Raw genomic sequence first — 446,529 nt, forward strand, 5'->3', positions numbered from 1 at the left:
TTGCCCGGCCGTGCGACTTGCATGTGTTAAGCATGCCGCCAGCGTTCGCTCTGAGCCAGGATCAAACTCTCAGGTTCATCCCAACCAGATCCCCCATCGGCGCACCACACATCACGCGGCTCACCCAGCGGCACCCAGTCGAACACGAACAAGATCCAGGCTCGCATATCCAGGCCGATAACCCCAGAACCTAACCCAACCCAACATCAGGCCACCCCAATCAGGCAAACCCAACCGTCAGGCCAGACCAGGCCCAAGGACCATCCTCCTCACAAGCGTCTCTGTAACGCATATATAAAGATATACATCGCAGACACGCCCATGCCGAGGCTTCAACCCAGACAATCGAACCGAACCCAAGTCCAGCCCAATCACCCAAGACAAAACCCAATCCCACCTCGCGCTCACGCGCTCAGCAGCCATGGACGCCGCCAACGTATCCCTTCCTAGCCTCTGCGATTGTCAAAGAGCAGCGGACCTGAACCCGATCCGACCCGCCTGAACCATTCGGTCCGTCGGGGGAGGCGCCTTCTAAACCCCCCCTCCCGACGTGTCAACGCGGTTACGGCGCCGGCAGAAATTTTTTTAAGTCTCCTAACGCGCTGAAAAACCGAGAAAACAATCTGCTACACGCATTCAAGCCTGAGACAGTGGAGCCATGCGAGGGCAACATGCAGCCTGGGTGAGCGATCTCGCCGCGGTTATATCCACCGCAAGTTTGGTTCGCCACCAAGCCGAAAAAACCCAACCGATTCAAAGTGTGTGCGACGTCCTTGCAACTGTTGCGAAACACTGTTGACATCGCGCAGCCGCCGTTCGAACGGCCGGTTGTTGAAGATCGCCGTTGAACCCGCCTCGTGGAACACGCTGTGCGTGATATCGCGCGAGACATGAATTGCGTAGGTTGCGGCCTGCCGGATCTCGATCCGGTGCTCGATCGACAAAACGCCGGTCTGGGTGACATCGCGCCACGCATCGTCGACCGCCCGATGCAGCCCGGCCCGCGCCGCCTTCCACGCGGCGTCCGAGTGGCCGACGATGTGCTGCACCGCGTGATTGTCACGCAGCGAATCCGCCGACCACGCCTGGCTCTTGTGCCGCGCCAGGGCAATGAAGCCGTCCAGCATCGCGCGCGAAACACCCAGGGCCACGCTGGCGAAACCGCTGGCGTACAATTGCATCGCCTGGAATGAGTAGAGCGGGCCGTGCTGTTGGCGTTCGGGTTCGTACTCGCGGGTCAGGCTGTGCGCATCATCGACGAACAGAGCCTCGATGGTGAAGTTGTCGCTGCCGGTTCCCCGTAGCCCCATCACCTGCCACACATCGTCGATCCGCGCCTGCTCGCGCCGGAACATGAAGGTTCGTTCCCACGGCTTGCCGTCGGGCCGGATCATTGGCGTGGCGTCCGCCTCAAGACTCGGGCACAACGCACCAAGCCAGGTCGCATGCCGCGAACCGCTGGCGAAACTCCAGGTGCCGGTGACCCGCCAGCCACCTTCGGCGCGGATCGCCCTCGCGCCGGGACCCTGCCCCCAGGCGACGACGTCGCGTTTATCGCCCCAAATCTGCCGCGCCGTTTGCGGAGCCATGTACGCCGACGCCATCGAGCAACCGGAGCCCTGGTTCATGCACCATGCTGCCGAGGCATCGCCCTCGGCGATCGCCTGCACGCATTGAATGAAATCGATCGGCCTCAATTCATAGCCGCCGACCGCGCGTGGCAGCAGCAGCTTGAACATCCCGGCGTCGAACATCGCATCCAGCACATCGGTCGGCAATTCGTTGGCTGCGTCGATCCGGTCGGCGGCGGATTGCAGCAGCGGGATCAGGCCCCGCGCCTTTGCAATGCAAGCCGCGCCGATGTCCGGCAAGGACGCTGTCAGGTTCCCACCGGCGGCGTCATTCATCCGACCACGTTCCTCATTTTGTCAGCCTTCCCATCAATCTAGTCCGACTTCCGGCGCCCCGGAAGCGGTCACGGCATCTCGCGCGGCAAAATTGACATGCCGAACAGGCACTCGCAATACTGGTCAGTAGCCATAACCCGGAGGCCGGCCATGAAGCTGATGTGGTTCCACCTGATGCCCTACACGGAACTGCCCGAGGATTTCCGGGACGCCAATCCGTCGGTGTGGGTGGACATCCACTCCTCGCTGTTCGACCCGAAACGCGCTCATCTGATGTACAACGACTTCATGGACGAACTTGAATACGCCGCCGAGGTCGGGTTCGACGCGGTGTGCGTGAACGAGCATCACTCCAATGGTTACGGACTGATGCCGTCGCCCAACCTGATCGCGTCCTCCTTGGCCCGACGCACCACGAACACGGCGATCTGCGTGATGGGCAACTCGTTGGCATTGTACAATCCGCCCACCCGCGTGGCGGAAGAGTTCGCAATGATCGACTGCATCTCCGGCGGCCGGCTGATCGCCGGTTTCCCGGTCGGCACTCCGATGGACACCTGCTACGTTTACGGAACCAATCCCAGTCAGCTTCGTCAGCGCTACCATGAGGCGCATGACCTGGTGGTGCGGGCCTGGACCGAGAAAGACACCTTCGCGTTCAACGGGCGCTTCAACCAGCAGCGCTACGTCAACATCTGGCCGCGCCCGGTGCAGACGCCTCATCCGCCGATCTGGGTACCCGGCGGCGGATCGGTGGAGACCTGGCAGTGGTGCGCCGAGATGAACTACGTCTATTGTTACTTGTCGTACTACGGATACAAGGCCGGTCGCGCAACGATGGATGGTTTCTGGACCGAAATGGACAGGCTCGGCAAGAGCCGCAATCCGTATCAGGCCGGATTCCTGCAGTTCGTCGGCGTCGCCGAATCCCGTCAGCAGGCGTTCGATCTGTATCGCGAAGCGGCCGAATACTTCTACGGCCGATGCCTGCACGTCGACCCGAAATGGGCAACGCCGCCGGGCTATACCAGCGAGGGCAGCCAGCGCGCCGGCATCGAAAGTCAGGTCAAACAGGCCGCCGATGCCGGCGTGCGCGGAAAGTCCACCGGCGAACGTTTCGCCTCGGTCGCCCGGGACATGGATGCGATCGTGGAGAAAGGCTACGTCATCATCGGCTCCCCCGACGAGGTCGCCGAACAATTGCGCGAGGTGGCAACCCAGCTCAACGTCGGACATCTGATGCTGTTGCTGCAATACGGCAACATGAGCAAGGATCTGACGCGGTACAATACGAAGCTGTTCGCCGAACAGGTCATGCCCAAGCTGCGCGACGTCCATGCGGACTGGACCGACCATTGGTGGCCGCAACCGATGGATACCGCGCAGCGAGCAGCGGTTCCGGCCTTCAGGCCTGGTCTGGCAGCCGAGTAAACTGTCGCACCCGATGCGGTAGCACCCCGTATCTGCCCGCCAGTAGGAGCTGACCGCAAGGCTTACCGAGGGAGTGGTCAGGCGCTGGAGACCAGGACAGCAGACTAAACGCGGAGCGAAATGTGAACGAGACCGAAATGTCGGCCCCCGAAGCTTCGGTTATCGAGGTCAACGGATTTCCAACCCGAATCTGGCGTAGCGGAAGCGGCCCGAAGCTTGGCTTTCTCGCCGGCTTTGGGGGACTGCCGCGCTGGGTGCCGTTCCTGCGGCATCTGGCTCGGTCACACACGGTGATCGTGCCGTCGTTGCCAGGGTTTCCCGGCGGTGATCGCGGTCACACCGTGCTCGATTCGCATCTCGACTGGCTGCTCGCGGTGCGCGAGATCCTGGACCGGGCCGGGCTGGAAGGCGCCGATCTCATCGGCAGTTCGGTCGGTGCATCGCTCGCGGCCGAGGTCGCGGCGCTGTGGCCGACGACGGTCCGCCGCCTGGTGTTGATCGCGCCGTTCGGGCTGTTCGACGAGGCCAATCCGCCGACCGACCCGTGGGCACAGCGCGCCGACGCCGTGCCCGGCCTGATGTGCGCCGATCCGGAGAACTGGAAGGCGCTGAAAGCCCCGCCCGAGGGCGCCAATTCAGTCGAATGGCCGATCGAACAGGTCAGAGCCAACGAAGCAGCGGCGCGCATCTTCTGGCCGCTCGGCAATACCAGACTCGAAAAGCGCCTGCGCCTGATCAAGGCCGCGACTCTGTTGCTGTGGGGCGAACAGGACAGGGTCATGCCACGCGCCTATGCCGAGACATTCGCCAGCGGGATCGCCGGACCGACGACCACTCGGATCGTTCCCGGCGCCGGGCATCTGGCCGAATTGGACCAACCGGCCGAGGTCGCCCGCCAGATAACCGAATTCCTGCAAGCCAGTTGAAATTTTAGCGCATTCGCCGCACGAGCAATCGAACCCCTGGTTGCAGCGACGCCCTGGGCCCCTGGCAATCGTTAAGAACCTGTTAACCGGTCAATGCTAGACTATGCGCGCATACCAGTGAGCCACCGCATGCAGCGTGCCAAGATCAGCGCCTTCGTCATCGCCCATAATCGCGCGCCCATACTTGGCACCTGCCTGCGCGGTCTGCGCTTCGCCGATGAACTGATCGTGGTGGACAAATCCTCGACCGACGGGTCGCGCACCATCGCCGAAGCCTACGCCGACGACGTCCTCACCGTTCCCTGGACCCCCACGGTGGAGGAAACCCGCACCTTGGCGTTATCGCTCTGCCGCCATGAATGGATTCTGTTCATGGACGATGATGAATGCCTCAGCGCTGAAGCTGAACGCCATATCCGCGCCGAGTTGCAGGCTCCGCGCGGGGACATCTACGAATTTCCACTGCGCCACTACATTCTGGGGCGGCACGACGAGCGGGCGTATTACTGGCCCGAGCATCACGTGCGGCTGTTCCGGAGGGGTGCTGTTACGTTCTCCAGAACCGTTCACGCCGGTATCGTGCGGCTGTCGGACCGGGTGACGCGGCTTGAGGCCGCGGACGGCGTTTGCATCCATCATTTGTCGCACGCCGACGCCAGCGGGTGGATCGAGAAGACCAATCGCTACACCTCGCGTCCCGATCGCGTTGGGATCAAGGCTGGACCCGAAGGCTTGGCCGCTTTCGCGCACCATCGGATCGACTATTGGATGGCCCGCGGCAAGGATGCCACGCCGAACGGTTACCCCGCCGCGGCAGCCGTGCTGCGCGCGGTTTACGACATCGTCGATGCGGTGAAGGCGTGGGAGGCGGACAGCGGCGTGACCGGCGCCGCCTTGTTCGAGCAAGCCTGCACGCGGCTGGATCAAGCGCAGTTACGCGGTGAGCGGATCTTCGCCAATCCGTTTGCCCATGAGCATGCGGAAAAGCTCGGTTGAAGCCAAGCAGTCACGGTATTGAAGCAATTCGTGGCCAACACCGTCATGGCAGGGCAACGCCCGTTGCAGTCTATGGTTGCGGCCCCTTGCGGCCGGTGCTTCAGGGCGTTTGAGCCGCGACTTCGTCTAGCCATTGCGCTTCACGCTCTAAATCGTCTGCAACCAGAAGTAGTTTTTCCCTCAGGATATGGTCGTCGCCGTAGCGCGCCAATTGGCGAAAGTCTTTTGCCATATCCCGCAATTCGGCTGGTGTTCGCAACGCCATACCACAACTATGGCGGGCAAGCTGATGCGGATCACAGGATCGCACACACGTGATCCGATGCAGCACGAGCACCGCCCGTTGGTCTTCGTGGCCGCCCGCGCTGCAGCGACCGATCGTAATCGCCCTGGTTGGGGGCGGCCGACCGGACAGGGCGGCCCGCTCCGACCGGACACATTTTTGCGGCACCATCCGAAGCCGTCCTCCTTTGTGTTCGGTTATATTTCGTATCGATACTCTATTTGGATCGATATCACTCTGAAGTGACACGTTACGTGCAACGGTATGATTTAGATGTGCTCACTGTCTTGGCAAAGAAGAGCGAACCAATGCAGTCAGCGAACAACACCCTCATCGGCCTCGGTCAATCGATCACCGATGCGCAAAGTAATGTGTGGGCGATCACCACGGACGGTCGGGTCGAGGTGAATGGTAACGTCGATAGTACGACCTCTAATGTTACTCATCTGGCATACGCCAATGGTCTGGTGTGGCAGGAGAACAGCCATGATTTATGGTGGTCGAAGGCCTCGCCCGCCGCATCGTGGACCGCACGGGGAACCACGGTTCCAGTGACGATTACGACGGTCTCGCGGAACGACACCGTTCTGGCGACCGCTGCCGCCTTTGGGCCTGCCGGCGCGATCGTCGACAGCAGCGCCAACACCTGGTCGATCATCAACGGCCAGGTCGCGGTCAATGGAGTGATCGACCAAACGACCGCCAACGTCACCGAACTGGCTTATGTCAATGGAAAGATCTGGCAGCAGAACAGCCACGGGTCATGGTGGGCCAAGGCCACCCCTGCGGATAACTGGGGGCCGCCGGGCGGCACATCGACCAACCCAGTCACCGGCGGCTTCTATATCGGTAACCCGGCCGGCGATTTCGCTATCATCGACGTGGGCAAACTGACCGCCTCACCCGAGGGCGGCATGGGTATCGCGCCACAATCGACGTCCGAAATCGTAACGCCCGGAGTGCTGGCCACTGCGACCACCATTACGGTCAGCACCGAAACCGCCACGCTGGTGGTCAACGGCAACAGCAGCTTGACCAGCGGTGCTACGCTGAACCTGATCGGGGCATACCGGACCCCTAGCGAAATCTCTGGCCCGCTGCAAAATAACGGCGTCATGACCGTCAACGATTCGACACTCGAAATCGGTGCACTCAGCGGCCAAGGCTCGATCAGGGCGTCCAACGGCAGCACGCTCGACGTCCAAAGCGCGGGCATCGGCAACACCATCCAGCTGCAGGCATCGCACCTGCACATCGGCGGACAGGGCGGTGTTGCCGGCGGCCTGTCGTTTCTGGCACCGATCATCATGGACAACGCAAGCTCGATCATCCTCAACCAGACACAAGCCACCACCGAGATGCTTAAACCGCTTGGCGGATCGATCAACGAGGTGCTTCTTTACAATGGCACCACCGAGGTCGCCGACCTCAAGATCGGCGGGGTCTCGACCGTGTATGCGACTGCGACCGGTTCCGGGTCCGGCGCAACGGTGACCCTGAGCACAGTTCACAGCGCCAACGATCTTCAAATCGTCGGGCATCTGGGGTGACACCGCGCGGCGACGGCCTGCCTGGCGCCGTCGCCGCCGGCGCTCTCGGCCATCGGGGCGCCGCTCGATCGCGCCGCGCGAACATCCTCCATGCGAAATTTGCGATACCTCAAAGGAGCCAGACCCGCTCGGCGTGAATGGTCCGGCGTCGCTCGGGGACATCTCGTTTGCGTGCTTTTAAAGACGGGGCGAAGCCCTGGCAGCGGCTGCCCGTTGCCGTCTCGGCGTTCTCGAGCCCGATGACCGAGAAAGGTCGCTGAAGATTTCTGGCTTACTCCCAACCCGGCGCCCGGCTTGCGTCTGCCCGTGCTGGCCGCCGGCTACACCGATTGACAGTGATCATGGGTGCTGGCCGAATTGCAATATCGCCGCTCCTATGACTGACAACCCGAGAATCACGAGGCCGATGTGGACCATTACGACCTGATCGTTGTCGGCAGCGGCCCAGGAGGCGCTTCGCTGGCGCATCGGCTCGCCCCGACGGGAAAGAAGATCCTGCTGCTGGAGCGCGGCGACTACCTGCCGAGATCGCCGGCGAACTGGGATTCGAAGACCGTATTCGTCGACGGCGCCTACCAGACGACCGAGACCTGGTATGGCGGTGACGGAAAGCCGTTTCAGCCCGGTTTGCACTATTACGTCGGCGGCAACTCCAAGGTGTATGGCGCCGCGCTGTTCCGCCTTCGTGAGCGCGACTTCGAGGCGATCCAGCACAGTGATGGCCTGTCCCCGGAATGGCCGCTGAAGTACGCCGATTTCGAGCCGTTCTACACCGAGGCGGAAAATCTGTTTGCGGTGCACGGCCAGCGCGGCGAGGACCCGAACGAACCGCCCACCTCCAGCCCGTTTCCGCATCCACCGGTGTCGCATGAGCCGCGGGTGCAGGAACTCAACGACAGCCTCAAGGCCGAAGGACTGCACCCGTTCCACTTGCCGCTGGGTATTCGGCTGGACGAAAAAGATGGCAAGGTGACGCCGACCAGCATCTGCATCCGCTGCGATGCGTTCGATGGCTTCCCCTGCTTGCTGAACGGTAAGGCCGACGCCCAGGTGATGTGCGTGGATCCAGCGCTGGCGACCCATTCCAACCTGAGGCTGCTGACCAATGCCTATGTTTCGAAGCTCCAGACCGACGCGGCGGGGCGGCGCATTACCGGCGTCGACGTCACCCGCGACGGTCGACAAGAGCAATACACCGCCGATATCGTGGTCGTGGCCTGCGGCGCGCTGTCATCGGCGCTGCTGCTGCTCCGCTCCGCCAACGCCGCGCATCCGAACGGTTTGGCCAACCGATCCGGCCAGGTGGGACGCAACTACATGCGGCATAATCAATCGGTGCTGATGGCGCTGCTGCGCCAGCCGAATGACACGGTTTTTCAAAAGACGCTCGCCGTCAGCGATTTCTATTTCGGCGCCGACGACTGGGAATACCCGCTTGGCCTGATCCAGATGTGCGCGACCTCCCACGCCGACCAGATCAAGGCCGAGGCGCTGCCGTCATGGCTGGAATGGCTGCCGGAAATGCCGTTCGACCAGATGGCCCGGCACTCGATGGATTTCTGGCTGTCGTCGGAAGACCTTCCACGGCCAGAAAATCGCATCTTCTACGACGGCGACCGAGTGATCCTCGACCTGCAGGAAAACAACATGGAGGCGCACCACCGGTTGAAGAAAAAACTGGAGCACTTCCTCGGCATAGCCGGCGCCCATCCGGTGCTGCTGGAACGCAAGCTCTATCTCGGCAAGAACATCCCGATCGGGGGCACCGCCCATCAGGCCGGAACCTGTCGCTTCGGCACTGACCCCGCTGCCTCCGTACTCGACCTCAATTGCAAGGCGCACGACGTGGATAACTTGTACGTCACTGATGCCAGCTTTTTCCCGTCTATCGGATCGGTGAACCCCACGCTGACCATCATTGCGAACGCGTTGCGGGTTGCCGAACATTTGCGCACCCGGCTGGGCGCATGACATTCACCGTCCTGATAACGATCATCGAACGCTATCTCCTGGTCGTGCTGTTCTTTCCGTTCTCTGCGCTGGACAAGATCATCAACTTCAAGGGGGCGGTCGGTCAGGCCCAGCAAGCGGTGCCCTCGACCGCGGCCGCCACTGGCCTGATCCTGCTTGGTCTCGGCGTCGAGATCCTGATGCCACTTGGCATCCTGACCGGCGTTGCCGACCGGCTCGCCGGTTTCATCCTGGCCGGCTACTGCGGCGTCACCGCATTGCTGTGGAAGCAGTTTTGGAAGCCGGGTGATTTCTGGCACCGGGGCGACAGCAAAGGCCGCGACCTGTTCTGGGATTTTCTCAAGAACTTCTCCCTTGCCGGCGGGTTTCTGTTGATCACTTTTGGCACCACCAGCGCCACGGTCATGAGCTTTTTCCACGACCCGCTGGCATCGACCCATCCCTACTCCCAGGTCGACCGTCCATGACCGACAAACCGCGCGTTCCCTATTGGCACCTGTGGGCCGATGATAACGGCGTCAGTCACCAGACCCGCTGCGAACTAACCGATTGGGACCTGAAAGGCGTCGGCAACGCCGCACCGCAGTGGAACAATACGCAGGAACGCTCCGACGCCACGGTGGTGTTCACCGTCCAGCCCGTCGGATGGGTTGGCGAATGGCACGAAAATCCGTCGCCGCAGTGGATCGTGCCGCTGTCCGGCCGGTGGTGGGTCGAAGCCATGGACGGCACCCGCATCGAGATGGGACCGGGCGAATTTTCCCTGGGTGAGGATCAGGACTGCCGCCAGGACGCAAGCGGCCGCAAGGGCCACAGAGCCGGCACGATCGGCGATCAACCGGCGGTGCTGATGACGGTACGGCGTCACGTGCCGCCGGTGCGTCGTCCCTGCCACCTGAAGTAATCCGATGCCGGATTGGATCGAGCAACTCGACCCGCGCTTCGCGTCGTGCGTGTTGCCTAATGCACCGCTGCTGACCCTGGGCGAGGGATACGCTTGGCTGGAAGGTCCGGTCTGGTTCGCCGATGCCAACCAACTGCTGGTCAGCGACTTGCCAAATAATCGCATCCTGCGCTGGACGGAGGATTCCGGCGTTTCGGTATTCCGTCAGCCATCGAACTTCGCCAATGGCCATAGCCGCGACCGGCAAGGACGCTTGATCGGCTGTTCGCACCGCGGCCGCTGCGTTACCCGCACGGAACTCGATGGATCTGTCACCGTGTTGGCGGATCGTTTCCGCGGCAAGCGATTGAACGGTCCTAACGATGTGGTGGTGGCGAGCGATGGCTCGATTTGGTTCAGCGACCCGCACTATGGCGGCAACACCGATTACGAGGGCGGCAAACATGCCGCCGAATTGCCGCCGACGCTTTATCGGCTCGATTCGGACGGGTCGCTGGCGGTAGCCGCCGATGATTTCACCGGTCCGAACGGACTGTGCTTCTCACCCGATGAGCGCCTGCTGTATGTGGCCGAAAGCGGGGCCCAGTTCGTCGAACACCCGACACGGCACATCCGGGTGTTCAACGTTGCCGACGGGCGGTTGCATGACGGGCGCGTGTTCCACGAGATCTCGCCTGGCTTCGCTGACGGCCTGCGCTGCGATCAGGATGGCCGGGTGTGGAGCAGCGCGGCGGATGGTGTTCATTGCATCGAACCGAATGGCATATTGATCGGGAAGATCCTGACCGGTTCGACCGTCGCCAACCTCGCATTCGGTGGACGCAATCGCTGCCGAATGTTCATTTGCGCCTCCCATCGATTGCTGGCGATCTATACAAACGTCAGAGGAGCACAGATGCCATGACGCATCGGCTGGTTCGGGTCGAGCTGACGGTTTCGGACCTTGACCAGGCCGAACGGTTCTACGTGGACGGGCTGGGTTTCGCCGTTGCGCATCGCGGCGTGATCGATCCGGCCATGGCGACGCTCTTGGGCGCCGAGCAGGTCACCGCGGTGACGCTGCGGCGCGGCGGTCAGACCCTTGTATTGCAGGCATTCCAACCGTCCGGCGACCGCTATCCAGGGGGTGCGACGTCATGCGATCAGTTGTTCCAGCATTTCGCCGTCCCGGTTTCCGACATCAAGGCCGCGTACGCCCGCCTGCAGGCCGCGGGCCCGTCGCCAATCAGCCCCGCCCCCCAGCTTCTGCCAGCCCGCTCCGGCGGCGTCGTGGCGTTCAAGTTTCGTGATCCTGACGGCCATCCGGTGGAACTGATCGAGTTCCCCGATCGCCACGATGATGGCATCGACCACTCCGCGATCGTGGTGATGGATGTCGCGCGCAGCATCGAGTTCTATCGCGATCAATTGAATTTCTCAGTCGCGGCGCGGCAGACCAATACCGGCCCGGAGCAGGATCGGCTTGACGGTCTCGCCTCGGTCAGCGTGGAGGTGGTTGCCCTGGCACCGAAACGGCCGACCCCGCATCTAGAACTGCTTGGCTACCGCAGCCCCCGGGTACGGCCGACCGTCCGGCTCGCACCTAGGGATATCGCTGCCACCCGCGTCGTGCTCGAAGTCGCCGAGTTACCCGGCTGGTCGGTGAGCCTCGCCGATGGCAGCCGAGCGCGGCTGATCCATGACCCGGATGAACATGCTATCGTTCTGATTTCGTATTCTTGACGGTGGATCTGCTTTATTCTTGCAGTTTTTCCCAATGCCGCCCGTCCCGCTCCAGCAGTTGGTCCGCCCCGCCGGGTCCCTGGCTGCCGGCCGGATATTCTTCCACCTTGCCTTCGCCGCGTGCCCACGAATCCAATAGAGGCTGCACCGCGGCCCAGCTCGCCTCGATCGCATCGGCGCGCTGGAACAGTGTGGCATCCCCTATCATGCAGTCATACAGCAGCGATTCGTATCCGACATTGGGCTTCTCATCGAAGAAGTCCTTGTAGCGCATCGACGTTTCGACACGGCCAAGCTGCATTTTCGGTCCCGGCACCTTGGCATCAAGCGCTGTCTCGATCCCCTGCTCGGGATCGATCATCAGCCTGATGACGTTTGGCTTCATCGCATCGACCGGCGTATCGCGAAATATCTGATACGGAGCAGGTTTAAGGAAGACGGCGATTTCGGTCCGCCGCCCGGCCAGCCGCTTGCCAGTGCGCAAATAGAACGGCACCCCGGCCCAGCGCCAATTCTCGATATCGAGCTTGAGTGCAATATAGGTTTCAGTCCGACTGTCCGCGGCCACGTGTGGCTCCTGACGATAGCCCGGCACGGCGGCATTGAACTCTTTTCCCGCGATATACTGCCCACGCGCTGCATCCTCGAGCCGGACCGGCCGAATAGCCTCGATCAGTTTGGCTTTTTCACTGCGTACCGCTTCGGCATCGAATGAATTCGGCGGTTCCATCGCCACCATGCAGAGCAGGGTGAACATATGGTTCGGGACCATGTCGCGCAGCGCCCCGGTCGGTTCGTAGAACGCGCCGCGCTCTTCCACGCCAACGGTTTCGGCCGCGGTGATCTGGACGTGATCGATGTAGCCACGCCGCCAGATTGGTTCGAACATACCGTTGGCGAAACGCAATGCCATGATGCTCTGGACGGTTTCCTTGCCCAGAAAATGATCGATGCGATAGAATTGGCTCTCGTCGGCTTGCTTCAGGATGCGCGCGTTCAGCGCCTTGGCCGATGGCAAATCGGCGCCGAACGGCTTCTCGATCACCACGCGACGGAATTTCCCGTCGGGCTGTTTCAATAGATTGGCTTGTCCAAGACCATCCACCACCGTGCCGAAAAAGCGCGCCGCCACGGCAAGGTAGAACAGCGCGCTGCCGCCGCCGACCGCCTCGCCAACGTGCTTGAAGGTATCGGGCTGACTGAAATCACCCTGCATATAGTGCAGGCGGTCCTTTACCCAGCTCCAGGCCGTCGGGTCGATTTGCGGCGTGTAGAACTCGGCTGTCTTGTCGTGGGTGAACGATTGCATGGTCTCGTCCAGCGAGCGCTTCCAGTCATCGCCGCTGATCTGTTCCCGATCTACGCCGATGATCTTGAAATCCTCGGCAAGTTGCTTTGAGCCGGACAGGTTGTAGAGCGCCGGCATCAGCAACCGCTTTGTCAGGTCTCCGCCAGCGCCGAATATAACCATTGTGCAGCCGGGTGCCGGCTGCACCTGTTGAGCGGGCGCCGATTGATGCGTCTGGGTCATACCAATGCCTTTGAATTCAGCAGGTTTCCGAACGCTTCGGGTTATGGAGCACGCCGATATCGCCGGCAAGCCACCGCCCGATGTAGACGAACCACAGACTGGACCGCATAAGACTAACCCGAGACACAGCAACTCGAGAGCAGACGGAATGGTCGACACGAAGCCGACGGACGACGACCAGCAACCGCTGCGAATCGAGGACTATGCGCTGATCGGGGATTGCTTGACTGGCGCCCTGGTGGGCCGCAATGGCTCGATCGATTGGCTGTGCTGGCCGCGCTTTGACGGCGCCGCCTGTTTTGCCGCGCTGCTTGGCACATCACGCCATGGTCGCTGGCTGCTCGCCCCGGAAGATCCCGCGCCACGGGTCAGCCGCGCCTATCGCGGCGACACCATGGTGTTGGAAACCCTGTTCGACACCGCCGACGGCCAGGTTGCGGTGATCGATTTCATGCCCACCGGGCGCGCCGACTCGTCCCTGGTCCGGCGGGTCGAAGGCAGGCGTGGCAAAGTCAGCATGTGCATGCATCTTGTCCTACGCTTCGACTACGGGTCGGCGACGCCCTGGGTCACCGAGCTTCACAAGGGTGGCGGCATCAGCGCCATCGTCGGCCCCAATCTCGTGGTGTTGCATACCAAGGTCGAATTGCACGGACGCAACCAGGCTACCCATGCCGCATTCACCGTCGGCGAAGGCGAAAGCGTCGACTTCGCGCTGACGTGGGGCCCGTCGCACCGTCCACCGCCACCTGCGTTCGACGCCCGCAAGGCGCTTGATCAGACCGAGGCGTTCTGGCGCGATTGGGCGGCGCGCTGCAAATATCAGGGCGCCTGGAAACCAGCGGTACTACGATCGCTGCTGACGCTGAAGGCACTGACCTACGCCCCGACCGGAGGTATCGTCGCCGCGCTGACCACTTCGCTGCCGGAACAACTCGGCGGCCAACGCAACTGGGACTATCGCTACTGTTGGCTGCGCGACGCGACCCTGACGCTGATCGCGCTGATGGAGGGTGGCTACTACGAGGAAGCCGAGGCCTGGCGGCATTGGCTGCATCGCGCCGTTGCCGGCAGCCCCGACGAATTACAGATCATGTATGGCATCGCCGGCGAACGCCAGTTGGTTGAGTGGTCCCCGTCCTGGCTGCCCGGCTACCAGGGCGCCGCACCGGTACGCATCGGCAACGCCGCCTCGCAGCAACTGCAACTCGACGTCTATGGCGAGATGATCGGAGCCATCTCGCTCGCCCGCACCAGCGGGCTAAGAGAGCCGGCCACGGCATGGTCGATGCAGGCCCTGTTCATCGAGCATCTGGAGACGATTTGGGATCAACCCGACGACGGGATCTGGGAGGTCCGGGGCGGCCGGCGCAACTTCACCCATTCCAAGGTCATGGCCTGGGTGGCGCTGGACCGATCGGTGAAGGACGCCGAGCGTTTCAGCTTTGACGCCCCGCTGGATCGGTGGAGACTGTTGCGAGACCGTATTCATGATGAGATCTGCCACAACGGCTTTGACGCTGGGCGCAACAGCTTCACGCAGAGCTTCGGCAACCCGGAGTTGGACGCCAGCCTGCTGCTGATCCCCCAGGCTGGGTTCTTGCCAGCGAACGATCCCCGCATGATCGGCACCGTCAAGGCGATCGAGAGCGAACTGCTGGTCGACGGGTTCATGCTGCGCTATCGCACCGAAGCGGGCGCCGACGGACTGCCTCCCGGCGAGGGCGCATTCTTGCCGTGTTCGTTCTGGCTGGCTAACGTGTACGCATTGCAGGGCCGGGATGCCGACGCGGTCGCGTTGTTCGAACGCCTGCTCGGCCTGGCAAACGACGTCGGCCTGCTGTCCGAGGAGTACGACCCGCGGGCAAAACGCCTGGTGGGCAACTTCCCGCAGGCATTTTCTCACCTCGCCCTGATCGGTTCGGCGCTCGACATCCAGGCGAGCCGGTCCAACGGCAAGGCCGATTCATGACCGCGACTTGCGGTTTTGATCTGAACTATTGCGCAGCCATGGATTGTGTGCATGTGGTCTCGGTTTCCCTCTGCACCGTCACTGGGATCGACTTGGCCGCCGGCGTCTTGCTGCCTTCCGCGTAGTGCCACAGCGGCAGCAGCACATTGGCCTCGGGGTAGTAACTGCCGACGCATCCCACAGGAATGTCGTAAGCCACCACGGTCAGCCCGGCCAACTTGCGCTCGACGTTGTCCTTCGACGCGGTGCGCACCGTCACCACATGGCCTGGCACCAGACCAAGCCGATCGATATCCGCCTGGTTCATCAGCACCACGTTGCGCGTTCCCTCGATTCCGCGGAACCGGTCGGAATAGCCATACACCGTCGTGTTGAACTGATCGTTGGAGCGCAGCGTGATCATGCGCAACGTGTCATGCCCGACTTCCGGCATGTCCGCGTCCTCAATGAGGCCACGCGGCGTGATGAAGTTCGCACGTCCTGTCTTTGTCTTCCAGTTCCGATTCCGCGCTGGCAGCGGCCGTTGGAAGCCTCCCGGATGCCACATCCGCCGATCGTAGTCGTGGAAGATATCGGGATAGGTCTCGCCGATCGAGCGGCGGATCAGCCGGTAATCATCGCGCCAGGCATCCCATGTCAGCTTCGGATTTGCGTCCAGTGCCGCCTTCGCCATTTCGCAGACCAGGCGCACCTCGCTGATCAGATGCGGGGAGGCGGGCGCCCGCACTCCACGCGAGCCATGAACGTGGCCGGTGCTGTCCTCGATCGACAGGTCCTGCAGCCCGCTGGCCTGGCGGTCATTCTCGATGCGACCGAGTACCGGCAAGATATAGCTGACCACGCCATGAACCAGATGGCTTCGGTTCAGCTTGGTGGCCACGTTCACAGTCAGTTGCATGCGGCGCCAAGCCGGTTCCATTTGCCCACGATCCGGGATCGCGCGCACGAAGTTTCCGCCAAGCATGACGAATGCGTTAATCTTGCCGTCCAAGATGGCCTGGCAGGCATCAACCGTGTTGGTACCTGCCTCGCGCGGCGGGTCAAATCCGTACTGCGCCGCCAGGGGCCGGCTTCTCGGTAATGCCAACGGTGCGCTGACCTTGCACGTTTGAATGACCGCGTACCGGGCAGATGCCGGCGCCGGCGCGTCCGATATTGCCGCGCATCAGCAGCAGGTTCGCTACCATCTGAACGGTCTCGACCCCGGCGCGATGTTGCGTCAAGCCCATGCCATAAACGGCGATCACCGCCTTGGCCCGGGCATAGACCGATGCCGACGCTTCCATAGCCGCTCGCGGCAACCCGGACTGCCGTTCCAGTTCGTCCCAGTCCTGCTGGCGCAGCCAGGCGATGAATGTTTCGAATCCGAGCGTGTGCTCGATGATGAAAGCGTCATCCAGCACCGAAACCTGGCCCCGGCTCCGAGCCTCGTCGTCGAGGTCCAACACCGCCCTGCAGATTCCGGTCAATGCCGCGAGATCACCACCGGCCCTGACCTGGTTATACTGCGAAGCGATCCGGGTCTGGTGCCCGGACAGCATTTCCCTGGGCGACTGCGGGTTGGTGAAGCGCTCCAACCCACGCTCGCGCAGCGGATTATAGACGATGATCGGCACACCCCGCTCGCTGGCCGACTGCAGCCCATGCAGCATGCGCGGGCTGTTGCTGCCGGGATTCTGGCCGAAAAAGAAGATGCAGTCGGTCTTGGTGAAATCGTCCAGCGCCACCGTGCCGACCGGAACGCCGATGCTCTCCGGCAGTGCCACAGACGTCGTCTCGTGACACATATTGGAGCTGTCGGGCAGGTTGTTGTTGCCGTAGGCCCGCGCGAACAGGCCATACAGGTAGCTCGCCTCGTTGGAGCACCGGCCGGATGAGTAGAACACCACGCTCCTGCGATCCTCAATGGCGCGCAGCGCACGGCCAATCTCGCCGATCGCATGGCCCCACCCCACCGCGACATACTTGTCGGTGGCAGCGTCATAGCGCATCGGATGAGTAAGCCGGCCCGCCTGTTCAAGGTGATAGTCGTCCCATTCCAGCAACTCGGTCACGGTATGCTTGGCGAAAAATTCCGGCGTGCAGCGATGCGCGGTGATCTCCCACGCCGTCGCCTTGGCGCCGTTTTCGCAGACTTCGAACGGCAGCGGCTGGGCCGGCTTGACCCAAGCGCAGCTAACGCACTGGAAGCCGTCCACCTTGTTCTGCCGGGTCAGCGCCAGGCCGCCGGAGGCCAGGACACCTTCGCGTGCCAGGATGTCGCCCAAGGAGCGGACCGACCCCCAGCCACCTGAAGGATGCTGATAGGGCTTGAACGACGATTTCTCGCGCATGCGATTTTTCCCGACCGCCTTGGCTCAATAATCCCGGACATCGGCGTTGCATGCGAAACCGCAAGGCACGAGACCACGTTCGTGAGATGACAAATCCCCGCGGTGAAATCGATGAGCAACCCCGACTACATGACCCGGTATGCCTCGCCACCCCCGGCGTGGAAGCGCTTGCTGAACCGCAACGTCGTCCCCACGGCGATCGATGCGGCCGGCAGCCTGGAAGCGATCATTGAGCGCTGGGCGATCCGGGTCCGTACCGCACCCGCGCAATCGCTCGGCCTCGTGATCGCTGCCAGCGCGTTGGCTTCGTTCCTGCTGGCGCGCCGGCGGGCCTAGGCCTATCGCGCAGCCGCCGGCTTCTGGGCCAGCCGCGTCGCCAACGCCGCTTGAAACGCGTCCATCATCATGAACCCTGGGTCCACCCGGCAGGCCGCCTCGGTTTCGCGCATGATCTGCTCATCCGACTTGGTCAGGTCCAACGGTTCGCCGTGCGGCTGCGGCACGTGGAACGGGGTGTCCAGATAGGCTTCGACCGTGTTGCCCTCCGGATCCTTGAAGTAGCAGGACCAGGCATTGCCGTGCGAGGTCACCCGCATGTCGGTCGCCCCATTGTCCAGCGCCCGCCGATGCACCACCCGCAAGTCGGCGAGCGAATCGACCATGAACGATATCTGGTTGATCGGATTGAAGCCCGACGTATCGGGCCGGCCGCTGACCAGCACCAACTGATGGTGGTTGCCCGCACTGCCACTCAGGAACGTCAGCTCGGTTCCACCACGCGCCGCTCCGCTGTCCGTCACCATCAGGCCGAGCACCGTGGTGTAGAATTGTTCCAGCAATTTCTTGTTGTGCGCGTAAATGCCGACGTGCGCCAAGCGGGCATGAATTGTTCCCATGGTCGCTTCCCTGCTTCAGCTTCAGTCCATTCAAGATCGCCGCTGCCGGATTTGCAAGAGTCGTCGGGCAAAGGGTCACCGGGGACGTGTCGGTAGGCAGCCCTATCGGGCGCGCCAGGCGGACGCTGCCAGCAGCAGCCATCCCAGCATCAGCAGGATGCCGCCGGTCGGTGCCAGGACACCCCATGAGATGCGGGCCAGCGCCAATGAGTAGACCGCGCCGCAGAACAGCACCATACCAGCGGTGAAGGCTACGCCGGCGGCTTGCGCCAATCGCCCGCCCCGGGGCAGCCAAAGCCCGACCCCAAGCAGGGCGAGCGCGTGCCAGCCTTGCATGCGGACGCCGCTTTCGACGATGCGCAGGGCGGTGGGATCGCCTATGCCGTGTGCCGCGAAGGCGGCCATCGCCACCGCGCCGAAACCGGCGAGCGAAGCTATGATGAGGCAGAGGCGTTGCATATCAGGCTGGTCGTCCAGAAGCGGCGCTATCGTCCCGCGTTGCATGGTAGCTTAGCGCGCCCGGATCGGTCAGGTCCGGCACCGTCCAACCGTTCAGGTCGTATTCCGCCATGCATTGTTCAGCCAGGCTCTTGAAGGCTGCCGCATTGCCCGACGCCTCCGCCCCGAACAGGGCATATCGCCGGATTTCCTCGGTCGAGCCGGCGTAATTGATCTCGTACAGTTCATGGCGGCCGCCAAATTCGGACGCCATGCTGTCCCACAGCAGCTTCATCAGTTTCACCCGCTGCTCGGCGCTATAGCCGTTCGAACCGCGCAGGTACTTGTCGAGGTAGGGCCGGATCTCCGGACTTTGGAAGTCGCGCGCGTGGCTGTTGAGGTAGATCAGGCCCGACGCCACGGTCTGTTCGATAATATACTTGATTTTTGTATAGGCGATCGTGGCTATGATCATATAGGCGTTGACACGGTCCATGTTGGGCTGCACGTAGTCGCCAACCCAGGGTTTTGGGTCGTGGACCATGGCGTCGGACAGGCCCCAGAACAGATTGCGCCAAGCGATCACCTCGCCCACGTTGGCCTGGACGCCGCGATAGTCCTTGGTGCCCGACGCCTCGACCGCCTTCAGCAGCAGGCCGCAGATAAAATCCAGCTTCACCGCCAATCGGGTGCAGCCATGCACACCGAAGCGCGGCAGGAACCCGGTGCGGGGGAAAAAGTTGTTGGCTTTTTCGACGTCGCCGTAAACGAACACGTTCTCCCACGGCACCAGGACCTCGTCCATGATGAAGATGGCGTCGTTCTCGTCCATCCGGCTGGACAGCGGATAGTCGAACGGGCTGCCCATCACGGTCGCGGTCATCTCGTACGATGCGCGGCAGATGAACTTGATGCCGGGTGCGTTGGTCGGGACCATGAACACCGCGGCGTAGGATTTGTCCTGCAGCGGGATCAGCCCGTGATGGGCGACGAAGGTATAGTTGGTCAGCACCGATCCGGTGGCGACCACCTTGGCACCGGACACCACGATGCCGGCATCAGTTTCCCGCACCACGTGGCAGCATACGCTGGTGGCCTGATCCGGGCTGAGTTGGTCGGGCGGGCGGTCGCGGTCGATCGGCGGATGGATGATGGCGTGGTTGATGAACGGCACCCGCTCCTGGCTGAATTTGTACCAACGCCGGGCATTGTCCTGGTAGGGGTGGTAAAACTCCGCGTTGGCCCCAAGCGTGGCAAGGAACGCCGCCTTGTAGTCCGGCGATCGGCCGACCCAGCCGTAGGTGATCCGCGCCCATTCGGCGATGGCGTCGCGCCCGGCGATCAGGTCCTGGGCGGTTTTCGGCGCTTTGAAAAAGGCGTGCGTCAGGCCGCCGTTACCGGTGTCGGTCGGCACCATCAGTCGCGGCCGGCGTGTGGCGTCGTGCATCGCGTCATAGAGGCGCGCGATCATCCGCGCGGTGTTGCGAAACGCCGGATGTTCGGTGACCTTGCCGACCCGGTCACCGTAAACGTAGACCTCGCGCCCATCGTCGAGCGAGGCGAGATACTCGGCGCCTGTCATCGGTGTATAGGGTACCGGAGCCTCTGTTCCGGATGTGCGCGCCGCATCCGTTTGCGTCGTGCCGAGCGACATGGTGCGATCCTCCGTTATTTATGGGCCGGCACTATCGGGCAGATGCGGCTGGCTTCGCAATCGGGCGCTGGGCGGCAGCCGGAATGCAGGAATCGCTGAGGGGCGATGCCGCGAGCGGGATCAGCAGCATCATTGACCGTGCGGGTCTGAGCGCCAACGGCGATCGTTAATTAATCGAATCGAAAAAGTCGCCGCCGGCAAATCTCGTGTTTCCTGGAGGCCCGGGTGCCTATAGCATCGCCCGGTCATGCCACGCGGCGACCTGTTCCCCGATATCGGCCCGTACGAGAGCGGTTACCTGCCGCTGTCCGGCGGTCACGTGATGTATTGGGAGCAGGCGGGCAACCCAAACGGCCGCCCGGTGCTATTCCTGCACGGCGGCCCGGGCGCCGGGGCCGGCGCGGTGCATCGCCGCTTCTTCGACCCGCACTATTGGCGCATCGTCGTCTTCGACCAGCGCGGCGCCGGACGATCGCGGCCGCTGGGCGGATTGGACCATAACACCACGCCCGATCTGGTCGCCGACATCGAAATCCTGCGCCGCCATCTGGCGGTGGACCGCTTCCTGCTGTTCGGCGGGTCCTGGGGCTCGACGCTGGCCCTGGCGTACGCCCAGGCGCATCCGCAGCGGGTCTCGGCCGCCGTGCTGCGCGGCGTATTCCTGGGCCGCCCCGAGGAGGTTGCCTGGTTCCTGCACGGTATGCGTTCGGTGTTCCCCGAAGCCCACGCCGCCTTTGCCGGGTTCCTGCCCGACGCGGAACGACCAGATCTGCTGGCGTCCTACCTGCGCCGGTTGACCGACCCCGACCCTCAGGTCCACTTGCCGGCGGCCCGCGCTTGGTCGATCTACGAAGGCACCTGCAGTACGTTGCTGCCCAGTCCCGAGACGGTCAACGGCTTCTCACAGGACCGCACCGCGCTGGGGCTGGCCCGGATCGAGGCGTTCTACTTCGCGCACGGGTTGTTCCTGTCGCCCGAGGGGCTGCTGGGACACATGGGTCGGATCAGCCATGTTCCGGCCGAGATCGTGCAGGGCCGCTACGACATGATCTGCCCGGCGGTCACTGCCTTCGATCTGGCGGCCGCCTGGGGGAATGCCCGCATGACCATCGTGCCCGATGCCGGGCACTCCGCGCTGGAACCGGGCATACGCCGCGCCCTGGTTGCCGCGGTCGAGCGGTTTCGCGGCGGGCGATAACGCGGCGGGCGCGCTGGCGCCGGAATCCTGCTATCCTGTCGCGGGCCGGTGGCGCGAGTGATTGACAGCCGCCCTGACCGGGGTGAAGCGTCGGTTGTCGCGATTGCCGCCAGGGGCACACGGTTACGGAGAACAGTCATGGATGTCGCGCTCGACCTGAATACCAGCCCGGACGTCTTCGACCTGCCGCCCGACCCGGTCGTTCAGGCGCGTGATATCGCCCCATTGCTGCGCGCCGAGGGTCCCAGAATCGAGGCGCTGGGCAGGCTGACCGACGCCGTGGTGGAAGCGCTGCATGCGCATGGCCTCTACCGCACCCTGCTGCCGCGATCGCTCAATGGCTACGGTCTCGGGCTCGAGAGGTTCGTGCAAATGATGGAGACCCTGGCCGCGGCGGACGCCTCCACCGCCTGGTGCGTCGGTCAGGCCAGTGGCTGCTCGATGGCCGCGGCCTATGTCGAACCCGTCGTGGCGCGCGAAATCTGGGGTGACGACCCGCGCGGGGTGCTGGCCTGGGGCTTCCAAATGGAGGGCCGCGCCAAGGTCGTGCCGGGTGGCTATAGGGTAACCGGCAAATGGGGCTTCGGCAGCGGTGGCCACCATGCAAGCTGGATGGGCGCACACTGCCATGTTGAACTGCCGGACGGATCGCTGCTACGCGACGCCGGCGGCAGCCCGATCGAGCGCACCATGCTGCTGCGGCAGGACCAGTTGAACTGGGTCAGCAACTGGGACGTGGTCGGACTGCGCGGCACCGGCAGCGACGGCTACACGCTGCACGACGTGTTCGTGCCGGAAGCCAACAGCGTTCGGCGCGATCTCGACGCCGAACGCCGGATCGATCAGCCGTTCTTCCGCTTCACCACCACCAGCGCCTATGCCTGCGGCTTCGCGGCGGTCTCCATCGGGATCGCCCGCGGCATGCTGGACGAATTGCGAAGCCTGGCACAGACCAAGAAACCGTCGAACACATCACGCGCGCTGCGCGACAGTTCGGTGATGCACCACCTGGTGGCGGAAAACGAGGCCAAGCTGCGTTCGGCTCGGGCTTTCGTGCTAGAGACGATCCGCGACGGCGAGGACTGCATCCGGTGCGCCGGCGCGCTGGATCTGGAAAACCGGGTGATGATGCGCCTTGCGACCACGACCGCGATCCGACGGGCCAAAGAGGTGGCTGAGTTCGCCTACCACGAGGCCGGCGCGACGGCGATCTTCACCAGCAACCCGTTCGAGCGGAAAATGCGCGATATTCACGCTTCGGCACAGCAGGTGCAGGCTCGAACCGGCCACATCGAAACCTGCGGCAAGTATTTTCTGGGGCTGGATCCGGCAGTCCGTCATATCTGATGCGGATCCGAAGCCTGTTGCCGGCCCGCGAGTGCGGCCCATTCATGCCTGGCGCGGGCGGTAATGCTTCATATTCGATGCGCGGGAACAGAAAATCATGAAAGTAGGCGTCATTGGGCTGGGCAACATGGGCATGGGCGCCGCACTGAACCTGCTGCGCAAGGGACATGATGTCACCGGATGCGAACCGCGCGAGGAGACCCGCTCGGCGTTTGCCGCCGAGGGCGGCAAGGTGGTGGTTTCGGCGGACGCCTTGCCCGCGGATCTGGAAGCGGTGGTGGTGTTCGTCATCAACGCGGCGCAGACCCAGCAGGTGCTGTTCGGCGACAACGGTTGCCTGCCGCGGCTGCGACGCGGCGGTGTGATCCTGTGCTGCGCCACGGTGGCGCCCGATGCGGCGATGGCGCTGGGCAAGCGGATCGAGGAGGCCGGCTTCCTGATGTTGGATAGCCCGGTCTCCGGCGGGTCCGCCGGGGCCAGGGCGGGGACAATGACGGTGATAGGGTCGGGGTCGGAAGCCGCGTTCGACAAGGCCGGCCCGTTGCTGGAGGCGATGTCGACCAAGGTTTGGCGGCTGGGTGAGGCGATTGGGGTCGGCAGCACGGTCAAGATGGTCAACCAGTTGCTGGCCGGGGTGCACATCGCCACCGCGGCCGAGGCGCTGGCCCTGGGTATTCGGGCCGGAGCGGATCCGGAGACATTGTTCAAGGTGATCTCGGAGTCCGCTGGCAGTTCCTGGATGTGGCAGAACCGGGTGCCGCATATCCTGGCGGGGGACGACACGCCGTCTTCAGCCGTGAACATCTTCGTCAAGGATCTGGGCATCGTGCTGGATCAGGCCAGGGCGCTGACGTTTCCGCTGCCGATGGCGGCGGCGGCGCATCAGTTGTTCCTGGCCGCGGCGGCGAACGGGCACGGATTGAAGGATGATTCGTTCGTCATCCGGGTGTGGCAGCAGTTGGCCGGGATCGAGCTGCCGGGCAAGAAGTAGTGCTTGATTGACGGACCAGGCCGGCTACGCGCGTGGCGTGTGACCGACCTGGTCACCGCATTATGCGCCCGCGGTCGCTGCCTTGCGTGCCTGCCAGCCAGCCAGCGTCACTTCGGCCTGTTTGGCGAACCGCTCGGCGTCATCCTTGGTCTCGGTCCGCACCGTCATCTCCAGGCGGTGTCCGCTCGGATCGAAGAAGTAAACGGACTGGCAGAAATGGTGGTCGATCGGGCCGATCACCTCCACGCCGCGGTCGCGCAGGCGGCGGACGCCTTCCTGCATGGTCGCCATGTCCGCCACCTCCAGCGCGAGATGTTGCACCCATTCCGGGGTGTTGGGATCGGGCTGCATTGCGGGCAGTTCCGGCAGTTCAAAGAATGCGATGCTCGATGCGTCCTCCATCTCGAAGAAGACGTGCAGATGGGGGTTCCATGCCTGGGTGGAGGGGACCCGATCCTGGGCGATGGCGTGGGAGAATTTAAGCCCGAGCACGTTGGTGTAGAAATCGACTGTCTGGGTCGCATCCTTGCAGCGGTAGGCGACATGATGAAGTTTCTTGAGCATTGTTGCCTCCTTGTTTTTGGACGTTTCGACTGGCCCGCGTCGCGGGTCGATAGGCTGACGATGTCGTGTCGAACCGGCGTCGCGGAAACAGTGTTGTCGCGTGACCAAGTGGTTTTATGTAGCAGTCAAATACAAGTCATTCAAGACAAAGCACGCCGATGATCAGAGGCGGCGGCTCAACCGAACTGACAGCGGCCGCGCGCCCGGCGGCGGTATCCGCGTGGGTCGCTGCTGCGCCTGATGCGGGGCGCCGAGTTAGGCCACGCTGGACACGCCGCCTTGAACCGGCATCACGGACCGGTCATCATCCCGGCCATGACCAGTCCGCAAAGACCCGAGGAACGCCTTGAATACCAGGCCGCCATCGACCGCCCGAAGCTGGCGCTGCCCGGCGGCAAACGCGTCGCCGTTTTCCTGGTGGTCAACCTCGAGCGCTGGGACATCGACCGCGTCATGCCGCGTCAGGTGCTCAGCGCGCCGCAGGGTGCCTCGGTAGTGCCCGACCTGCCGAACTGGGCATGGCACGAGTATGGCATGCGGGTCGGCTTCTGGCGGCTGAAGGCAGCGCTCGACCTGCACGGCATCGCGCCCACGCTGGCGATCAACGGCGCGGTGCCGTCCGCCTACCCACGGGTCACCCAAGCCTGCCGCGATGCGGGGTGGGAGTTTATGGTGCATGGCTACCACCAGACCGCCACCCACTTGGTGACTGACCAGCGGGCGATGATCCGCGACGCCATCGCCACGCTGCGCGAGGCAGGTGGCCACGACCCGGTCGGCTGGCTCGCGCCCGGCCTGACCCAGACGCTGGATACCCCGGATCTGCTGGCCGAGGCCGGCATCAGGTACTGCGCCGACTGGGTGGTAGACGATCTGCCAGCCACGCTGCGCACCGCGCACGGCCCGATGCTGACGATGCCGTACAGCGTCGAACTGAACGATATCCCGATCATGATGATCCAGCACCATCGCGCCGAGGAACTCTACGATCGCACCGTCGCCCAGTTCGAACGGCTTTATGAGGAAGCCGGGGACCAGGGGGCGAAGGTCATGGGGCTGGCCGTGCATCCCTTTATCAGCGGCGTGCCGCACCGCATCGGCTGGTTCGAGCGCGCTCTGACCCACATCGCCAGCCGTCCGGGTGCGCTATTCTGGCAAGGCCGACAGATCATGGACTGGTATCAGCGGGCCACCGCATGAGCCCGCTGGCGAGATGGGGCGAGCTGACCCAGGCGGAACGGGACGCCGCCTACAACAATTCGGCGGCGGTCACCGACAGTCCGGTGCTGAACGCCGCCCGGGAGGTGGCCTCGACGGTGTTCCGCACCACCAACTCGCTGCACCTGGACCTGCGCTACGGCCCTCGGGAACGCAATACCTGGGACCTGTTTCCGCTGGCCGACCCGGATGCGCCGTGCATTGTGTTCATCCACGGCGGCTACTGGCAGCGCAACAGCAAGGACCAGTTCGCCAACCTGATCGCCGGCCCGCACGCGCGCGGCTGGGCGGCGGCGCTGCCGGGATACACGCTGGCGCCCGACGCGTCACTGACCGAGATCGCGGCCGAGATCAACGCGGCGCTGGATTGGCTGGCGGCGTACGGCCCGGCGCGTGGGATCAACGGCCCCATCGTGCTGTCCGGCTGGTCGGCGGGCGGCCACCTGACCGCCGTCTGCCTGGGGCATCCGCTGGTTAAGGCGGGCCTGGCGATCTCCGGCATCTTCGAACTGGGACCGCTGCGGGATACCTATCTGAACGAAAAACTGCAGCTGACCGAGCGGGAGATCGCCAGGCTGTCACCGATGCGATTGCAGCCGGTAAACAAGCCGCTGGCCTTGGCGTACGGCACCGCGGAATTGCCGCCGCTGATATCGGACAGCCGGGATTTGCATGCCCTGCGGTCGGCGGCGCATCTGCCCGGGGCACTGATCCCGGTGCCCCGGGCAGATCATTTTACCATCGTACATGAATTGCGCGACGCGGATGGCTTGCTGACGCGGCATTTGCCGTTGCTGCTGGCGGAAACCTAATTAGCGCAGGATCGCGGCTTCGGCGGAGCGTCCGCCAGCGAATCCTCCCCGGCGCGCCGATCATGGGATCAAACAATCCGCCAAGCCTGGCGATCGCGAATGCCAAGCCTGGCGATACAAATGAAGGACCACATGGCGCGTTCCGAGAAAGATAAAATGCTCGCCGGGGAGCTTTATGACGCCACCGCGCCGGACATCCAGGCGGACCTGGCCGGGGCGCAGCAGTGGATGGCGCGCTACAACGCCGCGCTGGACATGGCGGATCGGCAGCAACTGCTGGTGGAACGGTTTGCCGCGGTCGGCAGGGACGCGGTGATCCGCTCGCCGTTTCATTGTGATTACGGCTTCAACATCAGCCTAGGCGCCGGTGTGTTCCTGAATTTCAACTGCGTGATCCTCGATGTCGTGCCGGTAGTGATCGGCGATCGGACACAGATCGGGCCAGGGGTGCAGATCCTGACCGCCGATCATCCGCGCGATGCGGCGGGGCGTGCCTCCGGGCTCGAATTCGGTCGCCCGATCCGGATCGGGCGCAACGTCTGGATCGGCGGCGGGGCGATCATCCTGCCGGGTATATCCGTGGGTGATGACGCGGTGATCGGCGCCGGCAGTGTGGTCACCCGCGATGTACTGGCCGGGGCGGAGGTTTTGGGCGTTCCGGCACGCCCGCGCCGTTGACAAGACGGTCGTCCCAGACCGGTTCCCGACCCCGTGGCGCAGCAGGGCCGATTTGGCATTGACGTCGTTCTCGTTACTGACCAACTATCAATATCGTAGTTTCACAATGAGTGTGGACAACATGCAGCGCAAGAGTTTTAGGACCATGCCGTGCCCGATCGCCCGGGGCCTGGAGCATGTCGGTGAGTGGTGGAGCATCCTTATCCTGCGCGATGCGTTCCGCGGCCTGACCCGCTTCGACGAGTTCAGCGAAAACCTTGGCATCGCGCCAAACATGCTGACCCGGCGGTTGAATGCCATGATCGAGGCCGGTTTGCTCGTGCGCCGGCGCTACAACGAACGGCCGCCGCGCGACGAATATCTGCTAACGCCGCGCGGCAAGGATTTCCGCCCGGTGCTGCTGTCCATGCTGGCATTCGGCAACAAGCATTTCCCCCCTGACGACCGGACCGTGCGGATCGTCAACACCGAAACCGGGCAGCCGGTGGACCCGCTGCTGGTCGATCCGTCCACCGGCCGCCGGGTCGATGGCCCGGGGTACCAGGTCGTCACCACGATGATGCAGGACGCAGCCGCGTGATCCGCCAGCGGGGGATTCGACGCGAAGCCGGGGCCATGGCCGCGTGATGGTCGGTCCGACGGCCTGAACGGTTTGACCCCGACGGCGGCGGTCATCGGCGGCGGTCCGGCCGGCCTGATGGCGGCCGAGGTGCTTTCGCGGGCAGCGGTCCGGGTCACCGTCTATGACCAGATGCCAACGGTCGGCCGCAAGCTGCTGATGGCCGGCCGGGGCGGCCTGAACCTGACGCACGCCGAACCGCTTCCACGCTTGGTCGCCCGCTACGGGTCAGCCCGCCCCTGGCTTGAACCGATCGTCTCGGCCTATCCGCCCGAAGCCTTGATCGCGTGGTGCAACGACCTCGGCCAGCCGACCTTTACCGGGTCCAGTGCCCGGATTTTCCCGCGCGAAATGAAGGCCTCGCCGCTATTGCGGGCTTGGCTCCGACGGCTCGCCGACCAGGGCGCGGAACTGCGCACCCGCCACTGCTGGGCCGGCTGGGACACCGACGGCAGGCTGCGCTTCCGCACCGTCAGCGGCGAGATCCGCGTCGCCCCTGCTGTCACCATCCTGGCGAGCGGGGGCGCCTCCTGGCCGCGTCTGGGGTCAGACGCCGGATGGGTGGCGTATCTTGCCGACTCGACGACCCCTTTTAAACCGGCCAATTGCGGCTTCCTGGTGAACTGGACGCCGCATTTTCGTAGCCGTTTCGCCGGTCGGCCGCTGAAGCGGCTGGCACTGCGCTATAGCCCCGACACCGTCCGCGGCGAGGCAATGATCACCGAACGCGGATTGGAGGGCGGCGTCATCTATGCGCTGTCGGCGCGGTTGCGCGACGCGATCCTGGCGCAAGGCTGCGCGACGATCGAACTCGATCTCAAGCCTGATTTGACCCGGGCCGCGCTGGATGGCCGCCTCGCGGGTCCACGCACCGACCAGTCGCTGGCTAACACCCTGCGTAAGCAGGCTGGCTTGGCTCCAGAAGCCATCGGCCTTGTACAAGAGGCGCTGCGCAATGGCGCGACGAGCCAAAGCCTTGCCGCGCTGATCAAGGCGCTGCCGATCCGGTTGCTGTCGCCAGCGGCGATCGAGCGGGCGATCTCCTGCGCTGGAGGGCTGCGGGCGGACGCCTTGAATGGGTCGCTGATGCTGCGCCAGCGCCCGGGTGTGTTCGCCGCCGGTGAGATGCTGGATTGGGAGGCTCCGACAGGCGGCTACCTGCTACAAGCCTGCTTCAGCACCGCCGTGGCGGCGGCCAACGGCGCGCTTGCATGGCTGCAACGCCAGCGCTGAAGCTTGGGCGGGTTGCACAAAACCAGGGGTTCGTCCAAATCTTCCCGCTACAATGCGCGACAATCGGGAGCAAATATGTCCGCCAGCCGGCCTCGCACCCTGTTCGACAAGATCTGGGACAGCCACGTCGTCGAGAAACTCCCTGACGGGACCTGCATCCTTTACATCGACCGGCATCTCTTGCACGAGGTCACCAGTCCCCAGGCGTTCGAGGGCCTGCGCCAGGCCGGCCGCAAACTACGTCGGCCAGACCTGACCATCGCCGTCGCCGATCACAATATCCCGACCGTCGGGTCACGCATTCCGACCGACATCAAGGAAGCCGACAGCCGGATCCAGGTTCAGACCCTGGAGCAGAACGTCGCCGCCTTCGACGTGCCCTACATCCCGATCCTGGATGTGCGCCAGGGCATCGTGCACATCATCGGACCTGAACTCGGGCTCTCGCTACCCGGCACAACCATCGTCTGCGGCGACAGCCATACCTCGACGCATGGCGCACTCGGCGCGCTGGCGTTCGGAATCGGCACGTCCGAGGTCGAGCACGTGATGGCGACGCAGACGCTGCTGCAGAACCCGGCCAAGAACATGCAGATCGACGTCGCCGGCACGTTGGGCTTCGGCTGTTCGGCGAAGGACATCGTGCTGGCGATCATCGGCAAGATCACCACCGCGGGCGGCAACGGCCACGTCATCGAATACACCGGCGACACCATTCGTGCGCTGGACATGGCGGGACGCTGCACGGTCAGCAACATGTCGATCGAGGCGGGTGCGCGGGCCGGCCTGATCGCTCCGGACCAGACCACGTTCGATTACGTCAAGGGCCGCGATTTCGCGCCCAAGGGCGATGCATTCGACCAGGCGGTTGCCTACTGGCAGACGCTACCCAGCGATCCCGGCGCGCATTTCGACACCGTGGTGAAGCTGACCGCGGCGGAAATCGCTCCGATGGTCACCTGGGGCACCACGCCCGGCGCGGTGGTGCCGGTGACCGGTGTCGTGCCCAACCCATCCGACGAAGCCGATGAGGGCAAGCGATCGCAGTTGCAGCGAATGCTGGAATACATGGCGCTGACGCCCGGCCAGACGATGCAGGACTTGCCGATCGACGTGGTGTTCATCGGGTCCTGCACCAACGGCCGAATCGAGGACATCCGTGCCGCCGCCACGATCGCCAAGGGCCGCAAGGTGGCCGATGGGGTGCAGGCGCTGGTGGTGCCCGGCTCCGGCCTGGTCAAGCGACAGGCCGAGCAGGAAGGCCTCGATCAAGTGCTGTTAGAAGCCGGGTTCGAGTGGCGCGACCCGTGCTGCTCGATGTGCCTGGGCATGAACCCCGACAAGCTGACACCGGGTCAGCGTTGCGCCAGCACGTCGAACCGCAACTTCGAGGGCCGGCAAGGCCAGGGCGGGCGCACCCATCTGCTGTCGCCGGCAATGGCGGCGGCGGCGGCGGTCACCGGTCGGCTGACCGACGTGCGGCAGTTGGTTTAACCGGCAGGAGCGCAGTCATGCAACCGTTCACCACTCTCACTGCCGTCGCGGCACCGATGCCGATGCAGAACATCGACACCGACAAGATCATTCCGGCACGCTTTCTGAAAACCATCAAGCGCTCCGGACTTGGGGTACATCTGTTCGACCCACTGCGCTTCGACAAGGACGGCAAGGAGAGGCCCGATTTTGTTTTGAATCAGGAGCCGTTCCGTCAGGCTCAGGTGATCATCGCACACGAGAATTTCGGCTGCGGATCGTCGCGCGAGCACGCGCCTTGGGCGCTGCTGGATTTCGGCATTCGTTGCATCGTCGCGCCTGATTTCGCCGACATTTTCTACAACAACAGCTTCAAGAACGGCATCCTGCCGATCCGTCTGCCGCGCGCAGTCTGCGACCAGCTGATCGACGATACCAAGATGGGCGGCAACGCCCGTGTCACCGTCGATCTGGCTCGCCAGGTCGTGATCCGCCCAAACGGTGAGGAGATCGGTTTTGAGATCGACCCATTCCGCAAGCACTCGCTGCTGAATGGCCTGGACGACATCGGCCAGACCCTGCAGCACGGCGCGCGGATCGACGACTTCGAGGCCACGCGGCGGCAAAGCCAGCCCTGGCTGCCCTCGACCACGGCCGCTTAGCAGGGTTCAGGCCCGGGCCGGACGCATCGCAGCGGTTTTGATTTCGCGCGGTGTCCCGGCTTTCCGTCGATCGTCGATTGAGCAACCGCCGCAACTAAAGGACCGCTGGATGACCGCCAACAAGAAGCTGCTCATTCTCCCCGGTGACGGCATTGGTCCCGAGGTCATGCGAGAGGTTCGGCGGGTGATCGACTGGTTGGGTCGCCGCCGCATGGTGAGCTTCGACGTGTCTGACGATCATGTCGGCGGGTCCGCCATCGATACTTACGGCACGCCGATAACCGATGCGACGATGGAGAAGGCCAAAGCCGCCGATGCTATCCTGTTCGGGTCGGTGGGCGGCCCGAAATGGGACCGGCTGGGGTTCGATCTGCGTCCCGAACTGGCGATCCTGCGCCTGCGCAAGGAACTCGACCTGTTCGCCAATCTGCGGCCGGCCATCGTGCTGGACCCGCTGGTCGAGGCGTCCACCCTCAAGGCGGACGTGGTGCGCGGCCTGGACTTGATGATCGTGCGCGAGAGCACCGGGGGCGTGTATTTCGGCGAACCGCGTGGCGTTGAAGCGTTGCCCGACGGGCAGAAACGCGGCTTCGACACCGAAAGCTACACCACCGGCGAAATCGAGCGGGTCTGCCGCGTCGGCTTCGAGCTCGCCCGCAATCGGCACAGCCGGGTGTGCAGCGTGGAGAAGGCCAACGTCATGCAATCGGGCATGTTCTGGCGCCAGACGGTGACCGAGCTCCGCGAGCGGGAATTCGCCGACGTCGAGCTGACCCACATGTATGCCGACAACTGCGCCATGCAGTTGGTGCGCAACCCTCGGCAGTTCGACGTGATCGTCACCTCAAACCTGTTCGGCGATCTGCTGTCGGACCTGGCCTCGATGCTGACCGGCAGCCTGGGCATGCTGCCGTCCGCCACGCTGGGCGCGGTGCAGCCATCCGGCAAGCGCTATGCGCTTTATGAACCGATCCACGGCAGCGCCCCCGACATCGCCGGCAAGGGCGTCGCCAACCCGCTGGGCCAGTTGCTGAGCTTCGCAATGTTGCTGCGGTATTCTTTTCGCATGGAGGAGGACGCCGGCTTGATCGAGAAGGCCTGCGTCAACGTGCTCAAGAACGGTCTTCGCACCGCCGATATCATGGCTCCGGGCAGCGCTCGGGTCGGCACCGGGGTGATGGGCGAATCGATCCTGCGCGAACTGGATAAACTGGCCGCGTAGTATCCGGATCGCAGAGCAGCGTGAGACGCGGAGCGTCCACGATCAGGCCACGTGAATGGGATATTCAAACAAGCAGCGACATATCGCGCTTCACTGATGCGCGGTACTAATTCGCGACGGCTCTGCCGGGACTACAGCCGCGCGGTTTGGGGGACGTCGCCCGCCAACGCGTGAACCTCCATCGCGCCCCCACCGGTGCGCGCGTCCTGTCTGATGTGCGTGGTCTAGGCGTGACCAAATCCAGTTGTCGGTTTCGTCGCGCAATTCGTCGGCCTGGGGTCTTGCCGATCATGTCTCGGGGGTTGATAGGATGCGGGGGTTCGGCTACACCGCGCCGCCCGCATGCGCCCGTAGCTCAATTGGATAGAGCACCAGACTACGAATCTGGGGGTTGGAGGTTCGAGTCCTTCCGGGCGCGCCATTAAACCATTGAAAACAAACAGTTTTTCGATAAAAAATCGGATCGTAGTTTTGATTTTTAAGAAATTGTCCGCAGCGTGTCCGCAGAATTTCGGCAAGGTTTGGTCAGGCATGTCCGCTGTGGCAGGGGTGCCCACGCCAACCCGGCTGGCGCGGGGGCATTGATGCCTGGGGGCCGGGAGGCAGCGGGCGCAACGGCGGATTAACGGGGCTGAGGATCACTTCCAAACCTAGAGGAAGCTCATTATATCATGTCGAAGAAACCGCCCCTTGGTCCAAAAAAACCGCCCGCATCTAAAAAAGCCGCTCGGAAGCATGGAATCTTCGCTAAGGATCATCAGACGGTAAGACCGGTTAGGGACTCACGTCCGCCCCCGAAAAAGCCAAAACCAAAAGGCTAAGCGTAATCATGGGTCACGTTAATGAGCAAATCGAGGACGAGACATACGGCCTGAGTTTCACTAGTGCCAAGTCGATGCGGTATCACGCATACAGGCGCAGTTTTTTCGACATGTGCGACAAGATTACGAAAATTCTCATCATTCTCTCGGGGGGTGCCACGTTCGTAACGCTAATAAACCAGGACGCTCACACGGCTAAGGTTATGGCCCTGGTAGTCGCTTTTCTAAGCGCGTTGGATATCGTCATAGGGTTTCACGATCATGCTAGGACCCATGACAAGCTTTATCGGGACTTTTCGGTTTTAGCCCAAGATATTGCAGAGACAACTGAACCCACAGAACAAACAGTTGCCAGATGGCGACAAGGACGTTTGAAAATAGAGATGGAAGACCCAGGAACAATGGATTGGCTTGAGCGTCGTTGTTCTGGTGAAGAGGCGCGTGCGCGCGGCGATGAGGTAGACCCTGAGTGGGTGCTCCCTCGGTGGAAGATCCTTTTATCACAACTCTTATCCCTACCCGCGCGACTTGGGACCAGACCAATAAAATCGTAACCAATTAAAACCCCAGAACGATTTTGAGCGCGGCATCTGTTGGAGGATCAGGGCCGCCGCGTGCCGAAACCGTGGAACGTCGCCACCCTGAGAATCGGCTGATTCGAGTCTGTCCCCTCGCAAATCTCGCCCCTCCAGGACCCGCTACCGGCTTCGACGACAAACTCCTCGGCATCGGTGGCCAGAATGGTTAAGCGCTTTACGAACAGCCTGCTGACGTCGTTCATGAGCGAGGCATCAGACTGGTCGAAGGATCGCTGGTACCATCGGGCGAGTGCATGGAAGCCGACGAACGCTTGCTCCCGCACGCCCAGCTCTTCCACGCCGCGCGCGATGGTCAGGTGGCAGACGGCCAAGAGCAGGCCGACCTCAGGTGGTCCATTGTGGTCCTCACCATGAACCAATTCGCATGGGGCAATCCGCAAATCCCGAATGCTCAGCCGACCTCGCTCCCGCTGTATGCGGCATAGGACCGAGTCGCTCGCGGGCATCCTCGCCCACGCCCGCTCCAACGCAATGAGGAAATCAGTTGTTGGCACCTTGCCTGGGCGACGCCGCTTAAGCGTCTCCCGCAGGGCGCCGTTCGCCGCTTTGCTGGCAAGATCAGTCCGCCTCACACGGGCCAGAAATTGCCTGGCCTGCCCCTGGAAGGCATAGCCGGGATCAAAGCTACCCTGATACCCCAGCCGGGCTACAGGCGTGCCCATGCCGTCCACCAGCGTCCAACCCCATCACCCCTCCATGGGCTCGGTTGGGTCCGCAAGGTCTGCGGGCGTGGCGGTCAGCGCCTCGTGCATGGCGCGGATCGCGGCCTGCCGTTCTGGGTGCGGCTGGACCTGAGCGTTGGCCGGCGGCGTTTGCAGGAAGCTCGCCAGGCGCTTGGACTTCACCGGCGCTACGCCTGGCGCCACGGTCAAGGCGTGCCCATTCGGCAACGTGCCCAGAGGACTGTTGACCGGTGTGACGGGGAACCAGGTTGCCGCGAACGATGCGATTTCGGTCCTGAAAGTTGCGGCTTGTTGTTCCAGCGCTTCGCACTCTGCCAGCCGGTCTAGATAGACCGCCGCCAGCACCGCAGTCGCGGCCTCTGCGACGGCCTGCTCTGCCCGCTGCACTGCCTCGGCACCCAGCCGCACCTCAGTGGTGAAGCGCTGGTGCGTCGCCTCCACGAGATTATAATGGTCCGCCAGCCTGTCACGCTGGGCGCGTCGGGCCTGGACGTGGGCTGGCAATAGCTGGTCCTCTTCTTGGCTTATCGCCAGCCGCGCGTGATCCATGATCTCCTCATCCAGGTCGCAAAACTGGCCCAGCCGCTCGGTCAGATCGATCACGCGATCCGCAGCGCGCTGTTGGTTTGCCTGGCACTCGCCCCACGAATAGCGAAGAATTTCGCGCTTGGTGATCTCTTTGCGTAAGGCCGCTCGGGCAGTCGTCTCGGGCTGGGCCACTTCCGCCTCAGGAATGATCGCCAGCGCGTTCGCAATGGTATCGTTTCCATCTATTTCCGCGACGGCTGCTTCGCGGATCGCAATGTCCTCGCCATTCCACCAAGCAGTTTTTGCCAGGCTGCGGTCGGGCTGAAACCCCCGCCTGATCATCGCTTCCATGATCCTGTCATTTCGGGTTGCAGTCTGCGTTTGGCTGTCCATTTTCATCTCCTTCAGCGGCTATAGAACTTGCGGTTTTTCCGGTTGATGGCGGCGACTTGGTCGACCGTCCGATGGCCGGGCATGTTCGGCTGCCCGGGGACGTGCTTATTCGTGCTCGACCGCAGCATGTGATTTCCATTGGGCAATTTGATGAAGCCGCCCTCGTCTTCGGCCTCGGTCTCGTCGCCGTCTGGGTCCTGATCGGGGTCCTCCTGGCACTCACAGGCCGATCCGTCTGGCGCGGCCTCACGCGGTCCATCAGGATCGGGGCGGGCGTTGATGAGTTGGCGGATCGCCCACTCGATCCGATCAAGCCGGGTTTGCAAACCTTTGATGGAAATCGGAAGTTCATCCCAGGTCGGCACCTTGGGTCGAAAGTGACCCACCGGCCGGCCTGTCGGGTTCGCAACTTCGCCCTTCTTAAACGGACGACCAATGCCAGCCATTACTAAATTCTCCGTTCTATTTGTTCTACGTGACGTTTGAAGTCCCGTTACGAATCAGGTCGGCGTTCTGTCTGCTGAGTTGTTGACTCAGCAGGGCAACCGCCTGCCTTGGGTCGGTCACCGCATCAGCGTGGAAATTGTTATTTTGGTAGTGATTGATGGTGGTGCCGGCCATCGCCGCGCCCGATAGCGGTGGCACCGCCGTCGCGGCGGCCACATCGAAGCCTGGGTTCAACTGATAGATTTGTTGGGCCAGTGCGGCGCGCTGCGGGTACAGCGAGCCCGGCATCCCCGGACTCCGGTAGCCTTCCGGCCGCTCATTGGCAATGCCACCGAGGGCGCCTTGCGCGGGTGATTGTGCGGCGTCCAACAGGCTGTTGGCCTGCGGCTCGTACTTCTTCAATTCCCAATTGTAGAACCCAAGCTGTTCGTCCAAATTGGCTTGCGCGAGAGGGTGATCGGGCAAATGCATTTCTTTAGCGTACTCATGAAAACGTTGCTGGCGTTCTCCGGACCACTGCGCAATGCCCACATGTCCGGACGCATTCGCGGCGGCAGGGTTCAGCCGAGACTCGGCATACAGGTTGGCTGCCATGCCTGCGGCCGCTTGGGCCGATCGGCCGGCATGCTTGAAGAAATCGACCGCGTGTTTGACGATCGGATCGCTGGCGCTCTTGGCGCTGTTCCCGGTGATCCAGGCCCGCGCCTCTGCGCCAAGCTTGTCAGGCGCGAATTGGTTCAGCCGGTCCCAGAATGATGGCTGGTTACTGTCATCGCTTTGCGGGGTGGTTTGGCTCGATCCGCTATTGGTGCCGAGGTTGAATCCGGGCAACAGATGCGACAAGGCCTGGAATACCGGGTTGTCGGTAATGATACTTTCCATCGAATGAATAGTATTCTGAAACGCGGCGACGATCTTGTTATGCCAAATGTTTTCGATGTAGTTGGCGACGCTGGCTAGCGTATCCTGCCAATGGTCAAGTTTGCCGGTAACGAAATCGATCGCGTTGCCGATCCACTTCATCCCAGTGGCTGCGGCATCGATTTCGGGCTTCCACTTCTCCCAATTGATGAAATGCGCGGCCCCGTTCTTCCAATTGGTGTAATCACCGAACAGTTCAGTGATCGCTGTCGCAAGCAAGGCGATCTTGCCGAGCGGACTGAGACGGAAGGCTAAATTGAACGCATAGATCGCGGCCGTGATCAGACCCAGGGCCTCCACGGCTGCCTGCTGGGCCGGGTTCAAACTGAGGAACACGACTTTGAGTGACTCAAAGCCGCTGACGAGATCACCCACCCAGGTCACGATCTGTTTGCCAGCCGCCAGGATGCCATGGGCGGTCGTATCGATGATCGCAGTGATCTCGCTGGCGTGCTGGAGTAAATAGCCCCGCAGCGTTTCCATATCCCCGGCGAGTTCGCGGGATAGATCACCGCCGAGGCGGACGGCAAAATCGTTTATGGCGGACAGCAGCGATCGATATCGCTGCATGAAGAAAGTGCCGTTCTCGGCGATGCGGTTTTGATCGCCGATGATCTTGTCGGCCATCGACTTGTATTCAGCGGTGAACTTCGCAGTCCCGCGTAGCAACACCTGTAGTTCGGGTTCGGAAATATGGAGTTGTTCTGCAATGCTGCGTACTTGGGCATAACTCGCCCCGTGATTGAGCATATCGCCCAACGCCTTACCGAGATCGGTGAGACCTTGAACGGCGCCGGTATATTTTGTGTGAGTCAGTGATTCAATGAGTTGGATGTGACCCGGCGTTTCGCGTATCCACGACGAGAACTTTTCCAACAAGGCAGTCGCCTCTTCCGAGGAACTGCCCAATTCGGAAAAGGCAAACTTGAAAGCGTTGATGTTGCGCACCGAGGAACCAGTGCGTTGCGAAAGGTAGTAGAGTCCCTCGGAGACGGACGCCATTTTGGCAACGCCGGCAACGACGCCGGCGGCAGCGGCTTCCACGGCCGCGCCGAGCTCAACCATTCTTTTGGTCATGGCGCCTACGGAATCGAGGAAGCTCCGCTGCGACCGCTCATCGGTCGCGAATCCCAACCGCATGACAAATTCGCGGAGAACTTGCGCGCCACCACCAGTACTGCCGGACATGGACTGGCTCCTTAGCGGGTGGGCTTGGGGGCTGGGGCGTTCTTGGCCCATAGCTGCCGGTTAGCGCGGTTCATGGCGGCGATGGCGCTGTGGGCACGGTCGCCGACGCTGGCGATGGCGTTGCCGGTGCTGGGCGCGCCAAGGTCGAGCGCATCGTCGGATGAATAGCGCACCAGAATCATTCCACCGTTTTGGGCGGTCTCCAAGCTGTAAACAAAGCCGGTCGGTAGTATGCTTACGAGCTCTTTCGGACCTTTCGGTTTTTCCTCTTGATTCATATTCTTTACGATTGGATCGTCACCCGCCTGGGCGATCCGATCGTCCTCATTGGCAGGTGGCATTTCTGCGTCGCGGGTGTAGCGTTCGTATATACCGGGACGTGCTGCACGGCTGCGGTTTCGGCTAGCGATAAAAGTAGAAATAGTATGTTGCTTGCGGACTGACATTTGTAATACCTCGATTAAACAGGGGGCGCCTCTGGGTGGGTCTCGAGCAATAAATGGTCGATTTCCTCGGCCAAATCATCCCCATGATCATTTTCAAGCAGTGTCCACAGCAGCCCGCCGTTTGCTCTGATCAAGCAATTCTTGACGTACTCGCGCCGTTGAACTTGGTGGGTGAACTCCTGATTGGGGAAACGTTTCCACGCTTCACCGCCCAGATGATCCAATCAATTGTAATTGAGGACTTCTGCTTTAAAACTCATTGACCGCTCCTCCTGACCCGCATCTCGTGGACTACTTGATATTAGTAGCCATCATTTGCGTCGAGAACAGCCTGGGATCGCGCCGAGCGTGGCGCAAGCCAAATCGTACGCCGATACGCCGAAGTATCAATCACGAACGCGTGGGCGTGTCTTTTTGGTGTCGGAGTGAGTGTTGGCTGGATTATGAGCGCGATCTGACAGACCATTGGTCGGCAATTTCGCGCAGCCGTTGTTGGTCCTCTTCGGCTTGCAACAACATCTCCAGCCGATACTCCGGAACGATATGTTGCTCGATCGCGTCCGTGACCATCTGACGCAACGTGTTCGGATTGATCGAGTCAAGCTCGACGCTATCGCCATTGCCATCTCGAAGCCACTGGGCGGTACGACTGTCGCTCTCTTTGGTCGGCCGACTGGGCAGGTTGCATTTCACGATTTGCGACGGGCTGACAGCCAACTGGATGAACGTAATGTCCGCCTCGGGGGCATACTTGGTCAGGCCCGCATGCGCGGCGCGCGCGGCGTCTTGGCCGGACGGGTCCCAATCACCGAGATGATAGACAAAGGTGGGGCGACCACTGCGTCGTATGCCTTCAGCCACCTTGTCCAAAAACGATATACTAGAATAGCCGCGCAACGACAGCAGCGGCACACCATATTCGTCGGTCACCGGCAGAATGACGCCAGTTAGCGCGTCTTTTTCGATGAACACGAGCACCCGCTCCGCTTCGTCTTGCCATGTGTCAACACGGTAAAATTTCGCCACGGTGTCCAACGCGTCGAGCGGCGAGGCGAAGGTTGTTGGCGCGCGCACAATACGGGAGAAGTCGACGATCCACGGAAGCGGGATCAAACCATCGTCACGCAATGTCACCAAAGCCTGCTGGATTTTCCGGTAGCCTTGCTCGGTCTTATCCACCAAGCCGCGAATGCTGGCTTGATAGAAAACCTGCCGAACGGTGCAAGGCTGGATTTCCCAGCAAATACGCACTATCCCTTTGAGACGGCCTTCCATTTCGGCGTTGGTGGCGCGTTCCCGCTTGGTCGTTTCACCCATGCTACCTCCGGTCGGTTTTTTAGCGGGCAAGTCCGTTATAACTTGGACACGGTTTAGCGTGCAAGACCTTTATTCTTGCCGGATGGGCTTCGCCTTGTACTGTACTTGGATTGCATGGACGTTCTAAAAGTACATTGCGGATTGTTTAGCGAGATTATGGATGGGTGGCGGTCCAGATCGCCCCAGGCATGGCAAGGCGTCGCCAGACATCTAATTTATCAGGTTTACTTGCCACCATTACTAACGCCCCCGCAACGACATTGATCACGTCATCGTGTGCACCAGGGGCATGGTCTATACTGTCACGGCCACCGCGCGCAGTACGGCGCTCTAATCCCGCAAGCTGTGTATTGAGGCGATTGATGTCCAGTAACTCTACGCGTCTCGAGTTCAGCAACGGTAACAGCTCTTTATATATTTCGCTTTTTGGCTTATCGGCGGGCTCGTACTGTATCCCATGCTTGCGGAATTGCTCTCTTGGCCACTCGCCTCCGTATCTGTCACCCATTACGGAATGGATTCCGTACGTTAGCAGTAAAGCCGCGAACTCGGCGACAGTCTGTTCCGGGCTGAACGGTGGGTGGGCTTCGCGTACGGCATCTAGGACTGCAATGTCACCCTCTTTGTGTGAAACGGCGAGTGTCATTGAATCCGAGCTACCCCCCGATGGGTCGACGAAGGCTTTGTAAGCTATAGCGATCCCAGCGTTTGACTCGCCATAGCGATGTAATGGCGGAAGCTCGAACCTACCGAATACGGTATTCGCGTCAATGACTTCGCGACTGACGAAGGAATCGATGTCCGATCGGAACTCGGCCCCATATTCCGCCGCTGCTGCTGCGGGATCATCGTCAAACGCGCGGGTCATCGTCGGACCATCGCGCGCTATCCCAGGATTCATGGTCCAGGTCGGGGCCTGCCATACGAGAGTCTTTGATTCGTTATTCGCGAAATGGCGTCTATACGTGTTATATAGTACACCCCGTTTCGCGTAGGGCGATGACGCCATCAAAAGCATTGAGGTCGGGATGGTGATCAACCCAGGACGAACGGCGTCCACAACGTCCTTATCCGGGTGGCTGCTATTCTCATCGCGCCAAAACGCCAGCTCGTCACACAAAACACCAATAAAGGTACGGCCGCGAGGTGCGGCTATGCGGCCGGTGTGGATTTCTAGAACGATGTTGTTCGTGAGCTGGATGACCTCAGCATCCGCCTTAACGATTTTAGACTTCAATAACGGTATCGACTCTAGGAATCCTAAACAGTACCGAAGAATGACTCTGGCTTGTCGGCGATCAGCCGCGATGACTGCAAGTACACCGGTTTCGCCTGGGACCAAGAACTTACTGTAATCATAAAAGCAAGCCAGGTAGACCGCGATCAGACTAAGCAGGCGCGACTTGCCCGATCGCCGGCCGCAAATCAAAGATGCCTCGCGGAACGGCATGGTCGGCGCCTCGGTCCGACCTGTGCACGTTTTGTAGACTTCCCATTGCTCGGCCGTCATGGGCAAGCCAAACAGCGCTGCGATGAATGTCCGCCAGGCTGCCCAGCTTGGCCCGCTGAACTGCGGAGCGAATAGCTTCGGATCGGCCATGGCCTTGGCGAGCGACATGTTTGCGGGCGCTGGCGAGGGTAGCCGTGGCGGGGCTGGGGCGGGGGCTACAGGCGGCGTGGGCATTGGCGGCAGTGGGTGGCGGGTCATCAGTCGAGACCGCCCAGGTAATCGCTGAGGCTCGGCGCTGGTGCTGGCGCGGCTTCGACGCCCAGCCTTGCCAATGTCCGGGTAAAACTGTTGCTCCAAGCCAGATAGGTGCGGGAGTCAAGCTCCGTCTGCTCACCGCCGCGCTCGGCGAAAGCGCGATCCATGACGCTGAGCCGCAGCTTCAACTGGCAAGCTTGCTCAATGAGCGATAGCTGCGTGGCGGACGGGTTGCCGCCGCAATGCGCTACCAACTCGCGCTTGGCGATGGCCATCAGCTTGGCCTCACGGGTACGAAGGTCGAGCTGCTGCAAAGCATCCGCGCGCGAGTACGGACCTAGGTGTCGTACTTTTTTATTCGTCTTAATCACTGCTCACCCACTACCTTGCTTTACTTTTGGGATTGCGGACACGGCGCGGATACCGTTGCATCGTCTGGTTGGAAAAACTTGAAACCGCCGCTAAACCCTAGGACTGCGGCGGGATACAAGATAGGGAGCGCAAGATAATTTATCTAGGGGCTTGCGATAGGCGATCGTAAATCCTCGCGAAATCAATGGTCCGTATAGAAGTTCTGTCAGACGTAGAAGCATGGTGGCCAGATCGTGACGTAATCGAATTGTTGAATTGTTGAATTGTTGCGTTAGGCCCGTGGCTGGGTTGCCCATTACGCCACGTCCTCCCCAGTCGCCTTAGACCACTAGACCACTTAGACCACCCGTAGACCACTCGCCCGAAAAGCTGTGGTCTACGGTACAGAATCCATCTACCGCTGGGCCAGATGGTTTGTATTGCAATGGAGATCACCCGTTGTTGCTGTCCCCCGACTGTTTTGCGAGTGGCATGGAGTCCAGTTGCGAATAACTTGCAACTGCTTTCGAGATGAATTATCTTCCTCGGTGTGCCCCAGCAGAGTTCAAGCCAAAGCACGGGATGGAATCCACTGTATCAAATCACGGTATAAACCATGATGGCAAAGGAGCCCGCTATGAACAACGCGACGTTGGTGTCTCGACTACCCCCAGGGCGCTACGTTTTGGCATACGGCCAGGACGGCGTTGACTTGTTCCGAGCGGGATCACAGCCACCATTAGCAACGCCGGAACCAAAGCAGACGGCGGAAACCAATGGTAGTGTGGTGGCGAAGCGGTTGCGCGAACGCTATGGCATGCCGGAACCAGCCTTTCGTCGGACGCCTTAGTACTATTACTTCGGACGTTGAGTATCCCCCCCCCCCAATCTGACACAATCTGACACTTCTCCCTCTCTCAGGAAAGTGTCAGATTTTATCACACTAGCAACGAAATGCGCTAGTAGTAGTATATTTCTGTACCGCTAAACTTCTAAACCATTGAAAAGAAGGGAATGTCCGAAAACCTTAAATACTCTAATCCCCGCCAATACGCTAAAAATTCGTTGCGCCCATCATAAAATCTGACATCTGACACACAGAGGGAAAGTGTCAGATTTTATCACACTAGCAACGAACCCTTGGGTCAAACCTTACCCCTCGTGGTAAGGTTTGGGGCATAAGTTCCGTGCTCAGTATTGCGCAATTCGCCAGCCGAGACCAATCGCCGTAGGCAGCCGTCAATTGTATTTGGCTTGCACTCGGGAAACCATTCGACCACCGCTTCCCGCCGGGCGTTGCCGTGTTCGATGATTTTACGCAGCACGCGCTGGCGTATCCGGTCCTGGGCCTGTCGGGTGGTGAGGCTGAACTTGCCCAGGTCCTGCCATGCGCACGTCTCGGGGTCCTGCTCAATGCGGATGTCCAACGCCTTGACCACGTCGCGCCCCTCGGTGCGCAGCCGGGCTGGCTTGCAATCCTCGTCGGCATCGCTGTTATCTGCCTCGTCCAGGTCCGCCTCGGCGTCATCATCATCGCCTAAACGAGTAACGAGAATCGTCAGGTCAAAGGTACCGCGCAGCCCTTGCGTGCCGAGAATCGTATCGAACGAATCCGCCGCGTTGGCCTTACGTGTATGATGCACCACGCCAATACAAATATGTCGCGCAAGCGCCATGGTTTGCAGCTTCGTCAAGGTCTGCACGTCGAAATTATAGGAGGCTTGACCGCTATCCTGCCTGCCGGTCACCCGCCCGAGGGTATCGATCGCCACAAACCTGACCATGGGGTGCCGATCCAAGAGATTGGCGATGGCCTCTTCCAGGCCATTCCCGAGTGTCAACACGCCACCCTCGACCCGCAGGTCGGATGAAAATAGTACGTAGCAGCCCTCGGACGGCGGTTCACCACGGGTGATTTTGCTGATGCGGCTTTGCGCGCGCCGCTTGTTGTCCTCCAACGTCAGATAAATCGTTTCGGCCGCCACACATGGCCGTCCGAGCACGGTTTTGCCACCCGCGACATTGACGATCATGTCGTACAACAACCAGCCCTTCCCAACCTTCGGTGGCCCGATGATACCGATGAGGCCCTCGTACAGCAGGTCGGGAATCAGCGAGACCATTTCGGGCAACGTCTCGTAGAACAGGTCGCGGCATGATGTTAGCTGCAATTCTGCTGCGGGTGCGGCGGCGATCTCGTTCACAGACTTTTTCGTCATGCCGCGCCAAAGCAAGAGCGCCCGCACCGTGTGCCACAATTCCGTACCGGTCGCGGCGCACCCTATCAGCAGGCGTCGGTCTGACCCGGTGAATTTGTATCCGACGTTCGCCCTGTCAATCAGCGCGGCGAATTCGTCAATGGAGCCGCAAGACGCTTCGCTGGGTGGATCAACCGGCGTTTCATTCTGATGATACAAGTTCTCTACATTCTCGGCCATAGTTTAGCGCGTCCCTTGTTGCAATAGTACATCATTGAAATCATGGCCCTCAACATTGGGCATATAGCGAGTCACAATCAGACCTCGTTGTTGCCAGTACCATGCCGCATCATTGGCGCATGAATGCCCGGCAAGATCGTTATCCTCCAGAATAACCACTTCCTTGACTGACTCAGTCAACGCCAGGCCGCCCCGAAGATTTGCCGAACTGATTCCACACCAGGCCGGCACACCGAAGATGACGCCGCCCGAGCAGGTGGTTTCGATCCCCTCGCCTATACATATTCGACTAGGGAATTCTTTCGGATCATCAAGCGGAACGATGCCCCGACCCCTGTATCTGCCCAGCGTCTTTTTGTTAGCGCTTATCGGTGCCTTGTGTCCGTCCTCGGTGAGATACGTACGATGGACGGCGATTGGCTCATAGCTGTGCGTGTCAAACACCAGCGCCACCATGCCCGGGTACGTGGTATCGGTTTCGCGGTGCCACAGTTCGGGATGATAGCGCAACGCCTTGGATGTGACGTAGCGTTCGATCCCACGGTTGGTGAGATAGCGCTCGACCGGGGTGCCACGCATTTCGGTCTGAGACCAATCCCAGCAGCGCATCGCCGATGTATGATGTTTGTCGTTCTCGTCCCCGGCTGGACGGCGGGGGCTGGAGTCCGCGACGCCAATGTCCGGCACATATCCAGAGTACGGCTCATAGCACCACAGGCCGCGCTGGAATAACGCCTCCTGCACCTCGCTACGATCGCAGCCTCTGTGGCATGTCACCCAGGCTATGCGGTCGCGCAGACGGAGCGACAAGCTTGGTGTGGCGTCACCGTTCTCATGGTTGTGCCACAGCGGGCAGTGCGTCTTGACCTCGTGGTTGACGACGCGCTTGCAGCCGCAATACGGCTCAGAGCACGCCAGGCCGGAAACCATGTCCAGAAACGTGAGGGTCTTCATTTTGGACGACTTTCAGGTCGTCCCGACTTGCGCTTGACTTCGAAAACCAGATCGGCTAGGTCACCACTGACCATCTTCCGTAAGTGACTAGCCGCCCCCGGTTCGCCAAGCGTGCCGGGGGTTTTTCTTAGCGCGCTGGCAGGCTGCGGCGCCCCCGGCTCTCGACATGCGCGGGAGCCACCGGAGCGGACTTGGCGGGCCTCCCAGGGCCTCTGACAGGCTCGGGTTCGGGGGATGGCTCGCGGCGTTGCTGGGCTTGCTGGATCAGCCAATCCTTGGCCTCGTCCGGGTCCACGTAGCGCTTGCCGGCTACCCGAATGAACGGCATGCCGTCTTCACAATAATTGTAGAGGGTGCGCTGAGTGCAGCCCATCCCCTCCGCGAGCATGGCGAGATCCACCCGATTGCCGGTGAACTTCGCGCGGACATCTTCGGCCGTCAGTGCCGTGGTAGAACTTAGCGCGGTGGAAGACATCAGCGTCGTGACGCTGGCGTTAGGTTGGTCAGTCAGTGTCGCCTCCTGATTTCATGGGCGACTGGCTAATTTCCACACATATCCGGCTGCGTCCAAAGGATTCGATGGACTTATAGTTTTTCTCGGGCGCTCCACGCCTTGATCGCCTCGCGCACTATCGACTCGGTCGAGTTCGCCTTATCGCGGAGTTCGATCCCGAGGATCGCGAAGACCCGGTCGGTCAGGCCCTGGACTGGTTTCTGGGTGGGTCGAATCCCGGTCAGGGTAGCGAAGTCGATCACCAGTTGCGCGGCGACCACGTTTGCCCGATTTCGGGCCTGTGACCGCCCGCGCCCTGCATTTGTGGGCACCGAGCCGACGTCGGCTACTGCTGCGGCTGCCGCAGCAGCTCGTCCACCAGGCATTCGAGTAAAACCCACGTCCGCCAAAGCCTTGATCGCCGGAGCGTGCATCGATCGGATGCGGAGCCCCAGCGCCTCGGCGTCCAACGTCCGGGCGTCCCGCACCAAAGTTTTGAGTTCCCGCTTCGCCGCCGCCTTCCCGGTCAGTCGAAAGGCGATATCCGATATGGGCTGGTCGGCATCGGCGAGGGTTTCAAGACGATCGAGCGCCCGCTGAAGCTTCGCCTCGCCGTCAGGCAGCACGGGCAGGCGCTTGAGCGCCGCTTCCAACGCAGCCCGCCGATCGGTCATGACCGACGTCGGATGTCGACCACTTCGGCAGCCGGCCGATTGCCGGCGGTGATGATCTGCCCCGCCCGCTCGGTCGCGGCGCGCAGCGGATCATCGAGAAGGTGCGCATAGCGTGCCGTAGTCCCCGGTTGGGAATGGCCCAGCAAGCTTCCGATAATAGGTAACGAAAGCCCGGCGCTGGCCAGTACTGAGGCGTACGAGTGTCGAAGGTCATGCAGCCGGGCGCCGTCGATCTTGGCGGCTTTGCAAACGGAGGCCCATGACAGTTTTATGCCGCCGAGCGGCTTACCGTTGACGCCAGGAAAAATATGAGCGATCGGCGGCAACCGATTGCGAACACGTCGAGCGCTTTCGGCCTCGGCTGCCGTTTTCATGTCGTGCAGCAACGCCAGGGCTGCGGCATTGAGCGGTACTCGGTGGAGCTTGTTCTGCTTAGTGGTGGCAGCGGGTTTCACCCAGACGCCTGCCACGAGATCGAATTGGCTCCACGTCGCCGTGAGTACCTCATTGCGTCGCGCCCCGGTCAACAGGAGAAGCCGAATTGCATTTGCCGAAGGCTTCTCTTTGTGTTCCGTCAACGCGTCGCTCAGTCTGATGATCTCGGCCGGACTGAGAAATCGCTCGCGCTTGTGCTCAGGCTCTCGTTCGATCCCGCGTGCGGGGTTGTCCTGACGCATCTCCCATCTGACCGCCAAGCTCATCATCTTGCTCAGCACCGCGATGCAGCGATTAGCGGCGTATGGTCTACGCTTTGCCACGCTGCGATGCAGGGTCTCGATGTCCGCAAACCTTAGCGCCGCGACCTTGGTGTGGCCGATCGCTGGCCGGATGTAGTTATTGACTAAGGTCAAGTAACCTTCAGCAGTTCGGGGCCGCAACCGGGGCAAATGCTCTTTTTCAAAGCGGGCAGCCAGATCGGCGATGGTGGGATCGTCGCGCTGCTTTTGCTTGGCACCAAGCGGATCGCTCCCGGCGTCGACCTCCTGCCGCAGCGCCTTGGCGCGGGCGGCAGCTTTGGCCATTGGCCACACCACTGTATCACCGATCGTCAACGTCCGATCACGCCCATCGCGATTACGGTATCTCAGCACCCAGGCTTTGGCACCAGCCTCGGTAACCCTCACGCCGAACCCGGCCTGGGTGCCACTCCAATGCAGCTTGTTGCCGGTCGCGGGCGCCGGCAACGCGCGCACCACCTTGTCCGACAGCGCCAGCCCGTCGCTCGAAAGTTTCCTGCCCATGCTCTTGTCCCCGTCTCCGCAAAATGTCCGCAATTGGACAGTGCGACGGGAGCCAACCCGGCGCAAGGGCTTTCGGGGACTTTCACAAAGTATCTATCGTTTACAATGCCCTAAAGGTTCCTCAGGGGAGGAGCGTAGGACCTGGGCGGGTTTGCGAATGGTGCTATCCTCAGACTACGAATCTGGGGGTTGGAGGTTCGAGTCCTTCCGGGCGCGCCATCATTTTGAATTTGTTGGCAGATATTTACCGTTCTCCAGAACAAGTTATTCTCCGCCAGATGCAGGTTCATCGTTTCGGTGCTGACCTGCGGCCGGATCAGCGCAGCACCAACCCCGTGCGCGGGACAAACGGCGCCGAAGATGTAGGTCCATTTATATCGCTGATCCTGGGGCACGCGCGGGCGGTTGCCGTTCTCCGCCCAAACATAGGTCAGGCTGCCTTGCTGGCCGAGACGTGCTTCATCCTGCCACCAAAACTCGATCGGCTTGCCGCGAGCGTGGTCTGGAATGGCGGCGGCGACAAGCGCGGCAAAGTTTTTTGCCGCCTCCTGGGCGGCCGCATCCTGCGTGGGATGACGTGAGCGAGCCGAGACGGGCTGAAGTTGAGCCGAGTCAGCACCTTGCCCACCGACCGCTCGTGCAACTGCACGCCGAATTTGTGGGCAATCTCGTCGCGCATGTCGACCGGCCGCTGATGTCGCAGCCGAAGAACCGGGCGATCAGGCGCGTTTCGCCAGTTGCTGCTCGACCAGGGTGGCCCACCACGAGGCACCGACCGGCAGGATCTCGTCATTGAAGTCGTATTTCGGGTGGTGCAGCAGCGGATCGTCGGTGCCGCGGCCGCCGCCCAGCATCAGGTAGGCGCCCTGCTTGGCGTTCAGCATGTAGGCGAAGTCCTCGCCGCCCATGGTGGGGGCGCGCATCTCGCGAACCCGATCGGCGCCGGCGACAGCGTTGGCTGCGTCGAGCGCCAGCGCGGTGGCCTCGGCGTCGTTGACGGTGGCTGGGGCGTGGCGGAAGAAGCGCAGATCGGCGGTGGCGCCGAAGCTGTCGGCGATGCCCTTGACCAGCCGGGTCATGCCGGCCTCGATCTGGTCGCCGACCTTCGGCTGATACCACCGTGTGGTACCCTTCATCACGACGCGTTCGGGCAGGATGTTGTAGGCGTCACCGCCGGCGATGCTGCCCACCGAAACGACGCCGCCCTCGATCGGCTCGATCGAGCGAGATACGATGGTCTGTAGCGCGCCGATGATCTGGGCCGAGACCATGATCGGGTCGATGCCCTGATGCGGCGAGGCACCATGGCTGCCTTTGCCGGTGACGGTGATCTCGAAGAAGCCGACCGCCGCCATGACCGGGCCGGTTCGCCACAGAAAGGTGCCGGCCGTCATCTCGGGCCAGTTGTGCAGGCCGAAAACCTTCTGCATCGGGCAGCGGTCGAACAGGCCGTCCTTGACCATGATGTTGGCGCCGCCCTCGAATTCCTCGGCCGGCTGGAAGATCAGATACACCGTGCCGTCGAAGTTGCGGGTCTGGGCCAAGTACTTGGCCGCCCCCAGCAGCATCGATGTGTGGCCGTCATGGCCGCAGGCGTGCATCACGCCGGAGTTGCGGCTGGCGTGCGGCAGGCCGGTTTCCTCGTGGATCGGCAGCGCGTCCATGTCGGCGCGCAGGCCGATGGCGCGATCCGACGAGCCAGCCCGGACCACCCCGACGACGCCGTGGGTTGCCATGCCGGAGATGATCTCATCGACGCCGAATTCGGCCAGCTTGGCGCGCACCATCGCCGCGGTGCGGGTTTCCTGCATCGACAGCTCCGGATGGGCGTGCAGGTGATGCCGCCAGGCGGTCATTTCAGGGTGCAGAGCGGCGATGCTGTTGATGATCGGCACGGTGGGCTCCGGGTTCAGGCTGATTGTTGCGATGGAGTGAAGGTGAGCGCAAGACCTTTTGCCAACGGAATCGGTTCGACACCCAGCAATTCGCGCATGGTGTCTATGCGGAACGCCTTGTCTTCCAGCAGGCGGCGGATCTCCTCCGGCTGCACCGTGGGCAGGGTCGGCAGGTGACGGGTGATCCTGGCCGCCAGGATCAGCGGGGCGGCGGGGAACGGCAGGATACGCGGTGGGCGCAGACCGGCGGCGGCGGCGACGGCGCGCACGAAGTCGGCGTAGCGGACTGCTTCGGGGCCGGCGATCACCAGGCTGTTCGGACCATCCCAGGGGTGGGTCAGGGCGGCGCGGATGCAGCGTGTGACGTCGTCCTGATGGATCGGCTGCAGCAGGAACCGCCCGCCACCCGGCAGCGGCAGAACCGGCAACCGGCGCAGCAGGGCGGCGAGGCGTTGCACGTTGTTCTCGCCTTGTGCGCCGTAGATCATCGTCGGGTGCAGCATGACCCCAGGTCGGCCGGAGGCCAGCAGGGCGGCTTCGCCCGCCGCGACGCCGTTGCCGTGAGCGTCCGGCCAACGGGTGAACTTGCGGGTGCTGCCCAGCAGTACCAACGTGGCCGAGGCCGGTGCCGCGGCGATGATCGCCGGGGTGTGGCGGGCGTGCGCGCAGGAAACGATGCGCCTGGCATCATGCAGTGCGGCCCGTAGCGTATCGGGCGCTACGAGATCAGCCTGTCGGGGGGTGCCGGGAAGCGCGGATTGGCGCCATTTCGCTGGGGTGCGGACCACGGGGACCGGCGGCTGGCCCTCGGCGAGCAGTGATCGGCACAGCGCCAGTCCAGAGCGGCCCGAGGCGCCGATGACGTGGATCGGATCGGTCATGGGATGTGAAACACATATCCGAGGCTTGCCTACAAGCCTCTCGCCCGCCGCCGCCGGTTCGATTACCCTGCGAAAATGGCAGCAGGATGGTCCAAATGGCGATGCGTCGATGCAGTGTACCGGGCGTCGCCGTCAACGCGCCGGGACTGACCCTTGGTTCGATCGTGGCTGGTCCGATCGTGTCTGGTCTCATCGTGGCTGGCCTGATCGTGGCTGGCCTGATCGTGGTGCCGGGCGTTACCACGCCGGCATTCGCACGCGGCGGTTACGGCGGTGGCCACGGCTACGGCGGCGGGTCTGGTTACCGGGGCGGCCATGGCTCGGGCGGGGGATATGGTCATGGCTACGGCGGGGGATACGGTTACGGCCGGGGATACGGCTATAGCGGCGGATATTATGGCCGGGGGTATGGTTGGGGCTACGGCGGTTATGGCTATCGGTTCGGATATTACCCGTTCGCCTACCCGCCGCCGCCGGTCTATTATGCACCACCACCGGTGTATTATCCGCCTCCGGCGTATTACGCGCCGACGTATCGATGACACCGGCCGAGAACCGTGGCGGCCGATGACCCCCGGATAGGGAGGCGGACTGCATGCGCAGGCTGACGTTCCGCGAGCGCGAACTGATCCGCAGGGCGCTGAGGACGGCGACCGAGGACGGATCGATCTATGGCGACGCCGAGTCGGTGGCCGATCGCAAGCGGGTCGATGCCGAGATCGAGGAAATTGAGCGCAAGATGAACGAGGAATGATCACCACACGTATCACCACACCCAGGGCAGCAAGCGGAACCTGACCTGGGTTGTGTAGGTGTCGTAGCCTGGCAGGGCCCGGCGCAGCATGCTCTCCTCGGCCACCGCCCGCGCCGCCAGCGCGGCGACGAACAAAGGTATCGGCAGCAGCGCCCACCACGAACCGAGCAGCAGCGGGACTCCCAGGAAGTAGCAAAGGGCGCCGCTGTACATCGGGTGGCGGACATACCGGTATGGGCCGCCGGTGATCACCGTCTGCCCGCGCTCGGCCTGCAGGCGCACCTGCGGCGCGGCGAAGCTGTTGGTGCGGAACACCAGCCACACCAGGATCATGCACCCAGCGATCAGCACGAAGCCCAGGACCTGCAACGCGAGCGGCACCGCCGACCAGCCGAAGCGGCGTGCGTCCAGTCCGATCAGCGCCAGCCAGGGTATCAACGCCGTGAAGGCGCCCACCATGAACACGCGATCCCAGGGATTCTGGTCGGCGTGGAATCCGGACAGCCTGGATCGCAGCAGCGCCGGGTCGCGACGCGCCAGCCAAGTGCTGATCGCGCCCGCGGAAACCGCGCTTTCCGCCAGGAACACCCAGGCCTGCGGCCAACTTCGGTCGCCAGCGGAGGTAAACAACACCACCCCCATCATCAGCAGCCAGAAAGTGTTTTGGACGAGACTACGGGTTGTTATCGGCACGACGGTCCTTGCCTTCCGGGTCGGGAAACCGTCGGTCAGGCGTCGGCCGACAGATAGCACGTCGAGCCGAGGGCCGAACCTGAAAAGACGAGCGAGGCTATTGGTGGGCGCGATTGCCACGGAGCGGTTGATCGCTCGGCGCCTCGGCCACTTCCTCCACCGTTGTGTGCCACGGCTGTTCCGCCGCGGGGCGAAGGTCGGAGGGCACCTGATTGATCGCTGGTTGTGGCGCTGGGCGGGATACGCTGGAAATCACCGACCCAGTGTCGGGGCGATTGTAAATGAAGCCGTAGGTTGGATAGACCGAACCGAACCGGCTGCTGTGACCGAGTTCGACCCGCACGGCCGACCAGTTGTTGGCCTCGGACACGTCCACCACGGCGATGTTGTGCGAAACCGCCCCATAGTAGCCGTGGGTCGGCCAATTGGCCTGGTCCACCCTGACCTCACGCGGATTGACCACCTTGGTGACGACTGCGACATGGCCGAGTTGCATCCGGCTGTTGGAACGGAAATTGAGCACGCTGCCCGGTTCGGGCTGATCACCGCGGGCATAGTGACCCTCGGCGTTTTGCCACCACTGCCAGGCATTGCCGGGGACCTTGATGTGGGACACCTGGCGGGCGTAGGGCACGCAGGAAATGGAACCGAAACGCCCATCGCGCAGGTTGGCTTCGTAGGCCCCTCCCGTTGGGGAGGGAATCCGGCTGCGGATCGGGTGTCGTTGAAACGACGCGGTCGGGCGGATCATGGCGTGGCCCGACCGGTGGTCTGCGGCGGCGGCTGGGACAGCGAGCAGACTGAGACCGAGCGGTAAGATCGAAACCAAGAGCCATGTCTTTGTTCCTGATTCCACCGCCCGCATGGACTCGATCCCCCCGACCACCGTAGACAGGTCTGGCGGTAACAGCAGGGTTGCAAAGGTGACAACCCGTCGTAGCGGCAGAATCGGCGGCAGTGTTGGATTTCGTCGCTTGAGCCCTGTGGATAAGGTTAAAAAATAGGGACACTGTCCTAGGAATTAGCATTTAGGAATGACTAGCCAATAAATATGGCTTGGCTTCAATCTTGTTGCATGGGCTTTGTGCGGGGTTTTCGCTTCGACTCGCGATTTGGTTCTCGGTGGGTTATGGCCGTTGCGCGGCGTTTGGAAGGACATCGGCGGATGGGTGCGGATACGGACCGGGTAGTGCGAATCGGTGGGATCGCGATCGGCAACCACTGTCCGTTCGTGCTGATCGCCGGTCCGTGCCAAATCGAGTCGCGGTCACACGCGCTGGAGGTGGCGCAGGCGCTGCGCGACATCGGCCAGCGCACCGGGGTGGCGGTGATCTACAAGTCGAGCTTCGACAAGGCCAACCGCACCAGCGCATCGGCCGCGCGCGGCATCGGCATGGCGGCGGGGCTGGGGATTCTGCGCGACGTGCGGGAGGCAACCGGGCTGGCGGTGCTGACCGACGTGCACGCGGCGGATCAGTGCGCGCCGGTGGCGGAGGCGGTGGATGTGCTGCAGATCCCGGCTTTTCTGTGTCGGCAGACCGATCTTCTGCTGGCAGCGGGAGAGACCGGGCGGGCGATCAACGTCAAGAAGGGGCAGTTCCTAGCACCATGGGACATGGCGAACGTCGCCGCCAAGATCGCCGGCACCGGCAACCACAACATTCTGCTGTGCGAGCGGGGTGCGAGTTTCGGCTACAACACCCTGGTCAGCGACATGCGCAGCCTGCCGATCATGGCGGCGACTGGCTACCCGGTGGTGTTCGATGCTACCCACTCGGTGCAGCAGCCGGGGGGCCAGGGCAGCTCATCCGGCGGGCAGCGCGAGTTCGCCCCGGTGCTGGCCAGGGCGGCGCTGGCGGTGGGGGTGGCGGCGGTGTTCATCGAGACCCATCCCGATCCGGATGCCGCGCCGTCGGACGGTCCGAACATGATTCCGCTGCGGCAGATGGAGGCGCTGGTGGCGCGGCTGGCGGCGTTCGACCGGCTGGCGAAACAGTCTGGCTAAGACCGGGGTTGCGGTCAGCCTGTCAGGGTTGTCGCATTTGTGACGGTCGGCGGGTTCGTCGCGGCCGCATCATCGCCACCCGGTGCGGTTTGGGAGACCAGCGTGGCGCCGACATAAACAGTGCTCGCAACCAATTTTTGTCGGCCGCGCCGCACGATCAGCAATCCAGCCGGTAGACGCGGCGTGCGGTGGCGGCGAAGATCGCCGTCTTTTCGTCGGCCGAGCAGCCGGAGGCCAGGCGTTTCAGGGCGTTGAACAGGGCGGCGTAGCCGATGCCCATCTTCTCCACCGGGAAGTTGCTTTCGGCCAGGCAGCGGTCGGCGCCGAAGCGTTCGATGCAGGTCTCGACATAGGGCCGCCAGTGCGCGGCGAGCTGTTCGGAGGATGGCGGCGCGTCGAGCGCGAGATAGTCGCAGGCGGCCAGCCGCATCATCATGCCGCCCAGCTTGATGCTGACGTTCGGGCAGGTCGCCAGGTCGGCGATCGATCGCTTCCAGTCGGCGAACACCGCATCGCGCTGGCCGGCGTAGCGGCCGTAACCGAGCGGGCCGCCGCAATGGCCGACGATGATGTTGCTGGCAGGAAACGCTCGCGCCAGGTCAGTGATGTCGGGCAGTTGCGGATGAAAGCACCATGCGTCCAGCGACAGGCCTAGCGCGGACAGGCGGGCCATCCCGGCTCGGAAATCGGGGCGAAGGTAGAGCCCGGGCTGGATGCCGGGGGCGCTGTTGCCGATCACCGGGTCGTCGTCATGGCCGGCGGAGTGCCGCACGCCTCGGAAGCGGCCGCCGCCGGCGCGGATCTGCGCCTCCAGCACCGGAGTGACCCAGTCGCCGGCGGTGAGGTCGGCGTAACCGACGATGCCGGCGCCGACCCGAGTTTTGCCGTAGCCGCCGCTGTCGGACATGGCGGCAATGCCGGCGACGAACTCGGTTTCGCCGACCGGGCGCATCGGTGCCGGGCCGCTGGCGCGATACATCGAGTGGCACTGCAGGAACACGCTGCCAACGATGTCATGGCCGGTGGCGCAGTCGGCCAGGAAGTCGTGCAGCAGGTAGCGGAACGCCGGCACCTCCCATGATTCGCCTTGGGTTGGGGCGGTGCGGTGCCAGAGGTGATGATGGGTATCGATAATCGGCAGATCGGGTTCGATGATCGGTTCGGGCGGCGCTTTCGCCAGCCAGGCGTCGCGTGGTGGGAAGATAAGGCCGAATGCGGTTCTGGCTGGTGCCTCGGTCATTGTTCCGCCCCCCCGAAATCCAATCGGGGGATTACCGCACGACCGCGGCGGCGGCTCAAGCCGGAGTCAGTGCGTCGGTGGAGGGACGCCGGGTTGGGTATCGGTCGGCGCCCCGGCCGAGGGAGCGGTGTCCGCCGGCGGAGCGGTTTCAGGGGGCGCCGCAGTGGGCGGGCCGAATGGCTGGGTGGTCGGCGGCGTCGCCCCGGCGGACGGCGGCGTGCTGTTCGGCGGCGGCTGCAGCGCCTGCACCTGGCGCGTGAGGTCGGTGACACAGCGGCTGAAGGTGGCGCTGATCGCCGAGGAGCCGGCTAGCGAGATGGTCCACGGTGGCTCGTTGCCATCGGGGAAGGTCAGCGTCATCGACGGCGCGGCGCGGAACTGCTGATCGAACAATCCCACCGCCGCCGGGTCGATCGACCAATCGATGCTGTTGCCGTGCCCTGTTGCCTGCTCGGACCAGGGTGTGTTCAGGCCAAGCTGCATCACCACCGGGATCGGCGTGTTGTCCGGGATCGACCAGCCGGGCTTGGTCGCCGAGAACATCCGGGTGGCGCCGCCGATGTCGAAGCGCATCGACAGCCGCCGGTTGTCGGCGGGGCTGGTGGTGCCGACGCCGCACACCGCGCCTCCGTTGGCGTTGCGGCCACTGAACGCGTCCCATACCCCGGCATGGTAGTAACTTTGCAGCGGTGGGTCCGCCGCCGCTGGCGCCCATTGTGAACCGACGGCCAGAGAACCGGCGGCCAGCAAGATCAGGGCCAACGGGTTGAGATATCGAGACTGTTGCACGAAGGTCTCCTTTCTGGCTTGACGGAAGGTTGGGATGGCGCGCGGATGGGGCGAACGATCCTGTTCTCAAATGAAAGTGAGTCGGCGTCGGGGCGGTGCAAGGTTGGACGGCGACAGGGCGCCGATCACACGGCGGGCTGGCAACATCGGGACCAAGATGATAGGCACCCGGTCCATTCACGACCGGAGACCCACGCAATGGCCGCGATCGCCGACATCACCGCCCGCGAGATCCTGGACAGCCGCGGCAATCCGACGATCGAGGTCGATGTGGTGCTGGATTCCGGTGCGCTGGGACGCGCGTCGGTGCCGTCGGGGGCGTCCACCGGCGCGCATGAGGCGGTGGAATTGCGCGACGGCGACAAGTCCCGCTACGGCGGCAAGGGGGTGCTGACCGCGGTCGGCAACGTCGAGGGTGAAATCCTCGAGGCGCTGGGCGGCATCGAGGCGACCGAGCAGATCGTGATCGACAACATCATGATCGACCTGGACGGCACGCCGAACAAGGCAAGGCTCGGCGCCAATGCGATCCTTGGGGTGTCGCTGGCGGTGGCCAAGGCGGCGGCGTCCGACCAGGGCCAGCCGCTGTATCGCTATATCGGCGGCGCCTATGCCCGCACCCTGCCGGTGCCGATGATGAACATCGTCAACGGCGGCAAGCACGCCGACAATCCGATCGACATCCAGGAGTTCATGATCCAGCCGATCTCGGCGCCGACGCTGGCCGATGCGGTGCGGATGGGATCGGAGGTGCTGCAAGCGTTGAAGAACGGGCTGCACGATGCTGGACACAACACCAATGTCGGCGACGAGGGCGGCTTCGCGCCGAACCTGAAATCCGCCGACGAGGCGCTGGGCTTTATCGCCAAGGCGGTCGAGAAAGCCGGCTACCGGATCGGCGAGGACATCACCTTCGCGCTGGATCCGGCGTCGACCGAGTTTTTCAAGGACGGCCGCTACCATTTGGCCGGCGAGGGCAAGGTGCTCGATTCCGCCGGCATCGTCGGCTACTACGCCGATCTGGTCAGCCGTTATCCGATCGTTTCGATCGAGGATGGCTGCGCCGAGGATGATTGGGAAACCTGGAAGCTGCTGACCGAAACGCTGGGCGCTAAGGTGCAACTGGTCGGCGACGATCTGTTCGTGACCAACCCGGAACGCCTGCGCCGCGGCATCGCGCTGGGGTCGGCCAACGCCATCCTGATCAAGGTCAATCAGATCGGCACGCTGTCGGAGACGCTGGAAACCATGGAGATTGCTCAGCGCGCCGGGTGGGGGGCGGTGATGAGCCATCGTTCGGGGGAGACCGAGGACGCCACCATCGCCGACCTGGCGGTGGCGACGAATTGCGGGCAGATCAAGACCGGCAGCCTGGCGCGCAGCGACCGGACGGCGAAATACAACCAGTTGATCCGCATCGAGCAGCAGATCGGCGATGCGGCGCGCTACGCCGGGTCGACGATTTTGCGGGGGTAGGCGGCCGCCTGTCCGGCCGCGATGTTGTCCAGCAGCCGCACGGTGCCCAACCCTGCCGCCGCGATCAGCCGAGCGCCTGGGATCGCGGAGTTGACTGGTGACAGAGTTTCGCCATCGACCAGGGCGAAGTAGTCCACCGCGAAGTCCAGCCGCTGCAATACAGCGCGGGCTTCCGCCAGCAGCGCTGGGGCGGCTTCGCCGGCGGCCAACCGCTCGGCGACGTCGCGCAGCGCCGCGGCCAGCATCGGCGCCTGGGTGCGCTGCTGGGGGGACAGGAAGCGGTTGCGTGAGGACATCGCCAGGCCGTCGGCCTCGCGCACCGTCTCGACGCCGACTACGCGCAGCGGCAGCAGCAGGTCGGTGACCATGCGCCTTATTACCTGCAGCTGCTGCCAGTCCTTTTCGCCGAAATAGGCTTGGTCGGGGCGTACCTGACCGAACAGCTTGGCGCATACCGTGGCGACGCCGCGGAAATGGCCAGGCCTGGCCGCGCCCTCCCAGTGCCGGGCCGGGCCGGCGACGGTGATGGTCGTTGCTTCACCGTCTGGATACATCGTTGCCAGATCGGGCAACCAGGCCAGGGCGCAGCCCTCGGCCCGCAGCGTCGCCAGGTCGCCGGCCTCGTCGCGCGGGTAGCGTGTCAGGTCTTCGTTGGCGGCGAATTGCAGCGGGTTGACGAAGATCGAGGCGACGGGTGCGGCGCCGGATGCGGTCGCGGCCCGCACCAGCGCGCGGTGGCCCTGGTGCAGCGCGCCCATCGTCGGCACCAGGGCCAGCGCCTGGGCAGGTCGGCGCAGGTCGGCGCAGGCGGCGCGCAGATCGGCAAGGGTGCGAGCAACCAACATGGGCGCAACTTGGTTCGTGTGGCGGCAACGGGCAACATGGCGGGTGCACGATCGAGGTCCGAGTGGACCAGTCGATCATGCGACGAAACAACGCTCCAGCGCACTGCCAGGCTGCATGGTCGGCGTGGCGGCGTGTTGGGCAACGCAGGAGACATGCAGAATGAAGTTGCACAGCCAGATCGCGCTGATCACTGGCGGATCGCGCGGCATCGGCAGAGCCACGGCGCTGTTGTTCGCCCAGCAGGGTGCCGATATCGCGTTCTGCCACCTGGACGACGGGGCGAAGGCCGAAGCCACCGCGGGCGAAATCCGAGCGCTGGGGCGCCGGGTGATGCATCGCTCGGTCGATGTCGCCGATATTGCTGCTACCCGAGCGTTCGCCGCCGAGACGGCCGCCGGCCTCGGTGCGATCGATATCCTGTTCAACAATGCCGGGATGAACATTCGCAAGCCGTTCGAGGCCTATACCGAGGCCGAGTTCGACCGCATCGTCGATGTCCATCTGAAGGGCATGTTCTTCATGGCGCAGGCGGTGTATCCGGCGATGGCGGCGCGCGGGCATGGCTGCATCATCAATATCGCCTCGCAGCGCGGTCTGAAGGGGGCGGTCAATTCGGCGCCCTACTCCGCCGCCAAGGCCGCCATCATGGGAATGACCCGGGCGCTGGCGTGGGAGGCGGCGCCGAAGGGAGTTCGGGTCAATTCCATCGCGCCGGGGCCGATCGACACCGATCTGACCGCGACGATGGACCCGGCGGATCGCCAGGCGTTCATCGACGCCTTGCCGGCTGGGCGGTTCGGCCGGCCTGAGGAGATCGCGGAAACAGCCCTGCTGCTGGCCGGGCCGGAGGGCGGCTTCTTTGTCGGCGCGACGCTGTCGCCGAACGGCGGGGATGTGATGTATTGAGGGCCTGCATGGCGGTGCCGGCGCGCGCGGTTGCGGCCTTCAGCGATAGGACAGGCCGCCGCGGATCGCAGCCACGTGGACGTCGGTAATCAGTTATTTCAGCGAAATGGACTGCCGCGCCCCGGGTGGGCGCGGCATATCTATTATAGCACGGTGCGGCTACGGCCAGTGATCGCGTGATAGATAACCAGCACCACGATCGAGCCGATCACCGCGACCACCAGGCTGTAGATGTTGAGCCCGGTGACCGGGGCTGCCCCGACCAGCGAGAACAGGAAGCCGCCGACGATCGCCCCGACAACGCCGAGCACGATGTCGAGCAGCAACCCCTCACCGGATGAGTTGACGATTTTGCTGCCGATGAAGCCGGCGATGAGTCCCAGTATTAGCCAAGCAACGATAGACATGATTTCCCTCCTGGTTGGCGGCGGCGCGGACGTTGTGGCTGCCCGCGCCGCGATGAGGCCGATACGAAGTGGTGCCACAACGCCGGTGAAAGGCAGCGTTGCATGCGGCGATAACTCCGTGCAACGGGACAGGTTCGGCTGTTAAATCAAATAGAAAGCGGCGATTTGGGCAGCGTGTGAGTAGTCAAAACGCACTAGGCGACCATGACATTGCGCATGGCACCGATCAGCGGACCCGGGTTCGGCTTTGCTTTAACTTGGGTTTTTCCTGCGCGCCAAGTCCGCGCTCGCGGGCCCAGACGACGAGGGCGCTGCGCTTTTGCACGCCGAGCGCGCGATAGATCGCGGACACGTGATTGCGTACGGTGTTTCGGCTGATGCCGATGCGGGCGGCGATCACGTCGTCGGACAGTCCCTGGGCGACCAGACCAAGCACGTCGCGCGCGCGGGGGGTCAGGTCGCTGACCTTCGGACCGGGGCTTTCGGATGTGCCGTGCCGGGTGAGGCTGGCGAGTTTCTCGACGATTTTCTGGCCGAACCAGGAGGTGTCCTGCATCACCGCCTCGATCGCGGCCAACAGTTCCGCCTCGGTCTGCTTGCGTTCGGTGATGTCGAGCATCACGCTCAGCACGCAGTGTTCGTCGCCGATGGCGACGGTATCGGCCGACAGCAGGAAGTCGGCGGTGCGGCCGTCCTTCATCCGGCAGGTGATATCGGTGGGGCGCAGATGGCCGGTCTGCTGGATCAGGCCAACCAGTTCATCGCGTGCCGCGCCGCTGCCCCACAGTCGGAGTTCGGCCTCGGCGCGGCCGATGATTTCCTCGCGCCGCCAGCCGGTGGCGGCGGTGAAGGCGTCATTGACGTCGAGCAGGCGCAGGCTGTCGCGGGCGATGATGGCCATCGGGCCGGGCGCCATGCGGAAGGCAACCGAGAAACGATGTTCGCTCTGGCGCAGTGCGTCTTCCGCCTGCTTGCGTGGGTGCAGGTCGGCGAAGGTGAACAGCATGCAGTCCTCGTCGCCGATCTCCAGCGGCTGACCGGCGACGATCACCATCTTCGAGGCGCCGTTGGCGACTCGCAGATGGGCCTCCATCTGCGGGATGGTGGACCCGGCGTGCAGGCGCTCGATTGCCAGGTCGCGACGCAGCGCGCCATCCAGCACGTGGATTTCGTGGACTGAGCGTCCGATCAAGGCGTCCTGCGGATAGCCAGTCAGTTCCAGGAAACCCTGGTTGACTTTGACGTAGCGCATGTCCGACAGGCGAGCGATGATGGCTGGGGCAGGATTGGCCTGGAATGCGCGCTCGAAGCGATCCTCGGCGTCGAACTGCGGGGTCTCGTCGTCGATGATCAAAGCCAGGCAGTCGGGGCGTTGTCGCGGATCGGTCAGCACCAGGCTGCGGATGCGGTGGATGCCGTGGCGTTGCTTGTTGCCCGGGCGAATCACCTCCACCACCAGGTCGGTGAAGGTTTCGCCGGCGAGGACGCGGTGCATGGGATATTCATCCGCCGGCAGCAACTGGCGGTCGCGGTAGCGCAGTTCGAATCGCGCCTGGTAGCCGGCGATCGTGCCGCCCAGTTCGATGACCGAGTGGACAGCGTGCATGTCGAGCGCGGCCTGGTTCGCCCATTCGATCGTCTTTTCGTGGTTGACGATGATGACACCCTCGGGCAGCGCGGCGATGATCTGTTGCAGCGGTGTCCGCTCGGCTGGGGATTGGGGCATGCTGTCCGCCATCCGGCGGTAACGCGGCAAGGGCGTCAGGCGTCGCGCCGGCCCGCGTACAGTTGAGCGTTCCGCTTGGCGGGTTGCCGCGATAGAACGCCGCATGTCGTTCGCTGAACCCCGTGCCAACCCGGTATTGTTTGGTCACGCCGATGCCGAGGCGGAGATGGTGGATGCCATCCGCACCGGTCGCATGCACCATGCCTGGCTGATCACCGGGCCCGAGGGGGTGGGCAAGGCGACCCTGGCGTATCGCTTTGCTCGGCGGCTGCTGGCCGGGCTTCCGGCCGCGGACTCGCTGGCGTTGGATGCGGACGAGCCGGTGTTTCGCCGGGTGGCGGCGCATTCGCACGCCGACCTGCTGACCGTGGAACGGGTGTTCAACGACAAGACGCGGCGGATGAAGACGCAGATCGCGGTGGACGATGTGCGCAAGATCAACGGTTTCATGTCGCTGACGCCGGCCGAGGGCGGCTGGCGGGTCGTGGTGGTCGATGGTGCCGAGGAGCTGAATCAGGCCTCGGCCAACGCGCTATTGAAAATCCTGGAGGAGCCGCCGCCGCGAGCGATGCTGTTGCTGGTGTGTTCGGCTCCGGGGCGGCTGCTGGCAACGATTCGCAGCCGCTGCCGGCGGCTGCGGTTGGCGCCGCTGGCCGATATTGAGATGGCGGGGTTGCTGGCCGAGCGGTTGCCTCGGCTGGAGGCGGATCAGCGGGGGCGGCTGATTACCCTGGCCGAGGGCTCGCCGGGGCGGGCGATCATGCTGGCGGAGGCTGAGGGGCTGAGGATCGCCTCGCTGGTGGATAGGCTGCTGGCTGAGTTGCCGGGGGTGCCGGTGTCTCGCGGGTATGAGATCGCCGACCTGCTGGGGCGCAGCGAGACCGGGTTTTCGACCTTCATGGACCTATTGCGCGCAGGGGTGGCGGCGGCGGTGCGGGAGGCGGCGCGGGGGCGGGCGGATCCGGATCAGCAGCGGCTGGTCGGGCTGCGCCCGCTGGACGCGTGGGGCGAGCTTTGGCAGGGCCTGTCGAGGCTGCAGGACGAAACCGAGCGGTTTGCGCTGGACAAGCGCCAGGCGATCGTTGCAGGCATCGGTCTGTTGCGCGGATCGGCCTGAGCCGGCGGCGGCGGTCAGGCGGCGCTGCGGGCGGCAACCGGTGGGGCGGCGCTTGCGCCGGGATAGGCGAGCACGGCACAGTGAGTAGATGTCGATCCCGGTTGAAGTTCGCCGCCTGCCGCATGCCGAGGGGTTGCCGCTGCCGTCCTATGCCACGGCCGGGGCTGCCGGCATGGACCTGATCGCCGCGGTGCAGGACTCGGTGATTGTCGGGCCGGGCCAGCGCGTGCTGGTCCCGACCGGGCTGACTATCGCGTTGCCTGCTGGCTATGAGTTGCAGATTCGGCCTCGGTCAGGTCTTGCGCTCCGCCATGGCATCACGCTGCCAAACACGCCGGGTACCATCGACGAGGATTATCGTGGCGAGATCGCGGTCATCCTGCTGAATACCGGGGCTAAGGCGTTCGTGGTCGAGCGTGGTGCGCGCATCGCCCAGGCTGTGCTGGCGCCTGTCAGTCACGCTGAATGGCGCGAGGTCGATACCTTGAGCAGGACCGAGCGCGACTCGGGCGGCTTCGGCAGCACTGGAAGCCAGTTTGCCTAACTGCCAGATTGACCGGATCCGTCGCAAGCGTTATCACAATTAGTTGAGTTAAGATTTCTGTGTGATTTTTCATCTGTTGCTGTAAGGTAAGTGTGTCGACACCGCAAGGACGGTGTCTCCTTATGGCGGGAAACGAAGATGGCGACATATGTGGCCGAGACCGAACTGGTCGAACCCCGAGCGCTTCACTTGCCAGCGGCGCGGCCGAACCTGGCGGCAGAATTTCGCGGGACTGACGATACCGATGGGTCGGCGGCGAGAGGCATTCTGATCGCGGTGTCGCTTTCGGTGCCGTTCTGGATGTTGATCGGGTTCGCGATCTATTTGCTGTTGTAAGCGCCGCGTTGGCAGGATCATTGTCCGTAATCCGTAATATCCGCGGATTCCGTTCCGGTATCGGATAGGCTGGCTTCCCTGCGGGAGGCTGTTTCGAGGCAATGGCGGAAACGGATTAATTGCTGGTTGTAAGCGGTGCATGGTTGCGAGCTTTCTGCCGGTGATGTTTCACACGGTTTTTCGGACTCCGAGTCGCTTGCGCCGTTGGACGGTGATCCGTCGGTGCCGGTTAGGTGTTCCGCTATGGGGCGTCTCGCTGCGGGGCGTGTCGTTGCGGGGTGTTTCGTCCCGGGGCGTCTCGTCCATCTGGCGGGCGCTCGGCGGTGCGGTGGTGGGGGCTGCGCTGCTCGGCCTGGGGGCGCTCCCCGGCTGGGGGCGGCCAGTCGCATCGGTTCCGGCGCGGCATTCGGTCGCTGCTCTCAGGACCGAAGGGACGGCTTTGCCGCCCGGGGTCACCGACCACTTCTTCCTGTCGAGCGATGGGGTTCGGCTACACTACCTGGAGGCCGGCCCGCCCGGCGGCCACACCCTGGTGTTCGTTCCCGGCTGGACCATGCCGGCGTGGATCTGGATGCCGCAGATCGAGGCGTTTTCCCGGCGTTATCGTGTGGTGGCGTTCGACCCACGCGGGCAGGGCGATTCTGCGGTGCCGGCCACCGGCTATGAGCCGCGGCGGCGCGGGCGCGACGTGGCCGAACTGATCCGCCACCTCGACTCGGCCCCGGTGGTGGTGATCGGCTGGTCGCTGGGGGTGCTGGATACGCTGGCCTCGATCCATGTCGCCGGCGATCGCTGGCTGGCCGGGCTTGTGCTGGTGGATAATTCGGTGGGCGAGGAGCCGCCGCCGGCGCCGTATCGGCCCGGACCGCCGCGCCGCGGACCGCCGCCGAACCATGCGACGGCAATGGCGTCGTTCGTGCGGGCGATGTTTCATCATACCCCGCCGGCGGGGTATCTGGATCGGCTGACACAGGACGCCCTACACACGCCGGAGACCGCCAGCCGGCGGCTGTTGGCCTATCCAGTTCCCCGGTCGTACTGGCGCGAGGCGGTCTATGCCACCAAGGTGCCGTTGCTATACGTGATCCGGCCGCGCTGGGTTGCGCAAGGCGAGAACCTTGTGCGACACCGGCCCAACACCGAGATGGACGTTTTCGATGATGCCGGGCACGCCTTGTTCGTCGATGATGCGGCGCGCTTTAACCGGGTAATGGAGCGCTTCCTGCAGCGGTATGTCTGGCCGTGAATCTTGTCGCGCTGTTTTTGGTCTCGCTCGCCACCGTCGGGTATGAGACGGCGCTGACGCGGTATTTCGCCATCGCGAAATGGTCCGAGTATGGCTATTGGGTGATTTCCATCGTGATGGTGGGCTTTGCGCTGAGTGGGGTGGTGCTGGCGCTTTGGCGCGACGCGTTTGCCCGGCGTGCGCCGGGGCTGCTGGCTGGGTTGCCGGCGGTGCTGGTGCTGGCGGCAGCGACCGGCTATCATTTCACCACAACGAACCCGTTCAACCCGTTGCAATTGCAGAATACCACGACCTGGGTCCAACAGGTTTGGAACATCGGCCTGTATTATGTGGCGTTGTTGCCGTTTTTCTTTCTGGCCGGGTTGTTCATCAGCCTGTGTTTCGTGCGCCATGCCGATCGCATCGGGCGGGTGTATGCGTCCGACCTGACAGGCGCCGGCGCCGGGGCGGCCAGCGTGCTCGGGGCGATGTATCTGGTGCAGGGGTTTACCCTGGTGCCGCTGCTGCTGTTGCCACTGGCGCTGGCGGCGGGGTTTGCCGGTGCTTCGTATCGGGCGAAAGCGCTACTGGCGGCGATTTTGGCGCTCGGTGCGGCCGAGGCAGTTCTGCTGTTGGACGACCAGGCGACTTATAATGATTTCAAGGCGATCTACGCTCCACTTCATACGCCGAATGCAAAAATTATCGCCTCGGTGAACACCCCTCGGGGCGATTACGCGTTGCTCGACGACTTCACCGAACGGCTTGACACCGACATTTCCAACAATGCCGCCATGATGGGCGTTGCGGGTCCGCCGCGCAGCTACGGGCTGTATCGCGACGGCAATCGGATCGCGGCGCTGCCGCGGCGGCAGCCGATCCGGTCGGACTACGCGGCGGCGGCGCTGGACGCGCTGCCGTATCAACTGGCGCCGCACGCCACGGTGTTGCTGGCCGGGGGGTCAGGCGGGTTTCGCGTCGCCGAGGCGTTGCGACTGGGTGCCGCGCAGGTGCGCGTCCTGGAGCCGGAGCCGGAACTGCTGCGTATCATGCGGCACGGGCTGGGTCCGGTGATGCCGCTGCGGGCAGCGCCGAACGTCCGCGTGGTCGGGTCCGCGCCGCTGGGCGGCGCCGCCGGCGGACGATACGATGTGATCGATCTTTCGGCGGACTTCCTGGATGCAGCGGAGACTAACGCGACGGCGTTCAGCCGCGAGGCGTTGGTGGCCTATTTGCGCGCGTTGGCGCCGGGCGGAATGGTGTCGGTCCCGGTCTCGATCCGCGATTTCCCGGTCTATGCGCTGCGCATGCTGGCCACGGTGCGGGCGGCGCTGCTGGCGTCCGGAATCGATGATCCGGCGGCACACGTCATGGTCTATCGATCGGCCTGGGATGTTCGTATCCTGATCGCGCGCGAGGGCTGGAGCCAGGCAAGGATCGCCGCTGCCCGCAAGTTCTGCGATGACCGCTCGTTTGACATGTCGTGGTATCCCGGACTCGACGTGGCCAAGGCGCGTGCGAATATTTACAATGACTTGCCGGCGGTTTCTTTCGACAAGGGTGAGGTGGAGTCGGGAGGGCCGGACGATGCGATCTCCGACGAGGCGCAGGCGGTGCTGTCGGGACAGGCCTCGGCGTCGGGGCAGCAGTTCAACCTGTCGCCGATCACGCTGGACCGGCCATTCTTCTATGCCGCGCTGCGGCTGGACCGCATCGGCACGATCCTGAAGCGGCTGGAGATTTTGCCGCAGGCGGAGGTGGGCGCGCTGGTCAACCTGGCGGTACTGGCCCAAGCAGTGGTGCTCGCCGGGCTGGTGTTGCTGGTGCCGCTGGCCGCGCCGGGGCGGATTCGCGCGGCGAAAACCGGGATGGTGCGGGCGGTGGTGTACTTCCCGGCCTTGGCGCTGGGGTTTCTGTTCATCGAGATCTACCTGATCGAGAAGGCCAGCTTCTGGCTGGGCGATCGGACCGACGGGTTCGCCGTGGTGCTTACCGGCATGCTGCTGTTTTCCGGTCTTGGCAGCCTGTTGTCGGAGCGGTTCATCGACCGCAAGCTGCACGCGATGGTGATCGTGGCGGCGGTGGTGTTGGCGTGGTGCGCGGCGGTGCTGGCGTTGCTGCAGCCGTTGATGATGGCTACGTTGACCTGGCCACTGCTGCTGCGGTCGGGGTTGTTGCTTATGCTGATAGCGCCGGTTTCGGTGGCCTTGGGGTTGCCGTTTCCGCTGGGACTAAACCAGGTGGGGTCAGGCGGGCTATTGCCCTGGGCGTGGGGGCTGAACGGGGCGTTTTCCGTGGTTGCCACCCCGCTGGCGAATCTGATTGCGCGTTCGGCCGGGTTCAGCAGGGTTCTGTTATGCGCGGCGGCGCTCTATGCCATCGCCCTGGTGGCATTTCCGGCGATGAGTAAGAGATCGGGGAGGAAGAGATCGGTTTGGCACGATATCGCAGCACCATCACCCGCCGCGGAGTGATCTCCGCCGTCGCCTCGGCCGCGGTATTGCCGGTCGGCGCCGGGCGCGCGGCGCCGGTCTGGACGCGCGCGGCCTACGAACAGGCGATGCGCCAGTCCGGCCGCCCGGTCAGCCTGACCGATGCCCAGTTCGATGCCATCCAGGCGCGCAAGCCTGCGGCGATGCAGCGGATCGCTTTGTATCTGAAGGACCACCTCGGGTCCGCCGATCCGGCGGTGATGGCGGCGTTCGAGGCGGTGCCGCGGGAATATTACCACTACGACTATCCCGACCATCGGGCCACGCCGGGTGACGCCTACGAGGAAGATCCCAAGCCGTGGGGCCTGGGTTACGGGTCGGCGCTGTCGGACTATCTGGGGCAGGCCTACATGACTCAGGTTTGCAAGCCGAAGCCAGGCGACGTCACGCTGGAGATCGGCACCGGCAGCGGATTCCAGAGCAGTCTGCTGTCGCGCATCGTGCAGACCGCCTACTCGATCGAGATCATCGAGCCGCTGGGCAAGGCGGTGGGCAAGATCTTCGCTCCGCTGGGGTATAGCAACGTCCACACCAGGGTGGGCGACGGCTATTACGGCTGGCCGGAGGTCGGCGGCGGGTTCGACACCATCATCGTGACCTGCGCGGCGACGTTTGCGCCGCCCGATCTGTTCAAGCAGTTGAAGGCTGGCGGGCGGCTGGTGATTCCGATCGGGCAGCCGTTCAAGCGCGGCCAGGTGCTGTACGTCTATACCAAGGACGCGGCGGGCAAGATTCACTCGCGGCGCGATATTGGCGTGTTCTTCATCCCGATGACCGGGGCGATCATGAAGAGCGCGCCGGTGCGGCCGGAGACGGTTTCCGACCACCCGGCGGCGGATGCGGCGGCCAAGCCGGCCGAGGACAAAGCAGCGGATAAACCGGCGGCGGATACCACCAACCCCGCGTCCGAATAGGCCGCGCAACCGAGGTGATCGCGCGCTGACGGGCGGCGGTTGCTGTTCAGGCGATGACCATGGCCGAGGCGAATCGCGCCAGCATCTCGGGCACCTTTGCCTCCGGCTGCGGCGCGCTGAACAGAAAACCCTGCATCACGTCACAGCCTTCGGCACAAACGATCGCGTCCTGCTCCGCCGTCTCGACGCCTTCCGCGGTCACTGACATTCCTAGCCCGCGGCACAGTACGACGATCGCCTGCACAATCACCCGAGCGCTAGGGTCGGCGCCAAGATCCATGATGAAGGATTTGTCGATCTTGATCCGGTCAAACGGAAAGCACCGCAAATAGCCGATCGACGAATACCCGGTGCCGAAATCATCCAGCGCGAACCGGAGTCCGAGGTCGCGCAGTTGCTGCATCATGGCGGTCGTGCCCGGGGTTTGGCGGAGCAGAACGGTTTCGGTTATTTCCAGCTCCAGCCGCCGCGACGGCAGCCCGGAGATCGCCAGCGCGCGTTTGACCGCCGACACCACGCTGCCGTCGTCGAACTGCGCCGGCGACAGGTTGACCGCGACGGGAACCTCGGAACTCCATCGCGCGGCTTGCGCACAGGCTTCCTGTAGAACCCAGTCGCCCAGTGGGGTGATGATGCCGGTTTCCTCACAGAGCGGGATGAACTCGGCCGGCCGGAGCAGTCCGCGCACCGGATGGCGCCAGCGCAGCAAGGCCTCGAAACCGGTCAATTCGCGGGTTCGCGCGCTGATCATTGGTTGAAAGAACAGCTCGAACTCGCGGTTCGCCAGAGCGCGCCGCAGATCGCCTTCCAGATCATGGCGTCTTTTCGCTTCCGATTCCATCTCCGGCGCGAAGAAGCAATATGTGCCGCGGCCCGCCGCCTTGGCGCGATACAGCGCCTGGTCGGCGGACTTGAGCAACAGTCCCAGTTCGTCGTTATCGGCGGCTGCCCAGACGATGCCGATGCTGGTGCCGATGGTGATCACATCGTTGCCGAACGGGTAGGGTCGGGCGAGTTCCTCGATCAGACGCTCAGCCAGCATTGCCGCATCATCCGGCTGGACCGGGGCGTTTTGCACCACCGCGAACTCATCGCCGCCGAGCCGGACCACGAGATCCTCGGGACGGGTGTTCGCGCGAAGCCGATCGGCCACCGCGCAGAGCAGGGCGTCACCGGCCGGATGGCCGAACCGGTCATTGACATTCTTGAAGCCGTCGAGATCGAGGCACAGCACCGCGACCGGTCCATCGCCGCGCCGGCGATCCGGGTTGCGGTCGAGATATTCCCGCAGCAGCACGCGGTTCGGCAGGCCGGTCAGCGCGTCGTGCCTGGCGGTGTGGGCCAGCCGCTCCTCGGCGCGTCGGCGTTCGGTGATGTCCTCGTGCGTCGCGACCCAACCCTTGTCGGGCATCGGGCGATGGTGGATCGAGATGATCTTGCCGTTCTTCAGCGCGGCGATGCTGTCAGTATTCACGCTGCTGGCCTGGGTCCTGTCGCAACGCGCCCAGTACGCCTCTTGCGTTATGTCCTCGCACGCTCCGACGGCATAGCGAAGGTCGACGATTTCGCGGAGTGTCATGCCAGGGCGCACGTCTTCGACCGCGAGGCCGTAGATCTCGGCGTAGCTGCGGTTCGCCAGGATCAGCCGCCGTTGGCCGTCGAAGAAGCAAATACCCTGGGTGATATTGTTCAGCGCGACATCGAAGCGCTGGGTCATGATCAGCGCGTCCAGCTCGGCGTTCCGCCGAAGCAGATCGGGTCCGTCCATGGCAGCTCCGTCTTCACTCCGGTGGGCAGAGTGGTTTCGCGTCACGATCGATTGATGGCACTGGTTTGTTAAGATAGGGTTAATCCCGGCCCGTGACGACAGGTATTACTTGGGTCGTTGGCGGATCACGATTTTGCGCAATCCGTCGATCTCGGCTTCGGTCACAGTCTCCCGGCGGACAGCGAGGGGATTTGCCGGCGTATGGGTCGCGGCGGCGGATCGTGGCAGTCTCCCGGTACCGTCCATTCAAGCCAAACGAGGCACCACGATGAAAATCACCCGACTACGCACCGAGGTGGTGCACCTGCCGATCGATCCGCCGATCCTGACCACGATCCTGGGGTCCATCCGCTCGGCGGGTTGCGTGCTGACTTTCCTCGACACCGACCAGGGGCTGACCGGCGAGGGATTGGTGTTCTCGATCAACAACCGCCGTCTGAGCGTGATCCACGAGATGATCCGCCAACTGGCTGACATCGTCGTCGGGCTGGACCCGCGCAACGGCGGCACGCTGAACGCGACCGCCTGGAAGGAGCTGAATTTTCTCGGCTACGAGGGGGTTTCGATCGTCGGCCTGGCGGCGGTGGACAACGCGCTGTGGGACCTGCGCGGCAAGGCTGCCGGGCTGAACGTGGCGCATCTGATCGGGGCCTGCCGGAGCGCAGTGCCGACCTATGCGAGCGGCGGGCTGTGGCTGGATTCTTCGATCGATGCGCTGCAGGCGCAGGCTCGCGGCTTTGTCGAGCGGGGATTCAGAGCGGTCAAGACTCGCGTGGGGCCGATGGAACCGGAGCGGATGGTGGCCAGGGTGGCGGCGGTGCGCGAGGCGGTCGGACCGGACATCGCACTGATGGTGGATGCCAACCAGCAGATGAGCGTCAAGCAGGCGATCCGCATTGGGCGCATGATGGAGAAGCTGAACCTGACCTGGTTCGAGGAACCTGTGATCTGCCATGACCATGCCGGCGAGGCTGAGATCCGGGCGGCGCTGGATACGCCGATTGCTTCGGGTGAAACAGTCTATACCCATCGCGGCGTGCTGGCGATGCTGCAAGCGGGTGCGGCCGATGTGGTGATGCCGGACTTGCAGCGCATGGGCGGAGCGACTGAATTCCTCAAGGCTGGGCATTTGTGCGAGGCGTTCCATGTGCCGTGCGCATCGCATCTGTTCTCTGAAATGAGCCTGCCGTTGCTGGCCTCGATGCCCGGCGGATACTACCTGGAGCATATGCCTTGGTTCGAGACGATCTATCGCGAGCGGATCGAACTCGACGCCGAGGGGCGGGCCATCGTGCCGGATCGTCCGGGCTGGGGGTTCAGCTTCGACCCCGAGGCGATCCGTCGCTTCGCGGCCTGACGCGGCGGGTCAGGATCATGAGCAAGCACGTCGTGGCGACGGTCGCCGAGGTCCCCCCGGGGCAGCGCAAGCTGGTCACGGTGCGCGGGCGGCAGATCGCGGTGTTCAACCTGGGGGGCGAGTTTTTTGGACTGTTCAACCGCTGTCCGCACCAGGGCGGCCCGATGTGCGAGGGCATCCTGACCGGGCTGATCGAGTCCGACGCACCGGGCGAGTACCGTTATTCCCGCAAGGGTGAGATCCTGCGCTGCCCGTGGCACGGCTGGGAGTTCGATGTACGCACCGGGCAGAGTTTCTGCGATCCGTCGAGGATCTCGGTGCGCAGCTATGCGGTGGAGGTCGCCGAGGGTCAGCGCGTCGTGCTGGGACCCTATGTGGCGGAGACGATTCCGGTGACCGTCGAGCAACAATACGTCGTGGTGGAGGTCTGATGGGTCGTTTCAGGGACGCGGGGAAAGAGTGCGGGCTTGCTGCGCCGCGCAGGCCCCGATCGATACTGGGGCACACTGAGCGGGCGCGAAGGATCGGTGTTCATCCGCTTGTTCGTCTGACTACTTCGATGCGCGGGCAGAGGTCGATGCGGTGTCGTAGAAAGTGTTATTTAACGCAGAATGAACGCGGATCGTGTAAATGTCGTTCCTCTGGGCGTAGGTTATTTCACTCTGGGCGTGAGTTATTTTCTTCGATGGGATAATGTTTGTTGCAAGGGTTCCGCGCTAACCGCCGCCGATCTTCGGGATCAGATAGATTTCGCTGCCTGGCTTGAGTTCCACGCCATAGGCGTCCTGGAAGATCTCGCCATCGACGGCCACGGCCATGGTTTCCTCGACCTGGGTGCCCAGGCCGGGGAAGCGGCGGTTGAGTTCGACCACCAGGCGGCGGAAATTGGTTGCCTCGACCTCGAACTCGGTCTGCCCGCCGGCCAGTTGCTGGCCGGCGGAGCCCGAGGCGAGAACCACGGTAGGCATCAGGGCGGGCTAGGAACCCGCCGCGTCGAACGCCGCGCGCAGCTTGGGCGGTGACATCGGCAGATGCGCCATGCGCAGCCCGGTGGCGCCGCGGATCGCATTGGCGATCGCCGCCATTGGCGGCACGATCGGCACCTCACCCACGCCCCTGGCGCCGAATGGATGGCGCGGGTTGGGAACCTCGACCAGCACCGCCTCGATCATCGGCACGTCGGAGGCCACCGGCACCCGGTAGTCGAGGAAGCCGGCATTCTCCATCTGGCCTTTGGCGTTGTAGATGTACTCCTCGTTCAACGCCCAGCCGATACCCTGCGCCGCGCCGCCCTGGATCTGGCCTTCCACATAGCTGGGGTGGATCGCCTTGCCGACGTCCTGGATCGCGGTGTAGCGCTCGATGGTGACGTGGCCGGTTTCCTGGTCCACCGAAACGTCGCAGATATGCGCGCCGAACCCTGGGCCGGCGCCTTGGGCGTTCAATGACACCTCGGCCTGAATCGGGCCACCGGTGCGCGGCGACTTGAGCGCCAGCGCCGCCAGGTCGAGCGGTTCGAACGCGCCGGCGTTGGCTCCAGCCGGCACCGCCTGTCCATCCTTCCATTCCACCGCCTCGACCGGGATATCCCAGGTCTGCGCGGCGCGGGCCTTAAGGTCCTCGACTACTTTCTCGGCCGCCTGGGTCGCCGCCATGCCGGTGGCGAAGGTGACCCGGGAGCCGCCGGTGAGATGGGTGAAGCCGATCGAGGCGGTGTCGGCGACGATGGTGCGCACCGTAGTCGCCGGGACCCCCAGCACCTCGGCCACCATCATGCCGATCGAGGCACGAGAGCCGCCGATATCGGGGCTGCCGGTGGCAGCGGTGACAGAACCGTCTTCGTTGACGTGGACCTGGGCGGTCGACTCGCCTCCGATGTTGAACCAGAAGCCGGTGGCTAGGCCACGCCCCTGCCCTTGCTTCAGCGGCGACTTCCAATGCGGGTGGGCTTTTACCGCGTCCAGTACGGCGGTGAAGCCGATGTTCTGATGGGTCGGCCCGTAATGGGTCTTGGTGCCGTTCTTCGCGGCGTTCTTCTCGCGCAGGGTGAGTGCGTCAATGCCCAGCTTGATCGCCAGGTCGTCGATCAGGCTTTCCACAGCGAACGAGGTGATCGGCGCGCCGGGGGCGCGGTAGGCCGCCACCTTCGGACGGTTGCTGACCACGTCGTAGCCGACCACGTCGACGTTCGGCAGGTCGTACATCGCGAAGCCGCACATGCAGCCTGGCCCGATCGGCGATCCGGCGAAGGCGCCGGCCTGATATTTCAGCACCTGCTTGGCGGCGACGATGGTGCCATCGCGCTTGGCGCCGATCTTGACCTCCATCGAGGCGCCCGAGGTCGGGCCGGAGGCACGGAACACGTCTTCGCGCGTCATCTGCATCTTCACGGTGCGGCCACATTTGCGCGACAGCGCCACCGCGACGGGTTCCAGATAGACCAGCGTCTTGCCGCCGAAGCCGCCGCCGATCTCGGCTGGGTTGACCCGGATGTTGGACAAGTTCAGGCCGAGCAGCTTGGCGGTGTAGGCGCGGACCATGAAATGGCCCTGGCTGGAGCTGTGGATCTGCACCTGGCCGTCCGGCGAGTAGGTGGCCAGGCAGGCGTGTGGTTCGATGTAGCCCTGGTGCACCGGTTGGGTGGTGTAGCGGCCCTCGACAATCACGTCGGCCTGCTTGAAGCCGGCCTCGACGTCGCCTTTGCGGAAGGTCACCACCTTGGAGACGTTGGACGGCTTGGTGGGCTTCGGATCGACGCCGGTGGTGAACATGTCGTCGTGCAGGATCGGTGCGTCGGGTGCCATCGCCGCCTCGACGTCGATGACGTGCGGCAGGACATCGTATTTCACCTCGATGAGCGCCAGCGCCTGATCGGCGATCGCCTGGGTGGAGGCGGCGACCGCGGCCAGCGCGTGGCCTTCGTACAGCACCTTTTTCCGCGCCATGCAGTTCAGCGCCAGATCGCGGAAATTCATCGGACCCTCGCCGACGAACGCTTCTTCCGAGGGGATCTCGGGGAAGTCGGCCGCGGTGACCACGGCGAAGACGCCTTTCAAGGCCTCGGCCTTGCTGGTGTCGATTGAAACGATCCGAGCATGGGCGTGGGGTGAGCGCAGCATCTTGCCCCACAGCATCCCCGACGCCCTGGTATCGGCGGCGAACACCGCGCGTCCGGTCACTTTGTCGACGCCATCGGGGCGGATGGGCCGGGTGCCGACGACTTTCAGGCTGGAATCGACATAGTTCATACCACAGTCTCCCCTCGCAGTTCAGCCGCGGCATCCATTACCGCTCGGATTATTTTGTCATACCCGGTGCAGCGGCATAGGTTGCCGGCCAGCCAGTAGCGTGCCTCGGTCTCGGTGGGATTGGGATTCTCGTCCAGCAGCGCCTTGCTGGCGACGATCAGGCCGGGGGTGCAGAAGCCGCATTGCAGTGCCGCGTGCTCGAGGAATTTCTGCTGCACCGGATGCAGCTTGTCACCCTGGGCGATGCCCTCGATGGTGGTGATCGAGGTGGCTTCGGCCTCGACGCCCAGCACCAGGCAGGCGCACACCAGCCGCCCGTCGACGATGACGGAACAGGCGCCGCAGTCGCCGGACGCGCAGCCTTCCTTGCTGCCGGTCAGGCCGACCACATCGCGCAGCACGTCGAGCAAGGTCTGCTGGGTTTCGCACAGGAACTCGGTTAGTTCGCCGTTGATCGTCGCGGATACGTAGGTCTTCGCCATTCTTAGTGAGCCTTTCCGTTCTTCGTAGCTTGGGTGCCCGCGGCGCGGGCGAAGGCGATCGCGGCGGCGCGGCGGGCCAACACACCGGCGACCTTGGTGCGGTAGTCGATGGTGCCGCGCTTGTCGCTGATCGGCTTGGCCGCGGCGCGTGCAGCGGCGTCCAGCTTGGCCAGCGTGTCGGCATCCAGGGTGCGCCCGATCAGCGCCTCGGCTGCCGCCGGCACCATCATTACCGTCGGCGCCACCGCGCCGATCGACACCCTGGCGGCGGTGCAGACGCCGTTTGCGTCCAGCGTGACGCTGACGCCGCAGCCGACCACGGCGATATCCATTTCGGTGCGCGGGATGAATCGCAGATAGGCGTCGGCCGAGCGTGGCGGACGGGGCGGCAGCTTGAATTCGAGGATGAATTCGTCCTTTGCCAGCGAGGTACGGCCCGGGCCGGTCGGGATCTGTTCCACCGGCATCTCGCGCCGGCCGTTGCCGCCGACGATCACCGCGGTTGCCGCGGCGGCATAGAGTGCGGGCACGCTGTCGGCGGCGGGGGAGGCGTTGCAGAGGTTGCCGGCAAGGCTGCAGCGGCCTTGGATCTGGGTGGAACCGATCAGATCGAGCGCCTCCACCAGGCCAGGCCAGGCGGCGTTCAGTTCGGCATGCGCCTCTACCATGGCGCCTGGCGTGGCGGCGCCGATGACGAAGCCGCCGCTTTCCTGGCGGATCCCGATGATGCCGGGAATTTTCTTGGTGTCGACGATCAGGTCCGGCTTCAGCCGACCGGAGCGAAGCTGCACCAGAAGGTCGGTGCCCCCCGACATTGGCTTCGCCAGGCCGGCGGACCCGGCGAGAAGTTTGACCGCATCGTCCACTGATGTTGGTGCGGCGTAGTTGAGACTTGACATCATTGCTCCCGATGCAACGCGTTCCGCCCGGTTCACGTTCCGCGACGGTTCGGCGTAACGCTAGGCGATAGAGCGGCCGCGGTCGAGGGGGCCGGCCGAGCCAACCGTGCGGCGCGGGTTGGATGGACGCGCGCAGGCAGCAGCGCGATGGAGCTTAAACAGCGCACCCCGCCTGTGTCAGTAATGGTTCCAAGGGGCTCGCCCCCTTGGCGGGTCCAGGGCAGAGCCCTGGCTTTCCTTCCATCACTCCATCAATCGACGGACGCCGCTTGACCAAGACGGATACCCTAATCGCCCAACGCGCCGACGATTTCCTCGGTCATCTTCTTGGCATCACCGAACAGCATCATGGTGTTGGGCCGGAAGAACAGTTCGTTTTCCACACCCGCGTAGCCCGATGCCATCGACCGTTTGACGAACAGCACGGTGCGGGCCTTTTCCACGTCGAGGATCGGCATGCCGTAGATCGCCGACGACGAATCGGTCTTTGCCGCCGGGTTGGTGACGTCGTTGGCGCCGATCACATAGGCGACGTCGGCGGTGGAGAACTCGTTGTTGATCTCCTCGAGTTCGAACACCTCGTCGTAGGGCACGTTGGCTTCGGCCAGCAGCACGTTCATGTGGCCCGGCATGCGGCCGGCGACCGGATGGATGGCGTATTTCACCTCCACCCCCTCGCGCTTCAGGGTATCGGCCATCTCGCGCAGTGCGTGCTGGGCCTGGGCCACGGCCATGCCGTAGCCGGGCACCACCACGACCTTGGATGCGTTCTTCATGATGAACGCGGCATCCTCGGAGTTGCCGGATCGGACGGTCTGGTCACCGGGCGTGCCGCCGGCCGCCGCGCCGCCGGCGCTCCCAGCTCCGAAGCCGCCCAGCAGCACGTTGACGATGCTGCGGTTCATGCCCTTGCACATGATGTAGGACAGGATCGCACCGGACGCGCCGACCAGCGATCCGGTGATGATCAGGGCCAGGTTCTGGATGGTGAAGCCGATGCCCGCCGCGGCCCAGCCGGAGTAGCTGTTCAGCATCGACACCACGACCGGCATGTCGGCGCCGCCGATCGGGATGATGATCAGGAACCCCAGGGCCAGCGCCAGGATCGCGATCAGCCAGAACAGCACCTGCTCGCCGCCTGTGGCGACGAAGCTGACCACCAGCACCAGCAGCACGACCGCGAGCGCCAGGTTGAGCCAATGCTGGCCCGGGAAGGTGATCGGCGTGCCTTTCATCAGCGCCTGCAGTTTGGCGAACGCGATCAGGCTGCCGGAGAAGGTGATCGCGCCGATCGCCAGGCCGATCGACATCTCGACCAGGCTTTCGGTGTGAATTCCGCCGGGCACGCCGATCTTGAACGCCTGCGGCGCATTCAGCGCGGCCGCCGCGACGAACACCGCGGCCAAGCCGACCAGCGAATGAAACGCCGCGACCAGCTGCGGCAGCGCGGTCATCTGGATGCGCCGCGCGACCATCACGCCGGTGCCCCCGCCGATCACGATGCCGAGCAGGATCAGCAGGTAGGCATAGCCGCCGATGCCGTGCTGCAGCAGCGTGGCGAGGACCGCGATCGCCATGCCGATCATGCCGAAGCGGTTGCCGGCGCGTGAGGTGACCGGCGACGACAGGCCGCGCAGCGCCAGGATGAACAGCACGGCGGCGACCAGGTATGCGAGAGACGTCAGGCTGGCGGACATCGGAGCGGCCTTATTGCTTTCTTCTGAACATCGACAGCATGCGCTGCGTCACCAAGAACCCGCCGAAGATGTTCACCGAGGCCAGCGTCACCGCGATGAAGCCGAACAGGATGGCCCAGCCCGACGTCGCCAGTCCGGTCGCCAACATCGCGCCGACGATAATCACCGAGGAAATCGCGTTGGTCACCGCCATCAGCGGCGAGTGCAGCGCGGGCGTCACGTTCCACACCACGTAATAGCCGACGAAGCAGGCCATCAGGAAAATCGCCAGCAGGAAGATGAACGGATTGACCTGGGGCGCGACCGCCGTGGCGGCGCCCATCGCCATGTTCTGGGCGTGGTTGGCCAGTTCAAGCGCGTTGCCGGCCAGCCGCGCGGCTTCATCCGCCAGTTGGTTTGGCGCCAGTTGGTTGGGGTTCATTTGCGGCGATCTCCGGGACGGTCAGGCGGCTTTTTGCGGCTGGAAGTTGGGATGGATGATGGTGCCGCCTCGGGTCAACATGACGCCCTTGATGATGTCATCGCTGTCCGGCAGGTTCGGCGTCTTGGCTTCCTTGTCCCAGAACGTGGTGAGGAAGGTCAGCAGATTGCGGGCATACATCGACGAGGACGCGACCGGGATGCGGCCGGGCCAGTTGTTGAAGCCCAGCACGGTGACGCCATTGGCGGTGGTGGTGGCCTCACCGGGGACGGTCGCGGCACAGTTGCCGCCGGCGTCGGCGGCAAGATCGACGACGATGCTGCCGGCCCGCATGCTGTCGACCATCGGCTGGGTAACGATGACCGGCGCCTTGCCGCCCATCACCAGAGCGGTGCAGATGATGATGTCGTTCTTGGCCACCGTGGCGGCGATAAGTTCGGCCTGCTTCTGGCGGAAGGCGTCGGTCATTTCCCGGGCGTAGGCCCCGGTCTGGCCGGCGGTTTCCTGGTCCTCGACGCCGACGAAGGTGGCACCGAGCGACTTGATTTCCTCCTTGGCCGCGGGGCGGACGTCGGTCGCGGAGACGATCGCGCCGAGCCGGCGCGCCGTGGCGATGGCTTGCAGGCCGGCGACCCCGGCGCCAATGATGAAGACCCTGGCGGGGGGCACGGTGCCGGCGGCGGTCATCATCATGGGAAAGCCGCGTTGGAAAGTATTGGCGGCCTCGATCACGCCGCGATAGCCGGCGAGGTTCGCCTGGCTCGACAGCACGTCCATCGATTGTGCCCGGGTGATCCGGGGAAGCAATTCCATAGCGACTGCATCGATCCCGCCAGAGGCGAGTGCGGGCAGCAGTTCGGCGTTGGCGAAGGCGCCGGCGATGCAGACCAGCAGGGCGCCGCGGGGTATTTTTGTGCGTTCCTCGGGGCCGGGCGCCTGGACTGCGAATACGATGTTAGCGTCGGCCAGGGCGGCGGCGGCGTCGGGCGCGATCTCGGCCCCGGCGGCGGTGAAGTCGGCGTCCGAGATCGACGCGGCAACCCCTGCCCCGGCTTCGACGGCGACCATCAAGCCGAGCCCGACCAGCTTTTTGATGGTGTCCGGGGTGGCGGCGACCCGGGTCTCGGCGACGCGCCGCTCCTTCAGCACCGCAAGGCGCATGCATCTGATCCTTCAGGCACGGGGTTGCTTGTTCGGGCGCGGGATTGCGTGGTCCAGGACGCGCGGCTGATTCCCCAGGTTAGTCCGCGTGCCTGAATGCACGGTGGACGCGGCATGTGCAAGAGGGGCGGTGACGGTGGCGGTAAGGCCTATGGTTCCGGGAGGATGTTGTAGTAGCGATGCGAGCAAACGTTGTCTCGATGCTTGGAATGCATGCATCGGGTTTCGTTGCCTGGGTTCCAAAGCGACGATCCGTGCTGATCGGGGCCTCGGGGAAGATTGGCCATGGTTGCGCTACCGTCCGGCCGCCCAGGCGCCGTCGATCGGCAGGGCCGCGCCGTTGATATCGGCGCCATGCGGGCCGCATAGGAAAGCAATCAGCCCGGCGACGTTGGCGTCCTTGACGAAGCTGCGCGACGGCTGGCGGACGGCCAGAAAGCTTTCCTCGGCTTGCTCGAACGTGGTGCCGTCGCGCTGCATTTCCTGGCGCAGCCGCCAATCGATGGCCGGAGTCAGCACCGTTGCCGGGCAGATCGCGTTGCAGGTGATGGCGGTCCGCGCCACCTCGAGCGCGACCGCCCGGGTGAGCCCGATCAAGGCGGTCTTGGTGGTGACGTAATCGATGCGGTTGACGGTGGCTAACAGGCCGTAGATCGAGGCCATGTTGACGATGCGGCCCCAGCCTTTCGCCTTCATCTGTGGCATTGCCAGGCGGATGGCGTGGAACGGGGCTGACAGATTGACCGCCAGTGCCTCGTCCCAGTGTTCGGGCGTGAAAGCCTCGACCGCGGCGAACGAGCGCACGACGGCGTTGTTTACCAGGATGTCCGGGCCGCCATGCTCGGCCCGAGTGGTCTCGATCAGGGCTTTTATCTGGTCTGGGTGACGCAGGTCGGCGGCGTGATGGCGAGCCCTCACGTCCAGGGCGCGTAATTCGGCCAATCGGTCGGCGATGACCTCGGGCGGGGCGAACCCGTTCAGGGTAATGTCGCAGCCGAGTTCGGCAAGTGCCTTGGCGGTGGCGAAGCCGATGCCGCCGAGCGATCCGGTCACCAGCGCGGATTTTCCATTCAGCATGCTGTGGTCCTTGTGCAAGCGGGGCGGTCACGGCCGCGCGGACGGCGATTTTGACACCGCCGCTTTCGGCGGCCCAGACTGGCACTGGAGGCACGCCATGGACAAAATCAGCCGGACCTGGCCCAGCGATAGCGCGGGCCGGGTGCCTTATTGGGTGTATTCCGATCCGGATGTCTACGCCGCGGAACTGCAGCGGATCTGGTATGGGCCGCACTGGCTGTTCTGCGCGCTGGAAGCGGAAATACCCGAGGTCGGCGACTTCAAGACCACCACGCTCGGCGAACGTCCGGTGGTGGTGGTGCGCAGCGACGTGGACGAGGTCAGCGTGCTGGAGAACCGCTGTGCGCATCGCGGGGTGAAATTCTGCCAGGTGCGCAAGGGCCACGCCAAGGACCTGCTGTGCCCGTATCACCAGTGGAACTACACTCTGCGCGGCGACCTGCAAGGCGCGGCGTTCCGGCGCGGGGTTCGTGGCCAGGGCGGCATGCCGGCCGATTTCGATCCGAAACAGCACAGCCTGCGCAAGCTTCGGGTCGAAGTGGTCAACGGGTTGGTCTGGGCGACATTCTCGGACGCGACGCCGGCGTTTCGCGATTATCTGGGGGCGCGGTTCTGGCGGCACTACACACGTGTCTACGACGGAAGGAAACTCGAGGTTCTGGGCTACAATCGTCAGCATATTCCGGGCAACTGGAAGCTGATGCAGGAGAATATCAAGGACCCCTACCATGCGTCCCTGCTGCACGTTTTCTTCGTCACATTCGGGCTGTTCCGCGCCGATCAGAAATCCGCTACCGAGGTTGACCCCAGCGGGCGACATGGAATCCTGATCAGCCGCACGGGCAAGCAGGAGGCCAACGAGGTTACCGCCGAGATGCGCACGTTCCGCAACGACATCCGGCTGGCCGATGCGTGCATCATGGATGCGGTCAAGGAATTTCCCGGCGACGACGCGGTCGGCATGATCACCGTGTTTCCCAGCGTGGTGCTGCAGCAGAACTGCAACTCGGTCAGCGTGCGCCAGATTGTGCCGACCGGGCCGGCCGGGTTCGATTTTCACTGGACCCATTGGTGCTATGCCGACGACCCGCCGGAGATGCGGCTGCGGCGCACTCGGCAGGCCAACCTGTTCGGGCCGGCTGGCTTCGTTTCGGCAGACGACAGCGAAATCATCGAGATGTCGCAACAGGGCTTCAGCCAGTATCCCGAGCAGGAGGCGCTGGTGATGATGGGCGGGCGCGAGATCGAGAGTGTCGACCACATGGTCACCGAGGTCGGCATCCGCGGCATGTATCGTTACTGGCGCGAGGCGATGGGACTATGATCGAACGCGACGCGGTGCGCGATTTCTACGACGGATATTACAGCGCGCTGGACGATGTGCGGCTTGACGAATGGCCTGGCTTGTTCACCGAGGCTTGCATCTATCGTGTCATTCCTCGGGAGAATTATGAGGCCGGCTATACGCTTTCCACGATCTATGCAGAGAGCCGCGGTATGCTGATCGACCGGGTCATGGGCCTGACGCGGACCCAGATGTATGCTCCGCGCAGCTACCGCCGGTTTCCCGGGCCGCTGCAAATCGAGCAGTGCGACGACACCAGCGTGCAGGTGCGGCACAATCTGCTGATGGTGCAGACGCTGATCGACAAGCAGACCGAGATCGTGCTGTCGGCCGTCTGCCACGACGTCGTGGTGGTGGACGATGGGCGGCTGCTGCTACGGCAGCGGATCGTTGTGTTTGATTCCGAGATGATTCCGAACAGTTTGATCTTTCCGGCGTGAAGGAACCGAGCGATGTCCGCAACTCTGAGAAATGACGCCGCCGCCCAGTTGCAGGTGCTGTATGCGGAGATGCAGCCGCGCAGCCTTTATCCGCTGTGGGAGGTGCTGGGTGCCCTGGTGACGCCTCAGCCGCGGTCGCCGGCGCGGCCGCACCGCTGGCGCTATGCCGACGCCCGCGACTATCTGCTGCGGGCCGGCGACCTGATCAGCGCCGAGCAGGCGGAACGGCGGGTATTGGTGATGGAAAATCCCGGGCTGCCCGGATCGTCGTCGATTACCTCCAGCCTATACGCCGGCCTGCAACTGATCCTGCCCGGCGAGATCGCGCCGTGTCATCGCCACGCCCAGTGCGCCTTGCGCTTCGTGATGGAGGGTGACGGCGCGTTCACCGCGGTCGATGGCGAAAAAGCGCTGATGCGGCCATTCGATCTGGTGCTGACGCCGGGTTGGCAGTGGCACGACCACGGCAACACCTCGACCCAGCCGATGATCTGGCTGGACGGTCTCGATCTTCCGACGGTGCTGAATTTCGACGCCAGCTTTGCCGAACACCTGCCGGCGTCGGCGCACCCGGAAACCGTGCCGCCGGGCGACACTCTGTTGCGCTATGGACGCAACATGCGGCCGATGCGCGGCACCGCGACCGACCGCCGTTCAACGAGACAGCCGCTGTTCCATTATCCGTATTCGGACTGGCGTGAGTCGCTGCGGCACACCGCTCGCGACGGCGATCCCGATCCGCATTTGGGCTATGCGCTGGAGTTCACCAACCCGGCCGACGGGGGTGCAGTGATGCCGACGATCTCGGCCCATGTGCGGCTGCTGCCCGGCGGATTCAGCTCGCGGCCGCGCGCCTCGACCGACGGCACGATCTTTGTCGTGGTCAAAGGCAGCGGCAGCGCTCGGGTTGACGGAGAGGACATCGACCTGCAGCCGCGCGATACGTTCGTGGTGCCGTCGTGGCGCGAACTGGTGCTGCGGGCGGACAGCGAACTGGTGCTGTTCGGCTACTCCGACCGCACGGCGCAGGAGAAGTTGGGATTGTTTCGCGAACGTCGGGACTGATTGCGTTCTAAGATTCAGGTGGTTCTGGTCGGTGCGGGCGATTTGCGCCGCGCCAGCCGTTCTTCCAGGCTTTGGATCAGCACGAAGAAGCAGGGCACGAACACCACCGCGAGGCAGGTTGACGCCAGCATTCCGGTGGAGACCGAAATGCCGATCGACTTCCTGGCATTCGCCCCTGCCCCGGTGGCAAACACCAGGGGCAGCACGCCAAGGATGAAGGCGAACGAGGTCATCAGGATCGGGCGCAGCCGGGCGCGCGCGGCGCCGACTGCGGCATCGAGGATGGAAGCGCCGTGCAGGATACGCTGTTCGCGCGCCACCTCGACGATCAGGATGGCATTCTTGGCGCCGAGCGCGATCAGCAGCATGAGGCCGATCTGGGTGTAGAGGTTGTTGTCGATGCCAAGCCCGGTCAGCGTCAGAACCGGACCCAGCAGCGCCAGCGGCACCGCGAGCACCACCGAAATCGGTGCCAGCCAGCTTTCGTACTGGCCGGCCAGCACCAGGTAAACCAACAGGATCGCCAGCGCGAAAACCAGATACATCTGGTTGCCGACGGCTTTTTCCTGGTACGACATCGCGGTCCATTCCGATCCGGTGCCGCGCGGCAGTGCCTTTTGTGCTATCTGGTCCATCAGGTCGAGCGCCTCACCCGAACTGAAGGCCGCCGCCGGCGATCCGATCACGGTGGCGGACGGATACAGGTTGTATAACTGCACCACGGCTGGTCCGGTGCTAGGGGTGATATTTACCACCGTGCCCAAAGGCACCATGGTGCCGTTGCCGGCTTTCACCGGCAGCGCCTCGATCTCCGCCGGGGTCAGCAGCGCCGAGGAGTTGGCCTGCGCATAGACCTGGAAGGTCAGCCCGAACTTGTTGATCTGACCGACGAAGCTGGACCCGACATAGGTTGAAAGCGTCTGGAATACCTGGGCCGTGGTGATCTGTAGTGCCTCGGCCTGGGTGCGGTTCACCGCGACCGACATTTGGGGCACGTTGGCGCGGATCGTCGCGTTCATGTGCGCCAGACCGGACTGCGAACTTGCGTCTTGCACGATGGTTCGCGTCAAAGACTGCAGCTTGGAGAAATCCGCGCTGCCGTCGCGCAGTTCGACCTGCATGGTGAAGCCGCCGGAATTGCCGATCCCCTGGATCGCCGGCGGCGGGACCACCAGGATTGTTGCGTCCTCGATCGGTGCCACCGCGGCGCTGAGGGCCTGGAACATTCCCAGCAGACCCTCCTTGGCGGAGGTGCGCTGGCTCCAGTCCTTCAACATGACGTATGCGACGCCGGCGTTGGACAGCGAGGCGCTGTTGTCGAGCACCGAAATGCCCGAGATCGCCACGACGTTTTCCACGCCAGGGACCCCGCTGACCGCGTGCTGGACCTTGTCCATCACCGCCCGCGTCCGGCCCAGGGAGGCGCTGTCGGGCAATTGCACCGCGACAACGAAGTATCCCTGGTCCTCCAGCGGCAGGAACCCGGTCGGCAGCCTTGCCAGGCCCCAGATGCCGCCCCCCATCAGGATCAATGCCAGGATCACCATCAGTGCGCTGTGGCGGGTCATCGCTCCGACCAGGCCGACATACCAGCGCTCCAGCCGGGCGTAGCCGCGGTTGAAGCCGCGATAGAACCAGTTGCGCTGTTCCATCGGCACGGTGGGTCGTAGCCACAGCGCGCACTGCGTCGGCTTCAGCGTTGCCGCGTTGACCGCGCTGATCAGCGCGGTGGCGGCAATCACCAGGGCGAACTGGGCGTATAGCCCCCCGGTCAAGCCGGGCAGGAACGCGGCTGGAATGAACACCGACATCAGCACCAGGGTGATGCCGATGATCGGCGCGAACAGGTCGCGCATGGCGCTGACCGCGGCATCGTGCCCGTTCAATCCGCTTTCGATATAGTGTGCCGCCCCTTCCACCACCACGATGGCGTCGTCAACTACGATGCCGATCGCCAGGACGATGGCGAACAAGGTCGAAAGGTTGATAGTGAAGCCCAGCGCGGCCATCGCCGCGAAGGCGCCAATGATGGTCACCGGAACCGTGGTCGCCGGCACCAGCGTGGCTCGGATGTCCTGGAGGAACACCAGGATGACGATCAGCACCAGCACGCCGGCCTCGATCAGCGTCTTGTAGACTTCATCGACCGAGGCAGAGACGAAGCGCGTGGTGTCGAACGGCATGTCCCACGACAGGCCCTGCGGAAACGCGCCTGCCAGTTCCGCCATCTTGGCGCGGACCTCTTTCGCCACGGTCAGCGCGTTGGCGCCGGGCGACTGGAACACCGCCATGCCGGCCGCCGGCTTGCCGTTCGAGGTGAACGCCTGGGAGTAGGTTTGCGCTCCCAGCTCCACGTGGCCGATATCGCGGATCCGGGTGACCGCGCCATCCGCTCCAGTCTTGACGATGACATCGGCAAACTGCGCGGGGTCGCTCAGCCGTCCGGCGACGTTCAAGGTGTATTGAAAATCCTGGCCGGTTGCCGGCGGGGCACCGATCTGTCCGGCGGTGACCTGGGTGCTTTGCTGCTGCAAGGCGGAGGTCACGTCGCTTACGGTCAAGCCGCGCGCCTGCATCAGCGCCGGATCCAGCCACACACGCATGGCGTATTGGCCAGCACCGAACACCGTTACCGTGCCGACACCGGGAAGCCTGGCGATTTGCTGCTGCAGGTTGATCGCGGCGTAGTTGCTGAGATACAGGCCGTCATACTGGCCGCTTGGGGAAGCAAGGGTGACGATCCCCAGGATCGCGGTGGACCGCTGCTGAACGGTGACCCCCTGCGATTGAACCGACTGCGGCAGCGAGGCCATGGCGCTTGCCACCCGGTTCTGCACCAGTACCTGGGCGAAATTGAGGTCGGTGCCGATGGCGAAGGTGACGACCAGCGCATAGGTGCCGTCGCTGGCGCTGTTCGACTGCATGTACAGCATGCCTTGGACGCCGTTGACCTGCTGCTCGATCGGCAGGGCGACGGCGTTCATCACGTCACTTGCGTTGGCGCCGGGATAGCGAGTGGTCAACTGCACCGTCGGGGGCACCACGTTCGGCAGTTGCGCGACCGGCAGGGTGAACAGCGATACGCCGCCGATCAGCACGAAGAGGATCGCCAGCACGTTGGCCAGCACCGGCCGCTCGATGAAGAATTTTGCGATCATTTCCCGGCGGTCGCCACATTGACCGAGGTTGGTTCAACTTTCTGACCCGGCACCGCTCGCTGCAGGCCGTCGATCACCACGAGATCGTCCGGATGCAGGCCGCTTTCGATCACCCGCAGGTTGCCCTCGATCGGCCCGGTAGTGACATGTTTTTGCGCTACCACGTCGTCCTTGCCGACCACCAGCAGGTAGCGCCCGCCCTGATCGGCACCCATCGCGGCATCGGGCACCATCAGGGCGCTGACGCCGGTTTCCAGCGGCACCCGCACGCGGGCGAAGTAGCCCGGCAGCAGGGTGCCATCGGCGTTGTCCAGCACACCGCGCGCCAGCAACGTTCCGGTGGAGGCATCGACGGTCGGCGCGACGTAATCCATGTGGCCGCGGTGGGGGTAACCGGTCTCACCCTGCAGGCCGATCTCAACCGGGATGGTCTGCAGCCCTCCGCCGGGCTTGCCGCCGCGCGCGACACTGGCGCGGATGCGGATCACCACCTGCTCACTGACGCTGAAGGTGACGTAGATCGGCTGCATCTGCACGATCGTCGCCAGCTTGGTGGGCTGCGACCCGACGAGATCGCCGATCGACACCAGATGCGCCGATACCCGGCCGTTGAACGGCGCGAGCACCCGTGTATAGCCATAGTCGATCGCGGCGAGCTTGGTGCTGGCTTGCGCCTGCACCAGGTTGGCCTGGGCAGTGTCGCGCTGGGCTCGGGCGTCATCGAGGTTCTGCACCGATGCCACCGCGCCGCGCTGCAGCGATTGCTGGCGGGCGAAGTTGATCTGGGCGTTATTCAGCGTGGCCTGGGCCGAGGCCTCGGCGGCCTGTGCCTGCTGCAATTTCGCTTGATACGGCAGCGGTTCGATGGTGAACAGGATGTCACCGGTCTTCACTTCGGCGCCATCGGTATAGCTGATGCCCTGCAGGAAACCCTGAATCCGAGCCACCAGATCGACCGAGGCGACGGCGGCGGTATTGCCGGTCGCTTCGAGGTAGCGGGTGATCTTTTGTTCGACCGGCTTGGCGACGGACACCTTCGGCGGCGGCGGCGGCGCATACTGATTGGCCTTCTTGCACCCGCTGATGGCCAGCGCGAGGGCGATGGCACCGGCGCAGCCGACCTTGTGCCAATTTCGCAGCATGCCCATTGCCCCCGGTTTGACCTTGCTGGATGTTTAGCGGGAATTAATCCATTTCGACCAGTCCGGACGCAGGGTTGCTGGTATCGCGACCAACAAAATTCAATTGTGCGCCGCCGTAACCACAGTCTATGCTTCCCGATCGCGTGAATTCTCGGCCATTCCGGCCAACTACTGCCATGAAAACAGGCAACGCTAGCGGCCGATTTCCGTTGGCCCTCCGAGCAGGGGAGAACAAAGATGGCTAATTCGGCCGAAAATACAAAAAATGCCGTTCCGGAACAAAAACGCGCTGCCCAGCAACCGGACCAGGAGCCGCGGGCGCAAGACCAGCAGCCCGAGCGGGTTCAGGAAGACCACGACGCGCACATGGAGGATGAGGAGAAAGTCCTGGCCGGGCGCCACGACGCCAACTATCCGGCGCTGTTGACCAAGGACGTCCCCGGCGGTTGATATAGCCGATTGTCGTGACCGTGATTCGTTGTCCGTTTTCCGCCCTTCTGCCGCCGAGCTGACTAGCAGCAAGATTTCGATCGGCGGACTGATCCAATTGCTGGCCTCGGTCGTGATGTTGTCGAGCGCGTGGCCGCTGGCCAAAATGGCCATCGGCGCGGGGACCACCCCGCTCTGGTTTGCCGAAGGCCGAGCGGTGCTGTCCGGCTTGGTCGCGTACCTGGTGCTGGCGGTTACCGGGCGGCTGCGGGTTCCCACCCGCGAGGACTTGCCGGCCTTGCTTGCGATCGGCGGCTTTCAATTGGGCACCTACTTCGCGCTGGCCTATGAGGCCGTCGCCTGGGTCCCGGCCGGCCGCACCGCGATCCTGGCGAACACCACCACCATCTGGGTGGTGCCGCTGTCGCTGATCTTCCTGCGCGAGCAGATCCCCGCCCGCCGTTGGGTGGCCGCGGCGCTGGGCCTGATCGGGGTGGCGGTGCTGATCAATCCGCTGGCGATCGATTGGTCGTCCGGCGATGTGTTGATCGGCCACGTCTTCCTGCTTGGCGCCAGCCTGTCCTGGTCGATCGCGATCATCGTCACCCGCGCCGCCCGACCCAGGCTGTCGATGTTCGCGCTGCTGCCGTGGTGCTTTCTGATCGGGTCGCTGGTGCTGGCGCCGCTGGTGTGGTGGCATGCTCCACACGGAAGCCTGGGCAATGGTGCGGCGGCGTGGTGGGCGCTTGGTTATGTCGGCCTGATCGCCGGCCCGCTTGGAACCTGGTGCGTGATGGAGGCAACGGCGAAACTGCCGACCCTGGTGTCCTCGGTCGGCTTCCTGACTACGCCGGCGGTCAGCCTGATCATGGCGAACCTTTTTCTGGGCGAGCCTTTCACGCCGGACCTGCTGGCCGGTTCCGCGCTAATCATGGTCGGGGTCGCTGCCGCCGCCTGGCCGAAGCGGAGGCCGGGTTGATCCTGCACACCCTGCAGAGCGGCGAGGGCCCACCTGTCGCGCTGCTGCATGGACTGTTTGGCGCCGCGCGCAATTGGGGCGCGATACAGCGCGCGATCGCGCCGCATTTCCGGGTCGTCGCGCTGGACATGCGCAACCATGGCGACAGCCCGCACGCATCCGACCTGGGCTATGCGACCCAGGCCGAGGACGTGCGCGAGACGCTGCAATCGCTGGGCATCGAGACGGCGGCGGTGATCGGCCATTCGATGGGCGGCAAGGCGGCGATGGCGATGGCGCTGCGCTGGCCCGGCCGGGTCGGGCGCCTGCTGGTCGCCGACATCGCGCCGGTCGACTACCAGCACGGCAACGAGGCGATCGCGCGGGCCATGGCGGCGATCCCGCTGAGCCCGACGCTCAGTCTGCAGCAGGCCGACGCGATGCTGGCATCGGCGGTGCCGAGCGCCGAGATCCGGGCGTTCCTGTTGCAGAATTTGCGTTTTGGGGCTCAGCCGCGCTGGCGCATCGGCCTGGCCGAGATCACAGCCGCGATTGCCGATCTGGAGGGTTGGGCGAAGCTGCCCGGCAGCTATGCGGGACCGGCGCTGTTCGTGACCGGCGACCGATCCGACTATGTGCGCGACGAGCACCGTCCGATCATCCGCAGCCAGTTCGGCGCCGCCCGCTTCGTTGCGGTGAAGCGGGCTGGCCACTGGGTGCATGCCGACAATCCGGCCGGATTCCTGTCAGTGCTGCAGGCGTTTCTGCACGATTGGGGCATTCCACGCGGGGGTTGAGGTGACAGAGACCTCAATCGCCGGTCGGCGCTAATCCCATCGCTTGTCGCATGAACATGCGCTTCGTCGCGGTCGTGCGATTGACCGCGCCGATGCCCAGGTCGCGGGTCGCGCGCAGCAGCCTGCGTTCGGTGCCGAACAGCCGGCCGAGACCATCGGTGGCGGAGAACATCAGCAGATTATCCGGCTGCCGGGCGCGCTGATAGTGCGTCAGCAGCGCCGGATTGCCGACATCCTGCCCGGCTCGGGTGGCGGCGATGATCAGGCCAGCCAGCGCGATCCCGTCACGCAGACCCAGATTCAGGCCCTGGCCGGCGATCGGGTGGATGCCGTGCGCCGCATCACCGGCCAGTGCTAGCCGGTGATCGACGTAGCGCTGCACGATCATCGCCGACAATGGGTAGCTCCATCGCCGCCCGACCGGGCGAATCGCGCCCAGGTGAGAACCCAGGCGGCGGCCGACCTCGCGACCGAACCGGTCGTCGTCCAGGGCCAGCGAGGCGACCGCGACGTCTTGGCGTTCCGTCCATACGATTGCCGATACGTGGGGCGCGCCACCGGAGATCGCGTCGCTACTGGGGGCCATTGGCAAAACGGCGAACGGTCCGCCGGGGAGGAAGTGCTCGATGGCCAGATCGTGATGTGGGCGCTGATGAGAGATGGCGCAGACGATCGCGGTCTGGCCGTAGGGGATCCGGGTCAAGGGGATGGCGGCCTGCTCTCGCAGTGGCGAGTCGCGACCCTCGGCGGCGATCAGCAATTGACACTCGATCATCGGTCCGCCGTGCAGGGCGACGACGCAGCGATCATCCTGACGGATAACGGTGGCGGTGGCGGGTGCAAACAGATGCAGTTTCGGCAACGTCGGAAACCGCGCGTTCAACGCCTTGCGCAGCGCCCGCGCCTCCACCATCCAGCCGAATGGTTGGGGGTCTCGGCCGGCGTCGCGATGGTCGAAGTGCAAGTGCAGCGGCGACGGCGTTCGGCCGACCCGCCCGTCGCTGACGCGAATATCGCGGATCGGGTTAGGGACGACGTCGAGCGCCCGCCACAGTCCGGCATCTTCGAGCAAGCCCCGCGACCCGGCGGCGATCGCGTAGGCGCGGCCATCAAACGCCGGGTTCTCCATGGGCGGCAGCACGGCGCGGTCGACCAACGCGACGCTGACGCCGGCGTCGGCGAGGCGGCAGGCGATCGTGCCGCCGACCGGGCCGGCGCCCATGATGCCTACCTGAACCGCAATCGTCTTCGTCATGTCGTCCTGTTGGCCCAAAGCGTTGGCTGGTTCAAGGTCCAGGCTGGGCCGGGTCAGCCCACCCCGGCCGGTCGCATGCCCCGAGGCAGCGTGGTCAGCGATTCCGTGGTGTCGAAGTCGCGCAGCACCGCATCGTCCGCCATTTCGACCTCGCACAGTGATTCGGTGTGCTTGCTGACCAGGAAGCGTGCGCCCGAATCGCCGGAGATTTGCAGGATTTCGGCAAAGAACCGGCGGTCCCACAGCATCGGGTTGCCCTGCTTGCCGCGGAATGTCGGCAGCACGATCAGGCGGCCCTCGTCAGGATCGTACATCGACAGCAGCCGGTCGATCATCCGACCGGTTACCAGCGGCATGTCACCGAGGCAAACGATCGCGGCGGCACATTCTGGCGGCACCGCGGCGATCCCGGCCTTCAGGCTGGCCGACAGGCCTTCGGCGTAATCATCGGCATGCACATACCGCACCGGACGTCCGCCCAGCGCATGCCCGACGTGTTCGGCCTGGTGTCCGGTCACCACCAGGATCGGTCGGGCGTTGGACGACAGGATATTGTCGACTACCCTGGCGATCATCGGCTTGCCGGACTTATCGCTGACCAGCAGCTTGTTGTGCGGCGCCATCCGCCGCGATCGCCCGGCGCCCAGGATTACCGCCGCGATCAGCGGCGCGCTGCGCGGCGCGGCCCCCGAACGAGGTGTCGCCGGTGCCTTCGCCCTTGGCATCGGGCGGGTCTCCATCTCTTTCAGCAGTCCGCCGACGCCCATGCGCATCAGGTCGCGCGGGGTAACCGGGACCCCGGCGAACAGCCGGGTCAACACGAAGTCGATGCCGTTCAGGCTTGGGCTGCGGGCGCATCCCGGCAGCACCAGGGCCGGGCGTTCGCCGATGCGGCCAAGGCAGATCAGGTTGCCGGGATCCACCGGCATGCCGAAATGCAGGATCTCGCCGCCGGCGTGGACGATGCCAGCCGGCCCGACATCGCGCCGGTCGACCACGGCGGAGGCGCCGATCACCAGCAGCAGGTCGGCGCCCGCGGCGACCAGGTTTTCGAGCGCGCGGCCGATTGCGTCCTGCCGATGCGGGCAGCGAACCGGGGGTAGCAGACTGCCGGTCAGCGCGGTGATGCGTGCCTCGGTTATCGCGATCGTCTTATCGGTGACGCTGTCCTTCAGACCCGGCAATTCGGTGACCACCAAGCCGACCTTGAGCGGTCGGAACGGATGCAAGGTCATCGGCCTGGGGCCCTGGCGGACCAGCGCCTCGGCGACACTGAGCACGTTGCCCGGCACCGAGAATGGGATGATCTTGATGGTGGCGATAAGGTCCTTCGGCGCCACCACGGCATAGTCGGGCAGGGTTCCGATGGTCAGCGCTTCGTCGATGGTGTTCAGCCGGTCGATCCTGGCTGCGTCGATGCGCAGCAATCCGGGCGCCTCGGCCAACAGGTTGACGCGCCCGGTGGCGGCACGCGACCGAGCCAGCAGCGGTGAGACGAGGGGGGTTGCCAAGCGGTCGGCGGCGACGTCTTCGGGCACGTCGCCGGGTTCCAGCCTGGCGCAGATCACCTCGGACCGCCCGGCGCCGCGCAGCGCCTCGATCGCTGCTTCGTCCAGCAACGAGCCTTTGCGGATCATCCGCTCACCGACCCGCTGACTGTGCGCCATGATTGCGCCCTTGGCCTGATCCAGCGGCGCCGCGCCGAACTTCATGCAGCCCGCTTCGGCGCTAGACCATCTTCACCATGACTGTGCATGCCAAAATGGTCTAGCTCTTTGTTTTGTCGCATAATTCACGCGCCTTGGAGGTTCCGCCCAGCGCGATCACGCGCCAGCGGTGCGTTGCGTCGCACCGCGACGATCTCGGCGATGATCGACAGCGCAATCTCGGGGGCGGTGACCGCCTCGATATTCAGTCCGACCGGGCCGCGGATGCGCGACAGGACGTTGTCCTGATGACCGAGGTCGCGCAACCGCTGCAGGCGGGCGGCGTGGGTGCGCCGCGATCCCAGCGCGCCGATATAGAACGCCTGTGACTTCAGCGCCCGGTCGAGCGCGGGATCGTCCAGCTTCGGATCGTGCGTCAGGGTGACCACCGCGGTGCGGCTGTCGGGGACGAATTCGTCCAGCGCCTCATCCGGCCACGCGGTGGAGATTTCGACGTCGGGAAATCGTTCGTCGGAAGCGAACGAACGGCGCGGATCGACTACGGTGACCGAGAACCCGCAGGGCGCGGCGAACGGCACCAGCGCCTGCGCGATGTGCACCGCGCCGACCACGATCAGCCGCAGCGGCGGGTTGTAGGCGTGCAGGAAGAAATCGATGCCGCCCAGCTTGACGGTGCCGCTTTCGTCGCGCTGCAGCGCGCGGGCGGCGGCATCGTTGAGATCGGCCGGCGCTTCCGGGTCGGGCAGCAGACGCTGCTCGCCCGACGGCAGTTGAGTTGCCAAGACGACCGGGCGTTTTTCTTGCTTGGCCCGGTCAAGGGCGGCGAGGATTTCTGGGGTCATAGGGTTCATCCGCGACAGGGTTCGTCATGATAGCGCGCCCAACCGAAAAAGGGAGGGCTCGGGCGCAACCCTGTGCCGACGGATGGTCGTTCACGCCGCTGTTCCGGTGGATCGTGGTCGGTTCGCGCCGCCGTCCCGGCGGATGGAGCCTCAGGACGGGGCCTTAGTTCAAGCGCTCGACGAACACCTTGACCTTGCCGCCGCAGGCCAGCCCGACCTCCCAGGCGCGTTCGTGGCTGACGCCGAAATCCAACAGTTGCGGGCTGCCGGTGTCGATCGTCTGCATCGCCGCGTCGGCGACGGCGCCTTCGATGCAACCGCCGGATACCGATCCGGCCATGCGGCCGGACTTGGTGACCGCCATCTGGCTGCCGGCGGGGCGCGGCGAACTGCCCCAGGTTTCGGTGACCGTGGCGAGCGCCACCTGCTCGCCGGCGGCGCGCCAGGCGACGGCGGTGGACAACACGTTCTCGACCTCGGAGATGGTCATGGATGGCTTCCCTTCATCACGACGGCCCGCGGGGCGGGCCGCGACAACAGATCGATCAGGCCGCGCAGGCTGGCCAGGTTGTGCACCGGACGGAATTCGTCGACGTGCGGCAGCATGGCGCGGATACCCTGTGACTTTGGTTCGAACCCGTCCCATCGCAACAGCGGATTGAGCCATACCAGCCGTGTGCAGGAGCGGTGCAGGCGGTCCATGTTCTCGGCCAGGCCTTGCGCGCCGTCGCGGTCCAGGCCGTCGGTGATCAGCAGCACCACCGCGCCCTGCCCCAGCACTCGCTTGGCCCATTGCTGGTTGAAACTGGCGACCGCCTCGCCGATACGGGTGCCCCCGGACCAGTCGGGCACCGCGTGGGCGACCATCTGAAACGCGACCTCGGGGTCGCGGGCGCGCAACTGGCGGGTGACGTTGGACAGGCGGGTGCCGAACAGGAATACCTGGACGCGGTCTCGGTCGTTGGTCACGGCATGCAGGAAGTGCAGCAGGATCTGCGCGTAGCGGGCCATCGAGCCGGAGATGTCGCACAGCACCACCAGCGGCGGCGGACGGGTGACCCGGCGGTTGCGGGCGATGCTGAGGATCTCCCCGCCCTGGCGCAGGCTGGTGCGGATGGTGCGGCGCAGATCGGTGACCGGTCCGGTCTGGTCGGGGCGCTTGCGGCGGGTCCGGCGCAGGTCCAGCGGCAGCACCAGGCGGCGGATGGCGCGTTTGGCCTCGGCGATCTCGGCCGCGCCCATCGCCTCGAAATCCATCCGCTGCAACCGTTCCTGCTCGGAGACCGTCATCGTCATGTCGGTGACCGGTGGCTCTTCCTTGGGGCGCGGCGGCTGGTCGCCCTTGCGGGCGAACGCCTCGGCGACGCGACGTGAGGCGGGGGCTGGGCGTTCCGGCTTGGGCTGCTTGGCCGCGTCGAGCAGCGCCATGGCGGCGGCTTGTTCGGCGGCCGAAGGATCACGCCAGAACAGCGCGAACGCCTGGTCGAACACCTCCTGGTGGTCGTGGCGGTGGATCATCGCGGCGCGCAGCGCGGTGCGCGCCTGGGTCTTCGACCCCAGGTCGATACCGGTCAGCGCGTGCTGGGCGGTGATGATCTCTGCCGGGCCGACCGGCAGTCCGGCGCGGCGCAGCAACCTGGCGAAGTGCATCACGTTGGCGGCGATGCGCGATTGCGGCGGGTCCTGGATCGCGGTCATTGATCCATAATGGAGGTTAGCCGCGGCGGTGACGCAAGTAGCGGGCGCCCACGGTGGCTCATCGCACTCCGATCGAACTCGAAGCAACCGCCGGTTTGTTCCATTCGGTAGCGGCCAGACGGTCCACTAACGGCGGATCGGGGAGTTGCCAACGTGGTGCGACACTGCTGGGCGATGAAGAGGGGAAGCAGTCATGCGTGGACCCGAAGCCGGCGGTCTTGCAAGCTGCGGCGAGTCGGGTCATCGATCCGGCTTCGGTTTCGCCTGTTCACGCTGCCGCGCCTGGTGTTTTCGTTTCAGCAGGTTGGCGCGCAGCGCGGTTGCCTCGCGCTGGATCCGATCCGGCCGGCTGGAGGGCTTGGGCGGTTCTTCGGCTGGCGGGCGGGTCATGCCGGGCGCTTGCGCATCATCGCCTGGCGCCGGCAGATCGCCACCATCTCGTCGCGCTGGTTCCAGCAGGTATGCTCGAACTCGATTATTCCGACATTGGGGCGGGACCGGCTTTCGCGCATGGTCAGGACCTTGGTGCGGGCCCGCAGCGTGTCGCCGTGGAATACCGGCTTGGGGAATCTGGTTTCGCCAAAGCCCAGGTTGCCGACCGTGGTGCCCAGCGTGGTGTCGTTCACGCTCATGCCGACCATCAGGCCAAGAGTGAAGATCGAGTTCACCAGGCGTTGCCCAAATTCTGTTTCGGCCGAAAAATGGGCGTCGAGGTGCAGCGGCTGGACGTTCATGGTCATGGCGCTGAACAGGGTGTTGTCCACCTCGGTGACGGTGCGAGTCCAGGGATGGTGGAATTCCTGGCCGGGGGAAAACTGTTCATAATAGAGGCCTGCCATGACGGTTCATCCTGCTGGATGGACCGAGTCAACCGCATTCGCGGGTGACTGCCAAGCCGTGCCGGAGCGGTGCGGTGGCGGGTTCTCAAGGGGATGTGAAAACAAACTGGTAGATGCGATCTCCGTACGACTTGCAACCGATACTTCCCGGGGCAAGGTGATGCTGTGTCTGCAATGGATCGAAAGGACTTTTGCCATGCGCGAAAAGGCCAGACTGCTACTGGCTCTCGCCGCACTCGTCGCGGTCGCTCCGATGCTGGCCGCCTGCTACACCACGAAGGGCGCGGGAGAGGATCTGAGCGCGGCCGGCAAGGGCATCACCAACTCGGCGGACAAGAACACGGGATACAAGCCGTAATCGACATTCACTGACAAGGGAGGGTTTTGCGATGGATAACGATCGTGCCAAGGGCGTCGCACATCAGGCGAAGGGTGCCATTAAGCAAGCCGTGGGCAAAATGACCGGCGACAAGAAGACTGAAGCCGAGGGCGCGGCTGAGAAAGCTGGCGGCAAGGTTCAGAACGCTGTTGGCGGGGTGAAGGATTCCGCCCGTGACGCACTGAAGAAATAAGGTCCGAGGGCGGCCGATGTCGACGATACTTATCATTGTCCTGATCGTTTTGCTGCTCGGGGCGCTGCCCAGTTGGCCATATAGCGGCGGCTGGGGTTATTACCCGAGCGGCGGTCTGGGGCTGGTGTTGCTGATCGTCGTCGTGCTGCTGGTGATGGGACGAATATAGGCTGAACACGGCTGACGAGGCGGCAGGGCTTGGCTGGTGGTAATTCAAGCCGCCAGGCGCGGTTGTCACGGAATTAAGTTGCTCAGATTGCCGTTTCAGGCGCTGCTTCGGTCCGGTTCGCCGGACGGGAGCAGCGTTTTTTGTTTATGGCGGCAAATCCAGGCATTCCGTCATGACCTTCCAGGCTGCCTCGCCCAGGGCGGCGTCGGCCCGGTCGTTTCCGCCATGGGCGTGCAGGGCGGAGCGCGGGGTTTTCTCACCGGGAAACAGGACGCGATGTCCGGCCTCCTGGTTGAACACCAGGCTCGCATGTTTTGCGTAGCTTGCGAGTCGCGCAGCGATGGATTTCGCGAACGTATCGGATGGCCAGATGGCATCATCGCCACCGGCGACAAGAATGATTTCAGCCTTGGTGCATTCGACGGCAATCGTGGCGGCCGATACTTCGGAGGCGAACCGGAGCAGGCTTTGTTCATGCAGACTTCGGTAGGAGATCAGGCCGTCACGTTAGCATCGTTTCCAATATGGATCGCTGGCGATGAACGGCAGCGCGACGCCGGCATGGGTCCAGGACGAGCGTTGCGGCCAGACCTCGCCGTCGAGACCGGGCCCGGTATTGCACCAGACGACCGATGTCGGGCTGATCGCCACGACGGTATCCAGGCGTGGGTCACGAACCGCAATCAGCAAAGCCGCTTCCGCCCCTTTCGAGGTGCCGACGAAGGCAAACCGCCCGCAACCATGTCGCTCCAGCATATCGATAGCTTTGGTGAAGGTCTCCAGCGGCACCTCGCAGATGCCCTGGGGCTGGCCTTCGCCGCCGAACCAGCGCAGTGCGAGCGCGGCGGCGGCGCGTGATGCGAACAGCTTCGCCCGCGCCACATCGACCCGGCCGCTTGAACCGGCGGCGACGATCACGCCGAGGCGGTTTGGCTGCCGCGGCATCAGCAGAGTACCCTGAACGTCCCCGCTCAAGATGGTTTCGCGCAGCCGTGTCATGTATTTCTCCGCGCCAGGCGGTGGGACGCCGGCTTGGGGCGCCGGATCAAGCCGCCAGTTTGTCGGTTCGGATATCCTTGATGTCGCGAAACGTCAGCGCCGGGGCCAGTTCCTCGGCGCGGCGCATCATGAACGCCGAGCTGGCCAGGAAGACCGGGTCGCCGTCGACGTCGTCGGCCATTGCAGCGCGGTTATCGGCGATGAATTTCGCCAGCGCCCCCTTGTCCGACGTGGATACCCAGCGTGCCAGGGCGAACGATGGCGACTCGAAGCCGATCTTCACGCCGTATTCGGCGGCTAGACGCGCCTGCAGCACGTCTAGCTGCAGGGTGCCGACGACACCGACGAGCGGGGCGGCGCCGTCTTGGGGGCGGAACAGTTGCACGACGCCTTCCTCGGCCAGTTCGACCAGGGCCTGGCGCAGTTTTTTCGCCTTCATCGCGTCGTCCAGCCGGACCCGGCGGAGGATTTCGGGGGCGAAATAGGGAACGCCAGTGAATTGCAGATCCTCGCCCTCGGTGAGGGTGTCGCCGATGCGCAGGGTGCCGTGGTTGGGGATGCCGACAACGTCGCCGGCAAAGGCCTCGTCGGCGATTTCGCGGTCGCGGGCGAAGAAGAACTGCGGGGCGTGCAGCGGGATCGACTTGCCGGTGCGCACCTGCTTCAGGCGCATCCCGCGCACCATGCGTCCCGAACAGACGCGGGCGAAGGCGATACGGTCGCGATGGTTCGGGTCCATGTTGGCCTGGATCTTGAAGACCAATGCGGTCAGGCCCGGCTCGGTGGCCTCGACGGTGCGGGTGTCAGCGGGTTGCGCGCGCGGTCGGGGGCCGTATTCGGCCAGCCCGTCGAGCAGATCGTGGACGCCGATGTCCTTGATCGCGCTGCCGAAATAGACCGGCGTCAGGTGCCCGGCGTTGAAGCTGTCCAGGTCGAATTCAGGCAGTGCGGAGCGGACCAGGTCGACCTCGTCGGCGACCGCCTGCATGCGCGGATCGGACTGCGGCAAGTCGTTGATCAGGTGCATCTTTCTTGCCCGCAGGTCGTAGGTGCCGGCGAATTCGGCGGCGCGGCCGATCGGCCAGGTGACCGGGCAGGTGTCGAGCGCCAGGGTGGAGGCGACCTCGTCCAGCAGTTCGATCGGGTCGCGGGCCTCGCGGTCCATCTTGTTGATGAAGGTGATGATCGGGATGTCGCGCAGGCGGCAGATCTCGAACAGCTTGCGGGTGCGGGCCTCGATACCCTTGGCGGCATCGATAACCATGACGGCGGAATCGACCGCGGTCAGGGTGCGGTAGGTGTCTTCGGAGAAATCCTCGTGGCCGGGGGTGTCGAGCAGGTTGAACACGCAGCCGGCGTATTCGAAGGTCATCACCGAGGTGACGACCGAGATGCCGCGTTCACGCTCGATGCCCATCCAGTCGGAGCGGGTGCGGCGGCGTTCACCTTTGGCGCGGACGTTGCCGGCGAGCTGGATGGCGCCGCCGGCGCGCAGCAGGTGTTCGGTGAGCGTGGTCTTGCCGGCGTCAGGGTGGGAGATAATGGCGAAGGTGCGGCGGCGGGCGATTTCGTCAATTGGACCAGGAGTGGGGCCGGTGGTGGGGTCGGTCATTCGGGGCTTTCGCGGAGCGTTGCGGTCGAGGGTTCGGCGAGTGATCGAGGTATATAGTGCGTGCCGGGGTCTGACGGAACGCCAGCGTGCGTCTTGTGCCAGCGGATGCGATCGATGGCGTCACCCGGCCGGCGCTTCACGCCATCACCGGGCTCATGCTTGAGCAGCCGGCACGGACCGGTTAAGACACCGCTGCAATAGAAGCCGCCCCAACTGGGCAGCCATTGGGGGAGGCAGCGGACGGTGGACCTCGAGGTTCTCATTGAGAACGTGCTGAACGCGGTCGCCGCCGGCATCATCATCGGCTGCATCTATGGACTGATGTGCATCGGCCTGGGGCTGATCTTCGGCATCATGCGCATCGTCAATTTCGCCCAGGGTGAGCTGCTGATGCTGGGCATGTTCGCCAGCCTCTATCTGGTCACCGGCGGCGGCGTGCTGGCATTCCTCGGCCCCTATATCGGGCCGTTCGTTGGTGCGCTGCTGGCAGGTCCGATCGTGTTCGCCGGCGGCGCGCTGCTGCACAAGCTGCTGATCGCACGGGTGTCGGGGCTGCGCACCAGCGGCTCGCTCGACGAGGGGCATTTCGGCCAGTTGATCGTCACCCTGGGCATCTCGCTGATCCTGCAGAACGGCGGCTTGATCGTGTTTGGGTCCACCCCAGTGACGGTGCGCACGCCGCTGGCGTCGAGCGCGATCGAGATTGGCCCGATCTACGGCGACGCCACGGTGTTCCTGAACAAGGCCCAGCTGGTCGCCTGCGCGGTGGCCATCGTCATCGCCATCAGCCTCTATCTGGTGCTGGAATACAGCCGCCTGGGCAGGGCGCTGCGGGCCGCCGCCGACAACCCGACGGCGGCGACTTACATGGGTATCGATACCGACAAGGCCTATCGCATCGCCTTCGGCCTCGGCAGTGGCATCACCGCGATCGCCGGCGGGCTGATGGCGACCTATCTGTCGTTCGGCCCATTCGTCGGACTGGACTACGTCATCATCATGTATTCGGGGGTGGTGCTGGGCGGCATGGGCAGTATCCTTGGCGCCTTCTGGGGCGGCCTCACGGTCGGCTTCGTGCAGCAATGCTCCGCCCTGATCCTGCCGCCGCAATTGCAGAACGCGGCGATCTTCGTGGTTTTCCTGATGATCGTGCTGCTGCGCCCGCAAGGCCTGTTTGGCCGTTCGGCGGAGCGCGCCTGATGCGGTTCGCGGCATGAGATACAATTCCGCCCCGCGGCTGCGGCGCGATGCGATCGCCCTGGCGATCGTGTCGGGCGGCTATCTCGGGGCGTCGATGCTGGTAACCAACAGCTACTACCAGCTGATCATGACCCTGGTGCCAATCTGGGCGGCGTTCGGCGTTTCATGGAACATATTGTCCGGCTACGGCGGCCAGTTGTCGTTCGGCCACGCCTCGTTTTTCGGCATCGGCGCCTATGTCGTCACCCTGGCGCTGGTTTACTGGAACCTGACCCCCTGGTTCGGCATCCCGCTTGGCATGATCGTCGCCGCCGCCGCGGCGGTGCTGATCGGGCTGCCGACATTCCGCCTGCGGGGTCATTACTTCGCGTTGTCGATGCTGGCCTATCCGCTGGCGATACTTTACTTCCTGCAATACCTCGGGTTTCAGGAAATGTCGCTGCCGATGCACCGCGAGCATCCGGCGTTCTTCCTGGAGTTCACCGACCCGCGCCACTACACCATGGTCGCCGTCGGATTACTGGTCGGTGCCGTAGTGGTCTGCATGCTGGTGGAGAATTCGCGCTTTGGCCTGGCTTTGCTGGCGATCCGGCAGAACGAGCTGGCGGCCGAGGCGGCGGGCATCAACGCCCGGCTGTGGAAGATGCGTGCGCTGGTGGTCTCGGGCATGATCGCCGCCGCGGCCGGCGGCGTTTATGCCTGCGTGCTGCTGGTGGTCACGCCTGATTCGGTGTTTGGCTTGCTGGTCTCGGCCCAGGCCGTCGTGGTCACCCTGTTCGGCGGGGTGGCGTCGATCTGGGGACCGGTGATCGGGGCGGCGATCCTGGTGCCGCTGGCGGAATCGCTGAATGCCGAACTTGGCAACGTCCTGCCCGGCATCCAGGGCGTGGTGTATGGCGTGGCGATCATCGGCATCATGCTGGCCTCGCCCGACGGCCTGTTCTGGACCGTCCGCGACCGATTATTCAAACGCTCGCCGCAATCCCCTGCCCTGGCTGGCCCTGCCCTGGCCGACCCAGTTGCGGGCGCCGATCGGCCCGGCCCGGTTGCCGCCGCGACGACACCGCCCTCGGTATTGCTGAAGGTCGAGGGCCTGTCGCGCTCGTTCGGTGGCCTGCGCGCGGTCAGCTTGGTTGGTTTCGAGGTCAACGCCGGGGAGATCCTGGGCATCATTGGCCCCAACGGCGCCGGCAAGACGACGCTATTCAACCTGCTGAACGGCGTGCTAGCCGCCGACGAGGGCAGCGCCACCCTGGCCGGCGAGCCGATGCTGGGGCGCAAGGTTCATGCGGTCTGCCGTATGGGGGTGGGACGCACGTTCCAGGTGGTGCGCAGTTTCCCCCGCCTGCCGTTGCTGGACAACGTGATCGTCGGCGCCTATGGCGCCGGTCTGGCGGATGCCGAAGCCATCGCCTCGGCCACCGCCGCGCTGCGCCGGGTCGGACTGGTCGACCGCGCCGGCATCGCCGCCGGGCAACTGACCAACAAGCAGCTTCGGCTGATGGAACTGGCGCGCGCTCTGGCGGGCCGGCCGCGGCTGCTGCTGCTGGATGAGACGCTGGCCGGGCTTGGGCGCGACGAGTGCGATGAGGTGCTGGCGGTTCTGGTGCGGCTGCGCGCCGAGGGTATGACCGTGGTCATCATCGAGCACACCATGCACGCCATGATGCGCATCGCCGACCGCTTCGTGGTGCTAGATCACGGCCGCGTCCTGGCCAGCGGGCAGCCGCGCCAGGTGGTCGAGGACCGCTCGGTCATCGAGGCCTATCTCGGCAAGAAATGGGCGGCCAGACAAGATGCTTGAGGTCAGCAACCTGTCGGTCAGCTATGGCGGGCTGCGCGCGCTGAGCGATGTCTCGCTGTCGGTGCCGGAGGGCAAGTTCGTTACCGTCGTCGGGCCGAACGGGGCGGGAAAGTCCACCCTGTTCAAGACCATCTCCGGCATCGTCCCGGCTGCCGGCGGCCAGATTAGTTTCATGGGCAAGGATCTGTCCAGGCTTGCGCCGGCGCGGCGGGCCCATCTTGGCATCGCCCATATCCCCGAGGGCAGGCAGGTGTTCAAGACCCTGACGGTGCTGGAAAACCTTCAGATGGGCGCCTATCCAAAGGCCGGACGGGAAGCCTGGCGCCACACCCTGGACCGCATCCACACGCTGTTCCCGATCCTTTCAGAGCGCGCCAGCCAGCTCGCCGGCACGCTGTCGGGTGGTGAGCAGCAGATGGTCGCCATCGGCCGGGGCCTGGCCTGCGCGCCGCGCCTGCTGATGCTGGACGAGCCCTCGATGGGCCTGGCCCCGGCGGTTGCCGACACCATTTTCGAGCGGGTGTCGCAAATCCACCGGGAGGACGGCGTCACCATCCTGCTGGTCGAGCAGAGGGTGGCCGAGGCGCTGGAATTGTCGGATCATGGCTATGTGCTGGAATCCGGTCGGATGGTGCTGGACGGTCCGTACGCGACGCTGCTGCGCGATGATCGGGTGCGCAAGTCCTACCTGGGTCTGAGTTGACGATGCGACGGAGCGATCCGCGTTCGGCGCATCGGCGCATTGCGGTGTGGACCGATCGAGCGGTCAGTAAGGCGGTGCCGGTGAACCGGGCACCGAAGCCGTTGATTCACCTGACACAGCCGCGGACGGCCTAAAAAAACGGAGCAACGCCATGACTGATTTCACCCGCCGGACCAGCATGGGCCTCGGCCTCGCCGCCGGCGCCGCCACACTTACCCCACGCCGGCTGCGGGCACAGACCCCGGCCGAGGTGAAAATCGCCATGCTGGTGCCGCTGTCTGGCCCGTGGGCCCGGCAGGGCATCCTGGAACAGATGGGCGCCCGCCTTGCGGTCGATGATGTCAACAACGCCGGCGGGATCAAGTCGATGGGCGGCGCCAAGCTTAAGCTGGTCGAATACGATACCCAGGACAGCGCTGAGAAGGCCAAGGACGCCGCGCAACGCATGGTCGCGCAAGAACCCGATCTGGTTGGCGGATTCGGCTGCTGGCTGTCCACCTTCACCCTGGCGGCGACGGAAGTCACCGAACGCGCCGCGCTGCCCTGGCTGACTCTGTCCTACTCCGACCTGATCACCGGTCGCGGCTTCACGCATGTGTTCCAGTCCTCACCCACCGCCGAGCGCCAGGCCGAGGAGGAACTGCCGATGATCATGGAGATTGCCCAGAAGGCGACCGGCAGGAAGCCGGCCAAGGTAGCCTTCCTGGGCGACAACACCGCAGCGTCGGTCAGTTTTATGAAGCCGATGCGTGACCATGAGGCGAAGGACCAGGGTTTGAAGATCGTCGCCGACGAGGTGTATTCGCCGCCGCTGACCGATGCCACCACGCTGATCCAGCACATCCGTTCGGCGCGGCCCGACTTCGTGGTCTTGCAGTCGACCAATGTGCCCGACGACAAACTGCTGATCGACAAGTTCGCCGAGTTCAACTTGAAGAGCGACCGGCTGCCGAAGATCGGCAGCGGCGGTCACTGGGCGGTGCCGGAACTGCTGAAGAATGCCGGCGCCGAGAACCTGGAAGGCATCATGGTGGGCCTCGCCAACTGGCCCGGCAAGAACCAGGCGGATTTGGAGAAACGCTTCATCGCTCGCACCGGCGAACCCTGGTTCGGCCACGACTCGATCTTCGGCTATGTCCACGTCTTGATCCTGAAGGAGGCGCTGGAGCGCACCGGGGTCGCTGACCGGCACAAGGTGAACGAGGCTATCCATGCCCTCGACATGACCACTGGGCCGGCGCTGTTTTTCCCCGACGGCCACCTGAAATACGATGTGGCGGGGCGCCGGGTCGGGGCCGAACTCTGTGTGGTGCAATGGCGTAACGCCCGGCCGGTGCCGGTGTCTCCGGCCTCGATCGCGACCCATGAGGTGCTGTGGCCGAAAGCGTGACGCTGCCAGCATGACCGCGTTCGCCGACCTGCGGAACGGCTTGCGGCTGCCGCTGACCGCCGCACCGATGTTCCGCGTCTCCGGGTCAACCTGGCCGTCGCCGCCTGCCGCAACGGCGTGATCGGCGCGCTTGCTACCGCTAGGCTAGACTAGGTGTCAGAGGTGGGGTCGTTGGTGTCGGCGGTGGTGTCCACGGATTGGCTGTGTTCGTGGTGTGCGGCAAGAATTTTAACACGGAGCAAGAATGAGTTTCGCGGAGGGCCACGGGAGTGGGGATCGGATCTGACGCGCTGCGCTTTCTTGGTTGCATCAGGTGTAAACGTCGGGAGTTGAATTTACGGACCATGTTCGACGATCTGGCGACCCGATGGCGCAGTCGATTATTCCTCTGCCGAGGACCGACCTCAAGGCCGCCGCCGTTGGCGGCCCGCTCCGCGGCTTTAGGCCTTGACCTCGGCCCTCGGCGGAGCCTCCCGCTCGGCATGCCATTGATCGATAAGAGGGGTCGCATCTGGCTGGTCTCGACGTGAAACTTCTGACAGTGTCCTTCAGCTCAAGATCAGACCATTGCACACTCAGGACGAGTGACTTGATCGTGTTTTGCATCTTCATATTCAGCTCGGGCTCATCGACAGAATGGGGCCTCCCTGGTACGGGCGTGGCCCTCGCGCTCGCTCCATGATATCAGCCCTGGCCTGGATGAAATACCATCGGAGCTGAACCATCGACGTCCTGCTGAACGGATCACCCGCGATGCCGATCGACCTGCGTCTGGTCATCTTCGACTGTGATGGCGTGCTGATAGACAGTGAAGCGCTGTGCGATCGCGTGGTTTCGGCCGAGCTGCACCGGGTCGGGTGGGAGCTTTCGGCCGCCGAGTGCAACCGGCGCTTCCTTGGACTGACCTTTGCCGACATTCAGCTTGCCGCCGAGGCGCAATTGCATCGTCCGCTCCGTGCCGGCTGGATCGACCACCTGGTTCGTCACGTCACCGAGGTGATGGCGGCCGAGGTCACCGCCATTCCGGGCGCTCGTGAGGCACTGCTGGCCACCACCGCGATGGGCCTCCCGTTCCGCGTGGCCTCGAACTCTTCGCACGCCGAGATGGCGGCCAAGTTTGCCCGCGTTGGCCTGTCCGAGTTGGTGCGGGGCCGCATCCACAGCGCGTATGACATGATCGCCGAGGGCAAGCGCGGCAAACCTGCCCCCGACCTGTTCCTTGCCGTAGCCGCCGCCGAAGGTGTTGCGCCCGCCAACTGCGTGGTCATCGAGGATTCCCAGGCCGGCGTGCAGGCGGCGGTCGCGGCAGGAATGACCTGCCTCGGGTTCGGCCCTGAAGCCGAGACCGAAAGTCTGCGCCGGGCCGGCGCGATTCCGTTCACCTCGATGCTGGTACTGCCGGGCATGCTGCGCGCGTTGCGGTCGGTGCCGACATGACCATCGCGGCGTTCAGCTACCTGTATCCATGGACGAAGGCATTCCACGTCATCGCCATGATCGCCTGGATGGCGGCGATCTTCTACCTGCCGCGGCTGTTCGTGTATCACTGCGACGTACGTCCCGGCAGCGTGGAGAGTGAACGCTTCAAGGTGATGGAATACCGGCTGTTCAAGCAGATCATGAACCCGGCGATGATCGCCACCTGGGTGTTCGGCATCATCCTGGTGCTGACGCCCGGCATCATCGACTGGTCGGCCGGATGGTGGCACGTGAAACTGCTATGCGTCATCTTGATGTCAGGCTTTCATGGGGCGATGTCGCGATGGCGGAAGGATTTTCTTGCCGATGCTAACCGGCGCAGCCAGAAATTCTACCGGATCGCCAATGAGATCCCGACGATCCTTATGGTGATCATCGTGATCATGGTCATCGTTCGTCCTTTTTGATCCAGGGTCCCGCCGATGCCGCTCCAAATCCTTGATGTCCGCGAGATCACCAAGCTGATCAGCTCACCGATCCGCAATGCCTATATCGATTTCAGCAAGATGACGTCGAGCCTCGTTGCCGTCGTCACCAACCTGGAGCGCCACGGCAAACCGGTAATCGGCTACGGCTTCAATTCCAACGGACGCTACGGCCAGGGCGGCCTGATCCGGGAGCGATTCGCGCCGCGCATCCTGGAAGCCGATGCGGCGTCACTGCTGGATCGGACCGGCGACAACCTCGACCCCGACAAGGTGTGGGGCACGATGATGCGCAATGAAAAACCCGGCGGCCATGGCGATCGATCGGTCGCGGTCGGTACCATCGACATGGCGGTGTGGGACGCGGTCGCCAAGATCGCCGACAAGCCGCTATTTCGCCTGCTGGCCGAGCGGCACGGCGTCAGCCCGGACCCCGATGTCTTTGTCTATGCCGCCGGCGGATATTATTACCCCGGAAAAGACGACTCGGCACTGTGCGGTGAAATGCGCAGCTACCTGGAGCGGGGCTATACCGTCGTCAAGATGAAGATTGGGGGCGAGACGATCGAGCAGGACCGGCGTCGTATCGAGGCGGTGCTGGCCGCTATCGGCTCGCAGGCTCGCCTGGCGGTGGACGCCAACGGCCGGTTCGATCTGGATACCGCGATCGCATACGCCAAAATGCTGCGCGACTATGACCTGTTCTGGTACGAGGAAGCCGGCGATCCGCTGGATTACCGGCTTCAGGCGGCGCTGGGCGAATTCTATCCGGGTGCGATGGCAACCGGGGAGAACCTGTTCAGTCATCAGGACGCGCGCAATCTGATCCGTCATGGGGGCATGCGCCCGGATCGTGACTGGCTGCAGTTCGATTGTGCCCTGTCATATGGCCTGTGTGAATATCAGCGCACGCTGGTGATGCTGAAGCAGCACGGCTGGTCCTGGAAGCGCTGCATCCCGCATGGCGGCCACCAGATGTCGCTCAACATTGCCGCCGGGCTGGGGTTGGGCGGCAACGAGTCCTATCCCGACGTGTTCCAGCCGTATGGCGGTTTCGCCGATGGAACCCGGGTGCGCGACGGCATGGTGACGCTGCCGGATCTGCCGGGCATCGGGTTCGAAGCCAAATCGGACCTGTATTCGATCATGCGCGATCTGGCGGATTAGCGGGACCTTGCGGGCGGCGGCCCGCATTGCCGGAGGCTGCTCGTGCGGTCAGGCCGCCCGGACGGTGCCAAGGAAGCTGTCGACCTCCACCCGCAACACCCCTGCCTGCTGTCCAAGCAGATCGGCGGCCGACAGCACTTCGGCTGCCGCGGAGGCGTTTTCGCCCAGACCATCCGATACCCGTTTCAGGTTGTGCGCGACTTGCTGGGTGCGGCTGGCGGCTTGCTGGATATTCTCGGACACCTCGAGTATCGCCGAGCTCTGCTGCTCGACCGTGGCGGAGATCGCAGCAGCGATTTCCTCGACCCCGTGCACGGTGTGCGAGATGCCCTGGATGGCGGTGAGGGCGCCTGTCGATTCGGCCTGGATCGAGGCGATTTGGGCACGGATTTCCTCGGTTGCCTTGGCGGTCTGATTGGCCAGGCTTTTCACTTCACCGGCGACCACGGCGAACCCCTTGCCGGCCTCTCCGGCGCGGGCTGCCTCGATCGTCGCGTTCAGCGCCAGCAGATTGGTTTGCGCGGCGATGTTCTGGATCAGGTTCACCACGTCACCCACCTTCTGCGCCGCCATCGCCAGGCCGGCGACCTTGTCGTTGGTGCGCCGCCCTTCCTCAGCCGCGTCGCGCGAGATGGTGGCGGCGCGGGCAACCTGGCGACTGATCTCCGATCCGGTCGCGGCCATTTCTTCGATTGCCGCCGCGACCCCTTGCACGTTCGCCGTTGCCTGCTCGGCTTCCTGCAGTGCGGACCCGGACTGTTCGGTCGCGGCGCTCGCGGTGCCGCCGACCTTGCGAGCCGCCGCCCCCATGTTACCGCCGGCGGCGGCGACCGCCTCCACGACGCTGCGCACTTCCTTGTCGAAACGATCGGCCAGACCGTGAAGCGTCTGCCGCCGTTCTTCGTTGCTGCGTTGACGTTCGGCCTGCTGCTCTTGCTGAAGCGCCGCGAGACGGGCAGCGTGGTCCTTGAACACATCGACCGCACGCGCCATGCCGCCCATTTCGTCCTTTCGATCAAGGCCGGGGACGACAATGGCCAGATTACCGTCGGCCAAGCGCGCCATGGTATCGCGCAAGCCGCCGAGCATCTTGCTGATATCGCGGTTCACCAGCCAGCCGATGGTCAGTGTCAGAGCCAGGATCGCGCCGCCGACGACACTCAGCCAGGTCAGTGTGCTGTTGAATTCGCTGTTCAGGTCATCGACGTAGGCGCCCGCCAGGAAGATCATATTCCACGGTGCGAACCGGGCGACGTAGGCGATCTTTGGCACCGGCTGGGTCTGCCCGGGACGCGGAAACGAATAGGCTATCACGCCATCGTTGCTGTTGCGCAGCGCCTCGGTTTCCAACGAGGTGATCGATCGTCCCTGACTATCGACCGCATGCGATGGCTTGCCCTCAAGCGAAGGGTTGACGCCATGGACGAGGATCATTCCATCGGGGCGGGAGATCGTCAGGTAGCCGGTTCCGCCATCGAAGCGCATCGCGTGGGCGATGTCGCGCAGTTGCCCGATCGCCTGGTCTTGCGTCAGCGTCTTGGCCGCCACCTCGGCGTCCAGGCTCTTGGCAATCGTCATCGCCGATTGGACGACGGCGCGCAATTTGTCGACTCGGTCCTCGGTCATCTTGCTGTGCAGCGTCCCGGCGCCAAATCCGATGGATACGAGCACGGCGAGGACCGAGAGGCTGAGCAGCAGCCCCAGTTTGGTGCGAAGCTTCAGGCGGCTGAACATGGTCTTGAGCATCCTGGCGCGGAATTGGCGGAATGCCCTGTGGTAATTGATTTCGATTAAGAATTGCTTAACGCCGGGCCGTTATGGATGGTTTGGACGGAGGCTGTTTCGGCGGCAAACGAAGCGCCTTAGTCACGCCGATTGCCGGTCACCCGCCAGATCACGTCGCCGACGTCGTCGGCCATCAGCAGCGACCCGTCCGGGCCGATCGCCACCCCGACCGGTCGGCCATAGGACACCCGCTCGTCGGGGGCGAGGAATCCCGACAGGATATCGCGCGGCGGCCCGGACGGGCGGCCGTTGCTGAACGGCACGAAGACCAGCTTGTAGCCGCTGAGCGTGCTGCGGTTCCATGACCCGTGCTGGCCGATCGCCATGCCGTCGGGAAAGCCGGGAAGCGCGCCGGCGGGCAGCCAGCACAGGCCAAGCGAGGCGGTGTGTCCGCCCAGCGCATAATCCGGCGTGATCGCCGTGGCCACCATGCCCGCATTCTGTGGTACCCGATCGTCCACTGTCTGTCCCCAGTAGCAATAGGGCCAGCCATAGAACCCACCGTCACGCACCGAGGTCAGGTAATCCGGCGGGGTCTCGTCGCCCAGGCCGTCGCGTTCGTTCACCGCGGTCCATAGCGTGCCGGTGCCGGGTTCCCACGCCATGCCCACGGCGTTGCGCAGGCCGGAGGCGAAGATCCGGCTTTCGCCGCTGGCAACATTCAGTTCATAAATCGCCGCCCGGCCGGCCTCGAGGTGCATGCCATTCTCGCCGATATTGCTGGATGATCCGACCCCGACGTAAAGCTTTCGCCCGTCGGGGCTGGCCAGCAGGCTGCGTGTCCAATGGCCGCCGGTGTTGAATTCGACCATCGTTCGCCCCGGTGCGGTGATGCGGTTGGCGCCGGCGGTGTACGGAAACGCAACCACGCCATCGGTGTTGCCGACGTAGAAGGTGTCGCCCAGCAACGCCATACCGAAGGGTTGGTTCAGACCGTCGAGGAAAGCAAGCTGGGTTTCCGCCACGCCGTCGCCGTCGGTGTCGCGCAACAGGGTGATGCGGTTGGCGCTGACCCCCACCGCGGCGGCGCGTTTCATCGTGCTGACCATGGCGTAGTCGAAGATGTTGCGCATCGAGGCCCTGGCCATGTTGATCGATTCAGCGATCAGCACGTCGCCATTGGGCAACACATGGATCCAGCGCGGATGCTGTAAACCGGTGGCGAACGCGTTAACCTTGAGCCCAGGCGCAGCCACCGGCGTCTGTCCCCTGCCCCACCCTTGGGCGGTCGGCATTTTCAGCGTCGGTAAATTGCCCTGCGGCCTGGCTGATGGAATCGACGGGGAGTTCCCCCACGCCGGATCGGGCGCGCTCGTTGTCAACCGTCGCGTTAGCAACGCGGCGCCGCCGACAACGGTTGCCAAACGCGCGAAGATATCTTGTGCGGCCAATGCGGTGTTCCTTACGGTCCGCACCTACGCTAGTGGAACCCCTCAGGTCTTGAAACCACAGGCCTCGAAATCGCCGGGCTTGAACGTGCCGCGATCAGGCGTGCAATCGCGCTATGTCGAGCAGCACGTTGGCTTCGAGGGCTTTCTCGTCCAGCCGATGCTTTACCAGATCTCCGATGCTGACGATGCCGACCAGTTTGCCGTCCTCGATCACTGGCAGGTGTCTGACCTTCGCCATCGTCATTGCCGCCATCGCGGTTTCGACACGATCGGTCAGCCGGCAGGTCACCACCGGCGAAGTCATCAGCTTCTCTACCGGGATGGTCAGCGCCCGCGCGCCATGTTCAGCGATGGCGTTGACGAAATCGCGTTCCGAAAAAATGCCGGCGTGACGCATCCACTGGTCTTCGACGACCAGCGCGCCGATACGCTGATCAGCCAGCTTGCGAATCGCGGTTTCAACGCTGTCCGACGTGCGGATCGTTACAACATGCCGTCCCTTGCCATGCAAGACGTCGGAAATAGACATCCTCATCCCTCCCACTCGGTAACCCGACCAATGTATTTAGATGGGCACGAACGGCGCCTATCCCAAGGCGTGATGGCCGATTGTTTAGCAAGCGGACAGGACCAGCGCGGCTTAACCGGCGGGCGCGATAGTGATGCGCCGGTTCTGTTTGCCCTTGTTTTCGATCTTGACCACCCGGATCGGGCCAATTTCGCCGGTCCGGGACACATGCGTGCCGCCACAGGGCTGCAGATCGACCGGCGTCGTCGCGTCGCCGATACGGACCAGTCGCAGTCGTCCGGTGCCGCGCGGCGGCTGCACCGACAAAGTGCGCACCAGCCCGGGATTGCTGTCCAGCACGGCTTCATCGACCCACTCCGACCGCACCGGATGATCGGCTTCGATCAGCGCGTTCAAGCAGGCCTCCACCGCCTCCTTCGGCGGCGAATCGGGCAGATCGAAATCGAGCCGCGACTTGTCCGCCCCGACCGCGCCGCCGGTCACCGCGGCGCCCTTGATCAGGCTGCACAGCAGGTGCATCGCGGTGTGCATGCGCATATGAGCGTGCCGACGCTGCCAGTCGATGGCCGCTTGCACCACCGCCCCGACCGGGGGCAGGGCGGCGTCCGCCGCGACCTTGTGCAGGATTGCCTCGCCTTCGCCCTTGACCGCCTCGGTGATCGGCGTGTTTCCGCCAGACCAGTGCAGTACCCCGCTGTCGCCCGGCTGACCGCCGCCGCGGGCATAGAAAACGGTCCGATCCAACACGATTCCCTGGTCGCCGCTCACCACCACCGTCGCCGACGTGCTGGCACGGGTCGGCTGATCGAGGAAAATCCGCTGGGTCATGCTGCCATCCATTGCTGTCTGAGCCGGTCCCGCTGCGCCGCCAGCCAGAACAGGCCGAGCGCGGTGATCGAGTTGGTGAAGCAGCCGGCGAACGCAGCCTCGATCGCATCCGCGGCGTTCCACACCCGCACCCGGATGTCCTCGTTCTCGCAGGCTTCGCCGCCGAATCCGGCGATGCCCTCGCCGTCCGCTGGTGGCGCAACCACGCGGCCAGCATAAAGATGGCAGAACTCGTCCGCGCCGCCGGCGGTCAGCAGGAAACCGCCGATGCGTTCGATCCGGTCGGCATCCAGCCCCATTTCCTCGCGCATCTCGCGTTGGATGGTCGCGGCGGGGTTCTCGTTGTCCTCGCACAGGCCGGCGGGGAGTTCCACCAGCACGGGATCGACTCCGGCGGCCAGGGCGGGAAGGCGGAACTGCTCGATCAGCACCACGGCGTCGGCCAGCGGATCGTACGGCAGCAGCGCCGCGGCCGGTCCCCGCCGCCACAACTCCCACCGGCGGGTGGCCGACAGCGCGCCGTCGAACCGGCGATGGCGGAAGGTTATCACGTCCAGCGGGAAGCGGCCGGACCAAACACGCTGGCCGGCTTCGACGACAACGTCGGGATGGATCGGGATCGGGTGTTGCGACATCGGCTTTTGTACAGGCCGCGCCGTGCAGCCTGTCAACCGCCGACCGGCCGGCGGAGTTCAGCCTGCCGATCCGCGTCGGCCACGCGCACGTTGCGCCGTCCGTGTCGCATGAGCATCGCGCGCCTGGGCACGCCGGCCCGCGGCGGCCGATTGCGCCAGCGGGTGTTCCGCCCGGTGGTCGGTATGCGCGGCCACGTTGGTGCCGTCGGGCGGCAGCAGTAGGGCGCTGTCGCCGTCGGACAGATGCAGCGGCAACGAGGTGTAGCTGAAGACGTCGAACGAGGCGTTGTTAGGCGCTGGCGTCGGTCCAGGATTCCTGCGGCCTTGGCACCGTGGTCATGTTGCCGTTGATCACCGAGTCGCTGATCTCGAAGGTCATGAAGCCATGCCGGCTGTCGATCGCCGAGATCAGCTTTGCTTCAGTTTCGGGATCGCGATAGCCCTGCGCGGCAGCCAGCCGATGCAGGTTCCAGTAGCCGCCATTGCCGATCACGAAGAACGGGATGGCGTGCGTGCCAACCGCCTTCTCGATGCGCTGGTAGTTATGCACGTGCGCATTCAGCACCATGTTCGGCACCCGCCGCGAACACGTTGATCGCATCCTGCAGTTCCTTGGCCATGGTCGGACTGTCGCTGTGATGATCGTCGAACGAGTAAATCGGATGATGCACCGCGACGATCAGCGCCTTGGTCGCATCGGCCGCCGCCATTTCCGAGTGCAGCCAGGCCCGCTGCTGGTTATCCAGCCGGCCATGTTCGGGGACATTGCTATACAGCCCGATGAACGTCGCGAACGGGGTGGTCAAGGTCCAATAGAAGAACGGCAAGGTCATCGCCGGGCGGCCGCTGTCACGCGATTCCGGGGTGAAGGTCGACTTCCCGTCGGCCGCCTTCAATGCCAGGAAGTTTCGATAAAAACCTTCCAGTGAGGTCGCCTCGGCGTTGAGCGGTTCGCCGTCGTGGTTGCCCGGGATGGCGACGATCGGTAGCGGATAATGCTCGTAGGGATCGTAGAACTGGGCGAAGTATTCGGAAACCTCGCCGTTGTAGTAGATCACGTCGCCCAGATGATAGCAGAATGCCGATGCCATCGAGGCGCCGCGCAGGCTGGGGGCGATATTCCCGGTGTGTAACGACTGCTCGAGACCCTGCTCGACCAGCTTTTGCGGTTCCGGGTTCTTCACCCCGCCGGTGTCTCCGATGCAGTGGAACGACATGCTGCCGGCATCGGTGATCTCGCGATATTCGTCGGCGGTCAGCACGTCGCTCAGGTCCATGCGGAACGGTGCCTTGCGGCCGCGAGCATACGCCGTCGGGATCGGCTCGAACCTGGTGATGCGCGGGGCGGGGTGCCGCGCCAGCGATGCGCCGGGCTGGCGAGGGCGGTTAAACGTCGTCATCGGTTGTCTCCACTCGCGTTCGGCGACGGATTGGTTCGGCGCCAAACTGTGAGCGCTTGCGACACCCGCGTGGATGAAGGTTTTGTGTTGCCCGATGGTTCGACTTCGTTTGCCAGCCGTCAAGCGTGGCGGAATACGCTGACGCTCTCCAGCCTGGCCGACCACAGGAACTGGTCGATCGCGGTGGCGGTCGCCAGGTGATAGCCGGCGGCAAACAGCACCCGAGCGTCGCGCGACAGGGTCGAAGGGTTGCAACTCACATAGACCACAGTCGGCACCCGTGCGGCGGCTAGCTGGCCGATCTGTGCCGCCGCGCCGCCATGGGGCGGATCCAGCACCACGGCGGCGAAGCCCGCGAGGTCCTTGGCTGACAGCGGCTGGCGTGCAAGGTCGCGCTGCGTGGCCTCGACACGGCCGGCCAGGCCGGACTGGTTGATCGCCTGGCGCAACGCCGCGACGGTCGCCGCATCGCCCTCGAACGCGGCGATCCGCAGCACCCGAGCCAGCGCGAAGGTCAGCGTGCCGCATCCGGCGTAAAGCTCCGCGATGCGGGTCTTTGCGGTGAGCTTGGTGGGCATCGCGCCAAGCACCGCCGCGATGATCGCGCTCTGCCCGGTCGGGGTGGCCTGCAGGAACACTCCTGGCGGCGGTCGCACCTCAACGCCCGACAATGTCGTGGTGGCGGGACGCAGCAAGCCGATCGTCTCCGGCGTATCGTTGCCTCGCGCCGCGGACACGCGGGACAGGCGGTGGTCGCGGGCGAAACCGATCAGCGCAGTCCGATCCTCGGACGTCAGTGGCGCGTCGGTGCGCAGTAACATGTCGGCGCCGGAATCCAGCAGATTGATCACCACCGACGCCTGCCGCCGCAGCGCGCGGATGCCAGCCAGCAGCCGGCGCAACGGATCGAGCAGCGCCATCAAGGCGGGGTGCAGCACAGGGCAGTCGGTGATGTCGATGACCTCGGCGGAGCGTTGCGCGTGCAGACCGATGACGACGCCGCCGGCGACACGGCGTGCCGCGAAGTCGATCCGCCGGCGTTCAGCCGGCAGCCCGGGCACGAACCCAGGCGGATCGGTCGGGGAGAATCCGGCCTGGCGCAACGCATGCGACAACAACCCGGACTTCCACGACCGATACTCCGCGTCGCGCCAATGCTGCAGCACGCAGCCGCCGCAGCGGCCGAAATGTCGGCACGGCGGATCGACGCGCGCCGCGCCGGCATCGGTGATCGTTTCGGCAACGGCATGCCACCCGTTACCGCGCGGATGCAACGGCAGAGCATCCACGACCTCGGCGGGGAGGGTGAGGGGAAGGTAGAGGGGAGTGCCGTCGGCCAGCCGGGCGATGCCATCGCCCTCCGACCCGACGCGTTCGACGCGAACCAGCGCGCGCTCCGGCGGTTTTCGACTGATGGTTCTTGACGGGTGTATCGCCATTCCGGTCCCCTGTTTATCCTGCGCGACGGTCCGATGAAACATCCGGCCAAGCCCGGACCGAACCGAGGAAGGCCGACCCCATGTCAGATGTCGCTGCCCGCCTGGAACGCCTGCCGTTTTGCAACGTTCACCGCCGCCTGCTGTTCATGGGCGGCCTGGGCTACACCTTCGATGCAATGGACGGCGCGATCATGGCGTTCGTGCTGCCGGTGGTCTCTGTCCTGTGGAGCCTCAGCAGCGTGCAGACTGGGGTGCTTGGCAGCGCCACCTATATCGGCTTCTTCTTCGGCGCGATCTGCTCCGGAACGCTCGGCGATCTGCTCGGACGGCGGTTCGTGATGATGGGGGCGCTGGGGATCTACAGTGCAGCGACCGCGCTCAGCGCGCTGGCGATCACGTGGCCGCAATTCTTCGTGCTGCGCATCGTGGCGGGCTTCGGCAGTGGCGCGGAAAGCGTGATCATCGCCCCGTTCCTGACCGAGTTCGTCGCCAGCCGATACCGCGGCCGCTTCACCGGCGCACTTGCCGGCTTTTTCTCGTTCGGCTTCGTCGGCGCGGCATTGCTGGGCAACTTCATCATCCCGCTGGCCCCCGCGGCATGGCGCTTCGCGGTCTTCGCCACCGCGGTGCCCGTGGTCATGCTTTTGTGGTGGCGCCGGTCGTTGCCGGAATCGCCGCGCTGGCTGGAGACCCGCGGCCGCAGCCAAGAGGCCGAGGCCGCGGTGTCGATGATCGAGGCCGGCGTGGTCGCCGAACTGGGCGACATCCTTGCCCCGCCGGCGGCGCCGATCGACGCTTCGTCCCGGGTCACCACCGGCACGCTGGGCGCCGCTCTGAGGGGCAACCTGGCGGCGTTGTGGTCACGCCCGCTGCGCCGCGTGACCGCGATGTCGTGGCTGATGTGGCTGTCGCTGACCGCAAGCTACTACGCGTTCTTCACCTGGATCCCCAGCCTGCTGGTCAAATCCGGCATGACGGTGACCCGCAGCTTCGGCTTTTCGCTGCTGATCTACGTGGCGCAAATCCCGGGCTATTATTCCGCCGCCTGGCTGATCGATCGGATCGGTCGGAAAGCCCTGATCGTGTCCTACATGCTGCTGGGCGGGGTATCGGCGCTGGGCCTGGCGAACGCTCATGACAACCTGCAGGTGACCGTGGCTGGGGCGCTGCTTTCGTTCTTCATGAATGGCAGTTACGCGGGACTTTATGTTTACACGCCTGAGCTGTTTCCCACCGAAGTGCGGGCGACCGGGTGCGGCATTGCCTCCGCCATCGGCCGCCTCGGCGCCATCGCCTCGCCGATCGTTGTCGGCTACATCTACCCGATCTGGGGCTTCGCCGGGGTGTTCGGCATCACCACCGCGGTGCTGCTGGGTGGGGCGTTGTCGGTGCTGATCCTGGGCATCGCCACCAGTGGGCGATCGTTGGAGGCGATTACCGCGGCCGAACTGCAGGCCGCCGGCGGTCGGCCGGCGGCGAACCGGTAGGACGCCTCGTCCAGGCGGAGTAACGAGCGGGCGGATCGTCCGGCTTGGGCCGACCCGTGCTGTCACCAACAGTAGCCTTGGCGCCAGTTTCGCGACATAAAGCGATCCAAGGAGACCGTTATGCCGACCGAGCTAGCCGCCGAATCCCCCCCACAGCGCCCGTGGAACCCGAATTCCTGGCGCGATTGCCCGATTCGCCAGGTCCCGACCTACCCGGACGCGACCAAGCTGGAGCAAATGGAAGCGCGCCTGGGCAAGTATCCGCCGCTGGTGTTTGCCGGTGAAGCGCGCCGGCTGAAGGCGCACCTGGCGCTGGCCGCAGAGGGCCGCGCCTTCGTGCTGCAGGGCGGCGACTGCGCCGAGAGTTTCGGGGATTTCACCGCCAATATCATCCGCGACACGTTCCGCGTGCTGCTGCAGATGGCGGTGGTGTTGACCTTCGGCGCCTCCTTGCCGGTGGTGAAGATCGGCCGCATGGCCGGGCAGTTCGCAAAGCCGCGCTCGTCCGACAGCGAAACCCAGAATGGGGTGACGCTGCCCAGCTATCGCGGCGATATCGTCAACGGCCCGGAGTTCTCGGAAGCCGCCCGGATCCCTGATCCGGCGCGCATGGAGTTCGGCTACTTCCAGTCCGCCAGCACGCTGAACCTGCTGCGGGCGTTTTCCTCCGGCGGTTATGCCGACCTGCACGAGGTGCATCGCTGGAACCTTGATTTCGTCGAGCGCTCGCCGCTGGCGGAGCGATACCAGGACCTGGCCTCGCGCATCGACGAGACGCTATCGTTCATGGCCGCCTGCGGCATGACCAGCACCACCACGCGCGACCTGCGGGAGACCGACTTCTACATCAGCCACGAAGCCCTCCTGCTGCCCTACGAACAGGCGCTCGCTCGGATTGATTCGACAACGAATGACTGGTATGGCTGCTCGGCGCATTTCCTTTGGATCGGCGACCGTACCCGCCAGGTCGAAGGCGCCCATGTCGAGTTCCTGCGCGGGCTGCGCAATCCGCTGGGGATCAAGGTCGGGCCGACGCAGGAACCCCAGGACCTGCTGCGGCTGCTGGATATCCTGAACCCGGCGAACGAGGCTGGCCGGATCACGCTGATCAGCCGCATGGGAGCCGATAAGGTCGGCGCCAGGCTGCCGCCGCTGGTGCGCGCGGTGGAACGGTCCGGCCACAAGGTGGTGTGGCTGTGTGATCCGATGCACGGCAATACGGTGACCACGGAACTGATGATGAAGACCCGCAGTTTCGACTCGATCCTGAGCGAGGTTCGCGGCTTCTTCGACATTCACACCGCGGAAGGCACCTGGGCCGGGGGCGTGCATGTCGAAATGACCGGGCACGACGTGACCGAGTGTATCGGCGGCGCCCATCGGCTGTCCGAACTCGACCTCAAGCGGCGCTACGAGACGTTCTGCGATCCGCGTTTGAATGCCGAACAGTCGCTGGAGCTGGCCTTCCTGGTGGCGGCCGAATTGAAGCGCCGTCGCCGGCCGGCCACCGCTGCCGTGCTGGCGGCGCAGTGAGCCGGCGCCGGTGACGGACGGGGGTATGGCGGGCAAGGGATTGAGCGAGCGTGGCGAGAATCTGGCGGTCGAGATCGGCGCGCGGACCGACAGCTACTTCAATCGCACTCGCCAGATCGTGGCGCGGTTCGGCGACAAGCGGGTCACTTACGCGGTGTTCATGCGCCGCCCGGTGATCTGCGCACCGAGGTTGATGCTGGACTGGCTTAAGCTGGCAGCGGATCTTCGCCGGACCGAGATCGAGGTCGACCTGATCCATCAGGAAGGCGACTGGGTGGGCGCCGGCGAACCGATTGTCTATCTGACCGGCGGGTTGGTGGATCTGTCGGATCTGGAGACAATCCTGCTGCAGAAGGTTGGCCCGGCCTGTGTTGCCGCGCACCACGCCTATCAGATGGCGCTGTCGCTGCCGTCGGCTGCGTTCCTGGCAATGGAGGCGCGCCACTGCGCTGGTGCCGAGATGCAGGACATGATGTCGTATGCCGCCTCGGTCGGCAGCGCGGCGGCCCGGCGCGAAGGCGCCAAAGGCTTCGTCGGGGGCGCCAACGATGCCACCGCACACTGGTTTGGCGCGACGCGGGGCTTCGGCACCATGCCGCATTCGCTGATCGGCTATGCCGGATCGACGCTGCGCGCCGCCGAAATGTTCCGCGAGACCTTTCCCAACGAGCCGATAACCGTGCTGGTGGATTATTTCGGCAAGGAGATCAGCGACGCGCTAGCGGTGTGCGCCCGGTTCCCTGAGCTTGCCGCGGAGGGTGGATTGTCGTTCCGGCTGGACACGCATGGCGGGCGGTTCCTGGAAGGGCTCGATCCGGCGGAGAGCTACGCCGTGCTGGAACGCCACGTGCCGGGTGCGATCCGGCGTTACCGCAGCGATGCGGAATTGCGCTTCCTGGTCGGCACGGGGGTTTCGGCGGCGGCGATCTGGCGCATGCGCGAGAGGCTGGATCAAGCTGGCTGGGGCGCGGTAAAGATCGTGGCATCGTCCGGTTTCGGGGTCGAAAAATGCCGCGTGATGGCGGATGCGAAAGCGCCGATCGATGTTGTCGGCACTGGCAGTTTCATTCCGGACTCGTGGCATGAGACCTACGCCACCGCCGACATCGTCGAATACGACGGTGTCCCGATGGTGAAGATCGGCCGTGAATTTTTACTTCGACGCAATGGTGCCAGGAAGCGCCACGGTCAATGATAATCCAGGGCGCGCCGATCGCCAGGATCGTTGGCGTCAAGCCGTGTCAGCGTTGATATTCGCTGAAATCCGGATGCTTGACTTCATTCCCGCCGCGCGCCTCTTCCGTGACGGGCGGTAATCTGTAACCTTGTCTGGATGAACGACGCCATTCAGCCAGACGCTTACTCGATCCACCGGACCATCGTGACGCTGGATACCCATATTGACATTCCCTGGCCCACTGGCCCTGACCCGTTCCAGGATGGACCGCGCCGGGTTGATCTGCCCAAGATGATACGCGGCGGGCTCAGTGCCGCCTGCTTCGTGGCCTATGTTCCGCAGATCGGCCGCACGCCGGCATCCGAAGATGCCGCCTACGCCCGCGCGGTGGCAATGCTGGAACAGATCAATCGCATGGGGCAGACGGATTCCACCATCGCGGTGCGGGTCGCCGCCAGAGCGGATTCGATCGTCGCAGCGAAGCGCGACGATGTGCTGGCGATCGTGCCGTGCGTCGAGAATGGCTTCGCCGTCGGCGCCGATCTGTCGCGCATCGCCACATTTCGCCGGTTGGGGGCGATCTATATGACGTTGACCCATAATGGCCACAACGCGCTGGCCGATTCCTGCAACCCGCGGCGCGACCTCGGCGACCGCGAGACCGAGCATGGCGGGCTGTCGGCATTGGGGCGGGCGGCGGTGGCGGCGATGAATCGGGTCGGCATGCTGGTCGATGTGGCGCACACCTCGCGTGACACCATGGTGCAGGCGGCGGAAGCCTCGCGCGCACCGATCGTTTCCACCCATTCCTGCGTCAGCGCGCTGTGCGATCATTCGCGCAACATGACCGACTGGCAGTTGGATGCGATCCGCGACGTGCGCGGGGTGATCCAGATCACCGCCGTCGCGGGGTTCCTGAAGCCGAACGCCAAGCCGGAAGAGGTGACGGCGGCCGATTTCGCCGATCATATCGAGTACGCGGTGAACCGGATCGGGATCGACCATGTGGGGATTTCCTCGGACTTCGACGGCGGCGGCGGGTTTTCCGATTGGCATGACGCCAGCCAGAGTCCCAACGTCACCGGGGAACTGCTGCGGCGTGGATTTGATCGCGGTGCGCTTGAAAAACTATGGGGCTGCAACTTCCTGCGAGTGATGCGGGTGGCAGAGGGATTGGCCGGGTGATGCGGATGGTCGCGTTGCCGGGCGGCGAGACGGTTCCGGCCCTGGGGCAGGGAACCTGGTACATGGGGGAGCGGCGTGGCGATACGGCGAAGCAGGCCGATGCGTTGCGGCTTGGCATCGATCTCGGTATGACGCTGATCGACACCGCCGAGATGTATGCCTCTGGCGGAGCCGAGGAGGTAGTGGCGACCGCATCGTCGGGGCTTCGCGATCGGCTGTTCATTGTCAGCAAGGTGCTGCCGCAGAACGCATCGCGTGGCGGCGTGGCGGCGGCGTGCGAGCGCAGCCTGAAGCGACTGAATACCGATCGGATCGATCTGTATCTGCTACACTGGCGCGGCGGCCATCCGCTGGCGGAAACGGTGGCGGCGTTCGAGGCGTTGAAGGCGGCCGGGAAAATTCGCTACTGGGGCGTGTCCAATCTCGACACCGCCGATATGCGCGAATTGCTGGCTGTGCCGGGGGGCGCCGGCTGTGCGGCGGATCAGGTGCTTTATCATCCGAACAGCCGCGGAATCGAGTTCGATCTGCTGGGTTGGTGCGCCGATCATAAGATCCCGGTGATGGCGTACTCGCCGCTGGGACATGATGTGCGCCGGTTGCTGGGATCGCCTGCGTTGCGGGCGGTGGCGGCGCGCCATGGTGCGACGCCGGCGCAGGTGGCGATCGCCTGGGGACTGCGCGGCGGCGGCAACGTGATCTCGATCCCGAAGGCGGCGGATGCGGCGCATGTGCGGGAAAATGCGGCCGCGGCGGAGATCAGCTTGACGGCCGATGACCTGGCGGCGATCGATGCGGCGCATCCGCCGCCGACGCGCAAGCAGGGGCTGGATTTGCTGTAGCCCGCTAGTACCTCGTCACAGTGGTTTTGACCGTTTGAGCGTGGCCTGGATTTAGCTCGGGCAACGCGGATCGGTCGAGTAGGACGACAATACTCCTAGGCACGCCCGGCTGACCTGAGATCAGCCCCGCCTTCTCAAGGTTGAGCACCATCTGATGCACGGACGGTGGTGTGGCCCGGAAGAACCGCATCATGTCCGCCTCCGCCGGTGGGCGCCCGTTCACCAGCGTATAGGCTTGGATAAACGCCAGATACTGGCCCTGCCTAGGGGTGAAATCTGGTCGCGAATCAGCGGCGCGATTCATCGTTGTCCTCGACAGCGGGGGATCAGCGATGAACATACGATACCGGGTAACCTGAACGAGACGGAAGGCGCTGAACTGACGGCGCTGCTCAACGGCGGCAAACATGCGGCACGCAAAATCAAACGGGCCCAAATCTTGCTGGCCGCCGACGCGGGCGTCAGCGACGACGTGATCGCCAGCAGCCTCTCTGTTGGCGGATCGACGGTCTACCGAACCAAACGGCGCTTCGTGGACGGCAACCTGGAACTGGCTCTGAGCGAGGAGCCCCGTCCAGGGGCAGGCCGCAAACTGTCCGGCAAGGAGACGGCGTTGCTGGTGGCAACCGCCTGTTCCAACCCCCCTGAGGGGCGCAAGCGATGGACGCTGGATCTGCTGGCCGGTGCGATGGTCCAACTGACAGAGCATGAGGACCTGTCACGCGAGACGGTGCGCCGGCGCCTCGCCGAAGACGATCTGAAGCCGTGGCGGCGCGACATGTGGTGCATTCCGCAGGTCGACGGCGCCTACGTTGCGCGGATGGAGGATGTGCTCGATCTCTACGCCGAGGAGGCTGATCCGAAGCGCCCGGTGGTTTGCTTCGACGAAAGTCCGACACAGTTGATCGGCGAGGTGCGCGAGCCGATCGCGGCCGAGCCGGGCCAGCCGGAGCGCTACGACTGTGAATACCGCCGTAATGGCACGACCAATTTGTTCGTGCTCCTCGATGCGCACAGATCCTGGCGCCATGTGAAGGTGACAGACCAGCGAACCGCGCGAGATTTTGCTGTCTCCATGCGCGATCTGGCCGACACCCATTATCCGGATGCGGACCAGATCCGCGTCGTGATGGACAATCTTTCCACACATACTGCCGGGGCACTCTACGAAACCTTCCCGGCACCTGAGGCGCACCGCATTCTCCAGCGCCTGGAGTTCCATTACACACCCAAGCACGCCAGTTGGCTGAACATGGTGGAGATCGAGATCGGTGTGCTGCGCGGCCAGTGTCTCGATCGCCGGATCGGTGAACGCGCGGTGCTCAACTCTGAAGTCGAGGCGTGGCAGCACCAGCGCAATGCCTCGGGCGCACGCATCAAATGGCAGTTCACAACACAGAGGGCGCGGCAGAAGTTAGCCCGCGCCTATCCTGACACCGCCAAAGAGTCAAAACCACTGTGACGAGGTACTAGAGCAATCCTTTTTCCGAGAGAGCGATCCACGCTTTTGGTGATGCCACCAAAAGCGATCGCACTCTACCCGGTCACCGAACGCAGGAACGCCTCCGACCGCGCCAAGGCGTCATCGGCCAACCGGTTTGGAAACAGCGTGAACCCATGGGCACCGCCTGGATAGATCGCCAGCTCCGCCGGGTTTGCCGCCGCCACCCAGCGGGCGTGCATGAACAGCGTATCGTCGAGCAGCGCATCCTGGGTTCCCACGCTGAACAGCGCCGGGCAAAGCCCGGTCAGATCGGCATAAAGCGGCGAGATGTCGGCCACCCGCCGATCGGTGATCGTCGGCAGAAAGGCGTTGTAGAACTGCTGCATATCGATCGTGCGCAGCACCAGCCGCCGATCGCCGAACGCCTTTTGGCTCGGTGTCATGCTGAGGTCGAAGGCGCCATAGATAAGGTTCGCGCCGCCGAATTGGGTGTAGCTGTAGCGGTCGCGCATCCGCAGCACGGTGACCGCAGACAGGTGTCCGCCGGCCGACTCACCGCCGATGGTCAAGACTTCGGTGCCGAACTCGGCTTTGGCGTTGTGCACCAGCCAGGCGGCGGCCGCCTCGCAATCGTCGGGTCCTGCTGGATACGGATGTTCCGGCGCCAGCCGGTATTCGACGCTGACCACGACCAGGCCGGTATTATCAGCGATGCGCTCCAGCATCGGGTCCTGCTGGTCAGCCGAACCCAGCACCCAGCCACCGCCGTGAAGGTGCAGGTAGACACCCTTTATCTGGTCGGGTGCGATGATTCGCAGCGGGATCTTGTTGCCGTCCCGCCCGCTGATGATGATGGTCCGCGCCCGAGCCGACTTGATCGCCGGCGGGAACGGCCCACGGCCCTGCCGGCGGGCTTCACGGGTCTGTTCGGCACCGACGTTCCACCACTCCGGCAGGCCGGTCATCAAGCCGACCAGCGTATCGTTCAGCTTTGCCGTGTCGTCGGCGATGGCGTCCGGTCGGAACAGTGCCGGCCGCAATGGATTGTCGGTCATACAATTCTCCTCGATTTTCACGGACCGGAGCCATGTTTCCCAGTATATCGGGTCTTGCCGAATCCAAAAGTCTTGGCGCAGGTTGTACCCTGGCGGGACGCCAAAGCTGGTGCCGTTCGGCGGGATCAATTAAATCATTACTTCGATCTTATTGTGGAGTATTATCAATGCCGCGTAAGCGCCCCATGCTGGCGTTATTGATCGCCGGCCTGTCTGTGCCGGTCGTTGCGGTATCGGGTCAACCCGGCGATTCAGTGGCCTACGCAGTACGCAGGGCCAGCACCCAAAATAACACAATCGGCCTGATTGCCGGGGGCGCCGGCAGCACCGATGCGCGGATCGCCGGCGACATCGCGCAGGTGCTGGACGACGGCGACAAACTGCGCGTGCTGCCAATGCTGGGCGAAGGGTCGGTGCAGAACCTTGCCGATCTGATCTACCTCAAGGGCGTCGATGTCGCCATTGTACATACTGATGTCCTGACAGAGACCATGCAGAGTGGGGCGATCCCACGAGAATCATCGGTGCAATACATCGCCAAGTTGTTTCCCGAGGAGGTTCACGTCCTGGCGCGCACAGACGTTGCCAGTCTGAAGGATCTGAACGGCAGGATCGTGTCGATCGGGGCCCTGGGCAGCGGAACCGAACTGACCGCGTCAGCCTTACTGGATATGGTCCACGTCACTCCGAACGTCACGCACGCATCGGATTCCACGGCGCTGGAGCGGCTGCGCCGCGGCGAAATCGCCGCGATGTTCGTGGTCGGCGGCGAACCAGTACCGTTGCTGCAGGGGATCGAGCCCGGCGCCGGGCTGCACTTCCTGCCAATCCCGTTGAACGCGCAAATCGTCGAGGCCTATTTGCCGACCAGCCTGGACCACCAGCGTTATCCCAACATGGTGCCTACCGGGTCGTCGGTCGATACGGTGGCGGTCGGATCGGTTTTGGTCACACTGGCCGCAACCTCCGACACCCAGCGCGCCAAACGGGTAAATCGTTTTGTTGACGCATTTTTTGACCGGTTCCCGCAATTGCGTCAAGCCGAATTCCATCCGAAATGGCGTGAGGTGAACCTGGCGGCCCAGGTGCAGGGCTGGACCCGCTACCCCGAGGCTGTCAACGATCTCAAACGGGACCAAGGCGATAACGACCTGCGCACCTCATTCGACAACTACGTCAGCCAGTCCGGGCAGAAGTCGTCCGGTATGAACAACGAGCGGCGCGAAGCATTGTTCCGCGATTTCCTGCGCTGGCGCGAACAGCACAGTGGCCCCTGAACGCTAACATCGACTTGGCGCCGCCACGCGCCTAGGATACCCGCCAGTAGCTGGAGGGACAGTCGATGAAATTCGGGATCTTTTACGAATTGCAGTGCCCGCGGCCGTGGGAAGCCGACACCGAGCAGAAGCTGTACCAGAACGCGCTGTCGCAGGTCGAACTGGCGGATCGGCTCGGCTATCACTACGCCTGGGAAGTCGAACATCACTTCCTGGAAGAGTATTCGCACTCGCCGCAGCCCGAGGTGTTCCTGGCTGCCGCCAGCCAACGCACCCGCCAGATCCGCCTCGGCCACGGCATCATCCAGTTGACTACCAACCACCCGGCAAGGGTCGCCGAGAAGGTCGCCTGTCTCGACCTGGTCAGCAACGGGCGTGTCGAGTTCGGCATGGGCGAAGGCGCCTCGATCACCGAATTGGCGCCATTCAACCGCCAGATGGAGGACAAGCAGGCGGTCTGGGAGGACGGGGTGCGCTGCGTGCTGCCTATGTTCAAGGACGCTGGCTGGGAATATGACGGCCCGTATTTCAAGTTCCCTCTGCGAAACGTACTCCCGAAGCCGGTGCAAAAGCCGCATCCGCCACTTTGGGTCGCCTGTTCTCAACTGGAGACCATCGAACTCGCCGGTCGATGCGGCATCGGCGCCCTGGGATTTCAGTTCCTGTCGGCGGAGATGGCGCACGCCTGGGTGCACGCCTATTACAACTCTTTTGTGCTGCGTCAGCAAAAGCTTACGGACTACCAGTCCAACTGCAACATCGCCATGGTCAGCTATTTCATGTGCGCCGAGACCGACGAAGAGGCGCGGCGGCGCGCCGATGGCGTAACGTTCTTCCAGTTCTCGCTGGCCTATTACAGTAATTCCCGCAACCGCGAGCGCGCCGCCCCCGGCACCGTCAGCCTGTGGGAGGAATACCTGAAATGGAAGCAGGCCAACCCGGAACTCGCCCACAAGGCGCTGACCGGTGGCCTGATTGGATCACCGGAAACCATCCGTCGGAAACTGCATCGTTTTGAGGCATCCCACGTCGACCAGATCATCCTGCTGAACCAGGCTGGCAAGAACAGCCACCCGCATATCTGCGAAAGCCTGGAAATGTTCGCCGCCGAGGTGATGCCCGAATTCACCGCCAAGGAACCCGAGCATCATGAGTGGAAGCGTAAGGTGCTGTCGCGCGAAATCGAATTGGAGGACATCGACACGACGCCGTTCAAGGAACGCACCGGTGTCGGCAAAGGCGTTGCCATCGACAAGCTTGCAACCGCGGCTGAATAGCTAGACTGAGCTCCGAATATGTCATGACCGAGCGGTCTTTGGCGCAGTCAGCCGGCTTGTTTGCACCACCACCTTAAGCCACCGTTCACAAGCCACTGGCCACCCTGGACATATTGATAACTACATCGCCGGGATCGCTTTCGCTCCACCGCTTGCAAGCTGCACTTGTCGCCAAAACGTGAGGATCCCGTAGCGGCTTTTCCTTTGACACCAGACCGCCCCGGTCGCATTGCGCTTAGACGTCATACCGGGGTTGGCGGGATCACAACGAACCTCTTGCGTCGCCGCGTCAGCATAGACGTCACACCCGCGATTTAGACGGGTGGGCGCGCAGGGAGACCATTCATGGAACAGCCAGGCCGGGCCGTCCGCACGCGGCGCGTACGGAATATTCAAAATTCGAGCTTATTGCTGATATTTATCATTTGTGTGGTCAATTACATGGATCGCGGAACGTTATCGGTGGCAAACCCGCTGATACGCAACGAATTGGGCCTGTCGATTGCGGAAATGGGCGTGCTGCTGTCGGCTTTCCTCTGGCCATACGCCTTCACCCTTTTGGTGGCCGGAGCGGTCGTCGACCGCGGCAAACCGCGCCGAGTGCTAACGGTCTCGCTCATCGTCTGGTCGCTGGCCCAGGCCGCCGCCGGCTTCATCGCTAGTTACGGCCAATTCCTCGTTGCGCGTGCCCTGCTGGGCATTGGCGAAGCGCCAATGTTTCCCACCGCGGCGCGCGTGGTGAAGGATTGGTATCATGAAAAAGATCAGGCCCTGGGCGTTGGGATCTGGAATGGAGCGCCATCCCTTGGCACAGCCATTGCCCCTGCCCTGCTTACCCCGATCATGCTGGTATTCGGCTGGCGCTGGATGTTCGTGCTGATGGGTGGGCTTGGCATTATCCTCGCGGCCGTGTGGTACGGGGTGTATCGTGATTTCGATGCCGGAACTCTAGAGCCGATGGACCGGCACTACCTGTACGACGGCGGTGAGATTCCCGAGGCGCGCCCGGTGCAGGCCGGGGCCTGGGGCAAGCTGTTCGGCTTCCGCACCACCTGGGGCCTCATCCTCGGCTTCTTCGGCAACGTCTATATTGGGTGGCTGTTCATCGCCTGGCTGCCCGGTTACCTGGAAATGCAGCGCCACATGAGCATCCCGAAGACCGGGCTCGTCGCCTCGGTGCCATTCCTGTTCGGCCTGGTCGGCAGCATCGGAGGCGGCTTCCTGGCCGACCGGCTGACCTCGCGCGGCATGACCGCGATCGCCAGCCGCAAACTGCTGACCGTGATCGGGATGGTGGCGATGTCCCTGGCGACCTTTGTCGCCGCCGAGACGGCGAGCAATCTGGTCGCTGTGGCCTCGATCTCGGTTGCCATCTTCTTCGGCTTCAGTGCCTCGGGCACGTCCTGGTCGCTGGCCAATGCCTGCGCGCCGTCCAGTTATGCGGCTTCGCTGGGGGCGATCATGGATTTCGGCGGATTCATCGGCGGCGCGCTGGCGCCGATGGTCACCGGTTTCGTGGTGCAGATCACCGGGTCTTTCACGCCGGCGTTGCTGGTCGCCGGTGCTATCGGCCTATGTTCCGCGGCAGCCTATGTTCTGTTCATCCCGGCCGAACCGATCCCCAGCGCGGCGTTGGCCCCCAGCCTGGCCTGACCGGCCCACACCATCGCCGACGCGTCCACACGCCTTGAAGATTGCGCCCGGGGCGATCATGCTCGGCGATCTCGCCGCGGCGGTTGCGGTGCGATCACGCGAGGGACTGCCAATGCCCGCCACTCCGGCCGCGACCACATCAGCCACAACCACGCTGGCACGACAGCTGGCCCACCGCATCCACGCGCTGCGGTTCGAGGACATCACCCAAGCCGCGCTGGACTGGGCCGCCAGTGCGTTCGTGGACACGGTTGGCGTTACCCTCGCCGGCATCCGCGAGGATGCCCCGCGGATCCTGCTTCGCGTTCCCGGCATCGCTGCCGCGTCGGGACCGGCGCTGATCCTCGGCACCAGCCGCCGCACCAGCGTGCTCGATGCGGCATTGATCAATGGTGTCGCCTCGCACGCGCTGGATTATGACGATGTCGCCGGATCGATGGGCGGCCATCCCTCGGTCATGCTGGTGCCGGCGCTGATCCCGCTGGCCGAGATGGCGGCCGGCAGCGGCCGCGACCTTCTGCTGGCTTACGTCGTGGGCTTCGAAACCGAGTGCCGCATTGCCCGCGGGGTGAATTTCCATCACTATGACAAAGGCTGGCACCCGACCGCCACACTGGGCATCTTCGGCACCGTCGCCGCGGCCGCCAGCCTGTTGCGCCTGTCGATCGACCAGACCGCCACAGCGCTCGGCATGGCCGCGTCCTTCGCCGCGGGACTGAAGGCCAATTTCGGCACCATGACCAAGCCGTTGCACGTTGGACATGCCATCCGCGACGGGGTGTTCGCCGCGCTGATGGCGAATCAGGGCTTCACCGCCAACCAGGCCGCATTCGAGCACAAGCAGGGTTTTCTCGAGGTGCTCAATGGCCCTGGCAGCTACGATACCGACCGCATCCTCGACGCCTGGTACCAGCCGTTCGAGTGCGGGGGCGCCGCCGATCCAGGCCTGAAGCCCTACCCGCGCTGCGGCAGCACCCATCCTTCGATCGGCCGGGCGATCGAACTCGCCCAGCGCCACGATCTTGACCCGGCGCGCATCGTCCGCGTCAGCGTCATGCCGCACGCCCGCCGGCTGCCGCATACCGACAATCCCGATCCGCGCACGCCGCTCGCCGCCAAATTCAGCATGCAATACTGCGTCGCCCGAGCGCTGACGGACCGATCGGTGAAACTGTCGGATTTCGAGGCGGATGCGCCGTTCGATCCTAACGTTCGGCGGTTGATGGGGTGCCTGAACGCCAGGCCGCACCCCGACATGGCGCGGGATTGGGGCACCGAGGTGATCGTGGAGACCGCCGATGGCGGCCGTTTCGCGTCCCGCCTGGACGATTATCCAAGTCGCGGGCCGGCTGGCGATCCGATGACGCACGCCGAGCTGTGGAGCAAATTCTCCGACTGCGCCGAACGCAGCCTGCCCCGATCCAGCCTGCCCGCGGTGTTCGACAGCCTGATGCAGATCGCCTCGCTGGCGCGCGTGAACGACCTGACGGCGTTGCTGCAGCCGAGCCCCGGTAGCAGAGCGGCCTGAGCGGACCTTGGGCGAAATTCCGCCCCGCTCGACCGTGGGCGGGACAATCAACGCAACGGATGACATCCGCCGCGCCGATGCGCTAACACCCGCTTCAGACATCATCACTGGAGCCGATCATAACGTGGTCGAAGCAGCGGGCTCAATCCACGCCGACATCATGCGCCGCATCCACGGCGGCGATATCTACGCCGGATTCGTGCCGACCTTCGCCGACGATCGGCAGGGCTGGAACAGCCAGCATCCGGTGTTCGAGCAGATAATCCGCGGGCTGCGCCCCAGCGTGGTGATCGACGTCGGGACCTGGAAAGGCGCCTCCACCATCTACCTGGCCGGGCTTTTGCAACGCAACGGGCTGGCCGGCGCGGTCATCGCGGTGGACACCTTCCTGGGCAGCGTGGAGCACTGGGACCGGTCCTCGGCGTTTGCCGGGCTGATCCCGCATCGTTTCGGCATGCCGCTGCTATACGAGCAGTTCTTGAGCAACGTCGTCCGATGCCGCGCCCAGGGCTGGATCGTGCCGCTGGCGATGACCTCGACCGCCGCCGGGGTGCTGCTGGGGCGAGTCGGCATTCGCGCCGGCCTGATCCACATCGACGCGTCGCATGAATATGAAGATGTGCTGCGCGATGCCCGCGCCTATTGGGAAGTGCTGACCCCGGGGGGTTTCATGGTCGGGGACGACTACGATGAGCACTGGCCGGGCGTGGTCAAGGCCGCCAACGAGTTCGCCGCCGAGAAGTCGGTGCCGCTGGCGACCAGCGCACCGAAATGGATCATGCAAAAGCCGCTGTGAAGGCGCGAAGCGGCCAGCAGCCGGACTACCCGCGCGGCAGCGGTGAACATGCCGCGGCGGCGGCGCGGGCCAGCACGATCATCCGCCGCGCGGCCACGCCGGCACCCGCGACGTCGCCGGCCAGTTGGCGCAACAGCGGGTGGGCGATCACCGCGTGGGTGGCCGCGTTGACCGCCATTTCGGTGGCCGCGACCCCGGCCGCGGCGAGTGCCGTCTTCTGTAGCAGCGCGAGGGTACCCAGCAGCCCTGGCCGCAAGCCGTGCAGCGCCGCCACTCGCCGGATCAGCCGCATTCCGCACCAGCCCACAGTCAGCACGTCGAGCGCCGGCGTTGGCGTCGCCGCGACGATCGCCACGCTCTGCAACGCCGCGGTGCGTCCCAGCGCGTCGGTGGCATCGCGCAACGCCTGCTGCGGTCCGGCCCGCAGCAGCGCCAGTATTGATTCAGGGGTGTCGGCCGCCGCCACCGCAGGGCCGATCGCGGCATGCTGCGGCAAGGCGTCGAGCCAGCGCCGCGCCGCCGCGGCAACCCTGTCGGCCTCGCCACTGGCGAAATCGGCTCGCAGTTGATCGACCCGGCGCAGCTTCGCCAGGCCACTGAGTTCGCGGCCGATACCGAGGCCAATCAGGCCGAACCCGGCGACCAGCACGGCAACCCCGGCCCAGCCCAGCGCACCCCAGCGGTCGAATAGCTCGCTGACCAGCCAGGCCGCCCAGAGCAGCGGCATGCCGATGCCGAAGACGACCGCTCCGACCAGCGCGGGCGGCAGGCGCCAGCGCACCGGGTCGGCGGCGGGCAGGATCATCGGCACCGCTTCGAGCCGAGGGGCGACCTCGGGTTCCAGCTTAAGGAACGGTTCGGGGGCGGCTTCCATGACCAAGGGTCGAGTGTCCATCACAGAACATCCATCAGGAGAAAAGCCAGCAAACTGTCGAGCCCGAGTTGCGGTATGCCGCCGCGCCCGGCGTCGGGCAGGCGCATCGGTTCGAAGTCGGGCAGCGCAAGAAAGCGATGTTGCCAGAACGCCGCATCGGGCGGGTGGTCGGGAACCTCGCCGGGATAGAATCGCGCCGGCCTGGGTTCGCCGATGATGCGGCCGCGCACGGCTGACACCGGACGCCCGGCCAAGGTCTCTACGACATCCTCGGTGCAGCGCACCGCGGCGATCGAAAATACCGCTGAGGTCGCGCCTCCGTCCGGTATCCGCGTGACCCGCCGCATCAGCGCGGCGAGATTGGTGCGCTGGCGGGTGGCGATGTGATCGGCCTTGGTGGCGGCGAAGGCGACCCGCCCGATCGATCGCGGCGGCAGTTGCAGGCGAGCGAAGGCGGCGAGCCATTCGGTCCAGGACCCATCCCAGCGCAGCGCAGCGGCGGCTGCAGCCAGCGCCGCCTGGGCGTCGGCAAAGGCCGATTGGCCCTGGTTCAGAGCGGACAGCAGATCGGTCAACACCACCAGCCCATCGAGATCACCGAACATTGGCGACATCAGATCGTGTCGCACGCTTTCGACATAGGCATTGAACCGGCTCTGCATAAGGGTCGCCAGCGGGCCGTGTCCGGGCAGCGGAAAAAACTCGGTCCACGGCGGTGGGGCGCCGGGCGGCGGCATCAGGAACCGCCCGGGTTGCAGGAACGCCCATCCGGCTTCATCACGCAGCCGCCGCAACAGCTCGGTGTACAGCCGGTGGCCGGTCGCGGTCAGCGCTTCGTCGGCCTTTGCCGCGGCGGGCAGGCCGCGGACAAAGGCCATGAACGGGCGGGCGGTCTCGGCGATTTCAGTGGCCTCAAGCCGGCGCAGGGTCGCCACCGACCAGTCCGCGAAGTCCTGGCTGAGCAGCGGCAGATCGAGCAGCCACTCACCGGGATAATCCAGGAACTCGAGGCGGCGGCGCTGTGCGGCGAACGGGGCCAGAAGGCCCTCCCTGGGCAAATCGAGGTCAAGCGCCAGCAAGGAAACAGCCATGGTGCGGGCCGGCCACCGCGGCGGGTCGGCGGCAAGTGCGGCCATGTTGGAGGCGAAGTCGAAGCGCGGGATAGCCGATGCCGCGGCCGGCGCCACCGAGATCTGGAGCCGGCGGCCGCGCAGGTGTTCGGAAAGCGCCGGAAGCGTCGGGCGTCCGGCCGACAGCGCCAATAGATTGGCGGCGACCGAGGTCAGCAGCGCGGTCTTGCCCGACCGCGCCAGACCCGTGATGCCGATGCGGACGGTGCTGCGCATCCGCAGCACATCGCTCGCCAGACGGGTAGCGCTGAGGATCGAGGCCGACACTCAGGCGGCCCCGGACCGAGGCGCGATGGTGGTGTTCATGACGGTGCCAGCAAGCTTGAGGTTCACCCGATACGGGAGGTTAACGCGGAGACCGGCACGATCGCCGACACATCGATGTCGCCAGCCCGAAGTTCGTCACATCAGGCAATACTTCAGCTAGAACTCCGTCTCCCGCAACGACCGCGCCAGCCGGTCCAGGACCGCGTTCGCCAGACCCGGTTCCGGGCCGGTGAAGAAACCGCGGGCGATATCAAGGTACTCGTTGATCACCACCTTGGCCGGCGGTCCGTCGGTCATCGACAGTTCCGCTGCCCCGGCACGCATCAGCGCGCGCAGCACCGGGTCGATCCGGCCCAGCGGCCAGTCGGCGGGCAGCGCGTCCACCAGCAGCGGATCGATCACGTCCTGGCGCCGCACCGCCTCGCGCACCACGCGGCTGAACAGCGGCACCTCGGCGTCGGGGATGCGGCCGTCCTCGAAGCCATCCTGACCTGCCAGCACCCCCAGGCGGTGGCGCACGAACTGCTCGATCACCGCCTCGGCATTGTCACCGGCCTGCTCGGCCTGGAACAACGCCTGCACGGCGGCGACGCGGGACGCGGTGCGGGTGCGGGTTTTCGGCAGACGCCCCATCAGACGGCGCCCTGCGCCGGATGGCGCCTCGCGGCGGAGCCCGCCCGCATCAAACCGCGCCGAGGCGGCGGGCGGCGTTGATCTGCAGTAGCGCCGCGGCGGCGGCCTCGGCACCCTTGTTATGGCCGTCCTGTCCCGAACGCGCCTCGGCCTGCTGGATGGTGTCGCAGGTCAGCAGGCCGGTGCCCAGGCAGAGACCGAACTGCAGCGCGACGGTCATGATGCCGTCCATCGTCGCGCGGCAGATGAAGTCGTAATGGTCGGTCTCCCCCTTGACGATGCAGCCCAGCGCGATGAAGCCGTCAAATTTGGTGTTGCCGCGCAGCGCGATGCGGATCGCCTGCGGCAACTCGAACGCGCCGGCGACGTCCAGCGTGTCGGCACTGGCCCCGGCCTGGGTCAGGATGCGCTGTGCGCCCGCGGTCAGTCCATCGATCACGCCGCGATAGTACGGCGCACGCACGACCAGCAGATGCGGCGCCGGGCCGTCCACCGCCGGCGCGCTCGGCAGTTCGGCATCCTCGGTGCTCATCCCTCGTAGTCCACGCCGACGATGTTGGGGATCGGCCGCTGCTCGACGATGTTCAGTCCGTGGCCTTCCAGCCCGATCACGGTGCGGCGCCGGTTGGTCAGCAGGATCATGTTCTTGATCCCGAGGTCGAGCAGAATCTGCGCGCCGATGCCGTAATCGCGCAACTCGCGCTGCGGCCGGGGTCCGCCGGCGGACAATTGCTGGACCCGTTCGGCCAGTGCGGTCGGCCGATGCTCGCGGATCATCACCACCACGCCGCGGCCGGCCTTGCCGATCATGTGCATGGCGTTGTGCACGGCGATCCAGTGCGGTGACCCAGTCATGTCGTCGAGCAGATCGATCGCGTGCATCCGCACCATGATGGGGTCGGGGCCGGCGACGTTGCCTTTGATCAGCACCAGATGCTCCTGGTACTCGACGGTGTTGGCGTAGACCACGGCGCGCCATTCGCCGCCGGCGCTGTGCGCATACGCGCCCTCGGCCACTTGACGCACCAGCCGCTCGGTCAACCGGCGGTGCGCGATCAGGTCGGCGATTGTACCCAGCTTCAAGTTGAAGTGCTGCGCGAAGCTCACCAGATCCGGCAGCCTCGCCATGGTGCCATCCTCGTTCATGATCTCGCAGATCACCGCGGATGGATTGAGCCCGGCCTTGAGGGCGATATCGACGGAGGCCTCGGTATGGCCGGCACGCACCAGGGCGCCCCCCTGACGCGCGACCAGCGGGAAGACGTGGCCAGGGGTGGTGATGTCGTCGCGCGTGCTGTCGGGATTGATCGCCACGGCGATGGTGCGGGCGCGATCGGCCGCCGAGATCCCGGTGGTGACCCCTTCCCGCGCCTCGATCGAGACGGTGAACGCGGTCTGGTGGCGGGTGCCGTTCTGCCGGCTCATGAGCGGCAGGCCAAGCTTCTCGACCCGCTGGCGGGTCATCGCCAGGCAGATCAGGCCGCGTGCATGACGCGCCATGAAGTTGATCGCATCAGGCGTGGCGAACTGTGCCGGCACCACCAAGTCGCCTTCGTTCTCGCGGTCTTCGTCATCGACCAGGATGAACATGCGGCCGTTGCGGGCTTCCTCCAGCAGGTCTTCGGTCGACGACAGGTACTGCGACAGGTCGGCGGTCAACAGCCGTTCTTTCAGGTCTTTCATCACGCGGTCTCCGCCAAGCGAGCGACGTAGCGCGCCAGGGTGTCGATCTCGATGTTTACCGGATCATTCGGCTTCAGCGTGCCGAACCCGGTGACCGATGCGGTATGGGGAATGATGTTCACCCCGAAGGTATCGCCCCGCACCTCGTTCACAGTCAACGACACCCCGTCCACCGCGACGCTGCCCTTGACCGCGATCAGCCTGGACAGTTCGATCGGCGCCCGGAACACCCAGCGGACCGAGGCATTTTCCGGCGCCGCCGACAAAGCGGTGCCGACGCCATCGACATGCCCTGACACCAAGTGGCCGCCGAGTTCGTCGCCGACCCGCAGCGAGCGTTCCAGATTGACCCGCGAGCCGACGATCCAGTGCCCCAACTTGCTGTGCGCCAGGGTTTCCGCCGAGGCATCGACGGCAAACCAGTCGGCACCGATTTCCACCGCCGTCAGGCAGCAGCCGGAACAGGCGATCGAGGCGCCCAACGCCACTGGCGGTTCGGTCAGGAACGCCGCCGGCGTGTCGATCAGCAGCCGCATGTCGCGGCCCTGGCCGATCGGGTCTATCGATCTGACATGGCCGAGCGCGGTTACGATGCCGGTGAACATGATGGCTGCCTCGCGTATTCACTCAGCATGTCGTTGCCGATGACGGTTATGCAATCCCGCCGGAAGCGCGGCATGCGGTCAAGCGCCTGGATGCCGAACGCCTGCACCGCGGGCCAGCCATCGCCGCCCATCACCGCCGGGGCATGGAACCAAGCGATACGATCGACCAGATCGGCGCGCAACAACGCCGCCGCCAGCTTGGCGCCGCCCTCCACCAAAACCCGCGTGAGGCCGGCGCTGCCCAGCGCGGTCATCGCCGCGGTCAGGTCCACGCCGACGGAGGAACCCGGGATCTTGATCAGCTTGGCGCCGAGATCGACGAACGCATCCTCACGCGCCAGATTGGTGCCCTCGCGCAGCAGGAACCAGGTCGGCACGGTGGCGGCGGTGGTCAGCAGACGGGAGGTCAGCGAGGTGCGCAAATGACTGTCGGTGATGACGCGCACGTTGGGTGTCGGGCGGAAGCCGGGGATGCGGCAGGTCAGGTCGGGGTTGTCGGCCAGCACGGTGCCGACGCCGACCATGACCGCATCGTGCCGCCCGCGCATGGCGTGGCCGAGGCGCCGAGCCGGGGTTTCGGTGATCCATTGGCTCTCACCGCCATGGGTGGCGATGCGGCCGTCCAGGGTGGAGGCGAGTTTCAGTGTCAACATCGGCCGGCCGAGGCGGATCCGCCGGTCGAAGCCGATCAACGTGTCGAGCGCATCGGCCTGCAGCAGACCGGTTTCCACCGCGATGCCGGCGGTGCGCAATTGTTCCAGCCCGCGACCGTTGACCCGGTCGTCGGGATCGGTTGCAGCGACCACGACGCGGCTGATCCCAGCGCCGATCAGCGCATCGGTGCAGGGTGGTGACGCACCGAAGTGGCAGCAGGGTTCCAGCGTGACATAGGCGGTGGCAGCCTTGGCCTGGTCACCCGCCATTGCCAGCGCAACGACCTCGGCGTGGGGGCGCCCGCCGGGGGCCGTCGTGCCGCGGCCGACCACCCTTCCGTCGCGCACGATGACGCAGCCGACCGAGGGGTTGGGCCATGTGCTGCCCAGGCCTCGGCGCGCCAGGGCCAGGGCGCTGAGCATGTGCTGAGTGTCGACCAGGGCCGGGTCGGCCTGCCGCGCCCTCGCCGCTGCCGGCGGAGGCTGATCCGATCCGGCGACCGCCATCGTTACTTCTCCGCCACGGCGCCGAGACCGCCGACGAATTCCTCAAAATCCTTGGCCTCGCGAAAGTTGCGATAGACGCTGGCGAAACGAACATAGGCCACTTTGTCCAGTTCCTTCAGCGTATCCATCACCAGTTCGCCGATCTGCTTGCTGGGGATGTCGCTGTCCCCCGAGGCCTCCAACTGCCGCACAACGGAGTTGACGATGCGTTCGATCCGCTCTTCCTGGATCGGTCGTTTGCGCATCGAGATCCGGATCGAGCGGGCCAATTTGTCGCGGTCGAACGGCACGCGGCGGGCATCGGCCTTGACCACGGTCAGCTCGCGTAGCTGCACCCGCTCGATGGTGGTGAAGCGCTGGCCGCAATTGCTGCAGAAGCGGCGGCGGCGGATCGCGCCGTTGTCCTCGGTGGGGCGGCTGTCCTTCACTTGGGTGTCGTCGAAGCCGCAGAACGGGCAACGCATGGCGGGTCAGTGTGCCGGATACAGCGGGAAGCGTGCGCACAGGTCTTTCACCCGTGCTCCGACCGCCTGCTCTACAGCCGAATTAGAATCGTTATTGGACCGGCCGAGCGCTTCCAGGACCTCGTTGATCATTAGACCAATGTCGCGGAATTCGGCGGTGCCGAAGCCGCGCGTGGTGCCGGCCGGTGACCCCAGCCGTACGCCCGAAGTGATCGCCGGTTTTTCTGGGTCGAACGGAATCGCGTTCTTGTTGGCGGTCATGTGGGCTCGTTCCAGGCTGGCCTCGGCGGCCTTGCCGGTGACCCGCTTGGGCCGCAGATCGACCAGCAGCAGATGGCTGTCGGTGCCGCCGCTGACGATATCGAGGCCTTGCTGGCGCAGGGTCTCGGCCAGCACCCTGGCGTTGTCCTGCACCGCCTTCTGGTAGGTGCGGAACTCCGGCCGCAGGGCCTCTGCGAAGGCCGCCGCCTTGCCGGCGATGACGTGCATCAGCGGGCCACCCTGCAGGCCCGGAAAGACCGCCGAGTTAATCTTCTTGGCGATCTCCGCGTCGTTGGTCAGCACCATGCCACCGCGCGGGCCGCGCAGCGTCTTGTGCGTCGTGGTGGTGACCACATGGGCGTGCGGCAGCGGGGTGGGGAACAGCTCCGCCGCCACCAGACCGGCGAAGTGGGCCATGTCCACCATGAAGTATGCCCCGACCTCATCGGCAACCTTGCGAATCCGGGGAAAATCGATGAAGCGCGGATAGGCCGAGCCGCCGGCGATGATCAGCTTCGGGCGTTCGGCGCGGGCGAGTTGTTCCAGTTCAGCGTAATCCAGCAGCCCGTCTTCGCGCCGCACGCCGTACTGCACCGGGCGAAACCACTTGCCCGACAGGTTGGGCGCGGCGCCATGGGTCAGGTGACCGCCGGCCGCGAGGCTCATGCCCAGCACGGTGTCGCCGGGTCGCAGCAGTGCCAGGAACACCGCCTGATTGGCCTGCGCGCCGGAATGCGGCTGCACGTTGGCGAAGCCGCAGCCGAACAGTTGCTTGGCGCGCTCGATCGCCAGGGTCTCGGCGACGTCGACGAAGCCGCAGCCGCCATAGTAGCGCCGGCCGGGATAGCCCTCGGCGTATTTGTTGGTCAGCACCGAGCCTTGCGCTTCGAGCACCGCGGCGGAGACGATGTTCTCCGATGCGATCAGTTCGATGCCATCCTGCTGACGGGCAGCCTCGGCGCGGATCGCGGCGGCAAGTTCGGGGTCGGTCTCCGCTAGCGGGGCGGAGAAGAATCGTTGTGTGGCGCGGGTGGGGATGGGCTGGTTCATCGAACTTCCGTGGGTCTCGGTTTGAGGTCGTGCTGTAGCATGAGGTGACCGGGCGACAAACCGGAACCGTTGGCAGCCGGGAAGCCCGCCGCTGTGGGAAGGCCGCGCCGGGCCAGCGGAGGAGAACACCTGTTGTATCCGACTCCGCCGCTGGTCCAAATTGGGGGAATGTCCGCCTGGGTCATTGTTGCGCTGCCCGATCTTGCCGCTACCGAGACGCTGGCCGCATACTTGGCGTCGGTCGCGCGCGTCGGCGACTGCATTTTGCTGGAAGGTCCGCTAGGGGCCGGCAAGACCACGCTGGCGCGGGGCTTTCTGCGCGCTGCCGCTGGCGATCCGATGATCGAGGTGCCAAGCCCTTCGTTCACCCTGGTGCAAAGCTATGACACACGGATCGGTCCGGTGTTCCATTATGATCTGTGGCGACTGGATGGGTCCGCCGCGTTGACCGAACTAGACTGGGAAGAGGCGCTGGATGGCATCGTGCTGGTGGAGTGGCCGGACCGGCTGGGCTTGTTGCGCCCGGCCGACGCACTGACTGTCACCCTGCGGCTGCTGCAAGGCGATGCGCGGCAGGCGACGCTGGCGGGATGGGACGACCGGCTGGGTTTGGTGCCCCCGAACCTGATCGCCGGAGGGGAGAATCCGCCGGCATGACCCGCGACGACCTGGTTGCCGCATTCCTGGCGCGCAACGGATACCCGCCCGGCGATGTCGAACCGCTGGCCCAGGATGCAAGCCTGCGGCGTTATCTGCGGATCCGCGGTGACCGGCCGGCGGTTCTGATGGACGCTCCGCCGCCCGAGGACGTCGGCGCCTTCGTCCGCATCGCCGCCGTTCTGCGCAACGTCGGGCTGTCGGTGCCGCTGATCCTGGCGGCTGACGAGGTGCATGGCCTGTTGCTAGAGCAGGACCTCGGCGACGACCTGTTGTCGGTGCTACTCGATCGCGGCGATGCGCCGGACCAGTTGCTGGACGGGGCTGTCGATGCCCTGGTGGTGATGCAGCGCGAAGCGCCGACGGCGGGGCTGCCGGCATGGGATGCGTCGGCTATGGCGGCGACGGCGGCGGCGACGCTGTTCGACTGGTGGTGGCCGGCGCGATACGGTGAATCCGCGCCCCAAGCGGCGCGGGATGACGTGGCTGCGGCCCTGGCGGCGATGCTGGAGCCGATTGCCGCCGGCCCACGCTGCTTCGTCCACCGCGACTACTTCGCCGGCAACCTGCTGCGCCTGCCGCAGGGCGGCATCGGCATCATCGACTTCCAGGGCGCGGCGTTGGGCCACCCCGCCTATGATCTGGTCTCGCTGCTGCAGGACGCGCGCCGCGACATCCCGCCCCATTGTCGCCGTCGCGCGCTGGATCGCTATCTGGCCGCGCGGCCGGAACTCGACCCGCGACATTTCCTGGATGCGTTCGAAGCTTGCGCGGCGCAACGCCATCTTCGCGTCGCCTGCCAGTGGGTTCGGTTGGCTCGGCGCGACCGCAGGCCGCAATATCTGGCGCATGGGCCGCGCACCTGGCACCAGCTGGCCGAGGCCCTGACGCGCCCGGCGGCCGAACCACTGGCGCTGGCGTTGGACCGCTGGATACCGCAGTCCGAGCGCGGCAACCCGCCGGAACCCGTGATCCTTGAACGCGTCAGGTCGGGACCTTAGCCATGACCCTTTGTCCACGCTCCGCCATGGTTCTTGCCGCCGGTCTGGGCAGCCGAATGCGGCCGCTGACCGATACCACGGCGAAACCGCTGTTGCGCCTGGGCGGGCGAGCGCTGCTGGACCACGCGCTCGATCACTTGGTGGACGCCGGAGTTGAAAGCGTCGCAGTCAACGCGCATTGGCAGGCCGACGCGGTGGCCGCGCATCTGCTGCAGCGCCCGGCGCCGCCCAGCACCGTGCTGCTGCGTGAGGAACACCTGCTGGAAACCGGCGGCGGGGTTCGGGCGGCGCGCGCGGTGCTTGGCGGCGAGCCGTTCTTTGTCGTCAACGGCGATGCATTCTGGCTGAACGGGCCGATTTCCGCCTTGCTCCGGCTGGCCGCGATGTTCGACGACACGGTTGATGCCGTGCTGCTGGTACACCGCACCTCGCATGTCCACGCTGATGTCGGACGGGGCGACTTCGCGCTGGACAAATGGGGGATACCGCGCCGGCGCGGTGAGCGCGAGGTGGTGCCTTACATTTATGCCGGCGTGCAACTCATCCACCCGCGCCTGCTGCACGGGATGCCTGACGGCGCGTTCAGCATGAACCGAGCCTGGGACATCGCCCTGGAGGCCGGCCGATTGCGGGCGGTGGTGCACGACGGCATCTGGTTTCACCTGTCCACCCCGGCCGACCTGGCGGAGGCGGAACAGATCCTCGAGGCCAGGGTTACCGGCGATGCAATGTGGCCGTGGCATTGAATCTTTTTGCCGTCCCGCCGCATCTCGCGTTCCTGGATGCGCTGGCGAGCGGCTGGTTGGCGCGTTGTCGGCATCGCGCCACGGGCGATGACCCGTTGGGCCCCAGCCGCGGCCTGATCCTGTTGCCGACCCGGCGGTCGGCCCGCGCGCTGGCTGAGGCGTTCCTGCGAGTTGTTGACGGCCGCCCGTTGCTGTTGCCCCGGATCGTGGCGCTGGGCGCGCTGGACGAGACGCCGCTGGCACTGGCCGGAGCGTTGGACCTGCCGCCGGCGGTGGACCCGATGCAGCGATTGGCCGCGCTGAGCGCGCTGATACTGGCGCTGCGCGGTGACGGCGGGGCGCCGCGCACCGCCGACCGCGCCTGGCTACTGGCCGGTGAACTCGCCGCGCTGATGGACGAGGCGGAGCGTGCCGAAATCGACCTTTCCGCTCGGTTGCCCGACGCGGCCGACCCGGAATACGCCGCGCACTGGACGCGGACGCTGAAATTCCTGCATATCGTGACCGGCATCTGGCCGGCCTGGCTGGCCGATAACGGGGTGATGAACCCGGCCGCGCGACAGGTGGCGCTACTGGCGGCTCAGGCGCGCGAATGGCAGGACAACCCGCCGGCCGATCCGGTGCTGATCGCCGGCACCACCGCCGGTATTCCCGCCGTGGCGCGGCTGTTGCGGGTGGTGGCGCGGATGCCCGGCGGGCAGGTGGTGCTGCCGCATTTGGACCTTGGCATGCCGCCGGCGGCGTGGGACGAGATGGAGCCATCGCACGCCCAGGCGGGTCTGGCTCGCCTGCTGTCCGATCTGGCCGCGACCCGTGGCGATGTGCGGCCATGGGACAGTGGTGTTGGAACAGAGGTTTCGGGCGATTGCGATGCCGCCCGAGTTCAGCGCGACCATGCCGTCATGATGGTTCCGCCGGCCCGGTTCGCGGTGCTGTCGCGTGCCATGCTGCCGGCCGCCGCGCTACACGACTGGATGGATCGCGCGCCGGTTGCGCTCGACGGGCTGTCGCGGCTGCGCGCCGCGGACCAGCAGCAGGAGTCGCTGGCGATCGCGCTGGTCCTGCGTCAGGCACTGGAAACACCGGGTGCCCGTGCCGCGCTGGTGACGCCGGACCGCGACCTCGCCGGACGGGTGGCGGCCGCGCTGCTGCGCTTCGGCATCGTCGCCGATGACAGCGCCGGGGAGCCTTTGGCCGAAACCCCTCCGGGCGTGTTGCTCCGCCTGTTGGTGCGCGCGGTCGCCGAGGAACTGGCGCCAGTGCCGCTATTGGCATTACTGAAACATCCGCTTTCGGCCGCCGGCATCAGTCCGATCGGCTGCCGGGACGCGGCTCGCAGATTGGAGACGCTGTGTCTGCGCGGACCGCGCCCGGGGCGCGGCATCGCCGGCCTGCGCCTGCGCGCCGATCAGGGGGGCGCCTGGATCGCCGAATTCCTGGCGCGGCTTGAGGTTTGCCTGGAACCGCTGCTGCGGATCGACGCGGCGATGGAGATTGCACCGGCCGAAGCCTTGGGCGCTGTCATCGAAGCCGCCGAACACCTGGCCGCGACAGACGACACGCCAGGGCCGGCCCGGCTTTGGGCGGGCGAGGAGGGCGAGGCGGTGGCAGCCCGGCTGGCCGCCATGCGGGACGCGGCGCGGCTGATGCCCGACCTCAGGCGCGGCGTGCTGCCCGGATTGCTCGACGCGATCCTGGAAGGCGAGGTGGTGCGCAGCCGGCGCGCCGTGCGTGGACGTGGCGGCGCCGAGCATCCGCGCATATTCATATGGGGGCTGCTGGAGGCTCGGCTGCAGTCGGTCGATGTCGCGGTGCTTGGTGGGTTGGCCGAAGGGATTTGGCCGCCGATCGCCGAACCGGGACCGTGGCTGTCGCGCCCAATGCGGGCGCGGGTCGGTCTGCCGGCGCCGGAGCAGGCGGTGGGGCAGGCTGCGCATGATTTCCTGGCTGCCTGCTGCCTGGCGCCGAACGTCGTATTGTCTTGCCCGGTGCGCCGCGACAACGCCCCGGCGGTGCCGGCGCGCTGGCTGACCCGGCTCGACATGTTCCTCACCGGCCGAGCGCGGTTGCCGGGCGCCCATTCGAGGCCGGGCGATCCCGCTGTGTCCTCGGGGTCAAGCAAACGCCGCCGATCGTGCGCTCTCCCCGGCCATGAAACAATCGTCGCGCCGGCTGAACGCAGCCGTGACGCAATCCTAGAGTCCGGACATTACGCCGCAGCGGCCATCCAAGCCCTGCCCGAACACCCCGCCGTTGCCTGGGCCCGCACGATCGATCTGCCGGCCGGACCACCCTCCCCTGTCCGACCGCCACGGCCATGCCCACCCGTAGCCAAACGGCCCCGTCAGCTCAGCGTTACCGCGATCGAGACCTGGCTGCGCGATCCCTACGCGATCCACGCCCGCTTCATATTGCGGCTGAAAGCGTTGCAGCCGCTGGATGAAGCCACCGACGCCGCGGATTACGGATCACTGGTGCATGACGGCTTGCACCGCTTCCTGCGCCGGCACAGCGCCGCCTGGCCCGCCGACGCCGCCGACGAACTCCGTCTCGCCATGGCCCAGGCACTCGGCGCCGCCGGCCTGCGGCAAGCGCTGGTAGCCTGGTGGTCACCGCGGCTGGAGCGCATCGCCGACTGGGTGGCGGACACCGAGGCCAAACGCCGCGCCGCCCGCGCGCCGGTGGCGATCGCCACCGAGGCGCTAGGCGCGATCGAGTTGCTGCGTCCCGGCGGGCGGTTCCGCCTGACCGGCCGCGCCGACCGGATCGAGCGTTACGAGGACGCTTCGCTGGCGATCCTCGATTACAAGACCGGCACCCCGCCCAGCCAAAAGGACGTCGAGGCTGGTCTGGCACCGCAATTGCTGCTGGAGGCGGCAATGGCACTGGATGGCGGCTTTGGGCCTGATCTGCGCGGCACCACGGCGGCGCTGCTTTACTGGCGCCTATCTGGCGGCCTCGATCCTGGCGAAGCGGTGCCGCTGTATCGTAAGAACCCAGGCGCGATCCCGGACGCGGTGATCGATGCCAAGGACCACCTGTGCGCCCTGATCGATGCGTTCGACCAGCCGGACCGGGCCTATCTGTCGCGCCCACATCCTGGCCTGGCGCCGCGGTTCTCCGACTACGAGCACCTCGCCCGGGTGGCGGAATGGTCGGCGGCGGGAGACGACGATGACTGAGCCCGCGCGCCCGCGCGCCAAGACTGAGACCGCGCGCCAGCGCGCCAACCGCGAACAACTGGTGGCGTCCGATCCGGCGGTGTCGGCGTTCGTCGCCGCCTCGGCCGGTTCGGGCAAGACCAAGCTGCTGACCGATCGGCTGTTGCGGCTGATGCTGAGCGGCGCCGCGCCGCAACGCATCCAGTGCCTGACCTTCACCAAGGCGGCGGCGGCGGAGATGGCGCTGCGACTGCAGCGCACGCTGGGAAGCTGGGTCACCATGGCGCAACAACAACTGGAAGCCGAACTGACCCGGCTACGCGTGGCGCCAAGCGAAGCCAACTGCCAGACTGCCCGGGCGCTATTCGCCCGGGTGCTGGACCTGCCGGGCGGCATGCGGATCGGCACGATCCACGCCTTCAGCCAGTCGCTGCTGCGCCGGTTCCCGCTGGAGGCGGCAATCTCGCCGCATTTCCAACTGGTCGATGACCGCGACGCCGACGACGCGCTGACCGAGGCGCGCGAGGACATGCTGACCAATGCTGGCTCCGGGCCGATGCAGCAGGCGCTGCGAAGCCTGGCTGGGCTGGCCTCGGCCGAGGCATTCGGCGGCTACGTCAAGACGTTGCAGTCCGACCGCCCACGGCTGGAGGCGGCGCTGGCGCTCGGCGACGACTTGCAGCGGGCGCAGCGCCGGGTGTTGGGCGTGGCCGCGGAAGACGAGGACTCGCTGTTGGCGGCGGCGGTAGCATGGCTTGGAGAATCCGCCCTGCGCGATGCCGCCCGCCAGGTGCTTCCCGGCAGCGCGCCGACGATCGCCACGCGCGCGGCTGGGATCCTGGACTGGCTGACCCAGGACGGGAAGTGTCGGCATGCCACCTGGGCGGACTGGTGCGGTCTGTTCCTGAAGCAGGACGGCCAGCCTTTTGCCGCGTCCAACTTGGTCGGCAAATCGTTCAGCAACACGCCATCGGTGTTGGACCGCTACCTAGAAGAAGCCGACCGCATCGCGGGCATCGAGGATCAGCGCCGCGCGATCCGCCTGGCGGCGGTCTCCGGCGCGCTGGCGATGCTGGCCGGGCCGGTGTCGCGCGGCTACACTCAGCGCAAGGACGACGCCGGACTGCTGGACTACGACGACCTGATCGACCGTACCCGCACGCTTCTGTTCGATCCTGGCGCCGCCTGGGTGCTGTACAAGCTCGACGGCGGGCTGGACCACCTGCTGCTCGACGAGGTGCAGGACACTGCGCCGCAGCAATGGCGCATTGCCCACGCGCTGACCGAGGAATTCTTCGCCGCCGCGCAGGAGCGGCCGCGCACGGTGTTCGCGGTGGGTGACCGCAAACAGTCGATCTATTCCTTCCAGGGCGCCGACACGGCGGAATTCGACCGCTCGCACGACGAACTGGCATACCGTGTGCGGCGCGGCGGCCAGGTGTTCCGCGATGTCGGGCTGGACGTGTCGTTCCGGTCCACCGCGCCGGTGCTGGCACTGGTGGATGCTGTGTTCGCCGATCCGCTGGCGCGGCCGGGCGTGGTCGCGGCGGGCGAGACCCTGACGCACTACGCCGATCGCGCCGGCCATGGCGGGCTGGTAGAGCTCTGGCCGCTGGCGCCGGTCGCCGATCCCGAGCCGCACCGCCCGTGGACGGTGCCGGAGCAGAACCAGTCGCTGACCTCGGCGCGCCAGAAGCTGGCCGACACGTTGGCCGACTGGATCCGCTCCCAGACCGATGGGTCCGTGTTGCTTCAAAGCAAGGGCCGGCGGCTGGCTGCCGGTGACGTGCTGATTTTGGTGCGGCGGCGCGACGCGTTCGCCCGCATGTTGCTGCGGGCGCTGAAAACCCGCGATGTGCCGGTGGCTGGGCTGGACCGGATGGTGCTGACCGACCAGCCGGCGGTGCAGGATCTGATGGCGCTGGGCGACGCCTTGTTGCTGCCGTCGGACGACCTGAATTTGGGTTGCTTGCTGACAAGCCCGCTCGGCGGCCTAACCGATGACGACCTGTGCGAATTGGCGATCGACCGCTCCGGCTCGCTTTGGGACGCCGTGCGCGCGCGCGCCGATGAACGTCCGTCGTGGCGCCAGGCGGTGGATTTCTTCAGTTTGCTGCTGATCCGCGTCGATTACGTCTCGCCCTACGCGCTGTTCGCCGAGGCACTCGGACCGCTTGGTGGACGCGCCCGCCTGTTTGGCCGCCTGGGCCCGGAAGCAGCCGAACCGATCGATGAATTGCTGAATGCCGCGCTGACCTACGCCCATCGCCATCCGCCGTCTCTGCAAGGCTTCCTGCAGTGGCTGCGCCGGTCCGGTGCCGAGGTGAAGCGAGAGGCCGAAGCCGCCGGCAACCTGGTGCGGATCATGACGGTACACGGCGCCAAGGGGCTGCAGGCGCCGTTGGTGATCGTGCCGGACACTTCGGCGCTGCCGCCGGACGATGGCTCGATCGTGTGGGCCGACGACGCGCACACCGCCCGCGCCGTGCCGCTGTGGCTGCCGCGCAGGGAGTTCCGTTGCTCCGCACTGGATCGGCTGCGCGTCGCTGGCCGCCAGCGACGGATGGAGGAGCACAATCGACTGCTTTACGTGGCGCTGACCAGAGCCGAGGACCGGCTGCTGGTCTGTGGCTGGCAGAACCGCAACGCGACGAAGGACAATTGCTGGCACGATCTGGTTCGGCGCGGGTTCGAGGTGGCCGGTGCCGAACGCGAGCCCTTCGGTGCGTGGGCCGGCGAACGGCTGTGGTTGCGCGCGCCACAGGCGATCGCGGCGGACCGTCCGGCATTGGCACCAGCCGCTTACCAAGCCGGAGACCTGCCGAGCTGGATCGGCACCGCTCCCGCGTGGCTGGCCGCGGCTCCCCCGGCGGAACCGCTCCGACCGATGCCGCTGGCGCCGAGCCGGCCGGACGGTGTCGAGCTTGGGCCAATCCCGGCCGCCGACTCGCCGCTGGCCGACCGCGATGCTGGCGCCGACCGGTTCCGCCGCGGCCAGTTGATCCATGCACTTCTACAGCATCTGCCGGCGTTGCCGGCGGAGGCGCGGCGGGATGCCGCGATCCGCTTTCTGGACAAGCCGGGACATCGCATCGCGGCCGGTGAGCCGGAACGCATCGCCTGCGAGGTCCTGGCGGTGATGGCGCATCCCGACCTCGAGGCGCTGTTCGGGCCCGGAAGCCGCGCCGAGGTGCCGTTGACCGGGGTGATCGCCGATCAGGTGATCGGCGGCCTGGTCGATCGTCTGGTGGTGCTGGCCGACCATGTGCTGGTCGCCGACTTCAAGACCAACCGGCGGCCGCCCGTGCGGGTGCAGGATACGCCGGTGCTCTACCTAAGGCAGATGGCGTCATACCGCGCGGTGTTGCAGGCGATCTTTCCGCACCGGGCGGTGCGCTGTGCATTGATCTGGACGCGTGAGGCTCGGGTGACGATGTTGCCCGACGAGATGCTCGATCCGCACGATCCCGGCCATGCCAGCGACGCGGCTTGACCGCGATGCGAACCACGCGGCTTGACCGCGATGCCCTTGCATCCCACCTTTTCAGCAAGTGAAATTCCAGGAGCGTTTGATGAGCGCGAACACAGTTCCCGTAACCGATAAAAGCTTCGATGCCGATGTAGTGCAGGCCAGCAAGACCGGCCCGGTGCTGGTTGACTTCTGGGCGGAATGGTGCGGCCCATGCAAGATGATCGGGCCGGCGCTGGAGGAATTAGCGGGCGAGTTTGCCGGCAAGTTGACGGTGGCGAAGGTGGATATCGACAACAACCCCGCCTCGCCCAACCAGTTCGCGGTGCGCGGCATTCCCACGCTGATCCTGTTCAAGGACGGCAAGCCTGCGGCGACCCAAGTCGGCGCACTGCCGAAGAGCAAGCTGAAGGATTGGATCGCCGGCAACATCTGACCGCCAGTATCACTGTCCGGCGCCGGTAAACCGGCGCCGGAATTTGGTCAAATGGCGCGCCGTCCGGCGATCGCGTGGTAGATCACCAACACAACAACCGCGCCGATGACGGCGACGATCAGACTATAGATGTTTAACCCGGTCACCGGCGCGGCGCCAACCAGGGAAAACAAAAATCCTCCGACGAATGCCCCGACGATTCCGAGGACGATGTCAAGCATGAGTCCCTCGCCTGATTTATTGACCAACTTGCTGGCGATAAAGCCGGCGATGAGACCCAGAATGAGCCAAGCGATGATCGACATGGTATTTTCCTCATGAGGTTGGCAGTCGTTGTTGGCCCGAGAAGGTGGGATTTGAAGCCTGACAGCGATTTGGTTAGGGCGAGATTTAGTTGAGGGGTCTTCTATTCACGGCTCGGAATAATCGAGGCAAGCGCGTAGGCCAAGCCTCCCGCAACCAGAAGCGAGATCAGCGGCTGCTGCTCCACCTGCTGGACCAAGGATTGCTTGGCGCCGCGCGCCTGCCCCACCGCGCTGTCAAGTGCTTCGTGCGCGTCACCCGCGACCTGACGGGCTCTTTCCTCGAAGATTAGCGCGGTCAGCGCCAGTGTGGCCAGGGCCAGCAGGGGTTTCATCGAGTGCTCCTAGTTCCGAGGCTGTCTACTCGACCAGTCGAAAGTCGAGTTTTGGCCACCGGCTGACAGTGTAAACGCTCGCCGAGGAGAACGGATCCGGGAAAACGTCAGCGATTCGATCAACAACCCGATGACCCCCCTGCAGGTGCCGGCGTGGCCAGGGAACAGACAGCCGCACGAATAGTTTCGGCAATCGGCCGACCATTCAGGCTCTGTTCAGCAATGCGCCACGGACCGCCGCCAGCGCTTCATCCGCCTTGGCGCCGTCAGGGCCGCCGGCCTGGGCCAGGTCAGGGCGTCCGCCGCCGCCTTTGCCGCCGACTGCGGCGGACGCGACCCGCACCAGGTCAACCGCGCTGACTCGGCCGGTCAGATCGGGCGATACCGCGACCACGATGCTGGCCTTGCCGTCGTTCTCCGACACCAGGGCCACGACGCCTGACCCCTGCTGCTTGCCGATCGAATCGGCCAGAGCTTTCAGGTCCTTCGCTGGCACTTCACCCAGGTTGCGCGCGGTCAGCATGATCCCACCGACGTCCTCGGCCGCGCTGGCGGCGGCACCGGTGGCGAGCTTCTGCCGCAGGTCCGCCATCTGGCGTTCCAATCGCCTGCGGTCTTCCAGCAGCGTGGAGATGCGGTCTGGCACCTCGGCGGGCGCGGTGCGGAGCGCGCCGGCGGCGGCGTTCAGACGGGCCTGGATTTCGGCGACCACGGCCTCGGCGGCGGCGCCGGTGACCGCCTCGATCCGGCGCACTCCGGCGGCGACGGCGGCTTCGCCGACGATGCGGAAATAGCCGATGTCGCCGGTCCGGCGGACATGAGTGCCGCCGCACAATTCGATCGACCAGGCCGGCTTGTTGCCGTCGGGTTCGCCCATCGCCACGACGCGGACCTCGTCGCCGTATTTTTCGCCGAACAGCGCCATGGCGCCGAGTTCGACCGCCGCTCCGGGGGTCATCAGGCGGGTGGTGACCTCGGAATTCTCGCGGATGCGGGCGTTCACCTCGGCCTCGACCCAGTGCAGTTCGTCGGCGGTGATCGGGCGCGGCTGGGAGACGTCGAAGCGCAGCCGGTCCGGGGCGTTGAGGCTGCCTTTCTGCTGCACATGGGTGCCGAGTTTGCGGCGCAGCGCCTCATGCAGCAGGTGGGTGGCGGAGTGATGGGCGCGAATGTCGGTGCGGCGAGGATGATCGACAGCGGCAACCGCGGGAGTGTGAAGTCGAGCCACACCGGCCTCGACGCGGCCGTGATGGACGAACAGGTCGCCGAGCTTCTTTTGCGTATCGGTGACGGCGATCAGAAGGCCGTCGGGTCCGGTGATGATACCCCCATCGCCGACCTGGCCGCCGCTCTCGCCGTAGAATGGGGTCTGGTTCAGCACGATCGCCAGGTCGGTGCCGGCAGGCGCGGAGTCGGCCGAAACGCCGTCGACCACGATGGCCATGATCTCGGCCTCGGCGGTTTCGGTAGCGTAGCCAAGGAATTCCGTCGCGCCGGCGGCTTCCTTGATCTCGAACCACACCCGTTCGGTGGCGGCATCGCCGGACCCGGCCCAGGCCGCGCGGGCGCGCGTGCGCTGTTCGGCCATCGCCAGGTTGAAGCCGTCCAGATCGACCGACCGGCCCTGTTCGCGCAGCGCATCCTGTGTCAGGTCGAGCGGGAAGCCGTAGGTGTCATAGAGGCGGAAAGCAACTTGGCCCGGTAGGGGCGCTTTGGCGGACTCATTGGTCATTTGACCACTGGCCGAAAGCCGAATTGCTCCAGTGCCACTAGCGGGGTTGTCGGGTAACGCAGCAACTTCCTCGGCCAGCAGGTGCAGGCCGCGGTCGAGCAAGGTCTTGAAGCGAGTTTCCTCGAGCAACAGGGTTTCGGCGATCAGCGTCTCGGCGCGCACCAGTTCGGGGTAGGCGGCGCCCATCTGGCGGATCAGCGTCGGCACCAGGCGGTTCATCACCGGGTCTTTGGATCCCATGATAGTGGCGTGGCGCATGGCGCGGCGCATGATCCGGCGCAGCACATAGCCGCGGCCCTCATTCGAGGGCAGCACGCCGTCGGCCATCAGGAAGGAGGTGCTGCGCAGATGGTCGGCGATGACCCGGTGGCTGACCGCGTGCGGGCCGTCGGGGTCTTGGCCGGTGGCTTCGGCCGAAGCCAGGATCAGGGCACGAAATGTATCGGTATCGTAAATGTTGTGCTTGCCTTGCAGGATCGTCGCGAAACGCTCCAAGCCCATCCCGGTGTCGATCGAGGGTCTCGGCAGTGCCACGCGGGTGCCCGGAGGACCTTCCTCAAACTGCATGAACACCAGGTTCCAGATCTCGACGAAGCGGTCGCCATCTTCGAGGGCGCTGCCGGGCGGGCCGCCGGGGACTTCCGGGCCGTGGTCGTAGAAGATCTCACTGCATGGGCCGCAGGGTCCGGTATCGCCCATGCGCCAGAAGTTGTCGGACGTGGCGATGCGGATGATGCGGTCATCCGGCAGGCCGGCGACCTTTTTCCAGATCGCCGCGGCGTCGTCATCTTCGGCGAACACGGTCACCGTGAGGCGGTCCTTCGGCAGGCCGTAGTCCTTGGTCAGCAGCTCCCACGCGAACGGGATGGCGCGTTCCTTGAAGTAGTCGCCGAAACTGAAATTACCTAGCATCTCAAAGAAGGTCAGGTGGCGAGCGGTGTAGCCGACATTGTCTAGGTCGTTGTGCTTGCCGCCGGCGCGGACGCATTTCTGCGACGTGGCGGCGCGGACGTAGGGGCGTTTTTCCTGGCCGGTGAAGACGTTCTTGAACTGCACCATGCCGGCGTTGGTGAACATCAGCGTCGGGTCGTTACGCGGCACCAGCGGTGAGCTGGCGACCTTGGTGTGGCCGTTGCGGGCGAAATAGTCCAGGAAGGCGGCGCGGATGTCGTTGCTGCTGGCCATGGTGGTCAGGGGTTTCCAGTCCGATCTTGGCGGTTGCGTGCGAACCGGCGGATGTAGCTCAAAAGGATACAACTGTCACGGGCTGGAAGGTTGCCAGGCCGCTTCATCGCAGCGCGGCGGCATTGCCGGCGAGGTCCGTACGCACAAAAGCGGCAAGCGATCCGGCGATGTGGCTCTCGGCGCGTTCGGACCGGCTCAGCGCCATCCGAGCAGTGCGTGCAGTTGCACGCTGATGCGAAAGTCATGTGCGCTGGCCGCGGCGATGCATAACTCGGTTGCCTTGCGCGAGGTCGAAAGCGGCTGCAGGAACACCGGCACGCTTGGCTGATGGTGTTCGGCGGCCAGCAGCACGAGCAGGTTTTCGATGTCGTCTGGGCGACCGACCGGCATTTTGATCTCATCGGCGCGTGCCAGCGCATCGGGACGCACGTTGAAACCGCCCGGCATGGCAATTTTTGGCGAGACGGTGACCCACGTCCCGCGCTCGGCGCGGATTGGCTGGGTGCCCGAGGTTTCGATCTGCACTCGGCGCCCGGCGCGCCGGATCAGTGCGGCGGTCAGCGGTTCGAGGTCATGGAGGCAAGGCTCCCCGCCGGTAACGACGACATGGCGCGGGCGGAGCGTGGCGACGACATCGAGCAGGTGTTCGGTGTCGAACGGTGCCCAGGTCGGCGCGCTGATGGTCTTTTCCAGGATGTCGGCGGGTTTGCGCTCGTCCAAGGCGCCGCCCTCCCAGGTGTGTTTGGTATCGCACCACGGGCAGCCGACCGGGCAGCCTTGCAGGCGGATAAACACCGCCGGCGTGCCGGTGTGCGCGCCCTCGCCCTGGATGGTCTCGAATATCTCGTTGACGGGGAGCAATGCGCTCATATCAGGGCCTTCGGATGTCGCCGCCACGGTCTTGACGCTTCCAAGTATCCGGCGCTCATAAAGCCGCGATACTCTGACAACAATCAGCATGGTGGGACCAATGACGCGGTTGACGTTGGGTCGAGTGGTCGGGCATGCGCGCATCGACAGTGGGTGTCGTCCAATCCGGTACTCAGGGTGTTACCAGTCTTGATCAGGACTATGTCGGATCCTGATCATCGCTAAAGGGATTTTAGCAAAAATGTCCGGGACACACGACGCTGCCCGACCTCGATCTACTGCATATGCCAAGTTCCTGGATATCGACCATACAGTTTATATGACGGTGGAGGAGGCCATCGCTCTATCGCGGGACCTTGCGGACGTTATCAGCACCTCGGGCCGTCCGGATTTGCTGGTGGGCGTGGCGAACGGCGCGTTGCTTCCGATGAAGGTCGTGGCTGAGGAGCTGGGAATTCCGTTCCAGGTGATCCATCTTCGCCGAAAGGGGAGTCGCTACAAGCAGAAGCTTTTCGCCCTCAAAGAGGCGCTTGGCATCCCAACATCGCTGCTGACCACCCGCCCGATGCGGGCGGTGCAGACGTGGTTCGAGCAGCGGACGTCCACCCTGGAGGAAGCGAATGATGCATTCACATTCGATGTCCTCGGCAAGGACGTCATGATCATCGACGATGCAATCCAAACCGGGCGGACCGCCAGGCATTTGAAAGAAAGGCTTTTCGCCAAGGGGGCGGCAAAGGCGAGAGTTGCAGTAATCTGCTGGTATCAAGGGGTGGATGACTCCGGGGAGTGGAGCCCGGATCTTTACCTAAATCGTCAGCACCAGTGGTATCCGTGGTCCAACAATAGCCCATATTTCGAGAAAACCCTCACTTGGCTGGCGAACAACGGCCTTAGCTTTTGGCGATGATTTCGCTGCTGCTACTGGATTTGGATGGGGTAATCGTATTTGAGATGGCCCCGCCCTACGTAAAGAAGCTCGAGCTGGTTCTACTGCACGATTTGCTGGTTAACGCGCTCGAGGCACTCGGTGTGCCCGTCGTTGTACTGACCCACCGTTCGCGGGCCGAGGCGGCGGTTATTTTGGACTCCGCTGGGTTGCGGAAGGGCGTGGCAGGCCTTATGGCCGCAGAGGATATTCTGAGTGCCGCGTTTGCGTATGGGACCCCGTGGCAGCTGCTGAGGAAGGGACTGCGCAAAAGCTGGGCCCTGCCCGCGATCGAGCGCCGATATCAGGTAGACCGCAAGAACATGGCATTCATCGATGACCGGCTGGACAACATCCAGGATCTTGTGGGCAGCGGGGTCGGCATCGCCCTGCACGCTCCGTCGGGGATCGACGGTGACGGCAGCTTAATAAGTTTCGATTTCGGACAGATTGTGCACGTGCTGCGGGACTGCCATAACGACTCGGCACCACGCATTGTATCCATCGTTCCGCGCCTCGTAGCGCAGTCAGAATGGTACCGCACCGGCATCAACACGGGTAGTTTTGCAATGAGCCCGTTCAACCGACTGCGCCTATTTGGGCGCTCGTTGAGGAATTTATTGTGGGGCCGGCCGATCGATTAGCATTGTGAATCAGACTGACGCATGACATTCACACTGAATAGTCAGTTTCGTAGTAGACGTAAGTATAAACGCGACATGGTCGCAATACCATAATGTGAATTATGCCGCAGAAGTCTGCATTTTGGGCGATTTTGCCAAAAGTTTATTGCGGAAAAATTTCCAGAATTAAGTAATGGTTTCAAAAACCCGGAAATTCGACCTGGCGTAACGCAAATGTGAGGCTTGTCTGCTTTGCAAACGGGCCTACGTCCTTATCACACGGCCTGAGAACATATCTGACCTGCGCTCGGTTTGGGCAATAGATTGGAACATGATATTGCAGTGGCTGACACGGTTTTCCGGACGTAACGATGATCGCGTGTCCGCTGTGCAGATTGGTCGCCCGAGTGTGGCGTGGGCATCACGTTGGGGCGTTATTGCGGCATTGCAGGTTGCCGAAGCTCTGGCAGTGGCGGCAAATAGCTGCTTCTGGTTGGCCTTGGTCCTCTCGCGTGGTACAGGCAGCGTAGAGAAAGTTGAGTCACTGGCAGTCGGGATCGCCGTAGCGGCATTTGTTCACATAGCACTACAATATCGCGGGGCTTACGATTTTTCTGAAATCTTGGATATGCGGCGCTCGTGCAAGTCGGCGTTGATCGGCTGGTTGCTTTCCGCGGGGACACTGTCGTTCGTAGCCCTGTTGTTTGTGCGGACGCCATCCGTCGGCCGGATTGTCATACTCGGTTGGTTGGCTGGCCTTGCTACCCTTGTAGGCGTTCGCCTGACTGTGGCTCGAGTCGCCGATGCGTTGGTGCGAGCGCGCTGGCTCCAGCACAACATTTTAGTCATTGGCTCCGGCCCGGAAGCGCAGCGTTGCGCGAAATTGCTTCGCGCCGATAGCAGTGGTGCGAACGTCGTCGGACTTGTATCGGTGGATTGGACGTCCCCGTCTGATTGTCATGAGGGCGTGGATGCAGCTCAGCTGTCGGATCTGCAGCGTTTGATCAATGCCAAAGAGGTGAAGGACGTCATCATCAGCACGTCGTTTCAGGAGCAAGGGAAGCTGGCGGATCTGATCAGGTCCCTACTCTGGCTTCCCGTGCGGGTCTTTTTGTGGCCGCCTAGTCTTGGCGTTCAGACCGGATTGCTGACCAGAAGCGGCTACAGGATGGCCGACATACCTTTATTTCTGGTGGGCGATCCGCCGCTGGACGGGTGGCACTGGGTTATCAAGGATGTCAGGGACCGGACATTCGCGCTTCTGTTGCTGATTTCCACGTCGCCCGTGCTTCTTGGTATAGTGCTTCTGATCAGGCTGACAAGTCCCGGCCCGATCCTGTTCAAGCAGCAGCGGGAGGGATATGGTGGACGCATGTTCACGATCTTCAAGTTCAGGACGATGCGCGTCGACGGTAGTCCTTCCTCCAGACTGATCTTGACCGCACTGGACGATCCCCGGGTTTTTCCGATGGGGGCGCTCCTGAGAAAAACAAGCCTGGACGAATTGCCGCAACTCATAAATGTCATTTGCGGTGACATGTGGCTCGTCGGGCCGCGTCCGCATTCCCCTTTGGCGACGGCAGCTGGCCAGCAATACTCGACGGCCGTATTCGGCTATATGGCTCGGTTGCGTGTAAAGCCGGGCATCACCGGGTGGGCTCAAGTTAATGGGCGGCGGGGCCCCACCGACACGGTTGAGCAGATCCAGCAGCGTTGTCATTACGATCTTCAATATATCCAGTACCTGTCTCTGTGGTTTGATCTACAAATTTTGCTGCAAACGGCGATAAAAGGTTTCATCCATAAGAATGCCTATTAGGGTCAAACCGTCTGAGCTCAAAACCCACGCTGGGCAATCCTCACAGACCGAGCGATATGGCGAGGCATCGTCCCATGCGGGAGGATTTGCAGCAGACCGTTCGATGGGACTAGGAAACATCCATGACGGGCATGCAGCTAGACGATGTGTCTGGCTGCGATGTTGCAGCTCAGGCGTGTCTGCGAAAAGCCGGCTTTGAAAAAGACAAAAATCTGACAGTGTTCCTTTTGCCGGGGTTGAGCGGGGATGTGGGAGAGTTTTCCTCCCTGCTGTCGCCGCCAGATGCGTCACTGCACTTTGTGCCCATACACTATCGCCATTGGTCGAGGTTGCGCTCAGACGCGAATGAACTCGACCGGCTGGTCGCCGACTGTGTGGGTCAAATTGAGAGCTATGGCCCGCGCGCGAAGGTCTTTCTGCTCGGCTATTCCTTCGGTGCGCAGATGGCCTGTGACGTGGCGCGGGCGATGATTGCCTCGGGTCATCGGATTGGTTTGTTGGGACTGATTGATGCGCCTGCCCGCCCGCAGGTCGTCACGGTTCCCGCATCTACCGCGGAACGCCTGCATCGGCTCATCCGGGGGATCCGGCGCGGTGAAACTGCTGACCAGTTGGCCCGCTTCTCCGCGGGGGCACTGTTCCGGCCTCAAGCCAAGCGGGCGCGAGCAGTGTTCAAATGGTTACATGGTTTTGGATTGTTCCCGCGTATGCTCAATCGTATAGATTTAAATATACAGATGCGTTTCCATCTCATTCTGCTAAACGAATGGCTAGCCCGCATGGCCAGTTTTGATGATCGGCTCCTATGCCCAACTACGCTTTTCAGGGGCTCAAGCTGGCCGTTGGGCGCGGACGCCGATCTCGGCTGGACCCGCTACCTGGGGAAATTGCGCGTAGTGACGATATCAGGCGACCACGGTGACGTCTTGCAGCCGCAAAATGCGGAACAAATAATCTCCGAGATCACGGCAATAATATCAAAAAGCGACGGAGTTCTGCCCCACTGATTGGGTACACTTGTATGTGAATAAACTGGTTGTTTGTTGTCAAAGGACCAGACCACACCTAACCAATTCTAGAGTTTAATAGCTGGGACTGGAGCACGCTTTATGACGCGCGTTGCTGTTGTGTGTGGGGCTGGGGGATTTATCGGCGGCCATCTTGTTAAGCGACTGAAGCAAGAAGGGTTCTGGGTCCGCGGTGTCGATCTCAAATACAACGAGTACGCCGCTACGGAGGCCGACGATTTCGTCATTGGAGACCTCCGCGACGGGGTGTTTTGCCGGTCGGTTTTCGATCGCCGTGTGGATGAGGTTTATCAGTTGGCGGCCGACATGGGGGGCGCCGGCTATATCTTCACGGGCGAGCATGATGCCGATGTCATGCACAATTCAGCCACGATTAACCTCAATGTCTTAGATGCGTGTTACCGTCGGAATGCGGGGCGGATCTTCTATTCATCATCCGCATGTATATACCCCGCTTATAACCAGGAAGATCCCTCGAATCCGCTGTGCTCCGAAAGTTCTGCCTACCCCGCGGCCCCTGATAGTGAGTATGGTTGGGAAAAACTGTTTAGTGAGCGGCTTTATTTCGCGTACCGCCGTAACTACGGCATGCAGACCTTTGTTGCCCGATATCACAACATTTTCGGGCCCTATGGTACTTGGTCCGGTGGCCGAGAAAAGGCACCGGCGGCGATCTGCAGGAAGGTGGCAGAGGCGCGAAATGGCGGCGAAGTCGAAATATGGGGCGATGGTGAGCAGACCAGATCATTCCTCTACATAGATGAGTGCATAAACGGAACGACAAATTTGTTGCGGTCCGGTTTTCCAGGTCCCGTCAACATCGGATCGGAAGAAATGGTCACCATCGACGGGCTGGTTGATATTGTGTCCGATATCGCCGGGAAGAACGTGGTGAAAAAGCACATCACCGGTCCTCAGGGGGTGCGCGGGCGTAACTCCGACAACCGCTTGATCAAGGAAAAGCTGGATTGGGCTCCAGAACGATCGCTACGATCCGGGCTGGAACCGACGTACGCTTGGGTTGAACAGCAGGTGCAGCGGAACTACGCGCCTAAGAAGGCCGCGTGAACGGGTACGCGATCAGTGTGGCGGCTCTGCCCGCAATTCTTTCGCGGCGAAAATGGTTGATTCTGCTATGCGGGCTGCTAGCCAGTGCGCTCGCGCTCGGTGTTACCAAAGTTATCCCTGACAGCTACGTAGCAGAGGGCGCACTCATCATCGATACGCCTCGGGTTGGGCCGATGGGGTCTGCTGGCGGCACCGAGGGTGTTACGCTGACGCAGGCGGAAATCCTCCGCACCCAAAAGGATGTTATCCGCTCGCGCGGTTTGATCGCGCGTGTCGTCAACAGTCTCAATCTTGACAAAGCCCCGGGCCTTGCTGCCGGCGAACGCCTCCCGTCTGTGCTGACCGGCTTCAAGACGGCGGCGCTTGAGGGAGCCCATTATCTCAAAGACTTTGTAGACGGTGGCAGTCGACCTGATGACGCGTCGAATGCGCGAGTCGACGCAGCGATCCAGTACGTGTCAAAACACCTCCAGCTCGAGAGCAGCGAGGAGAGCAGTGTCGTATCGTTGCAGTTTACAGCAGGAACACCCGATCTCGCGGTGTCCGTGCTGAACGCGATCATGAACACCTATATCGCGGACCTCGGCAACGCGAAGCGCCAGGAGTGGACTGCGACAAATCGGCTTATGCTCGAGCGCGCCGCGGCGATCAAGGTTGAAGCCGATGATGCGAAAAAGCACCTCGAAAGCTTCCTACGGCAGCACGGTCTTCCGGAAGTGCAGGGCTCATTGGGACCAGCGCTTCAACTAAGCAAGAACCAGGATCAACTCTCCACCGCGCAGGCCGATCTGGCCCGCAAGCAGGCGAAGCTGGAAGTTCTCACGCATTTCGGCGCCAGCAGCCTCCCGGAGGTCCTCGATTCGCGAACCATACAGCGCTATCATGATACTGAATCAGAGGTGCTTGGTAAGTTGGCCCTGTTCGGTCCGTTGGATCCGCGGCGTAGACCGTTGAACTCCGCACTGCTAAGTATTCGGTCACAAATCAAACGTGAAACCGACAAGTTCGCGTCATCGATCAGGCGTGACGTCGATATCGCCAGTGCCAACGTAAAGCATCTGGAAGCGGCGGTCGCGTCCGAATCCTCTGCATCACAGGCTTCGTCGGTTGCCGCAGTCACGCTGGCCAGCCTGAAAAGCGATGTCGAAGCGAAGCAACAGATGTATATCGCTTTCCAGAAGAGCGCGGCTGACCAGGTGTTGAGGCAGATGTCGCAGTCACCCCTCGCGCACATCTTGTTCCCCCCGGCTCACATACCCAGACGACATCTGGGCTTTCCGGCGCTTATCCTGGGGTTCCTGGCCGGAATACTTTTGGCCAGTGCTGCCGTTGTGCTTCGCTACATGTTCAACTCCACCATAGGTACGGCTATGGATCTGGCCATCGCGACGGGCCTTCCAGTCGCGGCAAGTCTGCCTGCGATCAAGGGCAGAATCGGCAACGGTACAATCAGCTACCTACCCGCCTTCGCTGAAACCCTTCGAGCCTTGGGCGTTTCGCTGCATCCTATGGCGCGGGACGAAGCGGAAATCGTGCTTGTCACATCCAGCGAGGTTGGTGAAGGCAAGACGACACTCGCAACTACGTTGGCCGAAACTTATGCTGGAGACGGCTTCCGTGTGCTTCTGATCGATGCCGACCTGCGCAGACCTAAGGTATCAAGGATCCTCGGACTGCAACCAACTCAGACCCTGGAATCCGTGTTGGCAGGCAAGGTGCACTGGTCCGAAGCCGTGGTGCAGTGTCCATCGTCCGGATTGCATTGTTTGCCGGCAAACGGGAGTTCGAGAAACCCGATAAGCGCAATCAACGCCCCGCACTTCGCCACGCTGATCGGGGAGAGCAAGCAGCGCTACGATTACATCATTCTCGACAGCCCTCCTGTCTTGCGAGTAGCGGACCCGTTGATATTGGCGAGATATTGCCGGCACATCCTATTGATCGTTCGTGCCGGCTTCACCCGGGCAGATCTTGTGAGCCAAGCGATGGAGCGGTTTACGACCGAGGATCGTCCGAAATTGCGTGCGTTGCTGACCCGGGTCAAACCTCAGGACCTCGATAGCGGCGGTTATTATGGCGGCTACGACATGCCCAGGCTCGAGGCAGCCTAATGCGTATTCTGGTCCATGATTACGCCGGACATCCATTTCAGGTGCACCTCAGCCAGCGACTGGCGATTCGCGGACATGACGTGACGCACGTTTATTTCAGCGAAAACCCTGGCCCTAAGGCTGACTTTAAGCATATGACGGACGAGACGCATCGGTTGCATATTGAAGGGATCAGCATCGGAAGAGGCTACGATAAGACTTCGCTGATTCGGCGGCGCTTTAACGACCGTGAATATGGACGGCGAGTTGCAGCCGTTATCGGGAGCATCCGGCCCGACGTTGTGATCTCGGGAAATACCCCAACGGAGGCACAGAGCCAGATCCTGAAGATCTGCAGAACGATGCAGGTTCGCTTTGTCTATTGGCTTCAAGATTTCTATAGTATTGCCGTCACCGTGCTGCTGCGGCGGAAGCTTGGCATGTTGGCGGCGCCGATTAGCTGGTTGTATCGCCTTCTCGAACGGCGGCAGCTGCGAAATAGCGACGCGGTGGTGGCGATCAGCGACGATTTCGTCCCCCTTGCTGCTTCCTGGTCGGGCAGCAGAGCAAAGGTTACTGTCATCGAAAATTGGGCGGCGATCGGTGACTTTCCGTTTCTCCCTAAAGTCAATGCATGGTCCAGCGAGCATGAGTATCAGAGTTCGGTGAATTTCACCTACTCGGGCACTCTAGGCCTTAAACATAAGCCCGAGCTTTTGGTCGAATTGGCAGCTCAAGATTGGCCGGACACTTCGGTGGTTGTGGTAGCCGAAGGTGTGGGTGCGGACCACCTCGCCCTTGCACGAAACGCCCGTGGTCTTCGGGGACTGAAGCTTTTACCGCTGCAGCCAGTGGAAGACCTACCCCAGGTGCTTGCAGCGTCCGACGTGCTCGTTGCCACCATCGACAGCGAGGCAGCGAGCTTTGCAGTGCCTTCAAAGGTGCAGTCTTATCTTTGCGCGGGACGGCCGATCCTGCTGGCGGCCCCGCGGGGGAACCTTGCGTCACGCACGGTGGTGCGTGCGAACGCCGGCATCGTTGTGGCACCAGACGATATCAGGGGGTTTCTGGCTGCGGCTGCAAAACTGCGCGCCGATCCTCAGCTTCGTGCCGAGCTGGGAGCCAACGGCAGGGCCTATGCCGAGCGGGTCTTCAATCTGGATCGGATCGCTGATACCTTCGAGGAGGTATTGTCGGGTGCCGCGGGAAATAACAGGTCTGGCAAGTCGCGTGCAGCGTACGGGATCGGGGCGATTGGAACCGCGTCAACGGCACCGCAGATGCGATAGACCAGGGCGCGTCTCGGCCCGGGCAGGTTAGACCGGAACATGTTGGATCTCACTTGCAAAAATGCCGGACAAGCCGTCATACACGTCACCTACTTCGCAAATGACCTTGCTGATTCGGCGGTGGCACGGCGCGTACACATGCTGCAGATTGGCGGAGCTACTGTTACATTGATCGGGTTCCGGCGCACGGAACATCCAGTCCAACAGGTCTCTGGTGCCGAGGCTATCGATCTTGGCCGAACCTTCGACGCCCGGTTTCTGGATCGGGCGGTGAAGATCCTGCGCCGTTCGCTAGAGGCAGGGCGCTGGAAAGATCTGGTGGTGCGTTCGGATGTTCTGCTGGCGCGGAACGTTGAGATGGGGGTCGTAGCTGACTCCGCACGAGCCTGGTCGGGTGCAAACGTCAGGCTTGTTTACGAATGCTTGGACATACATGGATTGCTGTTGGCAAGCGGGATACCCTCGGCGTTACTCCGTTGGTGGGAGAAAAGGCTTGTACGCAGGTCCGCTGCGCTGATAGTCAGTTCCCCCGGTTTTCTAGTGAACTACTTCGAACGTCTAGGATTACGGCTGCCAACAGTTGTCGTGTCCGAAAACAAACTAATAAAAACGGCCGCGGATCTGCAGCGCCCAGCACCTGATATGACCCGGAACCGCGCACCGTGGAGAGTGGGCTGGTTCGGAAAAATCCGTTGTGTCCGGAGTTTCTATATCCTGAAGGACCTTGCTCGGCGCCATCCCAATCTGATTGACGTCGAGCTGCGTGGCCGGCCAACCAGCGCGTTGCAGGCACTTATTGCCGCGAATCTGCCACTTAAAAACATGCGCTTCGGTGGCCCATACGCTCAGTCCGAATTGGCTTCGATCTACGAAACATGTCATCTCGCCTGGGCAATCGACTTTTGGCAGCAGGGTCAGAATTCGGATTGGTTGCTCCCAAATCGTATATACGAAGGCGGTTTTTACAACTGCCCTCCCATTGCGCTCGCCGGCACGGAAACCGCCCGCTGGTTGAAGGATCGCGCCGCTGGCGTAATCCTGCAGAACCCCGAGGAAGAGCTTGAAGCTTTTGTTACTAAGCTCACGGCGGATCGCTACGGAGAATTGAAGCACGCCGTTGCTGCGATACCGACAACAGATCTTGTGCATACGGTTGAGCAATGCGAGCGGTTCGCTAAGCTGCTTGCCGGCAGACCGGTTCAGTGACCGGGTGGCCCGCATGGGCGGCGCTTATCCGTTCTGGCCGGTCAACCTCATGACCTGACAGCCAAGGGCATCTATGCGCGAACGTGCAACTCCCTGGATATATCCAAGTCTGCCGGGCGGTCCGGACTACGGTATCATTCGGATCGCCGGGGCCGGTATCGGGAACTGTCTGTACGTATATTTCCATGCGGTCGTGATAGCCAGGCAAGCGAACGGCCGGTTGATCGCCCCGACGTGGTCTTCAGTTAAGATTGGGCCACTGCTACGCATGGAAAGAAGCCTGCGAAGATATGGGACGATGTTTCGTGCCCATCCTGATGAGGTGGGCGGCCCGATGAAAGCCTTGCGTCTGGCATCACTGTGGCCCGGACATACCCGTATTCAGCTTGGCACCAGGCAACTCGTCAGCGCCCCCCGTGCGGGGCTAACGATCGTGCAGGCTACAGAATTTTCGTTCGAGGGGCTTCATCAGCATCGCGGTATGATCCGTGAACGGCTGCTGGAAATCCTGACAAATCCACCGGTTGTACGCCCAAACTGGGGATCTGGGGACTACGCCGCGGTGCACATCAGGCTGGGTGATTTCGTGCAGGTGCAGCCTGAGCAAATCATGACCGGGACAGTGCCGAACATGCGCATCTCATTGGCTTGGTACGACCGGGTCATCCGTCGGGTGCGCTCGGTTTTTCCCGATTTGCCGATCCACATCTTCTCCGATGGCAGAGAGGACGAACTGGCTGACATATTGGCTTTGGAAGGTGTCCGCCTGCGGCGTGAGCCGACAGACATCGGCGACCTGCTGGCGCTTGCGCAGGCAAAGCTGCTGATTGGATCAAATTCAACCTTCTCCCGGTGGGCTGCCTTCCTCGGCGATATGCCTTCCATCTGGCTGAAAACAAAGATGCCACCGGAGCAACCCACGAGTGACCGGACGGCGATCCATTATGTCGCAGATGACTGTGACGTGATCACCCGAGAATCGGTGGCTGTGACGTGATCAACCGTCTTCGCCGCGCCAACGCAGAGCAGCGAAAGCTGCTTTTTTCTCTTGGGACGAATTTCGCGACCCGAATCCCCGGCTCGATCGGTGTGTTGTTTTTTCTGCCGCTTCTCCGCTCCGGATTAGGAACGGAAGACTATGCCAAGTTGCTGGCAGCTTCGGCTTTAGGCATTGCCGCGGCTTTCCTGTCAGGTGGGTTCAATGTCGTGGGACGCCGGCTTGTCGGAGAAGCATATTCGGCCGGCGACAGGAGAGGCGAGGCTGCGGCCTTTGCCAGTCTTTCGGTCGCGAACGGTGTCTCTTTGCTGTTTGCCTTAGTTGTCATCATCATCTACTGCGTGGCGGTCGGGGCCGGGGCTGCATATTTGATCGCCGCGGCTTTACCCGTAATCGCTGCCTTTTTCAATACGTTCGACAATGTTCGATCAGCCTATAATGAACATTACGTTACGGCCACGCTATTGATTATCCTGCAAGTGATTGCGTATTCGTTCGGATTTCTGGAGCCGTATACACGACAAAACCTTGTCGTGAGCGGTTTTGTGCTCAACAGCCCCTACTTGTTCGCCAGTTTCTTTACGTTGGTCTTGCTGCTGCGCAAACGATCCTATTTGATCGGAGGCAATTGGAATTGCACTTGGCGTATCATCCGCGAGGGGACGGTTTACGCGCTGGCCGACGGGTTGCTGACGACCACACTAAGTCTGGCGGTCGTGTGGTTGGAGACGGTGGCCAGCGCGCAGACCTCGGCATGGTTCGCAACACTCGTCCGCCTGTTCCAGATTTTCCTGGTGCCGGTCATTCTTCTGTTGATACCGCTGTCGAGCTATATCCGCGTTGTCTGGAACACCAGTGGACCGGTAAAGCAGCAGGCGTTCGCCAGCATTACGCTGATGATGGGGCTTGGGTATGGAGTGCTGGTCGGAATCGCCCTGCTGTTCGTATCCCATCTCTACATTGGCGGCGTGCTCCATTTATCGGCGCCGAAAAATCTGCTGCACGTCTTGCCCTGCTTTGTGCTGTTTGCGGCGATCGTTGCGTACAGGAGTTATTCCTCGATTGCCTATCTTGTTTTTGATAATCCATCGCATCTTTCGTGGTGGACAACCCTCGCGGTGATCACGGCGGTGATCATTGGTACTGCTTCCAGCCTTGAGATTGATGCCCTCGGGGCCATCAACGTCTATGCCTTTTTGGCGGGATTGTTGATGATCGGTGTTCTGTTATGGAACGTGGCTCGATTCATTCGATTATCACGCTCCCGAGCGTTGAGCGAAGCCATAGATGCGATCAAAGCGCCAAGTTTTTCAATATCCAAGTCCGGATGAACAGGGCGTTCCGGGCAGAGCGCGGACGCCGACAACCTTCGGTTGGCGCGATGACCGAGTGCTGCCTGAGGGAAGCCCGGTCGCCCCTCGGCTTAGTGGAACAATCATGCAGAAAATGAGGGCAATGAATTGAACGATGATCCCATCGAGAAGATAGCCGCCGGTAAAATTGAATATAATCGAAAGCGCGATTGCTAACGGCAGGTTATACGACCTGGAGACGGCCATCAGATACAACGCAACGTAGAGGATGGTGGTCAACAGGCCATACTCATTTATCAGCTTGAGTACCGGCCAGGGATTCCCCAGCGAGGTGGTCGTCGATCCGGCGCCGGTTCCGGCCAGGAAATAAGAAGGATCGAACAGCAGTTTGATAAAATATTGGGCCGGGATCCAAATCCGGCCACCAGCACTGCTGGTCGTATGATGGAGTTCATTAACGCGTGAAAGAAGTGGAAGCGGCACGTCCAGCGTGACTACAGCCAAGAGGGCGATGAAAGCGGTAACGACTACAAGCAGAGCGACCGGCAAGGCTTGCCGGGCGAGCAGAAACGGCGACGCGATTAAAAGCATTGTCAGGCCCGTGCCGCCCATGCTGAAGGCGGTTGCAGCGATCATCAATAAGGCGTATCGAATGCGCTTGAAATAGGTCAGCTCGATAATCGCGGCCGACGCAGCGAACAAAGATACAACCGAGGGTTCGAGAAAAAAGAACCCATTGGGGCGTTGGAATGTCGAGTTCCAGGGGTAATGTGCGTCGTAGAAAAAGTGTTGCAGCAGAACCGATTTCGGCAACAGGCGGTTCATGCTGATGGGATCGCTGAGTCCTGTCATCTTTTGGTAGAAGTATTGAATAAACACGATGAGTGCCGGAATGATCATCATGGCGACAAAGCGCTTCAGTAAAAGCCGATATGCAGACTCGGACACGAATGACGTGACCGTCAGAAAACTGTAAATAAGCAGCAACTCTACGATGCTCGGAATTGAAAATTTAGCGCCGGAAATCGCCTGCGAAAGAAGGCAGCTGCCCGCGAACATCATGTAACAGCAGAGCCGCAAAGGGGCGAACTGCATACGTCCGGTGAGCAACATGAACCCGACATGGCCGAGCATTAGCAGGATGGGCAGGCTGATCTGAAAGGAGAGCGGTCCGATCGCCAGTTTTTGGAGGTAAACGACAACGAACAGCTGCACAGTCCCGAACTGTATCGCGGCATGATCCTCGTTCATGCCGATCGATACAGGGCTTTCTGACCGGCCACCGCTGTCAGGCTGATCCCTGACGGCACGGCGCGGTTGGGTTTTGAAGCGAGCCGAAGCCAGTGCGCCAAAGGTTGTCAAATACCGTTCCGATTTTACCTAAGTTGCGGTTTTGTGAAAGCGAGGGCAGGCGCAGCGACATCTGTGTGACACGCTCTTCGTACCACACAACCTTAATGCTCTGTCTTTGAAGGCGTTTGATTCTACAACCTATCTGGCCAGAACGAAAGCCGCCCAGTGCCAAAGGGTATAAAAGTCTGTCCGGGATCGAGCCTCAACGGATTGACGCTCATGCCAACCGCTTCCTCGCCGAATTCTGGGTGGCATGATTGTGTCCATTTCTTTCCCGGATGGTAACTGTGCCTCAGATCGACCACGCTGTCTCAGTGACAAAAGTGCAGTTCGGCGGCTCAATACTCGATAACCCCTCAGGTCTGGATGCGATCCGACCCTATTGAGCAATGATGTCCATCTGTTTCAGATTAATACTGCAGTAACACCCTAGTCTTGGCTCAACTTTACAAGCAGCTTCGCGCAGGCGCGGGGCGAATCTTAATTACGTTAAGAAATTGTCAATCTCTCGCCGGCTACACATCCCCCGGTATTCACAATTCCGGGAGTTTTTATGTCAAGCACTCAGACGATGGCCACTCCGGCGGTAGCCGCAGCAGTCGGCTACGATACCGAAACTTTTGGGCCTGCGGTAACGGTCGGCGGCAACTGGCAGAAATTCAACTTCTTTGGCGTCGACCCCGGATCCATTCCCGTCACCCAGAACGCTGACGGGAGCGTGACTATCAGCCCGGGCGGAGATGGTTACGGTGCGCAGCTATCAACCGCATCGGTCGGCACGACGCCAACCAACTGGACCGGCGAGGCGTTCGGAGGGGGCGCTTATTTCCAGGCCACCATGTCGTTCAACGGCCCGGCATCATTCTGGGCCAACGACGTTGAGAACATGGCGACCGGCAGCACCACTGGACAGCCCACGACCCCGTCCTGGATCGAAGCAGACATCGCTGAATTCGATAGCACCGGCGTGTATGGATTTGCGCTGCACAACTGGACCTCGACGGCAAATGGCGGCCAGGGGATCAGTACGCTGAACTCTGGTTCACCGGTATTTCCGGCTGGCGCTAATTACACGGTTCCGAACACTTACGGCCTTCTGTGGATCCCGGCGACGGCCACAACGCAGGGTTACGTTAAGTGGTATTTTAACGGTCAGCAGATTGGAAACACCATCTACTGGAACCAATTCAATCCGAACGAGCCGGCTAGCGCCAATCCGTATAGTGTCATGGACAGCCGGCACATGGCCTTGATTCTTGGCGCCGGGAGCAGCACGCCGAATACCGTTTACAACGTAGAGGTCTGGCAGGCATCGGCTGCGCACGACATCTCGACGCTGCCGACACCCACACCTGTGCCAACCCCCGCGCCAACACCAACCCCCACGCCAACACCAACTCCGGCTCCGACACCAACGCCAACGCCAACCAAGACGCCATCTGCCAACGACACCGTGGTGCATGCTGGTTCCGCCGCCGCGGTAATCGATGCAAGTGGCAACGCTTGGACGATTACGTCGGGTGGTCAGGTCGCGATCAACGGGACGACCGACACGACGACCGGAAAGGTGGTCGAACTGGCTTACGTCAGCGGCGTAGTCTGGCAAGAGAACAGCGATAACTATTGGTGGGGCAGAACCAGCCCAACCGCGCCTTGGTCGCCCAGCGCCGGCACCACCGCGAGCCCGCTACCCGCTGCAACGGTTCCAACCCCAACGCCTGCCCCAACACCTAACGAGCTCACGCCGACCTCTGGTGGAACACTCTCTGACGCCGCGGGAAACAAGTGGACTCTCACTTCTGCCGATGTCGTCCAGAAGAATGGCGTGGCTGTCCCCGGCGGCGCTGGCACAGCGGCATTCGCGATCGTGAACAATGTGCTATACGGTCAAGACGCGACCACGAAAGCCTGGTATACCTACTCCATCGCCAGTCAATACTGGTCGAGTTCGGCCGCACCTTCGGTAACGCTGATTCCCGCAGGGACGCCCACACCCACCCCAACACCCGCACCCACGCTTACGCCGGTGGCAATCCTTAATGAACTCACGCCAGCTTCCGCGGGAACCCTCTCCGACAACGCGGGAAACCAGTGGACACTCACTTCCACCGGGGTCGTGCAGGAGAACGGTACGGCAGTCCCCGGCGGGGCCGGCACATCAGCCCTGGCAATCGTGGGCAATGTCACTTACGGCCAGGATGCCAATAGCAAGACCTGGTATTCCTACTCTCCCACCACCCAGTTATGGTCGGGATCGGCCGCCCCTCCTACGACGCCCACGGTCACTCTCGCCGCGACCCAAGCCGGCGCCACGGTCAGCCAGAGCATGGTCTCGATCATCGCAACATCCGGCAACCATATGGTGTTCATCAGCGGATCGGGTGACACGGTAAACCTCTCAGGGGCTACCAATACGATCACCGATACCGGCAGCGGCAACACCTATATCCTCCCGACCGCCGCCAAAGGCTCCGATATCTTTGCCAAGAACGTGCTGACGGACGGTGATACGTTGGACCTGCGTTCTGCACTGGCGGCAACAACGTGGAACGGATCCGCTTCAACACTGACGAATTACCTTACGGTCACCAACCCGTCGCAAGGGACTGTGCTGTCTATCGCATCGACCTCCGGCGGACCAAGTGTCGCCGTAGCGACCATCAATGGCGCGACCGGCACCACCCTGACCAGCCTGCTGGCTCATGCTCTAACCTGACGTTTAATTGGCCGCCGGGGATGCAATCTCCGGCGGTATAGTTTTCGGAGTGAAGGTCTCGCACCGTCGATCACACTGATCGCGGTAATCAATCGTGGCGGAGGACGCCAAGGTCGAGGTCTTCCAATCACCATGCGGCACCGGATCGACCACCCGCTGGCCGAATGACGCTCGGCCGGGGAGCTGGGTCACGTTGACTTTGTCTCGTCACGAGAATGAGTTTGCCCGGGATCAGACTTGGTTGTTTTTCACGGCATTCAGTGCGCTTCTTGCCGACGTCCGGGAGATCCTCCTCGGTCGCCCGAATCGACTTCATCGGATGGACGGAGCATTCGGAGGGAAAGCAGAATGCTCATGCAGATCGAGGGCCCGGGATCGACATGGGCAAGAACAGTTGTCATTACATTTTTAAATGCCAGGCCGAGCGCAGCCAGCATCTTCGACAATAAGATTACAACCTAATTCGGTCAGGAGATTGTATTTTTGCGTTTCGAAATAGTCCAACATCCTAGCTCGATCGATCTGCTCGTTGGCTTCAATGCATATCACGGACGGTCTGACCTCATTAAAGTCGCAGGAAGTGATTATCGCGGCGTCCAGCCCTTCCATATCGATAGAAAGAAAATCCACCCGTTGCTGACCCGCATACTCACGGAATAACTGGCTGAGTGTGATAACATCAATGTTGTAGGTCCGCAGTAATTGCGCCTTGCCGTCGGCTATGTAGGCTTGGGCGGTTTCGGTGTCGAGGGTGGACAGCACAGAAGGCAGCATTTCTTTGAATTCCAGGCACCCGGCTGCCAGACCGACCGCCTTTGGCACCAGAATGTCCTCAGGACGCCACTTTCGATGAAGGCGTCCGAGCAAGGGTATCGGCTCGACAGTCACGCCACGCCATCCATTCTCATAAAGCAAGTAAGTGTTGCTAAGCCGGTATGGATGCGACGCGCCAACGTCGACATAGAAGCCACTGCGCTTTCTCATGAAGTGTTCGAGGATAAAGTGATCCTCTCCGTGCTGGGAGAACGATCCTCGCCGCTGGCCGGCTCTGTAAGAATAAGCGTCACGGGCGCTGCGATACGCCGAATACAAAATCTCGTTGTTCCGGACGGTTCGAATAGCTCTGTTCATAACCCACCTCTTCCGCCGACCAAAGCTAACACAAGTTTGGAACTAGCCACCCGTGTCGTAACCCCTCGTAACGGTAGTCATTATAAAAGCGGCCATTAAGGCGGTCCCCGATTTCAGACAGCGAGTTTAGCTGACCCGGATTTCAGCGACCACGGAGCGCCGCCGTGGTCCGCGCTTCCCTTTCCGAGCGTTGGACGAATCGGCCGGTCAAATCAATCACTAGATGGCCGCCTCCTACAGACTTTATCCACTCATCTTCAGCGGCGGCGTTAACACTTGGTAAATTAAAACACCCTGCAGGCGTATCCAAAATTCACAAAGTCTTCCGGATCGGCCCGAGTTTGATAAATACGATACCCAGAAGATTGGTCGCATCCGTCTGGTGTCGAAAATCGCTCAATAGATTCGACGGAACATCCATGATTAGTTGCGGGGCTAACGTCTGCAAAACCAGGCGTCCAAAGTCTTGTCGCGAGCACGCTACCGCGCCATAGTCGCTGCGATAAGCGAATTCGGATTAGGCCTGCTGGCATCCAACGACGGTGGCAGCTGTGACAAGTTTTCGCTATCAACATCGAAAAGTTGAGATCTGGATGCACATCGGCACGCTGCCAATTAAACTCAATTTCGTAATGATATTGGTTGCCCTTGGCGCGGCTGCGCAGGCCGCCGAAGAGACGACCCGAATCCCAGAGCCTGCAGCGGCGGTTGGTTTTGATAAGCAGACTTTCGGACCGAATGTCCGTTTGCTTAAGAATTGGTATAAGTTCAACTTCTTCGGGGTTAAGCCGGCGTCGATCACGGTCAGGTCAAACCCGAACGGCAGCGTCACCGTGACAGGGCCGGGAGGCAACAATTATGGTGCGCAACTTTGCACCGCCCGCTTTGTGCCAACCACCGGCATGTGGACAGGAACGGCGTTCGGCAACGGCGCGTTCGTTGAAGCGACGATGTCGTTCACCGGCGCCTATCATGGACCGGGGCCGTCGTTCTGGGCCAACGATATCGAGAACATGCATAGTCGAACGGTGGCAAACAGAAATATCCAATGGCTGGGTCAATCGCCTGGCTTCGGCAACTGGATCGAGTCTGACGTTGTCGAGTTCAATGCATCCGGCCTTGCCTACGGCATTGCCATGCACAACTGGTATGGGACGCCCGGCGGCTTCAAGGACGTCAATACCGCGACACTCGCGGGATCGCCCGTCACCACTCCCGAGGGGACAGCTTTTTCGCGGCCCCATAGATACGGCTTTCTGTGGGTCCCGGCAACTTCATCTGCCAAAGGTTATGCGAAGTGGTTTTTCGACGGCGTCCAGGTTGGCAACACCGTGACATGGGATGATTACAGCCAATCCTCGAAGCCTCCTCCGGTTGCAGGCAGCAGTGCGTTCAGCGTGATGGACAATCGGCATCTCGTGCTGATCCTCGGCACGGGAAGCAATCCGGTGACGATTTCCGCGGTATCCGTGTGGCAACGGTCGGCGGCCCATAACATCGAATCGGGCACTGCCCGCGCGCCAGCCAAGTGAGTCCCCAAAAGGCGGCGGCTCCGGTTTTTCGGGTCAGTGGTTTGATGTCGTGGTTTTGAGGCGTCAGGCCTCAATATCAGGTCCACCAGATGATGGTGGCTGCCAGGGCAACTGTCGATAGAAGGTGCGGGCGAGCTTGTCGTAACGGGTTGCGACCCGGTGCCAGTCCTTCAGATGAGCGAAGATGCGCTCGATCAGGTTGCGGAGTTTGTAAGTCTCTGTGTCAAAAGCCGGGACGTTCTTACGGGTCGGGGTCTGGCTTGATGACTGCGGTGCTGCCTCGCTCGGCGAGCAAAGCGCGCAGTCCGTCGCCGTCGTAGGCCGTTTCGCCAAGCACCTGCTCGACCTTCGGCAGCGTCGCCAGCAAGCTGTTGGCGACGCCGATATCGCTGCGTTGGCCGGGTGTCAGCTCGAACTCGATCAAACGCCCCAAGCGGTCCGCAACGGCATGAATTTGGTGGTTCGCCTGCCCCGGCTGCGCCCGATGGCCCGCGATTCGGCCCCGCTTTTCCGCCGGCACTGCACCGATGCGCCTTCGCCGTCGTGCTGTCGATGCACTGCAGATCGGCTGCCTCCCAGGTGATCAGCTGTTGCAGCATCTGCTGCCAGATGCCGGCCTTCGACCAGCGGTTTGAAGCGGTTGTAGATCGTCGTGTGCGGACCATAGATCGACGGACAATCGCGCCAACGACAACCGTATTTCAGAACGTGCAGAATACCGCTGATGACTTCCCGATTGCGGCCCGGTTTGACGCCTCGACGCCGCGTCGGGATCAGCGGTTCAACTAGGGAGCTTGGATCGCACTCGATCAAGCCAGGGCAAGGGTTTAAATTGGGTTCCGGGCCTAAACCAGGCTCCTGAACAGCCGTGCATACTCGTCCGCACAGGCGGCGTAGCTGAACGACTCGGCACGCCCGCGCAGAGAGTCGCTCGACCATTGGCGCCGGTCTTCCAGGACACGACCCAAGGCAAACGCCAGAGCCCCGGAATCGCGCGGCGGCACCAGGGTGCCGAACTTACCATGTGCCAGAATATCCGCCGGCCCATGCGGGCAATCGGTCGATACCACCGGCGTGCCACATCCCATCGCCTCGACCAGCACGTTGCCGAAACCTTCGGACCGGGATGACAGCACGAACGCGTCCGCTTCGCGCATGTAAGGCAGCGGATTCGACACAAACCCCTCGAACGCAACGTGCTCGGCGATGCCCAGCGACCCCGCCAGCGCCCGCAACTCGTCGAGCATCGGCCCGACACCCAGCAGCATCAGCCGGGACGGACGCTGGTCGAGGTGCAGGGCAAATGCCTGAAGCAGGTTTCGCTGATCCTTCATCTCGACCAGGCGGCCTGCAGTGACGAAAACGGGGCGGTCTTTTTGAGCCAGCCAGGGGTGATGGACAGGCAGACTCGCTCGTGCCCCGAAATCGTCGCCGATCACCCCGTTGAAGATCGTGGTGACCTTGCTTGGCGGGAAGCCGGCATCGATGATCTCGCTGGCCAGGCCGTCGGAAACCGCGACCGCGTGATCGATACGAGACGCCAAGGCCCGGTAGAACCAAGGCACCACGCGGTGCTTCCAGTTCACCGTGGCATGGAACCCCGCGGTCAGCGGGTTGTGCTGGCAGATCACCAACTTGGTTTGAGACTGAGCGAAGGTCTTCGCCAGCGCCGCCGCGATGTTATTATGGTCCACGTTGGCCATGAACACGTCAGGCTGTTCATCCCGCAGGAACCGGCGCAACCGCCAGATGTCCTGTAATGTCCGGGCGCTGTGCAGATTCACCACCGGCACCCCAGGCGGCAACAACGGCACGAGTTCCCCGCGCATCTGATGGACTATGAGTACGATGTCCACCCCCCTCGACTGCAGCTCTCTAGCCAGCACCAGGCTCTGCCGCTCGACGCCGCCCGGCGAAAGGTCATGGATATAGATCGCTGCGGTGATCGGCTTCCCGGCCGAAGTTTCAAACACGTGCCGCGCGGTGCCCGGCCGGCGCTCGTAATCGATGGTCTGCACAATCACCCCAAGATTGAATTAATGACAGGAAAAAAATGGAAGCGTTCAACGTTCGAATTTGGCTGGCGGAATTTGACCGCTTGCCCCGCGAACCGCCACGGACTCGGGTCGGCTTTAAGGTCGGCATGTGCAGTAACTAGAAAACTATCAAATGACGAGTGCGTCACCACCTACATGCGATCACGATCTCGTTTTGCGAGCGCGCGTTGTGCCGGGACAAAATCATAAACCTACAAGGCCGTCGATTGGGTAAATCCAGCAAACAGGTGGTTCAGCCACGCTAACATAATCGTGTGGCGTGCTATAGTTTTCCATACACAACGTATACGCGTATTGAAGCTACACCCGCCGGGTCCTGTTGGGCCGAAGATTCGCGCCTGCCCCTCTTGCTACCGAGAGGCGAGTGTAACAGCGCTTGTGCCCTAATTACGCCGCCGCTTTCAGGGTGGGCAGGAAGCTGCCGACACCGCACGTTGATATTCGGTCGAGCGCTAGATGCGCGCCGACGAATTGTCCTATCGGCGAATTCAGCGGCGTGACGAGGAGAAGTCTCTGCCGGCACGTCCCGGCCGCAAAGAACGTCACTGCCCCGAGCACGGCGCGGCTCTTGCTAATAGGTTCTCTTCAACACGTTGCTTAATCGCTTCCTCTCCTCCAAAGCGCCTCCAGTGCCGGGCGCCACGCGCTGCAGCGGGTTCTCGGCGATCGCCATCCTCGGCCCGGTGGCGCATCGCATCGTCCATCTTGTCAGCGCCGACCCGCACGTTGAGGGCGCGGACGATGCCGCCTTCAGAGATCAACGCAGCCTCAGTGGTGCCGCCGCCAATATCGACGACCATGCTGCCGGACGCTTCGATCACCGGCAGGCCGGCACCGATCGCCGCCGCCATCGGCTCCTCGATCAGCCGCACGCGCCGGGGTCCGGCACTTCCCGCGCTTTCCTGGATCGCCCGCCGCTCCACCACCGCGGAGCCGAGAGGATCGCACACGATGATCAACAGCGAGGCGGCCTTCGCCGGGCCCACTGATCGAAAGCCAGTCGGCTCACTTTGCGTGGATGATGTTCACCAGCATACGTTGACATTCGTTTGATCGCTTGCCGCGAAATTGCCAGCTTTTCGCCGAGAAGTCACTGTGGTTCCGCCTTATCTCCAAGCGACGAAAGCGTGGAGGATATAACACGTGGAGGTTATGATGCGGGTTTCGAGAATCATCTTGTTGCTTTCCGCCTCGCTTGGCCTTTCGGCGTGCGGTTCCACCCCTGGAACCAGAGCGGTGACTGGCGGCCTGATAGGCGCCGGAGCCGGCGCCGGGGTGTCGGCGGTGACCGGCGGCCGCCCGGCAACGGGAGCGCTGATCGGTGGCGGTGTCGGCGCGGTGGGTGGCGCCGTCACTCACTGACCCGATTGGCGATGGCGTGGCTGGCACTCACCCAGTTGGCACTGACCCGGCTGGGTTGAGGACGGCGCCCCGGCCGAAGCGCCTTTTCTTTCGGAATGAACGCTGCCCCAAGCCGGAATCATGCTCTACGTGAGAGTAGGAGGCCGTGCCGTCCTCTCAAAGCCGATCGTCTGGCGGCAGCCACAACACCTGACCGATCCGATCGGCGCCGGATGCGATCATTGCCAAGCGGTCGAAGCCTAACGCAATTCCGGCGCTCGGCGGCATCCCGTGCGCCAGCGCGGCAAGGAAGTCTTCATCCAGCGCCCACTCAGGGCCATAGAGCGCATGCCTACGCGCTCGGTCAGCCATGAACCTGGCGCGCTGTTCAACTGGATCGGTCAGCTCGACAAAAGCGTTCGCCAGTTCGATACCGCAGGTGAACAACTCGAACCGTTCGGCGACACGTTGATCGGCCGGGTCACGCCGAGCTAGAGCGGCCTGTGCCGCGGGCCAGTGAGTTAGGAATGTGGGATGCCGGTGGCCCAATTCCGGCTCGATCCGCTCCAGCAGCAAGCGGAAGAACAGATCCTCCCAGGTTTCCGCCGGCCGCAGCGTGGCGCCGGCGGCGGCAGCCAGACCCGCGGGATCCTCGCCGATCGCCAAAAGGTCGACCCCGACATGGTTCGAGAACGCCTCCGCCACCGTGAGGCGCTCGAACCGCGACAGGTCGGTGGTGATGCCGCGACAGCGCACCACCGGCGGCAGCGTCGAGCGCAACAGGTCAGTGGTTTCGGCGATCAGCCCGTCCATGCCGACGCCCGGCCTATACCATTCCAGCATGGTGAATTCGGCGGCGTGCAGGGCACTGCCCTCGCCGTTGCGCCAAACCCGGGCAAATTGGAAGATCGGGCCGGAACCGGCGACCAGCAGCCGCTTCATGGCGAGTTCGGGGCTGGTGTGCAGCCACAGCTTCTCGTTGCCACCGTCGGGACGGTGGCGAACCGTGGCGAAGGCCCGCAGATGAACCTCTTCGCCGGGCGCGACAACGGCGTAAGGTGTTTCCACTTCCATATAGCCTCGCGAGCCGAAGAACGACCGAACCGACCGGGTCAGGCAGGAGCGGCGATGCAGAAAAGGCATTCGGGCGGCGAGGCTCTCGGGATGCCAGATTGGGCGCGATGCGGAACGGACCATGCCGCCGTGTTTACCGGGTCGGGCGTTTTGCCGCCACGTCACCACAAGGGCGGCATTTTACTGGCCCGCGGGCTTCCAGTTTCGCGATAGGAAGCCTCTTGCATCGACCGCATCGACGGTTGCGTCGATAGAGGGGGCTCCGTCGGTGCAGTGCCAGCGATATATGGTGTCGTGACCGGTGACGAACATCGGCACGGCGTCGGATTGCCGGTGCGCCCAGCACCATGCGGCCAAGGCGGGCGGATTTCGATCGGTGTTTGCCTTGCCGCACGCCAGGTTGGCGCCAGTCGTACATAGCAACGTCTTTCCATCCAGACATCGATAGACGGTGGTCTTTCGGATCAGGGTGTCCGGCATATCGAGGTGGAACAGTTGCCTTACGCGGTCCATGAGTTGAGCCGGCAAGGGCATCAGCGTGTCATTGGTGATGCCTGGCAAGCAGGTCGTTGACGGCGAGCTTCGTGCGGTGCCAGCGGTCTGCGCGGACGCAGAGGGCAAAAATGCGATAACGCCGGTCAACAAAGAAACGGCGGCAATCCCGCGCGGCAGGATTTGGCACTTTTGTTGCCGATCCTCGATCTTGGATCGAGCGCCTCGTCGCCGCTGTGATCGAAGTTGCTTCATTGTCGGCCAGACATCCGATTCGACGCCACGATGTCAGCCGCCGGGGGTTCGCCGATCACCGCAAGGATGCGTCGCAGCACCGCGTGATGCACCGCAAAATCAAGCGCATCGATGGTGGCCTCATGTCGGAGCGACACGCCATCGACGGCTGGGCCATCGCGCACCATCGCCTCGACCACCGCCTGGTCCAGATGCTCGGCAACGCTGGCCAGCATCGCACCGGACCACTCCGGACGCAGAACGGCCAAGGCGGCAAGCATGGCGTAGGCCCCCCAATGCGAGACCCCAGCGGTGATCAGAAAGTCCGCCGGCACCACGCAGCCGATCGCCTCACCCAGCGGGACGTGCTGGGCGATCAGCACCGGGGCGACCCGCCCCATGCCGATTTCGTTGCCGCCGTCGCCGATCGCGATGCTGCGCCACGGTCCGGCGCCGAACAGCCGGTGCAAGGGCGCGGCATGGGCTGAGATGTCGGTGCCGCGCATGTTGCGCGAATTGCCGTCGGCGGCGGGGCCGCAGCGCTCGATGGCGATCACCCAATCGATCGCGCTGCTGCGCCAGAGGTCGATCAGTGCTTCGATCGGTTGATCCGGAGCGGCGGCGTCGATCGGAACGGCTATGGCGCCGGCGGCATCGAGGGCGGCGCGGCAGGCGGACCGGCAGGTCGTATCGGTGGCCAGGCGGCACGACAGACCGGCGTGAACGAAGGCCCGCGCCATCAGGGCGGCTCCGGCCGGGCCGTCGGTTTCGGCGGCGGGTGGGTCCGCGTTCGGGACGAAGAAACCTGTGATCAAGCCGATGCGTGGTGCGCCGAACGCGACCAGGGCCGCCGCCGCGCCGAATAGGCCGCCCTGGGTGGCGCCGAACACCGGGTTCATGCCGCGGCCGACGTCGCGATGGATCGCGGCCTCGATGCGGTCGGTCAGGGCGCGGGCAACCTCATCAGGGCGCTGGGTCATGCCAAGGCAACGTCCGAGCGGGGGTGCCGAGATTGAGCTACAGCGCCGCCAACGAGGTATTGCGCAGGTCGGTGATGAGCATGGCGCCCGGCGCATGGGTGATGCAGAACGACGGCCTCGCCTGCGCGATGACGGCCTGAGGGGTCACGCCACAGGCCCAGAACACCGGCATTTCGTCGGCCGCGATCGGCACCGCGTCGCCGTAGTCGGGTTTGGCGATATCGGAAATCCCGATCGAGGCGGGGAATCCGAGATGTACCGGCGCGCCGTGCACCGAGGGGAACCGCGATGTGATCTGCACCGCCCGGATCGCATCCTTCGGCTTCAGCGGCCGCATCGAGACCACCAGCGGACCATGGAACGTGCCGGCGGACACGCAAGCGATATTGGTGCGATACATTGGAACGTTGCAGCCGCGGGCGATGTGGCGGACCTCGATACCGTCCTCGATCAGCGCTTCCTCGAACGAGAACGAGCAGCCGATGGCGAAGCTGACCAGATCGTCGCGCCAGATGTCGCCAACTTCGGTCGGTTCTGCGATCAGCTCGCCGTCCCGCCAGACCCGGTAACGCGGCAGGTCGGTGCGGATGTCGAGGTCTGCGCCCAGGGTCGGGAAATGCGGGTCGCCGGCCTCCGACACGGCCAGGACGGGGCACGGCTTGGGGTTCGCCTGGGCGAAGCGCAGGAAATCATGCGCCAGCGCTTTCGGCAGGATGACGAGGTTGGCCTGCACGTTGCCGGGTGCCAGGCCCGATGTCGGGCCGCAGAACGCCTGGGCGCGGATGCGGGCTCTTTCGCGGCCCCCGGCATTGCCGCGCACATCGTTGATAGCGTTCATGATCAGGCCTCGTCGCTGGTCAATGGGGGCTGTTCGCGGCAGGGTAGAACCCGTGCCGTACCGGTGCAACAGAAGGAACAACGCTGATGAACAAGCCACCATTCCAGCTTGGCAAGATTGGCCACGTCGCCCTGTATGTTGCCGACCTGAAGCGCTCGGTTGCGTTCTACACCGAGGTGCTGGGGTTTCAGGTGTCCGATTCGTATGGTGACGACATGATGTCGGGGGGCGCGGCGTTCCTGCGCTGCAATCCCGATCACCACGGAATCGCGCTGTTCAAGGCGACGGCTGAGAACCCGGCCGGTGCCGGTCTGCATCACCTCGCCTTCGAGGTCGGTTCGGTGGACGATGTTGTCCAGGCGCGGGCGCATTTGCGCGAACATTCCGTGCCGATCGATTTCGATGGCCGCCGCCGCGCCGGGGTGCAGATCGCGGTGGAGTTCCGTGACCCCGACAATCACCGGCTGGAGATCTACTGGGGAATCGACCAGATCGGCCCCGGCGAGCAGGCACGTCCGGCCGAGGAGTGGAAGGGCGCGCTCAGTCTGGAGGAGGCGATTGCCGACCCGGTCAAGGGGCAGGATACGCGGTTGAAGGATCCGGGGTTGCTGACCGGGGCCTGACACGTCCGACTGGGGACGTCCGACTGGGGACGTCCGACTGGGGGCGTCCGACTGGGGACGCCGGGTGGGGACGCTGGGGTGGGACCGGCGGATGGCGGAGCTTGTCGACCGAGGTGGCGCGGACATTTTCGGCCGAGGCTGTTGTGACCCAACCGAAGCGTTCGTGCTTTGCTCCGATCGGCAGCGGCGTGATATCGTACATCCATGAGTTATTGGGGTAAGATCATCGGCGGTACGGCTGGCTTTTTCGTGGGCGGCCCGTATGGCGCGGTGATCGGGGCGGCGTTGGGGCACGCCGCCGACTCGGGATCGGTCGAGAGCATCCGCCGGCCATTCATGCAGGCGACGCCGTTCAATCCGGCTCGGGTGGCGGGCCTGCTGGGGCGGCGCGAGGAAGTTTTCGCCATCACCGTGACCGTATTGGCGGCCAAGCTGTGCAAATGCGACGGGCCGGTGACGCGCGCCGAAATCGATGCCTTCAAGCGCAATTTCCGGATTCCGCCAGCCTCGGCTCGGGGAATCGGGCGGCTGTTCGATCAGGCGCGCGACAGCACCGATTCGTTCGAGCCTTATGCCGCGCAGTTGGCGGAAGCGTTCGCCGACACAAGGGGGGTGCTGGAGCAGGTGCTGGCCTCGCTGTTCAACATCGCCCGAGCGGACGGGCCGGTGAACGCACGCGAGCAGGACTTCTTGCGGCGGGTGCAGCGGCGGCTGGGATTGGAGCCGATGGCGTGGGACCGGGCATCCGGCGAGGCGCCGCGGCGGCCAATGGCGGCGGATGACGACGATCCGTATCTGGAATTAGGAGTGCCGCGGTCGACCAGCGGGGAGGAGTTGCGGGCAACCTGGAAGCGGCTGATGCGGGAAAACCATCCGGACAGCCTGGCGTCTCGGGGCGTGCCGACGGATTTCGTGGCTCGAGCCAGCGAGAAGGTGGCGCGGATCAATGCCGCCTGGGACCGTATCAAGCGGGAACGTGGGCTGTGAGGCACCGGCAGATACCGTCCTGGCTGCGCGAAGTGCCGCCGGTGGTGTCGAACCGCCCTGCCCTGCCGATCATCGAGCTGCCCAGCGTCAATCAGGATGAGCGGGGCTGCGCGGTGGACATGCTGATCCTGCACTACACCGGGATGCAGACAGCTCAGGCGGCGCTGGATCGGCTGCGCGATCCGGTGGCGGCGGTATCGTCGCATTACGTGGTGGATGAGGACGGCATGGTGTTTCGCCTGGTGGCGGAGGATCGGCGGGCGTGGCATGCCGGGGTGTCGCATTGGCGCGGGCATGCGGCGCTGAACGCACGCTCGATCGGGGTGGAGATCGTCAATCCGGGGCATGAGTTCGGCTATCGGGATTTTCCGGTGCTGCAGTTGGCGGCGGTGTGCGACCTGTGTTTGCTGATCCAGGCTAGGTGGGGGATCGCGGCGCGCAATGTGGTGGGTCATAGCGATGTGGCGCCCGATCGGAAGCAGGATCCGGGGGAGCGCTTTGACTGGCGTGCGCTGGCCGAGAATGGGGTTGGGCTGTGGCCGGATGATGCGGTTGACCTCGGGACGACCGGGGCGGTGCGCGATGCGGTGACGTTGCGCCCGGTGCGGGCGGCGTTGGCCGATATCGGTTACCGGGTGGCGCCGGAAGGGGCGCTGGACCCGGCTTTGTCTTCGGTGCTGCGGGCGTTTCAGCGGCACTGGCGGCCGGAGGCAGTCACCGGGCAGGCGGATGACGGGACCCTGGTTCGGTTGCTGGGGGTGCAGCGGCTATTGCGCGGTGGTTGACGCGGCATGGAAGCGGGGTTATTTCGCCGCCTCTTTCCGGATGGCGGCGTAGCTCAGCGGTAGAGCAGGGGAATCATAATCCCTTGGTCGGCGGTTCAAATCCGTCCGCCGCTACCATCCCCGCGAACCCGGATATTTTCTGGCCGCGATCTGTTGCGTGAACCCCACCCACAGCCGGCGCCGCTTTGAATGATAAAAAACGCGTTGGAGGCCCGCGTGAAAATCGGAGTGGTCGGAGCCAGCGGCGTGGGGGCCCCATGTCTAATGGCGGCGGTGCTGCACGGCAGTGCCCGAGAAGTCGTCGTGGTGGTCCGCACCGACAAGCGGGCCAAGGCGGTGGCAACCGACCTTTGCGAATGAGAGAAGACGCCGAGGGACTGCGGCGACCCTTGAGCACCGGTGGTGCAATTACGGCAGCGGTGGCTGCTGGCCGCAAACAGATTGAACATCCGCTATGGCGTGCCGCTCGGATATCGACCGTGAGGTCATTTACCGGATCGTGTGCGCCGCGCCCTGGGCGGTGCTGCTGATGGTCACCGATCCGTCCAACCCGCTTTCTAGACAACTAATCTAACCCGCGCGCTGGAGTTGCGGCACTTGGCTTGACAGCCTGCGGTTCCGCACGATCCGCCAGAGGGACATTAAGCTCGACTACGCTGTCGATGCGGCATTTTGTTCTTGCAACCCTCACCGCGATGAGTTTGGCAAGCGTCATGAGTGCCCCCGCCAATTCGATGGCGGTCAGCCAAGCGCAGAGCACCTATCACTCAGGCCAACCCGGCAATTCCGGCTTCAGCCGCAACAGGGGAATGGCGGTTGGGGTGACAGGTTCCAATCGATGAGGTACACGCCAAAATCTGGCTGAGTCCATTCCACCACTGACCGGCAAAGCAAGTCTGCGCCGCCGGAGCAGCTATACTCGCCAAACCAGCGATCCTGCAAATAACCTTCTGCGCTACGCCCGCATCAACTTCCCGGAGCGGCATCGCAACGGCGGTATTTCAACGACAGGCGAATAAACCTAATGCGAGGCGGAGGGATTATCATCCAGCCGACAGCTTTCCAATTGTGGGGCAACAAACCGACAAGCGCGTCGGGCTAAAATGGAGATTCATCGTGAAAACCATGATTCTTGCAGCCATTGCCGCTATTAGTCTTGGTGCCGCTACTGTGAATGCTAAGGCGACCGCGTATCATCCGCCGGCTCAAAATTTCCAGCAAAACAATTGGATTGATGGCGGCGACTAGGCCAGATGATTGCCGTGTGCGGACCGTAGATCGACGGACAATTTCGTCAACGACAGCCGTACTTCAGAACGTGCGGAATGCCGCTGATGACTGTCCGATTGTGGCCCGGTCCTACGCCGCGACGCCGAATCGGGATCAGCGGTTCGATTACCGATCACTGCTGATCCGTCAACCAAAACTCATTCGCGGTTGGATCCACTCCCTTCAACCGGGGGAGCTCCGATCGCAATCGATCGAGCCGAGGCAAGGGCTTAAACTGGGTTCCAAGCCTAGGACTCACAAGATTGAAAAACCGGCCGCATCGGCGGGTTCACAGTTGAAGGCGCACTACGCAGGTTCCACGACGGCCTAGGTAACTCTTCCATCAAGGCCGCACTTCCAGGCCCCGCATGAAGTTGTCCCGGATACGTGCCGGGTCGCGCTCTGTCGTGTCGGCAGGCTTTTGACTATCGATGCGACAGCCGATAAGCCACGGACCGTTTTCAGTCAGCGACCGCCTAACCCATTCGACGAACGCGTCCTCGTCTGCCGCCCAGGCGCTGCGCGCCAGCCCCGATGCCCGAGCGATCCCGACGATATCGGCGCCCTGCTCGGTCATCGTCTGCTGGCCGCCAGTGATCTGGTAGGAGCCATTGTCCATGATCACAATGCACAGGTTGCCAGGCGCCCGAGCGGCAACCGTCGACAACGAGCCAAGCTGCATCAGGATGGAACCGTCGCCCTCCAATGCGAAGACCTTGCGTCGCGGCTGCGCGATCGCCACCCCCAGCGCGATTGGCACCGTAAGGCCCATGCTGCCAAGCATATAGAAGTTTTGCTGACGCCGGCCGCCGGGTAGATTGGAAGCCGCCCATAGGTCGAAATTGGTGTAGCCGATGCCGCCGATGACGGCCTCATCCTCATGCAGCAATCCGATCATCCGCCTGGTGATGTCGAAGCGGTTCATCACCTTGGCCTGATCCCGGCTAGTCGGGTGGTTCGCTGAAGACGCCATGACCGGATCCCCCATTATTTCGCGAAGACCTTGCCGCCAGTCAGCAGCGGCGACAGGATGAAACAGACCGGCGCCATTGTGGCCATTGCCTGGGTGATGCCGCGGTCAACGATGAATTCGACCTCATCCAGCCGGGTCATGCTGTGGTGCTCGATGGCGAGCGCCGAAAGCACCGGGCGCATCGTGCGAGCGACCATCGACTGGCCGATATTGAATTCGCCCAGCGTGCCGCGTTCGGACACCATCATCAGCGTCGGGATCGAGAACGGCACCGACAGCGAGGCGATCACGTTGGGCAGCGTGGCAAAGCCGGAGGTCTGCATCAGCAGGATGCCACGCCGGCCACCCATCCAGGCGCCGGCGTTGATGCCCAGCGCCTCTTCCTCGCGGGTGCAGGCGAAGGCGGTGAAGAACGGGTCGGCGTGGACCGCCTCGATCAACGGGCGCAGCACGTTGTCTGGGACATAGGTGACTAGGCTGACGTCGTGGCGTTTCAGCACGCCGCGCACGATCTCGTGCCACGGCTCGAGCGTGCTGTGATCGATGGCTTCGGCCATTTCGCCTCCTGCGCTGGACTGCGGCTGCGGAATTCGCACGCCTTGCGCGATGCGGCAACCGTTCGTAGGTAGAAATCCGCGGCAGGGGGAGTGGATGCCAGATCGGACGAAGAGCTATGACGTGCTGGTCGCCGGCGGCGGCAACGCGGCTCTATGTGCCGCGATCACCGCCCGGCAGGCGGGCGCCAGCGTGCTGCTAGTGGAAAGTGCGCCCAAGGCGTTTCGCGGCGGAAACAGCCGCCACACCCGCAATCTGCGCGCGATGCACGATACGCCGAACGCGGTGCTGACTGACGCGTACAAGGAAGACGAATACTGGGACGACCTGCTGCGGGTCACCGGCGGCAATACCGACGAGGCGCTGGCGCGGATGACGATCCGCGCGTCATCGGGTCTTTTCGGCTTTATGAAGGAGGCCGGCGTTAGGTTTCAGCCATCGCTGACCGGGACACTGAACCTTGGGCGCACCAATGCCTTCTTCCTGGGCGGCGGCAAGGCGCTGGTCAACGCCTACTATCTGACGGCTGAGAAACTGGGCGTCGAGGTGCTGTACGATACCGAGGTTGTGGCGATGAACATGGACGACGGTTCGGTGCGCTCGGTCGATATTACCTATAAGGGCTTTCCCGAAACGGTGACCGCACGCTGCGTGGTTGCCTCATCCGGTGGGTTTCAGGCGAACCTGGATTGGATGCGGCAGTACTGGGGCGACGCAGTGGATAATTTCGTCATTCGCGGCACGCCGTACAACCGAGGCCGGGTGTTGAAGAACCTGCTGGCGCAGGGCGTTGCCTCGGTCGGCGATCCGACGCAGTGCCATGCTGTGGCACTCGACGCCAGGGCGCCGAAATTCGACGGCGGTATCACTACGCGTCTGGACAGCGTGCCATACAGTGTAGTGGTCAACCGCGATGGCGAGCGGTTCTATGACGAGGGTGAGGATGTGTGGCCGAAACGCTATGCGATCTGGGGTCGGCTGATCGCCCAGCAGCCTGGGCAGATTGCCTACTCGATCTGCGATGCCAGGGCGTTTCCACTGTTCATGCCATCGGTTTTCCCGGCGATCCGGGCGGACACTCTGGAGGAACTGGCGGTGAAGCTGAAGCTGGATGCCGGTAAGGTCCGGCGCACCGTTGACGACTTCAACAAAGCGGTGAAGCCAGGCCAGGTGTTCGACAACCTGAAGCTGGACGGCAATACCACGACCGGGCTTACGCCCGAGAAGACCAACTGGGCGCGCGCGGTGGACAAGCCGCCGTTCTATGGCTACCCGCTGCGGCCTGGCATCACCTTCACCTATCTGAGTGTGAAGGTGAACGAAAAGGCGCAGGTGTTGATGGATGATGGCCGGCCGGCCGGCAACCTGTTTGCCTCGGGCGAGATCATGTCCGGCAATATCCTGGGCAAGGGCTATCTTGCCGGATTCGGAATGACGATCGGCACGGTGTTCGGTCGGCTCGCAGGCCAGGAGGCAGCGCGTCGTGCAAGAAACTGACGCCGTGATCAATGCTCGGCGGGAGATGGAGATTTGCAACGCCTGCCGCTACTGTGAAGGTTTCTGCGCGGTGTTTCCGGCGGTGGAACTGCGGCGCGAGTTCTCTGCCGGGGATCTGAGCTATCTGGCGAACCTCTGCCATGGTTGCCGCGGCTGTTACTACGCCTGCCAATACAGCCCGCCGCACGAATGGGGCATCAACGTGCCGGCGGCGATGGCCGAGGTCCGAGCGGAAAGTTACGCCGAGTACGCGTGGCCGAAGCCGCTGGCGTCGATGTTCGCGCGCAACGGCACCGTGGTTTCGCTGATCACGGCGCTGGCGATCGCGGTGGTGCTGATATTGGCTATGGTGCTGAACTCGCCGGGCAATTTTTTCGGCTCGCACGGTACGGCGGCGGGGTCGTTCTACGATATCGTTCCGCTGTGGGCGCTGCAGATCGTCAGTATCGCGACGTTCGGTTTCTCGCTGGCGGCGCTCGGGATGGGGGCCAGGAATTTCTGGCGCGACGCCGGGCCGCGGGAAAAAATCGGGCCGGTGGCGATCGGGATCGCGCTTTGGGATGTGCTGACGCTGAAGAACCTCGGCGGTGGCGGTAACGGATGCAACGATAATTCCGAAGCGTTCTCGATGCGGCGGCGTTATCTGCACCATGCGATGTTCTATGGCTTCCTGCTGTGCTTCGCCGCCACCAGTGTCGGATTCTTTTATCATGCGTTCCTTGGCTGGCCAGCGCCTTACCCGTTTATCAGCGTGCCGGTTTTGCTGGGGACGGTGGGCGGTGTGCTGATGCTGATCGGCACGGTCGGGCTGTTCGCGATGAAGCTGGTGGACGACCCGATGCCGGCGGTTCGACGCCTGCTTGGCGGGGACGTTGCGCTGCTGATGCTGCTGGCAATGATTGCGCTGACCGGTCTGGTGCTGCTGGCGGTTCGCGCCACTGGAGCGATGGGTCTGGCGATGGCGGTGCATTTGGGTTTCATCCTGGCGTTCTTCGTGGTGCTGCCGTACTCCAAGATGGTGCATGGGGTTTACCGATCGGCTGCGTTGCTGCGGCGGGCGATGGAGCGAAACCTGCAGCCGCTTGGCGGGGAATAGCCGAAACCGGTGACGGTTGGATCGGAGCTGACGACGGTTTTTCCGGGCGGGTAGGCGGCCGAATCCGAGGCAGTTTTGGTGAAGGCGTTTCCGCCTCGGACTCGTTATGGTGTAGCACGGAGTAGACGGCGAGATTCACGGGAGGGCACGGAGATTTGGGGTAAGCGGTCTCCAGGCCGGCCGGAGATCGGCCCAGTGTCAACAGGACGGTCGGTGTTAAGCCAAGCTGCGCCTGCCCGCGGTCGCGGATTTGATTTGGCAGCTACTTTTTACGACGGAATCAGTTTGGCTGGCGGTTTTGCTGCGCGACCGGACTTTTTCAGCCCGCCCAAACCGAAACAAAATCCCCGGGCTCGGGCCGTGGCAAGGGCGACGAACCGCCGGTTCGGGTGCCGATTAACAGAAATCCGATAATTTCGTCGTCTTCGGCCAAACCCAGCGTGGTCTTCACTGTTGGGTCGTAAGCCGGGGCGCCAGTTTTCCATACCGCGCCGTAGCCGAGGGCGGGGGCCGCCAGCATGATGGTCTGAGCCGCGGCCGAGGCCGAGGCAATCTGCTCGATCTCGGGAATCTTGTGGCCCTTCAGCACTTTCGCTGCAACGGCCACGATCACCGGGGCGCGGAACGCCTTGTCGCGCTCGCGCCGTAGTTCGGCCTCGGACGCCGATGGATCGCGCCGGCGGAGTGAATCTGCCATCACCGCGCCGAACGCGGCCCTCAGGGTCTCGCCGATCACCACGAATCGCCACGGACGGAGTCGCCCGTGATCCGGAGCGCGCACTGCGCTGGCGAACATCCGGTCCAGTTCCTCAGCCGACGGACCGGGTATATCCAGCTTTAGCGCCGATTCCCGGGTCAACATCAGGTCGAGCGCATCCATTGCGGTACTCCAGGTATCGGGGCCAAATTGGCGTTTTCGCAGTGACCTTCATAGTGCGGCGAACACCGGAGGCGGGACATTAGCCCTTATCGCGTCCGATCTGCCAGCCACACCCAGGCCGAGCCGCTTCCGATCAGTCCCGGGTCAGACGGATATAGCCCAACTCGGCGACGCGAGCGGTCCAACCCGGTGGCACCACGATCGTTGAATCCAACGCCTCGATGATCGCGGGACCGGAAATCGCGACCTCGGCGGCCAGACCGTTGCGCCAGTGCACGGCGGCCGGGGTGAAGCCGGTCGACGCGAACCACACCTCCCGCGAAGTCAGCCGCGCGGCAGACCAATCGGACGGCTGCGCCAGCTTCAGATCAGGCAGCTTTCCCAATGCAGTCAGCCGCAGGTTCACGAGCTGCACCGCCTCTAGCCGGTTGGCGTGGCCGTAGTTCTGTTCGTGCTTCTGGTGAAACGCCTCCGCCAGATGATGCAGCATCTCCTTGGTGACCGGCCCATCCTCGACCGGCAGGGTCAATTCATAGGCCTGGCGGCGATAACGCAGGTCGGCGAAACGCGGCAATGCCCGGCGTTCGGGGGGCACCGATGCGGCTTGCAGCATTGCGGTCCCTGCCGTCCGCATCGCGGCGAACGCGTCGGCGACCCGAACCGGATCGACCTGGCCGAGATCGGCATACAGCGTTCGGGCATAGTCCCGCTTCAGGTCGGTCGCCACCAGTCCAAGTGCCGAAAACGCGCCCGGCGCGGGCGGAATGATGACTTCCGGGATCGCCAGCTCCTCGGCCAGGGCGACGGCGTGGACCGGGCCGGCGCCGCCAAAGGCGATCAGGCTGAACTCGCGTGGATCATGGCCGCGCTCGACCGAGACGATGCGCAGCGCCTGGGCCATGTTGCTGTTCACCACCTGGTTGATCCGTGCCGCGGCATCACGCACCGACAGGCCGAATGGTCTGGCCACGTCGGCCTCGATGGCCCGTTCGCTGGCCGCCAGATCGATCGGCAGGCCGCCGCCCAGCAGAGCCTCCCGGTCGAGCCAGCCGAGCACGACGTCGGCGTCGGTGACTGTCGGGTGGGTGCCGCCGAGGCCATAGGCCGCCGGGCCAGGGTCGGCGCCGGCACTGGCTGGACCGACCTTCAGTGCGCCGCCGGGATCGACCCAGGCGATCGAGCCGCCACCGGCACTGACCTCGGCGAGGTCGATCACCGGCACCCGGATCGGATGACCGGTGCCGTGCATCCAGCGCCTGGTATTGGCCGCGCCGCCGACCTCGTATTCGGCGGTGACCGCGACCTCGTGGCCGACGATCACGCTGGCTTTGGCGGTGGTGCCGCCCATGTCGAACGAGATAAGGTTTGGCCGATCGAGTTGCCGTCCAGCCAGGGCGGCGGCGATCACCCCGGCGGCGGGGCCGGATTCCACAGCCATCGCCGGCATCCGCAGCGCCTCGGCGATATCGAAAACGCCACCCGAGGATCCCATGACATGCAGCGCCGGCAATCCCAGTTCGGCGGTGGCGCTGGACAGGCGATCGAGGTAGCCCGCCAGCAGTGGGCCGACATAGGCGCAAACCGCGGTGGTGCTGGCGCGTTCGAATTCGCGGATCTCGGGCAGCACCTCGCAGGACAGGAACACGCCGACGTCGGGCAACGCCGCCCGCAACGCCGCCCCCACCGCGCGTTCGTGGCTGTCGTTGAGGAACGAGAACAAAAATGACACCGCGACCGTTTGCAGGTCGGCGGTTCGGATCGCCTCGATCAACGCCGGAAGTTCGTCGGTGGCCAGCGGGGTCACGACGTCGCCCTGGGCGTCGATTCGTTCGGTGATCTCCCAGCGGTAGCGTCGCGGCACCAGGACGTTCGGCGCATCCTGGAACAGATCATAGAGGTCGGGACGGGAAGATCGCCGCAGTTCCAGCAGATCGCGGAAGCCCCTTGTGGCGATAAAGCCGCATTTCGCACCTTTGTGCTCGAGCAGCGCGTTGGTCACCACGGTGGTGGCGTGCGACAGCAAGACGACGTCGCTAGGGTCGATCGCATGCTGCCTGAGGCCGCGCCGGATGGCTTCGATGACGCCCTGCCCGAAGTCGCGCGGCGTAGTCAGCACCTTGGCGATCCCGATTCGGCCGGTATGCTCCTCCACCGCCGCCACATCGGTGAACGTACCGCCAATATCGATGCCTATACGCCAAGCCATACACCAAATCTCCCCTGCCCGCCTGCGCTCAGCCGGACCTTGACGCTCGTCGTGACCATGCCCCGCCGTGACCAAGCCCCGTCTTGACCAAGCCCCGTCTTGACCATGCCCCGTCGTAACCATGCATCGTGTTCCAACCCTCGGCCCGAGGGCAACCGGAGCCTTTCACTATGACCCATGCGATCTAGTCCTGCGATCAACCGCACGATGTGGTTCTTCGCCATCGTCTATGCGGTGGAGGGCATCGGCCAGGCCAAATCCGGCATCATGTGGCAGCCGCTGTCGCACTGGCTGAAGGTCACGCTGCATTGGGACCCGGTGATGATCAGCGCCTCGCTGGCGATCCTTGATCTGCCTTGGGTGATCAAGCCGATTTGGGGCGCGATCTCGGATTTCGTGCCGTTGTTCGGATATCGCAGGCGGCCTTATCTGGTGTTGGCGAACCTGGCCGCATTTGCAGCCTTCGCCTGGGTCGCCAGGATCGACACCAGCTCGGCGCTGATCCCGGCGCTGACCGTTACCGCGTTTGCGATGGCGATTTCCAGCACGCTGTGCGGCGCGTTGCTGGTCGAGACCGGGCAGAAGAACAACTCGACCGCCAGCGTGGTCAACCAGCAATGGCTCTGGTTCAACATTGCCCAGATGATCACGACGGTGCTGTCCGGCTACCTGATCGAGATGCTGTCGCCGACCGGCGCGTTGCACGCCGCCGCCTGGATCGCGGCGGTGGCGCCGCTGGCGATCGTTGCCGCGGTGTGGCTGATCCGCGAACCGCGGGCGCGGATCGATCTGGAAGCATTGCGGGAGCGCCTGGGTGCGCTAATGAGCGTGTTTCGCAACCGCGACCTCTGGCTCACCGGCGGGTTTCTGTTCCTGTACTATTTCAGCCCGCACTTTGGCACCCCGATGTATTTTTATATGAGCGACAAGCTTGGTTTCTCGCAGGGCTTCATCGGCTGGCTGTCGGCTTTCGGCGCGGCCGGCTGGATCCTAGGTGGTCTATTGTTCCGCTGGCGGCTGGATCACCTTCCCCGGCCGGTGTTGCTTCGGCTCAGCATCGTGGGTGGGGTGATCAGCACGCTGGCGACGCTGGCGCTGATCGGGCCGGGCACGGCGATCGTGATCTGGGTGCTGAGCGGCGTCACCAGCATGATCGCGATGATCGCCACCATGTCGCTGGCCGCCGACGCCTGCCCCGAGGGGGCCGAGGGTTTTGCGTTTGCCGCCATGATGTCGATCGTGAACCTGACCTCGCCGATATCGGACACGCTGGGATCGGCGCTGTATGAGCATGTGTTCGATCAAAGGTTGGCGCCGCTGATTCTGGTGTCGGCGGCGGCGACGGCGCTGGTGTTTTTCCTGGTCCCGCTGATGCTGTTCCGGCCGCCGAGGGCGGCGGCTTGAGGGGTGGTTGTGCGTTCTCAGATGGCCCCTTTCAGTGCGTTGGGTTGGGCAGGCACTGAATTGGTTCTCCGAACACCTTACGAATACTACTATTTCGCCGCAGTATAAGTTGTCTTTGGAGAACGTTTTTGTGATCACGGACTTGTGAGTTTTTTATTGCGCGAGGAAACCGCGGCAGGCTATTCACGGATTGTTGATCACAAAAAGGAGAGACCCAATGACAACTTTCAATTCCGCTTCCACCGAAATGTCGCTCGCTGATCTGCCGCGTCCCGACATGACTGTGACCGACGTTCAGAGCCCTGTTCCGGCAGTGACGGATTCCGGCCGCATCAGCTTTGGCGCCGCTTGCCGCTTGCCGAACGCGGTACCGGCCGTGGCCGACAACCGTCGCATCAGCTTTGGCGCCGCTTGCCGCTTGCCGCTCCCTCTCCCGGCCGTAACCGACAAAGGTCGAATCAGCTTCGGTGCCGCTTGCCGCCTGCCGCTGCAGAAGTAACTGATACGGTGCCGCTCCGGCAGTTTGTACCGGAGCGGCATAATTCCTGCCTTATTGTCTTTGCGAAAGTATCGGCATGCCCAAGAGCGAACCGCGCCTGCAATTTCATCGCCTGATCGCAGAGGCTCGGCCGCCCCAGCGAGCCGACCGTTCCGCGCTCGGTACTTTGCCGACGCGAGCGTATCGCTATTGCGATGCCGTCACCAGCGCGGCGGGCTATGGCTGGTGGGTATTTTCCCCAATGGATCTGCAATTGATCTGGGATGGGCACGATATTTTTTGGTATTTTGATGGGGCACCTGATTGGATGCCGCTATCGCCTGCCGCTCAGTTTCCAAATTTCTCGCAGGCCTTCAACAGCGCCGCGCCAGCAGAATTGGAAGGCTGTGCACCGCCGTTTCTGACCGTATTGCCAGAGCCTGGAATGGTTCAAATTTGGACCGGACTGATGGCACGCACCGCGCCGGGATGGAGCCTATTGGTGCGCCCTCCGGCCAACCTCGCGACACCGGGGGGATACAGTCTCTACGAAGGTATAGTTGAGACCGACCAATGGTTTGGCCCTCTGTTCACCAACCTGCGGCTGACGCGGACCCATAAGCCCGTGCATCTGAAAGCGGATTTTCCGCTGCTGCAGGTACAGCCCCTGCCACGTGAGGCGTATGCCGACCAGACGTTGAACGCCACCACGATCGTGCCTGACATGCTCAGCATGGAGGACGCCGACTGGGACGCGTATCGATCGACGATCGCGGTGCCGACCGATGATCCCGACCGTCCGTTCGGCGCTTACGCTGTAGCCGCGCGGAAGCGCCGCCAGGGGGTTTGTCCATTTAGTGGCATGCAAACTGTCAATGCGGCGCCAGCGCAGGTTTAGCACGTTCGGGAATTCCCGCCAGACGAAGCCCCTGGAGATAACAATCCAAATCCTGCTGCCTCGCTAATGGAGAACGAGTAGCCGCGTCGCGAAGCGAGAACTGTGGTTCCAAAGCCAAAAGAGCGCTGCGGACGTTGGTTGCTTCACGACCAGTGCCCAGGTAACCAAGCGCAGCTAACAGGAGCTTATAGGTCGAAGACAGGCCTGGATGATGATCGCGCGCTTGACGACACATCTGCGCCGCCGCTTCGTATCGGCCGCTCAGAAACATCGGCAGCGCCAACGCTGTATCGAAAAAGAACCTGTGAGGATCGTGCGGGGACAAGCGCCTGGCATGCTCCGTGCGGCGAATTGCCTCGTTGTGTTCTCCAATGTAACTATAAGCCAAACCGGAGTAGCACCAGGCAAGGGCCATATTAGGGTTCAGGGCGATTGCGCGTTCATGCAAACCCAGAGCACTTTCGGCATCCCTGTTCAAGAACGCCCGAACGTGTCCGGCGACGGTAAACCCTCTGGCATCTTCGGGATCCAGCACAACCGCGCGTCGCGAAAGTTCGTCTGCCCGACGCATCGCCTGTTCGGCATCCACCGCCCAGCCTTGGCCGAGCAGAAACAAATGCCAGTGGGCGAGCCAGGAATGGCATGCCGCGCGGGCGCCATCGAGCGCCAAGGAACGTTCTAGCAATTGCCCAGACTCGCGAAACGCGTGTTCGTCCAGCCGATAGATCGCCGGTATCGCGCGCAGCATCATATCGTAAGCGGTGGGATCGACCCTGGGCCGCGACTTCGACTCCAGACCTTCCCACACCAAAAGTTCGGGCGCGACCTGAGCAGCCGACTCAGAAGCGATGCGATCCTGCAGGTCCAGCAGATCAGGCAGCAAGCCGTCGAAACGTCGGCCCCAACTGATCGCGCCGGCTCCTCGCATATTCGCCAGCCGGAGCAAAACCGTGATCCTGTCCTGTTTTTTCCGGAAGCTGCCCTCGATCAGAAAATCCAGGTCAAGTTGCCCCCAGCGCTCGCTCTCGGTCAGCGGTTCGTTGGCAAGCGCCGCGACGGATGCCGGCCCGACGCAGGTGATCCAACGAAAGCGCGAAAACGCGGTGGTGATTTCCTCGGCAAGGCCCTGAGAAAAGTCGGCGTCGCCGCTGCTCGCCCCGATGCTTCGGAACGGCATCACGCCGAGCCGGATCGCGTTCCGGGGCAATCCGGTGTGCTGCGAGACGTCCGGTCGTCGCGCCGGGTCGCCAGCGGTCGTTGTCGCGGAAACGCTATGTTCTGCGCTGTCCCGGGCATCGGCCAGCAGCTGTTCGGTTTCGGTCGAAAACGTTTTGCTCGACAGCACCGCCCCGACCATCCGGACCAGGTCGGCGGGACGATATGGTTTCATCACGAACTCAAATCGCGCGTCGCCGCCCAGAGAAGCGTGGCGGGCCTCGTCGGGGATGTCGTCCAACGTTCCGGACGTCAACAGAACACAAAGATCGGGACGCGATTGACGAGCGCTGCGCGCCAGAGCCAGGCCGCTGACGCCGCCCGGCAAACGTGCCGTTGTCAGCAGCGCATGGATCGGTTCATCCGATACGAACTGGGTTAGTGCGCCCGACCCGTTGGCGACACCGACAGCGTGATAGCCATTACTGGTCAAGGTTTCGCAGGTCGTTATCCGCAGGTCGGCGTCCGGTTCGACAACAAGGATGGTCTGGTTGGTGCCGCTGGGCACCGACCCATCGGCGACCGGTGTCGGCGAAGGCTGGCGTCCGGTGGCGCGTGGCAAGAACAGCGACATCGTCGTGCCGCGTCCGACGGTGCTTTCCAGTTCCACCCAACCGCCGGATTGGCCGGCAAAGCCATGCACCTGCGCCAAGCCGAGGCCGCTGCCCTGGCCGGTCGGTTTGGTAGTGAAAAATGGCTCGAACACCTTTTCCCGGATTTCCGGCGCGATCCCGACCCCGGTGTCACGCACGTCGATGCGGACGTAATCGCCGGCGGCGCGGGCGCCATTGGCCTTCGCGGCGCGATCGATCCTTGTGTTGTGGCAGGATATATTGATGTTGCCGCCGAGCGGCATCGCATCCCGCGCATTCAGCACCAGATTGAGGATCGCCGATTCAAGCTGGCCCGGGTCGACCAGGCAGCTCCACAGCCCGGGTTCGGCCTGCAGCAGAACGCGCGCGCTTTCGCCGGCCGCTTGGGCAAGCAACGGATGTGTCGCGGAAAGGATCTGATAGACCGAGATGGTTTCAGGGCGAAGCATCTGCTTGCGCGAGAACGACAGCAACTGACCCGCAAGCCGCCCGCCGCGTTCGGCCGCACGCTCGATCATTTCGGCCCGTTGCACCGCCTGGCTGTCGCCGCGCGACTCGGCGTTGATGCGAAGGGCAGTCGCGTTACCCAGCACCACGGTCAGCAGGTTGTTGAAGTCATGCGCCACACCGCCGGTCAGTCGGCCAAGCGATTCCATCTTCTGGGCCTGAAAGCGCTCCCCTTGCATTGTATTCGGGTCGTCGGAAGTGGGCGAGTCCGAGGGTTTCCCTGCGACATGGGGAAACCAGCGGCCAAATCGTCCGGCAAGGAGGTCGATCAATCTGCTGCTCAAAACAGTTCGATGCACCTTGCTAAGCGGTTGCCACAGCCTGGCGCCGCCGCCTGCCATGTTAACTTTCCACAATAAAACTTACGAAATGATAGGCACATACACCGAGACTTCAAAGCCTATCGTCCACCGGAGGGATCAAGAAAACTTGCGAACCTATCTCGAGTTTATCGAGCACCTCGCTGGGACCGTTACGAGACTGGCGACGTCACGTTGAGCAACTGACGCAGCCGTCCGGCGCCGGACGGACCCTTGATCGCTTCCCGCCAGCTCGCCTCGGCGACACGCTGATGCGCGGCAACCGCTTCGTCAGCGCCGGTAATCATAGCCACGCCGGTCTGTGCGCCGGGATGGGTGTCGGTGCGGAACGGATTGATCGCCAGGCTGACCCGGTCGCGAGCTCGCAGAATCTTGAACGAGGAACTCGGCGGCGAACCGGCCAGCAAGCCGAACTGCAATCCCATCGGTTCGGTCTCCATGAGATTTGCGATATTCTCGATCTCGGACAGCGCGACGTCGCGGCAGATCCGGCGCGCGCGGTCCGAAAGATGCGGTCCGCTCACTATTCCGACCTCGATTAGCCGCTGCACCGCGGGCAGTGAGACCATCGCAATAATGCTCGGCCGACGCATCGCATACATGCGTTTCCTGGCGGCGAGAATGCCGAGAACCTGCTCGGCCATGCTGCGCATCGCCATCCGTTCGGCACCGGCTTGGTCGGCGGTCTCCTCAAACGCCTCGCCGAGCGCGTTATCATAGGCGTCTGACGTTGTCAGATAGCATAGCGGCCCGGACAACTGCAGCACCTGATCAGCGGTTTCCTCGATCTGACGCACACGCTCGAAATAGCCGATCGGGCGGTTGTAGTACTCGACGCCGATCCCGAGCAGCGACAGCGGGGAGATTTTCAGCAGTTCAGCCAGCCGCTTGATGGTGTCGAGCTTGATCACCTCGCCTTTTTCATAGCGGTAGAGCGCGGCGCGTGAGACGCCCAGACGCGCCGCGATCTCCTCGGCGCGCAAGCCCGATTCGAGTCGGTAGGCGCGAAGTTGTTGGCCAATTTCGGTAAATCGCATCGACATAGGATAGGCGCCCTCACGCAACTTATGCGGGTAACTAACTGAAAGTCCGCCACTTCTCCGGAATCCGAAGCGGAGGGCATGCAGAATAGGTGGTTTGATTCGAGCGGCCGATGTCTCAGAATCGGCGTGTTCTCTACAGTTTATTGTGGCGGAGTTTGAAAACTCAACCCCTTTTCATCTCCTGCGACTCGTTCCCACTATGCAGTGGGCTGCCCATCGCCCAAACATCGATCGTTGCCGGGGTGACAGTACACCCGGCAACGCCTTATGGCTTTTTTCCGCGCGATTCGCAGTTTGAACGTCCGGCCCAAGCCGTGATCATTTTCGGATGCTGTGTGCCGCGAGGCCTTCGATCGCGAGGATCAGCGCCGAATGGTCCAGTTCCCCGCCGCCGTGGGCGATGCAGGAGGCCAGCATCTGCTGGGCGATGGCCGTGTTGGGCAGGGACAGATTGAGCGTCTTGGCCGAGGAGAGCGCGAGATTCAGGTCCTTCTGGTGCAACCTGATCTTGAAGCCGGGGTCGAACTTGCCGTTGAGCATGCGTTCGCCATGCAACTCCAAAACGCGGGAGGAGGCGAAACCGCCCGTGATTGCCTGACGCACCTTGGCCGGATCGGCGCCCGCCTTGGAAGCGAACACCAACGCTTCCGACACCGCCTGGATGTTCAGCGCGACGATGATCTGGTTGGCGACCTTGCAGATCTGCCCGGCGCCGGGTTCGGCGCCGACATGGGTGATGTTCTTGCCCATCAGTTCGAACAGCGGCTTGGCGCGGGCAAACGCGGCGTCGGGGCCGCCGACCATGATGGTCAGCGTGGCCTGCTTGGCGCCGACCTCGCCACCGGACACCGGGGCGTCGAGGTAGTCGCAGCCCTGGTCGTTGATCCGCTTGGCATAGCCCTTGGTCTCGAGCGGGCCGATCGAGGACATATCGATGACCAAGGTGCCCTTTTTCAGGCCGTCGGCGGCGCCGTTTTCACTGAACAGCACGGTTTCGACGTCTTGGGTGTCGGGAAGCATCAGGATCAGCACCTCGGAGTCCGCCGCGACCGCCTTCGGCGTCGGCACCACCTTGGCAACGCCTCGGAGTTCCTCGGTCAGGCTGGACCGATCGGGGACGATGAGATCATGGCCGGCATTTTTCAGGTTCAGCGCCATGGGCCGGCCCATGATGCCGAGGCCGATAAATCCGATTTTCATTGTGGTTTGCTCTCCTGTCCCGACACCGGGTGTTCAAACGTCGAAGCGTTCGCGCCAGCCCAGCCCGGCGGCGGTATCCGCGGTGGGGCGGTATTCGCAGCCGACCCAGCCCTGATAGCCGAGTTCGTCGATCCGGCGAAACACGTAGGACCAGCCGATCTCGCCGGTGCCGGGTTCGTTCCGAGCCGGGACGTCGGCAATCTGGATGTGCGCGATCAGCGGCATGAACTGTTCCATACGCTTGGTGATGTCACCCTCGGTGACTTGCACATGATAGACGTCAAACTGCAGACCTAGGCGGTCGCGCCCGATTGCCTCGACGATGGCGGCGCCCTGAGCCTGGGTATTGAGGAAATAGCCGGGCATGTCGCGATGGTTGATCGGCTCGATCACCACGCGCACGCCAGCTGGTTGAGCCTGTTCCGCGGCCCAGGCGAGATTCGCGGCATAGACCGCGGTTGCCGTGGTCAGCGGCACGTCGGCGGCCACGATTCCGGCCATGCAATGGATCTGCCGACAATCCAGCGCGGCGGCGTAATCCAACGCCCGTTTCACCGACTCGCGGAACTCGCCCTGACGACCGGGCATGCTGGCCATGCCACGTTCCCCATTCGCCCAGTCACCAGGAGGCATGTTGAACAGCGCCTGGGTCAGGCCTTCGGCGCTCAGGCGTTCGCGAAGCACGGCGGGGGGGAATTCATAGGGGAACAGAAATTCCACGCCCTCGAAGCCGGCTCGGCGGGCGGCGGCGAAACGATCGAGGAACGCCACCTCGTTGAACATCATCGACAGGTTGGCGGCTAAGCGTGGCATGGCAGACCTCCTTTGCCGTTGATCGCCCCAAGCGGTTTCGGTCGGCGGGCTGGGACGCCCACATGGAGAGACCCCCTTTGTCTGCCCGTACGAAACACGCAACGACTGATTTTGGCCATGCTCCCGGTGGACGAGTTGCTGGAACGATCCATGGAAGTCGATCCTCGGGGGATGCCCGGCTGCGACGGAAACTACAGGTGCGCGACATACTTGGCTAGTATCGCGCGTCGGGGAAGCGCGATACGTCGCTTTTGCGTATTCGTATCACGCGTCGAATCATGGACGCTCCGGGTCTGGCGCTTGCCTGCGATCAGATACTCGGGCACGGCGACGGCGCGCAATGCGAGCAATCGCGAATGGAGAGGCATGATCGCTGAACGGATACTGATGGGCCTGCTGCTGGGCGGCGTGGCGATCGGCTGCGTGCTGGTGTTGTATCCGTTTCTGTCGGCGCTGCTGTGGGCCGGGATCCTGGTGTTCACCACCTGGCCGGTCTATGACTGGCTGCGATTGCATCTGCGGCTGCCGCGGATCTGGGCGGCGTCACTGATGGTGTTGCTGACCGCCGTCGTGCTGGTGCTGCCGATCGCGGTCGCCGCGCCGGGCAGCGCCGATGATGTCAACCATCTGCGGCACGTGATCATGGAAGGCTTGCGCGCCGGCCTGCCGGATTCACCAAGCTGGGTGTTCGATGTCCCGGTGATCGGCACCACCGTTGGCGATCTGTGGAACCGCTGGGCCGCCGATGTCAGCGTAATGCTGGAGGCGTTGCGGCCGTATTTCGGCATCGTCGTCGAAAACGCCCTCAGCCTTCTGCTGGGCATCGCCAACGGCGTGCTGATGTTCTTGCTGGCGCTGTTCGTGGCGTTCTTTTTCTATGTCTATGGCGAACCGATCGCGGATCGGCTGCGCCTGTTGCTGCATCGGATTGCCGGGGTGCAGGCCGAACGTCTGATCGCGGTGACCGGGGCGACTGTACGGGGCGTGGTCTATGGCATCCTCGGCACCGCGGTTGTGCAAGGGATCCTTACTGCGCTTGGCCTCTGGTTGTCCGGCGTGCCGCGGCCGGTGCTGCTGGGCAGTTTGGCTGGCCTGCTTGCGGTGCTGCCGATCGGGGCGCCGGTGATTTGGATCCCGGCGGCGATCTGGCTGATGAGTAGCGGGCATGTCGGTTGGGGAATCTTCCTGGGGATTTACGGTATCGGCGCGATCTCCGGGTCCGACAGTCTGATCCGACCGTGGTTTATTTCTCGCGGCGCGCAATTGCCTTTCGTGCTGACGGTGCTTGGGGTGCTCGGCGGCGCACTGGCGTTCGGGCTGTTGGGGATTTTCCTCGGGCCAGTGCTGCTGGGGATCGGATACACGCTGGTCAACGAATGGGCACGCGGGGCTGACCCACGGGCGTCGATCGGCGATCATTGATCTGCCCGGCAATCGCGTGGTCCGCGTTACCCGGTTAACTCCAGCACCATCGATGTCGAATGATTTCTACCGATTTCGCTCATACCGCTTACGGCCACCCGCTATCCGCGACGCTTCGGTCCACACCGAACTGATCGAGGCAGATGCCGCGCCGCTGCATCCCCATTGTCAGGTCATGCTCGACGAAGGAGATGACCCGATGACCGACGCGCCGAAGTTGGACCCGCGGGAGACACACGTTCGGATTCCGAGCCCAAGAGCGGGACTTCGACTATTTCTGCGGCATTTGCCCCCGCCGGAGGGCGTTCCCGTGCGCGGCATCGTGCTGTATGTCCACGGCGGCACGTTCTGCTCGGCGCTTTCCATCGCGCACCGCTTTGATGGGCGATCCTGGCGCGATGAACTGTGTGACGCTGCGTTCCATGTCTGGGGCCTCGATTGCCACGGTTTCGGCCGCTTCTCCGACCCTTATCCGGACACCGATCCGCACGCACCGCTTGGGCGAACCGCCGATGCCAGCCGGCAACTCGAGGCGGCGGTGCGCTTCGTTGTGGCCCACCATCGAGCCGAACGGCTGTCGCTGGTTGCCCATTCCTGGGGCACCATGGTCGCCCGGCATTTCGCCGGGCGCTGCCCCGAATTGGTCGACCGCATGGTGTTCTTCGGCCCAATCGCGCGAAGGGCACCGCTGGGCGACGCACCGAAGCTTGCCGCCTGGAGGCTGATCTCATTGCAGGATCAATGGGACCGCTTCACGGCCGATGTTCCCCAAGGCGAGGCCCCGGTGCTGTCGCGCCGACACTTCGACGCATGGGGCGAGGCCTATTTGAACTCGGATTGCGAAAGCCGCGATCGCCAGCCGCCGGCGGTCAGGATTCCCGGCGGGGCGTTCCAGGACATTTTTGACGCCTGGGCCGGCTCTTTGGTCTATGATCCTGGGTTGATCCGGGCTCCGCTCGCCATCATTCGCGGGGAATGGGACAGCATGTCTACCGACGCCGACGCGGCCTGGCTGCTGGATACGATCGAAGATGGCCGCGATATCAAGGTCGCGCGCGCCACCCACTTGATGCATCTGGAGGCAAACCGCCACGCGTTGTATCACGCGACCGAAAGCTTCCTGACCGATTCGAGGAGCTGATCCATGTTCGCAGTCATCTTCGAAGTAAAGCCTCGGCCCGAGGCCTGGGAAGACTACCTTGGCCACGCCAGTGTGCTGCGGCCTGAACTGGTCGCCATCGACGGTTTCATCGTCAACGAGCGTTACGCCAGCGTTAGCCGGCCCGGTTGGCTGGTGTCGCTTTCGATCTGGCGGGATGAGAAGGCCCTGATTCGCTGGCGCACACACGCCCTGCACCACGAAATCCAGGGCAAGGGCCGATCATCCGTCTTGGCCGATTACCATCTGCGGGTCGGCGAGATCACTGCCGACACCGAGGCGCAGGAGGCGCTGCCGCAGCAGCGTTTCGATGCCACGGAAATCGGCGCGTCCAAGGCATTGACGTTGACCGAGCAGGCGCTGAGTGCCCTGACGTCCGTGTCCGGCGGCGAGGCGTTCGACAGCATCACCCGGCCTGGCAATGGGCTGTATCTACAATCGTGGTCCGATCCCGCGGCAGCCGAAGCTGGGATCAGCCAGATGGCAGGCCGGCACCGCGTGGTGCGCGTGATCCGTGACTACGGCATGTTCGCGCGCGCCGAGGCGCCGCAGTATTTTCCGCCGCGCGAGGCCGGCTGTTGAGAGATCGGACGACGGATCAAGCCGGGCGCGTTATCCGCCTGCCATCGTCATCCCGTCGATCCGCACTGTGGGGGAGTCGGTGCCGCGTCGGAACACCAGGTCCGAAGCGGCCACCATGTTGGCGAACATCTCCACCAGATTGCCGGCGACGGTGACCTCGGCGACCGGTTCGGCCAAGGCTCCGTCTCGGATCATGAAGCCGGCGGCACCGCGGCTGTAGTCACCGGTCACCCCGTTCACCCCCATACCGATCATCTCGGTGATATAGAAGCCCTGCTTGATATCGGCCATCAGCGCCGCCGGTGTCGCCGTCCCGGCAGCGAGGTACAGGTTGCTGGGGGACGGCGACGGCGGGCCGCTGGTGCCGCGCGAGGCATGACCGGTTGACGCCAATCCAAGTTGGCGGGCGGATCGGCTGTCGAGCAGCCAAGTGGTCAGCACCCCGTCCTCGATCAGCGCCTGGGCCTTGGTCGGGGTGCCCTCGCCATCGAACAGCCTGGACCGGGCGCCGCGCACTCGGCGTGGATCGTCGTGGATGTTGATGCCGGCGGCGAACACAAGCTGGTGCAGCTTTTCCTTGAGAAAGCTGGTGCCTCGGGCAACTCCGGCGCCGTTGATTGCGCCGGCGAGATGGCCGAGCAGACCACCGGCGACGCGCGGGTCGTAGACGACGGGGATCCGGGCGGTGTTTGGACGGGTCGGGTTGAGCCTGGCGATGGCTCGCTCGCCGGCGCTTCTGCCGATCTGAGCGGGGTCGTCGAGATCGGCGAAATAGACCGTGCTGTGGTAATCGTAGTCGCGCTGCATGTCGGTGCCGGCGCCAGCGAGCGCGGTCGCGGAAATCGAGTGGCTGGTGCCGACGCGGCGTCCGGCAAAGCCGGCGGAAGTCACCAGGACGATCTCGTTGCGGCCGTAGCCCGCCTCAGCGCCCTCTGAATTGGTGACGCCGTGAACCGAGAAGGCGGCTGCTTCGGCGGCGGCGGCGCGAACAGCCAGGGCATCGGGCGCCGGTTCGGCAGGGTCGGCCATGTCAAGGTTCATGTCGTCCGGCGGTGCCCAGGTCTCGGCCAGCCCGGCAAACCGGTCTTCGGGCACGACCTTGGCCATTGCCACCGCACGCTCCGCCAGGCCGGAGAAGCCGGCTGGGTCGAGTGAGGTGGATGACACGATCGCGGCGCGCCTGCCGACAAACACGCGTAGGCCGAGATCACGGCCCTCGGATCGCTCCAGGTGCTCGATCTTGCCTTGGCGCGAGGCCACGGACAGCGAGGTCCCGTTCACCAGGACCGCGTCGGCGGCGTCGGCCCCGGCGGTTCGCGCCTGACGGATCAAATCGGATACCAGAGAGAGGTAGTCGGTCATCGGGTCGGTTCCTTCGCCGCGGGCCAGGCCGCGTTCATAGAACGTTTGGTTTTCCAGCCATAGATAAGAGTTTTGGATGCGGGCTTGCAGACCAGTGGCCCGGGATGCGCCGCTTGACACGGTTCCCGCCGGCTTCATCATTCCGCCATCACGGGGGAAATGGGGCATGGCGAGGCTGGACAATTGCTACAACGTATTCGATCTGCGCGAAGCGGCGAAGCGGCGCCTGCCGCGTGGTGTGTTCGAGTTCGTTGACCGCTCGACAGAGGATGAACTGGCGTTGCGCAACAACCGCCACGCGTTCGAGAAGATCAAGCTGAAGCATCGGGCGCTGGTCGATGTGTCCGGTCGTTCGACCAAGACCACACTGTTCGGCAAGGACATCGCGCTGCCGATGGCGATCGCGCCCACCGGTGCGGCGGGCCTCTGCTGGCACGAGGGGGAGTTGGAACTGGCGAAGGCGGCAGCGCGGGCGAAAATCCCGTTCACGCTGGCGACGGGGGCGATGACCTCGATGGAAAAGATCGCCAAGGAGGCGAACTTCCGGCTCTGGTTCCAGCTTTATGTCTGGAAGCAGCGGGAGCTGTCCTACCAATTGATCGAGCGTGCCAAGAACAACGGCTTCGAAGCGCTGATCGTTACCACCGACACGATCGTACCGCCGAACCGGGAGTACAACGCCAAGAACGGTTTTCTGCTGCCGTTCCATCCGACGTTGCGCTTTACCTGGGACATCATGCAGCATCCGACCTGGTTCACCACCGTGCTGATGAAGTATTTCACCACCATCGGGATGCCGCGCAACGAAAACTATCCAGACCCATACCGGCGCCCGATCGGCACTGATCCGGGGACCCGGGAGGTGATGCGGCAGGACTCGCTTAATTGGGACGATATCCGCATTTTCCGCGACAAGTGGCCGGGCATCTTGATGCTGAAGGGTATCAACCGCGTGGATGATGCGCTGAAGGCGGTCGGCTATGGCGTCGACGGCCTGATCGTATCCAACCACGGCGGCCGCAATATGGACAGCGCCGCCGCAACGCTGGACATGCTGCCGGAAATCGCCGAGGCGGTCGGCGACAAGGCGACCGTGATCCTGGATTCCGGCGTCCGACGCGGATCTGACATCGTCAAGGCGTTGGCGCTCGGGGCGAAATGCGTGCTGACCGGGCGGGCGACGCTGTACGGCACGGCGGTCGGCGGCCAGGCCGGGGCGTCCAAGGCGGTGGGCTTCATCCAGACCGAGATGGACAAGACCATGGCCTATACCGGCTGCAACAGGGTGGACGAAATCTCGACCGACATCTTCTTCGGCGATCGGGAGAGCAACCGGCTGATGGCGGGCTGATCGCGGCATGAAGATCTTCATGGCGACGCTGGCGACCGAGACGAATACGTTCTCGCCGCTGCCGACCGGGCGTGCCGCTTTCACCGGTGGCCGGGAATGGTTCCGTCATGATGGCAGCCGCAAACCTCCGACAATCTCCAATATCCCGCTGATCGCGTGGCGTCGGCTGGGCGAGGCAGACGGGCACACAGTTGTCGAAAGTATCTGCACCTTTGCGCAGCCTGCCGGGACGACGCTACGGCATGTGTACGAAGAACTGCGCGACATGATCCTCGCGGATCTACGCGCCGCCATGCCGGTGGATGTCGTGCTGCTGTTCATGCACGGGGCAATGGTGGCGCATGGCTATGACGATTGCGAGGGCGATACGCTGGAGCGGGTGCGGCGGATCGTTGGGCGCGATGCGACGATCGGCTTGGAACTGGATCTGCACTGCCATCTGACCGAGCAGATGCGGGCGAATGCCGATGCGATTGTTCTGTACAAGGAATACCCGCACGTTGATATCGGCGATCGTGCGCCCGAACTCTACCGCATTTGCCTGGATGCGGCACTTGGGAAGGTCAGGCCAGTGATGGCCTATCACGACTGCCGGATGATCGCCACGTATCGGCCGACCCAAGATCCGTTGCGTGGTTTCGTCGACCGGATGAAGGCGCTGGAGGGGCATGGCGGCATCCTTTCGGTGTCCTTCGGCCACGGCTTCCCATGGGCGGATGTGGCCGATGTCGGCAGCAAGATCCTGGTGGTCGCCGATCGCGATACCTAGGCGGCGGGCGCCTTGGCGCGGCGGTTGGGCGAGGAACTTTGGCGGATGCGCCATGCCGCGGCTGCCAGACTTGATGGCATAGACGATGCGCTCGACGGCGCGACGTCCGGGGGCGGCAATGGGCCGTTGGTGCTGGCGGATGCCTCGGACAACGCCGGTGGCGGGGCGCCTTCGGACAGTACCGCGATCTTGCGGCGGGTGCTGGACCGCGAGATGCAGGACGTCGTGATCGGCTGCTTTTGGGATGCGCAAGCTGTGCAGTTCTGCATCGAGGCCGGCCAGGGTGCGACCTTCATGCTGCGGGTCGGAGGCAAGTGTGGCGCCGCATCAGGTGATCCAATAGACCTGATGGTGACGGTCCGCGCGATTGCGCTAAACCATTCTCAGGGCGGACTGAGCGGTGGGCGCGCGGAGTATGGTCCAAGCGTCTGGGTGTGCGGCGACGGAGTCGATCTGGTACTGACCAGCCGGCGCCAGCAGGTCTTTTCACCGGATGCGTTCACCGGGCTGGGGCTGACGCTGCACGACAAGGCGGTTGTCGTGGTGAAGTCGTCGCAGCATTTCCAGGCGGGATTTGCCCAGGTGGCGCGAGCCATTCGGTATGTATCCGGGGCTGGTGCGCTGGATTTCGATTACGCGGCGCTTCCCTACACCAAGCGCACGCGCGCGTTTTGGCCACGCGTCGCCGATCCGTTCCGCGAGTCGCAGTAACAGCGCTGTCCGGATTCAGCTGGCAGGGGTTTTCATCGACTTGCACCGAGTCGCCGGATTAAATTGTTCGCAGTATTTCCGGTAGGTTAAGCGAACCCGAACCGTTCGTCGCAGTCCGGACCGGATCAATTGCGCTGGAGGTGTTCGCGATGATCAAGGCGTTTGCTTGCGACGGCGTTCATTTGCACCGATTGGCCGATACCGGATCTGCTGACGCGCTGCGTCATGCGGTGTGGATCGACCTGCTGAACGCGGCACAAGAGGAGATCGACCGGGTGCAACAGGCAACCGGGTTGACGGTGCCGTCGGAAGCGGACGTCAGCGAAATCGAAACGTCCAGTCGGCTCGCCAGCCGCGACGGTGCGCTGTACCTCAGCATGCCGCTGGTCAGATATGCCGAGCACGGATTGCGCAGCGTCTCTGCCGGCTTCGTGGTCAGCCCGGACCGGCTGATCACCGTTCGCTTCGCCGAGCACCGGTTATTTGATACGTATGAAGAACAGGTTTCCAGCCGGTCGGCACCCCCAAGTTCGGGGGCGCACATCTTCGTCGACCTGATGGAGGCCATCGTCGATCGTCAGGCCGATGTTCTGGAGCAGGTGCGTGCCGACCTTGATTCGATTTCCCACGCCATTTTCGCCATGGGTGTCAATCAAGAGGGAGGGCGGAAGGCGGAAGACGCCATTCTGCGCCACACCCTTGGTCAGATCGGGCGTATTGGCGACCAGATTTCTCATGTCCGGGACACCCAGGTCGGGGCGGCGCGGATCGCGCCTTATGTGGAGACAACGGCAGCCGACTGGCTGCCGAAGGATTTGATCCCCCGGCTGGCAACGCTGCGGCAGGACATCGCGTCGGTCAGCGATTTCGACACCTACCTGAACGACAAGCTGCAATTCCTGCTCGACGCGACTTTGGGCTTCATCAATATCGCCCAGAACAATGTCATGAAGGTCATGGCGATTGCTTCGGTTGTCGGCATCCCACCGGTGCTAATTGCCGGCGTCTATGGCATGAACTTCAAGAATATCCCGGAGTATGACTGGGCCTGGGGCTACGCGTGGGGCTGGGGTCTCATCATCTTGACGACCCTGATCCCACTGGCTGTGTTTCGCTGGCGCAAGTGGATCTGAGGGTCATGCCTTCGCGGCCTTTTGCGAAAAAAGCCAGTCCCAAACATCGTCTCGCGTGTAGGTGTTATCCCAGACATCGTGGCCAACGTCGGGAACCTCGGTGTAGCGGAAGGTCGGACCGCCCGCCAGCAACTTTGCCATCGCGCGATCCCAGTCCAGCGAGACATTGTTGTCCTTGGCCCCATGTATCGCCCAGATCGGAACCTGTCGCAGCGCGGCTGCCGCCTGGGCCGGATCGGCGGTGCGTTGCGCGCCGGCCAGAGGCATGCCGGCGGCGAAGATATGTCCTTTGCCGCCGGTCTAGACGTTGTAATCCAGCAGCATCTGCCACGCGCCCATCCCGCCCATCGAGTTGCCGGTGACATAGACCCGATCCAGATCGATCCGGTAACGATCCATTACCTGCCTTAACGCGGCTATGGTATTAACTTCACCGATATGGCCATCCCGCTTACCGCCGAAATTGACCGTGCGGCCACCGGGATCCTTGGTTTGATCAAGCATCGGGACGACAACGATACAAGGGTGCCGGGACCGGAATGCGTGCGTGGCGAACCATCCGTCAACCTGCTTGCGCAGGGCGTCCGGATAATCCCCCATATCGAGTTGGTGCAGGTAAAGCACCACCGGATAGGCGCGGGTCGTGACGTAGTTTTCCGGCAACAGGACCTCGTAGTGCAGGCCATTTATGTCGTTACCGATCCAATTTGCCGTTTGTGCTGAAGCATGGCGCCAAGCGCCGATGCCGACCGATACGGCGCAACCGAGGGCCAGCAATCCGAACATTAAAAGGACCGATCGGCGCCGCATCAAATCACTCCGCTCTGCCGCCAGGCCTGCCGCTCTGAGGACGCGAACCCGAGTTCCGCCAGGATCTCGTCGGAGTGTTCTCCCAGACCGGGAGCGAAACGCCTCACGCGGCAGGGCGTTGCCGACAGCTTGATCGGAAAACCGAGCATCCGGACGGAGCCATGATTTGGATGGTCGATGTCGATGATCATGTCCTGGGCCCTGATCTGCGGATCCTGGAACACCTCCACCACGCTGTTGACCGGGCCGCAAGGGACGCCGGCGTTGTTTAATACATCCACCCAATGGCTTGTAGTGCCGCTTGCCAGTTTGCCGCCGACGATGGCGTTGATTTGCGCTCGATTGGCGACCCGCGCCGACTGGGTTGCGTAGAGCGGATCAGTTTTCAATCCGGGTTCATCCAATGCGTCGGCCAGGCGGCGGAAAAACACATCGTCGGCCGGCGCCAGCGCGATTTGCCCATCGCGGGTTGCGAACAACCCGTACGGCGCGGCAATCGGATGGTCATTGCCGCTGCGCGGCGGTGCCGTTCCGGTAGCGAAGTAATTGGTCGCGATGTATGCCAACAGGCTGACCAGGCCGTTGGTCAGGCTGACCTCGGCCCGCTGTCCCTGCCCGGTCTCGCGCGCGTGCGGCACAGTGGCGGCGATGCTGAGTGCCGCGTAGAGCCCAGCCACCAGGTCGCTGATGGGCAAGCCTGAGCGCATCGGTGGATCATGCGGGCCGCCGTTGACGCTCATGAAGCCGCTCATGGCCTGGGCGATGAAGTCGAACGCAGGGCGATCCTTGTACGGCCCGGTGCTGCCGAACCCGTTGATCGAACAGATCACCAGGCTTGGTCGCAATGCGTTGAGCCGGCTTTCGTCGAACCCCATCCGAGCCAGCACGCCGGGGCGAAAATTCTCGACCAGCACGTCGGATTGCGCGATCAGGCGCGCCAGGATCGGCTTGGCTTCCGGCTTGCGGAGGTCCAACCTAATCGATCGCTTATTGCGATTGAACTGGGCAAAATACCACGAAATTCCGGCTTTGATGGCGCCCTGGCCACGTAGCGAATCGCCTTCGGGCGCCTCCACTTTGATGACGTCGGCGCCCATGTCGGCGAGCAAGGCGGTGCAGAACGGGCCGGAAAGCACGCGGGTCAGATCGAGAACCTTCAGTCCAGTCAGCGGCATGGTGTTTTCCCAGCGGTGGATCAGCCATCATGCATCGTTGGTTTTTGCCGACGAGGCAACCAACGGGCCGGGTACTAGCGGGATCTTGCAGCCTTTTGGCGTCGGCGGCATGTGTTTGGCCGACACCGTTAGGAGGACGCCTTGATGCGGGCCATTGGTTACCAGGATTCGCTACCAATAGAGGCAGCCGCCGCGCTGGTCGACATCGAGTTGCCCAGGCCCCGCCCCGCCGGGCGTGACGTGCTGGTCGAGGTGCGTGCGGTGTCGGTCAATCCGGTGGACACCAAAGTCCGCCGCCGCGCCAAGCCGGACGCCGGGCAGTGGAAGGTGCTGGGTTATGATGCGGTGGGCGTCGTGGCCGAAACCGGCGCCGACGCAAGACTGTTCAAGCCCGGCGACGCGGTGTTCTATGCCGGCGACGTGACCCGTCAGGGCACCAACGCCGAATTTCATCTGGTGGACGAGCGCATCGCCGGGCGCAAGCCGAGATCGCTGGATTGGGCGGACGCCGCCGCCCTGCCGCTGACCGCGATCACCGCTTGGGAAGCGCTGTTCGACCGGCTGGACGTGCGCAAGCCGGTGCCCGGGGAGGCGAACTCGATCCTGATCATCGGCGGTGCCGGCGGCGTGTCCTCGATAGCGATCCAACTCGCGCGGCGGCTGACCGGCCTGACGGTGATTGCCACCGCGTCGCGGCCCGAGTCCCGCGCCTGGGTTCAGGAACTTGGCGCCCACCATGTGCTGGACCACGCCAAACCCCTGGCCGCCCAGGTGGACGCGATGGGTATCGCGGCGCCGGGATTTGTGTTCTGCACCACCAATACCGACAAGCACCTGGGTGAGGTTGAAAAGCTGATCGCGCCGCAGGGTCGTTTTGCCGTGATCGACGACCCGGCGACACTCGACGTGATGCTGTTCAAGCGCAAGTGCGTGTCGGTACACTGGGAGATGATGTTTGCCCGCTCGACGCTTCACACCGCCGATATGGCGGAACAGGGCATGCTGTTGAACGCGGTGGCGGATTTAGTCGATGCCGGAACAATTCGCACGACCGTCGGTGAGAAGTTTGGTCCGATCAATGCCGCCAATCTGAAGCGCGCGCATGCGTTGATCGAGAGCGGGCGCGCCCGCGGCAAGGTGGTGCTCGAAGGTTTTGCCTGATCGGGCTTCGGGCGCACAGAGGTATACTCAGTCCAAGGTCCGGTATCGGCCAGGGCTTACTTTCTCGGGCGTCATTTTCGCGGGCGTCATTTTCGCGGGCGTCATTTTCGCGCTGGGGCCCCAGGAACGTTGACACTGCGCTCCGCGCGTATGACGATCATCTGAGGAACACGGCTGATTTCGTGCTGACCTATCACGTCAGCGATCAACCGATGTCGCGACTATTGATAATGCCAGGCGCGAGCGGACCCCATGAGACGTCGGCCGCACCAAAGCATGACCGCGCTGAAACCGAGGCTGCATCCTGCGAAAGCAAGTGAACCGTCAGACGTCAATGATTGCACCTGAGGAGAAATTGCAATGCCCAGCCGTGTCCAATTTTCCGACGCCATCGAACCCTTGGTGCAGTTCATCGAGGAAACGCCGCCCGCCGAAATCATTGATCGGACCTTGGAAAAACTCCGCGCCGGGGTGCCGACGAAGACCATGCTGACGGCGTCCGCGCTGGCTGTGGCACGCTCGTCGGACCTGCCGCCAGGGCATCACGGCGGTCCGCTGCATCCGCTCGCTGGCATGTATGCGGTGACGCGATTGTCGGAGCGTCTGGACGGGGAACAGCGGTTCGTCCCAGTTCTGCAGCACGTTGCGCTGTCGAACAAACATATTCACCACCCGGCGATGGGGCCGTACAGCTTGCTGGAATTCGAGCCGATCGATTTCGGCGGTGTGGAGGCCACCAAGCAAGCCTTCCTCGCCGCGGTCAAGCGTGGCGAGACCAACAAGGCAGACCACTGCTTTCTGTGGCTATGGCAAAACGTTCCGCCAATTGAAGCGCTCGATCTGCTGTTGAGCGTGGCGATCCCCAAGAACGCGATGGACGATCATTACTTCATTTTTCCAGCGTTTACATACCGAGCACTTGAGTCGATGGATCCGGGACTTCTGCCGTTACTGATGCGGCCTGCGGTGCGCTACGTCACTCGCTTCCCCGTCGCTCGGGCGATCCCGGACATCGATGGGTTGATCGAGAAGCACGAGCTGATGAACCGCGTCACCCGTCAGCACAGCGGCGAGGATGAAACCGCGCAAATCGGGCGGTTGGGAGAGGCGATCGGGCGGTGCGACAACTACAACGACATTCCGGTGCTGATGGCCGAAGCGCTGGCCGAAGGACTGTCGCTGGAAGGCGGCGGCGAGGGGCTGTCGATCGGCGCCGCCGGGCTGTTCCTGCGGTCGCTGACCGGCAATCCGATGGATGTCCACCTGCACACCAGCGCCAACCTTCGGCGCTATCTGCTGCAACTCGATGGCCTTGGCCTGCGCAACAAACTGCTGATCCTGTTGATGTGGCACACCGGGCCTGAAGTAAAATCGACCCAGTACCGGATGGAACCGGCACCGCAGCCGGATCCCGCCGCGGTGGCGTCGTTGCCGCACCGTTCCCAGGCCGACCTGCTGGAGGCAATCACCGACAGCATCTATCAGCAGCCGCAGACTGACTGGTCCACGGTCACCAACCTGGGCATGATGCGCGCGGTTCCCGAGGTCAAGGGAACGGTGAACCTGGCGCAGCAATATGTCGATCTGGGTTACGATCCCGAGGTTCTGATGCGGCGTCTGGGGGAGATCGTCTGCCACGACAGCTTCACCGAAATGCACGCTTTCAAGCACCATCAGGCGATTGTCGAGGAGTTCCACGCCACGCGTGAGCCATGGCGCTGGATGCATCTGGTCTCCGGTGCCCAGGCGGCGGCGATTTCGTTCGGCAAGAACATGGAAATCTACGAGGAGGCACTGGACCTGCTGCACGCATAGTCCACCGACCTGGCGGCGGCCAATCAGCCGCCGCCGGCAAGTCACCCCAAGTGGTCGAGCCCGATATCCAGCACGGTGGCGCTGTGGGTCAGCCACCCAACCGACAACAGATCGACACCGCTGGCGGCGATCGCTGGCGCCGTGTCGGGGCGGATACGGCCGGATGCCTCGGTGATGGCCCGCCCATCCACCATCTCGACCGCCTGGCGGAGCATGTCGGGATCCATGTTGTCCAGCAGCACGGCGTCGACATCCAAGGTTAGCGCTTCCTGCAACTGGGCGAGCGTATCGACCTCCAGCTCAATTTTAACCAGATGGCCGACGCCGGCTCGGGCGCGTTCAACCGCCGGTCGTACCCCGCCGGCGATGGCGACGTGGTTGTCCTTGATCAGCACCGCATCGTCCAGTCCGAACCGGTGGTTTGATCCGCCACCGACACGAACGGCATATTTCTGAGCGAACCGCATTCCCGGCATGGTTTTTCGAGTGCAACAGACCTGCGCGTGGGTGCCCTCGATCGCATCGGCTATGCCGCGGGTTGCCGAGGCCACGCCACTGAGGTGGCAGAGGAAATTCAGCGCGGTTCGTTCCGCTGTCAGGATGCCGCGCGCCGGTCCGCTGATCGTCGCGATTCGGTCGCCCTTACGCAACCGGCTGCCGTCCGGCAGGCTGACGTCGATCTTGATCGCCGGGTCGATCAGCCGGAACGTCATGGCGGTGAAATCCAGTCCGGCCACAACGCCAGGTGCCCTGGCCACCAAGGCGCATTCCGTCTGGCTTTCGGCCGGCACAATGGCGTCCGTGGTCAGATCGCCGGCCCGCCCGAGGTCCTCCAGCAGAGCGGTTCGCACGATGGGCTCGACCATCACGCTGGGTAACGCTTGCATCAGTGAACCTCCAACATGCGCTCGACCGAGCGTCGCGCCGGTTCGGCCAAGGCCGGATCGATGGTGACCTCTTGCTGCATCGTTTCCAGCGCGCGGCGGATGTTGCCCAGCGTGATGCGCTTCATGTGCGGACAAAGGTTGCACGGCCGCACGAATTCGATGTCGGGGTGGTTCACCGACACGTTGTCCGACATCGAGCATTCGGTCAGCAGCACCACGCGCGCCGGCTTCTCGCGGCCGACGTAGCTCGACATGTCGGCGGTGGATCCGGTGTAGTCCGCCTCGGCGACCACCTCGGGCGGGCATTCGGGATGCGCCAGGATGGTAACGCCGGGATAGTCGATGCGCAGCGCGCGGACCTCCGCGGCGGTGAACCGTTCATGCACCTCGCAATGGCCGGCCCAGGCGATGATCTTGACATCTGTCTGGGCGGCAATGTTTCGCGCCAGGTATTCGTCCGGCAGCATGATGACCGTGTCGGTGCCCAGCGATTCGACGATCTTGCGGGCGTTGCCCGAGGTGCAGCAGATATCGGACTCGGCCTTCACCGCGGCCGATGAATTGACGTAGGTGACCACCGGCACGCCGGGATGGCGCTGGCGCATCAGGCGCACGTCCGCCGCGGTGATCGACGCCGCCAGCGAGCAACCGGCGCGGCTGTCGGGGATCAGCACGGTCTTGGCCGGATTGAGCAGCTTCGCCGTCTCGGCCATGAAATGCACGCCGGCCAGCACGATGACCTTGGCGTCGGCCTTCATCGCCTCCCGAGCCAGCGCCAGGCTGTCGCCGACGATGTCGGCCACGCAATGAAAGATCTCCGGCGTCATGTAGTTGTGCGCCAGGATCACCGCGTCGCGCTGGCGCTTCAGCGCCAGAATGGCGTCGATATCGGCGGCGAAAACCGGCCACTCGACCGGCGGGATCAGCGATTTGACCCGGTCGTAGAGCGGCACGGCACGTTCGAGAACTTCGGTTATAGGCATCAACAGCCTCCCGTTTTATGCTCGTTTTGAGCATTACAGAGACTTATGCTAATGCTGAGTATAACGATGTCAAGTGCGATGCGTCGAATGACCCCAGGGGCTCTGCCATCGGAGCGGTCCGATGCCGCTCAGCCCGAGACTGCGCGCCCCACCGCCTCGGCTAAAGCAGGCTCCCCGTCGAGCCGCAACCCGTCGATGGTCCCTCGCTGGTCCGCCGCCGGCCGGTTCTGGCTCATTTTAACCTTGCCCTCCAGGCGGGCGATCGGCAGCGCGATACCGATGATGCCGCGCAACATGCCTTGGACGAAATCGGCCGGCGCATCAGCCACGGCCCAAGGCTGCGCCCGCTTTGCTTCATGCAGGTCGGTCAGCCGCGTTACCACCGCCAGCAGCCGGTCAGGATCGTCGAACACTTCCAGCCTGCCATAGGCATGAATCGCGGCGTAATTCCAGGTCGGGACGACCTTTCCGTGCTCCTGCTTCGCGGCATAGTAGGACGGCGTGATGTAACCGTCTGGACCTCGGAACACCGCGAGCGTCTGCACGCTGGGATCGGCGGCGCGGGCGTGTGGATTAGCCTTGGCCAAGTGCCCGATCAGGGTTCCGTAGGGCGCCGGATCCGGATCCAGCATCAACGGCGCGTGGCTGGCGACAAGCCCATCAGCTGTCATCGAGATCACCGTCGCGAAGCCGTTCCGGCGAATTGCACCATGCAGCAGATCGACACGGGACTCAGCGAAATGGGCGGGGATGTACACGTCTGGAGACTCCGGAAGGTGGTCTTCGGGATAACTACTCCGGAATCGGTCGCAGCGTACGGCCTGATTCGCTCGGATGAACTAGACCATTTGCGGGCCGCCCAGCATCACAGCGTGCCGCCGCGCCGCCCCGCCATTGCCCCCAGTCGCAGCCGCAAGGCGTTCAGCTTGATGAAACCCTGCGCATCGACCTGGTCATAGGCACCCTGGTCGTCCTCGAACGTCACCACCGACATGGAATACAGGCTGTGCGGGCTCTCACGCCCGATGCAGGTGACGTTGCCCTTATACAGTTTCAGCCGGACCTGCCCGGTGACGCTGGACTGGCTGGTGTCGATCAGCGCCTGCAGCATCCGCCGTTCCGGGCTGAACCAGAAACCATTGTAGATCAGTTCGGCATAGCGCGGCATCAGGCTGTCCTTCAGGTGTGCCGCCTCGCGATCGAGCGTGATGCTCTCGATCGCCCGGTGGGCGGCCAGCAGGATGGTGCCCCCCGGCGTTTCGTAAACCCCGCGCGACTTCATGCCGACGAAGCGGTTCTCCACCAGATCAAGCCGACCGATACCGTTTGCCTTGCCCAGTTCATTCAGCCGGGTCAGCAGCGAGGCTGGCGACAGTTTGACGCCATCGATCGCGACAGCATCACCGCCGATGAACTCGATCGCGATCACGCTCGCCCGGTCGGGTGCGTCCTCCGGACGGATGGTGCGCTGGTAGACGATCTCGTCCGCTTCCAGACCTGGATCTTCCAGGATTTTGCCCTCAGAGGAGGAATGCAGCAGATTGGCATCGACGCTGAACGGCGCCTCGCCGCGCTTGTCCCTGGCGATCGGGATCTGGTGCGCCTCGGCGAATTCGAGCAGGCGGGTGCGACTGGTCAGGTCCCATTCACGCCACGGCGCGATGATCTTGATATCCGGCTTCAGGGCGTAGTAGCTGAGTTCGAACCGCACCTGGTCGTTGCCCTTGCCGGTCGCGCCGTGGGCCACCGCATCAGCGCCAACCTGTTCGGCGATTTCGATCTGGCGCTGCGCGATCAGCGGACGAGCGATCGAGGTGCCGAGAAGATATTGTCCCTCGTACAGCGTATTGGCGCGAAACATGGGGAAGACGAAGTCCTTGACGAAGGCCTCGCGCAGATCGTCGACGAAGATTTCCTTGACCCCGAACATTTCGGCTTTCTTGCGTGCCGGTTCGAGTTCCTCGCCTTGGCCAAGATCAGCGGTGAAGGTCACCACCTCGCAGTGATACGCCGTTTGCAGCCAGCGAAGGATCACGCTGGTGTCCAAGCCACCCGAGTAGGCGAGAACGACTTTCTTCACATCCTTCACGGCCATGGCGTAGGATTCTCCTGGTCTTCCGGCGCCGGGAGTAACCCCGGGACGCCCCTCGCGCAAGCCGCGATACGACCCGATGCCGAACGTCCCGAGTACGATAAACCCGCGCTCGGCGCTCGGTCGGATGGGAGTCATCGACCGAACGAATCTACGACGGTGTGCATCGATCGAATGCTGACGCCGAGACGCTGAATTCCAGGCTTTCTTAAGCCGTTGTTAACGCCACTCCGCGACAGTCCGGGCATGCCGCCGCCCGCTGTCCCGAAGTCGCTTGTGCAGTCCACGCCGCTCAGGCTTTGGCGCAGCCTGCCCGCGGGTGCCCGCCGGCGCGCCCTAGCCAGGACGACCGGCTGGCTGGCGCCAAAAACCTCGGCTCGGCCGATGCCGGCAGCCAATGGGATCGTCATCGCCGGAGAGCTGAGCCGAGCTTCCGGTCTGGGAGAAACCGCCCGGCTCATGGCGGTGACCGCTGAGCGTCTGGGCCTGCCGGTGTGGACCGTCGATGTTCCACCTCCGGTCGATGGCCGGCCCGAAGTCGAGGTCGTCGCATCCGGGCCCGCTCCGCCGCTTGTTCCCCTGGTGCTGCACATCAATGCCCCGCTGCTGCCGTTGGCACTGCTGCGGCTTCCGCTCGGGCTGACGCGGAACCGTTGCGTTATCGGCTACTGGGCCTGGGAACTTCCCGAGGTGCCACCCGAATGGCGGCCGGCGCTGGCCTGTGTGCACCAGATCTGGGTGCCGTCCCGCTTTACCGCGGCTGTGCTGGAGCCGTTACTGCCCGGGCGTATTCGCGTGGTGCCTCCGGCCCTGGCGGTCGCACCGCCGGTTGCGTCCTCGCTCGGACGGGCCGGGTTTGGCCTGCCGCCGACGGCGGTGGTCGTGCTGGTGTCGTTCAACCTCGCATCCTCGTTTGCGCGGAAGAACCCGTTCGCCGCGATTGCTGCGTTCCATGGCGCTTTCGGCGACCGGGCCGATCGTATCCTGCTGCTGAAGGTCGCTCACGCTGAACACGCACCGGCCGACTTCGCTCGGCTGGCGCGAATGGCGCGGGGACAGAACATCCGGCTGGTGACCGAGACGCTGTCGCCGGCCGACCGCCATGCTCTGACCGCATGCGCCGACATCGTCCTGTCGCTGCATCGTGGCGAGGGATTCGGTCTGGTGCTGGCCGAGGCGATGCTGCTGGGAAAGCCAGTGGTCGCCACCGGCTGGTCCGGCAACACCGACTTCATGGACAGCACGAATGCCGCCCTGGTCGGCTACCGGCTGGTCCCGACGCGTGACGACCGGTCGGTCTATCGCGGCGTCTGGGCCGAACCGGACGTTAGTGAAGCGGCGGTGCTGCTGCGCAAGCTGGCGGATGATGGTGACCTTCGCCGAGACCTGGGTCGGCGAGCCCGGGCCGCCATCATCCACCGGTTGGACGGGCGGCCGCTTGTCGCGGCGCTGGAGGGACTTCGATGAAGGTCCTGGTCTGGCAATGGGGGCGGCGTGGGGCCGGGCCGCGGTTCGGCGCCTGCCTTGGCGAGGCGCTGCGCGGCCGATCGGGCATCGACGTCACGCTGTCCCTGTGCGCCGATGCCGAGATCATGGTCGGCCCAAACCCGCCGCGCTGTGAGATGCCGGTGCGGACCTACCGAGGCTTGCCGTCGTTTCTGCTGCGTCTGGCGACCGCGCCGCTGGCACTGCCATTCCTGCTATGGCGGTTGCGGCGGTTCATGCCGGACTTGGCGATCTGCGCCATGCCGGGGCCGCTCGACGGGCTGATGGGCGTGGCCCTGCGATTGCTTGGAACACGCCTGGTCGTCGTGGTGCATGACGCCGATGCCCATCCCGGCGACGGATTCCCGTTACAGATGCAACTGCAGCGGCTGCTGTGCCGTCTGGCTGATGGACTCGCCGTGCTGTGCGCGCCGGTCGGCGAGCGCCTGCGGCAACAGCGGTTGGCGGGAAGCGGTCCGCGCAAGCTGATCGCGTTCCGGCACCCCCCGTTCGGCTTCGCCATGCCACCGGTCGAGCGTCCGGTTTCGTCCCGGAGACTGCTATGTTTCGGCCGCATGCTGCCATACAAGGGACTTGATCTGCTGGCCGGCGCGCTGGCCACGCTACCGGCGGATCGGTCGATCGCCGTCCGTGTGGTCGGCCACGGCCCGGAATCGGCGGCGCTGGACGCCTTGCGCGCCTGCCCCAACGTTACGGTGGAGAACCGCTGGGTGCCCGAGACCGAGATCGGCGCCTTGCTCGCATGGTCCGACGCGATGATTCTGCCATACCGCGAAGCCAGCCAGAGCGGCGTCGCGGCGGCCGCGCTCGCAGCTGGTCGACCGGTGATCGCCACCGAGGTCGGCGGCCTGGCCGAGCAGCTTGCCGGCTCGCACCAATTGTTGCTGTGTGAGCCGGATGCGGCCAGCCTGTCCGGTGCGATCCGCTTGTGGCTCGACGCGCCAGCGCCCGTCGCTCCGCCCGCCGACGCCGCCTCGGCCTGGCGTGATGCGGCATCGGCGTTGCTGCTTGCGATCGACGGGGCGCTGCCGCCGAAGCCACGCCGCATCCGCGGCAATATTAGAACCGCGTTGGGCAGCGCTCGGTTCGCGACGCTTCGCCCCTCGTCTGCCATTGCGACGAGCATCAGCGATGCCACGATCCCCCAGCCATAAGAGCACTCACCGCGCGTTAATCACGTCGCCAACGGGATGGCTCGTCGCTGCCCGCCTCGCACCGGCATGATCCGCCCGATTGGCGGCGTCACCGCCGATCGAAGCGGACCACCTGGCCCTCAGCGGGTATTCGGTTCACCTCCAAGACCGGCGAGCCCCGCACTATCGTCAGCTTGCCGCCCGCCTCATATCGATCATTGGTTTCACTCGCCGTGCCACTCACCCGGCCCTGCACGATTTGCCGATCGAACACGAACGGCAGCCCGATCGCATTCAATGCCGACGGACGATCCATCACCTGGAAATGCAGATGCGGCGCGGTCGAGCTGCCGGTATTGCCGACCTCGCCAATCTGCTCGCCGCGCCGCAACCGGGTCCCGGCCACGATCCGCTTCGGGATGCTACCAGTCCGAAAGTGTGCGTAAAGCACGTAATGCTGCCCGCCGATGTCCTCGATGATATTGTTGCCGGGCGCGTTCAGCGCGGTCACCCCCTTCACCTCGCCTGGAACCTGCTCGGCCATTCCATCGACCCGGTCCACTACCACCCCGTCCGCCACCGCGAAGACCGGAGCCCCCAGGAAAGGCCACGAACTCAGTTGCTTGACCGGCCCAGTGCAACAGGCATCAGACCCGGTAAGCTGCACGAAATCGATGGCAAATTGTTCCGGCGCCCGTAGCCCGCCGTTCACCGGCAAGGTCGCGCCGCGATGCGGGCTGATAACCTCGCAGCAGCCATTTCCGTCCCACCAGCCGTCACCCACCAGCGGCGGCGCGATCACCACCGGAGCCTTACAGTTCACCACGACCGGATCGATATCCTCCACCAGCCGCCGGTCGCCATGGAACGAGATCGATAGCCGGTGCGACACCAGGCGTGGAACCTCAGCCAGCGTCCGATAGCGGACATCGAAGAACATGATCCCCGAGGCACCACCCGGCAGCCGCCTGGTGTTCGCCGCGTTCACGCCACCCTCGGGGTTGAACAGCCTCACCGTCCCGGTGATGTCCTTGCCGTTCATGTCCCGTACCAGGTTGGTCCCGGTCGCTGCACCCGGGTGCCCGAAATCGGTCGGCACGATGGTGTCGAGGTTCGCCGGGTCACGGCCAACATTGGTGATCTGCGCCGCGTAGGCCAGATGAACAAACCCGTCGGTCGCCGCAACCGGGGTCACCGCTGGCTGTAGCACCCGCAACGTGACCGGTGTGATCTGCGTTGGAAACGCCCCTGTCGCCGGCGCCACCTGGCATCCCTCACCCCTTGCCGTGCCCAGCGTCAGCATGACAATGACGCCAGCCGTCAGAACCCCGCGGGCCCAGACAGCCACACGCAGGTCGCGCCCGAGCATCGCCTTCAATCCGCCAACGCCGCAGGTTTCAAACGTCCAACGCCATCATCGCCGGGCGCGCAAACGCTGCCGCTGCCCGCGGCGGGAGCCTCGCCCAGCACCGTGAGCAGCCGGCAGAAGATCCGCACCGGCACGTCCGAGGTGTCCGACCCGTTCAGCAGGATCGCGACGGTCTCGTTTCGCTCGATCTGATGAAACACCGCGGCTTCGTAGCCCAAGCCTTCGCCGGTGTGGCCCCACCACCCGGCGACTTGGCCCATGCCCAATCCATAGGCGTCATAGACCGGGCTACCAGGGTCGGCGGAGGTCGAATGCGCCTCGAACCGCTGTTTCTGGAGTTCCGGCGGCAACAGCGACCCCGTGGCGAGCGCCGGACCCCAGACGCCCAGATCTCGCAGCGTTGAAACCATCGCCCCGGCAAAACCCAGGCCCGAAAAGCTGACCACAACCGGCTCAGGGGAACCGGCATCCGTTTCACCCTGGTAACCCGACGCGAACGGCCGCGGCAAGCGCGCACCATGCAAGTATTTCGTGCCAGGCAGCACCAGCGGAACGAGGACCCTCTGCCGCAGCACTTGGTCGAATGTCGCGCCGGTCAGCACCTCGATCAGCTTGCCGAGAACCAGGGTGTTGGTGTTGCAGTACTGATAGCGCGCGCCAGGCTCGAAATTGGTTGCCGAGTGCGACGTATCGTCGAAGGCAAACGCCAGCAGTTCATCGGTCGTCCATTCGCGCGTCAGGTCCGCCCCAAGTGCCGCGTGAAATCGCGGATCAGCAGAGTAGTCGTACAATCCGCTCGTCATGTTGGCGAGTTCACGCAGGGTGATCCGCGCTCCGTTGGGCACCCCGGAAAGGTATTTCCCGATCGGATCATCCAGGCCGATCGACCCGTTGCTCTCCGCGATCAGTTGCAACAAGACCGTCACCACAAACGACTTGGTGACGCTGCGGAGCGCGAAATGGTCGCGCAGCTTCACCGGCCGAGACGCCGCCACGTCCGCCAGTCCCAGCGCCTTTGTCCATTGGCCGTTCTCGGTCCAGATGCCGACCGCGGCGCCAGGCACATGGAATTCCTCCAGCGCAGAGGTCACCACATCTTCCAGTTGCGGCGCCCGCGCCAACAAATCGTTGGCGGACGAGACGCCCGGAAGCGTCACGACCAGCAAAGCGGCCAGGCCGTTGGTCGCCAATCGCATTTTTACTTGCCTTCCCGAAAGGCTCAGTGAACTTTATTGCGCGCAATTCGGCAAGTGACCGCGCCACCATTGCAAAAGCACCCGCCTGCCAACATGATCCTGCTTACGACCACGGGATCAACCGACCATCCATGCCCATTCGCGCTATCTGCTTCGACGTCGGGGAGACCCTGATCGACGAAACCCGCCACTGGATCGAGTGGGCGAAGTTTCTGGACGTGCCGGCGATGACCTTGTTCACCGCGATTGGCGTGATCATGGAACGTGGCCAATCGCTGCGTCGGGTGTTTGACATTTTCAAGCCCGGCATGGATCCGGCGCTGGCCCGCGAACTCCGCGCCGCGGATGGGTGGACTTACGATTTCACCGCCCAGGACCTCTATCCGGACGCGATTCCCTGTCTCACCCGATTGCGCGCGTGTGGCTACAAGGTGCTGATCGCGGGCAACCAGCCGGCCGCGGCTGCGGCGGCCCTGGCGCGGTTGGACTTGCCCGCCGATGTGATCGCCACCTCGGACGGCTGGGGCGTCTCCAAGCCGGACCAGCGGTTCTTTGCCAAAGTGGTCGAGGCCGCCGGCGAACCCGCCGAATGCGTCGCCTATGTCGGGGATCGGCTGGACAATGACGTGCTGCCCAGCCTGGCGGCGGGAATGGTCGCGGTGTTCCTGCGGCGCGGTCCCTGGGGTTGGCTGCACGCCGAACGTCCCGAGATCGACCGAGCGAACATACGCATCGACAGTCTGCTCGACCTCCCGGATCGGCTCGGTGCGCTATGAGCTTCGACCCCGCCGCCGACGGTTGGCGCGTGATGCCGGGTGCCGCGATGCCCGGCGGCCTGGGCGTGCCATGGGCCAAACGATCGCAGGGAAACTGGCTCTACGGGCTGCTTACGGATCCGGACCATGCCAATCCGGCCGGCGTCGTACACGGCGGCGTGCTGATGGCATTCGCCGATCATGGGCTCAGTTTCATTGCCTGGGAGGCAGCGGAGCGGGCACCATGCACGACGATTCAACTCAACACGCACTTCCTGGACGCCATCAGGCCCGGCGAATTCATCGAGTTGCACGGCGAGACAACGCGTCGCACGCGCGGACTGGTCTTCGTGCGGGGTCTTCTCGTGGCCCGGCAAGGTGACAAAGTACGGGAGGTGGGAGCGGTTGACGGTATCTGGCGGGTGCTGCGGCCGAGGTGACGCTCTGCAGCGGCCGAAAGGCCCTATCCGCCTGCGGTCTATCAGGAAGGGATGAGCCATGGACATCGATCCCGATTCGCCCCGAAAACGGGGGAAGCTGACATTGGCGATCGATATCGGCGGATCGCGACTGAAAGCCGGAATCCTTGATCAGAACGGGGCAATGGTGGCAGGTCCAAACCGGGTCGACACGCCCGCCCAGCCGACGCCCGCGGTGGTAGTGGACGCTCTGGTTGGACTCACCGATACGATGGGCGCTTTCGATCGGATTTCGGTCGGGTTTCCCGGCGTGGTGCGCGGCGGACAGGTGCTGACGGCGCCCAACCTGGGCACGCCGGCATGGCAGCATTTCGAATTGACCGCGTCGCTGACCGACCGACTGGGCAAACCGGCTCGGATGCTGAATGACGCGGAGGTGCAGGGGCTGGGTGTGATCCGCGGCCAGAGCCTGGAATGTGTGCTGACCTTGGGCACCGGGATGGGCTTCGCGCTTTTCCAGGACGCCCGCCCTGCCCCGCACCTGGAACTGAGCCAGCATCCGATCCACAAGGACAAGACCTACGACCAGTTCATCGGCTCGGTTGCGTTCAAACAGGTTGGGCCCAAACGCTGGAACCGCCGGCTAAAGCGGGTGCTGGGATGCATTACCACACTGGTCGGCTTCGATACCCTGGCGATTGGCGGCGGCAATGCGAAGCACGTGGCCTTGGATTTGGCTCCCAACATCCGGCTGGTATCGAACGAGGCGGGAATTACCGGCGGCGTGCGGCTCTGGGATAAGGCCCTGGATTCAACATTCAGCAGTCCGCTGAAAACGTCGGATCAAAATCTAATCTAACCAGCATGAGTGGCTGACTACTGGAACGGCGATTTTCAGGAGTGTCCTAGGTGCCGAGTCGTCCGCGGTCGGGGGATGACACCGGCGGCCCGGCTGCTAGCGACAAAGCGAGTGGTTTCAGACGGCTCGTCGGTGCCGACCGTCTTGCGGCCAGCAGCGTCTTGACCCGCGGCAAGTGCAGCACCCCGTCCATGAACGCTGCCGCGATATCGGGCCACGTTCGTCGAGAAATTCCGTCGTCTGATTAAAGCGAGACCGGATGTCGTCGATGTCGGTCACCCGCTCAGGCTAGCGGATCCACGCCGCGTCGCGCCAACCGCAATCGCGATTTGTTTCCAGGGTTCTCAAGCGCATCTCGTTTCGCCTGTTTCTCGGCGCGTCCTCAGGATATCGGCAAATTTAGGTTATCACACTCGCCAGGAAAATGTGATCAGCACGCCACTTTCTGGCAAATGACCCGACATTGCGCGCTGCGAAGTGCGAGCGGTGGTTGGAGAACCACCATGGCTATTTGCTCTGCGGGGAAGGCTTCCATTGACATTCGACCGCTCCTCGATGACCTGCCGGCCCAACGGGTGCGTGGAGAGAATTTGTGCGTCCTGCTGCAAGGGGGCCGGCAACCCGCGGCCGTGCAGCCTGGCGGCCAACTCCACCCGCGTCGATGCACCAATGCAGCCGAAGCCGATCAGCTTCCCGACCGACGCAAAACGCCATCATCCGCAACCTGCGTTACGCCCGCGCGCCATGCTCAAATACCGATCGGGGCCGGAACGATGCAGACTAAGCCGCCTGGTCGGCCTGCTTCCTGCGATGATCGAAATTCGTCAGGTTGAGCTTCCGCCGGTGATCGGCATACAGCAACGGCTCGTATCGGGCTGGATTGTCGGGACCGACGCATGTCGGGACAGAGCGGATCACCGCGTCCAGACCGGGACCGTAGAAGAACGGCACCGCGTGGCGGACGGCATTGTTGGCATTGATCACCCGGTGCGGCGTCGGGACATAACGGTCGTTGGAGTAGCGTGACAGCATCTCGCCGGTGTTGAGCACGAAGCTTCCCGGGATCGCCGGCGGGCGGATCCAGTCGCCCTCGCGCGTCCGCACCTCCAGCCCAGGCAGCGCCGATTGCGCCAGCAGCGTCAGGAAACTGGTATCGATATGCGGCGCGAAGCCGAACTGATTGTCCTCGGCGCTGTCATGGGATGGGTAGCGGATCAGCCGCAAGGTGATCGTCGGTTCGGCGAAATCGGTGGCGAAGTAATCATCGGACAGCCCAAGCGAGGTAGCGATGACCGACATCATGCGATGAGCCAACGGACGCATCGCGTTGAAGTAGGCCATGGTCCGAGCCTTGAACGACGGCATCCGCGCCGGCCACAGGTTGATCCCATAAAGCGGGTTGCCGGCGACGATTTCGGGATCGTCGGCGGTGCGGTCGGTGACGATGTAAAAGCTCTCGCTCAGGTTCGGCTTGGTGTTGTTGTTCACCGTCGATGTGCGCACGGTCTGGGCACCGTGAGGCAGGTATCCGATATTGAGATCGCCGACTTTCAGCGCCAGCTTGTCCCCCTCATCGAGATCGAAGAAATCCGACGCCGCGGCGAACGCCCCGTCGATCAGCGTTGCGGAAATGCCGTGGTTGGTGATCACCAGGAAGCCCGTATCGTCGCATGTATGGGCGATCGCGCGCGCCAGGGCGTGCCGGGCATTCGGTTTGTCCGCCAGGAAGTCCGAGACGTCCAGCACCGGTATCCGTTCCGTATGCATGTCGATTTACCTTTGCCGAGCTGCCATACAGCGCAGCGTAACACCGCGTAGAACGGTTGCAATGGTATCGGCGCGCAACCCGCCAGCCCTTAATCGGCCAGTAACCTTGATCCGTCAGTAGTTAATCCGCCAGCACTGGCGCGCGAGCAACGAACGGATTCAGCAACGCCGACAGGATGACCGACACGATTATGTTAGCCACCAGCGCCCAAATAGCGATGTAGCTGGGGAAGTGGATCCCCATGAACGACAACGTGAACACCGCGGCTTTGAAAGATGTCGTGCCGGCCATCCAGGTCCCCAATCCGGCCCCGACGGCCCAGCCCGCCAGCAATGCCCAGCCGTTCAACATGCGCAAATATAGCCCAAGGATTACCGCCGGCAGCACCTGGATGATCCACAGCCCGCCCAGCAACTGGAACTGCAGCGCGTAGGGCACCGGCACGAAGATGATGAACACCAGCGCGCCGACCTTTACCAGCAGCGAGGCGAGCTTCGCCACCGAGGCCTCCTGGGAATCCGTCGCATGCGGCACGAGGAAGCCCCGGTAGATAGTGCGGCTGACTATGTTGGCGCAGGCGATCGACATGATCGCCGAGGGAACCAGCGCCCCGATTGCGATCGCGGCGAACGCCACGCCGGCGAACCAGCCGGGGAACACCGACAGGATCAACGCCGGCACGGCGAAGCTGTTGCCGTAGCGTTTGAAACCGTCGGCGAACGCGGGGTTGGAACCGGCGTGCAGCGCCACCGCCATGAAGCCCAGCAAAGCCAGCAGACCGAGCACCAATGAGTACGCCGGCAACAGGGCGGCATTGCGCCTGATCGCGCCGGGGCTGGAACTGCTCAAGATCGCCGTCAGCGAATGCGGGTAGAGAAAAAGCGCCAGCGCCGACCCGAGCGCCAGTGTGGCATAAATGCTGTAGCTGCCGTAGGTCGCGCCGACCGGCGCCGCCAGGGTCAATTTCGCCGCCGGTAGCGCGGAGAAAATCGGCCCGAACCCGCCCAGTTTGAGTGGCACGGCGATGGTCACCGCGATCACCACAATGTAGATCAGCAGGTCCTTCACCACCGCGATCATGGCGGGCGCACGCAGCCCCGAGGTGTAGGTAAATGCCGCCAGTATAATGAAGGCGATGATCAGCGGCAGGTCCCCGATCACGCCGTTGCCCGATACGCCCATCGCGCCGATCACCACCTGCATGCCGACCAGTTGCAGCGCGATATACGGCATCGTCGCCACGATGCCGGTGACCCCGATGGCCAGCGCCAGCCATTTGTTTCCATAGCGCCCGAGCACCACGTCTGACGACGTGACGTAGCCGTGCTTGTGTGCCAGCGACCAGAGTCGCGGGAAGATCAGATACAGCAGCGGATAGACCAGGATAGTGTAGGGAACCGCGAAAAATCCCAGCGCGCCGGCGCCATAGACCAGCGCGGGGACGGCGATGAAGGTATAGGCTGTATAAAGGTCGCCACCCAGCAGAAACCAGGTCACGAAAGTGCCGAAGCGGCGGCCGCCGAGACCCCATTCATCCAACCGGGTCAAGTCGCCGGCACGCCACCGCGCCGCCCAGAAACCCAGGCCTGTGACGAACAGGAACAGCGCGATGAAGACAATCAGTGCCGGCCAGTTCACGACGACTCCTCAATGCTCGACTTTGTAGATGATGCCAGCCAATGCAGCCGAAACGATCACCCACAGAAGTTGGTACCAGAAGAAGAACGGAAACCCAAACAGTTCGGGCGTCAATCGGTTATAAGACGAGACCCACAACATCGCGATGAAAGGAAGAACAAAGAGCACCCGAAGCCAGTGCGGCTTGGTTTGTTGTCCGGGTGGATTCGCCATTGCTTGTTTCCTTGCGGGCGCATTTCTGCGATGCGGCTTCTGTGTCTGCCGCATTCGGCGCTTCAATCAGATAAACCCTAGCGCGTCAAATGGTTCCGATGCCGGGCCGAGGCGGCGAATGGCGGGTGACCCGGGAAATCGTGGCCAAACCGCAACACACCCTAATATGTGATCAAGAGAAATGCTGCAATGCAGCAAAATCCGCTTGCATGCTGCGCCTGCGAAGGCCATCTTGCGTGCGGCAGTCGCGCTTCGGCGCACTGCCTTCTTGGACGTTTCCTCCCTAAACTTCGGCGGTGCCACAAGCACCGCCGTTTTTTTGTCGCCGCCTTTTTTGCGCTGTTTTTTGCGCCCACCGGACTACCGGGCAGGTCAGACGTCTGAAGATCAAATCCTACAGGCGAGCTGCCGCGATGGCCGTCGAGCCTGGATCTCAGGTGGAAGCTTATCCACTGAACCGGGTGTCGCGCGATCGCCGCGCAGATCAGGGACAGCAGCGAGACCGTGCAGAGAAAGCCGGCGACGGCTTGCAGAGCAAGAACGCTATGCGCCAGCCCCAGTCGAGCAATGCCTGCTTGCCCAGCAGCGAGACCAGCGCGAACCCGCCGGTTGCCAGCAGGATACCGCCCGACGCAGCCGGCTCGCGACGGCGGGCTGCATTTGGGCCATGGACAAAGCCGTTGGATAGGTGTCCCCGGGTGCTGCGTTGCCTCTCAGGTTCGCGCACACCGGCGTGTCGGCGCGCGACTTACCCTGACGGTCCTGGTTTGGCAGAATGCTGGCTTCAAGGGAGATGAAGCGTGAGCCAATCAAGGCTCGGTATAGCGCCGTGTACGCGGGACGTCAGGACGCCGATGCGGTGGACGGTCGGGCTATCGCTCGTTCTGCACGCCGGTGCAGTCATCTTCCTGCTGTTGGTGCACCATGGACTGGCATCAAACCCCGGCCCCGAACCGATCCGGCTTACCATGGTTTTCGGCGAGGCCGCGCCGGTCGCGCCGACCGGTTCGGCGCCGGCATCAACGCCGAACAGCGCGGCGGAAGCGCCGCCAACGCAGAACGCAGTGCCGGCCCCAGAATCGATGCCGGAACCGCCACCTGAGTCCACGCAACCCGTTGGTTCGCGGCGGGAAACGCCGCTTCCGCAACAACCGCCGAAGGTGTCGCCGCAAGCAGCCGTTCCGGATACGGCGCCCCCAGAAGCGATTCCGCCGCAAACGATTCCGCCGCAAACGGCTCCCCCGCGGGCGGCTTCGCAGCCCAGGGTCGTGCCACAAACTCCGGAGCCAAAGCCCGCGACGGTTCCGCAACGGGCGCCGAAACCGGAGCGGAGGCCTGTTCCGGCAGCCACCCGAGCAGTGCCCAAGGCGCCAGTCGCGCCAAGCTTGCATCGACCTGAAACCGCGGCGACGCATGCTCGGTCGTCCCGTACTGCGGACGCGACGCCCGGACGCTCCAGCGCATCGGCGTCAAGTGCCGGGTCGGGCGCATCCACCGGTCAGGAGCAAACCCACGCGGCTGCCGACCCATCTTGGCTCGCCGATGTCAGCGCCTGGCTTCAAGCTCACCGATCCTACCCGGAGATGGCCCGGGCAATGGGACGGCAGGGCACCGTGGTGGTGCAAATCACGGTTGACCCGGCGGGGCATGTGGTCGGATTTAACCTGATTCGGGGAAGTGGAACGCAGTCGCTCGATCAGGCGGCGGAGGCGCTGATGCGAAACGCCCAACTGCCGCCGTTTCCACCCGATATGAGGTTGCCTCGGCAGAGTCTCACGGTGCCGATCCATTACCAGTTGGACTAGGTCCCGGTCGCTCACCTTCGCCTTCTGCTCCAGGCGGAAGGACAACCTTTCTCATTTCGTGCCGTTAGCCTGTAACGATAGTGATCAATCCAGATTGTTATTCCTGACAGTGATGGGTAGTGCGATCTCTCGAAGCATCCTTGCCGGGGCCGGTAGGTCTGTTAACGCAAGTGTCGCCAGTCGTTACTTCGTCCCCAGGCTCTGATGATCCAAGCACGACGAACTCCCGAACCAGGACGCTAGACGATCCCTCACCTTAAGCAACAAGTGCCGCCAGCAGGGAATCCAACCGGATGCGGCCTTCGCGCGTCGCCGACAGCCGGTCGGGGGTCATCGTCAGGTAGCCTTCCTCGAGACAGCGGGCCAGCACCCCGGCATCCACCGATTGCTCCAGCCTGCGCCCAGTGCGCGTGGCGAACCACGCCAGCCCGACCCCCTCGGCAAGCCGCAGTCCCATCAGCAGGGCCTCCCGAGCGCGGTCCTCGGCCGCCACAGGTTCATCTGTGGTCAGCCCATGGCCGGCCTGTTCCACCCGTTCGGCCCAGGGTTCCGGCGCTCGGTGGCGCCGCGTCGCACGCAGTGACCCGCCGACCGTGACCCGCCCGTGCGCACCGGGGCCAATGCCGGCGTAATCCCGATATCGCCAATACGCCAGGTTGTGCCGGCTCTCCTGCCCCGGGCGCGCGTAGTTGGAGACCTCATAGCTCAGCAGGCCGGCGCGGGCGCATTCCGCCTCAGTCGTGTCATACAGTGCGGCGGCGGTGTCCGCGTCGGGCAGCACGATCCGGCCCTGCCGATGCATGGCCTCGAACGGCGTCGCCGGCTCGATCGTCAGTTGATAAAGCGACAGGTGGTCCGCCGCGATCGCCAGGGCGGCGCGCAGTTCGGCGCGCCAGTGCGCCAGGTCCTGGCCCGGACGGGCATAGATCAGGTCGAACGACACCCGCGGGAACAACCGCCGGGCGAGCGTCAAAGCGGCCACCGCCTCGTCAGCCGAATGCTGCCGGCCCAGCATGCGCAGCGCGGCCTGATCCAGGCTCTGGATGCCGATCGAGACCCGGTTCACGCCGGCCGCTCGGTAATCCGCCAGACGCCCGGCCTCGATGCTGGTCGGATTGGCCTCCAGGGTGACTTCCAGATCGCCGGCCGCGGCGAAATATCGCATCGTGTCGTCCAGCAGGGCCGCCACCGTCGCTGGGTCCATCAGGCTGGGGGTGCCGCCGCCAAAGAACACTGATGCAAGCCGTCGCCGGCCGAGCCGCGCGGCCTCGGTGGCAAGTTCGCGCCGCAGCGCGGCGGCGAAGCGGGTCTGGTCGATCCGATCGCGCACATGGGAGTTGAAGTCACAGTAAGGGCATTTGGCCAGGCAGAACGGCCAGTGCACATACAGAGCAAGGTCCTCGGTCAAAGCTTCAGACTGGATGGGATGCGCATGTTGAGGTGGTTCGGCACCGCCCAGATTTCGCGCACCTGGCGCACGATCTGGAACCCGACGCGCAGATAGTTCGGCAGTGCCCTGGGATGGTCGGCGGTACAGGTATTGACCGTCATGCCGGTGGCGCCGTGCCGCCAGACTTCGTCCACCGCGGCGCGCAGGAACGCATATCCGGTGCCATGACCGATCATGCCGGGCATCAGGCCAAAATAGCTCAGGTTCACGTCCGGCCAGGGATGCGCGTCCAGCTCGAAAAATCCGGCTGGCTCACCCGCCGCGTACAGCGTGTAGATCGCCACGGCGCGGTCGCGCAGCATGGAAGCAAGGTCGGCGTCGGGCGTGGTGCGGCGCAGCCACCACAGGTAGTCGGCACCAACGGTATTGTACAAATAGCGGTAGAATGGCACCGTGGGCGCCTGCGCGCGGACGATCTGAAATCCTGACGCCAACCCAGGCGCGTGGTCCGCCGGCGCCTGATCCATGCGCAGAAATGTCACGGTAACGCCGACCCGGGTGACCGGACCCATCTGCCCTCCCTGATGACCGCCGACGCTTGAGGTTTATCCCCAATAAACCGGTGATGTCACCCACCAGACAAGGCCGAACGCAAGATTTTGCGTTGAACCGATCGGCGTACGGCGATAACCGCTTTGACATGCGGTGGACGCTCGTCGGCCGGCCATCGCCGGTGGCCCCTGATGCCAAGCCTGCATACGACGCCTTGAACGGAGGACACGATGGCCGGCGACGCTGCCTCTGCTACCGGACCTTCGTCCCAGCTTCAGCGTCGGGATGCAATGAATGCGACGCTCGCCCGGCACTGGTGGGCGATCGGTCTGCGCGGTTTGATCGCGGTGCTGTTCGGCGTCGTGGCGCTGGCCGCGCCGGGGGCTGTATTGCTGTCGCTGGCATTCTTCTTCGGCATCTACCTGCTGATCGACGGCGTCATCGGCCTGGTGAGTTCGGTCCGCGCGGTCGTGGCGAACCGCCATTGGGGCGCGCTACTGGCCGAGGCGGTGCTGAACATCGCCATGGGACTTATAGCGCTGATCCTGCCGAGTGCCGCGGTGCTCGCCTTCGTGCTGCTGATGGCGGCCTGGGCGCTGATCAGCGGCGGCCTGATGCTGGCGGCGGCGCTTAAGCTGCATGCCAGCCACGGACGCTGGTGGCTGGGACTGGGCGGCGTCATATCGATTCTGTGGGGGGTTATGCTGGTGCTGACACCGATGGTGGGCGCCGTGGTGGTAACCTGGTGGCTGGGCGCTTACGCGATCATCTTCGGTATCTCGCTGCTCGCCTGCGGCTGGCGCCTGCGGTTGCAGCACCCAGGTCAGCAGGCGATCTAGACCCGCCGATCAGTCGTCGCGGTGCACCCGTTCCATCTTTTCATGCCGTTCCTGGGCCTCGATCGACATCGTGGCGATCGGCCGCGCTTCCAACCGTTTCACCCCGATCGGTTCGTCGGTTTCCTCGCAATAACCATAAGTCCCGACCTCGATCCGCACCAGCGCCTGGTCGATCTTGGAGATCAACTTGCGGGCGCGGTCGCGGGTGCGCAATTCCAACGCCCGGTCGGTCTCGACGCTGGCGCGATCGGTGATGTCAGCCTCGTGAATGCCGCCCTCCGACAGGCTGGCCAGCGTGCCGTCGGCCTCCCGCAGTAGATCGGCGCGCCAGCGCAGCAACTTCTGGCGAAAATATTCGACCTGGATGGGATTCATGAACTCCTCATCCTCGGACGGGCGATAATCAGGGGGCAGAGTCACCATCATGCGTATTCGGTCCTGCTTATCTGTCAGCCCGCCCCGTTCGGCTACATGCCGTGGAGGCAAATACCGAGCCCATTCCAGGTAGGGAACGCGCGGACGTATAGCGGGCTGTCCTACGGTCGCCAAGGGTGTGCACCAAAACGTCAACAAATTGCAATGGAACTGTTAGTTGTCGGCATTCATTGCCTGATTTTTCCCTCGATCGGCAGTTCCTGCCGACTTAATGCTTGCCGCAAACCGCAGAAAGCGCCGAACTCAGCCGCGGCATGAAAGTTGCTGAAACGATCTCCAGCCGTTGACAGGATGATCGTCGGGCAAAAATGCGTATGATCGCCGCCCTGCTGCTTGCTTTGACCCTTGGCCTGGGGGCGTCGGTGCGCGCTTCCGCCTGGGCGGACGTGCGCATCAAGGATATCGCCGACGTCGAGGGCGTGCGCGAGAATCAGTTGATCGGCTATGGGCTTGTGGTCGGGCTGAACGGCACCGGCGACAAGCTGAACAACAACGTCTTTACCCGAGAATCGCTGATCGGGATGCTGGAACGCCTTGGCGTGAACACGCGCGACCAAGTCAACGCGCTGTCCACCAAGAACGTTGCCGCCGTGATGGTCACCGCCGAACTGCCCGCCTTCGCCCGAAGCGGCAGCCGTATTGACATCGCGGTCTCGGCGCTGGGCGACGCAACCAATCTGACAGGCGGCACGCTGCTGGTCACGCCCTTGCTCGCCGCCGACGGCGAGGTTTACGCGGTCGGCCAGGGCACCTTGACGACCGGGGCGATCGCCGCGCGCGGTGCCGCTGCATCGGTCACCCGTGGCGTGCCGACGGCGGCGCGCATAGCCAATGGCGCGACGGTCGAAAAGGAAGTTCCGTTCGAACTCGGGAAAGGCAATAGCCTGTGGCTGGGACTGCGCAATCCGGATTTGACGACGGCGCAGCGTATCGCCTCGGTTATCAACAGGACCGTCGGCCCGATCGCCAGGGTGAGCGATCCAAGAACGGTATTCCTCGAACTGGCCGGCCGCAACGCGATCGAGACGCTGGAGGCGATCGAGGATCTGCGGGTGGAACCCGATAACGCTGCGATCGTCGTGATCGACGAGGCCAGCGGCACAATCGTCATGGGAGCCAACGTGCGGATCAGCACGGTGGCGATCGCCCAGGGCAATCTGACCATCCGGGTCACCGAGACACCGGAGGTCAGCCAGCCCGGCCCGTTCTCCAAAGGCGGCAGCACGGTTGTGGTGCCGCGGACCAATATCCAGATCGATGATCAGCACGACAAGAAGCTGGGGATCCTGTCGTCGGGAGTGACGCTGCGCGATCTGGTGGCCAGCCTGAACGCGCTGGGCGTCGGTCCACGCGATCTGATCAGCATCCTGCAATCGATCAAGGCGGCCGGTGCGTTGCAGGCCGATCTGGAAGTGCGCTGATGACGAAGTTATCTGCCATGCCGCTTGCCCAGGCGGTGCTGCCCCCAACAGTCACCGCCCAACCGCTGCCAAGCGTGGCATCGTCCGCCCAGGGGGCCTCCCAAGGGGGCGCCCTAGGCGTGGCGGGAACCACCCGGCCCGGGCCGCCGCCCGATCCCGCCAAGGTCGCCAAATCGGCCCAGGACTTCGAGGCGATGGCGATTGGCCAATTGCTGCAACCGATGTTCGACACCGTCGATACCTCGCACGACCTGTTCGGCGGTGGTGCCGGCGAGGAGGCTTGGAAGCCGATGCTGGTGCAGGAATTCGCCAAGCAGATCGCCGCCCATGGCGGGCTGGGACTGGCCAAGCCGATTTACGAGGCGATGCTGCGCATGCAGGGGAACCGCCCGAAATGAGTAAGGATCTAGCCGAGTCAGCCCAGCGCATGGCGGACCTGCTGGCTGCGGAAAACGATGCGCTGAAACGCCTGGACTTTGCCGCCGCCACCGCACTGGTGACGGCCAAGGAACAGACGTTGGCCGACCTGGCCAAGCACCAGGGACGATCCACGCCCTCGCCGGCGCTGGCGGCGATCGGCCAGCTCGTGGCGAAACTGGCGGCCGAGAATCAACTGCTGCTGGAGCGTTCGATCGCAGTGCAGACCCGCATCGTCCGCATCGTCGCCCGAGCCTGCGCGCCGCCCCCATCGGTGGCACGATATGGCGGTCATGGCCGATCGACGACGCCGCGCGCAACTGCGGCGCTGGCGCTTTCCACCCGCGCCTGAAGCCAGCCGATCGTCGACCCGAACCGGGGCGCCGATGGCGGCCGTTGTGCCACGGTTGCGGCCTAAGTGAGCATCGGCGCCGGCTATTAACGGATTGGTAAACTTTGCAGTTTAGCCCTGTGGTGCCGCGAATCTCTCGGTGTCACGATGACCAGGGCGTCTCTATAATATGGCCAAGACCGCTCGCCAGACGTCCGACGGAGATATGTCCGGCATCCACAAGGCGTCGGTCCTGATGCTTGCGCTCGGCGAGGAGCACGCCGGCAAGCTGTTCGCCATGATGCACGAGGATGAGATCAGGACGATCTCCGCCCGCATGGCCCAACTCGGGGTGATCAACGCCGAGACCGTGGAAAGCCTGTGCGGCGCCTTCGTCGAGAACTTCGGTGCCACCGGCGGCATCATGGGCAGCTTCGAAAGCACCGAAAACCTGTTGATGAAGGCGCTGCCCAAGGACCGCGTCGTCCAGATCATGGAAGAGATCCGTGGTCCCGCCGGGCGCACCATGTGGGACAAGCTGGGCAACGTCAGCGAGGAGATCCTCGCCAGCTATCTGAAGAACGAATATCCGCAGACCGTCGCCGTCGTGCTTTCGATGGTCAAGGCCGACCATTCCGCCCGTGTTCTGACGTTGCTGCCCGACGCCTTCGCGATGGAGGTCGTCATGCGCATGCTGCGGATGGAATCGATCCAGAAGGACGTGCTGGAACGGGTCGAGCGGATCCTGCGCCAGGAGTTCATGTCCAACCTGGCACGAGCGTCACGCCAGGATTCGCACCAGTTGATCGCCGAGATCTTCAACAACTTTGACCGCAAGGCGGAGACCCGGTTCCTGGCCGGCCTAGAGGAGCGCAACCGCGAGTCGGCGGAGAAGGTGAAGTCGCAGATGTTCACCTTCGCCGACCTGACCCGGGTCACGCCAGCCGGGCTGCAGGTGCTGATCCGTCAGATCGACAAGGAAAAGCTGCCGGTTGCGCTGAAGGGCGCGCCCGAGGCGATCCGCACCCTGTTCCTGGCGCAGATGTCGGAGCGCGCCGGCAAGATGCTGCGCGACGACATCGCCGGCCTCGGCCCGGTGAAGATGAAGGACGTCGAGGATGCCCAGGCCTTGATCGCAAACCTGGCGAAGGACCTCGCATCCAGCGGCGAAATCGAGATCAGCAGCGGCAGCGACGACCGGATAATCGACTAGTTCCAGGCAGGGGTTGGCAAAATGACGACCAGCACGGTGTTCGCCGTCTTCGAGGACTTCAACGACCAACGCGACGAGCCTGCCGCGCCGATGATCGAGGATGAACGCATCTCGTCCGAGGAAGTCGGCGAGATTCGTCAGGCGGCCTGGACCGAGGGCTACCTGACGGCCCGTCAGGAACGCCTGACACACAGCGGCGATCGTCCGCTGACCGCCACCCTGCTGACAGCGGTACACGAACTGGAAGCCAGCACATCCGAAGCGGTCGGCGCCGCCGCCCTGGCAATGGCGGATCTGCTGGTCAACACGGTGATCGCGGCGACGTCGGAGAATTGGTCGGCACGGCTGCTCGAGCGGGTGCGCATGGTTGCCGATCGGATCAAGCCTGCCTTGACGGTGGCACCGCGGTTCGTGCTGCGCGACCGGCACGGCACCGAACAGCAGTTCGGCGATATTTCCGATCTGTCCCGGGTGCTGGAAGACGGCAGCGGCGAAGACGTCACAATCCGCTGGCATCGCGGTGAAGCCATAATCAGCCGCACCGCACTGCTCGAAGATCTGCGGGACGCCATCATTCCGCTGTCGGTGGCCCGCGCCGACCAGCAAGACGCCAGGAACCTGACATGAGCGAAACCACTCCCCCGGCCACCCCAGACTTTCGTGAACCTTCCGAGATCGGTTCGGTCAAGGAACTGGAGGCGGTTTACGACATCTCGGTCACCGTCAGCGCGGTGCTAGGCAAGGCGACCATGCAGGTGTCGCAGTTGCTCAAGCTGGGCCGCGGCGCCGTGGTCGAGCTTGACCGCCGGCTGGGCGAAGCGATCGACATCTACGTCAACAACCGCCTGATCGCCCGCGGCGAGGTGGTGATGGTCGATAACACCCGGCTGGGCGTGACGATGACCGAGATCGTCAAGTCGGAGCGCTCGCAGTGACAGCCTTTGCGTCGCCCGGGTTTCTGGTTGCCGACGATCTGGAGAGCATCCTGGCGGCCGACACCGATCGTTCTGACCGCAACGCGGCGTTGCCGACCGCCCGGCGGCCCGCCACGGCCGGCGACGGCCCGGTCTGGCGCGACCCGGTGATGCTGGAGGTGATGCAGCGCGCCCAGCGCATCGCCGGGTCGGACGCATCGGTCCTGGTGCAAGGTGAATCCGGCACCGGCAAGGAAGTGATTGCGCGCTATATCCACCGCAACTCGCGCCGCGCCAGCGGTCCGTTCATCGCCGTCAACTGCGCGGCGATCCCCGACCAACTGCTGGAATCGGAGTTGTTCGGCCACGAGCGAGGCGCGTTTTCCGGCGCCCTGGGCCAGCGCATCGGCAAGTTGGAGGCAGCACAGAACGGCACCATCCTGCTCGACGAAATCAGCGAGATCGACCGCCGGCTGCAGGCCAAGCTGCTGCGCGCGCTGCAGGAACGCGAGGTCGATCGGATCGGCGGACGCGCGCCGATCCGGTTGAACGTCCGCATCATCGCCACCACCAACCGCGACCTGGAACAGGAGGTCGCTCGGCAGACCTTCCGGGAGGATCTGTATTTCCGGCTCAACGTGGTCTCGGTCCAGCTTCCCAGCCTGCGTCACCGGCGCGAGGATATCCCCGCGCTGGCGCGGCATTTCATCGAGAAATACCGCGCAGAGGGCGGCCGATCCCCGCGCCAGTTGTCGCCCGCCGCGCTGGACGCGCTGATGGCACATGACTGGCCGGGCAATGTCCGCGAACTGGAAAATACCATCCACCGAGCGATCGTCCTGACGTCGGACAGTGTCATCAGCACCAAGGCGCTTGAAGTCGGACCCGCATCGAACGCGGCTTCAGCGTCGCGATCGTCGGATCCCGCCGCTGGTTTTATCGGCCGTCCGCTGCACATTGTGGAGCGCGATGTGATCATCGGCACGCTTCGGATGACCGGCGGCAACCGGACCAGGACCGCCGCCATGCTGGGGCTATCGATCCGGGCGCTGCGCAACAAGATCGGCCTTTATGCCGCCCAAGGGATCGAGGTCCCCCCCAGCACCGCCGCCAGAGCATGATTGCGGCCTCGGCGGAACCTTCAAGGCGCTTGAATGATGCGGCAAAACAAAGAGCTAGAGCATTTTCAGCATGCACGGTCATGCTGAAAATGCTCTAGGATCTCCTGAAGGAAGTTGCGGGTGGACGAGCTCTGGAACTCCCTGCTCGGTGGAATGAAGCCACTCAGGAAGATTATTCCCGGCGGCGACATCGGCCTGGCGCTGTGCGTGCTGTTCCAGCTTTCGATCCTGATCATGCCGATCCCGACGTTCCTGTTGGATATGGCGCTGGCGTTGTCGTTCATCGCCTCGATCCTGATCCTGCTGATATCGTTGTCGCTTGAACGGCCGCTGGACTTTTCCAGCCTGCCGACCTTGCTGCTGCTGACCACGATCCTGCGGCTGTCGCTGAACGTCGCCACCGCCCGGCTGATCCTGTCGCACGGCGCCGATGGTCCGTACGCCGCAGGGCGCGTGGTGGCGGCGTTCGGCAGTTTCCTGATGGGCGGCGACGTGGTGGTCGGCGTCATCGTCTTTTGCATGCTGCTGATGGTGAACTTCGTCGTCATCACCAAGGGCTCCAGCCGCATCGCCGAAGTCTCCGCGCGGTTCTACCTCGATGCCATGCCGGGCAAGCAGATGGCGATCGATGCCGATCTGTCGTCGGGCACCATCGACGAGCCGACCGCGCGGCTGCGCCGCGCCGAACTGTCCGAGGAGAGCGGCTTCTACGGCGCGATGGACGGTGCCAGCAAGTTCGTCCGCGGCGATGCGATCTCGGCATTGGTCATTACCCTGATCAATATCTTCGGCGGCCTGGCGATGGGTCTGCTGCGCGCGCATATGTCGATCGAAAGCGCGTTTTCGACCTTCACCACGCTGACGATCGGCGATGGGTTGGTTTCGCAGATCCCCGCGCTGCTGATTTCCACCGCGGCCGGCATCGTGGTGTCGAAGGGCGCGGTGCAGGGCAAGATGCACGGCAAGCTGGCCGCGCAACTGGGATCGAACGTCAATCCGCTGATGATGGCATCGGCCGCGGCCGGGCTGCTGGCGCTGTTGCCGGGTCTGCCGACGGTGCCGTTCTTGGCGGTGTCGGCGTTGTCCGGCGCGGCGGCCTGGCAGCGCTTCCTGGCGCGACGGTCCGAGTTGGTCGCCGCCGCGGTTCCGGTGGTTCAGTTGCCGGACAACAGCGCGGCGCAGGTGTCGCTGCTGGACGTGGTCCGGGTGGAGCTGGGCTATGGCCTGCTGGAACTTGCCAGCGGCATGAGCCAACAGCTTCCCGACCAGATCAAACGCTTGCGCCGGGCGTTGGCGACGGAATTGGGCTTTGTGCTGCCTTCCGTGCGAATCCAGGACAACGTCGAACTGGAGCCCTACAACTATGTCTTCGCGCTGAAGGAGATCTCCGCCGGGGCCGGCGCGCTTCGCCCGATGATGATGCTGGCGATCAGCCCGGGAGATCAGGCGATCGAGCTGCCCGGCGAAAAAACCGTGGAGCCGACCTTCGGCCTGCCGGCCTGCTGGATCACCCCCACGCTTGCCGATCAGGCCCGTTCGGCGAACTGGACCGTGGTCGATCCGGCGACCGTGCTGACCACCCATCTGGCCGAGGTGGTGAAGGAGAACATCGCGGAGTTCTTGTCCTATACCGAGACGCAAAAGATCTTGGCCAACCTGCCGCAAGAGCAGCAGAAACTGGTCGCCGACCTGGTTCCGTCCACCATCACCGTGGGCGGGCTACAACGCGTGCTGCAGATGTTGTTGGCGGAACGCATCTCCATCCGCGACATGCCGACCATCCTGGAAGCGGTCCAGGAGGCTTGCTCGATGAGCCTGAAATCGGTTGCATCGATCGTGGCCCATGTTCGGACCCGGCTCGCCAGACAGATCAGCGACAGCCTGACCGGGGCCGCCGGTTACCTGCCGGTCGTCGTTCTTTCCCAGGAATGGGAGGACACCCTGGCCGGGTCGCTGGTCGGCCCCGCGGACGATCGGCAACTTGCGCTGGGCCAGGAGAAGTTGCGCGAGCTGCTGGAGCGCATGCGGGTGGTGATCGATTCAGCCGTCAACAATGGCGAGAAGCCGGCGCTGCTGACCAGCATGCAGGTGCGCTATCACGTGCATTCCATCATCGATCGCATCCGCATGAATGTGCCGGTGATCGCGCAGGCCGAGGTGCATCGCCGAGCGAGGGTGAAGGTTGTCGGAACGATCTGAGTCATTGGCCTGGGAATTTCGCGTCGAACGGGGATGAATGCGGACAGGATCAACGCTGTCTCTGGCCTGAGATCGGCAAGACGGTTGTCGTTTCGAACCTGCTTGGTGCTGGTTTCTCGAACGGGTCCAGGGAAACCGCGGTCGCATCCTCACGCCGCCCGCTCAGTTCAGCATCGTTTTCAGGATATCCAACTGTGTCCGCACCCCATTGGCGACCGACCCCTCCGGCACCAAATCCAAAAACCGCTGGTAGCAATCCCGCGCCGCCGCCACCTGGTCCAGTTTCTGGTTCATCACCCCAGCCTGGCGCCAAAGCTCCGCCTGATCGGGCGCGATCAGCAGCATGTCCTCGGTGCACCGCAGCCCGCCGCGCAGGTCGCCGGCGTCCAGTCGCCGGGTCAGGATGTTGTTCTGCAGGCGCAGCAAAACCCTCCGCGTGCTCATCGGCTGCAGCAGGCCGGGCCGCAATTCGGCCTTGTCCCCCTCGACCCTTTTGAGTAACGCCCGCAACTCCCGGGCCGACATCACCTGGCCGCCGTTGAACACGTCGATCACCACCTGGGTCTTGTGCCCTTCCAGCGCGATCAGGAAATGCGACGGGAAGTCCACCCCATGGCTGCCCCACCCCGCCGCCCGAGCCGCGTGTAGCCAGATTACCCCAAGCGCCACCGGCAACCCGCGGCGCCGTTCGGTGACCCGGATCAGGTTGGCGTTGGCCGGGTGGTTGTAGGTCTCAACGTCGCCGGCATAGCCGAATTCACCGGTCAACAGATCGGCCAGCGCGGCGGCCCGGGCCGACAGGTTCTCCTTCTGCATTGCCAGAGCGTGCCCGACCGCGCCTTGCGCCAAATTTGACAGGTGGCGCGCCGCCCGCTGCCAGTCGGCGTCAGGCGCATCCACGCGCGCGAGTTGCAGGGCGGCGCTGCCGATATCGATCTCGGCATCCGCCAACTGGCCGATCGCGCTCAATGCCGCCCTGGGTTCGCTCATCCCACCCCACCGCTCCTACTCCGCAGCCTGCTCCGGTAGATAGATCTGTTTGCCGGCATCGACGAATTCAACGCTCTTTGCCTCCAGGCCGGCCATTCGCTCCGCTTCGACGCGTAGATCCTGGGTGATCTTCATCGAGCAGAACTTCGGCCCGCACATCGAACAGAAGTGAGCTACCTTATGCGCTTCCTTCGGCAGTGTCTCGTCGTGAAATGACCGTGCCGTGTCGGGATCGAGCGACAGGTTGAACTGGTCCTCCCAGCGGAACTCGAACCGCGCTCGGCTGACCGCGTCGTCGCGCAGCTTGGCCGCCGGATGGCCCTTCGCCAGATCGGCGGCATGCGCCGCTATCCGGTATGTAATGACACCTGTCTTGACGTCGTCCCGATTGGGCAACCCCAGATGCTCCTTCGGCGTGACGTAGCAGAGCATCGCGGTGCCGAACCAGCCGATCATCGCCGCCCCGATCGCGCTGGTGATGTGGTCGTAGCCCGGCGCGATGTCGGTGGTCAGCGGCCCCAGCGTATAGAACGGAGCCTCGCCGCATTCGCGCAGTTGCTTGTCCATGTTGACCTTGATCTTGTGCATCGGCACGTGGCCGGGGCCCTCGATCATCACCTGGCAACCCTTGTCCCAGGCCACCTTGGTCAGTTCACCGAGCGTCTCCAGTTCACCGAACTGGGCCGCGTCGTTGGCGTCGGCGTTGGACCCGGGACGCAGACCATCACCCAGGGAGAACGACACATCGTATTTGCGCATGATGTCGCAAATCTCGTCGAAGCGCTCATACAGGAAGCTCTCCTTGTGCCGCGACAGGCACCACTTCGCCATGATAGACCCGCCCCGCGACACGATTCCGGTAACCCGCTTCGCCGTCAGCGGCACGTATTGCAGCCGCACGCCGGCATGGATGGTGAAGTAGTCGACGCCCTGTTCGGCCTGCTCGATCAGGGTGTCCTTGAACACCTCCCAGTCCAGTTTGGTCGGATCGCCATCGACCTTCTCCAGTGCCTGGTAAATCGGCACAGTACCAATCGGTACCGGCGCGTTGCGCATGATCCAGCCGCGAATGTTGTGGATGTTGCGCCCCGTCGAAAGGTCCATCACCGTGTCCCCGCCCCAGCGGATCGCCCAGACAAGCTTCTCGACCTCCTCGGCGACACCCGATGTCACCGCCGAATTGCCGATATTGGCGTTGATCTTCACCAGGAAGTTGCGCCCGATGATGACCGGCTCCAATTCCGGGTGGTTGATGTTTGCCGGGATGATCGCCCGCCCCAGCGCGATCTCGCTGCGCACGAATTCCGGCGTGATGAAGGCCGGAATCTCGGCACCGAAGCTTTCGCCGTCGGCGACGCGCTCCTCGGCGCCCACGGCCATCTTCGCGCGGCCCATGTTCTCGCGATGCGCGACGTAGATCATTTCCTCGGTGATGATGCCGGCCCGCGCGAACTCGTACTGCGTGACCATCTGGCCGGGCTTGCCGCCGAAGATCGGCAACTCGGCGGGGCAAGCGGGAACCATCTTGTCGCCGCCGATATTGCCGTTGTCCTCGGGCCGCACCGCGCGCGGGGTGATCCTGTCGAAGGCGCGCCGGGCGATCCATTCGCGGCGGATCGGCGGCAACCCGGCCTCCAGATCGACCGTCACCGATGGATCGGTATAGACGCCCGAGCAGTCATACGCCCGGTACGGATCCTCCTTGGCGCTGGGATCGAGAGCGATCTCGCGGAACGGCACCAGGATATCCGGCCGGCCCTCCGGGCTGCTGTAGACCTTGCGGGACCCTGCAATCGGACCGGTGGTCACCGAACTTGGGCGGGTGGTGGACTTCGACTGGACCGTCATGGACCTCTCCTTCGTCAAGCCAGCGGCGCGGTGGCCGGCGGCGGCAGGCCGGGGGGGGTGCCGGCGGCGAAACGAGAGGGGTCGAATGATGTTGACCCGTCCCTACGCCGGCATGACCCGGATCAGGTTCAAGGGTCATCGCACCACCGTTATGCCGGTCTGCAGCGATATCTCAGCCCCGCTGGTGGGGCACCCCTGGGTAATGTAGAAGGATGCGGCGGTCAGGCCAGCGGTGTCAAATCGATATGCGAGGCAGATCTGCCACCAGTGGAGCGGGTGACGGGAATCGAACCCGCACAGCCAGCTTGGAAGGCTGGGACTCTACCATTGAGCTACACCCGCATCCGAGTGCGAAACCTAACGGCACCGTCGCTGATGCGCAATCACCGCTTTCCCGTGAGCTGCGCGCTTAAACCGCGGCAGCGGCCGGCCACGACGGGCCACTGCTTGCCGGCCACGAGCCGCTCGGCGTAGCTGGGTTGGATGATGGCCAGGTCGCACGTTGTAATCGGCCTCGGGGCGTGGATCGTCGCCGCGCCCGCGCTGCATTTGCCAAGCCTCGGCCCGACCTATCTCGCGCTCGCTGTCGCCGGGTCGCTGCTTCCCGACATCGACCATCCGAAATCCTGGGTCGGCCGACGCACCCGTCCGGTTTCGACCGCGATCGCATCGGCCCTCGGCCATCGCGGGATTACCCACTCTGCGATCGCCATCATCGCGCTGGCGGGGCTGCTGCTGCAAGCCGGCTACCGACGCGGCGGCGTGGCCGCGCTGGCGGTCGGTTATCTGTCGCATTTGGCCGCCGACATGCTGACGCCGCGCGGTCTGCGGCTGGGCTGGCCGTCGCGGCGAACCTGGGGGTTGCCATTGTGCCGTGCCGATTCGGGCATGGAGGCGGTCGTCGTGACCGCGGTGGTCGGCGGAATTGCGTGGTGGCTGCTGACGCGCCGGATTTCCGAACTAGCGGCTTGGCGTCCCTAGCCGCGATCCCATACGGCCACAATGAGGCTCCGAACGGCGTGCAGGTCATCGACCACCACGGTGCAAAGCGCTCGGATTTCATCCGTGTGAGCCACAAGGTCAGGCACCATCGCGACCATCATGCCGGCGGCATGGGCGGATTGCACGCCGTTGAAGGAATCTTCCAGCGCCAGGCAGAGCGGCGGCTCCACGCCCAGGCGCTCGGCAGCCATCAGATAAGGGTCGGCCGCCGGCTTGCCGACCGCGTAGTCGCCTTGCGAGACGATCGCGTCGAATCGCGCAGCCAGATCATGGGCCGCCAGATGATGCCGCACCGTGCTTAAGGAGGACGACGTGGCGATCGCCCGGGGAAGCCGGATTGCGTCGAGCGTATCGAGTAACTCGATGGCTCCCGGCTTTAACGCAAGCCGGGTTGCCGCCATCAGGTCAAAATGTCGCATCCACATCGTGCGGAATGTATCGACCGGAAACCCGACGCCGTAGTGATCCAGCAGCAGGATCTTGTTACTCTGCCACACCCCACCCAACATCCGGCGGAAAAGTTCCGGTGTCATATCATGACCGCACTCGGTCGCGGCGACCATGATGGCTTCTTCGTATAGCGCCTCAGTATCGAACAGCAGCCCATCCATGTCGAAGACGACGGCTGCGGGGATCGAGGGAAGCTGCATCGCCTTATCCAACAACAGGCAGCCGGCCGTGGCAACGAAACAGCGGCCAATCAGGGCCGGCTGGCGCAGGCTTCGGCCGTCCACCGGTCGGTGATGTCGTTCGCAGCCGTTCTTCTGCCGTGCCATCACCACCGGCTCGATGCATGTGCGATCAATTGACCTGCCACCCATAACCCTTGCCCCCGGCGCGACCCTGCGCTAAACGCCGCCCCGCGCCGGCACCCCTGGAGGCCGGCGCTCGTCATTTGGGAGCATACCATGGCCAACGTTGTCACAATCGAGGCCGAGGTGCGTGCGCGAAGCGGTAAGGGGGCGGCGCGGGCGACTCGGCGTGCAGGCAAGGTGCCTGCGGTTATCTATGGCGGCAAGCAGGAACCCAACCTGATCGAACTTGACCCGCGCGTGGTGATCCGCGAACTGCGCAAGCCTGGCTGGCAGTCTCGCCTCTATGAAATCACCGGCGGCGCCGCGCCGACCCGAGCGCTGATTCGCGGCGTGCAATTCCATCCGGTCTCCGACGCGCCGGAGCACGTCGATTTCCAACGCCTGGTCGCCGGACAGCGTATCAAGGTCGCGGTCCCGGTGCATTTCGAGAATGATGGCATCAGCCCAGGCATCAAGCGCGGCGCGGTGCTCAACGTCGTTCGCCACGCGGTGGAGGTGTATTGCGACGCCGACCACATCCCAGAGCAGTTCACCGCCGACCTCGGGCCGTTGGACTTCAACGACAACGTCCGCTGGCACGACCTGAAGGGCACCCAGAACGTCAAGCCGGTGATCGACCGCGACTTCGTGGTGGCGACGGTGGTGCCGCCAACGAAGATCGAGGTCGTTGCCGAAGCCAGCGCCGCCCCAGCCGCCGCGCCCGCGAAAGCGGCGGCCCCGGCGAAGGCGCCCGCCAAGAAGGGTTGATCCGATGCCGGCTTGCCGGCCTTGTGTAGCGGGGCGCCTTCGCCCCGAAGCGCGTCGTCGGATGGGGACCACCCGCGCCGGGCACCCGGCATGACCCCGCAGCTCTGGGTTGGGCTCGGCAACCCGGAGCCGGGCATGGCGGCCAACCGTCATAACATCGGCTTCATGGCGTTGGATGTGATGGCGATGCGCCACGGTTTTTCGCCCTGGCGGCGCCGGTTCAAGGGCCTGGCCGCGGATGGCAGCATTGCGGGGACGAAAATCCTGGCGCTGAAGCCATTGACCTATATGAACAGCTCCGGCGAATCGGTGCACGAGGCGGCAGCATTCTACAAGCTGCCGCCCGAGGCGATCGTCGCGTTCCACGATGAACTCGACCTCGCGCCGGGCAAGATGCGGGTGAAGAAAGGTGGCGGCGCGGCCGGCCATAACGGCTTGCGCAGCATGGACCGGATGCTGGGAATCCAGGACTACTGGCGCGTGCGCCTCGGCATCGGCCACCCCGGGTCGAAGGAGCGCGTGCTGGGCTACGTGTTAGGCAACTTCGGCGCCGAGGACCAAGCCTGGCTGATCGCGCTGCTGGACGCGGTGGCCGACGCCGCCGATCTGCTGGCCCAAGGCAGGCAGGCTGACTTTATGACCAACGTCGCCCTGCACACACAGGATACGCGCTGATGGGTTTCAACTGCGGCATCGTCGGGCTGCCCAACGTCGGCAAATCGACCCTGTTCAACGCGCTGACCGCGACCGCCGCGGCACAGGCGGCGAACTACCCGTTCTGCACGATCGAGCCCAATGTCGGCCGCGTCGCCGTGCCCGACCCCCGTCTGGGCGTGCTCGCCGAGATCGGCAAGTCGGCCAAAATCGTCCCCACCAGCCTGGAATTCGTCGATATCGCCGGACTGGTGCGCGGCGCCTCCAACGGCGAGGGGCTCGGCAATCAGTTCCTCGCCAATATCCGCGAGGTCGATGCCATCATCCATGTGCTGCGCTGCTTCGAGGATAGCGACATTACCCATGTCGAGGGCTCGATCGACCCGCTGCGCGACATCGAGGTGGTGGAAACCGAGCTGATGCTGTCCGACCTGGAAAGCCTGGAACGGCGGTTGGTGCAGGCGCAGAAGCGTGCGCGCGGCGGCGACAAGGACAGCGTCGCGGCGGTAGCCGTCATGCAGCCGCTGGTGACCGCACTGCAGGCGGGGCGCCCGGCCCGTTCGGCGATCTCGCCGGGCGAGGAAGAAGCGGTGCGACGCCTGCAACTGCTGACCTCGAAGCCGGTGCTTTACGTCTGCAACGTGGAGGAGGCGTCGGCGGCGTCGGGCAACGCATTCTCCGACCGGGTACACGCCTGGGCGACGACTCAGGCGGCGCCGACGATCGTGGTATCGGCCGCCATCGAGGCTGAGGTGTCGCAGTTGCCCGAGGCCGACCGCGCGGCGTTCCTGGAAACGCTGGGGTCGACCCAGAGCGGGTTGGACCAGGTAATCCGCGCCGGCTACGACCTGCTGGCGCTGCTGACCTACTTCACGTGCGGTCCGAAAGAGACGCGAGCCTGGACCATCACCCGGGGAACCCGCGCGCCGCAAAGCGCCGGCGTGATCCACAAGGACTTCGAGCGTGGTTTCATCGCCTGCGAAACCATCGCCTACGCCGACTTTGTGGCCCATCGCGGTGAGCAGGGTGCGAAGGAGGCAGGCAAGATGCGGGTCGAGGGCAAGACCTACGAGGTCAGGGATGGCGACGTGCTGTTGTTCCGCTTCAACGTTTAGCGGCATTGGTCCGGTCACTCCGGTTTTGACCGCTCAGACCTCGCGCACCAACGGGAGCTTGGTGCCGGCCACCCGCCGCTCCGCCAGCACCTCACCGCGGAAGCGAAACAGCTTGGCGGGACGCCCACCGGTCTCGGTCGTCACTTCACCGGTTTCCTCGACGAGGTCCTGCTGATCGATCAGCCGGCGGAAATTCTGTTTGTGCAACAGCCGTCCCGCCAACGCCTCAACCGACCGCTGCAACTGCAACAGCGTAAACGCCGGCGGCATCAGTTCGAACACCACCGGCCGGTATTTGATCTTGGCGCGCAGCCGAGCAATCCCGGTGGCCAGGATGCGGCGATAGTCATGGCGCATCGGTTCGCCCGACGCCGCGCTCAGCGCAGCCGGCAGTGGCGCCCCCTGGCGGCGGCCCTCCGCGACCATGCCGGCCTCCCACAAAAGTTCATATCGCTGCAACACCAGTTCCTCGTTCCAGCGTTGCCCATGCAGACCGCAATTGATGCTGATCCGGCGCTCCCGGTCGCGCCGGGCCAGCGGGTCGCGGGCACTTCCCGCCCAGTCCGCCAGCGCCGACGCCAGCGACCCGTCCCCCGTTCTGGCGCCAGCGCGCACGTCCTCCCACGGAAAGAACCGGTACCAGGGTTGCCAGGCCGCGTCCCACCCTGCCACCACCGGAGCCTCCCGTGTCAGGCCCAGGTAACTGACCGACACCACGCGCCCGGTCGTGCCCTGCTTCCGGTCCTGATCGGCGAAGGTGTAGAGTTGCTCGACATATCCCAACGGATGATGCGTCTGCGTCTCCACCCAGGTACGCAGCCCGGCCTGCAGCGAGCGATGGTCAGGTTCGAACGGCCCCGACGGCAGCGCCTCGCCGCTGTCGATTGTCAGCACCCTAGGGTGTCCGCCGGTCACGGCAACGATCACCGCGGTCAACTCCGCCGCGACCGCCGCGTTATGGACCCCCGAACCGGCACCTCCCGAATCGGTAACTCGCGCGCCCACGCTTTGCGCAGCGGAAAGCGCCACGCGGTCGCCAGCGATCCCGGTAGGCTGCCCTCTTGAACCGTCGGCTTGATGATCCGGCATGGCCGCTTGTCGCACGCCGGCGGCGCTGCTCGCTACCGCGAAATCCAGCCGCCTTTAGCGACCTTTAAGCGCGGCGTCGCTGATCGCGGCGCCGGCGCCCAGCACCATCGCCTGGGTCGCCATGGTCATGATCGCGGTGCCGATCATCATCCCCACCAGCCAGGACCCATCCGGGCGGCGCGGCGGTGGATCACTTGTAGTCCGGTGACGCTGCATCATTATCCCCTATGAGTGCGACATCGTGATGGACCGAGATAAAGCAAGATCCGCCGCCAAGCGTGACGGCAGGTTCGACACCCTGGTAGCGTTCACCACTGCTTGACTTACAGCGCCGAACTCGTACGGCGCGCCAGCCGCCGCCCCGATATCGACATCGCAGCCCGATCGGGCGAAGATCGTTTCCTGCGAGGAAGGGAAGCCCAGATGGACCTGCTGTTGCCGCTGGCCGAGAAAATCGGTGCCCGTCTCAAGCAACGCAACCAGACCATTGGCATCGCCGAGTCCTCGACCGGCGGCTTGCTGTCGGCCGCGCTGCTCTCGGTTGGCGGTGCCTCGGCCTACTTCCGTGGCGGCGGGGTGATCTACACCGCCTATGCCCGCAAGGCCTTCCTCGATATCCCCAATCCTCTGCCGGCGCCGATCGAACGGGCCTCGACCGAACCTTATGCACGGTTGCTCGCCGACACCGTGCGAACGCGGCTCGATGCAAGCTGGGGCCTCGGCGAAACCGGCGCCACGGGTCCCACCGGCAACCGCTACGGCGACCAGGCCGGTCACACCTGCATCGCGGTGACCGGGGCGAACTACTGCAAGGTGATCACACTGGAAACCGGCAGCACCGATCGCGTCGCCAACATGCGGGCGTTCGGTATCAGGGCGCTGGAACTGCTGGCCGAGGCGATAGCCTGAAACCCGCTCACTGCTTGGGCTGAACGCCCCATAGCCAGGTGAAAGGTGCGGCAACGCAAAGCGCCACACTGCCAAGCCCCCTCACCCAGCTGACCTTGCAACCGACCACGCCAGCCGTGACGACCGGTGATGCGCGTGGCAGATCGCCACCGCCAGCGCATCCGACGCGTCGGCCCGGCCGACCGTGGCGCCGGGCAACAGCCGGCGCACCATCATCGCGACCTGCTCCTTCTCGGCGCCGCCGGTGCCGACCACCGCCAGCTTCACCGTCTTGGCGGCATATTCAGTGACCGGAACACCGGCCAGCGCCGGTGTCAGCAAGGCCACGCCGCGGGCATAACCCAGTTTCAGCGTCGCGGCGCCGTTGCGGTTGACATAGGTCTCCTCGATCGCCGCCTCGGCCGGGCCGTGCAGCGTCAGCAGGGCCATCAGGGCATCGTGCAGAATCTTCAGCCGACCCGGCACCGATACCGTGGCGTCCGTCGCGATCACCCCGTCGGCAACGTGCTTCAGGCGATTGCCGTCGACATCGATCAGGCCCCAGCCAGTAAAACGCAACCCAGGATCGATGCCCAGCAGTCTGACCATTGCGAATCGCGTTCCTCGACCGGCTCACCTAAGGCTTATACGCGCACCACAACACACGCCATGGTATCCATGCCGCGCAAGGCCTGACCGGCCCAGGCCGAAAGCATCAACCGCCCGAGAGCACCACCGATGAACATCTGCGTCGTGACGCCGTATTTCGAGACCGCGGAGGCCTGGATCCGGCAGGCCCACGCCAGCGTCCGCGGCCAGACCGTCCCGGCGCATCACATCCTGGTTTGCGACGGATCGGCGCCGGCCCAGATCGAGGCGTTTCATGGCACCCACATCATCTTGCAGCGTAACTACCGCGACTATGGCAATACCCCCCGCCTGATCGGCTGCTACAACGCGATCACCCACAACGCCGACGCGATCGCCTTCCTCGATGGCGACAACTGGTTTCAACTGGACCACCTCGAGGGTCTGCTGCGGTTCGCCCGCGACAACCGGCTCGATGCCTGCTCATCGGCGCGGACACTGCATCGGATGGATGGATCGTTGATCGCGAAATGTCCGACGGTAACCGGGCGTCCCTACATCGACACCAGTTGTCTGCTGGTGATGCAGTCCGCCTTCCAGCACCTAATCGGCTGGATCCTGCTGGGGCAGACCGTGGCCGCCGAAATGGATCAGCACGTCTGGCGCCACATGCAGACCATGGGCGCTCGGCTCGGTTTCCTGGACAAAGCCACGGTTTGCTACCGCACGCGGCACGCCTCGCACTATCGGCTGATCGGCGAAACCCCGCCGCCGGATGCGATCGACCGCATCGACCTGCACGGCGAGCATTACCACTAGTACTTCGAGTCGTTCATAGTGCGGGGTACAACCGCTTCAGCTTGACGCGGGCATCGGCGGTGGTGAACTGCCAGTCGGCTTTGACATGTTTCTTGTTACGGCTGCCCTCCCATGCGGCGACTTCCTCGGTCAGAGTTTGCTTGTCCGCGATCCGCCGATCGAGGCACTGACCCGACAAGGCGCTGAGCTCGGATTCAGCCATATCCAGCCAACTGCCGTGCTTTGGCGTGTAGTGCCATTCGAACCGCTCCACCAGCCGGCGGGCCTCTGCGGCGGGAAAAGCCTCGTAGAGCGACGCCGGCTTGTGGGTATTGAGATTGTCTTGCATCAGCACGATTTTCTTCGCCTTCGGAAAATTCATGTCGGCTATGGCTTTGAGGATCTGAGCATAATCCACGGCCGTGTGGCGATCTGTCACCTCGACATGGCGCCAGCCTTCCAGGGGGGCGAAGATCATGAACAGATTAGCGGTTCCATTACGCTTATACTCGTAATCGTAGCGTGCCGGTTGCCCAGGCCTGCCAGCGATGGCTACACGCGTTTCGGCGACCAATTGTTTCGAGGTCTCGTCCACGCAGACCACAGGATACTCTGGATCGTGCGGCCTCTGATAAACCTCAAGAACGTCCTCCATTCCGGCTACAAAGGCGGCGTTGGCGTCCGGCGGGATCACCCATTGCTTTTGTAGATGCGGCTTAAGGAGGTTTTTTTTAGCGTCCGCCCGATCGTGTTGTCGCTGGCGCGGTCGACGATCTTCAGTTCGACAACGTGCTCTTCAAGGAGTTGTAGCGTCCACCGCTTGCGACCCTTCGGCGGGTCGGAACAAGCCAGCGCGATCAGTTTAGCCTCGGCGGCTCCGTCGAAAATGCGCGGTCTGGCCGAGGCTGGGGAATGCTTGCGGACCAGAACGGCCTCGAACCCCTCTTCCACCATTTGCTGGCGGGTCCGTGCGACCGTGTCGACGCTGGTATCGAGGGCTGTTGCGATTTGTCTGTCGCTCCAGCCGTCGCCCGCTTGCGCGCTGTCGGCCTTCAACAGAATGCGGGCCCGGGTCAGTTGCCGGGCCGGGTGGTTGCCCGCGTGGATCAGCGTGTTGAGGCGATCCCGCTCCTCTTCGCTGAGCTTCACCACATACCTTTTTCCAGCAAGTCGTTCCGCGATCACGAAGCATCTCCGTCGTTGCGGAACTATCGATTCGAAGAATGGCCGCGAAATCAATGACAGGAGGTACTAGGCTGTGCATGGCACCTGAACCCGGTCCACCCCGCCAGCACTTCCCGCGGTCAGGCCGACAACTTCTGCATTACCGGCTCGGGTATGTCGAAGTTGGCATAGACGTTCTGCACATCGTCGTTTTCCTCCAGCGCGTCCAACAGCTTGAGCACACCGGCCGCGCGATCCTCGTCCAGTGTCACCGAGGTCGTCGGCCGCCAGTCCAGCCGGGCACTTTCCGGCGTGCCGAACCGGGTTTCCAGCGCGTCGCGAACGGCGAAGAAATCCTCGATCGGGCAGGTAACTTCGTGCCCCTCGGGATCGCTTTCGGCATTTTCCGCCCCGGCCTCGATCGCAGCCTCCAGCATATCGTCGGCGCTGGCCGCGGCGGTCGAATAGCGGATCACCCCCAGCCGGCTGAACAGGAAACTGACCGAGTTGGTCTCGCCCAGCGCCCCGCCATACTTGTTGAACGCGGTCCGCACGTCGGACGCGGTGCGGTTGCGGTTATCGGTCAGCGCCTCGACGATGACCGCGACCCCGGCCGGCCCGTATCCCTCATACCGCACGTCCAAATAGTCATCGCCGCCACCCGATCCCGCCGCCTTCTTGATCGCGCGATCCACCGTATCCTTCGGCATGTTCGCCTGCCGCGCCGCCGTCACCGCCGCCCGCAGACGCGGATTGGCGGCCGGGTCCGGCAGCCCGTGGCGGGCCGAGACGGTGATTTCGCGGATCAGCCGAGCGAACTGGCGCGCGCGCCGTGCATCCTGGGCACCTTTGCGGTGCATGATGTTCTTGAACTGGGAATGGCCTGCCATGGGTCGACAATATGCCTGCAAGTGGATGGTGAGGCGCTTCATAGCTTGCCGCGCGCCCCCAGGAAACGGCGAGCGGGAAACGGCGAGCGGGAAACAGAGGGTTGGAAACGGCGACCGCCTATCCTCGCAGGTTACCTTGACGCTTGTGCGCCTCTCCCGACACTCTGCCACGGCGGGGCGCCTGGGGCGCGGGAAGGCTAGGTCATGGCAAGCTTCACGATCCACACGCACGGCCGGCTGCAGGAATGGGTGGCGGAGGAAAACGGTTACTTCGCGGCCGAGGGGCTCACCGATTACGCGCTGTCCTCGCATGGGCTGATTTCCCCGACGCATGCCCGCGCACACGCGGTGCCGGCCATTCCAGACAACCGCCAGGGCGCCTACCAGTCCTATCAACAGGGCCGCGACGCGTCGGTCAGTTGCGCCTGCCACTGGACCGTGAACAAGGCGGCGTCAGCCGAGTTCGGCCGCCTATGGGGCGAATGTTACACCGTCACTCCCTGCGCGATCTTCGTCCCCGCCGGCTCGGCTATCGGCACCCCCGAGGACTTGGCCGACGTCGCGGTGCATGTCGGATACCAGTCCGGCAGCCACTACACCACGATCCAGGCGCTGGAGCCGTTCCTGCCGGCGGACCGGATCAAGCTGGCGTTCGGTGGGTCGCCGGCCGATCGGGTTGATCAACTGCTGGACGGCAGCGCGACGGCCGCCACCGTGTTCGGCGCGCAATACTACCTCATGGAACAGCTTGGCTTCCGCAAGATCGCCGATGCGACCTTCATGATCGCGGCGATGGTGCCGCACCAGGTCGACCTCGCCGATGTCGCCCGTTACTTCGCCGCCTTGCGCCGAGCCCAGATCGATATCGACATCGGCCACCAGCCCTATACGCGATACTTCGCCAACGAGCTGCCGGAACGCCACCGAAATCTGGTCGATGTGCGCCGGTTTGGCCCAGGCGAGCGTCTCGTCTTCGAGCCCTATAGCCGGGCGATGTATGATCGCACCCAGACCTGGATCGACGCGCGCGACATCTTCCCGGGTCAACAGCCGCTACCAAATTCCTATACTGACGCGGTCATCCGGCTGCAGCCAGCAGAGTAGACGGGCCTGTACCTAAACAGCCGGCATCGCCCGTGCCAGCCGCCCGCCCAGGCGCACCGGTTCGACCCGACGCGCCAGGCCGCTGACGTCGTCGGTTTCGACATAAACGCCGCATACGGTTGCCTCGCCTTCTGCCGGCCCCAGTTTCTCGCCCGGCATCTTGCGCCAGAAGCGCAGCGTCGCCCCGTCCTTGGCCATGCCGATCACGCTGTCATAGTCGCCGCACATCCCGGCGTCCGATTGAAACGCCGTGCCGCCCGGCAGGATCTGCGCATCCGCCGTGGGGCAATGGGTGTGGGTGCCCACCACGAACGACACCTGGCCGTCGAAGCCGTGCGCGTAAGCCATCTTTTCGCTGCTGGCCTCGGCATGGAAATCGGCGACGATCGCCTGCACCGACGCACCCAGCCGAGAGCGCGCCAAAAGCTCCGACGTACCGCGGAACGGGCAGTCCAGCGGATCCATATACAGCCGCCCCATCGCCTGCAGCACCAGCGCCTTGCGGCCATCCGGCAAGGTCACCACTACTGACCCGCTGCCGGGAGTGCCGGGCGGAAAATTCAGCGGCCGCAATAGCCGCGGTGTCTCGGCAATGTAGGGGATGATCTCTTTGCGGTCCCACGCATGGTTGCCAAGAGTGATGACGTCGGCACCGGCGGCGAACAGCGCCCGCGCCATCTCCGGCGCCAAGCCAAACCCGTGCGAGGCATTTTCGGCGTTGACCACCGCGAGGTCGATGCCCAGGTCGCGACGCAGGTCAGGCAGCCTGGCCGCGACCGCCTCGCGACCCGACCGTCCCAGCACATCTCCCAGAAACAATATCCTCACGTCAGCTCCCGCACCGGATGATGCCGTTCTCCGTCGCCACGGCATCCAGACGCATGTCGTAGGGGCCAATCGGCACGGCGTCCACCTGTTGCGCGGCAAAGCCGCAACCGAGGCGGAAGCGGTCTGGCAACGCAGCCAGGGTGCGGTCGTAGAAACCGCCGCCATAGCCCAGGCGCCCGCCGGCGACGTCGAAAGCCAGTAGCGGAACCAATAGCATGTCCGGAACGACTTCCTCACCGATCGGGCGCATGGTGCCGAACCGCTCCGCCACCAGCACGTCACCGGGGTGCCAGGCTCGGAATGTCAAAGCCTCGCCGCGCCGCGGCGTGACGGGCAGCGCTATTTTGCAGCCTCGATCATGCAGCGCATGCAGCAGCGGCCGGATGTCGATTTCGTCGCCGATCGGCCAGAACCCGGACACGATTTTGGCCGAAACGGAATTGCCCCGGACACCAGGTCCGAAGACGCCAGACCGGAACACGCCGGGGCCGAATCCGGCTGAAAAATCACCCAGCACATGCCCGGCCAACGCCCTGCCGGCGGCTTGGCCATCCAGGCCAAGACGGCGCCGTAACGCCGACTCGCGCGCCGCTCGCTTCGCGGCCCCGAGTTCATTCGTCATGATTGAGAGAGGGTGCGCGGAGCCACCATAGCCGTTGGCGTATCATCCTCCCAGAGCCTGCTTGTGCAGGTGGGTGCCAGATACCGAGACCAGGATCCCGACAGCGCCAGCTCCCTAGGGAGATGCTTACTGGCCCCGGGGATGAGTTACCTGACGCACCGGGTAGCCCCGCGACACGGTAATTGGGGGTCCGCGGCACAATAAGCAAGCCGAGTTCGCATCTGGTCATTGTTTTGCTGGGCCCTGCGCGGCATCGCCCGCTACTTGGTCTCCAGCCCCTCGGCGATCTCCTCGGCGCGCTTCGCCATGCGCGCCAGCTTGCGGCCAAGCCTCGGATCGGCGCCCGGAGTGCCGGCTTCGGCGGTGCGCAGCTTTGTGCGAAGCTCGAAGATATCGTCCGCCATGAGCAGCGCGGCCATCACCAGCATACGGGCTTCCCCGCTGGGTCCCGAGGCGACGCGCACACCTTCGATACGCCGGCTTACCTCGGCGCCCATGGCATCCAGGTGCCTCTCTTCGCCGTCCTTGCAGCCGATCGTGTAGGCATATCCGTTGATGCGAAGCGTCACCTGCGCCATCGCGCCGCTCTCCCCTGTCTGGTTCTGGTGTCTGGTTCTGGCCCATGTCCAATGCCGGCCGGTTTCACGCTACTGTCTGGTCCATTGCGGCGCGCTTTACCCCGGTTTGCCGAGCGCCGCCCGCAGCCGCCCAATCAGCGAGTCGAGCCGATCGGCAATCTCGGGGATCGACAGGTCGGAGTCCATCGCAGGCGGGTTCGCCGGCGCCGGCTGCACCAACGCCAGGTTGGCGATACGCTCCAGCGCGGCCTCCAGCCGATCCGCCGCAGCCTCCGGATTCTCAGGCTCGTCCGCCATGTCCGCCTCTGTCATATTCACTTCTGATGCCGCTTGAAATGAACGCGGTCAAACACTTTGAACGTCTATCATGATTATTCATCCGGCGGTGATCGTCCACGGGGAGGCACAGGCGCGGGCGGCGCTGGCCCCCGGACTGCCGGTAACGCTGCTGTCCGCGCCGGGTGCCGCGATGTTCGCCGGCTGCCTTTGGTGGCGAGAAATCGTTGCGCTGGCTCGCGCCAGCTACCCGCTGATCCCGGCAATCGACATCTTGGACTGCGCCGACGCATCCGGCCTGGCAATGGCGGCACTGCGCAGCGGGGCCTGTCGCCTGGTGCTGGCCCCGGGCGCCCCAGGCTGGGACGCGGTCGCCGCCGTGGCAGATCGCCAGGGCGGCTTCGTCCTATCCCAGCCGCCGGCGGCGCTCGACCTTGCGCAGCGCAACGCCACAAGGCAATTGGCCCCCTGGCTGCGGGATCGCGAACCCGGATCGATGTGACAGAGCCGGCGCTTTGGTCTAGTAATTCCCCATAATTTCCCAGCTTCATTTCGACCGGAGCCCCAATTCATGGCTGCTGCGGACGACGGCGACTCCGACCGGTGCCGCGTCTATCTGATTACGCCCCCCGCGCTGGACCCGGTGCCGTTCGCCGATCTGTTGGCAGCCGCGCTGGACGCCGACGACGTGGCGGCGGTGCAGCTTCGGCTGAAACAGGTCAGCGACGAAACCTGGCTGCGCGCCATCGACGCGCTGATGCCGGTCTGCCAGGCGCGCGGCGTCGCCTTGCTGTTGAACGACCGTGTCGACCTGGTGAAGCGGACCGGCTGCGACGGCGCCCATGTCGGCCAGGACGACATGCCAGCCCAACAGGCCAGGCGGCTGCTCGGCCCCGACCTGACGCTAGGCGTCACCTGCAAGGGTAGTCGCGACCTGGCGATGCAGGCCGGCGAGGACGGCGCCGATTATGTCGCCTTCGGCGCATTCCATCCGTCCAACACCAAGACGGTGACCAACCTGCTCGACCCCGAGATTCTGCGCTGGTGGTCCGAGATGATAGAGCTTCCCAGCTGCGCAATCGGCGGGATTACCGCGGAGAATTGTGCCCCGCTGGTGCAGGCCGGTGCCGATTTCCTGGCCGTGGTCGGCTGCGTCTGGAACCATCCCGATGGGCCGGCGGCCGGGGTCAAGGCACTGAACGCGGCAATCCGGCAAGCCTGACGTCGCCCCCGGTCAGGCGGCGGCCTCTGCTGGTGTTTCCCTGCTTTCCACCAGGCGTTGCACCGCCGGATAGTCGATTTTGCCCGGCCCCAGCAAAGGCAGCTTGTCGACCACCATCACCCCACGCGGAACCCCGATTTCGCTCAGGCCGCGTTCGCGCGCAGCGGCCAGCAACGCCCGTGTGTCGGCGTCGGATTGGGTCGTGACCAGCAACAGCTTCTCGCCCTTTCGCGCGTCCGGCAGCGCGATCACGGCGTGCGCGGCGTCGGTCCAGACGGCACCAACCAGCGCCTCGGCCGCCGCCAGGGACACCATCTCGCCGCCGATCTTTGCGAAACGTTTTGCCCGCCCCTGGATCGCCAGGAAGCCGGCCGGGTCGATCGTAACGATATCACCGGTGTCGTACCAACCCTCGGGCGGCGGCTGCAACTCGCACGGCGCCTCGGCGCGCAGATAGCCCAGCATCACGTTGGGTCCGCGAACCCATAGCCGGCCGCCCGCGTCGATGCCGGGCACAGGTTCAAGCCGAGCCTCAATTCCGGGCAGCAAACGCCCGACCGAACCTTCGCGCGTGACAGCCCAGGTGCTCAGCGCCAGCACAGGAGCGGCCTCGGTGACGCCGTAGCCCTCGAAGATCGGCTTCTTGAAGTAGTCCATGTAAGCGGTTCGGGTTTCTGGGCGCAGCCTTTCGGCTCCGGCGAAGATGTAGCGCAGCGACTGGAAGTCGAGCGGGTTGGCCTTGCGGGCGTAGCCGGTCAGGAACGTGTCGGTGCCGAACATGATGGTCGATTGCTCTGCGTAGACCATTTCCGGCACCAGCTTGTAGTGCAGCGGCGACGGATACAGGAACCCGCGCACCCCATACATCAACGGCAGCAGCATGCCGGTCATGCCAAAGGCATGAAACATCGGCAGCGCGTTGAACACCCGGTCCGTCGGGTTGAAATCCACCACCGAACGCAACTGAAGACAGTTTGCCAGCAGCGCCCGATGGCTATGGACGACGCCTTTAGGCGTGCCCTCCGACCCCGAGGTGAACAGCACCAGCGCGGCCGCCCCGGCGTCCACGCCGGCTCCAGGTAGGCGTTCGGGCCGTTGTGCGGACAGCATGCCACGCAGCTTGTCGATCATGCTAATGCCGGCCCGCACATCTTCAAGATAAATCAGACGAACTTTTCCCGTGAGCGTGTCCACCAGGCTTTCGAGCCGGGCTTTCTCCACCGCCCGGCGCGAGGTCAGTATGGTCTCGATACCGGCGGCGGCACAGCACGACAGCATGGCGTCGGCCCCGGCGGTAAAATTCATCATCGCCGGCACCCGGGCCTGCGACTGCAGCGCGAAGAAGGTGATCGCGGCGCCCACCGCGTTCGGCAGCATGATGCCGACATGCTGACCAGCCTCGGTCAGCGCCGCCAGCTTCTGCCCCAGCACCACGGCTCCGAGGACCAGCCGGCGGTAGCTCAGCTCGGTCACGCTGTTGCCGCCGCCGGTCGGGTTCGGAACGATATCGGCGATGATCGGCAGGCCTCGGTCATAGAGATCGGCCGCCCTCAGCAGGGCGGCGAACAGGCTCTGCGTCAGGCGTTCAGGGCGGAACGCCGCATCGACCATGATGTCCTGCATCAGCCGCCCGAGCGCCGCGCGACGGATCCGGCCCTTCGACGCCGGAACCCCGAGACGCACCGGCGGCAGCACAGTCAGCTCCAGGCTGGGAAACCAGCGCAGCCTCAGCTTGCTCCGCATCCGCGAAGTCTTGTGGAACTGCAGACCGTCGATGCGGACCGGAATCACCGCGGCGCCGGCGCGGTCGGCGATCATGCCCGGACCGTCATAGATTTTCATCAGCCCGCCGGTCAGGGTGATGCGGCCTTCCGGGAAAATCGCCAGGCGGCGGCCCTCGCGCACCGCTTTCACCATGTCGCGGATCGCCAGCGGACTGCGCGGATCGATCGGGAAGATGTCGATGACTTGCTTCAGGAACCAGAACCGCCGCGCCTGCTCGGTGTCGATGGCGAACACCAGTTCGCCGGGCACGAACGCCGCCACCAGGCAGCCGTCGAGGAAGGACTGATGGTTGATCACCAGGATCGACCGTTCGCCGGCCTGTGCGAGGTTGGCCAGCCCACTGACCCGGGTTTCGTGAAATGCGCGGAAATACCACCGCAACAGCGTGCGGAACACCGATTGCGGCAGCAGCCGGACGATCCACAGCGCAACCACCAGGTTCAACGCGGCGGCGATCCCCAGTACATGCGGCGCCGATACGCCGGCGGCGGAACAGGCGGCGACGAAGCCGGCACCCAGCACCATCAGCACGGCATTGGCGATATTGTTCGCCGCGATGGTGCGGGCTCGGTGCGAGGGCTGCGACTGCTGCTGGATGATGGCGTAGAGCGGCACCGAATACGCCCCGCCGCAAGCCGCCAACAACAGCAGATCGACCAGCATGCGCCACCCGGTTAACGACCGCAGCACCGCTGGCACGGTGGTCAGGCCCAGACCCGATCCGTGCATCACCGCGGCGCCAAAATCCCAGGTGAACAGGGTTATCCCAAGCGCTGCAAACGGCACCAGCCGGGCACTGACCTCGCCGCGCAGCAGCCGCGCGCACAGCATCGACCCAACACCGACGCCGATCGCGAACATCGTCAGCAGCAGCGTGACCACCTGTCCCTGAGCGCCCAGCTCGTCGCGGGCAATGGTGGGAAACTCCGCCAGCAGGGTGGCACCGATCGCCCAGAACCAGCTCAGGCCGAGGATCGACAGCCAGACCGGGCGGTTGCCGGCGGCCTGGCGCGTCACCGACACGGTTTCACGCAGGATGTTCCAGCCGATCCGCACGGTATGGTCGGCCGGGGGCGCCGCGGGAATGCCGAAAGCGGTCGCCAGCCCAAGCACCGATACCGCGACTCCGCCGGCGGCGACGATCGCCGGACCGCCGTTGAGCAACGCCAGCCCACCGCCGGCGACGGTGCCGGCAAGGATGGCAAGAAAGGTGGTTGCCTCGATCAATCCATTGCCGGCGACCAGTTCGTCGCCCCGCAGATGGTCCGGCAGGATGCCGTATTTCAGCGGCCCGAACATCGTCGCCTGCACGCCGAGACCGAACAGCACGGCCAGCAGGCCAGGCACGCTGCCCGCGATGAAGGCATACGCCGCGAGCCCCATCAGCAGCACCTCGGCGAACTTGGTCACCCGGATCAGGCGCGATTTGTCGAACCTGTCAGCCAGTTGGCCGGCGGTGGCCGACAGCAGCGCGTAGGGGGCGATGAACAAGGCCCCGGCCAGGGCGGCGAGACCCGCGCCCCCGGCGTTCAGTCGGAAGATGGCCAGCACGACCATCGCGTTCTTGACCAGGTTGTCGTTGAACGCGCCGCAGGTCTGGGACAGGCAGAGCGGACCCAGGCGGCGGGATAGCAGCAATGCTTTCATGGCTCGGTCCTGAGGCAAGAGGCGATGTCCGGAGCTGATTCCCGGGTCAAGTAACGGTATTAAGTCAGGCACCCGAAGCAAGCCGGAGCGGTTCGGCGATGGTTCGGTCCTGGCCGCGAAACCACAGCCGGATCGTCACCCGCGGCGACGATCCGGCGCCGGACTTCGCCTCCAATTGGATCAGGTGGGAGTCGTTGTCGTCGAAGTGAAACCGGCCGGCAGGATCGGTTTTGGTACGGGCTTTCTCTACCTGTGTTACGAAGTCATGCACCGAAAGGATCACTGTCGCGTCGGCGACCGGATGGCCGGCGGCATCAAGCACGCGGCCTCGCAGCAGGCCATGGGCGTGCAGGCCGACATAGACGTTCCATCCGGCGATGGCGACCACCAGGATGGCCGGAACGATGAAGAACCGGCTGAGCAGGATCCGTCGCCAAGTCGTGTTCCAATTGCTCATGCCGTATTCCCGTTGCTCATCCCTTGGTCGCCCCGGTCGTCAGCCCACGCATGAAGGCGGACTGCGCCATCAGGAACACCAGCAGGCCCGGCGCCAGAACCATCACGACGAAGGCATACAGCGCGCCGGTAGTGTCCTCCATGTAGGACAGGAAGCGAGCGAGACCGAGCGGCAGGGTCTGCATGTCGGGTGAACGGGTGATGATCAGCGGCCAGAGGAAGTTGTTCCACGACCAGATGAAGGACAGCACCACGTTGGTGGCGATCGCCGGGGTGGACAGCGGCAGCATGACCCGCAGCAGGATGCGCAGCTCACCCAGCCCGTCGATCCGGGCGGCGTCGATCAGCGACCGCGGTACCGCATCGAAGCTGGCCTTGAAGATGAAAATGCAGACGATGGTGGAAAGCAGCGGCAGCGCCAAGCCGAGGTAGGAATCGAGCAGCCCCAGATGGGCGGTGATCAGGTAGGCCGGAATGATGGTTGCCTGGAACGGGATCAGCGTGCAGGACAGCAGCAGCACGATCACCGACCGGCGGCCGACGAACGGCTGGGTCAGCGCGTAACCGGCCATGGCGTTCAGCACCAGGTTGCCGCCCACCGCGATCAGCGAGACCACCACGCTGTTGAACAGATAACGCGGAAACGGAATCAGGTACCAGACATCGACAAAGTTGAATAGTTGCGGCCGCACCGGCAACAGATGCGGCGGATACTCATAGATGTTTTCGCTGGTGATGGCGGTCTTCACCAGCCAGTAGAATGGCGCCAGCATGATGACCGAGATCACCACCAACGCCGCGTGGCGCAGCGCGTGCCTCATTCGATCGCCCCCGCATTGCCGCCGACGGCGCGGTGGGCGATCCAGGTCAGCACCAGCAGCATGGCGAACTGCGCGACGGTCAGCGCGGCGGCATAGTCGAACCGGGTGGACCCGAACCCTTGCTTGTAGATGTGGGTGATCAGCAATTCGGTGGCATGGCCAGGGCCGCCATTTGTCATGATGTAGATCAGGTCGAAGGCGGAAAACGAATTCAGCATGCCGATCACCAGGCAGAGGAACAGTGCCGGCCGCAGCATCGGCAGCGTAATACGGAAGAAGCGGGCCCAGCCGGGGGCACCGTCGACCCGGGCGGCCTCGTACAAATGCGGCGGGATGTTCTGCAGCCCCGACAACAGCACGATCATGAAGAAGCCCAACACCTGCCAGGTATTGGCGACGATGGTGCTGGGCAGCGCCCAGCCGAACGAGTCCAGGAAGGCGATCGGATGATCGATCACACCCAACGAGCGCAGGACATAATTGATCAGCCCGCCACGCTCGTTGTACATCCAGTGCCAGATGATCGCCACCGCGACGGTCATCAGTGGATAGGACAGGAAGACGATCGTGCGGTAGACGCTGGCACCCTTGAGGTCGCTGTTGACCAGCAGCGCCACGCCCAGCGCCAGGGCAATGGCAATCGGCTGCGAGGCCAGGAAGATCAGCGTGTTCCATAGCGCCTGCCAGAACACGTCGTCGTCGTTCAGCATTTCGTTGTAGTTGTCCCAGCCGACCCAAGTCGCCGGACGCAGCGGCGACCACCTTTCGAACGACAGCACGACGTTCCAGATCAACGGCAGGATACGATAGACCAGAAAGATCAATAGCGACGGCGCCAGGAAGCAGGCGACGACGGCGATACGCTTGGTCGAGCGCCGCCCGGACGTCACGCCCGCCTCAATTCGCGGGCGACCTTCCTGGTTGCGTCGTCCATCGCCCGCTTGGCATCCTTGCGCCCAAGCAGCGCATTTTGCAGTTCGGGATAGAATGCCTCCTTGATGCGGCTGTCGTTCGGCAGCGGCCAGTTGCCGGTCAGCTTGTCGGTGTGCTCGAGCTGGGTCTTCAGCACGCGGTAGGCCAGCGGTTCCTGCGTCCGCAGCCGCGCCATCAGTGCGTCGTCCACCTCGGTGTAGGCGGTCAGCACGCGGCGGGTGTCGGCCATCGACTGGGCCTGTTTGCGCGCGGTGCAGAATTCCACGAACGACCAAGCCAGATCCGGATCCTTGGTGCCCTTGGAGATGGCGTAGCCGTGCAGCGTCGGCACCGACCAGTTGCCGGGCAGTTCGGCGACGCCGAGGGTGTCGGCGTTGATCCAGGCCCCCTGGCCCTTGAGGAAAAAGTAAGCCGGAGCGTGGGCGTTCAGCATGCCGACCTGACCCGATGCGAACGCGCCCAGCGGTTCCACCCAGCGGCCGGTCCAGGAAATCTTGTTGATCGCGGTGCCGGCGGTGGCCTTGGCCAGGCGCTGGACCGTTTCCACCATGGCGGGCGTGTTGAAGGCAGGCTGCTTCAGGTCGGGGGTCAGCAGTTCGACCCCGTTCATGCGGATCAGCGCCCAGTACAGCCAGTCGAAGTTCAAGGTCAGGAAGCCGGTCTGGTCACCGCCGCCGGCGCCGATCTTTTCCGCCTGGTTCATTAGCTCGTCGAAGCTGGACGCCGGGGTGGTGATGCCGGCCTTCTCGAACAGCGGCTTGTTGGTGAACAGCAGGGTCTTGGCGACATAGAACGGCACCAGCCAGTTCTTGCCTTGCCACACCCAGTTGTTCAGGTATTCGGTATTGAAGCGCGCCTTCACGTCGGCATGCGCGGCCAGGTACGGCGTCAGGTCTAGCAGCGCACAAGCGCGGCGTATTCGATGCCAATGCCGCCCTGCAGATCGACCACGTCCGGCGGTGTGCCGGCGATCAACTGGGTCTGATAGAACGGCATCAGGTCGGGACCCTTCTTGTCCAGCCACTCGATCTCGACCCCTGGATGCAGCTTGGCGAAATCGGCGAACCAGGTCTTGAACAGCTCGGCCTGGTCGATGATGTTCCAGGTAAGGAACGTCACTTCTTGCTGGTCTGCGCGATCGACGGTCTCGCCAGAACGCTGGCCGCGGCGGTGGCGGCGGAAGCCGCCAGCATGGTGCGTCGTTTCATGGTTGTTGTCTCCCTGGCCGATTGATGCCTGTTTCAGACACCCTTGCTTCAGACACCCTTGCTTCAGGCGCCGTTGCTTCAGGCGCCGTTGCTTGAGGCGTCCCTTGCCTCAGGCGCCGGCCGGTGGCGCGGTCGAACAGGTGCACGGTCCCGGGGTCGACCATCAGGGTCAGCCGCTCGCCGGCGCGGCGGATGCTGCGCGGCGGCAGCCGGGCCGCGATCTCCGTCTCATTCACCAGGAACGTGACCAGCGTGTCGGCGCCAAGCGGCTCGACGCTCAGCGCCGTGCCGTGCAGGCAGCAGCCGGTCGGCGTCTGGCTCCAGATCAGGCTCTCGGGGCGGATGCCGCACAGTATGTCGGCGGCGGCCTCCAGCGGGTTCGGCAATTGCGTGCCGTCTTCCAGTGTGATGCGCCGATTCTCCAGCCTGGCCGGCAGCAGGTTCATCGCCGGCGCACCGATGAAGCCGGCGACGAAGGCGGTGGCCGGGGTCTCGTACACCTCTTCCGGCGTGCCGACCTGCTCGATGCGGCCGTGATTGAGGATGACGATGCGGTCGGCCAGCGTCATCGCCTCGACCTGGTCGTGAGTGACGTAGATCGTGGTGGTCGGCACCGCGGCACGCAGCTTGCGCAGTTCGGTGCGCATCTGCACCCGCAGCTTGGCATCCAGGTTGGACAGCGGTTCGTCGAACAGGAACAGCTTGGGGTCGCGCACGATGGCACGGCCCATCGCCACCCGCTGACGCTGGCCGCCGGACAATTGACGCGGCGTGCGCTGCAGCAGGGGTTCGATTTCCAGCATGCGGGCGACCTCGGTCACCCGGCGGCCGATATCGGTGCGCCGGACATGGCGATAGCGCAGCGCGAAGGCCATGTTGTCGGCCACCGTCATGTGCGGATACAGCGCGTAGTCCTGGAACACCATGGCGATGTCGCGGTCTTTTGGCTCGCGCTGGGTGACGATGGTGCCGTCGATGACGATATCCCCTGAGGTGGGTTCCTCGAGCCCGGCAATCATCCGCAGGATGGTGCTCTTGCCGCAGCCGCTGGGGCCGACGAGGACGACGAACTCGTGCTCCGAAACCGCCAAATCGACGCCCGGCACCACTTCCACGGGGCCGAAATTCTTGCGCAGGTTGCGCAGTTCCAACGTCGCCAAATCACCTCCCCCAACCTGCAAGCCCCAACCTGCAAGCATGCGTCTTGTGCCGGTCTGGGCACCCGGCTTGACTGGAAAGGTAGCGGATCCGCACCAGGATGCCAGGGGCCGGCGACCGGGCAGGGCGGCAGTGCCCGCGATGGGGCAGGCCGACAGCGCCCGCGGCGGGGTTGGCAGCAGGGCCCGCGACCGTGCCAAGCAGACGTCGGGTTTTGCCGCACCGCCGGCCGATGCCAGGAACGCCTGGCGAACCGCAAACGTTTACACTATCACCCGCATCCCCTACGGTCGGGGGTGAAAAGCGAAGGCGAAAGCAGGTTTATGGCCTATTCCTCCGCGGACCATGCCGCCTTGGCCGTCCCGGCCGGCGCAATCGACTGCGATATCCATCCAGCCCTGCCAAGCACCCGCGTGCTGCTGCCGTATTTCGACGACTACTGGCGCGAGCACGTGCTGCGCCGCGGGCTGGAGCGGGAGAATTTCGAACCCAGCAGCTACCCGGCCAACGCGCCGATCAACGCCCGCCCCGACTGGTGCCTGCCGTCCGGCCCGCCCGGCAGCGACCTGTCGGCCATGCAAACCCACCTGCTGGACCGGTTTCGTCCCAGCCTCGGCATCTGCAACCCGATCCACGGCGCGCAAGTCATGCTCAGCGAGGATCTGTCGGCCGCGTTCTGCCGCGCCATAAACAACTGGATCCGCGCCGAGTGGCTGGATCGCGACCCCCGGCTGCGCGCCTCCATCGTCGTGCCGCCGCACAACGCCGATCTCGCGGTCGAGGAGATCGAGCGCCTCGCCGCCGATCGCCGCTTCGTCCAGGTTCTGCTGCTGGCGATGACCGAGCTGCCGCTGGGCCGGCGGCAGAACTGGCCGATCTACAAGGCCGCCGAGGCGCACGGGCTGCCGATCGGCATCCACGCCGGCAGCAGTTTTCGCCATCCGCCCAGCGCGCTGGGCTGGCCGTCCTACTACCTGGAGGACTACGTCTCACAGGCGCAGGGCTTCCAGGCGGCGTTGAACAGCCTGATCAGCGAGGGCGTATTCGTAAAATTCCCCGCACTGAAAGTGGTGCTGATCGAATCCGGCGTAGCCTGGCTGCCGGCGTCGCTGTGGCGGCTGGACAAGACCTGGCGCGGCGTGCGCGCCGAGGTGCCGTGGCTGGAGCAACAGCCGACCGAAACCGTGCGCGAACATGTCCGCCTGACCGTGCAGCCGTTCGACTCACCGCCGACCGAGCCGCAGGTGCGGATCCTGCTGGAGCAGTTGGGGTCGGATCGCATGCTGCTGTTTGCCTCGGATTATCCGCACTGGCATTTCGATGGCGACGATGCGTTGCCGGCCGGCTTGCCGGCCGACCTGGTGCACAGGATCTGTATCGACAATCCGCTGGACACCTATCCTCGATTGAAGGAGACGACGTGATGAACATGCCCGTCCTGGATCGCAAACCGGACCCGTCCGCGCAGCCTGGTCGTGACGCCCAGGCCCATCTCGGCTTCATCGACTGCGACGTACATCCCTATGTCAAAGGCCCCAACGACTTCGACCCGTTCCTGTCGAAGCGCTGGCTCGAGCACAAGCGCACGATCGGCGGACGCACCCGCCAGGGGCTGGCAAAGACCTCGATGTATCCGCGCATGTCTCCGGGCGCAGGGATGCGGATGGATAGCTGGCCGCAGGGCGGCGGACACCCGGGTTCCGACCTGCCGATGATGCAGCAACAGCTGCTGGATCTGTTCGACGTGGCTTATGGCCTGCTTGCCCCGCTGGTTGGTGGCGGCCCCGGCGAGCGCAACGTCGAGTTCGGTGCCGCGATGGCGGCGGCCGCGAACGAGTGGCAGTTGGCGCAGTGGTGCGACCCCGACCCTCGGCTGCTGGGCGCGATCCAGGTCAACATCGAATGGCCCGAGGCAGCGATCGCCGAAATCGAGAAACGTGCCGGCGATCGCCGCTTCGCCCAAGTCAACATCCCGCCGCGCGGGCTCGAACCGCTCGGGCGACGCCGCTACTGGCCGATCCTGCAAGCCTGCGCCGCCAACGATCTGCCGGTTTCGCTGCATCTGGGCGGCACCAGCGGGCATGCCTCGACCGGTGGCGGCTGGCCGTCGTTCTACCACGAGGAGCATCCGTCCTACGTGCAGACCATGCAGACCCTGGTCACCAGCCTGGTCTGCGAGGGGGTGTTCGAGCAGATCCCCAACCTGAAGATCGTGCTGGTGGAGGGCGGCTTCGCCTGGTTGCCGGCGCTGTGCTGGCGGCTCGACAAGCACTGGAAGCGGCTGAAGGCTGAGGTGCCGCATCTGAAGCGCTCGCCGTCGGAATACGTGCACGACCACGTCTGGGTCACCACCCAGCCGATCGAGGAGCCGGAACGGCCCCAGGACATGCTGGCCACGCTGGAATGGATCGGTCCGGACCGGGTGATGTTCTCCACCGACTATCCGCACTGGGATCAGGACGACCCGCGCTATGCGTTCAAGATCCCGCTGCCGGACGACTGGAAGCGCAAGATCTACCGCGACAACGCGCGCGCGTTGTACCGGCTTGACTAACCGCGAGCCGGCGTGCGTGTCACAACCAGGTCAGCGATGACCCCACCGAGCGGCCAACAGCCATGACCCGCCATGTCGTCGCCCGGGTGGATGAAATCCCACAAGGTGGCCGCAAGATCGTTTCGCTCAACGGCCGCGAGATCGGCATCTTCAAGCTTGGCGACGGTTTCTATGGGCTGATCAACCGCTGCCCGCACCAGGGTGCCCCGCTCTGCCGCGGCGAAATCGTCAGCCGCTTGGTCGCGCCCAGCCCGGGCGACTACCGCCTGACCCGTTCGGGGGAGATGCTGCGCTGTCCCTGGCATTGCTGGGAGTTCGACATCCGCACCGGTAAATCGTTATGCGACCCCCACCGGGTTCAGGCCCGAGCATTCGACGTCGCGGTCGAGCCAGGACAAATACTGGTGGAGGGCCCGTTCGTCGCCGAGGCCGTGAAGGTCACGATCGAAGAAAGCTACGTCGTCGTCACGATGTAGCTGTCCTCCGGCGCCGCCGCTAAAGCGGCGCCGGTCCTGGCGGACCGTTACAGCAACGACTTGGCGTGCTGTAGGATCTGGTCGCACACCTTCTGAGTGATCTGCGCCTTGATGCCGCCGCCGCCCAAGTTGTATTTCTGCCCGCTGCCGGTATCGAGGACGCCGTTGTTGCCGGCCTGGTAGCCGCTGTCGCTGGTGCCGCCGCCGGAACCGGTCACCTTGCTCATCAGCGAATCCTTGACCGAACTGGCACTGCCGCCGCTGACGTAGTTGTTTTTCACGCAATACTGCAGCACACCGGCGGTGTTGCTTGGACTGACCCCGCCGACTGATGGCATGGCACCGCTGCCCAGTCCGCCCGCGCTGCCGCTTTCCTGGCCCGATCCGCCCATCGCGCCTTTCAGTTTATCCAGCAACTGCGCGTTCGCCGGTCGCTGCGGCACCAGCACCACGGCCAGGGCGACAACGCCAAGCAGTCTGGTCACTCGGGCCGGCGACAAGATACGACGAGCAAATCCGATCATGCGGGTGATCCTTCTCAAGCTGCGATGACTTAAGCACGCGGGCTCGGGTCGGGTTGCGCAAGGATGGTATCAGTGTGCGGAATCAACAGAAATGTCACGCTGCGGCACGGTGCACCGTCGCCCCGGCAACGACCGCTGACGATGCGCCGGTCCGCCCAGGCCCTCCGCTACCCCGGCCCCACCCGATCAGTCGCCCTTGAAGTCGGGCTTGCGCTTCTCCAAAAACGCGTTGACCGCCTCGCGATGATCGCCGGTCGCGTGCGCCAGCGCCTGCAGGCTGGCGGACAATTCCAGAACCGAGTCCAGTCGGCTGTGTCGCCCCTCGATCAGCAGGCGCTTCGCCATTCGCACCGCATAGGGCGGGTTCACCGCGATCCGCATCGCCAGCGCCCTGGCGGCATCGAGCAGTTCGTCACCCGCCACCACGCGCGACACCAGGCCGCACGCCAGCGCTTCCTGTGCGTTCAGCATGTCGCCGGTAAACGCCATCTCGCAGGCCTTGGAATAGCCGACGACCCTGGGCAGCAGCCACGCGCCGCCGTCACCCGGCACGATGCCGACCTTGACGAAGCTCTCGGCGAACCGCGCGTTCTCGGCGGCGACCCGCAGGTCGCACATGCAGGCCAAGTCCAGCCCAGCACCGATCGCCGGCCCGTTGACTGCGGCGATGATCGGAACGTCAAGCTTCTCGAACGCCAGCGGAATGCGCTGGATGCCGAATTTATAGTATTGCGTGGTCAACGCCGGTTGTTTCGAGCGCGCCTCGAAATTCCGCTGCATCGCGCGCAGATCGCCGCCCGAACTGAAGGCGCTGCCGGCGCCGGTCAGAATGGCGACCCGCGCGTCGACGTCCTGATTGAGCCGTTCGATCGCCGCAACGATGGCGTCGACGGTTTCGCGTTCCGAGATCGGGTTGCGCATCGCCGGATCATTCAGCGTGATGGTGACGATCTGGCCGTCCGCTTGGTAGAGTACCTTGTCGGTCATCGGGGTTTTCCTCTGATCGCCCGCGCGACCCTTTTGTGTGCTGGGTGCTCGAGGCTCGGATTTTTCTAACACGGAGCTTAGTGGAGGGTCACGAAGGCCACCGAGCGGGGGGCGCAGGCTTGGGTGGCGCCTGTCGCTCGGGGGTCAACGCAGGCCGAGCCCGCGGGCAATGATGCCGCGCAGGCTTCCCGCGCACTGCCGGGCAGCGAAAACGACGGCGTGTGAATCGTCCTGTGCGCCAAGACGGCGGCGAAGTCCTGGATCGATTTGGCGTCGGGTTCGGCATCCACCAGTTGCCGCGCGATCTCGGGTATCTCCTGCTCGACCACGGCGCCAAGGTCCTCGACCAGGTCTGCCTGCAGCGCCGTGTTCCCGCCGTTCCGCAACATCCCGGCGACCGATCACGACGGCCGGCGCCGCGTCATTATATGGGCGCTCAACCAGCCGATGGCGATCGCGCCCACGTCCGGCGGATCGGCACCAAGCGCTCGGAACAGTTCGGCGACTAACTGGAACGAGGGCAGGAACCGTTCGGGCCCGCCGCGCTCGAACGCCAATTCGCGTGTTGCTCGGTTCCAGCCCTCGCTCCCGCCCCAGAAGCGCGGCCTCGGGCAGGAACGCGTGGGTGAACACCATCTCGTTAAAATGGTGCTTGACGGTCAAGGCAAGGATCGGGCGGATGCTGATGTATCGCACGCTATGCGGATCGATCAGAACCTGGCTGACGCCGCCGTCGCGGTCAGTCGCGGCGTGCCCGCGATTAGTGGAAGTCGCGGTTTTCCCGCGCTTGCTGGAAGTCGCGGCGTGCCCGCGCTTGGCCGAACCGGTGCGGTACAACAGCGCTCAAGCGATGACGTTCGTGCCCGCCATACCGCTTTGGCCAAGTCATGCCGGTCCAGCCGCAGCGCCCTTTCTCGCGGCTGAACGCGGCGTCCATTCCGGTCCAGGACTCGGCTTTCTCGGCCGGCTTGTGTGGCGCCAAGGCGATTTTCGGGAAGTCGCAGACTTCCGCGCGCAAGCCTTCGGCCTCAGGCGATGGCGGCGGGGCGAAAGACGAACGCGTTCACCGGCGGTCTTTGTCCGTTTGTTATATTACCAGCCGGTAGCCGAGGTGTCTCGACCGGTCAAGACCAGCTCAGGCGGTCACCCGTCGGATCGGCTGCGAGGTCCGCGTCAGCCGGCGGGCAATGAAAACCAGCGCCAGCGCCGTGGTGACGACAACCACCCAATGGGCCGGCCGCAGGCCGCGGGCGATGGACTCGTTGGCATCCAGCACCCGCCAGGGATTGACCCTGGTCGCCAGGCCGTACCAGGCGAACTCCAGCCCGGCGGTGGCAACGCCCGAGACCACGACAAGGCCAGCGTAAATCGCGGCGGTGACGCCAATGCCCACGCCACGCCGCCAAGCCTCGGGCACCGCGCGCCAGGCCATCAGCCAGACGAACAGGCCGGATACGAAGACCGGTTGGCCCACGTTCAACTTGGACTGGATGTAGAAATGCAGCAGCGCCACCGCGCCCAAGGGATACGCCAGGCGGTGCAGCCGCTTCCAGTTCCGGCCCAGCCGCTTGACCCAGGCATCGGTCGATGTCGCCGCCAGCGACAGCAGCACCAGCAAGGATACAAAGCCGATGGTCAGATAGAACCGCAGAGCGATCTCCGAGATCACCGTCAGCAGCGCGAACTTTTGATCGACCACATACAGAAACAGATGCGCCACCGCGTAGCAGGCAGAGGCAACGCCGACATTACGCCGAACCAGCAGCAGCGAGGGCCAGTCCAGCGCGCGCGCGAACGGGGTGATCGCCAGCGAGATCAACAGGAAACGGATCGCCCACAGGCCGGTGGCGTGGATCGCCGCTAGGATCGGGCGCGCGCCAAGTTCGCCGGACGCCAGCCAGAAGCCATATAACATGCCGGGGATGAACAGTGACGCCAGTACCGCCGTCTTCAATGGCAGGAATCTGCCACGGCGATCCCGCCAGGGTGGAGTCATCGATGCTCGCTCCGTTTCGCTTGATGTAAGCGGATCAGGTCGCAATGTCAGGTTAAAAGCCGGTCAACCCGCCTGGGAAACTTGCGCGATGCCGGCAAGGCGCTCACGATGCCTCGGCACGATTTACGCAAGATGGAGAAGACCGGATGTCAGCCGCGCTGCAACTTGAGCGGAATATGTCGGATGCTGAATGGCACGCCCGTTGTGAACTCGCCGCCTTGTATCATGTTGTCAACGAGCTTGGGTGGACCGACCTCATCAACACCCACATGTCGGCGCGCATACCCGGCGAATCAAACCACTTCCTGATCAACAACTACGGCGATATGTTCGACGAGATCACCGCCTCGTCGCTGGTCAAGATGGACATGGAAGGCAATGTCCTGACCCCGGGCGGCAAGTTCAACAACGCCGGCTTCATCATCCACAGCGGCGTCTACAAGGCCCGCTCGGACGCCAACTGCGTGCTTCACACCCATACCCGCGCTGGGGCCGGCGTATCGTTGCTGCGCAACGGTCTGCGCCCGATCAGCCAGGACGCGATGCATGTCCTCGACGACGTCGTATACCACGAATACGGCGTGCCGGCGACGGTCGACGAATGCGAGGCGCTGGGCCGCAGTTGCGCTAACGGCAGTTGCGTGGTGCTACTCAACCACGGCCTGCTGACCTGGGGCGAGACCATCCACGGCGCGTTGATGCGGCTGTATATGCTGGAACGCGCCTGCGAACTTGAACTGATCGCGCGCCAGTTGGGTGAACCCCCGCTGATGATCGAGGACTACGTCCAGCGCAAGGCGGCGGAGCGGATGAAGAAGGTGCGTCCGACAGAGGGTTATGGCCTGAACGAATGGAAGGGCCTGGTGCGCACGGTGGAACGCAAGGGCGCCGACTTCCGCCGCTGATCCCGGTAGTGATCACGCTGCCGACGGCCTCGTGATGGGGCTGTTGGCGACGTATGGGTTTGCCGCCAGATTGCGCCAGTAGGACTATACTGGTGACCGAACCGCTGCGCCTGACCGATCTGCGTGACGCCTCGCCTGGCCTGCGGCGCGTGGCACACGGCTATGCGACATCTGGAACCTGGAAGCGGGTCGCCACCCGAGCCACATCGGTCGGGCAGGAGGTTCTGGCCGCGCTGCCAAAGGACGCGATCCGTGCGTCGCGCCTGTCGGTCGCTCCGCTGCGGATGCAGGATGGAATCGACCTGGCGCCGGACGCGACTCGCATCGCGCTCTATGTGCATTATTCAGCGACCGGGCAAGTATCCGAAATGGTCCGCTGCCAACTAGGTCTGCTGCGGCAATTTGGCGTCGCGATCGTATTCATAACAATGTCGGAAAATATTCCCGAAGCGGACTGGCGGGCGGTGCGCCAGCTTTGCGCGCTGGTGGTGCAGCGGGAGAATTTTGGCCGCGATTTCGGCGCCTGGCACGATCTGATGCCGGAGGTGCGGCGGCGCTGGCCCCAGCCCCAGGAATTGATGCTGGCAAACGACAGCGTGCTGGGGCCGATCTATCCGCTGGCGCCGGTCATCGAGGCGATGCGTTCGGGCGGCGAGGGGTTGTTCGGGCTGACCGAAAGCCTGCAGGGCGGCCCGCATCTGCAAAGCTATCTGCTGTTGGCGCGCGGAGCGGCGGTGGTGCGCGACCTGATGGATTTCCTGCAGAACCTGCGCGTCAGCCACTCCAAGTGGCTGCTTGTGCAACGGGGCGAGATCAGGCTGGCCCGCTGGATGCGCCGGCGCGGTCACCGCGTGGCGGCGGTGTTCGGCTATGACCGCCTGGCCGAGGCGGCGGTGGCCGATCCCGCCGAACGGCGGCGATTGATGGGATCAAGCACGAAGTTGCGCGATCTGGACCGGCTGCCGGCCGAGGAGGCCTCGGCGCTGCTGCACGAATGGCCGCTGAACCCGACGCAGCATCTGTGGCACGTGCTGGCGACCAAGTTCGGCGATCCGTTCGTGAAAACCGAACTTGTGCTGCGCAATCCCGGCCGGTTGCCGGGTGTGGAGACTTGGCCGGCGGTGGTGCCGGCGGATTCTCCCTGCCCATTGCCGATGCTGCAGGCGCATCTGCGAACCATGACCGCCGGCTGAAGTCCGGCGTCCCGCCCGCGAGTTGAAACCGGGCAGCGAGCGAGCACGACCGCGAGGTACCAGGTAAGGACCGTCTCCTATCGAGACCTCGTCGCCCGACGCGCCGCGGAACGGCGGAACCTGGAGCCGCGCCCCCTGTTGTTCTCGTCGCGGGACATCAATGCGAATGATGGCGGACGTTCAAGGGAGACCGACATGATGATCGCCCAATCAGCGCCTTCCGGCGCAGCCGCGTGGTCGCGCGCGATCCAGTCCGGCGTTGCCGGCACCCGCAGGATCACCGAGCGTGGGGCACGACGATCCCCCGCCCCGTTCGGGTCCTTCGCCTCGACCACCGGTGTCGGCGCACGCCGCATGGGGGCGGGACGATGAGCAAGATCCTGGCGTTCGGCGCGTCCGGTCCGATCGCCGGGCTCGTGCTTCCGGAACTCGCCCGCCGTGGTGCCCATGTCCGGGCGTTCGTCCGCCGCCCCGACCAACGCGACCCGGCGCTCGCCCACGGCGCCTCCGAGGTCGCCGTCGGCGATCTCGCTGACGCAAGCAGTGTCGCCGACGCGCTCACCGGCATGCACGCCGTGTTCTACATCGCGCCGGTCGACCTTCCCGACCAGGCCGCGATCGGGCAACGACTGGTCGCGCAGGCGGTCCACGCCGGCGTCACCCGGTTCGTCTTCTCTTCCGTCATCCACCCGGTGCTCTCCCTGCCGAACCACGCGGCGAAGGCGCCGGTGGAGCAGGCCATGATCAATTCCGGGCTCGAATTCGCCATTCTGCACCCGGGGGTGCTGTATCAGAACTTTGCCGCCGCCTGGCGGGAGATCACCGAACGGCGGATCCTCGCCGAACCCTGGTCGAACGAGACGCGCCACAGCCGCGTCGACTATCGCGACGTCGCCGAAGTGGCGGCGATCGCCCTGACCGAGGACCGACTGATCAACGGCACCTTTGAGCTCTGCGCCGAGGCCAAGCTCAATCGGCGTGAAATCGCCGCCATGCTGGCCGACGTCACCGGCCACGAAGTCGAGGCCCGGCGCATCGATCCCGCCACGCTCGGCCCCCGGGCCAACGCGCTCAGGCCAATGTTCGAGCATTACGATCGCCATGGGCTGCACGGCAACGCGCTGACGCTGCGCGCCATCCTCGGCCGTGAGCCGCGCGGCTTGCGCGCATATTTCGAGGATCTCGCCAACGGACGCTGCTAATCGCAGCCTCCCGCGCCCGGCTCCCGAACCCTCAAGCCGCCTTCTTCACCAGCAGGTTCATGGCAATCATCGTCTCGGCGATCTGCACCGCGTTCAGCGCCGCGCCCTTGCGCAGATTGTCGGACACGCACCAGAACGACAGCCCGTGTTCGACCGTCGGATCCTTGCGGATGCGGCTGACGAACACCGCGTCCTCGCCGGCGCATTCGACATTGCTGACGTAGCCGCCATCCTCGCGGACGTCGACCACCTCCACGCCGGCCGCGTCGCGCAGAATCGCCCGAGCCTCGCCGGCGGCAACCGGGCGTTCGAACTCGACGTTGACCGCTTCGCCGTGGCCGATGAACACCGGCACGCGCACGCACGTCGCATGCACCGCGATGTTGCGGTCGAGGATCTTCTTGGTCTCCACCACCATCTTCCACTCTTCCTTGGTGGAACCATCGTCCATGAACTTGTCGATATGGGGGATGCAGTTGAAGGCGATTTCCTTGGTGAACTGCTCCGGCGCGCTTTGTTCGTAAACGAAGGACGACTTGGTGTGGTTGAACAGCTCGTCCATGCCCTCCTTGCCGGCACCCGAAACCGACTGATAGGTCGACACGACGACGCGCTTGATCTTGAACTCGTCGTGCAACGGCTTCAGCGCGACCACCATCTGGATGGTCGAGCAGTTCGGATTGGCGATGATGTTGCGTTTGGCGAAGTGGCGCAGGTCCTGCGGGTTAACCTCGGGCACAACCAACGGTACATCAGCATCCATGCGGAACTGGCTGGTATTGTCGATCACCACGCAGCCGTGCTCGGCGGCACGCGGGGCATGGATCGCCGAGACCGCCGCACCCGGGCTGAACAGGCCGATATCGGTGCCGGTGAAATCGAAGCTGTCCAGGTTGCGGACGGTCAGGACTTTCTTCTCACCAAAGGATATTTCGGCGCCGGTGGAGCGGCCGGAGGCCAGCGCGATCACTTCCGAGGCCGGGAAGTTCCGTTCCGCCAGGGTTTTCAGAATCTCGCGCCCGACCGCCCCGGTGGCGCCGACAACCGCGACCCTGTAAGCCATTATACTCTCCTGTATGCAACACCGCCCAACTGGGCGCGCGGAACGGAACGGTTAGCCGCAGCGGCGCGGCGAGGCAAGCAATATGGCGTTTTGCCGTATGGCGCTTTGCCCTCTGGCCGCCTCGCCGTTGCCCGCTAAACCCCGATCGCCAGCAATTCCCGCAGATGCCCATCCACCTGGCCGATCGCGTTCGGATCGGCACCAAACAGAGCCAGATGACCGTCCACGGTTTCGATCGGCCGGAATTCCGCATTCGGAACCAGCCGCCATTCCGCCTGGCAATCGGCAACCGGAAAGAACATATCGGACGACATCGGCATCACGAAGGTCTTCGCCTTGATCCGCCCCAGCGCCGCGCGCAGGTCGCCGCCGGTGTGGCGGCTGGCGTCGCCGCGCTGCCACTTCCAGGCCATGCAAAGCAGGTCGTTGGGATCCATGACGCTGAAATAACCGTTCATGAAATTGATGATGAAATCATCCATCGACGAAAAACCCAGCTGCTTGTGCCTTCCCTGTTGAAAGAATTCCGTGCTCCAGCCCATCACCGCCCACATCTTGGCGTGGCGCAGCAGACCATCGCGCACATCCGCCGACGACTGGTAAAAACCCTTGTTGAAGCCGGGGTCGGAGGTGATCGCGTCCACCAGCGTCTCGGTGAACAGGAAGTCGTGGATGGTATTTTTCGCCGTCCCGGCGATCGGCGCCGCCCGCTTGACCATATCGGGGTAGCGCACCGCCCACTCATAGGTCTGTTGCGCGCCCATCGACCCGCCGGCCACCAGCGCCAGGCTGCCCAGGCCAAACTGCTCCGTTACCAGCTTGTGCTGCGCCCGCACGTCATCGCCGATCCGCACATGCGGAAAGTTGGCCATCCCGCCGGGTGCCGGCGTGTTGTGCGGCGAGGTCGAAAGGCCGCCGCCGATTTGGTTGACGGCAACAATGAAATACTTATCCGGATCAAGCGCTCGGCCCGGCCCGATATAGACCTGCTCCATGATCTTGCTGGTGCCGGAGTACCAGGTCGGGATCAGGATGGCGTTGTCCTTGGCGGCGTTCAGCTTACCGTGCGTGGCGTAGGCCAGCTTGCAGCCGCGGATGGTGCCGCCTTCTTCCAATTCGAGGTTGCCAACCTCGAAAAGTTCGTAGGGGCCATGCACATCTTGCGAGTAGTACGAGTTTTCGATCATCGCTTGCGCCTCCCTCGTTGTCGCCGTCAGGTCACCCCGGCGATCGTTGTTACGTCAGTGCAAATCCCTCGTAACCCTTGGCGGCAATCTCGTCGCACTTGCGGCGATAGCCACCGACACCCTCCGGGCCGAGGTAGGGCAGGAAGGCGCGCGGCTTGCCTGGGATGTTGGCACTCATATACCACGAGTTGGCGCTGACCATCAGCGTCTGCCCAACCACCTCATTGACGTGCGCGACCCATTGCTCTTGAGCGTCCTTGGTCGCCTCGATCCGGTTCCGGCCCTTTTGCTTCAGCGCCTCGATGCAGTCGGTGATCCACTCCACGTGCTGTTCGATTGCCACCGGCATGTTGGTCAGCACCGACGGGCTCTGCGGACCGGTGATGGTGAACAGGTTGGGGAAGCCGGCGACCGAAATGCCCAGGTAGGAGCGGGGTCCGTCGGCCCATTCCTGATCCAGGGTACGGCCGTCGCGGCCCTTCAGGTTGAGCGCCTTCAGCGCGCCAGTCATGGCGTCGAAGCCGGTCGCGAACACGATAATGTCCGCTGGATACTCCTTTCCCCCCGCGCGGATGCCGCGTTCGGTCACCGCCTCGATCGCGCCGTCGGTGGCGGCATCGACCAAGGCGACGTTGGGCTTGTTGAAGGTCTCGTAATAGTTGGTGTCCAGCGGCTGGCGTTTCGTGCCGTAGGCGTAACCCTTGGGGATCAGCCGCTCCGCCACCGCTGGGTCCTTCACCGTGGCGCGAATCTTGCCCTTGATGTAGTCGGCGGCGAAATCATTGGCTTGCTGGCTGAAGAACATGTCCTGGTAGTTGGCCAGCCAGAAGGCGAAGCCACCGCTGTCCCACATCCGGTCGAATTCGTGCTCGCGCTCCTCCGCCGTAGCTTCCAGTGCAGACTTCGGCATGAAGTAATGCTCCTGGCCAAAGAACGATTCGCGGATGCGCTTGACCACGCCGTCGTAATCGGCCTTGCGCGCCTTGACCAATTCGGGATCGACCTTGCCATTGCGTGCCGGCACACAATAATTCGCGGTGCGCTGGAACACCGTCAGTTGCTTGGCTTGCTGCGCGATCTCCGGAATCGCCTGCACCGCGGTGGCGCCGGTGCCGATCACGGCGACCCGCTTGCCGGTGAAATCAACGCCGGTATGGGGGAATTGGCTGGTGTGGTACCACTTGCCTTTGAAGGTCTCGAGCCCGGCGAACTGTGGCAGGTTGGTCGCCGACAGAGTGCCCACGGCGGTGATCAGATACTGTGCCGTCACGCTCTCGCCATTGCTGTCGTGAAGCGTCCACCGGTTGTTGGCCTCATCGAACTCGGCGCCGGTGATCCGGGTGTTGAACTGGATATCGCGCTTCAAGTCATGCCGCTTGGCGACGTGCTCCAGATAGCGCAGAATCTCTGGCTGTTCGGGGTAGCGCTCCGACCATTCCCAGTCCTGCAGCAGCTGCTTGTCCCAGGTGAAGCAGTAGATATAGGCGTCGGAATCGCACCGAGCGCCGGGATAGCGGTTCCAATACCAGGTGCCCCCGACCGTGCCTCCGGCTTCATACACGCGTACGTCAAGGCCCAGCCTGTCTCGCAGCGATTTCAGCATATGCAGGCCGGAAAATCCTGCGCCAATCACCACCGCATCGAAATCCTGCTTTGCGCCGGTCATGAAATCCTCCCGATGTGCGTTATTTCGTCTTTTTCATTGTCCGAACGATCATTGTACCCAGGCGACTTCGCCGAACCTTGGCCATAGCAGCATTCTCCCGGGCAACCACTGTGCTGCGCACCGGAGACGCCTGGAAATGACGAAACACGATATCGCCGGCCAGGAGACGGAACAACCCCGGTCAATCAGCGCCCCGAGGTCAGCCCCCCGCGATCAGCCCCCGCGATCAGCCCCCCGCGATCAGCCCCCCGTGGGCCAGGCTCCGCGAAGCCAGCCCGTTCGTCGCATGTCGCGCCGGTGGCTGGACCACCGTGCGCCGGTGTTCTACGTCCGTGCGGAGATTGCGGGAGGACCCACCATGCGCGAAATCGGCCACTTCATCGCCGGCAAGCCCGTCGCCGGAACCAGCGGCAAGTTCGGCGACGTGTTCAACCCGGCCCAGGGCGAGGTCACCGCCAGGGTGGCGATGGCCAACGCATCCGAAGTAGACACCGCCGTCGCCGCCGCCAACGCCGCCTGGCCGGCCTGGGCCAACACTCCGCCGCTGCGCCGCGCCCGGGTCATGTTCAAGCTGAAGGAACTGCTGGAACGCGACCGCCGCGAAATGTCGGAGATCGTCACCGCCGAACACGGCAAGGTGCTGTCCGACGCCGATGGCGAGGTGCAGCGCGGCCTGGAAGTGGTGGAGTTCGCCTGCGGCATCCCGCATCTGCTGAAGGGCGAATACACCGACCAGGTCGGCACCGGCATCGACGCCTGGTCGATCCGCCAGCCGCTCGGCGTCGTCGCCGGCATCACCCCGTTCAACTTCCCGATCATGGTGCCGCTGTGGATGATCCCGATGGCGCTCGCCACCGGCAACTGCTTCATCCTGAAACCGTCCGAGAAGGATCCCTCGGTCTCGCTGAAGCTGGCCGCCTTGCTGCAAGAGGCCGGCTTGCCCGACGGCGTGTTCTCCGTCGTCCAAGGCGGCCGCGAGGCGGTCGAAAGCATCATCGCCCACCCCGGCATCGCCGCGATCAGCTTCGTCGGGTCCACCCCGATCGCCGAGACCATCCATCGCGGCGGCACCGCGCACGGCAAGCGGGTGCAGGCGCTGGGGGGCGCCAAGAACCACCTGGTGGTGATGCCGGACGCCGATATCGACGACGCGGTCGACGCGCTGATGGGATCAGCCTACGGCGCCGCCGGCGAACGCTGCATGGCGGTCTCCGTGGCGGTGACGGTCGGGTCGGCCGGCGATGCGCTGATCGCGAAGCTGGCCCCCAGGGTCCGGGCATTGAAGGTGGCACCGGGAACCGATCCGGATGCCGAGATGGGCCCGCTGGTCACCCGCGAGCACCTGGAAAAGGTCCGCGGCTACGTCGACCTCGGGGTCAAGGAAGGCGCCGACCTGGTGGTCGACGGCCGTGGCCTGAAGCTGCAAGGCTACGAAAACGGCTTCTTTCTCGGCGGCTGCCTGTTCGACAACGTCAAGCCCGAGATGCGGATCTACCAGGACGAGATTTTTGGCCCGGTGCTGTCGGTGGTGCGCGCGCCCGACGTCGCCACCGCGACGCGGCTGATCAATGCTCATGAATACGGTAACGGCGTCGCCCTGTTCACCAATGACGGCGGGGTGGCCCGCGACTTCACCCAGGCCATCCAGATCGGCATGGTGGGAATCAATGTCCCGATCCCGGTGCCGATGGCATTCCACTCGTTCGGCGGCTGGAAGCACTCGCTGTTCGGCGACCACCACATCTATGGCCCCGAGGGCGTGCGCTTCTACACCCGTTACAAGGCGGTGACGCAGCGCTGGACGGCGGGAACCCGGCGCGGCCCAGAGTTCACCATGCCGACGCTGGGCCGGTAACGCCCGATCCAAAGGCCTGCGCCGACACGCCGCCGGCGCAGGCCGAATCAGTCACCAACGGCCCCTGCTGACGCGCAAGCTTCGATCGCCGATCCGGCCCGGGTCAGCGACGAATCTTTCGCGCGGCCGGCTATCATTAACCAATTGGTTCGACTTCCCTGCTAATCCCCGGCATCGAGGCTGCGTGATGCAGTAACGATCACTTCCATGGACCCGTCGGTCGCGGCTCCATGGACTCAAGGATGACCTGGGCATGCGGATCCTGTTTCACCATCGCATCGCATCGCGTGACGGCCAGGCGGTTCACATCGAGGAAATGATCGCTGCGCTGCGCCGCCAAGGCCACGAAACCATCCTGGTCGGTCCAGCATCGTTCGGCGCGACAAAGTTTGGCGGTTCCAATCGACTGGTCGATCTCATCAAACGCATCATTCCCGGCGCCGTCTACGAATCCCTTGAAATCGCTTACAATATCAAGGCCTTCATCCGCCTGTCCGCGGCGATGCGCCGGCATCGTCCCGATGTGATCTACGAACGTTTCAGCCTGTTCCTGTTTGCCGGCCTCTGGATGCGCCGCCTGTCCGGCGTGCCGTTGCTGCTGGAGGTGAACGCGCCGCTCTACCAGGAGCGAGCCAGGAACGATGGATTGCGGCTGCACCGGCTCGGCCGCTGGGCGCAGACGGTGCTGTGGAACCGGGTGGATCATGTCCTGCCGGTCACCGGCGTGCTGGCCGGCATGGTGGCCGACACCGGTGTCGCGGCCGCGCGCATGACCGTCATCCCGAACGGCATCGATCCGGATCGCTTCAGCGCCGTCCCCGATCCCGCCGCCGCCAAACAGGCGCTTGGCCTTACCTCGCAGATGGGGCCTTCCAGGATGGTGATCGGCTTCACCGGCTTCATTCGCGGCTGGAACGCCGTCCACCGCTTGATCGATTTCGTTGCCCTGCACCACGCTCGCTTCGACCTGCATATCCTGGTCGTCGGCGACGGGCCGGCCCGCGAGTCCCTGCAGGACCATGCGCGGGCACGCGGCGTCGCCGACCGGCTGACCATCGCCGGGATCGTCGCCCGCGACGACGTCGCCCGCTACATCGCGGCGTTCGACATCGCCGTGCTGCCCGGTCTGACGCCGTACTCCTCGCCGTTGAAGCTGTTCGAATATCTCCAGCTCGGCCGCGCGATCGTTGCTCCCGATACCGAGAATATCCGCGAAATCCTCACCGACGGCCAGGACGCCCTGCTGTTCGATGCGGACCAGGACGGATCACTGGAACAGACCCTTCTCCGCCTGTGCGCCGACGCCGGGCTGCGGGCGCGCCTCGGTGAGGCGGCGCGGCAGACGATCACCACCAAGTCGCTCACCTGGAATCGCAACGCCGAACGGGTCGCCGCCATCGCCCAGGCGGCGATCGCCCAAGCTGGCCGAGCTCGATCGGCGCACCGGCCCGCGACCGCGGCACCGGCGAACGCGGCCAGCAAGCCGACATTGTAACACCGGCGGAAAACCCAAACCGCGATCAGTACAGTCGCCACCACGTGCGTCAAAGTGCGATCGCCTTTGGTAGCATCACCAAAAGCGTGAATCGCCCTCTCGAAAAATGAATTGCAAAGCAAAATCGGTTCAACCTGAACCGATATTTCTCTAGCCCAACAGTTTTTCTGCCCGGAAGCTCAACCACTTGCCGCGCCCGACAATGATATGGTCGTGCACCGCGATCCCCATCATCGCCGCCGCCCGGACGATCTCCTTGGTCAACGTCACGTCCTCGCGCGACGGAGCCGGTTCCCCGCTCGGGTGGTTATGCGCCAGGATCACCGCCGTGGCATGCAACTCCAGACAGCGGCGTACCACCTCGCGCGGATAGGCAGGCGCGTGGTTGATCGTTCCTTGTCCCTGTACCTCATCGGCGATCAGCCGGTTGCGCCCGTCCAGGAACAGCACCCGGAACTGTTCGACGCGTTCGTGCTGCATGCTGGCAGTCAGGTATTCGGTCAGCCGGTCCCAGGTCGACAACACTGGCTGGGTCGCCACCTCGTGCCGCATCATCCGTAGCGCGGCGGCCTGCACCAGCTTCAACGCCGCCGCGCCGGCCTCGCCCAGGCCATCGACCAACATCAGTTCCGAAACCGGCGCCGCTACCGCGCTGCCGAAGCTGCGAAATCGAGTCAGCAACTCCCTGGCGATCAGTTTGGTGTCGCGTCGGGGCAGCGCGATAAACAGCAGCATTTCCAGCATTTCATGATCCGCCAGCGCGTCCGGTCCGGCCTTCAGCAACCGCTGGCGCATGCGCTGGCGATGTCCCTCGCCGCCAGCAGCCACGCCAGACTCCGCGCCAGCTGCGTCCGTCGGGCCGGGCAGCAAGCCCGGAAACAATGCAACGTCAGCCACCCCGGATGTTTTGGAAGCTCTGGACATGGATCGGTTCGGACGCTCGCAGCGCTTCAAATGCCGCCAACCCTAGCGGCCAAACCTTGACAATCAGCTAACGACCAGCTCAGCCAATGCCCAGCGGCGGCTTGTCCAATCCGGACGGCGACAGGGTGAAGACCTCGCACCCGCTGTCGGTAACGCCGACCATGTGCTCGAACTGAGCCGAAAGGCTACGATCCCGGGTGACCGCGGTCCAGCCGTCGTCCAGCACCTTCACTTCCGGGCGTCCGGAATTCACCATCGGTTCGATGGTGAAAAACATCCCAGGCCGCAGAATCGGACCCTCGCCCGGGCGGCCGAAATGCAGTACGTTCGGCGGCTCGTGGAACCGCCGGCCGATGCCGTGACCACAGAAGTCCCGCACCACGCTGAACCGGTTGCCCTCGACGAAGCTCTGGATCGCGTGGCCGATGTCGCCCAAAGTGGCGCCTGGCCGCACTGCTTTCAGCCCCCGCATCAACGACTCATAGGTCACGTCGATCAGATTGCGGGCGCGAGTATTCGGCATGCCGGCGGCGTACATGCGCGACGTATCGCCGTGCCAGCCGTCCAGGATCACGGTGACATCGATGTTCAGAATGTCGCCGTTCTCCAGCTTGCGTTCGCCGGGGATGCCATGACAGACGACGTGGTTGATCGACGTGCAGATCGACTTCGGATAGCCGCGATAGTTCAGCGGCGCAGGGGTCGCGCCGTGATCATGGATGAACTCGTGACACAGCCGATCCAGCGTCCCGGTGGACGCGCCCGGCTTCACGTGCGGCACGATCATGTCCAGGGTCTCGGCGGCAAGCCGACCGGCGGCACGCATTCCGGCGAAATCGCCCGGCGCGTGGATCGTGATGCGCCTTGAGTCTGCTCCGCCGTCCATTACAATGCTCCGCCCCGGCCTTCTTCCATCGATTCGCAACATGCGCAACCGTTTGGCCTGGCGCAAGGTCAACCTGACTTCCGCGCTCGTTCGGAACGCTGGCGAGCGTTCAAGGATCGGTCTAGAACGGTGCCATGAGCATCGATATGCACTCTCGCGCAGGCCGCCCGCGCCCGCCACACGCTCAACCAGCCCGCACCGCCCTGTTGCGCACCCCCGTGTCGTGCCCGGTCCGGACATGACCGACGACCGTGACGCCCGCAAGCGCGAGGCCGCGATGGCCGCCGTGGCGATGGTGCAGGATGGGATGGCGGTCGGTCTCGGCACCGGCTCGACCGCCGCGTTCGCCATCGACGGGCTGATCCAGCGGGTCCGCGCCGGCCTGCGAATCGTCGGCGTGCCCACCAGCGAGCGCAGCGCCAGCCAGGCGAAGCAAGGCGGCATCGAACTCACCGATTTTGCCCGTCACCCCCGCCTGGACCTGACGATCGACGGCGCCGACGAAATCGCCCGCGGGTCGTTGGCGTTGGTAAAGGGTCTGGGCGGGGCGCTGCTGCGTGAGAAGATCGTCGCTGCGGCCAGCGACCGTCTGGTGATCATCGCCGATGAACCGAAGCTGGTATCCAAGCTGGGCGCCACTACGCCCGTCCCGGTCGAGATCGTTGCCTTCGGCCACGAAACCACCACGGCCCGCCTGGCCCGACTGGGCGCCAACCCGGTGCTGAGGATGGCAGCGGACGGCACGCCATTCCGCACCGATGGCGGCAACCTGATCCTGGACTGCCGTTTTGGCACCATCGACGACCCGGCCCGGCTTGAACGGGATCTGTCCGGTGTGATCGGCGTGGTCGAAAACGGGCTGTTCATCGGTCTGGCAACAACCGCCCTGGTGGCCACCCCAAGCGGAATGATCCGCCTGGATCGCTGACCGGCCTCTGGAATCCGATCGCAGAAAAACGTCCACGATCAGGCCGCGTGAGTAGGACACTCACACATGCACCAGTTTGCGCCCACCACGGCCGCGAAGGCCATGGCTTTGAAGCGAAGTGGACAGGTAAAAGCGACCCTCGGTCGAGCTCTGGCCGTCCCGCGTCACGGTTGATTCCACCATGCCGAGCGTGTCGAGACCCAGAATCGGCGCCTCGTCCGGATGGCGCCGGTCCGACAGCATCCAACTTAGACCTCGGTCCGTCCGTTATCCGCGTCGATCGTGGTGTGTTCGCCATCTGGTCTGCTGGCCGGATCGGCGAACCAAGCGTGGACCTCGGCATTTTGCGGGGGGCGGTTCGCCTGCAGCGTGAACAACCGCTCGCAGCCTCGATCTTTGATCAGGCGCGCGGTTTCGCCTTGACCGTGCAACGCGTCGCAGTCACCAGCGCGCCGGCCAGATCGATCAAGCCGAGTCCTCCTGGGAAATGAGGACCGAACAAGTATCCGGCCAATCGAGCCGTGTCTGGCGGGAGAAATTCCTTATGCAATTCGCCTGGCGGGATCACTGGGTCGATAGAGTCTCCCACACATCGCCCGACGGCGGCAGCGCCAGGATGTGGCGGCGGTGCCAAAGCGCATAGAACAGCAGCTTCCAGCATGCGAAGCCGTGACGCCAGCGGCGGATATCGCGGAACAGCGCTTCGACCTTGTCGGGATGGGCGATCTCGGCGATCCCCGGCTGGGCGGCGACCAGCGGACCTAACCTGGTTCCTTGCGCCTTGATCCAGGCGCCGACCGGCACGGTGAAGCCCGATTTCGGCGCAAACGGCTGCGCGGCTGGCTGGTTCTTCTCCAGCCACTTGCGCAGGATCCACTTGCCCATGCCGCGTCGCAGCTTCATTGCATCGGGCAGCCGGAACGCTGCGGCCATAACGCCGGGATCGAGGAACGGTGTACGGCCCTCGACGGCGTGCGCCATCATGCAGCGATCCAGTTTCAGCAGCAGGTCGTGCGGCAGCCAGTCGGTCATGTCCAATGCCTGCGCCGCGCCCAGCGCGGAGCGTCCACCCTCGGCGGCTCGGATTTCCGCCGCTGCCATGCCGTCGCGCCAGGATGTCGGTTGAGTGCGCAACACCGGTACCTTGTCGAAGCTGCCGTCGGCCCACATGGTGCGGCCGCCGCGCCACCAGGGCAGCGTCGCCTGACGGTAGCGCTTGTAGCCGCCGAAGATTTCGTCTCCACCCTCCCCGGTCAACACCACCTTGACATCCTGGCGGGCGCGCCGGGCCAGGAACCACGACGGGATGATCGCATAGTCCATCGTCGGGTCATCCATCGCGGCGACGATTTCCGGCAGATGCTGCCAGACCATTTTTTCACTCACCTCGATCGCCTCGTGGCGGGCGCCGACGGCGCGGGCGATGGCGGCGGCCTGGTCGCGTTCGTCCGTCGCGCCGGGGGCGTCGAAACCGGCGGTGAAGGCAAGCACCGGCTGCTCGTTCAAGCGAGCCATCAGGGTGATCAGGGTGGCGCTATCGATGCCGCCGGAGAGGAACATCCCGTATGGCACGTCGCTGCGCTGGTGCAGATCGACGCTTTCCATCAACGCCTCGTCCAGGCGGCGCATCGCGGTGTCTTCGTCGATGTCCTCGGGCGGCGCCGCCGGCACCGGATTGATCTGCCGCCGCTCAAGAATGTGGCCATCCGAGCAGGTGATGGTTTCGCCGGGCAGCACGCGCTGGATGCCCTCGAAGATCGTGTCGGCGCCGGTGGTGAACTGAAGTTGCAGCAGTTCCTCGACCGCGGCGGGTCGCACCTGGCGCTTCGCCAGCCCAGCTTCGAGCAGCGCCTGCGGTTCCGAGGCGAACGCCAGGCCGCTGTCGATCGTGGCGATATACAGTGGCTTAATCCCGAAAGGGTCGCGCGACAGGGTGACGGTGCGGCGCACGCGCTCATGAATAGCGATGCCATACATGCCGCGCAGATGCTTGGCGTAGTCGGCGCCGTCGCGCAGCCACAGGTGCAGCGGCGGCTCGCAGTCGCTGTTGGTCGCGAAGTTCACGCCGGGCAGTGAGTCGCGTAGTTCGCGATAATTATAGACCTCGCCGTTAGCGACCAGCGTGGCGGGACCGGTGAAGAAAGGCTGGTCGCCGGTCACCAGATCGATGATGGCGAGACGGTTGTGCAACAACGCGACCCGGCCCATCATCGCATGTCCACTGCCGTCCGGGCCGCGATGATGCAAGGCGCCGATCAGCTTAGACAGCATACTTGGATCCGGCGGCGCGGCACCGGAAGATAGGATCAGGCCAGCAATTCCGCACATGGCAGGTGTGTCTCCGAAAGCCGAACTTCGGCGTCGCCGCACCGATACCGCAATCGGCGGGGCGTGTCGTCGGGTTCGGCCAGTTGGTTGGTCGGTCAGGGTGTTTTTGCCGGACGCGGCGAATAACTGCCATGTATGAATCGGTTGTAAAGCGCGCCTTCAACCCTTGACTCGGCTTGGCGCGGCTTCTACAGAACACGTCTTCGGCCGACCCAAGCGTGATTTTGTGGGACGGTCGTCGGTTCGCAGGCACACGACGCACGCGGCGCCGCCCCGCCTTCTGGTTGGGCTTAGGCCGCTTGTATTCGGCCCCCCGCTGGATGGGTTTGACCCTATCCCGGCGGCGTTTGTCTGTTAAGCGGCGACTGCGACACGTCCGCGGCGAAGCGCGAACGGAAAGAGAAAGAGCTCCATGCCGACCATCAACCAGCTTATCGCCCACGGGCGGGAGCGGCCGAAACACCGGAATTCGGTTCCGGCGCTTCAAGGCTGTCCGCAAAAGCGCGGGGTGTGCACGCGCGTCTACACAACGACGCCGAAGAAGCCGAACTCGGCGCTGCGCAAGGTGGCCAAGGTTCGGCTGACCAACGGCTACGAGGTGGTGAGCTACATTCCTGGCGAAGGTCACAATCTGCAGGAGCACTCGGTGGTTTTGATCCGCGGTGGCCGCGTGAAGGATCTGCCGGGCGTGCGCTATCACATCCTGCGCGGCGTGCTCGACACCCAAGGCATCGCCAAGCGCCGTCAGCGTCGTTCGCTGTACGGCGCGAAGCGGCCGAAGTAAGGGGGCGGCCGCATGTCCCGTCGTCACCGCGCCGATAAGCGGGAAATCCTACCGGACGCAAAATTCGGTGACGTTGTCATCAGTCGTTTCATGAACGCGCTGATGTACGACGGCAAGAAATCCGCCGCCGAGGGCATCGTCTACAACGCCCTCGATGTGCTGAAACGCCGCGGCGGAAGTGCGGCGGATCCGGTGCGGATGTTTCACGAGGCGCTGGACAATGTTAAACCAGCGGTTGAAGTCCGGTCCCGTCGCGTCGGCGGCGCCACCTATCAGGTGCCGGTCGAAGTCCGCACCGAACGACGCCAGGCGCTGGCGATTCGCTGGATTATCGATGCTGCCCGCAAGCGTGGGGAGCATACGATGCAGGATCGTTTGTCCAACGAATTGCTGGACGCGGTGAACAATCGCGGTTCGGCGGTGAAGAAGCGCGAAGACACCCACCGGATGGCGGAGGCCAACAAGGCCTTCTCCCACTACCGTTGGTAGCTACGAGAGCAACTCAAAAGGTCCCGTTCCGGATCCACGGAGATTACGATGGGTAAGGCGAAATTCGAGCGGAACAAGCCGCACTGCAACATTGGCACGATCGGCCATGTCGATCATGGCAAGACGTCGCTGACGGCCGCGATCACCAAGGTGCTGGCGGAAACCGGGGGCGCCACCTACACGGCGTACGACCAGATCGACAAGGCGCCGGAAGAGAAGGCCCGTGGCATCACGATCTCGACCGCGCACGTCGAATATGAGACGAAGAATCGCCATTATGCCCACGTCGATTGTCCGGGCCACGCCGACTACGTGAAGAACATGATCACCGGAGCGGCGCAGATGGACGGCGCGATCCTGGTGGTTTCCGCCGCCGACGGCCCGATGCCGCAGACCCGGGAGCACATCCTGCTGGCGCGTCAGGTCGGCGTGCCGGCGCTGGTGGTGTTCCTGAACAAGTGCGACATGGTCGACGATCCCGAACTGCTCGAACTGGTCGAGATGGAGGTGCGCGAACTGCTGTCGTCCTACCAGTTTCCTGGCGACGACATTCCGATCATCAAGGGCTCCGCGCTGATGGCGCTGGACGGCAAGCAGCCCGAATTGGGTCACGAGGCGATCCTGAAGCTGATGGCGGCGGTTGACGAATACATTCCGCAGCCGGAGCGGGCGATCGAGCGTCCGTTCCTGATGCCGATCGAGGATGTGTTCTCGATCTCCGGCCGTGGCACCGTGGTGACCGGCCGCGTCGAGCGCGGCATCGTCAAGGTGGGCGAGGAAGTCGAGATCGTCGGCATCAAGAACACCGTCAAGACGGTGGTCACCGGCGTCGAGATGTTCCGCAAGTTGCTGGACCAGGGCCAGGCCGGCGACAATATCGGCGCGCTGCTGCGCGGCACCAAGCGCGAGGATGTCGAGCGCGGCCAGGTGCTGGCGAAGCCCGGGTCGATCACGCCGCACACCAAGTTCAAGGCCGAGGCCTACATCCTGACCAAGGAAGAGGGCGGGCGGCATACCCCGTTCTTCACCAACTACCGGCCGCAGTTCTACTTCCGCACCACCGACGTGACGGGCGTGGTGACGTTGCCGGAGGGCACCGAAATGGTGATGCCCGGCGACAACGTAACGATGGACGTGGAGCTGATCGCACCGATCGCGATGGATCCGCAGCTTCGCTTCGCGATTCGCGAGGGTGGCCGCACCGTCGGCGCCGGGGTGGTTGCCAGCATCCAGGCCTGATAACGAAACGATGCCGGCGCCCGGCCGCAAGGGAAAAATCCGCGGCCGGGCGCCGGCTCTCGTTTCGGCGGCAACTTAGAAGAGCGAACCATGGACAATCAGAATATCCGCATCCGCCTGAAGGCCTACGATCACCGCGTGCTGGACAACAGCACGAAGGAGATCGTGAACACGGCCAAGCGCACGGGTGCCCGGGTTCGCGGACCGATCCCGCTGCCGACCCATATCGAGCGATTCACGGTCAACCGCTCACCGCATGTCGACAAGAAAAGTCGTGAGCAGTTCGAGATCCGGACGCACCGGCGGCTGTTGGACATCGTTGAACCAACCCCGCAGACGGTGGACGCGCTGATGAAGCTCGACCTCGCCGCCGGCGTCGATGTCGAGATCAAGATCTAACGCCATGCCCAACCCATCGCCCCCTCAGGCCCTGCGCACCGGGCTGCTGGCCAAGAAGCTTGGCATGACCCGGATCTTCAAGGACGACGGGTCTCATGTCCCGGTCACCGTTCTGCACCTGGATCAGTTGCAGGTGGTTGCCACGCGCACCGAGGAAAGGGATGGCTACAGCGCCGTCCAACTGGGTTGGGGCAAGGCAAAGGTGAAGAACGTTACCCAACCGAACCGCGGCCATTTTGCCCGCGCGAAGGTGGAACCCAAGCTGAAGCTGGTGGAGTTCCGGGTTGCCGCCGACGCATTGCTGGAGGTCGGCGCGACGTTATCCGCGGCGCACTTCACCGCCGGTCAGAAGGTTGATGTCTGCGGCACCTCCAAGGGCAAGGGTTTTGCCGGCGGCATGAAGCGGTGGAATTTCGCCGGCCTCGAGGCTTCGCATGGCGTTTCGGTCAGCCATCGTTCGCTGGGTTCGACGGGCAACCGCCAGGACCCCGGCAAGACGTTCAAGAACAAGAAAATGGCCGGCCATCTGGGGGTTGAGCGGATCACCACACTCAATCTGGAAGTCGCCGCGGTCGATGCCGAACGCGGCCTGCTGATGATCAAAGGCGCAGTGCCAGGCAGCAAGGACGGCTACGTGCTGGTGCGCGATGCGATCAAACGACGTCGTCCGGCGGATGCCGCCTTCCCCGCCGCGCTGGTCGAGGCGTCTGACCGCTCGGCGTCGGCGGACTGAGGAACGGACAGATGCAGATCGATATCATCACGCTTGAGAGCGCCTCCGCTGGCAGCGCTGAGTTGCCGGATGAGATTTTCAAGGTCGCTCCGCGCAAGGATATCATGGCGCGCGTGGTTCATTGGCAGTTGTCGAAACGCCGTTCCGGCAACCACAAGGTCAAGGGGATGGCCGAAGTTTCCGGCACGACCAAGAAACCATACAAGCAGAAGGGCACCGGCAACGCGCGCCAGGGCAGCTTGCGTTCGCCGCAGTTCCGAACCGGCGGTATCGTGCATGGCCCGGTCGTGCGTTCGCACGAATACAGCCTGAACAAGAAGGTCCGCCGGCTCGGGCTGATCTCGGCGCTGTCGCAAAAGCTGGCCGAGAACAAGCTGGTGGTGCTGGATGCCGCGACCAGCGTGCCGAAGACCGCTGAACTTGCCAGGAAGATCAAAGCCCTGGGCTGGAAATCGGCGCTGATCATCGACGCCGCGGTGGATCAGGATTTCCTGCGCGCCAGCCGCAACATTCATCGCCTGGATGTGCTGCCGACGGTGGGCGCCAACGTCTACGACATCCTGAACCATGATGTGCTGGCGATCACCACCGCCGGGCTAGAGGGTCTGAAGGCGCGGATCAATCGTGCTGTAACCGCCTCGGCGGCTGCCCCGACAGGAGAGGCCGCATGACCGCCGCACCAAAGAAGAAGCTGTCGCGCGAGGCGATGTATCAGATCATCCGCGGCCCGCTGATCACCGAGAAGATGACCTTGCTTTCGGAGAACAACCAGGTCGGCTTCAAGGTCGCCACCGACGCCAGCAAACCCGAGATCGCCGCCGCCATCGAGACCCTATTCAGTGTCAACGTGCTGTCGGTGAACACTTTGATCCAGAAGGGCAAAACCAAGCGGTTCAAGGGACGGCCCGGTGTCCGTTCGGACGTCAAGAAAGCCATCGTGACATTGGCTCCTGGCCAGTCGATCGATTTCACCAGCGGCCTGGCATAGCGCACCCAGAGGGCACGAAACGAGATGGCACTCAGGCAATTCAATCCGGTCACCGCGAGCCTTCGCGGCACCGTGTTGATCAATCGGTCCGAACTGTGGAAGGGCAAGCCGGTAAAGGGTTTGACCGAGGGTCAGCACGGCCATGGCGGGCGCAACAACCACGGTCGGATCACCAGCCGGTTCCGGGGCGGCGGCCACAAGCAGGCCTATCGCGTGGTGGACTTCAAGCGGCGCAAGTTCGGCGTCCCCGCCACCGTGGAGCGGCTGGAATACGATCCGAATCGCACCGCCTTCATCGCGCTGATCAAGTATCAGGACGGCGAGTTGGCCTATATTCTGGCGCCGCAGCGGCTGCGGGTGGGTGACCAGGTCATCGCCGGCGCGCGCGTCGACATCAAGCCGGGCAACGCGATGCCGCTGGCGGCGGTACCGGTCGGCACGATCATCCACAATATCGAAATGAAAGTCGGTGCCGGCGGCAAGATCGCGCGCTCGGCCGGCACCTTCGCGCAGTTGGTCGGCAAGGATGCCGGCTATGCGCAGATCAAGCTGATGTCGGGCGAACTGCGTGTGGTGCGTTCTGAGTGCATCGCCTCGATCGGCGCGGTGTCCAATCCGGACAACATGAACCAGAAGCTTGGCAAGGCGGGTCGGTCCCGTTGGCTAGGCTTCAAGCCGCACAATCGCGGCGTGGTAATGAACCCGGTTGATCACCCGTTGGGTGGTGGCGAGGGACGCAGTTCGGGCGGCCGTCACCCGGTTTCGCCGTGGGGTCAGCCGGCCAAGGGCTACAAGACGCGCGGCAACAAGCGGACGGACAGCTTGATCATCCGCCGCCGCAACAAGGGCAAATAAGATGGCGCGTTCCGTATGGAAAGGTCCGTTCGTCGATGGCTACCTGCTGGCCAAGGCCGATGCGGCAAAGGCGTCGTCGCGCAACGAGATCATCAAGATCTGGTCGCGTCGGTCGACCATCCTGCCGCAGTTCGTCGGCCTGACCTTCGGGGTCTATAACGGGCACAAGTTCCTGCCGGTGCAGGTAAACGAGAACATGGTCGGCCACAAATTCGGCGAGTTCTCGCCGACCCGCACATTCAGCGGCCACGCCGCCGACAAGAAAGCGAGGCGCGGCTGACATGGGCAAGCCGAAGCACGAACGAGGTCTGCCGGAGACCGAGGCACAGGCGATCGTCAGCAACCTGCGGATCAGCCCGCGCAAGCTGAACCTGGTCGCGGCGATGATCCGCAACCTGCCGGCGCAACGTGCCGTCGCGACGCTGACCTTCAGCAAGCGGCGCATTGCCGATCAGGTGAAAAAGGCCCTGGAGAGCGCGATTTCCAATGCCGAGAACAACCATTCGCTCGACGTCGACCGCTTGGTGGTAGCGCGCGCCGAAGTGGGTCGCTCGATCGTCATGCGACGGTTTCACGCGCGTGGCCGCGGCCGAGCGGCGCGGGTGGAAAAATGGTTCAGCCATCTGAAGATCGTTGTCGCCGAGCGGGCGCAGGATGAGGGGGCCGCGTAACATGGGTCACAAAGTCAATCCGGTCGGGCTGCGCCTCGGCATCAACCGCACCTGGGACAGTCGCTGGTTCGCCGGCCTCGACTACTCCAAATTGTTGCACGAGGATTTCCGACTGCGCACTCATCTGCGCACCAAGTTGCGCGGCGCGGGTGTGTCCCGTGTGGTGATCGAACGTCCGGCGAAGAAGCCGCGGGTGACGATCTATGCCGCGCGTCCCGGTGTGGTGATTGGCAAGAAGGGCCAGGACATCGAGGTTCTGAAGAAGGACCTCAGCCGGATGGCGAAGGCCGACGTGTCGCTGAACATCGTCGAGATCCGCAAGCCGGAAATCGATGCCACCCTGGTGGCCGAGAACATCGCCCAACAGCTGGAGCGTCGGGTGGCGTTTCGTCGGGCGATGAAGCGGGCGGTGCAATCGGCCATGCGGCTGGGTGCCCAGGGCATCCGGATCAACTGTGGCGGTCGCCTCGGCGGGGCCGAGATCGCCCGCGTGGAGTGGTATCGCGAGGGCCGCGTGCCGTTGCACACGCTGCGCGCCGATATCGACTACGGCACTGCAACGGCGAAGACGACCTATGGCACCTGCGGTGTCAAGGTGTGGGTGTTCAAGGGCGAGATCCTGGCGCACGACCCGATGGCGCAGGACCGCAAGGCGGCCGAGCAGGCCCCCCAGCGGTAATGACGCAACGGTAAATGGAATAACGCGATGCTGTCTCCGAAACGAACCAAATACCGCAAGCAGCACAAGGGCCGCATCCATGGCTTGTCGAAGGGCGGCACGGCGCTGAACTTCGGCTCGTTCGGCCTTAAGGCGCTCGAGCCCGAGCGGATCACTGCGCGGCAGATCGAATCCGCGCGGCGCGCGATCACGCGTGCGATGAAGCGCGCCGGGCGAGTGTGGATTAGGATCTTTCCCGATGTTCCGGTGTCCACCAAGCCGGCGGAAGTGCGCATGGGCTCCGGCAAGGGCTCGCCGGAGTTCTGGGTGGCACGTGTCGCTCCTGGCCGCATCATGTTCGAGATCGATGGCGTGACGCCTGACCTCGCGCGCGAGGCGTTGCTGTTGGGTGCGGCGAAGTTGCCGATACGGACGAAGTTCATCGCCCGGATCGGAGACGCCTGATGGCCAAGAACGCGCTCTACAAGGCCGGCGACGTGCGGGCAAAGACGCCGGATGAGCTGTCCGGCCTGTTGCTGGATCTGCGCAAGGAGCAGTTCAACCTGCGCTTCCAGCGCGCCACCGGCCAGCAGGAAGGCACCGGCCGGGTGCGTGAAGTTCGCCGCGAGATCGCTCGGGTGAAAACCATTCAGGCGGAAAAGATTCGTTCCGCCGCCAAGTCTTAAGGAGCCGGGCGATGCCAAGGCGCGTCCTGACCGGACGGGTGACCAGCGATAAGATGGACAAGACCATTACGGTTCTCGTCGATCGCCGCGTGATGCATCCGCTGTACAAGAAGTTCATTCGCAAGTCGAAAAAATACGCCGCGCACGACGAGGCCAACCTGTGCAAGACCGGTGACATGGTGCGCATCGTCGAGTGCGCGCCGATCAGCAAGCGCAAGACCTGGACCCTGGTTGAGCGTAACGGTCGACTGATCGGCAGCGCGCCCGATGAAGCCATCGCTGCCGCCGAGGCACAGCCCGCGCCGCCGGCGCCCGCGCCGACGCTGTAACGGAGACGCAGGATGATCCACGTCGAGACCAATCTTGAAGTCGCTGATAACTCCGGCGCGCGGCGGGTGCAGTGCATCAAGGTGCTGGGCGGATCGAAGCGGAAGTTCGCCTCGGTCGGCGATGTCATCGTGGTGTCGGTGAAGGAGGCGATTCCGCGCGGCAAGGTGAAGAAGGGCGACGTGCATCAGGCAGTGATCGTGCGCACCAGCTTCCCGGTTCGGCGCACCGATGGCAGCGCCATCCGCTTCGACCGCAACGCCGCTGTCCTGATCAACAAGCAGCAGGAACCGATCGGCACGCGGATTTTTGGGCCGGTCGTGCGCGAGCTTCGCGGGCGCAGATTCATGAAGATCATCTCGCTCGCGCCGGAGGTGTTGTAATGATCCACGCATCGGAGGCGATCTGATGGCCGCGCGCATCCGCAAGGGCGATCTTGTCCTGGTGACGACCGGCAAAAGCAAGGGCCGACGCGGTGAAGTGCTGCGGATATTCCCGCAGGCTGAACGGGCGATCGTTCAGGGCGCGGCCATGGCGCGCCATCACACCAAGCCGACCGGTATGGGCCAGCCAGGCGGGCTGGTCGACAAGGAAGCGACGATCCATCTGTCGAACCTGAAGCTGATCGACCCCAAGACCGAAAAGCCGACCAAGGTCGGCTTCCGCGTGCTTGAGGGAGGACGCAAGGTTCGTGTCGCCAGGGCGACTGGGGAAGTAATCGAAGGCTGATGTTATGAGCGGAACGAAGAAACCACCCAAGGGCGGAGCGCCCAAAGCAACCGCGAAGACTGCCGCTACTCGCGGCGGGAGTGGGCCGCCGACTGGCAAGGATGCCCAGCGCGCCGCTCGCCGGGTCGAGATCGCGGGTGTCGACAACCCATCGGCCGCAGCCGCGGAAGTGCCTCGGCTGCAGCGGCGCTATCGCGAGGAAATGCGCGACAAGCTGCGTGCCGAGTTTGCTTACAAGAACGAAATGCAGATCCCCAGGCTGGAAAAGATCGTCATCAACATGGGTGTCGGCGAGGCAACCGGCGACCAGAAGAAGTTGGACGCCGCGGTTGCCGAACTGTCGGTGATCGCCGGTCAGCGCCCAGTAAAGACGGTCGCGAAGAAGGCGATCGCCGGCTTCAAGATCCGCAAGGGATTGCCGATCGGCTGCAAGGTCACGCTGCGCAAGGCGCGGATGTATGAATTCCTCGACCGGTTGGTCACCATCGCCATGCCTCGGGTGCGTGACTTCCGCGGCATTGCCGGCAAGGGGTTCGATGGCCGTGGCAACTTCGCCATGGGCCTGAAGGAGCAGATCATCTTCCCGGAAATCAATTACGACCGGGTGGACGACGTTCGCGGCATGGACATCCAGTTTGTCACCACCGCGAAGACTGATGCCGAGGCGAAGGCCCTGCTGAAGGCTTTCGATATTCCTTTCGCCAATTGAGTTTTAGGAAAACTACAGATCCCCTGGGACAACCCCCGGGGACTGCGGGTTCCGGAGGGTCCAGACAGGATGGCCAAAACTTCCCAGGTCAACCGCAACAAGATGCGTGAGCAGATGGCGAAGCGCGACAAATCGAAGCGCCGAGCCCTGAAGGACGTGCTGATGGATCGCACGCTGCCGGTCGAGGACCGCTTCAACGCGTCGCTGAAACTGGCGCAGATGCCGCGCAACGGCGCGGCGGTCCGGGTTCGGCTACGCTGCGAGCTGACCGGCCGCTCGCGCGGCAATTATCGCAAGTTCAAGCTCTGCCGTATCGCGCTCCGCGATTTGGCCAGTGCCGGGCAGATCCCGGGTATGGTCAAGGCAAGCTGGTAAGGGAACGGCCCTATGTCGATGTCCGATCCCGTCGGGGATATGTTGACCCGCATTCGCAATGCACAGCGCGCGCGCCATTCGGTCTGTCTGGCGCCGGCGTCGAAGATGCGAGAGAACGTACTGGGTGTGTTGAAGCGCGAGGGCTTCATCCGTGGTTACGCCTCGGAGCAGCTTCGTCCTGGCGTCGCTCAACTGCGTATCGAACTCAAATACAACGAAGGCGAACCGGTCATCAAGGAGATCAACCGCGTCTCCAAGCCGGGCCGTCGGGTTTATGCGAAGATCAAGGAACTGCCGCGGGTCTATGCCGGCCTCGGTATTTCCATTCTGTCCACGCCGCAGGGCGTGATGAGCGATGCCGAGGCCCGCGCCGCCAATGTCGGCGGCGAAGTCCTCTGCCGCGTGTTCTAAGGGGAAAGCGCGTATGTCACGCGTCGGAAAGTATCCGGTGGAAATTCCTGCGGGTGTGCAGATCGCCGTCGCCGCCGGGGTGCTGACCGCGAAGGGCCGGCTGGGCGAGCAGAAACTGCCGCTGTCGGACCTGGTCGAGGTCACGATCGAGACCAGCAGGGTGGTGGTCAAGCCGCGCAGCAACGAAACCCGCAACCGCATGATGTGGGGTACCACGCGTGCGATCGTCGCGGCCATGGTGAAAGGCGTCTCAGCCGGCTATGTCAAATCGCTGGAGATCACTGGCACCGGCTACCGCGCCGCGGTCCAGGGCCAGAACCTGGAAATCAACCTGGGCTTTTCTCACCCGGTGATCTACCCGGTGCCCGCGGGCATTAAAATCACCTGCGAGCGTCCCACGTCGATCAAGGTCGAGGGGGTGGATAAGCGCCTGGTCGGCCAGGTGGCTTCCGAGATCCGAGCGTTTCGCCCGCCGGAGCCGTATAAGGGCAAGGGTGCGCGTTACACGGACGAAACCATCCGGCGCAAGGAAGGCAAGAAGAAATGAGCGGCAAGCAGGATCTCGCCGATCGGCGAAAGGCCCGGCTTCGTCATCAGATCCGGCAGAAGTCGCACGGGCGGCTTCGGCTGTCGGTGTTCCGTTCGGGAAAGAATATGTATGCCCAGGTCATCGACGATGCGCAGGGCCGCACGCTCGCCGCCGCATCGACGCTGGATGGCGACCTGAAGGCTTCGCTGAAGACCGGGGCCGACAAGGCGGCCGCGGCGGCGGTGGGCAAGCTGGTCGCCGAACGCGCACTGGCGGCGGGCATCAAGCAAGTGGTGTTCGATCGCGGCGCCTATTTGTATCACGGCCGGGTCAAGACCCTGGCCGATGCCGCCCGTGAGGGCGGACTGGATTTCTGAATGATTGCCCCCCGGAATCGGGCGGCTTGAGGGAATAGAGCGTATGGCACGTGAAGCGAGAGAAGGTGGCGGCCGCCGGGATCGCGACCGCGGCAGCGACCGCGAACCCGATGACGGCATTATCGACAAGCTGGTGACCATCAACCGGGTCGCCAAAGTGGTGAAGGGCGGACGCCGCTTCGCCTTCGCCGCGCTGGTGGTTGTCGGCGACCAAAAGGGCCGCGTCGGCTACGGCGCCGGCAAGGCGCGTGAGGTGCCTGAGGCGATCCGCAAGGCGACCGAGCGGGCCAAGCGCGGCATGATCCGGGTGCCGATGAAGGAAGGCCGCACGCTGCACCACGATGTCGAGGGTCATTTCGGTGCTGGCAACGTAGTGCTGCGTTCGGCGACAGCCGGCACCGGCATCATCGCCGGCGGCCCGTTGCGCGCGGTGTTTGAGACGCTGGGCATCGGTGACGTGGTTGCCAAGAGCCTTGGCAGCCGCAATCCGCATAACATGGTGAAGGCTGCGTTCGCGGCGTTGCAGAAATGCGCCAGCCCGCGATCCGTCGCCACCCGTCGCGGCAAGAAGGTGCCCGAACTGTTCGGCCGCCGCGAGGTGCCCAACGCGGTCATCGGCGCGCCGTCGGCGCCGGAGGCTCCAGCCAATGCCTAAGGTCCGTGTTACCCAGATCGCGTCTGCCCTGGGCCGCAAGCCCGGCCAGAAGGAAACCCTGGTCGGCCTCGGCCTGACCAAGATCCGCGCGACCCGCACGTTGGAAGACACCCCTTCGGCGCGTGGCATGATCCGCAAGGTCGCCCACCTGATCAAGGTGGAGGAGTTGTCCTGACATGAACCTGAATGAACTGCGCGACAATCCCGGCGCTCGGCTGAAATCCAAGCGGCTGGGCCGCGGCATCGGATCGGGCAAGGGCAAGACCTCGGGCAAGGGCGTCAAGGGTCAGAAGGCGCGCGAGGGCGTGGCACTGAACGGCTTCGAAGGCGGCCAGTTGCCGATCTATCGCCGCTTGCCGAAGCGCGGTTTCCACAACCATTTCCGCAAGGAATACGCGCCGGTCAACCTCGGCGCGCTGGACGCGGCCATCGGTGCCGGCAAGATCGAAGCGGGCCAGCCGATCACCGAGGCGATGCTGATCAAGGCGGGATTGGCGTCGGATGATCGGGACGGTATCCGACTGCTGGGCGACGGCAAGATTACCCGCCCTATCCAGATCACTGTCTCGGGTGCCTCGGCAACGGCGAAGGCGGCGGTGGAACAGGCGGGCGGGTCCGTGACCACCACTGTTGCGCCGAAGGCCGCCGCAGCAGAAGCGTCCTAAGGCTTGGCGAAGCGGTGACGAAAAAGCCACGCGGGCGGCTAAGCCTCCCGCGTGGCTTTTTGCTTGACCGGCATCCGGCTTGCGCCCAAGTCCGGCCGGATAGACGATAGGCCACGACCTCAAAGGCAAATCCCATGGCGTCCGCTGCCGAACAACTTGCAGCCAACCTCAACCTGGGCGTCTTCTCCAAGGCGACCGAACTGAAGCAGCGCATCTGGTTCACCCTGGGTGCGCTGATCGTCTATCGCTTGGGTACCTACATTCCAGTGCCGGGTGTGGATGCCTCGGTGATGAGCGAGATGCTGTCCCAGCACGGCGGCGGTATCCTGGGTATGTTCGACATGTTCACCGGGGGCGCGCTTCGGCGGATGACAGTATTCGCACTGAACATCATGCCCTACATCAGCGCCAGCATCATCATCCAGTTGATGTCGAGCGCCATCCCGACGCTGGAGACGCTCAAAAAGGAAGGTGAATCCGGGCGCAAAAAGCTCAATCAGTACACCCGCTACCTGACAGTGCTGATCGCGCTGTTCCAGTCCTACGGCATCGCCGTCGGCCTGGAATCGATGCGTGGCAGCATCGGCGCAGCGGTGATCGATCCGGGCTGGTTCTTCCGCTTTTCCTGCGTGATCACCCTGGTCGGGGGCACCATGTTCCTGATGTGGGTGGGCGAGCAGATCACCGCCCGCGGCATCGGCAACGGCACCAGCTTGATCATCATGGCCGGGATTGTCGCCAATCTGCCAAACGCCTTCGCCTCGATGCTGGAAATGGGCCGCACTGGAGCGTTATCACCCTTATTCATTCTGATTTTCCTGGTGATCGCGGTGGCCACGGTCGCGATCATCGTGTTCGTCGAACAAGCGCAGCGCCGCATCGCGGTGCAATATCCCAAGCGCCAGGTCGGCAACCGCATGTTCGGCGGCGATTCGACGCATATTCCACTGAAGATCAACACCTCAGGCGTCATCCCGCCGATTTTCGCCAGTTCGATCCTGCTGATTCCGGCCACCATCGCTGGCTTCGCCACCAACGGGCCGCCCTGGCTGCAGGCCATTGCCGCTCAGCTTGGGCAGGGTCAGCCGCTGTATCTGGGCCTGTATGCGTTCATGATCATCTTCTTTTCGTATTTCTACACCGCCGTGGTGTTCAACCCCGAGGAGACGGCGGACAACCTGAAGAAATACGGCGGCTTCATTCCGGGTATCCGCCCCGGCAGCGCGACGGCGGATTACTTCGACCGCATCCTGACGCGGCTGACCACCGTTGGCGGCATCTACCTGGTGCTGATCTGCCTGCTGCCGCAAATCCTGATCACCGATTACGGGCTGCCATTCTATTTCGGTGGGACCTCGATTTTGATCGTGGTATCTGTTACTATGGATACCGTAACGCAGATCCAATCGCATCTGCTCGCGCATCAATATGAAGGTCTTATCCGTAAGACCCGGGGCAAGGGACGTCGGTGAAACTCATTCTACTGGGCCCGCCAGGCGCGGGCAAAGGCACCCAGGCGAAACGTCTGCAGCAAAAGTATGGAATCATTCAGATATCCACTGGCGATATGCTGCGCGCCGAGGTCGCCGCCGGCACACCGATCGGAAAGGAAGCCAAGGCGATCATGGAGGCGGGGAAGCTTGTCTCCGATGATATCCTGGTCCGCATGCTTGGCATCCGCCTGGACCAGCCCGATGCGGCCAACGGGTTTATCCTCGATGGTTTTCCCCGCACGGTGCCGCAGGCGCAGGCGCTCGACCGGATGCTGGCCAAGAAGGGCCTGCACCTCGACGCTGTCATCGAACTCAAGGTGGACACTGCCACGTTAACAGAGCGAATCGCCGGGCGATTCAGTTGCGCGAAATGTGGCGCAGGGTACCATGACAGCTTCAAGCCGACCGCAAAGTCCGGGGTTTGCGACGTCTGCGGATCCACCGAATTCGTCCACCGAGCCGACGACAAGCGCGAAACCGTGGCTGCTCGGCTAGAAGCGTATCACCAGCAGACCGCGCCGATCATCCCACACTATGCGGCAACCGGGGCTTTGCGCACTGTCGATGGGATGGCCGATATCGCCTCCGTTGCCGCCGAAATCGATGCCCTGCTGGCAGCCGCACAGGCATAACGCGCCAACCTCGCGTTGGGCACGGCCCGCTGTTCGATCAGCGCAGTATGGACAGTTGCCGGTGAGCCTGGATTTTGCCGCCGACTCCGATAGGCGGCTGGCTTGAAGTGCAAAATTCTGCCGGGCAGCGCGGTCAGGCCTGACCGACGCGACCGAGAAGCTTGTCGATGCGACCCGGTGCGGTACGGAGCGAAGTCTACTCTCCTCGCGCGGCGTCAGTGGATCCGATCCGTGCGTCATCCTTGCCGATTCGTTAAGGATCTAGATATCATCACGCAAAATTGATAAGCGTCCGTTGACTCCTGCGCGCTGGAAACTATAGTCCCGCCCTCCAACGCTATCCCATATCGGGTCTGGCGCTGTTTGCACGAAATTCAGCCCACTCGGGCAATCACAGACCCGGCGGTCTCGCCGGGCGACAGGAGAGTTAGGCGTGGCGCGTATTGCCGGCGTAAATATCCCAACTAATAAGCGAGTGACCATCGGCCTTCGCTATATATATGGCATCGGCCCGACCAAAGCCGCCGCGATATGTCAGCAGCTTAGCATCCCGGACGATCGTCGGGTCAACCAGCTTTCGGATGACGAGGTCCTGCGCATCCGCGAATTGATCGACCGAGAGTATCGCGTTGAAGGCGATCTGCGGCGTGAAGTGGCGATGAACATCAAACGTCTGATGGATCTCGGCTGCTATCGCGGCCTGCGGCACCGCCGCGGCTTGCCGGTGCGCGGCCAGCGGACCCACACCAATGCCCGTACTCGCAAAGGCAAAGCTGTGGCGATCGCCGGCAAGAAGAAAGTCACGAAATAGCCGGACCAGACGGGCCCTCTCGGCCCTGGCTGATCGAAGCATTCTATGCCGCGCCGCTTTCCGGCGCGGCTGGCAGCTAAAGCAGGATCAAGGATAATGGCGAAACCCGCCTCGGCCGCTCGGCCTCGACGCAAGGAACGGAAAAATATCATCGCGGGCGTGGCCCATGTGGCGGCCACGTTCAACAATACCGTGATAACCATCACGGATGCCCAAGGCAACGCGATTGCGTGGTCATCGGCCGGCAGCCAGGGCTTCAAGGGCAGTCGCAAAAGCACACCGTATGCCGCCCAGGTCGCCGCCGAGGATGCCGGCAAGAAAGCCCGCGACCACGGCATGGAGACGCTGGAGATAGAGGTCAGTGGACCAGGTTCCGGGCGCGAGAGTGCCCTGCGTGCGCTGCAGGCGGTCGGTTTCGCGGTCTCCACCATCCGCGACATGACGCCGATTCCACATAATGGCTGTCGCCCGCGCAAGCGCCGGCGGGTCTGAGTTTCACGTTCGCCCCTGATCGGACGACGTCAAAGCGGCGCCGTCCGATCAGGACGGACCAAGAATTCCGCGGTTTTGACACTGTCCAGGGGACATCAACCGCGCCCGACGCGGTTCGAAAGGTGTTGGTAGTATGAGGCAAAGCGCAGTTATTCAGAGAAATTGGCAATCTCTGATCAAGCCGGAAAAGCTGGAAGTCGAGCCAGGCGCCGATCCATCGCGCGTTGCCACCGTGGTCGCCGAACCGCTGGAACGCGGCTTCGGCATGACGCTGGGCAATGCCATCCGCCGCATCCTGCTGTCATCGCTGCAGGGCGCGGCGGTCACCGCTGTGCAGATCGACGGCGTGCTGCATGAATTCAGCAGCGTTGCCGGCGTGCGGGAGGACGTCACCGACATCGTGCTGAACATCAAGCAGCTCGCGCTGCGGATGCACGGCGAGGGCCCCAAGCGCATGACGCTGACCGCCACCGGCCCCGGCGAGGTGCGCGCCGGCCAGATTCAGTCCGGCCATGACATCGATATCATGAACCCCGAACTGGTGATCTGTACGCTTGACGATGGCGTGAAGCTGGGCATGGAATTCACCGTCAACTTGGGCAAAGGCTATCAACCGTCCAGCGTCAACCGCCCGGAGGATGCGCCGATCGGCCTGATCCCGGTCGACAGCATCTACTCTCCGGTCCGGCGGGTGTCCTACAGCGTCGCGCCGACTCGCGTGGGTCAGGTCACCGACTATGACAAGCTGTTGTTGACCGTTGAAACCAACGGCGCGGTGACGCCGGAGGACTCCGTCGCCCTGGCAGCGCGGATCCTGCAGGACCAGTTGCAACTGTTCATCAACTTCGATGAACCGCAACAGATCCGCGCGGAAGAGCCGCAAGACGATCTGCCGTTCAATCGCAACCTGCTGCGCAAGGTCGACGAACTCGAGTTGTCGGTGCGCAGCGCCAACTGCCTGAAGAACGACAATATCGTCTATATCGGCGACCTGGTGCAGAAATCCGAACAGGAGATGCTGCGGACGCCGAACTTCGGCCGCAAGTCGCTGAACGAGATCAAGGAGGTACTGACCTCGATGGGGCTCGGTCTGGGCATGAGCGTCGCCGGCTGGCCGCCGGAAAATATCGAGGACCTGGCCAAGCGTCTGGAAGAGCCGTTCTAGCCCACCGATCACGCTGAACCGACAGCACAACGCGCATATGGCGCTGCCAAAGCAATGGACCGTTTTCAGGCCGAGAAATGGTCCAAGCTGGAACTAGGGAAAACTGATCAATGCGTCACGGTGTTGCCGGCCGGAAGCTCGGCGTAACGTCCACACATCGCCTGGCGATGTTCCGCAACATGGCTCATGCCCTGCTGAAGCACGAGCAGATCACCACGACCTTGCCGAAGGCAAAGGAACTTCGGCCGGTGGCGGAGAGGCTGATAACCTTGGGCAAAAAGGGCGGCCTCGCCAATAAGCGGCTGGCCCACGCGAAACTTCGTGACGACGTGATCGTCAACAAACTCTTTGGCCCGCTCGCCGATCGCTACAAAACCCGAGCGGGCGGCTACACCCGGGTATTGAGGGCTGGCGTGCGCCATGGCGATGCGGCCGACATGGCGGTGATCGAACTGGTCGATCGCGACCTCTCCGCCAAGGGCCAGGACAGCGGACCGGTCCAGGCCAAGGAAGACGATACCGAAGAGTAGCGTTCGGCGTTCAGGACTGAAGCCGGGCGGCGCCAATGATCCGGCCGTTATCGGCTTGCAGCAGCACGGCGAAACTCTGACCAGTCTGCGTTTGCGGGTGGAGGTCGAGCGATGCGCCCGACCACGCACCGATCCGCGTCAGCGAGCGTACGATGTTGGACTCCAGCAACGTGCGTCCAGTGTTTTCGCCGCGCCCGATATGGGTTTGGTGCATTGGATCAAAGCCGACCAGTAAAACCTTGGCCTGGCCGACGCCGGTCCCCACCTCAACCCGCAGCGCCTTTCCATCACGGACCAGGCTGACGGGGATTTGGCTTCGCGCCGCGCCGGCAATCACGCTCAGCCCTTGCGCGCGGCTGGACCCGACGAAGCCGGTCGTGCCATCGACCACCATTTGCGGTGTATAGACGCCATTATCGTCGCCGAGTTCTCGGGCGTAGTCGCGCTGCCGGGCAGTCGCCGCCTCAAGCGAGAAGGGGTCCTTCCACCCACTCGTGTCCCAATAGGTGACATGGAACGCCAACGCCAGGACATCGCGCCGCTGGCGGGCGAGGTCAGTCAGAAACGCATCGGCCGGCGGACAGGAGGAGCAACCTTGCGAGGTGAACAACTCCACCACGGTCGGAGAATCCTGAGCATGTCCGGCGGTCACCAGGATCGAGGCAAAGACCAGTCCGATCATCGCGGCGCGCATCGGGCATCCTCCCCAGCTTGTCAAAACTTGTAAGGCAATCCCCAAAATTCAGTCGTGAAGCTTTGGTAAGAACAGGCTCACGCGCAGGCGGCGTTTGCCGCCCTGCAGCGTTGTTCGAACCCCGCGGAGATGAACTCGGGGCGCTTGTAGAGCCCCTTCATCCACGCCGCCAGCATGCAAAGTTCGTCGAGTTTCACCACCTCGTCCAACGTGCCGGGCGGGAACCGCAGTGCGAAGCTTTCGCCGATGGTGTCGAGCACGACCTCGACCTGTTCGATCGCCAAGCCACAATCCGTCTCCAGCACCGAAGACCGGGTGAGACTGGCTTCGTCCACTTCGTATTCATCCCGGATAAGTTTGACGATCCAACGAAACATGTTCATCCAGTTTTTCACATCCCCGGTCGGCTGTGCCATGGCATGGGCCTCGAACCATCTCAGAAGCATTCTTGGTCAATCTGCAACGATATCATAAATAACCGATGAACAGGACCTTCGGCTGTATGGTCAACGCTGCCGGCAGCGGGAAGCCCAAAGGGTGCTTACCGATTGCAGCCGCTTCGGCAGGCAAGCCCGTGGGGCGGATCGCCCGTGGGACTTTCCCCTCGGCGCGTCCCGCGCGACACTGACGTCATGCCGCAACCGCCCTCTCTGCGTTCGTCTCGAGTCTCCAGCCAGACTCGGCTGACCGCGGTGATCGTCGCCAGCGCGCTGTTCATGCAAAATCTCGACTCGACGATCATCGCCACCGCACTGCCGACAATGGCACGTTCGTTCGGTTACGACCCGGTGCGGATGAACGTGGCGCTGACCTCTTATCTGCTCAGCCTGACGGTGTTCATCCCGGCGAGTGGGTGGGTCGCCGACCGCTTCGGCACGCGCAACGTATTCCGCAGCGCCATCATCGTGTTCACCATCGGCTCGATCCTGTGCGGCGTGTCGAACGGCCTGGTGGAACTGGTGGCGGCGCGCGTGCTGCAAGGCATTGGCGGCGCGATGATGGTGCCGGTGGGGCGGCTGCTGCTGCTGCGAACCGCCGCGAAGTCGGAACTGGTGGCCGCGATGGCCTGGCTGACCATGCCGGCGCTGCTGGGGCCGGTGGTCGGGCCGCCGCTGGGCGGCTTCATCGTCACCTACTTCAATTGGCGCTGGACCTTCTTCATCAATATCCCGGTCGGCCTGATCGGCATCCTTGCGGTGACGCTGTTCATCCAGGATTTCCGGGAACCGCCGCGCGGAAAATTCGACCTTCGCGGCCTGATCCTGACTGGAGTGTCGCTGATTTGCGTGATGTTCGGCCTGGAAACCGTCGGGCGAGGGCTGGTCTCGCCGGCGCTGACCCAGGGCATGATCGTCGCCGGACTGGTGGTGGCGTTTCTATACTACTTGCATGCCAGGCGGATGGATGCACCGCTGCTCGATTTCACCCTGATGAAGCTGCCGTGTTTCGGGCTGTCGTTCAGCGCCATGATGCTGTTCCGCACCGGGATTGGCGCCATCCCCTTCCTGCTACCGATGATGCTGCAGGTCGGCTTCGGCGATGCCGCGGTCCAGAGCGGCCTGATCACATTCGCCAGTTCGGCCGGAGCGCTGGTGATGAAGCCGGCGGCGCAATATGTGCTGCGGGCATTCGGCTTCCGCGATACGCTGATCTGGAACGGCGTGATGTCCGGCATCATGCTGACGGTGTGCGCGCTGTTCCGTCCGACCTGGCCGGCGGCGGCGATCTATCTGGTGCTGCTGATCGGTGGATTCCTGCGCTCGTTGCAGTTCACCGCCTATAACACGCTGGCCTACGGTGACGTGCCGCGGCCGCAAATGAGCGCCGCGACAAGTCTCTACACGGCGGGCCAGCAGCTTGCCGCCACCATCGGCGTGTCGGTCGGTGCCTTGTCGCTGGAGCTTGCTCGGACTTTCGCGCACCACAAAACCCCGGAGAACTCGGATTTCAGCGTGGCCTTCGTAGTGGTCGGCCTGATGACCCTGGCGGCCGCGCCGGTCGCCTGGTTCATGCCGGCCAGCGCGGGCGATGATCTGACCGGCCGCCCGGCGCGCGCGCCGGCGTCAGAGGCGGTTGCATCGACCCCGCGGCCAGGGGAGTGACGTCGATTTATGCCCGCCTCTGTCACCGCGCCGCCGCGGGTTGCACGATGCTGCCGAGCGCCGCCCGATTGGCCGCATAGGCGCGGTCATATTCGATCATTCGAGCGACCTCGGCCGCGGCGTCCTCGCCGAAGATACGCCCGATCAGATACAGCGTGGCATCAATCGCGAGCGACACCCCCCGCCGGTCACCACGTCGGCGTCCACGACCTGGGCGGCCGCGGTTTGGATCGCGCCGCTGCGCCCGAGCAGTTCCAGCGGGGAAGCAGTTTCCGGTCCGACCGCATGCCGCCGGGTTGTCGCGATGCGCCCGTCCAGCACGCCGGCCGCGGCCAGGATCATCGCGCCGGTGCAGACCGATGCCACGGCCTCGGGTCGCAGCCCGCGTAGATACGACAGTATTGCCTGATCCGCCGCCGCTTGCGGCCAGCCCGCCCCACCGCAGACGACCACCACGTCGCAATCAGGCGCCGTATCGATCCCAGGGTCGGCATGCACCCTCAGTCCACCGGCCAGACGCACCGGACCCAGCCGTCGCGCGATGACGGTTGCTTGCAACTCCGGCAACACCCGGCGCGCCATCGACACCACGCCGACGGTGCCCCCGACATCGATCGGCTCCACGTCTGGATAGATCAGCACGCCGAATCGGGCTGCCTGGGAGCGTGATTTCATGCCCGGTACATGGTTTGCCTTCTAACGATTGCATCCTGACGATCGCCTCTTGCAGGCCTCGTACCCGCCCACTGTCGCATGCGGGCCGTCGCCACCATGCGCACCGTGGTTTGGGCCAGCGTGCTGGGAACCGTTGTCGAGTGGTACGACTTCCTGATCTACGGCACCGCGGCCGCGTTGGTTTTCAACAAGCTGTTCTTCCCCAGTTTCGCCCCGGCCACGGGCACCCTTGCCGCCTTTGGCACCTACGCCGTCGGATTTGCAGCCCGCCCGCTCGGCGGCATCGTGTTCGGCCATTTCGGCGATCGGCTGGGGCGGAAGACAATGTTGATGCTGACCATGATCGTCATGGGCGGCGGCACGTTCCTGGTCGGCTGCCTGCCAGGCTTTGCCCAGATCGGAATCTGGGCGCCGCTGCTGCTCATCCTACTTCGTTTCGTGCAGGGGTTTGGACTTGGCGGCGAGTGGGGCGGCGCGGTGCTGATGGTGATCGAGCATGCCCCGCCCGGCCGCCGAGGCTTGTATGGCAGTCTGGTGCAGCTTGGATTTCCGATCGGCGTGGCCGCATCGACCGGGATTTTCGTTCCACTCGGCGCCCTATCCGCGGCCGATATGCTCTCCTGGGGCTGGCGCATTCCGTTCCTGCTGAGCCTCGTGCTGGTCGCGGTCGGCCTGTTCGTCCGCATGCGCCTCGGCGAAAGCCCGGTGTTCGAGCAGATCAGGCGCGCTGAGAACGTGTCGCCGCAACCGATGCTGGAGGTGCTCCGCCGGGCACCGCGGGACGTCCTGATCGCGATCGGGATGAAGATCTCTGAAGTCGCCTGGGTCTACGTCCTGACCGTGTTCGCGATAGTCTATGGCACAACCAGGCTCGGATTGCCGCGCACTCTGATCCTGAACGGGATCATCCTTGGGGCGTTGCTGGAATTGATAACGCTGCCGCTGGCCGGGGCGCTGTCGGACCGTTTCGGCCGGCGGCCGATCTACCTCGGCGGTGTCGTCTTCTCCATCGCATCGGCCTTCCCGGTGTTCTGGCTGCTGGAAACACGCGATCCGGCGATTGTCGTCGTCGGGTTGGCGCTGGTGATGAACCTGACCCACGCGATCGGCTTCGGCATCGGCGCGTCCTGGATGCCGGAACTGTTTAGTACCCGAGTGCGCTACACCGGCGCCTCGCTCGGATGCCAAATCTCCGCCGCGCTGAGCGGGGGGTTCGCCCCGATCATCGCTACCGCCTTGCTTGCCTGGGCGGGCGCTACCTGGCCGGTGTCACTATACCTCGTCGCCCTTGGATTGGTGGCGGCCGTGGCGGTGGTGGCCGCCAGGGAAACCAACGCAACCGGGATCGACTCGGCCTGAAAACAGCCGGCCACACTTGGACGATCGGGGCAACCTTTCGGCCGCCTGGCGTACGCCACCCCTTCACCCAAGCGTCAGAAATCGGTAATCGGGTCGCAACACGGCGTCGCTAACGGCTGTGAAGCAACTCAGGTGAGGAACCCGTCAATGAAGCGCCGCACGCTGCTAGCCGCCCCTGCTGCCCTCGCCATTGGCCGAGCACGCGCCGCTGACAAGGTCAGGATCGTGTGGTGGCATTCGATGACCGCCGCGTTGGCCGACGAGGTCGCCCGCATCGCCAATGGCTTCAACGCCAGCCAGGGCGCCGTGGAGCTGCAGGCGGTCTACAAGGGCGGTTATGCCGACACGCTGACCGCGACAGTCGCCGCGTCCCGCGCCGGTCAGGCGCCCCACCTGGTGCAGGTGTTCGAGGTCGGCACCGGCACCATGCTGGCCGCCGGCAAGGCGGTGAAGCCGGTCTGGCAATTGGTGCAGGAGACCGGGCTGACGATCGACCCGAAGGCCTACATCCCCGCGGTGCGCGGCTACTACAGCCTGGCTGACGGGCGTTTGGCGTCGATGCCATTCAACTCGTCCACCGCCGTGATGTGGTACAGCAAGGACGCGTTCCGCAAGGCCGGGCTGGACCCCGACACGGCGCCGGCGACCTGGCAACAGGTGCGCGCGGCCGCCGAGGCGATCAAGGCCAAGCAGGCCGCGCCGATCGCGATGACCACGTCCTGGCCGGTCTGGGTGCAGGTAGAACAGTATAGCGCCCTGCACAACCTGCCTTTCGCTACCAAATCCGATGGCTTCGACGGCCTTGATGCCCAACTGGTGTTCAACAGCCCCGCCCATGTGAAGCATATCGAGCGGTTGCTGCAGATGTCGAAGGACGGAAGCTTCAAATACGAGGGCCGTGACGCCGCGCCTGACCCGCTGATCGTCTCCGGCGAGGCGGCAATTTCCTTCGGGTCTTCGTCATCCCGCGGCAATCTGGTGAAGTCGGCGAAATTCGACTGGGCCGAGGCCTACCTGCCCTACGATCCGGAGATCATCAAGACGCCAAAGAACTCGATCATCGGCGGCGCCAGCCTGTGGACGATGACCGCACCGGATCGTCGGCCGGACGAGTACAAAGCCGTGGCGGAATTCCTGAAGTATATCGGCAAACCCGACGTGGATGCCACCTGGGCCAAGAACACCGGCTACGTGCCGGTGACCTTCGCCGGCTATGACCTGCTGAAGCAGCAGGGCTTCTTCACCAAGAATGTCGGTGCCGATATCCCGGTGGAACAGCTCGCCCGCGGCACGGTGACGCCGAACACCAGGGGATTGCGGCTTGGACGCCTGCCGGAGATACGCAACATCATCGAAGAGGAACTGGAAAAGGCGCTGCAGGGCGGCCAAACCGCGCAGCAGGCAATGGACGTTGCCGTGGCGCGTGGCAACAAGGTGTTGAAGGAGTTCGCCAGGTCCGCCAAGGCCTGACCCCGACATGGACCGCCGCACGGTGTTCGACGGACGCCTTCTGCCGGCGGTTCTGCTGTTGCCGCAACTCCTGCTGACGATCTTCTTCTTCTACTGGCCAGCCGGCGAGGCTGTGTGGTCCAGCATGATCACTCAGGATGCCTTCGGTCAGGGATGGGTGTTTGTCGGAGCGGCCAATTTCGTCGACTTGTTCACCGACCCTCTCTACCTGGCATCCATCGTTCGCACCGTGCTGTTCTGCCTCACGGTCAGCGTGCTGGCGATGGGTGTCGCGCTGTTGCTCGCGGTGTTCGCCGATCGATCGATTGCCGGCCGGGGAATCTATCGCACGTTGCTGATCTGGCCCTACGCGGTGGCACCCGCGATGTCGGCGGTGCTGTTCCTGTTCATGCTCAACCCGCGGGTCGGATTGCTCGGCCGCTGGCTGAATCATCATGGCATCGCTTGGGACTACGCGCTGAACGGCGACCAGGCGATGCTGATGGTCGTGTCGGCCAGCGCCTGGAAACAGGTCAGCTATAACTTCATCTTCTTTCTGGCGGGATTGCAGTCAATCCCAAGAGCGGTCACCGAAGCCGCCAGAATCGACGGCGCCAGGGGGTGGCACAGGTTCCGCACCATTACTTTCCCATTGCTGGCGCCAACCACTTTCTTTCTGCTGGTGGTGAACATCGTCTACGCCGCATTTGATACTTTCGGCACCATCTATGCGCTGACCCAGGGCGGCCCGGGCAAGGATACCGAAACGTTGGTCATCAAGGTTTTCCGCGACGGCGTCATCAACCAGGACATCGGGTCGTCGTCGGCCCAGTCCGTCGTGCTGATGGTGGGCGTGATCGCGGTCACTGCCGTGCAGTTCCGCTTCATGGGCCGCAGGGCCAGTGCGGCGGGCGCGATATGAGCAAACGTCCCGACTACCTGGCGCATGCCATCCTTATCCTGGGCGTGTTGCTGTTCGCACTGCCGGTCTGGCTGGTATTCGCCGGGTCCACCCAGGACTCCAACGCGATCATGCGCGGCGAACTTTCACTGGTGCCGCATTTTACCAACTGGTCCGCCTATAGCCGCGTATTGACAACCAGCACTATGGGAAGCCAGCCGGTCTGGCACATGCTGCTGGTCTCGCTCGGCATGGCGCTGGCTATCGCGTTCGGCAAGATCGTCATATCGATCCTTTCGGCTTACGCCGTCGTGTTCTTCCGCTTCCCGTTCCGCGGAGTCGCCTTCTGGCTGATCTTCATCACCCTGATGCTGCCGGTCGAGGTGCGGATCATCCCCACCTACACGGTGATGGCGGATTTCGGCCTGATCAATACCTTCACCGGTCTTTGGGTACCGCTGATCGCCTCGGCCACGGCGACGTTGCTATTCCGCCAGGTGTTCACCGCGATCCCCGATGAATTGGTGGAGGCTGCCCGCATCGACGGCGCAGGCCCGCTGCGTTTCCTGCGCGACATCGTGCTACCGGTCTCCGGCGCCAACATCGCCGCGCTGTTCGTCATCCTGTTCGTCTACGGCTGGAATCAGTACCTGTGGCCGTTGCTGGTCGCCACCAGTCAGGGCCTAGACACCATCGTCATCGGAATCGTCAAGATGATCGGCCAGGAAACCGAGACCGATTGGAGCGCGGTGATGGCGACCACGGTACTGGCCCTGCTACCGCCGGTGCTGGTCGTCGTGCTGATGCAGCGCTGGTTCGTCGCCGGGTTGACCGAGGGCGAGAAGTAGATGGCGACGCTTGAACTGCAAGGCGTCAGCAAGAGTTTTGCCGCGACCCAGGTGCTGCGCCAGATCGACCTGTCGTTGCACGACCGCGAAATGCTGGTGATCGTCGGCGCCTCCGGCTGCGGCAAGTCGACACTGCTGCGGCTGGTGGCCGGGCTGGAGACACCGACCAGCGGCCGGATCACGATTGGCGGGCGGGACGTCACCGCGCTGGATCCCTCCAAACGCGACATCGCCATGGTGTTCCAGAATTATGCGCTGTATCCACATATGTCGGTATTCGACAACATGGCGTACGGCTTGCGCATCCGCGGCCTGTTGCGCGGCGAGATCACCCGGAAGGTCGAGGAAGCGGCGCAACTGCTCGGACTGGACGAGTTGCTGGCGCGCAAGCCGAGGCAACTTTCCGGCGGCCAGCGCCAGCGCGTGGCGATGGGACGAGCCATCGTGCGAGATCCCAAACTGTTCCTGTTCGATGAGCCGCTGTCCAACCTGGACGCCAAGCTGCGGGTGCAGATGCGCGCCGAAATCCGCCGACTGCAGCGCCGCCTGGGCGTGACCAGCCTCTACGTCACGCATGACCAGGTCGAGGCCATGACGCTGGGCGATCGACTGCTGATCCTGCATCAGGGCACGCCGGCACAACTGGCGACCCCGATGCAGGTGTTCGAGCGTCCCGCCGATACCTATGTCGCCGGTTTTGTCGGGTCACCGACGATGAATTTTCTGCCCGCCCGGCTGGTCCGTGACGGCACCGCCGTCCAACTCGACGCCGGGCCGCTGATCCCGCTGCAAGGCCGTCGCCCGGGCGATGCCATCACCCTGGGCATTCGCCCCGAACACCTGACGCTGGGCGGTGGCGAGCTGGCGCTGACGGTCGATCTGATCGAGCCACTGGGTTCGGCGACCTTGGTGCATGGGCGGGTGGTTGGTCGGGACAATGAAACAATTATCCTGAGTGTTCCTGGCGTTGTCGCACCGACCGAAACCGTTGCGGTTTCTGTCCAGCGGGAACACGTCCATATCTTCGATCGCACCAGCGGGAAACGCATCGACCCGGTCAACTGATAGCCGTTGGTCGTCCCCACCGGGCTGTGGGCGAACGTTACGTCATAATAGGTAAAAATATGCGGACTGAACTGATTTCGATCCCGACCGATACGATCCCACTCGATGGAGCTTTGCATCTGCCGGATGGTGGGCCGATCGTCGGCGCGGTGCTGCTGTTTCACGGCAACACGATGAACTTCTATGTCGGCGCGCCCAGGTTCCTGCCGCCGACACTCACCGCGATGGGCTACGCGTGTTTGGCGTTCAACCGGCGCGGACACGATATCCTCAGCATCCGCGACAGCCGGAACGCCGAGGGTGCGGCGCTGCAATCGACGCAAGAAGGAATAGATGACAATGGCCTTGCGGCACAGTGGATGAAACACCGCGGCTTTCCCGCACCTGTCGTGATCGGGCACAGCAACGGCGGCATGCTGGCCGTGCCGCACGTTGTGGCGCATCCGGAAACGCCGGCGCTGATCCTGCTCTCGGCCCATGGCCGTGGCCCCTGACGGCGTGCGCCGATCAAGTCAGGCGGGCCTGATGGCGGCTGACCAGCTCGATGAAATCACCGCGCGGGCCAAGGCCATGGTCGCGGCCGGTCGCGGCGGCGACCTGATGCTGATGCCAGGCTGGTGGTATGTCATTACCGCGGACAGTTTCCTCGACCGGATGACGGCGATGCCAGATATCGTGGAACTGGCGCCGGCCGTGCGGTGTCCGACGCTCTGCCTGCGCGGCGACCAGGAAAGCGAGGACACTTATCCGGCCGAGGCGTTCGCGGCCCATGCCGGAGCGATCTGTGACGTCGAGATCATTCCAAAATGCGACCATTTCTATCGCGGCCGCGAGCAGGCCGTGATCGACCGTGTCGCTGCCTGGCTGAGGCGGACGCTGGGCTAGCCGCCGGAGAACAACCAGAACAGCGCGCCGGACAGCACGATCGTGGCCGGCAGGGTTGCGACCCAGGCAAGAATGATCTGCCAGATCACCTGCTTCTGAACCCCCGCGCCCGACCCCGCCATAGTCCCGGCGACCCCCGACGAGATGATGTGCGTGGTGCTGACGGGCAACCCTGAAAACCCCGCCGTTCCGATCAGCACGCCGCCGACCAGTTCAGCCGAGGCGCCCTGGGCCGGGGACAGATGACGCTTGCCGATCCGCTCGCCGATGGTGGTCACGATGCGCTTGTAGCCGACCATCGTGCCGACCCCGAGACAGACCGCGCTGAGCACACGCACCCAGATCGGCGCGTATTCGACCGCTCCATGCAGCGTGCCGTGCAGTTTCTTCGCCAGCGTCTTGTCCGCGGCGCTGGCAGCCTTGCTTTCCGACGCGGTCTTGAGTTGTGCGTTTACATGATACACTGCGTCCCGCAATCTGGGACGCTCGGCGTCGGGCACCTCGGACATCGCCTTCACACTGCGCAGGGTCTGGCTGATGCGCCCGGCATCGGCGACCGCCATGGCCTTTTCATCGTCGCCGTACTTCTGGATCAGCGGACTGGCCTGATCCGCTGCCCCGACGATGGCGGGCAGACTGGCGGGAGAGACCTCGGGATTCAAGGAAAACGCCGCCGGCATGATGCCGATGATCGTCAGCATGATCAGACCGATGCTCTTCTGTCCATCGTTCGACCCGTGCGCGAAACTGACGCCGGAGCAGGTCAGGATCAGCAGTCCACGCACCCACCAGGGCGGCGGCTTGCCCTCGGTCGGCTCGAACAGCGTGTCGTCGCGGATCACCGCCTGCAGCACACGGAACAGCGCTCCGGCGAGAAAGAAGCCCAGCAGCGGAGACACCAACAACGCCCGCAGCACCGACCAGACCTGTGACCAGTCCACGCCATGACCCAGGCCCCTGGAGGCGGTGACGGAGTTGACGATCGCCACACCCAGCAGCGAACCGATGATGGCGTGCGAACTCGAGCACGGAATTCCAAGCCACCAGGTGGTGACATTCCAGATCAGCGCGGCGAGGAACAACGCCAACAGCATGGCGATCGCTGGATTGCCGTTCGGCGGCGTCAGCACGTCCGGCGGCAGCAGCTCCACCAGGGTAAAGGCCACGGCGACGCCGCCCAGCAGGACGCCCAGGAAGTTCAAGCTACCGGACAACAGCACCGCTGGCACTGGCTTCAGGCTGTGGGTGTAGATCACCGTGGCGACGGCGTTCGCGGTATCGTGGAAGCCGTTGGAGAATTCGAACGCCAGCACCAGCACGAAGCAAAAGATCAGGACCGCGAAAGCGATCGACGAAGACGGGGCGACGGCTGCGAACATCGGAGCCAAACGGCGACGCCGACGTCGGGTCGCAGGTTCATCGCAAGTTCATCCGGCGATGGGCCGCCCGCCACATGAGGTTGTTCCGAAGGCTAAATCGGCAGGCGTTCTTGACACCCGCACCCCCCGTGGGTAGCAAGCCCCCGCTTTCCGGCACGTAATGTTGCCAGGGACGAGCATGAGTCAGAAAACCGGCGGCCCGGACAACTCTTTCGAGACGCGTCTGCAAGCCGCCCGACGCAAGCAGGGCCTCGACGCTACGCCGAAGCCAGACCTGGCGGTCCAGGGCGGCCTCGGCGGCTCACCGTGGTCGATCGGCATGCGGGTGGGGATCGAGCTGGTTTCGGCCCTTGTGGTGGCAGTCGCCATCGGGTACGGGCTGGATCGGCTGTTCCACACCACGCCGATCCTGACGGTGGTGTTCGTTCCCCTGGGCGGTGCGGCGGGTATTATCAACCTTTGGCGCGTCTTCGTGCCGAAGGACTCTGGATCGGGTCGAAAGTAGGAGCGAAACCGCGTGGCGGCCGAGGGTTCAAGTAAAATCGACGCGCTGGGGCAGTTCCAGCTTCATCCGGTTTTGGGGCCGATCGGTGCCTCGGTGAACTTCACCCAGTCGAACCTGATGATGGTGGTGGCTGGGGTGCTGATCCTGGGGCTATTGTGGATCGGCATGAAGCCCAGAGCCATGGTGCCGGGGCGGCTGCAGGCCGCGGCCGAGCTGGGCTACGAAGGCGTCATGTCGATGTGCACCGAGACCATTGGTCCGGAAGGGCGGCGGTTCTTCCCTCTGGTGTTCACCCTCTTCTTCTTCATCCTGTTCGGCAACCTGCTCGGCGTGTTCCCCTACTTCTTCACCTTTACCAGCCACATCATGGTGACGCTGGGGCTGACGCTGCTGGTGTTCGTCCTGGTGACAGTGGTTGCGCTCAAGGAGCACGGGTTGCACTTCTTCAGCTATTTCCTGCCGCAGGGAATCCCGGTGGCGCTGGCGCCGCTGCTCGTGGTGATCGAGGTGATCTCCTACTTCTCGCGCATCATCTCTTTGTCGGTTCGACTGTTCGCCAACATGATGGCAGGACACGTCATGCTGGAAGTATTCGGCGCCTTCATCATCATGCTGGGTGGCCTTGGCTGGTTGGGCTACCTTCCGGCGCTTCTCGCCTTTGGGCTCAACACGATCCTGATCGGGTTCGAGATATTGGTGGCGACGCTGCAGGCTTACGTGTTTGCGATCCTGACCTGCATCTACCTGCACGACGCGGTTCACCTGCACTGACACCCGTTTATCAACCCTGAACAACCGCACGGGGCTCTCCGCCCGCGCGACCGGATAATCGAAAGGAATTCAGACTATGGATGTCGCTTCCGCCAAGATGATTGGTGCCGGACTTGCCGTGATCGCACTCTCGGGGGTCGGCATTGGCATTGGCACGATCTTTGGCTCGCTGGTGACCAGTGTCGCCCGCAATCCCGCATCGCGCGACCGGGTGTTTGGCCTGGCCATCCTGGGCTTTGCACTGACCGAGGCTGTGGCGTTGTACGCATTGGTCATCGCCTTCATCATCCTTTTCGTCTGAGGCGGGCGGACGCATGCGCATGCGGCCGATGAAGGCGATGAAGTACTGTTGCGTAATCGTTTTTAGTGCCGCGGCATCCCTGGCGATGCTGCCCGCCGCCGCGTGGGCAGAGGGCATGCCTCAGCTCGACTTCTCCACCAAGCTGACACTCAGCCAGGTGGTCTGGGGCGCAATCATCTTCGCATTGCTGTACCATCTGCTGTCCCGCACCGGCCTGCCCTGGGTGGCGACAGTACTGGAAGAGCGGGCGACCAAAATCGCCAAGGATCTGGACGAGGCGCGCGCCGCAAAGGCCAGCGCCGATGCCGACATGACGGAAGCCGAAGACGCAACCTCGAAGGCACGCGCCGAGGCTCAGGCAGCGATCAACGCAGCGCTGGAAGAGGCGCAAAAAGCTGCGGCGGTGCAGTCCGAGGCGCTGAATGCGCGACTGGAAGAGCGGCTGAAGGAGTCGGAAACCCAAATCGCCGCGGCGCGGGCCTCGGCGATGCGCGCACTGCGTCAGGTGGCGACCGAGACCGCCGCCACGGTGGTGACCCGGCTGACCGGATCGACGCCCGATGCTGCTCGACTGAATAGTGCCATCGGGTCGGTCCTGGCCGCTCGCGGCATCGACTAGATTATGAACGCGTTGGGGGCTGAACGTCCCCAGCGCTTAAATTGTGCCACCAAACATGCGCGGTCAGGCTGAAATTCGTTCAGCTGGAGCGGAGGATCATGACAAACGAGCCGGGTTTCTTCGCCGAACCAAGGAACTGGGTGGGTCTGGCCTTCATCCTGTTTTTTGTTCTGTTCGGTAAAAGGCTTTGGGGGATCCTGGCCGGCCTGTTGGACGCTCGGGCCACGGCGGTGAAGGCCGAGATCGAGGAAGCCATCAGGCTTCGGCGAGAAGCCGAGTCCATGCTGCGCGACGCCGAAAAGCAGCGTGCCACCGCGTTGGCCGACGCAAAGGCCATGATCGAGGGGGCCCATGCCGAAGCCGGCCGGGTAACCGCCGCCGCTGCCGCAGAGACCGAGGCCTCGGCCAAACGCCGCGAGCAGATGGCGATCGATCGGATCGCCGCCGCCGAAAGGGCAGCCGTCGATGACGTCCGGCTAACCGCCGTCGACGTCGCCACCACGGCGGCGCGTCAGGTGCTGACCGAGGGTCTGGCCGGCGATACGGATTCCGGCCTGATCGACCACGCGATCACGCAACTGCCGGCAGCGCTGTCGGCGCGCGGCACTGCTCGAGGTGGCGATGGCGGCCGCCGGCCTAGCGCGGATTCCTTTCAGACGCTTGTCTGAACGCGCTGAGCGGAACGGTCAAAGCGGGTGAATTAGGCCACCGCACCCGCGCAAACCGGTTTGGAAGGCAGTCTGAGGACGGATCGCTCTCGTCGCTGCTCTTGAACCTCGTGCTGTTCGAACGGGACTGCGAGCTTGAGCGTCGCGGACACCAGTTCGTACGTTACGCGGACGACTGCAACATCTATCTCCGTAGCGAACAGGCCGGCTACGGGTCACCAGAACAGTGCCGTCGCCCGGCTGGACCGGAAAACCTCACCATTCTGCGAAAGCTGGCGCTCAGTGTCCTGAGACCTGCCAAGCCGGACATATCAATCCGAAGAAGACACAAGCGCTCTGGCTCGTTCGACGAGTTCGCCCCGATCAGTGCTCGGTCAAATGCGATAGCCCTGGCGATCCCGCGAGCGTGCTTGACTTCGGCGAATAGTCCGATCATTAGGGCGCCTCGCACGATCAAGGTGGATGCCTGACGCGGCGACGCGAAATTTCGAGACCGGCGATGGGGCTGTAGCTCAGTTGGGAGAGCGCCTCGTTCGCAATGAGGAGGTCAGGGGTTCGATTCCCCTCAGCTCCACCATCATCTCCGGTCGCCGCACATCCTCATTCCAGCGCGGTCGCCACCGATTGACGCAGCACCGGCAGCAGATCCTCGCCGAACCACGGATTGCGCCTCTCCCAGCCGGTGGTCCGCCAGGACGGATGTGGCAGCGGCAAGATAGTCGGGCCCAGTTCGCGGAACCGTAGCACCCGCTCGGTCATCGCCCCGGGTCCCAATCGATGCCGCAGGGCATACGACCCGACCAGCACCGTCAGCCGTAACTCTGGCATCAGCCGGGTAAAACGGTCGAGCCACAGCGGCGCGCATTCCGGCCGGGGCGGAGCGTCGCCGCCGTTGGTCAGGCGACCCGGATAGCAAAGCCCCATCGGCACGATGGCGATCCGCGTCTGGTCGTAGAAATGATCGCGGTCCATCAGCAGCCAGCAGCGCAGACGGTCGCCCGACGCATCGTTCCACGGCACCCCCGTCATGTGGACCTTTGTTCCCGGCGCCTGCCCGATGATCAGAACGCGGGCGGTCGCCGACACCCGGAAAACCGGGCGCGGACCAAGTGGCAACGCCGCTTCGCAGCGACGGCAGGCGAGCGCCGCCTCCACGGCCTGCTGAAGCGTGTCTGCCGTGGGCAACGGCTCAGCCGGGTTTATCCACCGATCCGACCGCTCCGCTGCTGTCGCGGCGAACCTGGATTCGGCTTCCGTTGCCATCGCCCGGTCCGCCCGCCGCGCCAGCATCACACCTGCCTGACGATGTAGCTCTGCTCCAGCGCTGCAACGATCGCGTTCGCGTGCAGCTTATCCCGCGCCTCGACCATGACCTCCAGTTCCGCCGCCTGCACCGAGGACGACGCGAACAGGCGCTGGTGCGAAACCTCGATGATGTTACCGCCGGAGCCACCGATCTTGCCGGCGATATCGGCCAAAACGCCCGGCCGGTCGGGGATTTGCAGGTGTAGCCGCAGCAGCCTTCCGTCGCGCAGCAGGTCGCGCAGCAGAACGTTTGACAGAATGCGGGCGTCAATGTTGCCGCCGGTGATGGCAATACCGACCTTTTTGCCGCGAAATCGGTCCGGATGGGCCAACAGAGCCGCCAGTCCGACCGCGCCGGCACCCTCGGCCACGGTCTTGGCAGCTTCCACCAGCACGCCGATCGCCTCCTCGATCGCCCGTTCCGGAGCCACAAGAATGCCGGCGATGCGGCGACGAACGATCTCGAACGGGATTGCACCGATATCACGGACCGCGATGCCCTCGGCGATGGTGGGTCCGCCGACCGAAACCGAACGGCCGGCCAAGCGCTGCGCCATCGCGGCATAGGTTTCCACCTCGGCGCCATGCACGGCGATGCCTGGGCGCATCGCAGTGGCCGCGACCAGACAGCCGGCAACCAGACCGCCGCCGCCGACCGGTATGATCAGCGCATCGAGGTCCGGGGCATCCTGCAGCATCTCCAGCGCCAGGGTGCCCTGACCGGCGATGATCGCCAGATCGTCGTACGGGTGGATGAACACCAGCGACCGTTCGGCAGCCAGTTGGTGGGCGTGCGCCGCCGATTCGGCCAGGGTTTCACCGACCATCACCACGTTCGCCCCCCAGGCCGCCGTCCTGGTGACCTTGGTCGAGGGGGTAAACTTCGGCATCACGATGGTGGCGGCGATACCCAGCAGACTGGCGTGGCGCGCAACCGCCTGCGCATGATTGCCGGCCGACATCGCAACCACGCCGCGGGCGCGTTCGTCGGCGGACAGCAAGGCCAGGCGGTTCGCCGCCCCGCGCTCCTTGAATGCGCCGGTGACCTGAAGATTATCCAGCTTCAGCACGACATCCGCCCCGGTGATGTTGGAAATCGCCGGACAGGGCAGCATCGGCGTGCGCAAGACCTGCCCCGCGATGCGTTCAGCCGCCTGCTCGATATCGGCGAGGCCAATCATCCGCCGATCATGCCGTTTGGGCATCGATCGCGTCCCTGCGTGGCGAGGCCGCGCGACCGAGTGATCCATGGCGACATCGACTGGTCAGTTGCTCAGCCGAACCGAATTTCCAGGATTTCGTAGGATCGGTCGCCGCCGGGCGCCGGAACCGAAACCGCGTCACCGACCTTCTTGCCGATCAGCGCCTTGGCCAGCGGCGAGGAAATCGACAGCCGAGCCGCCTTGATGTCGGCCTCGTAGACACCGACGATCTGATAGCTCGCTTCCTTATCGGTCTCCTCGTCCACCAGGCGGACATGAGCGCCGAATTTGACGTGTGAGCCGGACAGGGTCGCCGGGTCGATCACCTCGGCTCCGGAAGTAATCTCTTCCAGTTCCGCGATCCGGCCCTCGATGAACGACTGACGCTCGCGCGCGGCATGGTATTCGGCGTTTTCCGAAAGATCACCGTGTGCGCGAGCTTCCGCGATGGCGCGGATGATGGCCGGCCGCTCCTGCGACTTCAGCGTCCGCAGTTCCTCCTCCAAGCGAAGCAGGCCGGGGCCCGTCATCGGAAACTTCTGCACGTCGTGGTTCCTCGATCATCGTTCATCCCAGATCTCGGCTGGGGCGGATAGGTCATATGTCTCCGCCGCGGCCGGGTCGTCCCCTACCGCGGCGCAATGGTCAAAACGAACCGCGAAAGTAGGACTGGAGCGGGGCAACTTCAAGCGTTCCGGCTTTCAATGCCGCGATTGCGTGCACCGCCGCCCGGGCACCCGCCAGGGTTGTATAGTGCGGCACCATATGGGTCAGCGCACTGCGTCGGATGGCGAAGCTGTCGGCGACCGATTGGGGCGTGGACGCCGTATTGATCACCAGTTGCACCTCGCCTGACCGGATCGCATCGACGCAATGTGGTCGGCCTTCCAGCACCTTGTTCACCACGATAACCGGAAGGCCGGCTTCGCGGATCCGGGTCGCAGTGCCGCGCGTCGCCAGGATGGAAAAGCCCATTTCGTTCAACCGCCGAGCCAGCGCCGGCAACCCCTTCTTGTCGGCGTCCTTGATCGAGAGGAATACCCGCCCCTGCATCGGCAGGATCACACCCGCGCCGAGCTGAGCCTTGGCGAACGCCCGCTCGAAGCTGGCATCTAGCCCCATGACCTCGCCGGTCGATTTCATCTCCGGCCCCAGGATGGTGTCCACGTTGGGAAAGCGGGCGAACGGGAAGACCGCTTCCTTGACCGCGACGTGCGGAGCGATCGAATCGTCGTCCAGCTTGAAGTCGGTCGCCAGCTTCGCCCCGGCCATCACGCGAGCGCCGATCTTGGCGACCGCCACGCCGGTGGCCTTGGCAACGAACGGCACGGTGCGCGACGCCCGCGGATTGACCTCCAGCACGTAGATCGTGTCGTCCTTGATGGCGTACTGGACATTCATCAGTCCGACCACGCCCAGCGCCTTGGCCAACGCCTCGGTTTCCGACTTCAACTCGGTGATCATCGCCGGCGACAGCGAATACGGCGGCAGCGAACACGCCGAATCGCCGGAATGGATACCGGCCTCCTCGATGTGCTCCATCACCCCGGCGACGTAAACCGTGGAGCCGTCGCAGATGCAATCCACGTCGACCTCGATCGCATCGTTCAGATAGCGGTCGATCAACACGGGATTATCACCGGACACTCGCACCGCCTCACGCATATAGCGGTGCAGGCCGGAACGGTCGTAGACGATCTCCATCGCCCGCCCGCCCAGCACGTAACTCGGCCGAATGACCACCGGATAGCCGATGCGCTCGGCGATGCCCTCGGCTTCCTCGGCCGACCGTGCGATGCCGTTATCCGGTTGACGCAACCCCAGGCGTTGCAGCAGCAATTGAAAACGCTCGCGATCCTCCGCGAGATCGATCGCGTCGGCCGATGTGCCAAGGATCGGGATGCCCTCGCGCGAAAGCGCCTGCGATAGCTTCAGCGGCGTCTGGCCGCCGTATTGCACGATGCAGCCCAGCACGCTGCCGTTCTGCTGCTCGCGGCGGACCAGAGCGATGACGTCCTCCTCGGTCAGCGGCTCGAAATACAGCCGGTCCGAGGTGTCGTAGTCGGTGCTGACGGTTTCGGGATTGCAATTCACCATGATGGTCTCGAACCCGGCATCCTTCAGCGCGTAGGCGGCGTGGACGCAGCAGTAGTCGAATTCGATCCCTTGACCGATGCGGTTCGGTCCACCGCCCAGAATAATCACCTTGGCACGGTCGGTCGGATCGGCCTCACAGGTTGGCGTGCCGTAGCCACCCTCGAACGTGGAATACATATACGGGGTGCCGGAGGCGAATTCCGCGGCGCAGGTGTCGATACGCTTGTAAACCGGGGTGACCGCCAAATCGGTCCGCATCCGCATCACCTTCGCCGCCGTGGACCCGGCCAGCTCGGCCAGCCGCCGGTCGGAAAAGCCCAGCGCCTTGATCCGGCGTAACGCATCCGCGTCCGGCGGCAGGCCGGCGACCGCGATCTGCCGTTCGGCTTCGACGATACGTTCCAGTTCGCGCAGGAACCAGGGATCGAACTTGGTCGCGGCGAAAATGTCCGCAACCGACAAGCCGGCGCGCAGGGCCTGCCCGGCAACCAGCAACCGGTCGGGCGTCGGCGACGATAGCGCGGCGCGGAAGGCGTCGGGACCGCCATCGCCGGGGGGATCGATCTCATCCAGTCCGGACAGACCGGTTTCCATACTGCGTAGACCCTTCTGCAGGGCCTCAGCGAAGCTGCGCCCGATCGCCATCGCCTCACCGACCGATTTCATCGACGTGGTCAGCAGCGCCGGCGTGCCGGGAAACTTCTCGAACGTGAAGCGGGGAATCTTGACCACCACGTAGTCGATGGTCGGCTCGAAGCTGGCCGGTGTCACCTTGGTGATATCATTGGACAATTCGTCCAACGTGTAGCCGACGGCCAGCTTGGCGGCGATTTTGGCGATCGGGAACCCGGTGGCCTTCGAGGCCAGCGCCGAGGACCGCGACACCCTGGGATTCATCTCGATCACGACCATGCGGCCATCGGCCGGGTTCACGCCGAACTGCACGTTCGACCCGCCGGTATCCACGCCAATCTTCCGCAGGCAGGCAATGGAAGCGTCGCGCATCCGCTGAAATTCCTTGTCGGTCAGCGTCAGGGCCGGCGCCACAGTGACCGAGTCACCGGTGTGAATTCCCATCGGATCGACGTTCTCGATCGAACAGACGATGATGCAGTTGTCCGCGGTATCCCGGACCACCTCCATCTCGTACTCTTTCCAGCCCAGAACCGACTCTTCGATCAGCACCTCGGTGGTGGGCGAGGCTTCCAGGCCGCCGGCGACGATCTGTTCGAATTCTTCGGTATTATAGGCGATGCCGCCACCGGTGCCGCCCAATGTGAAGCTGGGGCGGATCACCGCCGGCAGTCCGGTCATCGCCAGCGCGGTTCGGGCTTCCCCCATGCTGTGAGCGATGGCAGACCGAGGCGACTCGATTCCGATCTGCGCCATCGCGTCGCGGAACTTCAGCCGATCCTCGGCGCGGTCGATGACCTCCGCCTTGGCACCGATCAGTTCTACGCCAAGCCTCTCCAAGGTGCCGTTGCCGGCCAGTTTCATCGCCGTGTTCAGCGCCGTCTGGCCGCCCATGGTGGGCAGCAGTGCGTCTGGCCGCTCCCGGACGATGATCTTCTCCACCACCTCGGGCGTGATCGGCTCGATGTAGGTGGCGTCCGCCAGGCCGGGGTCGGTCATGATGGTGGCGGGGTTGGAGTTCACCAGGATGACGCGAAAACCCTCAGCCCGCAGCGCCTTGCAGGCCTGGGCGCCGGAATAGTCGAACTCGCAGGCCTGGCCGATGATGATCGGACCGGCGCCGATGATCAGAATGGATTGGATGTCGGTGCGCTTGGGCATGGGCCCGCACTATTGGGCGAAAAACATTTCGGTCAACACATAGTCGAATGCGAGGATCAGGATCGAAGCGCTGACCACCGCCAGGGTCGTCGCCGAACCCACGCCCTGGGCGCCGCCCTTGCTGTTGTAGCCCTGATAGCAGCCCATCAGCGAGATCAGGAACCCGAACACCGCGGCCTTCGCCAGCCCGGAAACCACATCGTCGGTCTGCACGAAGTTTACAGTGTTCGCCACGTAGGTATTGACGTTGAAACCCAGTTTTATTGTCGATACGATAAACCCGCCCATCACGCCCAGTATGTCGGCGATCACCACCAGCAGCGGCAGCGCGATGATCCCCGCCAGCAGCCGGGGCGCGACCAGGTATTTCATCGGGTTGGTGGACAACGTCGACAACGCGTCGATCTGGTCGGTAACGCGCATGGTGCCCAATTCGGCGGCCATGGCGGCGCCGACGCGGCCTGCAACCATCAATCCGGCCAGCACCGGGCCGAGTTCCCTGGTCACGGACAGCACCACCAGGTTGGCCACGGCGCCCTGGGCGGAAAATCGCGCGAAGCCGGTGTAGGACTGCAACGCCAGCACCATCCCGGTGAATACCGCGGTCAGCGCCACCACAGGCAGGCTGAAATAGCCGATCTCCAGCAACGCGCGTCCGAACAGGCGTCCATAGAACGGCGGCCGCACCAGGTGCGATAACCCCTGAACCGCGAACAGCACCAGCTCTCCAGCCCCGCGGCACAGCCCGATCACCGCCCGGCCAATGGCTTCAAGGAAATCCAGCACCATGGTCACGCGGACCGATAGACGCGGTGCAAGCGCCGACCCAGCGAAGTCAACACCTCATATCCATTGGTGCCGGAGGCCGCCGCGACGTCGTCGGGCGAAAGATGAGGGCCCATAAGCTCCAACCAGCAGCCAGGCTGCACCCCAGGATGGTCGGTCACATCGAATGTTGTCAGGTCCATGGAGATGCGGCCTACCAGCGCGATGGGGGTGCCGTCAAAGCACGCCGCCCCACGGCCGGACAGGCTGCGGTGGAATCCATCCGCATAACCCATCGCCGCGGTCGCGATCCGGGTCGGCCGCGGCGCGATCCAGGTGGCGTTGTAGCCGACCGAGGCGCCGGCCGGGACGTCACGCACCGCCAGCACCCGTACCGCCAATCGGGCAACGCCCCGCATCGGATTGGGCCGACCAGGGATCGGATTGATGCCGTACAGCGCCGCACCCGCCCGCGCCAGATCCGAACCGAATTCCGGCCCAAGAAAGATCCCCGACGAATTCGCCAAGCTGCCCGGCGCCGGCGGCAGCATCGCTCGGGCCGCCGCGAACCGCTCTCGCTGCATCCGATTGAGCGGATCATCGGGCAGTTCAGAGGACACCAAGTGCGACATCACATAGCGGATCGTCAGGCGCCCGAGCCGGCCATGGTCCTGTGCCAGCACCGCCAGTTCCCGCGCGTCGAGCCCGAGGCGGGACATGCCGGTGTCGACGTGCAAGATCGCCTCGCGTCCACCCCAGCGCGCGATTTCGTCGAGCGAGCCCAGCACGGGGGTCAGATCATGCGCCAGATAGGCATTCTCTTCACCTGGAACCAGGCCGCTCAATACCGCCAGCATCGCCCCGGGGATGACTTCGCGGACCGCCAGTGCCTCACTGAGATAGGCCACGAAGAAATGGCGGCAGCCGGCGGAATGCAGTGCCTCGGCGACCGGCCGGGCCCCAAGCCCGTAGCCGTCCGCCTTGAGCACCGCAGCGACCGGGCCGGAGGGATGGTGGGCCCTCAGCGTCCGCCAGTTGGCGACGACCGCGGCAAGATCGACCTCCAGGATTGCCCGCCCCGTGTCGCTCGACATACGTGTCACTCGACATATTCGGAATGGGCAAGATCGAGATCGCCGAAGCGGGTGAACTCGCCCTCGAACAGCAGTGGTATGGACCCTGTCGGGCCATGCCGCTGCTTGGCGATGATCAGATCGGCGCGGTTGTGCGCTTTCGCCATTCGCTGCTGCCACTCCTCCATGGCGGCGTGGAATTTGTCGCCGCTGCCCTCGTAGGCGATCTCCTTCGGTATTTTCTGTTCCAGGTAGTATTCGTCTCGATAAACGAACATAACCGCGTCGGCGTCCTGCTCGATCGAGCCGGATTCGCGCAGGTCCGATAGTTGCGGCCGCTTGTCATCGCGGTTTTCCACCTGACGCGACAATTGCGACAACGCCAGCACCGGAACCGCCAGCTCCTTGGCCAACGCTTTCAACCCTTGGGTGATCATGCTGATTTCCAGCACCCGGCTTTCCGGCTTGGTGCCGGCGGCGGGACGCATCAGCTGGAGATAGTCGACAATTACAAGCGCCAGGCCCTTGGTTCGCTTCAACCGTCGGCAACGGGTGCGCAGCGCCGACATGGTGATCGCCGGCGTGTCGTCGATCTGGATCGGCAGAGAGGCGATCTCACGCGAGACCTGGACGAACTTGTCGAAGTCCTTCTGGCCGATATCGCCGCGGCGGATGCGGTCACCCGAGATACGTGATTCCTCACTGAGCAGGCGGGTGGCGAGCTGCTCGGCGCTCATCTCCAGCGAGAAGATCGCGACGCTGGACTTCGCGACGCCGTTTGGGTCCTTCACCCGAGCCTCGGCCTGCAAGGCCTTTGCCGCGCCGAAGGCGATCTTGGTGGCCAGCGCGGTCTTGCCCATGCCGGGGCGGCCAGCCAGGATCAGCAGGTCGGACGGATGCATCCCGCCCATCTTGCTGTCGAGGTCGCGCAAACCAGTGGTCAGGCCAGAGACGGCTCCGGAGCGTCGGAACGCCCGTTCGGCGCCCAGGATTGCCTCGGTCAGTGCTTGCTCGAACGCAATGAACCCGCCGCCGGTGCCGTTGTCGGCGGCAAGATCGAACAGCGACTGCTCCGCGGCTTCGATCTGCAGCGGACCATCGAGTTCGGCATCCGCCCCGAATGCGTTGTTGACGACGGTTTCGCCGATGTCGATCAACTGGCGCCGCATCCAGGTGTCGAGCACCGCGCGGCCATATTCGCCGGCGTTGATGATCCCCACCATGGCGGTCAGCAACTGCGTCAGGTAAGCGGTGCCGCCAACCTCCTCCAGGATACCGGCATGCTCGAACTCGGCCTTCAGGGTGACCGCGTCGGCAAGCTGACCGGCTTCGACGCGGCGCGAGATGGCCTGGTAGATGCGGCCATGAATCGGGTCGGCGAAATGTTCCGGTGCTAGAAATTCCGAGACCCGTTCATAGGCCTTGTTGTTGGCCAGGAGAGCGCCCAGCAGCGCTTGTTCCGCCTGCACGTTCGACGGGGGAAGGCGTTGCGAAAGTCCGAATAGAGGCGAGTCGATTGTGTTCACGCAGGCAGTCTAGCGCAGCCCGGGACGCGGCGCATGTTGTTTGCCTGTGGACCGCTGTGGATAACGGGTATAGATCCGGAACAGTGTATCGGCGCAATGTTACCCGCGCGACCGTCATCACGCGTCACCAGACCGACGATTGACCTTGCTCTACCCCGCCTGGCGCATCAGCGCTGCCCACCGATCCAGGATCGGCAGCACCACATCTTCCTTCGCCGCTGGCAGACTGATCGCGACACGGGTGATGCCAAGGTCGCGATAGCGTTTCAGCATGTCGGCATCCGCCGCCGCGCCGAACACCGAGACAGGGCACGATTCCGGGTCCCGGCCGGCCTCGAGCAACATGGCGCGAAACTTCGGCACTGTTTCGAACAAGTCGCCATAGGCCGCACGGCCGGCTAGCGGGATCCAACCGTCGCCGTAGCGCACGGCGCGGCGGGCACCATGCGGGAAGGCCCCACCGACGATGACGGCAGGGTGCGGCTTCTGCGCCGGCTTGGGCCAGGTCATCATTGGGGCGAAGTTGACGAACTCGCCGCTATACGCCGGTTTCGGTTCGGTCCAGATCGCTTTCATCGCCTCCACCCTCTCGCGCACCAGTTTGGCGCGGGTGGAGAACACGGTGCCGTGGTCCTCCATTTCCTCGGCGTTCCAGCCGACGCCGATGCCGAACAGGAAGCGACCTGCCGAGACCTGATCGATCGATGCGACCAGCTTGGCGGTCTGGATCGGATCGCGCTGATTGACCAGGCACACGCCGGTCCCGACCTTCAGCGTCGTGGTAGCCGCCGCGGCCGCCGTCAACGTTACGAACGGGTCCATCACGTCGTAGTATTGTTTAGGCAATTCCGAGCCACCCGGCCATGGCGAGCGTCGCGACAAAGGGATGTGCGAATGTTCCGCAGCCCACACCGATTCGAAGCCGCGCTCCTCCATCGCCTTGCCCAGCGGGGCGGGGGTGATCGAATAGTCGGTAAAGAAGATGCTGGCGCCTGAGTGCATGATCGGTCTCGCTTTGGGTAGCGGAGAGTCTGGCACGGATCACGACACGCGGCCAATCTCCCGGCCACGCGGCAGATTTGTTGCCTATGTGCTCTATCGCCGCAGTGAACTCGTCGCTTCGGCCATCGGTCCGACAGGCTCACCCGCCTCGACCTGGGCAATATAGTCGCGCGTCAGCGGGACCATCCCGTGCTGGTGAGCCAATTGCAACTGCCAGACCATGTGGCCGCTGCGACGGAAGGTTATTTCCGACCCCGCCAGGTAGAACTCGAACATGCGGCAGAACCGTTCATCGTACAAAGCGGTGATCGCATCACGATTGGCGGCGAACCGACGACGCCAATGACGCAGTGTCTCGGCGTAGTGCAACCGGAGAATTTCGAGGTCGGTCGCCATCAGCCCGGACCGCTCGACCCCCGGCAGCACCTCCGACAGCGCCGGTGCATAGCCGCCCGGAAAGATGTATTTCCGCATCCACGCGTTCGTGCTGCCGGGCCCATCGCTGCGGCCGATGGCATGGATCAGCGCCACGCCATCCGGCGCGAGGCAACCCGCGACAGTATCGAAGAACGCCCGGTAATGGCCGATCCCGACATGCTCGAACATACCGACCGAGACGACACGGTCGAAGCTTTCCCGTATCGCCCGATAGTCGAGCAGTTCGAACTTCACGCGATGCTGCAACCCCTCGGCCTCGGCGCGAGCACGCGCCTCGGTCAACTGCTCCTGCGACAAGGTGATGCCGGTGACCTGGGCACCGAAATCGCGCGCCAGGGTCAGCGCCATGCCACCCCAACCGCAGCCGATATCCAGCACCCGAAGGTCGGGGCGATTCAGGCATAGCTTGGCGGCGATGTGCCGTTTCTTCGCCGCCTGGGCCTCTTCAAGCGTCTCGTCCCCGTGCGGAAAGTAGGCACAGGAGTATTGGCGGTCGCGGTCGAGAAACAGGCTGTAGAGACGGCCGTTAAGGTCATAATGATGCGCGACGTTGCGCCGCGATCGCCCGGCGGGATTATACTGCGCGACGCGACGGCCGATCGCGGCCAGGCGACCCCTGAGTTTGAGCATCGGGTGGCTGTTAGGGCTGCCCTCGGTGCCCGCGATCATAAGGTCAAGAAGATTGTAGATACTGCCGTTTTCGACCGACAAGCCGCCGGACATGTAGGCTTCACCCAGCCCGAGTGAAGGATTCAGCACTAGTCGCCGAATTGTTCTCTGGTCGTGCAGGCGAAGCGTGCTGACCGGTCCGTCTTGGCCAGCGTAAACCGTTTGCGAGCCATCCGGCCAGACCACGTCCATCCGGCCAATGGTTATCAAACGTCGAAAAATTGCATCCAGAACCGCTTGCATGGCTGTCCAATCCATTGTCTCGACCCGGACACACAGGGTCAGGCATGGACAGCAAAGCATACGTCGTCAAAACGTCAACGCCAGGAGCGGTTCAATACATCGTGCCAAACAACTTCACCCGTTCCCTCACGAACAAGGGAAACGACCAGCGGGCTTTAATCCGCTCAAGCCGGTTGCGGAGTATCGCCGGCAAAAATGTTTTCTTCGGTGGGCACCTGCTCGTCGTCCACTGCCTCGCTGCCGATGCGCTCGCCGCGTCCCTGCCGTTCAGCTTCTTCCGGACTGCGTGCAACGTTGACGGTGACCGGAATCAAAACTTCCGGGTGCAGCGAGACACGAACCGGTGATAAGCCGAGCGTCTTGATCGGGTGTTCGAGCACGACCTGTGAGCGGTTGATGGTCAACCCGGCCTCGGTAGCCGCCTCGGCGATGTCGCGCGCCGAAACCGATCCGTACAGGCTGCCTGACTCGCCGGCCTGGCGGATGATCACCACTGAAAGCCCGCCAACCCGCTCGGCCAGCCGTTCGGCTTCCTCGCGGCGCTTGATGTTCTGCGCTTCGAGCTGGGCGCGCTGCTGCTCGAACCGCGCCCGGTTGTCTTTGCTGGCGCGCAGCGCCTTTTTCTGCGGCAAGAGGAAATTGCGGGCGTAACCCGGCTTTACCTTCACCACGTCTCCTATCTGTCCCAGCTTGTCGACGCGCTGGAGCAGGATCAGTTCAACGGCTGGCATGCGACCGGCTCCTCAGGCGACGATGTAGGGCAGCAGCGCCAAGAAGCGAGCGCGCTTGATGGCAACCGCCAGTTCGCGCTGCTTTTTCGCCGACACGGCGGTGATCCGGCTGGGCACGATCTTGCCGCGTTCCGACAGGAATCGAGACAACAGGCGAACGTCCTTGTAATCGATCTTCGGCGCATTGGGGCCGGAGAACGGGCAGGATTTACGGCGGCGGTAGAACGGGCGGCGGGCGCCCACGGCGGTCCGCCGCGCGGCGGGATTGACTTCGGTATCGGACATTGCCGGCTACTCCTCGGGGGCGGGGCGAAACTCTTCGCCAGCGAAGCCGTCGCGGGCTCGGAATTCCTCGCGATCGTCAAAGCCACGGCGACGCCCACTTTCAAAGCGTCCGGCGGGTTTGGGTCCGCGGAAGCCGCGCTCGCGGTCGTCGGATTTGCGCGACAGGATGGCGGACGGGGCTTCGTCGATTTCCTCAAGCCGTATCGTCATGAAGCGCAGCACGTCCTCATTCAAGCCCAGCTTGCGCTCCATCTCGGTGACGAAGCCCGGCTTGGCATCGAGCCCTAGCAGCATGTAGTGGCCTTTGCGGTTCTTCTTGATCCGATAGGCCAGGCCGCGCAGGCCCCAATATTCGCGCTTCTTGACGTCACCGCCATCGGTTTGCAGTTCAGCGCCGATGTCGTCGACGATCTGCTCGACCTGCTGCTGCGTGACGTCGTTCCGTGCGATCAGCACGGTTTCGTAAAGCGGCATGGATGAACCCCCTATGGCTTGTCTCTGTCCCGGACCGCAAATGGTCGCATTCCCACGATGGAAATCGGACATAGCCGAGCGCGATGCCGTCGCTCCCGGCAGGGAAGGCGCGGCTTCAAGCACGGTTCACGGCGGAATGCAACACTGACGCGCTGTCGCGTTACGTGCCGCCAGGCAACCGACGCTAGCAAGCCGCGGAAATCACGCCCCGCGCCCGCAGATCGGCAATCTCCGACAGGCCATAGCCATGTGCCCGCAACACCGCCTCGGTGTCGGCGCCAGCGAGCGGTGCGGTCGCCCGCCTGGTGCCGTTTTGCAGTGCCGGGGCGCCAGGAATCGCCGGGATCGGCAGCGTCATCGGCAGGCCGGGTTGGCGCAGATGACTGAACAGCCCGGTCGCCTCGACATGCGGGTCACGCAGCATGTCGAGCGATTCGTTGGTCACCGAGTGCATCACCCCATACTCGCTTAACCGCGCCTGCCAATGCGCGTTGGTGCGTGCCGACAGGATCTCGCTCAATATCGGCGCCAGATCCGCCGAGTTGGCGACCCGGCCAACAACGCTGGTGAACCGCGCATCGTCGCCAAGCTCCGGATGCTCCAACGCCCGGCAGAAGTCGCCCCATCCACGACGCCCGGAGACGATGACCAGGATCCAGCCATCCGCTGTCGGATACACCCCACGATGGGCACGGGCACCCGGCGGATCGCCGTCGTAGATCACCCGCTGCAGCATCGCGTAGGTGTTCAGCCAGGCTGCCCCCTGCAGCAGGCTGGCCTCGATATAGCGGCCGTGCGTCTCGTCGCGGCGCGCGTACAGCGCCGCCGAAAGCGCCTGGAATGCGTACAGCGCGGTGATCATGTCGACCGGGATCGAGGCGATGTTCATCGGCCGGCCATTCAGGTCACGGTTCTCGGCCATGAAGCCGGTGAACGCCTGCAGCACTGGATCCATCGCCGGTCGTTCGGCATACGGCCCAGTCTGCCCAAAGCCGGACATCGACAAGTACAGGATGGCGGGAAACCGCGCCGATACTGTCGGATAATCAAAACCCAGCCGCCTGATCACGCCAGGACGGAACCCCTCCATGAAGACGTCGGCGCCCTCCAGCAGCCGCCACAGCACAGCGCACCCCACCGGCGACTTCAGGTCGACGCCGATGCTCTGCTTGCCCAGATTGCCCATCACTGACAGCGCGGTGTTGCCGCCGGGTTTCGGGGCGCTGACCCGAACCCAGTCGCCGCCGTCCAGCAACTCGACCTTGATCACCTCGGCGCCGTGCTGGGCCAGCAACATGCCCGCATACGGGGCGGCAATGCCCTGACTGAGATCGATGACCTTGATCCCAGCGAATGGTGCGTCGTAGCTCATTCCTACCCCGCCTTCGTTGCCCCGCCTTCGTCGTCAGCTCTTTTCCAGCTTCGCTGAGAAATCCCAGAACCAGCCGGCTTGAACGGAAAGGCACCGCCTCCGACGCGGTGTTGTCACCCATCATGCCACCCGCAGCAAAACCGATGTCAACAGCTTGCTGATCAACGCCGACCTACCAAGCGACATGGACCCCGCATCCCGATGCCGCCCGGCTTGCCGGGCCTAGTCGACGTCACTCACCACGGATCGATATATGGATACTTTTTGCCGGTTCTGGCCGCCACCGGCGGCAACCGCCGCAGACTGTTGGCGATCCAGTCGCGGGTATCGGCCGGATCGATGACATCATCGATCCCGCCACCGGCCGCAGCGTTTACCGCCTTCGCGCTGTCATAGGCGATCCCGGTCATTCGCTCGAATTCAGCCCGCCGAGCGTCGGGATCCTCGATCGCGGAGAGCTCCTTGCGATAGCCAAGCTTCACCGCGCCCTCGATATTCATCCCGGCGAATTCGGCGGTCGGCCACGCCACCGCGAAGAACCCCACCAGAGTGCCCGCGCCACACATCGCCTGGGCGCCCAGACCATAGGCCTTGCGCACCACCACGCTGAATAGCGGTGCGGTCATGTTGGCGCCCACGTTGAACAGCCGCGTGCAGTGACGCACCAGCGCGGTGCGTTCCACCTCCGGTCCGACCATGATGCCCGGACAGTCGATCAAGCTCAGCACCGGAATGTCGAACGCGTCGCATAGTTGCAGGAACCGCGCGCCCTTGTCGGCCCCGTTCGAGTCGATCGCGCCGGACAGGTGATACGGATTGTTGGCGACCACGCCCAGCGGCCGCCCCTCGACGCGGACCAATGCGGTGATCAGACCGATGCCGAACTTCTCACGGATTTCCAGCACCGATCCCTCGTCGGCGATGGTTTCGATGATCCGGCGCATGTCGTATAGCCGCAGCCGATTTTCCGGCACCACATGGCGTAGCCGCCGCTGGTCCGGCGCCTGCCACGCAGCGATCGATCCCTGGAAATAGGAAAGATATTTCTTTGCCGTTTCAACCGCGGCGGCCTCGTCCTTGACCAGGATATCGACCACCCCATTCGGCACCTGGACCGACATCGGTCCGACCTGCTCAGGCGTGTAGATTCCAAGGCCACCGCCCTCGATCATCGCCGGACCACCCATGCCCAGGGTCGATCCCTCGGTCGCGATGATCACGTCGCTGCACGCGACGAGCGCGGTATTGCCTGCAAACGTTCGTCCGTTGACCACCGCGACCAGCGGCACCAGGCCACTGAGTTGCGAGAACGTCGTGAACGTGTGCGTATCGACCGCGACGCGCGGCCCGATGTAATCCTCGCCCGGCCGTCCGCCGCCGCCCTCGCCGAACAGCACCAGCGGCAGCCGGAAACGTTGCGCCAGCTCGAACAGTCGGTCCTGTTTGTAGTGGTTGCGATGCCCCTGGGTGCCGGCCAGCACGGTATAATCATAATGCACCACCGCGGCGCGCGACCGCGTCTCGTCGAACAGCGTCCCGTTGATCGAGCATGTGCCGGCGACCACGCCGTCGCCCGGCGTGTTTTTGCGCAGCGCCTCCGCGGAGTTGCGCTGGTGCTGACGCGCAACCACCAGCGGCCAGTATTCCTTGAACGACCCTGGATCGACCAGTTGCGCGATATTCTCGCGCGCCATCCGATAGCCAAGCTTGCGCCGCCGCGCTACCGCGTCGGGCCGGTGTTGGTCGAGCGTCGGCGCATGGCGGTCAAGATTTTCCTGAAGATCGGCGCGGATATGATCCGGGTCCAGTTCGACGTTGGCAACCGTCGCGCCGCCTTCGACCTCGGCCGCTTCAAGAAAGACAATGGGAAACCCCTCTCGCACCACATCGCCCGCCACCATGCTGACCGCGCGAACGATGCCGCCGAACGGGGCAGAAATTTCGTGCTCCATCTTCATCGCCTCGACGACGGCGACCCGCTGGCCCTTGCGCACCGCATCACCGGTCGCGACGTCAAGCGCCACGACAGTGCCCTGGATCGGCGAGGTGACCCCTGATGAACCGTCCGGCCCGATCAGTTCCGCCCGCTGTTCCTCCGCCTCCGTCGCCTGCTCGGCCTTGACCTCGGCATCATGGGCGAACAGCGCCAGCGGGTCGCGGCTTTTGATTCGAGCGCCGGCGTAGCCAGCGTGATCGGCGGAGGGAAGCGGTGCTGTGACAAAGCGCTGGCGTCGCTGGTCATCAGCCGCGAGTGCCGCGATGTGCTCATCCACCCAGCGGGTATGGATGTTCCCAGCGGCAAAGTCCGGATGCTCCAGGATCGCACGTAGAAAGCCAATATTGGTGCCGACACCTTGCACCCGGAACTCGCTGAGTGCCCGCCTCGTACGCGCGGTGGCGACGGCAAAATCCGCCGACGGCGAATGCACGATCACCTTGGCGAGCAACGAGTCGAACGCGCCACTGGTGCGATAGCCGGCATAACCAAACCCATCGGTTCGCACACCGGGGCCGCTGGGCGCCTCATAGGCGGTCAAGGTCCCGCCGGCTGGACGCACCGCACCGTCCGACGCAATGGTCTCCATGTTGACCCGCGCCTGGATCGCATAACCCTTCGGTTGCGCGGTGCCTTCCCGGTCGAGCCCCAGTTCCGCCAGGCTGGCGCCCTGGGCCAACCGGATCTGGGTTTGCACCAGATCGACGCCCGTCACCGCTTCGGTCACCGTATGCTCGACCTGAAGCCTGGCGTTCGCCTCGATGAAGACGAATGGTTGTGCGCATGCCCGACCGGACACATCGACCAGGAACTCGAACGTCCCCAGGTTGCTATATCCGACGCTCTTGGCGAACCTCACCGCCGCGTCGATGATCCGGCACCGCAATTCATCGTCCAGGCCGGGCGCCGGCGCGATCTCTACGACCTTCTGGAAGCGGCGCTGCACGCTGCACTCCCGCTCGCCCAGGTGCGCGATATGTCCCGCCCGATCGCCGACGATCTGCACTTCCACGTGGCGCGCCCGAGAGATAAATTCTTCCACATACAGATCGTTCCGACCGACCGCCGCCTTCGCTTCGGACTGGCAACGAAGGAACGCCGGCTCAACGTCATGCGCCGCCAGCACCGCGCGTGTGCCGCGGCCGCCCCCGCCTGCGACCGCCTTGATCATCATCGCCCCGCCAGTGCCGAGCGAGGCAAGGAACCCGTGCGCCTCGTCCAGTGTCACGGCATGATCGAGGCCGCGTATCACCGGAACCGAGGCGGCGACAGCCGCGCCGCGGGCGCGAGCCTTGTCGCCGAAGAGTTCCAGTTGCGCAACATCTGGTCCGACGAAGGACAAACCCGCTTCACCACACTGGCGGGCGAAATCCGCCCGCTCGGCTAAAAAGCCGTAGCCGGGGTGAATGGCGTCGCAGCACGCCGCCTTGGCTGCCGCAATCATCGCCTCAGCGTTCAGATAGGCCACCGCCCCCTGCCCCGGCAAAGCTCGGTTTTCGTCGGCAATGTGCAGATGCAGACTGCGAGAATCGTCCTCGGAATAGACCGCGACCGAGGCAACCCCCATATCGGCCGCGGCGCGGGCGATACGGATCGCGACCTCGCCCCGATTGGCGATCAGCAGCTTGGTCACGCCCGGCGGGAGCATGCCTCAGTGAAACCTCTGACTGTGCGGACTGTGGCGCCCGCGAACGCCGGCGCCAAGCGTCACGTCAGCATGCGGAACGGCGGCCGTCAAATCGGCTTGCCCGGATGGCGTCGAGCGGCGTTATGATGCCAGTCCCAGCCAGGGCCACCGGAATGAAGCTGCTCCGATTCGTGTTCATGCTGTCGCTGCCACTGTGCGCCGCAACTACGCTGGCCGATGCAGGCAGTGCAGACGATTATCCAACCGACGCACGCGCCGAGTATGTGTTCGCCTGCATGGCAAGCAATGGACAGACGCAGCAGGCGTTGCGGCAGTGCTCCTGCTCGATCGACGTCATTGCCTCGATCCTGCCTTACGACAAATACGAAGAGGCGGAGACCGTGCTCCGCATGCGCCGAACCGCCGGCGGTTACCTTGGAGAGATGTTCCGGGCCGCGACGGCCAGCAACATGGTCCGAGACCTGCAGGAAGCCGAGGCGGAGGGCGAAATTCGATGTTTCTAGCTCGAACGCACCGCGATCAAGCCCGCGTGGCGGACCAGGACTGGTTGAACACCGACCCTTCGTTGTCCCGCGCCTCCGCCCGGAATTCCGTTGCGCCGTTCGGACGGTAGTCAAATCTGAATTCCGGGTTTTCCGAAATCGAGATCCCGCTTTCGATGGCAAGCAAAAGATCGTCACCCTGCCAGATGCTGATCGACGAAACAAAATGCGCCGGCACGTATAAGCGCGTCAATTGATCCATCTGCATCCCGGAGTTGTTGGGATGCCTTATCATGAACTGGATCTGTTGGCTGTCCGCATCGCTCGCTCGCGGGAACTGCCGCAGGCGCATGGTGCCGATTGGGATGGCATTGCCCTCCTGCTTGGCGGCGGGAGCTGAACACCCGCCCGCGGCCTTCACAAATCGCTCGGCCGCGAATAATCGGCCATCCGTCATTTCAGCGACTGCATGCATCTTGGTGTAGGAGTCCACCCGGATACGCGTGGACAGGCTCTTGATGCCGCTGTCCCTGCCGGGCGAAAATTTTGCCGCCAGCGGCGACGGATTTTGGTCCACAACCAGCGTCACACTGCGGATTCGTCGATTGTCGCCGGCTGGCAGCAGGCTATGGATACTGATCGGAACCACCGCCGCGTCTGCCGCACGATACGGCGCATCGATCGCCAGCACCGCGCTGCCGTCCTCGATCGGCCGGTCGTTGAAGATCTGCCCGGCCAGTGCGGGCCACGGATCGTCCCCGCTTTCACCTTTGGCCTCGGCGAGACGGCCAAACGCTCCGCTGGCCAGTGTTACCGCGATCGCCTGACGCCGAGATAGAAGCCGCAGCGCTCGCATGTTGTCGTACCTCCCAGACTGCTGCGCGGAAGATTTGCCCGCTGGCTCTTTTAGATGGCGGCTGAAGTGTGTATATCGCGACATGGTGTCGCCGTTCTAAAAAACTGCGCCACCGATAACTGGAATTGAAAACGAACAGGAGGCGACAAATGGCCTGGACACGTCCGGTTCTGCGTGAAGTCTGCATCGGCATGGAGATCAACGGATACCTCGCCGCTAAGATGTAACGCGCGGCGCACGTTATCACGGATGATTGAGCGACAGGCTGGACCGTTAGCCTTGGTGCTCGGTTCAGCAGCAGGCGGCGGGTTTCCGCAGTGGAACTGCGGGTGCCGTCTGTGTCGTCTCGCCCGCCTTGGGGACCCGAGAGTCCAACCCGCGACCCAGGCCAGCGTCGCGGTCACGGGTGATGGCGAGTCATGGCTGATCATTGGCGCATCCCCTGATCTACGTCAGCAGTTGTCGCAAAGCCCGCGGCTATGGCCCAGGACCGACGGTCGCGACACACCCATCTCCGGCGTCGTACTGACCGGAGGAGACGTCGATGCGATAGCGGGGTTGCTCGTGCTGCGGGAACGCCAACCATTCACCCTGTTCGCACCTGAACCGCTGCTGAAAGTGCTGGCGGAAAACGATGTGTTCAACGTGTTAGATCCGGCAATGGTGCGCCGGGTGGAGATTACCCCACTGCAGACGGTATCCTGCGGTACAAACCTCACCCTGACCTTGCTGCCGATGCCTGGAAAGGTGCCACTATATCAAGAGCAGGCGGGGGCAACCGAACCAGAGGCAGGCCCGAGCTATGCCGCCCTGGTGCAGGCGGATGGGCGCAACATCGTCGTGGCGACTGCCTGCGCCGAAATCTCCGACGCCGTGTTGGCCCAGTTGCAGGCCGCCGATGTGCTGTTCTTCGACGGCACGCTTTTCACCGATGACGAGATGATCGTCGCTGGCCTCGGCGGAAAGACCGCGACCCGCATGGGCCACGTACCGATCAGCGGACCGCACGGCGCGCTGACGCGGCTCGCCGAACTGCCGGCGCGCCGCATCTTTCTGCATATCAACAACACCAATCCGATCTTGCTGCGCGACTCCCCTGAGCGCCGACAGGTCGAGGCCGCCGGATTCGAAGTCGCGTTCGATGGCATGGAGGTGCGCCTGTGATCGGTCTTATGACGCCCGACGAACTCGAAGCCCGGCTGCGCGAGACCGGCGCCCGCCGCTACCACATTCACCACCCGTTTCATCGCATGCTGCACTCCGGCAAATGCAGCAAGGGACAGGTGCAGGCCTGGGCGCTGAACCGCTACTACTATCAGGCGATGATCCCGCTGAAGGATGCCTCCCTGATCGGACGCAGCGAGGACCAGGCGCTGCGCCGCGGATGGCGCAAGCGGCTGGATGACCACGACGGCGATGACGATCGGCCCGGCGGCATCGAACGTTGGCTCCGGTTGACCGATGGCCTGGGCCTGGATCGGGCCGACGTCACATCCACCCGGTTGCTGCTGCCGGCAACCCGGTTCGCGGTCCAGGCCTATGTCCACTACGTCCGCGAGCGCAGCCTGCTGGAAGCCGTCGCCTCCTGCCTGACGGAGATGTTCTCGCCGCAGATCATCACCGAACGAATGAGCGGCATGCTGGCACACTACGATTATGTCACGCCGGAGATCCTATCGTATTTCGACAAGCGGCCGCCGCAGGCCGAACGCGACGCGAGCTACGCGCTTGACTGGGTAAAGCAGCATGCGCGCACACCGGAACAGCAGCAGGCGGTGCTGGACACGCTGATGTTCAAATGCGACGTGCTATGGTGCATGATGGATGCGCTACATTACGCCTATGTCACGCCGGGCCTGATTTCACCCGGCGCGTTCGTGCCGGGTGACGCCGATGGATGAACCCGTCGTTCCGGAACGTCCGAAACTGGCACCCGGCGTTCGCCTGCACTTCGACAAGACCCGCAACGCTTGGGTCCTGCTATGCCCGGAAAAGATCATCGAGGCGGAAGGCCCGGCCAGCGAAATCCTGCGCCGCTGCAACGGCATTCGCACCGTGGCGGACATCATCGACGAACTCGCGACGATATTCTCCGCCGACCGCGCGGTCATCGCCCATGACGTGACCGATATGCTGACCGAGTTGGCGGGCAAAAGGCTGCTGGTCGCATGAGCACTCCGGCTCCACTTGGTCTGCTGGCGGAATTGACCCACCGTTGCCCGCTTGCCTGTCCCTATTGCTCCAACCCGCTGGAGCTCGAAGACCGGACCGACGAACTCGATGCCACCGGCTGGGCGGATGTGTTCCGCCAAGCCGCGGCAATGGGGGTCCTGCAGGTGCACTTGTCAGGCGGGGAACCGGCATCTCGCCGCGACCTGGTCGAGATTACCCAAGCAGCGAGTGAAGTCGGGCTGTACACCAATCTGATCACCTCGGCGATCGGACTTGATGCGGACAGACTAGGGCGACTGCAGGCGGCCGGTCTGGATCATGTACAAGTCTCGATCCAGGATATCGAGCCGGAGAATGCCGACCTTATCGCCGGCTACGCCGGTGCGCATGCCCGAAAGCTGGCATTTGCCCAGACCGTGACAGAGCTTGGCATGGCGCTGACAGTCAACGCCGTGATCCACCGAGCCAATATCGGCCACCTCACACCGCTCGTCGAACTCGCCGCCTCACTCGGGGCTGGACGCGTGGAAATCGCCCACGCCCAGTACTACGGCTGGGCGCTGCGCAACCGCGATGCGCTGATGCCGACGCGCGCGCAGATCGACCACGCCATGCGGGACCTGGATCAGCTCCAGTCCCGCTACGCCGGCAGGCTGGCAATCGACTCGGTCATCCCCGACTACCATGCCAGACGCCCGAAGCCCTGCATGGGGGGCTGGGGCCGGCGTTCGTTGAACATCACACCGTCCGGCCTCGTGCTGCCCTGCCATGCGGCGCAAACGATCCCCGGCCTGACCTTCTGGTCCGTGCGCGACCGCGGCCTGGCCGAGATCTGGGCAAATTCGCCCGCCTTCGAGGCGTATCGCGGAACCGCATGGATGAAGCAACCGTGCCGATCATGCGAGTTTCGCGAGATGGATTTTGGCGGCTGCCGCTGCCAGGCGCTGGCGATCGCCGGCGATGCCACGGCCACCGACCCGAGCTGCGATCTCTCCCCGCTGCACCGCCGAATCCAGGATCTGGCTCAGCAGGCGGCGGCGGACACGGACATGCGGTATGCCTATCGCGGCCGCCGCGTTACTCCCACTCCAGTTCGCTGAACGCCTCGGTTGCATTGCGCGGATTGTAGTCGTCGAACAACGCCCACCTGCCCCGTTCCGATTGACCGATCTGATTGACCGCCTGCGCCAACGGCACTCCGGCCGCGATCATCCGTCGCGTATCGTCGACAAGCACTGTCAGGTAGCGCTGCTCATCATCCAGCGCCTGTGGCCACGCGGCAACCAGCCGTCCATGGCCTGGAACCACGATCCTGGCAGGCAGTTTCGCCAGGCGTGGCAGAACCGACAGCCAACCCAAAACGCTGCCATCGACGACCGGCACGTGCCGCAGGAACACCAGATCGCCGGCAAACAGCACGCCCGTCGATTCGTCGAGCACAGTCAAATCGCAGTCGGTGTGCGCAGCGGGGCTCCAGGCCGTCAGCCGCAACCGCTTGTCGCCAAGATCGAGGGTCAGGTTATCGGCGACCAACAATGTTGGCGGGATAATGCGAACTTGCGCGATCGCCTTCGATCCCAGCGCTTCTCGGAACGACTTCAGATAGAAATCGCCGCGCTCCCGCATTTCTTCCGGTAGATTGTGATGGCCAACGAACGTCACCCCGCCGCCGAATGCGGCATTGCCGAAAATATGGTCCGGATGCTCATGTGTATTGATAACGTAACGGATTGGCTTGTTGGTGATCCCGCGGATCGCCGCCAGCAACGCCCGGCCGACCTGCACGCTGCCGCCGGTGTCGACCACCGCGACCGCATCTTTGCCCACAATGACGCCGATGTTCGCGATATCACCAGCGTTCGACCGGTCGGTAAGCGCGACTTGCCCGAAATGAGCCCAATCGCCCTCCGCCACCGGCCGGATCGAAAACTTTGCGGCTGGCGATGGAGTTTGCGCCCGCGCGCTACCGGGTCCGATCGCCATGATCGCAGCGAGCCAAAGCAGCGGAGAGTATAGGCAGTATCTACTGGCTCGCCCGCGATGGCCGATCATGGAAATTACCCCTGGCTGGTGAGGGCGCATGCATGAAAGGCAAGATGCGCCGCACGCGACTCAACAGTCTGTGATAACATGGAGATTCGGTAAGCCAGTGCTTGACCGCGCCGGGTCCTTGGTAAGGTATTCCGGTGCGTCCACGGTGCCCGGCAAAAGTTTCTTGCGACAGCCAAGAGATTGTCCGCGCGAAGCGCCGCCGCAGGAGGAAACAAATGAAAACGAACTTGTCGAGGCAAGTCGCGGTAGCCACGGTGTTGTCTTCCATGCTGTTGATCGGGAGTGGACACGCCCAAAACGCCGGCGGCGACGATCTTCTGAAAATGCAGCAAAACCCTGCCAATGTCGTCATGCCGACCAATACTTACGACAATCAGCGGTATTCCAAGCTGGACCAGATCAATGCCGGCAACGTCGGCAAGCTGCAGGTCGCCTGGACATTCTCGACCGGTGTTCTGCGCGGACATGAGGGCGGCCCCCTGGTTATCGGCGACGTGATGTATCTGTCGACCCCATTCCCCAACACAGTGTACGCACTCGATCTCAATAATGACGGCAAGATCTTGTGGAAATACGAGCCGAAGCAGGATCCGAACGTCATTCCGGTGATGTGCTGCGACACCGTGAACCGCGGAGTCGCTTACGGCGATGGCAAGATCTTCCTGCATCAGGCCGACACCACGCTGGTCGCATTGGATGCAAAGACCGGAAAGGTGGTCTGGTCGGTCAAGACCGATGATCCATCGAAAGGCGCCACCGGCACCGAAGCGCCGATGGTGATCAAGGACAAGGTTTACGTCGGCGTCTCGGGCGGCGAGTTCGGCGTTCGGGGGTGGCTTGCGGCCTACTCCGTCAACGACGGCAAACAGGTCTGGCGAGCCTATTCCGAAGGGCCGGACAACGAAATCCTGGTTGATCCGAAGAAGACGACCGAACTGGGCAAACCGATCGGAGAGAACAGCAGCCTCAAGAGCTGGCAAGGCGATCAGTGGAAAATCGGCGGTGGCGGAACCTGGGGCTGGTACTCATACGATCCGAAACTCAACCTGATCTATTACGGCACCGGCAACCCGTCGACCTGGAACCCCAAGCAGCGTCCCGGCGACAACAAGTATTCGATGACGATCTTCGCTCGTGACCCCGACACCGGGGAGGCGAAGTGGCTCTATCAGATGACGCCACACGACCAGTGGGATTACGACGGGGTCAATGAAATGATCCTGACGGATCAACAGATCGGCGGAAAGATGCGCCATTTGCTGGTGCATTTCGACCGCAACGGCTTCGGCTACACGCTGGATCGTGCCACCGGCGAACTTTTGGTGGCGGCCAAATACGATCCGGCGGTGAACTGGGCCACCAAAGTGGACATGGACAAGTCGAGCGAGACTTACGGTCGACCGGAGGTGGTGGCCAAATACTCCACCCAGCACAACGGTGAGGATACCAACACCCAAGGCGTCTGCCCGGCCGCGCTCGGCACCAAGGATGAGCAGCCGGCGGCGTTCTCTCCAGATACCGGGCTGTTCTACGTGCCGACCAACCATGTCTGCATGGATTACGAGCCGTTCCGAGTGTCCTACACCGCCGGGCAGCCCTATGTTGGCGCGACCTTGTCGATGTATCCAGCACCTGGCGGCAATAACATGGGCAATTTTATCGCCTGGGACGCCAAGGCCGGCAAAATCGTATGGTCGGACCCGGAACAATTCTCCGTCTGGTCCGGGGCATTGGCCACCAAGGGCGACGTCGTTTTCTACGGCACGCTGGAAGGTTACCTGAAAGCGGTTGACGCCAAGACCGGCAAGCAACTCTACAAGTTCAAGACCCCGTCCGGCATCATCGGCAACGTCATGACCTACGAACATGCCGGCAAGCAGTACGTCGCGGTGCTGTCGGGCGTCGGTGGCTGGGCAGGAATTGGCCTCGCCGCCGGGTTGACCGACCCGCACGCCGGTCTAGGCGCGGTTGGAGGATATGCCGCGCTGAACGATTACACCTCACTTGGCGGCACACTGACGGTGTTCGCTATTCCTGCAAGCTGATCGAGCTGGTTTCATTGCCGGCGCCGGGGCGCTGAACCTCGGCGCCGGTTTGTATTTTCATTCCGGATCAGGAAATTCATCGTGCACCGTATCCTGCGTGTCGCCGCCGTCGTGGTTGCGGCGTTGGCTCTGCCGTCAAGACTTGTCCACGCCGATAGCCCGATCGATCCGACCGCGGTCAAATCCGACAATGGCAAATGGACCGACAAGGACGGCAACCCAACATTTAAGGTCGAGCAGGATGGCACCGTCGACTGGTATACCTATATTGGATTTACCCGTTACTCAGCCGAATGCCTGCGGTGTCACGGACCGGATGGCTTGGGATCCACCTACGCGCCCGCGCTGACGGATTCGATGAAGCACTTAAACTACGCTGAGTTCTTTGCCACAGTCGCGGGCGGCAAGAAGGCCGTATCGGCATCGCAAGATCTGGTGATGCCGGCCGAGGGCCAGAACAAGAACGTGATGTGTTTTATAGACGAAATATATAGTTATCTGCGCGGGCGCAGTACTGGTGCGGTGGGCCGCGGACGACCGACCAAGCATGCGCCAAAACCGGCCGGGTTCGAAAAGGCCGAAGACGAATGCATGGGCTAGGATGATCGCACCAGTTTGGGGAAAGCCACGATTTCTCCGGCTGTGCGTCTGGCATCTGCTGGCGCTGCTTCTACTCGGCCATCGCGCCGCTGCTCATGCACCTGGTCTCGGAGGATCGGTCGAATTGGTCGATCCCAAGGTCTTCCGGGTGTGCGCCGATCCCCACAACCTGCCGTTCTCCAATCAGCAGGGGCAGGGATTCGAGAACAAGCTGGCGGAACTTTTCGCTCGCAAGCTGAACGAGCCCACAAGCTATACTTACTTCCCTCAGGTAATCGGATTTGTCCGCAATACGTTGAATGCACTGCGCTGCGACGTGATCATGGGCACGGCGGTCGGCGATCCCCTGGTGCAGACCACCAACCCGTATTACCGCACCACCTATGCTCTCGTATTCAGACCGGACAGCGGATTGAACGGGGTCGATAGCCTGGCCGACCCGCGTTTGAAGGATAAGCGCATCGGCATCGTCGCCGGCACGCCGCCGGCCACCATCCTGGCCGAGGACGGGCTGATGGCCGCGGCCAAACCATATCCTCTCACGGTCGATACACGCTCGACGTCATCCCCCCAGATGATGACCGACGACATCGCCGCGGGTCGGATAGATGCGGGTGTGTTATGGGGGCCGATGGCCGGCTACTACGCCCAGCGCACCACCCCTCATCTCACCGTTGTGCCGCTGCTGAAGGACGGACCCCATATGGATTTCCGCATTGCCATGGGTGTGCGCCGGACCGATCAGGATTGGAAGCGCCGGCTCAACCGACTGATCGCGCAAAACCAACCGGAGATCGACAAGATCCTGGCGGACTACGGCGTGCCGATGCTGGATGAGCAGGGACAACCCAAGCTGCAATGACTCCACAGCCTGCAACCATCGCTGTTTTCGCCACCGTGCTGATCGGGGCCGCCACGATTGCCCCCGAACCACCTGGCTATCGGATGGAGCGATACCGCGCCCCGACCCCGGCGACCTTGGCGGGCGCCACCGTCCTGACCACCGAGCAGGCCCACGCCCTGTGGTCCGATCGGCGGGCAGCGTTCATCGACGTGTTGGCCCGGCCACCGCGACCCCGGGGGCTACCCCCGTCCACGATCTGGCATCCGAAACCACGCGCCGATATCCCCGGCAGCATCTGGCTGCCGGATACCGGATACGGCGCCCTCGCACCGGTCATGGAGACATATTTCAGCAATGGTTTGGCGCAGGCTTCAGCAGGCGATCGAGGCCGCGAACTGGTATTCTATTGCCTGAAGAATTGCTGGATGTCGTGGAACGCGGCAAAGCGAGCGATGACACTTGGCTATACACATATCGTCTGGTACCCGGACGGTACGGACGGCTGGGAAGCGCATGGCTTTCCGACCGAGGCGCGCCAGCCGCTGCCGCGTCCCTCGGCCAGCGAATGATCAGCCAAGCTCCTGCTGTATCTGGCGCGCAAGTGAGAATAGCCGCTGCTCGATCTTTCCGGGCACATCGCAAGCGTAGCTCAAGGCCTGACGGCGATCCTGAAACACCTCCGCCTCCCAGGTCACCTTCTGCGTCATCTGCTGCACCGCGTTTGGGTCGGATGTGGAAGCGGTTTGCAGCGCCCGCAACTTTTCGTTGTCGGCACGGAGTTCTGCAGCAAGCTCTTTCTGCCGTCCACCAAAACGGTCCAGACCCGCCATCACGCTATCCCTCTCTTGGCCCAGAACATCGAACAATCCAGCCAGCACCAGAAGCAGCCGAGGCTGCTTCTGGTCTCCGGCGTGCTGCGCGAAATCGTGAACCAGCCCCTGTGCGTGCTCGATCGGCTCGCGTCGCGGGGCCAGCTTTTCCACCAGGTCGGCTACCGCGGGATCGTCTTTCCAGGCTGTGCCACCGGTATCGATAGCCGGGCCGGACCAGACCGCCGCGATCGACAGTTCCGGCACCTTGATCTGCTGACAGGGCCAATCAGGATCGCGCGCGCCCGGAGGCTGGGCAAGGCAAGGCACCGAAGCAAGCAATCCCACCGCCACGATCGCCTGACGGATCACGCCGCGGCTTCGGGGCTGGTCATTTCGGCGCCACGACGACACCCCAGGGCAGCCGGCCGACCGGGATCGATTTCACGACACGCAACGCCGCGACGTCGATGACCGAAACGTCGTTGGACAAGCCGTTGGTGCTCAGCAGGTATTTGCCGTCCGGTGTGAATGCCATCTGCCAGACGCGCTGTCCCACCAGCAGATACTTCTTCACCTTGTAGGTCTTGGTATCGACCACCGCGATCCGGTTTGCCGGGCCGAGTGCTACGAAAGCCGTGGCATCGTCCGGCGTAAAGCGGATGCCGACCGGCTGAATCCCCTCCGCCCGCAACCCCTGAACGCTGAACCTGATGATTCGTGTGACGACGTGCTTTTGCGGATCGATCACACTGACCATGCCGCCCTGTTCCGAGGACACCCAGACCTCCGACCCATCGTGCTTGAATTGGGCGATGCGCGGGCGGGCGCCGACCAGCACGCTTGCTACCATCTTGCGGGTGGCGACGTCAAAGAAATGCGCCATGTTCGTCGTTTCGGAAGTGTTCACGAACGTCTTGCCATCGGGGCTGACGGCTATGCCTTCCGGCTCGACCCCGGTTGGAATCTGGGCAAGCATCTTGCGCGTCGCCACATCGATGACGGTGACCAGATTGTCATCCTCGTTCGAAACGAAAAGCGGGTTCCCCGAGACGTGCAATGCGAAGGTTTCCGGATCCGGACCCGATGGCAGATCGCCGACCACGCGCAGGCTCTTAGGATCGACGATCTGAATTGTATTATCATCGCTTGCACAGATCAGGATTTCGCCGCCGTCCTTGGTCATCGTGATGCCGCGCGGGCGCTGCCCAACCGGGACGGTCTTCACCGTCTTCATCTGACCGAGATCGATCACGCTCATGGTGTCGTCGCGCTCATTCGTTACGTAGGCAAGATAGGCTCTGGCCGGCATTGCTCCCAGCGGCAGAAGCGTGAGCACGATCAGCGCGAGCCGGCCCGGGATCATAGCTTGCACCTTGTTTCCGGACGGTCGAAGCCCAGCGTATCAAGCTCGGTCACTTGATGCAGGAAGCCGGGTTGCGGCGATACCGACACAACCGACCGTCCATCATCCAGCAGGATCGGCTGGCGCAACTGCAGGTCCCAGTCGCGCAGTGTGAGTTCCTGCCCCTTATAGGCCGCAATGCCGAAATTGGGCCCTTTCATGTATTGCATGATCTTGGTCGGATCGGTGGACCCGGTGCGGCTGGCAGCCTCGCCGATCATCCGGCACGCGGTCCAGGCCTGCATGTCGAGTGGCGTCATCCGCCGATGCATCGCCCGCATGAAGCGATCCTGAAGCTGGGCACCGCCCCAGGACTCGCTGCTTGGGCTCCAGGACACCGGGCGCAATCCGGCTGATCCGACAACAGGACGAGGGTCCCAGGTGCGGAACGGCAGGTAGCCCGCAAACACTTCGTTCTCATCAGCGGTCACCAGCACATCGTAGTCGGGCAGCCCTTGAGTGAAGACCGGCATTTGCTGTTGCGTCTGCACCACCCCCGAATCGGTTTGCCGCGCGCCGCCGGTGTCCTTGAACTGCAACTCCTTCACGATGCGCGCACCAAATCGTTTGGCTGAACGCCGGTAGTCATCCGCCAGCAGTCCATCGTCGGGGTGGGAGCCATAGGCCAGAACCCAGCGAGCCCATCTCTTCCAGACCAGATATTGCGCTATCGCATCGGCCAGCATGGCTCGTGACGGCGCCACATGAATCACATTGCTACGACAGGATTCCTGCCGCAGCGCATCATCCGGCGCGGCGATGTTGAAGAGCGTGACGCCTTTGGCCAAGGCGGGCGCCGCCATGGCAAGTAGTTGCTGCGACGGAACATCAGTCAGGGCGAGGACGATTCCTGATGCCGCCACCTTGCCGACCGCCCCACCCGGATCATCACCGGCGCTTACCGGGGCATCGCTCAAGACAAATTGCTGATTGATGAAGTGGCCGGTGGTATTGTTGTCACTAGTAGCAAGCCGAGCACCGGCCAGGCCATTGTCCGGTGCCGGCTTGTCTAGCAAGGAGATCGTTGGTCGCCGCTCAGTCCAGCGGAGATAACCGACTTCGACGGATGCGCCTTCGGCCGGCGACTCGGGTGCCATTGCCGCCAGCGTCGTCCCGGCCGCGGTTGTGATCAGCGCCCGTCGACCGAGTCCGTCACCTGGTGACGGTTTTGAACGTTCCATTCAGGCAGTATGCGGAACCCTTCTGGCCGCATCAACATGACTGCCGCCAAATCGCGCCTCCGACAGGGGATTTCATGATGAAGAATCTGCCATGTGCCTTGTTCATCGTCGCGTGCTGTACCGCAACAGCAGCCATGGCGAAGCAGCCTTCGCCCACCGCGGTGTTTAGTTTCGGCTTCGATGACACCAGCCCGCAGGATCCGCAGGCCGCCGACAGCAAACGTCTGGCCGCGCTGAACATCGAATTGCGGGACATGCTGGTTCAATCGCACTGCTGCTCGATCGTCGATCTCGGGCCGGTGGCGACGCAGGCTCATAGCGTGGACATGCGCACCTGCAATGGCTGTGACGTCGATCTGGCACGCAAGGTCGGAGCAAGGATCTCGGTGATCGGCTGGGTCCAAAAGGTGTCGAACCTGATCCTCAATATCAACCTGGTGGCGCGCGATGTCTCCACCGGTCAGGTGATCGAGGCAGGCAGCGTGGACATCCGCGGCAATACGGACGAAACATGGTCGCGTGGCCTATCCTACTTGTTACGCAACCGGCTGCACCCATCCGCATGGTTGAAATCATGACGCCTTGGCGAGAACGTTAATGAACCTGGTCGACCTTATCGTGCTCGCATGCACGCTGGCGAATCCGAGCGCGTGCCACGAATACCATGTCTTGTTTCAAAGCTCGGGTTCGCTGCAAAGCTGCATGACGCAGGCGCAGCCGTATCTGGCGCAGTGGGCCGGCGAACATCCGGCCTATCAGATCAGGCGCTGGCGGTGTGCCTGGCCGGACCAAGAAGGCGGGAAGATTTGATCGGTGGGCGCTGACAACGCGCCGGCCTATACTGGAACGACTTGCCGCAAGCTGCGCGCAAAGCGAGGTATTTTGATAGGCAAATGTCTTTTCGCCATCGTGGTCGGCGCATGCTTGGCTGCTCCGGCGCACGCCCAGGACGCAGCGGCCGGCGAGAAGGATTTCGTCGTCTGCCGAGCCTGCCATCAGGTTGGGCCGGGCGCCAAAAACGCGGTTGGTCCGGTTCTGAACGGCGTCGTCGGACGGAAGGCGGGCACTTACCCGGACTTTGACTATTCGTCCGCCAACAAGGACTCCGGTATTATCTGGACACCCCAGGCGCTTGATAAGTATCTGACCAGTCCTCAAACGGTTGTTCCGCACACCAAGATGATATTTCCTGGTCTCAGGGACGCGCAAAAGCGCAAGGATGTCATATCTTTTTTGCAACAGTTCAATGAGGATGGTACGACTAAGAAGTAATACCCCGCCGGCGGATCCGGCGTTGGACCAACGGGAGACCCGCTCATGCAAACGCGCGCTGCTGTGGCACGCCAGGCCGGCCAAGCCCTCAGCCTGGAAACCGTGGAACTCGAAGGCCCCCGCGACGGCGAGGTTCTAGTCGAAATAAAGGCCACCGGTATCTGTCACACCGATGAATTTACCCTGTCGGGTGCCGATCCCGAGGGGATTTTTCCGGCCATCCTCGGCCATGAGGGCGCCGGCATCGTGGTAGAGGTCGGCCCCGGCGTGACATCCTTAAAAAAGGGTGACCACGTCATTCCGCTCTACACGCCGGAATGCCGGCAATGCGAATACTGCCTGTCGCGCAAGACCAATCTCTGCGTCGCGATCCGGGCCACGCAGGGCAAGGGGCTGATGCCGGACGGCACCAGCCGGTTTTCCGCCGACGGCGCGCCGATCATGCACTACATGGGCACTTCCACCTTCTCCAATTTCACGGTGCTGCCCGAGATCGCGCTAGCGAAGATCCGCAACGACGCTCCGTTCGAGAAGGTCTGCTACATCGGCTGTGGTGTCACCACCGGGATCGGCGCGGTCATCAACACCGCCAAGGTGGAACCGGGCGCGCGTGTCGTGGTGTTCGGCCTCGGCGGCATCGGCCTCAACGTGCTTCAGGGTGCCAGACTAGCCGGTGCCGAAATGATCGTCGGGGTCGACCTCAATCCCCGGAGGCGGGAAATCGCCGAGAAGTTCGGCATGACCCATTTCGTCAATCCCAGCGAGGTGCAGGGCGATCTGGTGCCGTATCTGGTGGACCTGACCAAAGGCGGCGCCGATTACACGTTCGAATGCATCGGCAACACCAAGGTGATGCGACAGGCGCTGGAATCCGCTCATCGCGGTTGGGGAAAGTCGATCATCATCGGCGTGGCCGCCAGCGGGCAGGAAATCGCTACCCGTCCATTCCAGCTTGTTACGGGGCGGGTATGGATGGGCACCGCGTTCGGCGGCGCGCGCGGTCGCACCGACGTGCCGCGGATTGTCGACTGGTATATGGATGGCAAGATCAATATCGACGATCTGATCACCCATGTTCTGCCGTTCGACAAGATCAATGACGGCTTCGACCTGATGCGACGTGGCGAGAGCATCCGCACCGTCGTGACCTATTAAGCGAGGCCGAGCGACCGCTCGACCTCGGCCGCCCTGACTGTCAGTGGGGCTGCAGCCCCGCCGTCTTGGCTGCGTGCGTTGCGATGGCGTCCATCAACGCCGGCGACAAGCAGTCGTACGGCTCCAGCCCAACGTCCTTCAGCCGACCACGAACGCTGGCCATTCTTTCCGGCGCCACGCCAGCCTCGATCACCGACGACACAAATGCCGCGAACTCCGGCGGTGGCCAGCCTGACTCCTGGAACAATTCCGGGTGGATGAAGTCAAAGCCATAAAACGGATGGTTCTTGTTCTCGATCCGGCCATACATGTGGACGCCGCAACCCCTGCAGGCGTGCCGCTGAATAGCCGCCGAGGCATCGACAACCTCCAGCTTGCCTTCGTTCTGGGTGACCTGAACCTTGTCCCGCGGAACCGCTGCCACGAGGGAGAAATCCGTTCCGGCCGGCTTCCAGCACTTGGTGCATCCGCACACATGATTATACGCTATCGAGCCGTCTATTTTGATCTTTACCGGATCCTGTGTGCATTTGCAGATCAACGTTCCACCGTTGAAACTGGCGGTGCCAGGCTTTAGCCCGGAATCCACAACTGGGTGGATGTGAATCGCCTCGGACATGCTCTCATCCCTTTCATTATTTGACTGCCAAGCCGTTCAGGCGGCAATAGCGCGGCCCGAAACAAGATGCGCTAAGTCCTTCGGCCGGCACTAAAGTACTATCGACAATCCCGGGTAACGTCAAAGAACTCCCGATGATGCTCCGGTCAGGCAGCCCGAGGCCCACGCACCAGCCGCCCCGGCAACGCACCGGTCGGCTCGCCCGCCCGATAGACCACCTCCCCAGACACCACCGTCGCGTCGAAGCCATCGGTCCGCTGCACCAGGCGCTTGCCGCCGGCAGGCAGGTCGTAGACAACTTCAGGGCTGCGCAGCACCAGCCGGTCGTAGTCGATCACGTTGACATCCGCCTTCATACCCACTCGCAGCAATCCACGATCGTTCAAACCGATCGCCGTGGCGTTGTCGTGACTGAGCCTTTTCACCGCCCAGGCGACCGGAAACAACTCGCCACGGCCGCGTTCGCGGGTCCAGTGCGTCAGGGTATAGCTGGTCGCGGTCGCGTCGCACATGATCCCGACATGCGCGCCACCATCGCCCAACCCGAGCAGAGTATCCGGATGGGCAATCATCGTCCGTACCACATCCAGATTGCCCGCCGCATAGTTGGTCACCGGAAGATAAAGTATTGCCTTGCCGTCACGCTGCATCAGCAGGTCATAGGCAACCTCGTCAGGCGACCGGCCTTCGCGCGCCGCGAGGGCGGCGACACTGTTATCCGGCGGCGGTTCGTAGTCTGGCGGGTCGCCCAGTGGGAACATAGTGTTCCACCCGCCACGCCGTCCGATCGGTGCGTCTTCCGCCAGCAGCGCCGCCCGAAACGCCGGATCCCGCAGCCGCTGCATCCGCTCGGGAAAATTGAGTTTGGCGATCGTCTTATACGATGGCCTGCTCATGAACGGGTTCTGCGACAACTCGAAGCCCAGCAGCACGCTGGTCGGCCGCGACCGCACCTGACCGGTGATGCGCAACCCGTCCGCGTTCGCCGCTTCGATCTGATCCAGCAACTCGCGCCATCCGGCCGGCCTCGAGTCCGACTGCAGCAGCGTCAATGTCACCGGCCGCCCGGATTCCTCCGCCAGCCGACGGAACAGCCCGAACTCCTGGTCCTGATCTTCGAAATCCGAAACGATCTGCAGCCAGCCCGCACTGGCCCGGCGCATGGCATGGGCAATCGCGGTCAGCTCCGCCTGCTCGGCACGCAGCGTGGGGATGTGCTTCCCGTCCAGCGTCCGGTGATTGAGCGTGCGCGAGGTGGAGAACCCAAGCGCCCCGGCGCGGATGCCCTGTTCGGCCAACTCGGCCATCCGGCCACGGTCCTGTTCGGTAGCCAGTTCCCGGTCAGCGCCGCGTTGCCCCATCACGTAGACCCGTAGCGCCGCATGTGGCACCTGCGTGGCAATATCGACATCATATCGCCGCCGGTCCAGCACATCGAGAAACTCAGGGAACGTATTCCAGCTCCAGGGCAGGCCCTCGGTCAGCACAACCTCGGGAATGTCCTCGACGCCTTCCATCAGCTTGACCAGCATCTCGCGCTGACCCGGATGGCAAGGTGCGAAGCCGACGCCGCAATTGCCCATCAGGACAGTGGTCACACCATTCCATGACGACGGAGAAAGCTGCGAACTCCAGGTCACCTGGGCGTCGTAATGAGTATGCACATCGACAAAGCCAGGCGTGACCAGCCGGTCCCGCGCATCAATCTCCTGCCCGCCTCGCGGAAGCGACTTGCCGATTGCGCTGATCCGTCCGTCGGTAACCGCGACATCAGCCTGCAGCGGATCGCGTCCGGACCCGTCGATGACCGTGCCGTTGCGGATGACCAGGGTCGCGGGCATGGCTTTCTCCTCCGATCCCGAAGCCTATCGACGGCCGCATCGGCGGGCAAGCAAGACGGTCACAGCTAACGTCACAGGCCGCCGAAGCAATTATGTTATTATTAAGAAATAATTAGACCACGGGACGACCCGCCAACACCCAACGCTCGCCGTATTTGGCGCTTGACGTTCGGGCCGGCTTTCATCTTTGTGTGCGCCGACGACGGGCACCAGCCCGCTTTGCAATACGCCGTGCGATAACAAATACTTGAACCGAGGTTCATCTGTCCGGTCGCGCTGACATTGTCGATGTCGATGTCGATCCACTGGCTGAGCGGTCGCGCCGGCGAAACACCCTGCTGCGCATCGGCCTGCCGCTATGCGGGGTAGGCCTCATCATCGGCTTCCTGCTCGGCATTGCCGTCTATGCCGATAACGCCAACCGCGCCGGCGTGCTGGGCCTGTCAAGCACGCTGCTGCGCAGCACGCAGGAGCGAATCTCGCTGCAGGTGTCCGCCTATCTCGAACCCGCCGCGCACGCCACGCTGCTCGCCCACACCATGCTCGGGCGCGGCGGCGCAACGCAGCATGACAAAGAGGCATACGCCTTCGCCGCCTCGGTGCTGACCGAGACGCCACAGATCGCCAATGTGCTGTTCGCCGACGGCGCGGGAAACTTCATGCTGGTGACACGGGCCGCCAACGGCCAGCCTGGCGCCACCGATACCAAACGCATCCTGGTGTCGGCCTCCGGCAGAACCGTCGAATGGGTCACCCGCGACAAAAGCGGCGCTGTCACCGCCCGCCGCGAGGATCCAAAGGACGATTACGATGCCCGGACCCGGTCCTGGTTTACTGGCGCGCGAGCCTCCGCCGACGTGTTCTGGAGCGGGGTCTATATCTTCTTCTCGGAACGAGCGCCCGGCGTCACGGCCGCGGTACACGGTCCCGGCCCCGATCCCGATGTGATCGGCGTCGATATTCGACTGGACGCCATCTCCCGCTTCCTCGGCGGGCTTTCGATCGGACAGACCGGTCGAGCCTACATTGCCACACGCGACGGCGAGATGATCGCCGGGCCTGATTCGAAGCGCATCCTGCAAACCGTCGACGGAAAACTTGCACCAGCCCGGATCGGGCAGGTTGGTGATCCCGACCTGACTGCCAGTTGGGATCATTTCCGTGCCCAGGGCCCGGGCAACCGCGTCATCGATGTCAACCAACGCCGGCTGATCTCCATCGTCACCCCGCTCGCCAACAACGGCCAGGACTGGCTGCTGTTCATCACCGTGCCGGAGTCCGAATTCAGCGGTTTCGTCACCGCCAACACCCGCCGTGCCGCGCTATTGTCGCTGGTCGTGGTCGCACTGGCTGCCGGCTTAGGGGTGCTGCTGGTGCGCCAGGGATTGCGCGCCGACCGGTCCGCCAGGGTAGTCGCCGAACGATCCGCCGCGGTCGAGCAGCAAAGCGCCGCCTTCGCCCGGCTGTCCGCCGAGGCAGGCATGTTCGACCCCGACGGCACCCCGCCCAAGGCGTTGACCGAGACCTTGGCCGAAGCCACCGGCGCCAAAAGAGCCGCGGTGTGGCGATGTTCCGGCCAGGGCCAGGCCCTGCGCTGCGACGACAGCTTCGAACCCGCGACCGGAGGCCATGTCGGCGGCCTCGAACTATCACGCCAGGAGATGCCGGCGCTGTTCGATGCAATGGCGGAAGACGAAACCATAGACGCACCCGATGCCAGGCGAGACCGGCGCACCGCGGCACTACATGGCTCCCTGATGGCCCCCTTCGGCAGTAATGCCCTGTTAGCCGTGCCGGTTACCCGGGCAGGACGAGCGATCGGCCTGGTGACGCTGGAAGACGCACGCCGGGACCCTGCCGCCCGCGATTTTGCCCGTGCCTGCGCCACTCTGGTGGCCCTGGCCACCCCTGACAGAATACCGGAAGCCGGAACCGCCCCGCAGACCTCGGCGGCGGCCGAAGCCGAACCCGTGGCGGACGAACGTGGCCTCGATCCGGCGCTCGCTGCCTACAGCGCCGCCGACGAAACCCACCCGCAGGCGATGGTGCTGGTGCTGACACTGCCCGACGCCACGGCCCCGCTGGCGCATCAGGTCGCCTGCTCGGCGCAGTCCATCGCCGCCGCCCATGAAATCCCTTACGTCAAGATGCTAGGCACCACGATCGTCGCCGCCGCCGGCTTTGCCACCCAATCACCCGCCGGACTGGCCGAAGCCGCATCGAGGATGGCCGACGTCGCTATCGCGCTGCGCGAACGCTGCGCCGAACTGTTCGATTCCGACGGCGGACTGGCCGCGTTCGGCCTCGGTCTGGATGTCGGGTCCGTCGTCGGCGCCACCCTCGGCTATACACCCGGCGTGTTCAATCTGTGGGGCGAGACGGTGCAAGCCGCCGGCGCGCTGGCCGCTTCGGCTCCCGCTGAGTCCATTCAGGCCAGTGAGCCCGCCTACCTTTTGCTGCGTCAGGGCTTTTTGTTCCGCCCGCGCGGCCTGTTCTATCGTCCCCATACCGGCGATTCACGCAGCTTCGTCCTGGCCGGCCGCGCATGAGTATGCTCTCTGTCGTCGGCGCCGAGACCCGCAAGCGCTCGTCCTACGTGCTGCAGCTCGCTTCCCTGTTCTGGGGCGTGATCCGCGAAATCGCATGGCCATCCACCTGGCGACGGACCTTGCGCGCCGTGTTCCGAACCACCCTGACCCAGACCGTCGCCGGCTCCCTCGGAACCATTGCAGTCACCGCGCTGATCGTCGGTCTGGGCCTGGTGTTCGAGGCGATCTATTGGCTGCGCACCGCTGGGCAACAGGAACAGATCGGCCGCATCCTGGTCGTCGTGCTGTTCCGCGAGATCACCCCGCTGCTGGTCGGCATCATCCTGCTGGGCCGCGCCGGCACAGCGGCGACCGCCGAACTCGGCATGCTGACAGCCGACGGAGAGATCGCGATACTGCGCGCCGAGGGAGTGGACATCTTCGATTTCATGGTGCTGCCGCGCGCCGTTGCGTTCGCTCTGGGGTCATTCACGCTGGGAGTGATGTTCGTGCTGGTGGCATTGATCAGCGGCTTCGTCACCGGCAGCTTCGCCGGCGTGGTCAATACCTCGATCTTCGGCTTTCTGGACAATGTGCTGCGCGCCATGACACTGGGTGACATGGTGATCTTCCCAGCCAAGCTGTTGCTGATCGGGCTGGTCGTGGCGCTGAGTTCCTGCGTCACCGGGCTCGGCGCGCAAGAAGCCGATACACCGTCTAGCCTGCTGCCCCGCGGCTTTACCAGAGGCGTCACCGGCATCCTGACGGTGAGCCTCGTACTGAGCGCCACGATTTGACCCCACCGCCCACCCTGGCTCTGCAGGCGGCGCGCGGTTCGGGCGAACGAATGCCCCTCGCCGCGCTCAACCTGACCCTTTTAGCCGGAGACTTCGCGCTGATCGAGGTCATGGGATCGCGACGTGGCGCGGCGTTCGCCGATCTGTGCTGTGGTCTGGCGCCGCTCGCGTCCGGCGGCGCGCATTTCCTCGGCCGGGACTGGCATGCCATCCCACGCCATCATGCCGACGCGTTGCGAGGCCATATCGGTCGGCTGTTTCATGTGCCGATGCGCCAGGACACGCCCGACGTCGCCACCCGCGTGCTGCTGGCACGGCTGCACCACACCCGCGTCCCGGAGGCCACGTTGCGCGCCGAGGCCACCAGACTGGCGCTGCGCTTCGGCCTGCCCGGTCTGCCTGCCGGCCCGGCTCGTCGCTTGACCGACCCGGATCTGCTGCGCGCGGCCTGCGTGCGCGCCTTCATTGGGCAGCCGCGTCTGGTGATCCTGGAACTGCCGGGGACCACGCAGCAGGACGACCTTGTGCCGGCCCTGCTGGAAGCCGGCACCGAGGCGCGCGGCCAGGGCGTGGCGGTGATCTGGCTGGCGGGTGCCGGCCCGGTGCTGCGCGACCGCTCGATCCGCCCCACCCACCGCCTGCGTCTGAACGACACCGGGCTGGCGCCTATGCGAACCTTGGCGCGCGCGGCATGAGGATCCTGCGCAATACCGACGAATGGATCGGTCTGCTGGTGCTGCTGAGCATCGGCGTTTTCGTCGCCGCCGTCCTGCACGCCGGCCTGCTGAGCGATTGGTTCCGCCCCACAGAAACCTTGCGTGTCATATTGCCCGAGACCGGCAGCCAGGGTCTGTCCTCGGGCGCCGATGTCCAGGTGCTGGGCACCAAGGTTGGCACCGTGCGCCGCGTCGTGGTCGACCCCAGTACCCGCATGTATGCCGAGGTCGAGCTGGACCAGCAGGCGACGGCATTCATCCGGCGCGACAGCCACGCCTTGGTGAAGAAGCAGTTCGGCGTGGCGGGCGCGGCCTATCTGGACATCACCCGCGGCACCGGAGCGCCGCTCGACTGGAAGTACGCGGTGATCGACGCGGTGACGGAACGCGACCCGACCGAGAACATCGGCGCAATGATCGACCAGGTTAAGGCGAAGGTATTTCCGATTCTGGACGACGCCGCCAAGACCATGCACGCCTTGGCCGATACCACGCAGAGCATAGCCGAGGGCCACGGTGACGTCGGGCGATTGCTGAAGAACGAGGATCTGGCGAACCAGTTGACCCAGACCCTGGCAAACCTGAAGACCGCGACCAACCGACTGAATGCCTCATTGGCCGACGTCAATTCAGTGACTGCCACGGCCAGCGGCCCACAGGGCGTCCCAGCGCTGCTGCGCCGCGCCGACGCCTCGCTTGCCTCGGTGCAGAAGGCGACCCACGATTTGGCCAACGCCACGCCGAGACTGCCGGCGATTACCCGCGACGTCGGCACCAGCACCGCCAATCTGCCGGCGCTGCTGACCCAGACGCAGACGACGATGGTGGAACTGGAAAAGCTCACGGACCAATTGCGCCATACCTGGCCGCTTTCCGGTTCGGCCAAACCCGAACCACGCCGCCTGTCGCCGGAACAAGTAAGACCATGAAGCGGCTGACGCTCGTTCTGCTGCTGCTGGCTGGTTGTTCATCCACCCCCAAGAGCAAACCCCAGGATCCGACGTTGTCGCGGTTGGATCATGCTGGCGATATCGCCTTCGACCTGGAGCAGCCGGATCAAGCCGTGACGCAATTCCGTGCGGCGCTGGCGCGGGCTCACACCGCCGACAACGCGTCGGCGATCGCCGATGCCGGCTTCAACCTTGCGACCGCCGAGCTGCGTGCCGGACGGCCGCACGACGCACTGCGAACCGCACAGGAATTAACCGCGGGACTGGCAAGACGCGGCATCGTCGATCCGGATTTCGAGTTGATTTCAGCGACCGCGCTGTTTCGCCTTGACAACTTGCCGGCATCCGCCCGAGCAGCCAATAGATTGACCGCAGCCAAGAGTCCCGCGCTGACCAATGCGGCCTGGTTTCTGCTCGGTCTGATCGCTGACCAGCGACACGATCGAACCGGTCTTGAAAAGGCCATCGCGTCGATGACCCCGGCGGCTGATCCAGGTGACCTGGCTGAACTCCAGGCCAGGCTTGCCCACAGCGCGCCGCTGGCACTGCATGCAGCCGATTTGCGCCGAACCCAATTGGACTACCGGGGGATGGCGCGCGCGCTGGCGCTGGCAGCACAGTACTCCGCCAACGCCCGGAATGCGACGGATCTGTATCTCCGCGCCGGTCGCAGCGCCGCCGGCCAGGGCGATGCCGCCAATGCCAAAGCCTGGCTTGGCAGCGCACGAGGGCTGGCTCCGGATACCGCCCTTCGTACCGATGCGGAGCATGCGTTGCATGACCTGTCCAGTCGCCCCGCGCACGGATCCAACTAGGCGCGCGGCTCCATCCGGCAGACGCCCCGGAGACAAGCCGGCCGCAACGTTAGCCGGCTATGATGAACGTAGGAGGCCCAGACCTTACCGATAAACCAGCGCGCTCGGCGAAAGTCCCATCGCCGTGACCGTTGCCGGGGTCAGTTGCCCACTCGGTTCCAGTCCACGGTTGCGTTGGAACTGACCGACCGCGTTCTGCGTGCCTTCTCCCCAGACCCCGTCGACGCCGCCCGTGTAGAAGCCCAGGCTGCGCAGCCGCTCTTGAACCGCTCGCACCGAACCCGGCCGCAGTGTGTCCGCCGGGGGCGGCGCCGGAGCCGCAGCGGCCGCGGGCTGCGCACCCAGCAATGTCTGCGGATCAAGCCCGAGCGTCGCCACCGTCGCCTGGTTCAACTGGCCCGTCACTTGAAGCTGATGACTGGCCTGAAATTGCTGCAGCGCCACGACGCTGTCCGATCCCCATACCCCGTCGACCGCGCCGCTATAGGCTCCGGCCTGGCGCAAGTGCTGTTGAACGGCCTGCACCCCGGCGGGCGACACCGGCTGGACATAGGCCAACGGCGGGATGGTCTGGCCGGAAGCCAACGGGGCGAACGAGGCGGCCAGAACCGCGCCCGCGGCAAGTATCGCAAAAGGTTTCATGTTGCACACCCAGTACTGTCCGCGATGAAACGCCGCCGCCGGCGCAGCCGTTTCATTGTCGGCATACGCCGTCGATCAGCTTTTGGTTAGCACAGGTTTTCCCGGCACGGCGCATGATCCCAAGCAACGAGGTGGGTCCGGCCCGTGCGCGACCGCAACCAGGAAAGGTTGCGGCAATCACCATCGTAGGCCATCGTCGCGGCGATCAGACAGGGACGATCCGATGCAGCGCGATGCACGCGGTCTCCAGCTCTCGACCGACAGCGCCGCGGCGGCCGCGCTGTTCGATCGCGCGGTGGAGCATTTCTTGAAATATCACCGCGACACCATGAACCTGGTCAGCCAGGCGCTCGCCGCCGATCCGGGGTTCGTCATGGGGCACTGCATCAGCGGCTACCTAATGATGGCCGGCGCCAATCCGGCGCATCGGCCGGCGATCGCCCGCAGCCTCGCCGCGGCCGAAGCCGGGTCCGCCGTCGCCACCAGGCGTGAGCAACGCCATGTCACGGCGCTGTCCGCCTGGACCCGCGGCGCCCTGGGCGAGGCGTTTGCCGTCTGGCGCGATCTGCTCGATGACGATCCCACCGATCTGCTGGCGGTGCGCATCAGCGACACCACGCATTTCCGCTTCGGCCACACCCAGGCCGTCCTGGACCAGGCCGACCGCCTCGCGCCGGCCTGGTCACCCGATCTGCCCGGCTACGACTGCTTCCAGTCGGTCTGGGCCTTCGCCCACGAGGAAGCCGGAGACACCGAAGGCGCCGAACGCGCAATCGACGCCGCGTATGAACGCGACCCGGAAAATTTCTTTGCCCATCATGTCAAAGCCCACATCCTGGAGGCCGACAGCCGCCCGCATCAGGGCAACGACTGGCTCGCCGCGCAGACCGGCTATTGGCCGATTGGCAACAACCTCGTGCATCACCTGTGGTGGCACCGCGCGCTGATGCAGCTCGATCTCGGCCAGCGCGACGCGGTGCTCGCCAGCTACGACGCCAACATCCGCAACCTGGGCGCCCCGCTGACCAAGGCGGCCCCCGACCAGTTCAACGACCTGCAAAACGCCACCGCGCTGCTTTGGCGGCTGGAACTGCTGGGACTGGACGTCGGGGCGCGCTGGGACGAATTGGCCGACAAGGCCGAAGCGCGGATTGGCGACACCGCCTATCTGCTGCTGCCACCACACCTGATGTTGGCATTGGCGGCAACCGAACGCGACGCCGCCTCCGCCCGCTTCCTGGCCGCGCTGCGCGAGCAGGCCGGCGATCCCAATCGATGGGACGCCGCAGCGATCGGCGATGTGGTCGTGCCGGCGTGCGAGGCCGGCCTGGCGCATCGGCGTGGACAGCACGCTCAGGTCGTCACCCTGCTGGCGCCCCGCCTGGAGCAAATCCGCCTGCTCGGCGGCAGCAACGCCCAACGCGACCTGTTCCGCCAGATCCTGATCGATTCCGCGATGCGGGCGGATCGTCGCGACGTCGTTGCCGCGATGATCGCCGAGGAGACCGTCAGCCATACCGTTCCACCAGCTGAACGTGCCGGTTACGCCGCCGCGGCGCGCTGGCTGATGTAGGGGACCAACCCATGCCGGCAATCGAACGCCTGATGCTAGACGGCCAGCCCGAACCAGTCAGCCACTACTGCCATCTGACCAAGGCCGGCAACCTCGTCTGGGTATCCGGCACTGTAGGGGTTTCGGCGGATGGCAGCGTCCCCGACGACGTCGTCGAGCAGTTCGAGATCGCCATCGCCAACCTGGACACCTGCCTCAAATCGGTCGGCGCCGGCGCCGAGCACGTGGTCAAGGTCACAGTCTATCTGACCGACGTCGCCGATCGCCGCAAGATCAATCCGATCCGGCAGCGATACTTCGGCACCCATCGGCCAGCCTCGACCTTGGTCGAAGTGTCGGCCCTCGTGCTGCCTGCACTGAAGGTGGAGATCGAGGCGCAGGCGGTCCTGCCGTGAAGCAGCAGTCCGAAACTGCCTCCGATAATCGCCCGGGCGGCTCTGACCGTTACTTTCAAGCATTGTATTAATCGGCTGTCGCTGCCCTGATTACGGCATGGAACGGCCGCGCCGGACGCGCCAGCCACCTCGAAGCATCCACAGTAAAACCCATACCACGATCCGGAACGCGATGATGGCAAGGGTTATCTGCACCCACAGTCCAAAATTCCCAAGCGTGGCCTCGATCCGGTCATTCCACGGGTAAGGCAGCAGGCCGCACCCGGCTTCGATCATCGAGGTGGTCGTCCGCTTCCACCAGATCAGCATTTCCGGCGCATACAGCCAGCCGTAGACATAGCCGATCAGAATCGCCCCGGCGGTCCACACCCTGAAAAAATGGTTTCGCAGCCACGCCCGCGTGCTGTTCCGGGAATTATCCAACGCCGGTTTCCCGCTCGGTTGCTGGCTTGAACTCATGTCCGCCCCGATTGTTCCCGCCCCGTAGATTTTTCCCCTGCCATACACTTGACGTGCCAATTCGCGCGGTCACTACTTCCGGCCCTAATGGGAGGCAAACAAATGGCCGTCAGACTCGTTGTCACGATCAACGCCACCGCCGGCAAAGGCAGCGAACTCTCGCAGGTGTTTCGCCAGCGCTGCCTCGAGGTCGTCAAGGAACCCGGCTGCCAGGAGTTTGAGGTCTTCCAAAGCGTGCTGAACCCCGACAAGCTGGCCCTGCTGGAGCTTTGGCAAGACCAAGCCGCGCTCGACGCGCACGCCAAGGTCAACGCCGGCCGCGCGCCGTTGCCGGATGGCCTGCGAGCCGCCGGCGGCTCGCGTGAGGATTACCAATATAACAAAACCCGGTAGCGTCCAAAATGCCGCCGCCATGAAGGTCTCCTATTTCGAAACCGGCCGCTATCAGGCCCCAACAACCATGCCGCCGATCTGGCCGATGCCGCCAGGCGCCTATGACGCGCACGCCGGAACCCAACTCTACCAGGACATGGTGCAGCGGATCGCCTTGGTGGAACAACTCGGTTTCGATTGGTTCAGCCTGTCCGAGCACCACTACTCGCCGCGCATCCTGACGCCATCGCCGCAGCTTGCCGCGGCCTACATCGCCGCCCGGGTGCCCGACATCAAGATCGCCCTGCTGGGCCCGATCGTCTCACACAGCAATCCGGTGCGCCTTGCCGAGGAACTCGCGATGCTGGACGCCATGGCCCCCGGGCGCCTCGTCGTCGGCTTGCTCCGAGGGACATCGAATGAAGCCCTGACCTACGACCTCAATCCCCGGGAATCCCGCGAACGCACCGATGAGGGGATGGAGTTGATCCTGAAAGCCTGGTCGGAGCCGCATCCTTTCGGCTGGCAGGGCCGGCACTTCAAATACCGCACCGTATCAGTCTGGCCACGCCCTTGCACCCTGCCGCATCCGCCAACCTACGCGTTGGGAACCAGCCGCGAGGCAGCGGACTTCGCCGCCCGCAATCACATCGGTCTCGGTGTCTCGTACGGCCCGTTCGAGGTGATGGGAAAGGCCACCGGCTACTATCGCGAGCAATGCGACCGCCACGGCTGGCAGCCGGACTCCGAACAAATTGTTTTCCGGGCAAACATAATCCTTGGGGCAACCGATGCAGACGCGCAGCGTACCCTGCAGGCCTATCCGCCGCGTCCGCCGTTCGCCCTGGGTAACGCGGTGGCCGAAGCATTGCTGGACCTCGATTCCCGCAACATCGCCGGCGAGGCACGGCCTGCCAGCGTCAACCGCGCGCTGCCGATCAATTTCGTCGGCGGACCGGATACCGTCATCGAACAGATCAGGCGATGCCGGGAAGCAACCGGCGCGGGTGTGATCGACCTGGGATTCCAGACCCCGGAATCCTCCGATCCCGCCGCGCTGCTGGCCGTGCTCGAAACGTTCGGCAAGCACGTCCTGCCGCGGATCCGCGATATCTGACGGAGGCGGATCGTGGCGAACACCACACCCGGCACGATGTTCCAAGAGCGGTGGGTCGAAGCGGACGGCTTTCGCATCCGGTTCATGCAGGCCGGAGACGGACCTCCCTTGGTTCACCTGCACGGATCGGCTGGTTTGCAATTGACCCCGGCCCACGACCTGCTGAGCCAAAGTTTCCGCGTGATCGTGCTCGAGATGCCGGGCTTTGGCGCCTCACCGAGGAACTCGCGGACGCAGAACATGCCCCAGATGGCCGCCACGATGGCGGCGGCGGCGACCGCGATCGGGCTGGATCGCTTTCACCTGATGGGCACCTCGTTCGGCGCTACAGTGGCGCTTTGGCTGGCCGCCAACCATTCGGCCTTGGTCCGCACCCTGGTCCTGGAAGCCCCCGCGGCAATCCGTCCCAAGACCATGCAGCCGGTCTCGGGCACACCGCAGCAGATCGCCGGCCGGCTTTACGCTCACCCCGAACGGATGCCGCCCCTGCCGGCCACTGACCCGGGACCGGCCGTGCAAACCCTGATCCTGCTGCGCCGCTTGCGCGGCTCGTCGCGCGATCCGGCGCTGGAGGACCGGCTGCTCCAGGTCGCCACCCCGACCCTGGTGGTGTTCGGCACCCGGGACAGCGTCATCCCGCCCGATACCGGCCGGCTCTATAAGACACTGATGCCGAACGCCAATCTCGTCTTCCTCTACGACGCCGGCCACGCGGCCGCGGCGGAGCGCCCTGAAGCATTCGCGGAAATCGTCAGCGACTTCCTCCAGCATGGCGACGCGTTTCTGATCAGCCGCGGCAAGACGCTGATCTTTCCATGAGAGTGAGGCTTTGGGACAATCAGGCTTTGGACGGCGCCCAGTCGTAGACCCGCTGCAGTGTCCCGCCCATCAACACCGCGCGGTCGCTGTCGGACAGGCGATCGGTGACGCGAAATGCCTCCACCCCCTGTTGGTAGCTCAGCAATTCCACCCCTCGGGTCCAATCGGTGCCCCACAGGCATCGATCCAGGCCAAATCCGTCGAAGATGCGGCCGAGCGGATCCCACAGGTCGTCATACGGAAACGGTTGGTGTGACAGCGTGCAGGCCCCGGTGATCTTGACGACGATGTTGTCATGCTTGGCTAATGCCAGCAGCTTTGGAAGCTCGGCGAACGCCGCCGCCGGCGCCGGCGGCTCGAACGGCTGCTGCAGCCCCAGGTGATCGATCACCAGCCTCGTGTCCGGGTTCCGTGCCGCCAACGTCCCGACCTGCTCCAAACGCCCCCAGCACAGCAGATTGACCGGCAACGCGTGTCGCGCCGCAGCCGCGAGAACCCCGTTGAGCCCCGGGTCGGCGGCATCGGTCGATACGTCGCCCCGCATCATGATGCGGATGGCGACAGCGCCATCGGTCGCAGCCCAATCCGCGATCGTATCGACCACCGCCGGATCGCCGGGATCGACCGGCTTGATCACGGCGAACCGGCCGGGATGGGCCTTGCGCACGCTGATCGCATAGCTGGCGTCGTAGCGGTACATGGTGAATGCCGACACCAGCAGCGCGCCGTCGACCCCGACCGCGTCCATCGCCGCCACCATGTCGTCGCCGGTGACCTCGGGCGGCCCATGCAGCACAGCCGCCCATGGCCGTCCCGGATGGTTGCGCTCATAGGCATGTACCTGGGCGTCTATCGTGACCATGATTCCTCCTCCGTGTCCCAGGGTCTTTTTCAAGCCCCTTTTCGCCGACGAACCCTAATTCCCCCAATCAACCGCGGCGGCGCCGTGAATCGATTCGTCACAGCCGCAACAGATCATCCGCCGGCAATCACGCAGCCGCCCCACTCAGCCCGACTTGCCAAGGTTTTCCAGCAACGCCAACGCGCCCGGCAGCTCCCGCCGCCTCTCCCGCAACAGCTTTTCGCCGCCGACGGCATAGACCGCAACGGCCGAAAGCAGGTCCCGCAACCGCCCGGAACTGCGTGCGTCGAACGGCAGGACGCAACCGCCGGTGCGCTTGGCAAGGTCCCAGAACACCTCGGCATCGCGGCCCGCGGTGCGGTCGGCGGTGTCGTGCAGCACGATCAACTTTGTGTCCTGCCGGCCCATGGCATCGGCCAGCCTGCGACCTTGCGGCACGCTCTCCTCGAACACGTCGCCGATATAGACCACAACCCGCACGGCTGGCCGTGCCAGGCTGACTGACAGGATCGGCAGCAGCCGGGTCAGCCCGGCCGCGCAGGCAACACCGGCGGCTCGATCGCGCAGCGTACCGGCATCGCCTGTGAACGCCGTGAAAGTGTGCACCCGCGACCCGCCATGCACCGCCAGCGCCACGTCCAACTCCCCCGGGAGCGCCTGCACTAGCACGTCCGTGACCCGCCGAGCGGCGGCCCAAGCCGGCTCGCGGGACGCGGTGGCGTCCACCGCGAAAATCAGCCTGGCCCGCGGCGCCGCGCCGCTTTCGGCCGGTGGTTCGGCGTGAGTCAACGCCGGCAGAGCCGCCGCCGCCGCCGTCGCGGCCGTGCTCGCCAATATTCGCAGCCGCCCCAGTACATTCGCACTTCGCGCCACGGCAGGGGACCCCGTTGCGACGGGCGCCGTTGCGGAGGGCGGCGGCGTATCGTCGGGGATCAGGACGAAGTTCGGCTTGTCTCCCATGGCCGTCTCCGATGCTTGGATCACCGACCATAAAGCAGGATCGGGCAGGACGGAATGTCTCCAAACCTTTGGAGCACGCCCGAGAGGGGTCACCCGCTCAGCGAAACGGCGGCTCATCAAAGCTACGCAGCTTGCGCGAATGCAGCGCGGCAAGGTCGTCGCGCAGCAGGTCGAGCGCGGCCAGGCCGATGCTCAAATGCTCGCCCACCGCGCGTTGGTAGAAACTGCTGGCCGTGCCGGGCAGCTTGATCTCACCGTGCAACGGCTTATCGGACACACACAACAACGTGCCGTACGGCACCCGCAGGCGGTAACCCTGCGCCGCCAGCGTGCCGCTCTCCATATCGACCGCAATCGCCCGCGACAGATTGATCCGCCGTCGCTCCTGAGACCAGCGCAGTTCCCAATTCCGATCGTCGTACGACACCACGGTCCCGGTGCGCAGCCGTCGTTTCAGCGCATCGCCGCGCTCCCCGGTTACCCTGGCCGCCGCTTCCTGCAATGCCACCTGCACCTCGGCCAGCGCCGGCACCGGCACCTCGGGCGGCACCAGGTCGTCCAGGATGCGGTCGCGCCGCAGATAGCCATGCGCGAGCACGTAATCCCCGATCGCCTGCGACTGCCGCAGCCCACCGCAATGACCGATCATCAACCAGCAGTGCGGCCGCAGCACGGCCAGGTGATCGGTGATGTTCTTCGCGTTGGACGGACCGACGCCAATGTTGACGATGGTCACCCCACCTTGGTCGTCGCCGCGGGCAAGGTGATAAGCCGGCATCTGAAATCGCTGCCAGGGCGCCCCGGCAAGCCTGGCCTCGGCCGCGGCCGCATCGTCGCCGCGGCTGGCGACAGCACCGCCGGGGGCAATAAGACGCTGATACGGGCTGGCCGGATCGGCCAATTCGTCCAGCCCCCAGCGCACGAACTGATCGACATAGCGCTGGTAGTTGGTCAGCAGGATCCACGGCTGGATATGGCGCCAGTCGCCGCCGGTATAGTGCAGCAGGCGCTGCAGCGAGTAATCCACCCGCACTGCGTCGAACAGTGCCAGCGGCCGCGGCTGCCCCGCTTCGGTCGTCCACAGCCCATCCGCCACCTCGTCGCCGACCGCGGACAGCAACGGCGTCGGAAAATACCGCGCCAGCTCAGCCGGCGAGGCGCCACTGTCGGCCAGCTCATCGCCGCGGTCGAGCACATAAGGGAACGGCATTTCCTGGTCGCTTAGCTCCACCCGGATCGATGCGCCATATTCGGCGACCAGCGGCCGCAACTGCTCCAGCAGGTAGGCGCGAAAGAATTCGGGTTGGGTAACCGTGGTGGCGTAGCGGCCGGGCGCCTGGAACTTGCCCCAGGCACGGCGGGTCATCGGCACGGTTCCGTTTGGCGCCCAGTGCAGGCAAAGTTCGGGATAACGAAATCCCCGCCGTTCCGCCCGGTCCGGCGGCGCGCCGCCGGCGGCAAAGCGCACCAGAGCGTCGCGCTGCCCCCGCGCCGCCTCGGCGTGCATCGACTCCAGCCGGTCCACGGCCTGCTCGGGGGTCAGCATCGTTTCGCGTCCATCTGGTTCGGCAGCCTCCGACAGCGACCGTCATGCGGCAACCACGCAGCCGCCGACATGATCGCTTCCGGCCCGCGGTGCAAGCAAACCAAAGCGCGAGCGGCTGGCAGCAGGGCAAATATCGCTGCCTTCAAATCAACAACCGCGCCGCATCCTGTCCCCTGGGCCAGACTACCGTCGCACTCGAACCCCGCTTCCCGACCAATCAAATCCCTTTGCATCCACCCGCCGTCTGACGCATTCTGTCCGCCGTCCCAGGCACCCGCCGCGGGAGAGCAGCGGGCCAACACCCCGCCGCCGAAGGCGCAACCGGCCCCCGGAAACGCTCAGGCAACCAGGACCGCGACGGGCAGGGATCTCTGGAAAGCCGAACCGCGCGCACACGCGGTTTGCACCGACGGAGTAAGGGGTTGCGGCCCCGAATCTCTCAGGTACCGTGACAGAGGGGGGTCATCGCCGCCGGCATTCCGCCGGCGGATGGCCCGGTCGCGGAGAATCCCATCTTGGCTCAGAACGCCCTGCCCGACGATCCCGCGACGACGCCCCGCAGTGTCCCCCTCGATCCTTGGCACCGCCGCCATGGCGCACGCATGGTGACTTTCGCCGGCTACGCCATGCCGGTGCAATACGATCCGGCCGGCGACCTTGCCAGCCGCTGCCGAGGCGGCGTCCTGGCCGAACATCTGCACACCAGGACCCATGCAGGACTGTTCGACGTCTCGCACATGGGTCAGGCCACGCTGACCGGAGCCAACGTCGCGACCGCACTGGAAACCCTGGTCCCGGGCGACATCGCCGGCCTCAAACCCGGCCGTCAACGCTACACCCTGCTGACCAACGAAGCCGGCGGAATCATCGACGACCTGATGGTCGCCCGGCTCGACGCCGATCGCTTGTTCCTGGTGGTCAACGCCGACCGCAAGGACGTCGATTTCGCCCACCTCGCCGCCAACCTTCCCGAACACCTGATCCTCACCCCGCACGACGACCGCGCGCTGCTGGCGCTGCAAGGGCCCGAAGCCGCCGCCGTCATGTCACGCCTGTCACCCGACGCCGCCGCGCTGCCGTTCATGGCCATCACCGCCGTCAACCTGGATGGCATCGACTGCCTGGTGTCGCGCTCCGGCTACACCGGCGAGGACGGGTTCGAGATCTCGATCCAAGCCGACCATGCCGAAGCCCTGGCGGACCGACTGATCGGCCAGCCCGAGGTCGCCCCGATCGGCCTCGGCGCCCGTGATTCGCTGCGACTTGAAGCCGGCCTCTGCCTCTACGGCAACGATATCGATGAACTGACCAGTCCGATCGAGGCCGGCCTCACCTGGGTGATCAGCAAGCGCCGCAAGACGAACTGGGATTTTCCCGGCGGTATGGTGATGCGCGATCAGCTCGACAACGGCGTGCCCCGCCGCCGCGTCGGCATCCGTCCGGACGGCCGAACTCCCGCCCGCGCCCAGACCACCATCGTCGCCGACGACGGTACCGAGGCCGGCACCATCACCTCCGGCGGCTTCGGCCCCAGCGTGAACGGCCCGATCGCCATTGGCTACGTCCGCAAGGATCTCACCGCCGACGGCACCAAGCTGAACCTGATCGTCCGCGGCAAGACCATTCCCGCCACCGTCGTGCCGCTGCCGTTCACACCCCACCGCTACCTGCGTTGAGACCGTTACCCTACGCCGAGAAGGAACGCCCCGATGGCCAGCAAGACTGCTGACAAGCGTTATACCAAGGACCACGAATGGGTGCTGATGGACGGCGACATCGCCACCGTCGGCATCACCGACCACGCCCAGGAACAGCTCGGTGACCTCGTCCATGTCGAGCTGCCGGAACTGGAACGCGCCGTCGCCGAGGGCGAAACCTGCGCCGTCGTCGAAAGCGTCAAGGCCGCCTCCGACGTGTTCGCCCCCCTGGCCGGTAAGATCGTGGAAATCAACGAAACGGTCACCGAAGACCCCTCTATCGTCAACAGCGACGCCGAGGGCGAGGGCTGGTTCTTCCGCCTCGAACTCGACGACACAGACGCGTTCGAGGCGTTGATGGATCAGGACGCCTACGACGAATACCTCGAGACTCTGTAGCGATGGATCTCCCCAGCCTGGACGCCGCGGCCGAACTGGCACTGCTCGAGGACAACGACGGCTTCGTCCGCCGCCACATTGGACCGTCCGAGACCGAACTCACCGCCATGCTACACCGCATCGGCGCCGCTACGCTGGACGATGTCGCCGGCAAGACGGTGCCCGCCTCGATCCGCTCCAACGCCGCCCTGGACCTGCCGGCGGCGATCGACGAAGCCGCCACGATCGCCGAACTCCGGGACCTGGCCGGGCAGAACGCCACCACCAAGAGCCTGCTGGGAATGGGCTACCACGGCACCGTCACGCCCCCAGTCATCCTGCGCAACGTGCTGGAAAACCCCGGCTGGTACACCGCCTACACCCCCTATCAGGCCGAAATCGCCCAGGGGCGCCTGGAAGCCCTGCTGAACTTTCAGACAATGATCTGCGAACTCACCGGCATGCAGATCGCCAACGCCTCACTGCTGGATGAGGCCACCGCCGCGTCCGAGGCGATGGCGATGGCCCACGCCCTCGGCAAAACCCGATCCAACGTGATCGCCGTCGCCACCGACGTGCACCCCCAGACCCTCGCCGTACTCGCCACCCGAGCCCGGCCGCTCGGCATCAAACTGCATTCGGTCGCACCCGGAGACATCGCCGCGACCGGCGCCGTCCATCCGTTCGCGCTGCTGCTGCAATATCCCGGAACCAGCGGTGCCCTGCGCGACCTGTCGGAAGAAATCGCCGCCGCGCAGGCAGCCGGTGCGCTGGCCATCGTCGCCACCGATCCGCTCGCCCTCGCCCTGTTGACCCCGCCGGGCGAGATGGGCGCCGACATCGTGGTCGGTTCGGCGCAGCGTTTCGGCGTCCCGGTCGGCTTCGGCGGCCCGCACGCCGGCTTCTTCGCCACTCGGGAGAACTTCAAGCGCACCATGCCGGGACGCCTCGTCGGCGTCTCGCTCGACGCCGCCGGCCACCCCGCCATGCGCCTGGCGCTACAAACCCGCGAGCAGCACATCAGGCGCGAGAAAGCCACCTCCAACATCTGCACCGCGCAGGTCCTGCTGGCGGTCATCGCCGGCTTCTACGCCGTCTGGCACGGCCCGGACGGCCTGCGCCGAATCGCCCGCCGGGTCTCCTTGCAGGCGCGCATGCTGGCCGACGCGGCGATCCGAGCCGGACTGCGTCTGCGCCACGACGCGTTCTTCGATACCATCGTCATCGAGACCACCGACGACCTGATCACCCGCGCCGCCGCCGCCGGCTATAACCTGCGCCGCGTTGACGACACCGGCGTCGCCATCGCACTGGATGAAACCGTCACGCGCGACGACCTCCTCGCCCTCGCCCGGCTGCTCGGAGCCGACCTTGGGGGCGCCGTCGCCGCGATTCCGCCGATGGTGCTGCGCGGCACCGACTTCCTGGGACAATCGGTGTTCAGCCAGCACCACGCCGAACACGAGATGCTGCGCTACCTCAAACGCCTGGAAGACAAGGACATAGCGCTGAACCGCAGCATGATTCCGCTAGGCTCCTGCACCATGAAACTGAACGCCACGGCCGAGATGATCGCCGTCACGCTGCCCGGCTTCGCCGACATCCATCCGTTCGCGCCGCCCGACCAGACCACCGGCTATCTGACCCTGATCCGCCGCCTGGAATCCTGGCTCTGCGCCGCCACCGGCTTCGCAGCGGTCTCGCTGCAGCCCAACGCCGGCTCGCAAGGCGAGTACGCCGGGTTGCTGGTGATCCGCGCCTGGCACCAGTCGCGCGATCAGGGCCATCGCAACGTCTGCCTGATCCCATCCTCGGCGCACGGCACCAACCCCGCCAGCGCCGCGATGGCCGGAATGCAAGTGGTCGTCGTCGGCTGCGATCGCGACGGCAACGTCGATCTGTCGGACCTGCGCGCCAAGGCGGCGAAACACGCCGACCGGCTGGCGGCGCTGATGATCACCTACCCATCGACCCACGGCGTGTTCGAGGCCGGCATCCGCGACATCTGCGCCGCGATCCACCAACACGGCGGCCAGGTCTACATGGACGGCGCCAACATGAATGCGCAGGTCGGACTGACTTCGCCCGCCTCGATCGGCGCCGATGTCTGCCATCTTAACCTGCACAAGACGTTCTGTATCCCGCACGGCGGCGGCGGCCCAGGCGTCGGCCCGATCGGAGTGGCCGCACATCTCGCCGGCCTGCTGCCGAATCACCCCTTGCGCGACGACGCCGGCCCGGCAACCGGCATCGGCCCGGTCTCCGCCGCCCCGTTCGGCAGCGCGCTCATCCTGCCGATCGCCTACGCCTACATCCGCATGATGGGACCGGCCGGGCTCAAGCGGGCCACCGAGGTCGCCATCCTGTCGGCCAACTACATCGCCGGCCGTCTGCGCGGCGCCTATCCGATCCTCTATGCCGGCCCCGACGGCATGGTGGCGCATGAATGCATCATCGACTGCCGCGGCTTCGCCGCTGAGGCCTCCATCCAGGTCGAGGACATCGCCAAGCGCCTTCAGGATTATGGCTTCCATGCCCCGACCATGTCCTGGCCGGTCGCCGGCACGTTGATGATCGAGCCCACCGAAAGCGAGTCGAAAGCCGAGATCGACCGTTTCTGCGACGCCATGATCGCGATCCGGGCCGAGATCGCAGCCATCGCCGCCGGCAAGCTCGATCGTGCCGATAACCCATTGAAACACGCGCCCCACACCGCCGCCGAAGTCATGGCGGAGGTCTGGACACACGCCTATACGCGGACCCAGGCTGCCTTTCCGTTGCCGTGGCTCGTCGCGTCAAAATACTGGCCGCCGGTCAAGCGCGTCGACAACGTCTATGGCGACCGCAACCTGATTTGCACCTGTGCCCCGCTTCAGGCCTATGCCGCCGCTGCGGAGTAGGGTCAGCCTTCCACGATGTCAGCCGAAGGAAGTTCGACGTCGGCGTAGATCGCCGAAAGCGGTATCCGGGCGTTGACCTCGGGCATCGCCAGGTCGGCGTCTCCGGTCAGCACAGTTACGGTCCAAGTGTCGCCTTGCTTCAGATAGACCGTCGCCGCGTTGCGCCCGCCGCTCAGGTATCCGCCAACGCCACAAGTATCGCGTCCCGCCCCGAAATATCGCCAGCCCGATGCACCGGCTGGATCGCCACGTGCGTCGCCCCGGCAGCGAAATGCGCGCGCAGCCCGGATTTGACCTGCTCCGCGCTGCCCCAAAGCACCATCGCATCAATGAACGCGTCCGATCCGCCGTTCGACAGATCAGCCTCGGTGAAGCCCATGCCCAGCCAGGAATTACGGTAGTTGTCGAGCACCAGGTAGCGCGAAAGCTCCTCCCTGCCCAACGCCCGCGCCCTGATCGGGTCGGTCTCGATCGTCACCTTCTGCTCGATCGCCAGCCACCTGTCGGGACCCAGGATTTTCGCCGCCTCGGCTGTATGTTTTGGGGTGGTATTATATGGCACCGCGCCGCGTGTCATCCGCCCGGCCAGCTTCAGCATCAGCGGCCCCAGCGCAGCGATACAGATCGGGAAATCGTCAGCACCCGCCTCGCCCTTCTTGATCGCCTCCAGGTACGACCGCATCGCCGGCACCGGCTTCTGATACACATGCCCGCGGACACCTTCGACCATCGGCACATGGCTGACCCCCAGCCCGAGGATGAAACGGTCCCCATACAACTGGTTCAGACTGATCATCCCACGCTGCGAAGTGAACGCATCGCGCGCATAGATCGACGCGATCGAACTGCCAATCTTCAACCTCTCGCTCCGCGACAGCATATAGCCGGCCACCGTGAACGACTCGTAGCCGCGCGATTCGGGATACCAAAGCGTATCATAGCCGTGTTGCTCGACCGTCTTGACAAACGCGGCGATCTGCTGCGCGCCGGCATGCTTGTCCGGGGAATACCAAACCCCAAGCCGCCCCAGTTTCATATGCAACTTCCCATTCAGATGATCCGCGCCGAACGAAATCCGAAGATTTCGGCCGCGCTGTAGCCAAGCTCGCCCAGCACCTCGTCATTGTGCTGACCGAACATCGGCGGCGGCCGGTCCACTCGCGGCCCATCATGACCGAATTTGAACGCCGCGACCGGCACGCTGAACGAACCCTCGATTCCCGGCGCGGCGTCCACCCGATGCAGCAGACCACGCGACGCCAGTTGCGGGTCCTGCAGCGCCTCCCCCATCGTCCGAACCCGAGACGCCGGTACGTGCCGCTGCTGCAGGTACTCCTCCCAATCGGCGGCCGTCCGCGCCAGCATGATCTCGGCCAGGACCGAAGCCTCGCGCTGATGATCGGCGTCGCGTTCGTCGTTGCTGCGCTTGATCAATTCCGGCCGTTCCAGCACCGTCCACAGCCGTTTCTGCTGCCGCAGATTTGACGCCCCCAGCATCACCAGGCCGTCGGCCGTCTGGTACGCCATTGAGGTCGCGTGCGGCATACGGTTGCCCGACGGCCGCGGATGCTTGCCGTTGCGCAGATAGCCGGTGACATGGCTCGCCATCAGCATCATCGCGACATCCAGCATCGCCATGTCGATCCGCTGCCCCTGCCCGGTGCGCTGGCGCTGGAACAAAGCCGCTGACAGTGCATAGGCACCCATCGTCCCGGTCGCGTAATCGATCGCCGGAGCACCGATCTTGATCGGATTGACCTCCGGCGTGCCGGTCATCGCCATGATGCCCGAGGTCGACTGGATGACATGGTCATAGGCGGTGCGCTGGCGCTTCGGTCCATCCTGTCCGAACGCCGAGAACGACGCATAGATCAGTTTTGGATTGATCCCGCGCAGGTCCTCGTAACCCAGCCCCAACGCCTCGAACGCCCCCGGCCGATAGTTCTCCACCAGCACATCCGCCGTCGCCACCAGCCGTTTCAGGATCTCCCGCCCCGGCTCGGTTTTCAGGTTCAGCGTGATGGCGCGCTTGTTGGACCCCTGAGTGAGGAATCCGGTCCCCATCCCGGCATGATTCAAATCGTTGTCGGTGCCCGAATCACGACTCTGATCGGGCTCGTCGGGATGCTCCACCTTGATCACGTCGGCGCCCATCAGCCCAAGCTGATAGGCGGCGAACGGGCCGGCTAGGACATGGGTGATGTCGATGATGCGGATGCCCTCGAATGGACGTGACATCGTGGCTCCCTTCGATTGTGTTCCGCCGGAGCCTGCGAGCTTCGAAGTTTCACGTCAATCTAGCCCTCGCGCGGTGCGAATAGGATCAGCGCGCTACCGGCCAGACAGACCGTCACACCAACCAGGTCCCAACGGTCCGGACGATGACCCTCGACCATCCACAGCCAGACCAGCGACATCAGGATGTAGATCCCACCATACGCGGCGTAGGCTCGGCCCGCCGCATCGGTGTCGATCAAGGTGAGCAGACAGGCAAACACCACCAAAGAGGCAACCCCGGGCACGATCAGCCAAGCCGGCCGCCCCAGACGCAACCACGCCCAAAAAGCGAAGCAGCCGGCGATTTCGGCCAGCGCCGCCGCAAGATAGACAAGAAATGCCACCATCCTGCACTAGACCACGATCTCGCCGGGGGGCACATTCGGCGTCCCGGTTTCCAGCACGGTCACCACATCGCCTACCGCGATGCGGGCAGTCACCACATCGCCGACCGCGATGCGGGCAAAACTCTCGGGGATCATGTTCTGCCCGAACATCACCCCACCCGATGACCGGCGAAAGGTCCCCAGCGTGTGCAGTGGCTCGTGTGGATTTGGTCTTTCCCCGCTCTGTTGGTCAACGCTGGTCACCACACAGCGACTGCATGACTTTGGCAGCCGAAACGCAACGTCTCCCACCCGCACTCGGCGCCAGCCATCCTCGACCCAGGCGCCGGCATGCTCGATCACCAGGTTGGGCCGGAAGCGGTTCATTGGCACCGGTATCGCCAAATGGCGGTTAAGGTCTGCGAGTGAACCCATCGACGTTAGCAGCACCGGAAACCCGTCCGCAAAGCTGACGCGATCGTCCGGCTGTCCATACTCCGGGTCCACCGGCCGGGCATCTTCATTCGCCAGATACACCAACTGGCATGACCGACCCAGCACCGTTTGCAGCCAGTCTGTCGCCACGCGATGCGCCCGGATGGCAGTCACCGTGCTGCGCCACACGGTGACTGATATCGATTCGGAGTCAATTGCCGACGGTTGCGCGACAAACATCCCCACGTCGCTTTGGGTCCGCAGAACCAGACCATCCTCAACCAGCTCGGCGGAAATCGTCGCCATCACCGGCAATTCTCTCTGCGAGATGAAGCGACCGTCTGGGTCCACCACCATCCAGCGCCGATCGCCCGCGAACCCGCAGCGTTCGACCTCGATCGCCGGCACCGGTTGACCCCGCAGTCCCTTGACCGGGTAACGCCACAACGCGGCGACACGAATGTTCATTCAGGCCTCAGGGCATGATCGCGGTGGGCGGAAACGTCCAAGGCGCGCGAATCGGCGACTTCAAACCAAAACCGACGTATCGCGCTTCAACGATGCGCCATATTAGGCGACCTGGTGGCGCGCGTGAGCCAGATCAAGATCCTGCTGGATCTCAGCCAAGGCCTCCGGCTTGCGCCGCCGCACGCTCAGGATCCAACTGATGCCCGCCACCAGGTAGATCAGGAAAATATAGGGGAAATACACAACCGGCGCGGCTGGTACCGGATAGACGCTGCCGACGGTCGGGATGACCAGCAGTGCCAGCGACGCCACGCAGATCACCACGTCCAGCGGACGACGTTGCGACAGCTTCGCCAGATAGGCGGGTGCGGCAAGGGTGATCAGGATATACGGCACAAGAAAGCCGAACGCGGCGAATGTGCCGACATAGTTGAAGATATCCAGTGGTGCCAGACCCCACAGCAGGCCCAGCGCCGGCACCACGAAGGCGATCACCCCCATCACCGAGACAGCGATATGCGGCGTTGCGTTCACGTCGTGCGCGCCAGCAGTCGCCGGATGGAACAGGCCGTGGCGTCCCATCGCGAAGATCAACCGGCCACCGGCATTGATGCAGGACAGGCACAACGCGAAGAAACTCACCATCGCCCCCAGTGACAGCGGGATCTGCAGCAGCGGCACATGCACCATCGCGGCCATTGCGTTGAGCGGCGCGTCCATCTGATCGAGCGGCGGCTTCGCCCCATGCGTCGCCTGCACCATCACCTAGGTCACAAATACGAAGAACGCACCCGAGATCACCAGGCTGAGGATCACCGCGCGTGGAATGGTCCGCAGCGGATCGCGCGCCTCATCACCGAACGCCGTGGCACACTCGAAACCCACCAGACTGAAGATCGCCACCACCACTCCAAGCCCAAGCCCTGAGAGCGGCAAGTTCGTGGTATCGAACTGCACGTGGTCGATCGCGAAGCTATGTTGCCACAAGCTGATGACGCACAACAAAAGGATCAGCGTCATGGAAATTCCTTCCATCGCCAGCATCAGCACCGCCGACACCTTGACGTCTTTCCAGGCGCAGAACCATGCCACCAGCACGCAGGCGGCGGCCAGCGCCAACAGCGGCACATGGATGCCAGCCATCTCGAACAGCTTTTCAGCGAAGATCGAGAACCCGGCGACGCCCGCCATCGAAATCCCGAGATATGCCCATATCAGCGACCAGCCACCGATCGCCCCCACGGTAAAGCCAAGCCCACGACAAATGTAAGCATACATCGAACCCGCCGAGGTCGAGCGGCGGGCAAATTGATTGAGGTTCAGCGCCACGAACAACAGCATCACCGTGCCGAGTGCGTATGACAGCCAACTCCAGTCACCGGTGTTTCCATACATCACAGGAATGATCAACGCAGCGGTCATTGTCGGCGAAATCAGCGCGATGCCTTGAGCCAGCAATTCAATGAAACCCAGGCAGTTGTTCCTTAAAGTGCCCTGCGACATGACCAGAACCTTCAGCTTGACGTTACGCAAACGCTTTGGATTAGGCGCCAGCGTTTTCGCCTGGCCGTATGGCGCAGCGTCATGCAATCTTCATGCCCATTCAGACACGCAGAATGATGGGCATCTATTATCGGTTCGATATAAAAACAAGTCCGGCGCATTCGCCGACCCGGCTTAACATGCGAACCGGCTACAAAACCCAGGACGCCTCGCGCTAACGCCTAACCACCGGTGAGGCGATGCTCTCGATCATCACGTTTATCACCGCTGGCTTGCCGCTTGCCAACGATCGCTCGATCGCGGCCGACATGTCGCCGGCGGCGGTCACCAGTTCGCCATGCCCTCCCAGCGCCGTCGCCACCAGATCGTACCGCGTCGCGTTCAGCTCACATCCGTGCGCTCGGTTCGGCCCATAGTCCCGCACCTGCAAGTTGTGCTCGGCGTTCCACCGCCGGTCGGTCCCGACGACGGCAACGAGCGGCAGGTCGAGGCGCACAGCCGTCTCGATCTCCGCCATGTGGAACCCGAACGTGCCGTCGCCCATCACCGCGAACACCGGCGCCCGACGCTCCACCACGCGTGCGGCCACGGCCATCGGCAGCGACGAACCGATGGATCCAGCCACCCCGTTGATCATACGCCGGTCGTTGCGCAGCATGGCCTGGCCCCACTGCGCGAACTCGCCACCGTCGCAGATCAGCACGCTGTCCGGATCGCCATCGAGATAACGCTGCAGGCTTGCGAACACCTGCGCCGGATGCAGCATTCCCTGGGTTTTCGACACCAGGTGCACCCATTCCGCCGGCCGATCGTCGAAGCACGACCGAGCCTCTGCCAGCCAACCCGCATCGCTCCGCGCCCGTGCCCTGGCGATCAACGCTTCACCGGCCGGATAGGTATCCGCCACGCAGCCGAACGCCAGACCGCGACCCCGAGCCGCTCGTTGCAGAATCATGCCATCCGGATCGATGGCGATGAACCGGCAATCCGGCACGAACGGCAACCCGCCGAACTTCAAGGTGAAATCCAGCGCCTTCCCCAGCAGCACCACCAGATCGGCCTGCTCGGCCACCTTGGCGTAAGCTCCCAGGCTGGCGTCGTTAAACCCGCGCGGCCCCTCGCTGAGACAGGCCGGAACCCCCAGCGCCCGCTCGATCCGGCGCAACAAGTCACGCCCGGAACGAGTTGCCAGCACCGGCGCACCGATCACCAGCGGCCGCTTCGCCGCCGCCAACAGCGCCAGCACCGCGTCCGCCGCCGCGTCGTCCAGCGGCAGCGCCGGCGCGGCGAAATCGGCCGCGTCGGGCCACACCACCGCATCCTCCGCCACTGAGGCGTCCAGCACATCCGAAGGCAAGCTCAGATGCACCGGCCCCGGCCGCCCCGAACGCGCCAGCCGCAGCGCCCGCGCCACCTCCACCCCCACCGTCGCGGTATCGCTCGCCAGCCACGCCGCCTTGCAGACCGGAGCAGCCATATCCACTTGGCGCAGCTCTTGAAAACCGCCATGGCCAAGCTGATCGGTCTCGGTGTGCCCGGACAGCAGCACCATCGGGGTCTCCTGCCCCAGCGCGGTGAACAGCGCCCCCACCGCATTGGCATGACCCGGACCGCCGGTTGCCCAGGCGATCCCCGGACGTCCTGTCAGACGTCCATACGCATCGGCCATGTGTACCGCCGCCGCCTCATGCCGGACATGCAAGAGCGACAGCCTGGTTTCGATGGCGGCGTCAAACAGCGACATGATGTGGTTACCGGACAGCGTGAAAATGTGGCTGTGGCCGGCGCGCTCAAGCGTCCGCACGACAATATCGGCGCCGCGAAGTCTGGATGCCATCAAGTAGTGATCCTTGCGAATTGCGGCGCGGTCAAACCGGCGGTGTCACAGCCGTAGCCCGCCGTCGGTGGACGGGCAAAACCCGGCCATCGACCCGCGACCTAATATCCGATCGCAGAGAAGCGCGAGACGCGGAGCGCCCGCGATTCGGCGTGTAGATCAAATACTCAAATAAAGCGCGACGCATAACGCTTCACTGATGCGCGATACTAGACCGGATCCCACGGGTACACATCCCGCGTCCGCTCCAACGGAGTGAAGCTGTTCGTCACCGCCGGCAGCCAATGCTCCGCCAGCTTCTCCGGCGTCCAGCCATCCGGGCGCGCCATGATCCGGATCGGCCGCGGCTGATTGTACAGGTACACCTCGTTGCCCCGCACCCCGAAGATCTGCCCCGACACCCCCGACGCGGCGTCAGTGCCAAGAAACGCGATCAACTGTGCGATGTGGTCCGGCCGGGTTTTTGCCGCGCGCGCCTGAAGTTGCTCCTCGGTCTGCCCCGGCACGGTCTCGATCATCCGGCTGAAGGCGTGCGGCCCGATGCAGTTCGAGCGCACATGATACCGTTGCATATCCATGGCAATGTTGCGCGACAATCCGGCGATGCCCAGCTTGGCGGCACCATAATTCACCTGCCCCACGCTGCCGATCAGACCCGATGTCGAGGTGATATGGGTATAGCACCCGCTCTCCTGCTTGCGGAAATGCGGGATCGCCGCGCGCGAGACATAGAACGCACCATAGAGGTGCACCTTGATCACCGCGTCCCATTCCTCAATCGACATATAGTGGAACATGCGGTCGCGCAGGATGCCGGCGTTGTTCACCACGATATCGATGCGACCGAAATGATCGATCGCATCCTGCACCATCCGCTGGGCATCGTCCCAACTCGCCACGCTGCCGCCGTTCGCCACCGCCCGGCCTTTGCCGTTGGCCTGCTCGATCTCGGCCACCACACGCTGCGCCGGACCGACATCCTGGCCCTCGCCGGTCACCGTGGCACCGACGTCGTTCACCACAACCTTGGCGCCGTTCGCCGCCAGTGCGATCGCGGTTGCCCGTCCGATGCCGCCTCCGGCGCCCGTCACCACCGCGACCTTGCCGTCAAGCATTCCCATTGGTTTCCTCCTTCAAAATCGACCGGGACACCATGCGACAGAGCGCGACCCCTGTCATCCTCCGGCCGGGGACAAAGCAAGTCGACCGTCTGACTGACAAGCCGACACTCAGATGCATCGCAACAGCAAATCGCAACTCATCGCAGCAATTGATCTCATTCTGGGCATTAATTGCCTAGTAATTGTTCGATTAGACGCGGCACCGACGGGTTAAGCAAATTTTGCGAGCATTTCGCCCCATGCTGCATTGCAGCGATTGTCGGTTCGCTCTAGGCTGCTCTGCACAATGAGCCAATCCTGACCCCGGAACCGGCGCAAGGAACACCCCGATCATGACCTTCGCCACCGCCAAGCCACCGCGGCAGAGCCTGTCCCGCCGGACCCTGCTGTCCAGCGCCGGCGCGGTCGCCGGATCGGGCACCCTCACCGGCTTCCCGACCATCTGGGCACAGAACGTCAAGAACATCGTCCTGCGTCACGTCGGACCGCCAGTCACCGCCATCCCGGCCATCGCCGCGCAGGCCTCCAAGGACCTCGGCTTCACCATCCAGATGCAGGCAGCCGAGAACGCCGACCTGCTGAACCGTTTTCTGTCCAGCTCCAACGCGATCGACTGCGCCGATGTCAGCATCGTCTACATGCGCTACTTGATCGGGCGGAACGTGTTGCAGACCATCCCGGTGGCGAAATTCAAGTATATGGACCAGACCATGCCGCTCTTCACCAAGGGCGAGTATCCCGATGGTCGTAAACTGCCACAGCAGGGCATCACCCCGACCTCGGTGCTGTATGCCACCGACGCCACCGGCAACAAGGCAACCGGCGGCCCGCAGACCGAATGGCTGACCGTCATCCCCACCGTCACCAACGGCGACACGCTGGGCATCCGCCCCGACCTGATCCACCGCAAGGTCGATAGCTGGGCCGACCTGTTGGCGCCGGACTTCAAGGGCAAGGCCGCCATCCAGGACAACCCCGCGATCGGTGTGATCGACGTCGCCATGGCACTGGAAGCGCGCGGCGACATCAAATACCGCGACAAGGGGAACATGACCAAGGATGAGATCGACAAGACCATCAAGATCATGTTGGACATCAAACAGGGTGGCCAGTTCCGTTCGTTCTGGACGTCGTTCGACCAGTCGGTGAATTTGATGGCCTCGGGCGAGGTGGTGATCCAATCTATGTGGTCCCCCGCCGTCGCCGCCGTTCGCTCCCGTGGCATCCCCTGCACCTTCCAGCCGCTCAAGGAAGGCTATCGCGGCTGGGGTTACTCGCTCGGTGTCATGAAGCACGTCGACGGCCTGAAACTCGACTGCTTCCACGAATACATGAACTGGTACACCAGCGGCTTCGAAGGCTCGTTCATCGCCCGCGAAGGCTACTACTCGGCCCAACCCGACAACGCGCGAAAATTCCTCACCCCGGCCGAGGCGGCCTACTGGTTCGACGGCAAACCGGCCCAGACCGACATCCTCAGCCCGTTCGGCAAGGTCATGGAAAAGGCCGGCAAGGTGCGTGACGGCGGTTCCATGTGGGAACGACTGGGCAACATCGCGGTGTGGAACTCGGTGATGGATCAGGATCGCTATCTGACCCGCCGGTGGAACGAATTCATCACCTCCTGAACTGGAACCCCTGCCATGCAGCTAGGCGTCTTCATTCCGATCGGCAACAACGGCTGGCTGATCTCCACCACCTCGCCGCAATACAAACCCAGCTACGATCTGAATAAGACCATCGTCGACAAGGCCGAGCAGTTCGGTTTCGACTTCGCGCTGTCGATGATCAAGCTGCACGGCTTCGGCGGCCCGTCGGGATTCTGGGACTACAACCTGGAATCGTTCACTCTGATGGCCGGCCTCGCCGCCACCACCAGCCGGATTAAACTGTTCGCCACCTGCGCCGTGCTCACCATGCCGCCACCGATCGCCGCTCGCATGGCGGTCACCATCGACAGCATCTCGCACGGCCGGTTCGGCGTGAACATCATCTCCGGTTGGCAACGCCGTGAATACACCCAGATGGGGATCTGGCCGGGCGCCGAACACTACAAACGCCGCTACGAGTATTGCGCCGAATATGTCACCGTGATGAACCAGCTGTGGCAAGACGGCCGTTCCGATTTCCGCGGTGACTTCTTCCAGATGGACGATTGCCGCTGCCTGCCCACGCCAACCGCCAGAATCCCGATCATCTGCGCCGCACAAAGCGACGCCGGAACAAAGTTCGCCGCGCAATACGCCGACTACAACTTCTGCGCCGCGTTCGGCCACAACGCCCCCACCTCCGTCGCACCCAGCGTCGCCCGCCTGGTCGAGGCCAACAAGCAGACCGGCCGCGACTGTGGCGCGCTTATCCTGATCATGATCATTGCCGACGAAACCGATGCCGCCGCCGACGCAAAATGGAACCACTACAAAGCCGGAACCGACCTCGAGGCACTCGCCTATCGCGACGAGCAGGCACAGGACGACCCAAGCACCGACATCTATGCCCAGCCCAACCGACGCCGCATCATGGGCACCGACAAGTTGCCGACCAACCAGGGCGTGCTGGTCGGGTCCTACGCATCGGTTGCCCGAATGCTCGACGAACTGGCCGAAGTCCCCGGTGTTCGCGGCGTGATGATGACCTTTGACGACTTCGTCATCGGCATGGAGCAGTTCGGCACCCGTATCATGCCGCTGATGCGCTGTCGCAACGCAATCAAACAGGCGGCATGAGCACAGCCGGCCTCAGCTCGGTCTTGCCCATCGGCCGCGCCGACGCGACGTCCAGGCGGCATCGATCCGCCCGGCTGCCACCGTGGCTGGTATCGTGGCTTCAGGTCAGCCCGCTGGCGCTGATCCTGTTCGTCCTGTTCGCCCTGCCGACCACGCTGTTCCTGATCGTTAGCTTCTACGACTACGACCGCGTCGGCATCTACCCGGCCTTCCTTTTGGACAACTACCGCGAACTGCTGACCACGCCCGCCACCTGGCGCGTTTACGTCAGTTCACTCCGCTTCGCCTTCATCGTCTGGGCGATCACCCTCTTCCTCGGCTTCAACATCGCCTACTTCCTTATCTTCCATATCCGGAACAACATCACCCGCACCGTGTTGTTCCTGCTCTGCGCCGTCCCGTTCTGGACCTCCGGCATCATCCGCACCATCGCCTGGATCCCATTCCTTGGCCGAAACGGTGCCTTCAACCAGCTTCTGATGGGCCTCGGCCTCACATCACATCCGCTGACCTTCCTGCTGTTCTCCGACTTTGCCGTCATCGTCACCTACGTCCACCTGTTTACTTTGCTGATGGTTGGCCCGATCGCCAATTCGCTGTCGAAAATCGACCCCGCGCTGCTCGAGGCCGCGGTCGACGCCGGCGCCAGCCGATGGCGCACCATGGTCGACATCGTCATCCCGCTGTCGAAAACCGGCATCACCCTGGGCTCGATCCTGGTGTTCACTCAGGTGATGGGCGACTATTTCGTTGTCCGCCAAATGAGCGGCGGCCAAAGCGCCTCCATCGTCTCGATGCTGTCCACCGAAATCCAGGCGATGCAGTATCCGCCGGCATCGGCCAACGCCATGGTGCTGGTCGTCTTCGTCGCCATCCTGGTCGCCGCCATGATGAAGGTCGTCGACGTCCGCAAGGAATTGGTGAAATAGCATGCCGGCCGGCCGCATCAGCGACAAACGCCCCTGGACCTTCTACGCCCTGGCAACCCTGTTCGGTGCCTTCCTGCTGTTTCTCTACGGACCGATGTTCGTCATCTACGTGCTGTCGTTCCAGGGTCCGAACGGCGGTGTCACCTTCCCGATGGTCGGCACCTCGCTGGTCTGGTTCCGCGAGGTGTTCCAGAAAGGCCAGATGGCCAACCTGCCGGTGGCGTTCGAACGCTCGATCGCCCTCGGCGCCGTGGTCAGCGTGCTGACCGTCATCATCTCGGTCGCCGCCGGCCTTGGCTTCCGCCGCCGGTTCCCCGGATCGGGCGCGCTGTTCTACCTCGCCGTCGCCAGCCTGGTGATGCCCAGCCTGCTGGTCGGCTTCGGCATCGGCCTCGGCTTCCAGTTCCTCGGTCTCCAACCCAGCCTGTTCACCTCCGCGCTCGGCGCCCAACTGACCTGGACCCTGCCGTTCGGCCTGTTTGCCATGTTCGCCGTGGTCAACCGCTTCAACCGATCGTGGGAGGAAGCCGCCACCGATCTCGGCGCAAACGCCTGGCAGCGATTGCGCCACATCACCATCCCCATCCTGCTGCCCGGCATCATCGGCGTCGCCATGGCCGCCTTTACCCTGTCCTATGACGAATACGCCCGCACCACGCTGACCATCGGGCCGAAGAACACCCTGCCGCTGGAGATCTACGCGCTGATCTCGTCTGACACCTCACCCACACTGTTCGCCATCGGCACACTGACCACCGCTGTCTCGTTCCTGGCGATCACCGTCTCGCTGCTGGTCGTGCTGCGGCTGCAGCGTCGGCGCGGCCGCACATTGGCAAAGGTCGGATAATGGATACGCGTTTCGATGTCGAACTGGTATCGGTGACCAAGCGCTACGGCCCAACCCTGGCCGTCGATACCATCTCGCTCCGCATCCCCCGCGCCACCTACTGCTGCCTGCTCGGTCCCAGCGGTTGCGGCAAGACCACCACGCTGCGCATGATCGCCGGGCATGAGGCGGTCACCGAGGGCGACATCCTGATCCACGGCCAGAACGTCTCCGACCTGCCGCCGATCAAGCGCGGCACCGCGATGATGTTCCAAAGCTACGCCCTGTTCCCGCACATGTCGTGCCTCGACAACGTCGCCTTCAGCCTGAAAATGCGCGGCGTCGCCAAGCAGGAACGCCACGCCCGGGCGCGGGAGTACCTTGCTTTGGTTCACATGGCCGACTTCGCCGCCCGCCTGCCCGCGCAATTGTCCGGCGGTCAGCAACAGCGCATCGCCCTGGCCCGCGCGCTGATCAACCGCCCCCGGGTGCTGCTGCTCGACGAACCCCTGTCGGCGCTCGACCCCTTCCTGCGCGTCAAGGTGCGCGAGGAACTCAAGCGCCTGCAGCGCGAACTCGCCATCACCTTCATTCACGTCACCCACAGCCAGGATGAGGCCATGGCGCTCGCCGACCTCATGGTGGTGATGGAAAACGGCCACATCCGCCAATCCGCCCCCCCGCGCGACGTGTTCGAGCGGCCCCTCAGCCCGTTCATCGCCCGCTTCATCGGCAGCCACAACGTGCTTCGTTCGAACCAGGGTCCGGTCGCCGTGCGCGCCGACCGCTGCCGCCTCGGCAGCCCCCAGGACGGACCGCATATCAACGGCCAGATCACCGCCGTCGAATACCAGGGCTCAATGGTCCGGGTGGCACTGATGACCGAGGCCGGCGACGAGGTGTCCGCCCTGGTCCCCGACCAGACCTTCTACCGCAAGCCCGCCGAACCCGGCGACCCGGCGACCCTGGTATGGTCCGAACAGGACACCCACGCGTTGTCCGAACAGGACACCACCCACGCGTTGTCCGAGCAGGACACCCATGCGTTGATCGAATCGTAACGGCCGTTCAACTCGCGTCCGCCGGCGCCGCGCCGACGTATTTGAACTGGTGCACAACATCCGTCGGCGGATAACTCGGGTCGAACTTCACCTGGAACACACTGACGACGTGCGACTCCAAGTCACCGTTCGCATCGAAGGCCAAGTCTCCCTGTAGCGTTTTCACCCGACCGGACTGGATCGCGTCACGCACCGCCGCCCGGGTCACCGGCTGATTGGTTTTCGCCACCGCCGCTATCGCCGCCAGCACAACCTGCGCCGCGTCATAGGCAGTGATTGAATAATCCGCCGGCCGTGTGCCCCAGCGCTTGTAGTAACGATCCATCCAGGGCTGCACCACATTGTCGTCCAGCATGTGGGGCGCGGCGATCGTCGTGTACCAGCCCTCCGCCGCGGGAAAGCCGGCGCCGCCCAGCACAGACACCTGGTGCAAGCCGTCGCCGCCCGCCTTGATCATGTTCGGCACGATCTCGTACGACTGCTTGACCAGCTTGATTCCGGCCAGCGCGCTGGAACCGCAATACAGTGCCTGCGCATCCAGCCCGCGCACCTTGGTCAGCACCGACCTGTAGTCAGCCGCCAACGGATCGACCCGGTCGCGGCCAAGCACGTTGATCCCGATCTTCGCCGCCCGGGCCTGGAAGGCATCGGCGATGCCGACCCCGTAGGCGCCGCTGTCGTCCAGCACGAAGACCGATTTGACCTTCAGTTGCTGCGCCATGAAGTTCGCCATGTTCGGACCCTGGTACGAGTCCGTGGTCACGGTGCGAAAGTAGATCGCCTTTCCGCCTGGCCGATATTGCGCGGCGTATTTCGGATCGGTCAGGTCGGGATTGGTCGAACTCGGCGTCACCGTCGCCAGATCGGACTGGCTGAGGATCGCCGCCATGGCTTTTCCACTGCCGCTGTTCATCGGGCCGATCGCGCCGACCACGCTCTTGTCGATCACCAGCCTGCGGGCATTCACCGCCGCCTGCATCGGATCATACTGCCCGGCGGTGGCGGTGGCGTTGTCCAGCGTCTCGATCTGCACTTGATAGCCGCCGGGACCACCCGCCGCGTTGGCTTCCTCGATCGCAAGCACAGCGCCGTGCAGGATGTTCACCGCGTCCTCCGCGCCCGCGCCGGTCAGCGGCAAAGTGATGCCGACGCTGACGCTGCGGGTTTCCGATCGCGCGGCACGAGAGCGGAAGAGCGACGCGATAGTTGCGGAACCGATCAGCTTGGTTAGGGCACGACGCGAAGAATCCATGGAACCATCTCCCGAATAAGGGGACGCACGGCACGGCAAATGTATGAAACCGCGCTACGCAAGGCCTGTGCCAAACTACTCGCGACAAGGCCGGTGTAGGGTAATCGCCAACGACCATCACTCAAGCACTTTCACCGCCACCGTAGAACTCGTTTCCAGGCAGGAGCCCCTCGTCTGGTCACGAAATCCTAAATGCCTGAATAGCTACCGCCCCGACTTGACGACCGGTCTGTCACGCCCTACCTCCATCCCGAATCTGGAATTCCGAATTCCATGTTGCAGCCGCTGACCACGACCCATAACCTGATCGATCGCACCTACCAGCAGATCCTGCAGGCGATCGCTGACGGCACCCTCGCCCCCAGCCAGCGCATTCGCCAGGCCGAACTCGCCGACAGCCTCGGCGTGTCGCGCCAGCCGGTCAGCCACGCTCTGCATCTGCTGAAACGCCAAGGCCTGGTCGAGGAAGCCGGCCGCCAAGGTCTCCGGGTCATCCCGCTCGATCCACTGCGGGTGAAGCAGTTGTATCAGGTGCGCGAAGCCATCGACGGCCTCGCCGCCCGCCTCGCCGCCCAGACCGTCGCTACCCAAATCACCGCCGGCCGAAGCAGCAACGCCGAAACCGACGCGCTCCAGCGCCAACTCGCGGACGGCATGCAGTTCACCGCCGCCACCCCCATCCCGATTCTGGTCCGCGCCGACACTGATTTCCACCGCGCGGTGTATCGCCTGTCAGCCAATCCGGCGATCGAGGAAATCACCGCCCCCTGGTGGCCCCACCTGATGCGCTCGATGGCCACCGTGCTGCGCGAACCGAACTACGCCACCAGGGTCTGGCACCACGAACACGCCGAGATCCTGCACCACATCCTGGCCGGCGACCCAGCGCGAGCCGAAACTGCCGCTCGGGCCCACGCCGCCACCGCCGCTCGCCTCACCGACGAACAACTGCAACCCCAAGCCGCATAAATCCGCTGGAGGAAACCAAATGCTGACCGAAGCCCAGACCCGCCAGTTCCACGACGAAGGTTACCTGTTCCTGCCGGAGACCTTCTCCGCGACCGAGGTCGCCCTCCTCAAATCCGAGGCCGAACAGATCTACCGCCAGCAGCGTCCGGAAGTCTGGCGCGAGAAATCCGGCGCCCCGCGCACCGCCTTCGCCGCCCATCTCTACAACCAGGCACACGCGCTGCTCGCCCGCCATCCGCGCATGATCGGCCCGGTCGAACAACTGTTCGGCGAGCCGGTCTACATGCACCAATACAAGATCAACGCCAAAGCCTCGTTCACCGGCGACGTCTGGCAGTGGCACCAGGATTACGGCACCTGGGCACGTGACGACGGCATGCCCGAACCCCGCGCCATGAACATCGCCGTCTTCCTCGACGAGGTGATGCCGATCAACGGCCCGCTGATGCTGGTCCCGCGCAGCCACACCCAAGGCGTGCTCACCGCCGCACACGACACCAGCACCACGTCCTACCCGCTGTGGACGCTGGACGAGCAGACCGTCACCGATCTGGTGGCGAAAGGCGGCATCGTCGCCCCCACCGGCAAGCCCGGCGGCCTGCTGCTGTTCCACGGCAACCTGGTGCACGGCTCCGCCGGAAACATCACCCCCTACCCGCGCAAGATCGTCTATCTGACCCTGAACGCCGTCTCCAACTACATCCGCACGCCGACCCGCGCGGAGTGGATCGCCCACACCGACTTCGCCCCGATCGTGCCGACAGAAGACGGCGCCCTGACCCGCTACGCCGAGGACTTCAAACAAGCCGCCGAATAGCCGAAACCCACCCGTCGGTCGCACCGCGCCCCAGGCGAGGTCAGCAACCGGCGGGCGATCCGGCCAATTCCCGCCGCACCATCGCCGCCGCCTGCGCCATCGCCCGCAGCTTGCCGAACGCGGTCTGCCGCGGCAGATACTTCATCCCGCAATCCGGCGCCGCGACCAGCCTGTCGGCCGCGACATAGCGCAAGCCATCCCTGATCCGGTCCGCCACCACCTTCACCGGCTCGATCTTCGGATCGTTCAGGTCCAGCACCCCCAGCAGGATCGTCTTGCCGGCCAGCTCTCGCAGCACGCCAAGGTCCAGCCGGGGCTGCGCCGCCTCGATCGAGATCTGCCCGGCAATCGTATCCCCCAGTTCCGCCAGGAACCCGTATCCGCTCGGCTTCTCCGCCACCACCGCGGCATAGCCGAAACACAGATGCACCACCGTCGGCCCCTCGATCCCCTCCAGCGCCCGGTTGATCGCCTTGACGCCATACCGCACCGCCTGCTCCGGCGCCGTCCTCACCCACGGCTCGTCCAGTTGCACCACATCGACCCCTGCGGCCTTCAGCGCCCGCAACTCCGCATTCACCGCCACGGCGTAGTCCATCGCCAGTGCTTCCTCGTCGCGATAGAAATCGTCCTGCACCTGCCGCGACAGCGTGAACGGCCCGGGCAGGGTCAGCTTCGTCGGCCCCACCGCGTTCGCCCGCAGGAACGCCGCATCCCGCGTTTCCACCCCCGCCACGCGGCGGATCGGTCCCACCACCCGCGGCACCTTGGTCACCCGACCGCCGGCGGACCGCAACTCACCCGGCGCCTCGGCGTCGATGCCATCCAGCGCCAGCGCAAAGCGATTGGAGTAGCTTTCCCGCCTGATCTCGCCGTCACTGACGATGTCGATCCCGGCCCGTTCCATGTCGCGGATCGCCAGGATCGTCGCGTCATCCTGCGCCTGTTCCAGCCCCTCGGGCGCCACCCGCCACATGTCGCCGGCACGCGCGCGGGGCACCCCGTGCTGATGCAGCGTCGCGCGATCCACCAGCCAGTCCGGCTGCGGATAGCTGCCAACGACTGTGGTCGGCACCAAATGACTGGGATAGGGCATGCAACGGAACCTCCACCGCTACGATTGCACCATGCCCCACCTCGCCGCAAACTCCAACCTTCGTGCCAGGAGACGAGCCCATGTGGCCGATTCGATCCGCGCTGTTCGTGCCCGCCCATCGCCGCGATTGGGTCGCCAAGGCCATCCGGGTGGCCCCCGGCGCCGTGATCCTCGACATCGAGGACTCTGTCCCGCCGCAATTCAAGCCGCAGGCCATGGATCAACTGAAGAGCGAAATCCACCAACTGCGCGACGCCGGCGTCGCCGCCTTCGTCCGCATCCAGCCGCTGCACGATGCCACCGCGGCCGAGATCGAAGCCGCCGTCACCCAGGGCCTCACCGCCATCGTGCCGCCGAAAGTCGCCACCGCCGAGGAAGTCCGCCGCTTGCACGATCTGCTCAGCTACGCCGAAGGTCGCGCCGGAATCACCCACGCCAGCATCGCCATCCTGCCGCTGCCGGAGACCGCCCAGGGCATGTACCACGCCTACCACCTGGCCAACGCCAGTCCCCGGGTGCGCGGCATCCACGGCGCGCTCAGCGGCCCGGTGTCCGGCGACTTCGCCCGCGCCTTCGGCTTCCGAGCCACCGTCGGCGGCGAGGAACAACTATACTTGGCATCAAAACTGGTGCTCGACAGCCGAGCCGGCGGCGCGATGTATCCGATCGCCGGTATCTTCGGCACACCGCAGGACGACCTCGCGGCGGTGGAACGGCTGATCCGCAAGGCCCGCGACATCGGCTATTCCGGCGTCGCCGTGATGCACCCGTCCCACGTCGCCGTCGCCAACGCTGTCTATCGGCCCACCGCCGACGAGGTCACCTACTTCAAGGGCCTGCTGCGGGCCTTCGAGGCGGCGGAAAAAGCCGGCCTCGGCGCCGTCAGCTACCAGGGAGCGATGGTCGATTACGCCATGCTGCCGTTGGCCCAAGAGGTCCTCGCCGAAGCCGCCCGAAACCGCTAGCGTGGCCAACCGTTAGCCCCGCCAGACCGTTGGCGCCGCCAAACCGTTAGCCTGCCATACCGTTATCTCGCCATACCGTTAGCCTCACCAAACCGCTAGCTCCGCCAACCGTCAGCCTCACCAAACCGCCAGCCCCGCCAAACCGCCAGCCCCGCCAAACCGTAAGCCTCGCCAAACCGTAAGCCGGAGAACCCATGCCCGCAGATGCCATCGCCACCGATGTCGCCCCGCAGGAAATCCGGCTGGCCGACTACGCGCCGCCAGCCTTCCTGATCGACACCGTGGACCTGCGCTTCGACCTTGACGAAGCCGTCACCACCGTCGTCGCCAACCTAAACCTGCGCCGCAATCCCGCCGCACCTGCCGACGCCGCCCTGCATCTCGACGGCGAGGCGTTGACCCTGCTCCGCCTGACCCGCGACGGCGTACCCCTGACTGAAACCGACTACCACATCGTCAAGGCCGGCCTGGTCATCCCCGACATGCCCGACGCCTGCACGCTGCAAATCGAAACCCGCATCGCGCCAAAGGACAACAGCGAACTCAGCGGCCTCTACGTCTCCGGCGGCAACTATTTCACCCAGTGCGAGGCTCAGGGCTTCCGCCGCATCACCTACTTCCCCGACCGTCCTGATGTGATGTCGCGCTACACCACGACCATCATCAGCGCCTGCCCGGTCATGCTGTCCAACGGCAACCCCGGCCCGACCATCCAGTTCGGCGACCGCCGCTCGGTCACCTGGACCGACCCGCATCCAAAACCATGCTACCTGTTCGCCCTGGTCGCCGGCGATCTCGTTTCTGTCAAGGACCATTTCACCACCCGATCCGGCCGCCCCGTCGAGCTCGGCGTCTACGTCCGCCGCGGCGACGAGGACCGCTGCGCCCACGCCATGCGCTCGCTAAAGACGTCGATGACCTGGGATGAAGAGGTGTTCGGCCTGGAATACGACCTCGACGTGTTCAACATCGCCGCCGTGTCCGACTTCAACATGGGCGCAATGGAGAACAAGGGCCTCAACGTCTTCAACACCAAATACGTCCTCGCCCGGCCCGAGACCGCGACCGACACCGACTACCAGGGCATCGAGACCGTCATCGCGCACGAGTATTTCCATAACTGGACCGGCAACCGCGTCACCTGCCGCGACTGGTTTCAACTGTCGCTGAAGGAAGGCCTCACCGTCTACCGCGATCAGGAATTCTCCGCCGACCAGGGCAGCCGGGCCGTCAAACGAATCGGCGACGTCCGCGGCCTGCGCGCGGCGCAGTTCCGCGAGGACGCCGGCCCGCTCGCCCATCCGGTGCAACCCGCGAGCTACATGGCGATCGACAACTTCTACACCGCGACCGTCTACAACAAGGGCGCCGAGGTAATCCGCATGATGGCCACCATCATCGGCCGTCCGGCGTTCCGCCGCGGCATGGACCTCTACTTCGCCCGCCACGACAATCAAGCCGTCACCATCAATGATTTCGTGCAGGCCATGCAGGACGCATCAGGCGTCGATCTGCAAGACTTCAAATTGTGGTATCACCAAGCGGGCACGCCGGAAATCTCGGTCGAGGATACCTACGATCCCGCAACAAAACGCTACACCTTGACGATCCGACAGAGCACCAAGCCCACCCCTGGCCAGCCGGACAAATATCCCCAGGTCATTCCGGTCGCCATGGGCCTGCTCGATGGCAACGGACAGCAACTCGCCACCCGGCTCCAAGGCGACCCCGACCCCGCGCCCGGCACCCGGATCCTGCTCGCCACACGGACGGAAAACCGCTTCGAATTCATCGACGTCGCCAGCCCCCCGGTGCCATCTCTGCTGCGCGATTTCTCCGCCCCGGTGAAGCTATCGGGCCTCGCGCCCGATCGTCTGCGCTTCCTCGCCGCGCACGACAGCGACCCGTTCGTGCGCTGGGAATCCGGCCAGCAATTCGCCGCCTCGGTACTGCTCGACATGGTCGCCGCCATCCAGGCCGGACGCGATCCAGTCACCGACCCCGCACTGATCGAGGCGATGGCGTCCACCCTGGACCAGGAACCTGCGTTCGCCGCCGAGGCCTTGGCGCTTCCCGGTGAAGCCTCGCTCGCCGACAAGATGAACGTCGTCGATGTCGATGCGATCCACACCGCCCGCGACACCGCCCGCAACGCGATCGGCCAGGCACTCTGTGGCCAGCTGCGCGCCCTGTATGACACATTGACCGACAATGGTGGATACACCATCGACGGGCCGGCGATCGGCCGCCGCTCGCTGCGCAACGCCTGCCTCAGCTATCTGGTCGCCGGCGGCGATGCCCAGGCGGTGCCGCTCGCCAAGGCGCAGTTCGACACCGGCGCCAACATGACCGACGTGCTGGCCGCGCTTGCCATCCTGTCAGGCGTGGATTGCCCGCAGCAAGCCCAAGCACTGGATAGGTTCTACCAAGCCTGGCAAGGCGATCCGCTGGTGCTCGACAAATGGTTCGCGATCCAGGCGCTGTCGCCGCTGCCCGCCACCGCCCAAGCGGTGCGCGACCTCAAGGCCCATCCCGACTTCGACCTGCGCAACCCCAACCGGATCCGCGCCCTGGTCAGCAGTTTCGCCGCCAATCAGGTGCGCTTCCACGACCGATCCGGCGCCGGCTACCTCTTGTACGCCGACACCATCGTTCAGCTCGACCCAACCAACGGCCAGGTCGCCGCCCGCATGGTCTCGCCGCTGGGTCAGTGGCGCCGCTTCGACACCGTTCGGCAGCATCTGATGCAGGCTGAACTGCAACGGATTCTCGACTTGCCCGGCCTCTCGCGCAACACCTTCGAAATGGCCTCCAAGAGCATCGCATGACCAGCTTCTGCGACCACGCCTGGCAAAGCACCACCGAACTGCGCGCCGCCATCCATGCCTTGCCGTTCAACCGCGAACTCGCCGCCGGCACGCTCGATCCGGCCAGGTTCGGGTTCTACATCACGCAGGATGCACTCTATCTCGACCAATACGCCCGCATCCTGGTGATCGCCGGAGCCAAGGGGCCGGACGGCGCCACCTTGCGCCTATTCGGTGAATGCGCGCTGCAAGCCGTGGCGGTCGAGCAGGCCCTGCACGCCCAATATCTGACCCAGTCCGCCGCCGCTCCGGCGCCACCCGAACCATCACCCGCCCAACCATCTCCTGCCCAACCATCACCTGCCGAACCATCACCTGCCCTACCATCACCTGATTGTCTGAACTACACCAGCTTCCTGCTCGCCACCGCCTACCATGAACCGTGGGAGGTGCTGATGGCGGCGCTGCTGCCCTGCTTCTGGATCTACTGGGACGTCGGCAACGCCATCGCCCGAACCGCCGCCCCCGACAACAAATATCGCGCCTGGATCGGCACCTATTCCGACACCGCGTTCGGCGACGCCGTCCGCGCCGTCATCGCCGCGACCGACCGCGCCGCAGCCGCCGCAACCGATGGACTGCGCGCACGAATGATGACCGCCTTCACCCGCTCCACCCAATACGAATACCTATTCTGGGACGGCGCCTACCAACAACGAGGCTGGCCGCTGTCAGACTGAGCACGCGTGATGACCGCACCCGGGTCGCTCCGTGACGCGGAACACGCGCTACTCTTCCCGGACGCCGGTCTCCGGGATCCCCTGCTCATTGCCGTAATACTTGAACGGCAGGAACTTTCCCGACATCGTAATCTTCACCCGGTCGCCCATCGGATTGGCCTCCCGATCGATCGCCACATCGAAGTCGATCGCCGACATGATGCCGTCGCCAAACTCCTCCTCGATCAACGCCTTCCAGGCCGGCCCATTCACCATCACCAGCTCATAGAACCGGTAAAGCAACGGATCAGTCGGAGGCATCGGGCTTCCGCGATACGGAACCTCGTTCAACATCCGCTGCTCGGCCGCGCTCAGCCCGAACAATGAAGCCGCCTTCCGTGCCAGCGGCTTGACCAGCTTCATCTGTCCGAGCAGCGCGCCGACAAGCAGTATTTCCGACATGCCGCCGATCTGCTCGCAGATATACTTCCAGGTCCAATCCTTCTCCCGCTTGATATCAAGGATTTTCTCGGTCAATTCCACTCGGGTCACCTGTCACCTCCATTGTATAGGCAATAAAGGATGGCAAATGTCCCGCCGAAAGGGAAGATCGCTCGCGATCCGAGATTCAGCTATGGGATATTCTTGTGCGACCCATCGCAAAGCGGCGCTTTGCCGCTTCCCTTGCATCCACAGAACGATACCGTGCGGCTCTCATCCGCTTCGAACTTGATCGGGGCGAAGCCGGAACCCTTGTGTTTCCCGTCGCAGAACGGCTGCGTGCCGCTTTGGCCACAGGCGCACCACCAATAGGACTTTCCTGCTTCGACCTCGATCTTGTAGGACCCCTTCTGGGCAACGAGTGGCAGCGATTGCGACATATCATTTTCCTTCCGTTGTCTCGGCCAGGCAAGTTGCCCACCATAAAGCGCCTCAGGCCGTCTCCACGCCATACAGATGGCATGCTTCCACCGCGGTAACGTAACCGTCCAGCAGGTCTTGGGAAAGGGCCGCCGGATCGCGTGCCGAAGGCGGCCCGTAACCCCCCGACCCCGGCGCCTCCATCACCACCAGTGACCCGGCCGGCGCCAGGAACCCGCCCTTGCTGGTCAGCCGGCGCGCATTCGATCGCGGCGCGATCAGTTCCAGCCGCGCCGCCGCCCCAGCCAGGCCGCCGTCCAAACCGAACGCCGGCGTGACCGTCCGCTCGCAGCAAACCGCGGCATGGGCCTGATTCTCCAGCACCCGCCACACCCGCCGCACCCCGAGCCCACCGCGATAGGTGCCGGCGCCGCCGCTGTCAGGCACCAGCGAATATTCTTCCACCCGCAACGGAAAACTCATCTCCAGGATCTCGATCGGCGTGTTGCTCATGTTGGACACGGTGCTCGCCACCGCGTTTATGCCGTCCTTGATCGGCCGCGCCCCAAACCCGCCCTTGACCGACTCGTAACTGACGAAACGATCGCCGCTGCGATAATCCACCCCACCGAAGGTGATCACCGCCGAAGTCCCCTGCGAACCCGCCATCACCGAACGCGGGGTGATCGCAAACAGCGCCGCCATCACCATGTCCGCCACCCGGTGCGAGATCTCATGATTGGCGTAAACCACCGGCGAGGGATGCTGCGCGTTCACCACCGATCCCAGCGGCGCGGTGACCGTTACCGGACGCCAGCAACCGGAGTTCGGCGGGATCAGGCTGTTCGGGTCGGCGATCATCTTCAGCGCGCAGAACACCCCCGACGCGGTCACCGTCAGCGGCGCGTTCATCGGCCCTGCAACGGCACCGTCCGACCCGCTGAAGTCGGCGGTGATGGTATCGCCGCGCTTCACCACCTTGATATGAACCTTGAAGGTCTCGTCCTCGGCCTCTCCCGGCCCGATCACCCCGTCACCATCGAACACATCGGTGAATTCGGCTTCACCGTCAGGCAGCGCCCGCAGCGCCGCCCGCATCATCCTCTCCGAGTAATCCAGCACCTCCTGCATGATCTCCAACAGCGAGTCGGTGCCATACTTCGCCGCCAGCTCCCCCAGCCGCTGCGCCGCCCGATAGTTCGCCGCCACCTGCGCGCGCAGATCGCCCAGCCGCTCCGCCGGAGTGCGCACATTGGCCAGGATGATCGCCTCCACCGCCGGGTCCGGCCGGCCATCCCGATACAGCCGTACCGGCGGCAGGCGCAGTCCCTCGCCATAGATCTCAGTCACCGCGCCGTAACTGCCCGGCGTGGCACTGCCGATGTCAGGCCAGTGCGCACGGACGCAGCCGAATCCCAGCAGACGACCCTGATGGAACGCCGGCGCCACCACGTTCACGTCCGGCAGATGCGATCCCCCGTCATACGGATCGTTGTGGATGAACACGTCCCCCGGAACCACGTCGCCGAACGCCCGCACCACCGCGCGCACCGCATCCGGCATCGATCCCAGGTGGATCGGCAGATCTGGCCCTTGCGCCACCATGTTCCCATCAACGTCGAAAATGCCGCAGGAGTAGTCCCCCGCCACCTTCAGCAGCGGCGAATAGGCGGTTTTCGCCAGGACGATCTTCATCTCCTCGGCCGCCGAATAAAGCGCGTTCTTAACGACTTCGAAACAAGCCGGATCGCTTTTCAATGGCGCCATCGCAAACCCACCGCTCCCAGTCGCCTTGTTTTGATCGACGGTCGAGGCGAAACGCCACCATCCAACAGCGATCGCGTCAGCTTCGCCGGTGCGACCGATGCGAAGTCTTGCGGTTGGCGAAGGACATCGACAGCCCGACGCAAACGATCCCCGCCGAGGCCGGGACCAGCCAAGCCGGCCGCACCAGCAGTGGCTGGATCACCGACGTCCACACCCAGGTGCCCAGGGTCCGGGTTGACCAGTCAGGCAGCTTGTCCAGTACGTCATGGTCCAGCATGTAGAGCGCCTGCCCCAGCGATATGCTTTCCGGCCCGAACGTCGCAACGGCGACGGCAGCGACCAGGAAAATGGCGGACATCACGGCCAGGACGCGTTGGGCAATCACATGAATAGCTTCTCTGTCTTCAGGTTAGCGTATAACGCAGCGACCTGTTCAGCATAGCCATTAAAAATCTGTGTTGGCACTCTTTCGTCGGTGCCCAGCAGCCGTTCCGTCGCCTGGCTCCACCTGGGGTGCGGAACCCCCGGGTTCACGTTCGCCCAGAAGCCATATTCCGATGGCCCGAGGGCTTCCCAGAATGTCATCGGACGCTTGTCGGTGAAGCTGATCTTCACGATCGCCTTGCCCGATTTGAAGCCGTATTTCCACGGCACCGTCAGCCGGATCGGCCCGCCGTTCTGCGGCGGCAGCGGCTTGCCATACATCCCGGTGGAGATGAACGCCAGGTCATTGCCGGCTTCGGCGATCGTCACCCCCTCCACATATGGCCACGGATAAAGCGGCACATCCAGACCCGGCATCACTTTGTTCTGTGCGGTCTCGAACACCACGTATTTGGCCGAACCCAGCGGCTCAGCCAGCTTCAGCAGCGCGGCGAGCGGAAAGCCGGTCCACGGCACCGTCATCGCCCACGCCTCGACGCAACGGTGACGATAGACCCGCTGCTCCAGCGACACCTGCTTGAGCAAATCGTCGATAGCGATGGTGCGCGGCTGCTTCATCATGCCGTCCAGCTTGATCGTCCACGGCCGCTGCTTCAGCGCCTGCGCGTCGCGCCAGATGTTCTTGCTGTCGCCGAACTCATAATAGTTATTGTAAGTGGTCGCATATTTCTCCTCGGTCAGCGGCCGCCCAGGCTTGTAGTCCTGCACCGTGGGGGTGTCGGCGTAAGCCATCATCGCCGGCAGCATGGTCATCGCCGTCGCGCCGGCCAGCACCGACCGGCGATGCAGCACCAGATGTTCCGGGGTGACCGCACGCTCCGCCACCTCCCAACCGTACCTTCGGATGATGTGCATGGCTATCGCCCTTCCCGTATGCGCTTTTCTACCCGTCCGATACGAAGATTAGCCGCCGCCGGACAAGCCTATCTGGCCCTCGAATGCCGGATGGGACAGGATACACCAAATTAAACATTAGATAGCCAGCCAAAACAATTCTCCAGGAGAACGCTCATGCATCTCGCCCGATTTCCGCGGGTTCGCCTGTTCCCGGCGCCAACCCCGCTCGAGCGGCTGGAAAACCTGACGCGCACCCTCGACGGCCCCGAGATCTGGATCAAGCGCGACGACTGCACCGTCGTGGCCACCGGCGGCAACAAGGTGCGCAAGCTGGAATGGCTGATCGGTGAGGCCAAGGCGCAGGGCGCTACCCACGTCGTCACCCAGGGCGCGGTGCAGTCCAACCATGTCCGCCAAACCGCCGCGGTCGCTCGAAAAGTCGGCATGACCTGCACCGCGCTGCTCGAGCATCGGGTCGAAACCAACGATCGCGACTACCTCGGCAGCGGCAATGTGCTGTTGGACAAGCTGTTCGGATGCAACATCGAATATCGCGCCGCCGGCCTCGACATGAACGCCGAAGCCGAGACAAAGGGCGCCGCCCTGCGCGCCGCCGGCGAGCAGGTTTACGTAATCCCCGGTGGCGGTTCCAACAAGGTCGGCGCGCTCGGCTATGTCTCCTGCGCCCAGGAACTGATGCAGCAGGCCGACGAAATGGGCTTGCGGATCGACCGCATCGTCACCGCCACCGGTAGTGCTGGAACCCATGCCGGCCTGCTGGTCGGGCTGGAGGGAATCAACGCCCAGGTTCCGGTGCTCGGCATCGGCGTGCGGCTGCCGCGTGACCGCCAGGAGGAGAACGTCCACCGCCTGGCCCAGGACACCGCTCAGTATGTCGGGATGAAAGCCGGCGTGCCGCGCCAGGCCGTGGTCGCCAACTGCGATTATGTCGGCACCGGCTACGGCATCCCCACCCCAGCCATGCGAGAGGCCGTCCAGATGCTCGCCCAGCAAGAGGGAATCCTGCTCGATCCGGTTTACTCGGGCAAGGCAATGGCTGGGATGATCGACCTGATCCGCAAGCGCATCCTGCCCAAGCACGAGACCGTCGTGTTCCTGCACACCGGCGGCGCCGTCGGCTTGTTCGGCTATACCAGCTTCATGGAGGCCGCCGGCTGATGCTCAGCAGCCAACACCGCATCCTGACCACCCATACCGGCAGCCTGCCCCGTCCAGCCGCACTGACCGACCTCTATGCGCGCCGCGCCGCCGGCGAGGCGATCGACGAAGCGGCGCTGGATGCCGCCGGCAAGCTGGCGACCCGCCACGTCGTGCGCCAGCAGATCGCCTCGGGAATCGACGTCGGCAACAACGGCGAGCAGCAGCGTGAGGCGTTCTTCCTCTACGTGCGCCGGCGCATGACGGGCTTCGGCGGCACCTGGAACCGCCGGCCGATGGCCGACGTCGTCAAATACCCCGGATATCAAGCCTGGGCCAGCGAACAGGACAGCGCCCGCCGTTCGGTTAGCAACCGCGGCGCCCTGCCCAAGGCGATCGGAGCCGTGGCCTATCTGGACCCCGCCCTTATCAAGGCCGAGTGCGACGAATTCCACGCCACCCTGTCCGAGGTGGAGGGCCGCTTCGCCGAACCGTTCATGACCGCGCCATCGCCAGGCATCATCGCCGCCGCCCTGATGAACGAACATTACGACACCGAGGACGCTTATCTGCACGCCCTCGGCCAGGCCCTGCGCATCGAGTACGAGGCAATCGTCGCGGCCGGCTTCCTGCTGCAGATCGATGCGCCCGACCTCGCGCTGGAACGACACGTCTCTTTCCAGGACCGCAAGCTGGGCGATTTCATCGACTTCGCCGAACGCGTGGTGGAAACCATCAACCAGGCCCTGGCCAATATCCCTGCCGACCGGGTCCGCATTCATGCCTGCTGGGGCAATTACGAGGCGCCGCACGATTGCGACGTCGATCTGCAGGACATCCTGCCCACCATCGCTCGGGCAAAAGTCGGAGGCTGGGTACTGCCATTCGCCAATCCCCGCCATGCCCACGAATACCGCTGCCTGAAGAACCTGCCGCTCGCCGACGGCCAGGTGGTGGTGGCCGGGGTGATCGATCCGCTGACCAATTTCGTCGAGCATCCCGAGGTCGTGGCCGACCGGCTCGAGCTGGCAGTCCGCGCGGTCGGCGATCCGACCCGCGTGCTGGCCGGGACCGATTGCGGCTTCGATACCTCGGCCGGCCGCGGCCGGGTCGCCGAGGACGTGGTATGGGCCAAGCTGCGGGCAATGGCCGACGGCGCTCGTATCGCTTCGCAGCGGCTAGGAATGACCTGATTTCGATGTCCAACCAGACGCCGCGGGAAAACCGATCGGCGCCGAGCAGCAGGGCCGCACCATGAACACCGACCTGTTTGAGATCATCCGCACCACACGCTCGATGCGCCGGCTGAAGCCAGACCCGGTGCCCGCCGCACTGATCCGCCAGATCCTCGATGCCGGCATTGCGGCGGCCAACGGCGGAAACATGCAAACCTGGCGCTTCCTGGTGATCCGCGATCCCGCGATCAAGGCCGCGACGGCGCACTGGTACCGCCGCGCCTGGCACGAAACCGTGGCGCCGCGATACCGCGCTGGCGCTCCGGCACCCGGATCGACCCGTGACCGGTTCGACCGCATGTTGGCGGCGGCAGAGCATCTGGCCGACCATTTGCACGAAGCGCCGGTATGGATCGTGCCCTGTCTGCAGGGCGGAACCCACACCAGGACCTCGGGCGCCTCGATCTACCCGGCAGTGCAGAACATGCTGTTGGCAGCCCGCGCGCTCGGCCTCGGTGCCACCCTGACCACGCTCTATCTGCTGTTCGAGAAGCAAACGGAAGCCGCGATGGGACTGCCCGAGGACGCCCATTCCTACGCCATACTGCCAGTCGGCTACCCGCTGGGAAAGTTCGGACCGGTCGGACGAACCGCGTTGCAGGACGTCGTCTTCACCGACCACTGGGGACAAAAATGGTCTGACGCATGACAGTCAAAAAGCGCGCCAGCATAGACCCACGGCTTGCCAGTTTCCGGAAAAGCTGGCTCGTCGGCGATCACTCAAAGCCCTCGAACCGGAGGATTCGATGACCAGTCGGACCGACAACCTTCCGCCGATCCATCCTGGCGTAGTCCTGAAGATGAACTTGAAGCGCTAGACACGAGCGCCCGAAAATTCCCCGCCCGCGTCCACGTGCCGTACAACGCCATTAAGGAAATCATTAACGGTGATTAGGTCATCACCGTACAAATAGCGATCGGGTTCGGTCGGGTCCTCGGCATATCAGCGCATATTGAATGAACCTGCAGTCGATCTGTCAATTGAAAATCGTCCGGTCGACGATGGACAACGAAACAATCGAACCATACACCTTTGGTCGGTTGATACCACCGACCTGACTACCCAAAACAAAGTCGCTTCTGGTCGGAGTGAGAGGATTCGAACCTCCGGCCCCTGCGTCCCGAACACAGTGCTCTACCAGGCTGAGCTACACTCCGGCCGAATTCGCGCCTATAGCCCCCGAACGCGGCGGAAGCAAGGCACCGATCGACCTCAAACCCCTCAACCGCCCAGCACCCCCAACGCCGCATTCACCCCGAAATCCCCCGGCAGCCCACCGCGCGGGAAAAGCCGTGTCACATGCCCCATCTTCCGCCCCGGCAACGCCGCCGCCTTGCCATACAGGTGCGGGATCAGACCCGGCTCCGCCACCGCGGCCGGCCACAGCGCCACACCTTCGGGCCCGATCAGATTCTTCATCACCGCATCCGAATGCCGCGTCGCCGACGGCAACGCCAGCCCGGCAATCGCCCGGATGTGCAACTCGAACTGGCTCGCCGGGCATGCATCGATCGTCCAGTGCCCGGAGTTGTGCGGCCGAGGCGCGATCTCGTTCACCAACACCTTGCCGTCGCTGTCGATGAACATCTCCACCGCCAGCAGCCCAACCACGTCCAGCGCTTCCGCGACACGACAGCCGATCGCTTGCGCCGCCTGGTCCGCCGCCGGCGAAATTCGCGCCGGTGCCAGGGTCAGATCTAGTATGTGATCGCGATGACGGTTCTCTACGGTATCGAAGCTCGACAAGGCGCCATCGTCGCCCCGCGCCACCACCACGCTGATCTCCTGGGCGAAGTCCACGAACCCTTCCAGCACCAGCGGCTTCGGATCCAGCCGAGCCCACGCGCCGTCCAGGTCCGCCATCGCGCGCAGCGTCGCCTGCCCTTTGCCGTCATAGCCCAGCCGGGTGGTCTTCAGCACCGCGGGAAGCCCAAGCCGACGCACCGCCTCGTCAAGCTCCCGCCTGGAATCCACCCGCGCCCAAGGCGCCGTCGCAACGCCCGCGCCATTGAGAAAAGTCTTCTCATCCACCCGGTCCTGGCTGATCCGCAGCACTGAGGGCGAGGGTCGCACCGGCCGGATCGAGGCCAACAGATCCAACCCCTCGGCGCTGACGTTCTCGAACTCAAAGCTGATCACGTCCGCCACATCGGCGAACGCGCGCAACGAGACCGGATCGCTGTAGTCACTGATCGTCACGCCATGCGAGACCTGCGCCGCCGGACTGTCGGTCTCCCGGGTCAAAATGTGGCAGCGGTAACCAAGTCGCGCCGCGGCCAGCGCCGACATCCGGCCAAGCTGCCCACCTCCCACCAGTCCGATCGTCGCATTCGGCGGCAGCGGAAACCGGGTCATGATGGATCCTCGCGCCCCCCCCGCCCGGTCGTCGGTTCCGGAGCCTCCGGCACCGCCGCGGTCTGCTCGGCCCGAAACGCATCTAGCCGTGCCGCAACCGAGGCATCGCCGGTGGCCAGGATTGCCGCCGCCAGCAGCGCCGCGTTCACCGCCCCGGCCCGGCCGATCGCCAGGGTGGCGACCGGAACGCCCGCCGGCATCTGAACCATCGAGAGCAGGCTGTCCATGCCGCCCAGCGTCGGCCCCTCCACCGGCACACCCAACACCGGCAGCGATGTCCACGATGCACACATCCCCGGCAGATGCGCCGCACCCCCTGCCGCGGCGATGATGACCTTCAATCCGCGATCCCGAGCCGTCTTCGCAAAGCCGCGCAACCGATCCGGGGTCCGATGCGCCGAGACGATCTTCACCTCATGAGGCACACCAAGCCTGGCCAACATTTCGGCCGCGTGCCTCAGCACCGGCCAGTCCGACTGGCTGCCCATGATGATCCCGACCAAAGCTGCCTGTCCCGCCGCCATGTCAGGCAATACTGTCCGGGATCAGCCGGCTTTCCAGCCAGGCAATCTCATCGCGCAGCATCAACTTGCGCTTTTTCAGACGCTGCAGATGCAGCTGATCCGACGCGCCCTGGTCAGCGAGGCGCGCAATGACGGTGTCCAGGTCCCGATGCTCGCTGCGCAACCCATGCAGCTTGCGCAGCAGTGAATCCCTATCGCTCAGCATGACCACAACCTACGATAGAAATAAATCCTCAAACCGAGAACGAAGTTGTAGCTGGTCAGGTCGATGGCAAACGCGTTACGTTGAACCGCCGCGGTCACTGCGGTGCCCGCTGGCAGCCCACCGGTTAAACGCGGAGGTACCCAGTCCATGAGCCTGAATACCCGTCTCGACGCGCTGAAGGAACGGCATGCGTCTCTCGAAACGCGAATTTTCGACGAGGACCATCGTCCGCAACCCGATACGGAAGCCCTCATGCGACTAAAACTCGAAAAGCTGCGCCTGAAAGACGAAATAGAGAGGCTGCGAACCCAAGCCGACTGAACGGACACCGTTCAGCTTGCCCCCGCCAGGCCGGTCAGGCGGCCTCGTCCGCCTCCGGCTGCGGCACCGGCACGGCGCGCCCTTCCCGCTGCAAGCGGTCGTTTGCCTGAGCCACCGCCGCATTCAAGTCTGTCTGGCTGCACAACCCCAGGATGATCGGATCACGCGGCTTGATGTTTGCACTGTTCCAGTGCGTGCGTTCCCGCACCTTCTGAATCGTGTCCTTGGTCGTGCCGAGCAATTTGCCGACCTGGGCTTCCGAAAGCTGCGGATAATTGCGCAGCACGAACGCAATCGCGTCCGGGCGGTCGTTGCGTTTGGCAACCGGTGTGTACCGCGACCCGCGCAGCCGCTTGGGCATCGGCAGGGCATTCGCGATCAGCTTCAGCCGGGCGTTCGGATCGGCCTCGCACTGGCGAATGTTCTCCGAAGTTGTCTGCATATTGGCAACCGGGTCGTAGCCGACGATCCCTTGAGCGACCTCGCCGTCGGCAATCGCCTGCACCTCTAGCGGATGCATGCCGCAGAACTCCGCAATCTGTGTGAACGTAAGGGCGGTTTTGTCGATCAACCACACGGCGGTGGCCTTTGGCATCAGCGGAAGGGTCATGGCTTTTTCACACTCTCAGGGCCGAAGGCGGGCGATTTTCGTTTTGGTGCTGCCGATCGCAGGCCATTCACCGCAAATGCCCACACAAAACAACAACAACTGGCCGCGGCCGAATTGCGGATATGACAATCCAATAGAGGTCGGTCAAGCAACTTTGGCGGTATTAAGGTCTCTCCCGCGCGCATGGCTGCAACGCCATGCCGCCGGATATCGCCAGTAAGGAACAACCAAATGGCCCGGGAAGAAGACGAACCCCTGACAAAACGCCGCCGGCTCGACCCGCTGCTGCTCGACAGCCTCGGCATCGATGAACTGCGCAGCTATATCGAGGAATTGAGAACAGAGATTGCCAGGGTCGAGGCCGACATCGGCCGCAAGAACGGCCACCGCAGCGCGGCCGACGCATTTTTCAAGCGACCGTGATGGCGACCCGACTGGACTGCCCGCCGCGAGTGCACCCGCGGTCCGGGCCTCGACTGCCACCAGACGGCCAATCGATTCGGCATGAAAAACGGGGGCCGAAACCCGGCCCCCGCGTTCATCATCGCATCGCCGATCAGGCTGCTTTCGACGCATCCTGGGTATCGTTGGCGATCGAGCCCTGCACCGCCGGTGCCGCGCTGCCGATGGCAATCTTGCGTGGCTTCAGCGCCTCCGGCACCACCCGCTTCAGCCCGACATGCAGCAACCCGTGCTGCACATCCGCACCCTCGACAACGATGTGGTCGGCCAACACAAAACGGCGTTCGAACGCGCGTCCGGCAATCCCGCGATACAGGATCTCCGGCTTCTGGCCATCATTGGCCACACGCCCCGAAACCACCAATGTGTTATCCTTGACGGTAAGGTCCAAATCCTCAGGACGGAAGCCGGCCAGGGCCATGGTCAGACGATACGAATCGTCGCCGGTCTTTTCAATATTGTACGGCGGGTAACTCTGCGCCTCCTGACCGGAAGCGGCGGTGTCCACCAACCGAGCCAGCCGATCAAACCCGATCGCGGTGCGGAAAAGCGGAGCAAAATCAACACTGGTCATTACCAAAACCTCCTACTAAGCAAGGTCACTCGTTGCGGCCGCCCGAACTGGGCCAGCCTGCCTGCACGCCCGGGAACCCCGACTGGGCATTTCCGACGCGATCAGATTTGGTAACCAATGCCTGTCCGTTCAAGAGCTCCGCTAGGCCCGACGCGGTCGAATGCCGCGCCAAGCCGGCGGCGGTCGGGAGGCTATTTCTTCGTCCCGAGCCCGGCGAATTTCTTGTTGAACTTGGCAACCTGGCCGCCGGTGTCCAGCATCCGCTGCACCCCGGTCCAGGCCGGGTGCGACTTGGGGTCGATGTCCAGCCGCAGCGTGTCGCCCGGCTTGCCCATGCAGGACCGGGTGGTGAACTGCGTCCCGTCGGTCATCACGATCTTGATCTCGTGGTATTCGGGGTGAATGCCCGGCTTCATGCTGTGTTTCCTTGCTGGCGCCCCCGATCCCGACCGGCCGCGCGAACGCCGGGCTATAGCGGCGCCGCGGCGCCAGCTCAAGGCCGAGTTCACCTCTCACCGCCAACCGCCAAGTTTTAATCGCCTGCGCGATGGACCCGCGTAATCGGAGCGACTATCAGAAGCCGCCGCCATTTCCATGGGCCGTCCCTTCGCATGCTGATCCGCCTGCTTGTCCGCCTGGTCGATTTAAGCCGCCGTTTTTCATTTCCTGTCGTCTGCGCAGGTGTGTTGCTGGCGGCCTTCGCCGGCTGGATCGCCTGGACCCATCTCGGCGTCAGCACCGATACCGATCTCCTGTTCAAGGACACCCTGCCCTGGCGCCGGCAGGCGGCCGAAATGAACCGCGACTTCCCGCAGTTCCGCAACCTTCTGGTTGCCGTCATCGATGCCCGGATTCCCGAGGAAGCCGACGCCACCGCCGCCGAACTGGCCGCCCGGATGGCCACCGACAAGACCCATTTTCTGACCGTGCGGCGCCCGGATGCCAGCCCCTTCCTGCAACGGGAAGGCCTGCTGTTCCTGCAGCCCAAGCAGTTGTCCGCCCTGATGGACAAAACCATCGACGCACAGCCGTTTCTCGGCCAACTGGTCGCCGACCCTTCCGCCCGCGGCCTGTTCGCCGCCCTGTCGCTGCTCGGCATGGGCGTCACCCAGGCAGACGCCGACCTGTCCCCCTTCCTGGCTCCGATCAGAGGCTTTCATCAGGCGATGGCCGATGCGCTGGCCGGCCACCCGAAACCGTTGTCCTGGCAAAATCTGCTGGGGGGCGGCCTCAGTGAACTCGCCGGCCCATACCATTTCGTGCTCGCCCAGCCGCACCAGGATTTCGGCGCGCTCGAGCCCGGCGGTGCCGCGACCAGGGCCATGCGGGCGATCATCGCCGATCTGCCATACGTGAAATCCGGCGACGCCCGGGTCCGCATCACCGGACAGGTGGCACTGGCCGACGAGGAATTCGCCACCGTCGCGCAGGGCGCGGTCAAGGGCCTGATCGGCAGCCTGATCCTGATCACGCTATGGCTGTTCCTGGCCGTGCACACTTGGCGGCTGATCGTGCCGATCCTGATGACCTTGTTGCTCGGATTGATGCTGACCGTGCTGTTCGCCGCCGTAGCGGTCGGCACCCTTAACCTGGTCTCGGTCGGATTCGGTGTCCTGTTCGTCGGCATCGCCGTCGATTTCGCCATCCAGTTCTCCGTCCGATACCGAGAATTCCGTTTCGAGACCGCGGACGCCGCCGCCGCCATGACCGAGACCGCCCGGCGCGTCGGCGTGCAGATCCTGATCGCCGCCCTCGCGACCGCCGCCGGCTTCCTGGCGTTCGTGCCGACCGCGTTCTCCGGCGTCGCCGAACTGGGCCTGATCGCCGGCGCCGGCATGATCATCGCCTTCATCTGCACCCTGGGCTTCCTGCCCGCCGCCATCACCCTGTTCCGCCCACGCGGTGAGGCCGCCGAGGTCGGATTCACGTTCGCTGCGCGGATCGATCCAATCATCGTGCGGTGGCGGCGGATCATCCTGCTGGCGTTCGGCCTGCTGGCAATCGCCGCGGTCGCCGTCTCGCCCTGGCTCGAGTTCGATTCCGATCCGCTCGACACCAAGAACCCCAACACCGAGGCGATGCGCACCCTGCGCGACCTGGTCAACAATCCGGTGACCAATCCGTACACCATCGATGTGCTGGCGCCCAACGCCCGAGCCGCGGCCACCATCGCCGACAAAATCAAGACACTGTCCACTGTGGCGGGGGTGATCAGCATCAATAGTTTCGTACCGCCCGATCAGCCGCAGAAGCTGGCGGTGATCGCTGACGCTAACACCATCCTGGCGCCCACTCTGGCACCGCATGGTTCGGCCACCCCTGTCACCGCGCAAGACATCAGAATGGCGGCCAAGGCAGCCTTGGCACAGATCGAGCCGGCGCTGGCCAAACTGCCGAAGGATCATCCCCTGGCTCTGGTGGCTGGCGATCTGCAACGCTTGCAGACCGCGCCGGATAAAGTGCTGATGGCCACCAATGCCGCGCTGACCCGTTTCCTGCCGGCACAGCTTGCCCACCTGAGGCTCGCTTTGACCGCCGAACCGGTGACCCTGGCCTCGATCCCGCCGGACTTCGCCCGCGACTGGGTGCTGCCGGACGGCAGAGCCAGGGTGCAGGTCAATCCGACGCCCGAGATGCAGAGCCCGCAAGGTCTGAAGACCTTCGTCCACCAGGTGGTGGCGGTGGCACCCGATGCCGGCGGATCGGCGGTCACCATCGCCGACACCGCCGACACCATCGTCGGAGCGTTTCGCGAGGCCGCGGTCTACGCGGTGATCGCCATCGCCATCATCCTGTTCGGCCTGCTGCGCCGTTTGCTGGATGCCGCCCTGGTCATGGCTCCGCTGCTGATGTCGGCATTGCTGACGCTGCTGATTACCGTGCTGCTTCCGCTGCCGCTGAACTTTGCCAACATCATCGCCCTGCCGCTGCTACTGGGAGTCGGCGTCTCGTTCAACATCTACTTCGTCATGAACTGGCGCGCCGGCCAGCAGCGGCCGCTGGGCAGCGCGACCGCGCGGGCCATCGTGTTCTCCGCGCTGACCACCGGCACCGCGTTCGGCTCGCTGGCACTATCGGCTCATCCCGGAACCGCCAGCATGGGGAAATTGCTGCTGATAAGCCTAGGCTGCACCTTGTTGGCCAGCCTGGTGTTCATCCCGGCACTGCTTGCCAGCATGCGCACGCCGCGGCTGGATCGCATCTGAACCGGCAAAGCCATGACATTGTGCAATCCGGCAACGCTACATGCCAGGCGGAACCGACGAATGTGGACACACATCGCAACCAAGGTCGGATCGCCCATTCTGGTATTGGATCTCCGTCTGTAACCATATCATCCGCTCGATGATACTCACCGCAATCTGGGTCGCCCAAAGAAACCTGGGCCCGAAATCTTTTTTCTTCGTGCTGAATCAGGCCGTGACATCGAACGAACGTTGCAAGTGCGCGTTGCAAGATCATTCCGTCAGCCGCCGCCGCAAAGGACCTATCACATGAAGAAACTTCTTCTGGTCGCGCTCCTGCCGCTCGGTCTGGCCGGCTGCATCAGCTACACGCAGAGTTCCGCTCCGCGCCCGGGCACCACCATCGTCGTGCCGCCTGGGTCCACGGTGATCTGTCCCGACGGTTTTGCACCGCCCTGCTGACTTGACGCAGGCAGCCGGGTGTCAAGCCGGCCGAGCGCCCCGCCGAACCCCCAAAGCCTCGGCAAGCAGACACAGAATCTCGAATAGCACCGACGCGCCGTTGAATGCAGTCACCGAACCCACATCGAACGGCGGCGAAACCTCAACAAGGTCACCGCCAACAAAATCGATGCCGCGCAACGCCCGCAGCAAACGCAACGCCTGCAAAACGGTGATCCCGCCCGCCTCCGGCGTCCCGGTCCCCGGCGCCTGGCTCGGGTCCAGGCTGTCGATGTCGAACGTCAGGTAGGTCGGGCCGCCGCTGGCGACACGACGCGCCTCCTCGGCGGCATGGCGCCAGCCGTTGTCGTCGAACTCCTCCATCGGCAGCACCCGCATTCCGCTGCGCTGGCTGAAACCCCACATGTCGGGGTCATTGGTGGTGCCGCGAATCCCAATCTGGATTACCCTCTTCGGGTCCAACAGACCTTCCTCCACCGCGCGGCGGAACGGCGCGCCGTGGTGGAAACGCGACCCCATGTAGTCGTCACCGGTATCACAATGAGCATCGATATGAACCATGCCAACCGGACCATGCGCCGCGACCCCCCGCAGGATCGGCAGGCTGATGGCATGGTCGCCGCCGACCGATAAGGGCACGATGCCGGCCGCGGTCACGCCGCGATAGAATGTCTCGATCTCGCGCAACGCCCCCTGCAACTCGTATGGCTGCTCAATCCAGCAATCCCCCAGATCGCGCACGCGCGTCGCGGCAAACGGCTCGATCCGCGTCACCGAGTTGATGCGCCGCAGCAACGTCGACTGCTCGCGCACCGCGCGCGGACCGTGCCGCGTGCCCGACCGATTGGTCACCCCGCCGTCGAACGGAACTCCGATGACGCCGATATCAACCTGATCCAGTTTCTGCACGGCTTGCGTCCGGAAAAACGTCGCGATGCCGGTATAGCGCGGCTGCGCCTGCGGGTCCTCGAAGTCGTGATACTTGTCCGGGTGCTTGATCATCCGTCTCGCTCGCTGATTGCCGACATCCTAGGCTAGGTGGTCGAGTCTCGCGCAATATTGGTTTTGCCCTCGGCTACGCCGGGCCCTTTCCTTCGATCCGCTTCCTCCGGCACACTAACGCCGAACCGACGGAGGATGGCGAATGAACAACGTGGTCGAAACCGCGTCCGGCAAGGTGACGGGCACCGTGGCCGAGGATGTCGTGGCGTTCAAGACCATCCCCTACGCCGGCTCGACCGCCGGCGCCTACCGCTTCCTTCCGCCGCGGCCGCCCAGCCCTTGGGCCGGCATCCGCGATTGTTCGGGCTTCACTGGCAAAGCGCCGCAAAATGGCCTGCGTCCACCCACCCGCCCCGAACTCGAAAATTTTTCTGGAGCCGCCGATCCCTCGCCCGAAACCGAGGATTGCCTGACGCTCAACATCTGGACACCCGGCTGCGATCCGACCGCAAAACGCCCGGTGATGGTGTGGTTCCATGGCGGCGCCTTCGCCTACGGCAACGCCAACTCGCCGCGCACCCACGGCACCCGCTTGGCCGCGCGCAACGACGTCGTGGTGGTCACCGTCAACCAGCGGCTGAACATTTTCGGCCACCTCGATCTGTCGGCTTTCGGCGGCGAACGGTTCCGTCTGTCCGGCAACGCCGGCACCCTCGATATGGTGGCGTCGCTGCAGTGGGTGCGAGACAACATCAGCGGCTTCGGCGGCGATCCCGGCAACGTCACGATTTTTGGCGAATCGGGCGGCGGCGCCAAGGTCAGCACGCTGCTGTCGATGCCGCGGGCGAAAGGTCTGTTCCACAGAGCGATCATTCAAAGCGGCGCGGCGGTCCGCCTGCGGACCCGGGATCGCGCGCTGGCACTGACCGAGTGCGTGCGCCAGCACCTCGGCTCCGCCGCGGCTACGGCCGAGGCGCTGCAGGCGGTGCCGGTCGCCGACCTGCTGGCCGCCGTGGAACCGGCAATCAAGGCCTTGGGCCCCTCGCCATCGCCGCTGTTCGATCGCTATCCGTTCGGACCGGTTGTCGATGGCGACGTCCTGCCGGCCCAGCCGTTCGACCCGGTGGCCTCCGACATCAGTGCCGATATCCCCCTCATCATCGGCGACATGAAGCACGAGACCGCGAACTTCCTCGCCGTCCTCGATCCGGTCTGGGATCGCACCCTGACCGAGACCGGCCTGCGCCAGCGGATCGACCCGATCGCCGGCCAGCACACCGGTCGCGTCCTTGATTTGTATGGACAACTGTATCCCGATCTGAACCCCGCCGAACGGCTGATCGCGGCCACCACGGACAGCAATTTCCGCATCCGCTCGCTGGTCCTGGCTCAGCGCCGTGCGACCCTGAACCGCGGCAAGGTGTGGATGTATTCGTTCGACTGGGAAACCCCCGTGCTGGGCGGCAGACTGAAGGCACCGCACGCGATGGATGTGCCGTTCGCCTTCAATACGCTCGACCTGACCAACGCCACCGGCGGCAGCCCCGATGCCCAGCGTCTGGCCGACACCATGTCCTCAGTCTGGGCCGCGTTCGCCCGCAGCGGCCGCCCAGATCATGCCGCCATCCCGCCCTGGCCCGCCTACGACTCCCAAACCCGGGCCACCCTGCTATTGGACAAGACGTGCCGAATAGAGAACGACCCGCGCGGCGAAGCGCGCCGACTGTGGCAGGACATCACCGCCACCACCTGACCCCGCCGCCATCCAACCAAGGCTAATCGGATGCAAGCTGATTACATCATCGTCGGTGCCGGTTCCGCCGGCTGCGTCGTTGCCGCCCGCCTGAGCGAAACCGGCGCCAAGGTGATCCTGTTGGAAGCCGGACCGAAAGACTCGCTGCTGTGGATCCACATCCCCGCCGGCACTCTGAAATTGCTGTATCACCCCGTGGTCAACTGGAACTACAGCGCCGAGGGCGGCGAAGGCAGCGGCGGACGCCCCATTCACTGGCCGCGCGGCAAGACGCTGGGCGGATCGAGTTCCATCAACGGCATGCTCTACGTGCGCGGCAACCCCGCCGACTTCGACGGCTGGGCGCAGATGGGATGCCGTGGCTGGAGTTTCGACGACGTGCTGCCCTACTTCCGCAAGTCCGAGGACTACAAGCAAGGCAACGACCTGGAATACCGCGGCAAGGACGGCCCGCTGAAGGTCGAGGACTACCGCACCATCCTGCCGCTGACCCACCACTTCATCGAGGCCGCCCAGCAAGCTGGCTATCGCTTCAGCAACGACCTCAACGGACGCCAGCAAGAAGGCGTCGGCTACTCGCAGATGACCCGCAAGGGGAAGTGGCGCGGATCAACCGCACAGACCTTCCTGAAACAGGCCGGCGGCCGCTCCAACCTCCAGGTCGAAACCGACGCGATCGCAACGAAACTGCTGTTCGAGGGTAAGCGCTGTGTCGGGGTGGCATTTCGCCAGCGCGGCAAGATCGTCGAGGCGCGCGCCAACAAGGAGGTCATCCTCAGCGGGGGCACCGTCAATTCGCCGCACCTGCTGCAAGTTTCCGGCGTCGGACCCGCCCAGCACCTGCAATCGATCGGCGTCCCGGTGATACATGACCTGCCCGGCGTCGGAGCCAACCTGCAGGACCATTATGTCGCCCGGATCTCGCATCGGGTCGCCGGCTCGATCTCGATCAACAAGCTCGCCCGCGGCGTCAGGCTGGCGCGCGAGGTGGCACGCTTCGCCGTCCAAGGCCGCGGCGCCCTGACCTTCGGCATAACCACAGCCCAGGTGTTCTGCCGCTCGGCGCCGGAAAAAGCTAGTCCAGACCTACAATTGCTGTTTACCCCAGCGAGTTACGATCCGACCAAATTCGGCACGTTGGAGCGCGAGGATGGCATGACCGTAGCGGTCTGCCCGGTCCGCCCCGATAGTCGCGGCAAGATCATGGCACGCAGCGCCGATGCCACGGAAAAACCCGTCATCACGCCCAATTACCTGTCAGATCCCGCTGATTTCCAGGTCCTGAAGGCCGGCATCCAATTCACTCGAGAGATCTTCGCCGCACCGGCGATCGCTCGCTACAGCACCGTGGAAACGCTTCCAGGACCGAATATCAGCTCCGATGACGCGCTGCTCGACTATGCCAGGCGCTATGGCACGACGATCTACCATCCGGTCGGAACCTGCCGCATGGGCGACGGACCCGCCGCCGTCGTGGACTCCCGGCTTCGGGTCCACGGCCTGACCGGTCTGCGCGTCATCGATGCCTCGATCATGCCAACCCTGACCACCGGCAATACCAACGCCCCAACCATCATGATCGGCGAGAAAGGCGCCACCATGATCCGCGAGGATCAACGCACACCCGCCTGACGCCCCGGCCGGCCAGGCTTCAGGCAGCCACCTCGATGCCGGTCGCGCCCGCGGCACGCAGAATGGCTTCCGCCTCGGCTCGCTTCGCATCGTTCGCCGCGCGCACCGCCAAAACCAGATCCCCGCTCGCCGCTCTCGTGTCCCGGTCGGCCTGCTCCTTCTTGCCGGCCGCGCCCTGCACCGCGAAAACCGATCCGCCGGCCGCGCCGCCGGCAATGGCGGCCGCCGCCACCGCGGGTATCGCCGCCCCACCCGTCGCAACAGTGACTCCAGCCGCAGCCAGCGCCGCCGCCGTTCCCACCATGCTGGCACCCAAGGTACGGGCCTGACGCGCGTCCGATTCGGTGGACGCCGCCTTGGTCCCCTCCTCCCGCGTTTCCGTGCCTTCAAGCGACCCCGGTGACGGCAGGCTCAAGTCAGCGCGATCGAACCCCGACATCGACAACTTGCTGACCGCATCCTGCATCTGGTCGGGACTGGCGAACGTCGCCCTCAGCTCTCGAGCCGCGCCAGCACCGCCTGCTTGATCGCTCATCTCATCCACCTTTCCCAAAAGCCCGTCTTTCGCACGTTTAGTGCGAGCCGCGTTCGGACGCTGTCTCGCTGGCCGAACCACGCTCAGCCTCGCTGCCTCCGGTTCCCGCGTCACTGCCGCGCGGCCGACCGTGGCTCATCTGACCACCCTTGCGGCCCGCCCGAGCGGCCCGTTCTCGATCGTTGGCGAAGTTGCCTGAACTGTGCTGGCCGCCGACATGGCCGGCACGAGCGGCTTTCGCGCGATCCTCGGCAAAATTCCCCGGATTACCGGTGTGCTGGGATTCAGACATTGTGTTCCCTCATCGCGATTTCACACAAGGCGCACCGCAAACCGGCAAACCCTGCACAAGCCCAACGAAGTAGCCCCGGACCGGGTTGTCTTCACAACTCCTGTTATTTCGGTAACCTAAATTCACGATCTGATTGCTATAGGGACACTATTTTGTGTCCAGCGATCAACTGCCGATTGCATCGTCTCGATGCGCCATAAGGTAGGCGTTCGGCTCGATCGCCAGATAACGCGACGGCCGCTGCGCCTGGCGCTGAAACACCGCAACCGAGGCTAGCAATTTCTTATCGTCGTCGGAAAGCCGTATCGCCTCGCGCAGGTGCTCGGTCCAGCTTTCCATCAACCACACCTCGACCCACCCGTCGGAATGGGCGACATCACCATACACCTGCCAGAACACCGCTCCGGCTCGGCCACGAACGTGTCGCAACTCGTTCATCAACGTCAGAAACTCGATCCGACGCGGCTGTTCCACCCGATAATACGCCACTTCCATGATCCGGCCGCGCGCATGTCGCAGCATCGGCACGAACTCCGCGGCCGGCGCCGCCGGCATCAAAGCCGCCTGCTCGACCGCCGGCGAAACCGCGCGTACCTGCGCCTCGATGCTGAAACCGCGCACGATCAGCATCAGCACCACACCGACCACCGCCGCGGTCAGGAAGGTGCGCGCGATACCCACCTCGCCGCCCAATATCCCCCAGCCGAACGATCCCACGGTCAGCGCGCCGTTCTGTGCCAACTGGTAGATCGACAGCGCCCGCGCCCGCACCCACGGCGGACACACCAACTGCGCCGCCGCCTGGATCGTTGCGAAAGCCGAAGTCCATCCCAGGCCAAACAGCAACATCCCCAAGCACGCCGGTATCCAGTGCCGGGCCGCCCCGACAACCGCCATGCCGACGCACGACAACAGCGTGCAGCCGATCACCGTGGCGCCGCGCGACAATTTGGCCCGCACCACCGGCAGCAGCATGCCCGAGGTCACACCCCCGACCCCCATCATGCCCAGAATCAAGCCATACATCCCAGGGCCCAGTCCCAGGTCGTGCCGCACATAAAGCGGCAGCAACGCCCACGGCGCGGACGCCGGAATCGAATAGGACGCTGTCCGGATCATCGCCGCCTGAACCGCCGGCGTGTTGCGCACAAAGCGCATCCCCGCCCGCATCGCCGGCACCAGATGCTCCCGCGGCAACCCGGTGAACCGGCGGCCGCGCCGCCACACGAACAGCGCCTGGATCACCGCCAGAATGGACACCGCATACATCGAAAACGCCAGGCTCGATCCGCCCAGCAAGATCAGGAAACCCGCGATCGCCGGCCCCACCGCTCGGGTCAGATTGTAGCCGATGCCGTTCAGCGCGATCGCCTGCACCATGTCCTCGCGCGGCACCAATTCCGGCACCACCGCGCTCCACGCCGGACCCGTCAGCGCCGATCCGATGCCGATCGAAAAGGTCAGCACCAGCAGCCAGACTGCGGTCATCAGGTGACACAGCGTCAGGATCGCCAGCAGGCTCGCCGCCAGGATCGTCCATGTCTGCGCCCCCAGCAGGAACACACGGCGATCGACGATGTCGGCCAGCGCACCACCCGGCAACGCGAGCAGGAACACCGGCATGATGGTCGCGGCCTGAACCATCGCCACGATGAACGGTTCCGGCGCCAGCGACGTCATCAGCCAGCCGGCGCCGGTGTTCTGCAGCCAGGTCCCCAGCCAGCCGATCACGCTGGCGATCCAAAGATGGCGGAAGGTGCCATGACGCAACGGCTCAAGGGCGGCCGGCAGCCGCATCAGCCGTGTCGCTCGCTGAACCAGGCGGCCGGCACCGCGCCCCGGCGGATGACCCTGCCGCCGGTCGCCGCGGCGCCCATCGTCCCAGCTTGCTCGACCGATTTGCTCGCCATCGCCGGACCCGACGCCCCCCAACCGCACGCCCCCGGTTTAATCGGCTACGTTCGGCAGTTCCACACCGCTCTGCAAATCGGCCTCATCTGGCCACTGCCGCGAACGTGCTGCATACTCATCGCAGTGCAACGGAGGACGCCTTAGGTGCCGGTGGAGAAACAAGCCTATCGTGAGGCCATGGCCCGTCTGGGCGCCGCGGTGAATGTCATCACCACCGATGGCGCCGGCGGCCGGGCCGGGTTCACCGCCAGCGCAGTCACAAGCGTCACCGACACGCCGCCAACGCTGCTAGTCTGTGCCAACCGAACCAACGATTCCTATCCGGCGATGAAACAGAACGGCGTGCTCTGCGTCAACACGCTGACCCCGGCCCAGGAGGGCCTGTCGCCGGTGTTCGCCGGGCTGACCCAGCACACCATGAACGAGCGCTTCGACGGCTACGCGTGGCGGACCCTGGAAACCGGCGCCCCGGTGCTCGACCAGGCCGTGGTGGTGTTCGACTGCCGCATCAACCACGTCGTCGAGGTCGGAACCCACGACGTGTTTTTCTGCCTGGTCGAGGCGGTGCGCACCGGATCAGCCCATGAGGGCCTGATCTACTATGACCGCGGCTACCACAAGGTGGCCGGCCTGGACTGACCCAGCCTTCCATCCAACAGCAAAGGCGAGACCACAGGCGGTGTTCTATATTCAGAACGAATAATCGTACACCGAGATGCAGCGCGGTGTTGAAACTGATCGGACCCAGTACCGTCGGCCAGTTGCCCGACGCCTGCAACGCCGCAGCGACCTATTTCGGATCCGTGCTGACCGACCTCGGCATGATAGCCATCGACCTAGATCACCGTCGCAGCCGCCTGCTTCAGCCGGCTGACCAACGATGAGTAGTCCTTCACCGGCGTATAGGCCGCCGCCAGCACCTCCTGTCCGCCGGCCGATCCAAACGGCCGAAATCCGGACGATCAAAGCCCCGCCGCGTGCAGGAACGAATGCATCGCCTGCGCCACCAGGCCCGGGGTCTGCACCGAAGCGAAATGTCCGCTGTTCAACGTCAGGTACTGCCCACCGGGAACCTGCTCCGCCATCGGCTCGATGACCGACGGCGGCCGCAGCCCGTCATGCCGCCCGGCGGTCAGCAAGGCGGGGCAAGCGATCCGGCCCAGTTCGTGGGCGATGCTCTCCGCCGCCAGCATGCGGTTGATCGCCGCGAAGCTCGCCGGATCGTTGCCCAGCCAGCGGGCTCGGAATGCGGCAAACACCGCCGCATCGTGGCGCACCACCAGCGGATACGAATTCGCCAGGCTGGTCTCCACCACCGCGCGCATCCCGCCGGCTTCCACCGCGGCCGCACGGTCCAGCGTGGCCTGCCTTCGGTCCGCGTTCACCCCAACCGCCGGACCATGCAGCACCAACGCCGCCGCCCGCTCTGGATAGCGCACCGCGAAATGCACGGCGATCGCCGCCCCCACCGCGATGCCGCCCAGCGCCACCTTGCCGCGAAGCCCCAGCGCATCCAGCAAGGCGGCAACGTCGTCCGCCATCTGGTGCCAAGTCACCGAACCTTTGATCTTCTCGGACAGGCCGGCGCCGCGGGTATCATGGCGAACCACCACCCGGCTATGGTTCAACGCCGGCAGCACCTGGTCCCAGCTATCTAGCGTGCCACCCATCTCGTGGATCAGCACCAGAGTGCTGGGGCCGGCGCCACTGACGTCATAGCGCAGGCTGGTGCCGTTGACTTCGATCCAGTTCATGGCAAACGTCCGTCTCGTTACGTCGATTGTTCCGCGTGCTCGCGTCGGGCGCAACATTCAAGCCGGGTGACTCATGCGGCAAGACACCTCTGAACCCACTGCCTTCTGAAGGTCGGCGAATGAACCAGACGATGATCCTGCATTGGTCCCCGCGCTCGCCCTACGTGCGAAAAGTGATGATCGCGGCAGCAGAAATGGGCCTGCAGGACCGTATCCGCACGGTTCGCACGGTGGCCGGCGGCACCACTCCGCATGCGGAACTGATGCTGATCAATCCGTTGGGAAAAATCCCCACGCTGCAACTGCCGGACGGCACCGCGCTCTACGACTCGCCGGTGATCATCGAATACCTCGATACCCTGCACGATGGCCCAAAACTGTATCCGACGGCCTGGCCCGACCGACTGACCGCGGTTCGGCGGCACGCGCTGGGACAAGGCATGCTGGATACCGCCCTGCCGCTGCTCGCCGAAGGCCTGCGCCCGCCCGAACGGCAAAGCGAGCCGCACAAGAACCTGTGGCGCTCCAAGCTGGTTGCCTGCGCGGCGGCGCTCGAGCCGGAAGCCGAGGCGCTGTCGGCCAGCCGCTTCAGCGTCGGCCATCTCGCCATCGGCGTGGCGCTGGCCTACCTGGATTTTCGTTTCGCATCCTTGGCCTGGCGTGACGGCCATCCGAAACTGGCCGCCTGGCACGAAACCTTCAATGCCCGCCCGTCGGTGCAGGCCAACCTGCCGGTGGACGACCGCTAAACGGCGCCGGGTGTGCCGCAAAGCCGCTTGGCGCACCGGCATGCCCGCCACCCCCGCTGACCGCGGAACCAGCCGCCGATCAAAAGCGCCGCTCCCAGGCGACGCTGCCGGCGTGATACGCTGTCCAAGCCAAACGGCGAATACCAAAAGCGCAGATAGCAACCGGTGATCCCGAATGAATCTGTTGGCCGCCATCAAGCCGCTTTACGTGCTCTCAGGATTTGTTGTCGGACTCCTGGTCGGCCAAACCGGAGTCGGCGGCGGCTCATTGATGACGCCGATCCTGGTACTGATGTTCGGCATCCACCCGGCCACCGCGGTGGGGACCGATCTGCTTTACGCCTCGGCGACAAAATCGGTCGGAACCCTGGTGCATGGTCTGAACCACACCGTCGATTGGCGGATCGTCGCCCGATTGGCCTCCGGCAGCGTCCCGGCCACCGTGATCACCTTGCTGGCGATCTCGCATTTCGGCATCGGCGGTCCCGGCAGCGGGCGACTGATCTCGCTGGTGCTCGGAATCATGCTGTTGTTGACCGCGTTGTCGCTGATCCTGCGCTCCCGCTTCCTGCACCTGATCGGCCCGACGCTGGACCGGATCTCGCCGCGGCAAGCGGTTCTGCTCACCGTATTGACCGGCGTCATGCTCGGCACGCTGGTCACGCTGTCCTCGGTCGGCGCCGGCGCCCTGGGCGTGACCGGGCTGCTGATGCTGTATCCCCGCCTGCCGATGAAGGTTATCGTCGGCTCCGATATCGCCCACGCCGTCCCGCTTACCCTGATCGCGGGAGTTGGGCACTGGTGGCTGGGCTCGGTCGATTGGACGATGCTCGGCTCACTGCTGGTCGGCTCGATTCCAGGCATCATACTGGGCAGCTACCTGTCGGGCCGCATCCCGGAACCCGCGCTGCGGTCGGTCCTGGCGGCTGTGCTGTGTATCGTCGGCGGACGCCTGGTGTTCTGACCGGACAACGCCGACTCCGGGATAAATCGTGCTAACATGGCCCGATGTCCGATCCAGCCCCCGCTCGCATGACCTCCGACGAATTCGTCGCCTGGGCGATGCGCCAACCCGAAGGCCACCGCTTCGAACTCGTCGCCGGCCAGGTCGTCGCCATGGCCCCCGAACGCAGCGCCCACGCCCTGACCAAGTTCCACATCGCCCGCCGCTTGGCCGACGCCGTCGACCAAAGCGGACTTCCGTGCCAAGTCTATCCTGATGGCATGGCCGTCACCATAGACGCCGCGACCACCTACGAACCGGATGCGCTGGTCCGCTGCGGTCCAATCCCGCCAGCCGACGCGATCAAACTCGACGATCCGGTGATCGTGGTCGAGGTGCTGTCGCCGTCCACCCGAGCCCGCGATGCCGGCGCCAAGCTGGTGGATTATTTCCGCCTTCCGTCGGTCCATCACTACCTGATCGTGCGCACCGAGGACCGAGCGATCGTCCACCACGCTCGCAACCTAGATGGAACGATACTGACACGGATCGTCCACGATGGCGACTTGCACCTCGATCCGCCGGGGTTGACTGTAACCGGCTTGTTTCCGCCAGCACCGTGACAGGACTCCATGCGACAAAAACCCCGAACTGCCGGGCCGCGCGGGAAAGCCAGCCCGCCCCATCGACGCAGCGCAGCCGACATCCCGGCGGTGGCGACCTTCCAGCCCGACCCGCCGGCCACCGACGCACCGGAAGAACCCCAGGACGAGCAAGCCGCCGAAACGGTCAGGCGGATGGTCGAGGCGGCCTACACCTAGACCGGCGACCCGTTCACCTGCCGCATCACCCCGACCCACTGATCCAGTATCGGTAGGATTGTCTCCGCCGTCTCCGACGGTAGGCTGGGATAGACCATATCCACCTCCAGCGACTGATACCGCCCGATCAGCGTCGCATCCGGCGGCTGCGCCCCGATCACGATCTGCATCGCCGCCGGACCCCGTCCGGCTTCCGCCGTCATCTGGCGGAACCGGGGGATCAAATCCGTTAGCGGAGTGCTGTCGCTCGCGGTCACCTGCGGCATCCAGCCATCGCCATAACGCACCGCCCGCCGAGCGGAATAGGGGAACGCGCCCCCGACCAGGATCTTGGGATGCGGCGCCTGCACCGGCTTCGGCCGTGCCGCCATCGGCCCGAAATCGACGAACTCGCCGTGGTATTCGGCCGCCTCCTCGGTCCAGATCGCCTTCATCGCCTCGATCCGCTCGCGCGCCAGCTTGTGGCGGGACGAAAAATCGGTGCCGTGATTTTCCATCTCATCCTGGTTCCAGCCGTTGCCGATCCCGAACACGAATCGGCCGCCGGAAACCTGGTCGATCGACGCCACCAGCTTCGCGGTCTGGATCGGATCGCGCTGCGCGATCAGGCAAACCCCGGTCGCCAGCCGCAAGCGGGTGGTCACCGCCGCCGCCGCGGTCAGCGTCACGAACGGGTCCATCACGTCGTAGTACCGCTTCGGCAACTCCGATCCCAAGGGAAACGGCGTCTTGCGAGACAACGGGATATGCGAATGTTCGGGCGCCCAAAGAGTATCGAACCCACGCTCCTCCATCGCCCGCGCCAACGCCACCGGCGTCATCGAGTAATCGGTGAAGAACATCGATGCGCCGAACTTCATCGCCCACGCCCTCCAGGTCGCGCAACCAGCGCATACCAAATCACCCCGAAACCGATCTACCCGTGATCAGCCGCGACCCTGACCAGCAACTTGCCAAAATTGCGCCCCGACAGAATACCGGTCAGTGCATCCGGCGCATTCTCCAGCCCATCGATGATATCCTCGCGGTGAACCAGACTGCCATCGGCCACCAGCGTCTCCGCCATCGCACGCCATTCGGTCATCCGGGCCGGCCGGTCCGAAACGATGAAGCCCTGGATCAGGATCCGCTTGCCGACGACGAAGCCCAGGTTGGGCCCGGGCGGCATGGTGTGCTCGTTGTACTGCGAAACCATGCCGCACATCGCCACCCGAGCGAACGCATTCAGTTGCTCGAACACCGCCGCCTGCACCGCGCCGCCGACATTCTCGAAGTAGCAGTCGATGCCGTTCGGGCAAGCCGCCCGCAACTCCCGTCCCAGGTCCATGGATCGGTGATCGACGCAATCGTCGAACCCCAGGCTGTCCTGCGCCCATAGGCACTTTTCCGACCCACCGGCAATGCCGACGACACGCGCGCCGGCCCGTTTTGCGATCTGCCCGGCAACCGAGCCCACCGCACCGGACGCGGCGGCAACCACGAATGTCTCGCCAGGCTTCGGCTTGCAGATTTCCGTCACCCCCGCGTAAGCCGTCGCCCCAGGCATTCCCAGCACCCCAAGATAGGCCGACAACGGCGCCCCCCCGCGGCTGATCTTCACCAATTGACCGCCCAGCGTCACCGAATGCGTCTGCCAACCGCGCGACCCCACCACGATGTCGCCCGCCGCGAACCCGGGATGAGACGACGCGACCACCTCACCCACGCTCTCGCCGGTCATTACTTCACCGATCTGGATCGCCACCGCGTAGGTCTGCTCCTCACGCAGCCGACCGCGCATATACGGATCGATCGACAGCCACAGCGTCCGCGTCACCACCTCGCCCGCGCCGGCCTGCGGAATCGCATCCTCCCGGATCTCGAAGTCCGCCGCCGAGGGTTCGCCGCGCGGGCGTCGCTTCAGCACCACCGAACGGCGCGAACCGGAATTGCTCATCACGCCGCCTCGGCTTTCAGCACCAAACGACCGGTGACCTTGCCGTCACGCAGTCGCATCAGCGCATCATGGGCCTGGCTCTGCGGCACGCTGGACACCGGCAACGCCAGCAGGTCGCCATCGTGAGCCAGCTTCACCAGTTCACGTAATTCCTTCGGATTACCCACATAGCTCCCCTGCACCGTCAGCGCTCTGATGGCCATGATCGGCAGCGGCAGCATCAGTTCGCCACCGAACAGACCAACCTGGATCAGCTTGCCGCCCTTGGCCAGCGCACCGAAAGCAAAACGCGCCGTCGCGGTGCCGTTGACCAGATCGATCACCGCCGGCACCAGCCCGCCAGCCGCCTCGATGATGCTCTTGGTCACCGCCCGCCCCTCGCCGCGCGCGTCCACCGCCTTGCTGGCACCGGCCTTCAACGCCGCCTCGCGCTTCTCGGCGCTGACATCGACGCTGACGATGTTCTGGTGCTTCAGCGCCCGCAGCACGGCAATCGCGTTCAGCCCTAGCCCACCAGCACCCACCAGCACGATCGGCTGCGTTGGAGCCAGCGGCATCGCCTTCTTGATCGCCGAATAGACCGTGATGCCGGAGCACGCATAGGTCGCCGCCACCGCCGGATCGATCGTGCCCGGATCGATCAGGTGCCGAGGGTGCGGCGCCACGACATGAGTCCCGTAGCCGCCGTTCTGGTAAACCCCCAGGCTGCGCGCTGCGACCGAGCACATGTTATCCTCCTCGCCCAGGCACTTTTCGCACTTGCCGCAGCCCAGCCAGGGAAACACGATGCGCAGGTCGCCGACCTTCACCCCCTTCGCATCCGGCCCCAGCTTCACCACCCGCCCGACGATCTCATGCCCCATCGCCAGCGGAAGAGTGACGCCGCGATCCATCAGCGACATCTTCTGGCCGCCCCCGATGTCGTAATACCCCTCCCAGATATGCAGGTCGGAGTGGCACACGCCGCAATGCGTCACTTCCAGCAACACCTCGCTGCCGGTCGGCTCCGGCGTCGGCAACTCGATCTCCTTCAACGGCTGCCCATTTTCCACCACCGCCCATGCGCGCATTTGTCTCTCCTGCTTTTCCGGCGTCGCCGGATAGCCTGCTTTCCGACGCCGCGGGATGGATAGCGCGGGATGGCGATCAGGCAAAGGCCCGCCGCCTAAGCCGCTTCCGCCATCGTCGACCGTTCGCAGGCCACCGTCGTGCGATGCATGTCGCGCACCTGCCCGGCATCGAACGGCCTGGCGCGGTGCATCGTAGATCGGTTGTCCCACATCACCAGGTCCCATTGCCGCCATCCATGCGCATAGACAAATCGCCGCTGAGTGGCATGTTCGATCAGGTCACGCAGCAGCGCCCGCGCCTCCGGCACCGGCCACCCCACGATCGCTCCGGCATGTGAGGCCAGATACAGCGACCGCTGCCCGGTCGACGGATGGCGCCGCACCAGACGCTGCAAAACCGGCTTGAAACGCTCACGGTCTTCATCTGTGAAATCACTGAACCCAAGCAACGACCGCGAATACAGCTGGCTGTGTTCGCAGACCAAATCCTCGATCTCGGCCTTGGTTTCGTCATCCAGCGTGTCGTAGCCGGCCCGCATGTCGGCAAACTCGGTGTTACCGCCAGCGGACGGGATCAGCCGCGCCGACAACAACGAGAACTTCGCCGGCACCGCCTTGAACGAACTGTCCGAGTGCCAAAGCCGGTTTCCCAGGCTGAACAACCGCCGCCGGTTGTCACGCGCCAGCACCTGGTTGTCGTTGTCCAGGTTGGAGATATCGTTCACCAACGCCGACCCGATCCGCCGCTTCTTGCCCCAGTTCAGATCACCGCTGGCTTCCTCCAGTTCACCGAAATGGCCCGAGAACGCCAACTGAGTGTCGTCGTCGAACCGTTGGTCGTGAAACACCAGCACGCCGTACTGGTCCATGCCCCGCTCGATCGCGCCGGCCTGCTCACCGCTCAGTGGCCGGGTGATGTCGATGCCCGACACTTCGGCCGCGAAGAACGGCCGGGATGCAGGATCGATCGGTCGAATCGACATTGTCATGAATTACCTCCCCCGAGCGTGCGGCCTCAGTGCAGTTCCGCTAGCCCCATTGCATGTCCGAACCGACGCGACGGCTCCTGAGGATCGCCGTACTTGCGGTGCATGGCGGTGTGATAGGCTGCCGCCAGCAGCAAGCGATCGCGGTCCGGCTGGCGGTTGGTGTCGAAGTCCATCAGCATGCACTGGGCGATCTCCTGGTTGTGCGGGTCGTTGCCCATCTTGCAGGCCGCCAGGGCAATGCGCTGCACCAGTCGGTCGCGGTCCGCGCCGCTGTCGCAGTATGCCTGGGTCCAGCCGATCGCCTCATCGCCATGCAGTGCCACGATCGCATGGTCCACCCGGTCCAGGATCTGCTCTGCGCTCAGCGATCCTGCCCCCGAGGGCACCTGCGGCGACACCGGATGCACCTCTCCCAGGCCCTGCTGGTTGTACGCCACCCGATTGGCGAACATGGCCGCGACGTAAAGCAGCCGCAGCCGCCGCGGATGATCGAACGTGTCCCAGAACCAGGCCAGCGTGTTGTGATACTCGTAGCAATGGTGCGGCATGTTGAACGCGTTCGGGTCCCGCGTCTGCAGCACCAACTGCGCTACCGCGATCTGCAGCACGTCCAGGATACGGCGCGGATCCTTGCCGGCTTTCAGCAGCTTTGTCACCACCTCCAGAGACTCTATCTCGCCTTGCCGCAGCACCGCGTTCGATAGCTCTACCGCTTCCTGCTGGTTCACCGGCGCGCTGTTGCGCAACATCGCCCGTTCAGCATCGCTGACCCCGCCATACGGCACCGCGCGCAGCGTCTCACCCTCGATCATCATCTTGATGTAGTTGCAGGCGACCTCATAGGTCGAATACCACCGCGGCCCGACAGCGATATCCAGCGCGCCGGCATAAACCACCTGATGCGCATGGTCCCAACCCAGCGCATTGCCGATCTCCACGGTGGACCGAGCGCGATAGGCTTTGTGGCCGGTCGTGTAGGAACGGTTGTGCAGCAGCCGGTCCTGCACATCGATCAGCCCAGCAAACACCATCTCCGCCAGCACGTCACGCCGTTCGGCCGGATTCTGCATCAGCCCCAGGAACAGCCGGTAGGCCTCGATCACCTGGCCGCGATGCACCAGCGTCATCCAGTTGTTCAACCGCTCCTTCAGCGGGCCGCTCTGCGCCAGCGGCTCCTGATCCGGCCAAAACACCGTCGGCGCCGGTGGCGCCTCGACCTCGCCCTGGTTGCCGCGATGACGCGTGTAATGACCCGGCGCCTTGTCGATCTTCTGGTTCCAGATATCCAGGCCAGTGGGAATATACCAGATCGTCTGTGCCATCGGCAGCATCGCCAAATGCGGCGGCAGCATGCGGTTCAGGTTCAACGTCGCACGCGCGCTCAACAGGCAGTGGTCGTTGTTGACGAAATTCGGATACCCGTCGTCGATCCGCTCGTGATACGGCACATGGGTGTACGGCGCGTGAATCCGCACCCCCTCGGCGACGATCTCGGTCAGCGGCCGGTTGGCGTGCACCAACTCGTAGAACACGTCGCTTGCGCCCTTCTGGTCGCGCATCAGGCAGCGATCCTCCAGCCTGTCATACAGGCCGCGGACCACACTGCTGCGTTTGCTCTCCGAGGCGACGTGCGTATCCATCCAGGCTTCCTCCGACTGTCGATCAATTCAGCCGATCCTAAGCTTGACAGGACGGTGGCGACAACCATCGTGCCGGCTCGCAGGGGGAACTTCCGCATGACCAACCCGCAATCCGGAACCGAATGGACCGTCACCGACATCGCCGGCACCGGCCAACAAGGCTATTCCGGGGACGGATCAAGCGCACTCGGCGCAAACCTGAACAACCCCTTCGACCTGGCGTTTTCCCCCGACGGCAGCTTGGTTTTTTCCGATACGTACAATCATTGCATTCGCCGCATCGATGCCGCCAGCGGGATCATCTCGACGATCTGCGGCACCGGCGAGGCCGGCTTTTCCGGCGACGGCGGACCCGCCGCGCAGGCGCGGCTGAACCAGCCCTATGGCATCGCCATCGACCGCTCAGGTCAAGTGTTCCTCGCCGACCGCCTCAACCGCCGGGTTCGGGTTATCGATACCAGCGGGGTCATCGCCACCCTGGCCGGTGACGGTTCGGGTCAATCCAGCGGCGATTCCGGGCCCGCTCCCCAGGCCGGACTCCCTGAACCCAACGGCCTGGCGCTCAGCCCCAACCAGTCCCGCCTGTTCATCGCTGACGTCGCCGGACACCGCGTGCGCGTGGTCGACCTGGCCACCCGAACCATCGAAACTTTCGCCGGAACCGGACAGCCCCGCCACGACGGCGACGCCGGCCCAGCCGCCAAGGCAGCCATCTTCGGCGCCCGCGCCGTCGCCTTCGCCCCCGAGGGCTCGCTCTACGTGATGGAGCGCCAAGGCAGTTGCATCCGCCGCATCCATGATGGCGTTATCCAGACCGTGGCCGGAACCGGCGCCCGAGGCTACGCCGGCGACGGCGGCGACGCCCGCCACGCAGTGTTCGACGCACCGAAGGAAATGGCGGTCGATGCCGACGGCAACATCTACGTCGTGGACACCGAAAACCACGCCATCAGGCGGATCGATGCGGATAGCTGGATCATCATCACCATCGCCTCGGGTCTGGCCCGCCCGCACGGTGCCCTGGCCGCGCCCGACGGCAGCGTGTTGATCGCTGACAGCGAGCATCATCGGCTGCGGCGGCTGATGAGAGGGACCCCGGATGGTGGGCGCGACAGGGATTGAACCTGTGACCCCCGCCGTGTGAAGGCGATGCTCTACCGCTGAGCTACGCGCCCATCCAGGACGCCGGCTTCCTAGTCAATTGGCCAGCCCACCGCAAGACCTTCCCCCACCGCAAGACCTTCCAAGGACCCTGCCGAGATGCCGACCCGTGCAACACCACCCGCCGACCCGCTGCAAGACGCCCGCCGCCGCGTCGCCGAGGACGACCGCCAGGACTTCGATTTCGCCGCCCGAGGCTTCATCGCCACCCGCGCCGACCCGGTCATCCGGCGCCAGGACGGCCGGGTCGCAGTCGATCTCGCCGCCTACACCTTCCTCGACACCGACCCACCCGAAACCGCCAACCCCAGCCTCTGGCGCCAAGCCCGCATCCTCACCCGGCACGGCCTGTTCAAGGTGGCGGACCGCATCTACCAGGTGCGCGGTTTCGACGTCTCCACCGTGTCGTTCATCGATGCCGGTGCCGGTTGGATCGTTATCGATCCGCTGACCACGGTGGAGCCGGCCCGCGCCGCGCTCGAACTGCTGCACGCCCACGTTGCCGCCAAGCCGGTGATCGCCGTGATCTATTCCCACAGCCACGTCGATCATTACGGCGGCGTTGGCGGAGTCACCCGCCCCGCCGACGTCGCCGCCGGCACCGTCAAGGTGATCGCACCAGAAGGCTTCCTGGAAAACGCGGTGTCGGAAAACATCATCGCCGGACCCGCCATGCTGCGCCGCGCCCGCTTCCAGTTCGGCCACACCCTGCGCTGCTGCGCCGAGGGCGAGATCACCTCCGGCCTCGGCCCGCGCCCGTCGCGCGGCTCGCCCTCATTGATCGCGCCGACCGATCTGGTGACCCACACCGGGCAGCAACTCACCATTGGCGGCGTTACGATTGTGTTTCAATTTACCCCGGGGACCGAAGCGCCTGCCGAAATGAATTTCTACCTGCCGCAATTCCGCGCCGTGTTCATGGCCGAGAACGCCAACCTCACGATGCACAACCTGCTGCCCGCCCGAGGCGCACTGGTGCGCGACGCCAAGGCCTGGGCGGACTACCTCACCGAATCGATCCGCCTGTTCGCCGACCGAAGCGATACCATGTTCGCCGCCCACGGCATCCCTCGCTTCGGCCAACCCGAGATCACCCGCTTCCTCAACAGCCATCGCGACGCCTACAAATACCTCCACGATCAGACCGTGCGGCTGATGAACACCGGCCTTACCGCGACCGAAATCGCCGAGACACTCAGGCTGCCCGAAGCCCTCGCCCGGCAATGGTTCAACCGCGGCTACTACGGCACCATGAGCCATAATTCCAAGGCGATCTATCAACGCTATCTCGGCTGGTACGACGCCAATCCGGCCAACCTCGATCCGCTGCCGCCGGAACCGGCCGCGCGCAAGTACGTCGCCGCGATGGGCGGCCCCGATGCCATGATCAGGCTGGCCGACGCCGCCGCCGGCGAGGGCGACCCGCGCTGGGCCGCCACCTTGCTCAACCACGTGGTGTTTGCGGATGAAACCAATATCGCGGCCCGCGAACGCCTGGCTGCGATCTACACCCGTAACGGCTTCGAAAACGAGGCCGGAACCTGGCGCAACATCTACCTTACCGGCGCCCAGGAATTGCGCACCGGTCCCGCCCGCCTGCCGTCAGGCGGCTTCAGCCCCGACGTCCTGGCGGCGGCAACCACACCGATGATGCTCGACTTCGCCGCGGTGCGCATCGACCCCGACCAGGCCGCGTCGCGCGCCTTCAAGATCAACCTCGAACTGACCGATCGCCAGGAAACCCATCTGCTTGCGGTCCAGAACGGCGTGCTGGTGCATGAGCCGAACGTCCAGGATGCCGCCGCCGGCGCCACCGTCCGGCTACGCTGGCCCGACCTCCTGCGGACGCTGCTCGAGCACGCCGCCATCGACCCGTTGCTGCAAACGGGCGCCATCCAGATCGAGGGCGACGCATCGCTCTACCCGGCGCTGACCGCGATGATCCAGCCGCTGAACGCCAATTTCGCCATCGTTACGCCCTGACGACCTACATCGCCCCTCTTACATCGCCAAATATCCGCCATCGACGTAAAGCTCGGCGCCGGTGATATAGGACGCCTCGTCGGACGCCAGGAACAGAACGGCGTTGGCTACCTCGTCCACCTCGCCGGCCCGCCCCAGCGGCACCGCCCGCAGCATCTTGGCTCGGACATCAGGGTCGGCGGTGGCGCCCGACGTGCGCATCGGCGGCATCAGCCCGGGATGGACGGAGTTGCAACGAATCCGCTCCTTGCCGAACTGCACCGCGGTCGACTTGGTCATGATCCGCACCGCGCCCTTCGCGGCATTGTAGCTCATGTGAACCATGCTCTGCCCCACCACGCCGGAAATCGACGACAGATTGACGATCGACCCGCCGCCGTTCTGCCGCATCTGCCGTACCGCCGCGGCAGTGCCAAGGAACACGCCGGTGCTGTTCACCGCCATGACCCGCTCCCACAGCCCGGAATCGAGCAGGTCGTTGGTCGCGCTGCCGCTGATGCCGGCGTTGTTCACCAGGATGTCCAACCGCCCGAAGGCGCGAACGGTTTGCTCCAGCACCGAATTCCAACCGGCTTCATCGGTGACGTTCAGTGCCATGAACACCGCGGTGCCGCCCGCCGCCGCGATACTGTCCGCCACCGCCCTGCCCTCTTGCTCCAGCATGTCGGCGATGACCACCTTCGCGCCTTCCTTGCCGAACCGGCGCGCCGTCGCCGCGCCCATCCCCGACGCTGCTCCGGTTATGATGGCGACCTTGTTTGCCAGCCGCATGACCATCTCCTCCTGTTGTTGACCCACACCACGCGCCAAGGCGTCATTCAAGTAACGACCGCCTGGCCGAAACGAACTCCTCCACCGCCGCTAGCAGCGCGTTGCATTCCGCATCGCCGATCGGCAGCGACAGCGTCATCATCCCCCGCCGAGCCAGCCAGATCCCGCGTGACAGCAGGTCGAAAAAGAACAGCTCCTTCAGCTTCGCATCACCTCTCGCCGCATCTTCGGGACTGCTCAGCGGACCACGCAGCATATGCACCGCCAGCATCGACCCCTGCCCGGTGAACTGCATCTTCGCATCGGCCGACCGGCACAACGCGTTGAGCTGACCGCGCAGCCGGTCACCCCGGGCGTTCAGCGCCGCCGCCGCTTCCGGCGTATAGACATCTGTCAGACCTGCCAGCCCGGCCGACATCGTCAGCACGTTGTTGTTGAACGTCCCCGCATGCGGCAGCGCATCCGCCCGCCGCGGATCGAACAGATCCATGATCTCGGCTCGGCCGCCGAACGCGCCGAACGACATGCCGCCGCCAATGTATTTTCCCAGCGTCGTCAGATCCGGCTTCACCCCGAGGGTCGACTGCAAGCCGCCCGCGGCAAGCCGAGACGTCATCACCTCGTCCAGCACCAGCAACGCCCCGACCCTGCTCGTCTCCTGTCGCAGCATGACCAGGAAGTCGGCCGAGGCCGAGATGCAACCGCCGCTGCCGATCATCGGTTCCAGGATCACCAGGGCCAGGTCGTCGCCATGTTCGGCGATCAACGCCTGGGTCGCGGCAATATCGTTATACCGCGCCAGCACGGTGTCGAACGGCACATTGATCGGCGATCCCCCACCGGCGAACCCGAACACCGCGCCATGGTAGCCGCCATTGAACACCAGCACCTTCTTGCGCCGGGTGAAGATCCTTCCCAGCGACATCGCCAGCAGGTTCGCCTCGGTGCCGGAGTTGGTGAACCGCACGCGGCTCAACCCGAACCGCTCGCACACCGCGCGGGCAAACCGCGCCTCGATCATGTTGCAGGCCCCGAGGCTGATGCCGTCATCCAGCGCCCGGTTCACCGCGGCACGGATCACCGGATGCGAGTGCCCATACAGGCCCGCGGTATATTCCCCCAGGAAATCGATGAATTCCCGGCCATCGGCGTCCCACATGCGGCAGCCGTCGGCCCGCGCCATCGCCAGCGGAAACGGCGCGTAATGCAGCACCGAACGGGTGTTGCCGCCGGGCATCACCGTGGCCGCCTCGACATAACGCGCCAGGCTGGCCGGTGCGCCGGTGACGTAGGCCTCTTTCGCCTCGTTCAGCGCAGCGTCGATGTCGGTGTTGCGCAAGCTGGTCTCGCCCATGTCCCCTCCCCTCGCCGCGCGTCAAGTCTGCGCATCGCCCGGTCCAAACGCAATCGGTCGCAACGCAATCCGCACCCTGGCGGTGCCTCCGCCACCACGATAGTGTAGCTCGCCAGCAGCCAAGGGACCCTCGCCGATGGACCTGAAAGACCACATTCGCGGTATTCCGGATTTCCCCAAGCCCGGCATCCTGTTCTACGACATCTCGACGTTGCTGCGCGACGCCGATGCCTGGCAGGTGGCGATGGGCCGCATGGCACGCACGGTGCGCGCCTACGCGCCCGACCTGGTCGCCGGCGTCGAAAGCCGAGGCTTCCTGATCGCCGCCCCGCTCGCCCTGAAACTCGGCTGCGGCTTCATCATGATCCGCAAGCGCGGCAAGCTGCCCGGCGAAACCGTCGGCCTGAACTACGCCCTGGAATACGGCGAGGACCGAGTGGAAATCCAGGCCGATGCCGTCCAACCCGGCCAGCGCGTCGTGGTGGTGGACGATCTTCTCGCCACCGGCGGCACCATGGCCGCCGGCATCGCCCTGCTGCGCCAGGTCGGCGCCGTGGTGCCGGCCGCGGCCGCGCTGATCGAACTCAGCTTCCTCAACGGCCGCGCGCGGCTGGATGTGCCGTGCGAGGCGCTTGTTTCGTACTAGGATTGGGCTGCCTCGCGGTCGGCGCATGTGCGGTTTCCGCGCCGGCCCGAGCCGAGCTTCTGACGCATCACGATCTGCCTATGCTGTTGCGCCGACCATCGCCCACGGCACCGTAGGGAGCTGTAGCGCCAAAGGATATCGTGTATCCGCCGTCGTCGTTGACCGCGACGGGCAAACCATCGTCGCCATCCGCGGCGATAACGCCAGCCCCCATACGATGGAGAACGCTCGGCGCAAGGCGTACACGACGATGAGCTTCCGCACCTCGACCACCGATTACGCCAAGCGCTCCGCCGACAACAACCCGGTCGTCCGACAGCAGGTGACGCTGCCCAACGTGATCGACATTCCCGGTGGTCTGCCGATCAAGTTGGGAACCGAGATCGTCGGCGGTGTGGGCGCCTCGGGATCACCCGGCGTGGACGAGCCGTGTGTGCAGGCCGGGCTGGACAAGGTCATTAGGCAACTCTCAGGCTCGAATTTTTGATTGCTGCAACTGCGCGGTGATTGCACACACACAACGGTCTGTCGTGCTTTGCCTTTTGCGCCATTTACTGCTTGAATACACTATTGCCTGCCAAAGTATTGGTGTGGTGCTGCGCCTTGCCTTCAAAAATAGGCTTGCGCTGTTCCAGCCGCACGACGTCCTGGGCCCGCGATAACGGATCATGTGATCTCCGCCGCATCCCTGTGCAGAAGAAATTCGCAGGAGGAGCGCTCTGTTGGCACGGTCGTTAGCGCATCCAGCGCGGCAAAACCGGCCTGGCTGGTTCGTCGAACATTGCAGTGATCCGCTCACGCTGTTTCTCATCGAGCGCTGCCACGAGACGCTGCCAAAACCGCTTTTGCACCGGGTCTCTGATGCGGCCGACAAAGCGTTCGAGGACGGTGACACTAGGCAACAGCAGCACCTTGCTCACGATCAGCTAGGTCGTGCCGCAATCAACCGGCGCGCCAGGATCGCCATCGAGACTCCGAGCACAGCGCGCACAGTCATCGGGGGCCAAACGAAATCGGGCCGGTGCTTTGACATACCACTGCACGTTAACTAGGCTGACCCCACCGGGACGAGGACTGAATGCCTCCGACAGTGCTGTCGTTGGTTTTTATACATGCATTTGCCTGGCCAACGGGCACTACTGCTTATATCTCAAGCAGTTTTTGTCAGAAGCCGGGGACGAGGATGGGTATCGACTTCACGATGTCGGACGATCCTGTCGCTTGGTCCCCAAGAGACAGATGAATCAGCTGATCCCAGTTAACGTCGCCGGGGCCGCAAACCCCACCAGCACAGGAGACAAATGATGGTGTATGATCCCAGGACGGCAACCGGAATTCCGACCGAACCGGCGGGTTCCCTGCCGCGACCGGCCAAGCTGCAGGCGGCTTTCGCTGCCTATGATTCCGGCGAGATCAGCAAGCAGGCATTGGAGGCGGAGCAGGAAATCGCCGTCAAGGATTCGATCGAACGCTTCGAGGCCACCGGCTCACCGATCATCGCCGACGGCGAGCAATGGTCGTCAAGCTTCGCAACCTATCCCTTTATGACGACCATGGCCGGGACCGGCCTGAATTCATGCTGCGGCCCAGGCGGACAGACTTTCGCCTTGTTCCCCGATGGGCACTACAAATCCATGCCCAAGCTGGTGGGCGGTCCGTTCCGATACAATCAATACGCGGCTGACTCGCTGGTCAAATCCATGCGGTTTGCCACCAAACCGATGAAGCAGGCGGTTATTGCTCCGTCGATGCTGTCGCTGCTGCTTCCATTGCACGTCAAGCTGCCCGACTACACCCGCGAGCAATTCGAGATGGACCTGGTCAACGAGTGCGAGAAGGACATCCGCAAGGCATTCGCCGCCGGCGCGGCCCGCGTCACCATCGACTTTACCGAAGGTCGGCTGTCGCTGAAGCATGACCCGCGCAATCCGTGGACCGACGCCAACCTTCTGCCGCACTTCATCGAGCTGATCAGCATGGTGGTCGACCGTTTCACGCCGGAGGAACGGATAAACCTCGGCGTGCATACCTGTGCGGGCAGCGACGCGGACTCGAACCACAGCGCCGAGGTTCCCTACAGCAGCCTGTTGCCGGCGCTGTTCTCGATCAATGCCGGCTACTTCACCATCCAGGCTGCCTGCGAGACGGACAAGGAAGCGACCTACGAGATGATCGGCAAGCACAGCAGGGATGACGCCAAGGGGGTTCCGCAAATGTACTATGTCGGCGTGATCTGGTGCCAGAACCCCAAGGTGGAGACTGCGGAAGAGGTGTCAGCAGCCTTGGTCCGGGCGGCCGACTTCATCCCAAAGAACCGCCTCGGCTCCACCGACGATTGCGGGTTCTCGCCGTTCGCCATCGACAAGAAACCGGCCTACGGCTCGCCCGACTTCGCGCGCGACGTCGCGTTCAAGAAGATCAAGGCCCGCGTCGATGGCACTATGATGGCGGCGCAAAAGCTCGGCATCCATTGAGCGCAGCGACTACAGCGGGAAGACTTCGCCCATTTGGCCGGAGACCAGAAAAGAGCGGCGCTGGTGAAGGCGCCGTTTCGCTGATCCAGCAAAGTTATGAGACCTGAGGAGTGGGTTGGTCTCGCGCGGTGCGCGCTCATTCCCTTGCTGTTGTAACCAAGTCGGGTTGGTCATGCCCGGCGGCGTATCGGGCGGGGCCTCCGCGCCAGCAGGGTTCACCCCACCAGTTCAGGCTGCGGCCCGCGCACCAACTTGCCCGGCAGCGTCCCGGTCGCCTGCCCCTCGCGGAACGTCACCCGCCCCGACACGATCGTCGCATCGTAACCTGTGACCTTCTGCAGCAACCGCTTGCCGCCCGCCGGCAAGTCGCTGACGACATAAGGCGATCCAGACCCCAGTCTCTCCCAGTCGATCACATTGACATCCGCCTTCTTGCCCACCGCAAGCACGCCGCGATCATGCAGCCCGGCGGCTCCGGCGGTATCCGAGGTCAGCCGGCGGATCAATTCGGAAACCTCCCAACGCTTCTCCTGCCGCCCCCAATGCGTCAGCAGCCAGGTCTGGTAGCCGGCATCCAGGATGAAGGCGACGTGCGCGCCGCCATCGCCCAGGCCCATGATGCAGTTGCGGTTGTCCAGCAGTGTCTCCGGCATCGACAGATCGCCATACGCATAATTGCCCAGCGGGTGATAGATGAAGTTGCCGCCGTCATCCTCCACCAGCATGTCGTAGGCGACCTCCGGCGCGGTCATGCCCTGCCGTCCGGCGATCGCCGCGATGCTGTCCTCCAGCTTGGGCTGATAGTTCGGCGGGTTGCCGAAGCGGAACATGAAATCGAACGACATCCGATGGAACAGCGGGAAGGTGTTGCCCGCCTTCGGATCCTCGCTCAGAATCCGCGCCCGCACCTCTGGGTCGCGCATCCGCCGCGCCCGCTCGGCCACCGGCAGCCCAGCCATCGCCTTATAGCTGGGACAGCCGGAGAACGGGTTCTGGCTGCCGGCGAGCCCGAGCAGCACGCCGATCGCCCGTGGCGCCACCACCGGGCGGATCGGCACCCCGTCACGCGCCGCCTTGTCGGCGTGCCGGATCAGGTCGCGCCACACCTCCGGCCGAGAGTGCCGCTGCGTCAGCGTAAACACCGCCGGACGCCCACACGCCTCGATCACCCGGCGCAACATCGCAAACTCCGCATTGTGGTCCGGCGCCCATTCCGAGACCATCTCCAGCATCCCCGACCCGGCGTCCTTCATGCCGAGCGCGATGCCGCGCAACTCGTCCTCTTGCGCCCGCAGCGTCGGCGTCGGATCACCCCTCAGCGTCTTGTGCGACAAGCTGCGAGAGGTCGAGAACCCGAACGCCCCCTCCGCCATCGCCTGGCGCGCAATCTGGCGCATCTCGGCAATATCGGCCTGGTTGGCATTCTCCAGTTGGATCGCTCGGTCGCCCATCACGAACACCCGCACCGCCGCATGCGGCAGCAGCGCGCAGATGTCGATGTCGCGCTGCTTACGATCCAGCGCGTTCAGGTATTCGCCGAACGACTCCCATTCCCATTTCAGCCCCTCGTGCATCACCGCGCCGGGAATGTCCTCGACGCCTTCCATCAACTCGATCAGCCGCTCGCGATCGGCCGGCTTGCACGGCGCGAACCCAACGCCGCAGTTACCCATCACCGCGGTGGTGACACCGTGCCAGGACGACGGCGCCATATGGCTGTCCCAAACCGCCTGAGCATCATAATGGGTGTGGATATCGACAAACCCCGGCGTGACCAGCTTGCCCTTGGCATCGATCTCGTCCGCCCCGCCACCGGAAACCGTGCCCACCGCGGCAATCTTGTTGCCGATGATCCCAACATCAGCGTCGCGTGGCGCGCCTCCTGTGCCATCGACGACGGTGCCCCCGCGAATGACCAGATCGAATGCCGGCATTGGACTTTCTCCTTCACGCTTGGCACAGAGTCTGATCCAGCCCACCCCGGCTGGCAAGTTTCGGAGCTTTCCGGATGCGGATCAGCCGCCAGGATCAGGTGCGAATGGAGCGGGCTCACGTGCGGGCATGGCCGGCCCTGAACACCGCTGTCATCGATGGCTGGCTATGGCGAGCATCCGGCGGCGGGTCGCAGCGTGCCAACTCGGTCTCCACCATCGACTTCACCGCAACCGACACCGCGGCCGCGATCGACGCCGTCGAGGCGCGCTACCAGGAAGCGGCGATGCCCGCGCGCTTCCACACCTACGACCACACCGCCCCAGCCGGACTGGCCAATGAATTGCGCGATCGCGGTTATACCGAAGCCGAGGCAACGCTGACGATGTTCAAGCGGCTTGAACCGACCACCGCTTCGCCCAGGGTCGAATGCCGCGACGTCGAATGCCGCGACGTCGAATGCCGCGACGTCGAATGCCGCGACGTCGAATGCCGCGACGTCGAATGCCGCGACGGGACCTGGGACGAGTGGTGCGACGTCTACCTCGGTGCGATCAGCGAAAGCCGCCGAACGGTGAACCAGGAAATCCTGCGCGCCATCCCCCGCCCGTGCGCTTTCTTCGGCAATCGCCACAACGGCCGGATCGTCTCGACCGCACTCTGCGTCATCGGCTTCGGCTGCGCCGTGACCGAATGCGTGGCGACGCGCGCCGAGGCCCGCCGCAGCGGCGGCGGACGCACCGTCATGGCGGGCGTGTTATCATGGGCGGCACATCAGGATGCCGACATGATCGGTCTGCAGGTTGCCCAGGCCAATGCGCCTGCGGTCCAACTTTATCAGTCCTTGGGCTTTACCGAAGGCGCAACGAATCGGTTTTGGTTCAGGCCGAACACCGCACCCCGCCGACCGATCTGCCCAGGCTGACCTGCAACACCGTCCGCTTCAGCGCACAGAACATGCCCAGCATACGGCACACCCCCGCTCCCGTGCAGCGCCACGCGTTCAGCCTGCCGAGCCACGGCTCGACGCACCGGTGGGCCGCCCATGCCGCGGGTTACAGTCCTAGTATCCGATCGCAGGGAAGCAACACGACCACGCTATCCCATCCGCGCACGCAACCCGGATCAGTCGCCTGATGGCCGCGCCGGCAGCGCCACGGGCCAGATCCGTCGCCGTTGGCGCAAAACTGATCCTGATGAGCTTCGCGTCGGGATGCATGGACATCCTGAGCTACCGCCAACTGGGCCACGTGTTCACCTCGGCGATGACCGGCAACGCCGCCCTGCTTGGCCTCGACCTCGGGCAGGGCAAGTTCCCAGAGACAACGCGCAACCTGGCCGCGTTCGCCGGCTTCCTGATCGGATTGGGAGTGGGCGCCGTCTTATTGCGCCGGCATCCGGCCGAGTCCGGCTGCTCGCGCGTGACCAGCGGTTGCCTGCTGGCGGAAGAGGCGCTGCTGATCGCGTTCGCCGCCATGTGGTATTTCGGCGCGGGTCCCTCGTCCAATTGGCTGCTCTATGGCTTGATCGCACTCTCGGCGATCGCGATGGGCATGCAGAGCTCCGCGGCGCAACGCATCGGCGTGCCAGGCGTCGCGACTACCTACTTCACCGGCACCCTGACTAAGATCGTCCTCGACGCGGTCGGTCGCGTTTCGTCGCTAGCCGGCAAACCGCCAAGTGGCCCGATCCGATGGCCGGCGTCCGCTTTCCTCGGCTACATCGCGGGCGCCGCTCTCACTGGCTTCCTCGAACTTCAACCCAAGCCGCTCCTGGCTGCCGCTCCAGCCATCGAGCTGCCCGCGCTACCGGCCATCGCGATTGCGGTCGTGTTGATTATCGCGCTTGCTGACGAGGTATCCGGTGCCCGTAGGGCGAGGCAGGCCAAAACCGCCAAGCGGTGAATTCCCGCCTGTGCGATCACCAAAACCCGGCCGGCGAGCTTTACCGCCCGCTGCCGGATAAACCCATGCAGTCACGCATCGAAGAATGCCAAAGTGCGCAACTCGATGCTCTCCCGCGGCAGCATGTCCGCCGGCGCGTTCGGATCGGCAAACGATGTGTGCGGCATGAACCGCGCCCGGCCGTCCTTCAGCGAATCGAAACACTTCAACAACAACGCTTCGTCCGCCCGCATCGCCGGCGCATAATACCAACGATGCGCCGGGTTATAGGTCAGCCCGTAGATCTCGCCCCTGCGGTCGCGATAGATCAGGTCCTGCGCCACCAGGTCGCCATCAGCCAACGATCCGGCGTCGCACACCGCCAGCGGCGCATCGTGCAGCGGCCCGCGGATCGGCCGCCACACGTTGACGATGGCAAACCGCCGCCGCAACAACTCGTCCGCCTCGGCACCCATCAAGTCGCGCACCCGCTGCGGACCCGACACCTCGGTATAGTCGCCATGAATCCGCGTCACCGGCTGACGCGGAGTGCCCGGCGCGCGGTCCTGCACGCCATGTTCCCGCCGCCTTATCGTGCGATCGAAAACCACCACCCTCGCCGCCCCGGTCGCCTGCTTCACCAGCCGCTCGGCTTCCGGATAATACATCGCCTCGACCGAGTCCTCGTCGTAAAAGTCCGCCACCGAGGTGGCCGCTTCGACCAGCGCGAAACCCTGCGCATCCAGCCCCAGCCGGTCCGCGATCGGGCGCATGTCGAGGATCGGCACCGTGTGCGCCTCGGCAATCAGGTTGCTCTTCGCCACCCCGTCCGGCGGGTCATAGGTGTAGACGTACGGCTTCTCCGCCGTCCTCGCCAAGTACACCACCTCGCCGGCAACCGCCGAACCCCCCATCTCGGGCAGAAAAGAAACCTCAGGCAGAGAAGTAACCGCGTCCATAATGCCCATCCTCCTTGCGGATCCGATCCGCGCCCCTGATATCGACACACCGATCGGTGTGGAAACCCACATGGTGTAAAGTCCGCCATCGGCAAGCTAAATCATCACTGGCGAACAGGAGACTGATCAGCGTGACCGAACGGGCCCCCATGGCGGAGCGAATCATGCAGGCGGCCGACCGGCTGTTCTACCGCAAGGGCATCCGCGCCGTCGGCGTCGATACCGTGGCGGCCGAAGCCGGTATCAGCAAGCGCTCACTGTACGATACGTTTGCCTCCAAGGACGCCCTCGTCGCCGCCTATCTGCGCCAGCGCATCCAACCCTTGCCGCCGTCCGACCAGCCGCCGGCAACCCAGGTCCTGGCGCTATTCGACCTGCTGCACGCACGCTTCGCCGAGGGCGATTTCCGCGGCTGCCCGTTCGTCAACGCGGTGACCGAGCTGGCCGACGACTGCGCCACCGCCCGCGCCATCGCGCGTGACTTCAAGGCCGATCGGCGCCGCCACTTCGCAGCCCTGCTGGAACAGGCCGGCGCCGCCGACCCCGACACTCTCGCCGGCCAGATCGCGCTGCTGTTCGAGGGTGCGATCGCCGCGATGCTGGTGCAACAGGACCCTACCGTCGCTCACCAGGCGCAAAACGCCGCCAAGGTGCTGATGCAGGCGGCGGGGATCAACAACTAGGGCGCCTGCCCGACCGCCACGCACCCCGCTACCCGAACGCCCCCACGTCATGCGTCACCGCCGTCGCGATCTCCCGCACCATCCCGAACAGCCGCCCGATCGGTGCGAAAATCTCCTCATGCTCCCGCGCATACGCATCACCCCCCCGCGGCGGCGAAGGCTCGCCATAATCGCAATCCGCCGACGCATCCGCCGCCACCGGAAAAATCTGCGCCAGCACCGCCAGTGACGCATCGATATCCAGCCGCAGGATCGCCGCCTCCAACGCCAACCGAGTCACCCCGTGGCGCGGCGAGAAATCCGGAATCTCCGTCGCCAGCAGCCAAATCCGATGGATCAGCGCCAGCCGCAGCGCGTGCAGCAAAACCTCCCGGTTCGCCATCCGCGGCACATCCGGCCAGGTCACCCGCAGCGCCAGATGATCGGCCGAGATGCGCCGGAACATCGATTGGGCCGCTGCCCAGATATCCAGCCGCTCCAGCGCCTTGGCGACCCCCACCAGGGCCTCGCGCCGCCCCGGCCGCCGGGTGTGCGCGGCACGATCCAGCCAAGTCCCGGGATCGAGGCTGGCGATCACCGCGCGCAGCACCTCGATATCGGAATGCGCCAGCGCGTGGCTCGCCAGGTCCATCGCCCGCTTGAACCGGCGGCTGCCATGGCGCAACTCGGTGAACGTCTCGGGGTGCCGCGCGGCCGCCGCGCCGATCCCCTGCAGCGTGTTTGCGCACCAGCCGATCTGCTGCAGGATCGCGTTGTTCGGGATCGCTCGCAATTCGCTGGGATGGCGAATCCGCGCCGCCCCACCCATCCCATCCGACTGCCGCGCCGAGGGCCGCGACCCGGTGCGGTCCAGCAGCGCCGGACCGAACGCACCCAGCAGTGCGGCATACCCGGCATCCTCGACCAGCCCCTCCATGCCGCTGCGAATCGTGGCAAAGAAGTCGGCGGCGAAGTCGGGATCGGCATACACCGGGTCCTCGATCGGCCCCGCCGCCGGATGATAGGTCTGCTCGGCGATCCGGGTGATCGTCGCCAGTGCCAACTCCGGCGAGCCGAACAGCAGATACCCGTCGCCGCCCTGGAACGCCGCCTCCTCCCGCACCTTCAGTCCGGCCCGCCCCAGCGCCTGCCGGCACGCCGTCGGCGACAGATACTTCAGCCGATCGGCCAGCGATCCGGGATGCGCTCCGCGCCCGATACTCTCACCATGAGTGTCGAACAGAATGACCTCAACCCCGGTGACCCCATGGTGCTCCAGCGTCTGCCCGATCTTCAACCGCAGCCGCTCGATCAGGTAGCTGGCCGCGAGCTGGCCGACATAGCGCCCGGAATCGGAATAGCCGAACTGCAGCGCCAGCTTGCCGGTCTGTTTCAGATAGGCCCGGTAGTGCGGGCTGCGCAGCGCCTCCTCCAGCACCATCGACCCGCGCTCCAGCGCATCCGCCGTCTCGAACAGCGGTGAGATCTCGACATGGCGCTCGATCCCGAACAACCGCGCCAGCCACAGCGCCGCCAGCAGCGTATACCCGGTCTCGGTCTCCGCGATCAGGAACCGCACCGCAACCGAGCTGTCGATATGCTTGACGATCTGGGCCACAGTCATCATCAGCCGCGCGGCGGAGGCCTGTTCGCTGATCAGCGCGCCGAAATCCACCGGTTCGGCCTGCACCGAGTCCAGCGCGGCGTTGATCGCCCCGAACAACGCGCGCCGACGCGATGGATCCTCCGGCGGATCGGCGATCCCCAGCCGCTGGCGCACCACGTTGTGGATCTGTGCCGCGTTCAGCCTGGTATGCGTGTGCGCCAGCGCCAGCCCATGCGAGACCAGCCCCGCACGCGCGACCGTCAGCGCTAGCTTGTCGTCATCCGAGGCGCCGGTGATCGCCGAACGGAACAGCGGCAGCAGCGGCGCCGGCGATGTCAGCGCGGCGTCCCGGCCACCGACCAGGGCATGCGCGAAGGCAGACACCTTGGCCGGCTCCGGCTGATCCGGGCACAGCTCGATCTGCCGCTCCACCGCCGCCAACGCTTCACCCAGCCGTTCGCCCAGCGGCTCGGCGCTGGTTGACCCCTGCGGCAGCCCCGACACCTGCGCGCGCAACCGACCAAGCTGCAGACGCTTCATCTCCAGCCGCAGTCGCAGCGTGTCCCACCAGCCGATATCGGTCCGCCCGTCGGTGTCGTAGCCAACCCAGGTCGACAGGATCACCGGACTGGGCGCCAACTCGGTCCAGCGATCGGCCCAGGCGCCGCGCGCCACCGAAATCAACGCCGCATTGAAGCGGTCGACCGCGTCGCGCCCATGGGCGATCGCGGCGACCGACTGGTCGAACTCGCTGCGCAAGCTGATCGCCGGCGGACGATGCGATTCGAAATCCGCGGCCGGCCGGCCGCTCGCCGCCTCCGCCAGCGCCTGGTTCACCGCCAATGGCACCGAGAACGTAGGATGCGCGGTGAAAACCGCGGCAAATCGGGTCCGCTCGGTCAGCGCCCGATACTCCGCCCAACGCACCGGACTGTCGTCCGGATCGGGCCGCAGCAGATGCCTGGCCAGCGTCGCCAGAATGCCCTCGTTCGCCGCCTTGTCGATGCTGCCGACATACGACCTGATCCGCGCCGCCCGATCGTGAAACGCGGCATCGCGCAAATGCCGGATCAGGCCGGCGATATCCGCCTCGGTCAGGCTGGCGTTATCCAACCGCCGGGTGATCGCCAGCGACACCAGCAGCACCGGGTTGCCAAACGGGTCCTCTTCCGCCCGCGCGCCCAGCCGACCCGTCAGGTCCAGGAGTTCCTGGGCCAGGACATTCGTCGACGGCGCGGCGGGCACATCCGGCATGGATCGAGTGTGACCCGATTTGTGCAACGCAGCAAGCGCACACCCGGACTCATCTTGCGCTGCAAGCCCTGGCTCTACAGACGGTCCAACTGCGGACGCCCGGACCGTGAACGCTCGGATACCTTCCGGCGAAAACGCGGCGCGCTACTTCTTTCCGGCCGGCGGGTCACACGTCACGGTTTTCATCTCCGACGGCACCGAAACCTCCAGCAGCTCGAGTTCGTCCGCCGTCCCGGTCTCATTGTGCCGCATCCCGCCGGGGATCATCAGCGACTCTCCCGGCTTCAGCCGCACCTTGGTGCCGTCCTCGAACTCCAGATCGACCCAGCCCTTCAGCATGTAGACGAACTGCTGCTCGCAGACGTGATAGTGCCACCCGGTCGGCTCGCCCATCCCTTGCGTCGCCGAGGTCACCTGCGCCCGCATCTTGCCACCGGTCGCCCGGGTCACCCCAAGATCGCGGTATTTGAAAAACGACCGCCGCCCCGGCACATAGTCGGCGTTCTCCAGCGTCGCATGCGCCAACTTGCCGCCTTCGGTTCCCACCACGTCGTTCATGTTGATTCTCCTCCCGCCATTGGCGCTGCGCCGATCCGCGCACCCTCCAGAGCATGATCGCGCTCGGCGATAGGTTCAAGCCGCGCGAACCAGGCGGCTGCAGCCCGTCCCGCCGAATGGCGCAACCGGGCAAGCCGACGCAGCGTGTTATCGCACCCTATTCCGTCCCGCCTTCGCCCCCCACACCATCCTGCCCCGCACCATCGTACCCCGCACCATCACGAAAATACGGCTCGACCGGCCCGCTCGCCTTCATCGTCATCGGCTTCCCCCGCCGGTCCAGCGTCTTGCCCACGGCCATCCTGATCCAGCCCTCGCTGACGCAGTATTCCTCGACATTGGTCTTCTCGACACCCTTGAAGCGGATGCCCACACCGCGACGCAGCGATGCCTCGTCGTAAAACTGGCTGCCAGGGTCATTGCACAGGCGATCGGGCGGGACATCGGACATCGGCACACCTCAAAGCGATCAAACGCTGCCCGATACCCATCCGACGCCATGCTGTCCATGCCGGATAGCGCTCGCCGCCCGCACCGCCTACCCTGACCCCTATCGCCTCGCCGATCCCCTGGCCCATCGCACCCAGCCCAAGGACACACCCATGATCACCGTGCACCACCTCAACGACTCACGCTCCCAGCGCATCCTCTGGCTGCTCGAGGAACTGGCGCTGCCGTACGACATCCAATGTTATCAGCGCGACAGCCAGACCCGCCTCGCCCCGCCCGAACTCAAATCGATCCACCCGCTCGGGAAATCCCCGGTCATCACCGACAATGGCCGGGTCATCATCGAATCCGGCGCCATCATCGACTACATCATGCGCCACTATGGAGGTGGCCGGCTGCAGCCTGACACCGCCACCCCGGCGTACGACGACTACCAGCAGTGGCTGCACTTCGCCGAGGGTTCAGCGATGCTGCCGCTGTTGCTGAAGCTCTACGTCTCGATGCTGGGTGACGCCGGCAAGCCGCTGTCGCCACGCATCGAAAGCGAGATCGCCAACCACCTCGGCTACATCAACCAAAGCCTCGCCGGCCATGACTACCTGCTGGCAAACGACTTCAGCGGCGCCGATATCCAGCTCAGTTTCGTGGGCGAGATCGCCGGCGCCCGAGCCAATCGGGCTGCCTACCCGAACCTCGATGCCTGGGTGCGGCGCTTCCAGGCCCGACCCGCCTACCAGGCCGCCATCGCCCGCGGCGGACCATACAGCTTCGCACAGTAAGCGCCGGGTCCGTTCTCGGCCATCCTGCCGAGCCGCGCGCTCCGACGCGTCCCGCTCCGTCGCCTCCAAACGGATGCCGAAGACGTCGCTCTTGAGGTGGGGCTTTTGGGCAGGTTGGCTTGCGCCGCTTGCTCAGGCGTCACCGCCCTTCAGGCTACGCACGTCGGTATCGAGCCGACGGATTTGGCGCACCAGGCCGCTTACCACATCACCTAGCGCGCGCAGCTCTAATCGGGTGTTGTCGTTGGCGCGCTGCGCTGCATCGGCGATGCCGTAGTTGGTGCTGATATCGTCGCGGATCGCAGTCAAGCTGTCCTGGAAGCGGTCCATTCGGGCCATCACGTCCACCCGCAGGCGGGTTAGATCGTCACCTTGTCGGATGGCGGTTTCTTCCAGCTTCGCCTGACCAGCTTCCAGCTTCGCTTGGCCAGCCTCCAGCTTCGCTTGGCCAGCCTCCAGCTTCGACTGACCAGCCTCCAGCTTCGTCTGACCAGCCTCCAGCTTCGTCTGACGAGCCTCCAGCTTCGTCAGGCCGTCCAGAAGCCGCGGTTGCCCAGCTTCCAGCCGCTCTACGATGGC

445 protein-coding genes, 6 tRNA genes, 1 rRNA gene, 1 other RNA gene, 5 pseudogenes and 3 riboswitches (2 of these 461 only partly in view) are annotated in these 446,529 nt (G+C 64.2%); of the genes and pseudogenes, 241 read left to right on the forward strand and 217 right to left on the reverse strand.

Annotation, left to right across the window (positions count from 1 at the left end; all coding sequences use genetic code 11):
* Both ACQY4Y_RS00365 and ACQY4Y_RS00370 read right to left on the reverse strand, forming a co-directional pair.
* Positions 1-77: ribosomal RNA gene (locus ACQY4Y_RS00365) — 16S ribosomal RNA — on the reverse strand (it extends 1,416 nt beyond the left edge of the window).
* 624 nt (positions 78-701) lie between these two features.
* On the reverse strand, positions 702-1,907 hold the full coding sequence (locus tag ACQY4Y_RS00370; RefSeq protein ID WP_428488589.1) for an acyl-CoA dehydrogenase family protein: 1,206 nt from the start codon (positions 1,905-1,907) through the stop codon (positions 702-704).
* Between the two features lie 150 nt (positions 1,908-2,057).
* Here ACQY4Y_RS00370 and ACQY4Y_RS00375 point away from each other — a divergent pair, with 150 nt between their 5' ends.
* From ACQY4Y_RS00375 to ACQY4Y_RS00385, 3 genes are all read left to right on the forward strand, one after another.
* Positions 2,058-3,338, forward strand: coding sequence for an LLM class flavin-dependent oxidoreductase (locus tag ACQY4Y_RS00375; protein WP_428488590.1), 1,281 nt, complete (start codon positions 2,058-2,060; stop codon positions 3,336-3,338).
* Positions 3,339-3,460: 122 nt separating this feature from the next.
* On the forward strand, positions 3,461-4,264 hold the full coding sequence (locus ACQY4Y_RS00380) for an alpha/beta fold hydrolase (protein ID WP_428488591.1): 804 nt from the start codon (positions 3,461-3,463) through the stop codon (positions 4,262-4,264).
* A gap of 129 nt (positions 4,265-4,393) precedes the next feature.
* Positions 4,394-5,260, forward strand: a complete 867-nt coding sequence (locus tag ACQY4Y_RS00385; protein WP_428488592.1) for a glycosyltransferase family 2 protein — start codon at positions 4,394-4,396, stop codon at positions 5,258-5,260.
* A gap of 100 nt (positions 5,261-5,360) precedes the next feature.
* Here ACQY4Y_RS00385 and ACQY4Y_RS00390 read toward each other — a convergent pair whose 3' ends face one another.
* Entirely contained in the window at positions 5,361-5,714 is a 354-nt protein-coding gene (locus tag ACQY4Y_RS00390; protein WP_428488593.1) for a hypothetical protein, read from the reverse strand.
* A 71-nt stretch (positions 5,715-5,785) separates the two neighbouring features.
* On the opposite strand from ACQY4Y_RS00390, the gene ACQY4Y_RS00395 reads away from it, so the two are divergent.
* The 6 genes from ACQY4Y_RS00395 (at position 5,786) to ACQY4Y_RS00420 (ending at position 11,690) form a co-directional block, all read left to right on the forward strand.
* On the forward strand, positions 5,786-7,093 hold the full coding sequence (locus tag ACQY4Y_RS00395) for a hypothetical protein (RefSeq protein WP_428488594.1): 1,308 nt from the start codon (positions 5,786-5,788) through the stop codon (positions 7,091-7,093).
* A 408-nt stretch (positions 7,094-7,501) separates the two neighbouring features.
* Positions 7,502-9,064 carry a GMC oxidoreductase gene (locus ACQY4Y_RS00400; RefSeq protein ID WP_428488595.1) on the forward strand — a complete coding sequence of 521 codons (1,563 nt, stop codon included), beginning with the start codon at positions 7,502-7,504 and terminating at the stop codon, positions 9,062-9,064.
* Entirely contained in the window at positions 9,061-9,531 is a 471-nt protein-coding gene (locus tag ACQY4Y_RS00405; RefSeq protein ID WP_428488596.1) for a DoxX family membrane protein, read from the forward strand. The genes ACQY4Y_RS00400 and ACQY4Y_RS00405 overlap by 4 nt, the downstream gene beginning before the upstream one ends.
* A complete protein-coding gene (locus tag ACQY4Y_RS00410) occupies positions 9,528-9,968 on the forward strand; it encodes a cupin domain-containing protein (RefSeq protein WP_428488597.1) in 441 nt (146 codons plus the stop codon). Before ACQY4Y_RS00405 ends, ACQY4Y_RS00410 begins: the two co-directional genes overlap by 4 nt.
* Positions 9,969-9,972: 4 nt before the next feature.
* A complete protein-coding gene (locus ACQY4Y_RS00415; protein ID WP_428488598.1) occupies positions 9,973-10,872 on the forward strand; it encodes an SMP-30/gluconolactonase/LRE family protein in 900 nt (299 codons plus the stop codon).
* Positions 10,869-11,690: a VOC family protein gene (locus tag ACQY4Y_RS00420; RefSeq protein ID WP_428488599.1), complete on the forward strand. Its 822-nt coding sequence runs from the start codon at positions 10,869-10,871 to the stop codon at positions 11,688-11,690. Before ACQY4Y_RS00415 ends, ACQY4Y_RS00420 begins: the two co-directional genes overlap by 4 nt.
* A 13-nt stretch (positions 11,691-11,703) precedes the next feature.
* On the opposite strand, the gene zwf is transcribed toward ACQY4Y_RS00420, so the two are convergent.
* Positions 11,704-13,161: a glucose-6-phosphate dehydrogenase gene (zwf, locus tag ACQY4Y_RS00425; RefSeq protein WP_428488600.1), complete on the reverse strand. Its 1,458-nt coding sequence runs from the start codon at positions 13,159-13,161 to the stop codon at positions 11,704-11,706.
* A gap of 208 nt (positions 13,162-13,369) precedes the next feature.
* Here zwf and ACQY4Y_RS00430 point away from each other — a divergent pair, with 208 nt between their 5' ends.
* Positions 13,370-15,193: a glycoside hydrolase family 15 protein gene (locus ACQY4Y_RS00430; RefSeq protein ID WP_428488601.1), complete on the forward strand. Its 1,824-nt coding sequence runs from the start codon at positions 13,370-13,372 to the stop codon at positions 15,191-15,193.
* A 25-nt stretch (positions 15,194-15,218) separates the two neighbouring features.
* Here ACQY4Y_RS00430 and ACQY4Y_RS00435 read toward each other — a convergent pair whose 3' ends face one another.
* Positions 15,219-16,112: a molybdopterin dinucleotide binding domain-containing protein gene (locus tag ACQY4Y_RS00435; RefSeq protein ID WP_428488602.1), complete on the reverse strand. Its 894-nt coding sequence runs from the start codon at positions 16,110-16,112 to the stop codon at positions 15,219-15,221.
* A 121-nt stretch (positions 16,113-16,233) separates the two neighbouring features.
* Complete coding sequence (locus tag ACQY4Y_RS00440) at positions 16,234-17,526, reverse strand: molybdopterin-dependent oxidoreductase (protein ID WP_428488603.1); 1,293 nt, start codon at positions 17,524-17,526, stop codon at positions 16,234-16,236.
* A gap of 111 nt (positions 17,527-17,637) precedes the next feature.
* On the opposite strand from ACQY4Y_RS00440, the gene ACQY4Y_RS00445 reads away from it, so the two are divergent.
* Entirely contained in the window at positions 17,638-17,862 is a 225-nt protein-coding gene (locus ACQY4Y_RS00445) for a hypothetical protein (protein ID WP_428488604.1), read from the forward strand.
* Between the two features lie 2 nt (positions 17,863-17,864).
* On the opposite strand, the gene ACQY4Y_RS00450 is transcribed toward ACQY4Y_RS00445, so the two are convergent.
* From ACQY4Y_RS00450 to ACQY4Y_RS00460, 3 genes are all read right to left on the reverse strand, one after another.
* Positions 17,865-18,422 carry a VOC family protein gene (locus ACQY4Y_RS00450; RefSeq protein ID WP_428488605.1) on the reverse strand — a complete coding sequence of 186 codons (558 nt, stop codon included), beginning with the start codon at positions 18,420-18,422 and terminating at the stop codon, positions 17,865-17,867.
* A 102-nt stretch (positions 18,423-18,524) separates the two neighbouring features.
* Positions 18,525-18,881, reverse strand: coding sequence for a DUF423 domain-containing protein (locus tag ACQY4Y_RS00455; protein WP_428488606.1), 357 nt, complete (start codon positions 18,879-18,881; stop codon positions 18,525-18,527).
* A 1-nt stretch (position 18,882) separates the two neighbouring features.
* Positions 18,883-20,514, reverse strand: coding sequence for a 4-hydroxyphenylacetate 3-hydroxylase family protein (locus ACQY4Y_RS00460; RefSeq protein ID WP_428488607.1), 1,632 nt, complete (start codon positions 20,512-20,514; stop codon positions 18,883-18,885).
* A 247-nt stretch (positions 20,515-20,761) separates the two neighbouring features.
* Between ACQY4Y_RS00460 and pip the strand changes: the two genes are divergently transcribed.
* From pip to ltnD, 3 genes are all read left to right on the forward strand, one after another.
* Positions 20,762-21,712 carry a prolyl aminopeptidase gene (gene pip, locus ACQY4Y_RS00465; protein WP_428488608.1) on the forward strand — a complete coding sequence of 317 codons (951 nt, stop codon included), beginning with the start codon at positions 20,762-20,764 and terminating at the stop codon, positions 21,710-21,712.
* A 138-nt stretch (positions 21,713-21,850) separates the two neighbouring features.
* A complete protein-coding gene (locus ACQY4Y_RS00470) occupies positions 21,851-23,059 on the forward strand; it encodes an acyl-CoA dehydrogenase family protein (protein WP_428488609.1) in 1,209 nt (402 codons plus the stop codon).
* 97 nt (positions 23,060-23,156) lie between these two features.
* On the forward strand, positions 23,157-24,050 hold the full coding sequence (gene ltnD / locus ACQY4Y_RS00475; RefSeq protein WP_428488610.1) for an L-threonate dehydrogenase: 894 nt from the start codon (positions 23,157-23,159) through the stop codon (positions 24,048-24,050).
* A 60-nt stretch (positions 24,051-24,110) separates the two neighbouring features.
* Here the strand turns inward: ltnD and ACQY4Y_RS00480 are convergent, their stop codons facing one another.
* Positions 24,111-24,614 (reverse strand): VOC family protein, encoded by a 504-nt coding sequence (locus tag ACQY4Y_RS00480; RefSeq protein WP_428488611.1) that lies wholly within the window; start codon positions 24,612-24,614, stop codon positions 24,111-24,113.
* Positions 24,615-24,893: 279 nt separating this feature from the next.
* Between ACQY4Y_RS00480 and ACQY4Y_RS00485 the strand changes: the two genes are divergently transcribed.
* The 9 genes from ACQY4Y_RS00485 to ACQY4Y_RS00525 all read left to right on the forward strand — a co-directional run bounded on the left by ACQY4Y_RS00485 (position 24,894) and on the right by ACQY4Y_RS00525 (position 32,952).
* A complete protein-coding gene (locus tag ACQY4Y_RS00485; RefSeq protein ID WP_428488612.1) occupies positions 24,894-25,814 on the forward strand; it encodes a polysaccharide deacetylase family protein in 921 nt (306 codons plus the stop codon).
* On the forward strand, positions 25,811-26,644 hold the full coding sequence (locus tag ACQY4Y_RS00490) for an alpha/beta hydrolase (RefSeq protein ID WP_428488613.1): 834 nt from the start codon (positions 25,811-25,813) through the stop codon (positions 26,642-26,644). Before ACQY4Y_RS00485 ends, ACQY4Y_RS00490 begins: the two co-directional genes overlap by 4 nt.
* Positions 26,645-26,776: 132 nt before the next feature.
* The gene (locus ACQY4Y_RS00495; RefSeq protein ID WP_428488614.1) at positions 26,777-27,322 is read left to right on the forward strand and encodes a sugar O-acetyltransferase; all 546 of its coding nucleotides are present in this window, start codon (positions 26,777-26,779) and stop codon (positions 27,320-27,322) included.
* A 106-nt stretch (positions 27,323-27,428) separates the two neighbouring features.
* The gene (locus tag ACQY4Y_RS00500) at positions 27,429-27,902 is read left to right on the forward strand and encodes a winged helix-turn-helix transcriptional regulator (RefSeq protein ID WP_428488615.1); all 474 of its coding nucleotides are present in this window, start codon (positions 27,429-27,431) and stop codon (positions 27,900-27,902) included.
* A 72-nt stretch (positions 27,903-27,974) separates the two neighbouring features.
* Positions 27,975-29,174, forward strand: a complete 1,200-nt coding sequence (locus tag ACQY4Y_RS00505; RefSeq protein WP_428488616.1) for a TIGR03862 family flavoprotein — start codon at positions 27,975-27,977, stop codon at positions 29,172-29,174.
* 75 nt (positions 29,175-29,249) lie between these two features.
* Positions 29,250-30,668: a 3-isopropylmalate dehydratase large subunit gene (gene leuC, locus ACQY4Y_RS00510; RefSeq protein ID WP_428488617.1), complete on the forward strand. Its 1,419-nt coding sequence runs from the start codon at positions 29,250-29,252 to the stop codon at positions 30,666-30,668.
* Positions 30,669-30,685: 17 nt separating this feature from the next.
* The gene (leuD, locus tag ACQY4Y_RS00515; RefSeq protein ID WP_428488618.1) at positions 30,686-31,309 is read left to right on the forward strand and encodes a 3-isopropylmalate dehydratase small subunit; all 624 of its coding nucleotides are present in this window, start codon (positions 30,686-30,688) and stop codon (positions 31,307-31,309) included.
* 109 nt (positions 31,310-31,418) lie between these two features.
* Complete coding sequence (gene leuB, locus ACQY4Y_RS00520) at positions 31,419-32,531, forward strand: 3-isopropylmalate dehydrogenase (protein WP_428488619.1); 1,113 nt, start codon at positions 31,419-31,421, stop codon at positions 32,529-32,531.
* A gap of 344 nt (positions 32,532-32,875) precedes the next feature.
* Positions 32,876-32,952: transfer RNA gene (locus tag ACQY4Y_RS00525), tRNA-Arg, on the forward strand.
* 1,001 nt (positions 32,953-33,953) lie between these two features.
* Here the strand turns inward: ACQY4Y_RS00525 and ACQY4Y_RS00530 are convergent.
* Genes ACQY4Y_RS00530 through ACQY4Y_RS00550 form a run of 5 tightly spaced genes read right to left on the reverse strand, consistent with a single transcriptional unit; the run spans position 33,954 to position 38,557 of the window.
* Entirely contained in the window at positions 33,954-34,622 is a 669-nt protein-coding gene (locus ACQY4Y_RS00530; RefSeq protein ID WP_428488620.1) for a hypothetical protein, read from the reverse strand.
* Between the two features lie 15 nt (positions 34,623-34,637).
* The gene (locus ACQY4Y_RS00535; RefSeq protein WP_428488621.1) at positions 34,638-35,555 is read right to left on the reverse strand and encodes a hypothetical protein; all 918 of its coding nucleotides are present in this window, start codon (positions 35,553-35,555) and stop codon (positions 34,638-34,640) included.
* Positions 35,556-35,566: 11 nt separating this feature from the next.
* The gene (locus ACQY4Y_RS00540; RefSeq protein ID WP_428488622.1) at positions 35,567-36,001 is read right to left on the reverse strand and encodes a hypothetical protein; all 435 of its coding nucleotides are present in this window, start codon (positions 35,999-36,001) and stop codon (positions 35,567-35,569) included.
* Positions 36,002-36,026: 25 nt separating this feature from the next.
* Entirely contained in the window at positions 36,027-38,111 is a 2,085-nt protein-coding gene (locus tag ACQY4Y_RS00545; RefSeq protein WP_428488623.1) for a phage tail tip lysozyme, read from the reverse strand.
* A gap of 11 nt (positions 38,112-38,122) precedes the next feature.
* Complete coding sequence (locus ACQY4Y_RS00550) at positions 38,123-38,557, reverse strand: hypothetical protein (protein ID WP_428488624.1); 435 nt, start codon at positions 38,555-38,557, stop codon at positions 38,123-38,125.
* A 53-nt stretch (positions 38,558-38,610) separates the two neighbouring features.
* Between ACQY4Y_RS00550 and ACQY4Y_RS00555 the strand changes: the two genes are divergently transcribed.
* Positions 38,611-38,820, forward strand: a complete 210-nt coding sequence (locus tag ACQY4Y_RS00555; RefSeq protein ID WP_428488625.1) for a hypothetical protein — start codon at positions 38,611-38,613, stop codon at positions 38,818-38,820.
* 178 nt (positions 38,821-38,998) lie between these two features.
* Here ACQY4Y_RS00555 and ACQY4Y_RS00560 read toward each other — a convergent pair whose 3' ends face one another.
* The 8 genes from ACQY4Y_RS00560 to ACQY4Y_RS00595 form a co-directional block, all read right to left on the reverse strand.
* Positions 38,999-39,874 carry a hypothetical protein gene (locus tag ACQY4Y_RS00560; protein ID WP_428488626.1) on the reverse strand — a complete coding sequence of 292 codons (876 nt, stop codon included), beginning with the start codon at positions 39,872-39,874 and terminating at the stop codon, positions 38,999-39,001.
* 154 nt (positions 39,875-40,028) lie between these two features.
* Positions 40,029-41,492, reverse strand: a complete 1,464-nt coding sequence (locus ACQY4Y_RS00565) for a hypothetical protein (protein WP_428488627.1) — start codon at positions 41,490-41,492, stop codon at positions 40,029-40,031.
* Between the two features lie 89 nt (positions 41,493-41,581).
* Positions 41,582-41,854, reverse strand: a complete 273-nt coding sequence (locus tag ACQY4Y_RS00570) for a hypothetical protein (RefSeq protein WP_428488628.1) — start codon at positions 41,852-41,854, stop codon at positions 41,582-41,584.
* Between the two features lie 1,221 nt (positions 41,855-43,075).
* Positions 43,076-44,368: an AAA family ATPase gene (locus ACQY4Y_RS00575; protein WP_428488629.1), complete on the reverse strand. Its 1,293-nt coding sequence runs from the start codon at positions 44,366-44,368 to the stop codon at positions 43,076-43,078.
* Positions 44,369-44,371: 3 nt separating this feature from the next.
* Positions 44,372-45,322, reverse strand: coding sequence for a DUF7146 domain-containing protein (locus ACQY4Y_RS00580; protein WP_428488630.1), 951 nt, complete (start codon positions 45,320-45,322; stop codon positions 44,372-44,374).
* Positions 45,323-45,449: 127 nt separating this feature from the next.
* Positions 45,450-45,797: a hypothetical protein gene (locus tag ACQY4Y_RS00585; protein WP_428488631.1), complete on the reverse strand. Its 348-nt coding sequence runs from the start codon at positions 45,795-45,797 to the stop codon at positions 45,450-45,452.
* Between the two features lie 110 nt (positions 45,798-45,907).
* The gene (locus ACQY4Y_RS00590) at positions 45,908-46,489 is read right to left on the reverse strand and encodes a hypothetical protein (protein ID WP_428488632.1); all 582 of its coding nucleotides are present in this window, start codon (positions 46,487-46,489) and stop codon (positions 45,908-45,910) included.
* On the reverse strand, positions 46,486-47,730 hold the full coding sequence (locus ACQY4Y_RS00595) for a tyrosine-type recombinase/integrase (RefSeq protein WP_428488633.1): 1,245 nt from the start codon (positions 47,728-47,730) through the stop codon (positions 46,486-46,488). The genes ACQY4Y_RS00590 and ACQY4Y_RS00595 overlap by 4 nt, the downstream gene beginning before the upstream one ends.
* A gap of 224 nt (positions 47,731-47,954) precedes the next feature.
* Here ACQY4Y_RS00595 and ACQY4Y_RS00600 point away from each other — a divergent pair, with 224 nt between their 5' ends.
* Positions 47,955-48,311, forward strand: coding sequence for a hypothetical protein (locus ACQY4Y_RS00600; protein WP_428488634.1), 357 nt, complete (start codon positions 47,955-47,957; stop codon positions 48,309-48,311).
* A gap of 138 nt (positions 48,312-48,449) precedes the next feature.
* On the opposite strand, the gene ACQY4Y_RS00605 is transcribed toward ACQY4Y_RS00600, so the two are convergent.
* Both ACQY4Y_RS00605 and ACQY4Y_RS00610 read right to left on the reverse strand, forming a co-directional pair.
* Positions 48,450-49,625, reverse strand: a complete 1,176-nt coding sequence (locus tag ACQY4Y_RS00605; RefSeq protein WP_428488635.1) for a M20 aminoacylase family protein — start codon at positions 49,623-49,625, stop codon at positions 48,450-48,452.
* Positions 49,626-49,639: 14 nt separating this feature from the next.
* Entirely contained in the window at positions 49,640-50,506 is an 867-nt protein-coding gene (locus ACQY4Y_RS00610) for an SDR family oxidoreductase (RefSeq protein WP_428488636.1), read from the reverse strand.
* A 95-nt stretch (positions 50,507-50,601) separates the two neighbouring features.
* On the opposite strand from ACQY4Y_RS00610, the gene ACQY4Y_RS00615 reads away from it, so the two are divergent.
* Both ACQY4Y_RS00615 and ACQY4Y_RS00620 read left to right on the forward strand, forming a co-directional pair.
* Positions 50,602-51,048, forward strand: coding sequence for a hypothetical protein (locus ACQY4Y_RS00615; RefSeq protein WP_428488637.1), 447 nt, complete (start codon positions 50,602-50,604; stop codon positions 51,046-51,048).
* Between the two features lie 53 nt (positions 51,049-51,101).
* On the forward strand, positions 51,102-51,260 hold the full coding sequence (locus ACQY4Y_RS00620) for a hypothetical protein (RefSeq protein ID WP_428488638.1): 159 nt from the start codon (positions 51,102-51,104) through the stop codon (positions 51,258-51,260).
* 12 nt (positions 51,261-51,272) lie between these two features.
* Here ACQY4Y_RS00620 and ACQY4Y_RS00625 read toward each other — a convergent pair whose 3' ends face one another.
* Complete coding sequence (locus ACQY4Y_RS00625; RefSeq protein WP_428488639.1) at positions 51,273-51,953, reverse strand: methyltransferase family protein; 681 nt, start codon at positions 51,951-51,953, stop codon at positions 51,273-51,275.
* A gap of 97 nt (positions 51,954-52,050) precedes the next feature.
* The gene (locus ACQY4Y_RS00630) at positions 52,051-52,704 is read right to left on the reverse strand and encodes a CHAP domain-containing protein (protein ID WP_428488640.1); all 654 of its coding nucleotides are present in this window, start codon (positions 52,702-52,704) and stop codon (positions 52,051-52,053) included.
* A 414-nt stretch (positions 52,705-53,118) separates the two neighbouring features.
* Here ACQY4Y_RS00630 and kdsA point away from each other — a divergent pair, with 414 nt between their 5' ends.
* The gene (gene kdsA, locus ACQY4Y_RS00635; protein WP_428488641.1) at positions 53,119-53,958 is read left to right on the forward strand and encodes a 3-deoxy-8-phosphooctulonate synthase; all 840 of its coding nucleotides are present in this window, start codon (positions 53,119-53,121) and stop codon (positions 53,956-53,958) included.
* Between the two features lie 157 nt (positions 53,959-54,115).
* On the opposite strand, the gene ACQY4Y_RS00640 is transcribed toward kdsA, so the two are convergent.
* Both ACQY4Y_RS00640 and ACQY4Y_RS00645 read right to left on the reverse strand, forming a co-directional pair.
* Positions 54,116-55,198, reverse strand: a complete 1,083-nt coding sequence (locus tag ACQY4Y_RS00640) for an amidohydrolase family protein (RefSeq protein ID WP_428488642.1) — start codon at positions 55,196-55,198, stop codon at positions 54,116-54,118.
* A gap of 66 nt (positions 55,199-55,264) precedes the next feature.
* Positions 55,265-55,987 (reverse strand): hypothetical protein, encoded by a 723-nt coding sequence (locus ACQY4Y_RS00645; RefSeq protein ID WP_428488643.1) that lies wholly within the window; start codon positions 55,985-55,987, stop codon positions 55,265-55,267.
* A gap of 198 nt (positions 55,988-56,185) precedes the next feature.
* On the opposite strand from ACQY4Y_RS00645, the gene eno reads away from it, so the two are divergent.
* Positions 56,186-57,463 carry a phosphopyruvate hydratase gene (gene eno, locus ACQY4Y_RS00650; RefSeq protein WP_428488644.1) on the forward strand — a complete coding sequence of 426 codons (1,278 nt, stop codon included), beginning with the start codon at positions 56,186-56,188 and terminating at the stop codon, positions 57,461-57,463.
* On the opposite strand, the gene panC is transcribed toward eno, so the two are convergent.
* Positions 57,433-58,308, reverse strand: coding sequence for a pantoate--beta-alanine ligase (gene panC, locus ACQY4Y_RS00655; RefSeq protein ID WP_428488645.1), 876 nt, complete (start codon positions 58,306-58,308; stop codon positions 57,433-57,435). The two genes, eno and panC, sit on opposite strands and share 31 nt — an antisense overlap.
* Before the next feature lie 160 nt (positions 58,309-58,468).
* Here panC and ACQY4Y_RS00660 point away from each other — a divergent pair, with 160 nt between their 5' ends.
* Positions 58,469-59,215: an SDR family NAD(P)-dependent oxidoreductase gene (locus ACQY4Y_RS00660; RefSeq protein ID WP_428488646.1), complete on the forward strand. Its 747-nt coding sequence runs from the start codon at positions 58,469-58,471 to the stop codon at positions 59,213-59,215.
* A gap of 143 nt (positions 59,216-59,358) precedes the next feature.
* On the opposite strand, the gene ACQY4Y_RS00665 is transcribed toward ACQY4Y_RS00660, so the two are convergent.
* Positions 59,359-59,622, reverse strand: coding sequence for a GlsB/YeaQ/YmgE family stress response membrane protein (locus ACQY4Y_RS00665; RefSeq protein WP_428488647.1), 264 nt, complete (start codon positions 59,620-59,622; stop codon positions 59,359-59,361).
* Between the two features lie 226 nt (positions 59,623-59,848).
* Positions 59,849-61,348, reverse strand: coding sequence for a PAS domain S-box protein (locus ACQY4Y_RS00670; RefSeq protein WP_428488648.1), 1,500 nt, complete (start codon positions 61,346-61,348; stop codon positions 59,849-59,851).
* A gap of 103 nt (positions 61,349-61,451) precedes the next feature.
* Here ACQY4Y_RS00670 and ACQY4Y_RS00675 point away from each other — a divergent pair, with 103 nt between their 5' ends.
* The 6 genes from ACQY4Y_RS00675 (at position 61,452) to ACQY4Y_RS00700 (ending at position 67,976) form a co-directional block, all read left to right on the forward strand.
* Positions 61,452-62,465 carry a DNA polymerase III subunit delta' gene (locus ACQY4Y_RS00675; protein ID WP_428488649.1) on the forward strand — a complete coding sequence of 338 codons (1,014 nt, stop codon included), beginning with the start codon at positions 61,452-61,454 and terminating at the stop codon, positions 62,463-62,465.
* An 88-nt stretch (positions 62,466-62,553) separates the two neighbouring features.
* Entirely contained in the window at positions 62,554-63,009 is a 456-nt protein-coding gene (gene dut, locus ACQY4Y_RS00680; protein ID WP_428488650.1) for a dUTP diphosphatase, read from the forward strand.
* A gap of 138 nt (positions 63,010-63,147) precedes the next feature.
* Positions 63,148-63,345 carry a hypothetical protein gene (locus ACQY4Y_RS00685; protein ID WP_428488651.1) on the forward strand — a complete coding sequence of 66 codons (198 nt, stop codon included), beginning with the start codon at positions 63,148-63,150 and terminating at the stop codon, positions 63,343-63,345.
* Between the two features lie 196 nt (positions 63,346-63,541).
* The gene (locus ACQY4Y_RS00690; protein WP_428488652.1) at positions 63,542-64,591 is read left to right on the forward strand and encodes an alpha/beta fold hydrolase; all 1,050 of its coding nucleotides are present in this window, start codon (positions 63,542-63,544) and stop codon (positions 64,589-64,591) included.
* The gene (locus ACQY4Y_RS00695; protein WP_428488653.1) at positions 64,588-67,044 is read left to right on the forward strand and encodes a hypothetical protein; all 2,457 of its coding nucleotides are present in this window, start codon (positions 64,588-64,590) and stop codon (positions 67,042-67,044) included. The genes ACQY4Y_RS00690 and ACQY4Y_RS00695 overlap by 4 nt, the downstream gene beginning before the upstream one ends.
* The gene (locus ACQY4Y_RS00700; protein WP_428488654.1) at positions 67,005-67,976 is read left to right on the forward strand and encodes a protein-L-isoaspartate O-methyltransferase family protein; all 972 of its coding nucleotides are present in this window, start codon (positions 67,005-67,007) and stop codon (positions 67,974-67,976) included. The genes ACQY4Y_RS00695 and ACQY4Y_RS00700 overlap by 40 nt, the downstream gene beginning before the upstream one ends.
* Positions 67,977-68,022: 46 nt before the next feature.
* Here the strand turns inward: ACQY4Y_RS00700 and ACQY4Y_RS00705 are convergent, their stop codons facing one another.
* Complete coding sequence (locus tag ACQY4Y_RS00705; RefSeq protein ID WP_428488655.1) at positions 68,023-69,744, reverse strand: putative bifunctional diguanylate cyclase/phosphodiesterase; 1,722 nt, start codon at positions 69,742-69,744, stop codon at positions 68,023-68,025.
* A 268-nt stretch (positions 69,745-70,012) separates the two neighbouring features.
* Between ACQY4Y_RS00705 and ACQY4Y_RS00710 the strand changes: the two genes are divergently transcribed.
* Positions 70,013-71,101 carry a mandelate racemase/muconate lactonizing enzyme family protein gene (locus tag ACQY4Y_RS00710; protein WP_428488656.1) on the forward strand — a complete coding sequence of 363 codons (1,089 nt, stop codon included), beginning with the start codon at positions 70,013-70,015 and terminating at the stop codon, positions 71,099-71,101.
* A 17-nt stretch (positions 71,102-71,118) separates the two neighbouring features.
* Complete coding sequence (locus ACQY4Y_RS00715; RefSeq protein ID WP_428488657.1) at positions 71,119-71,532, forward strand: Rieske (2Fe-2S) protein; 414 nt, start codon at positions 71,119-71,121, stop codon at positions 71,530-71,532.
* 285 nt (positions 71,533-71,817) lie between these two features.
* Here ACQY4Y_RS00715 and ACQY4Y_RS00720 read toward each other — a convergent pair whose 3' ends face one another.
* From ACQY4Y_RS00720 to ACQY4Y_RS00755, 8 genes are all read right to left on the reverse strand, one after another.
* Positions 71,818-72,069, reverse strand: a complete 252-nt coding sequence (locus ACQY4Y_RS00720; protein WP_428488658.1) for a MoaD/ThiS family protein — start codon at positions 72,067-72,069, stop codon at positions 71,818-71,820.
* 9 nt (positions 72,070-72,078) lie between these two features.
* Entirely contained in the window at positions 72,079-74,349 is a 2,271-nt protein-coding gene (locus ACQY4Y_RS00725; RefSeq protein ID WP_428488659.1) for a xanthine dehydrogenase family protein molybdopterin-binding subunit, read from the reverse strand.
* The gene (locus ACQY4Y_RS00730; RefSeq protein WP_428488660.1) at positions 74,346-74,831 is read right to left on the reverse strand and encodes a (2Fe-2S)-binding protein; all 486 of its coding nucleotides are present in this window, start codon (positions 74,829-74,831) and stop codon (positions 74,346-74,348) included. Before ACQY4Y_RS00730 ends, ACQY4Y_RS00725 begins: the two co-directional genes overlap by 4 nt.
* Positions 74,832-74,833: 2 nt before the next feature.
* Positions 74,834-75,730 carry an FAD binding domain-containing protein gene (locus tag ACQY4Y_RS00735; protein WP_428488661.1) on the reverse strand — a complete coding sequence of 299 codons (897 nt, stop codon included), beginning with the start codon at positions 75,728-75,730 and terminating at the stop codon, positions 74,834-74,836.
* Between the two features lie 287 nt (positions 75,731-76,017).
* Positions 76,018-77,427 (reverse strand): NAD(P)(+) transhydrogenase (Re/Si-specific) subunit beta, encoded by a 1,410-nt coding sequence (locus ACQY4Y_RS00740; RefSeq protein WP_428488662.1) that lies wholly within the window; start codon positions 77,425-77,427, stop codon positions 76,018-76,020.
* A gap of 10 nt (positions 77,428-77,437) precedes the next feature.
* Positions 77,438-77,848 carry a proton-translocating transhydrogenase family protein gene (locus ACQY4Y_RS00745; protein ID WP_428488663.1) on the reverse strand — a complete coding sequence of 137 codons (411 nt, stop codon included), beginning with the start codon at positions 77,846-77,848 and terminating at the stop codon, positions 77,438-77,440.
* A gap of 21 nt (positions 77,849-77,869) precedes the next feature.
* Positions 77,870-79,009 (reverse strand): Re/Si-specific NAD(P)(+) transhydrogenase subunit alpha, encoded by a 1,140-nt coding sequence (locus tag ACQY4Y_RS00750; protein ID WP_428488664.1) that lies wholly within the window; start codon positions 79,007-79,009, stop codon positions 77,870-77,872.
* A 294-nt stretch (positions 79,010-79,303) separates the two neighbouring features.
* A complete protein-coding gene (locus ACQY4Y_RS00755) occupies positions 79,304-80,086 on the reverse strand; it encodes an SDR family NAD(P)-dependent oxidoreductase (protein ID WP_428488665.1) in 783 nt (260 codons plus the stop codon).
* 97 nt (positions 80,087-80,183) lie between these two features.
* Here ACQY4Y_RS00755 and ACQY4Y_RS00760 point away from each other — a divergent pair, with 97 nt between their 5' ends.
* The 3 genes from ACQY4Y_RS00760 to gtdA are packed head-to-tail and all read left to right on the forward strand — an operon-like array spanning position 80,184 to position 82,936.
* Positions 80,184-81,410: an aromatic ring-hydroxylating oxygenase subunit alpha gene (locus ACQY4Y_RS00760; RefSeq protein WP_428488666.1), complete on the forward strand. Its 1,227-nt coding sequence runs from the start codon at positions 80,184-80,186 to the stop codon at positions 81,408-81,410.
* Complete coding sequence (locus tag ACQY4Y_RS00765; RefSeq protein WP_428488667.1) at positions 81,407-81,871, forward strand: aromatic-ring-hydroxylating dioxygenase subunit beta; 465 nt, start codon at positions 81,407-81,409, stop codon at positions 81,869-81,871. The genes ACQY4Y_RS00760 and ACQY4Y_RS00765 overlap by 4 nt, the downstream gene beginning before the upstream one ends.
* Before the next feature lie 12 nt (positions 81,872-81,883).
* Positions 81,884-82,936, forward strand: coding sequence for a gentisate 1,2-dioxygenase (gene gtdA, locus ACQY4Y_RS00770; RefSeq protein ID WP_428488668.1), 1,053 nt, complete (start codon positions 81,884-81,886; stop codon positions 82,934-82,936).
* Positions 82,937-82,950: 14 nt separating this feature from the next.
* On the opposite strand, the gene ACQY4Y_RS00775 is transcribed toward gtdA, so the two are convergent.
* The gene (locus ACQY4Y_RS00775; protein WP_428488669.1) at positions 82,951-86,094 is read right to left on the reverse strand and encodes an efflux RND transporter permease subunit; all 3,144 of its coding nucleotides are present in this window, start codon (positions 86,092-86,094) and stop codon (positions 82,951-82,953) included.
* The gene (locus tag ACQY4Y_RS00780) at positions 86,091-87,236 is read right to left on the reverse strand and encodes an efflux RND transporter periplasmic adaptor subunit (RefSeq protein WP_428488670.1); all 1,146 of its coding nucleotides are present in this window, start codon (positions 87,234-87,236) and stop codon (positions 86,091-86,093) included. The genes ACQY4Y_RS00775 and ACQY4Y_RS00780 overlap by 4 nt, the downstream gene beginning before the upstream one ends.
* Positions 87,237-87,473: 237 nt before the next feature.
* Between ACQY4Y_RS00780 and ACQY4Y_RS00785 the strand changes: the two genes are divergently transcribed.
* The 3 genes from ACQY4Y_RS00785 to ACQY4Y_RS00795 are packed head-to-tail and all read left to right on the forward strand — an operon-like array spanning position 87,474 to position 89,420.
* Positions 87,474-87,686: a hypothetical protein gene (locus ACQY4Y_RS00785; protein WP_428488671.1), complete on the forward strand. Its 213-nt coding sequence runs from the start codon at positions 87,474-87,476 to the stop codon at positions 87,684-87,686.
* 28 nt (positions 87,687-87,714) lie between these two features.
* A complete protein-coding gene (locus tag ACQY4Y_RS00790; RefSeq protein ID WP_428488672.1) occupies positions 87,715-88,644 on the forward strand; it encodes a DMT family transporter in 930 nt (309 codons plus the stop codon).
* Positions 88,641-89,420, forward strand: a complete 780-nt coding sequence (locus ACQY4Y_RS00795; RefSeq protein WP_428488673.1) for an alpha/beta fold hydrolase — start codon at positions 88,641-88,643, stop codon at positions 89,418-89,420. The genes ACQY4Y_RS00790 and ACQY4Y_RS00795 overlap by 4 nt, the downstream gene beginning before the upstream one ends.
* A gap of 13 nt (positions 89,421-89,433) precedes the next feature.
* On the opposite strand, the gene ACQY4Y_RS00800 is transcribed toward ACQY4Y_RS00795, so the two are convergent.
* The 7 genes from ACQY4Y_RS00800 to ACQY4Y_RS00830 all read right to left on the reverse strand — a co-directional run bounded on the left by ACQY4Y_RS00800 (position 89,434) and on the right by ACQY4Y_RS00830 (position 95,721).
* Positions 89,434-90,675, reverse strand: coding sequence for a UbiH/UbiF/VisC/COQ6 family ubiquinone biosynthesis hydroxylase (locus ACQY4Y_RS00800; RefSeq protein WP_428488674.1), 1,242 nt, complete (start codon positions 90,673-90,675; stop codon positions 89,434-89,436).
* Positions 90,676-90,728: 53 nt separating this feature from the next.
* Entirely contained in the window at positions 90,729-92,387 is a 1,659-nt protein-coding gene (locus ACQY4Y_RS00805; RefSeq protein ID WP_428488675.1) for an NTP transferase domain-containing protein, read from the reverse strand.
* An 80-nt stretch (positions 92,388-92,467) separates the two neighbouring features.
* Positions 92,468-93,184 (reverse strand): XdhC family protein, encoded by a 717-nt coding sequence (locus ACQY4Y_RS00810; protein ID WP_428488676.1) that lies wholly within the window; start codon positions 93,182-93,184, stop codon positions 92,468-92,470.
* Between the two features lie 163 nt (positions 93,185-93,347).
* Positions 93,348-93,674, reverse strand: coding sequence for an XdhC family protein (locus ACQY4Y_RS00815; protein ID WP_428488677.1), 327 nt, complete (start codon positions 93,672-93,674; stop codon positions 93,348-93,350).
* Positions 93,671-94,882 carry a vWA domain-containing protein gene (locus ACQY4Y_RS00820; protein ID WP_428488678.1) on the reverse strand — a complete coding sequence of 404 codons (1,212 nt, stop codon included), beginning with the start codon at positions 94,880-94,882 and terminating at the stop codon, positions 93,671-93,673. The genes ACQY4Y_RS00815 and ACQY4Y_RS00820 overlap by 4 nt, the downstream gene beginning before the upstream one ends.
* A gap of 240 nt (positions 94,883-95,122) precedes the next feature.
* On the reverse strand, positions 95,123-95,272 hold the full coding sequence (locus tag ACQY4Y_RS00825; RefSeq protein ID WP_428488679.1) for a hypothetical protein: 150 nt from the start codon (positions 95,270-95,272) through the stop codon (positions 95,123-95,125).
* Positions 95,269-95,721, reverse strand: a complete 453-nt coding sequence (locus ACQY4Y_RS00830; RefSeq protein WP_428488680.1) for a MaoC family dehydratase — start codon at positions 95,719-95,721, stop codon at positions 95,269-95,271. The genes ACQY4Y_RS00825 and ACQY4Y_RS00830 overlap by 4 nt, the downstream gene beginning before the upstream one ends.
* A gap of 196 nt (positions 95,722-95,917) precedes the next feature.
* Between ACQY4Y_RS00830 and ACQY4Y_RS00835 the strand changes: the two genes are divergently transcribed.
* From ACQY4Y_RS00835 to ACQY4Y_RS00845, 3 genes are read left to right on the forward strand one after another with little or no spacing between them, the layout of a single operon-like run.
* A complete protein-coding gene (locus tag ACQY4Y_RS00835) occupies positions 95,918-96,079 on the forward strand; it encodes an entericidin A/B family lipoprotein (protein ID WP_428488681.1) in 162 nt (53 codons plus the stop codon).
* Positions 96,080-96,110: 31 nt separating this feature from the next.
* Positions 96,111-96,293, forward strand: a complete 183-nt coding sequence (locus ACQY4Y_RS00840; RefSeq protein ID WP_428488682.1) for a CsbD family protein — start codon at positions 96,111-96,113, stop codon at positions 96,291-96,293.
* Positions 96,294-96,309: 16 nt separating this feature from the next.
* The gene (locus ACQY4Y_RS00845; protein ID WP_428488683.1) at positions 96,310-96,462 is read left to right on the forward strand and encodes a DUF3309 family protein; all 153 of its coding nucleotides are present in this window, start codon (positions 96,310-96,312) and stop codon (positions 96,460-96,462) included.
* A 144-nt stretch (positions 96,463-96,606) separates the two neighbouring features.
* Here the strand turns inward: ACQY4Y_RS00845 and ACQY4Y_RS00850 are convergent, their stop codons facing one another.
* Genes ACQY4Y_RS00850 through ACQY4Y_RS00860 form a run of 3 tightly spaced genes read right to left on the reverse strand, consistent with a single transcriptional unit; the run spans position 96,607 to position 99,073 of the window.
* The gene (locus tag ACQY4Y_RS00850; protein WP_428490704.1) at positions 96,607-96,960 is read right to left on the reverse strand and encodes an acyl-CoA thioester hydrolase/BAAT C-terminal domain-containing protein; all 354 of its coding nucleotides are present in this window, start codon (positions 96,958-96,960) and stop codon (positions 96,607-96,609) included.
* Between the two features lie 9 nt (positions 96,961-96,969).
* A complete protein-coding gene (locus ACQY4Y_RS00855; RefSeq protein WP_428488684.1) occupies positions 96,970-97,461 on the reverse strand; it encodes a hypothetical protein in 492 nt (163 codons plus the stop codon).
* 46 nt (positions 97,462-97,507) lie between these two features.
* Positions 97,508-99,073, reverse strand: a complete 1,566-nt coding sequence (locus ACQY4Y_RS00860) for a peptide chain release factor 3 (RefSeq protein WP_428488685.1) — start codon at positions 99,071-99,073, stop codon at positions 97,508-97,510.
* 243 nt (positions 99,074-99,316) lie between these two features.
* Here ACQY4Y_RS00860 and ACQY4Y_RS00865 point away from each other — a divergent pair, with 243 nt between their 5' ends.
* The 7 genes from ACQY4Y_RS00865 (at position 99,317) to ACQY4Y_RS00895 (ending at position 107,241) form a co-directional block, all read left to right on the forward strand.
* The gene (locus tag ACQY4Y_RS00865) at positions 99,317-100,273 is read left to right on the forward strand and encodes a branched-chain amino acid ABC transporter permease (protein WP_428488686.1); all 957 of its coding nucleotides are present in this window, start codon (positions 99,317-99,319) and stop codon (positions 100,271-100,273) included.
* Positions 100,274-100,286: 13 nt separating this feature from the next.
* Positions 100,287-102,077 (forward strand): ABC transporter permease subunit, encoded by a 1,791-nt coding sequence (locus ACQY4Y_RS00870; protein WP_428488687.1) that lies wholly within the window; start codon positions 100,287-100,289, stop codon positions 102,075-102,077.
* Positions 102,070-102,780 carry an ABC transporter ATP-binding protein gene (locus tag ACQY4Y_RS00875; protein WP_428488688.1) on the forward strand — a complete coding sequence of 237 codons (711 nt, stop codon included), beginning with the start codon at positions 102,070-102,072 and terminating at the stop codon, positions 102,778-102,780. Before ACQY4Y_RS00870 ends, ACQY4Y_RS00875 begins: the two co-directional genes overlap by 8 nt.
* A 151-nt stretch (positions 102,781-102,931) precedes the next feature.
* On the forward strand, positions 102,932-104,170 hold the full coding sequence (locus tag ACQY4Y_RS00880) for an ABC transporter substrate-binding protein (RefSeq protein ID WP_428488689.1): 1,239 nt from the start codon (positions 102,932-102,934) through the stop codon (positions 104,168-104,170).
* A 753-nt stretch (positions 104,171-104,923) separates the two neighbouring features.
* Complete coding sequence (locus ACQY4Y_RS00885) at positions 104,924-105,607, forward strand: HAD family hydrolase (RefSeq protein WP_428488690.1); 684 nt, start codon at positions 104,924-104,926, stop codon at positions 105,605-105,607.
* The gene (gene hemJ / locus ACQY4Y_RS00890; protein WP_428488691.1) at positions 105,604-106,056 is read left to right on the forward strand and encodes a protoporphyrinogen oxidase HemJ; all 453 of its coding nucleotides are present in this window, start codon (positions 105,604-105,606) and stop codon (positions 106,054-106,056) included. Before ACQY4Y_RS00885 ends, hemJ begins: the two co-directional genes overlap by 4 nt.
* Before the next feature lie 15 nt (positions 106,057-106,071).
* Positions 106,072-107,241 carry a mandelate racemase/muconate lactonizing enzyme family protein gene (locus tag ACQY4Y_RS00895; RefSeq protein WP_428488692.1) on the forward strand — a complete coding sequence of 390 codons (1,170 nt, stop codon included), beginning with the start codon at positions 106,072-106,074 and terminating at the stop codon, positions 107,239-107,241.
* Between the two features lie 48 nt (positions 107,242-107,289).
* On the opposite strand, the gene ACQY4Y_RS00900 is transcribed toward ACQY4Y_RS00895, so the two are convergent.
* The 8 genes from ACQY4Y_RS00900 to ACQY4Y_RS00935 form a co-directional block, all read right to left on the reverse strand.
* Positions 107,290-108,975 (reverse strand): methyl-accepting chemotaxis protein, encoded by a 1,686-nt coding sequence (locus ACQY4Y_RS00900; protein ID WP_428488693.1) that lies wholly within the window; start codon positions 108,973-108,975, stop codon positions 107,290-107,292.
* 128 nt (positions 108,976-109,103) lie between these two features.
* Positions 109,104-110,261: a PQQ-dependent sugar dehydrogenase gene (locus ACQY4Y_RS00905; RefSeq protein WP_428488694.1), complete on the reverse strand. Its 1,158-nt coding sequence runs from the start codon at positions 110,259-110,261 to the stop codon at positions 109,104-109,106.
* Between the two features lie 250 nt (positions 110,262-110,511).
* A complete protein-coding gene (locus tag ACQY4Y_RS00910) occupies positions 110,512-110,946 on the reverse strand; it encodes a CBS domain-containing protein (RefSeq protein WP_428488695.1) in 435 nt (144 codons plus the stop codon).
* Positions 110,947-111,057: 111 nt separating this feature from the next.
* Positions 111,058-111,774, reverse strand: coding sequence for an alanyl-tRNA editing protein (locus tag ACQY4Y_RS00915; protein ID WP_428488696.1), 717 nt, complete (start codon positions 111,772-111,774; stop codon positions 111,058-111,060).
* The gene (locus ACQY4Y_RS00920) at positions 111,771-112,409 is read right to left on the reverse strand and encodes an NUDIX domain-containing protein (protein WP_428488697.1); all 639 of its coding nucleotides are present in this window, start codon (positions 112,407-112,409) and stop codon (positions 111,771-111,773) included. The genes ACQY4Y_RS00915 and ACQY4Y_RS00920 overlap by 4 nt, the downstream gene beginning before the upstream one ends.
* Before the next feature lie 289 nt (positions 112,410-112,698).
* Complete coding sequence (locus ACQY4Y_RS00925; protein WP_428488698.1) at positions 112,699-112,977, reverse strand: hypothetical protein; 279 nt, start codon at positions 112,975-112,977, stop codon at positions 112,699-112,701.
* Complete coding sequence (locus tag ACQY4Y_RS00930; protein ID WP_428488699.1) at positions 112,952-113,809, reverse strand: metallophosphoesterase family protein; 858 nt, start codon at positions 113,807-113,809, stop codon at positions 112,952-112,954. Before ACQY4Y_RS00930 ends, ACQY4Y_RS00925 begins: the two co-directional genes overlap by 26 nt.
* A 119-nt stretch (positions 113,810-113,928) precedes the next feature.
* The gene (locus ACQY4Y_RS00935; RefSeq protein ID WP_428488700.1) at positions 113,929-115,248 is read right to left on the reverse strand and encodes a class I SAM-dependent RNA methyltransferase; all 1,320 of its coding nucleotides are present in this window, start codon (positions 115,246-115,248) and stop codon (positions 113,929-113,931) included.
* Between the two features lie 80 nt (positions 115,249-115,328).
* On the opposite strand from ACQY4Y_RS00935, the gene ACQY4Y_RS00940 reads away from it, so the two are divergent.
* From ACQY4Y_RS00940 to ACQY4Y_RS00960, 5 genes are all read left to right on the forward strand, one after another.
* Positions 115,329-116,735 carry an MFS transporter gene (locus tag ACQY4Y_RS00940; protein WP_428488701.1) on the forward strand — a complete coding sequence of 469 codons (1,407 nt, stop codon included), beginning with the start codon at positions 115,329-115,331 and terminating at the stop codon, positions 116,733-116,735.
* Between the two features lie 120 nt (positions 116,736-116,855).
* A complete protein-coding gene (locus ACQY4Y_RS00945) occupies positions 116,856-118,268 on the forward strand; it encodes a class II 3-deoxy-7-phosphoheptulonate synthase (protein ID WP_428488702.1) in 1,413 nt (470 codons plus the stop codon).
* A 25-nt stretch (positions 118,269-118,293) separates the two neighbouring features.
* Entirely contained in the window at positions 118,294-119,463 is a 1,170-nt protein-coding gene (locus ACQY4Y_RS00950) for a nicotinate phosphoribosyltransferase (protein ID WP_428490705.1), read from the forward strand.
* A 138-nt stretch (positions 119,464-119,601) separates the two neighbouring features.
* Positions 119,602-120,630 (forward strand): dipeptidase, encoded by a 1,029-nt coding sequence (locus ACQY4Y_RS00955; protein ID WP_428488703.1) that lies wholly within the window; start codon positions 119,602-119,604, stop codon positions 120,628-120,630.
* Complete coding sequence (locus ACQY4Y_RS00960) at positions 120,630-121,472, forward strand: aldo/keto reductase (RefSeq protein WP_428490706.1); 843 nt, start codon at positions 120,630-120,632, stop codon at positions 121,470-121,472. The genes ACQY4Y_RS00955 and ACQY4Y_RS00960 overlap by 1 nt, the downstream gene beginning before the upstream one ends.
* A 4-nt stretch (positions 121,473-121,476) precedes the next feature.
* Here ACQY4Y_RS00960 and ACQY4Y_RS00965 read toward each other — a convergent pair whose 3' ends face one another.
* Complete coding sequence (locus ACQY4Y_RS00965) at positions 121,477-121,812, reverse strand: LexA family protein (RefSeq protein WP_428488704.1); 336 nt, start codon at positions 121,810-121,812, stop codon at positions 121,477-121,479.
* On the opposite strand from ACQY4Y_RS00965, the pseudogene ACQY4Y_RS00970 reads away from it, so the two are divergent.
* Positions 121,805-122,934: pseudogene (locus tag ACQY4Y_RS00970) on the forward strand (IS630 family transposase). The gene ACQY4Y_RS00965 and the pseudogene ACQY4Y_RS00970 overlap by 8 nt on opposite strands.
* A gap of 74 nt (positions 122,935-123,008) precedes the next feature.
* On the opposite strand, the gene ACQY4Y_RS00975 reads toward ACQY4Y_RS00970, so the two are convergent.
* Positions 123,009-123,971, reverse strand: a complete 963-nt coding sequence (locus tag ACQY4Y_RS00975; protein ID WP_428488705.1) for an alpha/beta hydrolase — start codon at positions 123,969-123,971, stop codon at positions 123,009-123,011.
* Here ACQY4Y_RS00975 and ACQY4Y_RS00980 point away from each other — a divergent pair.
* The 5 genes from ACQY4Y_RS00980 (at position 123,944) to ACQY4Y_RS01000 (ending at position 130,502) form a co-directional block, all read left to right on the forward strand.
* Positions 123,944-125,248: a TAXI family TRAP transporter solute-binding subunit gene (locus ACQY4Y_RS00980; RefSeq protein WP_428488706.1), complete on the forward strand. Its 1,305-nt coding sequence runs from the start codon at positions 123,944-123,946 to the stop codon at positions 125,246-125,248. The genes ACQY4Y_RS00975 and ACQY4Y_RS00980 overlap by 28 nt on opposite strands.
* A gap of 65 nt (positions 125,249-125,313) precedes the next feature.
* Entirely contained in the window at positions 125,314-126,525 is a 1,212-nt protein-coding gene (locus ACQY4Y_RS00985; RefSeq protein WP_428488707.1) for an LLM class flavin-dependent oxidoreductase, read from the forward strand.
* Positions 126,526-126,870: 345 nt separating this feature from the next.
* A complete protein-coding gene (locus ACQY4Y_RS00990) occupies positions 126,871-128,178 on the forward strand; it encodes an MFS transporter (RefSeq protein ID WP_428488708.1) in 1,308 nt (435 codons plus the stop codon).
* A 34-nt stretch (positions 128,179-128,212) separates the two neighbouring features.
* On the forward strand, positions 128,213-129,706 hold the full coding sequence (locus ACQY4Y_RS00995) for an MmgE/PrpD family protein (RefSeq protein ID WP_428488709.1): 1,494 nt from the start codon (positions 128,213-128,215) through the stop codon (positions 129,704-129,706).
* A 124-nt stretch (positions 129,707-129,830) separates the two neighbouring features.
* Positions 129,831-130,502 (forward strand): class I SAM-dependent methyltransferase, encoded by a 672-nt coding sequence (locus tag ACQY4Y_RS01000; RefSeq protein WP_428488710.1) that lies wholly within the window; start codon positions 129,831-129,833, stop codon positions 130,500-130,502.
* A 25-nt stretch (positions 130,503-130,527) separates the two neighbouring features.
* On the opposite strand, the gene ACQY4Y_RS01005 is transcribed toward ACQY4Y_RS01000, so the two are convergent.
* The 9 genes from ACQY4Y_RS01005 to glyA form a co-directional block, all read right to left on the reverse strand.
* Entirely contained in the window at positions 130,528-131,397 is an 870-nt protein-coding gene (locus tag ACQY4Y_RS01005) for a DUF697 domain-containing protein (protein WP_428488711.1), read from the reverse strand.
* Positions 131,397-132,773 carry a YcjX family protein gene (locus tag ACQY4Y_RS01010; RefSeq protein WP_428488713.1) on the reverse strand — a complete coding sequence of 459 codons (1,377 nt, stop codon included), beginning with the start codon at positions 132,771-132,773 and terminating at the stop codon, positions 131,397-131,399. The genes ACQY4Y_RS01005 and ACQY4Y_RS01010 overlap by 1 nt, the downstream gene beginning before the upstream one ends.
* Before the next feature lie 156 nt (positions 132,774-132,929).
* Positions 132,930-133,406 (reverse strand): transcription antitermination factor NusB, encoded by a 477-nt coding sequence (nusB, locus tag ACQY4Y_RS01015; RefSeq protein WP_428488714.1) that lies wholly within the window; start codon positions 133,404-133,406, stop codon positions 132,930-132,932.
* Between the two features lie 49 nt (positions 133,407-133,455).
* Positions 133,456-133,938 carry a 6,7-dimethyl-8-ribityllumazine synthase gene (ribH, locus tag ACQY4Y_RS01020; protein WP_428488715.1) on the reverse strand — a complete coding sequence of 161 codons (483 nt, stop codon included), beginning with the start codon at positions 133,936-133,938 and terminating at the stop codon, positions 133,456-133,458.
* Positions 133,935-135,089 carry a 3,4-dihydroxy-2-butanone-4-phosphate synthase gene (ribB, locus tag ACQY4Y_RS01025; RefSeq protein WP_428488716.1) on the reverse strand — a complete coding sequence of 385 codons (1,155 nt, stop codon included), beginning with the start codon at positions 135,087-135,089 and terminating at the stop codon, positions 133,935-133,937. Before ribB ends, ribH begins: the two co-directional genes overlap by 4 nt.
* Entirely contained in the window at positions 135,089-135,694 is a 606-nt protein-coding gene (locus tag ACQY4Y_RS01030; RefSeq protein ID WP_428488717.1) for a riboflavin synthase, read from the reverse strand. Before ACQY4Y_RS01030 ends, ribB begins: the two co-directional genes overlap by 1 nt.
* The gene (gene ribD, locus ACQY4Y_RS01035; RefSeq protein ID WP_428488718.1) at positions 135,676-136,854 is read right to left on the reverse strand and encodes a bifunctional diaminohydroxyphosphoribosylaminopyrimidine deaminase/5-amino-6-(5-phosphoribosylamino)uracil reductase RibD; all 1,179 of its coding nucleotides are present in this window, start codon (positions 136,852-136,854) and stop codon (positions 135,676-135,678) included. The genes ACQY4Y_RS01030 and ribD overlap by 19 nt, the downstream gene beginning before the upstream one ends.
* Positions 136,855-136,856: 2 nt before the next feature.
* A complete protein-coding gene (gene nrdR / locus ACQY4Y_RS01040) occupies positions 136,857-137,318 on the reverse strand; it encodes a transcriptional regulator NrdR (protein WP_428488719.1) in 462 nt (153 codons plus the stop codon).
* A gap of 6 nt (positions 137,319-137,324) precedes the next feature.
* Positions 137,325-138,629, reverse strand: coding sequence for a serine hydroxymethyltransferase (gene glyA / locus ACQY4Y_RS01045; RefSeq protein WP_428488720.1), 1,305 nt, complete (start codon positions 138,627-138,629; stop codon positions 137,325-137,327).
* Positions 138,630-138,797: 168 nt separating this feature from the next.
* Here glyA and tsaE point away from each other — a divergent pair, with 168 nt between their 5' ends.
* From tsaE to trxA, 6 genes are all read left to right on the forward strand, one after another.
* On the forward strand, positions 138,798-139,286 hold the full coding sequence (gene tsaE, locus ACQY4Y_RS01050) for a tRNA (adenosine(37)-N6)-threonylcarbamoyltransferase complex ATPase subunit type 1 TsaE (RefSeq protein ID WP_428490707.1): 489 nt from the start codon (positions 138,798-138,800) through the stop codon (positions 139,284-139,286).
* Complete coding sequence (locus tag ACQY4Y_RS01055) at positions 139,283-140,287, forward strand: aminoglycoside phosphotransferase family protein (RefSeq protein WP_428488721.1); 1,005 nt, start codon at positions 139,283-139,285, stop codon at positions 140,285-140,287. Before tsaE ends, ACQY4Y_RS01055 begins: the two co-directional genes overlap by 4 nt.
* 2 nt (positions 140,288-140,289) lie before the next feature.
* Complete coding sequence (locus tag ACQY4Y_RS01060; protein ID WP_428488722.1) at positions 140,290-141,033, forward strand: nucleotidyltransferase family protein; 744 nt, start codon at positions 140,290-140,292, stop codon at positions 141,031-141,033.
* On the forward strand, positions 141,024-144,215 hold the full coding sequence (gene addB / locus ACQY4Y_RS01065; RefSeq protein ID WP_428488723.1) for a double-strand break repair protein AddB: 3,192 nt from the start codon (positions 141,024-141,026) through the stop codon (positions 144,213-144,215). The genes ACQY4Y_RS01060 and addB overlap by 10 nt, the downstream gene beginning before the upstream one ends.
* Positions 144,208-147,687, forward strand: coding sequence for a double-strand break repair helicase AddA (gene addA, locus ACQY4Y_RS01070; RefSeq protein ID WP_428488724.1), 3,480 nt, complete (start codon positions 144,208-144,210; stop codon positions 147,685-147,687). The genes addB and addA overlap by 8 nt, the downstream gene beginning before the upstream one ends.
* Positions 147,688-147,766: 79 nt before the next feature.
* A complete protein-coding gene (gene trxA / locus ACQY4Y_RS01075; RefSeq protein ID WP_428488725.1) occupies positions 147,767-148,099 on the forward strand; it encodes a thioredoxin TrxA in 333 nt (110 codons plus the stop codon).
* A 47-nt stretch (positions 148,100-148,146) separates the two neighbouring features.
* On the opposite strand, the gene ACQY4Y_RS01080 is transcribed toward trxA, so the two are convergent.
* The 4 genes from ACQY4Y_RS01080 to queE form a co-directional block, all read right to left on the reverse strand.
* Complete coding sequence (locus tag ACQY4Y_RS01080) at positions 148,147-148,404, reverse strand: GlsB/YeaQ/YmgE family stress response membrane protein (protein WP_428488726.1); 258 nt, start codon at positions 148,402-148,404, stop codon at positions 148,147-148,149.
* A 101-nt stretch (positions 148,405-148,505) separates the two neighbouring features.
* Positions 148,506-148,736, reverse strand: a complete 231-nt coding sequence (locus ACQY4Y_RS01085) for a hypothetical protein (RefSeq protein ID WP_428488727.1) — start codon at positions 148,734-148,736, stop codon at positions 148,506-148,508.
* 205 nt (positions 148,737-148,941) lie between these two features.
* Positions 148,942-151,653, reverse strand: a complete 2,712-nt coding sequence (gene alaS / locus ACQY4Y_RS01090) for an alanine--tRNA ligase (RefSeq protein WP_428488728.1) — start codon at positions 151,651-151,653, stop codon at positions 148,942-148,944.
* Between the two features lie 195 nt (positions 151,654-151,848).
* Positions 151,849-152,523 carry a 7-carboxy-7-deazaguanine synthase QueE gene (gene queE, locus ACQY4Y_RS01095; RefSeq protein WP_428488729.1) on the reverse strand — a complete coding sequence of 225 codons (675 nt, stop codon included), beginning with the start codon at positions 152,521-152,523 and terminating at the stop codon, positions 151,849-151,851.
* A gap of 241 nt (positions 152,524-152,764) precedes the next feature.
* Between queE and ACQY4Y_RS01100 the strand changes: the two genes are divergently transcribed.
* From ACQY4Y_RS01100 to ACQY4Y_RS01145, 10 genes are all read left to right on the forward strand, one after another.
* Entirely contained in the window at positions 152,765-153,433 is a 669-nt protein-coding gene (locus ACQY4Y_RS01100; protein WP_428488730.1) for a phosphoribosyltransferase, read from the forward strand.
* Entirely contained in the window at positions 153,430-154,095 is a 666-nt protein-coding gene (locus ACQY4Y_RS01105) for an HAD family hydrolase (RefSeq protein WP_428488731.1), read from the forward strand. Before ACQY4Y_RS01100 ends, ACQY4Y_RS01105 begins: the two co-directional genes overlap by 4 nt.
* Before the next feature lie 316 nt (positions 154,096-154,411).
* Positions 154,412-155,893, forward strand: a complete 1,482-nt coding sequence (locus ACQY4Y_RS01110) for an exopolysaccharide biosynthesis polyprenyl glycosylphosphotransferase (protein WP_428488732.1) — start codon at positions 154,412-154,414, stop codon at positions 155,891-155,893.
* Positions 155,894-156,015: 122 nt separating this feature from the next.
* Positions 156,016-156,900 (forward strand): thioesterase domain-containing protein, encoded by an 885-nt coding sequence (locus tag ACQY4Y_RS01115; protein ID WP_428488733.1) that lies wholly within the window; start codon positions 156,016-156,018, stop codon positions 156,898-156,900.
* Between the two features lie 102 nt (positions 156,901-157,002).
* The gene (locus ACQY4Y_RS01120) at positions 157,003-157,989 is read left to right on the forward strand and encodes an NAD-dependent epimerase/dehydratase family protein (RefSeq protein ID WP_428488734.1); all 987 of its coding nucleotides are present in this window, start codon (positions 157,003-157,005) and stop codon (positions 157,987-157,989) included.
* Positions 157,986-160,100 (forward strand): GumC family protein, encoded by a 2,115-nt coding sequence (locus ACQY4Y_RS01125; protein WP_428488735.1) that lies wholly within the window; start codon positions 157,986-157,988, stop codon positions 160,098-160,100. Before ACQY4Y_RS01120 ends, ACQY4Y_RS01125 begins: the two co-directional genes overlap by 4 nt.
* The gene (locus ACQY4Y_RS01130) at positions 160,100-161,368 is read left to right on the forward strand and encodes a glycosyltransferase family 4 protein (protein WP_428488736.1); all 1,269 of its coding nucleotides are present in this window, start codon (positions 160,100-160,102) and stop codon (positions 161,366-161,368) included. Before ACQY4Y_RS01125 ends, ACQY4Y_RS01130 begins: the two co-directional genes overlap by 1 nt.
* A 39-nt stretch (positions 161,369-161,407) precedes the next feature.
* Positions 161,408-162,574, forward strand: coding sequence for a hypothetical protein (locus ACQY4Y_RS01135; protein WP_428488737.1), 1,167 nt, complete (start codon positions 161,408-161,410; stop codon positions 162,572-162,574).
* A gap of 298 nt (positions 162,575-162,872) precedes the next feature.
* Positions 162,873-163,571, forward strand: a complete 699-nt coding sequence (locus ACQY4Y_RS01140; RefSeq protein WP_428488738.1) for an alpha-1,2-fucosyltransferase — start codon at positions 162,873-162,875, stop codon at positions 163,569-163,571.
* Positions 163,568-164,902: a hypothetical protein gene (locus ACQY4Y_RS01145; RefSeq protein WP_428488739.1), complete on the forward strand. Its 1,335-nt coding sequence runs from the start codon at positions 163,568-163,570 to the stop codon at positions 164,900-164,902. Before ACQY4Y_RS01140 ends, ACQY4Y_RS01145 begins: the two co-directional genes overlap by 4 nt.
* Here ACQY4Y_RS01145 and ACQY4Y_RS01150 read toward each other — a convergent pair.
* Positions 164,882-166,246, reverse strand: a complete 1,365-nt coding sequence (locus ACQY4Y_RS01150; RefSeq protein WP_428488740.1) for a hypothetical protein — start codon at positions 166,244-166,246, stop codon at positions 164,882-164,884. The two genes, ACQY4Y_RS01145 and ACQY4Y_RS01150, sit on opposite strands and share 21 nt — an antisense overlap.
* Before the next feature lie 562 nt (positions 166,247-166,808).
* Here ACQY4Y_RS01150 and ACQY4Y_RS01155 point away from each other — a divergent pair.
* Complete coding sequence (locus ACQY4Y_RS01155) at positions 166,809-168,953, forward strand: hypothetical protein (protein WP_428488741.1); 2,145 nt, start codon at positions 166,809-166,811, stop codon at positions 168,951-168,953.
* 408 nt (positions 168,954-169,361) lie between these two features.
* On the opposite strand, the gene ACQY4Y_RS01160 is transcribed toward ACQY4Y_RS01155, so the two are convergent.
* Positions 169,362-170,084: an FkbM family methyltransferase gene (locus tag ACQY4Y_RS01160; RefSeq protein WP_428488742.1), complete on the reverse strand. Its 723-nt coding sequence runs from the start codon at positions 170,082-170,084 to the stop codon at positions 169,362-169,364.
* Between the two features lie 593 nt (positions 170,085-170,677).
* Here ACQY4Y_RS01160 and ACQY4Y_RS01165 point away from each other — a divergent pair.
* Positions 170,678-171,616 carry a hypothetical protein gene (locus ACQY4Y_RS01165; protein WP_428488743.1) on the forward strand — a complete coding sequence of 313 codons (939 nt, stop codon included), beginning with the start codon at positions 170,678-170,680 and terminating at the stop codon, positions 171,614-171,616.
* A gap of 241 nt (positions 171,617-171,857) precedes the next feature.
* On the opposite strand, the gene ACQY4Y_RS01170 is transcribed toward ACQY4Y_RS01165, so the two are convergent.
* From ACQY4Y_RS01170 to ACQY4Y_RS01185, 4 genes and pseudogenes are all read right to left on the reverse strand, one after another.
* Positions 171,858-172,136, reverse strand: a complete 279-nt coding sequence (locus ACQY4Y_RS01170) for a transposase (RefSeq protein ID WP_428488744.1) — start codon at positions 172,134-172,136, stop codon at positions 171,858-171,860.
* Entirely contained in the window at positions 172,037-172,555 is a 519-nt protein-coding gene (locus ACQY4Y_RS01175) for a transposase (protein ID WP_428488745.1), read from the reverse strand. The genes ACQY4Y_RS01170 and ACQY4Y_RS01175 overlap by 100 nt, the downstream gene beginning before the upstream one ends.
* Complete coding sequence (locus ACQY4Y_RS01180) at positions 172,462-173,634, reverse strand: glycosyltransferase (protein WP_428488746.1); 1,173 nt, start codon at positions 173,632-173,634, stop codon at positions 172,462-172,464. Before ACQY4Y_RS01180 ends, ACQY4Y_RS01175 begins: the two co-directional genes overlap by 94 nt.
* 728 nt (positions 173,635-174,362) lie before the next feature.
* Positions 174,363-174,641 (reverse strand): annotated as a pseudogene (locus ACQY4Y_RS01185) (rod shape-determining protein); the annotation flags it as partial.
* A 187-nt stretch (positions 174,642-174,828) separates the two neighbouring features.
* Between ACQY4Y_RS01185 and ACQY4Y_RS01190 the strand changes: the two are divergent.
* Positions 174,829-175,035 carry a YMGG-like glycine zipper-containing protein gene (locus ACQY4Y_RS01190; RefSeq protein ID WP_428488747.1) on the forward strand — a complete coding sequence of 69 codons (207 nt, stop codon included), beginning with the start codon at positions 174,829-174,831 and terminating at the stop codon, positions 175,033-175,035.
* Positions 175,036-175,191: 156 nt separating this feature from the next.
* On the opposite strand, the gene epmA is transcribed toward ACQY4Y_RS01190, so the two are convergent.
* The 4 genes from epmA to ACQY4Y_RS01210 all read right to left on the reverse strand — a co-directional run bounded on the left by epmA (position 175,192) and on the right by ACQY4Y_RS01210 (position 178,632).
* The gene (gene epmA / locus ACQY4Y_RS01195) at positions 175,192-176,211 is read right to left on the reverse strand and encodes an EF-P lysine aminoacylase EpmA (RefSeq protein ID WP_428488748.1); all 1,020 of its coding nucleotides are present in this window, start codon (positions 176,209-176,211) and stop codon (positions 175,192-175,194) included.
* Between the two features lie 57 nt (positions 176,212-176,268).
* Positions 176,269-176,622 (reverse strand): hypothetical protein, encoded by a 354-nt coding sequence (locus ACQY4Y_RS01200; RefSeq protein WP_428488749.1) that lies wholly within the window; start codon positions 176,620-176,622, stop codon positions 176,269-176,271.
* Positions 176,623-176,831: 209 nt separating this feature from the next.
* Positions 176,832-177,794 (reverse strand): glutamate cyclase domain-containing protein, encoded by a 963-nt coding sequence (locus ACQY4Y_RS01205; RefSeq protein WP_428488750.1) that lies wholly within the window; start codon positions 177,792-177,794, stop codon positions 176,832-176,834.
* 37 nt (positions 177,795-177,831) lie between these two features.
* Entirely contained in the window at positions 177,832-178,632 is an 801-nt protein-coding gene (locus tag ACQY4Y_RS01210) for a putative hydro-lyase (RefSeq protein ID WP_428488751.1), read from the reverse strand.
* An 86-nt stretch (positions 178,633-178,718) separates the two neighbouring features.
* On the opposite strand from ACQY4Y_RS01210, the gene ACQY4Y_RS01215 reads away from it, so the two are divergent.
* The 5 genes from ACQY4Y_RS01215 to ACQY4Y_RS01235 all read left to right on the forward strand — a co-directional run bounded on the left by ACQY4Y_RS01215 (position 178,719) and on the right by ACQY4Y_RS01235 (position 182,275).
* Positions 178,719-179,255: a VOC family protein gene (locus ACQY4Y_RS01215; RefSeq protein ID WP_428488752.1), complete on the forward strand. Its 537-nt coding sequence runs from the start codon at positions 178,719-178,721 to the stop codon at positions 179,253-179,255.
* Positions 179,256-179,459: 204 nt separating this feature from the next.
* A complete protein-coding gene (locus tag ACQY4Y_RS01220; RefSeq protein ID WP_428488753.1) occupies positions 179,460-180,242 on the forward strand; it encodes a TerB family tellurite resistance protein in 783 nt (260 codons plus the stop codon).
* A complete protein-coding gene (locus ACQY4Y_RS01225) occupies positions 180,239-181,027 on the forward strand; it encodes an N-acetylmuramoyl-L-alanine amidase (protein WP_428488754.1) in 789 nt (262 codons plus the stop codon). Before ACQY4Y_RS01220 ends, ACQY4Y_RS01225 begins: the two co-directional genes overlap by 4 nt.
* Positions 181,028-181,069: 42 nt before the next feature.
* Positions 181,070-181,144: transfer RNA gene (locus ACQY4Y_RS01230), tRNA-Met, on the forward strand.
* A 999-nt stretch (positions 181,145-182,143) separates the two neighbouring features.
* Positions 182,144-182,275 (forward strand): hypothetical protein, encoded by a 132-nt coding sequence (locus tag ACQY4Y_RS01235; RefSeq protein ID WP_428488755.1) that lies wholly within the window; start codon positions 182,144-182,146, stop codon positions 182,273-182,275.
* A gap of 364 nt (positions 182,276-182,639) precedes the next feature.
* Here the strand turns inward: ACQY4Y_RS01235 and ACQY4Y_RS01240 are convergent, their stop codons facing one another.
* Entirely contained in the window at positions 182,640-183,269 is a 630-nt protein-coding gene (locus ACQY4Y_RS01240; RefSeq protein ID WP_428488756.1) for a thiamine pyrophosphate-dependent enzyme, read from the reverse strand.
* 14 nt (positions 183,270-183,283) lie between these two features.
* A complete protein-coding gene (locus tag ACQY4Y_RS01245) occupies positions 183,284-183,826 on the reverse strand; it encodes a thiamine pyrophosphate-binding protein (RefSeq protein ID WP_428488757.1) in 543 nt (180 codons plus the stop codon).
* 94 nt (positions 183,827-183,920) lie between these two features.
* Between ACQY4Y_RS01245 and tcuA the strand changes: the two genes are divergently transcribed.
* Positions 183,921-185,321 carry an FAD-dependent tricarballylate dehydrogenase TcuA gene (tcuA, locus tag ACQY4Y_RS01250; protein WP_428488758.1) on the forward strand — a complete coding sequence of 467 codons (1,401 nt, stop codon included), beginning with the start codon at positions 183,921-183,923 and terminating at the stop codon, positions 185,319-185,321.
* Positions 185,308-186,417 (forward strand): tricarballylate utilization 4Fe-4S protein TcuB, encoded by a 1,110-nt coding sequence (tcuB, locus tag ACQY4Y_RS01255; protein ID WP_428488759.1) that lies wholly within the window; start codon positions 185,308-185,310, stop codon positions 186,415-186,417. Before tcuA ends, tcuB begins: the two co-directional genes overlap by 14 nt.
* 319 nt (positions 186,418-186,736) lie before the next feature.
* Here the strand turns inward: tcuB and ACQY4Y_RS01260 are convergent, their stop codons facing one another.
* Together ACQY4Y_RS01260 and ACQY4Y_RS01265 are read right to left on the reverse strand one after the other, a co-directional pair.
* Positions 186,737-187,297, reverse strand: a complete 561-nt coding sequence (locus ACQY4Y_RS01260; RefSeq protein ID WP_428488760.1) for a nitroreductase family protein — start codon at positions 187,295-187,297, stop codon at positions 186,737-186,739.
* 133 nt (positions 187,298-187,430) lie between these two features.
* Positions 187,431-189,503, reverse strand: coding sequence for a hydantoinase/oxoprolinase family protein (locus ACQY4Y_RS01265; protein WP_428488761.1), 2,073 nt, complete (start codon positions 189,501-189,503; stop codon positions 187,431-187,433).
* 177 nt (positions 189,504-189,680) lie between these two features.
* Between ACQY4Y_RS01265 and ACQY4Y_RS01270 the strand changes: the two genes are divergently transcribed.
* The 3 genes from ACQY4Y_RS01270 (at position 189,681) to ACQY4Y_RS01280 (ending at position 192,283) form a co-directional block, all read left to right on the forward strand.
* On the forward strand, positions 189,681-190,907 hold the full coding sequence (locus ACQY4Y_RS01270) for an MFS transporter (RefSeq protein ID WP_428488762.1): 1,227 nt from the start codon (positions 189,681-189,683) through the stop codon (positions 190,905-190,907).
* 190 nt (positions 190,908-191,097) lie between these two features.
* Positions 191,098-191,406 carry a hypothetical protein gene (locus tag ACQY4Y_RS01275; protein ID WP_428488763.1) on the forward strand — a complete coding sequence of 103 codons (309 nt, stop codon included), beginning with the start codon at positions 191,098-191,100 and terminating at the stop codon, positions 191,404-191,406.
* 76 nt (positions 191,407-191,482) lie between these two features.
* A complete protein-coding gene (locus ACQY4Y_RS01280) occupies positions 191,483-192,283 on the forward strand; it encodes a DUF6065 family protein (protein WP_428488764.1) in 801 nt (266 codons plus the stop codon).
* On the opposite strand, the gene ACQY4Y_RS01285 is transcribed toward ACQY4Y_RS01280, so the two are convergent.
* The 4 genes from ACQY4Y_RS01285 to otnI form a co-directional block, all read right to left on the reverse strand.
* On the reverse strand, positions 192,258-194,939 hold the full coding sequence (locus ACQY4Y_RS01285; protein WP_428488765.1) for an ATP-binding protein: 2,682 nt from the start codon (positions 194,937-194,939) through the stop codon (positions 192,258-192,260). The two genes, ACQY4Y_RS01280 and ACQY4Y_RS01285, sit on opposite strands and share 26 nt — an antisense overlap.
* A 131-nt stretch (positions 194,940-195,070) precedes the next feature.
* The gene (locus ACQY4Y_RS01290; protein ID WP_428490708.1) at positions 195,071-195,955 is read right to left on the reverse strand and encodes a helix-turn-helix domain-containing protein; all 885 of its coding nucleotides are present in this window, start codon (positions 195,953-195,955) and stop codon (positions 195,071-195,073) included.
* Positions 195,956-196,279: 324 nt separating this feature from the next.
* A complete protein-coding gene (locus tag ACQY4Y_RS01295) occupies positions 196,280-197,161 on the reverse strand; it encodes a 2-hydroxy-3-oxopropionate reductase (protein ID WP_428488766.1) in 882 nt (293 codons plus the stop codon).
* 33 nt (positions 197,162-197,194) lie between these two features.
* Positions 197,195-197,974, reverse strand: coding sequence for a 2-oxo-tetronate isomerase (gene otnI, locus ACQY4Y_RS01300; RefSeq protein WP_428488767.1), 780 nt, complete (start codon positions 197,972-197,974; stop codon positions 197,195-197,197).
* Positions 197,975-198,340: 366 nt separating this feature from the next.
* Here otnI and ACQY4Y_RS01305 point away from each other — a divergent pair, with 366 nt between their 5' ends.
* From ACQY4Y_RS01305 to ACQY4Y_RS01315, 3 genes are all read left to right on the forward strand, one after another.
* Entirely contained in the window at positions 198,341-199,396 is a 1,056-nt protein-coding gene (locus tag ACQY4Y_RS01305) for an AI-2E family transporter (RefSeq protein WP_428488768.1), read from the forward strand.
* 199 nt (positions 199,397-199,595) lie between these two features.
* Entirely contained in the window at positions 199,596-200,537 is a 942-nt protein-coding gene (locus ACQY4Y_RS01310; protein WP_428488769.1) for an alpha/beta hydrolase, read from the forward strand.
* A 3-nt stretch (positions 200,538-200,540) separates the two neighbouring features.
* Positions 200,541-201,137 carry an antibiotic biosynthesis monooxygenase family protein gene (locus tag ACQY4Y_RS01315; RefSeq protein WP_428488770.1) on the forward strand — a complete coding sequence of 199 codons (597 nt, stop codon included), beginning with the start codon at positions 200,541-200,543 and terminating at the stop codon, positions 201,135-201,137.
* 30 nt (positions 201,138-201,167) lie between these two features.
* On the opposite strand, the gene ACQY4Y_RS01320 is transcribed toward ACQY4Y_RS01315, so the two are convergent.
* The gene (locus ACQY4Y_RS01320) at positions 201,168-202,499 is read right to left on the reverse strand and encodes a TldD/PmbA family protein (protein ID WP_428488771.1); all 1,332 of its coding nucleotides are present in this window, start codon (positions 202,497-202,499) and stop codon (positions 201,168-201,170) included.
* A 166-nt stretch (positions 202,500-202,665) separates the two neighbouring features.
* On the opposite strand from ACQY4Y_RS01320, the gene ACQY4Y_RS01325 reads away from it, so the two are divergent.
* The 4 genes from ACQY4Y_RS01325 (at position 202,666) to ACQY4Y_RS01340 (ending at position 206,463) form a co-directional block, all read left to right on the forward strand.
* Positions 202,666-203,850 carry an alpha-hydroxy acid oxidase gene (locus ACQY4Y_RS01325; protein ID WP_428488772.1) on the forward strand — a complete coding sequence of 395 codons (1,185 nt, stop codon included), beginning with the start codon at positions 202,666-202,668 and terminating at the stop codon, positions 203,848-203,850.
* Positions 203,851-203,857: 7 nt separating this feature from the next.
* Entirely contained in the window at positions 203,858-204,619 is a 762-nt protein-coding gene (locus ACQY4Y_RS01330) for a M81 family metallopeptidase (protein ID WP_428488773.1), read from the forward strand.
* A gap of 45 nt (positions 204,620-204,664) precedes the next feature.
* On the forward strand, positions 204,665-205,330 hold the full coding sequence (locus ACQY4Y_RS01335) for an MlrC C-terminal domain-containing protein (RefSeq protein WP_428488774.1): 666 nt from the start codon (positions 204,665-204,667) through the stop codon (positions 205,328-205,330).
* 149 nt (positions 205,331-205,479) lie between these two features.
* Complete coding sequence (locus tag ACQY4Y_RS01340; protein ID WP_428488775.1) at positions 205,480-206,463, forward strand: magnesium transporter CorA family protein; 984 nt, start codon at positions 205,480-205,482, stop codon at positions 206,461-206,463.
* A 3-nt stretch (positions 206,464-206,466) separates the two neighbouring features.
* On the opposite strand, the gene ACQY4Y_RS01345 is transcribed toward ACQY4Y_RS01340, so the two are convergent.
* Genes ACQY4Y_RS01345 through ACQY4Y_RS01355 form a run of 3 tightly spaced genes read right to left on the reverse strand, consistent with a single transcriptional unit; the run spans position 206,467 to position 208,448 of the window.
* A complete protein-coding gene (locus tag ACQY4Y_RS01345; protein WP_428488776.1) occupies positions 206,467-206,730 on the reverse strand; it encodes a hypothetical protein in 264 nt (87 codons plus the stop codon).
* A gap of 33 nt (positions 206,731-206,763) precedes the next feature.
* A complete protein-coding gene (locus tag ACQY4Y_RS01350) occupies positions 206,764-207,249 on the reverse strand; it encodes an alpha/beta hydrolase-fold protein (protein WP_428488777.1) in 486 nt (161 codons plus the stop codon).
* A 23-nt stretch (positions 207,250-207,272) separates the two neighbouring features.
* The gene (locus ACQY4Y_RS01355) at positions 207,273-208,448 is read right to left on the reverse strand and encodes a CaiB/BaiF CoA transferase family protein (protein ID WP_428488778.1); all 1,176 of its coding nucleotides are present in this window, start codon (positions 208,446-208,448) and stop codon (positions 207,273-207,275) included.
* Positions 208,449-208,592: 144 nt separating this feature from the next.
* Between ACQY4Y_RS01355 and ACQY4Y_RS01360 the strand changes: the two genes are divergently transcribed.
* Positions 208,593-209,609: a zinc-binding alcohol dehydrogenase family protein gene (locus ACQY4Y_RS01360; protein ID WP_428488779.1), complete on the forward strand. Its 1,017-nt coding sequence runs from the start codon at positions 208,593-208,595 to the stop codon at positions 209,607-209,609.
* A gap of 360 nt (positions 209,610-209,969) precedes the next feature.
* Positions 209,970-211,424, forward strand: a complete 1,455-nt coding sequence (locus ACQY4Y_RS01365) for a hypothetical protein (protein WP_428488780.1) — start codon at positions 209,970-209,972, stop codon at positions 211,422-211,424.
* 41 nt (positions 211,425-211,465) lie between these two features.
* Here the strand turns inward: ACQY4Y_RS01365 and nadC are convergent, their stop codons facing one another.
* From nadC to ACQY4Y_RS01385, 4 genes are all read right to left on the reverse strand, one after another.
* On the reverse strand, positions 211,466-212,311 hold the full coding sequence (gene nadC / locus ACQY4Y_RS01370) for a carboxylating nicotinate-nucleotide diphosphorylase (protein WP_428488781.1): 846 nt from the start codon (positions 212,309-212,311) through the stop codon (positions 211,466-211,468).
* The gene (nadA, locus tag ACQY4Y_RS01375; protein ID WP_428488782.1) at positions 212,311-213,294 is read right to left on the reverse strand and encodes a quinolinate synthase NadA; all 984 of its coding nucleotides are present in this window, start codon (positions 213,292-213,294) and stop codon (positions 212,311-212,313) included. The genes nadC and nadA overlap by 1 nt, the downstream gene beginning before the upstream one ends.
* Before the next feature lie 128 nt (positions 213,295-213,422).
* Positions 213,423-214,052: an FMN-binding negative transcriptional regulator gene (locus ACQY4Y_RS01380; protein ID WP_428488783.1), complete on the reverse strand. Its 630-nt coding sequence runs from the start codon at positions 214,050-214,052 to the stop codon at positions 213,423-213,425.
* Positions 214,053-214,159: 107 nt separating this feature from the next.
* Positions 214,160-215,389, reverse strand: a complete 1,230-nt coding sequence (locus tag ACQY4Y_RS01385) for an argininosuccinate synthase (protein WP_428488784.1) — start codon at positions 215,387-215,389, stop codon at positions 214,160-214,162.
* A 243-nt stretch (positions 215,390-215,632) separates the two neighbouring features.
* On the opposite strand from ACQY4Y_RS01385, the gene ACQY4Y_RS01390 reads away from it, so the two are divergent.
* On the forward strand, positions 215,633-216,853 hold the full coding sequence (locus ACQY4Y_RS01390) for a glycosyltransferase family 4 protein (protein WP_428488785.1): 1,221 nt from the start codon (positions 215,633-215,635) through the stop codon (positions 216,851-216,853).
* The gene (locus ACQY4Y_RS01395; RefSeq protein WP_428488786.1) at positions 216,850-218,046 is read left to right on the forward strand and encodes a glycosyltransferase; all 1,197 of its coding nucleotides are present in this window, start codon (positions 216,850-216,852) and stop codon (positions 218,044-218,046) included. The genes ACQY4Y_RS01390 and ACQY4Y_RS01395 overlap by 4 nt, the downstream gene beginning before the upstream one ends.
* An 88-nt stretch (positions 218,047-218,134) precedes the next feature.
* On the opposite strand, the gene ACQY4Y_RS01400 is transcribed toward ACQY4Y_RS01395, so the two are convergent.
* Both ACQY4Y_RS01400 and ACQY4Y_RS01405 read right to left on the reverse strand, forming a co-directional pair.
* Positions 218,135-219,394: a M23 family metallopeptidase gene (locus ACQY4Y_RS01400; RefSeq protein WP_428488787.1), complete on the reverse strand. Its 1,260-nt coding sequence runs from the start codon at positions 219,392-219,394 to the stop codon at positions 218,135-218,137.
* 5 nt (positions 219,395-219,399) lie between these two features.
* Positions 219,400-220,590 (reverse strand): serine hydrolase domain-containing protein, encoded by a 1,191-nt coding sequence (locus ACQY4Y_RS01405; protein WP_428488788.1) that lies wholly within the window; start codon positions 220,588-220,590, stop codon positions 219,400-219,402.
* Between the two features lie 131 nt (positions 220,591-220,721).
* Here ACQY4Y_RS01405 and ACQY4Y_RS01410 point away from each other — a divergent pair, with 131 nt between their 5' ends.
* From ACQY4Y_RS01410 to ACQY4Y_RS01420, 3 genes are read left to right on the forward strand one after another with little or no spacing between them, the layout of a single operon-like run.
* Positions 220,722-221,366: an HAD family hydrolase gene (locus ACQY4Y_RS01410; protein ID WP_428488789.1), complete on the forward strand. Its 645-nt coding sequence runs from the start codon at positions 220,722-220,724 to the stop codon at positions 221,364-221,366.
* Complete coding sequence (locus ACQY4Y_RS01415; RefSeq protein WP_428488790.1) at positions 221,363-221,785, forward strand: PaaI family thioesterase; 423 nt, start codon at positions 221,363-221,365, stop codon at positions 221,783-221,785. The genes ACQY4Y_RS01410 and ACQY4Y_RS01415 overlap by 4 nt, the downstream gene beginning before the upstream one ends.
* A 58-nt stretch (positions 221,786-221,843) precedes the next feature.
* Positions 221,844-222,623, forward strand: coding sequence for an ROK family protein (locus ACQY4Y_RS01420; RefSeq protein ID WP_428488791.1), 780 nt, complete (start codon positions 221,844-221,846; stop codon positions 222,621-222,623).
* 780 nt (positions 222,624-223,403) lie between these two features.
* On the opposite strand, the gene ACQY4Y_RS01425 is transcribed toward ACQY4Y_RS01420, so the two are convergent.
* The 3 genes from ACQY4Y_RS01425 to ACQY4Y_RS01435 all read right to left on the reverse strand — a co-directional run bounded on the left by ACQY4Y_RS01425 (position 223,404) and on the right by ACQY4Y_RS01435 (position 226,242).
* Complete coding sequence (locus ACQY4Y_RS01425; RefSeq protein ID WP_428488792.1) at positions 223,404-224,390, reverse strand: isopenicillin N synthase family dioxygenase; 987 nt, start codon at positions 224,388-224,390, stop codon at positions 223,404-223,406.
* Between the two features lie 121 nt (positions 224,391-224,511).
* Positions 224,512-226,029, reverse strand: coding sequence for a monocarboxylate uptake permease MctP (gene mctP / locus ACQY4Y_RS01430; RefSeq protein WP_428488793.1), 1,518 nt, complete (start codon positions 226,027-226,029; stop codon positions 224,512-224,514).
* Between the two features lie 9 nt (positions 226,030-226,038).
* Complete coding sequence (locus ACQY4Y_RS01435) at positions 226,039-226,242, reverse strand: DUF3311 domain-containing protein (protein WP_428488794.1); 204 nt, start codon at positions 226,240-226,242, stop codon at positions 226,039-226,041.
* A gap of 1,082 nt (positions 226,243-227,324) precedes the next feature.
* Between ACQY4Y_RS01435 and ACQY4Y_RS01440 the strand changes: the two genes are divergently transcribed.
* Positions 227,325-228,047, forward strand: coding sequence for an energy transducer TonB (locus ACQY4Y_RS01440; protein WP_428490709.1), 723 nt, complete (start codon positions 227,325-227,327; stop codon positions 228,045-228,047).
* Positions 228,048-228,303: 256 nt separating this feature from the next.
* Here ACQY4Y_RS01440 and hemW read toward each other — a convergent pair whose 3' ends face one another.
* Complete coding sequence (gene hemW / locus ACQY4Y_RS01445) at positions 228,304-229,455, reverse strand: radical SAM family heme chaperone HemW (protein ID WP_428488795.1); 1,152 nt, start codon at positions 229,453-229,455, stop codon at positions 228,304-228,306.
* Positions 229,452-230,009: a GNAT family N-acetyltransferase gene (locus ACQY4Y_RS01450; RefSeq protein WP_428488796.1), complete on the reverse strand. Its 558-nt coding sequence runs from the start codon at positions 230,007-230,009 to the stop codon at positions 229,452-229,454. Before ACQY4Y_RS01450 ends, hemW begins: the two co-directional genes overlap by 4 nt.
* A 210-nt stretch (positions 230,010-230,219) precedes the next feature.
* Between ACQY4Y_RS01450 and ACQY4Y_RS01455 the strand changes: the two genes are divergently transcribed.
* Entirely contained in the window at positions 230,220-230,828 is a 609-nt protein-coding gene (locus tag ACQY4Y_RS01455; RefSeq protein ID WP_428488797.1) for an HdeD family acid-resistance protein, read from the forward strand.
* Between the two features lie 9 nt (positions 230,829-230,837).
* On the opposite strand, the gene dksA is transcribed toward ACQY4Y_RS01455, so the two are convergent.
* Positions 230,838-231,251, reverse strand: coding sequence for an RNA polymerase-binding protein DksA (gene dksA, locus ACQY4Y_RS01460; RefSeq protein ID WP_428490710.1), 414 nt, complete (start codon positions 231,249-231,251; stop codon positions 230,838-230,840).
* 326 nt (positions 231,252-231,577) lie between these two features.
* Between dksA and ACQY4Y_RS01465 the strand changes: the two genes are divergently transcribed.
* The 8 genes from ACQY4Y_RS01465 to flhA all read left to right on the forward strand — a co-directional run bounded on the left by ACQY4Y_RS01465 (position 231,578) and on the right by flhA (position 238,879).
* Positions 231,578-232,684, forward strand: a complete 1,107-nt coding sequence (locus ACQY4Y_RS01465; RefSeq protein WP_428490711.1) for a flagellar basal body P-ring protein FlgI — start codon at positions 231,578-231,580, stop codon at positions 232,682-232,684.
* Positions 232,684-233,082, forward strand: a complete 399-nt coding sequence (locus ACQY4Y_RS01470) for a rod-binding protein (protein ID WP_428488798.1) — start codon at positions 232,684-232,686, stop codon at positions 233,080-233,082. Before ACQY4Y_RS01465 ends, ACQY4Y_RS01470 begins: the two co-directional genes overlap by 1 nt.
* Positions 233,079-233,453 carry a hypothetical protein gene (locus ACQY4Y_RS01475; RefSeq protein ID WP_428488799.1) on the forward strand — a complete coding sequence of 125 codons (375 nt, stop codon included), beginning with the start codon at positions 233,079-233,081 and terminating at the stop codon, positions 233,451-233,453. Before ACQY4Y_RS01470 ends, ACQY4Y_RS01475 begins: the two co-directional genes overlap by 4 nt.
* Positions 233,454-233,622: 169 nt before the next feature.
* Entirely contained in the window at positions 233,623-234,645 is a 1,023-nt protein-coding gene (locus ACQY4Y_RS01480) for a flagellar motor switch protein FliG (RefSeq protein ID WP_428488800.1), read from the forward strand.
* 21 nt (positions 234,646-234,666) lie between these two features.
* On the forward strand, positions 234,667-235,272 hold the full coding sequence (locus ACQY4Y_RS01485) for a hypothetical protein (protein WP_428488801.1): 606 nt from the start codon (positions 234,667-234,669) through the stop codon (positions 235,270-235,272).
* The gene (fliN, locus tag ACQY4Y_RS01490) at positions 235,269-235,580 is read left to right on the forward strand and encodes a flagellar motor switch protein FliN (RefSeq protein WP_428488802.1); all 312 of its coding nucleotides are present in this window, start codon (positions 235,269-235,271) and stop codon (positions 235,578-235,580) included. Before ACQY4Y_RS01485 ends, fliN begins: the two co-directional genes overlap by 4 nt.
* Positions 235,577-236,680, forward strand: coding sequence for a sigma-54 interaction domain-containing protein (locus ACQY4Y_RS01495; RefSeq protein WP_428488803.1), 1,104 nt, complete (start codon positions 235,577-235,579; stop codon positions 236,678-236,680). Before fliN ends, ACQY4Y_RS01495 begins: the two co-directional genes overlap by 4 nt.
* 120 nt (positions 236,681-236,800) lie before the next feature.
* Positions 236,801-238,879: a flagellar biosynthesis protein FlhA gene (flhA, locus tag ACQY4Y_RS01500; RefSeq protein WP_428488804.1), complete on the forward strand. Its 2,079-nt coding sequence runs from the start codon at positions 236,801-236,803 to the stop codon at positions 238,877-238,879.
* 162 nt (positions 238,880-239,041) lie between these two features.
* On the opposite strand, the gene ACQY4Y_RS01505 is transcribed toward flhA, so the two are convergent.
* From ACQY4Y_RS01505 to ACQY4Y_RS01515, 3 genes are all read right to left on the reverse strand, one after another.
* The gene (locus tag ACQY4Y_RS01505) at positions 239,042-239,869 is read right to left on the reverse strand and encodes a SirB1 family protein (RefSeq protein WP_428488805.1); all 828 of its coding nucleotides are present in this window, start codon (positions 239,867-239,869) and stop codon (positions 239,042-239,044) included.
* A gap of 15 nt (positions 239,870-239,884) precedes the next feature.
* On the reverse strand, positions 239,885-241,717 hold the full coding sequence (thiC, locus tag ACQY4Y_RS01510; RefSeq protein WP_428488806.1) for a phosphomethylpyrimidine synthase ThiC: 1,833 nt from the start codon (positions 241,715-241,717) through the stop codon (positions 239,885-239,887).
* An 81-nt stretch (positions 241,718-241,798) separates the two neighbouring features.
* A riboswitch (TPP riboswitch) is annotated at positions 241,799-241,924 on the reverse strand.
* 61 nt (positions 241,925-241,985) lie between these two features.
* A tRNA-Gly gene (locus ACQY4Y_RS01515) sits at positions 241,986-242,059 on the reverse strand.
* Between the two features lie 144 nt (positions 242,060-242,203).
* On the opposite strand from ACQY4Y_RS01515, the gene ACQY4Y_RS01520 reads away from it, so the two are divergent.
* The gene (locus ACQY4Y_RS01520; protein WP_428488807.1) at positions 242,204-242,698 is read left to right on the forward strand and encodes a metal-dependent hydrolase; all 495 of its coding nucleotides are present in this window, start codon (positions 242,204-242,206) and stop codon (positions 242,696-242,698) included.
* Here ACQY4Y_RS01520 and ACQY4Y_RS01525 read toward each other — a convergent pair.
* Positions 242,695-243,495, reverse strand: coding sequence for an HAD family hydrolase (locus tag ACQY4Y_RS01525; protein ID WP_428488808.1), 801 nt, complete (start codon positions 243,493-243,495; stop codon positions 242,695-242,697). The genes ACQY4Y_RS01520 and ACQY4Y_RS01525 overlap by 4 nt on opposite strands.
* Positions 243,496-243,627: 132 nt before the next feature.
* Here ACQY4Y_RS01525 and ACQY4Y_RS01530 point away from each other — a divergent pair, with 132 nt between their 5' ends.
* The 3 genes from ACQY4Y_RS01530 (at position 243,628) to ychF (ending at position 246,050) form a co-directional block, all read left to right on the forward strand.
* Entirely contained in the window at positions 243,628-244,281 is a 654-nt protein-coding gene (locus ACQY4Y_RS01530; RefSeq protein WP_428488809.1) for a 50S ribosomal protein L25/general stress protein Ctc, read from the forward strand.
* 90 nt (positions 244,282-244,371) lie between these two features.
* Positions 244,372-244,956, forward strand: a complete 585-nt coding sequence (gene pth / locus ACQY4Y_RS01535) for an aminoacyl-tRNA hydrolase (RefSeq protein WP_428488810.1) — start codon at positions 244,372-244,374, stop codon at positions 244,954-244,956.
* On the forward strand, positions 244,956-246,050 hold the full coding sequence (ychF, locus tag ACQY4Y_RS01540) for a redox-regulated ATPase YchF (protein ID WP_428488811.1): 1,095 nt from the start codon (positions 244,956-244,958) through the stop codon (positions 246,048-246,050). Before pth ends, ychF begins: the two co-directional genes overlap by 1 nt.
* A 33-nt stretch (positions 246,051-246,083) precedes the next feature.
* Here the strand turns inward: ychF and ACQY4Y_RS01545 are convergent, their stop codons facing one another.
* The gene (locus ACQY4Y_RS01545) at positions 246,084-246,986 is read right to left on the reverse strand and encodes an NUDIX hydrolase (protein ID WP_428490712.1); all 903 of its coding nucleotides are present in this window, start codon (positions 246,984-246,986) and stop codon (positions 246,084-246,086) included.
* A 207-nt stretch (positions 246,987-247,193) separates the two neighbouring features.
* A complete protein-coding gene (locus ACQY4Y_RS01550; RefSeq protein ID WP_428488812.1) occupies positions 247,194-247,355 on the reverse strand; it encodes a hypothetical protein in 162 nt (53 codons plus the stop codon).
* 207 nt (positions 247,356-247,562) lie between these two features.
* On the opposite strand from ACQY4Y_RS01550, the gene ACQY4Y_RS01555 reads away from it, so the two are divergent.
* Positions 247,563-248,048 carry a CinA family protein gene (locus tag ACQY4Y_RS01555; RefSeq protein ID WP_428488813.1) on the forward strand — a complete coding sequence of 162 codons (486 nt, stop codon included), beginning with the start codon at positions 247,563-247,565 and terminating at the stop codon, positions 248,046-248,048.
* Between the two features lie 81 nt (positions 248,049-248,129).
* Here ACQY4Y_RS01555 and ruvC read toward each other — a convergent pair whose 3' ends face one another.
* A complete protein-coding gene (gene ruvC, locus ACQY4Y_RS01560; protein WP_428488814.1) occupies positions 248,130-248,636 on the reverse strand; it encodes a crossover junction endodeoxyribonuclease RuvC in 507 nt (168 codons plus the stop codon).
* A 129-nt stretch (positions 248,637-248,765) separates the two neighbouring features.
* On the opposite strand from ruvC, the gene ACQY4Y_RS01565 reads away from it, so the two are divergent.
* Entirely contained in the window at positions 248,766-249,434 is a 669-nt protein-coding gene (locus ACQY4Y_RS01565) for a glycosyltransferase (RefSeq protein ID WP_428488815.1), read from the forward strand.
* 13 nt (positions 249,435-249,447) lie between these two features.
* Here the strand turns inward: ACQY4Y_RS01565 and ACQY4Y_RS01570 are convergent.
* Both ACQY4Y_RS01570 and ACQY4Y_RS01575 read right to left on the reverse strand, forming a co-directional pair.
* Positions 249,448-250,595, reverse strand: a protein-coding gene (locus ACQY4Y_RS01570; RefSeq protein ID WP_428490713.1) for an IS630 family transposase whose coding sequence is annotated in 2 segments (ribosomal slippage) — positions 249,448-250,136 and positions 250,136-250,595 — 1,149 coding nt in all. Because the reading frame shifts where the segments join, the coding sequence is not laid out codon by codon here.
* 122 nt (positions 250,596-250,717) lie between these two features.
* Complete coding sequence (locus tag ACQY4Y_RS01575) at positions 250,718-251,467, reverse strand: YebC/PmpR family DNA-binding transcriptional regulator (protein ID WP_428488816.1); 750 nt, start codon at positions 251,465-251,467, stop codon at positions 250,718-250,720.
* A 204-nt stretch (positions 251,468-251,671) separates the two neighbouring features.
* Between ACQY4Y_RS01575 and ACQY4Y_RS01580 the strand changes: the two genes are divergently transcribed.
* Complete coding sequence (locus ACQY4Y_RS01580) at positions 251,672-252,571, forward strand: hypothetical protein (protein ID WP_428488817.1); 900 nt, start codon at positions 251,672-251,674, stop codon at positions 252,569-252,571.
* A gap of 12 nt (positions 252,572-252,583) precedes the next feature.
* Here the strand turns inward: ACQY4Y_RS01580 and ACQY4Y_RS01585 are convergent, their stop codons facing one another.
* From ACQY4Y_RS01585 to ACQY4Y_RS01605, 5 genes are all read right to left on the reverse strand, one after another.
* Positions 252,584-253,399, reverse strand: coding sequence for a TIGR00282 family metallophosphoesterase (locus tag ACQY4Y_RS01585; protein WP_428488818.1), 816 nt, complete (start codon positions 253,397-253,399; stop codon positions 252,584-252,586).
* 1 nt (position 253,400) lies between these two features.
* On the reverse strand, positions 253,401-254,021 hold the full coding sequence (locus ACQY4Y_RS01590; protein WP_428488819.1) for a 5-formyltetrahydrofolate cyclo-ligase: 621 nt from the start codon (positions 254,019-254,021) through the stop codon (positions 253,401-253,403).
* A gap of 15 nt (positions 254,022-254,036) precedes the next feature.
* Positions 254,037-254,193, reverse strand: a non-coding RNA gene (gene ssrS, locus ACQY4Y_RS01595) — 6S RNA.
* An 88-nt stretch (positions 254,194-254,281) separates the two neighbouring features.
* Positions 254,282-254,599 (reverse strand): cell division protein ZapA, encoded by a 318-nt coding sequence (locus ACQY4Y_RS01600; RefSeq protein ID WP_428488820.1) that lies wholly within the window; start codon positions 254,597-254,599, stop codon positions 254,282-254,284.
* Between the two features lie 96 nt (positions 254,600-254,695).
* Positions 254,696-254,896 carry a hypothetical protein gene (locus tag ACQY4Y_RS01605; protein ID WP_428488821.1) on the reverse strand — a complete coding sequence of 67 codons (201 nt, stop codon included), beginning with the start codon at positions 254,894-254,896 and terminating at the stop codon, positions 254,696-254,698.
* A gap of 70 nt (positions 254,897-254,966) precedes the next feature.
* Here ACQY4Y_RS01605 and ACQY4Y_RS01610 point away from each other — a divergent pair, with 70 nt between their 5' ends.
* Together ACQY4Y_RS01610 and thiE are read left to right on the forward strand one after the other, a co-directional pair.
* Complete coding sequence (locus tag ACQY4Y_RS01610) at positions 254,967-255,377, forward strand: hypothetical protein (RefSeq protein WP_428488822.1); 411 nt, start codon at positions 254,967-254,969, stop codon at positions 255,375-255,377.
* Between the two features lie 69 nt (positions 255,378-255,446).
* The gene (gene thiE / locus ACQY4Y_RS01615) at positions 255,447-256,097 is read left to right on the forward strand and encodes a thiamine phosphate synthase (protein ID WP_428488823.1); all 651 of its coding nucleotides are present in this window, start codon (positions 255,447-255,449) and stop codon (positions 256,095-256,097) included.
* A 12-nt stretch (positions 256,098-256,109) separates the two neighbouring features.
* On the opposite strand, the gene ACQY4Y_RS01620 is transcribed toward thiE, so the two are convergent.
* The 7 genes from ACQY4Y_RS01620 to ACQY4Y_RS01650 all read right to left on the reverse strand — a co-directional run bounded on the left by ACQY4Y_RS01620 (position 256,110) and on the right by ACQY4Y_RS01650 (position 264,107).
* On the reverse strand, positions 256,110-259,529 hold the full coding sequence (locus ACQY4Y_RS01620; RefSeq protein WP_428488824.1) for an acyl-[ACP]--phospholipid O-acyltransferase: 3,420 nt from the start codon (positions 259,527-259,529) through the stop codon (positions 256,110-256,112).
* Between the two features lie 64 nt (positions 259,530-259,593).
* The gene (locus ACQY4Y_RS01625; RefSeq protein ID WP_428488825.1) at positions 259,594-259,986 is read right to left on the reverse strand and encodes a carboxypeptidase-like regulatory domain-containing protein; all 393 of its coding nucleotides are present in this window, start codon (positions 259,984-259,986) and stop codon (positions 259,594-259,596) included.
* Positions 259,987-260,002: 16 nt separating this feature from the next.
* A complete protein-coding gene (locus ACQY4Y_RS01630) occupies positions 260,003-260,806 on the reverse strand; it encodes a carbohydrate ABC transporter permease (RefSeq protein WP_428488826.1) in 804 nt (267 codons plus the stop codon).
* Positions 260,803-261,696 carry a carbohydrate ABC transporter permease gene (locus tag ACQY4Y_RS01635; RefSeq protein WP_428488827.1) on the reverse strand — a complete coding sequence of 298 codons (894 nt, stop codon included), beginning with the start codon at positions 261,694-261,696 and terminating at the stop codon, positions 260,803-260,805. The genes ACQY4Y_RS01630 and ACQY4Y_RS01635 overlap by 4 nt, the downstream gene beginning before the upstream one ends.
* Entirely contained in the window at positions 261,693-262,601 is a 909-nt protein-coding gene (locus ACQY4Y_RS01640; protein WP_428488828.1) for an extracellular solute-binding protein, read from the reverse strand. Before ACQY4Y_RS01640 ends, ACQY4Y_RS01635 begins: the two co-directional genes overlap by 4 nt.
* A 32-nt stretch (positions 262,602-262,633) precedes the next feature.
* On the reverse strand, positions 262,634-262,858 hold the full coding sequence (locus ACQY4Y_RS01645) for an extracellular solute-binding protein (RefSeq protein ID WP_428488829.1): 225 nt from the start codon (positions 262,856-262,858) through the stop codon (positions 262,634-262,636).
* An 85-nt stretch (positions 262,859-262,943) separates the two neighbouring features.
* Positions 262,944-264,107, reverse strand: a complete 1,164-nt coding sequence (locus tag ACQY4Y_RS01650; protein WP_428488830.1) for an ABC transporter ATP-binding protein — start codon at positions 264,105-264,107, stop codon at positions 262,944-262,946.
* Positions 264,108-264,428: 321 nt separating this feature from the next.
* Between ACQY4Y_RS01650 and ACQY4Y_RS01655 the strand changes: the two genes are divergently transcribed.
* From ACQY4Y_RS01655 to ACQY4Y_RS01665, 3 genes are all read left to right on the forward strand, one after another.
* Positions 264,429-265,529, forward strand: a complete 1,101-nt coding sequence (locus ACQY4Y_RS01655; protein ID WP_428488831.1) for an amidohydrolase family protein — start codon at positions 264,429-264,431, stop codon at positions 265,527-265,529.
* A complete protein-coding gene (locus ACQY4Y_RS01660; RefSeq protein ID WP_428488832.1) occupies positions 265,529-266,659 on the forward strand; it encodes an amidohydrolase family protein in 1,131 nt (376 codons plus the stop codon). The genes ACQY4Y_RS01655 and ACQY4Y_RS01660 overlap by 1 nt, the downstream gene beginning before the upstream one ends.
* Before the next feature lie 62 nt (positions 266,660-266,721).
* Positions 266,722-267,135 (forward strand): Rieske (2Fe-2S) protein, encoded by a 414-nt coding sequence (locus tag ACQY4Y_RS01665; RefSeq protein WP_428488833.1) that lies wholly within the window; start codon positions 266,722-266,724, stop codon positions 267,133-267,135.
* A 47-nt stretch (positions 267,136-267,182) separates the two neighbouring features.
* Here ACQY4Y_RS01665 and ACQY4Y_RS01670 read toward each other — a convergent pair whose 3' ends face one another.
* The 6 genes and pseudogenes from ACQY4Y_RS01670 to ACQY4Y_RS01695 all read right to left on the reverse strand — a co-directional run bounded on the left by ACQY4Y_RS01670 (position 267,183) and on the right by ACQY4Y_RS01695 (position 270,642).
* Positions 267,183-267,659, reverse strand: a complete 477-nt coding sequence (locus ACQY4Y_RS01670; protein ID WP_428488834.1) for a DUF2501 domain-containing protein — start codon at positions 267,657-267,659, stop codon at positions 267,183-267,185.
* 186 nt (positions 267,660-267,845) lie between these two features.
* Positions 267,846-268,646: a crotonase/enoyl-CoA hydratase family protein gene (locus ACQY4Y_RS01675; protein ID WP_428488835.1), complete on the reverse strand. Its 801-nt coding sequence runs from the start codon at positions 268,644-268,646 to the stop codon at positions 267,846-267,848.
* A 77-nt stretch (positions 268,647-268,723) separates the two neighbouring features.
* On the reverse strand, positions 268,724-269,035 hold the full coding sequence (locus tag ACQY4Y_RS01680; protein ID WP_428488836.1) for a hypothetical protein: 312 nt from the start codon (positions 269,033-269,035) through the stop codon (positions 268,724-268,726).
* Positions 269,036-269,047: 12 nt separating this feature from the next.
* A complete protein-coding gene (locus tag ACQY4Y_RS01685) occupies positions 269,048-269,203 on the reverse strand; it encodes a hypothetical protein (protein ID WP_428488837.1) in 156 nt (51 codons plus the stop codon).
* 203 nt (positions 269,204-269,406) lie between these two features.
* Positions 269,407-269,670 (reverse strand): annotated as a pseudogene (locus ACQY4Y_RS01690) (acyl-CoA dehydrogenase family protein); the annotation flags it as partial.
* A gap of 111 nt (positions 269,671-269,781) precedes the next feature.
* Positions 269,782-270,642, reverse strand: a complete 861-nt coding sequence (locus tag ACQY4Y_RS01695) for a sulfite oxidase heme-binding subunit YedZ (RefSeq protein ID WP_428488838.1) — start codon at positions 270,640-270,642, stop codon at positions 269,782-269,784.
* A gap of 146 nt (positions 270,643-270,788) precedes the next feature.
* Here ACQY4Y_RS01695 and ACQY4Y_RS01700 point away from each other — a divergent pair, with 146 nt between their 5' ends.
* From ACQY4Y_RS01700 to ACQY4Y_RS01710, 3 genes are all read left to right on the forward strand, one after another.
* Complete coding sequence (locus ACQY4Y_RS01700; RefSeq protein ID WP_428488839.1) at positions 270,789-271,547, forward strand: class II aldolase/adducin family protein; 759 nt, start codon at positions 270,789-270,791, stop codon at positions 271,545-271,547.
* 92 nt (positions 271,548-271,639) lie between these two features.
* Positions 271,640-272,740 carry a rhamnan synthesis F family protein gene (locus tag ACQY4Y_RS01705; protein ID WP_428488840.1) on the forward strand — a complete coding sequence of 367 codons (1,101 nt, stop codon included), beginning with the start codon at positions 271,640-271,642 and terminating at the stop codon, positions 272,738-272,740.
* A gap of 233 nt (positions 272,741-272,973) precedes the next feature.
* Positions 272,974-273,942: an NmrA family NAD(P)-binding protein gene (locus ACQY4Y_RS01710; RefSeq protein WP_428488841.1), complete on the forward strand. Its 969-nt coding sequence runs from the start codon at positions 272,974-272,976 to the stop codon at positions 273,940-273,942.
* A 31-nt stretch (positions 273,943-273,973) separates the two neighbouring features.
* Here ACQY4Y_RS01710 and ACQY4Y_RS01715 read toward each other — a convergent pair whose 3' ends face one another.
* The 3 genes from ACQY4Y_RS01715 to ACQY4Y_RS01725 all read right to left on the reverse strand — a co-directional run bounded on the left by ACQY4Y_RS01715 (position 273,974) and on the right by ACQY4Y_RS01725 (position 277,858).
* Positions 273,974-275,005, reverse strand: a complete 1,032-nt coding sequence (locus ACQY4Y_RS01715) for an aspartate-semialdehyde dehydrogenase (protein WP_428488842.1) — start codon at positions 275,003-275,005, stop codon at positions 273,974-273,976.
* Positions 275,006-275,139: 134 nt separating this feature from the next.
* Positions 275,140-276,192, reverse strand: a complete 1,053-nt coding sequence (locus tag ACQY4Y_RS01720) for an alpha/beta fold hydrolase (RefSeq protein ID WP_428488843.1) — start codon at positions 276,190-276,192, stop codon at positions 275,140-275,142.
* A gap of 49 nt (positions 276,193-276,241) precedes the next feature.
* Positions 276,242-277,858, reverse strand: a complete 1,617-nt coding sequence (locus ACQY4Y_RS01725; RefSeq protein ID WP_428488844.1) for a flavin-containing monooxygenase — start codon at positions 277,856-277,858, stop codon at positions 276,242-276,244.
* A gap of 358 nt (positions 277,859-278,216) precedes the next feature.
* Between ACQY4Y_RS01725 and ACQY4Y_RS01730 the strand changes: the two genes are divergently transcribed.
* Positions 278,217-279,713: a CoA-acylating methylmalonate-semialdehyde dehydrogenase gene (locus tag ACQY4Y_RS01730; protein ID WP_428488845.1), complete on the forward strand. Its 1,497-nt coding sequence runs from the start codon at positions 278,217-278,219 to the stop codon at positions 279,711-279,713.
* A 253-nt stretch (positions 279,714-279,966) separates the two neighbouring features.
* Positions 279,967-281,208: a glycosyltransferase family 4 protein gene (locus tag ACQY4Y_RS01735; RefSeq protein WP_428488846.1), complete on the forward strand. Its 1,242-nt coding sequence runs from the start codon at positions 279,967-279,969 to the stop codon at positions 281,206-281,208.
* A gap of 150 nt (positions 281,209-281,358) precedes the next feature.
* On the opposite strand, the gene radC is transcribed toward ACQY4Y_RS01735, so the two are convergent.
* Positions 281,359-282,132 (reverse strand): RadC family protein, encoded by a 774-nt coding sequence (radC, locus tag ACQY4Y_RS01740; RefSeq protein WP_428488847.1) that lies wholly within the window; start codon positions 282,130-282,132, stop codon positions 281,359-281,361.
* A 79-nt stretch (positions 282,133-282,211) separates the two neighbouring features.
* Entirely contained in the window at positions 282,212-283,018 is an 807-nt protein-coding gene (map, locus tag ACQY4Y_RS01745; RefSeq protein ID WP_428488848.1) for a type I methionyl aminopeptidase, read from the reverse strand.
* 238 nt (positions 283,019-283,256) lie between these two features.
* On the opposite strand from map, the gene rpiA reads away from it, so the two are divergent.
* Positions 283,257-283,946, forward strand: a complete 690-nt coding sequence (gene rpiA, locus ACQY4Y_RS01750) for a ribose-5-phosphate isomerase RpiA (RefSeq protein WP_428488849.1) — start codon at positions 283,257-283,259, stop codon at positions 283,944-283,946.
* A 60-nt stretch (positions 283,947-284,006) separates the two neighbouring features.
* On the opposite strand, the gene ACQY4Y_RS01755 is transcribed toward rpiA, so the two are convergent.
* Positions 284,007-284,189, reverse strand: a complete 183-nt coding sequence (locus ACQY4Y_RS01755; protein ID WP_428488850.1) for a hypothetical protein — start codon at positions 284,187-284,189, stop codon at positions 284,007-284,009.
* A gap of 321 nt (positions 284,190-284,510) precedes the next feature.
* Positions 284,511-286,274 (reverse strand): asparagine synthase (glutamine-hydrolyzing), encoded by a 1,764-nt coding sequence (gene asnB, locus ACQY4Y_RS01760; protein WP_428488851.1) that lies wholly within the window; start codon positions 286,272-286,274, stop codon positions 284,511-284,513.
* Positions 286,275-286,686: 412 nt separating this feature from the next.
* On the opposite strand from asnB, the gene rpsL reads away from it, so the two are divergent.
* The 30 genes from rpsL to rplQ all read left to right on the forward strand — a co-directional run bounded on the left by rpsL (position 286,687) and on the right by rplQ (position 303,676).
* On the forward strand, positions 286,687-287,058 hold the full coding sequence (rpsL, locus tag ACQY4Y_RS01765; protein ID WP_428488852.1) for a 30S ribosomal protein S12: 372 nt from the start codon (positions 286,687-286,689) through the stop codon (positions 287,056-287,058).
* Between the two features lie 12 nt (positions 287,059-287,070).
* The gene (rpsG, locus tag ACQY4Y_RS01770) at positions 287,071-287,547 is read left to right on the forward strand and encodes a 30S ribosomal protein S7 (protein WP_428488853.1); all 477 of its coding nucleotides are present in this window, start codon (positions 287,071-287,073) and stop codon (positions 287,545-287,547) included.
* A gap of 48 nt (positions 287,548-287,595) precedes the next feature.
* Entirely contained in the window at positions 287,596-288,786 is a 1,191-nt protein-coding gene (gene tuf / locus ACQY4Y_RS01775; protein ID WP_428488854.1) for an elongation factor Tu, read from the forward strand.
* A 90-nt stretch (positions 288,787-288,876) separates the two neighbouring features.
* The gene (gene rpsJ, locus ACQY4Y_RS01780; protein ID WP_048860021.1) at positions 288,877-289,185 is read left to right on the forward strand and encodes a 30S ribosomal protein S10; all 309 of its coding nucleotides are present in this window, start codon (positions 288,877-288,879) and stop codon (positions 289,183-289,185) included.
* Positions 289,186-289,216: 31 nt separating this feature from the next.
* Positions 289,217-289,918 carry a 50S ribosomal protein L3 gene (gene rplC / locus ACQY4Y_RS01785; RefSeq protein ID WP_428490714.1) on the forward strand — a complete coding sequence of 234 codons (702 nt, stop codon included), beginning with the start codon at positions 289,217-289,219 and terminating at the stop codon, positions 289,916-289,918.
* An 11-nt stretch (positions 289,919-289,929) separates the two neighbouring features.
* On the forward strand, positions 289,930-290,589 hold the full coding sequence (gene rplD / locus ACQY4Y_RS01790; RefSeq protein ID WP_428488855.1) for a 50S ribosomal protein L4: 660 nt from the start codon (positions 289,930-289,932) through the stop codon (positions 290,587-290,589).
* A gap of 20 nt (positions 290,590-290,609) precedes the next feature.
* Positions 290,610-290,906, forward strand: coding sequence for a 50S ribosomal protein L23 (locus tag ACQY4Y_RS01795; protein WP_428490715.1), 297 nt, complete (start codon positions 290,610-290,612; stop codon positions 290,904-290,906).
* A gap of 24 nt (positions 290,907-290,930) precedes the next feature.
* Positions 290,931-291,761, forward strand: a complete 831-nt coding sequence (gene rplB / locus ACQY4Y_RS01800; protein WP_428488856.1) for a 50S ribosomal protein L2 — start codon at positions 290,931-290,933, stop codon at positions 291,759-291,761.
* 1 nt (position 291,762) lies between these two features.
* The gene (rpsS, locus tag ACQY4Y_RS01805; protein WP_428488857.1) at positions 291,763-292,041 is read left to right on the forward strand and encodes a 30S ribosomal protein S19; all 279 of its coding nucleotides are present in this window, start codon (positions 291,763-291,765) and stop codon (positions 292,039-292,041) included.
* Between the two features lies 1 nt (position 292,042).
* Positions 292,043-292,432, forward strand: a complete 390-nt coding sequence (gene rplV / locus ACQY4Y_RS01810; RefSeq protein ID WP_428488858.1) for a 50S ribosomal protein L22 — start codon at positions 292,043-292,045, stop codon at positions 292,430-292,432.
* 1 nt (position 292,433) lies between these two features.
* The gene (rpsC, locus tag ACQY4Y_RS01815; protein WP_428488859.1) at positions 292,434-293,111 is read left to right on the forward strand and encodes a 30S ribosomal protein S3; all 678 of its coding nucleotides are present in this window, start codon (positions 292,434-292,436) and stop codon (positions 293,109-293,111) included.
* A gap of 27 nt (positions 293,112-293,138) precedes the next feature.
* Positions 293,139-293,555: a 50S ribosomal protein L16 gene (gene rplP, locus ACQY4Y_RS01820; RefSeq protein WP_428488860.1), complete on the forward strand. Its 417-nt coding sequence runs from the start codon at positions 293,139-293,141 to the stop codon at positions 293,553-293,555.
* Positions 293,555-293,776: a 50S ribosomal protein L29 gene (gene rpmC, locus ACQY4Y_RS01825; protein WP_428488861.1), complete on the forward strand. Its 222-nt coding sequence runs from the start codon at positions 293,555-293,557 to the stop codon at positions 293,774-293,776. The genes rplP and rpmC overlap by 1 nt, the downstream gene beginning before the upstream one ends.
* An 11-nt stretch (positions 293,777-293,787) precedes the next feature.
* Entirely contained in the window at positions 293,788-294,105 is a 318-nt protein-coding gene (rpsQ, locus tag ACQY4Y_RS01830) for a 30S ribosomal protein S17 (RefSeq protein WP_428488862.1), read from the forward strand.
* Positions 294,106-294,117: 12 nt separating this feature from the next.
* Positions 294,118-294,486 (forward strand): 50S ribosomal protein L14, encoded by a 369-nt coding sequence (gene rplN, locus ACQY4Y_RS01835; RefSeq protein ID WP_428488863.1) that lies wholly within the window; start codon positions 294,118-294,120, stop codon positions 294,484-294,486.
* Between the two features lie 25 nt (positions 294,487-294,511).
* Entirely contained in the window at positions 294,512-294,832 is a 321-nt protein-coding gene (gene rplX / locus ACQY4Y_RS01840) for a 50S ribosomal protein L24 (RefSeq protein ID WP_428488864.1), read from the forward strand.
* A 169-nt stretch (positions 294,833-295,001) separates the two neighbouring features.
* On the forward strand, positions 295,002-295,541 hold the full coding sequence (gene rplE / locus ACQY4Y_RS01845) for a 50S ribosomal protein L5 (protein ID WP_428490716.1): 540 nt from the start codon (positions 295,002-295,004) through the stop codon (positions 295,539-295,541).
* A gap of 69 nt (positions 295,542-295,610) precedes the next feature.
* A complete protein-coding gene (gene rpsN / locus ACQY4Y_RS01850; protein ID WP_428488865.1) occupies positions 295,611-295,916 on the forward strand; it encodes a 30S ribosomal protein S14 in 306 nt (101 codons plus the stop codon).
* 12 nt (positions 295,917-295,928) lie between these two features.
* Entirely contained in the window at positions 295,929-296,327 is a 399-nt protein-coding gene (gene rpsH / locus ACQY4Y_RS01855) for a 30S ribosomal protein S8 (RefSeq protein ID WP_428488866.1), read from the forward strand.
* Positions 296,328-296,340: 13 nt separating this feature from the next.
* A complete protein-coding gene (rplF, locus tag ACQY4Y_RS01860; RefSeq protein ID WP_428490717.1) occupies positions 296,341-296,874 on the forward strand; it encodes a 50S ribosomal protein L6 in 534 nt (177 codons plus the stop codon).
* Positions 296,871-297,233 carry a 50S ribosomal protein L18 gene (gene rplR, locus ACQY4Y_RS01865; protein ID WP_428488867.1) on the forward strand — a complete coding sequence of 121 codons (363 nt, stop codon included), beginning with the start codon at positions 296,871-296,873 and terminating at the stop codon, positions 297,231-297,233. The genes rplF and rplR overlap by 4 nt, the downstream gene beginning before the upstream one ends.
* Positions 297,234-297,276: 43 nt before the next feature.
* Positions 297,277-297,888, forward strand: a complete 612-nt coding sequence (gene rpsE / locus ACQY4Y_RS01870) for a 30S ribosomal protein S5 (RefSeq protein WP_428488868.1) — start codon at positions 297,277-297,279, stop codon at positions 297,886-297,888.
* Positions 297,881-298,063: a 50S ribosomal protein L30 gene (gene rpmD, locus ACQY4Y_RS01875; RefSeq protein ID WP_428488869.1), complete on the forward strand. Its 183-nt coding sequence runs from the start codon at positions 297,881-297,883 to the stop codon at positions 298,061-298,063. Before rpsE ends, rpmD begins: the two co-directional genes overlap by 8 nt.
* 1 nt (position 298,064) lies before the next feature.
* Positions 298,065-298,553: a 50S ribosomal protein L15 gene (gene rplO, locus ACQY4Y_RS01880; RefSeq protein WP_428488870.1), complete on the forward strand. Its 489-nt coding sequence runs from the start codon at positions 298,065-298,067 to the stop codon at positions 298,551-298,553.
* Positions 298,554-298,687: 134 nt separating this feature from the next.
* On the forward strand, positions 298,688-300,025 hold the full coding sequence (secY, locus tag ACQY4Y_RS01885; protein WP_428488871.1) for a preprotein translocase subunit SecY: 1,338 nt from the start codon (positions 298,688-298,690) through the stop codon (positions 300,023-300,025).
* Positions 300,022-300,678, forward strand: coding sequence for an adenylate kinase (locus tag ACQY4Y_RS01890; protein WP_428488872.1), 657 nt, complete (start codon positions 300,022-300,024; stop codon positions 300,676-300,678). The genes secY and ACQY4Y_RS01890 overlap by 4 nt, the downstream gene beginning before the upstream one ends.
* Before the next feature lie 433 nt (positions 300,679-301,111).
* Positions 301,112-301,489, forward strand: coding sequence for a 30S ribosomal protein S13 (rpsM, locus tag ACQY4Y_RS01895; RefSeq protein WP_428488873.1), 378 nt, complete (start codon positions 301,112-301,114; stop codon positions 301,487-301,489).
* Positions 301,490-301,585: 96 nt separating this feature from the next.
* Complete coding sequence (gene rpsK, locus ACQY4Y_RS01900) at positions 301,586-301,981, forward strand: 30S ribosomal protein S11 (protein WP_428488874.1); 396 nt, start codon at positions 301,586-301,588, stop codon at positions 301,979-301,981.
* Between the two features lie 133 nt (positions 301,982-302,114).
* A complete protein-coding gene (locus ACQY4Y_RS01905) occupies positions 302,115-303,146 on the forward strand; it encodes a DNA-directed RNA polymerase subunit alpha (RefSeq protein ID WP_428488875.1) in 1,032 nt (343 codons plus the stop codon).
* A gap of 110 nt (positions 303,147-303,256) precedes the next feature.
* Positions 303,257-303,676, forward strand: a complete 420-nt coding sequence (gene rplQ, locus ACQY4Y_RS01910; RefSeq protein WP_428488876.1) for a 50S ribosomal protein L17 — start codon at positions 303,257-303,259, stop codon at positions 303,674-303,676.
* A 10-nt stretch (positions 303,677-303,686) separates the two neighbouring features.
* Here the strand turns inward: rplQ and ACQY4Y_RS01915 are convergent, their stop codons facing one another.
* Positions 303,687-304,370, reverse strand: coding sequence for a DUF1223 domain-containing protein (locus ACQY4Y_RS01915; RefSeq protein ID WP_428488877.1), 684 nt, complete (start codon positions 304,368-304,370; stop codon positions 303,687-303,689).
* A 77-nt stretch (positions 304,371-304,447) separates the two neighbouring features.
* Positions 304,448-304,786 (reverse strand): hypothetical protein, encoded by a 339-nt coding sequence (locus ACQY4Y_RS01920; RefSeq protein WP_428488878.1) that lies wholly within the window; start codon positions 304,784-304,786, stop codon positions 304,448-304,450.
* Between the two features lie 216 nt (positions 304,787-305,002).
* On the opposite strand from ACQY4Y_RS01920, the gene ACQY4Y_RS01925 reads away from it, so the two are divergent.
* Positions 305,003-306,472, forward strand: coding sequence for a DHA2 family efflux MFS transporter permease subunit (locus ACQY4Y_RS01925; RefSeq protein ID WP_428488879.1), 1,470 nt, complete (start codon positions 305,003-305,005; stop codon positions 306,470-306,472).
* Between the two features lie 22 nt (positions 306,473-306,494).
* On the opposite strand, the gene ACQY4Y_RS01930 is transcribed toward ACQY4Y_RS01925, so the two are convergent.
* Together ACQY4Y_RS01930 and ACQY4Y_RS01935 are read right to left on the reverse strand one after the other, a co-directional pair.
* A complete protein-coding gene (locus ACQY4Y_RS01930; protein WP_428488880.1) occupies positions 306,495-306,650 on the reverse strand; it encodes a hypothetical protein in 156 nt (51 codons plus the stop codon).
* Entirely contained in the window at positions 306,617-307,147 is a 531-nt protein-coding gene (locus ACQY4Y_RS01935; protein ID WP_428488881.1) for a DJ-1/PfpI family protein, read from the reverse strand. Before ACQY4Y_RS01935 ends, ACQY4Y_RS01930 begins: the two co-directional genes overlap by 34 nt.
* Positions 307,148-307,243: 96 nt before the next feature.
* Here ACQY4Y_RS01935 and ACQY4Y_RS01940 point away from each other — a divergent pair, with 96 nt between their 5' ends.
* The 7 genes from ACQY4Y_RS01940 (at position 307,244) to ACQY4Y_RS01970 (ending at position 313,654) form a co-directional block, all read left to right on the forward strand.
* Positions 307,244-308,506, forward strand: a complete 1,263-nt coding sequence (locus ACQY4Y_RS01940; protein WP_428488882.1) for an MFS transporter — start codon at positions 307,244-307,246, stop codon at positions 308,504-308,506.
* 147 nt (positions 308,507-308,653) lie between these two features.
* A complete protein-coding gene (gene ugpB / locus ACQY4Y_RS01945; RefSeq protein ID WP_428488883.1) occupies positions 308,654-309,976 on the forward strand; it encodes a sn-glycerol-3-phosphate ABC transporter substrate-binding protein UgpB in 1,323 nt (440 codons plus the stop codon).
* A 7-nt stretch (positions 309,977-309,983) separates the two neighbouring features.
* Entirely contained in the window at positions 309,984-310,877 is an 894-nt protein-coding gene (locus tag ACQY4Y_RS01950) for an ABC transporter permease subunit (protein WP_428488884.1), read from the forward strand.
* Positions 310,874-311,704: a sn-glycerol-3-phosphate ABC transporter permease UgpE gene (gene ugpE, locus ACQY4Y_RS01955; RefSeq protein ID WP_428488885.1), complete on the forward strand. Its 831-nt coding sequence runs from the start codon at positions 310,874-310,876 to the stop codon at positions 311,702-311,704. Before ACQY4Y_RS01950 ends, ugpE begins: the two co-directional genes overlap by 4 nt.
* On the forward strand, positions 311,705-312,769 hold the full coding sequence (locus tag ACQY4Y_RS01960; protein ID WP_428488886.1) for an ABC transporter ATP-binding protein: 1,065 nt from the start codon (positions 311,705-311,707) through the stop codon (positions 312,767-312,769). It begins immediately after the preceding gene.
* Positions 312,770-312,828: 59 nt separating this feature from the next.
* Positions 312,829-313,263, forward strand: coding sequence for an alpha/beta hydrolase (locus ACQY4Y_RS01965; RefSeq protein WP_428488887.1), 435 nt, complete (start codon positions 312,829-312,831; stop codon positions 313,261-313,263).
* A 31-nt stretch (positions 313,264-313,294) separates the two neighbouring features.
* Positions 313,295-313,654 carry an alpha/beta fold hydrolase gene (locus tag ACQY4Y_RS01970; protein ID WP_428488888.1) on the forward strand — a complete coding sequence of 120 codons (360 nt, stop codon included), beginning with the start codon at positions 313,295-313,297 and terminating at the stop codon, positions 313,652-313,654.
* Here the strand turns inward: ACQY4Y_RS01970 and ACQY4Y_RS01975 are convergent.
* Positions 313,651-315,033, reverse strand: a complete 1,383-nt coding sequence (locus ACQY4Y_RS01975) for an inorganic phosphate transporter (RefSeq protein ID WP_428488889.1) — start codon at positions 315,031-315,033, stop codon at positions 313,651-313,653. The genes ACQY4Y_RS01970 and ACQY4Y_RS01975 overlap by 4 nt on opposite strands.
* Before the next feature lie 178 nt (positions 315,034-315,211).
* Between ACQY4Y_RS01975 and ACQY4Y_RS01980 the strand changes: the two genes are divergently transcribed.
* The 7 genes and pseudogenes from ACQY4Y_RS01980 to ACQY4Y_RS02010 all read left to right on the forward strand — a co-directional run bounded on the left by ACQY4Y_RS01980 (position 315,212) and on the right by ACQY4Y_RS02010 (position 318,474).
* Positions 315,212-315,538: an AtpZ/AtpI family protein gene (locus ACQY4Y_RS01980; protein WP_428488890.1), complete on the forward strand. Its 327-nt coding sequence runs from the start codon at positions 315,212-315,214 to the stop codon at positions 315,536-315,538.
* Between the two features lie 12 nt (positions 315,539-315,550).
* Entirely contained in the window at positions 315,551-316,309 is a 759-nt protein-coding gene (locus ACQY4Y_RS01985; RefSeq protein WP_428488891.1) for a F0F1 ATP synthase subunit A, read from the forward strand.
* Between the two features lie 76 nt (positions 316,310-316,385).
* Complete coding sequence (locus ACQY4Y_RS01990; protein WP_428488892.1) at positions 316,386-316,610, forward strand: ATP synthase subunit C family protein; 225 nt, start codon at positions 316,386-316,388, stop codon at positions 316,608-316,610.
* Positions 316,611-316,629: 19 nt separating this feature from the next.
* Positions 316,630-317,229 (forward strand): F0F1 ATP synthase subunit B', encoded by a 600-nt coding sequence (locus ACQY4Y_RS01995; RefSeq protein WP_428488893.1) that lies wholly within the window; start codon positions 316,630-316,632, stop codon positions 317,227-317,229.
* A 98-nt stretch (positions 317,230-317,327) separates the two neighbouring features.
* Positions 317,328-317,831 (forward strand): annotated as a pseudogene (locus ACQY4Y_RS02000) (F0F1 ATP synthase subunit B); the annotation flags it as partial.
* A 296-nt stretch (positions 317,832-318,127) separates the two neighbouring features.
* Positions 318,128-318,284: pseudogene (locus tag ACQY4Y_RS02005) on the forward strand (ISAs1 family transposase); the annotation flags it as partial.
* Between the two features lie 114 nt (positions 318,285-318,398).
* Positions 318,399-318,474, forward strand: a tRNA-Ala gene (locus ACQY4Y_RS02010).
* A 23-nt stretch (positions 318,475-318,497) separates the two neighbouring features.
* On the opposite strand, the gene ACQY4Y_RS02015 is transcribed toward ACQY4Y_RS02010, so the two are convergent.
* The 14 genes from ACQY4Y_RS02015 to ACQY4Y_RS02080 all read right to left on the reverse strand — a co-directional run bounded on the left by ACQY4Y_RS02015 (position 318,498) and on the right by ACQY4Y_RS02080 (position 336,517).
* Entirely contained in the window at positions 318,498-319,160 is a 663-nt protein-coding gene (locus tag ACQY4Y_RS02015) for a uracil-DNA glycosylase family protein (protein WP_428488894.1), read from the reverse strand.
* A gap of 26 nt (positions 319,161-319,186) precedes the next feature.
* Positions 319,187-320,383 carry a threonine ammonia-lyase gene (locus ACQY4Y_RS02020; RefSeq protein WP_428490718.1) on the reverse strand — a complete coding sequence of 399 codons (1,197 nt, stop codon included), beginning with the start codon at positions 320,381-320,383 and terminating at the stop codon, positions 319,187-319,189.
* 92 nt (positions 320,384-320,475) lie between these two features.
* Entirely contained in the window at positions 320,476-320,949 is a 474-nt protein-coding gene (greA, locus tag ACQY4Y_RS02025; RefSeq protein WP_428488895.1) for a transcription elongation factor GreA, read from the reverse strand.
* A 100-nt stretch (positions 320,950-321,049) separates the two neighbouring features.
* A complete protein-coding gene (carB, locus tag ACQY4Y_RS02030; RefSeq protein ID WP_428488896.1) occupies positions 321,050-324,295 on the reverse strand; it encodes a carbamoyl-phosphate synthase large subunit in 3,246 nt (1,081 codons plus the stop codon).
* Positions 324,296-324,304: 9 nt separating this feature from the next.
* Complete coding sequence (locus tag ACQY4Y_RS02035) at positions 324,305-325,090, reverse strand: MlaE family ABC transporter permease (RefSeq protein ID WP_428488897.1); 786 nt, start codon at positions 325,088-325,090, stop codon at positions 324,305-324,307.
* Positions 325,087-326,154, reverse strand: a complete 1,068-nt coding sequence (gene alr, locus ACQY4Y_RS02040) for an alanine racemase (protein ID WP_428488898.1) — start codon at positions 326,152-326,154, stop codon at positions 325,087-325,089. The genes ACQY4Y_RS02035 and alr overlap by 4 nt, the downstream gene beginning before the upstream one ends.
* Before the next feature lie 5 nt (positions 326,155-326,159).
* Entirely contained in the window at positions 326,160-327,659 is a 1,500-nt protein-coding gene (locus ACQY4Y_RS02045; protein WP_428488899.1) for a replicative DNA helicase, read from the reverse strand.
* A gap of 150 nt (positions 327,660-327,809) precedes the next feature.
* Positions 327,810-328,661: an LLM class F420-dependent oxidoreductase gene (locus ACQY4Y_RS02050; protein ID WP_428488900.1), complete on the reverse strand. Its 852-nt coding sequence runs from the start codon at positions 328,659-328,661 to the stop codon at positions 327,810-327,812.
* Positions 328,662-328,754: 93 nt separating this feature from the next.
* Positions 328,755-330,011: a class I SAM-dependent methyltransferase gene (locus ACQY4Y_RS02055; RefSeq protein WP_428488901.1), complete on the reverse strand. Its 1,257-nt coding sequence runs from the start codon at positions 330,009-330,011 to the stop codon at positions 328,755-328,757.
* Between the two features lie 164 nt (positions 330,012-330,175).
* The gene (gene rplI / locus ACQY4Y_RS02060) at positions 330,176-330,742 is read right to left on the reverse strand and encodes a 50S ribosomal protein L9 (protein ID WP_428488902.1); all 567 of its coding nucleotides are present in this window, start codon (positions 330,740-330,742) and stop codon (positions 330,176-330,178) included.
* 12 nt (positions 330,743-330,754) lie between these two features.
* Positions 330,755-331,027, reverse strand: coding sequence for a 30S ribosomal protein S18 (gene rpsR / locus ACQY4Y_RS02065; protein ID WP_104521656.1), 273 nt, complete (start codon positions 331,025-331,027; stop codon positions 330,755-330,757).
* A 6-nt stretch (positions 331,028-331,033) separates the two neighbouring features.
* Complete coding sequence (gene rpsF, locus ACQY4Y_RS02070) at positions 331,034-331,501, reverse strand: 30S ribosomal protein S6 (RefSeq protein WP_428488903.1); 468 nt, start codon at positions 331,499-331,501, stop codon at positions 331,034-331,036.
* A gap of 184 nt (positions 331,502-331,685) precedes the next feature.
* A complete protein-coding gene (locus ACQY4Y_RS02075; protein ID WP_428488904.1) occupies positions 331,686-332,873 on the reverse strand; it encodes a CaiB/BaiF CoA transferase family protein in 1,188 nt (395 codons plus the stop codon).
* A gap of 236 nt (positions 332,874-333,109) precedes the next feature.
* Positions 333,110-336,517: a carboxyl transferase domain-containing protein gene (locus ACQY4Y_RS02080; protein WP_428488905.1), complete on the reverse strand. Its 3,408-nt coding sequence runs from the start codon at positions 336,515-336,517 to the stop codon at positions 333,110-333,112.
* A 152-nt stretch (positions 336,518-336,669) separates the two neighbouring features.
* On the opposite strand from ACQY4Y_RS02080, the gene ACQY4Y_RS02085 reads away from it, so the two are divergent.
* Positions 336,670-337,020, forward strand: coding sequence for a hypothetical protein (locus ACQY4Y_RS02085; protein ID WP_428488906.1), 351 nt, complete (start codon positions 336,670-336,672; stop codon positions 337,018-337,020).
* A 16-nt stretch (positions 337,021-337,036) separates the two neighbouring features.
* Here the strand turns inward: ACQY4Y_RS02085 and ACQY4Y_RS02090 are convergent, their stop codons facing one another.
* Complete coding sequence (locus ACQY4Y_RS02090) at positions 337,037-337,855, reverse strand: quinoprotein dehydrogenase-associated SoxYZ-like carrier (protein WP_428488907.1); 819 nt, start codon at positions 337,853-337,855, stop codon at positions 337,037-337,039.
* A gap of 149 nt (positions 337,856-338,004) precedes the next feature.
* Between ACQY4Y_RS02090 and pqqA the strand changes: the two genes are divergently transcribed.
* Genes pqqA through pqqE form a run of 5 tightly spaced genes read left to right on the forward strand, consistent with a single transcriptional unit; the run spans position 338,005 to position 341,127 of the window.
* Positions 338,005-338,082, forward strand: a complete 78-nt coding sequence (gene pqqA, locus ACQY4Y_RS02095) for a pyrroloquinoline quinone precursor peptide PqqA (protein ID WP_428490719.1) — start codon at positions 338,005-338,007, stop codon at positions 338,080-338,082.
* A gap of 22 nt (positions 338,083-338,104) precedes the next feature.
* On the forward strand, positions 338,105-339,019 hold the full coding sequence (pqqB, locus tag ACQY4Y_RS02100; protein ID WP_428488908.1) for a pyrroloquinoline quinone biosynthesis protein PqqB: 915 nt from the start codon (positions 338,105-338,107) through the stop codon (positions 339,017-339,019).
* Positions 339,016-339,756, forward strand: a complete 741-nt coding sequence (pqqC, locus tag ACQY4Y_RS02105; protein ID WP_428488909.1) for a pyrroloquinoline-quinone synthase PqqC — start codon at positions 339,016-339,018, stop codon at positions 339,754-339,756. Before pqqB ends, pqqC begins: the two co-directional genes overlap by 4 nt.
* Positions 339,749-340,027, forward strand: coding sequence for a pyrroloquinoline quinone biosynthesis peptide chaperone PqqD (gene pqqD / locus ACQY4Y_RS02110; RefSeq protein ID WP_428488910.1), 279 nt, complete (start codon positions 339,749-339,751; stop codon positions 340,025-340,027). The genes pqqC and pqqD overlap by 8 nt, the downstream gene beginning before the upstream one ends.
* On the forward strand, positions 340,024-341,127 hold the full coding sequence (gene pqqE / locus ACQY4Y_RS02115; RefSeq protein WP_428488911.1) for a pyrroloquinoline quinone biosynthesis protein PqqE: 1,104 nt from the start codon (positions 340,024-340,026) through the stop codon (positions 341,125-341,127). The genes pqqD and pqqE overlap by 4 nt, the downstream gene beginning before the upstream one ends.
* On the opposite strand, the gene ACQY4Y_RS02120 is transcribed toward pqqE, so the two are convergent.
* Positions 341,105-342,109, reverse strand: coding sequence for a quinoprotein relay system zinc metallohydrolase 2 (locus ACQY4Y_RS02120; RefSeq protein WP_428488912.1), 1,005 nt, complete (start codon positions 342,107-342,109; stop codon positions 341,105-341,107). The two genes, pqqE and ACQY4Y_RS02120, sit on opposite strands and share 23 nt — an antisense overlap.
* 185 nt (positions 342,110-342,294) lie before the next feature.
* Between ACQY4Y_RS02120 and xoxF5 the strand changes: the two genes are divergently transcribed.
* The 4 genes from xoxF5 to ACQY4Y_RS02140 all read left to right on the forward strand — a co-directional run bounded on the left by xoxF5 (position 342,295) and on the right by ACQY4Y_RS02140 (position 346,137).
* Complete coding sequence (xoxF5, locus tag ACQY4Y_RS02125; protein WP_428488913.1) at positions 342,295-344,124, forward strand: lanthanide-dependent methanol dehydrogenase XoxF5; 1,830 nt, start codon at positions 342,295-342,297, stop codon at positions 344,122-344,124.
* Positions 344,125-344,205: 81 nt separating this feature from the next.
* Entirely contained in the window at positions 344,206-344,724 is a 519-nt protein-coding gene (locus tag ACQY4Y_RS02130) for a c-type cytochrome, methanol metabolism-related (protein ID WP_428488914.1), read from the forward strand.
* A gap of 1 nt (position 344,725) precedes the next feature.
* Positions 344,726-345,586, forward strand: a complete 861-nt coding sequence (locus ACQY4Y_RS02135) for a substrate-binding domain-containing protein (protein ID WP_428488915.1) — start codon at positions 344,726-344,728, stop codon at positions 345,584-345,586.
* Positions 345,583-346,137 (forward strand): PQQ-dependent catabolism-associated CXXCW motif protein, encoded by a 555-nt coding sequence (locus ACQY4Y_RS02140; protein ID WP_428488916.1) that lies wholly within the window; start codon positions 345,583-345,585, stop codon positions 346,135-346,137. The genes ACQY4Y_RS02135 and ACQY4Y_RS02140 overlap by 4 nt, the downstream gene beginning before the upstream one ends.
* On the opposite strand, the gene ACQY4Y_RS02145 is transcribed toward ACQY4Y_RS02140, so the two are convergent.
* From ACQY4Y_RS02145 to ACQY4Y_RS02155, 3 genes are read right to left on the reverse strand one after another with little or no spacing between them, the layout of a single operon-like run.
* The gene (locus tag ACQY4Y_RS02145) at positions 346,138-346,749 is read right to left on the reverse strand and encodes a hypothetical protein (RefSeq protein WP_428488917.1); all 612 of its coding nucleotides are present in this window, start codon (positions 346,747-346,749) and stop codon (positions 346,138-346,140) included.
* A gap of 19 nt (positions 346,750-346,768) precedes the next feature.
* Positions 346,769-347,743, reverse strand: coding sequence for a PQQ-dependent catabolism-associated beta-propeller protein (locus ACQY4Y_RS02150; RefSeq protein ID WP_428488918.1), 975 nt, complete (start codon positions 347,741-347,743; stop codon positions 346,769-346,771).
* The gene (locus ACQY4Y_RS02155) at positions 347,740-348,963 is read right to left on the reverse strand and encodes an ABC transporter substrate-binding protein (RefSeq protein ID WP_428488919.1); all 1,224 of its coding nucleotides are present in this window, start codon (positions 348,961-348,963) and stop codon (positions 347,740-347,742) included. Before ACQY4Y_RS02155 ends, ACQY4Y_RS02150 begins: the two co-directional genes overlap by 4 nt.
* Positions 348,964-349,040: 77 nt before the next feature.
* Between ACQY4Y_RS02155 and ACQY4Y_RS02160 the strand changes: the two genes are divergently transcribed.
* Genes ACQY4Y_RS02160 through ACQY4Y_RS02175 form a run of 4 tightly spaced genes read left to right on the forward strand, consistent with a single transcriptional unit; the run spans position 349,041 to position 351,390 of the window.
* Positions 349,041-349,541, forward strand: a complete 501-nt coding sequence (locus ACQY4Y_RS02160; RefSeq protein ID WP_428488920.1) for a DUF3280 domain-containing protein — start codon at positions 349,041-349,043, stop codon at positions 349,539-349,541.
* Positions 349,542-349,560: 19 nt separating this feature from the next.
* Positions 349,561-349,773, forward strand: coding sequence for a hypothetical protein (locus ACQY4Y_RS02165; RefSeq protein ID WP_428488921.1), 213 nt, complete (start codon positions 349,561-349,563; stop codon positions 349,771-349,773).
* 3 nt (positions 349,774-349,776) lie between these two features.
* Positions 349,777-350,235 (forward strand): c-type cytochrome, encoded by a 459-nt coding sequence (locus tag ACQY4Y_RS02170; RefSeq protein ID WP_428488922.1) that lies wholly within the window; start codon positions 349,777-349,779, stop codon positions 350,233-350,235.
* A gap of 45 nt (positions 350,236-350,280) precedes the next feature.
* Positions 350,281-351,390, forward strand: coding sequence for an S-(hydroxymethyl)glutathione dehydrogenase/class III alcohol dehydrogenase (locus ACQY4Y_RS02175; RefSeq protein ID WP_428488923.1), 1,110 nt, complete (start codon positions 350,281-350,283; stop codon positions 351,388-351,390).
* A 40-nt stretch (positions 351,391-351,430) separates the two neighbouring features.
* Here ACQY4Y_RS02175 and gfa read toward each other — a convergent pair whose 3' ends face one another.
* The gene (gene gfa, locus ACQY4Y_RS02180) at positions 351,431-352,009 is read right to left on the reverse strand and encodes an S-(hydroxymethyl)glutathione synthase (RefSeq protein WP_428488924.1); all 579 of its coding nucleotides are present in this window, start codon (positions 352,007-352,009) and stop codon (positions 351,431-351,433) included.
* Positions 352,010-352,155: 146 nt separating this feature from the next.
* Positions 352,156-353,850 carry an N-acyl-D-amino-acid deacylase family protein gene (locus ACQY4Y_RS02185; RefSeq protein WP_428488925.1) on the reverse strand — a complete coding sequence of 565 codons (1,695 nt, stop codon included), beginning with the start codon at positions 353,848-353,850 and terminating at the stop codon, positions 352,156-352,158.
* Between the two features lie 431 nt (positions 353,851-354,281).
* Here ACQY4Y_RS02185 and ACQY4Y_RS02190 point away from each other — a divergent pair, with 431 nt between their 5' ends.
* Genes ACQY4Y_RS02190 through ACQY4Y_RS02210 form a run of 5 tightly spaced genes read left to right on the forward strand, consistent with a single transcriptional unit; the run spans position 354,282 to position 359,656 of the window.
* Positions 354,282-356,399: a GAF domain-containing protein gene (locus ACQY4Y_RS02190; protein ID WP_428488926.1), complete on the forward strand. Its 2,118-nt coding sequence runs from the start codon at positions 354,282-354,284 to the stop codon at positions 356,397-356,399.
* The gene (locus ACQY4Y_RS02195) at positions 356,396-357,175 is read left to right on the forward strand and encodes an MlaE family ABC transporter permease (RefSeq protein WP_428488927.1); all 780 of its coding nucleotides are present in this window, start codon (positions 356,396-356,398) and stop codon (positions 357,173-357,175) included. Before ACQY4Y_RS02190 ends, ACQY4Y_RS02195 begins: the two co-directional genes overlap by 4 nt.
* The gene (locus ACQY4Y_RS02200) at positions 357,172-357,870 is read left to right on the forward strand and encodes an ABC transporter ATP-binding protein (RefSeq protein WP_428488928.1); all 699 of its coding nucleotides are present in this window, start codon (positions 357,172-357,174) and stop codon (positions 357,868-357,870) included. The genes ACQY4Y_RS02195 and ACQY4Y_RS02200 overlap by 4 nt, the downstream gene beginning before the upstream one ends.
* Positions 357,867-358,820, forward strand: a complete 954-nt coding sequence (locus tag ACQY4Y_RS02205) for an MlaD family protein (RefSeq protein ID WP_428488929.1) — start codon at positions 357,867-357,869, stop codon at positions 358,818-358,820. The genes ACQY4Y_RS02200 and ACQY4Y_RS02205 overlap by 4 nt, the downstream gene beginning before the upstream one ends.
* Positions 358,817-359,656: a hypothetical protein gene (locus ACQY4Y_RS02210; RefSeq protein ID WP_428488930.1), complete on the forward strand. Its 840-nt coding sequence runs from the start codon at positions 358,817-358,819 to the stop codon at positions 359,654-359,656. Before ACQY4Y_RS02205 ends, ACQY4Y_RS02210 begins: the two co-directional genes overlap by 4 nt.
* 84 nt (positions 359,657-359,740) lie before the next feature.
* On the opposite strand, the gene ACQY4Y_RS02215 is transcribed toward ACQY4Y_RS02210, so the two are convergent.
* The gene (locus ACQY4Y_RS02215; protein WP_428488931.1) at positions 359,741-360,298 is read right to left on the reverse strand and encodes a peptidoglycan-binding domain-containing protein; all 558 of its coding nucleotides are present in this window, start codon (positions 360,296-360,298) and stop codon (positions 359,741-359,743) included.
* Positions 360,299-360,521: 223 nt separating this feature from the next.
* Between ACQY4Y_RS02215 and ACQY4Y_RS02220 the strand changes: the two genes are divergently transcribed.
* Together ACQY4Y_RS02220 and ACQY4Y_RS02225 are read left to right on the forward strand one after the other, a co-directional pair.
* Complete coding sequence (locus tag ACQY4Y_RS02220) at positions 360,522-361,871, forward strand: hypothetical protein (RefSeq protein ID WP_428488932.1); 1,350 nt, start codon at positions 360,522-360,524, stop codon at positions 361,869-361,871.
* 11 nt (positions 361,872-361,882) lie between these two features.
* Positions 361,883-362,266 carry a RidA family protein gene (locus ACQY4Y_RS02225; RefSeq protein WP_428488933.1) on the forward strand — a complete coding sequence of 128 codons (384 nt, stop codon included), beginning with the start codon at positions 361,883-361,885 and terminating at the stop codon, positions 362,264-362,266.
* A gap of 90 nt (positions 362,267-362,356) precedes the next feature.
* Here ACQY4Y_RS02225 and ACQY4Y_RS02230 read toward each other — a convergent pair whose 3' ends face one another.
* Positions 362,357-362,689: a hypothetical protein gene (locus ACQY4Y_RS02230; RefSeq protein ID WP_428488934.1), complete on the reverse strand. Its 333-nt coding sequence runs from the start codon at positions 362,687-362,689 to the stop codon at positions 362,357-362,359.
* A 138-nt stretch (positions 362,690-362,827) separates the two neighbouring features.
* Between ACQY4Y_RS02230 and ACQY4Y_RS02235 the strand changes: the two genes are divergently transcribed.
* The 3 genes from ACQY4Y_RS02235 to ACQY4Y_RS02245 are packed head-to-tail and all read left to right on the forward strand — an operon-like array spanning position 362,828 to position 365,033.
* Entirely contained in the window at positions 362,828-363,118 is a 291-nt protein-coding gene (locus tag ACQY4Y_RS02235; protein WP_428488935.1) for a putative quinol monooxygenase, read from the forward strand.
* A 19-nt stretch (positions 363,119-363,137) separates the two neighbouring features.
* Complete coding sequence (locus ACQY4Y_RS02240) at positions 363,138-364,214, forward strand: LLM class flavin-dependent oxidoreductase (RefSeq protein ID WP_428488936.1); 1,077 nt, start codon at positions 363,138-363,140, stop codon at positions 364,212-364,214.
* A gap of 12 nt (positions 364,215-364,226) precedes the next feature.
* Positions 364,227-365,033 carry an alpha/beta fold hydrolase gene (locus tag ACQY4Y_RS02245; protein ID WP_428488937.1) on the forward strand — a complete coding sequence of 269 codons (807 nt, stop codon included), beginning with the start codon at positions 364,227-364,229 and terminating at the stop codon, positions 365,031-365,033.
* Positions 365,034-365,052: 19 nt separating this feature from the next.
* Here the strand turns inward: ACQY4Y_RS02245 and ACQY4Y_RS02250 are convergent, their stop codons facing one another.
* From ACQY4Y_RS02250 to ACQY4Y_RS02260, 3 genes are all read right to left on the reverse strand, one after another.
* Positions 365,053-365,895, reverse strand: a complete 843-nt coding sequence (locus tag ACQY4Y_RS02250; protein ID WP_428488938.1) for an amidohydrolase family protein — start codon at positions 365,893-365,895, stop codon at positions 365,053-365,055.
* Positions 365,896-366,039: 144 nt separating this feature from the next.
* Entirely contained in the window at positions 366,040-366,855 is an 816-nt protein-coding gene (locus ACQY4Y_RS02255) for a hypothetical protein (protein WP_428488939.1), read from the reverse strand.
* A gap of 97 nt (positions 366,856-366,952) precedes the next feature.
* Positions 366,953-368,437 (reverse strand): AMP nucleosidase, encoded by a 1,485-nt coding sequence (locus ACQY4Y_RS02260; protein WP_428490720.1) that lies wholly within the window; start codon positions 368,435-368,437, stop codon positions 366,953-366,955.
* A 234-nt stretch (positions 368,438-368,671) separates the two neighbouring features.
* A riboswitch (glycine riboswitch) is annotated at positions 368,672-368,766 on the forward strand.
* Between the two features lie 4 nt (positions 368,767-368,770).
* A riboswitch (glycine riboswitch) is annotated at positions 368,771-368,858 on the forward strand.
* Positions 368,859-368,916: 58 nt separating this feature from the next.
* Here ACQY4Y_RS02260 and gcvT point away from each other — a divergent pair.
* The 3 genes from gcvT to gcvP are packed head-to-tail and all read left to right on the forward strand — an operon-like array spanning position 368,917 to position 373,376.
* Entirely contained in the window at positions 368,917-370,077 is a 1,161-nt protein-coding gene (gene gcvT / locus ACQY4Y_RS02265) for a glycine cleavage system aminomethyltransferase GcvT (protein WP_428488940.1), read from the forward strand.
* A gap of 33 nt (positions 370,078-370,110) precedes the next feature.
* The gene (gcvH, locus tag ACQY4Y_RS02270; protein ID WP_428488941.1) at positions 370,111-370,497 is read left to right on the forward strand and encodes a glycine cleavage system protein GcvH; all 387 of its coding nucleotides are present in this window, start codon (positions 370,111-370,113) and stop codon (positions 370,495-370,497) included.
* A 2-nt stretch (positions 370,498-370,499) separates the two neighbouring features.
* A complete protein-coding gene (gene gcvP, locus ACQY4Y_RS02275; RefSeq protein ID WP_428488942.1) occupies positions 370,500-373,376 on the forward strand; it encodes an aminomethyl-transferring glycine dehydrogenase in 2,877 nt (958 codons plus the stop codon).
* Between the two features lie 172 nt (positions 373,377-373,548).
* Here gcvP and ACQY4Y_RS02280 read toward each other — a convergent pair whose 3' ends face one another.
* From ACQY4Y_RS02280 to ACQY4Y_RS02315, 8 genes are all read right to left on the reverse strand, one after another.
* Positions 373,549-374,412, reverse strand: coding sequence for a TIGR03620 family F420-dependent LLM class oxidoreductase (locus ACQY4Y_RS02280; RefSeq protein ID WP_428488943.1), 864 nt, complete (start codon positions 374,410-374,412; stop codon positions 373,549-373,551).
* A 14-nt stretch (positions 374,413-374,426) separates the two neighbouring features.
* On the reverse strand, positions 374,427-375,614 hold the full coding sequence (locus ACQY4Y_RS02285; protein ID WP_428488944.1) for a CaiB/BaiF CoA transferase family protein: 1,188 nt from the start codon (positions 375,612-375,614) through the stop codon (positions 374,427-374,429).
* A 59-nt stretch (positions 375,615-375,673) separates the two neighbouring features.
* A complete protein-coding gene (locus ACQY4Y_RS02290) occupies positions 375,674-376,000 on the reverse strand; it encodes a YnfA family protein (protein ID WP_428488945.1) in 327 nt (108 codons plus the stop codon).
* A gap of 6 nt (positions 376,001-376,006) precedes the next feature.
* On the reverse strand, positions 376,007-376,882 hold the full coding sequence (locus tag ACQY4Y_RS02295) for an MOSC domain-containing protein (RefSeq protein ID WP_428488946.1): 876 nt from the start codon (positions 376,880-376,882) through the stop codon (positions 376,007-376,009).
* A gap of 102 nt (positions 376,883-376,984) precedes the next feature.
* Positions 376,985-377,644, reverse strand: a complete 660-nt coding sequence (locus ACQY4Y_RS02300) for a hypothetical protein (protein WP_428488947.1) — start codon at positions 377,642-377,644, stop codon at positions 376,985-376,987.
* A 3-nt stretch (positions 377,645-377,647) separates the two neighbouring features.
* Complete coding sequence (locus ACQY4Y_RS02305; RefSeq protein WP_428488948.1) at positions 377,648-378,385, reverse strand: APC family permease; 738 nt, start codon at positions 378,383-378,385, stop codon at positions 377,648-377,650.
* Positions 378,386-378,599: 214 nt separating this feature from the next.
* The gene (locus tag ACQY4Y_RS02310) at positions 378,600-380,222 is read right to left on the reverse strand and encodes a thiamine pyrophosphate-binding protein (protein ID WP_428488949.1); all 1,623 of its coding nucleotides are present in this window, start codon (positions 380,220-380,222) and stop codon (positions 378,600-378,602) included.
* Positions 380,223-380,431: 209 nt separating this feature from the next.
* Positions 380,432-381,343 carry an SDR family NAD(P)-dependent oxidoreductase gene (locus ACQY4Y_RS02315; RefSeq protein ID WP_428488950.1) on the reverse strand — a complete coding sequence of 304 codons (912 nt, stop codon included), beginning with the start codon at positions 381,341-381,343 and terminating at the stop codon, positions 380,432-380,434.
* 332 nt (positions 381,344-381,675) lie between these two features.
* On the opposite strand from ACQY4Y_RS02315, the gene ACQY4Y_RS02320 reads away from it, so the two are divergent.
* The 5 genes from ACQY4Y_RS02320 to ACQY4Y_RS02340 are packed head-to-tail and all read left to right on the forward strand — an operon-like array spanning position 381,676 to position 386,885.
* Positions 381,676-382,971 carry an ABC transporter substrate-binding protein gene (locus tag ACQY4Y_RS02320; protein ID WP_428488951.1) on the forward strand — a complete coding sequence of 432 codons (1,296 nt, stop codon included), beginning with the start codon at positions 381,676-381,678 and terminating at the stop codon, positions 382,969-382,971.
* 15 nt (positions 382,972-382,986) lie between these two features.
* Positions 382,987-384,069, forward strand: coding sequence for a pyrimidine utilization protein A (rutA, locus tag ACQY4Y_RS02325; protein WP_428488952.1), 1,083 nt, complete (start codon positions 382,987-382,989; stop codon positions 384,067-384,069).
* The gene (locus ACQY4Y_RS02330) at positions 384,066-384,998 is read left to right on the forward strand and encodes an ABC transporter permease (RefSeq protein ID WP_428488953.1); all 933 of its coding nucleotides are present in this window, start codon (positions 384,066-384,068) and stop codon (positions 384,996-384,998) included. Before rutA ends, ACQY4Y_RS02330 begins: the two co-directional genes overlap by 4 nt.
* Position 384,999: 1 nt before the next feature.
* A complete protein-coding gene (locus tag ACQY4Y_RS02335) occupies positions 385,000-385,845 on the forward strand; it encodes an ABC transporter permease (protein ID WP_428488954.1) in 846 nt (281 codons plus the stop codon).
* The gene (locus ACQY4Y_RS02340) at positions 385,845-386,885 is read left to right on the forward strand and encodes an ABC transporter ATP-binding protein (RefSeq protein ID WP_428488955.1); all 1,041 of its coding nucleotides are present in this window, start codon (positions 385,845-385,847) and stop codon (positions 386,883-386,885) included. The genes ACQY4Y_RS02335 and ACQY4Y_RS02340 overlap by 1 nt, the downstream gene beginning before the upstream one ends.
* Before the next feature lie 7 nt (positions 386,886-386,892).
* On the opposite strand, the gene ACQY4Y_RS02345 is transcribed toward ACQY4Y_RS02340, so the two are convergent.
* The gene (locus tag ACQY4Y_RS02345) at positions 386,893-388,137 is read right to left on the reverse strand and encodes a branched-chain amino acid ABC transporter substrate-binding protein (RefSeq protein ID WP_428488956.1); all 1,245 of its coding nucleotides are present in this window, start codon (positions 388,135-388,137) and stop codon (positions 386,893-386,895) included.
* Between the two features lie 273 nt (positions 388,138-388,410).
* Here ACQY4Y_RS02345 and ACQY4Y_RS02350 point away from each other — a divergent pair, with 273 nt between their 5' ends.
* Positions 388,411-389,106 carry a GntR family transcriptional regulator gene (locus ACQY4Y_RS02350; protein ID WP_428488957.1) on the forward strand — a complete coding sequence of 232 codons (696 nt, stop codon included), beginning with the start codon at positions 388,411-388,413 and terminating at the stop codon, positions 389,104-389,106.
* Between the two features lie 19 nt (positions 389,107-389,125).
* Entirely contained in the window at positions 389,126-389,923 is a 798-nt protein-coding gene (locus ACQY4Y_RS02355; RefSeq protein WP_428488958.1) for a phytanoyl-CoA dioxygenase family protein, read from the forward strand.
* A 40-nt stretch (positions 389,924-389,963) separates the two neighbouring features.
* Here the strand turns inward: ACQY4Y_RS02355 and ACQY4Y_RS02360 are convergent, their stop codons facing one another.
* Positions 389,964-391,019: a 5-methyltetrahydropteroyltriglutamate--homocysteine methyltransferase gene (locus ACQY4Y_RS02360; RefSeq protein ID WP_428488959.1), complete on the reverse strand. Its 1,056-nt coding sequence runs from the start codon at positions 391,017-391,019 to the stop codon at positions 389,964-389,966.
* A gap of 80 nt (positions 391,020-391,099) precedes the next feature.
* On the opposite strand from ACQY4Y_RS02360, the gene ACQY4Y_RS02365 reads away from it, so the two are divergent.
* The 3 genes from ACQY4Y_RS02365 (at position 391,100) to ACQY4Y_RS02375 (ending at position 395,531) form a co-directional block, all read left to right on the forward strand.
* A complete protein-coding gene (locus ACQY4Y_RS02365; protein WP_428488960.1) occupies positions 391,100-391,984 on the forward strand; it encodes an HpcH/HpaI aldolase/citrate lyase family protein in 885 nt (294 codons plus the stop codon).
* Positions 391,985-392,178: 194 nt separating this feature from the next.
* A complete protein-coding gene (gene pepN, locus ACQY4Y_RS02370) occupies positions 392,179-394,812 on the forward strand; it encodes an aminopeptidase N (RefSeq protein WP_428488961.1) in 2,634 nt (877 codons plus the stop codon).
* Positions 394,809-395,531 carry a TenA family protein gene (locus tag ACQY4Y_RS02375; RefSeq protein WP_428488962.1) on the forward strand — a complete coding sequence of 241 codons (723 nt, stop codon included), beginning with the start codon at positions 394,809-394,811 and terminating at the stop codon, positions 395,529-395,531. Before pepN ends, ACQY4Y_RS02375 begins: the two co-directional genes overlap by 4 nt.
* 48 nt (positions 395,532-395,579) lie before the next feature.
* Here ACQY4Y_RS02375 and cynS read toward each other — a convergent pair whose 3' ends face one another.
* The 5 genes from cynS to msrP form a co-directional block, all read right to left on the reverse strand.
* On the reverse strand, positions 395,580-396,062 hold the full coding sequence (gene cynS, locus ACQY4Y_RS02380) for a cyanase (protein WP_428488963.1): 483 nt from the start codon (positions 396,060-396,062) through the stop codon (positions 395,580-395,582).
* Between the two features lie 80 nt (positions 396,063-396,142).
* Positions 396,143-396,391, reverse strand: coding sequence for a CDGSH iron-sulfur domain-containing protein (locus tag ACQY4Y_RS02385; protein ID WP_428488964.1), 249 nt, complete (start codon positions 396,389-396,391; stop codon positions 396,143-396,145).
* Positions 396,392-396,443: 52 nt separating this feature from the next.
* On the reverse strand, positions 396,444-398,138 hold the full coding sequence (locus ACQY4Y_RS02390; RefSeq protein WP_428488965.1) for a hydantoinase B/oxoprolinase family protein: 1,695 nt from the start codon (positions 398,136-398,138) through the stop codon (positions 396,444-396,446).
* Between the two features lie 76 nt (positions 398,139-398,214).
* Positions 398,215-398,523, reverse strand: coding sequence for a hypothetical protein (locus tag ACQY4Y_RS02395; RefSeq protein ID WP_428488966.1), 309 nt, complete (start codon positions 398,521-398,523; stop codon positions 398,215-398,217).
* A complete protein-coding gene (msrP, locus tag ACQY4Y_RS02400; RefSeq protein ID WP_428488967.1) occupies positions 398,520-399,437 on the reverse strand; it encodes a protein-methionine-sulfoxide reductase catalytic subunit MsrP in 918 nt (305 codons plus the stop codon). The genes ACQY4Y_RS02395 and msrP overlap by 4 nt, the downstream gene beginning before the upstream one ends.
* Before the next feature lie 156 nt (positions 399,438-399,593).
* Between msrP and ACQY4Y_RS02405 the strand changes: the two genes are divergently transcribed.
* From ACQY4Y_RS02405 to ACQY4Y_RS02415, 3 genes are all read left to right on the forward strand, one after another.
* Positions 399,594-400,598 (forward strand): D-cysteine desulfhydrase, encoded by a 1,005-nt coding sequence (locus ACQY4Y_RS02405; protein ID WP_428488968.1) that lies wholly within the window; start codon positions 399,594-399,596, stop codon positions 400,596-400,598.
* Complete coding sequence (locus ACQY4Y_RS02410) at positions 400,598-401,770, forward strand: cobalamin-independent methionine synthase II family protein (RefSeq protein WP_428488969.1); 1,173 nt, start codon at positions 400,598-400,600, stop codon at positions 401,768-401,770. Before ACQY4Y_RS02405 ends, ACQY4Y_RS02410 begins: the two co-directional genes overlap by 1 nt.
* A 61-nt stretch (positions 401,771-401,831) precedes the next feature.
* Positions 401,832-402,461: a nitroreductase family protein gene (locus tag ACQY4Y_RS02415; protein ID WP_428488970.1), complete on the forward strand. Its 630-nt coding sequence runs from the start codon at positions 401,832-401,834 to the stop codon at positions 402,459-402,461.
* Between the two features lie 432 nt (positions 402,462-402,893).
* Here the strand turns inward: ACQY4Y_RS02415 and ACQY4Y_RS02420 are convergent.
* The 4 genes from ACQY4Y_RS02420 to ACQY4Y_RS02435 all read right to left on the reverse strand — a co-directional run bounded on the left by ACQY4Y_RS02420 (position 402,894) and on the right by ACQY4Y_RS02435 (position 404,897).
* Positions 402,894-402,970: transfer RNA gene (locus ACQY4Y_RS02420), tRNA-Pro, on the reverse strand.
* Positions 402,971-403,034: 64 nt separating this feature from the next.
* Complete coding sequence (locus ACQY4Y_RS02425) at positions 403,035-404,168, reverse strand: 5-(carboxyamino)imidazole ribonucleotide synthase (RefSeq protein ID WP_428488971.1); 1,134 nt, start codon at positions 404,166-404,168, stop codon at positions 403,035-403,037.
* The gene (gene purE / locus ACQY4Y_RS02430) at positions 404,165-404,692 is read right to left on the reverse strand and encodes a 5-(carboxyamino)imidazole ribonucleotide mutase (RefSeq protein WP_428490721.1); all 528 of its coding nucleotides are present in this window, start codon (positions 404,690-404,692) and stop codon (positions 404,165-404,167) included. Before purE ends, ACQY4Y_RS02425 begins: the two co-directional genes overlap by 4 nt.
* A gap of 1 nt (position 404,693) precedes the next feature.
* On the reverse strand, positions 404,694-404,897 hold the full coding sequence (locus ACQY4Y_RS02435; RefSeq protein ID WP_104522304.1) for a YdcH family protein: 204 nt from the start codon (positions 404,895-404,897) through the stop codon (positions 404,694-404,696).
* Positions 404,898-405,044: 147 nt separating this feature from the next.
* Here ACQY4Y_RS02435 and ACQY4Y_RS02440 point away from each other — a divergent pair, with 147 nt between their 5' ends.
* Positions 405,045-405,218, forward strand: coding sequence for a YdcH family protein (locus ACQY4Y_RS02440; RefSeq protein ID WP_428488972.1), 174 nt, complete (start codon positions 405,045-405,047; stop codon positions 405,216-405,218).
* A 34-nt stretch (positions 405,219-405,252) separates the two neighbouring features.
* On the opposite strand, the gene ACQY4Y_RS02445 is transcribed toward ACQY4Y_RS02440, so the two are convergent.
* Positions 405,253-405,828 (reverse strand): DUF1013 domain-containing protein, encoded by a 576-nt coding sequence (locus ACQY4Y_RS02445; RefSeq protein WP_428488973.1) that lies wholly within the window; start codon positions 405,826-405,828, stop codon positions 405,253-405,255.
* Between the two features lie 231 nt (positions 405,829-406,059).
* On the opposite strand from ACQY4Y_RS02445, the gene ACQY4Y_RS02450 reads away from it, so the two are divergent.
* Complete coding sequence (locus tag ACQY4Y_RS02450) at positions 406,060-406,251, forward strand: DUF1192 domain-containing protein (RefSeq protein WP_428488974.1); 192 nt, start codon at positions 406,060-406,062, stop codon at positions 406,249-406,251.
* A 133-nt stretch (positions 406,252-406,384) separates the two neighbouring features.
* Here the strand turns inward: ACQY4Y_RS02450 and ACQY4Y_RS02455 are convergent, their stop codons facing one another.
* Both ACQY4Y_RS02455 and rpmE read right to left on the reverse strand, forming a co-directional pair.
* Positions 406,385-406,864, reverse strand: a complete 480-nt coding sequence (locus ACQY4Y_RS02455; RefSeq protein WP_428488975.1) for an Hsp20 family protein — start codon at positions 406,862-406,864, stop codon at positions 406,385-406,387.
* Positions 406,865-407,055: 191 nt separating this feature from the next.
* Positions 407,056-407,280 (reverse strand): 50S ribosomal protein L31, encoded by a 225-nt coding sequence (rpmE, locus tag ACQY4Y_RS02460; RefSeq protein WP_428488976.1) that lies wholly within the window; start codon positions 407,278-407,280, stop codon positions 407,056-407,058.
* Between the two features lie 195 nt (positions 407,281-407,475).
* On the opposite strand from rpmE, the gene ACQY4Y_RS02465 reads away from it, so the two are divergent.
* Positions 407,476-410,070: an MMPL family transporter gene (locus tag ACQY4Y_RS02465; protein ID WP_428488977.1), complete on the forward strand. Its 2,595-nt coding sequence runs from the start codon at positions 407,476-407,478 to the stop codon at positions 410,068-410,070.
* 288 nt (positions 410,071-410,358) lie between these two features.
* On the forward strand, positions 410,359-410,511 hold the full coding sequence (locus ACQY4Y_RS02470; RefSeq protein WP_428488978.1) for a hypothetical protein: 153 nt from the start codon (positions 410,359-410,361) through the stop codon (positions 410,509-410,511).
* A 21-nt stretch (positions 410,512-410,532) separates the two neighbouring features.
* Here ACQY4Y_RS02470 and speB read toward each other — a convergent pair whose 3' ends face one another.
* Positions 410,533-411,513, reverse strand: coding sequence for an agmatinase (gene speB, locus ACQY4Y_RS02475; RefSeq protein ID WP_428488979.1), 981 nt, complete (start codon positions 411,511-411,513; stop codon positions 410,533-410,535).
* A gap of 142 nt (positions 411,514-411,655) precedes the next feature.
* Here speB and ACQY4Y_RS02480 point away from each other — a divergent pair, with 142 nt between their 5' ends.
* Both ACQY4Y_RS02480 and ACQY4Y_RS02485 read left to right on the forward strand, forming a co-directional pair.
* Positions 411,656-413,206: a carboxylesterase/lipase family protein gene (locus tag ACQY4Y_RS02480; RefSeq protein WP_428488980.1), complete on the forward strand. Its 1,551-nt coding sequence runs from the start codon at positions 411,656-411,658 to the stop codon at positions 413,204-413,206.
* 30 nt (positions 413,207-413,236) lie between these two features.
* Positions 413,237-414,838 carry a GMC family oxidoreductase gene (locus tag ACQY4Y_RS02485; RefSeq protein ID WP_428488981.1) on the forward strand — a complete coding sequence of 534 codons (1,602 nt, stop codon included), beginning with the start codon at positions 413,237-413,239 and terminating at the stop codon, positions 414,836-414,838.
* Between the two features lie 19 nt (positions 414,839-414,857).
* Here ACQY4Y_RS02485 and ACQY4Y_RS02490 read toward each other — a convergent pair whose 3' ends face one another.
* The 3 genes from ACQY4Y_RS02490 to ACQY4Y_RS02500 all read right to left on the reverse strand — a co-directional run bounded on the left by ACQY4Y_RS02490 (position 414,858) and on the right by ACQY4Y_RS02500 (position 417,462).
* Complete coding sequence (locus tag ACQY4Y_RS02490; RefSeq protein ID WP_428488982.1) at positions 414,858-415,373, reverse strand: hypothetical protein; 516 nt, start codon at positions 415,371-415,373, stop codon at positions 414,858-414,860.
* A 37-nt stretch (positions 415,374-415,410) separates the two neighbouring features.
* A complete protein-coding gene (locus ACQY4Y_RS02495; RefSeq protein ID WP_428488983.1) occupies positions 415,411-415,665 on the reverse strand; it encodes a general stress protein in 255 nt (84 codons plus the stop codon).
* Between the two features lie 165 nt (positions 415,666-415,830).
* Positions 415,831-417,462 (reverse strand): MFS transporter, encoded by a 1,632-nt coding sequence (locus tag ACQY4Y_RS02500; RefSeq protein ID WP_428488984.1) that lies wholly within the window; start codon positions 417,460-417,462, stop codon positions 415,831-415,833.
* A gap of 291 nt (positions 417,463-417,753) precedes the next feature.
* Between ACQY4Y_RS02500 and ACQY4Y_RS02505 the strand changes: the two genes are divergently transcribed.
* On the forward strand, positions 417,754-418,215 hold the full coding sequence (locus ACQY4Y_RS02505) for a flavin reductase (protein ID WP_428490722.1): 462 nt from the start codon (positions 417,754-417,756) through the stop codon (positions 418,213-418,215).
* Between the two features lie 323 nt (positions 418,216-418,538).
* Here ACQY4Y_RS02505 and ACQY4Y_RS02510 read toward each other — a convergent pair whose 3' ends face one another.
* A complete protein-coding gene (locus ACQY4Y_RS02510; RefSeq protein ID WP_428488985.1) occupies positions 418,539-419,330 on the reverse strand; it encodes an alpha/beta fold hydrolase in 792 nt (263 codons plus the stop codon).
* A gap of 119 nt (positions 419,331-419,449) precedes the next feature.
* Here ACQY4Y_RS02510 and ACQY4Y_RS02515 point away from each other — a divergent pair, with 119 nt between their 5' ends.
* From ACQY4Y_RS02515 to ACQY4Y_RS02530, 4 genes are all read left to right on the forward strand, one after another.
* Entirely contained in the window at positions 419,450-420,079 is a 630-nt protein-coding gene (locus tag ACQY4Y_RS02515) for a glutathione S-transferase family protein (protein ID WP_428488986.1), read from the forward strand.
* 175 nt (positions 420,080-420,254) lie between these two features.
* The gene (locus tag ACQY4Y_RS02520; RefSeq protein WP_428488987.1) at positions 420,255-421,043 is read left to right on the forward strand and encodes a sulfite exporter TauE/SafE family protein; all 789 of its coding nucleotides are present in this window, start codon (positions 420,255-420,257) and stop codon (positions 421,041-421,043) included.
* Between the two features lie 44 nt (positions 421,044-421,087).
* On the forward strand, positions 421,088-421,645 hold the full coding sequence (locus ACQY4Y_RS02525) for a Uma2 family endonuclease (RefSeq protein WP_428488988.1): 558 nt from the start codon (positions 421,088-421,090) through the stop codon (positions 421,643-421,645).
* 9 nt (positions 421,646-421,654) lie between these two features.
* Positions 421,655-421,843, forward strand: coding sequence for a hypothetical protein (locus tag ACQY4Y_RS02530; protein ID WP_428488989.1), 189 nt, complete (start codon positions 421,655-421,657; stop codon positions 421,841-421,843).
* Here ACQY4Y_RS02530 and ACQY4Y_RS02535 read toward each other — a convergent pair.
* From ACQY4Y_RS02535 to ACQY4Y_RS02555, 5 genes are all read right to left on the reverse strand, one after another.
* Positions 421,840-422,703, reverse strand: a complete 864-nt coding sequence (locus ACQY4Y_RS02535; protein ID WP_428488990.1) for an LLM class F420-dependent oxidoreductase — start codon at positions 422,701-422,703, stop codon at positions 421,840-421,842. The genes ACQY4Y_RS02530 and ACQY4Y_RS02535 overlap by 4 nt on opposite strands.
* A 56-nt stretch (positions 422,704-422,759) precedes the next feature.
* Positions 422,760-423,779, reverse strand: a complete 1,020-nt coding sequence (locus ACQY4Y_RS02540) for an NADP-dependent oxidoreductase (RefSeq protein ID WP_428488991.1) — start codon at positions 423,777-423,779, stop codon at positions 422,760-422,762.
* Complete coding sequence (locus ACQY4Y_RS02545) at positions 423,779-424,849, reverse strand: alcohol dehydrogenase (RefSeq protein ID WP_428488992.1); 1,071 nt, start codon at positions 424,847-424,849, stop codon at positions 423,779-423,781. Before ACQY4Y_RS02545 ends, ACQY4Y_RS02540 begins: the two co-directional genes overlap by 1 nt.
* 95 nt (positions 424,850-424,944) lie before the next feature.
* Positions 424,945-425,838 (reverse strand): TauD/TfdA dioxygenase family protein, encoded by an 894-nt coding sequence (locus ACQY4Y_RS02550; RefSeq protein WP_428488993.1) that lies wholly within the window; start codon positions 425,836-425,838, stop codon positions 424,945-424,947.
* Positions 425,839-425,864: 26 nt separating this feature from the next.
* The gene (locus tag ACQY4Y_RS02555; protein ID WP_428488994.1) at positions 425,865-427,478 is read right to left on the reverse strand and encodes a hypothetical protein; all 1,614 of its coding nucleotides are present in this window, start codon (positions 427,476-427,478) and stop codon (positions 425,865-425,867) included.
* Between the two features lie 96 nt (positions 427,479-427,574).
* Here ACQY4Y_RS02555 and ACQY4Y_RS02560 point away from each other — a divergent pair, with 96 nt between their 5' ends.
* The gene (locus ACQY4Y_RS02560) at positions 427,575-428,600 is read left to right on the forward strand and encodes a hypothetical protein (RefSeq protein WP_428488995.1); all 1,026 of its coding nucleotides are present in this window, start codon (positions 427,575-427,577) and stop codon (positions 428,598-428,600) included.
* Here ACQY4Y_RS02560 and ACQY4Y_RS02565 read toward each other — a convergent pair.
* Positions 428,579-428,653, reverse strand: a tRNA-Val gene (locus tag ACQY4Y_RS02565). The genes ACQY4Y_RS02560 and ACQY4Y_RS02565 overlap by 22 nt on opposite strands.
* Before the next feature lie 85 nt (positions 428,654-428,738).
* Here ACQY4Y_RS02565 and ACQY4Y_RS02570 point away from each other — a divergent pair.
* Positions 428,739-430,622, forward strand: coding sequence for an alkyl/aryl-sulfatase (locus tag ACQY4Y_RS02570; RefSeq protein ID WP_428488996.1), 1,884 nt, complete (start codon positions 428,739-428,741; stop codon positions 430,620-430,622).
* An 18-nt stretch (positions 430,623-430,640) separates the two neighbouring features.
* Here ACQY4Y_RS02570 and ACQY4Y_RS02575 read toward each other — a convergent pair whose 3' ends face one another.
* Both ACQY4Y_RS02575 and ACQY4Y_RS02580 read right to left on the reverse strand, forming a co-directional pair.
* Positions 430,641-431,393, reverse strand: a complete 753-nt coding sequence (locus ACQY4Y_RS02575) for an SDR family NAD(P)-dependent oxidoreductase (RefSeq protein WP_428488997.1) — start codon at positions 431,391-431,393, stop codon at positions 430,641-430,643.
* A 43-nt stretch (positions 431,394-431,436) separates the two neighbouring features.
* Entirely contained in the window at positions 431,437-432,747 is a 1,311-nt protein-coding gene (locus ACQY4Y_RS02580; protein WP_428488998.1) for an aspartate aminotransferase family protein, read from the reverse strand.
* Positions 432,748-432,883: 136 nt separating this feature from the next.
* Between ACQY4Y_RS02580 and ACQY4Y_RS02585 the strand changes: the two genes are divergently transcribed.
* Both ACQY4Y_RS02585 and ACQY4Y_RS02590 read left to right on the forward strand, forming a co-directional pair.
* Positions 432,884-433,393 (forward strand): adenine phosphoribosyltransferase, encoded by a 510-nt coding sequence (locus ACQY4Y_RS02585; RefSeq protein ID WP_428488999.1) that lies wholly within the window; start codon positions 432,884-432,886, stop codon positions 433,391-433,393.
* Between the two features lie 25 nt (positions 433,394-433,418).
* Positions 433,419-433,880, forward strand: a complete 462-nt coding sequence (locus ACQY4Y_RS02590; protein WP_428489000.1) for a GlcG/HbpS family heme-binding protein — start codon at positions 433,419-433,421, stop codon at positions 433,878-433,880.
* Positions 433,881-434,127: 247 nt separating this feature from the next.
* On the opposite strand, the gene ACQY4Y_RS02595 is transcribed toward ACQY4Y_RS02590, so the two are convergent.
* Positions 434,128-434,313, reverse strand: a complete 186-nt coding sequence (locus tag ACQY4Y_RS02595) for a hypothetical protein (RefSeq protein WP_428489001.1) — start codon at positions 434,311-434,313, stop codon at positions 434,128-434,130.
* A gap of 384 nt (positions 434,314-434,697) precedes the next feature.
* Between ACQY4Y_RS02595 and ACQY4Y_RS02600 the strand changes: the two genes are divergently transcribed.
* Positions 434,698-435,867, forward strand: coding sequence for a hypothetical protein (locus ACQY4Y_RS02600; RefSeq protein WP_428489002.1), 1,170 nt, complete (start codon positions 434,698-434,700; stop codon positions 435,865-435,867).
* A gap of 215 nt (positions 435,868-436,082) precedes the next feature.
* Here ACQY4Y_RS02600 and ACQY4Y_RS02605 read toward each other — a convergent pair whose 3' ends face one another.
* Positions 436,083-437,801, reverse strand: coding sequence for an N-acyl-D-amino-acid deacylase family protein (locus tag ACQY4Y_RS02605; protein WP_428489003.1), 1,719 nt, complete (start codon positions 437,799-437,801; stop codon positions 436,083-436,085).
* 74 nt (positions 437,802-437,875) lie between these two features.
* Between ACQY4Y_RS02605 and ACQY4Y_RS02610 the strand changes: the two genes are divergently transcribed.
* Both ACQY4Y_RS02610 and ACQY4Y_RS02615 read left to right on the forward strand, forming a co-directional pair.
* The gene (locus ACQY4Y_RS02610; protein ID WP_428489004.1) at positions 437,876-438,724 is read left to right on the forward strand and encodes a GNAT family N-acetyltransferase; all 849 of its coding nucleotides are present in this window, start codon (positions 437,876-437,878) and stop codon (positions 438,722-438,724) included.
* A gap of 211 nt (positions 438,725-438,935) precedes the next feature.
* On the forward strand, positions 438,936-439,703 hold the full coding sequence (locus ACQY4Y_RS02615) for a YoaK family protein (protein ID WP_428489005.1): 768 nt from the start codon (positions 438,936-438,938) through the stop codon (positions 439,701-439,703).
* A gap of 71 nt (positions 439,704-439,774) precedes the next feature.
* Here ACQY4Y_RS02615 and ACQY4Y_RS02620 read toward each other — a convergent pair whose 3' ends face one another.
* Complete coding sequence (locus ACQY4Y_RS02620; RefSeq protein WP_428489006.1) at positions 439,775-440,641, reverse strand: CmcJ/NvfI family oxidoreductase; 867 nt, start codon at positions 440,639-440,641, stop codon at positions 439,775-439,777.
* 131 nt (positions 440,642-440,772) lie between these two features.
* Here ACQY4Y_RS02620 and ACQY4Y_RS02625 point away from each other — a divergent pair, with 131 nt between their 5' ends.
* A complete protein-coding gene (locus ACQY4Y_RS02625) occupies positions 440,773-441,324 on the forward strand; it encodes a TetR/AcrR family transcriptional regulator (protein WP_428489007.1) in 552 nt (183 codons plus the stop codon).
* A 28-nt stretch (positions 441,325-441,352) separates the two neighbouring features.
* Here ACQY4Y_RS02625 and ACQY4Y_RS02630 read toward each other — a convergent pair whose 3' ends face one another.
* The 3 genes from ACQY4Y_RS02630 to ACQY4Y_RS02640 all read right to left on the reverse strand — a co-directional run bounded on the left by ACQY4Y_RS02630 (position 441,353) and on the right by ACQY4Y_RS02640 (position 445,172).
* Entirely contained in the window at positions 441,353-444,163 is a 2,811-nt protein-coding gene (locus tag ACQY4Y_RS02630; RefSeq protein WP_428489008.1) for a phosphoenolpyruvate carboxylase, read from the reverse strand.
* A 144-nt stretch (positions 444,164-444,307) separates the two neighbouring features.
* The gene (locus ACQY4Y_RS02635; RefSeq protein ID WP_428489009.1) at positions 444,308-444,721 is read right to left on the reverse strand and encodes a cupin domain-containing protein; all 414 of its coding nucleotides are present in this window, start codon (positions 444,719-444,721) and stop codon (positions 444,308-444,310) included.
* A gap of 157 nt (positions 444,722-444,878) precedes the next feature.
* Positions 444,879-445,172, reverse strand: a complete 294-nt coding sequence (locus tag ACQY4Y_RS02640; RefSeq protein WP_428489010.1) for a DUF3297 family protein — start codon at positions 445,170-445,172, stop codon at positions 444,879-444,881.
* A gap of 151 nt (positions 445,173-445,323) precedes the next feature.
* Between ACQY4Y_RS02640 and ACQY4Y_RS02645 the strand changes: the two genes are divergently transcribed.
* Positions 445,324-445,950: a glutathione S-transferase family protein gene (locus tag ACQY4Y_RS02645; protein ID WP_428489011.1), complete on the forward strand. Its 627-nt coding sequence runs from the start codon at positions 445,324-445,326 to the stop codon at positions 445,948-445,950.
* A gap of 132 nt (positions 445,951-446,082) precedes the next feature.
* Here ACQY4Y_RS02645 and ACQY4Y_RS02650 read toward each other — a convergent pair whose 3' ends face one another.
* A protein-coding gene (locus ACQY4Y_RS02650) for a hypothetical protein (RefSeq protein WP_428489012.1) crosses the window boundary here: on the reverse strand, positions 446,083-446,529 show its 3' portion. The gene runs 30 nt beyond the window's last position; the window shows 447 of its 477 coding nt (coding positions 31-477); its start codon lies beyond the right edge, outside the window; it ends in the stop codon at positions 446,083-446,085.

The organism is Rhodopila sp. (assembly GCF_965277165.1).
In the GTDB taxonomy this organism is placed as follows: Bacteria; Pseudomonadota; Alphaproteobacteria; order Acetobacterales; family Acetobacteraceae; genus Rhodopila.

What these genes read in the sequence shown, in the direction of transcription:
- ACQY4Y_RS00370 (WP_428488589.1), bottom strand. Translation starts at nt 1,907, where the DNA reads ATGAATGACGCCGCCGGTGGGAACCTGACAGCGTCCTTGCCGGACATC.
- ACQY4Y_RS00375 (WP_428488590.1), top strand. Translation starts at nt 2,058, where the DNA reads ATGAAGCTGATGTGGTTCCACCTGATGCCCTACACGGAACTGCCCGAG.
- ACQY4Y_RS00385 (WP_428488592.1), top strand. Translation starts at nt 4,394, where the DNA reads ATGCAGCGTGCCAAGATCAGCGCCTTCGTCATCGCCCATAATCGCGCG.
- ACQY4Y_RS00390 (WP_428488593.1), bottom strand. Translation starts at nt 5,714, where the DNA reads ATGGTGCCGCAAAAATGTGTCCGGTCGGAGCGGGCCGCCCTGTCCGGT.
- ACQY4Y_RS00405 (WP_428488596.1), top strand. Translation starts at nt 9,061, where the DNA reads ATGACATTCACCGTCCTGATAACGATCATCGAACGCTATCTCCTGGTC.
- ACQY4Y_RS00410 (WP_428488597.1), top strand. Translation starts at nt 9,528, where the DNA reads ATGACCGACAAACCGCGCGTTCCCTATTGGCACCTGTGGGCCGATGAT.
- ACQY4Y_RS00415 (WP_428488598.1), top strand. Translation starts at nt 9,973, where the DNA reads ATGCCGGATTGGATCGAGCAACTCGACCCGCGCTTCGCGTCGTGCGTG.
- ACQY4Y_RS00420 (WP_428488599.1), top strand. Translation starts at nt 10,869, where the DNA reads ATGACGCATCGGCTGGTTCGGGTCGAGCTGACGGTTTCGGACCTTGAC.
- zwf (WP_428488600.1), bottom strand. Translation starts at nt 13,161, where the DNA reads ATGGTTATATTCGGCGCTGGCGGAGACCTGACAAAGCGGTTGCTGATG.
- ACQY4Y_RS00430 (WP_428488601.1), top strand. Translation starts at nt 13,370, where the DNA reads ATGGTCGACACGAAGCCGACGGACGACGACCAGCAACCGCTGCGAATC.
- ACQY4Y_RS00435 (WP_428488602.1), bottom strand. Translation starts at nt 16,112, where the DNA reads ATGGAACCGGCTTGGCGCCGCATGCAACTGACTGTGAACGTGGCCACC.
- ACQY4Y_RS00440 (WP_428488603.1), bottom strand. Translation starts at nt 17,526, where the DNA reads ATGCGCGAGAAATCGTCGTTCAAGCCCTATCAGCATCCTTCAGGTGGC.
- ACQY4Y_RS00445 (WP_428488604.1), top strand. Translation starts at nt 17,638, where the DNA reads ATGAGCAACCCCGACTACATGACCCGGTATGCCTCGCCACCCCCGGCG.
- ACQY4Y_RS00450 (WP_428488605.1), bottom strand. Translation starts at nt 18,422, where the DNA reads ATGGGAACAATTCATGCCCGCTTGGCGCACGTCGGCATTTACGCGCAC.
- ACQY4Y_RS00455 (WP_428488606.1), bottom strand. Translation starts at nt 18,881, where the DNA reads ATGCAACGCCTCTGCCTCATCATAGCTTCGCTCGCCGGTTTCGGCGCG.
- ACQY4Y_RS00460 (WP_428488607.1), bottom strand. Translation starts at nt 20,514, where the DNA reads ATGTCGCTCGGCACGACGCAAACGGATGCGGCGCGCACATCCGGAACA.
- pip (WP_428488608.1), top strand. Translation starts at nt 20,762, where the DNA reads ATGCCACGCGGCGACCTGTTCCCCGATATCGGCCCGTACGAGAGCGGT.
- ACQY4Y_RS00470 (WP_428488609.1), top strand. Translation starts at nt 21,851, where the DNA reads ATGGATGTCGCGCTCGACCTGAATACCAGCCCGGACGTCTTCGACCTG.
- ltnD (WP_428488610.1), top strand. Translation starts at nt 23,157, where the DNA reads ATGAAAGTAGGCGTCATTGGGCTGGGCAACATGGGCATGGGCGCCGCA.
- ACQY4Y_RS00480 (WP_428488611.1), bottom strand. Translation starts at nt 24,614, where the DNA reads ATGCTCAAGAAACTTCATCATGTCGCCTACCGCTGCAAGGATGCGACC.
- ACQY4Y_RS00490 (WP_428488613.1), top strand. Translation starts at nt 25,811, where the DNA reads ATGAGCCCGCTGGCGAGATGGGGCGAGCTGACCCAGGCGGAACGGGAC.
- ACQY4Y_RS00495 (WP_428488614.1), top strand. Translation starts at nt 26,777, where the DNA reads ATGGCGCGTTCCGAGAAAGATAAAATGCTCGCCGGGGAGCTTTATGAC.
- ACQY4Y_RS00500 (WP_428488615.1), top strand. Translation starts at nt 27,429, where the DNA reads ATGAGTGTGGACAACATGCAGCGCAAGAGTTTTAGGACCATGCCGTGC.
- leuC (WP_428488617.1), top strand. Translation starts at nt 29,250, where the DNA reads ATGTCCGCCAGCCGGCCTCGCACCCTGTTCGACAAGATCTGGGACAGC.
- leuD (WP_428488618.1), top strand. Translation starts at nt 30,686, where the DNA reads ATGCAACCGTTCACCACTCTCACTGCCGTCGCGGCACCGATGCCGATG.
- leuB (WP_428488619.1), top strand. Translation starts at nt 31,419, where the DNA reads ATGACCGCCAACAAGAAGCTGCTCATTCTCCCCGGTGACGGCATTGGT.
- ACQY4Y_RS00535 (WP_428488621.1), bottom strand. Translation starts at nt 35,555, where the DNA reads ATGGACAGCCAAACGCAGACTGCAACCCGAAATGACAGGATCATGGAA.
- ACQY4Y_RS00540 (WP_428488622.1), bottom strand. Translation starts at nt 36,001, where the DNA reads ATGGCTGGCATTGGTCGTCCGTTTAAGAAGGGCGAAGTTGCGAACCCG.
- ACQY4Y_RS00545 (WP_428488623.1), bottom strand. Translation starts at nt 38,111, where the DNA reads ATGTCCGGCAGTACTGGTGGTGGCGCGCAAGTTCTCCGCGAATTTGTC.
- ACQY4Y_RS00550 (WP_428488624.1), bottom strand. Translation starts at nt 38,557, where the DNA reads ATGTCAGTCCGCAAGCAACATACTATTTCTACTTTTATCGCTAGCCGA.
- ACQY4Y_RS00555 (WP_428488625.1), top strand. Translation starts at nt 38,611, where the DNA reads ATGGTCGATTTCCTCGGCCAAATCATCCCCATGATCATTTTCAAGCAG.
- ACQY4Y_RS00560 (WP_428488626.1), bottom strand. Translation starts at nt 39,874, where the DNA reads ATGGGTGAAACGACCAAGCGGGAACGCGCCACCAACGCCGAAATGGAA.
- ACQY4Y_RS00565 (WP_428488627.1), bottom strand. Translation starts at nt 41,492, where the DNA reads ATGTCGCTCGCCAAGGCCATGGCCGATCCGAAGCTATTCGCTCCGCAG.
- ACQY4Y_RS00570 (WP_428488628.1), bottom strand. Translation starts at nt 41,854, where the DNA reads ATGGCCATCGCCAAGCGCGAGTTGGTAGCGCATTGCGGCGGCAACCCG.
- ACQY4Y_RS00575 (WP_428488629.1), bottom strand. Translation starts at nt 44,368, where the DNA reads ATGGCCGAGAATGTAGAGAACTTGTATCATCAGAATGAAACGCCGGTT.
- ACQY4Y_RS00580 (WP_428488630.1), bottom strand. Translation starts at nt 45,322, where the DNA reads ATGAAGACCCTCACGTTTCTGGACATGGTTTCCGGCCTGGCGTGCTCT.
- ACQY4Y_RS00585 (WP_428488631.1), bottom strand. Translation starts at nt 45,797, where the DNA reads ATGTCTTCCACCGCGCTAAGTTCTACCACGGCACTGACGGCCGAAGAT.
- ACQY4Y_RS00590 (WP_428488632.1), bottom strand. Translation starts at nt 46,489, where the DNA reads ATGACCGATCGGCGGGCTGCGTTGGAAGCGGCGCTCAAGCGCCTGCCC.
- ACQY4Y_RS00595 (WP_428488633.1), bottom strand. Translation starts at nt 47,730, where the DNA reads ATGGGCAGGAAACTTTCGAGCGACGGGCTGGCGCTGTCGGACAAGGTG.
- ACQY4Y_RS00610 (WP_428488636.1), bottom strand. Translation starts at nt 50,506, where the DNA reads ATGACCGATCCGATCCACGTCATCGGCGCCTCGGGCCGCTCTGGACTG.
- ACQY4Y_RS00615 (WP_428488637.1), top strand. Translation starts at nt 50,602, where the DNA reads ATGGCGATGCGTCGATGCAGTGTACCGGGCGTCGCCGTCAACGCGCCG.
- ACQY4Y_RS00620 (WP_428488638.1), top strand. Translation starts at nt 51,102, where the DNA reads ATGCGCAGGCTGACGTTCCGCGAGCGCGAACTGATCCGCAGGGCGCTG.
- ACQY4Y_RS00630 (WP_428488640.1), bottom strand. Translation starts at nt 52,704, where the DNA reads ATGATCCGCCCGACCGCGTCGTTTCAACGACACCCGATCCGCAGCCGG.
- kdsA (WP_428488641.1), top strand. Translation starts at nt 53,119, where the DNA reads ATGGGTGCGGATACGGACCGGGTAGTGCGAATCGGTGGGATCGCGATC.
- ACQY4Y_RS00640 (WP_428488642.1), bottom strand. Translation starts at nt 55,198, where the DNA reads ATGACCGAGGCACCAGCCAGAACCGCATTCGGCCTTATCTTCCCACCA.
- eno (WP_428488644.1), top strand. Translation starts at nt 56,186, where the DNA reads ATGGCCGCGATCGCCGACATCACCGCCCGCGAGATCCTGGACAGCCGC.
- panC (WP_428488645.1), bottom strand. Translation starts at nt 58,308, where the DNA reads ATGTTGGTTGCTCGCACCCTTGCCGATCTGCGCGCCGCCTGCGCCGAC.
- ACQY4Y_RS00660 (WP_428488646.1), top strand. Translation starts at nt 58,469, where the DNA reads ATGAAGTTGCACAGCCAGATCGCGCTGATCACTGGCGGATCGCGCGGC.
- ACQY4Y_RS00665 (WP_428488647.1), bottom strand. Translation starts at nt 59,622, where the DNA reads ATGTCTATCGTTGCTTGGCTAATACTGGGACTCATCGCCGGCTTCATC.
- ACQY4Y_RS00670 (WP_428488648.1), bottom strand. Translation starts at nt 61,348, where the DNA reads ATGCCCCAATCCCCAGCCGAGCGGACACCGCTGCAACAGATCATCGCC.
- ACQY4Y_RS00675 (WP_428488649.1), top strand. Translation starts at nt 61,452, where the DNA reads ATGTCGTTCGCTGAACCCCGTGCCAACCCGGTATTGTTTGGTCACGCC.
- dut (WP_428488650.1), top strand. Translation starts at nt 62,554, where the DNA reads ATGTCGATCCCGGTTGAAGTTCGCCGCCTGCCGCATGCCGAGGGGTTG.
- ACQY4Y_RS00685 (WP_428488651.1), top strand. Translation starts at nt 63,148, where the DNA reads ATGGCGACATATGTGGCCGAGACCGAACTGGTCGAACCCCGAGCGCTT.
- ACQY4Y_RS00705 (WP_428488655.1), bottom strand. Translation starts at nt 69,744, where the DNA reads ATGGACGGACCCGATCTGCTTCGGCGGAACGCCGAGCTGGACGCGCTG.
- ACQY4Y_RS00710 (WP_428488656.1), top strand. Translation starts at nt 70,013, where the DNA reads ATGAAAATCACCCGACTACGCACCGAGGTGGTGCACCTGCCGATCGAT.
- ACQY4Y_RS00715 (WP_428488657.1), top strand. Translation starts at nt 71,119, where the DNA reads ATGAGCAAGCACGTCGTGGCGACGGTCGCCGAGGTCCCCCCGGGGCAG.
- ACQY4Y_RS00720 (WP_428488658.1), bottom strand. Translation starts at nt 72,069, where the DNA reads ATGCCTACCGTGGTTCTCGCCTCGGGCTCCGCCGGCCAGCAACTGGCC.
- ACQY4Y_RS00725 (WP_428488659.1), bottom strand. Translation starts at nt 74,349, where the DNA reads ATGAACTATGTCGATTCCAGCCTGAAAGTCGTCGGCACCCGGCCCATC.
- ACQY4Y_RS00730 (WP_428488660.1), bottom strand. Translation starts at nt 74,831, where the DNA reads ATGGCGAAGACCTACGTATCCGCGACGATCAACGGCGAACTAACCGAG.
- ACQY4Y_RS00735 (WP_428488661.1), bottom strand. Translation starts at nt 75,730, where the DNA reads ATGTCAAGTCTCAACTACGCCGCACCAACATCAGTGGACGATGCGGTC.
- ACQY4Y_RS00740 (WP_428488662.1), bottom strand. Translation starts at nt 77,427, where the DNA reads ATGTCCGCCAGCCTGACGTCTCTCGCATACCTGGTCGCCGCCGTGCTG.
- ACQY4Y_RS00745 (WP_428488663.1), bottom strand. Translation starts at nt 77,848, where the DNA reads ATGAACCCCAACCAACTGGCGCCAAACCAACTGGCGGATGAAGCCGCG.
- ACQY4Y_RS00750 (WP_428488664.1), bottom strand. Translation starts at nt 79,009, where the DNA reads ATGCGCCTTGCGGTGCTGAAGGAGCGGCGCGTCGCCGAGACCCGGGTC.
- ACQY4Y_RS00755 (WP_428488665.1), bottom strand. Translation starts at nt 80,086, where the DNA reads ATGCTGAATGGAAAATCCGCGCTGGTGACCGGATCGCTCGGCGGCATC.
- ACQY4Y_RS00760 (WP_428488666.1), top strand. Translation starts at nt 80,184, where the DNA reads ATGGACAAAATCAGCCGGACCTGGCCCAGCGATAGCGCGGGCCGGGTG.
- ACQY4Y_RS00765 (WP_428488667.1), top strand. Translation starts at nt 81,407, where the DNA reads ATGATCGAACGCGACGCGGTGCGCGATTTCTACGACGGATATTACAGC.
- gtdA (WP_428488668.1), top strand. Translation starts at nt 81,884, where the DNA reads ATGTCCGCAACTCTGAGAAATGACGCCGCCGCCCAGTTGCAGGTGCTG.
- ACQY4Y_RS00775 (WP_428488669.1), bottom strand. Translation starts at nt 86,094, where the DNA reads ATGATCGCAAAATTCTTCATCGAGCGGCCGGTGCTGGCCAACGTGCTG.
- ACQY4Y_RS00780 (WP_428488670.1), bottom strand. Translation starts at nt 87,236, where the DNA reads ATGCTGCGAAATTGGCACAAGGTCGGCTGCGCCGGTGCCATCGCCCTC.
- ACQY4Y_RS00785 (WP_428488671.1), top strand. Translation starts at nt 87,474, where the DNA reads ATGGCTAATTCGGCCGAAAATACAAAAAATGCCGTTCCGGAACAAAAA.
- ACQY4Y_RS00800 (WP_428488674.1), bottom strand. Translation starts at nt 90,675, where the DNA reads ATGACGAAGACGATTGCGGTTCAGGTAGGCATCATGGGCGCCGGCCCG.
- ACQY4Y_RS00805 (WP_428488675.1), bottom strand. Translation starts at nt 92,387, where the DNA reads ATGAAGTTCGGCGCGGCGCCGCTGGATCAGGCCAAGGGCGCAATCATG.
- ACQY4Y_RS00810 (WP_428488676.1), bottom strand. Translation starts at nt 93,184, where the DNA reads ATGACCCCAGAAATCCTCGCCGCCCTTGACCGGGCCAAGCAAGAAAAA.
- ACQY4Y_RS00815 (WP_428488677.1), bottom strand. Translation starts at nt 93,674, where the DNA reads ATGACCATCTCCGAGGTCGAGAACGTGTTGTCCACCGCCGTCGCCTGG.
- ACQY4Y_RS00820 (WP_428488678.1), bottom strand. Translation starts at nt 94,882, where the DNA reads ATGACCGCGATCCAGGACCCGCCGCAATCGCGCATCGCCGCCAACGTG.
- ACQY4Y_RS00825 (WP_428488679.1), bottom strand. Translation starts at nt 95,272, where the DNA reads ATGACCCGCCCGCCAGCCGAAGAACCGCCCAAGCCCTCCAGCCGGCCG.
- ACQY4Y_RS00830 (WP_428488680.1), bottom strand. Translation starts at nt 95,721, where the DNA reads ATGGCAGGCCTCTATTATGAACAGTTTTCCCCCGGCCAGGAATTCCAC.
- ACQY4Y_RS00835 (WP_428488681.1), top strand. Translation starts at nt 95,918, where the DNA reads ATGCGCGAAAAGGCCAGACTGCTACTGGCTCTCGCCGCACTCGTCGCG.
- ACQY4Y_RS00840 (WP_428488682.1), top strand. Translation starts at nt 96,111, where the DNA reads ATGGATAACGATCGTGCCAAGGGCGTCGCACATCAGGCGAAGGGTGCC.
- ACQY4Y_RS00845 (WP_428488683.1), top strand. Translation starts at nt 96,310, where the DNA reads ATGTCGACGATACTTATCATTGTCCTGATCGTTTTGCTGCTCGGGGCG.
- ACQY4Y_RS00855 (WP_428488684.1), bottom strand. Translation starts at nt 97,461, where the DNA reads ATGACACGGCTGCGCGAAACCATCTTGAGCGGGGACGTTCAGGGTACT.
- ACQY4Y_RS00860 (WP_428488685.1), bottom strand. Translation starts at nt 99,073, where the DNA reads ATGACCGACCCCACCACCGGCCCCACTCCTGGTCCAATTGACGAAATC.
- ACQY4Y_RS00870 (WP_428488687.1), top strand. Translation starts at nt 100,287, where the DNA reads ATGAGATACAATTCCGCCCCGCGGCTGCGGCGCGATGCGATCGCCCTG.
- ACQY4Y_RS00875 (WP_428488688.1), top strand. Translation starts at nt 102,070, where the DNA reads ATGCTTGAGGTCAGCAACCTGTCGGTCAGCTATGGCGGGCTGCGCGCG.
- ACQY4Y_RS00880 (WP_428488689.1), top strand. Translation starts at nt 102,932, where the DNA reads ATGACTGATTTCACCCGCCGGACCAGCATGGGCCTCGGCCTCGCCGCC.
- ACQY4Y_RS00885 (WP_428488690.1), top strand. Translation starts at nt 104,924, where the DNA reads ATGCCGATCGACCTGCGTCTGGTCATCTTCGACTGTGATGGCGTGCTG.
- hemJ (WP_428488691.1), top strand. Translation starts at nt 105,604, where the DNA reads ATGACCATCGCGGCGTTCAGCTACCTGTATCCATGGACGAAGGCATTC.
- ACQY4Y_RS00895 (WP_428488692.1), top strand. Translation starts at nt 106,072, where the DNA reads ATGCCGCTCCAAATCCTTGATGTCCGCGAGATCACCAAGCTGATCAGC.
- ACQY4Y_RS00900 (WP_428488693.1), bottom strand. Translation starts at nt 108,975, where the DNA reads ATGTTCAGCCGCCTGAAGCTTCGCACCAAACTGGGGCTGCTGCTCAGC.
- ACQY4Y_RS00905 (WP_428488694.1), bottom strand. Translation starts at nt 110,261, where the DNA reads ATGCCGACCGCCCAAGGGTGGGGCAGGGGACAGACGCCGGTGGCTGCG.
- ACQY4Y_RS00910 (WP_428488695.1), bottom strand. Translation starts at nt 110,946, where the DNA reads ATGTCTATTTCCGACGTCTTGCATGGCAAGGGACGGCATGTTGTAACG.
- ACQY4Y_RS00915 (WP_428488696.1), bottom strand. Translation starts at nt 111,774, where the DNA reads ATGACCCAGCGGATTTTCCTCGATCAGCCGACCCGTGCCAGCACGTCG.
- ACQY4Y_RS00920 (WP_428488697.1), bottom strand. Translation starts at nt 112,409, where the DNA reads ATGTCGCAACACCCGATCCCGATCCATCCCGACGTTGTCGTCGAAGCC.
- ACQY4Y_RS00925 (WP_428488698.1), bottom strand. Translation starts at nt 112,977, where the DNA reads ATGGTGCTGAATGCGCACGTGCATAACTACCAGCGCATCGAGAAGGCG.
- ACQY4Y_RS00930 (WP_428488699.1), bottom strand. Translation starts at nt 113,809, where the DNA reads ATGACGACGTTTAACCGCCCTCGCCAGCCCGGCGCATCGCTGGCGCGG.
- ACQY4Y_RS00935 (WP_428488700.1), bottom strand. Translation starts at nt 115,248, where the DNA reads ATGGCGATACACCCGTCAAGAACCATCAGTCGAAAACCGCCGGAGCGC.
- ACQY4Y_RS00940 (WP_428488701.1), top strand. Translation starts at nt 115,329, where the DNA reads ATGTCAGATGTCGCTGCCCGCCTGGAACGCCTGCCGTTTTGCAACGTT.
- ACQY4Y_RS00945 (WP_428488702.1), top strand. Translation starts at nt 116,856, where the DNA reads ATGCCGACCGAGCTAGCCGCCGAATCCCCCCCACAGCGCCCGTGGAAC.
- ACQY4Y_RS00950 (WP_428490705.1), top strand. Translation starts at nt 118,294, where the DNA reads ATGGCGGGCAAGGGATTGAGCGAGCGTGGCGAGAATCTGGCGGTCGAG.
- ACQY4Y_RS00955 (WP_428488703.1), top strand. Translation starts at nt 119,602, where the DNA reads ATGAACGACGCCATTCAGCCAGACGCTTACTCGATCCACCGGACCATC.
- ACQY4Y_RS00960 (WP_428490706.1), top strand. Translation starts at nt 120,630, where the DNA reads ATGCGGATGGTCGCGTTGCCGGGCGGCGAGACGGTTCCGGCCCTGGGG.
- ACQY4Y_RS00965 (WP_428488704.1), bottom strand. Translation starts at nt 121,812, where the DNA reads ATGTTCATCGCTGATCCCCCGCTGTCGAGGACAACGATGAATCGCGCC.
- ACQY4Y_RS00975 (WP_428488705.1), bottom strand. Translation starts at nt 123,971, where the DNA reads ATGACCGACAATCCATTGCGGCCGGCACTGTTCCGACCGGACGCCATC.
- ACQY4Y_RS00985 (WP_428488707.1), top strand. Translation starts at nt 125,314, where the DNA reads ATGAAATTCGGGATCTTTTACGAATTGCAGTGCCCGCGGCCGTGGGAA.
- ACQY4Y_RS00990 (WP_428488708.1), top strand. Translation starts at nt 126,871, where the DNA reads ATGGAACAGCCAGGCCGGGCCGTCCGCACGCGGCGCGTACGGAATATT.
- ACQY4Y_RS01005 (WP_428488711.1), bottom strand. Translation starts at nt 131,397, where the DNA reads ATGGACACTCGACCCTTGGTCATGGAAGCCGCCCCCGAACCGTTCCTT.
- nusB (WP_428488714.1), bottom strand. Translation starts at nt 133,406, where the DNA reads ATGGGGCGTCTGCCGAAAACCCGCACCCGCACCGCGTCCCGCGTCGCC.
- ribH (WP_428488715.1), bottom strand. Translation starts at nt 133,938, where the DNA reads ATGAGCACCGAGGATGCCGAACTGCCGAGCGCGCCGGCGGTGGACGGC.
- ribB (WP_428488716.1), bottom strand. Translation starts at nt 135,089, where the DNA reads ATGAAAGACCTGAAAGAACGGCTGTTGACCGCCGACCTGTCGCAGTAC.
- ACQY4Y_RS01030 (WP_428488717.1), bottom strand. Translation starts at nt 135,694, where the DNA reads ATGTTCACCGGCATCGTAACCGCGCTCGGCCATGTCAGATCGATAGAC.
- ribD (WP_428488718.1), bottom strand. Translation starts at nt 136,854, where the DNA reads ATGGCGGTCGCCGGATCGGATCAGCCTCCGCCGGCAGCGGCGAGGGCG.
- nrdR (WP_428488719.1), bottom strand. Translation starts at nt 137,318, where the DNA reads ATGCGTTGCCCGTTCTGCGGCTTCGACGACACCCAAGTGAAGGACAGC.
- glyA (WP_428488720.1), bottom strand. Translation starts at nt 138,629, where the DNA reads ATGAACCAGCCCATCCCCACCCGCGCCACACAACGATTCTTCTCCGCC.
- tsaE (WP_428490707.1), top strand. Translation starts at nt 138,798, where the DNA reads ATGTCCGCCTGGGTCATTGTTGCGCTGCCCGATCTTGCCGCTACCGAG.
- ACQY4Y_RS01055 (WP_428488721.1), top strand. Translation starts at nt 139,283, where the DNA reads ATGACCCGCGACGACCTGGTTGCCGCATTCCTGGCGCGCAACGGATAC.
- ACQY4Y_RS01060 (WP_428488722.1), top strand. Translation starts at nt 140,290, where the DNA reads ATGACCCTTTGTCCACGCTCCGCCATGGTTCTTGCCGCCGGTCTGGGC.
- addA (WP_428488724.1), top strand. Translation starts at nt 144,208, where the DNA reads ATGACTGAGCCCGCGCGCCCGCGCGCCAAGACTGAGACCGCGCGCCAG.
- trxA (WP_428488725.1), top strand. Translation starts at nt 147,767, where the DNA reads ATGAGCGCGAACACAGTTCCCGTAACCGATAAAAGCTTCGATGCCGAT.
- ACQY4Y_RS01080 (WP_428488726.1), bottom strand. Translation starts at nt 148,404, where the DNA reads ATGTCGATCATCGCTTGGCTCATTCTGGGTCTCATCGCCGGCTTTATC.
- ACQY4Y_RS01085 (WP_428488727.1), bottom strand. Translation starts at nt 148,736, where the DNA reads ATGAAACCCCTGCTGGCCCTGGCCACACTGGCGCTGACCGCGCTAATC.
- alaS (WP_428488728.1), bottom strand. Translation starts at nt 151,653, where the DNA reads ATGGCCAGCAGCAACGACATCCGCGCCGCCTTCCTGGACTATTTCGCC.
- queE (WP_428488729.1), bottom strand. Translation starts at nt 152,523, where the DNA reads ATGAGCGCATTGCTCCCCGTCAACGAGATATTCGAGACCATCCAGGGC.
- ACQY4Y_RS01100 (WP_428488730.1), top strand. Translation starts at nt 152,765, where the DNA reads ATGTCCGGGACACACGACGCTGCCCGACCTCGATCTACTGCATATGCC.
- ACQY4Y_RS01105 (WP_428488731.1), top strand. Translation starts at nt 153,430, where the DNA reads ATGATTTCGCTGCTGCTACTGGATTTGGATGGGGTAATCGTATTTGAG.
- ACQY4Y_RS01115 (WP_428488733.1), top strand. Translation starts at nt 156,016, where the DNA reads ATGACGGGCATGCAGCTAGACGATGTGTCTGGCTGCGATGTTGCAGCT.
- ACQY4Y_RS01120 (WP_428488734.1), top strand. Translation starts at nt 157,003, where the DNA reads ATGACGCGCGTTGCTGTTGTGTGTGGGGCTGGGGGATTTATCGGCGGC.
- ACQY4Y_RS01130 (WP_428488736.1), top strand. Translation starts at nt 160,100, where the DNA reads ATGCGTATTCTGGTCCATGATTACGCCGGACATCCATTTCAGGTGCAC.
- ACQY4Y_RS01135 (WP_428488737.1), top strand. Translation starts at nt 161,408, where the DNA reads ATGTTGGATCTCACTTGCAAAAATGCCGGACAAGCCGTCATACACGTC.
- ACQY4Y_RS01140 (WP_428488738.1), top strand. Translation starts at nt 162,873, where the DNA reads ATGTTTCGTGCCCATCCTGATGAGGTGGGCGGCCCGATGAAAGCCTTG.
- ACQY4Y_RS01155 (WP_428488741.1), top strand. Translation starts at nt 166,809, where the DNA reads ATGGCCACTCCGGCGGTAGCCGCAGCAGTCGGCTACGATACCGAAACT.
- ACQY4Y_RS01160 (WP_428488742.1), bottom strand. Translation starts at nt 170,084, where the DNA reads ATGAACAGAGCTATTCGAACCGTCCGGAACAACGAGATTTTGTATTCG.
- ACQY4Y_RS01165 (WP_428488743.1), top strand. Translation starts at nt 170,678, where the DNA reads ATGCACATCGGCACGCTGCCAATTAAACTCAATTTCGTAATGATATTG.
- ACQY4Y_RS01175 (WP_428488745.1), bottom strand. Translation starts at nt 172,555, where the DNA reads ATGGTCGAGCGACTCTCTGCGCGGGCGTGCCGAGTCGTTCAGCTACGC.
- ACQY4Y_RS01190 (WP_428488747.1), top strand. Translation starts at nt 174,829, where the DNA reads ATGCGGGTTTCGAGAATCATCTTGTTGCTTTCCGCCTCGCTTGGCCTT.
- epmA (WP_428488748.1), bottom strand. Translation starts at nt 176,211, where the DNA reads ATGGTCCGTTCCGCATCGCGCCCAATCTGGCATCCCGAGAGCCTCGCC.
- ACQY4Y_RS01200 (WP_428488749.1), bottom strand. Translation starts at nt 176,622, where the DNA reads ATGCCCTTGCCGGCTCAACTCATGGACCGCGTAAGGCAACTGTTCCAC.
- ACQY4Y_RS01205 (WP_428488750.1), bottom strand. Translation starts at nt 177,794, where the DNA reads ATGACCCAGCGCCCTGATGAGGTTGCCCGCGCCCTGACCGACCGCATC.
- ACQY4Y_RS01210 (WP_428488751.1), bottom strand. Translation starts at nt 178,632, where the DNA reads ATGAACGCTATCAACGATGTGCGCGGCAATGCCGGGGGCCGCGAAAGA.
- ACQY4Y_RS01215 (WP_428488752.1), top strand. Translation starts at nt 178,719, where the DNA reads ATGAACAAGCCACCATTCCAGCTTGGCAAGATTGGCCACGTCGCCCTG.
- ACQY4Y_RS01220 (WP_428488753.1), top strand. Translation starts at nt 179,460, where the DNA reads ATGAGTTATTGGGGTAAGATCATCGGCGGTACGGCTGGCTTTTTCGTG.
- ACQY4Y_RS01240 (WP_428488756.1), bottom strand. Translation starts at nt 183,269, where the DNA reads ATGGCGTCTTCAGCGAACCACCCGACTAGCCGGGATCAGGCCAAGGTG.
- ACQY4Y_RS01245 (WP_428488757.1), bottom strand. Translation starts at nt 183,826, where the DNA reads ATGGCCGAAGCCATCGATCACAGCACGCTCGAGCCGTGGCACGAGATC.
- tcuA (WP_428488758.1), top strand. Translation starts at nt 183,921, where the DNA reads ATGCCAGATCGGACGAAGAGCTATGACGTGCTGGTCGCCGGCGGCGGC.
- ACQY4Y_RS01260 (WP_428488760.1), bottom strand. Translation starts at nt 187,297, where the DNA reads ATGGATGCGCTCGACCTGATGTTGACCCGGGAATCGGCGCTAAAGCTG.
- ACQY4Y_RS01265 (WP_428488761.1), bottom strand. Translation starts at nt 189,503, where the DNA reads ATGGCTTGGCGTATAGGCATCGATATTGGCGGTACGTTCACCGATGTG.
- ACQY4Y_RS01270 (WP_428488762.1), top strand. Translation starts at nt 189,681, where the DNA reads ATGCGATCTAGTCCTGCGATCAACCGCACGATGTGGTTCTTCGCCATC.
- ACQY4Y_RS01280 (WP_428488764.1), top strand. Translation starts at nt 191,483, where the DNA reads ATGCCCAAGAGCGAACCGCGCCTGCAATTTCATCGCCTGATCGCAGAG.
- ACQY4Y_RS01285 (WP_428488765.1), bottom strand. Translation starts at nt 194,939, where the DNA reads ATGGCAGGCGGCGGCGCCAGGCTGTGGCAACCGCTTAGCAAGGTGCAT.
- ACQY4Y_RS01290 (WP_428490708.1), bottom strand. Translation starts at nt 195,955, where the DNA reads ATGCGATTTACCGAAATTGGCCAACAACTTCGCGCCTACCGACTCGAA.
- ACQY4Y_RS01295 (WP_428488766.1), bottom strand. Translation starts at nt 197,161, where the DNA reads ATGAAAATCGGATTTATCGGCCTCGGCATCATGGGCCGGCCCATGGCG.
- otnI (WP_428488767.1), bottom strand. Translation starts at nt 197,974, where the DNA reads ATGCCACGCTTAGCCGCCAACCTGTCGATGATGTTCAACGAGGTGGCG.
- ACQY4Y_RS01305 (WP_428488768.1), top strand. Translation starts at nt 198,341, where the DNA reads ATGATCGCTGAACGGATACTGATGGGCCTGCTGCTGGGCGGCGTGGCG.
- ACQY4Y_RS01310 (WP_428488769.1), top strand. Translation starts at nt 199,596, where the DNA reads ATGACCGACGCGCCGAAGTTGGACCCGCGGGAGACACACGTTCGGATT.
- ACQY4Y_RS01315 (WP_428488770.1), top strand. Translation starts at nt 200,541, where the DNA reads ATGTTCGCAGTCATCTTCGAAGTAAAGCCTCGGCCCGAGGCCTGGGAA.
- ACQY4Y_RS01320 (WP_428488771.1), bottom strand. Translation starts at nt 202,499, where the DNA reads ATGACCGACTACCTCTCTCTGGTATCCGATTTGATCCGTCAGGCGCGA.
- ACQY4Y_RS01325 (WP_428488772.1), top strand. Translation starts at nt 202,666, where the DNA reads ATGGCGAGGCTGGACAATTGCTACAACGTATTCGATCTGCGCGAAGCG.
- ACQY4Y_RS01330 (WP_428488773.1), top strand. Translation starts at nt 203,858, where the DNA reads ATGAAGATCTTCATGGCGACGCTGGCGACCGAGACGAATACGTTCTCG.
- ACQY4Y_RS01335 (WP_428488774.1), top strand. Translation starts at nt 204,665, where the DNA reads ATGCGCCATGCCGCGGCTGCCAGACTTGATGGCATAGACGATGCGCTC.
- ACQY4Y_RS01340 (WP_428488775.1), top strand. Translation starts at nt 205,480, where the DNA reads ATGATCAAGGCGTTTGCTTGCGACGGCGTTCATTTGCACCGATTGGCC.
- ACQY4Y_RS01345 (WP_428488776.1), bottom strand. Translation starts at nt 206,730, where the DNA reads ATGCCTCTGGCCGGCGCGCAACGCACCGCCGATCCGGCCCAGGCGGCA.
- ACQY4Y_RS01350 (WP_428488777.1), bottom strand. Translation starts at nt 207,249, where the DNA reads ATGTTCGGATTGCTGGCCCTCGGTTGCGCCGTATCGGTCGGCATCGGC.
- ACQY4Y_RS01355 (WP_428488778.1), bottom strand. Translation starts at nt 208,448, where the DNA reads ATGCCGCTGACTGGACTGAAGGTTCTCGATCTGACCCGCGTGCTTTCC.
- ACQY4Y_RS01360 (WP_428488779.1), top strand. Translation starts at nt 208,593, where the DNA reads ATGCGGGCCATTGGTTACCAGGATTCGCTACCAATAGAGGCAGCCGCC.
- ACQY4Y_RS01365 (WP_428488780.1), top strand. Translation starts at nt 209,970, where the DNA reads ATGCCCAGCCGTGTCCAATTTTCCGACGCCATCGAACCCTTGGTGCAG.
- nadC (WP_428488781.1), bottom strand. Translation starts at nt 212,311, where the DNA reads ATGCAAGCGTTACCCAGCGTGATGGTCGAGCCCATCGTGCGAACCGCT.
- nadA (WP_428488782.1), bottom strand. Translation starts at nt 213,294, where the DNA reads ATGCCTATAACCGAAGTTCTCGAACGTGCCGTGCCGCTCTACGACCGG.
- ACQY4Y_RS01385 (WP_428488784.1), bottom strand. Translation starts at nt 215,389, where the DNA reads ATGGCCGTGAAGGATGTGAAGAAAGTCGTTCTCGCCTACTCGGGTGGC.
- ACQY4Y_RS01390 (WP_428488785.1), top strand. Translation starts at nt 215,633, where the DNA reads ATGCCGCCGCCCGCTGTCCCGAAGTCGCTTGTGCAGTCCACGCCGCTC.
- ACQY4Y_RS01395 (WP_428488786.1), top strand. Translation starts at nt 216,850, where the DNA reads ATGAAGGTCCTGGTCTGGCAATGGGGGCGGCGTGGGGCCGGGCCGCGG.
- ACQY4Y_RS01400 (WP_428488787.1), bottom strand. Translation starts at nt 219,394, where the DNA reads ATGCTCGGGCGCGACCTGCGTGTGGCTGTCTGGGCCCGCGGGGTTCTG.
- ACQY4Y_RS01405 (WP_428488788.1), bottom strand. Translation starts at nt 220,590, where the DNA reads ATGCGATTGGCGACCAACGGCCTGGCCGCTTTGCTGGTCGTGACGCTT.
- ACQY4Y_RS01410 (WP_428488789.1), top strand. Translation starts at nt 220,722, where the DNA reads ATGCCCATTCGCGCTATCTGCTTCGACGTCGGGGAGACCCTGATCGAC.
- ACQY4Y_RS01415 (WP_428488790.1), top strand. Translation starts at nt 221,363, where the DNA reads ATGAGCTTCGACCCCGCCGCCGACGGTTGGCGCGTGATGCCGGGTGCC.
- ACQY4Y_RS01420 (WP_428488791.1), top strand. Translation starts at nt 221,844, where the DNA reads ATGGACATCGATCCCGATTCGCCCCGAAAACGGGGGAAGCTGACATTG.
- ACQY4Y_RS01425 (WP_428488792.1), bottom strand. Translation starts at nt 224,390, where the DNA reads ATGCATACGGAACGGATACCGGTGCTGGACGTCTCGGACTTCCTGGCG.
- ACQY4Y_RS01435 (WP_428488794.1), bottom strand. Translation starts at nt 226,242, where the DNA reads ATGGCGAATCCACCCGGACAACAAACCAAGCCGCACTGGCTTCGGGTG.
- ACQY4Y_RS01440 (WP_428490709.1), top strand. Translation starts at nt 227,325, where the DNA reads ATGCCGGAACCGCCACCTGAGTCCACGCAACCCGTTGGTTCGCGGCGG.
- ACQY4Y_RS01450 (WP_428488796.1), bottom strand. Translation starts at nt 230,009, where the DNA reads ATGGGTCCGGTCACCCGGGTCGGCGTTACCGTGACATTTCTGCGCATG.
- ACQY4Y_RS01455 (WP_428488797.1), top strand. Translation starts at nt 230,220, where the DNA reads ATGGCCGGCGACGCTGCCTCTGCTACCGGACCTTCGTCCCAGCTTCAG.
- dksA (WP_428490710.1), bottom strand. Translation starts at nt 231,251, where the DNA reads ATGGTGACTCTGCCCCCTGATTATCGCCCGTCCGAGGATGAGGAGTTC.
- ACQY4Y_RS01465 (WP_428490711.1), top strand. Translation starts at nt 231,578, where the DNA reads ATGATCGCCGCCCTGCTGCTTGCTTTGACCCTTGGCCTGGGGGCGTCG.
- ACQY4Y_RS01470 (WP_428488798.1), top strand. Translation starts at nt 232,684, where the DNA reads ATGACGAAGTTATCTGCCATGCCGCTTGCCCAGGCGGTGCTGCCCCCA.
- ACQY4Y_RS01475 (WP_428488799.1), top strand. Translation starts at nt 233,079, where the DNA reads ATGAGTAAGGATCTAGCCGAGTCAGCCCAGCGCATGGCGGACCTGCTG.
- ACQY4Y_RS01480 (WP_428488800.1), top strand. Translation starts at nt 233,623, where the DNA reads ATGGCCAAGACCGCTCGCCAGACGTCCGACGGAGATATGTCCGGCATC.
- ACQY4Y_RS01485 (WP_428488801.1), top strand. Translation starts at nt 234,667, where the DNA reads ATGACGACCAGCACGGTGTTCGCCGTCTTCGAGGACTTCAACGACCAA.
- fliN (WP_428488802.1), top strand. Translation starts at nt 235,269, where the DNA reads ATGAGCGAAACCACTCCCCCGGCCACCCCAGACTTTCGTGAACCTTCC.
- ACQY4Y_RS01505 (WP_428488805.1), bottom strand. Translation starts at nt 239,869, where the DNA reads ATGAGCGAACCCAGGGCGGCATTGAGCGCGATCGGCCAGTTGGCGGAT.
- thiC (WP_428488806.1), bottom strand. Translation starts at nt 241,717, where the DNA reads ATGACGGTCCAGTCGAAGTCCACCACCCGCCCAAGTTCGGTGACCACC.
- ACQY4Y_RS01520 (WP_428488807.1), top strand. Translation starts at nt 242,204, where the DNA reads ATGGCCAGGTCGCACGTTGTAATCGGCCTCGGGGCGTGGATCGTCGCC.
- ACQY4Y_RS01525 (WP_428488808.1), bottom strand. Translation starts at nt 243,495, where the DNA reads ATGGCACGGCAGAAGAACGGCTGCGAACGACATCACCGACCGGTGGAC.
- ACQY4Y_RS01530 (WP_428488809.1), top strand. Translation starts at nt 243,628, where the DNA reads ATGGCCAACGTTGTCACAATCGAGGCCGAGGTGCGTGCGCGAAGCGGT.
- pth (WP_428488810.1), top strand. Translation starts at nt 244,372, where the DNA reads ATGACCCCGCAGCTCTGGGTTGGGCTCGGCAACCCGGAGCCGGGCATG.
- ychF (WP_428488811.1), top strand. Translation starts at nt 244,956, where the DNA reads ATGGGTTTCAACTGCGGCATCGTCGGGCTGCCCAACGTCGGCAAATCG.
- ACQY4Y_RS01550 (WP_428488812.1), bottom strand. Translation starts at nt 247,355, where the DNA reads ATGCAGCGTCACCGGACTACAAGTGATCCACCGCCGCGCCGCCCGGAT.
- ACQY4Y_RS01555 (WP_428488813.1), top strand. Translation starts at nt 247,563, where the DNA reads ATGGACCTGCTGTTGCCGCTGGCCGAGAAAATCGGTGCCCGTCTCAAG.
- ruvC (WP_428488814.1), bottom strand. Translation starts at nt 248,636, where the DNA reads ATGGTCAGACTGCTGGGCATCGATCCTGGGTTGCGTTTTACTGGCTGG.
- ACQY4Y_RS01565 (WP_428488815.1), top strand. Translation starts at nt 248,766, where the DNA reads ATGAACATCTGCGTCGTGACGCCGTATTTCGAGACCGCGGAGGCCTGG.
- ACQY4Y_RS01575 (WP_428488816.1), bottom strand. Translation starts at nt 251,467, where the DNA reads ATGGCAGGCCATTCCCAGTTCAAGAACATCATGCACCGCAAAGGTGCC.
- ACQY4Y_RS01580 (WP_428488817.1), top strand. Translation starts at nt 251,672, where the DNA reads ATGGCAAGCTTCACGATCCACACGCACGGCCGGCTGCAGGAATGGGTG.
- ACQY4Y_RS01590 (WP_428488819.1), bottom strand. Translation starts at nt 254,021, where the DNA reads ATGACGAATGAACTCGGGGCCGCGAAGCGAGCGGCGCGCGAGTCGGCG.
- ACQY4Y_RS01600 (WP_428488820.1), bottom strand. Translation starts at nt 254,599, where the DNA reads ATGGCGCAGGTGACGCTTCGCATCAACGGATATGCCTACACGATCGGC.
- ACQY4Y_RS01605 (WP_428488821.1), bottom strand. Translation starts at nt 254,896, where the DNA reads ATGGCGGACGAGCCTGAGAATCCGGAGGCTGCGGCGGATCGGCTGGAG.
- ACQY4Y_RS01610 (WP_428488822.1), top strand. Translation starts at nt 254,967, where the DNA reads ATGATTATTCATCCGGCGGTGATCGTCCACGGGGAGGCACAGGCGCGG.
- thiE (WP_428488823.1), top strand. Translation starts at nt 255,447, where the DNA reads ATGGCTGCTGCGGACGACGGCGACTCCGACCGGTGCCGCGTCTATCTG.
- ACQY4Y_RS01620 (WP_428488824.1), bottom strand. Translation starts at nt 259,529, where the DNA reads ATGAAAGCATTGCTGCTATCCCGCCGCCTGGGTCCGCTCTGCCTGTCC.
- ACQY4Y_RS01625 (WP_428488825.1), bottom strand. Translation starts at nt 259,986, where the DNA reads ATGAGCAATTGGAACACGACTTGGCGACGGATCCTGCTCAGCCGGTTC.
- ACQY4Y_RS01630 (WP_428488826.1), bottom strand. Translation starts at nt 260,806, where the DNA reads ATGAGGCACGCGCTGCGCCACGCGGCGTTGGTGGTGATCTCGGTCATC.
- ACQY4Y_RS01655 (WP_428488831.1), top strand. Translation starts at nt 264,429, where the DNA reads ATGGCCTATTCCTCCGCGGACCATGCCGCCTTGGCCGTCCCGGCCGGC.
- ACQY4Y_RS01660 (WP_428488832.1), top strand. Translation starts at nt 265,529, where the DNA reads ATGAACATGCCCGTCCTGGATCGCAAACCGGACCCGTCCGCGCAGCCT.
- ACQY4Y_RS01665 (WP_428488833.1), top strand. Translation starts at nt 266,722, where the DNA reads ATGACCCGCCATGTCGTCGCCCGGGTGGATGAAATCCCACAAGGTGGC.
- ACQY4Y_RS01670 (WP_428488834.1), bottom strand. Translation starts at nt 267,659, where the DNA reads ATGATCGGATTTGCTCGTCGTATCTTGTCGCCGGCCCGAGTGACCAGA.
- ACQY4Y_RS01675 (WP_428488835.1), bottom strand. Translation starts at nt 268,646, where the DNA reads ATGACCGACAAGGTACTCTACCAAGCGGACGGCCAGATCGTCACCATC.
- ACQY4Y_RS01680 (WP_428488836.1), bottom strand. Translation starts at nt 269,035, where the DNA reads ATGTTGCGGAACGGCGGGAACACGGCGCTGCAGGCAGACCTGGTCGAG.
- ACQY4Y_RS01695 (WP_428488838.1), bottom strand. Translation starts at nt 270,642, where the DNA reads ATGACTCCACCCTGGCGGGATCGCCGTGGCAGATTCCTGCCATTGAAG.
- ACQY4Y_RS01700 (WP_428488839.1), top strand. Translation starts at nt 270,789, where the DNA reads ATGTCAGCCGCGCTGCAACTTGAGCGGAATATGTCGGATGCTGAATGG.
- ACQY4Y_RS01715 (WP_428488842.1), bottom strand. Translation starts at nt 275,005, where the DNA reads ATGGCTTACAGGGTCGCGGTTGTCGGCGCCACCGGGGCGGTCGGGCGC.
- ACQY4Y_RS01720 (WP_428488843.1), bottom strand. Translation starts at nt 276,192, where the DNA reads ATGATCGAAAACTCGTACTACTCGCAAGATGTGCATGGCCCCTACGAA.
- ACQY4Y_RS01725 (WP_428488844.1), bottom strand. Translation starts at nt 277,858, where the DNA reads ATGACCGGCGCAAAGCAGGATTTCGATGCGGTGGTGATTGGCGCAGGA.
- ACQY4Y_RS01730 (WP_428488845.1), top strand. Translation starts at nt 278,217, where the DNA reads ATGCGCGAAATCGGCCACTTCATCGCCGGCAAGCCCGTCGCCGGAACC.
- ACQY4Y_RS01735 (WP_428488846.1), top strand. Translation starts at nt 279,967, where the DNA reads ATGCGGATCCTGTTTCACCATCGCATCGCATCGCGTGACGGCCAGGCG.
- radC (WP_428488847.1), bottom strand. Translation starts at nt 282,132, where the DNA reads ATGTCCAGAGCTTCCAAAACATCCGGGGTGGCTGACGTTGCATTGTTT.
- map (WP_428488848.1), bottom strand. Translation starts at nt 283,018, where the DNA reads ATGGACGGCGGAGCAGACTCAAGGCGCATCACGATCCACGCGCCGGGC.
- rpiA (WP_428488849.1), top strand. Translation starts at nt 283,257, where the DNA reads ATGACCGACGACCGTGACGCCCGCAAGCGCGAGGCCGCGATGGCCGCC.
- ACQY4Y_RS01755 (WP_428488850.1), bottom strand. Translation starts at nt 284,189, where the DNA reads ATGCTGTCGGACCGGCGCCATCCGGACGAGGCGCCGATTCTGGGTCTC.
- asnB (WP_428488851.1), bottom strand. Translation starts at nt 286,274, where the DNA reads ATGTGCGGAATTGCTGGCCTGATCCTATCTTCCGGTGCCGCGCCGCCG.
- rpsL (WP_428488852.1), top strand. Translation starts at nt 286,687, where the DNA reads ATGCCGACCATCAACCAGCTTATCGCCCACGGGCGGGAGCGGCCGAAA.
- rpsG (WP_428488853.1), top strand. Translation starts at nt 287,071, where the DNA reads ATGTCCCGTCGTCACCGCGCCGATAAGCGGGAAATCCTACCGGACGCA.
- tuf (WP_428488854.1), top strand. Translation starts at nt 287,596, where the DNA reads ATGGGTAAGGCGAAATTCGAGCGGAACAAGCCGCACTGCAACATTGGC.
- rpsJ (WP_048860021.1), top strand. Translation starts at nt 288,877, where the DNA reads ATGGACAATCAGAATATCCGCATCCGCCTGAAGGCCTACGATCACCGC.
- rplD (WP_428488855.1), top strand. Translation starts at nt 289,930, where the DNA reads ATGCAGATCGATATCATCACGCTTGAGAGCGCCTCCGCTGGCAGCGCT.
- rplB (WP_428488856.1), top strand. Translation starts at nt 290,931, where the DNA reads ATGGCACTCAGGCAATTCAATCCGGTCACCGCGAGCCTTCGCGGCACC.
- rpsS (WP_428488857.1), top strand. Translation starts at nt 291,763, where the DNA reads ATGGCGCGTTCCGTATGGAAAGGTCCGTTCGTCGATGGCTACCTGCTG.
- rplV (WP_428488858.1), top strand. Translation starts at nt 292,043, where the DNA reads ATGGGCAAGCCGAAGCACGAACGAGGTCTGCCGGAGACCGAGGCACAG.
- rpsC (WP_428488859.1), top strand. Translation starts at nt 292,434, where the DNA reads ATGGGTCACAAAGTCAATCCGGTCGGGCTGCGCCTCGGCATCAACCGC.
- rplP (WP_428488860.1), top strand. Translation starts at nt 293,139, where the DNA reads ATGCTGTCTCCGAAACGAACCAAATACCGCAAGCAGCACAAGGGCCGC.
- rpmC (WP_428488861.1), top strand. Translation starts at nt 293,555, where the DNA reads ATGGCCAAGAACGCGCTCTACAAGGCCGGCGACGTGCGGGCAAAGACG.
- rpsQ (WP_428488862.1), top strand. Translation starts at nt 293,788, where the DNA reads ATGCCAAGGCGCGTCCTGACCGGACGGGTGACCAGCGATAAGATGGAC.
- rplN (WP_428488863.1), top strand. Translation starts at nt 294,118, where the DNA reads ATGATCCACGTCGAGACCAATCTTGAAGTCGCTGATAACTCCGGCGCG.
- rplX (WP_428488864.1), top strand. Translation starts at nt 294,512, where the DNA reads ATGGCCGCGCGCATCCGCAAGGGCGATCTTGTCCTGGTGACGACCGGC.
- rpsN (WP_428488865.1), top strand. Translation starts at nt 295,611, where the DNA reads ATGGCCAAAACTTCCCAGGTCAACCGCAACAAGATGCGTGAGCAGATG.
- rpsH (WP_428488866.1), top strand. Translation starts at nt 295,929, where the DNA reads ATGTCGATGTCCGATCCCGTCGGGGATATGTTGACCCGCATTCGCAAT.
- rplF (WP_428490717.1), top strand. Translation starts at nt 296,341, where the DNA reads ATGTCACGCGTCGGAAAGTATCCGGTGGAAATTCCTGCGGGTGTGCAG.
- rplR (WP_428488867.1), top strand. Translation starts at nt 296,871, where the DNA reads ATGAGCGGCAAGCAGGATCTCGCCGATCGGCGAAAGGCCCGGCTTCGT.
- rpsE (WP_428488868.1), top strand. Translation starts at nt 297,277, where the DNA reads ATGGCACGTGAAGCGAGAGAAGGTGGCGGCCGCCGGGATCGCGACCGC.
- rpmD (WP_428488869.1), top strand. Translation starts at nt 297,881, where the DNA reads ATGCCTAAGGTCCGTGTTACCCAGATCGCGTCTGCCCTGGGCCGCAAG.
- rplO (WP_428488870.1), top strand. Translation starts at nt 298,065, where the DNA reads ATGAACCTGAATGAACTGCGCGACAATCCCGGCGCTCGGCTGAAATCC.
- secY (WP_428488871.1), top strand. Translation starts at nt 298,688, where the DNA reads ATGGCGTCCGCTGCCGAACAACTTGCAGCCAACCTCAACCTGGGCGTC.
- rpsK (WP_428488874.1), top strand. Translation starts at nt 301,586, where the DNA reads ATGGCGAAACCCGCCTCGGCCGCTCGGCCTCGACGCAAGGAACGGAAA.
- ACQY4Y_RS01905 (WP_428488875.1), top strand. Translation starts at nt 302,115, where the DNA reads ATGAGGCAAAGCGCAGTTATTCAGAGAAATTGGCAATCTCTGATCAAG.
- rplQ (WP_428488876.1), top strand. Translation starts at nt 303,257, where the DNA reads ATGCGTCACGGTGTTGCCGGCCGGAAGCTCGGCGTAACGTCCACACAT.
- ACQY4Y_RS01915 (WP_428488877.1), bottom strand. Translation starts at nt 304,370, where the DNA reads ATGCGCGCCGCGATGATCGGACTGGTCTTTGCCTCGATCCTGGTGACC.
- ACQY4Y_RS01920 (WP_428488878.1), bottom strand. Translation starts at nt 304,786, where the DNA reads ATGGCACAGCCGACCGGGGATGTGAAAAACTGGATGAACATGTTTCGT.
- ACQY4Y_RS01925 (WP_428488879.1), top strand. Translation starts at nt 305,003, where the DNA reads ATGCCGCAACCGCCCTCTCTGCGTTCGTCTCGAGTCTCCAGCCAGACT.
- ACQY4Y_RS01935 (WP_428488881.1), bottom strand. Translation starts at nt 307,147, where the DNA reads ATGAAATCACGCTCCCAGGCAGCCCGATTCGGCGTGCTGATCTATCCA.
- ACQY4Y_RS01940 (WP_428488882.1), top strand. Translation starts at nt 307,244, where the DNA reads ATGCGCACCGTGGTTTGGGCCAGCGTGCTGGGAACCGTTGTCGAGTGG.
- ugpB (WP_428488883.1), top strand. Translation starts at nt 308,654, where the DNA reads ATGAAGCGCCGCACGCTGCTAGCCGCCCCTGCTGCCCTCGCCATTGGC.
- ACQY4Y_RS01950 (WP_428488884.1), top strand. Translation starts at nt 309,984, where the DNA reads ATGGACCGCCGCACGGTGTTCGACGGACGCCTTCTGCCGGCGGTTCTG.
- ugpE (WP_428488885.1), top strand. Translation starts at nt 310,874, where the DNA reads ATGAGCAAACGTCCCGACTACCTGGCGCATGCCATCCTTATCCTGGGC.
- ACQY4Y_RS01960 (WP_428488886.1), top strand. Translation starts at nt 311,705, where the DNA reads ATGGCGACGCTTGAACTGCAAGGCGTCAGCAAGAGTTTTGCCGCGACC.
- ACQY4Y_RS01965 (WP_428488887.1), top strand. Translation starts at nt 312,829, where the DNA reads ATGCGGACTGAACTGATTTCGATCCCGACCGATACGATCCCACTCGAT.
- ACQY4Y_RS01970 (WP_428488888.1), top strand. Translation starts at nt 313,295, where the DNA reads ATGGCGGCTGACCAGCTCGATGAAATCACCGCGCGGGCCAAGGCCATG.
- ACQY4Y_RS01975 (WP_428488889.1), bottom strand. Translation starts at nt 315,033, where the DNA reads ATGTTCGCAGCCGTCGCCCCGTCTTCGTCGATCGCTTTCGCGGTCCTG.
- ACQY4Y_RS01980 (WP_428488890.1), top strand. Translation starts at nt 315,212, where the DNA reads ATGAGTCAGAAAACCGGCGGCCCGGACAACTCTTTCGAGACGCGTCTG.
- ACQY4Y_RS01990 (WP_428488892.1), top strand. Translation starts at nt 316,386, where the DNA reads ATGGATGTCGCTTCCGCCAAGATGATTGGTGCCGGACTTGCCGTGATC.
- ACQY4Y_RS01995 (WP_428488893.1), top strand. Translation starts at nt 316,630, where the DNA reads ATGCGGCCGATGAAGGCGATGAAGTACTGTTGCGTAATCGTTTTTAGT.
- ACQY4Y_RS02015 (WP_428488894.1), bottom strand. Translation starts at nt 319,160, where the DNA reads ATGGCAACGGAAGCCGAATCCAGGTTCGCCGCGACAGCAGCGGAGCGG.
- ACQY4Y_RS02020 (WP_428490718.1), bottom strand. Translation starts at nt 320,383, where the DNA reads ATGATTGGCCTCGCCGATATCGAGCAGGCGGCTGAACGCATCGCGGGG.
- carB (WP_428488896.1), bottom strand. Translation starts at nt 324,295, where the DNA reads ATGCCCAAGCGCACCGACATCCAATCCATTCTGATCATCGGCGCCGGT.
- alr (WP_428488898.1), bottom strand. Translation starts at nt 326,154, where the DNA reads ATGTCGAGCGACACGGGGCGGGCAATCCTGGAGGTCGATCTTGCCGCG.
- ACQY4Y_RS02050 (WP_428488900.1), bottom strand. Translation starts at nt 328,661, where the DNA reads ATGCACTCAGGCGCCAGCATCTTCTTTACCGACTATTCGATCACCCCC.
- ACQY4Y_RS02055 (WP_428488901.1), bottom strand. Translation starts at nt 330,011, where the DNA reads ATGCAAGCGGTTCTGGATGCAATTTTTCGACGTTTGATAACCATTGGC.
- rplI (WP_428488902.1), bottom strand. Translation starts at nt 330,742, where the DNA reads ATGCCAGCCGTTGAACTGATCCTGCTCCAGCGCGTCGACAAGCTGGGA.
- rpsR (WP_104521656.1), bottom strand. Translation starts at nt 331,027, where the DNA reads ATGTCCGATACCGAAGTCAATCCCGCCGCGCGGCGGACCGCCGTGGGC.
- rpsF (WP_428488903.1), bottom strand. Translation starts at nt 331,501, where the DNA reads ATGCCGCTTTACGAAACCGTGCTGATCGCACGGAACGACGTCACGCAG.
- ACQY4Y_RS02075 (WP_428488904.1), bottom strand. Translation starts at nt 332,873, where the DNA reads ATGAGCTACGACGCACCATTCGCTGGGATCAAGGTCATCGATCTCAGT.
- ACQY4Y_RS02080 (WP_428488905.1), bottom strand. Translation starts at nt 336,517, where the DNA reads ATGCTCCCGCCGGGCGTGACCAAGCTGCTGATCGCCAATCGGGGCGAG.
- ACQY4Y_RS02085 (WP_428488906.1), top strand. Translation starts at nt 336,670, where the DNA reads ATGAAGCTGCTCCGATTCGTGTTCATGCTGTCGCTGCCACTGTGCGCC.
- ACQY4Y_RS02090 (WP_428488907.1), bottom strand. Translation starts at nt 337,855, where the DNA reads ATGCGAGCGCTGCGGCTTCTATCTCGGCGTCAGGCGATCGCGGTAACA.
- pqqA (WP_428490719.1), top strand. Translation starts at nt 338,005, where the DNA reads ATGGCCTGGACACGTCCGGTTCTGCGTGAAGTCTGCATCGGCATGGAG.
- pqqB (WP_428488908.1), top strand. Translation starts at nt 338,105, where the DNA reads ATGATTGAGCGACAGGCTGGACCGTTAGCCTTGGTGCTCGGTTCAGCA.
- pqqD (WP_428488910.1), top strand. Translation starts at nt 339,749, where the DNA reads ATGGATGAACCCGTCGTTCCGGAACGTCCGAAACTGGCACCCGGCGTT.
- pqqE (WP_428488911.1), top strand. Translation starts at nt 340,024, where the DNA reads ATGAGCACTCCGGCTCCACTTGGTCTGCTGGCGGAATTGACCCACCGT.
- ACQY4Y_RS02120 (WP_428488912.1), bottom strand. Translation starts at nt 342,109, where the DNA reads ATGCGCCCTCACCAGCCAGGGGTAATTTCCATGATCGGCCATCGCGGG.
- xoxF5 (WP_428488913.1), top strand. Translation starts at nt 342,295, where the DNA reads ATGAAAACGAACTTGTCGAGGCAAGTCGCGGTAGCCACGGTGTTGTCT.
- ACQY4Y_RS02135 (WP_428488915.1), top strand. Translation starts at nt 344,726, where the DNA reads ATGATCGCACCAGTTTGGGGAAAGCCACGATTTCTCCGGCTGTGCGTC.
- ACQY4Y_RS02140 (WP_428488916.1), top strand. Translation starts at nt 345,583, where the DNA reads ATGACTCCACAGCCTGCAACCATCGCTGTTTTCGCCACCGTGCTGATC.
- ACQY4Y_RS02150 (WP_428488918.1), bottom strand. Translation starts at nt 347,743, where the DNA reads ATGATCCCGGGCCGGCTCGCGCTGATCGTGCTCACGCTTCTGCCGCTG.
- ACQY4Y_RS02155 (WP_428488919.1), bottom strand. Translation starts at nt 348,963, where the DNA reads ATGGAACGTTCAAAACCGTCACCAGGTGACGGACTCGGTCGACGGGCG.
- ACQY4Y_RS02160 (WP_428488920.1), top strand. Translation starts at nt 349,041, where the DNA reads ATGAAGAATCTGCCATGTGCCTTGTTCATCGTCGCGTGCTGTACCGCA.
- ACQY4Y_RS02165 (WP_428488921.1), top strand. Translation starts at nt 349,561, where the DNA reads ATGAACCTGGTCGACCTTATCGTGCTCGCATGCACGCTGGCGAATCCG.
- ACQY4Y_RS02175 (WP_428488923.1), top strand. Translation starts at nt 350,281, where the DNA reads ATGCAAACGCGCGCTGCTGTGGCACGCCAGGCCGGCCAAGCCCTCAGC.
- gfa (WP_428488924.1), bottom strand. Translation starts at nt 352,009, where the DNA reads ATGTCCGAGGCGATTCACATCCACCCAGTTGTGGATTCCGGGCTAAAG.
- ACQY4Y_RS02185 (WP_428488925.1), bottom strand. Translation starts at nt 353,850, where the DNA reads ATGCCCGCGACCCTGGTCATCCGCAACGGCACGGTCATCGACGGGTCC.
- ACQY4Y_RS02195 (WP_428488927.1), top strand. Translation starts at nt 356,396, where the DNA reads ATGAGTATGCTCTCTGTCGTCGGCGCCGAGACCCGCAAGCGCTCGTCC.
- ACQY4Y_RS02205 (WP_428488929.1), top strand. Translation starts at nt 357,867, where the DNA reads ATGAGGATCCTGCGCAATACCGACGAATGGATCGGTCTGCTGGTGCTG.
- ACQY4Y_RS02210 (WP_428488930.1), top strand. Translation starts at nt 358,817, where the DNA reads ATGAAGCGGCTGACGCTCGTTCTGCTGCTGCTGGCTGGTTGTTCATCC.
- ACQY4Y_RS02215 (WP_428488931.1), bottom strand. Translation starts at nt 360,298, where the DNA reads ATGAAACCTTTTGCGATACTTGCCGCGGGCGCGGTTCTGGCCGCCTCG.
- ACQY4Y_RS02220 (WP_428488932.1), top strand. Translation starts at nt 360,522, where the DNA reads ATGCAGCGCGATGCACGCGGTCTCCAGCTCTCGACCGACAGCGCCGCG.
- ACQY4Y_RS02225 (WP_428488933.1), top strand. Translation starts at nt 361,883, where the DNA reads ATGCCGGCAATCGAACGCCTGATGCTAGACGGCCAGCCCGAACCAGTC.
- ACQY4Y_RS02235 (WP_428488935.1), top strand. Translation starts at nt 362,828, where the DNA reads ATGGCCGTCAGACTCGTTGTCACGATCAACGCCACCGCCGGCAAAGGC.
- ACQY4Y_RS02240 (WP_428488936.1), top strand. Translation starts at nt 363,138, where the DNA reads ATGAAGGTCTCCTATTTCGAAACCGGCCGCTATCAGGCCCCAACAACC.
- ACQY4Y_RS02250 (WP_428488938.1), bottom strand. Translation starts at nt 365,895, where the DNA reads ATGGTCACGATAGACGCCCAGGTACATGCCTATGAGCGCAACCATCCG.
- ACQY4Y_RS02255 (WP_428488939.1), bottom strand. Translation starts at nt 366,855, where the DNA reads ATGGGAGACAAGCCGAACTTCGTCCTGATCCCCGACGATACGCCGCCG.
- gcvH (WP_428488941.1), top strand. Translation starts at nt 370,111, where the DNA reads ATGGCCAGCAAGACTGCTGACAAGCGTTATACCAAGGACCACGAATGG.
- gcvP (WP_428488942.1), top strand. Translation starts at nt 370,500, where the DNA reads ATGGATCTCCCCAGCCTGGACGCCGCGGCCGAACTGGCACTGCTCGAG.
- ACQY4Y_RS02280 (WP_428488943.1), bottom strand. Translation starts at nt 374,412, where the DNA reads ATGAAACTGGGGCGGCTTGGGGTTTGGTATTCCCCGGACAAGCATGCC.
- ACQY4Y_RS02285 (WP_428488944.1), bottom strand. Translation starts at nt 375,614, where the DNA reads ATGTCACGTCCATTCGAGGGCATCCGCATCATCGACATCACCCATGTC.
- ACQY4Y_RS02290 (WP_428488945.1), bottom strand. Translation starts at nt 376,000, where the DNA reads ATGGTGGCATTTCTTGTCTATCTTGCGGCGGCGCTGGCCGAAATCGCC.
- ACQY4Y_RS02295 (WP_428488946.1), bottom strand. Translation starts at nt 376,882, where the DNA reads ATGAACATTCGTGTCGCCGCGTTGTGGCGTTACCCGGTCAAGGGACTG.
- ACQY4Y_RS02300 (WP_428488947.1), bottom strand. Translation starts at nt 377,644, where the DNA reads ATGGTGCAGGCGACGCATGGGGCGAAGCCGCCGCTCGATCAGATGGAC.
- ACQY4Y_RS02305 (WP_428488948.1), bottom strand. Translation starts at nt 378,385, where the DNA reads ATGTCGCAGGGCACTTTAAGGAACAACTGCCTGGGTTTCATTGAATTG.
- ACQY4Y_RS02310 (WP_428488949.1), bottom strand. Translation starts at nt 380,222, where the DNA reads ATGGCATCCAGACTTCGCGGCGCCGATATTGTCGTGCGGACGCTTGAG.
- ACQY4Y_RS02315 (WP_428488950.1), bottom strand. Translation starts at nt 381,343, where the DNA reads ATGGGAATGCTTGACGGCAAGGTCGCGGTGGTGACGGGCGCCGGAGGC.
- ACQY4Y_RS02320 (WP_428488951.1), top strand. Translation starts at nt 381,676, where the DNA reads ATGACCTTCGCCACCGCCAAGCCACCGCGGCAGAGCCTGTCCCGCCGG.
- rutA (WP_428488952.1), top strand. Translation starts at nt 382,987, where the DNA reads ATGCAGCTAGGCGTCTTCATTCCGATCGGCAACAACGGCTGGCTGATC.
- ACQY4Y_RS02330 (WP_428488953.1), top strand. Translation starts at nt 384,066, where the DNA reads ATGAGCACAGCCGGCCTCAGCTCGGTCTTGCCCATCGGCCGCGCCGAC.
- ACQY4Y_RS02335 (WP_428488954.1), top strand. Translation starts at nt 385,000, where the DNA reads ATGCCGGCCGGCCGCATCAGCGACAAACGCCCCTGGACCTTCTACGCC.
- ACQY4Y_RS02340 (WP_428488955.1), top strand. Translation starts at nt 385,845, where the DNA reads ATGGATACGCGTTTCGATGTCGAACTGGTATCGGTGACCAAGCGCTAC.
- ACQY4Y_RS02345 (WP_428488956.1), bottom strand. Translation starts at nt 388,137, where the DNA reads ATGGATTCTTCGCGTCGTGCCCTAACCAAGCTGATCGGTTCCGCAACT.
- ACQY4Y_RS02350 (WP_428488957.1), top strand. Translation starts at nt 388,411, where the DNA reads ATGTTGCAGCCGCTGACCACGACCCATAACCTGATCGATCGCACCTAC.
- ACQY4Y_RS02355 (WP_428488958.1), top strand. Translation starts at nt 389,126, where the DNA reads ATGCTGACCGAAGCCCAGACCCGCCAGTTCCACGACGAAGGTTACCTG.
- ACQY4Y_RS02360 (WP_428488959.1), bottom strand. Translation starts at nt 391,019, where the DNA reads ATGCCCTATCCCAGTCATTTGGTGCCGACCACAGTCGTTGGCAGCTAT.
- ACQY4Y_RS02365 (WP_428488960.1), top strand. Translation starts at nt 391,100, where the DNA reads ATGTGGCCGATTCGATCCGCGCTGTTCGTGCCCGCCCATCGCCGCGAT.
- pepN (WP_428488961.1), top strand. Translation starts at nt 392,179, where the DNA reads ATGCCCGCAGATGCCATCGCCACCGATGTCGCCCCGCAGGAAATCCGG.
- ACQY4Y_RS02375 (WP_428488962.1), top strand. Translation starts at nt 394,809, where the DNA reads ATGACCAGCTTCTGCGACCACGCCTGGCAAAGCACCACCGAACTGCGC.
- ACQY4Y_RS02385 (WP_428488964.1), bottom strand. Translation starts at nt 396,391, where the DNA reads ATGTCGCAATCGCTGCCACTCGTTGCCCAGAAGGGGTCCTACAAGATC.
- ACQY4Y_RS02390 (WP_428488965.1), bottom strand. Translation starts at nt 398,138, where the DNA reads ATGGCGCCATTGAAAAGCGATCCGGCTTGTTTCGAAGTCGTTAAGAAC.
- msrP (WP_428488967.1), bottom strand. Translation starts at nt 399,437, where the DNA reads ATGCACATCATCCGAAGGTACGGTTGGGAGGTGGCGGAGCGTGCGGTC.
- ACQY4Y_RS02405 (WP_428488968.1), top strand. Translation starts at nt 399,594, where the DNA reads ATGCATCTCGCCCGATTTCCGCGGGTTCGCCTGTTCCCGGCGCCAACC.
- ACQY4Y_RS02410 (WP_428488969.1), top strand. Translation starts at nt 400,598, where the DNA reads ATGCTCAGCAGCCAACACCGCATCCTGACCACCCATACCGGCAGCCTG.
- ACQY4Y_RS02415 (WP_428488970.1), top strand. Translation starts at nt 401,832, where the DNA reads ATGAACACCGACCTGTTTGAGATCATCCGCACCACACGCTCGATGCGC.
- ACQY4Y_RS02425 (WP_428488971.1), bottom strand. Translation starts at nt 404,168, where the DNA reads ATGACCCGGTTTCCGCTGCCGCCGAATGCGACGATCGGACTGGTGGGA.
- purE (WP_428490721.1), bottom strand. Translation starts at nt 404,692, where the DNA reads ATGGCGGCGGGACAGGCAGCTTTGGTCGGGATCATCATGGGCAGCCAG.
- ACQY4Y_RS02435 (WP_104522304.1), bottom strand. Translation starts at nt 404,897, where the DNA reads ATGCTGAGCGATAGGGATTCACTGCTGCGCAAGCTGCATGGGTTGCGC.
- ACQY4Y_RS02440 (WP_428488972.1), top strand. Translation starts at nt 405,045, where the DNA reads ATGAGCCTGAATACCCGTCTCGACGCGCTGAAGGAACGGCATGCGTCT.
- ACQY4Y_RS02445 (WP_428488973.1), bottom strand. Translation starts at nt 405,828, where the DNA reads ATGACCCTTCCGCTGATGCCAAAGGCCACCGCCGTGTGGTTGATCGAC.
- ACQY4Y_RS02450 (WP_428488974.1), top strand. Translation starts at nt 406,060, where the DNA reads ATGGCCCGGGAAGAAGACGAACCCCTGACAAAACGCCGCCGGCTCGAC.
- ACQY4Y_RS02455 (WP_428488975.1), bottom strand. Translation starts at nt 406,864, where the DNA reads ATGACCAGTGTTGATTTTGCTCCGCTTTTCCGCACCGCGATCGGGTTT.
- rpmE (WP_428488976.1), bottom strand. Translation starts at nt 407,280, where the DNA reads ATGAAGCCGGGCATTCACCCCGAATACCACGAGATCAAGATCGTGATG.
- ACQY4Y_RS02465 (WP_428488977.1), top strand. Translation starts at nt 407,476, where the DNA reads ATGCTGATCCGCCTGCTTGTCCGCCTGGTCGATTTAAGCCGCCGTTTT.
- ACQY4Y_RS02470 (WP_428488978.1), top strand. Translation starts at nt 410,359, where the DNA reads ATGAAGAAACTTCTTCTGGTCGCGCTCCTGCCGCTCGGTCTGGCCGGC.
- speB (WP_428488979.1), bottom strand. Translation starts at nt 411,513, where the DNA reads ATGATCAAGCACCCGGACAAGTATCACGACTTCGAGGACCCGCAGGCG.
- ACQY4Y_RS02480 (WP_428488980.1), top strand. Translation starts at nt 411,656, where the DNA reads ATGAACAACGTGGTCGAAACCGCGTCCGGCAAGGTGACGGGCACCGTG.
- ACQY4Y_RS02485 (WP_428488981.1), top strand. Translation starts at nt 413,237, where the DNA reads ATGCAAGCTGATTACATCATCGTCGGTGCCGGTTCCGCCGGCTGCGTC.
- ACQY4Y_RS02490 (WP_428488982.1), bottom strand. Translation starts at nt 415,373, where the DNA reads ATGAGCGATCAAGCAGGCGGTGCTGGCGCGGCTCGAGAGCTGAGGGCG.
- ACQY4Y_RS02495 (WP_428488983.1), bottom strand. Translation starts at nt 415,665, where the DNA reads ATGTCTGAATCCCAGCACACCGGTAATCCGGGGAATTTTGCCGAGGAT.
- ACQY4Y_RS02500 (WP_428488984.1), bottom strand. Translation starts at nt 417,462, where the DNA reads ATGCGGCTGCCGGCCGCCCTTGAGCCGTTGCGTCATGGCACCTTCCGC.
- ACQY4Y_RS02505 (WP_428490722.1), top strand. Translation starts at nt 417,754, where the DNA reads ATGGCCCGTCTGGGCGCCGCGGTGAATGTCATCACCACCGATGGCGCC.
- ACQY4Y_RS02510 (WP_428488985.1), bottom strand. Translation starts at nt 419,330, where the DNA reads ATGAACTGGATCGAAGTCAACGGCACCAGCCTGCGCTATGACGTCAGT.
- ACQY4Y_RS02515 (WP_428488986.1), top strand. Translation starts at nt 419,450, where the DNA reads ATGAACCAGACGATGATCCTGCATTGGTCCCCGCGCTCGCCCTACGTG.
- ACQY4Y_RS02520 (WP_428488987.1), top strand. Translation starts at nt 420,255, where the DNA reads ATGAATCTGTTGGCCGCCATCAAGCCGCTTTACGTGCTCTCAGGATTT.
- ACQY4Y_RS02525 (WP_428488988.1), top strand. Translation starts at nt 421,088, where the DNA reads ATGTCCGATCCAGCCCCCGCTCGCATGACCTCCGACGAATTCGTCGCC.
- ACQY4Y_RS02530 (WP_428488989.1), top strand. Translation starts at nt 421,655, where the DNA reads ATGCGACAAAAACCCCGAACTGCCGGGCCGCGCGGGAAAGCCAGCCCG.
- ACQY4Y_RS02535 (WP_428488990.1), bottom strand. Translation starts at nt 422,703, where the DNA reads ATGAAGTTCGGCGCATCGATGTTCTTCACCGATTACTCGATGACGCCG.
- ACQY4Y_RS02540 (WP_428488991.1), bottom strand. Translation starts at nt 423,779, where the DNA reads ATGAGCAATTCCGGTTCGCGCCGTTCGGTGGTGCTGAAGCGACGCCCG.
- ACQY4Y_RS02545 (WP_428488992.1), bottom strand. Translation starts at nt 424,849, where the DNA reads ATGCGCGCATGGGCGGTGGTGGAAAATGGGCAGCCGTTGAAGGAGATC.
- ACQY4Y_RS02550 (WP_428488993.1), bottom strand. Translation starts at nt 425,838, where the DNA reads ATGACAATGTCGATTCGACCGATCGATCCTGCATCCCGGCCGTTCTTC.
- ACQY4Y_RS02555 (WP_428488994.1), bottom strand. Translation starts at nt 427,478, where the DNA reads ATGGATACGCACGTCGCCTCGGAGAGCAAACGCAGCAGTGTGGTCCGC.
- ACQY4Y_RS02560 (WP_428488995.1), top strand. Translation starts at nt 427,575, where the DNA reads ATGACCAACCCGCAATCCGGAACCGAATGGACCGTCACCGACATCGCC.
- ACQY4Y_RS02570 (WP_428488996.1), top strand. Translation starts at nt 428,739, where the DNA reads ATGCCGACCCGTGCAACACCACCCGCCGACCCGCTGCAAGACGCCCGC.
- ACQY4Y_RS02575 (WP_428488997.1), bottom strand. Translation starts at nt 431,393, where the DNA reads ATGCGGCTGGCAAACAAGGTCGCCATCATAACCGGAGCAGCGTCGGGG.
- ACQY4Y_RS02580 (WP_428488998.1), bottom strand. Translation starts at nt 432,747, where the DNA reads ATGGGCGAGACCAGCTTGCGCAACACCGACATCGACGCTGCGCTGAAC.
- ACQY4Y_RS02585 (WP_428488999.1), top strand. Translation starts at nt 432,884, where the DNA reads ATGGACCTGAAAGACCACATTCGCGGTATTCCGGATTTCCCCAAGCCC.
- ACQY4Y_RS02590 (WP_428489000.1), top strand. Translation starts at nt 433,419, where the DNA reads ATGTGCGGTTTCCGCGCCGGCCCGAGCCGAGCTTCTGACGCATCACGA.
- ACQY4Y_RS02600 (WP_428489002.1), top strand. Translation starts at nt 434,698, where the DNA reads ATGGTGTATGATCCCAGGACGGCAACCGGAATTCCGACCGAACCGGCG.
- ACQY4Y_RS02605 (WP_428489003.1), bottom strand. Translation starts at nt 437,801, where the DNA reads ATGCCGGCATTCGATCTGGTCATTCGCGGGGGCACCGTCGTCGATGGC.
- ACQY4Y_RS02610 (WP_428489004.1), top strand. Translation starts at nt 437,876, where the DNA reads ATGCGGATCAGCCGCCAGGATCAGGTGCGAATGGAGCGGGCTCACGTG.
- ACQY4Y_RS02615 (WP_428489005.1), top strand. Translation starts at nt 438,936, where the DNA reads ATGGCCGCGCCGGCAGCGCCACGGGCCAGATCCGTCGCCGTTGGCGCA.
- ACQY4Y_RS02620 (WP_428489006.1), bottom strand. Translation starts at nt 440,641, where the DNA reads ATGGACGCGGTTACTTCTCTGCCTGAGGTTTCTTTTCTGCCCGAGATG.
- ACQY4Y_RS02630 (WP_428489008.1), bottom strand. Translation starts at nt 444,163, where the DNA reads ATGCCGGATGTGCCCGCCGCGCCGTCGACGAATGTCCTGGCCCAGGAA.
- ACQY4Y_RS02635 (WP_428489009.1), bottom strand. Translation starts at nt 444,721, where the DNA reads ATGAACGACGTGGTGGGAACCGAAGGCGGCAAGTTGGCGCATGCGACG.
- ACQY4Y_RS02640 (WP_428489010.1), bottom strand. Translation starts at nt 445,172, where the DNA reads ATGTCCGATGTCCCGCCCGATCGCCTGTGCAATGACCCTGGCAGCCAG.
- ACQY4Y_RS02645 (WP_428489011.1), top strand. Translation starts at nt 445,324, where the DNA reads ATGATCACCGTGCACCACCTCAACGACTCACGCTCCCAGCGCATCCTC.